Genomic DNA, 461,373 nt, shown 5'->3' on the forward strand with positions numbered 1-461,373 from the left:
TGAGTACTAGACTCAAAGTGCCTCATACTTTAATTTTATTGTTAGCTATGATGCTCACGGCGCTGATTGCAACTTGGTTAGTACCTCAAGGCTTTTTTGCCACTGCATTATCTGATTCTGGCCGTGAAATGGTAGTTGCAGGAACTTATCAAACTGTATCTGAACGCCAATACTTGACGCCTTGGGATTTACTTACTGCCATACCTCGCGCTTTTGCTGCCGCCCAAGACGTTATATTTTTTGTGTTAATTGTAGGCGGTGTTTTAGCTATTGCCCGCGCTACTGGCACCGTTGACGCCTTAATTGGCCGTCTACTAGAGCGCCATGGTAAAAAGCCGCAACGGTTAATTTTTATGGTGGTATTTTGTTTTGCTTTGGCTTCAAGCAGCATAGGAACTGCCGGTGAATACATTCCCTTTGTCATCATTTTAGTGGCGCTGTGTAAAGCTATGCGACTTGATGCCATGACAGCAGTAGGCATGATAGTTGCCGGTTACGGTATTGGTTATGGCGTATCTGCTTTTAACCCTTTTACGGTTTTAATTGCTCAACAAATTGCCGAGATCCCCGTTTACTCTGGATTATGGCTACGTTTAGCCATCTTTGTGCCTTTTGTCTTAATTGGCTTTCATCATGTTTGGCAGTACACCAAAAAAGTCGCGCAAGATCCAAAACAGTCAATGCTGGTAGATGTGCCGTGCCCTTTACAAAATGAAACTGCACCAAGTTACCCCACACTAGCGTTACGGCATAAACTGATTTTAGCTAGTTTTATTGGCGCCCTTAGTATCGCTGTCTGGGGCATTGCCACTAAAGGCTGGTATCTTTATGAATTAGGAGCCGTCTTTGTTGCTTGGGGGGCTTTAGTCGCTGCACTTGGCCGATTATCGGCTGATGAAGCAGCAGAACGCTTTATTGAAGGTGTATCAGACTTAGTAACAACTGCTATATTAATAGGTGTCGCCCGTGGTATTGCTTTAGTGTTAGAAGATGGCCAAATTTTGCATAGTATTGTCCATGGTATGTCTTTGCCGCTGTCTTATGTTAGCGCTGAAATATCAGCAATAGGCATGTTAGTTATTCAAACAATACTAAACACTTTTATTCCGTCGGGTTCAGGTCAAGCCTATGTCACTATGCCTTTAATGGTTCCTTTAGGCGACTTAGTAGGAGTGCCACGCCAAGTTGCGGTGTTAGCGTATCAGTTTGGTGATGGCTTTTCGAATATGATTATTCCCACCAATGCAGTTTTAATGGGTATATTAGGCATGGCGGGCGTACCTTACGGCCACTGGTTCCGGTTTTGTTTACCGTTATTACTTAAACTATTACTAGCCGCCTCTATAGTTCTAGTGCTTGCAGTATTATTTGGCTATGGCTTAGATGTACAACCAATAGCAATAACCCCTTAGATTGTTAAGGGGTTAAACTAACACCTAAGTATTACACTGATAAATAAAGCATATATGCTTTGCACCTTTTGGAGTATATTAATTGGGCACTATAAACTGTAAGGCTAGCGGAAAAAGTTACGCGACTTGGTTTATATTTGGCTTAATGGCAAGTGTTACTTTTATAGGGATTTTATCAGAGCTAGTCCCTTCTGGAATTTTGCCGCAAATGAGCGAAGGCTTAGGGATTAAGCAAACCCAAGTAGGCTTTTTAGTCGGTGTTTATGCACTAGCGTCAGCCATTTTCGCCATACCGCTAATTAGCATGACCTTAGCCGTCAACCGTAAAACCCTGCTGATTATATTGTTAGTGGGTTTTACGCTATCTAATATTGTGGTCGCGTTTACCTCTTCATATAACCTTATTGTGGCAATGCGTATTATTGGTGGTATTTGCGCCGGCATTATGTGGCCTATGATAGCAGCTTATGGCACAGCTTTAGTGCCAAGCGACCAACAAGGTAAAGCTATTACTATTATCATGGCCGGTAATACTTTTGGCGTAAGTTTAGGCTTACCGCTGATGACTTTTATTGGCACCGAAATTGGCTGGCGCACAACGTTTTTAGTGCTAGGCGCACTGGGTGCAACCATAGCTCTGTTATCAATAAAATATTTACCGTCGATTGCCGGAGAAAAACTGACTAAAACTAATTCGCCTTTTGCGATGTTAAAAATTCCATCTGTATTACTGGTCTTGCTGTTAACTTTTCTGTCAGTCATGGCTCACTACGGTGCCTATACCTATATTACCTTATTAGTTGAAACTATCCGCTTTCATGGTGGCATTAGTTTAGCCTTGCTTATTTTTGGTATTGGCTCGGTTGTGTCGGTACTGTTGTCAGCTAAAGTTATTGACTCTCACCTGCGCGGGTTAATTGTTAGTATGCTGGTTTGCGGCCTGGTATCAATGAGCTTTTTAGTGTTTTGGGGCGGCATAAACGGCCTTTCTCACTTGGCATTTTTTCTTTGGGGCTTAGCCTTTGGTCCTCTTGTCACTATGTATCAGACTGCTGTTAGTAAACAGGTTACTGATGCAAAAGCAGTAGCAACCTCAGTACAGTCAAGTGTATTTAACTTGTCTATAATGATGGCGACTTGGCTTGGCGGTTTAATTCTAATTCACATGCCTAATTTTGGTGTACTTGGCATTGGTTATCTATCTATTATTTGCTTCGTTCCAGCTATAATTATCGCGTTTATGGCAAAAAAAGCGCTTAGTTCTTAACTCTTTACAGGCAACCTTATAAGGATTTGGTAATGAAGAAGTTTATTAATGCAACTATATACCGTAATAGTGACGCTAACGAAATCATGATCAAAGACGGTATTATTCAACAGCTTGGTAAAAACCTAGCGCCAGCCGAAGAGGTGATAGATTTAAAAGGGCGTCTTGTAGTGCCACCTTATGTCGATGCGCACCTTCATCTTGATTACGTCTACACTGGCAATAGTCCAGGGGCAAAAAATGATACTGGTACCTTATTTGAAGGCATAGCCCGCTGGCACGATATTAAGAAAAACCAAACTTTTGCCGATGCTAAACAACGGGCGTTAAAAGGAATTAGCGAAGAAGTGTCCAAAGGGGTGCAGTTTATCCGCACTCATATTGATGTTTGTGATCCTAATCTTACCGGCCTAAAAGCCATGCTAGAAGTTCGTGAAGAGTTAAAAGATAACGTTACGATACAAATTGTTGCCTTCCCGCAAGAGGGTATGTACGCCTATAAAGGCGGTGATGAAATGGTAGAAGAGGCCTTAAAGATGGGAGCAGACTGCGTTGGCAGCATTCCGCACTTTGAATGGGCCCGTGAAATTGGTGAAAAATCTATTCATAGAACCGTAGAGCTAGCGCTTAAGTACGACAAATTAATAGACGTGCATTGCGATGAAACCGATGATGTGATGAGCCGTTTTGTTGAGTTATTAAATGCGTTAGCCATGAGCGAAGGCATTGGTAAGCGCACTGCCGCTAGCCATACTTGCTCATTTGGCTCGGCCGACAACGCTTACGCATTTCGTATGATGGGATTGTTTCAAAAGTCTGGTTTAAACTTTATTGCTTTACCAACCGAGAATGCCTACTTACAAGGCCGACAAGATAGCTATCCTAAACGTCGCGGCTTAACCCGGGTAAAAGAATTTTGGGAAACCGGCATCAACGTTTGTTTTGGCCAAGACTCTATTAATGATCCTTGGTATCCAGCAGGCAACGGCAACTTAATGAATATTCTTGATAACGGTATCCATTTAGCTCATACCATGTCTATGTCGCAACTTGATACCTGTCTCGATTTAATTACTTTTAATGGCGCTAAAACTCTAAACGTGGAAGACCAGTACGGTATAGAAGTAGGTAAACCAGCTAACTTTTTGGTATTAGACGCCAACAGCCCATTTGAAGCCGTGCGCCAGCGAGCCGATGTATTAGCCTCTATTCGTCACGGTGAGTACTTATTCAAAAAGCCGGAGCCAAGTTACGACGTTGAATTAGACTTATACCGAAAAACTAAATAAACCTTAACTCAACAAAATGGCCAGTAGCAAAACACAAAAAATCCAGGATGCGCTTTATGGCATCACTGGATTTTTAGTTGTGGGCGGACAAAATAGTTGGGAACTGGGAGGGGTGGAAATGGAGTTTTTAAGGATTATTTAGGGAAGAGTGACAAAATAGATGGGAACTGGGTGTAGCGTCGTAAGCTAATACGAAAATTAAAAATGACAAAATAGTTTGGAACTAGATTTCACTTATCTGGTTAACTAATCTAGCTAACCTGCCGCTCAGCTTAGTACGATCCTATATCCAACTGATCATAATCCTTTCATCAGTATCCCAAATTAAATCCCCCTCCTAGACTGCCTCACCAACACTTTACAGTGATCCCGTATTTCCGGACAGGTGATTGATTTTTTTCGCTTGTACAGGTGTTAAGCCACAGTTATCTTGATGTGGACATTATGCATTGTAATAGCCCATTAACATGCGCTAAGAGCATAAATTAATATACAGTAACAAGCATTACGAGGTGCTAATGTTTGGAAAGCAGCCTCTTCCAACTACAATAATAAGTTAACTATCCTCCACCCACAAATAATTACAAATGACCCCTTTCCGCTATAACTCCGATCTCACCAGCGGCTCGCTACAAACCCGAGAGTGTCGCATTATTACTGGCTTGTTACTCCAAGAGCTTGATGAAGCTGCCTGGGATAAAGCCATGTATAAGGAAAATGTGCTTCAGAAACGCACGCAATCTACGGTAAGACGTATTTCTTCAGCGCTTAGAAAACGCCTAGAACACCTAAGCTCTGACTTTTGGGCTTTTGCGTTTTTATGTTAGGCATTGTCTGGCAACTGGAGGAAGTGTAATGACCATGAATGGTCACTGTGATTGACAGTATCTTGCTTAAACTTATCTGAACAATGGTAGAACTGGCTCATATTTATCCCCTCTATGATTGTTTATCTTTTTCACCATAAAAAGTATCAGGGGCTACTCAGGGCTACATAAAGATATTTATCTACTTTTACTGATTGATAAGTAGCATCAGTCCATCCGCAGGACTGGTGGTGCCGGCAAAATGCTGACCCAACACATGCGTATAGATTTGCGTGGTCTTAACATCGTTATGCCCTAAGAGTTCTTGCACAGTGCGAATATCACGCCCCGCTTGTAATAGATGCGTAGCAAACGAGTGACGAAATGTATGACAAGTGACACGCTTGCTAACGATGCCTGCTTTTTGTACGGCTGCCTTCAATGCCTTTCGCGCAACGGAGTCATGCAGATGATGGCGGCATAATTTGCCGTTATACGGGTGGTTGCAGAGCGTGCTGGAGGGAAAGACAAACATCCACGCCGCTTGTCGATAAGCAGAAGGGTATTTGTGATCTAAAGCAAAAGGCAGCGATGGCCCTACGCCTTGTAAGTTGTCGTCTTGCTGAATAAGCCGCGCTTGCTCAATGAGTTATTTTATTGCTGGGATTAGGCGCGTGGGCAGTAGGCTGTTTCTGCTTTTCCCACCCTTACCGTCATGCACAGTGATGCAGCCATTATCAAAATCAAAATCTTTAACCCGCAAACGCAAGCATTCATTAATGCGCAAACCTGCACCATACAGCAGCGTAAAAATAACTTGGTTGCGAGTATCCATAACCTGCAAAATGCGTTGCACTTCATTTGCAGAGATAACAGAGGGTAGCCGTCTAGGCTTGCTTGCAGGGATATAATCAATATCGCCCAACGGCTGTTGTAAAAACCTGTTGTACAAAAAAGCTAGGGCATTTAAAGCGATTTTCTGCGTGTTTATGGCTACATGTCTGCTGTTTGCTAAGCTGGATAAAAACAGCCTGACCTCTTCACTGCCCATGGTCTGAGGATGACGTTTTTTGTGAAACAGAATAAAACGCTTAATCCAGTGCAGGTAAGTTTTTTCAGTTTTCAGCGCATAACCTTTTTGTCGCATATCCGTGCGTATAGAATTTAAAAATGGACTGTTAGACATAAAACGCTCCTTGTCTTGCAACTGTCTGCCTATACAGCCTATTCTAGCTGGGATTTAAAAAAGTGCCTGTTTTTTACGCCTAGAGATGCTTGTTTACCGGTAGAGTTTTAATTTAATGCTAAATAAATTAAAATGTTATGAGTTCTTTGGGTGAGATAATGTGCATCGTGCAAGCAGGATAGACGGCATGCACGATTTGTAATAACAGAGTGTCTTGTATTTTTAAAGAAAGTCTATTTAATACAAGTGATTATATTAATTAACGGTAAGCATCAGCGGGTGACAAAACGAGCATGCTTACTAATAAAATGTTGTGCTGACGAAAAAAAACAAAAATCTGCGTATACCTTTCCTCATAATCTGTGGCTTCAATAAAAGGATATTTCTATGCTTCAACTGAAAATGATCGAACTCTTCAAGGAAGGTTGTCATGAGGATGCACGAATAATCGCGGCATTGATGTTCGGCTCATTTGCTATCGGAGAGGGTGACGAGTTCTCTGATATCGAATTCGCAGTGTTCATCCAGGATGACCATTTTGAAAATTTCGATCAGCGCTCGTGGCTTAATGCCGTAAGTCCGGTTGCTGCTTACTTTCCGGACGACTTCGGCCACCACACCGCACTTTTTGAAAACGGCATTCGCGGTGAATTCCATTTCATGCGAAAATCGGACATACCGGTCATTTCCACTTGGCAAGGCTATGGGTGGTTTCCCTCGCTTGAGGCGGCTGTTTTGTTGGACCGATCAGGAGAGTTGTCAAGGTACGCAAGCGCTCTCGTGGGCGGTCCCCCGATACGTGAAGGCGCGCCGCTGGTGGAAGGGCTTGTGTTGAACCTCATCAGCCTGATGCTCTTTGGGGCCAATCTTTTAAATCGGGGAGAGTACGCTCGCGCCTGGGCTTTGCTCAGCAAAGCACATGAAAACCTACTCAAGCTGGTTCGACTCCACGAAGGGGCAACAGACCACTGGCCGACACCTTCACGCGCGCTCGAAAAGGATATCTCGGAGGACTCGTATAATCGCTATCTGGCATGCACAAGCAGTGCAGAACCAAGAGCACTATGTGCAGCCTATCATCAAACGTGGACGTGGAGTCTCGAATTGTTCAAGAGCGTGACAGAACCTCTGAATATCGAGCTTCCGAGAACTGTAATTGCGCAGGCAAAAAGGTTGCTCAATGAGTCTGCGACGCCGCACAATAAAATGTTAAACATCATGAGGGAAGCGGTGATCGCCGAAGTATCGACTCAACTATCAGAGGTAGTTGGCGTCATCGAGCGCCATCTCGAACCGACGTTGCTGGCCGTACATTTGTACGGCTCCGCAGTGGATGGCGGCCTGAAGCCACACAGTGATATTGATTTGCTGGTTACGGTGACCGTAAGGCTTGATGAAACAACGCGGCGAGCTTTGATCAACGACCTTTTGGAAACTTCGGCTTCCCCTGGAGAGAGCGAGATTCTCCGCGCTGTAGAAGTCACCATTGTTGTGCACGACGACATCATTCCGTGGCGTTATCCAGCTAAGCGCGAACTGCAATTTGGAGAATGGCAGCGCAATGACATTCTTGCAGGTATCTTCGAGCCAGCCACGATCGACATTGATCTGGCTATCTTGCTGACAAAAGCAAGAGAACATAGCGTTGCCTTGGTAGGTCCAGCGGCGGAGGAACTCTTTGATCCGGTTCCTGAACAGGATCTATTTGAGGCGCTAAATGAAACCTTAACGCTATGGAACTCGCCGCCCGACTGGGCTGGCGATGAGCGAAATGTAGTGCTTACGTTGTCCCGCATTTGGTACAGCGCAGTAACCGGCAAAATCGCGCCGAAGGATGTCGCTGCCGACTGGGCAATGGAGCGCCTGCCGGCCCAGTATCAGCCCGTCATACTTGAAGCTAGGCAGGCTTATCTTGGACAAGAAGATCGCTTGGCCTCGCGCGCAGATCAGTTGGAAGAATTTGTTCACTACGTGAAAGGCGAGATCACCAAGGTAGTCGGCAAATAATGTCTAACAATTCGTTCAAGCCGACGCCGCTTCGCGGCGCGGCTTAACTCAAGCGTTAGAGAGCTGGGGAAGACTATGCGCGATCTGTTGAAGGTGGTTCTAAGCCTCGTACTTGCGATGGCATCGGGGCAGGCACTTGCTGACCTGCCAATTGTTTTAGTGGATGAAGCTCGTCTTCCCTATGACTACTCCCCATCCAACTACGACATTTCTCCAAGCAACTACGACAACTCCATAAGCAATTACGACAATAGTCCATCAAATTACGACAACTCTGAGAGCAACTACGATAATAGTTCATCCAATTACGACAATAGTCGCAACGGAAATCGTAGGCTTATATATAGCGCAAATGGGTCTCGCACTTTCGCCGGCTACTACGTCATTGCCAACAATGGGACAACGAACTTCTTTTCCACATCTGGCAAAAGGATGTTCTACACCCCAAAAGGGGGGCGCGGCGTCTATGGCGGCAAAGATGGGAGCTTCTGCGGGGCATTGGTCGTCATAAATGGCCAATTTTCGCTTGCCCTGACAGATAACGGCCTGAAGATCATGTATCTAAGCAACTAGCCTGCTCTCTAATAAAATGTTAGGCCTCAACATCTAGTCGCAAGCTGAGGGGAACCACTAGTGTCATACGAACCTCCAAGAGACGGTTACACAAACGGGTACATTGTTGATGTCATGTATGACAATCGCCCAAGTAAGTATCCAGCTGTGTTCAGAACGTACGTCCGAATTCCAGACTATGTCGAACTAGATAACGCGGAGGAGCTGGCCGACGCAATCATTCGAGAGGTTGAGTTAAAGGAGGCATGGCTCACAAGGGTCTTGGGGAACTCAGCCGATCCTGACGCTTCTGTGGGCAAGTGGGACCGGCGCCTAGCGCAGTGCGGTGGTATTGATGAGATGTCAAGTGGGGTGCAGGCAACATACTTCAGTCCAAACGGTCAGCTGGTCGGCTTAGTGGCATACATTGATGCCGAATGGATGGATGAATAGCTCTGACGTTACGATTCAGGTGAGACAACCAGATGGGCATTGCGTACAAGCTCAGTTGCCACCGATGTGGCTACGAGTCTGATCTTCTTTACCTAGGCCAAGGTATGGCGATGCTTCCTGAGCAAATAGTCGGAACGTGCACATGCTGCGACAATCTAACGACGATTTCTATAAATGAAAGCTACGGAGTATGCTCACTTTGTGGGGCTAAGGATCGTGTGATATTTACAAGCTATCAGCATGAGGCAAGGCCAAGAAATCCCTGCTATCTAGAGAGAAGTTTCAAATATCAATGCCCAAGATGCCATGCCTTCAGTATGGAGCCTCCGGATCTACCGGAGATGCTTTGGGACTAATGCTCCGCTTTGCCTCGGGTATCCGTTCGACCTATGTTTAAGAGGAAACGCACGTGTCTGCCGCCAAAGCTCTTGCCTATGCACTTTGTGACAAGTTGGAAAGCAAAAAAGTTGATGAAGTCGTACGAAATCTTGTTTCTAGCGGCTGGAATATTAGGGAAGTGGCCTGGGAAGCTTCGTCCTTTGATCATGAAATGCCCTACTTTGACACGGGGCGGGACTTCGATATTGGATTTCCTGACACGCTGTCATCCAAGATTGAGTTTTTGACCGCGAATGGATCAATCGTCCAAGCACGTGCTCGCCTGCACTTCAAGCAGGCTCTAATTTTTGCCAAGGCGTCCAAACATGTCGCCGCGCTCAAGAACTCATTGGATTACTACTATGGATCGTCTGTAATCCCCCCTCAAAACCACGGAGGCTATTTGTAGAAAATTCCATTAATATGAACTCAAGGTGTTCCCTACGGACGAATCAGCGATGAAGGTGGTGTACCTGGCTATCCAGGCGGCGACCAAGAAATGGACGATGCCGATCCGCAACTGGAAGCCGGCCATGAACCGTTTTATGATCGAATTTGGTGACCGTTTAAATGGCCACCTTTAACTGACCGGCAAAAGCACTTACACAAAAGGGTTTACAGGCTCTTTCAGTCATTCCTTTAATGCGTAAATTGCTCTCTAACCACTCTCTCAGCCCACCCTTCCATATCCTCTCTCGATACTTGCAGCTCCCCCAACCCCTTTGGATGATTCACCCCTCTATGCCCGTCTTGTCCATATAATTGATCAAACAAACTATTTGGCCAATTCAATGAGCTCTTCACCACTCCACGCCGTATCTTTTCAAAATCATTCCGCCATGTTTCGCTATCAACGCCACTCAACACTTTGGTAGAAAGCATTTTCACCCCATCCGATGCATCCACCTCTAGCAATACAAATTCACTGCCATTACGTTGCACCCCAACGGCTTTAATCACTCTTGGTGAGCCATCTTTACACAGATGTAATCGGCTACGCCCAACTTTTGGCAAAACCAAGGTTTCTTCAAAAAGCACCCGACATGCAAATTTAGTTTTTAGAATTGAAAGTAGCTCATCAAAAGCAGCAAATCGATTAGCAAAAATAGAGTTGTAATTGGTTGCATCCTGCTTCCCACCCACATCTGCCGCTGCTAGGACACCACCTAAGTGTGGCTCATCAGTACTAACCAAATTACTATTTTCACTTGTTGTTGCTTCTTCTTTTTCTAAAATAGTTTGGCTACTTTTTCTTGCCCTGCGAGATTTTTCAATTCGACTAGGTCTACTAAAACTTATCCATGTCGGCTCAGCCTCTATGACTCGTGTGTCTGTGTCTATATTGGCTGTTTCCTCATCGTCCAACTGTAGATGCTCATCATCAACAACTGACTCTGTTGAAACCGCTATGTGCTGCGTACTACCATCACCTGCCTCCTTTTCCTGAAAAGAGGCATGGCTAATAGCTGTTGTGCTAGGAAGCATAGCGTTGATTTCTAAACCTACTATTTCCTCAACTAAATAATCCTTATCCTCGTTAGAAGAACGTCCTTTTACATGTAATTTCCAACCCTGCATGGGCGGAGGGTCAAAGCTAAAGCACCAGCTTTCAACGCCGTTCTTAATTTCTCTATTTTGTTGATAGTGCCTAAAAATACTTTCATACGAATCCATAACATCTTGATCCGAAAACAACCAAACCAAAAGCTGCACTACGGCCGACTGCTCTAACGCCCCTTTAGGAAACGATGAACTGGGTAAGATCCTTATCTCTAAATGATCTCGCTCAACCTCATACTGAACGTCGAACTCTTGCTGTAAAGCGGTACTGCTCAAACAGCTTCGACAGAAATAGGAGTTAATTAAAAATAATGACCGAGCTAGCTCTAACTGTGGGATGTGATAACGAGTCTTGCTATATGGTGTTTCAGCTTCGTAAATAAATGAACTCTGCGCTCCATCCTTGTTGCGTACGGAAGCAAAGGACGAGAGATTAGGAAAATCGATTATTTTGGCTCGTTGAAGATCCGATGCTTCAAACTCAATCACACGATCCGCCTTATTTATTTGCTTTGTTGTACTGTTAACCACCTTAGCTCGACTTAATAAAGGCAAATGAGTAAATCGAGTCCATTTCCGTTCTTGCATTGGATTAAACCAAACAAAAATACGCCACTCCTTATGACCCGAGTTACGGAATAAATGACCAATATGTACAACCTGCACATTGTCATTAAATGTAGCTAGCCTAACCACTCACTCTTCCCCATAAACCATTTCCAAGAATCTTTGTGCTTCCTCAGTTATCCGCTCTTTAGATAACGTTGCACTTCTTAATAATCGCCAGCGCCTAAGCTCAACATCTTCCTGTTTAAGCTTAATAAAAGCTTGGCTAATCCGTCTAATTTGATAATCTTCCACACTCTCTGAGTAACGCTTTAAGCAAAGCGCTACCAAAGGCAGTTTCTGTAGATTTTTTGCAAGAGAGGTTCCGTTAGGAGTTTGCTTTAACAGCCAGCTCGATGTCGCTCTTGGGTGATCAAGGCTACTATCTAGACGCTTTATGATTCTTAATAGTTGTCGTACAGCAATTCGATCTCTTTGGTTCCAATCAACTCTAGGGGCGGGTGCCAGACGCTCTTGTTGATGCTGTTGATTCCAGTGAACTAGCCAATCCCTGTCATGTCGGTAAAGCCAAGCGTATAGCACCCCACCCTCTAAAGACTGTCTTGCCGCCTTAATTCCTTGGTATTTATGCACTAGTTGCTGCCAGTCTTTATGCTTAACAGATAAATCTTCAGAGTTAGGTTGCACAGACTGGCTAACAGGTCTTGTCGTTATAGAGTGCTCAGTAAGAGCACTTGCCTGCTGTAGCGCTTCTATAACCGTTAGTTTTGGCAATAAGGCTTGCCACACAATACTATGCTGTAAATAACTAAAGGCTTTTCTATGCTTACGGAATATACTTTTCAGCCAACACGTGTCCTTGTTCTCTGCCAACTTTAAATCCAGTTTCTCTAGTGCCTCATCACTAAAAGTCTGCCTCACTCTCTCCGCCACCAAGTCATGACGAATGTGCTTGCTTTTGGTTAGCCCTAGATCCTGCGCTAAGCGCTGATAAAACAGCGTCCACTGCTCAAGGCTTGGGGAAAGCTCTTGCGCTCGTGGAGCATCTAACAGAGGGGCTATATAAGCAGCTAGTGCTGTTAATTGAGATAGGGAGTCTTTGGGGTAGTCTGAAAGCAGCTCAGTATGACCCAAAGCCCAAAATTGATGTCGGTGATCATCTACAGCTCTATCAAAGAAGACTAAAGCACCGTGTTTTGGACAATATGGCAAAGCGGGCAAATACCAATCTCGTTGCCAAAAGGCTTCCCCATACCTATTTAGCTGAAGAGCAACGCAATCAGGGCAGTATCTAAAGCGGTTATCGCTCTTAACTCTAGAAGCAGCGACTCCTAGCATTAAATGCACCGCACCTTGCGCTTGGTACTCCATTAACCGAATAGCTTCGTCTCGGCGCTCCTTGCCTACAAACGGAGCATATAAAGGGAATAAGGTATGCTCATAAATAAGCTGCTGAACAGCGTAACGTCCTGTTTGATGTAGATGTCTTGCTATCACACCTAAATGCGAGGGCAGACCTAAGGTAGCGACCACCTTGCGGTTGCCATACACCTCATCCAACAGCTGCTTAGGACTAACAATCCCTTGATAAACGCCTGCCCGTGCAATAGTGCTATAAATCAGCTCATTCGAGTACGGAACAGGAAAGTTTCTCATGGCTAACCTGCTTGTTTAAATAAGCTCGCCATATCCACTATTACCCCTTTCCCTTTTAACCGTTCATGCATGGTTTTTTCAGGTTGGCGTTGTGAATAGATATAACGTAAATCCGTATCAGGCAAGCTATCCCAGTCGCTGGGCTTGACTACCTTTATAGCCGAAACCTTTTTACTCTTGGAGGGCTTTTCTAGTTCTGACACTACCGTTTCGCCTTCCATCAACCACTGCAAAACAAGAGGCAGTAACTTTTGTCTTGTCATCGTTGGATTCTGGCTAAACGCTTTTTTAATAGTGGGAATTAACAGGCTTGAATCGTAATCCTCTTTCAGCATCAGATATAAATGACGCTGATCTTCGGTATCTAACTCTTGAAGGGCTTTTTCTTCTGGTGTTTGTTCTTGTATCGCTGCGATATCTAGCTGAAGTTGGATTAACCGTTTATCAATCTCGGGAACGACTAGATCAGAATAACGAGCAATGCGTTCTGGGATACCCGAGCGTAATGCCTCTAGCATGGGGTGCACAGGCTTTAACTCATCTTGATACACTTGCCGCAATAAACCAGCGGTAATACGCTCATTGCCTAAAGCTAGCGCACGGAGCTGAGCGAGTACAAAAAGTTTTACTACAATGTCCATCACTCCTTGGCTTAGCTCATACCACACATCACGGACCTCATCCGATAACAGCGCATCTTTGCGTTGTAAAAGCTGTAATTGCCAAAGATTATCCGTAAAAGCGATCCACTCTTGATTGGGCTTTCCACGTTGCGTTTGTTGTATAGGATCCCAGAATATAGCTCCAAACCCTGCCCCTCTACGTGCAGACCGCAAATCAGCCTCAAAAATCTCTCGTGCTTTAGGGGTACCAATCAACATCACTGGTACGCCAATAATATTCACCATCGTCACAAAAAAGTTCAGCATCTCTTGAGATCCACCCGAACGAGAGCGGCTTAAATGCTGAATTTCATCAATAACCAACAACCCTAAAGCATGTGCATTGGCTATTTGCGACATCAAAGCCAACATGGTTTCTATACCATGACGTTTTAAGCCATAACGACGCTCATAGTTCGAGCCCAAGGCTCGATCCAACGCTCTGAAAAAATTCAAGCAGATTTCTTTTAGCGAACCATTATGCGAGCAGTCTATTTTCAAATACACCACCTGCTCTACATTGAGTTCACGATGGTAAATCACCTGAGGATACGTGGCTAGAATACGATGAAGAGAGGTCGTCTTCCCACTACCAGAACAACCAATTAACAATAAGCTTTGTGCCGTAGATCGTGCCTCCTCAAAGCGAAATGTCTCCAACTCTCCCGTTTGAACACGCTCATAACCATTTTGTAAATGCTTTTGTAAATCTCCTGTTTTAGGATTTCTGCCTACGTAGCCACCTCGAATCATGACCGAAATACGCTCACTTAGTAGCAAATGCGTACCTAATGGCTGAAAATAGTCATCTGGAATACGACAAATGGTATGAGCTCTGATAACACGGGACTTTTGCAAGTCAGAGGAAGTAAGCTGTAAAGAGGATTTCAGTGATGCAGCACTATTCACTGACTCTTGTAATGGTGGTAAGGCCTCGATAAAAGGATTATCACGATAAGCCTCTACCCCCGTATCACGATAAACTGCTTGAATCCGGGTAGCACTCATGACTCATCCTTTTCTGGTGGATCCTGAAATAATTCAGGCACGTATGTGGGTAGGCTGTAATCTTCTTGATCATCCGCTTCCACTGCGTTGAAAGGAATAACTTTAGCCTCATCACCTGAAGAGCTTGGCTTCAAATGCTCCGCACGTTTTTTACGCTCCGAGGTCACGGCTTCTTTTTTATTAGTTTTAATCTGCTTAATGCGTGTTGATTTGGGCTCAGTAGTACTGGGCGTTAACTTATTCGCTTTCTGAATGGTTTGCTGAATAAACGCCTCAAGCTCCCTGCGTTTAGTTAACTCATCCTGCTTCGCATTGGCTTTATTGTGTTTTTCTTGTGCTTGTATATCCCAAACCTCCCAAAATGAGAGACCTTTAAACTGCCGACTACGTTCCGTCAGATTACAGCGCCAAAATACACGGCTGCCAACTTGCGGAAACAAATAAATCGTATCAACCAGCACTGGGTCATAAGCCGCTTCTAAATGTTGAGGTCTAGCTATATCAGTGCTCCGCTGCAACCAACCCTCACGCAGAATCTCTGACCCCGAGTAATACAAACCCCACAAATTAACGCCAAATGAAGAAATAGAGACCTTTCGGCGAGGCAGTAACGCTACTCGCAACTGCTCTTGCTCCACAGCCCTTAAACTACCTGTACGATGCTGCATACCCCATTGCCATAGCTGGACAGGAATAGACGGTAAATCTGTAGGAAAATCAGCATCTCGATCGTATTTATCCATCACCAGATGGTTATTTCTGAATAAGATCGTACGCAAAATAATTTGTGTGAACTCAAATACCGACAGAGATGCATCTAACCTATAGTCTGTTTCACCATGGCTTTTGATCCGACTGCCCTCTACAATGCCAGGTGCAAAGGACTTAAACTCGGCTTGTAGTGTTCTAAAAGTGCTTTCCACTATGCCTTTAGCATCGCCACGTCTAGGTGGAGCACTTTCCACTCGCACATTAAAACTAGAAACTAAGGCTTCGACCTGATGACTCATTAATTCGCCACGGTCCGCTAGCAACACATCTGGCAAACCTACACACGGCCAGTCTGAGCTACTAATCTCAATATCATGCTGGGCACAAATGGCCGTTTTGTCAGAGCAAGCATTTACAAAAGCCTGCATCGCCACCACATAAGACGGATTTTCAAAGCCGATATAAAAGCCCGTGATCATCCGACTAAACACATCAATCACAATGTAAAGCGTTGGTCTTCCTATGATTTTTTGGCGATCATGATGATCCACTAAATAAATATCAGCAATCGTGGCATCAATCTCATAACGACTCCCAGGGCCTAACGCCTGAGAAGTGGCTGTACTACTTAAGGGTCGTACGTCTTTTTTATATACCCCTGCTTTAACTCTAGACTTTAAGCGCTGAGCTTTAGGGTATTCTCGATCATAAAAATAACGAAACTGACGTAGTGTTGGGTAATCCTCTTGGGGAATGCGAGGAAAATACTGAGCAAACAAGTCCACAAATCGTCTATAGGCAACGGTGGTCTTTGTACCTTTTTGATTTAACAGGTGCTTTTCTATGGTCAACCTAAAAAGGCGTTCAATCTCGGGCGTTACCTTGGTTCCTTCACCCTTACCATATTCTCTGGCTCGGCCAATCTTTGCTGTTCCTGTCGCTGAACGTCTTTCCCCTGGTGCACCGCTGTTTTTGTAGTCAGGAATTAATGCATTAGGCGTTTGACCACGCTGCCAGTAACGGCGTAACAACTTATAAACTGTAGCCTTAGTAACCTTATGTTCTTGGACCACATGCTCAACGAGTTCGCTTCTGACTTTAGGGTCGAAACGATCCTTACTATTAATAATAGGAAGAATTTTTCGATAATCCTCCTCGCGCTTCTGGAAGCTGACAGAATCTACAGACGGCTCTTCTAAATCAAGATGTACATAAGGGTCATCAGTTCTAACTAAGCGGCCTTCATCTAAATACTGCATTAGCAACAACTCAGCCCTAGCTTGTGGAACTCCTTTATCAGCGCTTATTTGCATCCAGACAACTTGGCCATCCTCTATAGCCAAAATGCGATACGGATCATTATCAAATAGCACAACCTCATTAATTTGCCACATAGCGCAACTCCTCCATATTCACTACTTGGCTAATACAGAGATCTGCACACTTATTTGCCCTGAAAGACTTATAAATATTGAACTTAATAAAACCATTTGCGGTTAAGGCTCGTATCTCACTCAATGTTTTGCCTAACTCCAAATCATAAGCAATATCAACCTGCTTACAGACATTGATAATGTTTTCATCTCCTTTTTCTTGCAGGATATGGGCCAATGGGGATAGTTGTGCTAAAAGCTCCGCAGAAACTTCTTCTGTTTTCACTGAATAAAGCCATTCAATATTTTCTTTTACTACGGGATTTATTTCTTTATCAGTAAAAATGAACCAAGGAATTTGCTTTTGCTGCCAATAGCGACGCTCTAGTTCTAGTTTTTCTAAGGTACGCTCGTCTTGTAAGGCTGCTGCAGGTTTGACTTGAATAGCAAACTGCTCAAAAGGACCATCTTTGCAGTCCACTAAAAAATCAGTAGACATAACCTGATCTACACCACGAATAACAGGATGCTTAATACCACTATCTATTGCAATCTGCCTGGTATCACTAGGTAATAAGGGGAACTGCTCGCGTATATCTAGCACGCTGCTCTCCCACTCAAGACTGAGAAAAACAGCAAGCTCTAAGTCAGATAGCAAATGATGGACTCGTCCCGTCTTATGAGAATAAATACGGTGGGAACGACCTGAAGAAGGAACTTCTTGTACTGTTAGCCATGGAATATAGTCTTTACCATGCCCTTGGCCACGCCCCTCTTTAATACGACGGGCAATTTGCACTTCAGAAAATGAAGAGTTTGCTTTAGCCATAACAAAAGTCCAGTATGCTTTTTCACAGCATAACTGGACTGATTTCAGTTTACAACTATTCTGTCTAGTTTAAGACTTTATTGTCATAGTTTAGATCTATTTTGTTCAGTTTAAGACTTTATTGTCCGCCCACATTAGTTATAAAACGCCTTAGCTTACTTACTCAACCGTTACCGATTTAGCTAAGTTACGTGGTTGATCTACGTCTGTACCTTTAATAATGGCAACATAGTAGCTTAATAACTGTAATGGCAGGGTGTATACAATTGGCGCTATTAACTCAGAAACATGCGGCACATTAATAACCCGCATAGTGTCATCTGACTTAAACCTAGCGTTAGTATCTGCGAACACATATAAAATACCGCCGCGGGCACGCACTTCTTCAACGTTTGATTGTAGTTTTTCTAATAAATCGTTATTAGGCGCGACAACAATAATTGGCATTTTGGCATCTATTAGCGCCAGCGGGCCGTGTTTTAACTCGCCTGCGGCGTAGGCTTCAGCGTGAATATAGGAAATTTCTTTAAGCTTTAACGCCCCTTCCATAGCGATAGGGTATTGATCGCCACGGCCTAAGAATAAAGCATGATTTTTATCAGCAAACTCTTCCGCTAAAGCTTCAATTTGTGGCGCCAGCGCTAAGGTTTGCTCTAGTTTTGCTGGTAAGCTTTTTAGCGCATCGGTAAGCTCGCGCTGTTTTTGTTCGGTTAAACCGTTATATTTACCAATTGCCAGCGTTAGCATGGCTAAACCTACTAGCTGGGTAGTAAAGGCTTTGGTTGAAGCAACACCAATTTCAGCACCAGCACGGGTCATAAAGGCTAAGTCAGACTCTCGCACTAATGAAGAACCTGCAACGTTACAGATTGTTAAACTGCCTAAATAACCTAAGTCTTTAGCTAATCTTAAGGCTGCTAAGGTGTCAGCGGTTTCACCTGATTGCGAGATACTGACTAATAAACTATTTGGCTGCACGAACGACTTACGATAACGAAACTCTGAAGCTATCTCGACTGTGCATGAAATACCACCTAGCGACTCCAACCAGTAACGCGCCACCATGCCAGAGTGATAACTAGTACCACAAGCAACAATTTGTACATGCTTAACTTGCTTAAATAATGCTGCGGCGCCATTGCCAAAGGTTTCGTCCAAAACGCTGTCGTTACTTAAGCGGCCTTCTAAGGTGTTATTAATAGCATGTGGCTGTTCGTATATTTCTTTTAGCATAAAATGGCGGTATTGGCCTTTGTCGCCAGCGTCGTAACTGACATTAGACTCGTGTATTTCACGCTCTATCGCCTTACCGTCTTTATCAAAAATACGCACGCTATGCCGAGTAATTTCAGCCACATCACCTTCTTCTAAAAAGATAAAACGACGGGTAACAGGCAATAAAGCTAATTGATCTGAAGCAATAAAGTTTTCACCAATGCCTAAACCTATGACTAACGGGCTACCTGAACGCGCGACTACCACACGGCTAGCATCATTTTTATCAAGCAATACCGTGCCATAAGCACCGTGTAACTGTTTTACTGTGTTTTGCACTGCTGCCAGCAAAGAGCCAGCTGTTTTAAGCTCTTCTTCTACCAAGTGCGCAATCACTTCAGTATCAGTGTCTGAAGTAAACACATAGCCTTTGGCCGTTAACGCTTCACGTAATGCACTATGGTTTTCAATAATACCGTTATGAACCACACTAATGTGGCTAGAAATATGTGGGTGAGCGTTACGCTCGCTTGGTTCACCATGGGTTGCCCAGCGGGTATGTGCAATACCGGTACCACCAACAACTGGCTCGGCACTAATAGCATCGGCCAATTCTTTTACTTTACCTAAACGGCGTACTCGGCTTAAATGCCCCTCTTCACTGACTATAGCAACACCCGCTGAGTCGTAGCCGCGATATTCTAAACGGCGTAAACCTTCAACCAAAATATCCACCACATCGCGCTGCGCTACCGCACCCACTATTCCACACATAATTTGCTCCAGTAATTTTTTTGCTTATTAATATAAAGCGCTACTGTGACTTAAGCCTGAACCCGGATCACTGTTACACCCTGTTGTTCTATTCGCGCCGCATCGCCCAGCGCTAATCCTTGGTCTGTAATTAATACTTTTATGCTTGACCAAGGCAGTTCTAAATTATGAATTTTACGGCCTAACTTATCTGACTCCAACATAACGATAACTTCTCGCGCTACATCGGCCATCACTCTACTCAAACTATATAGCTCATTATAAGTAGTAGTACCTCGTTCTAAATCTATGCTGTCAGCACCGATAAAAAGCTGATCAAAATCATAGTTACGTAACATCTGCTCTGCTAATTGGCCTTGAAAAGCTTCAGACTGCGGATCCCAAGTACCGCCTGTCATTAATAAGGTGGGTTCGTTTTCTAATTCTCGTAAGGCATTTGCTACCGCCAACGAATTCGTCATTACCACCAAACCACGTTTAATAGACAGCTCGGGTAATAAGGCAGCTGTTGTCCGGCCACTATCAATAATAATGCGGTAATGATCTTTAATTAATTCGCCTGCAGCTTTAGCAATAGCCATCTTTCGCTTTGAAACTTGCTCTAAACTGCTTTCACTAACAAAGTCTTGTGGTATAGGCATAGCACCACCATAGCGGCGTAACAACAAACCCGCCTGCTCTAGCACGGTTAAGTCTTTACGAATAGTCACCTCTGACGTTTGGAATCGCTCAGCTAATTGCTCAACAGAAAGCTCACCTTGCTCTTTTAATTGGCTAACAATTAAATGCCGTCGTTGCTGGGTATTGCGCTTATTCATAAGGTTTATTTAATACACTTTTTCAGCTATGGGTAACTTTATCTTTCGATCAAGTTTCGTTTCGAAAGGTATTTTAATTAATATTAGATTTTTTGCAAGATTTAGCTTTAATTTATAATTAAAAATGAAGGCATAAATGCCAGAAAACCTAACATAAAAAAGAGTAGGAGGATTATATTGCTACTTAAAGTAAAAAAGCGCACTTAATAAGTACGCCTTTTTGATAGATTTAATAATACTGAGCAACAGTACTATCAATATAAAGAGATATTATTTCAGCTTTTACGTGATACTCTAGGCGCTGCACAAAGTAACAACAGCCCAGATAAAAATACTGCCATACCTATAGGTTCAGAAATTTTAGCAACAGGATTAGCAGGGTCAAATACCGTATCAGGCACAATTACATTTAATTGATTAAAGCGTGCTGTTTGGCTCTCTGTATATACACCAACTCGACCATCTACAAAGGTTGTGTTATCAAGAGTAAATGAAATATCACCAAATAAAATATTTAACAATTCATCCTGACGGCTTATTTCAAAAGCATAAGTAAAATCATCTTGCCAAAACAAATCAGCTATATTAAATAAAGTGCTAGAAACGCCTTCAAACTCTTGAATTAAAAACAAACCTGTACGGCCTGTAATATCCTTTGTCGACTTATCATCATCAGTGCCTGGACGTTGAGTTTGTGTCCAGCCTAAACGATAGTGGTTTTGCTCATCTTGCCACCCAAAAACTAAGCCAATAATATCATTATCATCAAACTCTGTAGAGGTAGGGGTAGCAAAACCACTAAAGATAAAGTCGCCATGTAAATAAAAATCACTAACTAAACTACCTGAACTATTCCCTTTCTTTTCAGGTTTTTGACCTTTTAAACCGACCCAAGCACCAGTGTTTCTATCATTAGATGGCCCCGCAAGCTGTAACCAATTTGACGTATCAATAGGAATTATGGCAGCATTAGCCGTTAACGATACCAAAACCAGTAAAAATCCAACTAAAGCTTTTTTCATTCTAACTATCCATTGTTTTAAGTGTATAAAAAACCCACAATGCTATTATTCTACAATTTGTTCTGCTTTGCAATCTTTGATACTTTCCACGGGTTCCATTTATCGACATAAGAGCTTTTATTTACAATTTCCATTACATAAGAAAAAGTACGTATAAACCTTAAAAAAACACCAGTGTAAAGAGGCATTAATAAAATAAACATAACTGATTGATAATTTGGTGTTTGTCCTAATCTCCGTTGCACAATAACAGAGAAAAGCCATTGCACTAAATTTGAAGCAAAATATAACAAATAATTTATAATTAATAGAAAGGCTATATAGGTTGGGTTTAGCTGTATTATATAAAAAAAATAGATAAACCACTTAATATCAAAGAATAAATTAAAAATTAAGTTATCTGCAACAGCTATAAAGTTACTCCATTTAAACTCTGCAGAAGGCAATAAAATATCTCTATGCTTGCGCAAGCGAAATCGAATCATCGATTTATCCCAGCGAAAGCGTTGCTTGGCTAATTTCCAGAAACCTTGAGGAACATTGGTATAACATACACTAGCTGGTTCATGTACTACTTTATAGCCTAACTTACGGATCTTCAGTGTAATGTCGCCATCTAGACCAGGACCAACATCCCAGCCATAAATTTTATCTAAAACATCCTTACGAAAAGCACCATAAGCACCAGATACAATGCGTAAGATACCAAGTTGCGATGACACTGTTCTACTGAGCATTAAGCTCTTTGAGTATTCAACGCCTTGTACTTGCGTAGCGAAACTATCGCTATAATTAGCGACCCGCACATCGCCACCAACACAGCCAATATCAGGGTCCATAAAAAATGGCAGCATTATAGTTTCTAGTGCATCGCTGGCCATATGTGAGTCGGCATCTATATGTACTATATAGTTACCTCTAGTGAACTGAAGTGCGGTATTAGCCGCAGAGGCTTTACCTCCTCGAATAGAATTTCTAATAAAACAGTCGATCATGCCTTGTCGTTCAAGCTCTAAACATATCTGCGGCGTATCATCATCAGAACCATCATCAACAACAATTAACTCGAAAAAGGGGTAGCTTTGCTCACTCAGGGTTTGCACTAACTTAGGAATATGTTTACCTTCGTTTTTACCTGGCACAATAATAGAAATTAAAGGTTTTTGTTTAAATAGTTGCTTTCTTGCTGCGTTATAGCGGGAGGCGCTGCGTTTTCTTTTTGGCAAATAATATAGTAGTACCAAGCCTTCAATAATGACATAGCGCACCATATCAATGATAAAAAATGGCCAAAAATAACCAAGCAACTGCCAAGCATTTAAATTAAATAAAAATACAAGCGCCTGCTCAATCAAATCTGTCGCCTCAACTGTTAAGAAACTCTTCTAATATCTGCCTTACCTTTAAATTAGGTTCAACATTAATCGCTTTAATTTGCATATTCAGTGTTTGTGCAAAGTTTTCATTAAATAGCTGCTCAATGGCTTTTTTTAATCGGTCTAACGCAAGATCAGCTTTTTCTTTACTCGTTTCAGTCATCAATATCACAAACATACTTTCATTGTATGCTGTGATAACATCTGTTTCTCTTAAGATACCCTTGAAAATATTCGCTAACTCAAAAAAAACTTGTTTTGCCTTGCTGCCAAGCTCAAAATGAATTTTATCTAAACCAACAAAACGTACTATTGCTAAAGCACTTTGGGACTTGCCATAGCGAGAAATTCGAGCCGCTTCAATATTTGTAATAAACTCGAACTCTCGTAAAGCAACCAGAGCTAACTCTTGTTCTAGTATGTTTGTAAAATAAGTTTGTAAACCATAGAAAGCAGCATTAAGGCCAACAGAGGTTATTTTATAATTATTTATTCTGCGTAAGTCTAAAAATCTAGATTCTGTTGTACAGCTACAATTAAAACATTTTGCGACCACATTCGCATCCTGCCCTACATGCTGGCAGACGCGACACTTGTTAACAACTGAAGGTTTGTCGTAATCAACTCCTATATGCCGCAGGTGCTTATCGCATTTGGGGCACACTAAACTATCACTACCTCGTTTAAAACGGGTAATATCCGCGGTGAAGGCACACTTAAAATGATGAACTAGCTCTACAATATCCAAATCATGTGAACCACACTCAACGCAAGTTTCTTTAAAGTTTAAAAAAGCACTATCGCAATGAATACAGAAATGGGCCCGATCAAACAGTGTTGGTGATAACAACTTTTGTTCTTGTAGATAAGCCAACATGTGTATTGGCCCCATGTCTTGTAAAGTAAATAGCGGTTGCAGAATAGGATAAGTATAACCACTAGGGATATCAGATGTTGCTATAGGATCGGCATCTATTTTACGGCTTGCAAGTATGCGTAATATTCTAACAGGTAAATGGCAATCATCAGCGCCATCAAGCTTCGCTAAGCTATCTATCCAACTGTTAATACTTTCTAACCGGTCTGGTAAAACTTGCCACTCTATTTGGCCTTCACCATTAGGAGCAATAACAGCATCAGCGGCTTGCCACTGCCAAGTTTCATGTTTATCTTTTAATGATACAAATACAACAGGCCGTAGATATATCTGTGGCCAACGGTGCTGTCGTAATTTTACTAATGCAGAATAGGCAGAGGATATATCTGTCGCATCCAGAACAAGATAAGACACTTGCTGCCAGTTTATTTGCTCTAGATCTGCAAAAGTCACCTTCTCTTGTAGTAAAGCAGTATTTGTTTCAGCAAAAACTAACTGAACAGGATTCTTTTTCATCTTCCACCCCTAACTACGACAGGCAGTCTTTCATGCGAACGCCACAACTCATTATCAGTAGCATTAACCGGCCTTAAAGTCATCCTTAACGACACTTCGTTTTGCACTAATAAATCATTCAAGTTACCACTTTCTCTGCTAGCTATTGAGCCTATACGCTCAATACGAGCAAAGCTTTCAGCTCCATTTGGAAAGGTCACTATTAATTGTGGCTGTTTGGCAAAGGAGTTATACAACTTTGCATCTGCTAAAAATACAACGCTTACTTTAGCATCATTAGGTTGAAACTTTATAATGGGATGACCTTTTTCTGCGTACCCTTGAGATAGAACCCTAACCTCATTAACGCGGCCATCTTCAAATGCGAACACTTCTTTTACTACACAATCAGGCGATACAGATTGTGATTGCTTAGTTAGTAATAGATTTTCACGTCTCGTCGCCATAATAGCCAACTTGGCTTTTGCTCTTTGGATATCTATGTTTAACTTTTCTAGCGTTTGTTGCACACTTTGTTGTTCTTTTTGCTGGGTTTTAAATAATGAAGCGTTAACCTCTAAGGCACGCTGTATATTAGTTGGCGAAACTTGTTGAGCGGTAAAGAAGTCATGCTCTTGCTTTAACGCTTTTATATCGTTTCTAAGCACTTCCATATCATACCCAAGCTTTTCTAGCGGCGTATCATCTTCAATTGGACAGTGTTTTTCTGGTACAATTTTGGCTATTAAATCCCCTTTTTTAAAAGGTTGATTAGCTACAACATATATTTCACTTAACACCCCAGACCGCTCTGCAACAATGTCTTTTACCTCTACATCTACTAAGCCATTTGCTTCAATCATAAAATAAGGTTTGATAAGCAAATATAGTAAATAGCCCACTAAAAAAACAACAAAAAGAAAATAAAACCACTGCGTAAAACTAGATTTAGTTGAAGATGGTGGCCGGCCTTCCGGTGCAGAACTAATTAGGGTTTTACGGTTATATAATTTCACCAGTTACTCCTGCGTAAAAATATCAAGTTTGTGTACCGCAAATTGTGTCACTCCGGTAGACTGACTAAGAAATTCAATAGCATTTTCTAGTTGCAATTCATTAGTAAACTCTTCTTTTCTTAAGGCGATAACTAGTTTTGCCATAGGAATAGAGACCAAAGCCTGTTTGACTCTGACTGAAACCTGTTCCAAGTCTGTGCTTTCATAAGCCATTAAAAATACTTGATCAACATAATCATTTAAAGACTGCATTATTTCTGCTGGCCAGTGATGAGGAATTGAGATAGCTAAGTGCAGCTTAGGGTGCTGCAAGCGTATTGACTCTATTAATGCTACATACTGATTTAATACTATCAGTTTATTTTCTTTATATTCAGTTAAGCTATGCGGCTCTATATCAAGGTGAATGCTATTACCATACTGAGTGCGTACTTCAATTGCAGCAAGTGCTCTTTCATGGTTGCCGGTTAAAGCCCAGCTAGATTCACCAAGCAATTGACTAACCTGCAACCCATGCTGATCAGCCTCTTTAATAAACTGAAAAAACTTAGCTTGCTTCACTTTATTGCTACTACTGATCACAGCATGCTTAATTGCTTTAGTTTGCAATAAAAGAAACAGCTCTTGATTAGAATACTGATTAAATTGCTCTGACCATATATAAACTGAACGTTGACCTGAGCGCGATCTATGTTGAGTTTCATTTAATGAGTTTATTTTAATAAACCTACTATCGTAATCAACTCTAGATACCAAGAACATTTCATTAACTCGTCGGTATAACTCTTCTTTTGCTTGAATAAGCTCTATTGCAGCATCTAAATAATTTTTTAGCCTTACGTTTACCGCAGCAATATCTAAGGCTTTATTTAACGAGGCATAACTTAATACTCGACGCATTTTTTCATTGGTTCGTAATACGCGATACTGCTGCTTAGTTGTCCGCTCTAGCTGCTCTTGTAAAGACTGATATGCCGAACGCGTACGAGTAGCAACTTCCCACTGCTCATGATTTAAATCATTTTCTAACTGGTTTAAACGAGCTTCCGTTTGTGAATGTGCCTGACCAAAGGTAATAGGGAGTTGAAACCTTAAACCCGCAACAAGCTCATCGCTGTTATTCCTGGCTAAATCAAATTCTTTTCTTAGAAACAAGCGAAAGCGGCTACCTTCAAGAAGAGAATCTTCGCGCTGGTATTGATCTTTAATCCGCAACCGCTCCAATCGTCTTATCTCAATAAAGTCTTTATTTTCTCGGATCTGAGTCAGTAAAGCGGGTAAGTCGACATTAATAGAAGGGGGATTAACTAAGGTATCCATTGAATCTTGCCAAATAGAATCAGAATGTAGACGCTCTAGACTTTGCCGTGCTAGTAAAATATCCTCTTCAGAAATCAACAAGTCGTCTAAATAACTGGCGCCCAAAAAATAAGCTTCTTTTTCAACACGATAAATAGACTCCATAAACTCTAATTTAATAGCGTTAAGGTGAGCCTCTATACCTGAAAAATGTTTGGCTAAATTATAACGACGACACTGATAATTAAGTTCATGTTTTTTTAATTTACCCGTCAAGGTTTTAATAGCCGCTTGACGACGGTAATCGGTGGCTTTGTATTGGTTTTCGCGATATCCATTCCGCAATATATCCCAAGACAACTCCATGTAGGTAGAACCATCATCGTTATCTAAGCTATGCTCAATATTGCGACTGGTATAACCTGCTCGCAACTCCAAGCCATAATCTTGGTTTGCAGATTGAGATTGCGCTTCTAGTGCAGCAACTTCATGCTGATTAGTCCAAGCCATATTGCACTCGGTAGACAAAATTCGAGATACATCTTCAATCTTAAAGCTGTTAACAAGAGTCTGCTGAGTTACTTCGTAAGCTGCAAGAGCATTATCCCATAAAACCTGCTCAACTGGTTTTGCCGCTACAAAATAAGAGCTGAATATTACCCCATTAACAGCAATAAACACCGTACGAAAAATACTAAAACCCATACCACATCCATTTAAAAAGTATTTTTAGCCCTATTAACTACCGAGTTTTAGTTCCAATATAGAATACCAGTAGTCCATACAAAATTAGAAGTAATAATAAATAAAACTTAAAGTTAAATATCCTACAATTACGATTACATTGTAACCAATATTTACATGTTAAGAAACAATTAAGTAATTACCCAGTAACACTATTAAGAATTGTTTTTATCTAGGTGTGAATTTATATTATAGTCAGCTCTGTTAATGAATTAACAAAGCCTTTTAGAAAGGATCTCTGACGTTGTTTACTTGTCTTGCACTACTTTAGGGGTGGGTTTTGCCACCCCTTTATTTCTTGGCCTACTTCTTACTATTAATTACTTGGACTAAAACGTAAACTGCCTTTTTGCACGGCCATATTTAACGGCACTTGCGATAACAGTTTCATAGTTGGATTAGTAGTATCTAAACGATAAACTGGGTTTTCAGCTAAAAAGCTATTAATTAGCTGCAGTAGTTCATTATTAACTGGTTTTAAATTACCACGATAACCTGCGGCATCTATGCTTGAACTTAATAAGTTTACCGAGCGCAAAAATACTGCTTGTTGTTTAGCGTCATAATAAGGTGCGGCTTCTACTTGTAAATTCATTGTCGCCGGATAACTTAAACCAAATAATGACAGCACTGCGCTAGCGCTAGTATTAAGCCTAACTAAGTCACTATTTTCTGGGCCAATGTCTACTTTCATCTTATCTACTTGTAGGCGTAATGGTATACCTGCAGCAGTTGCTTGATGGCTTAACTTAGGTATTTGCTGCGCTAGCATTTGCTCTAAATCTGCTTCTGAAACAGAATAGCTGGCTATTGAACCTAGCTGAGCACAACTAGCCAACATTAGGATGCTTAATACTATTAATAGTTTTTTCATTGGTTAACCTTATTTATCAACACAGCTTGTACTTTTATCTTTAAGCATACAGTAGCATAATGTTTTTCGCTGACGTTAAGCTGAATAATATGGTTATTAACCGTAAAACTGATGCGACCAGCCAAGCTAAGTTATCTTTGCTAATTTAAGTTGTGCTATGCTCGGCCTCGTTTGCCGAAAACTCTGATAATAAAACGAGAAGAAACCATGTCTTTAATCATTAAACTTATTGCCGGCATAGTGCTGGGTATACTGGCTGGGCTTTATGCGCCTGTTTGGCTAACCCAACTGCTATTAACTTTTAAAGGTTTATTTGGTGAATTATTATTTTTCACTATACCTTTGTTAATATTATTTTTTATCAGCAGCGGTATTGCTGCTTTGCCTAGAAACTCGGGGAAATTACTCGGCAGAACATTAACCATTGCTTATTTATCTACTATTATTGCCGGCACTTTAGCTTATTTTGTTGCCAAATTAATAGTGCCTATGTTTGCTACTGCAAAACAAGATTTAACTAGTGCAACAACTACTGTTTTAGAGCCTTTTATTAAGATGGATATTCCGCCAGTCTTTGGCGTAATGACAGCCTTAGCTTTAGCTTTTATTTTTGGCTTAGGTATAGCAGCAACTCAAGCTGAACACTTAAAGAAAATATCCGACCAAGGCCGAGATATTATTCAATTATTATTAGAAAAGGTGATTATTCCATTATTACCTGTTTATATAGCTGGTGTATTTGCCCAAATGGCTGCTTCTGGCAGTGTTTTTGGTACCTTAAAAACCTTTGGCATCGTATTATTATTAGCAGTAATCATGCATTGGGTATGGATTATTACTCTGTATACCCTAGCCGGAATCAAGGCTGGCAAGTCTCCTTTTACCTTAATTAAAAACATGTTACCTGCCTATTTTACAGCCTTAGGAACTATGTCTAGTGCAGCAACTATTCCGGTTTCATTACAAGCCACTAAGAAAAATGGCGTTAAACCTGATGTTGCCAACTTTACGGTGCCGTTATGCGCTACCATTCACTTATCAGGTTCAACCATCACTATAGTCACTTGTGCTATGGCCGTTATTAGCATGCAAAATGGCTTAGATATGCCTTCATTCGCCACTATTTTGCCCTTTATTTTAATGCTTGGTGTAGTAATGTTAGCCGCCCCTGGTGTGCCTGGTGGCGCGGTAATGTCTGCCGTTGGTTTATTAGCGTCTATGTTAGGTTTTGGTGATGCCGCAGTAGCGCTAATGATAGCCTTATATATGGCACAAGACAGTTTTGGTACAGCCTGTAACGTAACCGGTGATGGCGCAATTGCCGTTATGGTTGATAAATAATAAACTGAATTATTTATCTATTGACCCACTAACCATAAAAAAGCCCGCATTAGCGGGCTTTTTCTTTTACTTACTGATTTTCACTGGCCGTTGCCAGTCGGTAATATGCCGTTGTTTAGCACGTGTAACAACTAACTCACCATCTGCGGCATCGCGACTTAACACTGAGCCTGCACCTACTGTTGCGTTAATGCCTACCGTTACTGGTGCTACTAAAGAGCTATTAGAGCCAATAAAGGCGCCGTCTTTGATGGTAGTAACAAACTTATTTGCACCATCATAGTTGCAGGTAATAGTGCCAGCCCCTATATTTACTTTCTTGCCAACAAGCGCATCGCCTAAATATGTTAAATGATTAGCTTTAGAGCCTTGGCCTAAAGTGGTTTTTTTCATTTCAACAAAGTTACCAATATGACTATCATTTTCCATGACTGAGTCTGGACGTAACCGGGCATAAGGACCAATTGAGCAGTCGCTACCCACTGTCGAGTTATCTATCATAGAATTAGGCTTAACTTCGGTGTTATCGCCAATAACGCAATCTTTTAAAATACAGTTAGCGCCAATAGTAACGCCTTGGCCTAGCACCACTTTGCCTTCAAAAATAACGTTAATATCGATCATAACGTCGTTGCCCACTGTAACACTACCGCGAACATCAATTCTTGCTGGATCGCGTAAGTTAGCACCCGCTAACATTAGCTCATTTGCTTTACGCTGCTGGTAAGCCCGCTCTAAAGCAGCTAATTGCACTCGGTTATTCGCGCCTTCTACTTCCATGGCATCACTAGGGTGAGCTGTTGCAATTTCAACCCCTTCAGCATGGGCCATGGCAATAATATCGGTTAAGTAATATTCGCCTTGGGCATTACTATTAGATAACCGGCTTAACCAAGTTTTAAGCTGCTTGCCAGGTAGCGCCATAATGCCACTATTAACCTCGTTAATAGCAAGTTGTTCGGTGTTAGCATCTTTTTGCTCAACAATGCCTACAACCTTGCCATTTTCACGAACTATTCGGCCATACCCCGTTGGGTTAGCTAATTTCACAGTTAAAATAGCCACGCCATTTGCCGGTTTGGCATTAAGTAATTGCTTTAAGGTATCTAGTTCCGTTAAAGGCACATCACCATACAAAACTAAAACAGTATCATTATCAGCAATATTATCACTGGCCTGTGCTACAGCATGGCCAGTGCCCAGCTGTTCTGCTTGCAGTACCCAGTGTAATGGCTGCTCACCTAAGGCATCTTTTAATGCTTCAGCGCCATAACCATAAACCAATTGCGGTTTAGCGGCACCTAAAGCCCTAGCAGTATCAATAACATGCTGTACCATCGGCCGCTCGGCCACTTTATGCAATACCTTAGGTAAGTTAGATTTCATCCGCGTACCTTTACCGGCAGCAAGAATCACTACATTTAACGCCATAACAGAATCCCTGTAATTAATATGCGGCTATTTTAATAGATAATGACCAAGATTACAGCGTTAGGCTGAAGTTTTACTGAACCGTTGACTCGTATTACCAACATTTGGGCATTACAAACAAAAAAGCCACCTTAAGGTGGCTTTTTATATGACTAAACTTATCTTTTTCCGCGTAGTTGCTTAATAACCCGTAATTGCGCTACGGCTTCAGCTAACTGGCTGGCAGCTTCATTATAATTGAAATCTGCTCCTGCATTTTGCATCGCTTCTTCAGCACGTTTTTGTGCATCTAAAGCCGCTTGCTCATCTAAGTCTTCGCCGCGTACCGCGACATCGGCTAATACTGTAATAGTGTCTGGCTGTACTTCTAATACGCCACCAGCAACATACATTACATGTTCTTCACCGAACTGTTTAACGATACGGACCATGCCAGGTTTCAGGGTGGTCAGAAAAGGGGCGTGAAAAGGTAAAATACCTAATTCACCCTCACTGCCTGTGACCTGCACTGATTCGACAAGGCCTGAGAATAGTTTTTCTTCGGCACTTACTACATCTAGTTGCACTGTCATCGCCATCTCGCTCTCCTAAAGCTTAACTTACAGCTTTTTCGCTTTTTCGATCGCTTCGTCGATAGAGCCTACCATGTAAAACGCTTGCTCTGGCATATGGTCGAATTCACCTTCCAAAATACCTTTAAAGCCACGGATAGTCTCTTTTAACGGAACATATTTACCAGGTGAACCAGTAAATACTTCAGCTACGAAGAAAGGCTGAGATAAGAAACGCTGAATTTTACGTGCACGGTATACTGTTGTGCGGTCTTCATCAGACAATTCGTCCATACCTAAGATGGCAATAATATCTTTCAGCTCTTTGTAGCGCTGTAATACGGTTTGTACACCACGAGCAACATCATAGTGCTCTTTACCGATAACTTGTGGATCTAACTGACGTGAAGTTGAATCCAGTGGGTCAATCGCAGGGTAAATACCTAAAGAAGCAATGTTACGGCTTAATACAACCGTTGCGTCTAAGTGCGAGAACGTCGTTGCTGGTGATGGGTCAGTTAAGTCATCCGCAGGAACATAAACGGCTTGAATAGACGTGATTGAACCTGTTTTAGTTGACGTAATACGCTCTTGTAATGCACCCATTTCTTCAGCCAATGTAGGCTGATAACCTACCGCAGATGGCATACGACCTAATAGTGCTGATACCTCAGTACCGGCTAGGGTATAACGATAGATGTTATCTACGAAGAATAGAACATCACGGCCTTCTTCACGGAATTTTTCAGCCATAGTTAAGCCGGTTAACGCTACGCGTAAACGGTTTCCTGGTGGCTCATTCATCTGACCGTACACTAACGATACTTTATCTAGTACGTTAGAGTCTTTCATTTCGTGATAGAAATCGTTACCTTCACGAGTACGCTCACCAACACCGGCGAATACTGAGTAGCCGCTGTGCTCGATAGCGATATTACGGATAAGTTCCATCATGTTAACGGTTTTACCTACACCGGCACCACCGAATAGACCAACTTTACCACCTTTAGCGAACGGGCATACTAAGTCGATAACTTTGATACCTGTTTCTAATAACGCATTTGATGCGGCTTGCTCTTCGTATGAAGGAGCCGCACGGTGGATAGACCAACGCTCTTCTTCACCGATAGGGCCTGCTTCATCAATAGGCTCACCTAATACGTTCATAATACGGCCCAGTGTAGATGTACCTACTGGAACCTGAATTGCTTTACCGGTATTTGCCACAGCTGCGCCGCGACGTAAACCGTCTGTTGTACCTAATGCGATTGTACGAACTGTACCGCCACCCAACTGTTGCTGTACTTCCAGCACTAAACCAGCCAGATCACCGTCAGTCACGTTTAACGCGTCATAGATACCAGGTACCGCATCTTGTGGAAAATCGATATCCACAACGGCGCCAATAATTTGGACGACCTTACCTTGACTCATGATGTTTCCTCAAATTTCTCAAAACTGTTTACCTTAGCCTACAGCTGCCGCACCTGCGACAATTTCGCTAAGCTCCTGGGTGATCGCGGCCTGACGTGCTTTGTTGTACACTAATTTCAGGTCGTCCATCAAGTTACCGGCGTTATCAGTTGCAGCTTTCATTGCAACCATACGGGCGGCGTGTTCACTGGCAGAGTTCTCTACCACACCTTGATAAACTTGCGACTCAACAAAGCGGTCCAATAACATATCAATAATAGGTTTTGGATCCGGCTCGTATAAGTAATCCCAGTTATGCTCTTTTTGTGCGATGTCTGCTTTTGGCAAAGGTAATAGTTGATCGATCACTGGCTCTTGCTTCATGGTATTAACAAAGTTGTTGTATACCAAGAATAAGCGATCAATTCGGCCTTCATTAAATGCTTGCAGCATGACTTTTACCGAACCGAGCACATCAGCCAAACGTGGTACGTCACCTGAACCCGCTTGTTGTGCCATTACTTTGCCACCAAAGCGACGGAAAAAGGTAGTTGCTTTATTACCGATAACAGCAAATTCAGCGTCTACACCTTTATCTTTCCAGCTTTTAAGGTCAATAATAACTTTTTTAAACTCGTTGGTATTCAAGCCACCGCAAAGTCCACGATCAGTAGAAATAACAATATAGCCAACCTTTTTAACTTCACGATCCGCTAAATACGGATGGCGATATTCAAGGCTGCCATTTGCAACGTTACCAATCACTTTGCGCATACCTTCAGCGTATGGGCGTGTTGCAGCTACACGGTCTTGCGCTTTGCGCATTTTGCTGACCGCAACTTTTTCCATAGCACTGGTGATCTTGCGAGTATTATTAATACTCCCGATCTTACTTTTTATCTCTTTACCACCGGCCATGACTGTATCTCCGTTTCATTCAACGAATGGGGTGGCGTTGCCACCCACATTGCTTACCAGGTCTGCGTAGCCTTGAATTTCTCAATAGCGGCTTTGAACGTAGACTCGATTTGGTCGTTGTAGTTACCGGTTTTATCGATTTCAGCCATCAGCTCAGCGTGTTCTGCTTTCATAAATGAAATTAACGCAGTTTCAAAATCAATGATTTTGTCTACTTCGATATCTTTCATAAAGCCTTTTTCGATAGCAAAAATAGATACACCCATTTCAGCAACAGACATTGGGCTGTACTGTAACTGTTTCATCAGTTCAGTAACCTTTTGACCGTGCTCTAACTGGGCGCGGGTTGCTTCGTCTAAGTCAGAAGCAAACTGCGCAAACGCAGCAAGTTCTGAATATTGCGCTAACGCAAGACGAATACCACCACCTAGTTTTTTGATGATCTTAGTTTGTGCTGCACCACCAACCCGCGATACTGAAATACCGGCGTTAACCGCTGGGCGAATACCCGCGTTAAATAAGTCAGTTTCTAAGAAGATCTGACCATCGGTAATTGAGATTACGTTAGTTGGTACGAAAGCTGAAACGTCACCGGCTTGAGTTTCGATAATTGGTAATGCGGTTAATGAACCTGTTTTACCTTTAACTTCACCGTTAGTGTATTTTTCAACATAGTCAGCATTTACACGTGATGCACGCTCAAGTAAGCGAGAGTGTAAATAGAAAACGTCACCTGGGTAAGCTTCACGGCCTGGTGGACGACGTAATAGTAATGAGATTTGACGATAAGCAACTGCTTGCTTAGACAAGTCATCATAAACTATTAACGAATCTTCACCGCGGTCACGGAAGTATTCACCCATAGTACAACCTGAGTAAGGTGCTAAGTACTGAAGTGCAGCTGCTTCTGATGCTGAAGCTACCACAACGATAGTGTGGGCTAATGCATCATGCTCTTCTAATTTGCGTACTACGTTAGCAATAGTAGAGGCTTTTTGGCCAATTGCTACGTATACACATTTAACGCCAGTACCTTTTTGGTTGATGATGGCATCAATAGCTAAAGCAGTTTTACCGGTTTGACGGTCACCGATTAACAATTCACGCTGACCACGACCAATTGGGATCATCGCATCTACAGATTTATAACCTGTTTGCATTGGTTGATCTACCGATTGACGTTCGATAACGCCAGGAGCAATTTTTTCTACTGGTTCAAAACCTGCAGCGTCAATTGGACCTTTACCATCGATAGGCGCACCTAAAGTATTTACAACACGACCTAGTAACTGTGGACCAACCGGTACTTCTAAGATACGGCCAGTACTTTTTACTTTTGTGCCTTCAGTTAAGTCCGCATACGGACCCATAACTACAGCACCTACTGAATTACGTTCTAAGTTCAGTGCGATAGCGTAGCGATTACCAGGAAGCTCAATCATTTCGCCTTGCATACAATCAGCAAGACCATTGATACGAATAATACCGTCAGTTACCTGTACGATAGTACCTTCGTTACGAGCTTCACTGACCACTTCGAACTGAGCGATACGACTCTTGATCAGTTCTGATATTTCAGTGGAATTCAGTTGCATTCTCTGTTCCCCAATTACGACTGCAGCGCAGTTGCTAAACGATCCAGCTTGCCGCGGACCGAGCCATCAATAACCATGTCACCTGCTTTAATTAGCAAACCGCTAACTACCGCAGGATCGACGCTACAGTTCAATTTAACTTTGCGTGCTAAACGTTGCGTTAATGCTGCAGCTAACTTATCTTTTTGTGCTGTATCCAACTCAGTAGCTGAAACCACAGTAACGTCGATTTCTTTTTCATACTCAGCTTTTAACTTAGCAAAAGAAGTTAGCACTTCAGGCAACGCCAACAAGCGATGATTTTCTGCCATCACTTTAATGAAGTTATGACCGTGCTCGTTGAGTTGCTCACCACATACATGAATAAACAAACCAGCTTGCTTTTCAGCAGTACCGTTAGCGTTTAAATAATCGCTAACCTGGTCGTTTTTTGCTATTTCTGCAGCAAAGGTCAACATCTGTAGCCAAGCTGGTAACGCATTTTGCTCTACAGCAAAATCGAACGCAGCTTTGGCGTAAGGACGAGCGATATTTGTCAAATCAGACATAGCTCTTCCTCATTACAGTTCTTGAACCAATTTATCCAAAATGTCGCTGTGAGCAGCTTCATCAATAGAACGTTGCAGAATTTTTTCTGCGCCAGCAACTGCTAAAGCAGCAACTTGTTTGCGCATATCTTCACGTAAACGATTACGTTCAGCAGCAATTTCTGCATTGGCTTGCGCCAAGATAGTTTCACGTTCTGCATTTGCTTTATGCACGGCCTCTTCAATCATTTTCGCTTCGCGTTTTTTCGCTTGATCAATAATCTCTGCCGCTTGAGCTTTAGCATCTTTCAATTGTTCGCTAGCTTTATCTTGGGCTAATGCCAAGCTTTTTTCAGCGCGATCAGTTGCCGCTAAACCATCAGCAATTTTACTTTGGCGCGCTTCGATGGCATTCATCAAAGGCGGCCATACAAATTTCATACAAAACAGCACGAACACCGCAAATGCGATTAATTCGCCTAACAGAGTGGCGTTTAAGGTCACGACCGCTCCTCCTTAGTTAACAGTTGTTCGGATTAACACAAACTTCAATTACATTGCGAACAACATGTACATAGCAATACCTACACCGATCATCGCTACCGCATCGATAAGACCAGCTAAGATAAACATTTTAACTTGTAATGAAGGGGCTAATTCTGGCTGACGTGCACAAGCTTCTAAAAACTTACCACCCATGTTACCAAAACCTAATGCTGTACCGATTGCACCGAAACCGATTAATAACGCAACTGCGATTAACTTGATAGCTTCAGGCATTGATAAGATTGCTTCCATTTTTTTTCTCCGATATTTCAATAGTTAAAGTTAAAGTTTAAAAAAATTAGTGATTATCTGAACTGGCCATACTTAGATACACAATCGTTAGCATCATAAATACAAATGCTTGTAAGGTAATAACTAAGATATGGAATACCGCCCAAGGGAAGTGCAGTGGTAACTGCGCTAAACCTACTGCACCAATCAAGATAAAGATCATTTCACCTGCGTATAAGTTACCAAATAGACGTAATGCAAGTGAAAATGGCTTCGCAAACAAAGCTATTGTTTCTAGCAATAGGTTGAATGGAATTAGAGCAATTTGTAACGGTAAGTTTTTAGTATTAAAAGGGTGTAATGTTAATTCTTTAATAAAGCCCATTACACCTTTAATGCGAATTGAATAACCGATCATCAATATAAACACACCTAAGGCTAAACCCGCGGCTAAGTTAATATCTGTAGTAGGTACAAATTTCATGTAAACGCTACCAGGCTCTGCGCCCATAGCTTGTTCGCCAACAAAACCGGCAAATGAAGGTAAAAAGTCAACTGGCACTAAGTCCATTAAGTTCATTAAAAACACCCAAACAAAGATGGTCAGTGCTAGTGGTGCTATTAACTTGCTTTTACCATGATAAGTATCTTTTACGTTATCACCGACAAAGCCTACTATCATTTCTACAAAACATTGTAGTTTTCCAGGAACGCCCGTGGTTGCTTTTTTAGCTACACTACGGAAGATCCATAAAAATAGTACGCCTAAAAGAATAGAGTACATTAATGTATCGATATGCCATGTCCAGAAGCCAACTTCACTACACGCTTTGTTAAATGCGATACTGCCATCGACAGAACACATTTTTGCGTTAGTAAGGTGGTGCTGAATATGACTAGAGAGGGTTAACTCTTCACCTGCAGCCATGTTTCATCCCATTGTTAATGTTTAAAAAAAACTGGTGCTGTCCATTGTGCTATTAGCGTTAGCATAAAACCGGTTAAAAATGCGCCATAAACCAGTTCTTGCTGTGAAAATACTAAAGCTAACAACACAGCGGATAAAATTAACTTGAGTGACTGGCCCCGCATAAATGCCATCACTACTAAGTTTGGGTTTTCTGCGGCACTAAAACGAAAAGCAAAAAACGCAAACACTAAATTTGGTATAACTGCTACTAAACCACCTTTAAACGCTGATTTAGCTGTAAATGCATCACTAGCTAAAAAGAATACTAATGCAATAATGCTAGCTATTACTACTTGGCCTAGTATCAACAAATAAGCTGATTTTCGTGCCGCTTTAGCGCTTTGCTCAGACATTATTTAGCCCCCTTAAATTACCCTGGTAGGGGGAATAAAAAAACTGGCGCAAGTATACTTATTTAGTCTTAATTTGCAACTAAAAGCGGTATTAGGCGCTAAGTTCTATAATATAGAAACAAAAAATAACGATTATTCTTGTTCTAATTCTAACTTATTAATAATGCCATCTAACTCGTCTAAGCTGCTATAGCTAATAACTAGATTTCCTTTGCCTTTTTTATTGTATAAAACTTGTACAGGCGCAGCAAAGCGTTCACTTAAACGTTGCTCTAAAGCAATAACATCGGCATCACGTGGCTTATCTGCTGCTTTAGCTTTTGGTTCTAATATACGACGAACTAAATTTTCTGTTTCACGTACAGTTAATTGTTTAGCTGCTACTAAACGCGCAGCATCACTTTGTTGTTCGTCTATTAAAGCTAATAAAGCTCTGGCATGGCCCATTTCAATATCGCCATGTTCTAGTAATAATTTTACATCATCATTTAATTGATTTAAGCGCAATAGATTAGTTACTGAGGTTCTAGATTTGCCTACAGCATCAGCAACTTGTTGGTGGGTTAAGCTAAATTCGGTTAATAAGCGATCTAATGCTATAGCTTCTTCCATAGCATTAAGATCTTCACGTTGAATATTTTCGATTAAAGCAATAGCAACAGCGGCTTCATCTGGCACATCTTTAATAATACAAGGTACTTCTGCTAGTTGAGCAAGTTGCGCGGCTCGCCAACGACGTTCGCCGGCAATAATTTCATATCTATCTTTAGCTATAGGTCGAACAATAATAGGTTGAATAACACCTTGAGCGCGAATAGAACTAGCTAAGTCTTCTAATGCTTCTTGTGACATATCTTTACGCGGTTGATATTTACCGCGTGATAAGAATTCAACAGGTAAAGTATGCAGTTTACTGGTTTCAGCTTGTTGTTTTTGACCTGCAGATGTTTTGTTTGATGTTAATAACGCATCTAAACCACGTCCTAAACCACGCTTTTTTGCTGACATTCTAATTAGATTCCATTTATTGCTTTACCTTTTAAGGTAATGAGGTTAACTGCTTTTTATCTGCCCGGCGTAAAATTTCACCTGCTAGTGCCAGATAAGCTTTCGCACCTGTTGAGTTTTTATCGTAATACATTACAGGAGTACCAAAACTAGGCGCTTCTGCTAATCGCACATTACGTGGGATAACAGCACGATAAACTTTATCACCAAAATGCTGTTTTAATTGTTCCGATACGTCATTAGCTAAGCGATTTCGTGGATCGTACATGGTTCTTAAAATACCTTCAATTTTAAGATCCTCATTTACCACTGCAGCTAATTTATTAATGGTATCAACTAGGGCTGTTAACCCTTCTAGAGCAAAATATTCACATTGCATGGGAACTAAGACAGTATCAGCTGCTGCCATTGCATTGACAGTTAACATGTTTAATGAAGGGGGACAGTCGATAAAAATAAAGTCATAGCTATTGCGATAATCTTTTAAAGCATTGCGTAAACGCAGTTCACGAGCAAAAACATCCATAAGACGAACTTCAGCAGCGGTTACATCTGAGTTAGCGGCAATTAAATGATAACCACCTGATGTTTCTTTAATTACTACTTCTGAAAGTGGTTTTTCATCTACTAGTAACTCATAAGCTGTTGCTTCTACTTGGTATTTATCTACACCGCTGCCCATAGTGGCATTACCTTGCGGGTCAAGATCAATTAACAATACTTTTCGTTTAGTTGCCGCCAGTGATGCAGCCAGATTGATTGCTGTTGTTGTTTTACCAACACCACCTTTCTGGTTAGCTATTGCTATCACTTTGGCCACAAGTTGTCCTCTAGAGTAAAGTTAAATATTAGCTGTGAGTTAGTATTACTAAATGTCGTTCAGCGTGCAACTGTGGCACTGTTAAACTTTTTATTGCCACTACTTTAACAAAATTAGGCAAAGCTGCAATTTCTTCTTGTACAGCAGCACCTTTCATGGCAAAAAATGCGCCTTTTTTATTAGGTAAATGCTTACACCAGCTAAGCATATCATTAATAGAGGCAAAAGCGCGGCTAATAACACCATCATAACCATGTTCGGGCTGATGTAATTCTACTCGGCTTTGTACGGGTTGAATATTGCTTAAGCCAAGCTGTAATTTTACTTGGTTTAAAAACCGGATCCTTTTACCTAAGCTGTCTAATAAGGTAAAACTTTTTTCAGGATAATAAATAGCTAATAAAACGCCTGGTAAGCCTGGTCCTGTACCAACATCTATAAAATGATTACCTATTAAATGCGGTGCAATTACTAAACTATCCATAACATGTTTAATTAGCATTTCATTAGGGTCACGTATTGATGTTAGGTTATAGGTACTATTCCATTTGTGTAATAATTCTATATAAGCAATACATTGCGCTAATTGATGATCGGATAGCGTTAATGTCGTTTCAGATACTAATTTACGTAGCTGAGAAATCATAATAAACCTATTTAATTTACGTAAAGTTAGTTTTAGTTAAGCCGATTTACGCAATAAACCTTGTTTTTTTAAGTACACCAATAGTAAAGAAATTGCCGCTGGTGTTACACCTGAGATCCGTGAAGCTTGACCTACTGTTTCTGGTTGAGTTTGATTGAGCTTAGCTATAACTTCGTTTGATAAACCTTTAACTGATTGATAATCAAAGTTATTTGGTAGTAATGAATTTTCATTACGTTGTTGTTTATTTATTTCATCTTGTTGCCGTGAAATATAGCCTTCATATTTTATTTGAATTTCAACTTGTTCAGCTGCAATTGGATCTGTTAAACCAGGGCCTATATCTGTTATTTGCATTAAGTCAGCATAATTAATTTCAGGACGACGAACTAACTCTTCTAAACTGGCTTCTTTGCTTAAAGGTGTTTTAACTAAAGCATTAATTTTTGCTAAAGCAGCATGTTTTGGATGAACCCAACTTTGTTTTAGTCGTTGCCGCTCTTGAGCTATTTGTTCCATTTTATGGTTAAAAGCTGCCCAACGAACATCGTCTACTAAGCCTAATTCGCGGCCTTTTTCTGTTAATCTTGCATCAGCATTATCTTCGCGTAGCATTAAGCGATATTCAGCACGGCTTGTAAACATACGGTAGGGTTCTTTTGTACCCATTGTAATAAGATCATCAACTAAAACGCCTATATAGGCATTATCTCGTCTTGGTGACCAACTATCTTTTTCTTGAGCAAATAAACCAGCATTTAATCCTGCTAACAAGCCTTGGGCACCAGCTTCTTCGTATCCGGTAGTGCCGTTTATCTGACCTGCAAAAAATAAGCCTTTAATAAATTTAGTTTCTAAACTGCTTTTTAAATCTCTAGGATCAAAGTAATCGTATTCAATAGCATAGCCAGGTCGGGTGATATGGGCATTTTCCATACCTGTAATAGAACGGACAATTTCTAATTGAACGTCAAAAGGTAAACTGGTTGATATGCCATTTGGATAAACTTCATGGGTAGTTAAGCCTTCTGGTTCTATAAAGATCTGGTGTTTATCTTTATCAGCAAAGCGTGTGATCTTATCTTCAATTGAAGGGCAATAGCGAGGGCCTATACCTTCAATAACGCCTGAATACATGGGTGATCTATGTAAATTATCACGTATGGCTTGATGGGTTTTTTCATTAGTGTAAGTGATATAACACGGGATCTGAGTAGGGTGATCTTTTTGTGTGCCTAAAAATGAAAATACTGGCGTAGGATTATCACCTGGTTGTTGCTGCATTTTAGTAAAATCAATAGTTCTAGCATCTATTCTAGGTGGTGTACCTGTTTTTAAGCGATCAACTCTAAAAGGTAATTCTCTTAAACGTTTAGCTAAAGCTATGGATGGTGGATCACCTGCTCTACCGCCTGAACTACTTTGCAGACCAATATGAATTTGACCACCTAAAAAAGTACCTACCGTTAACACTACTGATTTTGCTTTAAAAGTTAAACCCATTTGAGTAACAACACCGGTGACTTGATCGTTTTCTACAACTAAATCATCACAAGATTGTTGAAATATACGAAGATTAGGTTGATTTTCAAGTATTTGCCGTACAGCTTGCCGATACAATTGTCTATCAGCTTGAGCTCTAGTGGCTCTTACCGCTGGGCCTTTTGATGCATTTAGTGTTCTAAATTGGATACCGCCTTTGTCGGCAGCTATAGCCATAGCGCCACCTAATGCATCTATTTCTTTTACTAGATGACCTTTGCCAATGCCACCAATAGCTGGGTTACAGGACATTTGTCCTAAAGTTTCTAGATTATGGGTTAGTAGTAATGTATTTAATCCCATTCGTGCAGAAGCTAATGCTGCTTCAGTGCCTGCATGGCCACCACCAACAACAATGACATCAAAAATTTCATGGTAGAGCATATTAGCCTCAGGATTAATTTAAAAACGATTGGATATTTAGCAGGCTATTGTACCGTGATCTTGGCTGAAGTGGAATAATGATCTGAAAAGGTGATCTTTAAATAATATAAGATCTTTTAAGAGATCTTTTTACTACTATTACTATTAAGCAAGCAGTTTTTGGTGCATAAGGGGATCTTCTGATAAAGGATCAATAACTTAGATTGGATAAGATCCTGTGATCAAGAGGGGATCTAGGTGTACAGAAGCAGTGTATAATAAAGCCACTTATCCACAGCCATTAGAAATATATTTTTTATAAATAGGATAAATACAGCTTAAACACTAGTTACACCCAGAGTTATACAATAAGAATTAATCTTTATTATTGTTTTGTGGATAAGTATTTAAGCTAGATCTTGCTATTTACAGCGGATTTATTTCGTTTTAGTGAGCTATAATTTGAATATTTAGGTTATTAAATAGGCTAGTATTTTCAGTTATTTTGACTTATTTGGTGAGGAAAATTTAATTTATTGGCTAGGATTAGTGCTAATTTAAGTTTTTATTTATGTAATGCGTTAATGAATTTTTGTAGCCAGCTTAAGGCATATTCTTCGGGTAATTTTGGTTGTTGGGCATCTATCTCTAAGTTAGTTAATAGTTGCTGAGCACCTTTATTAGCTAATAATTTGCTTAAATATTGACCAGATAAGCAAAAAGTATCATAACTAGAGTCACCTAAAGTGATCACGGCAAAGAAAAGTGTGTTAAGATCAGCCCGATCTTGTGCTAATTGATCCGCAAAGGGTTGAATATTATCAGGCAGATCTCCTGCGCCATAGGTGGATGTGATAATTAACCAGGTATTGTACCTGTTTAAATGATCCAATTCGGGTTTTAGATGTAGATGTACGTCATAACCCGCTTGTACCAGTGTTTCAGCAACTTGTTCTGCCACATATTCCGCTGCGCCCATTTGGCTGCCAACGAGGATGTCTATCATGATATTTCTCTTGTCGTCAAAATGTTCGGCTATACTATTGGAATAAAATCGGCCAATAAAATTTATTGATCTGGTTTACGTGTTTTTACTGCTCTGCAGGCTAAGTAAAAGCAACATATAGCACTATTACAATGCCTGCGTGTTATTGAGGTTTAATCAACGTATGTCAGACTCTATGTCTTTTGCCCAACTAAAGTTACCAGAGCCGCTAATTCGAGCTGTAACTGAATTGGGTTATGAAACTCCGTCGCCAATTCAAGCGGCTGCAATCCCAAAACTTTTAGCTGGGGAAGATGTGTTAGGCCAAGCTCAAACTGGTACTGGTAAAACAGGTGCCTTTGCTTTGCCATTATTAGCTCGGTTAGATCCGAGTCAAAATGATCCACAAATTTTAGTATTAGCACCTACACGTGAATTAGCTATTCAAGTTGCCGAAGCTTTCCAAGCTTACGCGCGTTATATGCCAGCTTTTCATGTTTTACCATTATATGGTGGTCAAAGTTATACTAACCAACTTAAATCACTTAAGCGCGGTTCGCAAGTAATTGTTGGTACGCCAGGCCGTATTCTTGATCACCTTGACCGCGGTACGCTTAAATTAGATAAACTACGCGCTATTGTATTAGATGAAGCTGACGAAATGTTACGTATGGGCTTTATTGATGACGTGCAAACTATTATGGATGCTACGCCAGCTGGTCGTCAGGTAGCTATGTTTTCAGCAACCATGCCATCGCAAATACGGGCTATTGCTCAAAAACATTTAAAAAATGCAGAAGAAATTAAAATAGCTTCTAAAACCAGTACCGTTGAGCGAATTTCGCAGCGCTATGTAATGTTAGATGCTAACCAAAAGCTAGATGCTTTAACTCGTTTATTAGAAGGCGAAGAATATGATGCTAGCATTATATTTGTTCGCACTAAGAGTGCGACTGAAGAAATTGCTGAAAAACTGGGTGCTCGTGGTTATGCAGTATCTTGTTTAAATGGTGATATGAATCAAGTGAATAGAGAACAAACTATTCGTCGTCTAAAAAATAATCAGATTGATATAATAGTTGCTACCGATGTAGCTGCTCGTGGTTTAGACGTTGAGCGTATTAGTTTAGTTGTAAACTACGATATACCTTATGATAGTGAAGCTTATGTACACCGTATTGGTCGTACTGGCCGTGCTGGTCGTGAAGGTAAAGCAGTATTGTTTGTATCACCTCGTGAGCGTCGTTTATTGCGCACTATTGAGCATGCTACTAAGCAACCAATAGAGCAAATGTCGTTACCTACAGGTCAGATTATTGAACAGCGTCGGATTAAATCATTCCGCGCTCAACTAGCAAAAACTGTAGAAAATCAGGATTTAAGTTTTTTCCAAGGCTTAATTAATGAGTGGCGTGAACAAATTGATACTACTGATATTGATTTAGCGGCTGCTTTGTTATTTTTAGCTCAAAAAGAGCAACCTTTAAATGTAGCAAATAAATTCCCTGAGTTACGTGAACCGCATGCCCGTGCTGAGCGCGATTCACGTGGTCGTAATGATCGTTCACGGGATAGAGGTGAGCGTCCAGATCGTGGGCCGCGCCAACGTCGTGAAATGAAAGGTGATTTTAATACCTATCGCATAGAAGTAGGTAAAGAGCATGGTGTTCGTGCTGGTGATATTGTTGGTGCTATAGCTAATGAAGCCAGTATTGATAGCCAGTTTATTGGTAATATTAAATTATTTGATCAATTTAGTACCGTTGAATTACCAGCAAATATACCTACAGAAGTATTTCAGCACTTGAAAAAGGTTTATGTACGCAAGCAAAAACTAAATATCAGCGTAGATAACAACAGTGCTGCTAGTGCGCCTAGTAATGATCGTCGCCCTAGCAACTCTGGTCCACGGCCAGGTGCTGCACCTCGTGCACCGCGTAAACCTCGCGATTAATAGCGATTTATAGCTCAAATAAAGCTCCTATCTAGGGGCTTTATTTTTAACTAAATTTTGGTTTTTTATCTTATTATAAGTCTTTTGGGGTAAGTGAGCCTTTGCTTACAAGTTTAATTGTAAAATATTAACCTATTCTATTTATGCTAAATTTGATTAAGATATTATAAATCACAGTTTTTTCATGAGGTATTTATGATTATTGCCTGCTCTAGTTGTCATTCATTGAATCGTGTGCCTGATGAGCGGCTATTACAAGCTCCGGTTTGTGGTAAATGTAAGTCAGGGTTATTTACAGGAAAACCCATTGAATTAACCGCATCAAATTTTGCCGCCCATGCCAATAAATCAGATTTACCTTTAGTGGTAGACTTTTGGGCTAGCTGGTGTGGCCCCTGTAAGAATTTTGCGCCTATTTTTGATCAAGTTGCACAAGAATTAGAGCCACAATTTCGCTTTGGTAAAATTAATACCGAGCAACAGCAGCAATTAGCTGCGCAGTTTAATATTCGCTCTATTCCTACTTTGATGATCTTTAAGCAAGGTAAAATAATAGCGCAGCAAGCGGGTGCATTTCCAAAGTCAGCCTTTTTACAATGGCTATCTAGCCATAAGTAAACCTAGATAATTTGAGGATAATAATGAGCAATTCTAAATTTAGTCTTACTAGCCCTAATCTGAAAGAAGGCCACTTTATGGCTAAAGAGCAAGAGTTTGATGGTTTTGGTTGCAGCGGTAGCAATATTTCACCAGAGCTAACTTGGCATAATGCCCCTGAGGGTACAAAAAGTTTTGCTGTTACTGTGTTTGACCCTGATGCGCCAACTAGCTCGGGTTTTTGGCATTGGTTAGTTACTGATATTCCGGCTTCTGCAACAGGTTTAGCTAAAGGTGCAGGTAAGGGCAGTTTACCGCCAGGTTGTCGTAGTTTTGCTAATGATTATGGCAGTAAAGATTTCGGTGGGGCTTGTCCGCCTGAAGGCCATGGTATGCACCGTTACCAGTTTACTGTTTGGGCCTTACCGGAAGAAACCTTGCCGGCCGCTGATGATGCCAGCGCCGCAGTTGTTAGCTTTATGCTCAATGCTATGTCGTTAGCTAAGGTGACGTTAACAGCTACTTATGCTCGTTAGTTAGGCTTGCTGTTCAAACAAACCGGCTTGCTCACGCTAACGCGCCGTAAACCCATCCCTGGGGGCTCGATTCAGGCATCCATGCCTTCAACGGTTAGCTTAGAGCAAGTCGGTTTTTGTTTACCTGTTCGGCATTACCCCTCAACAAAATTTATTTATACCGCAGCGGCCAGGGCTTGACTTAGATCGGCAATAATATCGTCAATATGCTCAATACCAATCGATAACCGGACTAAATCAGCCGAGACACCCGCTTGTTTAAGTTCATCATCATTTAACTGCCTATGAGTAGTAATTGCCGGAATGGCTGAGCAACTCTTGGCATCACCAATATTGACTAAGCGTAATATTAATTTTAAAGCATCATAAAATTTCGTCCCGGCTTCACGGCCACCTTTTAAACCAAAACTTAAAATACCCGAAGCACGGCCTTGTAAATATTTCTGAGCTAATGCATGATCTTTATGTTCGGTTAAGCCTGCATAATTTACCCAACTCACTTGTGGCTGTTGTTGTAAAAACTGTGCGACTTTTAACGTATTTTCACATACGCGCTCAATACGTAAGGCTAAGGTTTCTAATCCTTGCAGTAAATTCCACGCCGCTTGTGCAGATAATGCTGCGCCCATATTTCGCAGCGGCACTACGCGTGCTCGGGCTATATAAGCTGCTTCACCAACGTCTTTAGCGTAATTAATACCGTGATAAGAGACATCGGGTTCATTTAACAACGGGAATCTAGCTGCATGTTTGGCCCAAGGAAACTTACCTGAGTCAACAATAACACCGCCTATAGTGGTGCCATGGCCACCAATATATTTAGTAGCAGAATGGACAACAATATCGGCACCATGCTCTATGGGCCGCCATAAAAACGGTGTGGCGACTGTATTATCAACAATTAGCGGTACACCATGCCGATGGGCAACCTCGGCCAGAGCGGCAATATCAACAATACCGCCAGAGGGGTTACCTATAGTTTCACAGAAAATCGCTTTAGTTTTATCATTTATTAAGGCTTCTATAGCGGTTAAGTCATCTTTATCGGCAAAACGTACTGTTATGCCTTGGCGCGGTAGGGTGTGGGCAAATAAGTTATAGGTGCCACCATATAACTGATTAACCGAAATAATATTATCACCTACCTCGGCTAGTGTTTGAATAGCATAGGTTATAGCTGCCATGCCAGAAGCTACGGCTAGAGCTGCAATACCACCTTCTAAGGCAGCAAGTCGCTGCTCTAATACATGACAAGTTGGATTCATAATACGGGAATAGATATTACCGGTTTGTTTTAAATCGAATAAATCAGCCGCATGCTGGGCATCGTCAAAACAAAAAGAGGTAGTTTGGTGAATAGGCACCGCAGCGGCTTTTTGCTCATCTGCTTGATAACCGTGGTGTAAAGCGATTGTTTCCCGTTTCATAATTCAATCCTAGCTGATGTAATAGTAAGTTTTAACTACTACAACATAGAATTTAAATTACGTCAATCTAAACATCTAGACGGCTAAAATTAAATTAGGTTAAGTTATTTTTCTTTTAAGTGTAGTTTTGAACTTAGATTAAGAACTTAGTGGATAAAAAAGCCCAAATAGCTTTTAACAAAGCAATTTAGGCTTTAATAGTGTGAGTTTGTGGATGGGTGGCCAGCTTATTTACCGATACAGAATGTATAAAATATTTTAAAAACATAAGTTTATGAAATTCTTGGAGCACCATTGGAGTGCTGAAATTTGCGAAAAAAAGTGTAAATATTGGCAAATTCCCTCTGCATCGGCTCCTGACGCCCCATTTTAAACTGGGATAAGTGGGAAACTGGGAGCCTTGTATACGCTTTAATCTCTATGAAATCAGCGCCTTGAAATCGCTCGTTAGTCCCTTTCGGTCACAAGAAATTATAGTAACATCGTTTTCTAAACGGATCCGTTCTCATTTTGAACGGACTTGACGCACAACGTTGTTGTGCATAAAATGATTAAAAAGCGATCAGATAACTATGGCGGTTGAATTCAGGGATATATGGCTGGAGGCGTTCTACGACGAAGACCAAAGCCACAAGAAAATACCCAGCACTATTGAAGGCGCTCTGTTCAGAAAGATTCAGATTCTGGATGCTGCGACGCAGGAGTCAGACTTGAGGATTCCGCCGGGTAACCGTTTTGAACATTTGCAAGGAAACCTGTCTGGATGGTGTTCTATTCGGGTTAACAAGCAGTATCGCCTGATTTTTCGCTGGGAAGATGGCACCGCCCAAGATACATATCTAGACCCGCATGTTTACAAGGGCTAGAGGAGGTTATGGTAATGAGGAACACAAAACGTCGTCCAGTGACCGTGGGCCAAATGCTGGTCACCGAATTCCTGGAGCCGATGAACATTGAAATCAGTGAACTCGCCGAAGCAATGGGTGTGCACAGAAATACACTCAGTCGGATTGCGCATGACAAAGGCACGCTGACAGCACCCATGGCAATCAAACTCGCAGCGGCTTTGGGGAATACGCCGGAGTTCTGGCTGAATATTCAGCACGCGGTTGAGTTATGGGATGTTCGTCATCAAGCCTATGAACAAGAAGCTAAGAACGTGAGACGCGTAAAGCCCCACGAGTTACCTCTGAAGCAGGCCTGAAGCACATTTCGTTTCAGCCATGTTTCTCCTTTCTTTGGAAACTTTACAGTAGCCGTGTTTGCGGCTCGGATTGGGCAAACTGGTATCCCATCGCCTTGTAACCTTTCTCGCGCTTTCGGAACATGTAACTACCCCGTAAAATAATACAGATTACTCGTAGAATTTCTTTTAAGCTAAAGCAAAGGAGTTTTACGATGAGCAAACGCATGACTGAAAGCCAAATTGTGGCGATTTTGAAAGAAGCTGAAGTCGGCATGCCGATCAAAGACCTCTGCCGTAAGTATGGCATCGGCAATTCAACATTTTATAAGTGGCGCGAAAAATATGGCGGTATGGAAGCGTCCGATGTGCGCCGCTTAAAAGAGCTTGAAGAAGAAAACCGGCGACTCAAACAGATGTATGCTGATTTGAGCCTTAAATCGCAGATGCAAGAAGATATTATAAAAAAGCTTTAGCACCTGTGGCAGAAAGGAAAGTCTGGGCACGCGAGTTACAGGTGCAGTATGACGCAAGCGTTGTAAAGTGCTGTGATGTAGTCGGCATCAGCCGTACTGCATACTATTACGAGCCGAAATTGAACGATGATGATGAAATCATTGATGCCTTGAATGCGTTAATTGAAAGACATCATCGTTGGGGGTTCCCAAAATGCTTCAAATGCCTTCGTAAGCTAGGCCACCGCTGGAACCACAAGCGTGTTTATCGCGTTTATACTGAGCTAAAACTGAACCTGCGTCGCAAAGGTAAAAAACGATTACCCAACCGCAATCCAGAGCCGTTAGCTGCACCAAATGCACTTGGGAAGTCTTGGTCAATGGACTTTATGAGCGACAGTTTGCACAACAAAGTCAGGTTCCGAACATTTAACGTTATTGATGACTTCAATCGCGAAGTTTTAGGTATCGATATTGCGACCAGCATGCCGTCATTGCGCGTCATACGCTATCTTGACCAACTTGCTGAATGGCACGGTTACCCTGAGAAAATACGGGTTGATAATGGCAGCGAGTTCACTTCAGAAGTGTTTGTAAATTGGGCAAAAGCACACGACATTATGATTGACTACATCAAGCCTGGTTGCCCATACCAGAACGCATACATTGAACGGTTTAACCGAACGTATCGCGACGATGTACTCGACTGCTACATATTCAACAACCTGAACGAAGTGAAGCAAATAACCGAAGATTGGATTGAGCTATATAACAACGAACGACCGCACGACTCACTCAATGACATGACACCATTTGAGTACCGAAATGCGGCGTAAATTCTCTACGAGATGACTGTGTTATAAATGGGATATTTACAATACCATGCTTTCTTGTGTGAATTATTTGAATTATTTTATCTAAATAACCTAATCTTTATTTTTCAATAGAGCGTCTTCAGCTAAACTCATCTGCATACCTTTGGAATATTGCTCTGACGTATCCACAAGTTTTTTAAAATCCTTCAAAGACTGTATCGCATCTATTGCATCCTGAACTGCAATAATCGCTGAGTTACAGCATCCATTGCTATCTGAGATTCAGATTAAGCGTAATACTCACGCTCTGCACTATGCAGTAATCCTTTAGCGGCCACTGCCGGTGCCAGTAATGCGCCTGGTACATAGCTCCAACCCTGCTTCATTAATTGGTCAATGGCGGGTTGTTCTACTTTGACTTCTTCATCCTGAAACGTGCAAGAAGGCTACCCAGTGAGTTTATGCTGCAAGGCATTGGGGCTGAGTCGCTCAGGCTATTACGCTTGGGAGCAACGTCCTTCCAAGCTTATTAGCGCAGATACACTGAGGCTTTATCGCAAGGCGAAACAGCTTTTTGCAGAAAGTCGTAACAGTCTTAGCAGCCGTGAGCTCATGAAAGCGCTGCGCCAACAGGGGTTCGTTGTCGGTCGTCATAAAACGCGAACTATCATGCGTAAGCTAGGCCTGGTGGTACGCCAGCGCGTGGCTTACAAAGTAACGACTAAGCGTGATGAGCGCCACTTGGCGGCACCTAATCTAGTTAATATGAACTTTAACCCAGCCCAAGCTAATCAAGTATGGGCTGGTGATATTACCTATTTAAGAACTGGGCAAGGTTGGATGTATTTAAGCGTTGTTATGGATTTGTATTCTCGCCGAATCGTTGGCTGGTCTATTAACAAACGTATGACAACTGATCTTGTTTTGCAGTCGGTTAAGCAAGCCTATTGGCTTAGAAAACATCCAAAAGGTGTTATTTTCCATAGTGACCGTGGCTCTCAGTACACCAGTAAAAAGTTAAAAAGCTCGCTAACTAAGCTAGGTATAAAACAGTCGATGGGTGATGTTGGGGCTTGCTGGGATAATGCCGTTGTTGAACGCTTTTTTGGAAGCTTAAAACACGACTGGATACTCAAAGCTCAACACGCAACTTACGAGTCTATGGCAGCTGATGTAGCTGCTTATATGAAGTATTACAACCTAAAAAGACTGCATACGTCTAATGGTGATATGACTCCGGTTGAGTATGAAAATTATCAATTAAACGTGTCCACTTGGGCTTGACCAGTACACCTCAATAAGAGACAGTAGAAGCCGCCTAGTTTGAGATGAGTTATGCATCAGAGCAAACTCGTTGAATGAAAAATAAGGTCAAGAAGGCTTGGAAAACAAAATAAAAACTAGACAATAGTGCCTGTGTTTTGCTATTTTCTGCCCCCATTTTCTAGCGATTTTGTCGTTAGGGCTTAAAGCAAGACCAATTCCTGTTCGTGGTGGCCATGTCTTTATTTCTGTTATTGCTTGTTCCTTTTCTGGGTGTGGCGGTTGCCAGCACCTTTCCTGTGTATTCCCGTAATTTAGCGGCTTGGTTTGCGGCCGCCGTGGCCTTGGTGGGGGTGGCGCTGACCTTAGCGCATTACCCTATGGTGGTCGAAGCCGGTGTGGTGCGTTATCAGTTGGACTGGATGCCAGACTATGGCTTAAACCTTGTGCTGCGTATGGATGGCTTGGTGTGGCTGTTTAGCTTGCTGATTCAGGGCATGTGCCTGCTGGTGGTGCTTTATGCCCGTTATTACATGTCCGAGCAAGACCCTGTACCGCGTTTTTTTGCCTTTTTGCTGGCCTTTATGGCGGCCATGCAGGGCTTGGTGTTATCCGGTAATTTGATTCAGCTGGTGGTGTTTTGGGAGCTGACCAGCTTGGTTTCTTTCTTGTTGATTGGCTATTGGCACCATCGCCGCGATGCTCGCCGAGGCGCGCGCATGGCGCTGACGGTGACGGCGGCGGGTGGCTTGTGTTTGTTGCTGGGCATGGTGTTGCTGGGGCTGGCGGTGGGCAGTTGGGATGTTGACCAAGTGCTGGCTGCGGGCGATACGGTGCGCCAGCACCCCTGGTATTTACTGATTTTATTGCTGGTGGCGCTGGGCGCTTTTACCAAAAGCGCGCAGTTTCCTTTCCATTTTTGGTTGCCGCACGCGATGGCTGCGCCCACGCCTGTGTCGGCGTATTTGCACTCGGCCACTCTGGTGAAAGCGGGGATTTTCCTGCTGATTTTGCTGTGGCCTGTGCTGTCGGGTACGCAGGAATGGCTGTGGCTGGTGGGAGGCGCAGGCGTCTGTACCTTCTTGCTGGGTTCGTTCTCGGCGATTTTCCAAAAAGATATGAAAGGACTGTTGGCCTATTCCACCATCAGTCATCTCGGATTGATTGTATTTTTGCTCGGTTTATCAACACCTTTGGCGATGGTGGCGGCGATTTTCCATGTGCTCAACCATGCCACCTTTAAGGCGTCGCTGTTTATGGCGGTGGGCATTGTTGACCATGAATGCGGCACACGCGATATGGGGCGTCTGCGCGGTTTGGCTAAGGCCATGCCTTATACCGCTGTGTTGGCGATTGTGGCCAGTGCGGCGATGGCTGGGGTGCCGCTGCTGAACGGCTTTATTTCTAAGGAAATGTTTTTTGCAGAGACCTTAACTGCGGGGGTACGAGCCTTTGATTGGATGAGTGGTGCCGCATTGATTATGGGCATTTTTAGTGTGGTGTATGCGCTGCGCTTTATTCAGGTGTTTTTTGGCAAGCTCGCAACAGATTTACCGCGCGAGCCACATGAAGCTCCCCGTTGGATGCGTATTCCAGTCGAGTTTCTCGTTATTTCTTGCTTGATTGTGGGTATGGTGCCTGCTTTCAGTATTGGCATGTTGCTCGATCAAGCGGTGCGCTCGGTGCTGCATGAGCAAACCCCTGTGTATGACCTTGCACTTTGGCATGGTTTTAATCTGCCGCTGTTAATGAGCTGTTTGGCATTGGTGCTGGGGCTGATTTTGTTTGTGTTGCTGTGGCGTTATGCCGATTTGCGTCAGATCAACAAAACTCCAGTGCTGTCGCGTTTAAACGGCAAGGCCATGTTTGAAAGCTTTATGCTGAACTTGGTCAATTTGGCAAATGAGTTAGAGCGTCTGTTTGGCACTCGTCGAATTCAAGTGCAAATCTTCTGGCTATTACTGGTTGGTTTGTTCGCTATGCTGCTGATACTGAAGGTATTGCCTGAAATGGCTTGGCCAGCTTATCAAACGCCATTAGATATAAGCTTTGTCATGGTGTGGTTATTAGGCACTGTTTGTGCGGTGGCCGCGGCTTGGAAGGCTAAGTTTCATCGTTTGGTGGCCTTGATGCTAGTCGGTGGTGTCGGTGTAGCGACTAGCTTAACTTTTTTGTGGTTATCTGCTCCAGATCTAGCCTTAACACAATTAGTGGTCGAGACGGTGACGATAGTGTTGCTGTTGTTAGGCCTGCGTTGGTTGCCGCCACGTATTGTACACATCAATCCACACCGAGATTTGACGGCTAAGTTGCGCCGTGGTCGTGACTTTCTTTTGGCTACCACAGCGGGTTTAACCATGGCCGTGATGAGCTACGCGGTGATGATGAAGCCGGGTAGTCGTACGTTAAGCGATTTTTATCTGAGTAATGCTTTGCCTGGTGGTGGTGGCACTAACGTCGTGAACGTTCTATTGGTCGATTTTCGTAGCTTCGATACGCTCGGTGAAATTACTGTACTCAGTATTGTGGCATTAACGGTATTTGCCTTGCTACGCCGTTTTCGTCCCGCGCCAGAAAGCACCGTGCCGCCCATGCAACAAAGTAATCCGCAAGATCCGGCCAGCCAGCAAAGTTTGTCCGAGCAGCTAGAGCGCGGCTACTTATGGATTCCTAGTGTGTATTTGCAGTGGTTGCTGCCGCTTATTATGGCGGTGGCGGTTTATATCTTTATGCGAGGTCATAATTTGCCCGGTGGCGGCTTTATTGCGGGTTTAATCTTGGCCAGCGCTTTAATTGCTCAATATATGCTCGGTGGTACGTTGTGGATGGAACAGCATTTCCGTCTACGTTTGTTGTACTGGATTAGCAGTGGCCTTTTGTTAGCACTTTTTACGGGTATGGGGGCCTGGCTCTTCGGCTATCCATTGCTCACGACTCATACCGCGCACATGGTCTTGCCACTGTTGGGTGAAATACATCTGCCAACGGCATTCTTCTTTGATTTAGGTGTGTTTGCGACGGTGGTCGGTACGACCATGCTCATTTTGGTGGGTTTGGCGCACCAATCGTTGCGCACTTTACGCCCAGACCAAGACGAGCAAGCAAGCCTTAGTGTGTTAAAACATTTACGTGAACGAGGACTGCGCTAATGGAGCTCTTGTTAGCCGGTGTCATCGGTATTTTATTTACTGCAGGTATTTGGTTGATACTGCGCCCACGAAGTTTTCAAGTGATTATGGGGCTCATGCTGCTGTCCTATGCCGTAAACTTATTACTCTTTGTGAGTGGCCAACTATGGCAAGACATGCCGCCCATTGTAAACGATGATCAAGCCGTCGATCCCAGTCTGTATGCCGACCCAGTGCCACAAGCACTGGCATTGACCGCTATTGTGATTGGTTTTGCCACCACAGCGTTGTATCTGGTAGTGCTGCTTGCTTCACGCGGCTTAACCGGTACTGACCATGTGGATGGTAATGAACAGGAGGAAGAATGATGCCGTGGTTTGAACACCTGATCACTATGCCTGTGGTGTTACCGCTGCTGTTTGGCGCGTTGCTGATGATGTTTAATGAGCGCAATCACCGCGTTAAGTTCTGGTTAAATATGTCGGCTGTCACAGGTCTGTTAGGCGTTGCGGTTGTGCTATTGGTGACCGTTGATACACATCCTGATGCTACGCTGAACTATCAAGCTGCTAACTGGCGAGCCCCTTTTGGTATTAGTTTGGTGGTTGACCGTTTGAGTGCGTTAATGCTGGTGTTGGTCGCGGCGGTTGCCTTGGCTGCTCTATGTTTCTCCTACCAACGCTGGATGAAAGCTGGCGCTCGTTACCATTCGTTATTCTTGTTTTTGCTAATGGGCATGAATGGCGCATTAATTACCGGCGACTTGTTTAATCTCTTTGTGTTTTTTGAGGTGATGCTGGCGGCTTCTTATGGCTTATTGCTGCACGGTAAAAATAAAATTCGGGTGCGGGCTGGTATGAATTTTATTGCCTTGAATCTGGTTGCCGCGTTGTTTTTTTTAATTGGCATTGCCTTAGTGTATTCAGCTACTGGCTCATTAAACTTGGCTGATTTGGCGGTAAAAAGTAGCCTAATCACGGGGGCCGATAAAGCCTTATTTGATACTGGCTTGGTGGTGATGGCCGTGGCCTTTTTAGCGAAAAGTGGTATTTGGCCATTGGGTTTCTGGATGCCCAGTGCTTACAGCGCGGCAGCCCCCCCGGTGGCCGCCTTACTGACTTTAGTGACTAAAATGGGCGTTTATGTGCTGTATCGCTTATGGCCTTTTGTTGCCGCGGATAACAATAGTGATTGGATCGCCTTAGGTGGGCAATGCTTATTCTGGGCGGGGGTCATAACTATGCTGTATGCCAGTTTTGGCTTGCTGGCCAGTCGCGATTCTCGCCGTTTGGCTAGCTATAGCGCCATGCTTTCGTCCGGTATTTTGGTTGCCTTATTGGGATTTGGTGAATATAGCCTTGCGTCAGCAGCTTTATTTTATCTGGCTAGCTCAGCGTTGGCAGTGGCAGCCTTTATGTTGTTACTAGAGCTGACCGATCGTTTGTATTCGCCACTATCTATTGCGCGGGCTACTGCTTTAAAAAGCTTGGACGAAGACGATGAAGACGATGAAACCCACGGGGTGGCCATTCCAGCGGCTTTGGCCTTTTTAGGACTGAGTTTTATGGGCTGCGCCTTAGTGCTAGCGGGTATGCCACCTTTATCGGGTTTTGTGGCTAAGTTCGGCATGCTTACCAATTTGCTGGCCGTATGGGAAAGCTTACCTAGATTAAACACCATAATATTTATCTCGATGTTGTTGGTATCTGGTGGCTTTGCCATTATCGCTTTGATGCGCTTAGGCGTAAAAGCCTTTTGGTCGAACCCAACCCCCGAGCCGCCAAGGTTATCCCTCTCCGAAACAACACCGATTTTATGGTTGTTGAGCCTATGTGTATTGATGGCCGTGCTGGCTGGACCTGTACGTGGCTATATGGATCGTACAGGGGCAGATTTATTTAGCCAGAGTAGCGTAGCGGTGGCCACAGTGACAGGAGAGGGAATATGAACAAACTTCTACCACAGCCGTTTTTATCCGCCGTATTGTTGGTGGTGTGGCTGCTGCTAAATCAAAGCGTTGAGCTGTCACATTGGATACTCGGAGGGTTGGTTGCTTGGTTCATTCCTTTGTGGGTTCAACCTTTGTTGCTGCATCGTCTACGTATTCATAAGCCTTGGGTTTTAATACGTTTACTGGGCTGGTCATTGGTTGAGATTGTGCGCTCGGCGCTCGCGGTGAGCAGCATTATTTTGTTTAAGCGCAGTAAAAATGTACATAGCGAATTTATTCGCATCCCTTTAGATATGCGCGATCCGCATGGTTTGGCGATGCTGTCTTGTTTAATTAACTGCACCCCCGGCACAGTGTGGGTGGATATTGTCGATAACCACGAACTGCTGCTGCATGTGTTTGATTTGCAAGATGAAGCGTGGTGGGTAAACACGATTAAAAGCCGTTACGAACAGCCGCTAATGGAGGTTTTTGAAGGGGTGACAACATGCTCGTGATATTAAGTTATGCTTTAACCGCTTCTCTAATTATGGTGGCACTAGCAATATTATTATGTGGTGCTCGCTTGCTGCTTGGCCCGACTGCGCAAGACCGTATGCTGGCACTCGATACCCTTTGGGTATGCGCCATAATCCTAGTGCTATTAGTCGGGATTCGCGTGGGGAATAGCCTGTATTTTGAATTAGCTTTATTGATTGCCTTGCTTGGTTTTGTCTCCACTATGGCGTTGGCAAAGTTTTTAATGCGTGGGGAGAGTATCGAATGATGCAGGCTGAACAATTACCGTTGTGGTTAGGCATTCCTGTCGCAATTCTATTATTGTTCGGTGGCCTGTTCACACTAATTGGTGCATTAGGCTTGTACCGATTACCAGATTTTTATCAACGTATTCACGGCCCTGCCGTGGTGGTGACGCTGGGCTTAGGCTGTGTGCTGATTGCCTCAATGGGGCTATTTAGCTATTGGCAAAGTCGTCTCGTGGTGCATGAACTGCTGATTACTTTATTTGCCTTTATGAGCGCACCCGTTAGCGCGATGTTGATGATGCGGGTGGCGGTGTATCGGCGTAAGAAGTAGAGTCTGGCGTCGAGGGTTGAGCAATACTGTGGTTTGTATTTACGCCGATGTTGATTGCAGTTTTTTAGCGGTTGGCCGCGTCCAAATATAAAGCGCGCCTAAGCTCATGCCGATAGCAGTGTAAACGACCGAAGGCGTGTGGTTGACGGTTAAATACAAAAAAGTTAAACACAGTGTCATCGATACACTGGAGGCGATTTTATAGCGCAGTGCAATACTGCGGTGTTTGTTCTGGTCTAATTCAAATGGACACTTCAATAAGAGACAATAGAAGCTGTCTAGCTTGAGGTGAATCATGAATCAGAAACGTAAATATAAAACCTACTCAAAAGAGTTCAAAGAAGAAGCGGTAGCCCTAGTAACCGATCAAGGCTATAGCGTTGCCGAAGCCGCTGAAGCGGTTGGGGTTAACCCCAATCAAATTTATAAATGGAAAGATCATTTAGAAGCACAAGCCAGCGGCGTTGCTTTAAGTGATAACGAACGTGCAGAGCTTATTAAGCTTCGTGCTGAAAACAAACGCTTAAAGATGGAAAAAGACATCTTAAAAAAGGCATCAGCCTTCTTCGCCAAGGAAATGAAATAAGTTTTAAGTTCGTTCACTCCAAGGTAAAAGAAGGCTGCCCAGTGAGCTTATGTTGCCAAGCATTAGGGTTGAGTCGTTCAGGTTATTACGCTTGGAAGCAGAGACCTGCTCGGCTTATTAGCGCAGATACGTTGAAGATTTATCGCAAGGCGAAACAGCTTTTTAGAGAAAGCCGCAACAGCCTTGGCAGCCGCGAACTCATGAGCGCACTGCGCAAACAGGGGTTCACTGTAGGTCGATATAAAACACGTACTATCATGCGTAAGTTAGGGCTGGTGGTGCGCCAGCGTATTGTGTCACGAAAGCGACATAAACAAACCCACTCCATGTGGCAACATAGGTGATGTCAGCTACCCAAAGTTGATTGGGCTGCTCAGCAGTAAATTGACGATTAACTAAATCAAGTGGCTTATCTTGTTGCTCGTCAGGTATCGTTGTCTTATGTGCTTTACCCCGACGAACATCTTGAATTCCCATAACTCGCATCAATCGTTCGACTGTACAGCGGGCGACTTGATGGTCGTCAAGCTGTAGCTGCTTCCATATTTTTCTTGCACCATAAACTGACATATTATCCTCCCACACTTCGCGAATGAGTATTATCAGCTCAGCATCACGCTTTTTGCGGTTAGACAGTCGCTCAGGCTCTCTTTGTATCTGTTTATGAGAATAATACGTTGATGGTGCAATCGGCAATTCCTTACAAATTGACTCGACACCGTAATGCTCTCTGCAAGCATCAATAAAATCCACTATTACTTCTGTTTGCGGTCGAGCTCCGCTTGGGCGAAAAAAGCGGCAGCTTGCCTCAGGATATCATTCGTTCGCTTGAGCTCTTTATTCTCGCGCTCTAAGGCGGCAAGGCGTTCTTCAGTTGATTGCGTATTAGAAGAGGGTTTAGACGGTTGAGCTTGAGATTTCTTGACCCATGCTCTAAGTGTTTCTGGGGTACATCCCAGTTTATCTGAAATTGATACTAGCGCAGCCCAAAGAGAAGGGTATTCATGCTGTTGTGTGGTAACAAGCCTAATTGCACGTTCACGAAATTCTGATGTATAGCGATTTGATTTTTTCATAGTTCCAGTTTCTCAAGTTATTGAGTCTCTGGCAAACACGGGGCGATTCAATTTTTGGCGAGCCGGGTTTTCGATTTGGTGAGCTTTTCCTCCAGTAGGTACTTGCGGAACCCTTCCAGGAACGGCTTATCAATCTCCTCAAAGGTGAGCTCAGCTCTGCCGTGGTAGTTTCTGAGGTGCTTACCTGCCGAGATCCAGATTGAATAATTAGAAGCGCTTCCAGACTCTTTGGTCGAGGTTAATTGGTCATAGTAGTCAAAAAAGCTTGAGGCCAGTTTCACTCGATCTTCAAGCTGGAATTTATTGGCATGTGATTCAACAAGGCGTGCAGATCTTGCAGCTTCGGCCTGGCGCATCATTTCCTTGTTGTGTTGCCGTTCAGCCTGAGTCTTGGGGTTGTGATACACGTACAGCTCAAGAGGCTCGTAATCCCGCTTAGGCCGCTTCTTTCCGTCCTCCCCTTCGACCACACCGTAGTAGTACACCAGGCGAAGCTGCTGTAGCCCCTTCGAGTTGGGGTTCCGCTTGTTAACAGATACCTTCATGTTTGCTCCAATTTTGATCCCATTGCTCCCGAATTCTAACCTTGGAGCAAATCGGGATCAATTTATAGTGAAACGGAGCAAACTAGAAGAAAACGCGGGAAAAAGGTTTCTGAGGCAAAAGTGATTTATGTTCTTACAAAACAACAAGTTATTTTGATATGTTTTGATAGGTTTCACGGGGCTTTACCACTTAAGAATGAGGTTCACTTCCCGATGCAAAAACTTGAGAATATTCTTCCTAGTAAGTCGTCTGAGCTAAATTCACCGGTTATTTCATTTAAATATTGCTGGGTAATGCGTAACTCTTCAGCCAGTATTTCGCCGGCAATATAACTTTGTAGCTGTTCTTGGCCTATAGCCAAGTGTTCAGCGGCGCGATCTAGGGCGTCTAAATGGCGGCGGCGTGCTAAGAAGCTGCCTTCTGTGCTGGCGTCAAAGCCAATGCATTGTTTTAAATGGTCGCGCAGGGCGTCAATGCCAGCACCATTTTTAGCCGAAATAGCATAAACGGGGGTGGTATCGTGTTGGCTGGCATTAATTTCTTCGCCGCTTAAATCGGCTTTATTGCGAATAACGGTGACACCTAAGTCTGGTGGTAAACGGTCTATAAAGTCTGGCCATATTTGTTTTGGATCATAGGCATCGGTAGTAGTGGCATCTACCATAAACAGCACTCTATCGGCTTGGCTAATTTCTTGCCATGCGCGCTCTATACCTATTTGCTCTACAGCATCTGTGGCTTCACGTAAGCCAGCGGTATCAATAATATGCAGTGGCATACCATCAATATGAATATGCTCGCGTAATACGTCGCGGGTTGTTCCTGCTATATCTGTAACTATAGCGGCTTCTCGGCCGGCTAAGGCGTTAAGTAAGCTAGATTTTCCAGCATTAGGCCTACCTGCAATAACCACCTTCATACCTTCGCGTAAGATACTGCCTTGTGTGGCTTGTTGTTTTAATCTGTCCAGATAGGCAATAATCCCGGCTAAGTCCGCTGCTACTTTGCCGTCAGATAAAAAGTCAATTTCTTCATCTGGAAAATCAATTGCAGCTTCAACATACATTCGCAGATAAATAACCTTTTCTACCAATTCATGGATATGACGAGAAAATTCGCCTTGTAATGACTGCATGGCACAACGAGCCGCTTGTTCGCTGCTGGCATCTATTAAGTCGGCTATGGCTTCGGCTTGGGCTAAGTCGAGTTTATCATTTAAAAATGCGCGTTCAGAAAACTCACCAGGCTTAGCAATACGAACATTAGCAATAGATAGTACTTGTTTAAGCAATAAGTCTAATAAAACTGGTCCACCATGGCCTTGCAGTTCTAATACATCTTCGCCAGTAAAGGAATTAGGCCCAGGGAAGTACAAGGCTATGCCTTGATCTAAAACCTGTCCCTTTGTATCGTAAAAGGACAGATAATCCGCGTAACGTGCTTTGGGAAGCTTATGAAGTATTGCTTGGGCTACATCTTTTGTATGAGGACCAGACACACGAATAATGCCGACACCGGCTCGACCAGGTGCTGTAGCTAAAGCGGCTATGGTATCGGTAGTAAACATGTTATTGCCTCTTATAGTAAAAAGCCTGCCATAAAGGCAGGCTGTTGATATGCGGTTAAGCTTTCTTACATTATTAGTTTAACTGACTTTTGCTTATTTGGTATGTAAGCCTTTCTTTTCCATACCTTTATAAATATATAACATTTGGGCCAGTGAAATTAAATTACTGACTAACCAATATAAAACTAAACCACTTGGGAACCATAAGAAGAAGATAGAGAAGGCCACTGGCATCCACATCATAATCTTCCGTTGCATAGGATCAGTTACTGTCATTGGTTGTAATTTTTGCATTAAGAACATGCTAATACCAAATAACACTGGTAATACATAAAACGGATCTTGGGATGATAAGTCGGTTATCCAAAGTGCAAATGGAGCATGACGTAACTCTACGCTTTCAACAAACACCCAGTATAAAGCTAAGAAGATAGGCATTTGCACTATCATAGGTAAACAGCCACCCATAGGGTTTACTTTTTCTTTGCGATATAGCTCCATCATCGCAGGGCCCATTTTTTGTTTGTCATCTTTAAATCGGGCTTGCAACTCATCAATTTTCGGCTTTAAATTACGCATTTTAGCCATTGATTCGTACTGAATTTTTGTCAGTGGATACATAGCACCTTTAACTATTAAGGTGATACAAATAATAGCGACACCCCAGTTAATAACAAAACCTTGAATGGTGGTTAATAACCAAAATAGTGGTTGTGAAATAAACCATAAAATGCCGTAATCTACGGTTAAATCTAAGCCATTGGCTAGTTTTGCTAAATTATCTTGGGTTTTAGGGCCGGCATAAAAGCTTACCGCTATAGTTTGGGTTTCGCCTGGTTGAATATGAATTTCAGGGCCTTTAGTACCAATAACACCTAAATTACCTTTTACTCGACTATAAATCTGATTTTCCGCTTGTTGATCTGGCACCCAAGCTGACACAAAGTAATGTTCTAACATTGCAACCCAACCACCCGTAGTAGGTTTGATTAGGTTTTCATCTTTCATATCGTCAAACTTATATTTAGTGTAGCGCTCTTTGGCCGTCCCATAAGCACCACCGCGGTATATCGGCATCATTAAACCACTTTCTGCGCCACCTTCAATACTTTGAATTAAATGCTGATACGGCTGAATGGTTTTAACTTCATTACTTTGGTTATGTACAAAGTATTCAACCTGAACATCATAATTGCCTTGGGTAAAAGTAAATCTTTTTTCTACGGTTATGCCGTTGCCACTAAATATTAATGGCACAACTAATTGTTGCTGGCCTTTAGCTAAGGTAAAACTTTCTGCTGTTGTTGTATAAACGGGTCTAGGATTTCGAGTGTCGTCAGGACCGTCACGACCCATTAATCCGGATTGGGCCACAAATTCAAAACCTGGCAGTTTACGCATTAATGAATAAAGTTCGTCACTGTCTTTACTTACGGTGTATTTGGGTAATTTTAAGCCAATAATATCACCACCACGACTGTCAATTTGCAATTGCAAGACGTCGGTGTTGATGTTGATGATTTTAGCCTGAGCGTTAGTGTTAGTGATAACAGCGTGCTCTGAATTTGTCGAACTCATTCCTATATCAGCAGAGCTGCTTGAAACTGAGTTACTTTGACTTACGGCCGTAGGGGCTGGTGGCGCTTGCTCAATTTGCCATTGTTGCCAGAGTAAAAAGCTGACAAATGCCAGACCAATAACCAATAAACTGCGTTGTGATTCCATGACTTAGTTATTCTCTTTGTGCTTTTCAGGAACAGGGTCATTCCCGCCTGCATTAAAAGGGTGACATCTAAATATACGCTTAGTTGCTAACCAACTGCCTTTTAGTATACCGAATCGCTCTATGGCTGTAACGCTATAGTGAGAGCAGCTTGGATAAAAACGACAACTAGGCCCTAATATTGGACTTATGAGTGTTTGATAACCTCGGATCAGCGTTAACGCGCAACGGATTGCAAAGCGGTGTGCTGTCGAACGATCTTTCGCCATAACTTTTCCAGTTGCTTCTGTAGTTCACTATTTTCAGTATTACTAATATCGCCTTTAACCATTAATACTAAATCAACAGCAGGTAATAGATGTTGATGTAAACGAAAGCTATTACGTGCACAACGTTTAATTCGGTTACGCTGCACTGCTAATTTAGCACGTTTTTTTGCAACAGTAAGGCCTAACCTTGGATGAGGTAAATTATTAGACTTAGCGAGGATAGTAAATAGCGGGGAAGAGACCCGGAAAGGTTGTTTAAAAACGTTATCGAATTGACCAGGAGTTAATAAACGTAACTCCCGGCCGAATTTGAAATTCATCACTCAGTGCTTATCAACCAATTAGGCTGATAAACGATGACGGCCTTTAGCACGACGACGCGCTAAAACTGCACGACCATTTTTAGTAGCCATACGTGCACGGAAACCGTGATTACGTTTGCGTTTTAATACGCTTGGTTGAAATGTTCTTTTACTCATAGGTCACCCGTTTGGTCAAAATATTTACTAAAGGTTCCTGTGTTTTAGTAAATTTACCAAAACGCAGCTAACAAAAATGAGCGCGAATTTTAAGTACTCTAGCAAGTAAAGTCAATGCGATCCGCAGTTTTATTATACTCGATCCTAATTGATCTTTAGTTTAACTAATGATTTGGATAAGTTTTCCACAGCCTTAAGCCATCTAACTGAACAAATTGTGGGTTACTTTTATTTATATATAGTTTATCAGTCATTATGACTAGTTATTATTAAACATAATATGTATAATATATTGTTATTAAACAATGATTTAAAATCAAATCTTTAACGAAGAAATAAAAAAGTAAAAGTCAATATTGATGTTGTGGATAAGATCGTATCATAATGGCTGCTTGTTTTAGCCACTTCAGCTTAATTGCGTAAGTAGATTAAGCTTCAGGAGAGAAGGTGTATCAGTCAGTTTGGCAAAATTGCCTGCAAGCGCTGCAAGCAGAATTGACCGCGCAACATTTTAGTATGTGGATAAGACCATTACAGGCTGATAGTTCCGATGCAGGTTTAACTTTATACGCACCTAATAGATTTGTATTAGATTGGGTGCGAGAAAAATATTTAAATCGAATTCAGGAACTGATTCAAGATTACTGTGGTGATGATGCGCCGCGGCTTAAGTTTGATGTTGGTTCCAGTCAGCAAAGTAGTAATCGTGCTTCACCAGCCGCTCCGGCTACCTTTAGTGCTGCACCTAAACGTGAGGTTAAACAGCAAGAAGTCGCTGAGCCTGCACCTAAAACCATTGTTACTAGTAACGTGCGGGCTATTTATACCTTTACTAACTTTGTTGAAGGTAAATCTAACCAATTAGCTCGTGCGGCAGCTAGCCAAGTTGCTGATAACCCAGGTACAGCTTATAACCCATTATTTATATACGGTGGTACAGGTTTAGGTAAAACTCATTTATTACATGCCGTAGGTAATGGTATTTTAGCCAATAAGCCGGATGCTAAAGTTATTTATATGCATTCAGAGCGCTTTGTTCAGGATATGGTAAAAGCTTTACAAAACAATGCGATAGAAGAGTTTAAGCGTTATTATCGTTCAGTTGATGCCTTGCTTATAGATGATATTCAGTTCTTTGCTAATAAAGAGCGATCGCAAGAAGAGTTTTTCCATACCTTTAATGCCTTGTTAGAAGGCAACCAGCAAATTATTTTAACTAGTGACCGTTATCCTAAAGAAATTGATGGCGTTGAAGACCGCTTAAAGTCTCGCTTTGGCTGGGGCTTAACTATTGCTATAGAGCCGCCAGAGCTAGAAACGCGAGTGGCAATTTTAATGCGTAAAGCGCATGAAAATCAAATTCGCTTACCCGAAGAAGTGGCATTTTTTATTGCTAAACGTTTGCGCTCTAATGTGCGTGAATTGGAAGGTGCGTTGAACCGAGTTATTGCTAATGCTAACTTTACTGGTCGGCCTATCACTATCGACTTTGTTCGAGAGGCATTACGAGATTTATTAGCCTTACAAGATAAACTGGTTACTATTGAAAATATTCAAAAAACAGTGGCGGAATATTATAAAATACGGATTGCTGATTTATTATCAAAACGCCGTTCTCGCTCTGTAGCCCGGCCTCGACAAATGGCAATGGCGTTATCTAAAGAATTAACTAATCATAGCTTACCTGAAATTGGTGATGCCTTTGGTGGTAGAGATCACACTACGGTGTTGCATGCGTGTCGTAGAATAGAGTCGCTAAAAGAAGAAACGCATGAAATAAAAGAAGATTTTCAAAATTTAATTCGTACATTGTCATCGTAACAGGGATCTGCCCATGCAATTTGTTATAAACAGAGATGCGTTATTAAAACCATTGCAGATGGTGTCTGGCGCTATTGAACGTCGTCATACATTACCAATCTTATCTAATGTATTAGTTGAGGTGGCAGATGGTCGGCTATCTTTAACAGGCACAGACTTAGAAGTTGAATTAGTGGCAACCACAGAGGCGTTAGCTATTCAACAAGAAGGCCGTATTACTGTACCAGCAAAAAAGCTGTTAGATATTTGTCGTAGCTTACCTGATAACGCCGATATTAATGTTTTAGTCCAAGCGGACAATTGCATTCTAAGTTGTGGCAAAACTAAGTTTACCTTGTCTACTTTAAGTGCTGCTGAATACCCAAACCTTGAAAGCTGGCAAGGCGAGGTTGATATTCAATTAAGTCGCCAACAATTGCGCAAGTTATTAGATGACACAGCTTTTTCGATGGCAAACCAAGATGTACGCTACTACTTAAATGGTTTGTTGTTTGAAACCGACAATGGTCAAGTTCGAGCGGTCGCAACTGATGGTCACCGTTTAGCATTAAGCTTATTAGAGTTACCTGGTTTTAGTGCTGAACAAAAGCAAATTATTATTCCCCGTAAAGGTGTAATGGAAATTATGCGTTTATTGGCTAATGATGAGCAACAAGTCACTTTAAGTTTTGGCCAAAATCATCTGAGGTTAACTGATAGTAACTTTGTATTTAGTAGCAAATTAATAGATGGTCGCTTTCCTGATTATCGACGGGTGTTACCGCGTAATAGTACTAAATTGGTTACTGCGCATCGTAGCATTCTTAAAGATGCTTGTACTAGAGCCTCTATATTATCTAATGAAAAGTACCGAGGTGTTCGTTTTACCTTAACACCAGGTGGTTTGCACATTGTTGCCAATAACCCCGAGCATGAACAAGCTGAAGAACAAATAGAAGTAGAGTACCAAGGTGATAATTTAGAAATTGGTTTTAATGTTGGCTATTTATTAGATGTGCTCAATACCTTAGCAACCGATTTAGTTGTGCTGCACTTAAACGATGCTAACTCTAGTGCCTTAGTTGAAGGGGTGGGTAATGTTGGGGCATCTTATGTTGTTATGCCAATGCGCTTATAATAAATGTCGTTGTTGTCACTTAATGTTAATCAGTTTAGAAATATAGCAGCTACATCCTTTGTAGCTGCTGATCAGGTTAACTTGTTTATTGGTTGTAATGGCAGTGGTAAAACAAGCATCTTAGAAGCTATTTATTATTTAGCCCATGGTCGTTCGTTTCGTACGTTAAGGCCGCAACGTTTAGTGCAACATGAGCAAGATTCTTTTGTGTTACATGCTAAAGTTAAGGCGCAAGGGCAAACGCATAGCTTAGGTATAAAGCGCTTTCGCCAAGGTGATATGCAAGCTCGATTAAATGGTAGTAGTATCACGCGCTTAGCTGATTTAGCCAGTTTGTTGCCGGTGCAATTAATTACACCAGATAGTTTTAAGTTGTTTTTTGGTGGACCAAAAGAACGCAGACAATTCTTTGATATGGGATTGTTCCACGTGGAACCTTCTTTTTTTGATATTTGGCTGCGGTTTAGTAAAGTATTAAAACAACGCAATGCGCTATTAAAAACTCAACGTAGTTATGACAGCCAATTTGAATATTGGGATCAACAATTTGTCACCTTAGCATTTTCTTTACAGCAGTTACGCGATAATTATATTACCCAGTTAGCCGCCTGCTTTAGTCAATTAACTGCTGGCGATGAGTTATTTAACCAGTTAACTTTTCAATTACAGCAAGGTTGGCCGGAAAGAGTTACAGAAGAATCTGCATTGTTAGCGTTATTACAGCAAAATTTTGCTCAAGATAGTAGAATGGGTTTTACTCAACATGGGCCACAAAAAGCTGACTTAAAACTTAAAGTTAAACAGCAAGCGGTAGAAGAAGAATTATCGCGTGGTCAGTTAAAAGTGTTATTATTCGCATTAAAGATTGCGCAAAATAATTTAATTCGCGATAACGGTAAAAAACAACCGTTATTATTGATAGATGATTTAGCGTCGGAATTAGATCAAAACTCTACCCGACAGATATTTAGTTACTTACGCAATATTAACTCACAGGTTTTTATTACTGCAATTAACGCTGAACAGGTTACACCGCACATTGTTGCCGATAAAGTTGCAATGTTTCACGTGGAACATGGTCAGATAACAGCACGGACAGATGATGATGGCCGAACAACATAATTACGATTCCTCAAGTATAAAAGTATTAAAAGGACTGGACGCAGTTCGAAAAAGACCCGGCATGTATATTGGGGATACTGACGATGGCTCGGGTTTACACCACATGGTCTTTGAAGTCGTCGATAATGCAATCGATGAAACCCTAGCCGGACATTGTACAGATATTTGGGTCACTATTCATAGTGATGGTTCAGTATCTGTACGTGACAATGGTCGTGGTATTCCTACAGATATTCATGAAGAAGGCGTTTCTGCCGCAGAAGTAATCATGACTGTTTTACATGCTGGTGGTAAGTTTGATGATAACTCTTACAAAGTATCCGGTGGTTTGCACGGAGTAGGTGTTTCAGTAGTTAACGCTTTGTCAGATAAGTTAGAGTTAACAATTAGACGTAAAGGTGAAGTGCATAATCAAATATATAGTTTAGGTGTGCCACAATCACCTTTGGCCATTATTGGTAAAACAGAAGACACTGGTACTTCACTAAGATTCTGGCCAAGTGCATCAGTCTTTACTAACTTAGATTTTCACTATGATATTTTAGCTAAACGGTTACGTGAATTATCATTTTTAAACTCTGGCGTTAGCATTATTTTAGCCGATGAGCGCAGCGATAAGCGGGACCACTTTAAATATGAAGGTGGCATTGAAGCCTTTGTTCAATATTTAAATAGAAATAAAACAAGTATCCATCCAAAAGCATTTTATTTTACTGACCAACGAGATGATGGCATTTCTGTTGAAGTTGCCATGCAATGGAATGACACTTATCAAGAAAATGTATTTTGCTTTACTAATAATATCCCACAACGCGATGGTGGTTCTCACTTAGCGGGTTTTCGTGGCGCGTTAACCAGAGTATTAAATAGCTATATAGAGCATGAAGGCTATGCTAAGAAGATGAAAGTCTCTGCAACCGGGGATGATGCTCGTGAAGGTTTAACAGCTGTTGTTAGTGTTAAAGTGCCTGATCCAAAGTTCAGCTCACAAACTAAAGATAAATTGGTATCTTCAGAAGTACGTTCAGCTGTAGAAGGCGTAATGAATGAAAAGCTAAATGAATATTTACTTGAAAACCCAGGTGATGCCAAAATTATAGTGGGCAAAATTGTTGATGCTGCCCGAGCGCGGGAAGCTGCCCGTAAAGCGCGTGAAATGACCCGTCGTAAAGGTGCTTTAGATATTGCAGGCCTGCCAGGTAAGCTTGCAGACTGCCAAGAAAAAGATCCTGCTTTATCAGAACTATATATAGTGGAAGGTGACTCTGCTGGCGGTTCAGCCAAGCAGGGACGCAATCGTAAAAATCAAGCTATATTACCTCTAAAAGGTAAGATTCTTAACGTAGAAAAAGCGCGTTTTGATAAAATGTTATCTTCACAAGAAGTTGGCACTTTAATTACCGCTTTAGGTTGCGGTATTGGCAGGGAAGAATATAACCCAGATAAAACAAGGTATCACAGCATTATATTAATGACGGATGCTGACGTGGATGGTTCTCATATTCGTACCTTATTATTAACTTTCTTCTACCGTCAAATGCCAGAGTTAATAGAGCGCGGTTACATTTATATTGCTCAACCACCTTTATATAAGGTTAAAAAAGGCAAGCAAGAGCAATATATTAAAGATGAAGCAGGGCTGACAGAGTATCTAACTACCTTAGCATTAGATGATGCTTCTTTGCATGTTAATGCAGAAGCGCCTGGTATAAGCGGTGAATGGTTAGAAAAAATCGTTCGTCAATACCATAGTGTTTCAGCAACTATTGAGCGTTTAAGCCGTAAAATACCGTTTAATTTATTAAATGAGTTAATTTATGTGCCTACATTAGAAGCAGATAAAGCTAAATCAGAGCAATACAGTACTGATTGGGTTAAAAACTTAGTGCAGCGTTTAGATGATAAAGAAGGCGATGGCTCTAGCTATAGCTATGCAGTGCATGAAGATGCTGAAAGGCAATTGTATTTACCTAAAATAATTATTCGCCAGCATGGTATTGATAATGAGTACTTATTACATCATGACTTTATTACTTCACGTGATTACTTATCTATTGCCGCTTTAGGTGATGAAATACGCGATCTAATGGAAGATGGTAGTTATATAAAGCGCGGTGAAAAAGTCAAAGTAGTAGATACTTTTGTCGAAGCACTAGATTGGTTGATGACTGAATCTAAACGAGGCCTGTATATCCAACGCTATAAAGGGCTAGGTGAAATGAACCCTGACCAGCTATGGGAAACCACTATGGATCCGCAAAGCCGACGCATGTTGCAAGTGACCATTGAAGATGCGGTTGGTGCTGATCAACTATTCTCAACCTTAATGGGTGATCACGTAGAACCTAGACGTGCTTTTATTGAAGAAAATGCGTTGTTTGTTGCAAACTTAGATGTGTAACCTATAGCTATTATTTTAAAAGGGGCTTAGGCCCCTTTTTTCACTATAAAAAAGGTTAAATGCTACAGTAAGTCGGTGCAACTAGGTATAATTTTTAGATATTTTTTAGTGAGTTAATAAGTATGAATACGTACGATATTAAAACCTTTCAAGGCTTAATACTGACCTTGCAAGACTATTGGGCCCGTCAAGGTTGCGTGCTAATCCAGCCTTTAGATTTAGAAGTAGGTGCTGGTACCTTTCATCCTATGACTTTTTTACGAGCGCTTGGTCCAGAGCCAACCAATGCAGCTTATGTTCAGCCTTGCCGGCGGCCAACTGATGGCCGCTATGGCGACAATCCAATGCGTTTACAGCAGTATTATCAATTTCAAGTGATATTAAAACCATCACCAGATAATATTCAAGAGCTTTATTTAGGCTCTTTACAAGCTTTAGGCATTGATACTTTGGTGCACGATATTCGTTTTGTTGAAGATAACTGGGAATCGCCAACCTTAGGCGCTTGGGGCCTAGGCTGGGAAGTTTGGTTAAACGGTATGGAAGTTACCCAGTTCACCTATTTCCAACAAGTTGGTGGTCTAGAGTGTCGGCCTGTTACTGGTGAGATTACTTATGGCCTTGAGCGCTTAGCTATGTATGTGCAAGGAGTAGATAGTATCTATGATTTAGTGTGGACAGATGGCCCCTTTGGACGAGTAACTTATGGCGATGTTTTTCATCAAAATGAAGTTGAGCAGTCTACCTACAATTTTGAACTTGCAGATGTCCCCGCATTATTTACCCATTTCGATCAGTGTGAAAAAGAAAGCCAAATACTTATTGAAAAAGGATTAGCCTTACCTGCTTATGAGCAAGTAATGAAAGCCTCGCATACTTTTAACTTATTAGATGCCCGCCACGCAATTTCAGTAACAGAGCGCCAGCGTTATATTTTACGCGTAAGAACCTTAGCAAAAGCCTGCGCCGAAACTTATTACGCAACACGAGAAAAGTTAGGCTTTCCACTATGTAAAATGCAAACTACAACATCGAAGGAGGCTTAAATGCGCGCTGAAGATTTTTTGGTCGAGATTGGTACTGAAGAGTTACCACCAAAGTCATTAACGACATTAGCCACAGCCTTTGCCGATAATATTGCACAAGAGCTAGCTAAGTTAGAACTAACTTATAGCGATATAAAATGGTATGCCGCGCCAAGACGTTTAGCCGTTGTTGTAAAACAGCTAGTTGCTAAACAGGCAGACAAAATTGTCGAAAAACGTGGTCCTGCAGTAAGTGCAGCTTTTGACGCTGAGGGTAAACCAACTAAAGCGGCAATGGGCTGGGCTAGAGGTTGTGGCATAACGGTAGAGCAAGCTAGCCGCTTAGAAACCGATAAAGGGGCTTGGTTATTACACAAAGAACAACAGCCAGGAGCCGACACCAGCAGCTTATTAGCCGACGTAGTGACATCAGCATTAGCTAAGTTGCCTATTGCTAAAAGAATGCGCTGGGGCAGCTCTGATGCTGAATTTATCCGTCCGGTACATAGCATTATTATGTTATTTGGCGACGACGTAATACCGGCAACTATTTTAGGTCATGCGAGTAATAATTTAAGCTACGGCCATCGTTTTCATGCCCCTGAAAAAGTAAGTGTTAATAATGCTGATGGTTATTTAAAAGCGCTAGAGCAAGCTTATGTTATTGCTGATTTCGCTAAAAGAAAAAGCATGATTGAGCAGGGTGTAAAGCAAGCAGCAGAGCAATTAGGTGGTCAGGCATTAATGGATGCAGACTTGGTTGACGAAGTAACCGCTTTAGTAGAATGGCCGGTAGTATTAGTAGGCAGCTTTGAGTCAAGCTATTTAGAGATACCATCAGAGCCACTTATTTCTACCATGAAAGATAACCAAAAGTATTTTCCGGTGGTAGATAATACGGGCAAGCTTATTAATAAATTTATCTTTGTTAGTAATATTGCGAGTAAAGATCCAAGTAAAGTTATTGCCGGTAACGAAAAAGTAGTTGCGCCTAGGTTAGCTGATGCTGAGTTCTTCTTTAATACAGATAAAAAGCAAAGCTTAGCGTCACGCTTAGAAAGCTTAAGTAGCGTTTTATTCCAAAAGCAACTGGGTACTTTAGCAGAAAAATCAGAGCGTATTAGTCAATTAGCCGCTTTTATTGCCGATAAAATTGGTGCAGATAAAGTTGCCGCTGAACGAGCGGGCTTATTGTCTAAAACTGATTTAATGACCAATATGGTGGGTGAGTTCCCTGAGGTTCAAGGCATTATGGGCATGCACTATGCACGCTTTGATGGCGAAGCAGAAAGTGTCGCCTTAGCATTAAATGAGCAGTATATGCCTCGTTTTGCGGGTGATCAGCTGCCTAGCCGTTTAGAAGGTGCTGCAGTTGCCATTGCCGATAAATTAGATAGCTTAGTTGGGATCTTTGGTATAGGCCAAGCACCAAAAGGCGATAAAGATCCTTTTGCTTTACGTCGTGCTGCAATTGGCGCCTTACGTATTATGGTTGAAAAAGATTTACAGCTAGACTTAGTGGATATCATTACCTTTAGCCAGCAAACCTTCGCAGATAAATTAACGAACACTAATGTCGCCACTGATGTGCTTGAATTTATGCTAGGTCGCTTTAGAGCTTGGTATCAAGATCAAGGCTATAGCGTTGATGTAATTCAAGCGGTTTTAGCCCGGAGGCCAACAGTACCGGCAGACTTTAACCAACGCGTAAAAGCCGTTGCTGAGTTCCGTAAGCTAGATGCTGCATCTGCATTAGCAGCTGCCAATAAGCGGGTTGCTAATATTTTAGCTAAAATAGACACGGCTATTCCGGATCGTGTTGATGTTAATTTATTACAACAAGCAGAAGAGCAGGCGTTATATCAGGCCATTGTAGAAGAGCAAGCTGAGCAAGCTAAACTTAAGAACTATACAGATGGTTTAAAACATCTGGCTAAAATGCAACAGGTAATAGATGCATTTTTTGATAATGTGATGGTTAATGCTGATGATGCAGCAGTAAAACTGAATCGCCAAGCTTTATTAAAACAACTTAGAGAACTGTTTTTACAAGTAGCAGATATATCTGTTTTACAATAAAAATATAACTTAATAATCAACGCTAATACAGCTAGTAACTAGGGTATTAGCGTTGTTCAAATTAATTTAGCTTATTTGATTACGGCCATTACGCTTAGATTGATATAATTGCTGATCGGCCAGCGCAATAGCTGTATCAACTTGCAAATGATTATAGCAATCAGCAATGCCAAAACTAGCGGTGATTTTATAATCCGTTTCATTATTTATTATACTTTGCTTACTAATTTTTTCTCTGATTTTTTCTGCAACTTTAAATGCATCAGCTTTAATCGTTTTGGGTAAAAATAATAAAAATTCTTCACCACCGGTACGGCAGGCAATATCTTGTTGACGTAATTGGGTTCTAAAAAGCTCAGCTACTTGTTTAAGTACTATGTCTCCAGCCTGATGGCCAAACTGATCATTAAGCTGCTTAAAGTGATCTAAATCACATGTAATGATAGAAAGTGGAAAAAACTGCTCGGGATGTAATTTAAAATCATTTCTTAAACTGGCATCAATAAAACGTCGATTCACCAGTTCGGTTAACGGATCTGTATTCGCTTGCAGCTCTTTATTATGCTGAAGTAAAAACATTTCTTGATGACTTTTTTCACGAAAAAAATCATTAATCCAACTAACTAAAACAACAATAATTAAAGAAGTGATAAAGCGACTTTGTTCAGATTCTTTATAATTTGCTAAGATTAAATCAGGAACAAATAACATAATAGCAAGAGCTGATACTAAAATAGCACTACCAATCAATGCATTTCTAACACCTAGTAAGCCAAATAAGATGGCAGGAAAGGGAAACACCCAATATAAAGCGGTATTATTAAAGCCTCCTAAGTAGACTAAACCTAGTACAAACAAGCTTGCTAAAATGGCCTGAATAATACAGGCCAAGTTTAAATTTTTACTGTAATGAAAATAGACTATATTAGAAAGAAAAGCTGATGCTGTAATAAATAGGCCGCTAATTAAACTAATATTAGCAACACCAAAGTTTTTAATAGCATAAATAAACATTACAGCGCTGGTTATATAACTGACAAATAGCAAAATATAACGCCGCCGTCTGGCATCAATAGATTTAGCTTGTTTTAAACCGTTTTTAATTAGAGTTGAATGCACAGTCAAAAGTCCTTTTATCTCTAATAATTATACTAGATGCTAGCATAAAAGCTTAGTAAAGGAGAGTTACTCATACTGCTATTAATAATATCCGCTTAAGCTATAACATCCTTGTTTAGTGTAGCGAATTTATTAAACTAACAAACCCCAGTCATCCCATGCAGCGCGAGCGAGTTGCTCTTGAAATTGCGGCGCAGATATTGCTATTAATGCTTGAGCGCGCTCTGTTAAGCTTTTAGCTCGTAAATTAGCAATGCCGTACTCTGTAACAATGTAATGAACGTGAGCGCGAGTAGTGACTACTCCTGCGCCTGGGCTTAGTAGGCTACTAATACGAGAAACAGTTCCACCAGCAGCAGTTGCTGGAAAAGCTATAATCGAGCGTCCGCCTTCAGATAAGCCTGCACCGCGAACAAAGTCCATTTGGCCACCAACCCCAGAGTAAATTTTTGTGCCTAAAGAGTCGGCACAAACTTGGCCGGTTATATCAATCTGTAAGGCGCTATTGATTGATACTGTTTGCGGGTTTTGCCTAATAACGGCAGTGTCATTAGTATATTCAACATCTAAAAAGGCTAATTCAGGGTTATCGTCTATAAAATCATATAATGCTTTAGTACCCATAGCAAAGGTGGTAACGGTTTTACCAGGGTGTTTCTTTTTGTATTTATTAGTAATAACGCCTTGCTCTAATAAGGGCAAAACGCCATCAGAGAACATTTCAGTGTGAATACCTAAATCTTTATGGTTACCTAAGCAAGCTAGGGCTGCATCGGGTATAGCACCTATGCCTAATTGTAAGCAGTCTCTATCACGAATTAAGCTGGCGACATGTTGGCCTATTTGGCCGGTAACGGTATTTTGTGCAGCAGGTAAATGAGGTGATAATTCTGCACTAAATTCAACATAGCGATCAAAGCGACTTAAGGGCACCATGGCATCACCATGGGTGCGAGGCATTTTAGGGTTAACCCAAGCAATGACTTTTTTAGCCACTTGCAAGGCTGCGCGGGTCGCTTCAACAGAAACGCCCAAGCTACACCAGCCATGCTTATCAGGCAGTGATACTTGAATTAATGCTACATCGATAGGCTGTTCGCCACTGCGGAACATCTTTGGAATTTCTGATAAAAAAGCAGGAACGTAGTCGGCATTACCAGCATTAATAGCGGGGCGGGTGCAGCGGCCGACAAAGAAAGCTCGTTGCCGTAAATGACCTTGTAATTCAGGAATGTTAAGGCAATCACTTTGTTCGGTATGTAATTGCAGTAAAGTAAGGTTTTTACGATTCAAAGCAACTTTAGCTAAAGACTGCAATAAATAATAAGGCGTTGCAGCCATAGAATGACACCAAATAATCTCATTATCAGAAATAATATCGAGTGCTTGTTTAGCAGTATTAACGCGCATAGTAGCTCCTTATGAATTCAGTCTACCTATAATAGAATAAATAACAATTATAGCTATTGCGCCTGATCAAAGGGTTAGCTGATATAAACACATAATTGTCGCGGTAAGAAATTATTATCAGTAAATTTTTAATTGTTTAAGAATATAAGTATCTGCAGTATTCTTTGCTAAAGAGTAAGTAGATAATAAGGAAGTTAAAATTGAAAAAACTAATATTGATTGCACTTATTGCTTTTGGTGGCTGGCAGTATTATCAAAAGCAAACAGATGCACCTGTGGTAGAGCCGGTTGAACAGGTTTTCCCAGATTATTCAATTCCGCTACAAAAAGCACGAGACACTGCTAACAAGTTACAATATAGGTGTGATGGGCGCCAGCATTGTAGTCAGATGACTTCTCGTGCTGAAGCTGAGTTTTTCTTAGAAAATTGCCCTAACACTAAAATGGATGGGGATAACGATGGTATTCCTTGCGAAAACGATTCTAGATGGTAATAAAAAAGGGTGGTTAATTTGCCACCTTTTTAACGAGATAGCGAAAGGGGAGTTCATTAGTATCACTGGCTAAAAGCTCATGATCCATAAAGCGGCAAAAAGCAGGAATGTCTCGGGTAGTTGCAGGGTCATCTGCAATAATTAATAAGCTTTGCCCAGGTTGCATATTGCGAATGGTTAATCGGATCATCATAACAGGCTCAGGGCAACGCATGCCTAAGGCATCTAAAGTTTCATCTGCGCTGGTAAATAACTGCTCCATCATAACTCCGATATTCAGCAAAAAAATAAAAAGGACCGTTAAAACGGTCCTTATTTTAAACTATAACAGTGCTCACTGCCAGATTAAGGCCGTTCAAACACTGTTGCAATGCCTTGGCCCAAACCAATACACATAGTGGCTAAGCCGTATTTTCCACCCTTATCTTCCATAATGTTTATAAGGGTAGTGGCTATGCGTGAACCCGAGCAACCAAGTGGGTGCCCTAAAGCAATAGCACCACCATTTAAGTTTACCTTTTGATCGGCCACCTCTAGCAAGCCAAGGTCTTTCATAACCGGTAAGGCTTGAGCAGCAAAGGCTTCGTTGAGCTCGGCATAATCAATATCAGCTATGCTTAAGCCGGCCATTTTTAATGCTTTTTTAGTGGCAGGTACTGGGCCATAGCCCATAATGGATGGATCACAACCTGCGACTCCCATACCTCTTATATAAGCACGAATAGGTAAACCTAAGGCTTTAGCTTTGTCTTCACTCATAACTAGCATGCCAGAGGCGCCATCAGAGAGGGCGGATGACGTACCCGCGGTTACGGTACCGTTTACTGGATCGAAAACAGGGCGTAGGTTGCTTAAGGTTTCAACTGTGGTTTCAGGGCGGATAACTTCATCGTATTCCATTAGCTTTAATACGCCGTCGGCATCATGACCTTCAGTTGGCACAATTTCGTTAGCAAAGCGGCCTTCAACACTGGCTTGCTGGGCTAAACGATGTGAGCGGGCGCCAAATTCGTCTTGTTGCTCACGGCTAATGCCGTGCATTTTACCAAGTAATTCAGCGGTTAAGCCCATCATACCGGCCGCTTTGGCAACTGAGGTTGATAGACCTGGGTGGAAGTCAACACCATGAGTCATAGGTACATGGCCCATATGCTCAACACCACCAATTAAATAAACATCACCCATACCGGTTTGAATTGCTTTAACTGCATCATGTAGCGCTTGCATAGAAGAGCCACATAAACGGTTAATGGTAACAGCCGGCACCGAGTGTGGAATTCCGGCAAGTAGCGCGGCATTACGTGCAATATTAAAACCCTGCTCTAAGGTTTGCTGAACACAGCCCCAAATAACATCGTCTATTTCTTCTGCTTTAAGCGCAGGATTACGGGAAAGAAGTGAGGCCATAATATGGGCTGAAAGCTGCTCGGCACGCACATTACGGTACATGCCATTTTTAGAACGTCCCATAGGGGTGCGAATACAATCTACTATAACTGCGTTATTCATTATTTTGCTCCTGCGCTTAAACTGGGAAAAAACGCTGGCCAGCTTCGGCCATAGCGCGGGTTTTGTCTGTTACCTGATATATTTCACCTAGATGAGCGAAGCTATCGGCTAGGGCGACAAAGTTAGCTAAACCTAGGGTATCAGCATAGCGTAGCGGGCCACCACGGAATGGCGGGAAGCCTAAGCCATAAATTAATCCCATGTCAGCTTCGGCTGCAGTGGCTACAATGCCTTCTTCTAAGCAACGAATAGTTTCGTTAATCATCGGGATCATAGTACGAGCAATAATGTCTTCAGCAGAGAAGGTTTGTTGTTTCGTTGTGCACTTAGCTAATAAAGCAACGGCTGTACTGTCGATGTCTTTTTTGGTTCTGCCTTTTTTATCTTTACTGTAAGCATAAAAGCCTAAACCATTCTTTTGGCCATAACGCTCGGCTTGATACATAGCGCTAACCGGATCATTCGCTAATTTTGCCATCCGAGTAGGGAAGCCATCAGCCATAACATCTGTACAATGATAAGCGGTATCTAAACCAACAACATCAAGCAAGTAAGCAGGACCCATAGGCCAGCCAAACTGCTTTTCCATCACTTTATCTATTTGAGTAAAATCGGCACCGTCTAAGACTAATTTGCTAAAACCGGCAAAATATGGGAATAAAACGCGATTAACAAAAAAACCTGGGCAGTCGTTAACAACGATAGGTGATTTACCCATTTTAGCAGCATAAGCAACAACGGCGGCTACTGTTTCATCGCTAGTATCTTTACCGCGAATAACTTCTACTAAAGGCATGCGATGGACAGGGTTAAAGAAGTGCATGCCACAGAAGTTTTCTGGGCGGGTTAAATTAGCGGCTAGGGCATTAATAGAAATAGTAGACGTATTCGAGGTTAAAATTGCATCATTAGCAATAATAGCTTCTACTTCTTTTAGTACCGCGCCTTTAACTTTCGGATTTTCTACTACTGCTTCAACTACAATATCGGCATTTTTTAAAGCGTCATTATTGAGTGTTGGAGTAATAGAGGCAATGACTTTAGCCATTGACTGAACATCTAGCTTGTTGCGTTCAACTTGCTTAGTAAGCAGTTTAGTGGCTTCAGTCATGCCTAAGTCTAAAGCTTTATCGGCAATGTCTTTCATTACTACTGGCACACCTTTAAGTGCCGACTGATAAGCAATGCCGCCGCCCATTATGCCTGCGCCAATAACAGCGGCAGACTTCACCGCTTTTGTGGCTGTCTTAGCGGCTTTTTTCGCTTTGCCTTTAATAAGCTGGTCATTTAAAAATAAGCCAATTTGTGCGGTTGCGGCATCAGTTTTGGCAAGTTTGGCAAAACCGGCATTTTCTAATGCAACAGCTTCAGCGCGGTTCATGCCTGCTGCGGCTTCAATTGTTTGTACTGCGGCCATAGGTGCAGGGTAGTGTTTACCTGCTTTTGCCATTACCATGCCTTTTGCTGTGCTAAAGCACATGGTCGCTTCTGTTTTGTTTAATTTTAAAGGTTGTAACTTTGCTTGACGCTTTTTACGCCAATCAAGTTTGCCGGCAATAGCATCTTCTAGCATGCTTAACGCAGAATCTTGCAATTTTTCTGGGGCAACAACAGCATCAATAGCGGCAAACTTTTGCGCTTGCTCGGCTTTAAATTGTTTACCTGTGGTTATCCACTCTAAGGCGTTGTCGGCACCAATTAATCTTGGTAGGCGTACTGTGCCGCCGAAGCCAGGCATTAAACCCAGCTTTACTTCTGGCAAACCAATCTGAGCCGTAGTATCTGCAACACGATAATCAGAAGTAAGTGCCCACTCCAGGCCGCCACCGAGGGCGAAGCCATTGATAGCAGAAATAGTAGGAACAGGTAAATCTTCAGCAAGATCAAAAATGTCTGAGGCTTGTTTAATCCAAGGCACTAGCTGAGCTTCTTCTTGCAAAAAGGTAGTTAAGAACTCGGTAATATCGGCACCAACAATAAAGGCATTTTTGTCACTAGAAAAAATCACACCTTGTAATGCTTTGTCTGCGTGCAGTATGGTTAAGGCTGACTTACAATCAGCTAGGGTCTGCTGATCGAATTTATTGACAGAGCCTTTAGCATTGAAAGTAAAGCGGGCAATGCCAGGTTTGATATAGACAACACTAATGTTGTCACTCTGGTAAATCATAACGGTGCTCCTTGGTCGCGTAGGTTGAATTGTCGCAACTGGTACGATGAGAGTTTCACAACCAGTGTGTCGTGCTTTCAGTAAAATTTCAACTGCTATTTAAACGCGTGTTTGAATTTACTTGCAACAATAAGTGTTAACTATAGATGTTATTTAATTTTTTTTGTTATTTAGGAGTAAGATCGTGAGACTAGCTCTGTATTTTTTTAGTTTATTTTTAAGTATTTCAGTAACAAATTATAGTTTAGCTGAGGAAAATACGTTGCGTTCAGAGTTTAGCAAAGCTGAACTGACTATAGGTACTATGCGCTATGCTGATGCCCAAGCAACATTGAAAAAATTTACTGGTTATCCACTACAGCCTTACCTTGAGTTTGAACGCTTAAAGCAACACCTTACGGCAGATCAACGTATTGCTGACTTTTTACAGCAGTATAAAAACACACCCATGGATTGGCCGTTAAGAAAAGAGTGGTTATTAAGCTTAGCAAAGCGCAAGCAAACTAAGTTATTTTTAGCTAATTATCATGGCTCTGCGGATGCCGAATTAGAATGCTATCAATTACGGTTTGAATTGGCCCAGCCTGATGCCGATAAGGCTAAAATTTGGCCTAAGGTAACAAGCTTATGGACAGTGGGTAAGTCACAACCTAAGGTTTGTGATGCACTTTTCACCCTTTGGCGCGATGCCCAGCAGCAAACACCAGAGATTGTTTGGCAACGTTTGCGTTTAGCGGCAGAAGGAGGCGATGCAAGTTTAATTCGCTATCTAAAGACCTTATTACCTACAGAGCAGCAATATTTAGCCGATATGTATCGGCAAACACGGGTTAACCCTAGTGTTATTGCTAGAGCTAAATTTTTTACTTTAAAAAAGCCGCAAGAGCGAGACATTTTAGCCTATGGCTTAAAGCGCTTAATTTGGCGAGATGCTGACAAGGCGTTAGCAACCTGGCAGAAGTTTATTAATGACCCTTATTTTACCGCAGCTCAGCGCTTAGATGTTCAACGTCAATTTGCTATAGCATTAGCGAATAGAGGCGATGAGCGTGCTAGTGACTGGTTTAAACAGTTACCAGCTGAACTATTAGATGACACTTTAGCCCAGTGGCAGGTAGGTAGCTTATTGTCAGAATTAGACTGGCCAAAAGTGCAAGCAACAATAGAGGCTTTTCCTGCAGATTTAGCCGCTAATAACCGTTGGCAATACTGGTTAGCACGGGCTTATGAGCAGCAAGCTATGCCTGATAAAGCTAATGAGATATTCCAAAAGCTAGCATTACAGCGCCATTTTTATGGGTTTATGGCGGCAGCAAAGTTAGGATTGCCGCCAAGTTTAGCCCATGCACCTGTTACTGTTAGTGATGAAGAGTTAAGGCTACTAAAGCAAGATCCTGCAGTATTAAGAGCGCAAGAATGGTTAGTCCTTAAACGCAATACCGAAGCGCGAAGAGAGTGGAATTACTTACAAAATAATGCAACTGAGCAACAAAAACTTGTTTCTGCCAAGCTTGCTTATCAGCTGCAATGGTATGACAGAGCCATATTTTCGTTAGCAGATGTAGGCTATTGGGATGATATTGAATTACGCTTTCCTTTAGCTTATCAAGATGAAATAAATCAAGGAGCAGCAAAAGCTAAAGTTGCATCTGGTTGGGCTATGGCGATAGCGAGGCGTGAAAGCTCATTTATGTCAGATGCGCGCTCACCGGTTGGCGCTCAAGGTTTAATGCAATTGATGCCAGCGACGGCAAAAGAAGTGGCAAAAAAATCGGTAACGTTAGCGCAATTGAATGATCCTATACTCAATATTGATTATGGTACCGATTATTTAAATTATTTAATGCAGCGTAATGACGGTAATTTACTGATGGCTACTGCCGCTTATAATGCCGGGTATAGTCGGGTAAAGCAGTGGATACCCAAAGATTATGCGTTACCGGCTGATGTTTGGATTGAGACAATTCCATATCGTGAAACGCGGGAATATGTAAAAGCAGTAATGGCATATTATCAAATTTACAATATTCGTCTTAACGTTAATAATGATGTGTTTCAGCCCTTATTAACAATGCAGATTGGGGTCATAGTAGATTAATGTTATGATGCGTCGGATATTTTTTAGTCAATAGGGTTAGCCATTTATGACACTTTCTTATCAAGCGCTATACCCAGCGCATATAGCTGAATTACAGCAAAGAGTTCGACAATTACTCACTAGAGAAAACCTAGATGCTTTAGTTATTCATTCTGGGCAAACTAAACGTCGATTTTTAGACGATATGGATTATCCATTTCATGTTAACCCTCAGTTTAAGGCCTGGTTGCCCGTAATAGACAACCCGCATTGCTGGTTAATTATTGATGGCGTTAATAAGCCTAAGCTAATTTTTTATCGACCAAAAGATTTTTGGCATAAAGTGCCTGATGAACCCAATGATTATTGGGCTGAACAATTTGATATTCAGTTATTAGAAAAAGCCGAAAGCGTTGAAAGCTTACTGCCTTATGATAAAGCAAACTTAGCCTATATTGGCGAGTATATTGAAGTGGCTCAAGCACTAGGTTTTAGTGAAATAAATCCAGAGCCAGTCTTAAACTACTTACACTATCACCGTGTTTATAAAACACCTTATGAATTAGCTTGTTTGCGAATAGCAAATAAAATAGCTGTAACTGGCCATCAAGCGGCAAAAAGCGCTTTCTTTGCTGGTGGTAGCGAGTTTGATATTCAGCAAGCCTATTTAACGGCTGTTGAGCAAACAGAAAACGAAGTGCCTTATGGTAATATAGTTGCATTAAACCGTAACGCTGCCATTTTACATTATACGGGGTTAGAGCGTGCATTACCGGTACAGCGGCATTCATTTTTAATTGATGCTGGAGCCTCATTTAATGGTTATGCTGCAGATATAACACGCACTTATAGCGCAATTAGAAAGAATGAGTTTGCCGAGCTAATTAGTGCGGTTAATCAGGCGCAGTTAGCATTAATTGAGCAGCTTAAGCCCGGCGCTAAGTATGGTGACTTGCATGTTAGCTGTCATCAATATATTGCCAAAATACTGCAGCAGTTTGATTTTGTTAAGTTGACGCCTGAATCTATGGTTGAACAACAAATCACTCGCAGCTTTTTTCCTCACGGGTTGGGCCATCATTTAGGGCTACAAGTGCATGATGTAGGTGGTTTTATGGCCGATGAGCGGGGTACTAGTGTTGCCGCGCCTGAAGGCCATCCTTACTTACGTTGTACTAGGGCTATAGAAGCCAATATGGTATTTACTATAGAGCCGGGTTTGTACTTTATTGATAGCTTATTAGCTGATTTAGCTAAAACAGACGCTAATAAATATATTAATTGGCAAAAAATAGATCAGTTCCGTCAATATGGTGGTATTCGTATTGAAGACAATATAATTGTGCATCGCGAACGTAATGAAAATATGACGCGTGAGTTAAAGTTGGATTAAGTCTTAAGGACGCCACTAGGTATGCAGTACCGCTCGATAATTCGGATCCTAGGATTGCTGATTGCAATCTTCAGTATCACTATGATACCACCTGCTTTTGTAGCGCTTGGGTACAATGACGGTGCTGGCGTACCTTTTTTATTGTCATTTTTATTATGTTTATTTATTGGTTTTATTATTTGGTATCCGCATAGAAAACATCGAGCTGAATTAAAAGTACGTGATGGTTTCTTAATAGTGGCACTATTTTGGATAGTGTTAGGTGCAGTAGGCGCTATACCTTTAATGTTGGCGACAAACCCTAGTTTGAGTCTAGCTAGTGCTATGTTTGAAGCCTTTTCAGGTTTAACAACGACTGGCGCTACAGTGCTTACAGGCATTGAATACTTGCCAAAAGCTATTTTATATTACCGTGCTCAACTGCAATGGTTGGGCGGTATGGGGATTATTGTGTTAGCTGTAGCCATTTTGCCTATGTTAGGAGTAGGGGGTATGCAGCTATACCGAGCCGAAACGCCTGGGCCAGTTAAAGATAATAAAATGACCCCGCGAATTGCCGATACGGCTAAGCATCTTTGGTATATTTATTTAGCCTTAACTATTGCTTGTTCAGTGGCATTTTATGCCGCGGGCATGAACGCATTTGATGCCATTTGTCATGCTTTTGCTACTATAGCTATAGGTGGTTTTTCTACTTATGATGCTAGTATGGGCTATTTTCAAAGCCCCTTAATAAATGCTATTTGTGTTATTTTCTTATTAATTAGTGCGGTTAACTTTCCATTACACTTTGCTGCTATGCGCGGTAAAAGTGTCAGTGTGTACTTTCGGGATCCAGAGTTTAAAGCATTTTTGTTGTTACAAGGGCTACTGGTTTTTATCTGTTTTGTGGTGTTATTAAAAACTAACACTTATGACTCAGCTGCCGATGCTTTAAGTCATGGTAGTTTTCAGGCTGTATCTATTGCAACTACGGCTGGTTTTTCTACAGTTAGTTTTGCGGCTTGGCCATTATTTTTGCCTATATTATTAATCTTTTTTAGTTTTGTTGGTGGCTGTGCCGGCTCAACTGGTGGTGGCTTAAAAGTTGTTCGCGTGGTGTTACTGTTCTTACAAGGTAAACGTGAGCTAAACCGCTTAATTCATCCTAGGGCGGTATATGCAATTAAGTTAGGACGACGAGCAGTACCAGACCGAGTAGTAGAAGCTATTTGGGGTTTTTTTGCAGCTTATGCCTTAGTGTTTGTGGTTATCATGTTGTTGTTAATGGCCACAGGCTTAGATAGTGTCACTGCTTTTACCGCTACCGCTGCTTGTTTAAATAACTTAGGCCCAGGCCTAGGCGAAGTTGCCGCCCATTATGGCACTATTCCAGATCTTAGTAAGTGGTTGCTAATAACTGCTATGGTATTTGGTCGTTTAGAAATATTTACCCTACTAGTATTATTTACGCCAACTTTTTGGCGAGACTAGATAAAAATAGCACTGACCTGAAATAGTTTTTCAACTTCACCTATATGCTTTTTATCGACCATAAATAAAATAATATGGTCGTTACTTTCAATTACCGTGCTGTTGCGGGCTATTAAAACTTCATCACCACGAACAATAGCGCCAATAGTAGTGCCTGGCGGTAACTTTAACTTACCAATAGCTTTGCCGATAACCTTACTGCTACTACTATCACCATGAGCAATGGCTTCAATAGCCTCAGCAGCGCCACGGCGTAAAGCATAGACGTTAACAATGTCACCGCGACGAATATGAGTAAGTAGAGCAGAAATAGTGGCCTGCTGCGGTGATACGGCAATATCTACCTCACCACCTTGTAATAAGTCGACATAGGCGCTGCGTTTGATCAGAACTATGGTTTTTTGTGCACCCATACGCTTGGCTAACATGGCAGACATAATATTGGCTTCATCATCATTAGTGACGGCAATAAATACATCCATTTGCTCTATGCTTTCTTCTTCAAGTAACTCAGGGTCAGAGGCATCACCGACATAGACTCTTGTGCTATCTAAGGCGCTAGATAGAAATTCTGCTCGATCTTTACCGCGCTCAATGAGCTTAACACTATGAGTATCCTCTAATGCGCGGGCTAAGCCATAACCAATGTTACCGCCGCCGGCTATCATAATACGTCTATAATTACGCTCCAGCTTTTGCAGCTCACTCATAACTGCACGAATATGTTTAGTCGCAGCAATAAAAAACACTTCATCGTCAGCTTCAATAATAGTGGTGCCCAGCGGCCTAATCGCATTACCATTTCGATAAATAGTTGCCACCCGAACGTCAATATTCGGCATATGCTCTTTTAAGGTTGATAAGGCGTGGCCAACTAGCAGGCCACCATAATAAGCCTTAACTGCAACTAAACTAACTTTACCTTCTGCAAACTCAACAACTTGCAGTGCGCCTGGGTAGTCAATTAAACGACGAATATAATTGGTAACTAAGGCTTCAGGCGCAATAAAGTGATCAACCGGCATATCATCTTTATTAAATAATTGGTCACGGTATTTTAGGTATTGGGTAGTACGAATACGGGCAATTTTTACTGGAGTATTAAAAATACTATAAGCAACTTGGCAAGCGACGATATTGACTTCATCACTGTTTGTAACAGCTACTATCATATCGGCATCTTCTGCGCCGGCTTGTTTTAATACATCAGGGTGAGAGCCATGGCCATGAACAACTTGTAAATCGTAACGATCTTGCAAAGCCCTTAATTTATCGGCGTTGCTATCAACAATCGTAATATCATTTTGCTCACCTACTAAGTTTTCAGCTAAGGTTGCACCAACTTCACCTGCACCTAAAATTATAATTTTCATAGAGCTGTGCTATTCCTTGCTGTTTTTAACTAACAGAGCATAATAAAACCCGTCAAGCTGCTGTTCGTTGGGCAAGATTTGCCAGCCTACTGTCGATGGATCAGGCTGATACGGAATAGTTTTTAAGCTAGCATCAGTATGTTGTTCTAAGAAGGCAACAATTTGTTGCTGATTCTCAGCCGGTAATACACTGCAGGTCGCATAAAGTAAGGTGCCTCCAGGCGCTAGCAACGACCAACATTGTTGTAAAATTTGTTGTTGGATAGCAGCAAGCACTGGAATATCGGCTTTTTTACGTAACCAGCGGATATCAGGATGACGCCTAATAACACCTGTAGCCGAGCAGGGAACATCTAATAAGATACGATCAAACAGTTGCCCTTGCCACCAGGTGCTCGGTTCAGCTGCATCTGCGGCTATAACCTTAGCAGTTAAGCCAAGTCGAGCTAAATTTTCATGCACTCGCGCCAAGCGCTTAGGTTCTTTGTCTAAAGCTGTAACCTGCGCTTGCGGTGCTAATTCTAAAATATGGCTAGTTTTACCACCAGGTGCACAGCAGGCGTCTAAGATATGCTGGTCATTTTTTACATCTAATAAAATAGCTGCATATTGTGCCGCTGCATCTTGCACGGAAAACCAGCCTAAATCATAGCCCGGTAATTGGGTGACGTCTTGAGCTTGTTTAAGCATTATGGCTGTGGGCATAGCAGTGATAGGTTGCTGGTGCTCAATATTTTCTGCGGTTAAAGCCGCGCTAAAATCAGTGGCAGAAATGTTATTGCGGTTTACTCGCAACCACAGCGGGGCTTTTTGCTGGTTGGCTAACAAAATATCTTGCCATTGTTCAGGGTAAGCTTGTTGCAGCAGGCTAATTATCCAACCCGGATGATTAAATTTTACCGCTTCTGGAGCATCCTCAAAATCAAAAATATTAGGGTGACGCTGAACATTACGTAGCACAGCGTTAATTAGCTTGGTTAAAGATTGACCTTTTAAAGACCGAGCAGCTTCAACGGTTTCGCTAATGGCTGCGTGATCAGGAATACGCATAAATTTTAGTTGGTAAATGCCCACATACAACAAGAACTGCAAAGGTCTTAGTTGTTTTACTAGCGGCTTAGCCATTAGCTGGCTAGTGGCAGACTCTAATTGAGGCAAATAGCGCATAACGCCAAAGCAAATTTCTTGCAGTAAGGCCTTATCTAAATCGTTAGTTAATTTTGCTTGGGCGCGAGGTAAAGCTTCTGCCATAGATTGACCACTATCAACAACATCATAGCAACACTGGGCAGCTAAGACGCGTACATTTTGGCTCATAACTGTTTCTCGGTGCTAGGCTGAATAATCATGCCTGGCGCTAACCAGTCGGCACGGCCGTTAAGAAAATCAGCAGTTAACATGGATTTTTTTCCAGGCGGCTGTAATTGAGTAATATTAAGTACGCTATCCTGGCAGGCTATGCGAATACCTTGTTTATCAGCGGTGAGTATTTGACCTGGGCTGGCAGCCGTTGTTAGTGGCTCTGTGCTTGCGTGCCACACTTTAACCGTGCCTTGCTGTAATTTGATATAGCTTACTGGCCAAGGATTAAAGGCCCGAATTTCACGATCTAACTGTTGTGCTGTTTTAGTAAAATCAAGTTCGGCTTCATCTTTACTTAATTTATGGGCATAAGTGGCTAAATTATTATCTTGTTTAACCGCTTGTTGCTGTTGGCTGGTTAAGTTATTTAGCGTATCAATTAATGCTGCAGGGCCAAGTAGAGCTAGAGTGTCGTATAAAGAAGCACTAGTGTCACTATTAGAAATAGGGCAGCGGCTAATAGATAGCATATCGCCCGTATCTAAACCGGCATCCATTTGCATAATAGTTACACCTGTTTCAGTGTCGCCAGCCCAAATAGCACGCTGTATGGGGGCAGCACCACGCCAGCGCGGTAATATAGAACCATGCACATTTAAGCAGCCATATTTAGGGGCATCTAAAATGTTTTGCGGTAAAATTAAACCATAGGCCACAACTATCATTATATCGGCATTTAATGCCACCAGTTCAGCTTGTGCTTCATTGGTTTTTAAAGATTTTGGCTGGTACACAGGAAGCTTGTGTTCTAAAGCTAGCTGTTTTACAGCACTTGGCTGTAATTGTTGACCACGGCCAGCAGGGCGATCTGGCTGAGAATAAACCGCGATCACGCTATGTTGGCTAGCTAATAGCGCTTGCAAATGGCGGGCGGCAAAATCCGGAGTACCGGCAAAAATAATACGCAAAGATTGGGTCACAATATATCCTGATTACAGCGCGTGGCGCTGTGCCATTCTGGCTTCTTTTTCTAGTTTTTTACGAATGCGATCACGCTTTAATGGTGACAAATAATCAATAAATAACTTGCCAATTAAATGATCTAGTTCATGCTGTAAACATATGGCTAGTAAACCATCTGCTTCTATAGTAAACCATTCACCCTCTAGATTTTGAGCTTTTACGGTAACGGTTTCAGCACGGTCAACTAAGGCATAACTTTGTGGTACTGATAAACAGCCTTCCTCATAACGAGTTTCACCCTCTAGAGCGCTTAACTCGGGATTAATAAATACTTGAGGAGTGTTTCTTTCTTCAGAGATATCAATAACCACAATGCGCAAATGCACATCAACTTGAGTTGCAGCTAAACCTATGCCATTCTCATCATACATGGTTTCGATCATGTCGCTAACTAGCTGTTTGATTTCATTGTTTATTTCAGTTACTGGCTTAGCGATTGTACGCAAGCGCTCGTCTGGGTAATGTAAAACATTTAATATTGTCATGGCACCTACAAAAATATGCTTTGTTTCAACTATTGTGATATGTTTTAATTTTAGCCATTAATCCGCTGTATTAACAGCATAGTGTGCAATAATTAAAACTAAAATGAGTTCAAGGATGCAGGCATGCTGAAAAAAATTGCAATAATTTTAACTTTCTTATTAGTTAGTGGCTGTTTTGTAGCACAAGCTGATGTTCTTAAAATTCGTGATGATGCACCACAAAACTATGTGGTGAAAAAAGGAGATACCTTATGGGATATCTCTGCATTGTTTTTAAATGAACCTTGGTTGTGGCCACAGTTGTGGCAAATGAATCCGCAAATTGATAACCCACACCTTATTTATCCTGGTGATACTTTAACCTTAACTTACGATGCGCAAGGTCGTCCGCGTTTAGTCGTAAACGAAAATGTGAAGAGACTGTCGCCGGTTAGCCGTAAAACCATGAAAGGTGGTGATGCCATTAGTACCTTACCGTTAAGTATGATTCGACCATACTTAACCTTTGAGCAAGCGTTAACTGATGAAGAAATAGCTGCTTTACCTTATGTGTTAGGATCAAATGCTAATGTAAAAAACTCAGTAAATAACCATATTATCTATGTTAAAGGGGTATTAGATGCTGGGGCCTCTTATGGTGTTTATCGTAAAGGAAAACCTTATATCGATCCTGAGACAGAAACCGTTTTAGGCTATGAAACTAAGCTGGTTGCAACCGCTCGAGCATTTAGACCAGGCCGCGCAGCTACCGATGATACGCCTATTGAAGCTGCCTCGTTGAATGTGTTAAGTGTAAAACGAGAAATAAAACAAGGTGATAAGGTTATGCCAGCGCTTGAAGGGCAGTCATTACCGGCATTCTTTACTATGACTAAACCTGCATTTGATATTGAAGGTTTAATTATTGATACTACTTCTGATTTAAGAGAGTTTTCTAAGTGGGATATAGTAGTGTTAAATCGAGGTGCATTACAAGAATTAGCGCCGGGGCACATGTTAGGTATTTATCGTAACTCACCATTAGTAATTGATGGTAAAGATGGCCCTGTTTATATAGAAGATGGTAATAAGCTGCAAAAGGCTTTACGTAACTTTGGCGATAATAGTATTCAGTTACCAAGAGAAAAGGTTGGTGAATTAATGGTGTTTAAGGTATCTGAACGCACTAGCTTTGCTATTGTAACAAATACTCTGCAGCCAGTGCGAGTAGGTGACTTAATCGCAAATCTATAACTTTACTCTTATGGAGCCAGTTTGCTATGAAGGATCTTCGCAACTGGCTCGCTTTAGCCACAGTGCATGGCCTAGATGGCCTGAAGTTCCAGCGTCTAAGCGAGCATATATCTGCAGCTGAATTGGTTTCTTTACCAATAAGTGCATTACAAAACCTTGGTTTTACTTCTCGGCAAGCTCAGTTACTGGCTTCTGAATCAGCTAGCAAAGTTGACTCAGCGCTAGCTTGGTATGAACAATCTGAATGCCATCATATTATAACGTTTTTTGATCCTAATTATCCGGCCTTACTTAAGCAGATAAAAAATCCACCTTTAGTTTTATTTATAAAAGGTCATCCTAGTGTTTTATCTCAGCAGCAGTTTGCTATGGTTGGTAGTCGACAGCCCACACCCGCCGGACGTAAAATTGCTCAAACTTTTGCTGGCGAGTTAAGTCAACAAGGCTATATCATCACCAGCGGTATGGCTCGAGGCATTGATAGTGAAAGCCATAAAGGGGCTTTGCAAGCTTCAGGCATCACTATAGCGGTATTAGGCCATGGCTTAGAACAAATATACCCAGCAAGCAATAAGTCTTTAGCTGCGACTATTAGTGAGCAGGGAGCACTAGTTTCAGAGTATTTTCCACAGGTTGCCCCTTTAGCTAGTTATTTTCCGCAACGTAATCGTATAGTAGTAGGGTTAAGTATTGGTACTATAGTCGTTGAAGCAGCAGTGAAGAGTGGCTCTTTAATAAGCGCTAATTTAGCGGCAGAAAATAATCGCGATGTGTTTGCCGTTCCTGGTAATATTTATAATCCCCAAAGTACAGGTTGCCATTTATTAATTCAGCAAGGGGCTAAACTTGTTACTAACGTGGCCGATATATTGGAAGAAAGAAGTTTTTTGACTAATAGCTGTACAAAGTCTGAGCAAGCAGTTGTAAAAAAAGCTAATATAGACTTGTTTGCAGCGCAGTTGTTGGCTAACGTAGGAGATGATGTTACTACAATAGATATCATTGCCGAACGTTCAGGCATGGCTATATCTGAAGCAAATGTTGCTTTATTAGAGCTTGAGCTTGCCGGTGAAGTTGCCACCGTTCCGGGTGGTTATATCAGAGTGAGGAGTACCTAAGTATGTTTGATATCCTCGTTTATCTGTTCGAAAACTATATTCATAATGAGTCAGATGTTTACGTTAACCATGCCGATTTAACTAAAGAGTTAAGCCGCGCAGGCTTTCATGATGCTGATATTTTTAAAGCACTAAAATGGCTTGATCACTTATCTGTATTACAACAAAGTGATGTTAAACCATACTTATCTCATACCATAAATAGCTCTACTCGTATTTTTAGCTCGCAAGAATTACAGAAGATAGATGTTCAAGGCCAAGGTTTTTTGTTGTTTTTAGAACAAATCAATGTTTTAAGTGCAGAAACTCGAGAGATGGTTATCGATCGGGTAATGGATTTAGATGGCAATAGCATTAGTCTTGAAGACTTAAAGTGGGTAGTGTTGATGGTTTTATTCAATGTCCCTGGCCACGAGTCCGCTTATGCACAAATGGAGGATTTAATTTTTGAACAACCCGAAGGGCTGCTGCATTAAGCAGTGTTGCTTGGTATGACGGATCTATTTACGCTGGCTGAGCATAAACAACAGTGTCCTAAGTGTCAGCAACCTTTAGTTATTAGGGCGGGTAAAAACGGCGCTTTCTTAGGTTGCAGCGGTTATCCTAGCTGTGACTATATTAAAGCGCTGCATCAGCATGAAACTACGACGGTTAAACTACTAGAAACTGAGCCCTGCCCAGAATGCTCGGCGCCATTAGCAGTAAAAAATGGTCGTTACGGTATGTTTATTGGATGCAGTAATTATCCTGAATGCCACTTTATTGTGTCTCAGCAGGCAGAGTCTGCAATCACAGAGCAAAAAATTAGCTGTCCTAAATGCAGTAAGGGTGAAATAACAGAACGCTTAAGTAAGTTTGGTAAAGTGTTTTATGGTTGCGATAGCTATCCGCAGTGCAAGTTTTTAGTTAATGATAAACCCTGTGCAGGTAAGTGCGTCAACTGCGGCTTTAACTTATTAGTTCAGCGTAAGGCCGTTTTTTATTGTGCGGATAAGCGCTGTGGGCAAAAGCAACCGGCAGACTAAGCTGCCGGTATTACAAGCTGTTATAGCTGCTCTAGCATGGTAGTTAACTGTGGAAAGGCTGCAGCAGGCAATAAATCTATTAATTGATTAAATTTATGCTTTAGTTCGGTTTTATTTACTGCAGATAAATTAATATGGCCCATCTTTCTACCGAGACGTTTGGTTTTACCATACCAATGTAGTTGTAAGCCCGAAATTGCTAAGATCTCATTCGGCAGTGTATCTTCACCTAGAATATTGACCATTAGTGTTGGCCGGATCAGAGCTGTGCTCCCAAGAGGTAAGCCGCAAATTGCCCGTAAATGCAGTTGAAACTGACAAACATTGCTGCCTTGCTGCGTCCAGTGGCCAGAGTTATGAACCCGAGGGGCAATTTCATTAACAAGTAGTTGCTGATCAAGATCAAAAAACTCTATAGCTAATACACCAACATAATTTAAGCTGTTTGCAAGCTTGCTAAATATTAGCTCTGCTTGCTGCTGTAAAGCCGTTGTAGCCTCTGCAATAACTGAGGTACTTAAAACACCATTAACATGATGGTTTTCAGTTAACGGGTAAACGCTAATATTGCCGTTAGTATCACGGGCGCCAATTAGTGACACTTCGCGTTGGAAAGGTATAAATTTTTCAGCCACTATAGCTTGTTTAGGATCAGCAGCTAAGAAATCGGCTATTTCCTGCCATAAACTAGCCGCTTGCTCTGTCGTTTTTAAACGCCACTGGCCTTTACCGTCATATCCCGCTAAGGCGCTTTTAAATACTAAAGGTAAGCCTAAATCAGCAATAGCCTGTTTAAACTGGGCTTCAGTATTAATAATGGCGTAATCGGCTGATTTTACCCCTGCATTATCCAGTAATTGTTTTTCTATGCGTCTATCTCCACCTGCTTTAATTGCTTCAGCTCCGGGTAAAAATTTACCGCTTTGTTGGCATTGCTCTAAAATAGGTAGTGGGATATGCTCAAATTCTGCGGTAATAACATCGGCATTTGCAATAGCTTCGCTTAAGCCCTTAGCTAAAACCTGTTGACTAATGGGATCCACCACAGTGTCAGTATTGACATCATAAGCGCTGATTTTTAAATTTAAAGGTGTGCCAGCTAGCGCCATCATTCTTGCTAATTGCCCAGCACCTAATACTAATATCTTCATAGAATTACCTTTGATGGATCAGGCTGACTTAATACTGTTTCAGTTTGTGCCGCTCGAAATGCATCTACTTTCTTCATTAATTCAGGATCATGAGTGGCCAATATTTGTGCGGCTAATAAACCCGCGTTAGCTGCACCAGCATCACCTATAGCTAAAGTGCCCACTGCAATACCTTTTGGCATTTGTACTATTGATAACAAAGAGTCTAAGCCATTTAAAGCTTTAGACTGTACTGGAACACCTAGTACCGGTAGGCTAGTAAAAGCAGCAGCCATACCTGGTAAATGGGCTGCTCCGCCAGCACCAGCAATAATTACCTTGATGCCGCGCTCTGCAGCTGCATTAGCATAGTCAGCTAATAGTTGTGGAGTGCGGTGTGCAGAAACAACTTTGGTTTCATAGGCAATGCCAAACGTATCCAGCATGTCAGCTGCATTTTTCATGGTTGGCCAATCAGAAGTAGAGCCCATTATGATTCCAACTTGCATAGTTGTTTCCTTTTTTCGTGATGAACTAAATACGTGAAGGAGTTATTATAACCGCTTGCATGAATGAAGAACATTTTAACTGTGCTTTTTGCACTAAATTGATAAGGTAAATTGACGCTATGTCAACTTTAAGCCAAGTACTACAAGCACTACATCAGCAGGAGGTTATCGCTTATCCAACCGAAGCTGTCTATGGGTTAGGTTGTGATCCTGATAGTGAAGCTGCAGTACTAAGATTGCTGACAATTAAGCAAAGGCCTGTCGAAAAAGGCTTAATACTCATTGCCGCTAATTATGGTCAATTGTTACCTTATATAGATGAAAGTGCAATCCCCACTAATATACTTGAAGAAATTTTAGCAAGTTGGCCCGGTCACATTAGTTGGGTTGTACCAGCGAGTAAAATGGCACCTAAATGGGTAACGGGGCAATTTAGCAGTATTGCTGTCAGAGTGAGTGCACATCCAATAGTACAGCAATTATGTTTAGCTTTTGGTAAACCTCTTGTTTCAACCAGTGCAAACTTATCAGGCCAACCAGCAATAACTGAAGCAGCTGTTTTATATGAGCAAATGTCTAGTCAAGTATCTGCTATCATGCCTGGGAATTTAGGCGGTGCCAGTCAGCCAAGTCAAATTCGTAATGCACTCACTGGCGCTATTGTAAGGAGTTAATATGACTACTAGCCAACCTCATTCGCATTTAAGCGTTGTTCAAAACTTTTTATTGCAATTACAAGACACTATCTGCCAAGCATTAGAGCAAGCTGACGGTAAAGCCAAGTTTGTAGAAGATGCATGGCAGCGTCCAGGAGGAGGTGGAGGGAAAACTCGGGTGCTAACAGGTGGCAGCGTTTTCGAGCAAGCTGGAGTGAATTATTCTCATGTGTATGGCGCCAATATGCCAGCATCAGCAACAGCTCATAGACCAGAGTTAGCAGGTTGTAGCTTTCATGCTTGTGGTGTGTCGCTAGTTATTCATCCTAATAATCCTTATGTCCCTACTACGCATGCCAATGTTCGTTTCTTTATTGCTGAAAAGCCAGGCGCTGCGCCAGTGTGGTGGTTTGGTGGTGGCTTTGATCTCACACCTTTTTACCCATTTGAAGAAGATGTGGTGCACTGGCATCAAGTTGCCAAAGCGGCTGTTGATCCTTTTGGTGCTAACTTTTATCCAGATTATAAAAAGTGGTGTGATGATTACTTCTACTTAAAACATCGTGAAGAAACTCGCGGTGTCGGCGGCTTATTTTTTGATGACTTAAATCAGTTAGGCTTTGAACAAAGCTTCGCTTTAATGCGTGCTGTAGGAGAAGCCTTTATTCCAGCTTATCAGCCTATTGTCGAAAAGCGTAAAGCAATTCAATATAATGAGCATCAACGTCAGTTCCAATTATATCGGCGTGGTCGTTATGTCGAGTTTAATTTAGTTTATGATAGAGGCACTTTGTTTGGGCTACAAAGTGGTGGCCGTACTGAGTCAATACTTATGTCAATGCCACCTTTAGTACGTTGGGAGTATGGTTATACCCCCGCACCAGATAGCCCTGAAGCCTTGTTATATCAACGCTACTTACAGCCGCAAGATTGGTTAAATCTTAACGATTAATCATATGGCTGGCGAGTTGACCAAATGAATGACTTAAGCCTTGGCGAAGCAGTTTATGTTCGACTACTTCTGCTAAGGCTTTATCCATACAAAACATCCATTGATCGCGTAGTTGTTCAGTAACAGCAAAAGGCATGTGGCGTGCCCGTAAGCGAGGATGACCATATTGTTGCTCAAAAAGCGGTGGGCCGCCTAACCAGCCAGATAAAAACTGAAAAAACTTCTCGCGAATGGCATCTAAAGGCAAAGGATGAATGGCATAAAGTTCGGCTGCCTCAGGGGCTGTTTCCATAATGTCATAGAAGCGGTTAGCTAATAACTTAACCTGAGCTTCACCACCCATAATGTCATAAGGTGTGCGTTCAGGCGTAGGAAGGGAGCTGTTTTTTGTGTTAGTTTTAAATATTCTGTTCATTAACTTTTTAATAGGCATCTAATTTGGACCGTTATGCTGTTTTCGGCAATCCGATAGGCCACTCAAAGTCGCCTTTTATACACGCACAGTTTGCTTTAGCGTTACAGGAGCCACTGCAATACGAGGCCATTCTAGCACCGGTAGATAAATTTGCCGACAGCTGGCGCGAATTTGTTAATCAAGGTGGTAAAGGAGCTAATGTAACCGTTCCCTTTAAGCAGCAAGCTTATCAATTAGCCGAACATTTAACCGAACGGGCTAAGCAAGCCCAAGCTGTAAATACCCTCTATATAGATAGCCAAGGTATAGTTTGTGGCGATAATACCGACGGAATAGGTTTAGTGATGGACTTACAGCGCTTAGGCCAAAGCTTAGCTAATAGCCGTATTTTAATTGTAGGTGCTGGAGGGGCAACCAGAGGCGTAATAGGGCCTTTATTGCAAGCAGGCGTAAGGCAAATTGTTATTGCTAATCGCACGCTAAGCAAAGCCCAAGCAATAGCGGCTAATTTTAGCCCGCAAGTGCACGCTACAGATTTACAACAAATTCCTGAAATTAGCTATAACATTATTATCAATGCTACCTCAGCAGGTTTAGCGGGAGAGCGGCCACAACTTGAAGCTAAACATATGCGTTACTGTCAGCTAGCTTACGACATGTTATATGCTGCCAAACCAACAGCTTTTTTAGCTTGGGCCAAACAACATGGGGCAGAGCAGCAAGCTGATGGGTTAGGCATGTTAGTGGCACAGGCTGCTGAGTCATTTTATATTTGGCGCGGCAAAAGACCCGAGATCACACCAGTGTTAACCTTATTAGCAAAACAACTAACAACAACTAAATAGCAGGCAGCATGAATCAACAATTAATATTTAATAATGACTTTGCTTATAACCAAGCTCGACAAGCAATAACCTTTAGCTGTTTAGTCTCAGGGTTAAAGGTAACTTGCTATATAGGCGTTGCTGAAGATCGTTCCCCTGAAAATGCACTGGCTGAAGTGATACAGCAGGCATTTATTTGGGAAGATAGCGCCGAGCAGGCCATTGCCGACGACGCTTATAATAGTGCGGGTGAAATTTGGCTTTAAGCCTCTGCTAAATATTCATCTTTTAAAACAACGTAATTTGCAGCAGACTCAGTAAGAAAAGCAATTTCAGCAGCATTTAACGGCCGCGCTTGTTTAGCCGGGCTGCCCACATATAAATAACCACCTTGCAAACGTTTACCTGGTGGCACCAAACTGCCGGCACCAATAATAACATCATCTTCTACTACTACATCATCCATGACTATAGCTCCCATACCTATAAGTATACGGTTACCAAGAGTACAACCATGCAACATAACCTTATGCCCAACAGTGACATCTTCTCCTATAATAAGAGCAGAACCCTCAGGTTTACTTGGGCTTGGCCTAGATAGATGTAAAACAGATCCATCTTGAATATTAGTGCGGGCACCAATTCGCATAATATTGACATCACCGCGTGCAGCCACTAAAGGCCAAATACTGACATCATCAGCTAACTCTATATCACCCACCAATACTGCAGACTGATCTACATAAACCGCTTTACCAAGAGTGGGAAAAATACCTTTATAGGCTCGTATCGTCATAATCTCCTCCAATGTCGAGATATTATGCAATAAATGTTGTAAAAAAGCGCGATTCGTAGAAACTTTATGCGAACGATTCGAATGTTGTAATATTTCTGCAATAAGCGCTTGCGCATCCGTTAAAACCACCTATAATGCGCGCCATGCCAACGGGGATACGCAGTAAGGGTTCTCCAAGCGGTTTAAGAAGTGAGTCAAAATTCTTTTTAAAAGAGGCTTGACAGCAAGGCTTAAATCTCTAAAATGGCGCCCTCGCTTCGCAGTGGTAACAAGCACTGTAAAGCAGGCAAGAAAGTCAGGTGTGAAGATAGGTTTTACGCTAGCTAAATTAGCAAAAAGAATTATCTTCACTCTTGACTTAAAAACTGGGAAGTGTAACATACGCCTCCCGCTTCTTAAGTAGAAGCACGCTCTTTAACAATTCGCAATCAATCATCTGTGTGAGCACTTATGATGGCATTTCACAAAAATGAAATACATCGGTTGAGTGACTACACATAGAAATATGTTTTAAGTCAGTACAATTGAGCAGCTACTTAGGTAGCAGAAAGAACTTTAATAGAAGAGTTTGATCATGGCTCAGATTGAACGCTGGCGGCAGGCCTAACACATGCAAGTCGAGCGGTAACATGCCTTCGGGTGATGACGAGCGGCGGACGGGTGAGTAATGCGTAGGGAACTGCCAAGCAGAGGGGGATACCAGTTGGAAACGACTGTTAATACCGCATAACGTCTACGGACCAAAGAATGGGACCTTCGGGCCATTCGCTGTTTGATGTACCTACGTGAGATTAGCTAGTTGGTGAGGTAATGGCTCACCAAGGCGACGATCTCTAGCTGGTTTGAGAGGATGATCAGCCACACTGGGACTGAGACACGGCCCAGACTCCTACGGGAGGCAGCAGTGGGGAATATTGGACAATGGGCGCAAGCCTGATCCAGCCATGCCGCGTGTGTGAAGAAGGCCTTCGGGTTGTAAAGCACTTTCAGCGAGGAGGAAGGGGTAAGTGTTAATAGCGCTTATTTTTGACGTTACTCGCAGAAGAAGCACCGGCTAACTTCGTGCCAGCAGCCGCGGTAATACGAGGGGTGCAAGCGTTAATCGGAATTACTGGGCGTAAAGCGTACGTAGGCGGTTAATTAAGTTGGATGTGAAAGCCCCGGGCTCAACCTGGGAATTGCATTCAAAACTGGTTGGCTAGAGTATGTGAGAGGGGGGTAGAATTCCAAGTGTAGCGGTGAAATGCGTAGAGATTTGGAGGAATACCAGTGGCGAAGGCGGCCCCCTGGCACAATACTGACGCTGAGGTACGAAAGCGTGGGGAGCAAACAGGATTAGATACCCTGGTAGTCCACGCCGTAAACGATGTCTACTAGCTGTTCGCGGTCTTGTACTGTGAGTAGCGCAGCTAACGCACTAAGTAGACCGCCTGGGGAGTACGGTCGCAAGATTAAAACTCAAATGAATTGACGGGGGCCCGCACAAGCGGTGGAGCATGTGGTTTAATTCGACGCAACGCGAAGAACCTTACCTACTCTTGACATCTAGCGAAGATTGTAGAGATACGATTGTGCCTTCGGGAACGCTAAGACAGGTGCTGCATGGCTGTCGTCAGCTCGTGTTGTGAAATGTTGGGTTAAGTCCCGCAACGAGCGCAACCCTTATCCTTAGTTGCCAGCACGTAATGGTGGGAACTCTAGGGAGACTGCCGGTGATAAACCGGAGGAAGGTGGGGACGACGTCAAGTCATCATGGCCCTTACGAGTAGGGCTACACACGTGCTACAATGGTATGTACAGAGGGAGGCAAGCTGGCGACAGTGAGCGGATCTCATAAAGCATATCGTAGTCCGGATCGCAGTCTGCAACTCGACTGCGTGAAGTAGGAATCGCTAGTAATCGTGGATCAGAATGCCACGGTGAATACGTTCCCGGGCCTTGTACACACCGCCCGTCACACCATGGGAGTGGGTTGCAAAAGAAGTAGATAGCTTAACCTTCGGGAGGGCGTTTACCACTTTGTGATTCATGACTGGGGTGAAGTCGTAACAAGGTAACCCTAGGGGAACCTGGGGTTGGATCACCTCCTTACCTTAAGTGAAATAAAGTTATAAGTGTTCACACACATGATTGATTGCAGAGATAGAGCAAATAAAGTTTATTGCGAAGTTCGTTATAATTAATGGATAACGCAGGATGTTTTGCTTAGAGCGAGGCGGCAGCTTAGCGAGAGAAGGAGTGTACTAAAGTACATGACTGATTGAGTGAAGTTGGCAACGATGCAATAAGTAAAACAGACCAGTTAGACCGGGTCTGTAGCTCAGGTGGTTAGAGCGCACCCCTGATAAGGGTGAGGTCGGTAGTTCGAGTCTACTCAGACCCACCAAATTGCATTTATGCGTTGTTGCGGCGAACCTCACATACTAATGTATGCTTCGGTTCACTGCGCCTAGCCTAAATTCAATTTAAAATTATCAAAAAAGACTTAGAGCGAGAAGTTTAAGCTTAGGCGAGCCGACTGAGGCGCAAGCGAAGGAGTGTACGTCAGTACATGACTGAGTGAGCAACGAATAAAGGCGACGCATAAGGTTAAAATCCGAAGCTATAAGATGGGGTTATAGCTCAGCTGGGAGAGCGCCTGCCTTGCACGCAGGAGGTCAGCGGTTCGATCCCGCTTAACTCCACCATCAACTATTATGCGTTGTTGCACTAAACCTCACATACAAAAGTATGCTTCGGTTTACCGCGCCTAGCCTAATAGCCGATGGCTAAATAATTTGCTCAACAAATTCAAATCAAACGGTTCTTAATCAAGAATAGTTTGATTTGAGTTTAATCTCAAACTGCTCTTTAACAATTTGGCAAGCTGAAAGTAAAAAGAAACAAGCTAAGCAACCGCTTCTTTATAAGAAGTGAGTGTGACGCAAGACACACTGTATAATACTCAAGACATCTTGGGGTTGTATGGTTAAGTGAATAAGCGTACACGGTGGATGCCTTGGCAGTCAGAGGCGATGAAGGACGTGTTAATCTGCGAAAAGCTTAGGTAAGGTGATAAAAACCGTTATAGCCTAAGATATCCGAATGGGGAAACCCAGTGCATTTATGCACTATCGTTACATGAATACATAGTGTAACGAGGCGAACCGGGAGAACTGAAACATCTAAGTACCCCGAGGAAAAGAAATCAACCGAGATTCCGTCAGTAGCGGCGAGCGAACGCGGACTAGCCCTTAAGCTAGCTAGGTGTTAGTGGAATACGTTGGAAAGCGTAGCGATACAGGGTGATAGCCCCGTACACGACAATACCTTTTTAGTGAAAACGAGTAAGACGGGACACGTGATATCCTGTTTGAACATGGGGGGACCATCCTCCAAGGCTAAATACTCCTGACTGACCGATAGTGAACCAGTACCGTGAGGGAAAGGCGAAAAGAACCCCTGTAAGGGGAGTGAAATAGAACCTGAAACCGTGTACGTACAAGCAGTGGGAGCCCCTTCGTGGGGTGACTGCGTACCTTTTGTATAATGGGTCAGCGACTTACATTTTGTAGCAAGGTTAACCGAATAGGGGAGCCGTAGGGAAACCGAGTCTTAACTGGGCGATAAGTTGCAGGGTGTAGACCCGAAACCGGGCGATCTACCCATGAGCAGGTTGAAGGTTGGGTAACACTAACTGGAGGACCGAACCCACTAATGTTGAAAAATTAGGGGATGACTTGTGGGTCGGAGTGAAAGGCTAATCAAGCTCGGAGATATCTGGTTCTCCTCGAAAGCTATTTAGGTAGCGCCTCGAGCGAATACCATTGGGGGTAGAGCACTGTTTGGGCTAGGGGGTCATCCCGACTTACCAACCCCATGCAAACTCCGAATACCAATGAGTACTACTCGGGAGACACACGGCGGGTGCTAACGTCCGTCGTGGAAAGGGAAACAACCCAGACCGCCAGCTAAGGTCCCAAAGTAATGATTAAGTGGAAAACGATGTGGGAAGGCATAGACAGCTAGGAGGTTGGCTTAGAAGCAGCCATCCTTTAAAGAAAGCGTAATAGCTCACTAGTCGAGTCGGCCTGCGCGGAAGATGTAACGGGGCTAAATCATTCACCGAAGCTGCGGACTTGTGCTTGCACAAGTGGTAGAGGAGCGTTCTGTAAGCGGTTGAAGGTGTACCGGGAGGTATGCTGGACGTATCAGAAGTGCGAATGCTGACATGAGTAACGATAAGGGGAGTGAAAAACTTCCCCGCCGAAAGACCAAGGGTTCCTATCCCATGTTAATCAGGGTAGGGTGAGTCGACCCCTAAGGCGAGGCTGAAAAGCGTAGTCGATGGGAAACGGGTTAATATTCCCGTACCGACCAATACTGCGATGGGATGACGGAGAAAGCTAGGCAGGCGCGGCGTTGGTAGTCCGCGTGAAAGTAAGTAGGCTGAGAAACTAGGCAAATCCGGTTTCTTAAGGCTGAGATACGAGACGAGTGTCCAAGGACACGAAGCTGTTGATGCTATGCTTCCAGGAAAAACCTCTAAGCTTCAGGTATTGGTGATCGTACCCTAAACCGACACAGGTGGTCAGGTAGAGCATACCAAGGCGCTTGAGAGAACTCTGCTGAAGGAACTAGGCAAAATAGTACCGTAACTTCGGGAGAAGGTACGCTCTGGTGTGTTAAGGACTTGCTCCGTAAGCATACTAGAGTCGCAGTGACCAGCTGGCTGCAACTGTTTATTAAAAACACAGCACTCTGCAAACTCGTAAGAGGACGTATAGGGTGTGACACCTGCCCGGTGCCGGAAGGTTAATTGATGGGGTTAGCGCAAGCGAAGCTCTTGATCGAAGCCCCGGTAAACGGCGGCCGTAACTATAACGGTCCTAAGGTAGCGAAATTCCTTGTCGGGTAAGTTCCGACCTGCACGAATGGTGTAATGATGGCCAGGCTGTCTCCAGCAGAGACTCAGTGAAATTGAAATTGCGGTGAAGATGCCGTATACCCGCGGCTAGACGGAAAGACCCCGTGAACCTTTACTATAGCTTGGCACTGAACATTGACCCTACATGTGTAGGATAGGTGGGAGACTTTGAAGCTGGAACGCTAGTTCTAGTGGAGTCAACCTTGAAATACCACCCTTGTATGTTTGATGTTCTAACGTTGGCCCCTAATCGGGGTCGTGGACAGTGCCTGGTGGGTAGTTTGACTGGGGCGGTCTCCTCCTAAAGCGTAACGGAGGAGCACGAAGGTTGGCTAAGTACGGTCGGACATCGTACGGTTAGTGTAATGGTAGAAGCCAGCTTAACTGCGAGACAGACACGTCGAGCAGGTACGAAAGTAGGTCATAGTGATCCGGTGGTTCTGTATGGAAGGGCCATCGCTCAACGGATAAAAGGTACTCCGGGGATAACAGGCTGATACCGCCCAAGAGTTCATATCGACGGCGGTGTTTGGCACCTCGATGTCGACTCATCACATCCTGGGGCTGAAGTCGGTCCCAAGGGTATGGCTGTTCGCCATTTAAAGTGGTACGCGAGTTGGGTTTAGAACGTCGTGAGACAGTTCGGTCCCTATCTGCCGTGGGCGTTGGATGATTGAGTGGAGTTGCTCCTAGTACGAGAGGACCGGAGTGAACGAACCGCTGGTGTTCGGGTTGTCATGCCAATGGCACTGCCCGGTAGCTACGTTCGGAACGAATAAGCGCTGAAAGCATCTAAGCGCGAAGTCGGCCACGAGATGAGTCATCCCTCAGACTTAGAGTCTGCTAAAGGGTCGTTGAAGACCACAACGTTGATAGGTCAGGTGTGGAAGCGCAGCGATGTGTTAAGCTAACTGATACTAATTGCCCGTGTGGCTTAACCATACAACGCCCAAGCTGTTTTAAAGAAGTGTTATAGTGTGTCGAATTACTAAAGCTTGCTAAATTAAAGAGCACAAACAGTTTTTTGCCTGGTGGCAATAGCGCTGTGGAACCACCTGATCCCATTCCGAACTCAGAAGTGAAACGCAGCTGCGACGATGGTAGTGTAGCATTCGCTATGCGAGAGTAGTTCACCGCCAGGCACCCAATAACAGACCCCAGCTCGATGAGCTGGGGTTTTTTATTGTCTGCGATTGGTTGGTAACAGCTCGGAATACTGTAGTTCACCGCCAACAATGTTTTGTTATTATCTAATATATTAGTTGGGCTTGTTTGTATTTGAAATCCAGCTGCTAAATCGCTCGAAGAATAATAGGTAACTATTTCTGCCTACAAAAAAGCCCCTAAATAGGGGCTTTATCAATATCTAAATAACATCAAATCTTTAACGGATTAAATTACCTTGATTATCAAATTGCCAATCCGGCTTAGCGAGTAAACGTAAATGCATACTTGCATCATTCTTTTTTACAGCCTCAATAAAATGCTTATTATGATCAAGAAAAACTAACCATTCGGATGCTGTGTTAGAAATTGTAGTGTCATCTATTGCAACATGCATACCCATATAGGTAGGAGTCATATTTTTCCAACCCTGATTAACTTTAAAAATATAGCGGCTGTCATAATCTATATGGAGAAAATTTGCTTGTTCTATAACATTGAGTAACTGCCTATCACTAATTGATACTAATGCAATAGCATTACTTCTTTCTATTAGTTTTTTAATTTCAGCAGACTTTGAAGCAGCTAATTGTTTATTGCTTGCATCAGCCGTGATGGGCGCTTTTTTTAGTTCAGTTGCAATTTCTAATGAGAAAACTGTTAGCTCATATTTATCTAAAAGCACTTGATAAGACTGATAGTCTTCACAATCATTTAGCTCGGTAATACTATTTTTAACATAAGAGGTCATTTTACGATCTATTAAAGTTATAGCCGATAGATCAGTCATCTTAAGTTTTTGCTGTAATAAATCTTGCCGTTTAGTTATTGGCGATTGTGGATAAACTTTTGCCATAGCAGATTCTGGGTATCGATTAATACAGAATTGCTGAAACCGATTAAGCTCTGCATCTTGTAGGCTCATCTCCACTGCAGATTGCAAAGTCCTGCGCTCAGATGGTGAATAACCGTTTGCAGAATATAAAGGATTAGAAAGCAAGCCTGTCAAAGTGATAATCGTAAGCATAATTGGTTTCTTAAGGTGCTAAATGCGGCACACTAGCTGTAATAAGCAAAAAAGTAAAGCAAATAATAATGATAAAATAATTTGCTGTAATAAGTGTAATTTAATTGAGTAAAATTACGGTTTTCTTTGTATGTTTTTATCTAAAGCTAACAATTGCTGCCAGGCATCTAATATCGCATTTTTACCTGCAAGTTTATAATCAGTACTTATCTGCTGCCAACTATGCTGTTGCCAAAGCTTTGCCACTAAAGTTGCAGCTATAGTCTTAGGTATAGTTTTAAAGTTATGATTAAACCATACTAGCAGTAAGTGACTGATAAGCTCATAGGGTCTTTGTTGTTGACTAAATAGCCAGAGTTGCTCTAGTTCTCTGGCTGTTAAGAGCGGAGTTGGCGTTGTTGCTGACAGTGCTATGATTAGTTTTGGCTCAAGCTTAGGGTAATGTTCTGCAACTAAACTAGGTAATAGCTGCTGAAAATTAGCTGCTAATTCTTTGCTCTTATCGCCCTCTTTTTTGCAGACTTTTAGCATTAATAAAGAATATTCACCGCTGGCCTTATCTGCACGCTGGCCTAGTCTAATAGGAAGGTAATCTGCTTGTTGCCAAAATTTTAATAGGCTTAAACTTACACCATAACTAGTGCCTAAATAGGCAAAATTATTGTCTTTGGCATAGGCGTCAATATGGCCTAATAAATAACTACCTAACTGTTGCCGTTGTAATTCAGGTTGCACAGCTATACGCATTACTCTAAGTAAGCTTAAACTTGCCATCTCGGGTTGAGCACAATGAAATGCTAAGTTTTGTGCGAGTAAATGGCCTTGCAACCGGCGTTGGCCAAAGTAGATTTGCTTTGCTAACTGTGGCTCTATCTTACCCTCAGCACTAAGTAAGGCGCAGGCAAGGACAGTATTTTCAGCTTCTAGCGTTATAACGCTTAGATATGGGTTATCTAGCAGCGAGGCTAAATCCTTAACCTGGGTTTGATAATGGGCCAAGCTAAGTAAACTAAATACTTGTTGTAGCTTTTCTGGTTGCTTTAGCCAATCTGCAGCAGTATAGCAATGAATATTAGTACAGCGGTTTGTTAGATTACTAAGCAGTGGGCTTGTTGATTGTAATAAAAAACTGGCGAAAACTAATTGCTCAAGCGGATCATTTTGCTGATAACGAATAGGTGTTTTCAAGTGTAACTTATACCAACCTGGGCAATGCAGGTTTAAGTGCTGCTGAAAGCGGACGGTAAAGCCACGGCCAGTACCTTCATAGCCATGCTCTGTGGTTGCAAAAACAATTCTGCTATAGCGGGTGAGTAGCTGCTGCAGTATTGGCGTTGGTATTGCTGCCGCCTCATCAATAAATAGTAAAGCCGCAGTAGGGGCTTGCTGAATTAACTCGTCAATAGCAATAAATAAAAAACTGTTATGTAAGTGAGCAGGTGCAAGATTTTTAAAATGTTGTAGTGCAATGGCTGCAGCTTGAGGTGACGGCGCAGTTATAATAAATGGTTGTGTTGTTTGACTAACTAATTGCGCAGCGGCTATGCCTAAAGCTGCCGATTTACCTCTGCCGCGATCAGCTGTCAACACTAAAGGCCGACGCCGATGGCCCGTTAGGACACGCTGGATAGCTTGCACTGCTTGTTGCTGATCACAAGTAGCATAAGGTGACGGTGCTTGCTTAATAATCGTTTTAGTTGGCCATGTCAGTGATTGCAGTAATTGTTGGTTATGGCCAATAATGACGTTACTTTGCTGTAATTGTTGCAGCCAAAAAGCGATAAAATGTCCTTGATGCTGGCTTGCATCTAAGGGGTAGGGTAATAAGCTTTGATGGGCTGTATTAGACTGCTGTGACCATTGGCTAAACTCGGGACAGAGTAGTAACCATAAACCACCGGCTTTAACACAACCCGAGCTTGCGGCTACAGCATCAGCAGAAAAACCATTAAAGGCATTTATAACAAGCACATCGCATTCAGTACCAAGTAGCTGATAATTACGGCCAGCATTAACAATAGTTGCTTGCGGTGGTGCATCATCACCTAGCCAATAGGTTGTAAGCTCACTGTTGTTGTTTAGCCATTGTTTGGTTAATGGCAATAATTGCTCTGCACTACCTTGCCAAACTATTGGCAGCCTGATTTGTAAGCTAGCAGCTTGTGCCAACCAGGTTGCCAGTTGAGGTAGGGTTACCATTAGCCGACTGCTTGTAAGCGGGCATAAGCGGTAACTAACCATTTACTGCCAACTTGGTCAAAGTTTACTTGGATCCTTGATTGCGCACCTGTACCTTCATAATTTAACACAGTACCTTCACCAAACTTAGCATGCTGAACCCGCTGACCTAAATTAAAACCTGTATTTTCAAATGCAACATGACTGGCTTGGTTGCTGAAGCGGCTAAACTGTGTTGGCTTACTAACCTGTGTATTTAGCCTAATTTCTTCGACATATTCAGCTGGGATTTCGCGTAAAAAGCGCGATGGTCTATTATTCTGCTCTTGGCCATATAAGCGGCGACTTTCTGCATGGCATAAATATAGCTTTTGCATCGCTCGGGTCATACCAACGTAGCATAAGCGGCGCTCTTCTTCTAACCGAGTAGGATCTTCAGAGCTTTGCATGCTGGGGAACATGCCTTCTTCTAAACCACAAATAAAAACTTGCGGAAACTCTAAGCCTTTGGCGCTATGCAAAGTCATTAGTTGTACTGCATCAGAATGCTCTTCAGCTTGATACTCACCCGCCTCTAAAGCTGCTTGTGACAAAAACGCCGCTAAGGGTGTCATCTCAACATCATTAGCAGTATCAAAGTTTTGGCAGGCTGTTATTAATTCATTTAAGTTTTCAATTCTAGTTTCTGCCTTTTCACCTTTCTCTGCTTGATACATGGCATATAAACCAGATTTTTTAATCGCATGCTCAGCTTGTTCGTGTAACGGTAGCTCGGCTGTTTGCTCAGCTAAAAGATCAATTAACTGCATAAAGTTGCTAATGGCATTAGCAGCACGGCCAGATAATTGTTGTTCGCTCAATAATTGCTGCAGACTTTGCCATAAGGTTATTTGTTGGCTGCGGGCATGAATGCGCACTTTATTTAACGTTGTTTCGCCTATACCACGGGCTGGGGTGTTAACTACGCGCTCTAATGCTGCATCATCTAAGCGGTTATTCATTAAGCGTAAATAGGCTAGGGCATCTTTTATCTCTTGTCGCTCATAGAAGCGTAAACCGCCGTAAATACGATAATGTAAACCTTCTTGAATTAAGGCTTCTTCTAGTACGCGAGATTGAGCATTATTGCGATATAAAATGGCGCTATCAGTTAAGCTGCCGCCTTTTTTCATCCAGTCGCGCACTCTGCCAACAATAAAGCGAGCCTCATCTAGTTCATTAAAGGCGGTATATAAAGAAATGGCCTCGCCTTCAGCGCCATCGGTCCATAAGTCTTTGCCTAAACGGCCACTATTGTAGGCAATTACCGCATTAGCCGCTTTTAAAATAGTGGCTGTTGAACGGTAGTTTTGCTCTAACCTTATAGTTGCAACATCAGGGAAGTCTTTTAAGAAGGTTTGAATATTCTCGACTTGGGCGCCTCGCCAGCCATAAATAGATTGGTCATCATCGCCAACAATCATCACTTTAGCGCTAGTGCCGGCTAACAGCTTTAGCCACTGATATTGAATAGCGTTAGTATCTTGAAATTCGTCGACCAGTATATGCCGAAAGCGTTGTTGATAATGTTGCCGAACATCGGCATTATTTTTCAGTAACTCAAAACTGCGTAATAAAATTTCAGCAAAATCGACCAGACCAGAGCGATCGCACATTTCTTGATAAGCAGTGTAAATTTTAAGCATTTGTTGCAAGCTAAAATCACCTGAAGCATCAATCATGTTTGGCCGCTGGCCTTCATCTTTACGACCGTTAATAAACCACTGTACTTGCTTAGCAGGCCAGTGCTTTTCATCTAGATTTAAAGCTTTAAGAATGCGCCTTACCAAGCGGTATTGATCGTCAGTATCAATAATTTGAAAACTTTGCGGCAAGCTAGCTTCTTGATAATGGGCCCGCAGCATGCGATGGGATAAACCATGAAAGGTGCCCATCCAAAGGTTATTTAAACTAACGCCTATGGTTTGTTCAATACGGCCGCGCATTTCTTTAGAGGCTTTGTTAGTAAAAGTCACCGCCAGTAAACTAAAAGGCGCCACGCGCTCAACTTGCATTAACCACGCTAACCGGTGGACTAAGACCCGAGTTTTACCACTGCCGGCCCCTGCTAGCACTAGCATATGTTGCGGCGATGCAGCTACTGCATCCCGTTGTTTATCGTTTAACCCGTCTAACAGGTAAGATACATCCATTGGTATTTCTCGCTAAGCATAATGCCAGCTATTATAACAGCCAAAACCAGTGCGCCAAGCTAACAGCACTTATTAGTGGATAAATAACCAGTTAAAGTTAATTCTTAGTAACGAGGTGTGATTAAAGTGATTTTTTCTGTTAGGTTGTGATAAAATGGTTAATTATTTTATCTGCGGAGATATAAAGAATGGATGTGGTTAAAGAGTGCAAAGAATTATGCAAAGATAAAGAATTTTTAAGAGTTCTAGATTTAGCGCGAGGGCAAGTAGGAGATGAGGTACGTTCTGCGAATAGTGGTGCTGGTTATGATCCTATGAGAGTAAGAAGATCTTTAGGCGTAATAATCCGTAAAAATAGCAAAGGAATATACAGTTTTAGCAGAGTAAGTTCAAATGTACCACAAGGCCGTGAGTGTGTTGGCAATAATGGTTTAACCTGCAATTTTATCGATATAATTGATGATAAATTTACCGTTGCTATTCTTGTTGGTGTTTCTCCTGGTACACGTTTAGAGAGCTTTAGTTCAGCCCATTTCCAGAATATATATAAAAGACTTGCAATTAAAACTGAAAAAGTAATTTTTGTTATGGGAACCGGTACTAATGCAATCGGAGCATTGTATGTGAGTGATGATGAAACAATGGTTAGAATAAGGTGAAAATATGGAATATCTACAAAAAATAACTTTTGTTTTAATGTTATTTAATGGTTTTGCTTGTGCAAGTAATGACTTAAAAACATATCAGTTACAAACTTCAGTGATCCATCTAATATCTGCACCTGAACATCATTATAATAAAAATATTGTAGTCGACGGAATTTTTATTGGTTTTAATCAGAATAATCTATTTTTCGATGCAAAGCATGCAGAGTATATGCTTAATGCTATGAGCATAAATATTCTGGATGACTCTGATGACGAGAGCCTAACTAATTCCTCCTGTAGTGGTGAATGGGTAGAAGTTTGGGGAACATTTATAAAAACTATTGATCCTGAGATAAGTTATTTTAAAGGGCGGATAGTAGTTGATAAGATGATATTGCATAAAAATGGTAAAACATGCTGGAAACGAATTAAGCCTTCCTTTTTAGATAAAGCTAAGTAAGTTAAAATTTATAATCGATAACTTCATTGTTTTCTGTAGCTAAAAGGATTAATTATTTGCAATTAATCCTTTTAGCATGTGCACATCAGTCAGTCTAATATGCGGCAATATCGATATGCTACTGTTATGGTGATCAAGCCAAGCGGTTTGGCAACCAGCATTTAAAGCGCCGATGACGTCGGCACGATGGCTGTCGCCGATATGTAATATTTGTGCCGGTGCTAGCTTGAGTTGTTTAGCGGCGTTTAAGAATAGATCAGAATAAGGTTTCATTCGCCCGTCAGGTCCTGCTTGCAAACTAAACTCAAACCAGTGGCCTATGTCCATCTTGTCAATGCAAGCATTACCATTAGTAATAGCAATAAGTTTATAATACTTCGCTAGCTCAGCCAGTAGTTGCTTAATTTTAATATCGACGCTGATATTAGTCCGTTGTTGTAAAAAAGCGCTATAGGCAATATCAGCAATGTTTTTGGCATCAGTTTGATTAAACTTAAGTCTTAATAAACCGGCTTCAAGACTAAGTAACCGCCAACGACCAAGATCATGACGAATTTCTGGGTTTGCTATGGCTAATAGCTGACGTTGTTGTAACCAAAAAGCATTATCAGTTTTTATTTTGCTTGGTAATTGTTGGCCGAGAGCTTGTAACATTGCATGTTCAGCCGCTGCTATAACGGGTTTATTGTTATACAGCGTATCGTCTAAATCAAAAGACAACGTTTGAATAGGCTGTAATTGTTTATAAATTTGCATTACGATTTCTTCTTCGCTCTAGGATGGGCACTATCATACACTTTAGCTAAATGCGTAAAGTCGAGATGGGTATACACCTGAGTGGTGCTTAAGTTAGCGTGGCCAAGCAACTCTTGCACTGCACGCAAATCTTGACTGGACTCTAACATATGGCTAGCGAATGAATGGCGCAGCATATGGGGGTGCAAATGTTGACTTAAGCCTTGCTGCTTGGCCCATAGCTGCACTCGTTGCCTAACATGCCTAGCACTAATGCGCTTATGTTGTTTACTAACAAACAAGGCTAGCTTGTCAGCTTCGGCTAATTGCTGGCTAAAAGCGGGGCGCATGCTTAGCCAATGTTGAATGGCATTTAACGCTAGGCTGCCAACCGGCACTAAGCGTTGTTTATTGCCTTTACCGATAACGCGTAATAACTTTTGCTGCCAATCAATATCGTTAATATTTAAATTAACCAATTCTTCTAAGCGCAAACCAGATGAATAAAATAGCTCTAAAATAGCTTTATCACGACTAGCTAAAATATCATCACTACTATCAAAGTTTAGTAGATGATTAACTTGGTCTATGGCCAAATTTTTGGGTAAGTCGCGTGCGGCTTTAGGCAGAGTTAAATATAGTGCTGGGTTATCTTGGCGTAGCTTTTGAGCTTGTAAAAACGAAAAAAAACTGCGTAAAGCGGCAACTTTTAAGGCGATAGTGCGCGGCTTAATACCCGCTAATCGCAAAGTGTTAATGTGCTGCTTAAGCTGAGCTTGCTCTAGCGTAAACCAATTTAGCTGCTGCCATTCTGGGTTGTTATATACGCTTAAGCCGACTTGCTGCAATTGACGCTGATAGCTAGCTAGGGTGTTTTTGCTATAACCGCGTTCGTATTGCAAATAGTATAAAAAGTTGTCGATTGGTTGTTGCCAATCGACACTAAGAACGGACTCTTGCTTAGGTTGCGTCATAACCTGGTAGTAACTCAGTTAAAATATGACTTAAATGCTGTAAAAACAGCTGGTCCATATTGGGCTGAAAATGATCATCATGCTCGCTACCAAAAGCCAGTAAGGCTAAAGGCTTTTTATCCTGTTTAATTAATACTAACGCTACTGAGTGAATATTGTTTGGGAATAGCATTTGCTGCTCTTCTTTATTTAACCGGCCTAAATATACCCCCTTGTTATCTAATCGGCGCGATAATAACATTTGAAAAACATCAATATCGTTATCGGTAAAACGGATAAGCTTAAAAGTATGGACTAGTGGCATAGTATCAATAAACTGCTGCAAGCCGGCTTGAGCTTGTTGCATGCTAGTTGCTTGATACAGCTGAGCTTGTAGCTGATTAAAGGCAGTAAAGAGCAATTCATTTTGGCGCGCAATAGACATTAATCGGGTTATATCATCTTCTAAAGCTTGAATTTTTTCGCGTTGCATCTCTAATTGCCGTTCAACTAAAGACACGCTACCCCGTTGTTTATGCGATAAACGTAATGACGCTAACAGTTGCGGACGTTGCTGAAAAAACTCTGGGTGGTCTTGCAAATAATCGCTAACTACTTCAGCGGCAATTATATCTTGGTTGATTAAACTTTCGGTCATAAAGCTATTTGTCCATCAAAAACATGCTCTGCTGGGCCGGTCATCTTAACGGGGTGGCCCGGGCCGTTCCAGCGAATGTGTACAGTACCACCAGCTAAGTCTACTTGTACTTGGTGTTGCAGTTTATTTTGTAACAGGCCTATAACTACAGCAGCACAAGCGTTAGCGCCGTAGGCTAAGGTTTCACCAAGGTCTCGTTGCCATACCCGCAATTTTATATGACTAGGGGTTACAACTTGCATAAAGCCAATATTAGCTCGCTCTGGAAAACGTTCATGGCGTTCAAAAATAGGGCCTTGTACATCAACAGCGGCTGTGGTTATTTCGTCAACAATGAGTATGGCATGGGGTTCACCCATAGCAACTACGCCACAAAGTAAGGTGTGCTCTTCAGCGCGTAAAATGTAGGTTAGTTCTTGTTTTTGAGCTTTAAACGGAATTTTAGCAGGCTCTAACTGCGGTGTACCCATATTCACTGTGACTTGGCCATCGGCTTCGATGTAAAGCTTCATTTTACTTGATTGGGTACTGACACCTATAGTGTGTTTATTCGTTAAACCACGGGCACGTACAAACTTGGCAAAACATCTGGCACCATTAGCGCATTGCTCTGTTTCAGTGCCGTCAGCATTAAAAATACGGTAATGAAAATCGAGCTCAGGATCATAAGGAGGCTCGGCCATCAGCAACTTATCAAAACCAATACCAGTATGGCGATTAGCTAAGGCTTTGATTTGCTCTTTAGTTAGAAACACATTTTGGCTTACAGCATCGACCATCATAAAGTCATTACCTAAGCTATGCATTTTAGTAAAATGTAATAACATTAGCGCCTTATAAATTAACTAGTTAATACTTGTTCGCCACGCCACAAGTCTTGCCATTGCTCACGAGCACGGATCAAGTGTAATGCAGTGCCATCAACTAAAACTTCAGCCGCTCTGGGGCGACTATTATAGTTAGAACTCATGGTAAAACCGTAAGCGCCGGCAGAGCGTACTGCCAGTAAGTCACCTTGCTTAATCGCTAAGGGGCGATCTTTACCTAAAAAGTCACCCGTTTCACAAACTGGGCCAACTACATCATAAACAGTTCTAGGCAACGAGTTATTTAACACTATAGGCACAATATCTTGCCAAGCACTGTATAACGCAGGGCGAATTAAGTCATTCATAGCCGCATCAACAATAGCAAAGTTCTTCTCGTTACCCGGTTTTAAATACTCAACCTTAGTTAATAACACACCAGCATTAGCCATAATGGCGCGGCCAGGCTCCATAATAAGTTCTAGCTGAGGGTAGTTAGCTAAACGCTTTACCACTTGGCTAATATATTCCGCTGGCGATGGTGGCGTTTCATCGTCATAAATCACCCCTAAACCGCCGCCTATATCAAGGTGCTGCAACGCTATGCCATTAGTCGCTAGGCTATCTACAAGAGTTAATAGCTTGTCTAAGGCATCAAGAAAGGGTTGAACTTCAGTTAGTTGCGAACCAATATGGCAATCAACACCAACAACATTAATATGACTATAACTAGCTGCGGTTTGATAAATTTGTTCAGCTTGCAAAATATCAATACCAAATTTATTGGCCTTTAACCCTGTAGAAATATAAGGGTGAGTTTTAGCATCAATATCCGGGTTAACCCGAATAGAAACCGGGGCTATTATATTGGCAGCGCTAGCGACTTGCTGTAACTGATCTAATTCAGCACTAGATTCGACATTAAAGCACTTAATACCTAAGTTTAAAGCAAAGCGCATTTCGTCAGCAGTTTTAGCTACCCCAGAAAAAACTACTTTTGCTGGATCACCACCTGCGGCAATAACTCGGCGTAACTCACCAGCCGATACGATATCAAAGCCACTGCCCAGTTTTGCTAATAAGTTTAATATAGCTAAGTTGCTATTCGCCTTAACCGCATAGCAGACTAAACTGGCTGGATGCTTAGCTGCAGAGTCAGCGAAAGCATGGTACTGCTGCTCAATAGCGGCTTTTGAATAGACATAGCAGGGGGTCGAAAACTGCTCAGCTATCTTAGTTAGCGGCTGTTGTTCAGCAAAAAGTATTTGATTTTTATAATTAAACTGGTCCACTGCCTTCACCTCCTGATTGTATCGATGTATTGTCGCTTGGTTGTGAGTTGTTTTTATCTGGTTTACTCACTTCTGCCGGTGATTGTGGTAAGGTAAGCGGGCCCATTTGGCCACAGCCGCTTAGCATACTACCAAGCAGTAAGGTGGCAATAAGGATGAAAAGTGACCTTTTAATTTTAAAAGCTAGCATGATGTTTTTTTATTTAGTTGATTGCACCCTATAATCGCATTCTTAGCGGTAAAAGCAAACAGGTGAAACAAGATGAATGACTTTGAATATGATGAATTAACCGATAGCACATTGTTAGCGGTTGAAGAAGCGATAGAACGTATAGATTTAGATCTAGATTATGAGTTTCATGAAGGCTTGTTAAGTATCACTTTTCCTGATCAAAGCAAGATTATTATTAACAAGCAGCCACCCTTGCATCAGTTGTGGGTAGCCACTAAGTTTAATGGTCATCACTTTGAATGGAAAGGCGATAAATGGATAGATAACCGCACCGGCGCAGAGTTTTGGCAACTACTGACAGAAGTAGGATCACAGCAGGCGGGTACAGCGATAAGTTTTTCGCCAAATTAACTTTTAACTTTTCTTGGATAGGTAAAATGGCTTTACTTCCCTTTGTTGATGTTGCTCCAGCCGGTGAAACCCGAGCTGTAGTGGTTTGGTTGCACGGTTTAGGTGATTCTGGTCATGGTTTTTCGCCAATAGTGCCAGAGTTAGGTATACCTGCAGATGCTGGTATTAGGTTTATTTTTCCACATGCGCCAGAACAAGCAATAACGGTAAATGGCGGCATGAGAATGCGCGCTTGGTATGACATAAAAACCATGGACTTGTCGCATCGTGCTGATGAAGGCGGGGTGCGTGGATCTGCAACCGCTGTTACTGCTTTATTAGATAGTTTAATTGCGCAAGGTATAAGCAGCGAGCGGATTATTTTAGCTGGCTTTAGTCAGGGCGGCGTTATTGCTTTACATTTATTGCCTCGGCTACCTTATAAGCTAGCCGGTGTTTTAGCGCTATCTACTTATATGTGTGCTGCAGAAAAGTTAGCTGCTGAAGCAAATAATATTAATAAAGCTACGCCAGTATTCTTTGGCCATGGCTCTGAAGATCCAATGGTACCTATGGCTGCCGGTCAGCAAGCCTTTTATAACTTAAAAAAATTAGGTTTTAATGTTAGCTGGCAAGATTATCGGATGCAGCATAGTGTGTGTGCCCAAGAAGTGGCAGATGTTAGCGCTTTTATTCAACGCCAATTAATGAATCAGGTAGACAGTTAAATGCAGGCTAATTCAACCCCAATATTTAGCAAAACAGTTCGTATCGCCACCCGTAAAAGTGCTTTAGCTTTATGGCAAGCAGAATATGTAAAAGCGGAGTTAGAAAAACATCATCCGGGGTTAAGTGTTGAGCTAGTCCCTATGTCGACTCAGGGCGATATCATTTTAGATACGCCTTTAGCAAAAATAGGCGGCAAAGGTTTATTTGTTAAAGAATTAGAGCTGGCTATGTTAGATGGCCGCGCCGATATTGCAGTGCACAGCATGAAAGACTTACCGGTAGAGTTCCCGCCAGGCTTAGTTTTGCAAACAATATGCCCACGTGAAACACCTTTAGATGCCTTTGTGTCTAATCAATTTACCAGTTTAGAGCAGTTACCTTTAGGGGCAGTGGTAGGGACTTCAAGTTTACGTCGGCAATGTCAAATTAAAGCCATGCGGCCAGACCTAACAGTTCGCGACCTACGCGGTAATGTGAATACCCGATTAGCAAAGTTAGATAATGGCGAATATACAGCAATTATTTTGGCAGCAGCAGGGCTTATTCGGTTGGGTATGCAGCATCGTATTGCGTCTATTATACCTGCTGAAGTCAGCTTGCCGGCAAATGGCCAAGGAGCTGTAGGTATAGAATGTCGCGAAGGCGACGAGTACATTCATCAATTGCTAGCGCCTTTAGAGTGCCAAGCAACCCGCACTTGTGTGTTAGCCGAACGCGCAATGAACCGGCGTTTACAAGGTGGCTGCCAAGTACCCATTGGCGCTTATGCCGAGTTAGAGCAAGATCAAGTTTGGTTACGCGGCTTAGTAGGTTCGGTTGATGGTAGCGAAATTATTCAACATCAAGTTCGTGGCCCAGCTGCGCAAGCTGAGGCATTAGGGGTAGAGTTAGCTAATTATTTATTAGCCCAAGGTGCCGATCGTATTTTACAGGCGGTATATCAGGCCGCGCCATGAGTAGTACGGATAAAAATGCCACTTTCTTAATAGCTAGGCCAGTTGGTAAAGCCGATAAAATGCTAGCCCAACTAACTAAAAACGGTGTAAATTACTTATATCAGCCGTTGATAGAGATTTGCCCGCTAGCAATAAATGATGCCGATAAGCAGTTAATTCACCAAGCTGATGCGCTAATTTTTGTTAGTGTTAGCGCCGTACGCTGCTTGCAATCGCAACTTGATGCCAGCTTAGTTAAAGCCAGTTTATACGCTGTAGGTGATACAACAGCAGAAGCCTTAACTGCTTGGTTAGGCCGCTCGGTTTGTGTACCGCAAGATCAGCGTAGCGAAGGTTTAATCAGCTTAGCAGAATTTAAACAGCTAGCAGGTAAGCGAGTGGTAGTGATTCGCGCCCAAGGTGGTAGAGAATTAATTAAGCAGCAATTATTGGCATTAAATGCTGATGTGCGCTACGTATTAAATTACCAACGCCAAGCTTTAGCATTAGATGGTAGCGCATTATACCAGCAGTGGCAGCAAGCGGGTATTCGTTGTATTGTGGCTACCAGTAACGAAATACTACAGCAAGTATTTAGCCTAATACCACTGTCTGCACATGCTTGGTTACAAAGTTTAGATTGGCTGGTAGTTAGCCCACGGATGCAACAAAAAGCACAGCAGTTGGGTATTGCCACTAACAATATTACGCTGGCAGCAAATGCTAATGATCCAGCTTTATTACACAGCATCGGCCAGATAAACAGGAGTTATCAATGAGTGAAACCGTCGTTAGAGCCACTGAAGCCGATGAGCCATTAAAAAAGTTAAAGCAAAAAATGGATAACGAGCAGCAACAGGCTAGCACTAAAAAGCCTAGCCAAGCCTTGGCTATATTTAATTTACTATTAATTATTGTTCTGACCGTTGCTATTGCAGCCGCAGCTTATTGGTTATGGCCGCAGTGGCAAAACATGCAGCAGCAATCTGCTGACACTCAGCAACTACAGCAGCGCATTAGCGCTCAGGCGCAGCAACAGCAAAATACTGAACAGCAGATTTTAAATACCCTGTCTCAAAATCAAAATGCACAAACACGTCAGTTAGAGCAACAACTTACTGTTGTTGAGCGGCAGCTTAATTTAGCACAACAACAAGTAGCAACCGAGTTGCAAGTGCAAATTCAAGCGCTACGGCAACAAGTGCAAACTAAAGACAGCGCTCCGCCACGTCATTGGTTACTGGCCGAAACAGAATATTTACTGCAGTTGGCTGCTAAAAAAGTTTGGCTAGAATATGACTTTGCAACCGCTATCGCTTTGCTTAATACCGCGCAAGAAAAACTAATTAAATTAGAAGATCCTTCTTTAGTGCTAGTGCGCCAAGCCATTACCGAAGATATTGAGCAGTTAAGCCAGTTAAGCAGCCTAGATTTAACGCAAGTACATCTGCAGTTGCAACAAGCCAGAAAAAGCACTCTGACACTGCCGTTAAAACAGCAACAAACAGAAATAAATACCGTCACTAAACCTGAGGTAACTTTAAAGCAATGGCGGCAAACCTTAGACTACTATTGGCAGCAAACATGGCGTAACTTATTTATTGTTCGCAGTGCAGTACCAGAAGACTATTTTAGTTTAACCAATGAACAACAGCTTATGTTGCGCACCAGTTTAAGTCAGCAGCTATTATTAGCTCAGCTTGCAGCCTTAGAGCATAATAATGCGGTTTACAGCGAAGCTATTCAGCAAGCAGATAACCAGTTACAGCGTTACTTTGACCCTGCAGCCATAGCGGTGCAACAGTTGCAGCAACAACTACAGCAATTACTAAAGCTTGATGTCAGTCGTGCTCAGCCCAAGGCGCTGCGTAGCCTTGGTCAAATGCAGCAATACCAGCAGCAGCTGGAAGAGAGCGGCTTATGATTAAGTTGTTATTGTTAATTATTGCAGTAGCTGCCGCTATGCTGCTTGGCCCCGTTTTAGTTAATAATCCAGGCTATATTAAAATTATTGTTGCCGGATATATGGTTGAAATGACCGTATTAGGCTTAATTATCGCCTTAGTGATATTGAGCCTAGTGCTTTGGATTTTAGCGTTTATTATCCGTAAGTTATTCCGAGTTAAGCATGTATCGTTTAACTTTTTTCGCTGGCGCCGGCAACGCAAAGCACAACAAGCTTATGAGCTAGGCTTGCAAGCTTTTGCTAAGCAGCAGTGGCCTCAAGCAGCAGAATGGCTTAATAAAGCCAGCGCAGACAGCTTTATGCAGACCGAAAAGCAAATGCTTAGCGCCTATGCCGAGTTTTATGCTGGCAATATGCAGCAAGCTGAACAACAAGCCGCAGCTTTAGTGGAAGATGATAATAATAAGCGCTTTGTGCAAGCCGACTTATGGTTACGCCAAAATGCACCGGCTAAAGCTTGTGCGGTTTTAAATGATTATGTTAGCGCAGACACCAAAGATAAAAGCTTGGGCCAGCTATATGTCTACGCACTGCAACAAGCTGGGCAGTGGCAAAGTTTGCTTCAGTTAATACCCGCTGTTATTAAGCAAAATTGGTTTGATAAACCGCAATGGCAACAGTTACGTTTTGCTATTTACCCCATTGCTTTAAGTCAATTAAGCCAAGGCGCAGGGTTTGATGAAACAGCCGATTACTGGCAAGATTTGCCTAATAAAGAGCGTAAATCAACGGCTGCGGTTATAGGTAAAGCTTGGGCGTTAGCCAAAAGTGGACAAACCGAGGCGGCTGAAAAAGCGCTAGTTGCTCAACTTGCTTTAGATGAGCTGCCCTTAGCCTTAGTTTATATAAAACAAATACCCTTGGGTACTTCAGTATTAAAATTACGTAAGCAAGCCCAACATTGGCTGCGAGATCATGATAGCAATGGCTATATTTATGCTTTATTAGCTTATTTAGCTGAGCAAGAAGGCGATAAGTCTCATGCTAATCTTGCTTGGCAAAAAGCGCTGCAGTATGAACCTTCGCTAGGTTAATATGGCAGAAATAGAACGGCTGCAAGGATTAGCAGCCGTTAGTTCAGCGCGAGCAAGGGTATTAGTGTTAGGCAGCATGCCCGGTGCAATATCGTTGCAGCAACAACAGTATTATGCCCACCCACGAAATAGCTTTTGGCCTATAATGGCCAACTTGGCAGGTTTTCCAGCAGATTTAGCTTACTCTGAGCGTTTAACCGCACTTCTAGATGCAGGTGTCGCTATTTGGGATGTTATAGGCCACTGCCAACGACAGGGGAGTTTAGATACTGCTATTAAAAACGAGCAAGTTAACGATTTTGCTTGCTTTTTTTCTCAACACCCTAAGCTTCAAGTTATCGCCTTTAATGGCGCAAAAGCAGCGCAAAGCTTTACGCGCCATGTATTGCCTTTGCAGATAGTGCCAACCGAGATAGCATTAATCAACCTACCTTCTACTAGCCCAGCTTATGCTGCTCTTTCTTTGCAGGAAAAACTTAAGCAATGGCAACAACTTAAAAGCTTTATATATTGAATTAAACTTGATCCTGTAGGTCTTAGGTTTACCGATTATAGTTTGAAGCAAGGACGCGCAGTTGTCTGGGTTTATTGTTTTATTTAAACAGTTTAATAAGCATTATAGTAAAGCAATACTCCTGTCTTTGTTATTGCATGCTATCTTGCTAGTAGCTATTTTACAGAGCAAGTTCACACCGCCTAGCATTAAAGTTAAGCCAGAGCCCATTATTTCATATCTATACTCAGCACCAGTGCCAAGTAATAAACAAAAATTACAGCCAGAACCAACAGTAACAGTACCGATTCAACCTAAAATTAAGGCTGAAGTTAAGGTTGAAGTTAAGTCGGTTAATACTAAACCAGAACCCATTACTGCTGTAGAACCGCAGCCTGGGGGTATAGAGCAGTCGCAATCCGTTATTGCAGAATTAGAGCAAAGGCCAATCACACAAAATGAAGTCGAGCCAGAACAACTCAATAGACAAGGTCTTAGTCTAGCTCAGCGAGCGCTCAATCGAGCCGCTGGGTCTACACCGGTTGATATTGAGCAGGCTGCCGCTGTTGGTTATCAGCAGTATTTACAAAGCCAACAGCAGCCTAAAATAACGGTAGCCAAGCGATATCAAGCACTAAGCGCTAATCCAGGGCAGCAGGTGATAGCTCAATTAAATGATGGCAGGCAGCTGATCCGCACCAAAGAGGGTTGCCGTATTGCTGATCCGTCAAAACATGACTTTGCTGCCCTGATGGCAGCTAAAACTGTGCCATGCGGTGATGAAGTTAGTACCAGCACCCAGCTAAAGCAAGCGCTGCAAAAGCATATAAAATATTAAATTAGCTGGTTAAGTGCTGCTCTAAGCGCTGCTTTACATCACCCTCAATGGCAACCGCTTTGCCGGTTTTTTGGTCTAAACAAACAAAGGTAATATCAGCATCGGCTACTAATTTATCAGTACCAGCAATATAAATAGCTTGATGGATAGCCGCACTTTTACTGCCAATTTTACTAAAGCGGGTTTGTACCTCAAGGGTGTGGCCCATAGTAGCAGCATCACGGTAGTTGATATTAATATTAACGATTACCCAAGCTAGCTTATGTTCAGCAAACCAAGCGACATCGCCATGATCTTCTAAATAGCTCCACCGCGCTTCTTCTAAAAATTCTAAATAACGGGCGTTATTAACGTGTTGATATACATCTAAATGATAACCACGCACTTTAATTAAGGTTTTATGTGTCATCTATTCACTCGATTAATTTAGAAAAATCTAATTGTGGCATAAATATACAGGCCATACCAGATGATAAGAAAGTGGATTGGATCGCTAGTTGTTAACGGTAGCTTTGCGCTAATTAAACTGATTGAACCAAGAAAGGCCAGCAAAATTATTTTACTTAGACTGTACAATAAAAAACAGTTTGTGATTACAAGATAAAGCTATAAGGCCGCCTGCAAAGTCACATCTGGTTACATAAAGGCAATATTTATCACACTAAAACTATGCTAACTTGGTCTTATTATTAATTAATGGTTCGATAATATTAGCAATATTGCTGATATTAACTACCTAGGGACAAAGAATGAGTAAAAATCTTATTCAGGGTATAGCCGACTTATATGTTGCGCCAAAAAGCTTATTTAATACTTTAGCGGAAAAGAAAGGCTGGAGTGTAATCGTTTTTTTCCTGTTGCTGCTGGTCAATACGGGTGTAATGTACGCGTTTTATGCTGGGATGAGCCCTATGTGGCTGGTTGAGCAGCAAATATCAGCTATTGCTCATACACTAAGCCCAGCTGAAATTGAAACTACCCGTGCAGCTATGGGGCATATGGCGGATAAAACTAAATATATAGTAGCGGCCAGTGTGCTAGTGATGACGCCTATTATGTTAGCAATTATTGCCGTTTATCTTATGTTGGTTGGCAATCCGGGCAAAAAAAGGCCATACGGTGACTGGTATGCTATGACTGTATGGGTTAGTTTGCCTGGATTATTGAACGTGCTAGGTTTAGCTGTGTTAATCCTGCTTAGTAGTACACCTGATATGCCTATTAATACACCAAATTATCTGTCAGTTAATCAGCTGTTCTTGCAGTTAGGGCCTCAGGATGCTTGGTTTAGTTGGGCCGAAAGTCTTAATCTTATTTACCTGTGGACTACGGCTCTAACGGCGGTAGGTTTAAAATGCTGGAGTGGTTATTCTACAATAAAAGCATCTCTGTTGGCTGTTGCACCTCTACTAATTATTTATGGCCTTTGGGCATTATTTATTTAAATTACAAAACGGGTGGCAGTGAACATGAAAAAGCTCTGGGTGGCAGTTCTTATTGTCTTGGTCATGGCAAGTGTAATAAGTTTTAGCCAATACCGTAAGCAGCATCAACAGCTTGACGTTAATATAGCTGAAGTTACTCAGGGATCTTTATCAGACACTATTCTTGCGTCTGGTAACTTGGAGTATCACACCCAAATCCAGATCCGCACTGAAGTAACAGGTCGAGTAATTGAAGTGCTGGTAGAAGAGGGGGATATGGTAGAAAAGGGGCAAGTACTAATGCGACTTGATCCCACTGCTTTTGCTGCAGATGTTGAGCGGGTTCGAGAGCTAGTAAAAACACAAGAAATAGATATTCAACGCAGTACGGCATTATTGGCTGATGGCCAACGACAACTAAAACGTCAGCTACAGCTTGCAGACGCGGGTTTAGTGCAGCAAGAAATGGTTGACAGCTTACAAAGTCAGGTTGATATTGCCAAAATAAATGTGGCGGCGGCACAATCTGCGCTGAGGCAAAGCCAAGCTAGCTTGGCTATGGTAGAAGATATTCTAAGAAAAACTATTTTCCGGGCCCCTATTGCCGGTTTGTTGGCTGGGGTTGATGTAAAGCCAGGTGAAACTGTTATTGCCGGCACTACTAATATTATCGGGTCACCTTTAATGATGCTGGCTGACCCTAGCACTATCTTAGCTGAACTAAGAGTCGACGAGGCGGATATTGCTAATGTTTATGTTGGGCAACAGGTAAAAGTATTTGCAGCTGCTTATCCACGAAAAGAAATACAAGGCGAAGTTATTCAAATAGCTACGTCAGCACGTGCTATGACTCAAAACCAAAGTTTATCATTTCGAGTAAAAGTATTACTGCAACCTGAGGATCTAGCCTTATTTTCTGGTATGAGTTGTCGCGCAGAGCTAGTGCTTAACCAACAAGCAGATAGTATCCAAATTCCAATTGCAGCTGTGCAGCGCCAAGGAAACTCGGTATTTGTTTGGCTAGTAAAAGATAACAAAGCAGTGAAGCAAGAGGTTGAACTTGGTTTAGCAACAGATACTGCCCAACAGGTTCTATCAGGATTAAGCTTACAGCAATCTGTAATTATTGGTCCGGCCAGAACACTTACTCATCTAACCGAAGGTACGCTTGTAAATACAACCCTGCTTACTACGCAGGAACAATAATATGACACCAATAATTGCACTGCAGGGCATCAGTAAATATTACGAGATGGCAGGTGAGCGATTTTATGCTTTAAAATCAATAAATGTTAATATCAGCAAAAATGAATACGTAGCAATTATTGGCCCTTCTGGTTCAGGAAAGTCTACCTTAATGAACGTATTGGGTTGTTTAGATACGCCAAGCGAAGGACGCTACCAGCTTGCTGGTCAAGATGTTGCAAATTTGTCTGAAGCAGAACTTGCTACTATGCGTAACCAGCAGGTTGGCTTTATCTTTCAAAGCTTTAATTTACTGCCACGGGCCACAGTATTAGCCAATGTGATGCAGCCGCTAGTATATCGGGTTATGAGCAACCGTAGCAGGCAACAGCAGGCTGCACAAGTACTGCGTAGAGTGGGACTGGCAGATAAAGCTGGGCACTTGCCTAATCAGTTATCTGGTGGCCAGCGTCAGCGGGTAGCTATCGCCAGAGCACTAGTAACTCGCCCAGGTATTTTACTAGGCGACGAGCCCACAGGGAACCTTGACAGTAAAACGAGCCGTGAAATTATGGCGTTATTTGATGAACTTCATCAAGAAGGCCATACCATTATTTTGGTGACACACGAGCAAGAGATTGCCGATCATTGTCACAGAGTAATCCGTTTGGTAGATGGCCAGCTAGCACAAGATAGTGGCACAACAGCCGGAGGCAAGCTGTATGTATAAAAGCTTGCACGCTATGCTTGAAGGGACAAAAGCAGCTTTATTATCTATAAGAGCGCACGCTTTGCGCAGTGCACTGACAACGTTAGGCATTATTATTGGCGTTGCTGCTGTCATCACTGTTGTGGCAATTATGCAGGGCTTAAGTCACAGTATCAGTAGCCAATTAGATGATCTAGGCAGTGATATGATTACTCTGCGGGCTTACACTACTACAGAGCAGCAAATGTTAGGCAATATTAACCGTTTACACCATGACGATTTTTTGATGCTAAAAAGCCGGGTACAAAACGTTGAAGATATGACAGCTACTATGCAGGCATTTAGTATGGGCAGTCAGGTGCAATACGGCCGAAACAGTACCCAAACTCAGATTATAGGTACCGACAGTAGTTATCAAAATGTTGTCCGGATTTATCCCGAATTTGGACGGTTTTTATCGTTAAGTGATGATGATCACCGGCGCCGCGTAGCCTTTGTTGGTTCATCTTTAATCCGCAAGCTAAATTTGCCTGAAAACCCTGTCGGTGAGTTTATTAATCTCTCCGGTGATTGGTTCAGAATTATCGGTGTTGCTGAAACCCGGGGCTCACTATTTGGTTTTGATCAAGATAACTATATTATTGCACCTTTTAGTACTATTCGCTCGTTAACGGGTGAGCGAGCTGCTAGCAATGTTGAAGTGATGTTTCGTCCTGCGGCTAATACAACACCGCAACAAGTGCAGGAGCAAATGCGCCAGTTATTAAGGCAGCGTCATCGATTACAGCAAGATGATGCCGACAGCTTTGAGTTTATCAGTGCTGAGCGGATGGTCGAACAGTTCTCTAGTATTACTAAAAGTGTAACCCTAGTGGCCGGTGGTGTGGTTGGCATAAGTTTATTAGTTGGTGGTATAGGCGTAATGAATATAATGCTGGTATCAGTAACAGAGCGAACCCGAGAAATTGGTATTGTTAAAGCCTTGGGCGCAACACCGCAATTTATCTTAATTCAGTTTTTAGTAGAAGCGCTGGTGCTGTCACTGTTTGGCGGCATTATTGGCTTGTTGCTAGGCTATGGCATTGCCTCTTTTATTGGCTTGATGCTACCTGCCATGCCTGAGGCATTAGTGCCGATGTGGGCTATCTTTTTGTCTATAGGGTTTACAACGCTAATAGGTGTGGTTTTTGGCTTAGCGCCAGCTATAAAAGCCGCTAAGTTAAACCCTATAGATGCGTTGCGTTATGAGTAATAACAAAAAATTATTTAACCGCGGTCGTTGCCAATAAGCCAGAGTTTTTTTCTTAGTTGTTGCAGCTATTGTCCTTTTTTGTTGCATTGATAAACTGGTGCACGCGCTTATTCACACTATCAGCGTTATCGACATTAAGAAAGTGGCCGGCATTAGCAACAATAGCGGTTTCAACGCAGGGTAAAACCTGCTGTGCTTGCTTTAAACTCTGTGCTGTATTAATAATATCTTGATCGCCAATTAGCACTAAAGTTGGCATAGCTAAGCGGCGCAGTTTGTCATCAGCAAAGGGTGTCATCTGGCTTAACAAGTCGGGCAAGGACTTATTGGTTGCTGAATAGCGATAAAAGTGGTCTATATATAGCTGATCAATGTTATCAACATTAGTCGACATGGTTTGTAGCATGGCCCTAAGCTCACTTCTTTTGGGGTTAAACAAAAAATACACGCTTTTAAGCGCATCTAAGCTTGGTGTAATCCAAGCAAAAGTTTGGGCTGGGCTTAGTAAGACTAACTGGCTAACTTTAGCAGGCTCGTTTAAAGCAATTTGAGTGGCAAACCATCCACCTTGTGACGCGCCAATTAGAGCAAACTGTTTAAGCTCTAGCGCGTTAAATATTTCATTATACCAAGCCATAACTTGGGCAATATCAGCAATATCTTTGTTAGATTCAGACTTGCCGCTGCCCAATAGGTAATCAATGGCATAAATCTTATAATGTCGAGCAAGCCAAGGCACATTGGGGTACCACATGGTAGAGTTTGTGTTCATACCATGTAGCAAAATAAGCGGGTAACCATCGGCAGGCCCAGACACCACAACTTGGGCTTCGCCAAAAGAGGTTGGTATACGAAGCTCGGTATAATCGTCTCCCCAAAGAGTCAGCGCACGATTATAAAGCTGCTCGGTACTTAAGGTTTCAGGATCCTCTTGCACTAAGCTGGCATATTGGCTTGGCTGCATGTCGGTTGCATAATTCTTAATTGCTTGTTGGCGTGCAGTTGGTGGCTCACAAGCGGTAAGCAGCAATAGTGAGCCTGCCGCTAAGGTAAGGACGTTAAATGTGGATGATCCTCTACTGGCAACTTTTTTAATGGCAAAATTGATTGTCTTCAATAATTTATTCAATGGCAACCTCCTAATGAGGGGCGCAAATATTAATAAATAATAGCAACAGTTGCCAATTTAGTACCTAGCCTGAACGTAACTTTTCTTAAGTGCTATAACCACATTAAATGAGCGCGGTTATTCGTACTATATTAGCCTGTTAGGAGTCGCTATTAAATATAAGCAAAAGCATCACAGAACATATTTTCACGCTCTGCACCATGCTCTACAAAAGCATCTCTAACAACTCCTGCCATAGCAAAAGGCCCTGCGATATAAATGTCATATCCTGCTAATGAGGCAAAGTCGTCTAGTACCGCTTGGTGAACTAAACCTGTTCTACCTTGCCAGTTGGTTGTCGGATTTTGTATGACGGGAATAAAGGTGAAGTGCTCGTTGCTACTCGCCCATTGCTGCATTTGTGGGTGATGATATAAGGCGTCTTGATCACGCAGGCCCCAGTAAGCAAAAACAGGACGGTTAACTTGTTGCTTGGCAAGGGTTTGGGCAATGCTGTAAATATAAGAAAATCCGGTACCGCCAGCTAATAAAATTAGCGGTCGGTCGCTATCGGTGCGTAGCTGTGCTTCACCTAAACCAATTTCTGCTAATACTGGTTGCTTAGCGGCAAATAATTGCTGTAAGTGAGCTAAGGCTTGGCTGGAAAAGTTATCTGCTACTGATGCTCCTATGTGGAGTTCAATTTGCTTGCTACCGGCATGGCTAGCTATGGAAAAAGGGCGTTTATCTTCAGCGGTTAAGCATAGCTGTAAATATTGACCACTTTGATAGCTTATAGGTGTTGTAGGCGTTAATAGCACGCGGTTAACAGTAGGCGTTAAGGGTTCAATAGCATCAATAGTACAGGCAATAATGGTCATAGTGCTCTCAGCAAAAGTAAACGATATTTCAAGTTGTTAAATATTATTAATCGCAGTTAGATGTGTAGCGACTAAATTAAAGACCAGCAATAGTAAGTTACTATTGCTGGTATAGTTTAAGGTTGTTCAGGTAGTGTAATTCCCAGTGTTGACCAAATTTCATCAATACGTTGTTTAACGGCTGGGTCCATAACAATGGGTTCACCCCATTCTCTATCAGTTTCACCCGGCCATTTATTAGTAGCATCCATACCCATTTTCGAGCCTAAGCCAGAAACGGGTGAGGCAAAGTCTAGATAGTCTATAGGCGTGTTTTCTACCAGCGTTGTATCGCGCGCTGGGTCCATCCGAGTAGTAATAGCCCAAATAACATCTTGCCAGTCGCGGGCATTAATATCGTCATCGCAAACAATCACAAATTTAGTATACATAAACTGGCGTAAATAAGACCACACGCCCATCATTACCCGTTTAGCATGGCCTGGGTATTGCTTTTTCATGGTAACCACAGCTAAGCGATACGAGCAGCCTTCTGGCGGCAAGTAAAAGTCGGTAATTTCTGGAAATTGCTTTTGCAGTATGGGCACAAAGACTTCATTTAAAGCCACGCCTAAAATAGCCGGTTCATCAGGTGGCCGGCCAGTATAGGTACTGTGATAAATCGGATCTTTACGTTGGGTAATATGGGTAACGGTAAATACCGGAAAATCGTCTACTTCATTATAATAACCGGTGTGATCGCCATAAGGGCCTTCAGGCGCCATTTCGTTAGGGTCTATGTAACCCTCTAAAATGAACTCGGCACTGGCGGGCACTTGTAAGTCGTTACTTATGCACTTGACCACTTCGGTATTATCGCCGCGTAATAGCCCAGCAAAACCATATTCAGATAAGGTATCTGGCACAGGCGTTACAGCACCTAAAATGGTGGCAGGATCTGCGCCTAAGGCCACTGAAACTGGATAGTTTTGGCTTGGATTGGCCTTTTTAAACTCATAAAAATCTAAAGCTCCGCCACGATGAGACAACCAGCGCATAATTAATTTATTTTTTCCCAGTAATTGTTGGCGATAAATGCCTAAGTTCTGTCGCTGTTTATGTGGGCCTTTGGTAACAGTTAAGCCCCAAGTAATTAACGGCGCGGCATCACCTGGCCAACAGGTCATAATAGGCAGCTTAGTTAAATCGACTTCATCACCGGTTAATATGACATCTTGGCATGGTGCTTTTTTTACTTGTTTCGGAGACATATTAAGCACTTGCTTAAAGATAGGCAGTTTACTAAAAGCATCTTTTAAGCCTGTTGGCGGCTCAGGCTCTTTTAAAAAAGCCAGCAGTTTGCCAACTTCTCGCAGGGCCGAGACATCTTCTTGGCCCATACCTAAAGCAACTCGCTGAGTGGTACCAAATAAATTAGCTAAAACTGGCGTGCTGAAACCCTTAGGATTTTCAAATAAAATAGCCGGTCCGCCCGCGCGTAGCGTACGATCGGCGATTTCGGTCATTTCTAATACCGGATCAACCTCGGCGCTTACTCTGACTAATTCACCGCGTTTTTCAAGTTGCGCCATAAAATCGCGTAAATCTTTATATTTCATACCAGTCTCAACATCCAGAACAGAGCGAAGTTGGCTCTTTGATAACCGACTATTATACAGCTCTGTTACAAGCTTGCTAGTTTAAGTCAGATGATAAATCCTTTAAGCCAAATGAAAAAAAACAGTTTTATCTAATACCTTAGGTAGAGATAAAACTGTTTTACATTGCATTTTCTCTTTAAGATTTTATAACTGTTATTAAACGTTAGGCACTTATTAAGTGACTTAAAATAAATAACGCGCTTCGACGAAATAGTAACCGCCATTAAAGCCAAAAGGAGCATTTGTATTTGGATATTTAAAAATACCGTTAAACTGATTTACCACAGGCTGCTCATCTGGATAGGTATCAAATAAGTTATTTACTCCTACAGTAAAGCCCAACTGTGAGTTAAAGGCATAACTTAATGAAATATCGGCCACTGTTTTGGCACTGTACTGATAATCACCTGTGGCATAACCTAAGGTATAAGGGCCAAAGCGGTTAATCCGTAAGTTAGTGATAAAATCGCCATAACTATGGGTAATACCAGCGCTAAAGCTATTTTTAGGGTTAGCTTTTGTTAACCGCGCTTTTTCTTCGTTATTAAACAGTGCTTCTTCTAACCCGCCTAATAATGCTGGCACTTTTATTTGCTTAATATCAGTATCGTTATATTGCGCAGAAAGACTTAATTTAATATCACCGTATTCAGTCTGTGGTAACTGATAGGCGAGAACTGCTTCAACACCCTGAGTACGAGTATCAACAGCGTTGGTAAAAAATCGAACTGATTCAGCTGAGTTAGTGCCCAATAAGCCATCAATAATTGGATTAGCACGACTGACACTACCAGTTAGAATAATTCGATCATCAATCTCAATGCGATAACTATCTAAGGTAAAAGTAACACCATTATCGCCCTGATAAGTAATACCCACACTAATACTTTGTGATTTTTCTGGCTTTAATTCACCTTGACCCAAGGCACTAACAACAGGTGATGTATTATTAAAGGTACCTGATTCAACAGGGTTTAATACACCAGTAACAGGGTCGGCCACAAATAAAGTGGATAAATTAGAAAAATATAATTGCTGAACACTAGGCGCTCTAAAGCCACTATTAAAAGTGCTACGAACAGCCCATTCAGGGGTAAGTTCATAACGGCCGGCTAATTTCCAACTGGTATTACTACCAAAATCAGAGTAGCGCTCTTGGCGAACGGCTGCGGCCCAATTAAATTTGTCAGTTAATTGATTTTCAACCTCAACATAAACACCAAGGTTATTACGCGATTCATCTACCGTTGATTCCGGCGTAAAACCACCAAAGCCTTGCATGCCGCCAGATTTGCCTTGGTAGCCATAATTAGCATAGGAAACTTCATCACCTTGGAAAATTTTATAACTGTTTTTACGATAGGCAATACCCGCTGACAGTACAAAATCTGACTCATTGACAAAAGCAAAGAGTTTACTGGCCTCTAGATTAAGATTTTGCTCATCGTTTCTCATGCCACCCGCATAAGCACTGGTAGGACTGGCAGGGCCCAATGAAGCATTCAAGGAATTGTTGACATAATATTGGTAACGACTAGCACCAGTATTGGCGGATAAATCGAGTTGCCAATCAGCTAGCTCAAATTTATAGCCTAAGGTAATAGCATGATCGTTAGTTTCAGGTGCTATTTCTGGTAAAAAGCCGTCTGGATAAACTTCTACAACATTTCGTGCATCTAATGGCCGGCGAAAAAAAGCGCCAGATTGAGTTTTACGTTGCGAAAGATCGGCAAAAGCATAAAACTCACTGTTGGCTAACTGATAGCCTGCGTTGACCATAAGAGCTAAGTTTTCAAAGGACGCATCACCCACACTATGGTTTAAACGGTTAGCTATTGCTTCACGTGGGTCAGGCTGGTTATTAATGTCTGCATACTGCTGACGAGGATCTAACCCGGCTCGGTTAGTTTTATTCTTGTGATGATATTCAGCGCTAATATTGACAAAACCATCTTCAGCAATACGAAAGCCCTGATTACTGCTAATTTTATATTGTTCGCCGTCACCTTCAAAAGTTTGGCCGCCATTTAGGCTAACTTGGCCTCCTGACATATTATCATTTAAAACTAAGTTAATGACACCGGCTATTGCATCAGAGCCATATTGAGCGGCTGCACCATCGCGTAGTATTTCAATTCGCTTAATGGCACTCATTGGAATGGCATTTAAATCAACGTTAGAACTACCGCGGCCCATAGTGCCATTTAAATGGACTAATGCTGAACCATGGCGACGTTTACCATTGATTAAGACTAAAGTGTGATCGGGGGATAAGCCGCGTAAGCTAGCAGGGCGCACAGCGTCACTGCCATCAGTAATAGATGAAGTTGGGAAGTTAAAACTTGGCACTAAAAACTGTAGTGCTCGCGCTGTTTCTGTCATGCCGGTCGCTTGTAGTTCGGCACTACCAATAATATCAACGGGAGCAGTACTTTCTGTTGCTGAACGCACAGATAAGCGGCTACCTATTACTGAAATTTTTTCCACATCAGCTTCATTAGTCTGCTGAGCGAAAGCGGCAGGTGCGCTTAGCGTGATGACTAAGCCTATACTAGACGTTAAGTAAGAAGCATTGTGATTCATTATTTAGTCCTATTAGTAAACTCAGTATAAACTTGGCAATAATGATATATGCCTTAAATTTAAATAATCGCCATGATTTATATCAAAAAAATTTTATATGAAAATTGTGCTTAACTAGTAAGGTGTCGTTAAAATATAGCAGTGTCCAAAAATAATGCATAAATTATCGCCGATTCGATTATATTAGTAGCATTTAATGCAGCGGACGTCTAGATGGATTAGACTGGTGACTAATAAAAATTTAAAAAGTAAAAATAATAATGAAAAAACAAACGCAATTAATTTGTGCAGGTCGTGATAAAAAGTACAGTGGCTATGCCGTTAACCCGCCAGTGGTTCGCGCTTCTACTATTATTTTTGATAGCTTTGCCCAGCTAAAACATGCGGCTGGCCAAATGGGGAATAGGGTGCCTTATTATGGTCGGCGAGGTACCGATACGCACTTTGCTTTACAGCAAGCTATCTGTGAACTGGAAGGAGGTGCGGGCTGCGCGTTATATCCTTGTGGCTCGGCCGCAGTAAGTGGCGCTTTGTTAGCCTTTTTGTCGGCTGGTGATCACTTATTAATGGTCGATAGTGTGTATGAACCTACCCGTGCTTTATGCAATAAAGTGTTAAAGCGTTTAGGCATAGAAACTGAATATTATGATCCCTTAATAGGTACTGAAATAAGTAAGTTGATTAAGCCAAATACGCGGGTAATATTTTTAGAATCGCCCGGCTCGCTTACTTTTGAAGTACAAGATATTCCGGCTATTTGTCTGGTTGCTAAGCAGCACAATATAGTTACGGTGTTAGATAATACTTGGGCTTCACCTATTTTATGCCAACCCTTTGCACTAGGAGTAGATGTTTCTATTCAAGCTGCCACTAAGTATATAGTGGGCCATTCCGATATTATGTTAGGCACAGCTTCAGCTAATGAGCAACATTGGCCGCAGTTACGCGAACAAAGTTATCTGTTGGGTTATTGCGCATCTGCTGACGATGCCTACACAGCGTTACGTGGCCTTAGAACCTTAGCGGTGCGCTTAAAACAACATGAGCAAAGCGCGTTAGCGGTAGTGGATTGGCTACTGCAACGACCAGAAGTAGCCCAAGTGTATCATCCCGCATTAGCCAGTCACTCAGGGCATGACATTTTTAAGCGCGACTTTAGTGGCAGTAATGGTTTGTTTTCCTTTGCGTTAACGTGTGGAACAGCCAGTCAAATAGCGGCTTTTATTGAAGGCATGACTCATTTTAAAATGGGCTTTTCATGGGGTGGCTATGAAAGCTTAATTACCGCCACTATGCAGGTGCAACGGCTACGCACAGCCACTTGTTGGCCGCAGCCGGGCCCGTTATTACGCTTACATATTGGTTTAGAGCATGTAGACGATTTAATTGCTGATCTTGAGTCTGCTTTTAAAAGGTTTCATGCGGCTGAATAAAATATATGACAATGATTGACGACAACGGTGACTAACATACAATAGCGCAATTTTTTAATTCTATTATGTTTAAGGTCACCGTATGAGCAGTGAAATCATTATTGCAGTGCCAACAACAGAAGGGCGCTTAAAAAGCTTTATTGAAAACAGGCTAGTGCAACGTATTTTACTAGCGCTGATTTTAATAAACGCCGTGACCTTAGGGTTAGAAACCTTTCCTGCAGTAATGGCTGTTATAGGGCCTGTTATACAGATTTTAGATAAAACTATTTTAACGGTTTTTGTACTAGAAATAGTGCTACGACTGTTTGTATACCGGCTGAGTTTCTTTAAAGATGCTTGGAGTGTCTTTGATTTTATTGTGGTGGGTATCGCATTACTGCCTGCCAGCGGGCCGTTTTCAGTGTTGCGTGCACTGCGAGTTTTAAGGGTGTTGCGGGTGCTTACCTTTGTACCCTCAATGAAAAAAATTGTTGGCGCCTTAATGCAGTCACTTAATGGCATGCTTTCTATTACTATGGTGCTCGGCTTAATTTACTACGTTGCTGCGGTAATGGTAACCAAGCTGTTTGGTGAGGCTTTTCCCGAGTGGTTTGGTAGCTTAGGCGGGTCTTTATATACCTTATTCCAAATTATGACCCTCGAAAGTTGGTCTATGGGCATTGCGCGTCCGGTAATGGCACAATTCCCCTATGCATGGCTATTTTTTGTGCCTTTTATTCTTATCGCAACTTTTACCATGCTTAATTTGTTTATTGCCGTAATAGTTAACGCCGTGCAAAGCATGCATGACGAAGAGCATAAAGCCGAGCATGATGCTGACGCCGCGACTCAGCAACAACTGCTGGCGCAAATGCAGTTATTACAACAAGAACTGGCGCACATGCGTCTGCAGATGCAATCAAAGGATAACCCAACCTAACCTACCTTTATACTAGAGCGATTGTTAGCAGCATTTACTCTAGAGGTAGTGTTATGTAATTGGTGGTTAAAAATTGCAGATAGATAACGAAAAAAAGTTAAAAATTAATTAAAATAATATCTTGTCATGGTAACATTAAGTTAATTGTGTGAGCCTTTCTGTCGCTTGCGAAGTTAGGCCCTCTATTGTTAACTAAGACAAGGATATACGATGTCGTCAATGCGAATCACGCAAGCTGTCGGGCTTGGCGGTGCTAATATGTTAGCGGATGTGAAAGCAGTACAAACCGCGTTAAATAAGCTACTAGATCAAATTCCGCCAACTAAAACATTAGTCGTAGATGGCCGTTTAGGCACTCGGCCAGAAAGCTCAAAAACAGTAGCTGCGATTAAGGTATTTCAAAGTAAAGTGGTAGGCATGCAACGACCTGATGGCAAAATTGATGTTAATGGTCGTAGTCACCGTAAGATAAATGAACAGCTCACTAAGAAAGCGGCTGTAGCTGCAGTTCCTATTTCTGGTAGTTTAAAAGTAACTTTAAAAAGTCAGATAGAAAGGTACGAAGGGCGTGTGCCGCACATGTATCTTGATACTAAAGGGTTTGTAACCGTAGGTGTGGGGCACTTGTTAAAAGATGCTGCAGCGGCAAAGCAGATTGCGTTTATTGTGCGCGAAACAGGTCAGCCCGCTTCAGCTAAGCAAATTGAAGAAGAATTTAACTTAATTAAAAGTCGTTTTTTTGGTGAAGATTATGTTGCTAGGGATTTTAAAGCATTTACTAAACTACAGTTAACCGAAACGGTCATGAATGCTCAAGTGGATCATCATATTAAGACTTTTGAAAAAGAGCTAAAAAGCATTTATGGTAGCGCTGAATTTTCAGCCTTTCCTAATAAAGTAAAATTAGCACTTTTTGATATGATTTTTAATTTAGGCATGACAAAACTTAAAAATACATTTCCCAAATTTAATAAACATATTAAGGCTGGCGATTACAAAAAAGCGGCTTTAGAGTCTTCAAGAAAAGATATTGCGAGTGAGCGCAATGCTTATGTTTATAATTTACTGGTAAACGAAAAATGATCAAGTTAACGCTATTACTGGGTTTTATGGGTATTTCAAGTTTGGCTTGTGCAAGCTTATCTGTAGCAAAAATACCACCATCGTATAGTACTGAAAATAGAACTAATGGTTACTTTATAGAGCAAGTGCCTTTAAATACCCCTGCACAAGTTCAAAGCTTACAAAATAAAGAGTGGTATTTTACACGGCAATTAATAAATGCTGAGCAGCAGAAAGTGGAAGCGAATAGCTGTGAAAAGCTGACTAAGTTATTAAATGAAGGGTTCAAGGCAGTAAGCTACCGTGAGCAGTCATCAGTTGATACTATAAATCGAGTTTGTTCGGTATGGAGCCATATTGGGCAGTTAACTGCTTCAAAAACGACTTATCTTAGCTTATTAAAACATGGAGAAATATTACCTGAAAAGATGCCCGCCGAGTTAGCGCTTATTATATCTAAAGATGATGAGCGTCGCTTAGCTAAAGCGTCAAGTTGGCAAGACATGAGTCAGATTAGTAAAATTGAAATTATTAATGCTGACCAGGCGGTTTATTATGACAACAGCGGTGGCATTCAAAGGTTAACCATTATGGCCAAAGGCGACTATAACCAAGACGGCATTGAAGATGCCGTGCTGTATATGGCGAATGCGGTTGAGCAAGGTAGTTACAGTTCAACTTATGGTTATATCATTACTAAGCTAGCAGCTGATGCTCCATATACTTTGCTTAAGCAGTTTTAATGTTAATTAGGTGCTAATTAAAGCAACATAAACTCTTCTAACGATTGGCCGGTGAGTCGGCCAATTTGGCGGAAGATATAAAAAATAGCGGCCATTAACATCACCATGCTTGGTAGGGCAATAACTGGGTAACTTAACCATGTCATGCGGCCAAGCTCTTCAGCGTAAGCGGTCGTGCCAGGTAAGCTAACTACTATGGCCTTGGCTAAAATATAATTTAACGCGGCCGAGATAAAAAAAGTGCCAGCAACAATAAAGCCGGCGCGCTCTGTGCTTTTGGCAAATTTTGCGCTGTTGCCACGCAAAGCTAAAGCGTTATCTAACTTTTCTATATCTATCACTTCTGGGTTAATTAGTAAGGTTTTTACTAAGGGATAGCGGGTGTACTGGCTAATTAATACAGCAATACCAATTAATGCTGGTACCATGGCTTCTTTAATGGCGATATAGGCAGGGTCAAGCTGCAATAAGCTAATGCCACCGGTGAGCAATACACTTATTACCCCCAGTATTGAGAAAAAATTTACTTTACCTGACTTAATTAAACTCCAGCCGCCATAAGCTAAAGGAAAAGCCAGGGCGATAACCACCGACCAGACGGGGCCTAAGGTATCTTCAGTGCTTAACTTACTTAATATCAATGCAGGAGCAATGATATTAAACAACATATCACTTAAAAAATTTGACTTTTTCTTGCTGCGAGGCTGGTTCATATGGATTTAAATCAAGCTGATAATAAGCCTGTATTGTACGCATATCTTTGCTTTAATGAAGTGCTAGTGATTTATTTTTAATAACAGCCTATTTTGTTAAGGGGCAGTGTTGAGTCTATTGTCATAACCCTATAGGGTATTTTTATCTACAATTTTAAGGTGCTTTTTATGGATCAGTATGCAGCGTTGCGAGCTAATGTAAATTTAATGGGCACCCAGTTAGGCGATACCATTCGTAACCAATTGGGCGAAAAAGTGTTGCAGCGGGTAGAACAAATTCGTTTATTATCTAAAGCCTCACGCCAAGGCAATGAACAGCAAGCTGAACAGTTAAAAACAGTTTTAACCTCATTAAGCGATGATGAACTATTACCAGTAGCACGCGCATTTTCGCAATTTTTAAATTTAGCTAACTTAGCCGAGCAGCATCATACTATAAGTAAAGCGGGGCAAAATAGTATTGAAAAACCGCAGCCCATTGATGAGCTGTTAGCGCAGCTGGCGCAACATAAAATACCGGCTGAGCAAGTTGTTGCTGCTGCGGAGTCATTATCCATAGAGCTTGTATTAACTGCGCATCCAACCGAAGTGTCACGACGAACTTTAATCCATAAGCTGTCTGAAATTGCCGGCTGTTTACAACAATTAGAGCAACAGCTTGATACTGAGCAACAGCAGCAAATCCAGCAACGGATGTTCGAGCTAATTAGCCAAGCATGGCGTACTAATGAAATTAGACAGCAGCGACCTACACCTGTTGATGAAGCAAAGTCTGGTTTTGCGGTAATTGAAACCTCGTTATGGCAGGCTATTCCTGACTTTCTACGCCAGCTCGATGGCAAACTAACCAGCGCTATTGGCCAAGGCATTGCTATTGATGCCACCCCTATTAAATTTTCGTCATGGATGGGCGGAGATCGTGATGGCAATCCTTTTGTTACAGCAGAGGTTACGCAACAGGTTTTACTGCTTAGTCGCTGGAAAGCCGCTGATTTATTTATTAACGACTTGCAACTGTTAAGTAGTGAACTTTCCATGTCAGAGGCTAATACTGAATTAAAGGCTATTACTGAGGAAGCAGAGCCTTATCGAGCAGTACTTAATAAATTAAAAAAACAGCTAGAAGCAACTCGGCAGTGGTTAACTAATACGTTAAAGGGTGAACTAACAGCAAAGCCGGCAGACATTATTTGGCATAACCAGCAGTTAATCGAGCCGTTATTACTATGCTATCAGTCACTAATAGACTGCGGCATGCCGGTTATAGCGAACAGTAAGCTGCTCGATACCTTACGTCGTGCTTATACCTTTGGGGTTTGTTTGCTAAAGCTCGATATTCGTCAAGATGCGCAACGTCATACCGATGTTTTTAGTGAGTTAACACAATATTTAGGTTTAGGCGATTACGCCAGTTGGCAGGAGTCAGAAAAGCAACAGTTTTTGTTAACTGAGCTAAGCAGCCGTCGGCCTTTATTTGGTAAAGATTGGCAACCTAGTGCCGATGTGCAACAAGTGCTAGATACCTGCGCTATAGTAGCCGAGCATGGCCCTGAGGCGCTAAGTACCTATGTTATTTCAATGGCCGGAAAGCCATCCGATGTGTTAGCGGTGCAGCTATTGCTAAAACAGGCTGGCGCCCAGTTCTCTATGCCAATAGCGCCATTATTTGAAACCTTAGCCGATTTAGAGAATGCGCCCAACTGTATGGCGCAATTACTGGCCATTGCTAGCTATCGCAGTTATATCAATAATATTCAAGAAGTGATGATTGGCTACTCTGATTCCGCCAAAGATGCCGGCGTCTTTGCTGCGGCTTGGGCGCAGTATCAAGCGCAAGAAGCCTTAGTAGCAATTTGTCAGCAAGCTAAAGTGCAGCTAACTCTTTTCCATGGTCGAGGTGGCACTATTGGCCGGGGAGGTGGTCCTGCCCATGCTGCTATTTTGTCTCAACCCCCGGGTTCATTGGTCGGTGGTTTAAGAGTGACTGAACAAGGCGAAATGATCCGCTTTAAGTTTGGCTTGCCCAAACTAGCGCAGCGCAGCTTAGCGTTATATGCCAGTGCAGTATTAGAAGGCTTACTATTACCACCGCCTGCGCCTAAAGCTAGCTGGCGCGAGTTAATGCAGCAATTAGCGGATGATTCTTGTCAGGCCTACCGAGCTGTAGTGCGTGAAGATAAAGCTTTTGTTACTTATTTTCGAGCTGCCACTCCAGAACAAGAGCTAGGTCAGCTACCCTTAGGTAGTCGGCCAGCAAAGCGTAATGCCGGGGGCGGCGTTGAAAGTTTACGTGCTATTCCGTGGATTTTTGCTTGGTCACAAAACCGTTTAATGTTACCAGCTTGGCTAGGTGCTGGCGCTGCTTTAGCTAATGCAGTACAGACTAATCAATCCACTTTAGATGAAATGCAGCAACAGTGGCCCTTTTTTGCTACCCGTTTATCTATGCTAGAAATGGTGTTGTTAAAAGCAGATAGCGATATAGCAGCTTATTATGACAGCGTGTTAGTGCCCGCTGAGTTGCAGTATTTCGGCAGTCAATTAAGGCAACAACTTGCTGATGATAAAAAGCTATTATTACAGCTTATTCATAGTGACACCTTAATGGCGAAAGAAGACTGGATCCGCGAGTCAATAATGTTGCGCAACACCTATGTCGACCCGCTGCATATTTTACAAGTAGAGCTATTACATCGAGTAAGGCAACCAGCACAACAGCATAAGCCAGAAATTAACCATGCCTTGATGATCACTATGGCCGGTATAGCTGCAGGTATGCGTAATTCAGGTTAGTTTAACGCTATATTAATGAGTATTATATTTATTACCTAGATGTTAATGGTTGTTTACTTATTGAGTGCTTGCTGTTATTTTTATGGTCGCTTCGAATGGCCGAAGTAAAATAATAAGGAAGTAACAATGAAATTAAACTTAAAAAAGAAAGAGTTAGTAAACTTATCTCACGATAATAAAGTATTACCTAAAGAGTTAACGCCAGAAGTTGCTGGTGGTACTTGGGACCCATCTAATACTAGAGCGGAATGCAGAACAAGAAGCCTAGAGCCAGGTGAAACCTGTGGTCAAAGACTCCGTGGTTGTGTTCCGGTTTTCTAATTTAATATTGAACAGCTTTTGGCGTAATGGCAAAAGCTGTTCTTAAAACCTAGTAGTTCAAAATGCCTCAAAAATACCTTTCTGATATTGTGCATGTGTTAGATGCAATTAATCAAGATTTACAAACTGCTGATTATAACGACGTACCGCCGGGGATAATTAGTGGCGTAGCGGGACATATTTTATTTTTATATGAATATTACCAGTTTGCTAAAAAGCCAGAAGTAGAGCTAGCCGTGCAACAGCGCTTTAGTTGGCTAGAAGAGCAAATAGAAGATTTACAAGACAATAGTACTTTTAGCTATGGTTTACCTGGAATAGGCTGGTTATATGAATACTTACTTAGCCATCAGGCTAGTATAGATCCTGATTCCGCTTATGATGGAACTGTTAATAACAGCACAGATATTTGGCTGCAGACTCATATCTTAAATGAGCCTTGGCAGACTGAGATAGAGTTTATTCAAGGCATAGCTGGCCTAGCACCTTATATCGCCCGTCGGGCTAAGTATCAGCCTAATCATATTTTAATAGAGAAGTTTTTACAGCAAGTAGAGCTGCTCTCAGAAAGCACACTTGAAGGGTTAAAATGGCCAACCCCTGAAGGCTCTCCCTACATTCTATTAAATGGTAAGCAAGAAAGTGAAGTTAACCTAGGGCTTGCTCATGGTATGCCAGCTATTCTTGCCGCGTTATTATCTTTAGCTGGCGTTTCATCCTACTCTGATCGCATCAAGCCACTTTTAGATCAAGGCATAAACTGGCTTTATAAACAGCAGCAGCCCATTGAGGTAGGGAGTTACTATGGTTATGCAGTCGGAGAAAATGAATGCTCTAGATTAGGCTGGTGTTATGGCGACTTGCCTTTAGCATTAATTTTTGCTCGTGCTGGGCGTTTACTCAACAATGAAAAATGGCTGAACTTTGGGAAAGACATAGCATTACATACGAGTAAGCGACGAGATAATAAAGCGGGCATTAGGGATGCTGGCTTATGCCATGGCAGTGTTGGTCTGGCATTGATATTCAAGCTGATAAACGAATTTTATCATTTAGAAGAATTAAAATCAGCTCAAGAGTATTGGTTGCAAGATGCGCTTCAGCGCTTTGAAAAAAATGGAGTTGAAGGGTTAAAGCCTTTTAGAGAACCAGGATCAGAAGCTGAGAAATTGCCGACTCAAGACTTTTTAGGCGGCACTAGCGGGGTGGGCTTAGGTTTGTTAGCGCTTATCTCAAACAGACAAGATTGGGCTGATGCTCTGCTGTTAGCATAATTAAACAAATTAGGTGTATTAATGAGTAGTAATGTTGAGTGCGTAGCTGATTTTTTTGTTGTAAGGGTGCCAAGATTAAGCTTAGCGCAATTTAAGCAACTGCCTACAAGTGAGCAAGCTGTAGTTGATTATCTAACTCATTGGCTTGCATCGCCTGAAGCTGAAGAGGCTATTTATTTAGCGAGCCCATCCTTAGTTGAACGAATTGGGCAATGGCGCGAAAAACCTTATAGCAAAACAGGTCAAAAAGTCACTACAGCATTATTAAAGTATTTTATCCGTATGAGCTGTAGGCCTACCCCTTTTGGTTTATTTGCTGGTATTTCTCTAGGGCACTTTACTGACCGAAGCTTAATTACACCGGCAAATTTACAGTTGGATAAGCGCAAAACCCGCCTAGATATGTTTTATTTAGCCACTATTCAGCAGCAATGGGCACAAAGTGACGCAGGTCAGCAAGCTGTAAACTTTATACCTAATACTACGCTATATCAATTAGGTTCATTTCTACATTATATAGAGCCTTATCAATCATCTTCACAGCGGCAATATAGGCTAAGTTCAGTTGAGCATGACGAGGCATTGCATGCAATGTTACAGCTTGCTGATGGAGGGAAATCAAAGCAAGCGTTAATCGAGCAGTTTTGTCAGCTATATCCTAGTGTCGACCAAGAAGATGTAGAAGCTTATATTCAACAGTTGATTCAAGAGCGAGTGTTAATGGCAGACTTAAAATTGCCTTTAACTAGCGGTTATCCAGATAAAGCCTTTGTTCAAGCATTATTAAATGCTAATAACACGGATGATGGCTTGGTATTACAGGCTGCACTTAAAAAGTTAGACGCCCTAGATCAGCAAACAGTTGTAAAACCGGAAGATTATCAAGCTATAGTGCAGCATTTGAAGCAATTACCCTATGCGGTTTCAGAAAATAAACTGTTTCAAACTGATGTAAAGCGCACTCTTCAAGTAGCACAATTAGACACAGGCATACAGGCTGTCTTGAAAAAAACTGTGTTGGCATTGCAATCACAAATGCCAGTATCAGAGAACCCACTTATAAATTTTATTACCAATTTTAATCAACGTTTTGAAGGCCAAGCGGTTCCATTACTTAAATTACTAGACGAAGATGTTGGGATATCATTTTCTAATGATACTGGCTATGAGACTCCTCTTTTAGCTGGAATTAATATTGCAAATAATCAGCGAAGTAAAACGGCTGAGCCTGAAAACTCATTAAGTATCAAGCTACTTCATAAGCTTAATGCTAATAGCAAGGTGTCAAATATATTACAGCTTAGTAGCGATGAGATGCTTAAAGATGCGAAAAGTGCAGAGTTATGGCAGCAAATGCCAGCTTCATTTGCAGCAAACATTAGTTGCTATAGAAATGCAAGTGGCGAACGGCTAATACATTTGCATGGTTGCACTGGCCCATCTGGGGCAAACTTACTAGGGCGGTTTTGTCACTTAGATGAAGCATTAAAGCAGCAAGTAATTTCTCATTTTGAAGCTGAAGAAGCTTTATCTAAAAATGCTGTTTTTGCTGAAGTTGTGCATATGCCAGATGGAAGGCCAGGCAATGTTATTGCTCGACCGCAATTAAGGCAATATGAAATAGTATTTTTAGCAGACACTGAACTAGCTGATGAAAAACAAATTTCGGTACAAGATCTGTATGCGTTTGTGGAAGGCAATGAAGTTAAGCTTTGGTCAAAACGTTTAAAAAAGTTGGTGATACCACGTTTAACCTCAGCGCATAATTACTCAGATAGAAGTTTAAGTATTTATCACTTTCTATGTATGTTGCAACATCAGCAAGCAGAGTTGCCGTTTTATCAATCCCCTACCTTTATAGAGCAAATGGATCGACAACCTAGGGTACAGCTTGATAATGTAATTTTATCTGAAGCTAAATGGCGAATTGAACGCTCATTACTAGAGGCGTTAGTTAAGAAAGATATTTGGCAAGAAAATGCATGGGCAGAATTAAAGCATCGTTATCAATTACCTCGCTATGTTTGCTACGCTATTCACGATAATGTTTTAACGATAGATCTACATAACCCTATTTTAATCAAAATTTTATTGGCCGAAACAAAAGGCCAGCTACAAGTTACCCTTAAAGAGTCGTTAGCGATGCAATATCAAAGTGAAGTTGCTAGTGAAGAAGGGGACTTTGCCCATGAGTTTATCGTGCCTATTTTAAACACTAAAGCTAGACCACTTGATATTTTATATGGTGAGCTGGATAAAATGCTAGATATGACAATACAGCGTCAATTTATTCCTGGCTCTGAGTGGCTTAGCGTTAAAATTTATGCCGCTGCAAGTACCGCTGAACTACTTTTAAATGAAGCACTTACAGACTTTTTGGCTTTCTGCAAACAGCAGGGAATGTTAAAGCAATGGTTTTTTATTCGTTATAGCGATCCCGATTGGCATTTACGGTTGCGAATATTAGGAGAGCCCGAGAGCTTATATAGTAAAGTGCTCCCGCTATTACATAACTATTTATCTGAATGGGTAGAGAGCCAACGTGTGCGCAAGGTTGAAATCTTCACTTATCAACGTGAAATTGAGCGTTATGGTGGTGATAGAGGAATAGAGCTAGCAGAGCAGGTATTTCAGCATGATAGCGAGTTTGTGCTGCAAACAGTTTCTTTAATACAAAACTATGGTGAATCTATAAGAACGCGTATGGCTCTACTAGGCGTAAATGCTATGTTGGATGCATTTTCTTATAGCTTAGATCGTAAATTAGAAATAATGACTCAACTGCGTACTGCTTTTGGCTTAGAGTTTAAGGAGCATAGCCATTTACGTAATCAGTTAGGTGCTAAGTATCGTGAGTATCAAAAACAAATACAGGCTGACTTTAACGCGGAGTATAAGCAAGCTGTTGAGCAACCATTACAGCAAATGTTAACTTTTAAACAACAGTTAATTGAAAACGTTAAACCATTAGCTAATCAAATACTGGCTGAGCAACAGCAAGGGCAGCTTAGTTGTACTACCGATAACTTATTGCATTCTTTATTGCATATGTTCTGTAACCGTATATTTAAAACGTATGGCCGTGAGCAAGAATTTGTTATTTATGACTTTTTAAGACGTTTATACTTATCTGAGGTGGCGAAACAAAAAGCAAGTGACAGTAAGCTTAAATCAAAAGTAGGGTAAATAACTATTGGTTTTAACAGAGCTTTGTTAATCTATGCGGGTTATTTATTATTAACAATATGGTTAAAATAGTTCGTTTTTACACAGTACTAGCGCTATAAGTTCAGCATAAAATCATAACTATAGACTTAATGTGATAGTTGATAACCTAGAGTAATATATGAAATCAATTTTCCGTGAGCAAGTATTAACGCAGCAGACATCACGGATGCAGGGTGAAGTCAGTTTAGTACAGGTTCCATCCTTTGTCTGGCTGACAGGGCTAATAACAGTCATTGTTGTTAGCTCATTAATATTTTTGTTGGCTTCTAATTATAGCCGTAAAGCTGTCGTTTTCGGTGCCTTGCAGCCTGAGCAGGGGATTATTAGAGTACAAACGTCTCAAGCTGGTACTGTAAAGCAATTATTAGTACAAGAAGGCGATAAAGTAGAGGCTGGGGAACCTTTGTTGCAATTAACTATGCAGCATTTCTCCTCAGAGGATACAGAGCTGTCTGCGTCATTACAAAAAGAGTTAACGGCAATTTTAGTTAACTTACAGCAACAAAAGCAGCAAGAGATAGAAAAATATCGAATTAAACAGCAAGATAGCAATGAACAGATTGCTAGTGTAGAAGAGCGATTAAAACAAATAGCACAGCAACAAGCTATTTTTCAGCAGCGTCTAGACTTAAATCAAAAGTTAGTTCAGCAGATCTCGCAGTTATCGGGCACAGGTTATATTTCTACTTTAGAATTAGACCGACAACGAGATACCTTGTTGTCGCTACAACAGCAAGGTCAAGCGCTTGAGAGTGAAGAGTTAAGCTTAAAAGAGCAGCTAAAGCAGCAGCAAAATATATTGCAACAATTGCCACTTGAACAACACGCCTCATTAACTTCGATAGACAACCAAATGTCGGAATTACGTAATCAGTTAACACGGTTACAGCATGAACAAACTAGTATCATAACAGCGCCAAAGTCAGGCACGGTTAGCGGTATCTTACCTAAATCGGGGCACTTTATGGATTCGGGCAGTATTGTTTTAAGTTTGATTCCTGAAGGTGCGGAGTTAGAAGCTATAGTGTATGTGCCAACGCAGTCTATTGCTTTTGTTGAGCCTAATCAGGATGTTAGATTGCGATTTCATGCCTTTCCTTATGAACGATTTGGCGTGCAGCAAGGTAAGGTGCGAGAAGTGAGTCATACAGTGTTATTGCCCGAAGAGGTGACAGATACGACAATAAAGGAACCGAGTTACCGTGTTCGGATTAAATTGTCGTCTCAGCAAATTTATGCTTATAACAGAGCATTACAATTAAGAGCCGGTATGACACTAGATGCAGACGTAGTGACGGAGCAACGAAGCTTATTGCAATGGCTGTTCGATCCAATATATAGCATTAAAGGGCAGCTATAATGCAAGCAATAACAGAAAAACTTTCTTTCTGGCAAGGTGATAGCCTACCAATAATCAACCAAACAGAAGCAGCAGAGTGTGGTCTTGCTTGCTTGGCTATGATTGCTCATTACCATGGTCATAAAGCGAGTCTTAATGAGTTACGGCAGAAGTTTTCAATTTCAATAGAAGGCTGCACCTTACTGGACTTAATGAACTTTTCAGAAAAGTTAAACCTGTCTTCTCGGCCTTTACGCATAGAGCTAGAAGATTTACCAGCATTGCAACTACCTTGTATTTTACACTGGGATTTAAATCACTTTGTTGTTTTAAAGTCAGTACATGCTAAATATATCGTTATACATGACCCTGCCAGTGGCGTTCGAAAAGTAAGCATAGATGAAGCCAGTAAAAGCTTTACGGGTATAGCATTAGAATTACTACCTACTAACGACTTTGAATTAAAGCAAGGTCAAAGTCGTTTAGGCTTATCTCATTTTTGGTCCAAAATAACTGGTTTAAAGCGTTCATTAGTATTGCTATTTACGCTTTCCATTTTGTTGCAGGTATTTACCTTAATATCGCCTTATTATATGCAATTAGTGGTAGACGATGTCATTATGACCAGTGATACCAGTTTGCTTATTGTTTTAGCATTAGGCTTTGCCTTAGTACTGCTGTTTGAGGTGATGACCAGCGCACTACGAGAATTTGTTTTACTGCATTTTGGTAACTCTATGAATATCCAAATGGCCAGTAATTTGTTTCATCATTTAATTAGGTTACCGCTGACTTATTTTGAAAAGCGCCATATGGGAGATGTGGTATCACGATTTGGCTCTTTACGCCAAGTTCGTGAGTTGCTGACAACGGGTATGATAGAGGCTCTAATAGATGGTTTAATGGCCATTGCTATTTTGATTGTTATTGTTATTTATAGCCCACTTCTAAGTATGGTTGTGCTAGTTTCAGTAGCGCTGTATGCCTTATTTAGGATGGCTATGTATAACTCTTTACGCGCTGTTTCAGAGCAAGAAATACTGGCTGGAGCTAAAGAAAATTCTAACTTTATGGAGACGGTTCGCGCTATTCAAACCATCAAGTTGTTTGGCTCAGAAGCGAAGCGAGAAGGCATTTGGCAGAATCATTATGTTGAAGCAACTAACCAATCAATACGTTTAGGTATTTTTGATATTTCATATCAGACAGTGAATAGGTTACTGTTTGGTATTGAAAATATAGTAGTGGTTTATTTAGCGGCAACGCTTGTACTAGAGGGTGGCTTTAGTACCGGGATGTTATTTGCTTTTATTGCTTATAAAAGTCAATTTATGAGTCAGATGGCCCGGTTAATTGAGAAATTAATTGAATTTAAAATGCTGAGTTTACATTTTGAGCGTTTAGGTGATATTGCCCTAACTGGAAAAGAGCGAGTTCATCCAGTGCAAGAGCGTAAGCCTGTCGAGGTTCAGGGTAAACTTGAATTACGTAATATCAGTTTTGCGTATAGTGATGTTACTAATCCGGTGTTGCAGGATCTCTCTTTAATTATAAAGCCGGGCGAGTCAGTGGCATTAGTTGGCCCTTCAGGTTGTGGCAAAACAACCTTAATGAAAATAATGCTAGGCTTGTTATTACCCTGCTCTGGCAAAGTGCTGGTTGACGATATTCCATTGAATCAACTTGGTTTAGTGAATTATAGACGACAAGTGGCTGCAGTAATGCAAGATGATCAACTTCTGTCTGGTAGTATTAGAGATAATATTGTTTTCTTTGAAGAGCAATATGATATGTCTTGGGTTGAGCAATGCGCGCAAATGGCTGCGGTCGATAAAGATATAGCAAATATGCCAATGGGCTATAACAGCTTAATTGGCGATATGGGGTCTGCTTTATCTGGTGGTCAAAAACAGCGAATTTTATTGGCTCGTGCGCTTTATCGGAAGCCAAAAGTTTTATTTTTAGATGAAGCGACCAGTCACCTAGATACAGATACAGAATCTATTGTCAGTAACGCGATTAAAGAGCTTAAGATTACCCGAGTGGTGATTGCCCATCGGCCTGAAACCATAGCGTCTGCTGATCGTGTAATTAACTTAAAGGCTTTAGTTTAAACTTAACAGCTCACCCTAAGTTAACTGTGGGTAAATTTTTCACATAATTCGATAACACCAGAAGTAGGTGGTGGTTACCCAGGTCGTACTCATCTGCGTCCATCGTTCGTCGATTGCAGAAGAACTTATGTATATGGCGAAACTTGCGGCCAAGCCGGTTGTAACCAAGTATATTAATTCGGCATGAAACAGCTTTTAGCTTTGGGTTAAAAGCTGTTACTACAAAACAGTTACCATTACGTAAATTTCAAAAATAATAGTACTATACTCTTTCACTAACCCCATTCTGGTCCATAGTTTAATGCTTAAATTTGCACCTCAGCAAAATAAATAGCCGTATTTTCCTGGTGTGACGAATAATAGCTTACATATAGTTTATTATCGTGCAGTACCATACCGGCGTAGCTACAGTCACCACCGGAGGGTAGCGTTAAGGCTTCATTTAAGCTGCCACTTTTTTTGTCTATCCAGCATAGGCTAGTGCGAACATTATTATCATATAGGCGAACACAGGCGAGTAAGCGGCCATCGGCTAATTGCAGCCATTGTGGCCCACCAATGCGACAGCCAATATCTTGCCATTGCCAGTCAGTATAAGGCGGTAAGCTTTTACCAAATAAACCGTGCTCGGGGTCACGTCTTAGTAAGCAAAGTGCTGTACCATCGTGCGTAAATAATAAACCACTTTCGTTAGCGTAACTGCCTTGATAAACATCGGTTAGCGGTTGAAACTGTATGGCGTCGTCGCTTTGGTATAAGCGCACAAAACGCGGCTGGCCAATACCATAACCCAAGGCATACAGTTTTTGCTGCTGCCATGTCATTCGCCACAACCACACATTTTTTTCGCCAACTGGCTCAGGTGTCGACCAAGTAACACCGTCATTTGAGCGCCAAATATAAGACTGATGGCTATAATTACTGCGATCGTGCAAGGCTCCAGCGCCAAGGAGTAATAGTGTACCGTTAGGGGCAATACTAAACTTTGCGTCTCGTAAATCGGCATCAGTGGCCGTTATTAGCGCTTGGCTATGCCAGCTAATACCGTTATCCGTTGAGCGTAAAATACGAAAAGCGCCATCGGCTGAGACATGAGCGCTACCTTCGCGAAATACACACCACAGTGCATCGTTAAATAAGATTAAATCCGTAAAAGCATTATGTGCGGCTTGTTGCCAAATACGTCTAACTTCAACTAGTTGCATAATAATTAGCTCCAGAGTCGATTAAGTTACTCGCTTTGCAAGGCAGTAATAGGGTCTAACTGCGAAGCTTTAATGGCAGGGTACACACCAAAAGCTACACCTATAAGTGCACAAATACTAAAAGATAAGCCTATTGCCAGCAAAGACCAACTTACTGCCCAATCGGAATAAAAAGCGATAAGTTCCGACAATAAAATACCAAATACAATACCCAGTAAACCACCCAGAATAGCAATAGCAAAGCTTTCGGCCACAAATTGCAGTTTAATATCCCGTTGTGTTGCGCCAATAGCGCGCAATAGGCCTATTTCTTTAGTGCGCTCTAACACGGTAGCTAACATGATATTCATAATGCCTATGCCGCCTACTAATAATGAAATACCCGCGACGCAAGACATAACAATATTGAAAATTTGTTGGGTTTGCTTCTGTTGCGCTAATAGTGCTGCAGGCACTATTATAGTGTAGTCATCAATGTCGTTATGGCGCTGTTTTAAGAGGGCATCTAAAGCTTTAGCTGTTAGCGCATTATTGGCATGCTCGGCCAATTGTAAGCGAAATGAGCTTAGTTCAGCACTCATAGGCAATTGTTTAAACCGAGTTTGCGCACTAAGTAAAGGCATAAACAGTTGGTTTTGTTCACCGCCTAACTTAATACCTTGAAAATCATCACTACCGGCATAAGGCTCAGCAAGTACCCCTACTACTTGTAGCCAAACATGGTTTACTTTCACGGCTTTACCAAGTGCATCGCCATTGGGGAACAAGCTTTTTGCAACTCTAGCGCCAAGAATAGCAACTTGTGCTGCATAGCGGTTTTCTTGTTCAGTAAAATTACGGCCGGCAACAAAAGCTAATTTACTTAACTCCATATAGCTGGGCGATACGCCTATGGCAACACCATCACTTTTACCTTGGTGACTATAAATGTTGTAAGTGTCTACTTTAAGTTCAGCGCTATAAGCTGTTACATCGCGTAAGGTGGCAACAGCAATATCAATATCGCTTTGATTAAGGCCTAATGAATGTTTACGTTGCTCTTGTAAGGTTTTCTCATCAAAGGTACGGCCTTCAACAATAAGGTTGCGCAACCCCATTGTTTCAATTGTCTTTAGGGCTTCACGCTCTGCACCTTCGCCGATATTCAGCATGGCAATTACGGCGCCTACACCAAATATCATCCCTAATAAGGTAAGGAAAGTCCGCAGCTTATGTTGGGCTAATTCTGCTAAAGTATCGGTAATTAAAGGGCTTAATTTCATGCTGTTATTGTTCCGGGTTAATCAGAGCTATACGATCGCCTGCTTTTAAGCCTTCAAGAATTTGGGCATGGCTTAGGCTTTTTTTACCAATGGTAATGGGCTGTTTTATAAAAGTTGTACCCTTTAGTTTATAGGCATAAAGTTGTTGTTGTTCACTAAAAATAGCTTGTAATGGGATCATAAAAATCCCTTCTATTTTGTTTACTGCAATCTGCGCTCGTACTTTATTACCGGGCATAAAGCGGGGATCTTGCTGGGCGGGTGCAACCACAACTTCTATATACTTTCTAGGATCACGCCGTTCGCGAGATTGGGCAACAGCAGCAACAGAGACTATTTCGCCGGCTAGCTTGTCGTTTGGCCAAGCAGTTAAAGTAAAGCTAACGTGTTGGCCAGGAGCAAAACCTATGGCTTCTTGCTCGATAACCTGCAACTTAACATGTTGTAAGCTGAGATCTGGAATACTACCAATACGTGAGCCAGGAAATACCATGCCGCCTACTTCAGGCTTGTCACCGCGCCAATTACTTTCAAATAATAAAATACCCTTGTGCGGTGAGCGAATCTCTAGCTCAGCCAAACCAGTTTCAGCTTGATGTAACAAGCTTTGTTGTTGGCCAAGTTGCAGCTGTAGTAGCTCTAATTCACCACTGCTACGCTGAGTAAAACTTTGCTCTTGCCAACCTAAGTAGTCGCGTTTGTCAGCAAGATACTCTTTGTTTTGCATGGAATCGAGAATTTCTAGCTTAGAGCGGATTTGCACATCATCAATACTAAAGCGGTCGGCAAAAGAAAATTCATGGCCAATTAGGTTTTGATCTAAACCTATGGCTTTTTGCTCGCTTTGTTGTTCGGCTAGCTTTTGTTGCTCGTCGGCAACTACAGTGCCTAAACCAGTATTAGCTTTAATTTTGGCTTTAAGTAGTTGAGTCGAATCAAAAGTAACCACTACATCGCCTGGCTGCACTTCAGAATACTCTTTAGCTAAAGCCGCAATAAAACGCGGGCCTTGTATTGTTTTAGGCGCGTTAATACTTACTGAATTAACAGCAAATAGCTCGCCTTCGGCATTAACTGAGTGGATTAAAGTTTCTTGTTCTACAGTGTATACAGGAACTTGAAGGGCCACTTCACTACAGCCAGTAAGAAGACTAAGCAACAGTGCACTATAGTAGTGTTTAAGGCGCATTGGTCTCTCCTTGGCTGTTTGCTAAGCGTATATTTAGCCGTGCTGTCATACCTGGTCGCATAGTGTCAGTATCTACAACATCTAGCATAACTTTGGCGTCTATGACACGGCGTAAATTGTCTTGTGATTTATCCCTAACCGCACTGCCTAAGCTTTGTAAGATGCCGCTAAAGCGCCGTTCTGGATAGGCATCTAAGGTAATCTCTACAGCTAAACCCGTCGTTAAATGTTTTAGGTCAATTTCATCTATTTCGGCTTTAATATATAAGCTGTCTAACTGGCTAACTTCTGCTACAGGTTGACCAAATTGCACCATGTCGCCACTAGAGAATTTTTCACCATCAAAGTTTTGGCTATAAACCATAACACCAGAAAAGGGAGCTTTTACTTGCATGCTGCCAATGCTACGCTTTAGATCATTTACTTCAGCTTGTAATCGGCTTACTTTAGCCAGTAGCATTTGCTCTTCGGCTTGGCGTTGTTGTTGATGACTGGCTAAGCGGGCTTCAGCTAGCTGTTTTTGGTTGTCTGAGATAGTGAAGTCAATCTGTGCTTTGCGCCTATCATTGGCAGAGCGAGATTGGTCGACAATGACCGCTTTACGCTGATCTCTGTCGTATTCCATTTTACGCTCGGCCAAGCTTAGTTTTAATTCTTCATAACGTTGCTCGTCACTACGCAAGCGGTTAGCTAGCTCTTGTTCGGCACTTTTTAATTCAATGCTTTTGTTTTTTAAATCATCTACTAAGCGTTGAGCGTCAAAAGCTACTACTAAGTCGTTTTCTTTTAATAGGCCGCTTTCAGGTGCGAGTTGTTTAATATTATATTGCCAGAAACTTTTGACTGTAGGTGGTGACGCCTTAAATGAATTTGCTGCTGTCAGCTCGCCAGTTGCTTTAACATAACTACTAGCTGGAGTTTCGTTAGGGGTGATATCTTCTGGCTGGCAGGCGCTAAGATTAATTAGCAGCAAGGCCACTAGGCTACGAAAAACGGATGTAGGCATTATGGTAAACTAACCTCAATAAGCAAGCCCATACCTAGCATTGGCTCGGTGATTGGTAAGGTGTCTGATGTAAAAGTTGCTTTGTAATACAAGGCATTGCCCCAGCTTTGCCGTTTTTCACCTTGGCGGGCAACAGAGCTTAAGCGCAGTGGGAAAGGGGATTGCGGCGCAATATCAAAGCGGGCTGTTAAGGCTTTATGCTGTTGCAGTCTAGGCATATCTGTTTCGTGTACCCAAGCTTCAATATATAAAGAATCAGTACGGTTAAGTTCAGCAATACTCCATCCTGGCTGGGCGGTAATGCCTGCGTAAATTTTGGTGCCATACCAAGGATGGGTGCCATAACTTATAGTGCCATCTTGGCTAGCGGTAACACTCATTTGGCTTAGCTGAACTTCGGCATCTAGCAGTTCTGCTTTTGATTGCTCTAATTGTAATTGTTGCTTGGTTAAGGCGGCATTAGCGGCAATGCGGGCGACGGCAAGCTGCTCGGCGGCTTTATTAGCTTCAGTGCGGCTGCGTTTTAATTCTAATTGATACTTTTCATAGTCGTATGCACTTAAGTTGGCCAAGGGAACATTGGCGTCTATACCTGCTTTTTCTAGCAGTAATTGCCGCCGTTCAAGTTCATATTCGGCTTCCATAACCTTTTGCTTGTGTTCACTTTTTAGCTGATTAAGCCGTTCGTCATGATTAATAATGCTACTTTTTAATTGCTCAATTTGGGCTTTAATATTACCGGCATCAAACACAGCTATTAAATCACCTTCTTTTACTGGTTCATCTTCTGGTTGTAACCACTGTACTTGCACCCGCCAGCTATCACTCATAGGTGATACGACAGTTTGTTTATCTGCAGATTGCAGCGTACCTGTTAACAGTAAGGGGATAGGCTGCTCGGCAACACTATTTAATAACAATACTGTATAAAGTGCGACTAACATCCGTTGTCCTCAATTATTTGACCATCACGCATCCGTATTACTCGGCTGGCGTAAGCCGCTATTTCATCTTCATGGGTAACCATAACTATAGTGTTGCCTTTGCTATGCAAATCGCACAGTAATAACATTATTTCTTTTGATGTTTTGCTATCTAAGTTACCTGTTGGCTCATCAGCAAAAATAACTTTAGGCCTATTAACTAAGGCACGCGCTATAGCAACTCTTTGCCGTTGTCCGCCAGACATTTCATGAGGTTTATGATCAGCACGATGCGCTAAGCCCACTTGCTCTAATAAAGTGGTAGCACGAGCTAATGCTTCTACAGGATCGGTGTCGGTATACCTAAGAGGTAAAGCAACATTTTGTGCTGCTGTTAATCTTGGCAATAAGTGAAAAGATTGAAAAATAAAGCCGATATGGCGGTTGCGCATGGCCGACAGCTTAATATCATCAAGTTGACCAATAACCTGATTATCCAGTTGATAACTGCCACTACTTGGGGTGTCTAAACAGCCAAGAATATTCATTAGCGTAGACTTGCCTGAGCCAGAGCTACCCATGATGGCAACAAATTCATTTTCGGCAATACGTAAGCTAACGTTATGTAACGCCCTTACCGCATTGTCTCCCTGGCCAAAAACACGACTAAGCTGTTGTGCGAATATCATGACTCTACCCTATAAAACTTTAGCAGTGCAGAATGCCATACTGTTGCCTTAATTGAAACACAGCTACACCGGAAGCAGCTGGTTAAACTGTAACAAGCTGTGTCGGTATAAAAGCAAGGAAAATTATATTTTATGGTGGCGCACTAAGGTAATAACCTGTTCTATAACTGTTGAAAAGTGCTGGCGAAACTTTGCCAAAGCTCAATGACTTGCTGCTTTTTATTGATGCCTGTTAACGCAAAATCACTAGTATGATACAAAGCTTGAGCAAGATATTAAGCGAGTTGGCTTGCTAAATGGGGGTAGGATTTGGCTGCAATTAATTCAGTGCGCAAAATACGGTAAGCCTTTAAATCTTCTAATAAGATAGCCGCTAACTCATTATCATGATGGATAACCTCTACTGTGTGCTCGGGACACAAACTATGATGCTTTTGCAGTACTTCAGCTTCTATGCGAGCGCGGTCAACGGTTAAGGGCCAATTATCGTTACCATAACCGGCATAAGGCAAAGCTTGTTTTACAATTAGACTAGAGCCTTTATCATTGCTGATCCTAAACACTTGATTAAAATTCTTTTCAGCTTCCAATTTACTATGGCTGCCAAATAAACCGCTGTGTTCGTCAGCAAATTGCATCGCATCATCATTAGTAAAAGTGTGGTACTTAGACTCAGGCATAAAGTTGTCTCGTATTGGTACTGGAAGTAGCAGTTTTATAATTGCAAACTTACTAGCTACAAGGCTTAAAAGATATAGTTTACTGATTACTCAAGAGCAAAAATAAATCATCAATCTTTTGTTTTAGTGTGCTAGTCGCTTAGCTAGGTTACAGTTAGGTGCTATCTATGCTAAATAACTATTATAGTTAACAAGGAATTATAAAAATGAGAAAGACCTTTTACGCAGTGCTACTTGGTACTGCGTTATGTTTAACTGGGTATGCCCATAGTACGGCGGTAGATATAGGCTATCAGCAACCGGTACAAGCAATTGTTGATATTGTTGATGCTGCGCCAACACCTAGCGCTAGCTTAAGCCCTAATGGCCAAACCATGCTAAGCCTAACCTATCCGGCATTACCGGTATTGGCAGACTTGGCGGCACCAGAATACCGTTTAGCCGGCGTTAGGTTTAATCCTGCTAATAATGGCCCAACTATGCCGCGTTATATTTCGGCATTACAGTTAATTGATTTAGCTTCAACAAAAAGTAAATCTATTTCTGGTTTACCTGCCGACCTTAAAGCCACAAATTTAACCTGGTCGCCGGATAGCCGTTATTTAGCTTTTATTCAGCTTGAAGCAAACCAAGCTACGTTATGGCGTATTGATATTGCTAAAGCTAAAGCTAGCCAATGGTCAAAAAGCCGTTTAAATGCAATTTGGGGCGCTGGCTTACAATGGTCTGCTGATAGCCAAGCTATTTACGCATTAACAGTGCCAGCTAAACGCGGCGCTGAACCGGTGGCGTCTAAAATCCCTACTGGACCGGTTATTACTGAAGCTAGAGGCCGCACTGCGCCAGCACGTACTTATCAAGATTTATTAAAAGATAAGCATGACGAAACCTTATTTAGTTATTACTTTACTAGCCAGTTGGTAAAAATTAGCTTAAAAAATAAAGTAACCTCTATAGGCAAGCCAACACTGTTTAGAAGTGTAGAAGTGTCGCCAGATAACCAGTTAGTGTTAGTTAGCCGTATAGAACAGCCGTTCTCTTATGCAGTACCGGTATCTCGTTTTGCTTATACCAGCGAAGTATGGAGTACCGCCGGCAAGTTAGTGTACACAGTGGCACAAAATCCTGTTGCGGATAATATCCCTATTGCCTTTGATGCCGTACCTACAGGCCGTCGTTATGCTAATTGGCGCTCTGATTTACCAGCAACCTTATACTGGGCTGAAGCGGCTGACGGTGGTGATCCTGCAAATAAAGCAATGGTTCGTGATCAGTTATTTCAATTAGCCGCTCCTTTTACTGCAGAGCCGCAAAAGTTACTTGATTTAAGTTTTCGTTTCTCTCGTTTACTAACAGCTGCAGATGGCACTATGTTGGTGTGGGAGAATTGGTGGCAAGACCGGCTAGAAAAAGTATGGCGCTTAACACCAGATCAAAACGCTAGTTTATTGTGGGAGCGTTCATCAGAAGATCGCTACAATGCACCCGGCTCACCTTTAACCACTACTGCAGCAAATGGTCAGCGTTTACTTAAATTAGAACAAGGACAAATATATTTAACTGGCGTAGGCGCATCGCCTGAAGGTAACCGTCCTTTTATTGATAAAATGACTTTAGCTACTGGTACTACTGAACGCTTATGGCGCTCTGAAGCACCATTTTACGAATATGCTTATAGCCTGTTACCTAGTGGTAAATTGCTAACACAACGTGAGTCTACAGATTTACCACCAGACTTTTATTTACGAGATTTACAATCAGGTGAATTAACTGCTTTAACGCAAACGCCACACCCTATGCCACAAACTAAAGGCATAACCCGCGAGCTAATTAATTATAAGCGTGCTGATGGCATTCCTATGTCGGCAACCTTATTGTTACCTGCTGGATATCAACCTGAACGTGATGGCCCTTTACCAACAATGATTTGGGCTTATCCGCGTGAATTTAGAAGTGCGGCTGCAGCGGGGCAAGTAAGTGATTCACCTTACCGCTTTAACCGTATTAGCTATTGGACACCGCAATTTTTAGCCACTCAAGGTTATGCCGTGTTAGATAGCGCTACTATGCCAATAGTAGGTGAGGGTGATAAAGAGCCAAACGATAGCTTTATTCAGCAGTTAGTGATGAATGCTGAAGCCGCTATTGCCGCAGGTGTTAGCCGTAAAGTAACCGATCCGAATAGGGTTGCGGTAGGCGGCCATTCTTACGGTGCCTTTATGACTGCGCATTTGCTAGCGCAAACTAAGTTATTTAAAGCCGGTATTGCCAGAAGTGGCGCTTATAACCGTAGCTTAACGCCGTTTGGTTTTCAAAGTGAGCAGCGCACCTTATGGGACGATACAAATTTATATACTCAGCTGTCACCGTTTTTTCACGCGGAAAAAATTAAAACACCGTTACTGTTAATTCATGGTACTGACGACAATAACTCTGGTACTTTCCCAATGCAGAGTGAGCGTTTATATCAAGCGGTTAAAGGCTTAGGCGGTACTACACGATTAGTTATGTTACCGCTAGAGTCGCACGGTTATCGTGCCCGCGAGTCGGTATTACACATGTTGTGGGAAACCGTTAATTGGTTAGATGAGTTTGTTAAAAATGCTGAGCCAGTTAAGGAATAACAGCAGCAAATTATAACTTACTTATTAATGCTTCATGTTTGGTTAAAACATGAAGCACTTTTTTATCTAAACTGTTATTTTAAGCTGCAAGCTTCTTTATCTCGCCACAACAACCATAACCTTGTATCAAATTCTAGCTGGTGATACGCCGGCTCCATATGCTGACAAAGCTGATAAAAGGCTTTGTTGTGCTCTTTTTCTTTAAAGTGGGCTAGTTCATGCACCACTATCATACGTAAAAACTCAGTGGGTGCTTGTTTAAATAAGGCGGCTACCCTAATGCTATTATGAGCCTTTAGCTTATTGCCATGCATTCTAGATTGATAAGTGTGCATACCGAGGGCGTGCTGGATTACCTTAAGTTTACTGTCGTATTTAACTTGGCTAAGCGGTGGGCTATTACGTAAATATTGTTGTTTTAAATCATTAATATAAGCATAGAGTGCTTTGTCACTTTGTATTTGATGTTGCTGAGAATACTTTTCAGTTAAATAGGTCGTCAGTTTACCACTGGTATAAAGCGCTTGGGCTTGTTGTTGAATATGCTCTGGGTAGCCAGCTAAATAGTTTACCGTTGACACTTATCTTTCCATTTGGGTGAAACCGTGAGCCTAAGATTATAAAGGATGCAAAATTAAAGGCTAATTTATATAGGCTGAATATTAAAAACACCTCTTATAGCAGCACGGTAATCACTTACTTACAAGTGAATATATGTTTTTTTTGCTACTGGTGTTAATTATTATGTTAATAATAAAGCACTAATTGTCTCTAAGGTGTTGCATAAAATATATACCAATCATGCTCTTAAATTATAAAAGCACTTGTTGCTCATTTAAGGTTAATGTATACTCACATTTACTCACATTTACTCACATTTACTCACATTTACTCACATTTACTCACATTTACTCACATTTACTCACATTTACTCACATTTACTCACATTTACTCACATTTACTCACATTTACTCACATTTATTTACGCATGTAAGCGCGTGGTAACACAATGGAAGTTAGAGGTTGTCGTGTCAGAGCAAGGACTGTTTCGTGCTAATGCGGTAAAGCAGCAAGGCGCTAAATTAGATGGCGATGTTATTGTTGCTCAGCCGCTGAGTAGTAGTGTGTTAACAATTATTTTAGTGGTTGTTGTTATTATCATTGTTATCTTTTTAAGCGTAACGTCGTTCAATCGTAAAGAAACGGTGACGGGTTATTTAAAACCTGATATGGGCTTAGCCAAGGTTGTATCGACTCGCGCGGGTGTTATTCAACAACTTTATGTTGATGATGGTCAACAAGTACAAGCGGGTGATCGCTTAGCGCTTATTGCTATACCCGAGCATTTAGCTGCCGGTGAAAGCCTTACCAATACGTTATTTCAAGGGCTTTTGCAGCAAACCGAATTAATAAGCCTGCGTAAACAACAATTACAGAGTCAGTTTATGCAGCAACAAGCTGAATTTAGTGCCCGCCTAACATTAAGCAAAAACTTATTGCGTGATATTACTGCCCAACATGCGCTGCTACAACAACGACTACAATTAAATCAGCAGCGTTATCAAAATTATCAAGCCCTTAATAACAGCGGTGCTATTTCCACTATGGAATTGCAGCAACAGCATGAATTGGTGCTCAATATCCAACAGCAGTTAGCTGAATTAAATGCTAACGAACAAAGCCAAAAAGCTCAAATAGAGCAATTAAGTGGCCAATTACAACGCTTACCTAGTGAGCAGCAGCAACAACTAGCCATGCTCGATACCGACATTTCACGACTGAAACAACAGCAAACAGAATTACATGCCCGGGGTGAGTTACTTATTACTGCGCCTATTGCTGGCCGAGTGACTAATTTAGTCGCTGAAATTGGTAATAATGTGCAAATTGGTTTGCCCCTATTAACTATTATGCCGGATAACGCAGAATTACAAGCCGTGTTGCTGGTGCCAACTCGGGCTTATGGTTTTGTCAAGGTTGGCCAGCATACACGCTTACGCTTTGATGCGTTTCCGTATCAGCGTTTTGGTTTGTATCAAGGGCAAGTAATAAAAACGGCGCAGGCTATCATGATGCCAAATGAAGTTGATATGCCTGTCGCCGTACAGGAGCCAGTATACCGAGTAGAGGTAGCACTGGATTCGCAACAAATCCGCGCTTATGGCAACACAGTCCCGCTGCAATCGGGAATGCTGCTAAGCGCAGATATCGTGCTGGAACAACGCAGCCTGTTAGCCTGGTTGTTTGAGCCGATTTTAAGCCTAAAAGGGCGACTATAGCTCTAAGTAAAGAGCAACCAATAAACTTAAAAACATCTCAAGGAGAGATAATATGAAAAACCAAGATACCATGCAAGAGTTAACATTTGAGCAAGTAGAAGAAGTGAGTGGTGGTAATGCTTTATGGAGATTTATCGCTAGAAATATAATCACAAAGATGGGAGATGGCGAATTACCTCCTGGCTTTGGTGATGACTTTTGTCCTAACCCTGACTTACCTGCTCCTTAATATGACACTTATTCCTAACATTTAAAATATGCCTAGCAAGGCCACAAGCTTTGCTAGGCATATTCAGAGTGAACTATATGTGCTACATGTGCACCGGGTAACGGATAACCAAGATGTATTTAATTATTTTCCTATTTGTGGCATCACTTTTTTCTATACGAATTTTTGAAGTTTTCGATTCAGTATTGTTAGTGCAATTCTGGTTTCTAATTCATGCGCTGCTGATCCTCATTGCATTTTCATTCTTGTTATGGCGCAAAAAAATGATCAAATCAGTATTTGTTGTTTCATCATTTATTTTCATTTCATTTATTTACCTTAACAACCCCGAGCTTAATGGTTATTCTGTAGATGAAAAAGGTGAAGATAGATTTACAGAATCCAATTATCCAACAATTCAACCGAATGACATTATCATTTCAAAGCACTTCAACTTCTCACTACAACTAGGTGTGATGGTTGCAGTAAAAGTAGATGATAATTTACTGCGTAAGCGCATACATGCTATGCCTGGTGACCAAGTGCACATTTGTAATTCAGAAGTTTACGTTAACGGTATGAGGTATATGTATAGCAATAATTGGGTTGGAGAGTTAATTGATGATAGACAAAAATGCATAAAAAGAAATAGTGTATTTTTCTTATTAAATGATGAATATTTTGTCATTGGTGATAATGAAAAAAACAGTTATGACTCTAGAAGTTTTGGGCCAGTAAAAAAGGCGGATATTATTGCTCAATCACTATATGTTGTTCGTTTTAATGATTATAATCAACAAGTTATTCCCCTAGCTGTTACTTTCTCAAAAAGCCTAATTAAATAGATTTTCTATCGCTCAGTGATATCGTGCTGGAACAACGCAGCCTACTCTTTATCAATACTGGGCCTGGTTGTTCGAGCCGATTTTAAGCCTAAAAGGGCGACTATAGCTCTAAGCAAAGAGCAACCAATAAACTTAAAAACGTCTCAAGGAGAGATAGTATGCAAGAGTTAACATTTGAGCAAGTGGAAGAAGTGAATGGTGCATTTGGTGTGCCTGGCATGGGCCTTGGCGCAGTTATAGGTGCAGCGGGCTATCTTGGCAGTGCTGCAACGTCAGGTAGTTTTAGCTGGGGTGGTTTAGCTGCAGCAACAGGAACTGGAGCAGCCTCAGGAGCTATTGGTGGTCCGATTGGATCTGCTGCCGCCAGATATTTGCTCCCACGTGTTGCCGCTCTTGGTGGGGCAGCAACTGGCGCCCAATAATTATTTAAATTGCGGGGCTTGCACATTGTGTTGTAAGCCCCATTGGAGGGAAAGTGAAACTTGCATATCTTAGTCTATTTATGTTTGCTGTGCTTTACGTAGCTCTAGCTTTTTTTGACTTAGAGCGCTTTGCAATATTATTTGCAATATCTGTGCTCCCTATCAATATTTTTCACGGAAACAGAGATATAAAAGATTTTCATATGGATGATAAGAAGTATAAAGGAGTCCTTTTTCTTACATACCCTCCAGTGACGTTCTTCCTCTTAGTATTGACTCATCACTGGTGGTTAAGTTGATTTTAATTGAGATTAAAAGACCGTCAAATAAATTAATAGAACCACACACGCTATTAAGCCTACAAATGCGCTTAAGGGTATAAAATTGCTTGAAACGTCAAAATGATCTACCAATCCGAAGCCGCTGAATGCGGCCTGGCCTGTATTGCTATGGTGGCCAATCACCATGGACATCAGCTGGACTTAACTACCCTACGCAACCGCTACAGCGTGTCGCTTAAAGGCGCCAATTTACAACAGTTGATGCAGCTGGGTAACCAATTAGGTTTAACACCACGCGCATTAAAGCTGGATTTAGATGATTTAAAAAACCTTCGCACACCATGCATTTTGCACTGGGAAATGAACCATTTTGTGGTGCTGAAAAAAGTCCATCGCGATGGTATTACTATATTGGATCCCGCTATGGGTGAGCGGCGTTTATTATTAGCCGAAGTGGATAAAGCCTTTACTGGCGTAGCGCTAGAATTAAGCCCTAGCACTGAATTTAAAAAAGTTGATGAGCGAGTGCGCTTAGGCTTAACAGCCTTCTGGACCAAGGTGCAAGGCCTGGTGCCATCACTGGTTAAGCTGTTTATTTTGTCTTTGTTACTGCAGGTATTTGTGCTTGCCGCCCCTTATTACACCCAGTTGGTGGTAGATGAAGTACTGGTTAGCCAGGATAAGCCGTTGCTGGTGGTGCTGGCACTGGGCTTTGGCCTTATTATGCTGCTACAGGTTATTACCCAAACTTTACGCGGTTGGGTAGTACTGCACTTAGGCTCGGTGATGAGTGTGCAAATGGAGGCAAACTTAATGCGGCATTTATTACATTTACCATTAAGTTATTTTGAAAAACGCCATATGGGCGATGTGGTATCGCGCTTTGGCTCGCTTAACTCAGTGCGAGAGCTATTAACCAATAGCTTAGTCGAAGGCGTGATAGACGGCATTATGGCCATTACCGTGTTGGTTATGATGTACCTATACAGCCCACAACTTAGCTTAGTAGTTGGTATAGCGGTATTAATTTATGGCTTATTACGCTGGGCGTTATATAAACCACTACACCAACTGACCGAAGCCAGCATTGTTGCCTCGGCCAAAGAACAAAGTAACTTTATGGAAACCGTGCGTGGCATGCAAAGCATTAAGCTGTTTGGCCTGCAAACCCAGCGCTTAAATATCTGGCAAAACCGCTTTGCTGAAGCGGTTAACCAGAACTATCGCTTAGGTAAGTGGCAGATCTCCTACAACACCATTAACCAACTGCTATTTGGCGTAGAAAACGTGCTGGTAATTTATTTAGCCGCACTGGCTGTGATGGCCGGGGACATCAGTGTCGGCATGTTGTTTGCCTTTGTTGCCTATAAAAATCAGTTTACTAACCGCACCGCTGCCCTTATTGATAAACTGGTTGAGATTAAAATGACGCGGCTGCATTTAGACCGCTTAGCCGATATCGCCTTAACCGAAAAAGAAGATGAAGGCAGTGCAAGCGACGGTCGCGATATTAGTGGTCAGCTTAGCCTAAGCAATATTGGCTTTCGTTATGCCAGTAATGACCCTTTACTATTCAATAGCCTGAATCTTGAAGTAAAAGCCGGTGAAAATATTGCCATTATTGGCCCTTCTGGCTGTGGAAAAACCAGCTTGATGAAAATTATGCTGGGTTTGCTGCCAGCAGAGAGCGGCAAAGTAGAAGTAGATGGTGTCGATATTCGTCATTTAGGTTTACGCCATTATCGCAGCCAGATAGCCGCCGTAATGCAGGATGATCAACTGATGTCGGGTACCTTAGCTGAAAATATCAGTTTTTTTGACAGCCAAATGAAGATGCACAGCGTAACTGAAGCCGCAAAGCTAGCCGGTATTCATCAAGATATTGCTGTGATGCAAATGGGCTATAACTCTTTGGTCGGCGATATGGGTAGTTCGTTATCCGGCGGCCAAAAGCAAAGGCTGTTATTAGCACGGGCACTGTATCGCAAGCCGAAAATTTTATTTATGGATGAAGCGACCAGTCATTTGGATGTACAACTAGAGCATTATGTGAATCAAGCAATTAAACAGTTAAATATGACCCGCATTATTATTGCCCACCGGCCAGAAACCATTATTAATGCCGAAAGGATTATGCAACTGCATAACGGCCAGCTGCAAGATGTAACAGCACCGTATAAGGCACAGTTTGGTATAAATACAGAAAAATAAAAACGGCGCAGGCCATCATGCTGCCAAATGAAGTTGATATGCCTGTCGCCGTACAGGAGCCAGTGTACCGAGTAGAGGTAGCACTGGCTGCACAACACATCCGCGCTTATGGCAACACAGTCCCGCTGCAATCGGGCATGCTGTTAAGCGCAGGTATCGTGCTAGAACAACGCAGCCTACTCTTTATCAATACTGGGCCTGGTTGTTTGAGCTGGTTTTAAGCCTAAAAGGGCGACTATAGCTCTAAGTAAAGAGCAACCAATAAACTTAAAAAGCGTCTCAAGGAAAGATAATATGCAAGAGTTAACATTTGAGCAAGTGGAAGAAGTTAGTGGTGGTGGCGACTCGATTGACTATATTAATCTAGCAAGCGATGTTCTGACTTTAGGAATGGCTGGTGCACGAGTTTTAACTATGGCAACACCATTAGGCTGGGGTCTTGCGGGAGTAACCTTAGCCTACTACGGTGGCCAATGGATTGGCAGTAAACTTGTAAATTAGGGTAAGCAATATAAATAGCCGCAGTTATGCATTAAAAAACTGCGGCTGATTTAGGGAGCTATGAAAATGTATTCTACAGTTATCAATATAATACTTTGCTTATGGATATTCATATTGTCCATGGTAGTGCTAAATAATTTAGAAAGTCAAAGTTTTTACTATTATTTTTTTCTGTCGATATCTGCATTCGCAATTTCAATAGTAAATCGCAATGATAACTTGAGAAATCTTGGCAAATTTTTTACCAAGCTGATTGTTGTCTTGATTTTTATAGGGGTATCAAACGACATTATAAGTAGTATGCTTATCGAAAAAGTGCCTAACTATAGGCACCTTGCCTTTTGGTTTGTTGCATTTCCAATAATAGTTTTTTTTGATTCTTTTTGGTCAGCTGCTATTAAAAAATGATTAGTCGCTAACCAGTAATAAAGATCTTTTAGGGTGACTGGATTCACAACACATCCGCGCTTATGGCAACACAGTCCCGCTGCAATCGGGCATGCTGTTAAGCGCAGGTATCGTGCTGGAACAACGCAGGCCTACTTTTTATTAACACAGGGCCTGGTTGTTTGAGCCGATTTTAAGCCTAAAAGGGCGACTATAGCTCTAAATAAAGAGCAACCAATAAACTTAAAAACATCTCATGAGAGATAATATGCAAGAGTTAACATTTGAGCAAGTTGAAGAAGTGAGTGGTGGTAATTTTTTGTGGAGATTTATCGCTAGAAATTTAATCACAAAGATGGGAAATGGCGAATTACCTCCTGGCTTTGGTGAGGACTTTTGTCCTAACCCTGACTTCCCTGCTCCTTAATATGACACTTATTCCTAACATTTAAAATATGCCTAGCAAGGCCACAAGCTTTGCTAGGCATATTCAGAGTGAACTATATGTGCTACATGTGCACCGGGTAACGGATAACCAAGATGTATTTAATTATTTTCCTATTTGTGGCATCACTTTTTTCTATACGAATTTTTGAAGTTTTCGATTCAGTATTGTTAGTGCAATTCTGGTTTCTAATTCATGCGCTGCTGATCCTCATTGCATTTTCATTCTTGTTATGGCGCAAAAAAATGATCAAATCAGTATTTGTTGTTTCATCATTTATTTTCATTTCATTTATTTACCTTAACAACCCCGAGCTTAATGGTTATTCTGTAGATGAAACAGGTGAAGATAGATTTACAGAATCCAATTATCCAACAATTCAACCGAATGACATTATCATTTCAAAGCACTTCAACTTCTCACTACAACTAGGTGTGATGGTTGCAGTAAAAGTAGATGATAATTTACTGCGTAAGCGCATACATGCTATGCCTGGTGACCAAGTGCACATTTGTAATTCAGAAGTTTACGTTAACGGTATGAGGTATATGTATAGCAATAATTGGGTTGGAGAGTTAATTGATGATAGACAAAAATGCATAAAAAGAAATAGTGTATTTTTCTTATTAAATGATGAATATTTTGTCATTGGTGATAATGAAAAAAACAGTTATGACTCTAGAAGTTTTGGGCCAGTAAAAAAGGCGGATATTATTGCTCAATCACTATATGTTGTTCGTTTTAATGATTATAATCAACAAGTTATTCCCCTAGCTGTTACTTTCTCAAAAAGCCTAATTAAATAGATTTTCTATCGCTCAGTGATATCGTGCTGGAACAACGCAGGCCTACTTTTTATTAACACAGGGCCTGGTTGTTTGAGCCGATTTTAAGCCTAAAAGGGCGACTATAGCTCTAAATAAAGAGCAACCAATAAACTTAAAAACATCTCAAGAGAGATAATATGCAAGAGTTAACATTTGAGCAAGTTGAAACGTTGGGCGGCGCCGGTTTTATGGAGGGTGCTGGCGCTGCTGGCCTTGCATTAGGAATAGGAACTACAACTTTTGGCGGTTCATTCTGCACTATTGGTGTTATAGCAGCTTTTGGGGCAGCGCCACTAGCGGCAGGCGCAATGGTCGGTTTGGCATTTTATGCCGGCTATCAAATGCTTCAATAAGTAAAATTGGGAGATTTAAATATGCAAGAGTTAACATTTGAACAAGTAGAGGAAGTGAGTGGCGCTGGCTTTATGGAGGGTGCTGGTGCGGCAGGTTTAGCAGTTGGGCTTGGTAGTGCTGCTTTCGGTTCTAGCTGGGGAGCTATCGGCGTTGGTCTTGCGGTTGCATCTTCACCACTTGTTGTTGGTGCGATGGTTGGCTAGGCATTTTATGCTGGCTACCAGATGTTGCAGTAAGTGAAAAGGTTAGGGGTGAAAGCCCCTAACCTAAAAACAGGGTAAATATTATGTCTGAAAATTTTTATTGGCTTATCCTTATTTTTGTTTTTGCGGCTTATGTTTTTTTTAATAGTCGTAGTGCAGAACGAAGAGATCTAGAGCACCTTAACTCAAGGGCCAAAAGGAAGATTCATGATACTAATCAAATTGAAACTGAAGATAAGTATCTTATTAATTTATATTTAACTGATAAAAATAGAGCTATTAAGTGGTACCGTGAAAGGCATTGCACCAGCTTAAGATTTACACAAAAAGTTGTCGAGCAAATCATTCATGAGAATCATACCTCTTAGAAAGGATATATAGAGAAGTCAAAAGTGTGAGCATTATTTACCAATCCGAAGCGGCTGAATGCGGCCTGGCCTGTATTGCTATGGTCGTCAATCACCATGGCCATCAGCTGGGCTTATTACGCTGGGCGTTATATAAACCATTACGCTAGCTAACAATGCAATCAATAGCTTATTCACCTAAGCTTAATGCAATTTAAGCTTGGGTCTAACAATACGGTTAATACGAGCGACTAAACTAATTAGCATCATTCTTAACCAACCGTGTAACGCAACTTGGTGCATGCGATATAACGAGATATAGGCCAGCCGCGCAAGGCGACCTTCTATCATCATAGTGCCACCTACTAAGTTACCCATTAAATTGCCGACAGTGCCAAAACGGCTTAGCGATATTAACGAGCCATGATCTTTATATTGAAATGCCTTTAGCGGCTTGCCAGCGATTGCAGCTGTAATATTCTTTGCCACTAAACTAGCCATCTGATGGGCAGATTGGGCGCGTGGCGGCACCCACTTATTATCAGGTAATGGGCAGCCTGCGCAGTCACCAATAACATAAATACTGCTATCGCGAGTGCTTTGTAATTGCTGATTAACCACTAACTGGTTAATACGGTTATTTTCTAATCCAGCAATATCTTTTAAAAAGTCTGGCGCTTTAATGCCAGCAGCCCAGACCATTAACTCTGCTTCAATATGTTCATCACCTAACTGCAATCCAGCTTTAGTTGCTGCTGTTACTTTAGTGTTAGTGCGAACAGTAACACCGAGTTTAGACAGTTCTTTATGTGCTGCTAAGGCTAAGCGTTCTGGTAATGCTGGAAGAATGCGTGGCCCAGCTTCAATTAATTGAATATTCATCCGGCTTTTGCGTAAGTCAGCATAGCCATATAAGTTAAGTTCTGCGGCCGCATGATAGAGCTCGGCAGCGAGTTCAACACCCGTTGCGCCGGCACCAACAATAGCAATATTTAATTTATCTTTAGGATGGGCAGGCGAATTTAATTTTAAATAGGCCATTAATAAGTGATGTTGAAAGCGTTGTGCTTGAGCTGGACTATCGAGGAAAATGCAGTGCTCGGCTACACCAGGGGTATTAAAATGGTTAGACACACTGCCTATCGCCAGTACTAGATAGTCATATTCTAGTGCCCGTGCGGCTAATACTTCTTCACCATTGTCTGCAATTGGCGCCAGTATCACCTGTCGTAGGTCGCGATTAATGGCAGTAAGGCTACCTAGTTGAAACTCAAAGTGGTGGGCTGCCGCATGGGCGCGATAACTGAGTTGATCTATTTCTACATCTAAAGTGCCAGTGGCAACTTCGTGTAATAGCGGCTTCCAGATATGGGTATGATTTTTATCCACTAAGGTGATATGAGCGAGGTTTTTCCGGCCCAACTTATTGCCCAGCCGGCTGGCTAACTCAAGGCCACCAGCTCCACCACCAATAATAACTATACGCGGATAACTCATACTGAAACCTCGTCAGGTTGCATCACTTCAACTGTAAGTATGGCCTTTTGGGCATAAAAAAACCGGTACTAACACCGGTTTTTATTATTAATTTTTTTGCCGTTTCATGGCATCAAAAAATTCATCATTGGTTTTTGTCATTAATAACCGATCTATTAAGAATTCAATACCATCGGTTTCATCCATAGGATGGATGATTTTACGTAAAATCCACATTTTTTGTAGCTCGTCGGCTGAAGCTAATAGCTCTTCACGACGGGTGCCTGAACGGTTAAAGTCGATCGCTGGAAAAACACGGCGCTCGGCAATTTTACGCGATAAGTGCAGCTCCATGTTGCCGGTACCTTTAAACTCTTCGTAAATTACTTCGTCCATTTTTGAACCGGTATCTACTAAGGCTGTGGCAATAATGGTTAAGCTGCCGCCTTCTTCTACATTACGCGCCGCACCAAAGAAGCGTTTCGGTTTGTGTAAGGCGTTAGCGTCTACACCACCAGTTAGCACTTTGCCTGAGCTTGGAATAACAGTGTTATAGGCACGGGCTAAGCGGGTAATAGAGTCGAGTAAAATAATAACGTCTTTTTTATGTTCAACTAAGCGTTTGGCTTTTTCAATAACCATCTCAGCTACTTGAACGTGACGGCTGGCTGGTTCATCAAAGGTAGAAGCTATTACTTCACCTTTAACTAAGCGCTGCATCTCTGTTACTTCTTCTGGACGCTCATCTATTAGCAATACCATTAACACACAATCTGGGTGGTTAGCGGCAATAGATTGGGCAATGTTTTGCAGTAAAATAGTTTTACCAGCTTTGGGTGGTGCAACAATTAAACCACGTTGGCCTTTACCAATAGGGGCGGCTAAGTCTAATACCCTAGCGGTGATATCTTCACGGCTACCATTACCACGTTCCATACGTAAACGTGAATTGGCATGTAGGGGGGTTAAGTTTTCGAACAGGATTTTATTGCGGGCTTGATCTGGACGACCAAAGTTAACTTCGTTAACTTTTAATAAAGCGAAATAACGTTCGCCTTCTTTAGGGGGGCGGATTAAGCCCGCTATGCTGTCACCCGTTCGCAAGTTAAAGCGGCGGATTTGGCTAGGCGAAATATAAATGTCGTCTGGACCCGCTAAATACGAGCTGTCGCCAGAGCGTAAAAAACCGAAACCGTCCTGCAGGATTTCTAGTACGCCATTACCAAATATCTCTTCACCATTTTTAGCATGAGATTTTAAAATGGCAAAAATTATGTCTTGTTTGCGCAGGCGGGCCATGTTTTCTAAGCCCTTAGACTCGGCCAATTGAACCAGTTCGCTAATTGGCTTTAGTTTCAGTTCTGTTAAATGCATATTGATGGGTTTCTTGTTGATAAAAACAGGGTAATGCTTATCAGTTCGAGGACTAAGAATTGGAAGTGGTTGTTTCGACAGACAAGCGATGTTCAGGTTGTACAAAAAGTACTGATGGCTACACAATAGCAGCTGTAGCGTTAGCCGTCCAGCATCAGAGTAAAAAAAGGCGTATAAAAATACGCCTTTTTTTATTTTAATTAAATATTGCTGTCTAAAAACTCTTTTAATTGAGTTTTAGACAAGGCGCCTACTTTAGTGGCGGCAACTTGACCTTGTTTAAATAATAGCAAAGTTGGAATGCCGCGAATGCCGAACTTAGGTGGGGTATTTGGGTTATGATCAATATTCACCTTAGCTACACTGACTTTGCCGCTATATTCTTGGGCAATATCATCCAGAATAGGTGCAATCATTTTGCACGGGCCACACCACTCTGCCCAAAAATCGACTAATACTGGGGTTTCTGATTTTAAAACATCAGTGTCAAAACTATCATCAGAAACCTGTAAAATATGCTCGCTCATGTATGTCTCCGGTTATACGTGCAGAATTACTGCAAAAAAAGTGTTATCAATTTAAACCTGGCTGTTCCTTATTGCAAGCGTAACGGTTATGCTTAGCATGTATGAATAAAACTCACTTAACATCACATAAATTCGCCGATTTCGCATTGGCACCTCAGGTTCTTGCTGCATTAGATGCGCAAGGTTATGGCTATTGTACGCCTATTCAGGCGCAATGTTTACCTTTAGCTCTTGCTGGTAAAGACATTGCAGGCCAAGCCCAAACAGGGACTGGTAAAACGCTTGCTTTTTTAACCGCCACTTTTCATCACTTGCTGACTCATCCTGCCAAAGGCAGTGGTCAGCCTAGAGCGATTATTATGGCGCCAACACGTGAGCTGGCAGTACAGATCCATCAAGACGCAGTAATAATGGCTGAAAAATCCAATTTACGTCTTGGTTTGATCTATGGGGGCGAAGGGTATGATACTCAACGTCAACTACTACAAAATGGCGTTGATATTTTAATTGGCACTACAGGCCGGTTAATTGATTATTTAAAGCAAGGCTTATACGACTTATCACAAATTCAAGTTGTCGTATTAGATGAAGCTGATCGAATGTTCGATTTAGGCTTTATTAAAGATATCCGCTTTATGTTTAACCGCATGCCACCAGCTACTGAACGCTTAAGTTTACTGTTTTCTGCAACGCTGTCATATAAGGTGCAAGAGCTAGCATTTGAAAAAATGAATCAACCCGAACATATTCACATTGCGCCAGAAGAAATGACTGGAAGCCGCATATCGGAAGAGCTTTTTTACCCTTCTGATGAGCATAAGCTGCCGTTATTGCTAACGTTAATGGAAGAAGAGTGGCCAGATAAAGCTATTGTTTTTGCTAATACAAAGCATTGGTGTGAAGAAGTGCATGCTTGGTTAGAAGCCGATGGCCATCGTGTTGGTTTATTAACTGGCGATGTTATCCAGAAAAAACGCTTACGTATTTTAGAAGACTTCAGTAGTGGTAAATTAGATATTTTAGTCGCAACTGATGTAGCTGCACGAGGTTTACATATTCCTAAAGTAAGTCATGTATTTAATTATGATTTACCCGATGACTGTGAAGATTATGTGCATAGAATTGGTCGTACTGGCCGTGCCGGCGAAAGCGGTAAGGCAATAAGCTTTGCTTGTGAGCGCTATGCACTTAATTTAACAGCTATTGAAGATTATATTCGCCACCCAATAGCGGTGAGCCAATATGATGCTACAGCTTTACTTGATGACTTGACAGTACCTAAGCCACGCGCCCGTCGTCGTTCAACAACCAAAGCGCGAAGTACCGGTCGCAGTACTACTGGACGCAATAGTCATGGCACACGACCACCTCGTAACCGTCCACGCTAATCAGGCTAACTTAGCTGAACAATCATCGCATCATGATATTTATGCGGTGATTGATTTGGGCTCTAATAGCTTTCATATGTTAATGGTGAAGGTTATTGCGGGTTCAGTGCAAGTAATTGGCCGAGTTAAGCGCAAAGTGCGCTTAGCTGCCGGTTTAAATCAACAACAAATACTAAGCAATGCTGCTATGACCCGAGGCTGGGAATGCTTAGCCTTGTTTGCTGAACGCTTGCAAGATATCCCCGCTGACAATATTCGAATTATCGGTACGGCAACGTTACGCTTGGCAACTAATGCCGATAAGTTTCTGCAGCAGGCAGAGGTTATTGTTGGTCAGAAAATTCAGGTAATAAGCGGTGAAGAAGAGGCTCGTATTATTTACTTGGGCGTCACTCATACATCTACCCATCATAGTAAGCGTTTAGTTATTGATATAGGTGGTGCTAGTACAGAAGTTATTGTTGGTACTGGCCATAAACCCGCTTTACTTGTTAGTTTAAATATGGGCTGCGTTACTTATTTAGAGCGTTTTTTTGCTGATGACAGCTTAACCAGTGCCAACTTTAATAGTGCTATTGTTGCTGCAGAACAGCAAGTGCAGCCTTTGGTTAAATTGTATCAGGAGCATGGCTGGCAATTAGCTTTAGGGGCGTCTGGCACTGTGCAGGCGATGCAAGAAATTTTAATTAGCCAAGGTAGTGATGAGCATATTACTTTGCCGCGTTTAGAGTTAATTATGCAACAAGCAATTGCTTGTCAGCATTTATCTAGCTTAAATATTATTGGTTTAGCTCAAGACAGAAAGGTAGCTTTTCCGGCTGGCTTGGCTATTTTAATGGCTTTATTTCGCCAACTAAATATTCAAAAAATGATTTTATCGGGTGGTGCCTTACGTGAAGGGGTGCTCTATAGTTTGTTGCCGCAGTTGCATCAAAGCAATGTACGTAACCGTACAGTACAAAGCTTGATGATAAGGTATTTTATTGATCAGCAACATGCTTATCGTGTAGCTGAAGTGGCCACAGACTTAGCCGCACAGCTGGAGCCTAGCTGGGATTTAAGTGACTTTGATGGCCATAGCTTATTGCATAGTAGTGCTTTAATTCATGAAATTGGTTTATTAATTGAATATAAGAATCATCATCATCATGGTGCTTATATTATTACACATGCTGAGCTGCCGGGTTTTACGCGTGCTCAACAGCAATTGCTTATGGCCTTAGTGCATAATCATAGAGCAGATATCAATACTGACATTATTGCTAAACAAACAATGACTTCAGTGTTACTTGGACAAAGGCTAACGCGAATTTTGCGTTTAGCGGTTATTCTTTCTATGCGTCGTAAAGATGAAGTGTTACCACAAGTAAAAATTAACAGTGCTGGTGAGCAGTTAACACTAAGTTTGCCTAATGGCTGGCTAGCCCAGCATCCACTGATGTCGGCAGAGTTAGAGCAAGAAGTGTTATATCAGCAACAAGCAGGCTGGCAGTTATTAATTAGTTAGTACTTAATTAAGCCAGCCCACTGGATAGAAGTTGTTAAGTTTATTGGGATCTTACTTAGCTTGTTGTAGCCAAATAGCGACTTGTTTTGCAAAGTAAGTTAAAATGCCATCTGCTCCTGCGCGTTTAAAGGCCAGTAATGACTCCATAACGACAGGTTGCTCAGCTAACCAGCCATTGGCAAAAGCCGCTTTGTGCATGGCATATTCGCCACTAACTTGGTAGGCAAAAGTAGGTACTGCAAACTCATCTTTGACTCTGCGTACAACATCTAAATAAGGCATGCCAGGTTTTACCATTACCATATCTGCACCTTCTGCTAAATCTTGGGCAACTTCGTGTAAAGCTTCATTGCTGTTAGCCGGATCCATCTGATAGGTTTTTTTATCGGCACCTTTTAAATTAGCTGCCGAGCCGACTGCATCGCGGAAGGGGCCATAATAATGTGAAGCGTACTTTGCCGAATAGGCCATAATGCGTGTGTTAACATGGCCAGCTTCTTCTAGGGCTTCTCTGATAGCGCCTATACGGCCATCCATCATATCTGAAGGGGCAATAATATCAGCACCGGCAGCGGCATGAGATAAAGCCTGTTTCACTAAAGCTTCAGTGGTTATGTCGTTTAACACATAGCCGTTTTCGTCGATAATGCCGTCTTGACCGTGAGTAGTGTAAGGGTCTAAGGCTACATCAGTAATTAAGCCTAATTCAGGACAATGCTGTTTTAATAACTTAACTGCGCGCTGCATTAAGCCTTCAGGGTGCCATGCGTATTCAGCATCTAAAGATTTAATCTCAGCTGGGGTCACTGGAAATAAAGCAATGGCTGGAATGCCTAGCTCAACCAATTGCTTAGCCTCAGCAAGCAGTAAATCTAGGCTAAGGCGCTCTATGCCTGGCATAGAGGCAATGCTTTCCCGTTGGTTTTCACCTTCAATAATAAAAATAGGGTAGATCAAATCTTTTACCGTTAATTGATGCTCAGCCATCATATCGCGACTAAAAGCATTAGCGCGCATTCGGCGTAGCCGACTGGCAGGAAAATAACGGTTAGTATTCATGGATAGCTCCTAAAATTAAAAGTTTACAACATTTGATAACGGTTGCGATGACACTTGATTGCGACCTTGGCTTTTACTTTTATATAGCGCCTTATCAGCTTGGCCTACGTATTCTTTAACGCTACTGGTGCTACTGGCAGTGGCAGCATAGCAACCTGCACTAATAGAGACCTTTAACTCTGAGAACTCTGGGATCAGTGCAGTAGCACTAAGGCTATGTCGAATAGATTCAGCAAGCGTTATGGCACCACTGAGTTCTGTGTTAGGTAATATAATGGCAAATTCATCGCCACCGTAACGGCATAGTTTATCGCTAGTACGTTTTAATTGTTGCTGAATTAAGCTGACGATATTTTTAACCACTATATCGCCGACGAGATGACCATAACTATCGTTAATGGTTTTAAATAGGTCAATGTCGATAAAGATTAAGGCTAAAGGTCGTTGCTCGCGTCGGCTTCGCTTAATCTCAGCCGCCATTTGTTGATCAAAATAGCTCCTGTTATAAGCGTTAGATAAACTGTCTATTTGCGACTGTTGCTGCAAAATTTGGTTTTTTTCTGCAAGCTCATCTAAGGTAATTTTTAAATCTAAACTATGGTTATGTAATTCAGCTGCCAAAATTGTTAGCTTTTGCTTTTGTTGCTGTAATAAAAATAATGTAATAGGTATTACTAGAGCACAAGCTAAAAGAAAACCAGCAATAAAATAACCTAAATTAGACATGATCTTGCCTTGATTTAAAGCCGAACAGTTGTTGGCTATTTTGCCAGCTTAACTGGGCAACTTCTGTTAGTGAATACTGTTTTAATTGAGCAACCTTTTCAGCAACATAATGCAAGTAAGCGGGCTCATTGCGGCGTGATTTAGGTTTTGGCTGAATAGTTTTAGGCAATAAATAAGGTGCGTCGGTTTCTAACAATAACCTGTCATCAGGTATATAAGCTATAGCTTGCTGTAATTCAGAGCCGCGTTTGTCGTCACATAGCCAACCAGTGATACCAATATATAAACCTAAGTCTAAATAGGCGCGCAACTGTTGTACATTACCAGTAAAGCAATGAGCAACACCCTGTTGGATATTATGCTGCTTTAGCATGGCAATTTGGCGAGTAAAAGCATCTCGTTCATGTAAATAAACTACTTTTTTATATTGCACGGCTAATTGTAATTGCTGAGCAAAAACATCTTGCTGTTGTGGTCTAGGTGAAAAGTCACGATTAAAATCTAGACCACATTCGCCAATTGCAACGACTTTGCTTTCTTTAATCAGAAGCTCAAGTTGCTGTAACCAATCGGCAGTAACTTGGGCTGAATAATGTGGATGAATACCTGCAGTTGTTACTAATTCTAAGTTTAGATATTGTTGTTGGCAAAATTGTAAGTTTTGCTGTGATTCCGCAATATCACTGCCTATTAATACCAGCTGGTTAACACCGCTAGCTACAGCACGATCTAGTACTTGCTGGCGATCAGCGGCAAATTGTTCACTTAATAAGTTAACGCCAATATCGCACCAATAATTCATGGTTTTATTGCCACATCACTGTTGGCGACCTATAGATATAGTGCGATTATTTCGATCATTACCTAATCTAAAAGAATTTAAGACACCGCGGGTAATACGGTGCTCTTCACCTACAGCAATAGGGTAGTACTGAGTGCCTTTTTGTCGCCAGATTTGGCCGTTATCAAATTCAATAATTAACTCTTTACGCAGCGAATATTCAAATGACTTAACCGTTACATTAATCACATCTGGATCTTGAACATTTCTTTTATGCTCTAGACCAAAGTAGCCTTCAGTGTTGGTATCGGCCTCAGCGGCTGGTGTTGCAGTTGTGGTTGCAGATTTGGCAGTAGTAATTGCAGAGCCAACATTAATTGCATCATAGCAAACTAGGCGTTTCAAAGCGTTTTGTTCTGCGCGACATAACTCTATAGCTTGCTCGGTTGGCACAGCAGCATTTGCGCCATAAGCTAGTAAGCTTAAGCTGATTAAAATGTACTTCATAACTTTTCTTCCTGTTGTTCAGTGTCTACAGTGGGTTGGTAAAACCGACTGAGGAGTAAGCCGACTTCAAATAACAGCCACATAGGTACGGCTAATAAGGTTTGAGAAATAACATCGGGTGGGGTCAATAACATACCTAGCACAAAGGCACCTACAATAATGTAAGGTCGCTTTTGGGCTAAGGCATCACGGGTTGTTGCACCAGTCCAGATCAGTAATAAAATTGCCACTGGGATCTCAAAAGATAAACCAAAAGCAAAAAATAGTTTTAACACAAAGTCTAAATAACTGCTGATATCTGTGGCTATAGTTACACCTTCAGGCGCCATACTAGTAAAAAAACCAAATACTATAGGAAAAACAATATAGTAGGCAAAAGCTATACCGGCATAAAATAGCAAAGTGCTACTAATCACTAATGGTGCCATTAAGCGCTTTTCACGACGATATAAAGCAGGTGCAATGAACTGCCAAATTTGTAATAAAATAAACGGGATAGCTAAGCAAATAGCGACAATAAAAGTCAGTTTAAATGGCGCGAAAAAGGGAGCGGCTACGTCGGTAGCTATCATGCTGCTGCTGGCAGGAAGCACTGCAATTAGAGGTTTTGCTAATAAGTGATAAATATCCTGAGCAAAGGCAGCCAGGGCGACAAATACTAGTAAGACAGCAATAATGCATTTAAGTAGTCTATTGCGCAGTTCAATTAAATGGCCTAAAAGGCTCTGAGTATTAGAGTTTAGGTTCATGGGTTGTGGTTGGCTCAGTTTTCGCTTTAGGATCAGACAGCGAAGTTGTAACATCAGCTGCGGCTTGTTTTAGTTCACTTAAAGCGGCTTGTTCTTCTGCTGTAAGATTAGTTAAACCTTTTTCTTCGGCACTTTTCAATTTTTGATGTAGTTCATGGGCACGTAAATTTTCGCTCAGTTCAGCTTGCATCTGTTGGCTAAATTGCTTTACACCACGAATGGTTTTATGCACTGAGCGTAAGGCGCCGGGGAGTCGCTCTGGCCCTAAGACCAATAACGCAACAACACCAATAACGACGAGTTCCCAAAATCCCATAATAGTTACACTTTATTTTTATCTTTGCTAGCAGCGTTGTTTGTTTGCTGTTCGCTGGTTTCGGTTGGCTTTTCTGCTAATTGTGGGCTGTCTTTGTCGTCATCCTTTGCTGGTTCATCTTTAATTGAGCTACGAAAACCTTTAATGGCATCGCCTAAATCGGTGCCAATACCACGTAATTTTTTGGTGCCAAATAATAATACTATAATAGCTAGTACTATTAGCAATTGCCAAATACCTATACCACCGAAGCCCATATATAATCCTCTTATCCAAATTGCTATAACTTATTATAGCAATGATTATTAGTGATAACCTTAATCTTAACTTATGTCAGCCAAGCTTTTAATGTAAAACCTACACCTGTAGCAACTAAGGGTACTGCTAACCAAGGGTTAGCGAAACAGAATACTATACTAGCACTGATTATACTTGCAGCGGCAAAGGTTGCTGCAACTATTTGTTGTCTAGTTTTGCGTTGCTGTTGAGCTAACTGCTTTAGCTGTTGCACTAATAGTCGCTGCTGTGCTGGACCTTGCTCTAAGTACTGGTGTAAAAGGGTTGGCATTTGTGGCAGTTTTTCAGCCCAAAAAGGAAAGTTATCTTTTAATTGGCGCCAAATAGCGGGCAGACCTACTTGTTGTTGCATCCAGTTTTCTAAAAATGGTTTAGCTGTTTTCCATAGATCAAGTTGTGGATAAAGCTGTCGGCCTAGCCCTTCAACATATAATAAGGTTTTTTGTAACAATACCAGTTGTGGCTGGACTTGCATGTTAAAGCGCTGGGCGGTACTAAAGAGATTTAGTAAGACATGGCCAAACGAAATTTCTGCAAGAGGCTTTTGGAAAATAGGCTCGCAAACAGTTCGAATAGCACTCTCAAACTCTTCAACTTTAGTGTTTGCCGGCACCCAGCCTGAGTCAACGTGCAATTGCGCAACTTTACGATAGTCTCGATTAAAAAAGGCGACAAAGTTTTCGGCTAAATAGCGTTTATCTTCAGGATTTAAAGTACCAACGATACCGCAATCAATACCAATGTATTTTGGGTTGTGGGGAGTTTCATAGGATACAAAGATATTACCTGGGTGCATATCGGCATGAAAGAAGCTATCGCGAAACACTTGGGTAAAAAACACTTCAACCCCTCGTTTGGCTAACAACTCCATATCGGTGTTTTGTGCTTCTAAGGCCGCAATGTCTGAAACAGGAATGCCATATATCCGCTCCATTACCATTACATTGCTGCGGCTATGCTCAGTATAAATAAATGGTATGTACAGCGAGTCTGAGTCGGCAAAATTACGTCTTAGTTGAATAGCATTTGCAGCTTCACGCTGTAAGTCGAGCTCATCAAGAATGGTTTTTTTATATTCTTGCACAACCTCACGTGGCCGGAGTCTTTTACCGTCGGGTAAAAACCGTCTAGCTGCATCAGCTAAAGTATCCATTAATGCTAAATCTGCTTCAATTTGCTTGCGAATATCTGGCCGAATAACTTTAATCACAACATCGGCCAACTCACCGCTTGCTAGTTTTAATTTGGCAGTGTGAACCTGTGCGATAGACGCTGATGCTAAAGGAGTTTGCTCAAAATCAACAAAAAGTTGTTCAATGTTATCTAGCTCTAGTGCTTTTTCAATCATAGCTTGGGCAGTTTCGCCACAAAATGCGGGGACTTTATCTTGTAGCTTGGCTAGCTCATCTACTAAATGTGCTGGAAATAAATCACGTCTGGTAGAGAGCATTTGGCCAAATTTCACCCATACAGGCCCTAAGCTTTGTAATGCTAAACGTAACCTAACACCAATGGCTTGATCAGGGTATTGGTTGCGTAACCAAAACAAGCTACAACGAGCTAAGCGAGCATACCAAGGCTGCCATTGTGGCGGAATTAACTCGTCTAAGCCGTACTGTAATAACGTCTTTTGGATTTGATAGAAACGGCTAAGGCGCACTATGACTCCTGATACTTATTTAACTGTTGTTGCAATAGTGCCACTTTAGCGCTTATTTCACTTACATGCTGACTAAAAAGAGCTAGTTCAATAGAAGTTGGGCTAAGCTTTAGCTCATCTTGAGCTAACTCTGTGGTTAATTGCTGCAGTTGTAGGCTTTGTTCAGCGATATAGTGTTGCAACTGTTGCAGAATGCTGGCAACTCGATGAGCAGCAGCATCACCGATATAAACTGATAAAGCTTGACCCCAGTCTGGGTCGAGCTGTTCGAAAAAACGACTGAATTGCTGGGCAACTTGAATATCACCATCAATTTGTAAGGCATCGGCTTTAATTAACCGCGTGAGTTGGCTGGGATCTCGCAATTGTTTTAGGCTAGCTAAGTCTGTGCTAATAGCACAATCGGTAGCTTCGTTGTGCTGATTAAATAACAAGGCATCGGCTGTTGCGGTAATAACCAGGGTAAGAGACAGCTCGCGTAGGGTAAAGGATAGCTGTTTGCCTTGCAATTTAGCTAAACCTTGCTTGGCATTAGGATCTAAATTAATAATACCAGCCACAGTTGCTTCTGCAGCTGCGCATAACAATTGTGGTAGTAAAGGTAACATTAAAACTTATACCCGCGATGTAATGCCACTATACCGCCAGTGAGGTTATGGTAACTTACCTCGGCAAAACCAGCTTGCTCCATCATAGCTTTTAAGGTTTCTTGATCGGGATGCATGCGAATTGATTCCGCTAAGTATTGATAGCTTTCTTTATCATTAGCAACCAACTGGCCCATTACTGGTAGCAGTTTAAATGAATATAAATCATAGGCTTTACTTAACCATTGCTGCTCAGGTTTAGAAAACTCTAGTACTAATAAACGGCCGCCTGGCTTTAGCACTCTAAACATTGAGCGTAAAGCGGCATCTTTATCGGTAACATTGCGTAAGCCAAAGCCGATAGTAATCACATCAAAGCTATTGTCGGCAAAAGGTAACGCTTCAGCGTTAGCTTGCACATATTCGATATTATTAACTAAGCCTAAGTCACGCAGCTTGTCACGACCAACATTAAGCATAGAAGCATTAATATCAGCTAGCACGACTTTACCGGTTGGCCCTACTCGTTTGGAAAATAGCGCGGTAATATCACCAGTGCCACCTGCTAAATCTAATACTTGCTGGCCGGGGCGAACACCACTGCAATCTAATGTAAAGCGTTTCCATAACCTGTGGACGCCAAATGACATTAAATCGTTCATAACATCATATTTAGCAGCAACAGAATGAAACACATTGGCAACCATTGACACTTTTTGCTTAGCTTCAACCGTTTTAAAACCAAAATGGGTAGTGTTATTATTTTGCTGACTCATCGAATTGACCTGTTAGAACCAAAGTGGCACTAGTGTAAGAGATAAAGCCCTAGCAGCCAACTTTTCTGTTGTAATATCCCGTTTTGATTTATTTAAAACCGTTATTATTGACTGTAATTAAGAAGCTTCACTAGCTATCTGATTGTAGCCTGCTTGTTGTGCCTTATCTAACATGGCTGCGGCACGAGCTAGGAATTGGTACCAGTTATTGCTGGATTGATATAAGCATACGCCTAATGATAAGGTGATTCTGGTCAGAGTCTGTTGATTGCGCGCAGTAATAAAGCGTAGTTTAGCAATTTTGTTTTTAACAGAAGCTGCTACTTCATTGGCGGTACGTAAATCTATATCGGGTAATAATACTAAAAATTCTTCAGAACTGCTGCGTACTGCAATGCCACTATTTTGGATAAAACTGCTGATTTTATGGCTAATATTACATAGCACCTGGTCGCTTATGGCAGCACCGTATTGCTGAGTAAATTCTTTAAATTGGTTAAGGCTAATTGAGATTGCAGCAATATTCCGCTCTGGCTGCTCAGCTAACCATAACTCTACTTGGTTATGCATAGCTGAGCGATTAAACAATCCGGTTAAAGGATCGCGTAAGCGCTGCTGCTTTAGTTGCTCTAACTCATTGCGTAACTGATAACTTTGCTGGTTAGCCTGTAATAATTGTTGTTGTAACTGGGTTTGTTGCTGCTGGACTTGGCAAGTTGCTTGTTGCAGCTTATTGATAATTTTTGCCACGGCAGGGTCTATTGCCAATTGTTGTAAACTCACTAGCTGGGTATCAATAGTGGTTAAGTATTCGCTAAGGTTTTCTGCGGCCATATCGGTTTTAGCGGCTAATCGATTTAACATTCTAGTTGCTTGATACACTATATGCTCATGTGGCTGACTAACCGGGGCTAGATAACGGTTATACAACTCTGTCATGCTAAAATTATCAAACCTAGTATTAGCAGCTAATTTTTGCTCCAGACTCTGGCAAAGTTCTATATTGTTTTTACTAATGTATTCATAACTGACGGCATAGTTGATTGGATTAGCAGGCAGGTAGGTTTGGCGCATAAACGCAATAGCAGCTCTAGCTTTAGTTTCAGCTTGTTCAATAGTATCTTGATACTGCAACTTAGATAACCTTACTTAAAACAATACATTGTTCATCATGGGTTCAGTTTGGTCTTCATATTACTTGAATCTGCCATGCTGACAACTGTTTAATAAGCAAAAAGTGCAATTAGTCTTAAAACAATACAGTGACTAGATTAAATAAGATTAATAGCCTGTTCAGACGGTTAAGAGTGCTGGTATCTGAAACAAAACTGGTTACAATCAATCAAAGTCAGTGTTTGGGAAATAAAATGAAAAAAATAACGATAGCCTTAGCTACTCTGGTTTTATTAAGCGGTTGCGCCAATAATGGTCAATTAAAAAAATCGGAAAGCTTTAATCAGTTTGCTCAAGAGTTGTGGCAAGCAGAGCAAGCGTTAACGCGACCTGCAGCAGATGCTTTATGGGATATGTCTGCAGAATCATTACAAAAGCAGCAACAGCAGCGTGTTTCTTGGCATGAAAAGTTGCAAGCCATTAAGCCCAGTGCCTTATCGGAACAAGATCAAATTAACTATGCTATTTTAGATTATCGGCTAAGTAATGCTATAGATGAATATAAATTTGGCAGCCATATGATGCCGATCACATCAGAGTCAGGCTTTCATGCTTATTTATCTTTTATAGCTAAAAACTCAGTATTAAAAACTGAGCAAGATTATAAAAACTACTTAGCGAAATTAGCCGCAATTCCAACTTATATGCAGCAACAAACAGATTGGATGAAGCTTGGTATCGCCAAAGGCATGACACAGCCAAAGGCTGTTTTAACTGGCTTTGAGCAGAGTATTATCTCTTATGTAGTAGCTGATCCAACGACAAGTGTGTATTACCAGCCTTTTTTACAACAGCCTGAATTTATTTCTGCTCAGGTTTGGCAACAATTAACGGCTCAAGCTGCAGATTTAGTTATGACAGCTGTTAATCCTGCTTACCAAGCTTTTTATGACTTTATGCTTAATGATTATATGCCGGCAGCGCGTGATACTATTGCCGCCTATGACTTACCCCAAGGTAAGGCTTATTATCAAAATCGTTTAGAGCATTACACCACTTTAAAAATGACGCCAGAGCAAGTGCATCAAATTGGTTTAGATGAAGTTAAGCGAATTAGAGCTGAAATGCAGCAGGTGATTGATGAATTAGGTTTTAAAGGTAGCTTTGCAGACTTTGTCCACTTTTTGCGTACCGATGAGCAATTTTACCCTAAAACGCCGTTACAGCTAATTCAATATGCTAGCTATTTAGCTAAGCAGGCAGATGCGCAGTTACCAAAATTATTTAAAACCTTACCCCGAACCCCTTATGGTGTTATAGAAGTGCCAGCTGAATTTGCGCCTAAGTACACTACAGGGCGATATTCGGGTGCGACGCGAGATGACCAAGCAGGCTTTTATTGGGTAAATACGTATGCATTAGATAGACGGCCTTTATATGAGATGCCAGCGCTAACCTTGCATGAAGCTGTTCCTGGTCACCATTTACAAGTAGCGTTAGCACGCGAGCATAATGATTTACCTGATTATCGTCGTAGTTTTTATACTTCAGCTTTTGGTGAAGGTTGGGGCCTATATGCAGAACACTTAGGCTTAGAGATGGGCTTTTATCAAGATCCCTACAGCAACTTTGGCCGCTTAACTTTTGAAATGTGGCGAGCTGCGCGTTTAGTGGTGGATACGGGAATGCACAGCATGGGCTGGAGTAGGCAGCAAGCTATTGATTTTTTAGCCAGTAATACGGCTTTATCTATGCATAATGTGACAACTGAAATAGATCGTTATATTAGTTGGCCAGCTCAAGCCTTATCTTACAAGTTAGGTGAGTTAACTATTAAGCGCTTACGCAGTAAAGCTGAACAAGCTTTAGGCCAAAACTTCAACATTAGAGAGTTCCACGATGCTGTATTAGGCAATGGTAGCTTGCCATTAGCGGTGTTAGAGCAGCAAATAGAACAGTATATTCGTGTTCAGCAAGACAAAGCAAAATAACACTTATAGGTAATGGCTAGAGATTAATTGCCTATTTTAAATGAGCCTAGTGTTAGAATCTTATTTTAACATTAGGCTCAGTATTAACTTGGCCATCTCTATCTATAGCCGCTAAGCGACTACCTGATTTTAGTAAAGCCAGATTACCATCAGTAAAATGGCGTACACATAGTAAGTCGTAGCCAAATCTATGCAGCTCGGATACGGCAAACTTTTGCGCCAAATTTAAATCATCCCAAAAAGTATGTGCGCTTCTATTTATCTGACGTCTTTCAGCTTCCATTTATTACTCCGGTTTACATAAACTAAGGTTAAAATAAAATCCTAGTGTAATTTTAATGGTAGAAAAGCATCCATCTTTGCTACGGGAAATAGGGCTTATAGTAATCAGAGTTTAGTCTAGTTATGTAATAGTTGCAGAGTTTAACTTTAGCTGTTAAGAAATAATTACTAGTGATTCTTTGCTGATTACTTCTGTTTACGGCAAAATAATAGTTAAAGCCTATGAGCAAGGAATACAGATGAGTAAAGCATTAGACGGTCTATTATCATTATTAACATTAGAGCAAATAGAGCAGGGGTTATACCGTGGTGCCAGTCAAGATTTAGGATTTAAATCGGTATTTGGTGGTCAGGTTATGGGACAGGCATTATCTGCCGCTAAAGAAACCTTAGCAGTCGATAGAAAGCTGCACTCTTTTCACTCTTATTTTTTACGGCCAGGCGATGCCTCAAGGCCAATTGTGTATGAAGTAGAAACCATTCGGGATGGTAAGAGCTTTAGTACCCGTCGGGCCAGCGCCATTCAATATGGTAAGACCATTTTCTATTTGACAGCATCTTTTCAAACGGAAGAAGCCGGATTTGAACACCAAGATGTCATGCCAGATGTGCCAGGGCCAGAGGAACTAGTGTCTGATTTAGATTTTTATCAGCAACATGCTGACCTTATTCCTGAAGGCTTACGCAGTAAATTTATTTGTGAAAAACCAATAGAGATGCGGCCAGTTGATTTTCAAAACCCTTTTAAACCAAAAGTCAGTCAGGCTAAACGTTATGTCTGGTTTAAAGCCAATGGTGCTATGCCAGATGACTTGCGGGTGCATAAATACCTTTTAGCTTATGCGTCAGATTTTAACTTTTTACCAACGGCACTGCAGCCGCATGGTAAATCGTTTTTAGCGCCAAATATGCAGGTTGCTACTATAGATCATGCCATGTGGTTTCATCAGGATTTTCGTTTTGATGATTGGCTGCTTTATGCTATTGACAGCCCTAGTGCATCGGGTGGCCGAGGGCTAGTCCGAGGGCAGTTTTTTAATCGAGATGGCACCTTAGTGGCGTCGACAATTCAAGAGGGCGTGATCAGAGCTTATCCAACTAGCCGCTAATGGCGGCCAGTTGGTAAAATACTCTGGATGCTGAGTAAGATATCGTTGCGTAATAAACTGTCGACAGTCTGATTTAAGCTGATTAAAGCATCAGCGGCATGGACTAAGTTATTGTCATCACTGTTAGTGTAACCATTGTCGCGTAATGCTTTAATTAGGGTAGAAAATAGTTGTTTGTCATAATACTCTGGGGCAGTAATACCATGCTGCTGTAATAAACGCTGGGCCAGTTGATGGCACTGCTTTTCTAACTCAGCCCGACTTTGCGGTGCTTGAGTTAACAGCAATTGCATTACCATAGCGTAGCGTTGCAAGGTGTGCTCGGCATTATCTGCTAATAAACTTAATATAAAATAATAACGGCTTTGTTGTTGTGGCGCTGAATATAGCTCACCTTGTTGCTGCACTATATTAGTTTGCACTAAGTGTTGTAACACTTGCAGACAATAGTCATTAATATTATCTAGCTGCAAAAACATTTCTTGCTTTAGTAGTGGATAAAGCTGCTGCACGATTTTCAGCAGGTCTTGTAGGCTAACCTGACGCTGATGCAAAATAGCATTGGCTAATATAGAGGGCACTATAAATAAGTGTAAAATATTATTACGATAATAACTCATCAAAATAGCACTTTCATCACTTAAGCTAATGATCTCGCCAAACTGATCTTGATGTTGCTGCACCTTAGCTATGCTAATGGCATGCTCAATCAGCGCTTTGCTATTAGTGTCGGGCAAAGTCATTTGGCTATGATAAGGAGCTTGCTGCTGTAGCTGTAAATAAAAGTCTAATTGTTGCTCAAGCTTTTGTCGGGTTAAAGTATGCTTTTCGGTAGCGAGCAATGAGAGCGCGATTAAGTTAATGCTATTGAGTGCCGCAGCTTGATTAATGCGCTGCATAACTAATTGCGAGACATCATCAACCACTGAAGCTAGCCATAGCGGCTTTTGTACATCCAAGGGGTGAATATCTTGTTTCCAATCAGGCACGCTGTTATTAAGATGCTCATTTAACGTGAGTGGTTGGCCAAAGTTAATATAACCATTACCATAGTTCCGTAAGTTGCGAATGGCTTTTAGGACACCAAAAACAGATTCTTTTTTCTTGCCGGAGCCCTGTAGCTCGCTTAAATAAGTGTTCACCTCCATGACATGCTCATAACCTAAATATACCGGCACTATAGTAACAGGGCGGTCTATACCTCTGAGCATAGATTGCAGCGTCATGGCTAACATGCCTGTTTTAGGCTGTAATAATCGACCTGTACGGCTACGACCACCTTCAGTGTAATACTTAATAGAGTAACCTTTGCTAAATAGTTGACACAGGTATTCTCTAAAGACGGCGGAGTAGAGCTTGTCGCCGCTAAAACTACGACGAATAAAAAATGCCCCGCCACGGCGAAAGATAGTACCGGCAGGCCAAAAGTTTAGATTTATTCCAGCAGCAATGTGTGGTGGTGCTAGGCCTTGTTGATAAATAACATAACTGAGTAATAGATAATCCATATGACTGCGATGGCAGGGTACATAGACTATTTCGTGGCCTTTTTGCGCCAAGTCTCGCAGCATATTTGCATTATTTATTTTGATCCCAGTATAAAGCTTATGCCACAACCAGCTTAATACTCGATCTGCCACTCTTAACGAAGATGAACGATAGTCAGCGGCAATTTCTAATAACAATTTATGAGCATTTTTACGCGCTTGGTTAACAGAAATTCGTTTAGATTTTGCTTCTTCCGTTATTGCTTTTTTCAGTGCAGGTGCAGCTAGTAGCGCTGTAAAAAGTTGGCTCCGATTAACCAGCTTTGGGCCATTGGCAGCTAAACGTTGTCGATAGAAATGAAAGCGAGACATCCGTAATAATTTACGCGAGGTTTCATTGTCAGCACCAAATTGTGTTGCCATTTGCTGTAATGATAAAGGAGCAATAAAGCGGACTAATGAGTGACGACCAGATATTAAGACTATTAATAGTTTAGCTAGCCAGTTAGGAGAATGTGCTGCACCTAATAACCATTTAATGCTATTTTCTTTACCTGGAGCACGGCCCCAGAGGATAGAAACAGGGATTATTTGGGCGTTTAGACTAGGATTTTTTAGGTGGCTGTCTAATAAAGCTAAGCCTTGTTGCAGCGCTTTTGTAGTGCCTCGCTTTAAAAATAATGAGTGAGGTTTCTCTAAAAATAAGGTTCGAAAGTGCTTAACGCCATCAAGCATAATGTAGGATGCTGGATCAGGTAGTTGTAACTTTTTACATACCTGTTTTAATGCTGCTAAGTCTGATGCAGATTCAGTTGGACAAATATAAAATACCGGCTGTGCGGTATCAAGTTTCAGCTCATCAACTGGCTGCTCAGGCACTACTTTGTACTTCAGCAGCAAGCGTAAAGGCCACTTTAACAAGGCTGCAAACAATTTAACCGAACAGAACATAATACTATTATCCTCAAAAATCCGGCGCGTAGCATACCACGACAAGGGTGAAGGTGAAATTAGCGATTAATACCTAGGCTTGCAATTGCATCTTGCCTGTATATACTAACAGTATCAACTGTATAGGTAGCCAGCATTATGAGACCATTAACGCCACGTCAGACTGAAGTTTTGCAACTGATTAAAGATTATCAGATAAAAACCGGTATGCCGCCAACACGAGCAGAAATTGCTCAACAGCTTGGCTTTAAATCGGCTAACGCTGCAGAAGAGCATTTGAAAGCCTTAGCTAAAAAAGGGGCGATAGAAATGTTGCCTGGTACATCACGCGGTATCCGTTTATTAGGCGAAGAAGAACCAGAGCAACTAGGTTTACCTTTAGTTGGTAAAGTAGCAGCAGGCCAGCCAATTTTAGCTGCTGAACATGTGCAACAGCATTATCAAATAGACGCGACTATGTTTAAACCAGCTGCAGATTTTTTGCTACAAGTTCAAGGTATGAGTATGCAAGATATAGGCATCTTAGATGGTGATTTGCTAGCCGTTCATAAGACCAGCCAAGTTGAAACCGGCCAAGTTATAGTGGCAAGGGTAGATGATGAAGTGACGGTAAAACGATTTCAGCGTGATGGCCATACCGTATTTTTGCACCCAGAAAATGAAGATTTTTCTGTTATCAAGGTAGACTTGCGCCAGCAGCACTTTGCAATAGAAGGATTAGCTGTAGGCGTTATCCGCAAAGGCGGTTGGCTGTAAAATGTACTAAGCTCAACAGCTTATTTTTCATAAGCACTGGTATGACCATTAAGGTTTGCCGGTGCTTTTTTCGTTTTGGGGTTTACAGTTTGCGATCTATGAACAATTCTTAGTCTGCAACTGATTAAAACTAAAATAAGATCAGTGTGGTTTCAGCGCTAGCCTCGAAACCGAAATAAAAATAATAATAATGTACTAATGAAGCTTGAAACATAGATTTGGTGTGGTTATGAATTAGCCGAGAAGTGCTGTGTACTGAGTTTCTGCAGTTTGCTTTGCAAAATGACAGAGGAGAAGTCCAGTGACGAAACTGAGTAGTCTTCGTTGGTCGCTGCCAGCCCTGCTATGCACAGCGTCAGTTAACGCAACCACTATGCCTTTAAATATGACTAAAGGTGTGTCAGATATCAGTATGCAAGTTTATAACCTGCATATGACGATTTTCTGGATATGTTGCGCTATAGGTGGCGTAGTGTTTAGCTTGATGTTTTGGTCTATTTTTCGACATAGAAAATCGCGCGGCGTAACACCAGCTCAATTCCATGAAAGTACCAAAGTTGAAATAATTTGGACCTCTATACCGGTCGTTATTTTAATTCTTATGGCAATTCCCGCCACTAAAACCTTGATTGCAATGGAAGATACCACTGAAGCGGATATCACAGTGTTAATTACTGGTTCGCAATGGAAGTGGCATTATGAGTTTTTGGATCATGACGTAGCCTATTATTCCTTACTGGCAACACCTAAAGAACAAATTAATAATCGTTTTAATAAAGAAGAAAATTACTTACTTGAGGTCGACCGACCTTTAGTTATTCCTACCAATAAAAAAGTCCGCTTTTTAATGACATCTGACGATGTTATTCATTCATGGTGGTTACCCGCTTTTGCCATTAAAAAAGATGCTAACCCTGGCTTTATTAATGAGACTTGGACTCGGGTAGAAGAGCCGGGAATTTATCGTGGCCAATGCGCCGAGTTGTGCGGTAAAGATCATGGTTTTATGCCAATAGTGGTTATAGCTAAAACACCAGAAGACTTTGCTATTTGGCTAGCAGAAGAAGAAAAACGAAATGCTGAAGCCAGAGCTGAAGAGCAAGAGCTATTAGCTATGAATATGTCATTAGAAGAACTAATGACAGTAGGCGAGCGTACTTATATTGGCCATTGCTCAGCATGCCATCAAGCCAGCGGCGAAGGTTTACCGGGCATCTTTCCTGCTTTAAAGGGCAGTAAAATGGTACAGCAAGATATGGCAGGGCATATCAATATGGTATTGCATGGTAGCAGTGGCACCGCGATGCAAGCTTTTGCTAAGCAATTAAGCTTAAAAGAAATAGCTGCCGTTATTACTTATGAGCGTAATGCATGGGGCAATAATACAGGTGAATTAGTGCAAGCCGCTGATGTGCATGCAGTATTACAAGGCAAAGGGGATTAATAGATGAGCGTAATAACAGAGTCTGCCGTGGTTGACGAGCATCATGATCATAAGCCTAAGGGCATTAAACGCTGGTTGTATACAACCAACCATAAAGATATTGGTAGTTTATATTTAATATTTTCATTAATAATGTTCTTTATTGGCGGCACCATGGCAATGGTGATCCGCTTAGAGTTATTTCAACCAGGTTTACAATTTGTTGAACCGCACTTTTTTAATCAAATGACCACAGTCCACGGTTTAGTTATGGTATTTGGTGCTGTTATGCCCGCTTTTACTGGCTTAGCAAACTGGATGATCCCCATGATGATAGGTGCGCCGGATATGGCGTTACCTAGGATGAATAACTGGAGCTTTTGGATCTTACCTTTTGCTTTTTTAATTTTATTGTCATCATTATTTATGCCAGGTGGTGGCCCTGCATTTGGCTGGACCTTCTACGCGCCGCTGTCTTCAACTTACAGTAGTGATAGTACGGCGTTATTTGTGTTTTCAGTTCATATTATGGGTATATCTTCCATAATGGGGGCGATTAACGTCATTGTAACTATCTTTAATATGCGCGCACCTACTATGACATGGATGAAAATGCCTATGTTTGTTTGGACTTGGTTAGTGACAGCATTCTTATTAATTATGGTGATGCCAGTACTTGCTGGTGCTGTGACTATGGTGTTGACCGATAAATACTTTGCTACCAGCTTTTTTGATGCTGCTGGTGGTGGCGATCCTGTGTTATTCCAGCATATTTTTTGGTTTTTTGGTCACCCAGAAGTATACATTATGATTTTGCCGGCTTTTGGGATTATCTCTAGCATAGTGCCGGCTTTTTCTCGAAAACCTTTGTTTGGTTATGCTTCTATGGTGTATGCGACCGGTAGTATAGCGTTACTGTCATTCTTGGTTTGGGCGCATCATATGTTTACAACGGGGATGCCAGTCTTTGCTGAATTGTTTTTTATGTATTGCACCATGCTTATCTCGGTTCCTACTGGGGTAAAAGTATTTAACTGGGTAGCGACAATGTGGCGAGGAGCTATGACCTTTGAAGCCCCTATGATGTTTGCTATGGCATTTATTGTGTTGTTTACCATAGGGGGGTTTTCTGGGTTAATGCTAGCTATTACACCAGCTGATTTCCAATACCATGATACTTACTTTGTGGTGGCTCACTTTCATTATGTGTTAGTCACGGGTGCTGTCTTCTCAATTATGGCCGGCGCCTATTATTGGCTACCTAAGTGGACTGGGTTTATGTATGACGAAAAATTAGCGCAATGGCATTTTTGGTGCTCGCTGATTTCAGTTAATTTGCTGTTTTTCCCAATGCACTTTGTAGGCTTAGCCGGTATGCCTAGGCGGATCCCAGATTATGCCCTGCAGTTTGCTGACTTTAATGCTTTGATAAGTGTCGGCGGCTTCTTATTTGGCTTATCCCAATTGCTGTTTGTTTGGGTAGTAGTGAAGTGTGCCAGAGGTGGCGAAAAAGCCACAGCCCAAGTGTGGGAAGGTGCGCAAGGCTTAGAGTGGGAAGTGCCTTCGCCAGCGCCATACCATACTTTTACTACGCCACCAGAGGTGAAGTAACGATATGATTAAGTCAATGCATAAAACACTAACAGGTAAATTAATTGTCCTGAGTTTAGGCATGTTTGGCTTTGGCTTTGCATTAGTGCCGTTATATGACGTGTTTTGCGACTTAACGGGCATTAATGGTAAAACCGCAACAACAGCAGCTTCAACTGATGCTGCTGTAATTGATACCAGCCGTGAAATTATTATTGAGTTTATTGCAAGGCCAAATAAAGACATGCCTTGGATATTTAAACCGGAAATTAGTCGGATAAAAGTTCATCCAGGAGAAGTGCACCGGATAAACTATATAGCGACCAACCCAACTCAACGCTTTATTACTGGCCAAGCTGTGCCATCAGTTGCACCTGGCCAAGCGGCTTTATACTTCCATAAAATTGAGTGTTTTTGCTTTAGCCAGCAGCAGTTAGCAGGCGGTAAAGACATGTTGATGCCATTACAGTTTTATGTTGATCCGGCTTTACCAGACAAGTTTTCTACTATTACGCTGTCTTATACTTTGTATGACGTAACAGCAAATACCGTAGATATTGCTGGTTCGCCGACAAAACTTGGGGAATAACATGAATAACAGCTATGAAAAATATTATGTTCCCGCGCAAAGCCCTTGGCCTATTGTAGGCGCTGTTGCGTTATTCTTAATTGCCGTTGGTGCCGGTAATTATATTAATGATGTCACTTATCAGCGAACCGGTTTTGGTGGCTATATGCTATTTGCTGGCATAGTAACGCTGATTATTATGCTGTTTGGTTGGTTTAGAAATGTTATTGATGAGTCTATGAGTGGTCTATATAGCCAACAAATGTCTCGCTCATTCCGCTTGGGTATGAGCTGGTTTATTATGTCAGAAGTGATGTTTTTTATGGCCTTTTTTGGCGCTTTATTTTATGGCCGCATTATCGCTTTAAACTGGTTGGGTGGCGGTGGCAATAATGCCAGTACCTTTGCCGTGCTCTGGCCTGAGTTTCAAGCTAGTTGGCCGTTATTAAAAACCCCAGGTGGCACAGAAACCCAAGCTATGCCTGCGACAGGTTTACCTATGATAAATACGGCGTTGTTACTTATTTCCTCGGTAACCTTACACTTTGCTCATACAGCGCTTGAAAAAAGTAAGCGCGGTCAACTTAAGTTAATGTTGTTTTTTACTTTGGTCTTAGGTGCTAGCTTTTTATGTTTACAAGTTTACGAGTATGTACATGCTTATCGTGATTTAGGCTTAACCATGGCCTCGGGTTTTTATGGTAGCACCTTCTTTATGCTTACCGGCTTTCATGGTGTTCACGTCACCTTAGGCGCCATTATTTTGTTTTTTATTTTTTTACGAGTATTAAAAGGCCACTTTACCCCTAAAGATCATTTTGGTTTTCAAGCCGCAGCTTGGTACTGGCACTTTGTCGATGTGGTATGGCTGTGCCTATATGTATTTGTTTATGTGTTGTAGAACAGCTTAAAACGGGGTTGCGTTCGGCTGGATTAAGCCGAGCGCTATAGCGACAAAAATCAATAATAGTAAGGCAATAGAAATTAATAAGCGTCGACCCAGATAATGCGACATCGGAACAGAGGGCTCAGCCGCCCTTAACATGATAATACCAGCACGAAATAAATTAAAAATAATAAAGAGCAGTAGTGCGATGATAACAAGTTTAATTAACATAAAAAGTACTCTATTAGGTCAGGTTTATGCGCATTAAACTGGCTAATCATATTTTTGCCTTACGCATCGGTTGGCTCTGTATAACTGTGGCTGTTTTTATCATTTTAATCAACTTATCTTGGTGGCAGTTACAGCGAGCAGCTGAAAAGTCAGCACAACTAAACCAGTTAGCACAGCAAGCAGAACAAGCTATGCTAACTGCAACCGCGCTGGCTAAAATAGATTTGCAACAAACAAAGCCAAAACACTTAGATGGCCTTAAATTTGTAGCTACTGCAACTTGGCAAGCACCTTATATTTGGCTGCTTGATAACCAAATTGTAGAGGGGAAAGTAGGTTACGATGTTATTGTTGCGGCTAAGTTAGCCAATACTGATAGGTTATTATTAGTAAATTTAGGCTGGGTAGCAGCTACCTCATCGCGCGACACTCTTCCTGAAATTACTGTTCCTAAGCAGCTAGATTTAACGGGTACTTTGCATACTGATGTTAGCGGCATGCTGTTATTAGGTCAAAATATGGAGGCTTCAACTAGTTGGCCAAAGCGCATTCAACAAGTTAACTTTGCAGCATTTGCAGAGCAAATATCATTACCTCTGTATCCTGCGCTGTTATATCAACAGCAGCAAGCAGGCTTTATTCATCATTATACAGCTGTTGTTATGCCTCCAGAGAAGCATCACGCCTATGCTTTGCAATGGTTTTTATTAGCTATTGCAGTGCTAGGCGTGGCATTAGCGGCAAGTCATCAAGGAAGGGCAAGTTATGGCGAAAAATAAGTTTTTATTGTTGTTTGTACTATGTTGTTTAGTGCCGCTGGTACTAGCATATTTAGTATTAACTTTAGGTTGGTTTGATCGTGGAGTAACTAGTAATGGCCAGTGGCAAACTGATGAAGTGTTTTTACTTGAACCAACTACAGAGCAGGCTCACTGGCGAATTATAGTATTGCCAGCCCAGCAGTGTGACCAGTTATGTCAGAATGCGATTTACACTGTCCAACAATTATTTATTGGTTTAGGTCGTAAGCAGCAACAAGTGCAGCCAGTATTGCTTAGCGCTCTGCCTATGCCTGAGCTACCTAGCAGTTTCATGCAGCAGCCTACCAGTTACGATATTAGTGGCGAACTCTCTAACCAGATAGTGTTGGTTGATTATCAAGGCTTAGCGTTATTACGTTATGCCATGCCCAGCACAGAGGCTGAAATGATATTAACCGCTAAAGCACTGCGCCAAGATTTATTAAAGTTGCTTAATTACGATAGGACTGAAGTATGACAAGACAGCGTTGGCTGGCAGGTTTTGCCATTATCCTTACATTGGGGGTTATTACCTTAGGTGCCTACACTAGATTAACTGATGCCGGCTTAGGTTGCCCTGATTGGCCGGGTTGTTATGGTTTTTTAAAGGTGCCGCAACAAGAACATCATATAGCGCAAGCTATGCAAGCTTTTCCTGATCGGCCAGTGCATGCAGAAAAGGCTTGGAATGAAATGATCCACCGTTATTTTGCTGGTACTTTAGGATTATTAATAGCTTTTATTTTTATTAGTAGTTGGTGGCGCAGTGCTAAGCCTAAGTTATTACCTAGCATCTTAGTAGTATTAGTTATATTTCAAGCTGCTTTAGGTATGTGGACAGTAACGCTTAATTTACTACCATTAGTAGTGATGGGGCATCTGTTAGGGGGTTTTGCCATTTTAAGCTTATTGGCTTTATATTGGCTAAAACATCAACCAAAACTGCCTGCGCAACCTGAACTTATAGGTTTAAAACCCTTAGCAAATTTCGCCGTTATTTTGTTAATTGTCCAGATAGCCTTGGGCGGCTGGACGGCAGCTAATTATGCCGCTTTAGCCTGTATAGAGCTGCCAATTTGCGAACCAGGTTGGTTACAACGAATGGATCTGGTAGCGGCGTTTGATTTGCACTTAGGGCATGACGATTATGAATATGGCGTAATGTCGGCTGAGGCGCGACAAACGGTACATATACTGCATCGTTTTGGGGCCTTAATTACTGTTAGTGTGTTAGCCATATTTTTATGGCAGTTATGGCAAAGAGCCATCCAACCCAGAGTGCGCAAACTAACGCTGATTGCGGCAATTTTATTAGCTTGCCAATTTTGTTTAGGTTTAATGAATGTAGTATTGCATTTACCTTTAGCAAATGCGGTAGCGCATAATGTTGTAGCTGCCAATTTATTAATGGTTTTAGTGTTATTGTTGGTACAAGTCCCGAGCCTAGGCTCGACAAGGAGCAACCATGCTGAGCATAAGTAAACCCTATGATTTTACTGCTGTATGTAAAGACTATTTAGAACTAACTAAACCTAAGGTTGTGGCGTTATTAGTATTAACAGCTTGGGTAGGAATGATGCTAGCTGTTCCTGGCTTGCCAAATATCGTAACAGTGCTAATAGCGACCCTAGGCATAGGTTTACTTTCTGCTGCAGCTGCGGCAATGAACCATGTTGTAGACCGCCGTATTGATGCGCAAATGGCCCGTACTTACAGTAGGCCTATTGCTAAAGGCCGTATTACTAGTCGACAAGCAAGTATTTTTGCCACAACCTTAGCCGCGCTTGGTTTTATATTATTATATTTTGCGGTTAATGCCTTAACGGCTTGGTTAACTTTAGCCAGCTTATTTGGTTATGCAGTGGTTTATACCCAATTTTTAAAGCGAGCAACTCCGCAAAATATTGTTATAGGTGGCTTAGCTGGCGCTATGCCGCCGTTATTAGGGTGGACGGCTATTACTGGTGAAATACATGGCCATGCTCTGTTATTAGTAATGATTATATTTGCTTGGACACCGCCTCATTTTTGGGCGTTAGCTATTCATCGTAGAGCCGATTACGCTAAAGTGAATATGCCAATGCTACCTGTTACCCATGGTATAGAGTTTACAAAAAGCATTATTTGTTTATACACAGTGTTATTGTTTGTGGTTTGCTTAATGCCATATTTAGTGGGCATGAGTGGCGCTATATATTTAATTGGCAGTGTAATTTTGAATTTGCGCTTTATGCAATATGCTTGGCAGTTAAAGTTAGCCGATGAAAAGACCGATTTAGCGATGAAAACCTTTAAGTTTTCAATCATTCATTTAATGGCGTTGTTTCTGATATTGTTAGTTGATCATTATTTAAAGGTGTCACCATTTTATGTTACGTAATATTGTTTTAGGATTAATTGCGCTAGCGGCTGTTGCTGCTGGCGCCATGTTTTATAAGGCTCAGCAACAAAGCGCTGAGCCATCTAATGCTTTAGTGTACCCACAACCAAGAACCTTAAGCGACTTTAGTTTAACTGACCAATTTGGTGCTACTGTTGATCGTGAACGCTTATACGGCCAATGGACCTTAGCTTTTGTCGGTTATACCTATTGCCCAGATATCTGTCCTTTAACTTTAGCTAAACTGGCCGGAGTGCAACCTGATCTTGCTGCTATGGTAGAGCAGCCGTTAAAGATTTGGTTTATATCGGTTGATCCCAATCGTGATACAGTTGAACAGCTAAATAACTATGTTAACTATTTTGACCAAGCCGCGGTAATAGGCATGACAGCAGGGCATGAACAGCTATTTCCGTTTGTTCGTCAGTTAGGCCTAATGTATGCCATAAGCAGTACTACAGAGCCTAATTATTTAGTGGATCACAGTGCATCAATTGTTTTAATCAATCCGCAAGGTCAGTTAGTGGCAATGTTTAAACCGCCATTAAAAGTTGGCGAGCTGCCCGTGGTTAGCTCAGAGCAATTATTAGCAGATTTCCCGCTAGTGCTGAGAAAGCTTAATCAAGCCTAATCCAAGGTTGTGAGTACCAATAATAATAGCCTTTTTTGCTAAGTGAGGGGGCAGTACAGTTATAGCGACTACGACCTTTAGCTAAAGGCTTGCTAGCTTGAACGCTAAAGCTGTTTTTAGTTATCCAGTTAGGTGTTAAAACCTGACCTGAGGCATAGCACTGTAATTGACTAGGCTGAAAGTCGTCTACCTTTAGGGTTAAGCGTAATGTAGGTGGGTTAGCTTTGTGTATTAAAGAGTCTGTTTGATGCTCATCAGTAATAGTAAAAGCTAAACTGCGAAACTTCTGACTAAGTTGAGTTAAATCTGCATATTGGCCGGCAGCTGGGAACCTAGGGATATGAGTTAAAGAAGTGTTATTACCCACAGCTCCTGAATGTTGGCCAATACCGATAAACCCCAGCTCAGATACTAGTTGTTCAAGCGCTAGGCTATATTCCCCATAAGGGTAAGCTAGCCATTTATGCGATTGACCAGTATGTAACTTAATTTTAGCTTCAGCATCTAAAATACTTTGTTGCATCCGCTCTAACCAAGCTTGCTTCGTTTCTCCAGCTTCAGGCGCTGCCATATGCTCGTGCCACATAGCATGGTTAGCAATGAGTACCCCTTCATCGGACATTTGTTTAACTTGTTGCCAATTAAGCAAAGGGCCATCTTGTTTATCAATACTGCCAGGGCTGATAAAAAGAGTATAAGGATAGCCAAATTGTTGCAAAATAGGCCTTGCGGTAGTGAAGTTGTTTTCATAGCTATCGTCAAAGGTTATAACAACGCTATTGTCTGCTACAGGTTGATTGGTTTGTAGTTGCTGAATTAAAACATCCAGCCCAATAACCTTAAAATTATGATCTTTTAAATACTGCAGGTGATCATGAAACTCCTCAGCTGTTACGCTGGTTACGCGAGGGGTATCACTGGCAACATGATGATAAATAAGGACAACAGCAGCTTGAGCTGTGGTTAGAGTTAAATTAATAAACGCCATAAACAGCACTGATAATCGCAACATAACTTCACTCCTAGCAGTAATATAGCACTAGGTTATATCACAGCTAGGAGTTTGCTTCAGCTAATAGCGTAGCTAACCCATCATCATTAATAGTAAGAGTGTTCGCCAGCTTGGTGCTCAGTAATATCACGAACGCCGGTTAATTCATTACTAAATTGATTTAACAACTGCTTTTCAATACCTTCTTTTAAGGTCAAATCAACTTGTGCGCAACCATTACAGCCACCACCAAACTCTAATACCACAACACCTTCTTTTGTTAGCTCAATGATACTGACCCGACCGCCATGACTAGCTAATTGCGGGTTAATTTCAGAATCGATGACGTACTGCACGCGTTCTTGTAAAGGCGCGTCGTCATTCACCTTACGAACTTTGGCATTCGGCGCTTTTAAAGTTAACTGAGATCCCATCTGATCGGTAGTAAAATCAATTTCAGCATCAACTAAAAAAGGTTTACTTTCTGCATCAATTACCGCATCAAAGCCAGTAAAATTAAAGCGTAAATCTGTTTCTTCAACAGCATCTGGTGGGCAATAGGAGACGCCACATTCCGCTTGAACCGTGCCTGGGTTGACTACAAAGACACGAATTAAAGTGCCTTCAGGTTGGTTAGATAAAAGTTTTGCAAAGTGTGCCTGAGCTTGTTCGGAGATCGAAATCATATTAGTACCTGACTAAATTACTAGGTTAATTACTATGATACTCCTCCTCTTTATTGGATGCCAGCCTCGCTTGAGTTTTGCTTTAAGATCTGGCTAACTTAGCCGCAACTAAGAGAGGATATCATTATGAAATATGTTAGTTTGCTGACATTGGCGCTGTTTAGTTGCTTGAGTGTAGCCCAGATACAATATGCACCCAAAGCTGAAAACCCAAGTATGCCGAGTCCAAAACAAGTGTTAGGCTTTGAGGTTGGCCAATGGCATGTACGGCATGACCAAATACAACATTATTTTGAACAATTGGCCGAGAAATCGTCACGGGCACAATTAGAAATAATTGGTTATAGTCATGAACAGCGACCCATGTTGCAAATGGTAATATCTGCTCCAGAAAATATAAATAGGTTACAGGAAATTAGGCAACAGCATTTAGCAGCTGCACGGGGAGATGCTAAACCTAATGAGCATGCACCAGTAGTCATTTGGCTGGGCTATAGTATTCACGGTAATGAGCCCAGTGGCGCCAACTCTTCATTACTATTAGCTCATTACCTTGCTTCTAGCGAAGATCCGCAAGTCATTAATTGGCTTAAAAATGCCATCATTCTAGTACAACCTAGTTTAAACCCTGACGGTAATGACAGATTTGCTCTGTGGGCAAATATGCACAAAGGTGCAACAGCAGTTGCTGACCGCCAACATAGAGAGCATAACGAACCTTGGCCTAATGGTCGGCCAAACCATTATTGGTTTGATTTAAACCGCGATTGGTTATTATTGCAGCATCCTGAAAGCCAAGCGCGTATAGCTCAATATCAGCAGTGGCTACCCAACATTGTTGGGGATTATCATGAGATGGGCACCGATAGCACTTTTTTCTTCCAGCCGGGCATTCCTAGCCGAAATTCACCTTTTACGCCAGAGCGTAACTTTGAATTGACTAAGAAACTGGCTGAATATCATGCTGCTGCCTTAGACAAAAACAATAAGCTGTATTATACCGAAGAGTCTTTTGATGACTTTTATATTGGTAAAGGCTCAACTTATCCGGATGTGCAAGGCAGTGTAGGCATTTTATTTGAACAAGCCAGTAGCCGAGGCCATATCCAAGAAAGTATCAATGGAGAATTAAGCTTTCCTGATACTATACAGAATCAATTTACGGCTTCATTGTCGATGATAGAAGGCGCGGTAGAGCAGCGCTTAGCTCTGCTAAATTATCAGCACCAGTTTTATAATGAAGCTAAACAAGAAGCACGTAACGATAAAATCAGCGGCTATATATTAACTGAGTCTGCAGATAGCTCTAGGATGGCTGCCTTATTAGATAACTTACAACGACACCATATAAGCGTTTACCCATTGCGTAAAGAGTGGAAAGAAGGTGGCGAAAAATATCCAGCTAATAAGAGTTATTTTGTGCCATTACAACAAGCACAATACCGTTTTATTAAAGCTATATTCAGTACCGATACTCTGTTTAATGATAACACCTTCTATGATGTTTCAGCTTGGACCTTACCTTATGCTTACAACATTCAGTTTAAAGCGGTAAAAAATAGCCCAAGTAAAAGTGTTTTAGGCCAAAGTTGGCAGCAACAACCAATAGCAACAACTGAGTTGGTTGCTGGCGCTTATGCATATGCCTTTAATTGGCAAGATCAGCAAGCACCACTTTTATTACAGGCTTTATTGGCTGAAAACCTAGTTGTACGGGCTGCCATGAATGACTTTAGCGCTGATACTGAGCAAGGCCAAATAGAATTACATAAAGGCGCCATGATGCTGCCAGCAGGCTTACAATCAGGCGATTGGTTTCAGCGTTTACAGCGTGTACAACAGCAATTTAACTTGCCTATTTATGCTATTAACACAGGGTTAACTAGCAAAGGTAGTGATTTAGGCAGCCGTAACTTTGTACCTGTAACCATGCCTAAAGTATTACTGATAGCAGGGCCTGGTATTAACTCAACTGAAGCAGGCGAGGCTTGGTACAATATTGAGCGGTTAGGAGGTATTTCACCTTCAATTGTTGAGCCGCAGCGCTTTGCCAGTATAGATTTAACCCGCTATAGCCATATAGTCTTACCTGATGGTAACTATAACCAGTGGTCAGACTCTGACCTGGCTAAGTTAACAGCTTGGTTGCAACGAGGCGGTGTACTATGGGCGCATAAGCGAGCTGCAATGTGGGCCGCTGAACGTAATATTTTAAAGGCAGATACTTGGTCTGCTAAAGAGATGTATAGCCTTATCTCAGCTGACGATCTAAGCTATGCTGATCAAGAGCAATTAGGCGGTAAACGACGTTTAGCGGGGGCAATTTATCAAGCACAGTTAGATTTAAGCCATCCTTTAGCCTTTGGCTTTACCCGTGCCGAATTACCGGTCTTTAAAAATAGCGTGTTATTATTAAAACCAAGCGAACAGCCCTTTGTTAATGTGGCTTTATATAGTGAATCACCACAATTAGCCGGTTTTACAGCTGCCGAATATATCCCAAGAATTAGTCAGAGTGCGGCCTTGCTGGCACATAATGTTGGCAAAGGTAAAGTGATAGCTATGACCGATAATCCAGTGTTTCGTGGTTACTTTTTTGGCTCAAGTCGATTATTAATTAATGCTTTATATCTTGGTCATAGTTTTGATGCTAGGGGCCAATAAATTTAGCGCAATTTAATCTAAAATCGTAACGGCTAAAGTCCACAAACTAATGTGACTAACGCCGTTACGCTTTAATAAGCGGCATAATTCATTAGCAGTAGCGCCAGTCGTAATAACGTCATCTATTAGTGCTATACGTGTTGGTAAGGTGGCGTTAGGCTTAAGATTAAAAGCATTTTTTAAATTATGCTGGCGCTGCTTTTTATTTAAGCCTACTTGAGCCGGATTTTTATGCTGACGTTGCAGAACCTTAAGTAAGGGTAACTGTAATTGTTTAGCGACAGCCTTAGCTAGTACTTCCGCTTGATTAAAGCCCCGCTTACGCTGTCTACTTGGGTGCATGGGAACATACAGTATGGCTTGGGGCAGTGACTCTGTTTGAGCAGCATAGCGCGTTAATAGGGTAATAAATTGCTGTTGTAATAACTCACCTGCTGCATGATTAGCAAAAAACTTCCACTGCTGGATCCAATGCTGAAATGGTTGCTGATAATAACTTACGGCAAGTAACTGCTGAAATAAAGGTTGATTAATATTTTTGCTTACCGCAGGTAACCAGAGCAGATTATAATGACACAGCTTATAAGGTAAACTAGGTATTGCTTGCTGGCAGTAGTTGCATAATTGCCGTTGGCTATGTTGCACAGGCAAGCTACACCATAAACAGCAAGACGGTAATATTAAATGCCAATAATGGCGCAATAATAGCAAAGCATTCGTAATCAAACCTAACCTTTAATTTAATAAATAGTTAACTATGAATAAGACTAGCACAACTAAACAACCTACGCTGGTGTTGCTGCATGGCTGGGGTGTTAATCAGGCTGTTTGGCAAAGCACTAAGGCTGCCGTAGCTGATAGTATTAATGTAATAACCCTTGATTTACCGGGCTTTGGTGGTGAGCGTGAGTTTCCTCAGCCTTATAAACTAGAGAAGGTGATAGAGCAACTGGCAAGTAAAGTGCCAGAGCAAAGTTATGTTTATGGTTGGTCGTTAGGTGGCTTAATTGCTATGGCGTTGGCGGGTAAGTATCCTAATAAAGTGAAGCAACTAGGCTTAATAGCCGCATCACCTTGCTTTCTAGCTCAAGCTAATTGGCCAGGTATGGCAGAGCAGGTGATGCAGCAATTTGCTGTGGCACTTAGTAAAAACTTAAGCTTAACTATAGAGCGTTTCTTGGCTATTCAAGCTTTAGGTAGCGATAGTGCTCGAGCTGATATTAAAGCGTTAAAGCAAGCTATTTTGGCATGCCCAGAGCCTGAAGCAGCTGCAGTAGCGGGGGCATTAGCCTTGCTAAGTAAAACCGACTTAAGGCCTACCCTGCAGCAGCTTAGCATGCCAATAGTAGGCTGCTTTGGCCGTTTAGACTCACTGGTGCCAATAGCTATGCTGCCTTCTTTGCAGCAATTAAATAAAGCTATACAATTAACTACTTTAGCTCAGGCTTCACATGCACCTTTTATTTCACATCCAGATGCTTTTATTACTTGGCTTAAAGCCTCAATTTTTACTGCAGCAGCAACAGACTAGCTTTTTAGTTAGTTTTGGTTAATAATTAACCATTAAGGTGGTTGGCTAAATTTACGCAACAAAGGTGGTTAAATATGGATGTAAAATCTGCATTTATGTCTGGTATCCAAGGCTACCAAAGCGCAGTTAATAGTGCGTCTGATGCTACTCGAGCCATTAATCAACCAGACAATAACTCATTAACAACTAGTTTAGTTCAATTAAAGCAAGCCGAATTAGCTGGTCAAGCTAATGCGCGCTCAATTACGGCAGCCGATCAAATGCTTGGTTCGGTGATTGATATTCGAGTGTAATATGATTACGTCGCACTATCCTAATGTCAGCATCAACACTGCTAACCCGCTTACCGAGCAAGCGCGGCGTGATAACTCACGTATAGACTTATTCACACCAGTTAAACAAGCTGAAAAATCCAGTGCAGAAAAACCGGTTGTAACTGATGAAAAAACAGCTAATTCTGCTAAAAGTCAGCCAAGTAATAATCCTGAATCAACAAAGGATACTGAGACCTATCAAGCAATTAACCCACGCTCAAAGCAAAACTCAGAGCAAGATGCTAAGAAAGAACAGCAAGCTGAAGCAGAAGATAAACAAGCTGAAGCAGCTGAATTAAAAGCAATTGCAAAATTAAAAGCTAGAGATACTGAAGTTAAAACCCATGAACAAGCTCATGCTAGTGTTGGTGGAAGCTATGCCGCAGCACCTAGCTATAGTTATGAACAAGGGCCAGATGGTAAGCGGTACGCGGTAGGCGGGGAAGTGCAAATTGATGTTGCCCCTGTTGCCAACGACCCTAAGGCAACTGTTGCCAAAATGCAGCAAGTGCAAGCTGCCGCCTTAGCTCCTGCTCAACCTTCTTCTGCTGACTTAGCCATTGCCGCTAAAGCCGCGCAACAAGCGCAGCAAGCGCGTGCCGAGCTAACGGCTGAAAACAGCTCTTATGCCACAAATAGTAAAATGGCAAAACGGCGTGAGCTGATCTCAAGCTTTTATCAGCAATCAACATTACCGCTACAACAAAACCCTGCCCAAACAGTTTAACTTTTCATTATTGTCAGATAAAACAATCGTTTACATTAAAAGTTTATAAATAGAGATTAAAACGGTGCATAAAAGAGCCACTGCTATTGTGCTGTGGCAGTTATGCCGCTTATGGTCATAGCAACTGAGTAAATGATTGATAATTTACTTAATAAGTTTATTTAAAACGCTAGCTGTCACTATTAAGACCGCTAGGTTGAAGTATGTCATGAGGCAATTAATATGAGAAAGCTTTTAACTCCCAAACTATTTAATTGGCTGGCACTGCCAATGCTGGCTTTAATTGGGGCAGAGATCGCACTTGCTAGCAGCGATTTTAATGATGGTCCGCATATATTTTTTCAACAAGATACTAATACGGTAGAGATAAAATGGTATTGCGCAGGTGCTGTTGTGGTTCAACAGCAAGCTATAAACGCTATTGTTAGCCCTAAGTGTGGTTACAATAAACCTATTACCATTAGCCAAGATTTAGTAACAGCATCAGCAGAAAAATATACAGCTACGAAAATGGCTGTGTTAAGTGATATTCATGGTCAATACGGTATTTTTAAAGCTTTATTACAAGCCAACGGCATTATAGATCAGCAATTAGATTGGCAATTTGCTGATGGCCACTTAGTTATAGCAGGCGATGTTTTAGACCGTGGCGATGGTGTAACCGAAAGTTTATGGTTGCTTTATCAATTATCGCATCAAGCCGAGTTAGCGGGTGGTAAGGTGCATTTATTGCTAGGCAACCATGAAACTATGGTGATGTATGATGATTTGCGCTATGTAAACAAGCACTACCTTGAAGCAGCAGAGGCCTTAGATACTACTTACCCGCAGTTATTTTCTGAACAGACAGTATTAGGCCGTTGGTTACGCAGCTTGCCAGTAATTACGCAAATAAATGATATGGTGTTTTTACATGGTGGCTTGCATCTTGATTTTTTAAGTTTAAATTTATCGATTACTGAAGTTAATCAGCAATATAGTCAGTCACTTGGCCTAAGTAAGCAGCAATTAAGACAAGTTCCAGTATTAGATTTTTTATATGGCTCTTTAGGTCCACTATGGTATCGCGGCTATTTTCGCGATAAAGATGCAACCACGGCTGCAGATTTAAAACTACTTTTAACCAACTTAAAGATAAATACTATTGTTGTTGGCCATACTTCTATGGAAGGTGTTTTTTCGCATTATAATGGCCAGATATTTTCTGTAGATAGCAGTATCAAACGCGGTAAAAGTGGCGAGATATTGCTGTGGCAGCATGGCAATTTTAGCCGAGGCACCCTTACTGGAGAGCAACTTCCTGTGCCAGTTTGGTCAAAAAAGCCGGAATAGTACATAAAATTATAACAACAGAAAAGTTGAAATTCTTTATGTATCCATCTGATTTTACTTAAATAGATATTAAATAGAGTTGAAGTCGTTGTAGAAACGACTTCAAGTATATTGCATTAGCTTGTGGACTAGACAATGTTGATGTGCGGCGCTGCCATCGTGTTCAGTTACGCTATTTTAAGCTTAAGTCGGATTACATAAATGTAATTAAAAACTATACGCAGTTTGAAAATCTTGGGGAAATTATAATGAATAATAAAGCGCCTTCTAGGCTACTATTTAAGACCACATTAATATCTAGTCTACTCGGTAGTCTGGCGTTTACCGCTCAAGCTCAGGAAACCGGTGTTGAGCCGCGAGTAGAAAGAATTGAAGTCACCGGCTCGCGAATTAAGCGTACCGACTTAGAGGGTGTAGCGCCAGTTTCTATTATTACTGCTGCAGAAATAGAGCTAAGCGGTTTTAGTAATGTTGAAGAGGTATTACAAGCCTCAGTTGCTAATGCTGGACGCACTATTGAGGGTAATGAAAGCAGCTGGACTCAAGGCGCAAGTACAGTCAACTTAAGAGGAATGGGGGCTAACCGTACCTTAGTTCTAATTAATGGTAAGCGTGTACCGCAATATCCAGCAGCAACGGGTGGTTCATCAAACTTTGTTGATACCTCAACTTTTCCAACCAGTGCAGTAGATAGAATTGAAATCTTAACCGGTGGTGCATCAGCCATTTATGGTTCGGATGCAATTGGTGGCGTAGTTAATATTATTTTGAAACAACGCTACGATGGTAGCACGTTAAATTTACGTCATGAAAACCCACAACATGGTGGACGCGATAGAACTAAGGCATCCTTAACATCTGGCTTTGAAACCAAGTTAGGCCAAACTATGTTAGTGCTAGAATATAGCGATGATGAAATGCTGCGCTCAGGACAGCGTGAATTTACCCAAATTGGTGGGCCAGATGGCACGGGTAAACATAGCTCTACTTCAGCATTTCTTCGTGATTATAAAAAAGTATTTCATGATGATACTTATGTGATGGCAACCCAAGAGCAGTGTAATGATTTATTCGCTGAAAATGCGGTTTGGAATGATACTGAAAGCCGCTATAAATGCCGAGTTAATAACAGTGATATCGATGGCTTACATACGGCAAAAAAAGAGTACAACTTAGTATTAAATCAGTCTGGTGAGCTTAATCAAAATTGGCAATATAGTTTACTTTTACAGGGCAGTAATAAAGATAGTGTTCGTGGTAATGGTCAAAAAAGTATTTCGCCAACCTTTTATATGAACAAGGCTAATCCGGGTGAGTATAGCTATGATGCGGCTGACTTTGCTTCTTCTGAAGAATTCCGAGTTTATCGTCGATTAGCCGATTATGGCAAAGTGCGAGATTATGCAGGTAAAGAGAAAAACCTAAATATGTCTTTAGGTGTATCTGGTAGTTTAGGGGACTATGACCTTGAAGTTAACTGGGCTTACGGTAAAAGTAAATTTGACCGCACAGGCATAAACCAAATGCGTGCGGATAGGTTGCTAGACATAATCAGCTTTAACCCTGCTGACTCAGCTAATCCAGAAAAGTGGTATCCAATGGATAAAATGAGCCAAGAGCAAGTCGATTATTTATATGCTGAAACATTAACAGATGCCGGCTCTGGTATGAATCAGATCCAAGCAATATTAACCGGCGATCTTATTGATACTGCAAATGGGCCAGTTCAATTTGCGTTATCAACCGAGTGGGCACGAGACTGGTATTTCGATATTAAAGATGAGCATACGCTTAGCGGTAATTTAATTGGTCAAGGCGGAACTCAAGGCCGAGGCTCTCGTAAACGTTATGCTATAGCTGCAGAAGCGGCGGTCCCATTACTAGATGATATGGGTGGCTATGGTAAAATGGATGCTAGTCTTGCTGTTCGTTATGATCGTTACGATGATAAATCTGATGTTGGTGGTGCTACTACACCTCAGTTAGGCCTTATCTATCGTCCGCATGAAGATCTATTATTTAGAGCTAATGCTGGGCGTAGCTTCCGAGCGCCAGATTTGCACCGTATGTACGCTGGTGTTAGCCGAAGCTTTAGCAGTACTACTATTATGATTGATCCTAATCATCCAGAAGACTTAGATGATAGCTTTGAATCTATCAGTGCAGGCAATATTAAATTAACAGAAGAGAAAGGCAAGTTCTGGAATCTAGGTGTGGTAGCACAGCTAACTGATGATTTAAGCACAAGTCTAGATTTTTGGCGGATTTCGCTAGAAGGGGCGGTATATACTGAAACAGTAGATAGAATTTTAGCCAACCCTACTTATAATATGACGGGTCAAGCTAGCTCGTGTAATGATTTACCTTCAATTGGTTATATTATGCAGCAGCGTCCTGGCCAAGATTATCAAGATATATTTTGTGTGCGCCGGGGCACTATTAACAGCTCCTACGAATCCTCACAAGGTATTGATGGCGAGATCACCTATAAACTTGACTTAGAACAGTTTGGCAGTTTTCGTTTAAAAACGAGTATCTCTTATACTATAGAAAAAACTTATCAAGCCTTTGCTGGTGGTGCTCGCATAGATGAAACTAAAGATGATTATTTACCAGAGTGGAAAAGTACAGTATCGTTAAATTGGTTGTTTCATGGTGTTAGCACTAACTTAAGTTGGTACTACATGGGAACTGGCGAAGGCCGTGATACTTGGACGTTAACCGATGCTGCTGGCAAAAAGTACCAAGAGCAAGTTTGGAGTAAGTTAGATGCGTATAAGCGTTTAAACTTAAACTCTAGCTATCGTTTTGCAACCGGAACTAAATTAACATTAGGTATCAATAACTTAACTGATACTATGCCGTCGTTATTTGCTGTTGGTCACCCAGATAGAAATAGCCATCCATTTTATCGTTCTAATATGGGCTATAACGTAATTGGTCGTACCTTTTATGCCGCTTTAGAGCATCGCTTCTAAGCAGTCAGCCTCTTTAAAGCCCCGAGTCCGGGGCTTTGTTGTTTTGGACGGTATTATGTTTCGTGTAATTATTATTTTTTTAGCATCCCTAACGCTGTCACTATTCGCTACCTCAGCAAAGGCGCTAACTTACCAGCAGCCAGATCCACGGTTAGCTTTATTGCTGGAAAGTGAAGGTAAATTAAGTTGGCGGTTATCTGCGCAGCAAAACTGGCTAATACAAACTCAAGCAGCAGCCAGGCCAGATTTAGCTGAATTAAACCACCCTGTAGCTGAATTAGCCGGATTAAAGATTAATCTACAGCAGTTAAGCTCAGGTTTAGATCGGGGCTATCAACAAGTCCGTTTACAACATACAAGTAAGGTGACACAGCAGGAGATAACCGCGACCCTGCATCAGCGCCTATATCAACCAAAGTTGTCACCAGATGAAAACTGGTTAAGTGTAGTGGTAGCCGAACCTAAAGGCTTGTTTTTAAATATTATTAATTTAGCAACAGGAAAACAAGCCCGTTTTGAGCAACGATTAAATGCAGTTTTAGGGATCCAGTATCAATGGTTAGCTGATAGTTCAGGCGTAGTGCTACTAGCAGAACATGCGGAAAAAAAAGCAACTAAGCTTACTTTGGCGCCTAGTGTACAAGATAGTAGTAGCCAAAAACTGCCACAGCGCACATACCAAATGTTGCTCAGCTCAACTAAGGATATAGCAGAGTTTGCGCAGTTAATTCAAGCCCGCTTACTCAAGGTTTCTACCCAGTTAAAAAGCCAAACTATTTTAACCTTACCTTTATATCGTTTCTCTTTATCACCTGATAACCAATTTATTCTAACTGATCAAGTAATACAGCCTTACTCCTATTTTGTGCCGGTAGCCAGTTTTAGTCGGCGTCAGGATATTTATACTTTGCAGGGGCAAAAAGTAGTTGAATTACAGCAGCAAGCTGTACATGAAAGCCGTAAAACTAGAACTGGTATGCGTCATATCACTTGGCGACCGGATCGTGCTGCCACTCTATCCTGGCTAGCAAAAAATACAGATAAAGCGTTTAAAGAAGCTCTTTGGCAATGGCCAGCGCCTTTTAGCTCTGCGCCTGAAAAACTACATGATTTAACTTGGCAGTTTAAGCAGTTGCAGTGGTCAGAGCATAACTTAGTGATACTTTATGAATCGGATAGTGCAACTCAACAAGAAAGAGCTTGGTTTTTTGATAAAGGTTTTGGCCAGCCAGCCAGTTTATGGTATCAGCGGCATAGCAAAGATCTATTGAATAAACCAGGACGGCTGTTAACCCAGGTCAATGCTTTTGGGCGCCAAGTATTAAAACAAAACAGTGATGGTGAGCTATATTTATTATCGACCAAGAATGACAATCGGCAGCAACAGCTTAATAGGTTGACTTTAGCGGCAGGCCAAGCCAAAACAAATGAGCTTTTATGGCACTCTAGCGGTGATGGGCTACAAAATTTTGTTGGTCTGAAAGACAAAGAGCATATTTTTTATACTCGACAAACTGCCCAGCAGCCGCCAGAGCTATACCAGAAAATAGCAGCGGATGAGCAAAAACTAGTAAGCGTTGGCCACAAGACACCGAGTTTTTTAGCAGTTAAGCGACAGTTGATAGAGTATCGACGCGCAGATGGCGTAGAGTTAAGTGGTTGGCTATATTTACCTGCTGGCTATACAGCTGCTGCAGGGCCATTACCCGTTTTGATGTGGGCATATCCGCGAGATTATGCTTCTGTCGAGTTAGCAGAGCAGCAGCAATTGCATAGCGAACGGTTTATACAGTTATCAGAAACTAGTGCTCAGCCTTATGTTGCTTTGGGCTATGCGGTATTCTCTGACATCAGTATGCCTCTTATTGCTAAAGGATCTGAATTAGCCAATGATAATTTTTTACCGCAGTTGATCGCTAATGCCCAAGCAGCAATTGATGCTTTAGTGGACGTTGGGGTTGCTGAACGAGATAATATTGCTATTGGCGGCCATTCTTACGGTGCCTTTATGGTAGCTAATTTATTGGCACATAGTGATTTATTCACAGCAGGCATAGCAAGAAGTGGCGCTTATAACCGTAGCTTAACTCCTTTTGGCTTTCAGTCTGAAAAACGACACTTTTGGCAGCAACCTGCTTTGTATGCAGCTATGTCTCCTTTTTTTCATGCCGATAAGATTAATGCGCCTTTACTATTAATTCATGGCCAGGCTGACGTTAATTCTGGTACTTACCCCTTACAATCATTACGTATGTTTACTGCGCTAAAAGGATTAGGTAAGGTTTCTCGTTTGGTTATGTTGCCGTTGGAAGGACATCATTATCAAGCACGGGAGTCGGTATTGCATGTCTTGTGGGAGCAACAACAATGGCTAGCAAAACATCTTAAACCAACTGCCGCTATGCTTATGCAAACATCTAACTAGCATAAGCTGCCGATTAGCGAGAAGCGGCTGTATTAACTTATTACTATGGTAGTATTTATAGGTAACTTTTTGACGCAATTAACTATCGGCAGCTCTTGATTATGCAGCAAGCATTTTATTTGACTGGGTCTTTGATTAATCCAGCTGAGTTAACTATTACTAATAACCATCTAGAACCTGTATCGGTGCAACAAAAGCCGATGGAGGTACTTGTATATTTGGCCGAATATTACCCTAGTTTAGTCAGTCGTCAGCAACTTATAGATAGTATTTGGCTAGGTAATAATTATGTTGGTGAAAAAGCATTAACTAACGCTATTTGGCAATTACGCAATGCCTTGCCAAAACATAATGCTGAAGAATTAATCTTAACTGTTAGAAAAAAAGGCTACCGCTTAACTGCAGCACCTGAATTTACAGCTGTTGCTGCTAGCCAAAACGAAAATATCCAGCTTAGTAAACATAAATGGTCGATAAAGTGGCCGTTAATTTTACTGCTGTTATTCGTGCTTATCGCGTTAGCTTGGCACAATAAAACGGTTGCGCCTATTGTCGAGTCTGCAGAGTTAGTTAAAGTTACTAATGGTGTTGGTCGAGCTATGTCGCCTGCTATTTCACCGAACGGCCGCTTTTTAGTGTTTACTTGGCGCAAACTTGCTTCGTCTTCAGACTTATACTTAATTGATTTACAGGACCTTAGTTATACACCAAAACAATTAACTTTTAGTGTCAATGATGAAAGCCGTGCTTTGTGGAGTAAAGATAATAGGACTATATATTACTCTAGCAAAACGCCGGTTTATGGTGATTGCCAAATTATGCGCTTAGATACGCTTACCTTAGCGGCTTCAGAGATGGGTAGCTGTATCCGCCATAGTCGGCTATATATGGATGAGTCGCCAGACGGCCGCTACTTAATTTATAGCGGCAAACCTGCAGCAGATAATTCCAGTTTATACTTAGTCGATTTGCAAAATCCAGAAGCAGAACCAAGCACTTTACCTTGTAATGATACTTGTCAGTATCGCGCTCGTGATGTGGCTTTTTCACCAGATAGTAAATATTTAGCCTTAACTCGACGGGTCCACCGCTTATCAGAGGACTTATATTTACTTAACTTAACAACAGGTGAAGAGGAGCAGATTACCCATGATCAGGAAGATATTTTAGGTATGTCTTGGCACCCAGATAGCCAACGCTTAGTGTATGCTGCATTGCGCTATGGTAAACAACAAGGCTTTATGTTCGATTTAAAAGATAAGCAACATCATGATCTTAATATCGAAAATTTTACTGAGCCCAGTAAGATAACAGCAAATGGCGAGTTATATTTTTATCAAAGCACCTATTTACCACAGCTGGGATATTTGCCGGTTAATCAGGGCGTACCAGCAGGGATTGTAAGGCTTACGCCATCAGATGCACGCTATGAAGCCGCCCATTATAGTGCTGCTAATACAGCTATTGCTTATGTGAGTAATGAGTCGGGTGATATGGAAATTTGGATGTCAGATCCTAATATGGAACAGCGGACACAGCTTACTCAATTAAATGGTATGGTTAAGTATCCAAAATGGTCATACGATGGCCGTTTCATTGCTTTTGTTGGCCGATTACCGGAGCAACATAATGATAAGCTGATGCTGCTAGAAGTGGCTACGGGTAAGTTGAGCCAGTTAAATACAGGGGTAAGTTGGCATGGTAAAATTAGCTGGTGGTATGATGATAGTGCCGTTATTTATAGCCACGATAATAACTTATATAAAATCTCAATTGCCAGCGGCGAAGTGGAGCAGTTAACGGTAAATGGTGGGGTTATGGCTCAAATGCCGGCAAATAATCAATTCTATTTCAGTAAGGGCCGCAATCGAGGTTTATGGCAATTATTACCCGATAAAACTGAAAAAATGCTACTCCCTGATGATGTGTTTAGTGCCAGAATAGCTTGGACTTATGCCGATGATGGTATTTACTTTGTTCAACAGCGAGAGCAAAAAACGTTTGTAAGTTTATATGATTTACAAACAGCTACAACCCAAAATCTAATTTTGTTACCACCTGAAATGTTGCATTTATTAAGCGTAATGAGTTTTGATTCTGATCATAATAGATTATTGCTTGAACTATCATTACAGCCACGCGCAGATATTTATAAATTAAAACACCCATTATTACAATAACTCGCTAGCTGGTAGTGTTACCAGCTAGCGAGGCGTAGTGTTTAAGCTTCTATTTCTAATTTTTTGCAACAAAGTTTATTTTTTTAACTTAGCAAAAGCTTCTGCAAAAGCATTGCCCATAGCAGCATTGTTATCTTGCGGTTTTTGTGGTCTTGAAGCTGCAGGTTTTCTGTTTTGTACTTTTGCTGCGGGTTGTGATGAGTTAGCCGTTTTAGCCGTTGGCTGCTCGTCTAAGCGCATAGTTAGTGCAATGCGCTTGCGTTCCACTTCGACATCAAGCACTTTAACTTTAACAATATCGCCTGCTTTAACTACGTCATGCGGATCGCTAACAAATTTATCGGTTAGTGACGAAATATGGACTAAGCCATCTTGATGGACGCCAATATCAACAAAGGCGCCAAAATTAGTTACGTTAGTTACTACGCCTTCTAATTGCATGCCAGGCTTTAAATCTTTTAAAGTTTCAACGCCGTCTTTAAAGTTAGCTGTTTTAAACTCAGGCCGAGGATCACGCCCTGGTTTTTCTAATTCTTTCAGAATATCGCTAATGGTTGGGATACCAAAATGCTCATCGGCAAAGTCGGCAGCATTAATGCTATTTAAAAACGCTCGGTTACCAATAACTTGGTCAACTGTTTTTTGTTGGGCCTGAAGAATTTTTTCAACCAATGGATAAGCTTCAGGGTGAACAGAGGAGGCATCTAATGCATTAGCGCCATTAGTTATCCGTAAAAAGCCTGCCGCTTGTTCAAAGGCTTTTGGCCCTAAACGTGGCACTTTTAATAGTTGCTTACGTTCATTAAAGCGGCCATTGCTATCTCTAAATTGAATAATGTTTTGGGCTAAGGTTTTATTTAAGCCGGCCACTTTGGTTAATAAAGCCGCAGAGGCAGTATTTAAATCAACACCGACAGCATTAACACAGTCTTCAACTACAGCATCTAGCGAGCGAGTTAATAAGCTTTGGTTGACATCATGCTGGTATTGGCCAACGCCAATGGCTTTTGGCTCAATTTTAACTAATTCAGCTAAAGGATCTTGTAAGCGGCGACCAATAGATACAGCGCCACGTAACGATACATCTAAATCTGGAAATTCAGCTGCAGCAAATTCTGAGGCTGAATAAATTGAGGCGCCTGCTTCAGACACCATAATTTTTTGCAGGTTTTGCTCTGGTAGGGCTTTAATAACATCTGCGGCTAATTTATCTGTTTCGCGCGATGCTGTGCCATTACCAATGGCAATTAGAGCAATTTTATGTTGTTGGCATAATAAACTTAAAGTCCGTACTGACTTATCCCATAAATTCTGTGGCGCATGAGGGAAAATAGTCGTATGGGCTAATAGTTTGCCGGTTTCATCAATGGCGGTTACTTTTACGCCAGTGCGTAAACCCGGATCTAGCGCTAAAGTGCGGCGCATACCTGCTGGGGCGGCCATTAATAAGTCTTTTAAGTTGCGGGCAAAAACGTTAATGGCTTCAATTTCAGCTTTTTCTCGTAACTCACTAAGAAGATCGTTTTCTAAATGTAAATGCAGTTTTACCTTCCAAGTCCATTGCACTGCCGTAAGTAAAAAGCTGTCGCTAGCACGGCCTTTATCGGCAATATCAAAGTGATCGGCTACCATTTTTTGACACACAGCATGTGCGGTTTCTTCATTACTGTCGGGGATAAGCTGCAGGGCTAACACACCTTCGTTGCGGCCTCTAAACATGGCTAAAGCACGATGTGACGGCACGTTTTTCCAGCTTTCACTGTGAGAGAAGTAATCACGGAACTTAGCACCTTCTTGTTCTTTACCTGCCACAACAGTACTTTTAAGTTGGGCATGTTGGGCAAGGTGACGGCGCAGTTGGGCTAATAGGTTGGCGTCTTCAGCAAAACGTTCCATTAAAATATATTTAACGCCCTCTAATACCGCTTTGCTATCGGCATAGCCAGCATCGCTATTAATAAAGGCTTGGGCTTCTGTTTCTGGGTTGAGCTCAGGCTGCTGTTGAATGCGGTTTGCTAAAGGCTCTAAACCGGCCTCAATGGCCATTTGGCCTTTAGTGCGGCGCTTAGCTTTATAAGGTAGGTATAAGTCTTCTAAACGGGTTTTATTATCTGCGTCTTCTAATTGCTGTTTTAGCTCTGGGCTTAACTTACCTTGCTCGTCAATAGTACGAATAATAACTTGGCGGCGATCTTCTAATTCGCGTAAATAGGTTAAACGCTGTTCTAAAAGCCGTAATTGCGTATCATCTAAGCCGCCAGTGGCTTCTTTGCGGTATCGAGCAATAAAAGGAACGGTAGCGCCATCATCAAGCAGCTGTATAGCTGCGGCAACTTGTGCGGCTTTAGCTGTGATTTCGTTAGCAATGGTATTAACAATCAAAGACATAAAAGGTTTCCTAGTGCAGTGCCAACAAGGACAGTGCCGATAAATATAAACTGATAGTGCAATTGTCTACTTTCAGTTAAATAAAAGCCAATTAACAATGCAGAAATTCGCTTTATCATAACGTCTAGCAAGCTAGTTAGGCATTCTAATGGTGCTGAAAATAGTAAAATTCAAGCGCTAAACTTGGATTAGACAAACTTTGTAACACAAATGAGCTGCTGTCATGGCTCGTTAATAGATTGTTTTAGTTTATAGTAAGAAAAAAATGTAGAGGATTAAGTGATGACAGTAACTGAAACATCAAAAGTACTAGTGGTTGATGACGATGTACGGTTGCGCGCCTTATTAGAGCGTTATTTAGTAGAGCAAGGCTACATAGTGCGCAGTGTTGGCAATTATGAACAAATGCAGCGCGTGATGGAGCGAGAAAACTTTCATCTGATTGTGTTAGATCTTATGTTGCCAGGTGAAGATGGCTTGTCAATCTGTCGCCGGTTACGGCAGCAAGAAAACGAGATCCCAATTATTATGTTAACAGCTAAAGGTGATGAGGTTGATAGAATAATTGGCTTAGAGATGGGCGCAGATGATTATTTACCTAAACCTTTTAACCCAAGGGAATTACTAGCCCGAATACGTGCTGTTATGCGGCGTAAAGTAAAGGAGCTCCCTGGCGCACCTAGTCAATTAGAAAGCATAGTTGAATTTGGTCCATTTAAGTTTAATTTAGCTACACGCGAGATGTATAAAGGTGACACCTTATTGGCTTTAACCAGCGGTGAATATGCTGTACTTAAAGTCTTGGTTAGCCACCCTCGAGAGCCATTATCGCGCGATAAGCTGATGAACCAAGCTAGAGGACGCGATTATTCTGCAATGGAGCGCAGTATTGATGTTCAGGTGTCGCGTTTACGGCGTATGTTAGAAGATGACGCAGCTAACCCCAGATACATTCAAACTGTTTGGGGCTTAGGTTATGTTTTTGTACCAGATGGTAGCGTTAGTTAAATGCGTTTAGTGCCACGCAGTGCCTTTGGTCAAACCGTATTTTTAATTGCGATGTTGCTGTTGATTAATCAGCTGGTTTCTTATGTATCTGTTGCTTTGTATGTAATTAAACCTAGCACGCAGCAAATTACTCACTTAGTTGCCAAGCAAGTAAAAATTGTTTTAATAGACTTAGATAATCCAGAGTTATTGTTGGGCACAGCAATTAACTCAAAACTACAGCAAGTCACAGGTATTGAGATTATAACTGAAACCGCAGCACTGCAGCAGGGATTAGCAGAAGCGCGATACTATGCTTACTTTTCAGATTTAATGTCAAAAGAGCTAGAGCAGCCAGCTGAAGTGAGAGTAGGCCAAGGTAGTGCTTATGCTTTTTGGGTAAAGTTAACGGGTTCACCAAATTACTGGATAAAAGTTCCCTTAACGGGGTTAGATGAAACAGACTTTTCACCACTTACTTTTTATCTGTTACTCATCGGCATCTTAAGTGTGGGTGGCGCTTGGCTATTTGCGCGGCAACTAAACCGACCGTTAAAAAGCTTACAGCATGCAGCCATTCAAGTGGGGCGAGGAGGGTTTCCTAAGCCGTTAGCAGAACAAAAAGGCTCAACAGAAATAATAGCGGTAACCAAAGCCTTTAATTATATGGCTCGAGGTATCCAGCAATTAGAGCAAGACCGTGCATTGTTAATGGCGGGGGTGTCGCATGATTTACGTACGCCACTAACCAGAATACGTTTAGCTTCAGAAATGATGCAAGAACAAGATAGCTGGGTACGAGATGGCATCATTAATGACATTGAAGATATGAATGCCATTATAGATCAGTTTATCGACTACTTACGGCATCATAAAGAAGTGCCAACAGAAAAAGAGAATATCAATAGTTTAATTGAAGAGTTAGTTCAGGCAGAGTCAGTACAGCAACGCAGTATAAGTACAGATTTAGCTGCTGATTTACCCGATATTTATGTCCGGCGCATTGCGATAAAAAGACTGTTAAATAATTTACTAGAAAACGCATTGCGCTATAGCGAAGGCGCTATTGAAATTAGTAGTGGTTATGAGCGTAAAAAGAAACGCTTGTATATACAAGTTAGAGATTATGGGCCAGGTATTCCGGAAGCAAGCATACAAAATATGTTTGAACCCTTTACCCAAGGTGATAAAGCTAGAGGAAGCAGTGGTTCAGGTTTGGGATTAGCTATTATAAAAAAAATAGTAGATATGCATCAGGGGGAGGTTGAATTATATAACCATAAAATTCAGGGGTTGGTTGTTCGAGTATATTTACCAATAATGCCCATTAAACAAACTAATTAAGCACTCTCATCTAGTAAATGTAATGCAGTCTTGACAGTTTTGTGAAAAATGGAGAATATCTAGGCTATTAAATTAACTAAAGTAAATATTTAATTAGTTACTTTTTCTGTTTAATTATGTTATCAAATAAGCCTATGTCAGAAAACATAGCTGCTTTAAGCAATTTAGTCATATTCGTACCCAGTGTTTAGTAAATTTATATGTCCAAAAGAGATATTTTACTAGCACGCTATAAGCAGAATATAAATTATAATAAAAGAGGTTTCAAATTATGCAGTCTACATCCAGGGCACTGCCAAAAATGACGGTGCTAGCCGCCTTTGTTGCATCAACAATTTCTTATAGCGCTATAGCTAACACTTTAACGCCGGTTCCAATGAAAGTGGGACCAAGCCAAATTCAAAACTATACGGGTTATGATAAATCTGCAAGATTAGCTGAAGTAGAATTTCCAACCTATTATATTATTCAATTAGAAGATGCGCCTTTAGCAACTTATCGTGGTGGTGTTAGAGGCTTAGCGCCAACCCAGCTTGCAGCGGATAGTAAAGATAAATTAGATACTCAGTCTGTCGCTGCTATTGCTTATAGCCAGTACCTAGAATCACGTCAGGCAGAAATGGTATCTGCATTACAGGCAAAATTTCCAGCATTGCAAGTACAGCGTAGCTTAAGTATTACCATGAATGGCTTAATTGTAAGCTATCCTGGGAAAGTAGATCTTAAAGCAAAATTAGAAAGCGTAGCGGGTGTTAAAAAAGTATTTGAAAATGAAATGTATGAAGCCCAAATGGATGCTTCTTTAGACTTAATAAATGCTCCTGCCGTTTGGGAGGCTATTGGTCAGCGCGACCAAGCAGGTGAAGGTGTTAAAGTTGCGATCATTGACGGCGGTATTCGCTCAGAGCACCCAATGTTTGCAAGCAATGGTCATACTCGTCCTAGCGGTTTACCTACCGATGATTATTGTGCAACCATCGATCCAACCTTCTGTAACGACAAATTAGTGCTAGCCCGTTATTACACACCCACATTTCCAGTACACCCAGATGAAAATATCAGCCCACTAGATATGGGTGGCCATGGTACACACGTTGCCGGTACAGCTGTAGGTAATGCTGTCAGCACTACTTATGCTGGTGTCGACGTTAACTTCTCTGGTGTAGCGCCAGGCGCATCATTAATGGTGTACAAAGCGTTATTTCAAACTCCAGAAGGTCGGGGTAGCGGTTCTGGTGTCATGTTAGTTGCGGCATTAGAAGATGCTGTTACTGATGGCGCAGATATTATTAATAACTCTTGGGGCGGTGGTGCGGGCGGTAATCCAGCCAGTAGTGCTTATAAACCTATTTTTGATGCTGCTGAAGCTGCCGGTGTCGTGATTGTTACTGCTGCAGGTAATGACGGCCCAGGTGCGAAAACAGTCGGTTGCCCTGGTTGTATTGAAGCCGGTATAACTGTAGCGAGTACGCAAACAGGTCGTAGCTTTGGTCATTTAGTCAATGCTTCAGGTGTAGAAGATGTTGCCGCTATTCCTGGTTCTGGTGACTTTGAAATTACAGCTGACATCACTGCGTTATTAATGCCAGCAATGAATATTGATGAAGCTAATGCATTAGGTTGTGATGCCTTCCCAGAAGAATCTTTAACAGGCCAAATTGTATTACTTTCTCGTGGTGTCTGTGCCTTTGGTGATAAAGCTGAAAACGCCCAAGCTGCTGGTGCCGTAGGTATGATTTTATATAATAACGCCCCAGGTGTTATTTTGATGTCTATGCCTGAAGCGACGTTACCTAGTGTGTCGATTTTGCAAGAAGATGGCGAAGCTATTTTAGCAGCTTGGCAAGCCGGAGATGAGGCCACTATTACGGCTGCTCTGCAGTTAAATAACAGCGCTGCTGTTGATGCCATGTCAGACTTTAGTTCGCGCGGTCCAAATGGTGATAGTAGCTTCTTAAAACCAGACATCGCTGCGCCAGGTTCAGATATTTTATCTGCATACTCACCGGGTAATGATGAAACGCAATATAATGTTATTTCTGGCACTTCAATGGCTAGCCCACATGTTGCGGGTTCAGCGGCGTTATTACGCCAGTTACGTCCAGAGCTAGATGCTTTCCAAATTAAATCTATTTTAATGACCTCTAGTAACCCGGCCGTTAAAATGCAAGATTTAGAAACGGCAACTACACCTTTTGACCGTGGTGCAGGCCGCTTAGATGTTCTGGCTGCAAGCAAAACAGCTATAAGTTTTGATAAACCATCATTTGTGTCAACAGGTTGCGTGGCTACTTGTAGTTTTGAGCGCACAGTAACTAATTTAATGTCAGCAGCCGGTGATTGGAAAGCTAGCGTTGAATTTGTTAGTGATAAGATGTCTGGCAGTGTTTCTACACCAGAATTAAGTATTGCGGCAGACGGTACTGCAACTTTCAAACTAACCGTTGATGCTTCTTTTGCGGATGAAGGTTGGCAGTTTGGTCAAGTCGTCTTTACTGATGCTTCAGGTCAATATCCAGTAGCACATTTGCCAATAGCCGTTATGGCTAAACGTTCTGACAATAGCGAAATAGTGTCGACAGCCGTTTCAGTGGCAGAAGTTACTGCAGGTCGTGCCTTTGGTATGAGCGCTCGCGCAGGTGATGTAGGTAGCAGCTTACCAGTAAGCTTTACGGTGCAAATTCCAGAGGGTACTAAGCTAGTTGAAGACTCTGTGAATGTTGACATGACGCTTGCTAGCCAAAATGGTTTTAGTTTAGATGCTAATAACCGTGTTATGACCTGGGCGGGTACAATGAATAGCCAGCCAGGCGTTAAATCAATAACCCCAACTAGCTTCCCGTTTGCGGGTGCTAGTTTAGCTGACTTAGGCGTGCCAGGCTTCCAGTTGCCCTGTGAAGCAGGCTGTGATGAGTCGTCATTTAACTATCCAATAGGTGATTTTGGTGGTTTTATTTGGAATAGTCAGCTAGTTGATACTATTACTATTTCATCTAATGGCTTTATAACAGCGGCGCCGCAAAGTACTGCTGGTTCATTTATAAACCAAAATGTGCCTTCTGTTTCTTCACCAAACGCAGTTATTGCTCCGCTATGGGCAGACTACCTAATTGGTGCGGGTGACGGTGGCCAAGTAAACTATAACCTTATCAGTGATGGTGTTAATGATTGGTTTATCTGGGAGTGGGAAGACGTAATAGAGTGGGGCTCAGCAACGGGTGATCGTTTTAGCTTTGCTATCTGGATTAAACTAGGTACTGATGAAGTTTACTTTAACTATATAGATGTCCCTGCTATGCCTAAGTATGCCACTGTAGGAATAGAAGATATTACCGGTACAAGAGGTGTGGCGCGTTACTATAACGGTAGCGGAATTGCACCTATGACAGGTGATGCACTACGTGCTCGTTTAACTGCAGATACTAAAGGCTCAGTAGTTATTAACTATGACTTAGAAGCAGATCCATTTGGTACTAGCAGTGCTGCTACAGTATCAACAGTTGAGCAAGAGCCAGTACTAGTAGACTTATCTACTAAATTTAGTACTGGAGCTGAGGGCTTGTTATCACGCGTTAGTTTAAGAACGAATGATAAAACTTATAATGCGATTCAGCCATTTGATATTGAGGCTAGTGAAGACGTTACAATTAACATTGTAACTGCTCCAGAGCACGGTGCATTAACAGCTGCAATGACAACACCTGAAGATGAGTCTGCACCTGTAGCAATCCCATTTGGCTATACTTATATTGCAGAAGAAGGCTTTGTTGGGGTTGATACTTTCACTTATCATGTGACTGATGGTGCAGGTAATAAAACCAGTGATGCGACAGTAACTATTAATGTTGCTCGTGATAATACTGCACCGGTAGCCAAAGCAAGCGCCACACCAACTGCTGCTCAAGAAGGTACTACAGTTAGCTTAAGCGCGGCTGCTAGTACAGATGTTGATGGCGATACCTTAACCTATACTTGGACACAAACAGCAGGACCAGATGTCACCTTAACAGGTGCGAATACTGTTACAGCTAGCTTTGTTGCGCCAAAATTAGGTCAAGATACAGTGTTAACTTTTAGTGTTACCGTGTCTGATGGTTATGAGACTAGTGAAGCAACGACTAATGTAACGGTTGCTCGCAAATCTAGCAGCAAAAAATGGTATGAAGGTAGCTTCAGTGCCTTAATGGCAGTGTTTGCTTTACCACTAGTATGGCTTCGCCGTCGTCGTACTGTAGCTAAATAAGCTTTTGCTTTATTTACTGCAATTAAATAAAGGGGCTGTCTAGCCCCTTTATTATTTTAATTTAATAAAGAAGGAAGACTAAATGGCTACAAGGCAGGCTAACTTAGTAATTATTAGCAGTTTTACTGCACTGTTGACTTTAAGTGGTTTAGGGTTAATGGGCTGTTCACCTGCAACAGAAACTTTAGATCTGCAGCAATCTTCAGCAGAGCAACTGACAGAGTTAGAGCTAGGAATTCGAGATTTAATTAGTAGTCCAGTCGCTAAAGATGCGGCTAGCTGTAAAGTTGTGACTTTACAGGCTGCCAATTGTCAGCAGCCAAAGCACTTACTGTACTCAGTAGAGAATACTAATGAACAAGTATTGTTAACCTTAGTAGCAAAGTATAATAAGATTATAGCGGCGCAAACCGGCAATACTGATGTAAGCTGTGCAGTGATAAATAAACCTGCAGCAATACTACGAAAGGATTTATGTCTACCGGTTGAGTTTGCTACAGAGTAAGTGGCAGATAAAAAACACCACAAGAGCACTAACTACGCCAGATAAATGCGCTGCAGTTGCCAGCGGGTTAGCACTGATAGAAGCAAGTGGTATGGGTGAGAAGATGAATTCGTAACTAGCTTTAGCTATAATAGCCAGTAGTAATACACGGCCAAAAGGCTGGCGCTGCCTTACATCTTGCAGCGCCCCCCAAGTAAATAGGCCATATAGAACACCAGAAAAGCCAACATAGTATTCTATATAGGGTGCAAACAGCCAGACCCCCATTCCACAGCCTAAGGCTAATATTGGCAACAACCACAAATAACGTTTACCTGCGGTATATTCAGCAAATAATAACCATACAAGTACTAGGCCGGCTAAATTTAATAGCAAATGCTCTGCACTAAGATGGATAAACTGACCGCTAATAAGCCGCCACAATTGACCAGAGGCTAAAGCGCTTCGTTCAAAAGTTAACCAGTCAGTAAACTGCGCAGGCAATAAAAACAGCAAGCTAAGTAATAAAGCTACAGCAACAGGCGGCAAAATAAAACGGTTTGCTACTGGTAGTGTTAATGCAAGCTTAAGCACCTTAGTTATAGAAACAATTAAGGTTTATCACAGCTTATCGCTTATTATTTGCAAATCATTGCGATCAAAAACATAGTTATTTTGGCAATAATCACAGCTAATTTCTAATTTCCCTTCTGCAATGTGCTCGTTAATAATGGACTTACCTAAACTGATAATAGCGGCTTCAGATTTTTCACGAGAGCAACCACAGACAAAGCTAACAGTTTGCGGGGTAAATAGTTCGATATTCTCCTCATGGTAAAGCCGATATAACAGCTGCTCTACTGGTAAGTTTAAAGTTTCGTCTGCGGTTAGGGTGTCACTTAAAATGGCTAGCTCGGCAAAATCTATTTTAGCTTGCTGCTGATTTACTGGCAGTACTTGCAGCATAAAGCCACTAGCACGGCTATGTTGCGGCTGAATCTCAGTGAATAAATATAGTCGAGTTGGTAACTGTTCAGATTGGGCAAAATAGCTTTCAAGCGTTTGCGCTAAACTCTCGCCGGTTAGCGGAATAATACCTTGGTAACGTTCACCTTGTTTAGGAGTAATAGTAACCAGCATATGGCCATCACCCACTAGCTCGCGAAAAGTATCACCTTGTAATTCGGAACGCATGCGGGCAATTCCTCGAAACTCTTGCTGGTTGTTACCGTTAACAGCAGCAAAGCGCAAAGGACCATCACCTTGTATTTGCACTGCAATCTCACCCTCAAGCTTTAGGGTGGCGGTTAATAAGCTGGTAGCAGCCACTAATTCGGCTAACAGCTTTTTAACAGGAAAAGGATAGTCATGATTTAGCAGCATATTATCCAAACTACTGGATAATTGCACTAGTTCGCCTCGGACATGTTTATCTTGAAATAGAAATCGGTATAAGTTATCTGAAGTCATTGTACTCTCTTACTGCTGTGATTTTAAAAGGAGCAATTTTCTGCGCTCTTTTTTATCGGGTTTAGTGTCAGGGTGAGGTGCAAATAAAGAATTCGTTTTGCGTAACTCTGAACGTTGTAAACGTAACTCAATACTTTCGGCTGTTTCTGTATATAAAGCTGCAGCTATAGGGGCAGCTAAACGTTTTTCTGATAACGCTTGTACAATTACATGTTTTTCATCACCACCTTGAGTCACTCTAACTGTTGCACCTATTTCTACAATTTTACTGGCTTTACAGCGCTGGCCATTATAATGTACTTTACCGCCTTCAATCATGTTTTTTGCTAAGGCGCGAGTTTTATAAAAACGACATGCCCATAGCCATTTATCTAAACGGATGGCTGAAGTGTCAGAAACAGAGTTTTTTGTATTTTGCCGCATATTGGGTAGTCTATTTACCTAACTAAAATAACTATTATAGAGTCTAACCTATATATATGGGCAAAATTATAAAAAAACATGGTTGCTTTAATGTAAAAAATTACTGTCGGTCTTGTTGCAAGGCTAACAACTGGGTAAGATTGGAATTGAATTAAATATAGAAGTGCGTAATGAAGCCGTTATTACAATTAGAACAATTTTGGCATCAGCTACAAAAAATTCCACTGAATAACGTTCGGTTGATATTAAATTTGCTACTGTGCATTTTATTAGCTTGGCTTCTAGCCAAGCTAAGTTGGCAATTATTGCCTGAGCCTAAAAAGATGGATGGCATAACTCCACCCGCCCATCAGTTAAGTACTGCTGGCAATAATAAGGTGAATTTATCTAGTTTAATTAGTTTTTCTTTGTTTGGTAAAGCTAAGCAGGTGGCGCAAGAAAAGCCAGAACCTGTAGCAGTAGTTACGGAAGCACCAAAAACTAAATTAAATGTTAAATTAACCGGTTTAGTTGCTATTAGTGATGATCCTAACCAAGGCAGTGCTATTATTGAAAGCCGAGGTTCAGAAGCAACTTATGCTATAGATGATCAAATTGAGGGCACTAAAGCCGTATTAAAGCAAGTTCTGCATGATAGGGTGTTAATACAGCAAGCTGGAAACTATGAAACTCTTATGCTAGATGGCATGGAGTATACTAAAATCGCTCAAGCCAATGCTGGTTTAGGCCGCAGTGATGAAAGCTATGAAGAGCCCGAAAGTAATAGTTTTGCTCCTAGTGTCGACTCAATGGCACCATTAGAAACTAATGAACTTCTTGTTGCGCAACGAGAAGAGTTAATCGCAGAACCAATGAAGTTTTTTGATTACATTCGTGTTTCACCCCAGCGTAGAGAGGGGCAATTAGTTGGCTATCGACTAACTCCTGGTAAAGATCCCGCTTTATTTAATCAGCTTGGTTTGCAAGTAAACGATTTAGCCATCGAAATTAATGGGGTACGTTTAGATGACATGCAGCAGGCTATGGCTGTAATTAATGGGCTACGTGAAGCCAAAGAAGCCACAATAAAAATAGAGCGAGATGGTGAAACTACAGATGTAGTAGTAAACCTTTCGCAATAATAATAACAACAAATTGGTTATAATTTAATGAAATCATTGCATCATTCTTTATTTTCTCGCCGCACTTTGGCCACTGTGTTTGTCGCGGCTTCACTAGCAATACTAGTACCTAGTGCTAGCGTCGTTGCAGAAGAGCCGGTGATGTACTCGCCAAACTTTAAAGGTACAGATATCAATGAGTTTATTAATATCGTTGGTATGAACTTAAAGAAAACAATCATTGTCGATCCACAAATCCGGGGTCGCGTTAATGTCCGTAGCTATGAGATGCTTAATGAGCAGCAATATTATCAATTTTTCTTAAATGTGCTTGAAGTTTATAGCTTTTCTGTAGTGGAAATGGACAACGGTGTATTAAAAGTTGTCCGTAGTAAAGATGCTAAAACCAGTAACATCCCGGTAGCGAGTGATGATAACCCAGGCCAAGGTGATGAGATGGTTACTCGCGTTGTTCAGGTACTTAATGTTTCGGTACGTGAATTAGCGCCTTTATTGCGTCAGTTTAGTAATCAGACTGGTGGTGGTCATGTGGTTAACTATGATCCATCCAACGTTATAATGATGACAGGGCCGGCAGCTGTGGTAAATCGTTTAGTTGATATTATCCAGCGGGTAGATAAAGCCGGAGATCAAGAGCTAGAAATAATCAAATTAGAATATGCTTCGGCCCCGGAAATAGTTCGCATTCTTGAGAGTATTTATAAAAGCCAAGGCCGTGCAGATCAGCCTGATTTTTTAGTGCCAAGAATAGTTGCAGATGAGCGCACTAACAGCGTGCTAGTGAGTGGTGAAATCCAAGCACGTAAGCGAGTAATTGAATTAGCTAAGCGTTTAGACTCAGAGCTGAAAACCAGTGGTAATACCCGGGTGTTTTATTTGAAATACGCCAAAGCGGAAGAGTTAGTACCCGTATTAAAAGGGGTAAGTGAGTCTATAGTTGCGGAAGTGCAAAGTGGCCAAACCCCTCCAACGGGACAAAGCGGAGCAAGGCGTTCATCTGGTGCCGGTACTGCACGTGCAATTAGCATTGACGCTCATAGTGATAGTAATAGCTTAGTGATAACGGCACAACCTGACATGATGCGCTCACTTGAAGAGGTATTGCGCAAGCTAGATATTCGCCGAGCTCAAGTACTAGTAGAAGCAATTATTGTTGAAGTATTTGAAGGTGATGGTACCGATTTAGGTGTACAGTGGTTAAACAAAAATTTTGGTGGTACTAACTTTAGTAGTGGTAATGCAATTCCAATAATTAATGTTGCAGGCGCAGCATTATCGGCAAGGCCAACTAAAAACCCTGATCGCGTAGAGCAGTCAACTATTCCAGGCGTCCCCAGTACTACAGTTCCTGTGCCTGATACTGAGGGTGATTATAATGCTGCTGCTCAAGTGTTAGGTTCCCTCAATGGCGCTATGCTTGGCTTTATCTCTGGTGATTGGGGGGCAATATTACAAGCTGTACGTACTAGTTCAAACTCTAACGTATTATCGACTCCACATATAACCACTATGGATAACCAAGAAGCCTTTTTCTTAGTGGGCCAAGAAGTGCCAGTAATTACAGGTTCCACCACAGGCTCTAATAATACTAATCCTTTTCAGCAAGTTAATCGCCAAGAAGTCGGGATTAAATTAAGAGTAACACCACAAATTAACGAAGGTAATGCGGTTCAACTGACAATAGAGCAAGAAGTATCAAGCATAGGTGGTGCCACTGCGGTTGATATTACTATTAACAAACGTGAAATTAAAACTACTGTGATGGCAGACGATGGCGCGACAGTAGTGCTGGGTGGCTTAATTGATGAAGATGTGCAAGAAAGCGAGTCTAAAGTGCCATTGTTGGGCGATATTCCCTTTCTTGGTCACTTATTTAAAACCACTAGTGTCACTAAGCAAAAGCGTAACTTAATGGTGTTTATTAAAGCCACTATTGTTCGTGAAGGCTCGGCAATTTCAGGTATCTCTAAAGAGAAATATAATTATATTCGTGCCGAGCAATTAAAGCGTGACGAAGAAGGTATTCGTTTAATGCCTAATACTAAGCAAGTCGTGTTACCAGAATGGAATGACTCACTAGAGTTACCACCTACTTTTGATGAGTATATGCAGAAACAACAGCCTAAAGCCTTTACTAATGATGAAGGGCAGCAAGACTAATGGCAGAACTGGAACAGCTAGAGCAGCTTGCTGCTGAAGAAGTTAAACCGGTAAGTAGCCGGATCCGACTGCCCTTTGGTTTTGCCAAGCGCCATGGTGTGCTGTTACAGCAACAAAAAGAAGGCTGGTTATTGTCGGTTCATACCGCCACATCGGCGCAAGCGGTATTAGAAGTTCGGCGCATGCTAGCCGAGCCTTTTACTATTGCTCGCTTATCGCCTATTGAATTTGAAACCTTGTTAGAAGCTAGTTATCAACGCGACTCTTCAGAAGCACAGCAATTAATGGAAGACATTGGTAAAGAAGTAAATTTAGCTTCATTAGCAGATGATATCCCAGAAACAGAAGATCTTTTAGAAAACGAAGACGATGCACCTATTATTAAACTAATTAATGCCATGCTAGGTGAGGCCATTAAATTAGGCGCCTCTGATATTCATGTTGAAACCTTTGAAAAAGCTTTAATTATCCGCTTTAGGGTCGATGGTATTTTACGTGAAGTACTGCGGCCTAATAGACGTTTATCCAGTTTATTAGTCTCACGGATAAAAGTAATGGCCAAGCTGGATATTGCTGAAAAGCGCTTGCCGCAAGATGGCCGGATCAGCTTGCGCATAGCCGGTCGTGCGGTTGATGTGCGGGTGTCTACTATGCCATCTAGTCATGGCGAGCGGGTGGTATTACGCTTATTAGATAAAAACAACTCGCATTTAAATTTAGCCGATTTAGGCATGACCGGCACGGTACAAACTGCCTTTGCGGAGCTTATTTTAAAGCCGCACGGAATTATTTTGGTTACAGGTCCAACTGGCTCGGGTAAAAGTACTACCTTATATGCCGGTTTAACTGATATTAATACCAAAGATAGAAATATTTTAACGGTAGAAGACCCCATTGAATATGAGTTAGAAGGCATTGGTCAAACGCAAGTTAATAGTAAAGTAAATATGACCTTTGCTCGTGGCTTGCGCGCTATCCTACGCCAAGACCCCGATGTCGTGATGGTAGGTGAAATTCGTGATCTAGAAACCGCTCAAATCGCAGTGCAGGCCAGTTTAACGGGCCATTTAGTGTTATCCACTTTACATACTAACACTGCCGCTGGTGCTATTACCCGATTAGAGGATATGGGAGTAGAAGCCTTTTTACTTTCATCCAGCTTACTTGGTGTGCTAGCGCAGCGTTTGGTTCGTACTTTATGCACTCACTGTAAGCAGCCACATCAGCCTGATGCTGAAGAATGTCGTTTATTAGGTGTGACACAAGCAAGTGAGACAATTATTTATCGCGCTAAAGGCTGTGAGCAGTGTAACTTAAGCGGTTATCGTGGCCGAACAGGTATTCATGAGTTATTACAAATTGATGAGCATATTCGCGAGTTAATTCATAATGGTAAAGGCGAGCAGGCCATTGAAAAATATGTTAGACAGCATAGCCCAAGTATACGCTCGGATGGCTTTAGTAAAGTATTAAAGGGCATTACCACCCTAGAAGAAGTGTTGCGAGTAACGCGAGAGGATGTTTAGTGGCAGCCTTTGAATATCAAGCATTAACAGCAACAGGACGCACGACTAAAGGGGTGCTTGAAGCGGATAATGCGAGGCATGCCCGCAGTTTATTGCGTGAACAAAAGCTTACGCCTATTAGCGTTATGGTAGCATCACAGCAAGAAAAGCTACTTGCATCAGGTAAGCAGTGGTTTAAGCGCAAAATATCTGCCTCTGAACTAGCCTTAATAACCAGGCAAATTGCCACTTTAGTAGAAGCTGCCTTACCTATTGAAAGCGCTTTACTTGCTGTGGCAGAGCAGTGTGACAAGCCGCGTTTAAAAAACATGATGATGACGGTGCGCTCTAAAGTAGTCGAAGGTTATAGTCTGGCTGAAGGCTTAGCTGAATTTCCGCATGTATTTGATCACCTGTTTCGTTCTATGGTGGCAGCGGGTGAAAAGTCAGGTCATTTAGATCAAGTGTTAAATCGCTTAGCGGATTATACTGAACAACGCCAGCATATGCGCAATCAAATATTAATGGCGTCAATTTATCCTGTGGTTATGGTAGTGGTTGCTATAGGTATTATTGGCGTTTTACTGTCGGTAGTAGTACCTAAAATTACCGAGCAATTCGAATATATGGGCCAACAACTGCCAGCATTAACCCGGTTTATGATTGGCGCTAGCGAGTTTGTACAAAGCTATGGTCTTGGGCTAGTGCTAGCCATAGTCATGCTAATTATAGTTGCCCAGCGCTTATTGCAAAAACCCGCCATCAAATTGGCCTATGATAAAAAGTTATTAAATATCACCTTTATTGGTCGCATTACGCGAGGTGTTAATACGGCACGTTTTGCCCGTACTTTAAGTATTTTAAATGCCAGTGCAGTACCTTTACTGGAAGCTATGCGAATTAGTGCTGACGTATTAAGTAATAGCTATATGAAGCAATCAGTAACAGAAGCTGCCGCAAGAGTTCGGGAAGGTACTTCACTACGTAATGCCTTAGATCAAACTAAGCTATTTCCGCCTATGATGTTGCATATGATTGCCAGTGGTGAGAAAAGTGGTCAGTTAGACACTATGTTAGAGCGAGCCGCAAATAACTTAGATCGTGAATTTGAAATGACAATGACCGTATCGCTAGAAATATTTAAGCCCGCTGTGGTGATTATTTTAGCAGCTATGGTATTTTTAATTGTGATGTCGATTTTATTACCAATTCTAGAACTTAATAATATGATAGGAAAATAACAATGTTAAAACAACGGGGTTTTACCCTATTAGAAGTCATGGTCGTTATCGTTATTTTGGGTATTATTGCCAGTATGGTAGTGCCCAACCTATTAGGGAATAAAGAAGCGGCAGATATCCAAAAGACCCAAGTTGATATTCAGCAATTAGAAAACGTTTTAGACATGTATAGGCTGAGAAATGGTTTTTATCCAACAACTGAGCAAGGCTTAATTGCATTAGTTCAGCAAGCAACATCAGAGCCAGTACCACGTGCCTTTCCAGAAGATGGTTTTATTAAGCGGCTACCAAAAGACCCTTGGGGTGAAGATTATATTTTAGTTAGCCCAGGTCAGCTAGGTCGGATTGATATTTTTAGTAAAGGTCCAGATAGAACTGCAGGCACTGATGATGATATTGGTAACTGGGATCTAGAGTCAGATAGCAATAAATAATGAGAAAGCCTTCGGCTCGTCAGGCTAAGAGTACCGGTTTTACCCTATTAGAAGTCATGCTAGTTCTGTTGCTAATAGGCTTATTAGCAACAACTGTGGTGCTTAACTTTAGTGGTGAAAGCCGGGCTGAGCGGCTAGATAAACAAAGTATACGTTTTCAGCAGTTGTTTCAGTTTGTTGCCGAAACGGCCCAGCTTAAACAACAAGAATGGGGCTTTTACACTAAAGGCGAACGCTATGGTTTTTTATATTATGATAATAAGAACCAAAAATGGTTAGCTGCAGATGAGCCTAAAAGCTTAAGCCAATATCAACTGCCAGAAGATATTAGCTTACAGCTTGATCTTGATGGCTTTGCAGCTGTTGAGGATAATTTATTACGCGACTTAGAGTGGCAAATAGATGATGATAATCAAGAAGATGACCAGCAAGCCACACCCGTGCTACCCCAAGTCTTTATTTTATCTTCAGGTGAAATAAGTCCATTTAAACTGATATTTATTGAAAAAAGTGCTTTATCACCGCTTTATGCCACTGTTAGTACAGAGTTCTCTATTCCGTTAACCCGAACCTTTGCCAGTGAAGAACAACCATGATGCAGGTTAAGCAGAACTATGGTTTTACTTTATTAGAGCTGTTAGTGGCTATGGCTATTTTTGCTACAGCAGGTATTGCCATTATGCAGGGCACCTCTGCCCATATTCGTAGCATTACTATGATGGAAGACAGTACCTTTGCTAGCTTTATTGCTAATAACCAAATGCAGTTAATTTTATTAGATAAAGCCTGGCCCGGTAAAGAAAAGCAGCAAGGAGAGGTGGAGCAAGGTAACAGAAAGTGGCTGTGGCAGCTAGACAACGAAAAGCTGGAAGATAACGATTTACGAATAATTAAAATACGGGTCAGTTTGGCGGCCGCGCCAGATGATATTTTATATAGTATTCAAAGTTATAAGGGTAAGCCTAATGGCTAGGCTTGCAGGTTTTACCTTTATAGAAATGCTGCTATCAGTGGCATTATTTGCGCTGGTAGGCTTAGCCTCAATATCAGTATTAACAAGTGTGACCAAAAGTGATGAATTATCTCGGGAGTCTAGCCAAAGATTAATAGAAATTCAGCGCACTATGTTAATGCTAGAGCGTGACTTTATGCAAATTAGTGCTAGACATGTGCGCGTTGATGGCGATCCTGCCGAAAAAAGCCGGTTAATTGGTGGTCAATATCTATTTGAAAGTGAAGATCACGGTGTTAGTTTTAGTCACCAAGGTTGGCGTAATCCAGGTATGATTTTACCGCGAAGTGAAATTCAAGCTGTGGCTTATCGGTTACAAGAAGGCGTATTACAGCGTTTATTTACTTTATATCCAGATGCTGTAACTGGTACTGAACCTAGAATTCAGTTATTACAAAGTGATTTAACCGGTTTTACAGTAGGCTATTTACAAGGCGAACAATGGCAGGAAAGCTGGCAAGATAGTAATTTGCCAGCAGCAGTAAAAATAACTTTGCAGCATACTTATTTAGGCCAAATAGAACGGATTTTTATGTTGCCAGATGGCTTAGCTAGCGAGGATGATTTGCGATGAGCAGCAAGCAAACACAAGCTAGGACAATACCAACCAAGCAAAGAGGGGTAGCTTTAATAGCAGTGTTAATGGTGATTGCTATTGTGGTTATTATTGCTGCAAGTATGACGAGTCGCTTGCGTTTACAAATCCAACGACAACAAAATATTCAGCAACAAACACAAGCATTCTGGTATGCCATGGCAGCAGAGCAGTTTAGCCGAGTATTATTAGCGAGAACCATAACGGCTGAAGAAACGGTTAACTTGTCACAAGATTGGGCGCAGCAAGGCGCAACTTTTCCGGTTGATAACGGTACTATAGCAGGTGAGATTACAGATTTACGTAGTTGTTTTAATATTAATGCCTTACAAAATGCTAGTAGTGAAAATGGTACGGCAAAAGTAGAGTTTTCTCCAGCGCAGCAAGCCTTTCAGCGTTTATTAGAGCTAAAATTGCCAGACTTGACTATGCCGGCTGAGTATTTAACGGCACGGATAGCTGATTGGTTAGATGAAGACAGTTTATTAATGACGAGTGGCAGTGCAGAGCAAGATGACTATGCCAGCTTAGCATACCCTTATTATGCAGCTAATACCTTAATGGCTAGTAAATCTGAACTTAGAGTAATCCTGGACCTGACCCCAGCAGATTATCAAGCTTTAGCGCCTTATGTCTGCGTTATCCCTGATGATAGAAGTTTATTAATTAACGTTAATACATTAACGGAACAAAATGCAGTGTTGCTATCAGCATTAATACCCACGCTAACAGAAGATGCAGCTATTGAATTTATTAATAGCCGACCTGAGACTGGTTTTACGACTCTTGAAGATGTAACTTCGTCAGCAGCTTTTGCTGATATCACGTTAGCCGATGATGTAAAAAGTATGTTAGTGTTTAAGTCAGAGTATTTCAATTTAACTGCTACTGCTGCTTATTTGGAGTCAGGCTTTGTGCTAACGTCAGTACTAAAAAAAACAGATAATAATAAAATTAAAGTGCTAGCTCGACGATTTGGAGACCATGGGTGAGTGAACAATTAATAATTCGGCTTGGTAGCCGAGCAGAACAACCTCTAACTTGGTTAGTGTGGGCAAGTCATAATAATGAAGTGATTGCCAGTGGCGAGCTTGCTAATGTAGAGCAATTAGCCGATTTAGCTACAAGAGTCGGTCAGCGCCAAGTTGTCGCTTTAGTCCCAGCTTCAGATGTAGTACTAAAACAAGTTGCTCTACCGACTAAACCAAATCGGCAAGTGCTACAAGCTTTGCCTTATATGCTAGAGGAAGAGCAAGCAGAGGATATTGAGCAGTTATTTATTGCTTTAGGTGATGTGCTGGTTAATGATGGCCAATATAGCCAGCAGGTAGCTATTTGTCAGCGCCATCGCCTAGAACAATGGTTAGATTGGTTGCAGCAGGCTGGATTTAAGGTTATTCGTTTATTGCCTGATGCTCTTTTACTGCCTGAACAAGAATTACCCGCTTGTATCCAACTGCAAGAGCAATGGTTAGTGAAACAAGAACCATGGCAAATAGCAGCGGTGGAGCAAAGTTGGTGGCAAGATTATTTGCAATTAGCTCAGTTACCTAAGCTTACCAGTTATAGCCCTTGGCCAGCAGAAAACTCTTATCCGCATCAACTGGCACAGCCAGAGTTACCTTTAGCATTGTTAGCTGCGCAGTTGGCTAATACTCAGTTCAATTTATTACAAGCAGAATATAAACCCAAACGACAAGCTAATACTCAGTTTAGTGTCTGGCGCAATAGTGCGATATTAGCAGTGGCTTGTATTGGCCTTTATTTAGTGCAATTAGGTGTTACTAACTTGCAGTTAGCTAGGCAGCATCAGCAATTACAGCAACAAAGCATAAGTGTTTATAAACAGGCCTTCCCAAATGAGTCTGTGGTTAATTTGTCGCTACAACTGCAGCGTAAGCTAGGGCAGGTTGATGCAGGAACTGACTTTAACTTTTTAACCTTACTAGATGCGTTACAACAACAATTAGCTACAGTACCAGATGTTAGCTTAGAAAATTTACGTTTTGACAGCAAATTGTCAGAGCTTAGGTTCCAAGCAAAAGCAGGGAGCTTTCAAAGTTTTGAGCAACTAAAAAATAAACTTGAACAAGCAGGCTTTAGTGTCAATCAAGGCACCTTAAGTAACGATGGTGATAAAGTCCAAGGTAGTGTAGCTATGCGAGGTAAAGCATGAAGCAGCGAGTGATAAGCTGGTGGTTTGGGTTGCAAGCTCGTGAACAGCGTATTGTTAGTATAGCTGCAGTAGTTATTGTTACAGCGCTATTTTACTGGCTAATATGGCAACCGATGCACCAAGCAAAAATAGAGCGTGAAAGATCGGTAGCAGCAGCAGAGATACAGTTACAGCGCTTACAACAAGCATTGCCTACTTTGTTGGCGGGCGGAGCCGCTAATGTGCGAAGTGGTGGTAGCTTATCTCAGGTTATTAGTAATAGTGCCCGCGGTCAAAATATAACGGTTAGCCGAATGCAGCCGCAAAATGAGCAATTAGCCTTAGTACTTGAAGAATTAAGTTTTGAACGTTTACTACCATGGTTATATGAACTGCAATATCAACACGGAGTACAGCTAGTAAGTTTAGACTTAGCGTTAGCAGAACAGCCAGGTATAGTTAAAGTGCGCCGTATGGTGGTTGAATAAATGACTAAGTCAGTAAAGCTTATTATCTTTTCGGTAGCAATGTATTTGGTTTTTATGTTGCTACTTACCCCCGCAGCTTGGTGGCTAAAATTGCTTCCTTTACCTACAACTCTTCAGTTAGGTACGGTAACGGGTACCTTAGCGCAAGGTAAAGTAAGCGCCGTGCAATATCAGAAGTTATACTTTTCAGAGTTGAGCTGGCAATTAAATGGCTGGCAGCTATTAACTGGCAAGCTGCAGTTCGATATAAAAAGTGGCAGTGCTAAACAGCCTAATCTGCCATACATTAAAGCTACTGCAAACTATGGCTTAACGGGCAGCAGCTTGCAAAATAGCATGTTAAAGCTACCTGTTGCTCAAGTGTTGCCAATGTTATCGCTGCCATTACCGGTAGCTGCTAGTGGTGATTTAGTCTTAGATATTACTTCTTTTAGCCAAGGCCAGCCAAAGTGTAAAACCTTAAATGGTCATGCAAGTTGGCAAGATGCTAAGCTACAAACTCCGACGGGACGCTGGCTTGACTTACAAAGTCTTTTCGCTGAGTTAAGCTGTGCTAATGGCACTCTAGTTATGACAACAGATGGCGCTAACCGGCTCGGATTAGATATTAAAGCTGTCATAAATGCAGAGCAACTATTGGTTAATGGCACATTAAAACCTGATGCTGACATGCCAGAAGAAGTGCATCAAGCCATGCAATTCCTTGGTAAGCCGGATGCAAATGGTCGCTATACCCTTAAACTCTAATAAGTGATAAAGTTAGGTTCTAGGCCTTAAGATATCAGCAATTAGCGTGTTATAGTCAGTAATAGCCGGAAAATCAGTAATAATATTATTGCTTTTTTTGCTATCAGGATTTGCTACGGCTAATAAGTGTTTGATGCCAAAGTCTTTAGCTGCCTGTAAAATGGGTAAGCTGTCATCAACAAATAAAGTATTAGCTGGATTAAAGCCAAATTTTTGTTGTACTTTATGCCACAGGGCAGCATTTTCTTTCGTTACCCCAAATTCATGGGTAGAGATACGAGTATCAATGTAACTTGCTAGATTGGTGCACTCAACTTTTAAGGCTAAACTATCTGGATGGGCATTAGTAAGTAAAATTACTTTTCGGCCACTGTCTTTTAGGGCTTGTAAAAAGACAGCTGTATCACTGCGCATAGCAATTTTAGTCATTATTTCACGCTTAAGCTCGGTGATAGGCAGTTGTAGATGTTGGCTCCAATAATCTAAACAATACCACTCTAATTTACCCGCTAAATTGACATAGGCTTGGTTTAACTGTTGCTGAGCTATATTTTTATCTATGCCACTTATCTCTACCCAGCGCTTAGGTAAATGGTATTGCCAAAAATAATTATCAAAATGTAAGTCCAGCAAAGTGCCGTCCATATCGAGTAATACAGTGTCAATTTCAGCCCAATGCAACATAGGTTTTCCTGCTTTTTGGTTTATAGTACGCTGTATCAATTGTAACAGAGCTAGTTTTAAGGCGCAGCGATAGGGTGGTCATGATGACAAATAAACAAAAACCACAGATATTACAGCAGAAAATAGTGGCGCGAAGCCTACTATTTAAAGTTGAGCAGTTAAATTTACAGTTTAGTAACGGTGAGCGGCGAGTGTACGAACGATTACGCGGCAGCGGTAACGGTGCTGTGATGATTATTGCCTGCCCAGATGTAGATAGCTTTTATTTAGTTCGGGAGTATTGTGCTGGCAGTGATAATTACCAGTTAGGTTTCCCAAAAGGTGGTATTGATGCGGGTGAAAGCGTAGTTGAAGCGGCTAATCGAGAATTAAAAGAAGAAATAGGTTTTGGTGCTAAACGTTTTGTTAGCTTAAAGCCTTTGGCTTTAGCCCCTAGCCATTTTAATGCTACAATGCATATAGTACTGGCATTGGATTTATATCCAGAATCCTTGCCAGGAGATGAACCAGAGCCGTTAGAACTTGTTCGCTGGTTAAGGTGTGATAGTTTAGCTTTATTACAGCAACCTGATTTCACAGAGGCAAGAAGTGTTGCCGGTCTGTTTTTAGCGCAGCAATATTTGGAAGCGAATCCGGATGTTTTTAAGTCAACTGCTTGAGCCAGTCAAAGCAGCCGCTCTTGAAGCGGGTACTGAATTGTGGCAGTTATATCAAAGTGGTAACTTTGAACAGCAACAAAAGGCTGATCAAAGCCCCGTTACCACAGCTGATCTTGCCGCTAATGCTATTATTATTGAGCGTTTATCAGAGCTTACACCTGATATTCCAATTATTTCAGAAGAGTCTCGTTTAGCCCCTTTGTCGCAACGTAGCCAATGGTCACGTTATTGGTTAATCGATCCTATGGATGGCACTCAAGAATTTGTTGCTCGTAGTGGCGATTTTGCCGTCAGTATTGCGTTAGTAGAAAATGGCTGGCCGGCATTAGGTGTTATCTATTGGCCTAAGCAAAAAGTGTTTTATTATGCGACGCGAAACAAAGGCGCTTTTAAACAACAAGGGCAGCTAATCAGTAAGATAGCGGTTAATCGATTTAAACAAGGCCAGTCTTTAAATATAGCTGTTAGCCGACGCCAGCCGCTAGAGCCAATTAAACGCTTATTACACCGTGAACAAGATGTTGCTTATATAGCCTTGGGTAGTTGCTCTTTAAAAAGCTGTCTAATTGCTGAAGGTAAAGCAGACTGTTATATCCGTATTGGACCAACAGGCGAGTGGGATACTGGCGCTGTACAAGTGATTGTTGAAGAGGCCGGAGGTCAAATACTTGATAGTGAGTTTTTACCCTTAAGTTATAATCAGCGTGATACTTTGGCTAATCCAAACTTTATGGTTCTTGGCCAAGCCAGTGTAGCTTGGCAGCAACTTATCAAGGCTAAAGCAACCTTACGTGATTTAATGCTATAAAGAGCTAAGATAAAATCGGCTAAGGGCAATTCTGCTAAAGATAGTTTTTCTTGCTATCTTTTAGCACAAAAAAAGGCTATTATAGCGCCGAGTTTTTGCCCAATGTTTTGTACCTTTATTGCAAAAACATAGAATTAATAAGTCCGCTAGAGACTGCACCCTTACCTACAGTACCCTAGGAGTTACATCATGTCCGATCTGGATCTGGGCCAATATGGCATCACAGATGTCGCGGAAGTTATTTATAACCCTTCGTATGATCTATTATTCGCAGAAGAAACTCGTCCTGACTTGCAAGGTTATGAGCAAGGCACACTGACTACTTCAGGCGCTGTTTCAGTTGACACTGGTATTTTTACAGGTCGCTCACCAAAAGATAAGTATATAGTACGCGATGATACTACTCGCGATACGGTTTGGTGGTCTGATCAAGGTAAAAATGACAATAAACCTATCACTCAAGATGTATGGGTAGAATTGAAATCATTAGTGACTACTCAACTTTCAGGTAAGCGGTTATTTGTTGTTGATACCTATTGTGGCGCTAATATTGATACACGTCTTGCGGTGCGCTTTATTACTGAAGTTGCATGGCAGGCCCACTTTGTTAAAAACATGTTTATTCGTCCAACAGACGAAGAATTAAAAAACTATAAGCCTGACTTTATTGTGATGAATGGCGCTAAATGCACTAATCCAAATTGGCAGCAACAAGGTTTAAATTCTGAAAATTTCGTTGCCTTTAACTTAACTGAGCGCATCCAATTAATTGGTGGCACTTGGTACGGTGGTGAAATGAAAAAAGGTATGTTCTCAATGATGAACTACTTTTTGCCATTGCAAGGCATCGCATCAATGCACTGTTCTGCCAACGTTGGTAAAGACGGTGATGTTGCTGTGTTCTTCGGTTTATCGGGAACAGGTAAAACAACCTTATCAACCGATCCTAAGCGGCAGCTTATTGGTGACGATGAGCACGGTTGGGATGATGATGGTGTATTTAACTTCGAAGGTGGTTGTTATGCTAAAACAATCAACTTATCGAAAGAAAACGAACCAGATATCTTTAATGCCATTCGTCGCGATGCGTTATTAGAAAACGTTACAGTGAAAGCTAATGGCGAAGTTGATTATAACGACGGTTCAAAAACTGAAAATACTCGTGTGTCATACCCGATATATCATATTGAAAATATCGTGACACCAGTATCAAAAGCTGGCCATGCTAAAAAGGTAATCTTTTTAACAGCGGATGCTTTTGGTGTATTACCTCCGGTATCTAAACTGACTGAAGAACAAGCTAAGTATCACTTCTTATCAGGCTTTACAGCTAAATTAGCCGGTACTGAGCGTGGTATTACTGAGCCTACACCTACTTTCTCAAGTTGTTTTGGTGCGGCTTTCTTAAGCTTACACCCAACCCAATATGCAGAAGTGTTAGGCAAAAGGATGCAGGCGTCAGGTGCCGAAGCCTATTTAGTTAATACGGGTTGGAATGGCACAGGTAAGCGTATTTCTATTAAAGCAACGCGCGCTATCATTGATGCTATTTTAGATGGCAGCATTGAAGATGCAGAGTTTGTGACCTTACCTTACTTTAACTTAGCTATGCCAACGGCATTACCAGGTGTAGAGGATGCGTCTATTTTAGATCCGCGTAATACTTATGGCCAAGTAAGCGATTGGGATAGTAAAGCACAAGATTTAGCTAAGTTATTTGTAGATAACTTTGTTAAATTTACAGATAACGCTGAAGGAAAAGCTTTAGTTGCAGCAGGTCCGCAATTATAAGTTAATTACTTTAGCTAAAAAGGCCGCTGCTGCGGCCTTTTTTATTGCTGCTATATTATTTCACTGCTCAGCTTCAGGGGGGAGTTGATTAAACTGCTGCTTAGGCATTAAGTTTATACTTTGATGTAACTCGGAAAAAACAATAACAATATCACCGGCATTTAATTGCTGCATAACATGCTGCACCTTATCGGTTAATGAAACCTCTTGGTCGCCGTAGTCTGTTCCCTCTCGTAACACATAATATTCAATCAGGTTATTTAAAGTGTCAGTATCAAGTTGTTGATGTGGAATTATCATTATTTAATTGCTCACGAATAAAAGTCGGAATGCGCTGGGTCAACCAAAAGGTTGGCTTAAAAATAGTGCCGCAAATAAATCCAACATGACCACCACCTTGGCTAAGTTCATAATGTATATGTTGATTTAGCTCATCAGGTGACGGAATAACTGCGTCGCTAAGAAAAGGATCATCTTTGGCATGGATAATAAGCGTAGGAATACTAATATGCTGTAAAAATGCTTTACCACTGGCTTTTTGATAATAATCTTGGGCACTACTAAAACCATGGATAGGTGCGGTAAAGATATCATCAAATTGTTCTAAATCCCGTATATTACGTAGTTTTTTAAGCGTAAGTGGAATAGGGAAGTTGGGAAATTGTTTTAACTTTAATGCTGTACTACGTTTTAATCGGCCTAATAAATAACGCTGATATATTTTGCTGCTGCCTTGATTAATGCGGTTAGCACAAGCGGATAAATCTAGGGGAGGGCAAACGGCAACGGCTGCAGCAAGTGGGTTAGTGCTAGTTTGCTCACCACAGTACTTAAGCAAGACATTAGCACCTAAAGAGTAGCCTACTGCTACAATTTTTTGCTCTGGAAAACGTTGGCCTATTTCTGTTATAACAGCAGAAAAATCAGCAGTGTCACCACTATGATAGGCTCTGGGCAGTTTATTCGGTTGGCCATTACAGCCACGAAAATGGATTAATACTGCAGGCCAGCGCAGTTGGCGGCATTGGGCTAACATAACTTGGATATAGTGGCTATTAATATCACCCGCTAGGCCGTGTAGTAGCACGACTAAAGGGGCATCAGCTGCAACTTTCGAAGGTTGCATCCAATTGAGCTGAATTTCATCACCGTCTGCTAACGGAAAAATTTCAGCTACCGTTTTTTGTTTAAATCTTGGACTTAAATACTTGGCAAAGATAGTTTGCAGATGAGCATGCTTAAGCCACCATGCTGGCGTAAATGAAGAATAAATAACTGGTCGGATCTGAGATTGCAAAACTAGGCTTCCTGATAAACAATGAATAATAACTTTTACTGAGAAATCACTTATGGATCGCCGACAATTTATACTTAGTGGTATTGCATTAGGTGCTGCATCTAGCTTAGGTATTTATGGCTGGCACAGCAGTTTTAATGAGAATAATGACAATCGCGATCTGGTATTAAGTGCGCTTTTACCTGCCTTATTATACGCTGCTTTACCTCAAGATACGACTATGGCCGAGCAGGTAAACCGGACTAAAGCGGCAGTCAGCGACTTTATGCCTTTTTTAGCCAAAAGACAGCAACAAGAATTGCAGCAATTGTTTAATTTATTAGCCAACCAAGTCACACAATTAGCATTGACCGGTCATGTTACGGCGCTGGCACAGCTTTCTATAGCCCAACGTTGGCAATTGCTAATAGCTTGGCGCGATAGCTATCTTGCAGTGTTGCAACAAGCTTATCATGGCTTACGCGAGCTGCTGTTTGCAGCCTATTATGGCCAGCCAGAGCACTGGCAAGCTCTAGACTACACTGCACCTAAGTATCGCTAACAGGATTTATATGAACCATCTTGATGCCAGTCAGTTTTTAACCGATCAACACTTCACTACCGATGTAGTGATTATAGGTTCAGGTGCCGGTGGTGGTATTGCTGCCGAACAGCTTAGTAACGCGGGTTTTAAGGTGCTCTTACTAGAGGAGGGAGCTTATTACAAGCGAGAGCATTTTGTGATGGAGGAGCGCTGGGCTTATCCAAACTTATATCAAGAAGGCGCAGCTCGGAAAACTAAAGATCAAGCCATTGGTATTTTGCAAGGCAGAACTGTTGGTGGTTCTACTACTGTTAATTGGACTACTTCTATACGTACCCCACAACCAACTTTGGATTATTGGCAAGCTGAATTTGGTCTCGACTTTACGGTAGCGCATAATCTTAAACCATATTTTCAGTTTGCTGAACAACGTTTGAATATAAAGCAATGGGCTCTAGCACCTAATGCTAATAATGCAAAACTAGAATATGGCTGTCAGCAGCTAGGATGGCAGTATACGGTGATAAACCGTAATGTAAGCCATTGCGCTAATTTAGGTTATTGTGGAATGGGCTGCCCGATAGATGCCAAGCAATCTATGTTAGTGAGTACTATTCCTGCTGCGCTGCAAAAGGGGGCTAGGTTAATATCTCGGCTTAGTGTAAGAAAGCTAGTTTGGCAGGATGATAAAATACAAAGTCTAGAGGCTGTTCCAGTAGATGCGCACTTTCAACCGACAGCAGCAGTAAAAGTTAGCATTACAGCAAAACATTATATTGTCGCAGCAGGGGCTATAGGCTCACCGGCTTTATTATTGCGATCTAAAGTGCCGAACCCCTCGGGGCGTTTAGGTAAGCATACTTATCTACACCCGACTGTAATCAGTGGCGCTTTATTTGCTGAAGATATTAATGGTCATAGCGGTGCACCACAAAGTATTTATTCTGATCAATTTGTTTGGCCAGCAGATAGCAGCCAACTTGGCTATAAGCTAGAAGTTCCGCCGATCCATCCAGTATTAATGGCTTCAAAGTTAATAGGTATGGCAGAGCAGCATGCAGAGCTAATGAAAAGCTTTAATCAACTTCAAGTCACTATTGCCTTAATGCGAGATGGTTTTCATGAGCAAAGTCAAGGTGGTCAAGTTAGCCTAGATCAAGAGCAGCAACCCGTTCTAGATTATCCTATTACTGATTATCTGTGGCAGGGTATGCGCCAAGCCTTGCTGTCGATGGCAGAGTTACAGTTTGCTGCTGGAGCTAAGCAAGTATTACCCTTACATCATGATGCCAAGTTATATAATAGTTGGGCCGAGGCTAAAGCAGGTATAGCGCAACTATCACTAACTGCGTTACGGCAAACCGTTGTGTCTGCTCATGTTATGGGTGGCTGTAATATGAGTGCCTCTGCAGATAAAGGCGTAGTAAATCAAAATGGCCGTCACCATCAACTGAGCAACCTTTCTGTCTTTGATGGCTCTATATTACCAACGAGTTTAGGTGCCAATCCGCAATTAACCATTTATGCGCTGGTGTGGAAGCATTGTCAGCACTTGATTGCCGAGTTAACACCAGTACTAGAGGATTCTTCGTTTAGAGAATAGGGTAGAAATTAAAAACTGCCACAGCAAGCTGGTTGGATATAACTTACTGCGGCAAAATGGTTAAGAAGACTCTTCTTCGTCGGTAGCAGTATTAATTTTATAAGTAAAATAGACCGCAAAGAATGCGCCTATACCAAGTAAAATACCTAAGCCGGTAAAAGAGGCAAAAATAATTGGATCATTAAAATATAAGTGCCATAAGTCCATAGCATACCCCCTTGTACTGTGGTTTATATCAATACCATAACTTATATGGGGATATAAATAGCTGATATAGATCAAAGATTAGTTGTTTATCCTGTTTTACAACGCTAAAGCTTGACGTAACTCTGTTAAATAAAGTTGTGCTGTTCTAGTTAGCGGTTGGCAAAGTTGTTGTAAATACAGCTCGAGTAAAGGGTCGCAGCTATTAGTTATCAGATTAAGGTTTGTAGTAAGAGTGTGCACTAGCCGTTGCTGCTCTTGTTGTTCCGCAATTAATTCAACGGCGAGTAAGTGTTGCTTAAATTGTAGTTGTTGTTGCTTAGTCAGTGTATTTAAACGGCTAACTTTACGGCGAAGCTGACGTACTCGCTGTGTGATCCGTATATTGTAAGTTGTTAGGCTTTGGCTTAAATTAAAAAGAGTTTGCTGACTAATACTCAACTGCTGCTGCTCTAGGTAGCAAAGTAACAGCAGCAAATTGACATTAGCCTTAAAGTTATCTTGCCAAGCTAAGCAAGTAGTTTGTACTTTAGGGTAAAAATCTAGGCTAAATTGCCAAAGCTGATTAGCGGTTATACTAGTCATGTTGCTGCCAAAACTCATTACTCATTTGTTCTAATTTTTCTTGCGCCTCAAACCAAGCTGTTTCCACTTCGGTTAAGTCGCGACTTGCCTTGGCTTGTTGGCTTAATAAAGCATTAAGATCTGCTTTACGATCAGCGTTATATATATCACTGTGACTAAGCTGCTGCTCTAGTTCTGACAGAGTAGTTTCTAATTGTTGCTGGCGGAGCTCTAACTTATCAATATCTTTTTTTATAGGCCGTAGTAGGTTACGTAAGTCTGCTTCTAAGCGTTTTTGATCTTTACGCACTTGATTACTACTGGCCGGCGTTGTGACGGCGACACTAGCTTGGTTTTGTTTCGCATCTTGTTGTAGCCATTGATAGTAATCTGCTAAGTCACCATCAAAAGGTGCAACTTTGCCATTAGCTACCAAATAAAATTCATCGGTACAGCTACTAAGTAAATGTCGGTCATGCGAGACAATAACTGTGGCACCAGTGAACTCTTGTAATGCCATAACGATAGCTTCGCGCATATCCAAATCGAGATGGTTTGTTGGTTCGTCTAGCAACAATAGGTTAGGTCGCTGATAGACAATTAAGGCTAGTACTAAGCGGGCTTTCTCACCACCAGAAAACGGCGCGCAGGCTTCTAAGGCTTTATCGCCATAAAAACCAAAGCCACCTAGATAGTCACGTAGTTTTTGCTCTGGTACTAAGGGATCTAAGCGGATTAAATGTTGTAAAGGTGAATCTTGCGGTCGCAAAGTTTCAAGTTGATGCTGAGCAAAATAACCTAAGCTGACGCCATTAGCAAACCAGATATCACCGCTTTGTGGCTGCATGCCACCAGATAATAACTTGATTAAAGTAGATTTTCCGGCGCCATTACGGCCCAAAAGACCAATACGACTACCCGGTAATAGTTGAAACTTAATTTGGCTTAAAATGACTTTATCAGCATAACCAGCTTGGACATTATCCATTTTTAATAGCGGGTTAGGTAATGACTTGGGTTCGCGAAAGCTAAAACTAAAAGGCGAATCAACATGAGCTGGGGCAAATAGCGTCATGCGCTCTAGTGCTTTAATACGGCTTTGAGCTTGGCGTGCTTTAGTTGCTTGGGCTTTAAAGCGGTCAATAAACTTTTGTAAATGGGCTACCTGCAGCTGTTGCTTGTCATAGTTTGCTTGTTGTTGGGCAAGTTGCTCTGCACGCTGGCGCTCAAACTGACTATAGTTACCTTTATATAAAGTTAGGGTTTGTCGTTCAATATGGACAATATTGTCGGTAACCGCATCTAAAAAATCGCGGTCATGACTGATCAGCAATAAGGTGCCTTGATAATTAGCTAAATATTTTTCTAGCCAAAGTACCGCATCTAAATCTAAGTGGTTAGTGGGTTCATCTAGTAGCATTAAATCAGCCCGTTGCATTAATGCGCGGGCTAAGTTTAAACGCATACGCCAGCCACCCGAGAATGACTTTACTGCTTGTTGCTGCATTTCACCGTTAAAGCCTAAGCCATCTAGTAATACCCCCGCTTTAGCTTCGGCTCGGTAACCATCTAAGGCTTCTATCTGCAAATGAACTGCAGCTAAGTCGCTTTCATCACAGTCGGTACGCACTTTCATTAATAATGGATATAATTGTTCATCGCCTTGTAAAACATAATCCATGGCGCTGCATTCAGCTGCGGGTGTTTCTTGCGCTACCGTAGCAATATCCCAACTTACAGGTAAACTAACATTACCGGCATCAGCACTAATTTTACCTTGTAATAAGGCAAATAAACTGGATTTACCACAGCCATTTGCCCCGACAATTCCCACCTTTTGTCCGGGAAATACGGTAAGATCGGCATCTTTAAATAAACATTGAACACCGCGGCGTAACTCGACCTGTTGAAGCTGGATCATGTTTTTTCCTGTACAACTGAATTAGGCTGCTAATTTACCCGTATAACTGTAACAAACCAAGGCTTAACCGCTAAAATAGCCAGCCTAATTATTAGTAATTAAGTGAGAATTATTATGACAACTCGTAAAAAGAAACGTTTTATTGCTGGTGCTACCTGCCCTGAATGTCATAAACAAGACACTATGATGTTATTTTTAGAAAATAATGTTGAAAAAGTAGAGTGTGTTGATTGCGGTTACCAAATGGTACAACCGCAAGAGCAAGTTACTAAAGTCAGCCGTAAATCAGAGCAAGTTATAGGTGTATTTAAACCATAAAATAGCTTTATACTGATTTAACAGCTTAATAATGCGGTGGCAAAGGTTCTTCTTCAGGCCTTAGAATGCCCATATCATCAGGTATTTGTTGCATCTTTTCTGCCAGCATTTTTATTTGTAACTGTAAACGCTCTATGCGTTTATGGTGTGCCAGAAGCTCCTGGCTTAAGCTTTGCACTGTATCTTCCTGAAAGGCTAGCTTACTTTCAAGTTCAATAATATGCAGATGCAAATTTTTGCTATCTTCACTCATGTTTAATTTCCCATACTTCTGCCATGCCACTAGAGCTTTCGCTAATGAGCTGATTATTGCTTAAAAAAGCCACCGCATGCACTACTGCACTAGCGGGGCGACTATTTGGCTTTACTGATACTTGCCATTGTTGCAGTTCTTGGCCAGTTTGCACATCCCATATTGCCAATTTTCGGCTTGGTGCGCCTGTGGCTAAGTAGCGGCCATCGGGGCTAAAACGTACTGCACTAAAAATCTGTTGGCGGGCTGTGAACTGTAGGCGACTTATTTGTTCGCCTGTTTGGATATCCCAAATTTGGGCTAAATCTTTACTATCAGCAGTAAAAGCATAACGACCGTTTGGGTCTAGTGCGACTTTAGTCACTCGACTTGGGTGGCTAAAACTATGAATGATTTGTGCGCTTTTAGTATCCCACAAGTATGCTTTATAGTCGTTACCGCCAGTTAAGGCATAACGGCCGTTGGGTGACATAGCTACACTATTTATGCGTTCGCTGTGGCCCATAAACTCTAAACGCCGACCAGAGGCTAAGGTAATATGCTGTACGCCGCCATTACTTTTGCCTATAAGTAGGTGGGCACCATTATTTGAGACGGCAACATCACGAATAGTTGCAGCGTCAAGTTGCCAAAAGCCATTATTCTTACCATCAGCAATACGCCATAAAGCAAACGTCAGCTGATCAGCGGTTAAGGCATAACTATTATCATGGCTTATTGCCATACTAAACACATAGTTGTCAGTATCGGCTTGATGCTGCCATTGATATAGTAAGGCGTTATTATTTAAGTCCCAAAAAGCAATACCATCTTCTATTGATGAGACAACGGCATATTGGGCATCATCAGAGATCGCCGCGGCGTAACTGCCATTAGCAACATGCAAAAACTGTTGCATAGGTGCAGTAGACTGTAACTTTTCGCAGCCAGCGAGTAAAACCAACAGAAAAATTAGCGGATATTTCATGTAGGGTGTTAACCTCATCAATACAAACAGTTAGTATAGTCCAGTTCATGGGACACTATTAAAACATACTTTTGCAGCTTTGCTGCCTAAATCTTGGAGAACCAAATGCGCTTAGTTACTAAAATGTCATTGATCGCCGTTACTGTTATGACACTTGCGGCTTGTCAAAAAGAAACAGAAGTAAAACCAGTACAATTAGATACAGATGGAGCTAAGCAAGCATATAGCTTGGGCGTATCAGCAGGCCGTTACTTAGGCGTTGCGCAAGATGAGTACGGTAAAATTGGCGTCACTTTAGACCAGCAATTAGTATTACGTGGTGTGCAAGATGCTATTGCAGACAAAGTTGCTCTAACTGATGAAGAATTACAAACTGTAATGCAATCATTAGATCAGCAATATCAAGAAAAGAAAATGGCCATGTTAGAAGCTGAAATGGCTGAAAATATAGCTGCAGGTAAAGCCTTTTTAGCAGAAAATGCAACCAAAGAAGGTGTAACTGTTACAGAATCAGGCTTACAGTATGAAGTGTTAGAACAAGGTGACGGCGCAAAACCGACAGCAGAAGATGTGGTTAAAGTGCATTACTCTGGCACTTTAACGGATGGTACTAAGTTTGACAGTTCTTACGATCGTGCTGAGCCAGCCCAATTTCCGCTGAACCGCGTTATTGTCGGTTGGACCGAAGGCGTGCAATTAATGAATGTTGGCTCTAAGTATAAATTTACCATTCCTTCAGATCTTGCTTATGGTGAACAGGATAAAGGCGTAATTAAGCCAAATAGCGTTTTAGTATTTGAAGTAGAGCTATTAGATATTGTTAAGCCAGATGCAAAATAATATCCAATCCTAATAAAAAAGCGGCATAGCCGCTTTTTTATTATTGATTACACTGAGATAGGGTCATCTGTTTGTGTTTTGTATAAGGTATTAATCAACTCATCTTCATAGCCAAAACGTTCTTCTAAGGCTTGGCCTAACTCGGATAGCTCTAAATCGAAAGGACCACTTTGCCGAGTGCTAAGATGATCTGCATATTTATCATTAAATGCTAACGCTAAATCTGTTGATATTGAAATCTTTGGATATAATTTTTCTGCTAATTGCCGGCAGTGATTATCTTTAGTATCAGATTCTGTAATAATACGCTCATAAACTTCAAAATGACCGGCTGATAAGTAATCGAGTAGAAGTTGACAGAACTCTTGAACCTGTTGTTGACTAGGTAAGGTACTGCGATCATTTTCAAATGGCGGTAAAGAGGCTAATTTACAATAACTGACAATAAGTTGTTGACGCTCATCTAACCAGCCATCAATAGCCGACAGCGAACCGCCCCATTCTTGTTGCGCTTGTTGCACCCGGGTGTACATTGCCTTCTCCTTAATTACAGCGATAGGCTGTAGTAGAATCTAATTAACGTAATTTTTTACTAAAAATCAACATATTTTTCATTGGTCTGCTCTGTTAAGCACATTATGATGATACTTATACAGAGTACCCCAGAGGTGAAGCTATGATCAAACACAGTATAGAATTAGCAACAACAAATACAGCTTATTGGATAGTTGTTAATAAAGGTAAGATTAAACTTAATAGCAACGGCGAAATTCCTTATGGTAATTTTAACCAATTAACTTTAGCAACAGAGCCTGAACAAGTATGTTTATTAGGAACTTTAGGGGGTGAGGATTGTTATTTAGTCGTTGATTATGATCAAGTTACTGATGATATGCATTTGGTTACGCCCCGAGAACTATTGCCACAGGGAGATGAGGTATTTGCGTTAGCGGCAAGAGCAACTCAAGTGGCCTTATTTTTACAGACCCATCGCTTTTGTGGCCAGTGTGGCTGTGCTATGAGACTAGTTAATTGGGAGCTAGCAGTTTTATGTCATAAATGCGGCCATCGCTGTTATCCGCGGATTGCACCTTGCGTATTAATTGCTGTGCAGCGACCGGGACAAATTTTGTTAGCACGTTCCAGTCGGCATAAAATAGGTCATTTTTCAATATTAGCCGGCTTTGTTGAGTCTGCTGAAACTTTAGAGCATGCAGCTAAACGAGAAGTAAAAGAAGAAGTAGGGATTGAAATAACGAATTTACGTTATGTAGGTAGCCAACCTTGGCCTTTTCCGCATTCACTGATGGCGGGATTTATAGCAGATTATGTTAGTGGTGACATTGTTTGTCAGCCAGAAGAAATTGAAGAAGCCTATTGGTACGATATTGATAAACTGCCGCTTATCCCAGCGATAGAAACTTTATCTGGTTTAATGATTAGACAAGTGCAGCAAAAAATGGCCAATAAAAAAGCCACATAAAGTGGCTTAACAAAATTTATTGCTATGACTCGTTTAAACGAGCTTCTTACTTCTGATTTTCTTTACTAGCGCGCTAATGTTATAGCAGATTGAATTTTTCATGACAAGCTTTTGTTGTAAAATGCTGAACTTAAGCTGTATCAACCAAGCAATTAGACCGAAGGCATGGCTGCTTTGGGTTTGCAGTGGTAAAATAGCTGCAACTATTTGTTAATGGCGGAGCCAAGATGCAATTAAAAAATGATCGTTACCTTAAAGCCCTATTAAAACAGCCAGTAGATAAGACGCCGGTGTGGATGATGCGCCAAGCTGGCCGTTATTTGCCAGAATACCGCGCTACTCGAGCTCAAGCGGGCGATTTTATGTCTTTGTGCCGCAATGCTGAGCTAGCTTGTGAAGTGACCATGCAGCCATTACGGCGCTATGCTTTAGATGCAGCTATCTTATTTAGTGATATTCTGACTATTCCAGATGCTATGGGCTTAGGATTATACTTTAGTGAAGGTGAAGGGCCTAAATTTGAACGGCCTATTCGCAGTGCTAATGACATTAAGCAACTACCTAACCCTGATCCAGAGCAAGAACTGCAATATGTTATGAATGCGGTGCGTACTATTCGTCGTGAACTTAAAGGCAGTGTACCATTAATTGGTTTCTCAGGTAGCCCTTGGACCTTAGCAACTTATATGGTTGAAGGTGGCAGTAGTAAAACCTTCCCAATCATTAAAAAGATGATGTTCACTGATCCTAAAGCATTACATATGCTGTTAGATAAATTAGCCGACAGTGTTATTACCTATTTAAATGCCCAAATTAGTGCTGGCGCACAATCTTTAATGATTTTTGATACTTGGGGCGGCGTATTAACCCCTCGCGATTATCAAGAATTTTCGTTGCATTATATGCAAAAAATACTGGATGGTTTAATTCGCGAAGCTGATGGCAGAAAAGTTCCTGTTACGTTATTTACTAAAAATGGCGGTTTATGGTTAGAAACTATTGCTAATACAGGATGTGATGGCGTTGGTTTAGATTGGACTATAAATATCGGTGATGCACGTCAGCGAATTGGTGATAAAGTTGCCTTACAAGGCAATATGGATCCTTCAGTGCTATTAGGCACGCCAGAGCGGATCCGTGAAGAAGTTAAAACTATTCTAGAAAGTTATGGCACAGGCCCCGGTCATGTATTTAACTTAGGCCATGGTATTACACCAGATGTTAATCCTGAAAATGTAACGGTATTCATTGATGCAGTGCACGAGTTTAGTCGTGCAATGCATGCAAACACCGGTAAGATTTAAGTTGTTATTTGCTTAAACTAGTAGCGATTAGCTCTTATTATTTTCATTAAGTGCTAATCGCTATAATCCATTAGTAAACCTTCAAAGTTTTCTACCGCCCAGTTACGGCGTTTGGCCTCTGCCACCGCTTGCTTTAGCATAGAAATACCGCGGCCTTTTTGGCCTAAGTCAATAAAAGCGATCCCCATAGCTGATAATAAGCTAGGATTATTAGGATCAATAGCACGTCCTTGCTCTGCTAAGCGAATAGCTTTTTGTGAGTCACGCACGGCAGGATCAGTAGACATAGCTAACAACTCAGCATAATCGGTAATAGCTGGCAAATATTCTTTTAATGCAGCGATTTCTAAATAAGATGCAGCTTTACGCGGGTCAAAATTAACGTTTTTGCTATCTAGTAATTCCTGAGCTAATAAATAAGCGGCCTTCTCATCACCACCATCTGCAGAGATATGTAGCCAATTAATGGCTTTATTGCGATCTCTATTACAGCCATTACCTGAGATTAGGCATTGTGCTAAGCGGTATTGTGCCGGCTTTGAGCCGTTTATAGCAGCCTTTAAATACCAATTTAAAGGTTCAGGATCTTGCACGATATTATTTTCTGCTAAAACAGCATGCAGATACTGATAACGAGCAGACTCCGCATTAGCCGCTGCTAAAATAGCATCTAGATATTCAGCATTATCTCGCTGATGTTTCCGAGCTTGGGCGCCTGATGCATATTCAACTTTAAATACTTGCGATTGCATTTCTAAGCGAACAGGATCGCCATAAATATCTTTAGGAGGTTCAAAGCGCCAACTTTTAATAGCTTCTAATACATATTCATTAATAGTGTCTATTGGAAAAGCTGAGACTACACTAGGGTTTTCTACAGAGCCATCTTCAGCTACGTCATAATGTACGACAGCCCATGCATTAACACCTATTCGACTGTAATAAGATGGATAATTAGGTTCAACTTTAGTGATAGCTTTTAATCTATTTTCAGCTGCAACATAGCGATTAGGCGTAGGGTATAAATTATCAAACAGAGCTTGTTTACCGTATTGATTATTTAAAGTGGTATAGACCTCTTTACCCTCACGACGCGATTTAAGTTGGGAGCGCAAAACAGAATATTGTTTATCAGCTAGAGGATGATCGCGGTCTTTTGCAATTAAGGTCCAAGCATAAGCAAGCTTAACATCAGTATCTACACCTAAACCTTCAGCATACATACGCGACAGTAAAAATTGAGCTTCAACATGCCCAAGCTCAGCTAAAGTTTCTAGTTGAGGCTTAGCTAGCGCATATTCTGCTTGCTCAAATAAAGCCTTAGCTGTTGGAAAGTCGGCTAATCCTGGTAAGGAGTAGGTTAGCCAAAAAAATACCAGACTATACCGAAATTTCATCATTTTATACCCCAAGTTACAATTTAATTATTATTATTATTGATTTGAGTTTACAACGATTTAGCAATCAAGACAAAATTAAATAATAAACGTAAACTTTTATATTATCTTTTAAGAAGCAGTACTTTAATCTTAAAATAAACGATTAAAGCCATTTAACGCTGCAACTCGATATGCCTCAGCCATTGTTGGGTAATTAAAGGTTGTTTGAATAAAGTACTCTAAAGTGTTACCACCATTCTTTTGCATCATAATAGCTTGGCCGATATGAACAATCTCAGCAGCACGTTCGCCGAAACAATGAACGCCAAGAATCTCTAATGTTTCACGGTGGAATAATATTTTTAAGCTACCCACACTAGTGTTGGCAATTTGAGCACGAGCTAAGTGTTTAAATTGCGCTCTACCTACTTCATAGGGAATTTTAGCTGCTGTCAACTCTTGTTCTGTTTTTCCCACAGAACTCATTTCAGGGATTGTATAAATACCTACAGGTAAATCATCTATTAAATGTTTATCACAATTACCATCATGAATAATGGCTGTGCCAGCAATACGGCCCTGATCATAAGCTGCACTTGCTAAACTTGGGTGCCCAATAATATCACCTACTGCATACACATTAGGTACACTGGTTTGATAACAATTATTTACTTTAACTTGACCACGACTATCAACATCTAAACCGATAGCCTCAAGATTCAGGGCGTCGGTATTGCCGGTTCGGCCATTAGCAAATAAAATACAGTCGGCTTTCATTTTTTTACCAGACTGTAAATGCAGCACTATCCCATCTTCCCGGCCTTCAATATGAGAAAACTCTTCGCCATGACGAATAGTGATACCGGAGTTCCAGAAATGATAACTTAGGGCATCAGAGATTTCGGTATCCATAAAAGATAATAATCGATCGCGAGTGTTCACTAAATCGACTCTTACCCCTAAACCACGGAAAATAGAAGCGTATTCACAACCAATCACACCAGCACCAAAAATAATGACATGCTTAGGTTCGTGCTCTAACGATAAAATAGTATCGCTGTCATAAATACGGGGATGACTAAAATCAACTTGGGGTGGACGATAAGGCCGTGAGCCGGTAGCAATGATAATATGGGCTGCTGTTATTTGAAACGGATTGCCTTTATGAGGAACTATTTTAATAGTATTGGCATCTATAAAACTTGCATTACCTTTGAACAACTTAACTTCGTTACGTTCATAAAAACTACTACGCAGGCGCACTTGTTTGCGGATCACTCCGGCGGCATGCTTCAAAATATGAGCAAAGGTCATACGGCCAGCTTGCTCTTCCAACTGGAACAAAGGGTTTTCTTTATATTCAATAAGACGGCTAACAGAATGGCGTAGTGCTTTAGAAGGAATAGTCCCCCAGTGAGTACAACCGCCACCAACAGACTGATAGCGCTCTATAACAGCAACACGTTGACCACTTTTGGCTAAATTCATAGCGGCACCTTCACCGCCAGGACCTGTTCCTATAATAATGCTATCAAAATCATATAATGGTTTAGTTTTTTTTGTTGCCATGAATTAGCATCCTTAGCGCCTAAATAAAATTGATAATAACAGTAATTCGATACAAGAAAACAGTATCAAGGGAGAATCCTACTATCTTAAGCTAAGACAGGCTGTTTTGGTACGACGTTTAATAACAGACGTTGGCAGCATCATTGTTACTAATCAAGAAAGAATGTAGTCGGTAACTTAGATTACAAATTTTAATTTACCGACATTATATCAAGCAGAGTTTATATATTAGCAGCTGTATATTTACTGTAATGAGCCGTTAATTGTGCCCACTGTTGACGTTGCAAATATAGATGTCGCTTAAACTCACTATAACGTTGTTTAAACTCACACTGACTATACTGCTCAACTAATTGCTGTTTTTTACGTTGTAACAATTCTTTTTTTACTTGGTAATAATCTTGGAGCCGTGTAATGAGTAAATTATATTCTTGCTCTAAAGTTTGTAAAATTTGTTCAGCATCAGGCAAGTGTTTTACTTTTTGCTGTAAGCGACTAAGTTGCATTTGTAATTTTGCTTGTTCAATTTTCTCTTGAGGGCAGGTTCTTAATTTACTGGTTAAGCCAACCCAAGAGGCGGCTTTAATAAACCATTTAGTAGGGTCAAACTGATACCACTTAATACCATTACGGTAATCATATTCAAAAATATGATGAAAGTTATGATAACCCTCGCCATAAGTAAAAAATGCCAGAAGACCATTGTCACGGGCTGAGTTTTTATCGGTGTACGGCTGTTTGCCCCATATATGAGCTAATGAATTAATAAAAAAGGTAAAGTGATGACTTAATACTAAGCGTAAAACTCCTGCCAGTATTAACATGCCTAGCACCTGCCCGGTAAGAACCCCTAAGAGCAGAGGAATACCAAAGTTAGTAATAATAGCTAAGCTTATATAATGTTTGTGCTGCCACATAACGATACGGTTTTTTTGTAAGTCTTTGACATTACTGTAGTCAGAATAACTTTCACCTTGGTAATCTCTAAGCATCCAGCCGATATGACTATACCAAAAACCTCTTCCTGCTGAGTAAGGGTCTTTATCATTATTATCAACGTGACGGTGATGAAAGCGGTGATCAGAAGCCCAGTGGAGGGCACTATTTTGGAGTGCGAATGCACCACCTATAGCATAGATAAACTGTAGTGCAGGATGAGCATCGTAGGTTTTATGTGCCCATAACCTATGATAACCAGCAGTAATAGACATCCCACAATAACCTAAGCAGATTACAGCAACCATGATTTCGGTCCAGCTAAAACCATAGACAATGGCATACCAAGGAACAGCAACAGCCGCAATCAATGAGGTTAGGGTAAACAATAATATATTAGTCCAAATTAATGGTGGATTTTTCATTAGACCTTCATTCAGCTTACAAGTGTACGCTAATTTTACTGGTCAAATTGCGTTGGTCAAGGTATATAATGGTTTTAATAAAAGTATTTAGGAAGAGCGGTGACTAGAGCACAACAAAAAGAGCGCACCCGAAGAGCAATTATTGATGCTGCATTTTCGCAACTTAGTGCAGATAAAAGCTTTGCTAGTTTAAGTTTGCGTGAAGTGGCACGTGAGGCGGGAATTGCACCAACATCATTTTATCGCCATTTTTCCGATATGGATGAGTTAGGCCTTACTTTAGTCGATGAGGCTGGTTTAATGTTACGGCAGTTGATGCGGCAAGCACGACAACGGATTGAAAAAAACGGCAGCGTCATTAGTACGTCAATTGAAACCTTTATGGAATTTGTCATTGGTAATAGCGATGTTTTTAGATTATTACTGCGTGAACGCTCTGGAACCTCAGCGGCATTTCGAAGTGCAGTTGCTCGTGAAATTCAACACTTTGTTGCAGAGCTAGCTGAATATTTACGAAAAGAAACGGTTTGTCCCGATGAATTAGCTAGGGTACAAGCAGAAGCTATGGTGACTTTAGTGTTTCATGCTGGGGCTGATGCCCTAGATGCCCCTGCGGAACAACATGCTCATTTAACTAGCCGCACTATAATGCAATTACGATGGTTAGCGCATGGTGCGGCTAGTTATGGCCGTAAAGCTAAAAACTAGCGTTTACGTAACCATACACCTGTTTCTATGTGAGTTGTATAAGGAAACTGATCAAATACTGCAAAACGCACTATGTCATGGCTTTGGCATAAGGTTGCCAAATTATGAGCTAAGGTATGAGGGTTACAAGAGATATAAATAATATCATTAAATCCAGCTACTAATCGCTCTGTTGCCGCATCCAGACCAGCACGTGGTGGGTCAACTAAAATCGTATTTAATTTTAAGTCAGATAAATCGAGCTTTTTAAGGCTAGTACCTTGTTGCAATGCAGTCGCAACATCTTCTGCTGAAATTTGTAATACTTTTAAATTATCAATATTATTCAGAGCGATATTATATTCAGCAGACTTAATAGAGGTTCGAGAAATTTCGGTAGCCACAACTTGATTAAAGTCAGAAGCTAAAGCAATCGAAAAATTACCGTTACCACAATATAATTCTAATAAATCACCTTTTAGTTCAGTTGCTACACGCTTAGCCCAGGTTAACATTTGGACATTCACGCCACCATTTGGCTGAGTAAAGCTGCTTTCTATTTGTTGATAGCGCAACGTTTTACCGAGTAAATCAAACTGTTCAATCACAAAATCATCAGAAACCATAAGTTTTTGCTTACGGGCACGACCAATAAACTTAACCTTATAGTTTGGTGCTAATAGTTCAGTCAATTGACGGGCGTGAATTAACCAAGTGTCATCCAGTGATTTTTTATAGATTAGCGAGACCAAAAGCTCACCAGATAAAGTGGCTAAATAATCTATTTGGTACAACTTATAGCGTAGTTCATGATTAAATTGTAATTGCTGCAGTAAAATAGGCATAAAGTCAGCAATAGTACGGCAAGCAACAGGGAAGTAATCAATACGAATTTTAGCTTTAGTCTCAGGATCGAACATAGCGTGATAGATATCATCACCATCGTGCCAAATACGAAACTCTGCTCTTAACCTATAATGCTCAGGTGCAGAAGTAAATACCTCTGGCTTAGGTGGTGAAAACTCGCTTAGAAGTTGATTGACTTCACTAACCTTAGCGGCTAATTGAGAAGAATATTGCTGGGGAAAAACCTGACCTACGCTCATCTGATAACTCTTAATACGACAAAAGGGCATTTTATGTCAGACCGATGCTAAGATCCAATTTCGATTGGACCAAATAAAAAGAGGAAGCAATGCTTCCTCTTTTTATTTGGTAAACTTGCCGTTTATTCCTCACTGTCGTCATTTTCCTGACGCTCTTTAGCTTCACGAACTTTTAGAGTGCGCTCTTGAAAATTAAAATCGTTTAGTTTCTGAATCATTTTAGCACCGTCTTTGTAGGCAACTTCAACAAACCCAAAACCACGGCGACGTCCAGTTTGACGATCTTTCATTAAACGAACATTGATAACGATACCGTAGCCTTGAAATAATTCACGAACCGCATCTTCATTAGCACGGTAAGGTAAATTACCAACATACAAAGTAGTAGTCTCGCCAGTATAGGTTTGAGCTGCAGCAACATTATGTGCTTGCTTAGGTGTAGATTTAACATCTACAAGTATAGGTACACAGAGACCAGCAAGTACTACACCTATTACAACATAAACAGCTTGAGGTAATCCTAAGTTAGGCAAAAAATGAAACGTGGCGAAAGATATAACAGCTAAAGCCAGAGTAAATGGTAAAGAAGCACGAAAAATGGGCAACATAATAATAATCCTAAATACGCTATTCTAGTTATTGGAATGCTTTAATATATAAAGCAGCTTTATCTTAGCGATTAAGCAGCAAACCGCAACTATTAACTTAGCCTTAATCAGAATGACTTTGGCTCATTAATAGTCAATAAGACGTTTTATTGAGCAAACAGACTCCAAAAGGTAATTTTATTTAAAGTAGCACTTGCACCTTAAAGTTAAAGCTCTATAATGCGCGCCATGCCAACGGGGATACGCAGTAAGGGTTCTCCAAGCGGTTTAAGAAGTGAGTCAAAATTCTTTTTAAAAGAGGCTTGACAGCAAGGCTTAAATCTCTAAAATGGCGCCCTCGCTTCGCAGTGGTAACAAACACTGTAAAGCAGGCAAGAAAGTCAGGTGTGAAGATAGGTTTTACGCTAGCTAAATTAGCAAAAAGAATTATCTTCACGCTTGACTTAAAAACTGGGAAGTGTAATATACGCCTCCCGCTTCTTAAGTAGAAGCACGCTCTTTAACAATTCGCAATCAATCATCTGTGTGAGCACTTATGATGGCATTTCACAAAAATGAAATACATCGGTTGAGTGACTACACATAGAAATATGTTTTAAGTCATTACAATTGAGCAGCTACTTAGGTAGCAGAAAGAACTTTAATAGAAGAGTTTGATCATGGCTCAGATTGAACGCTGGCGGCAGGCCTAACACATGCAAGTCGAGCGGTAACATGCCTTCGGGTGATGACGAGCGGCGGACGGGTGAGTAATGCGTAGGGAACTGCCAAGCAGAGGGGGATACCAGTTGGAAACGGCTGTTAATACCGCATAACGTCTACGGACCAAAGAATGGGACCTTCGGGCCATTCGCTGTTTGATGTACCTACGTGAGATTAGCTAGTTGGTGAGGTAATGGCTCACCAAGGCGACGATCTCTAGCTGGTTTGAGAGGATGATCAGCCACACTGGGACTGAGACACGGCCCAGACTCCTACGGGAGGCAGCAGTGGGGAATATTGGACAATGGGCGCAAGCCTGATCCAGCCATGCCGCGTGTGTGAAGAAGGCCTTCGGGTTGTAAAGCACTTTCAGCGAGGAGGAAGGGGTAAGTGTTAATAGCGCTTATTTTTGACGTTACTCGCAGAAGAAGCACCGGCTAACTTCGTGCCAGCAGCCGCGGTAATACGAGGGGTGCAAGCGTTAATCGGAATTACTGGGCGTAAAGCGTACGTAGGCGGTTAATTAAGTTGGATGTGAAAGCCCCGGGCTCAACCTGGGAATTGCATTCAAAACTGGTTGGCTAGAGTATGTGAGAGGGGGGTAGAATTCCAAGTGTAGCGGTGAAATGCGTAGAGATTTGGAGGAATACCAGTGGCGAAGGCGGCCCCCTGGCACAATACTGACGCTGAGGTACGAAAGCGTGGGGAGCAAACAGGATTAGATACCCTGGTAGTCCACGCCGTAAACGATGTCTACTAGCTGTTCGCGGTCTTGTACTGTGAGTAGCGCAGCTAACGCACTAAGTAGACCGCCTGGGGAGTACGGTCGCAAGATTAAAACTCAAATGAATTGACGGGGGCCCGCACAAGCGGTGGAGCATGTGGTTTAATTCGACGCAACGCGAAGAACCTTACCTACTCTTGACATCTAGCGAAGATTGTAGAGATACGATTGTGCCTTCGGGAACGCTAAGACAGGTGCTGCATGGCTGTCGTCAGCTCGTGTTGTGAAATGTTGGGTTAAGTCCCGCAACGAGCGCAACCCTTATCCTTAGTTGCCAGCACGTAATGGTGGGAACTCTAGGGAGACTGCCGGTGATAAACCGGAGGAAGGTGGGGACGACGTCAAGTCATCATGGCCCTTACGAGTAGGGCTACACACGTGCTACAATGGTATGTACAGAGGGAGGCAAGCTGGCGACAGTGAGCGGATCTCATAAAGCATATCGTAGTCCGGATCGCAGTCTGCAACTCGACTGCGTGAAGTAGGAATCGCTAGTAATCGTGGATCAGAATGCCACGGTGAATACGTTCCCGGGCCTTGTACACACCGCCCGTCACACCATGGGAGTGGGTTGCAAAAGAAGTAGATAGCTTAACCTTCGGGAGGGCGTTTACCACTTTGTGATTCATGACTGGGGTGAAGTCGTAACAAGGTAACCCTAGGGGAACCTGGGGTTGGATCACCTCCTTACCTTAAGTGAAATAAAGTTATAAGTGTTCACACACATGATTGATTGCAGAGATAGAGCAAATAAAGTTCTTGCGACGGATATTTGTTTTTAGGCGAGTTATACGCCGAGCGAGTGAAGGAGTTGACACTAGGTCAATGACTGAGCGAGTAAGAAAGTATAGCGAAGTGTAAAATCAAATAGACCAGCAAACGGGTCTGTAGCTCAGGTGGTTAGAGCGCACCCCTGATAAGGGTGAGGTCGGTAGTTCGAGTCTACTCAGACCCACCAAATTCACTTTATGCGTCGTTGCAGCAAGCCTCACATACGAAAGTATGCTTCGGTTCACTGCGCCTAGCCTAAACTGAATTTACGATTATCAATAACACTTATTACAAAGGTTTTTGTGTTAGGCGAGATATACGACGAGTAAGAGAAAGAGTTGGCTAGTGCCAATGACTGAACGAGCGAGGAAGTATAGCGAAGCATAACGCAAAAAGATGAAGTAAGAAGAGGGGTTATAGCTCAGCTGGGAGAGCGCCTGCCTTGCACGCAGGAGGTCAGCGGTTCGATCCCGCTTAACTCCACCAACACCTTTTATGCGTTGTTGCAGCGAACCTCACATACCTAAGTATGCTTCGGTTCACCGCGCCTAGCCTAAAAGTCGTTGGTTAGACTGATAATGATTGCTCTAAAAATTCAAATATAAGCACTTAACAAGCTTAAGTTTTTATATTTGAGTTTAATCTCAAACTGCTCTTTAACAATTTGGCAAGCTGAAAGTAAAAAGAAACAAGCTAAGCAACCGCTTCTTTATAAGAAGTGAGTGTGACGCAAGACACACTGTATAATACTCAAGACATCTTGGGGTTGTATGGTTAAGTGAATAAGCGTACACGGTGGATGCCTTGGCAGTCAGAGGCGATGAAGGACGTGTTAATCTGCGAAAAGCTTAGGTAAGGTGATAAAAACCGTTATAGCCTAAGATATCCGAATGGGGAAACCCAGTGCATTTATGCACTATCGTTACATGAATACATAGTGTAACGAGGCGAACCGGGAGAACTGAAACATCTAAGTACCCCGAGGAAAAGAAATCAACCGAGATTCCGTCAGTAGCGGCGAGCGAACGCGGACTAGCCCTTAAGCTAGCTAGGTGTTAGTGGAATACGTTGGAAAGCGTAGCGATACAGGGTGATAGCCCCGTACACGACAATACCTTTTTAGTGAAAACGAGTAAGACGGGACACGTGATATCCTGTTTGAACATGGGGGGACCATCCTCCAAGGCTAAATACTCCTGACTGACCGATAGTGAACCAGTACCGTGAGGGAAAGGCGAAAAGAACCCCTGTAAGGGGAGTGAAATAGAACCTGAAACCGTGTACGTACAAGCAGTGGGAGCCCCTTCGTGGGGTGACTGCGTACCTTTTGTATAATGGGTCAGCGACTTACATTTTGTAGCAAGGTTAACCGAATAGGGGAGCCGTAGGGAAACCGAGTCTTAACTGGGCGATAAGTTGCAGGGTGTAGACCCGAAACCGGGCGATCTACCCATGAGCAGGTTGAAGGTTGGGTAACACTAACTGGAGGACCGAACCCACTAATGTTGAAAAATTAGGGGATGACTTGTGGGTCGGAGTGAAAGGCTAATCAAGCTCGGAGATATCTGGTTCTCCTCGAAAGCTATTTAGGTAGCGCCTCGAGCGAATACCATTGGGGGTAGAGCACTGTTTGGGCTAGGGGGTCATCCCGACTTACCAACCCCATGCAAACTCCGAATACCAATGAGTACTACTCGGGAGACACACGGCGGGTGCTAACGTCCGTCGTGGAAAGGGAAACAACCCAGACCGCCAGCTAAGGTCCCAAAGTAATGATTAAGTGGAAAACGATGTGGGAAGGCATAGACAGCTAGGAGGTTGGCTTAGAAGCAGCCATCCTTTAAAGAAAGCGTAATAGCTCACTAGTCGAGTCGGCCTGCGCGGAAGATGTAACGGGGCTAAATCATTCACCGAAGCTGCGGACTTGTGCTTGCACAAGTGGTAGAGGAGCGTTCTGTAAGCGGTTGAAGGTGTACCGGGAGGTATGCTGGACGTATCAGAAGTGCGAATGCTGACATGAGTAACGATAAGGGGAGTGAAAAACTTCCCCGCCGAAAGACCAAGGGTTCCTATCCCATGTTAATCAGGGTAGGGTGAGTCGACCCCTAAGGCGAGGCTGAGAAGCGTAGTCGATGGGAAACGGGTTAATATTCCCGTACCGACCAATACTGCGATGGGGTGACGGAGAAAGCTAGGCAGGCGCGGCGTTGGTAGTCCGCGTGAAAGTAAGTAGGCTGAGAAACTAGGCAAATCCGGTTTCTTAAGGCTGAGATACGAGACGAGTGTCCAAGGACACGAAGCTGTTGATGCTATGCTTCCAGGAAAAACCTCTAAGCTTCAGGTATTGGTGATCGTACCCTAAACCGACACAGGTGGTCAGGTAGAGCATACCAAGGCGCTTGAGAGAACTCTGCTGAAGGAACTAGGCAAAATAGTACCGTAACTTCGGGAGAAGGTACGCTCTGGTGTGTTAAGGACTTGCTCCGTAAGCATACTAGAGTCGCAGTGACCAGCTGGCTGCAACTGTTTATTAAAAACACAGCACTCTGCAAACTCGTAAGAGGACGTATAGGGTGTGACACCTGCCCGGTGCCGGAAGGTTAATTGATGGGGTTAGCGCAAGCGAAGCTCTTGATCGAAGCCCCGGTAAACGGCGGCCGTAACTATAACGGTCCTAAGGTAGCGAAATTCCTTGTCGGGTAAGTTCCGACCTGCACGAATGGTGTAATGATGGCCAGGCTGTCTCCAGCAGAGACTCAGTGAAATTGAAATTGCGGTGAAGATGCCGTATACCCGCGGCTAGACGGAAAGACCCCGTGAACCTTTACTATAGCTTGGCACTGAACATTGACCCTACATGTGTAGGATAGGTGGGAGACTTTGAAGCTGGAACGCTAGTTCTAGTGGAGTCGTCCTTGAAATACCACCCTTGTATGTTTGATGTTCTAACGTTGGCCCCTAATCGGGGTCGTGGACAGTGCCTGGTGGGTAGTTTGACTGGGGCGGTCTCCTCCTAAAGCGTAACGGAGGAGCACGAAGGTTGGCTAAGTACGGTCGGACATCGTACGGTTAGTGTAATGGTAGAAGCCAGCTTAACTGCGAGACAGACACGTCGAGCAGGTACGAAAGTAGGTCATAGTGATCCGGTGGTTCTGTATGGAAGGGCCATCGCTCAACGGATAAAAGGTACTCCGGGGATAACAGGCTGATACCGCCCAAGAGTTCATATCGACGGCGGTGTTTGGCACCTCGATGTCGACTCATCACATCCTGGGGCTGAAGTCGGTCCCAAGGGTATGGCTGTTCGCCATTTAAAGTGGTACGCGAGTTGGGTTTAGAACGTCGTGAGACAGTTCGGTCCCTATCTGCCGTGGGCGTTGGATGATTGAGTGGAGTTGCTCCTAGTACGAGAGGACCGGAGTGAACGAACCGCTGGTGTTCGGGTTGTCATGCCAATGGCACTGCCCGGTAGCTACGTTCGGAACGAATAAGCGCTGAAAGCATCTAAGCGCGAAGTCGGCCACGAGATGAGTCATCCCTCAGACTTAGAGTCTGCTAAAGGGTCGTTGAAGACCACAACGTTGATAGGTCAGGTGTGGAAGCGCAGCGATGTGTTAAGCTAACTGATACTAATTGCCCGTGTGGCTTAACCATACAACGCCCAAGCTGTTTTGACGCCAGAGCGCGTGAAAGAAGTGTTATAGTGTGTCGAATTACCTAAGCTTGCTGAATTATTGGAATAGAGTTTTATCACATCCCTCCATGGATTTGGCCTTAACAGGCCGCACTAACGTGCGATAAACTTTGTTCCCGACAAAGTTTTTGCCTGGTGGCAATAGCGCTGTGGAACCACCTGATCCCATTCCGAACTCAGAAGTGAAACGCAGCTGCGACGATGGTAGTGTAGCATTCGCTATGCGAGAGTAGTTCACCGCCAGGCTCCCAATAACAGACCCCAGCTCGATGAGCTGGGGTTTTTTTATTGTCTGCGATTGGTTGGTAACAGCTCGGAATACTGTAGTTCACCGCCGGGCATCCAATAACGACCTATTTGCGCTTATCTGTTTGTAGCTTTACAATAACGGCATTCTTCTTAAGTGTACTTATTATGCGTATTCTGTCTCATGTATCAGCTAAGCCATATTCTACTTTTAGATTTCAGCAAACTTTAGCTGAGGTAATTGAGTTAAGCTCAATAGCAGATTTAAACGCCTATAATCCAGTTAGTGCACCTATTGTCTTAGGTGAAGGCAGTAATACAATATTTCTACAAGATATCACAGCACCAATATGCCGATATATTGCGACAGAAAAATCCATTACAACTATAGATGATAATTATGGACTATTGCATGTTGCTGCTGGACATAATTGGCATGAATTAGTGACATGGACCGTGGATAATTCTTGGTGGGGGATAGAGAATTTAGCTTTAATCCCAGGTGCTGTTGGTGCAGCACCGGTACAAAATATAGGTGCTTATGGCGTAGAACTAGCTGATAGATGTTTGTATGTCGATTTTTATCATTGGCAAACTAAACAAGTGCAACGTATTACCGCTGCCAGATGTAGTTTTGGCTATCGTGATAGCATATTTAAGCAAGATTTAGCTGGTAAAGGTATTATTATAGCCGTTGGTTTGCTATTGCAAAAGGCAGCAATGCCGATCCTCAATTATAATGGTTTAGATAATTTAACTAAAAATGTCAGTTTAAAAACTGTTTATGAAACTGTTATTAATGTCCGAAATGCTAAATTACCTACACCAGATAAGTTAGCAAATTGCGGTAGCTTCTTTAAGAACCCTATTATCAGTCACGAGCAATTTGTGTCGCTACAGCAGGTTTTTCCAACTATACCTGGCTATAAAGTGAATCAGCATTCGATTAAGGTTCCTGCGGCTTGGTTATTAGAGCAACAAGGATTTAAAGGCTACTGCCATGATGGTGTAGGTTGCTATGAGAAACAACCTCTGGTTCTTGTTAATTATGGCTCTGGGACACCTAATAAACTGCTAGAGTTAATAGCTATGATCACTGATACAGTTCATCGTACTTATGCCATTACTTTAGAGCCAGAAGTAAGATTATTATCCGCTTCAGGAATAATTAAGGCGTGAGTAAATCAAGTTTAATTATAATTCGCACTATTCTTGCCAAGTTAAGCTCGGGTGAATTTTACTCTGGTCAAGCTTTAGCTAATGATTTAGGGCTAAGTAGAACATCTGTAGCCAATTATATAAAGCAACTTAAAGAGTTAGGCTTAGATATTTATAGCGTCAAAGGGCGTGGTTACAGCTTATCTTCTGCTATTACTTTACTTGATCCGGTGCAAATAAATGCACCTAAAAGGGTAAAAAGACCGGCTATATTGGTTCATGAAATTACAGACTCCACTAACATTCAACTACAACAGCGAATTAAATCGGGCACCATAACTGAACTAGGATCTGCTATTGTGGCTGAAGCACAAACTGCTGGGCGTGGGCGCAGAGGCAGAAATTGGTATTCTCCCTTTGGCTCTAACTTATATTTTTCTATGTATTGGCGTTTAGACCATGGCATGCAAGGGGCGATGGGGTTAAGCTTGGCTGTTGGCTTAGCAATAGTGCGTACGCTAAAACACTATTATAGTGTAATAGCTAAATTAAAATGGCCAAATGATGTTTATATAAATGATAAAAAAGTAGCGGGTATTTTGATTGAGCTATCAGGTCAAGCGAATGCAGATTGTGATGTCGTTATTGGCCTAGGATTGAATATTAATATGCCTGCTAATGCCAGCAGTAATATAGATCAACCTTTTACTAGTCTAGCGCAACATACTGTATTGCCAATAGATCGAAATAAGTTGATTGTTTATTTACAGCAAGAACTAATTCATATTCTAACAGAATTTAGCCAGTCAGGCTTTGCTGGTTTTGTTAATGAGTTTAATGATGTTAATCAATATCAAAATCGTCTTATAAAAATAATTACAGCAGAGGAACAACTTGGTATTTGTCGAGGAGTTGATGACCAGGGTGCACTTCTATTAGAAACAAAACAGGGATTACAGACAATTTTTGGTGGAGAAGTCTCAGTGCGAGGCCAAAATTAATATGTATTTATTACTTGATATTGGCAATACACGCTGTAAAGCTGCAATATATGAAAAGGGTAATCTACATTTAGTTTCTGATTTAAATACGATTAAATCTAATTATCAACCTATTAAAAAAGTTATCGTTTCCTGTGTAGCTGCAGACTCAAAGGTTCAGTTAATTAAGAATCAATTAAATTATTTAGAGATACCTTGGGTATATGTATATGCAGAAAAAACAGCTTTTGGTCTTATAAACAGCTATATCAATCCAGAGAAGCTAGGTGTTGACCGTTGGCTTGCAATGATAGCTGCTAAGAAGATGTTTGATAATCAAGATTTACTGGTGATAGATGCTGGTACAGCTGTGACATTTGATTGGATTGATCAACAGGGGAATCATCAAGGGGGCTGGATTTTACCTGGCATAAGACTTCAGCAACATGCTGTTGTGAGCAACACGGATAAAGTGATTAATGAAGATAATTTTATGGCTAAATTATTACCGGCAACTAATACTAGTAGTGCGCTACAAAATGGTTGTTTGGCTGCAATAGTTGGTGCTATTCACATGGCTTGGCAAACTAAACGGGTGAGCAAAATAATCCTAACAGGCGGTGATAGTAATTTGTTTTCTGAACACTTAGCCCAGTTACCTGTGGTTATAGAACCTTTACTTATTTTTAAGGGGTTAAGTTGTTATTGCCCGCATTAAATGCTGGTTTTGCACACTTAATAGGCGCTTGGTTAAGAAAAAAGCTTTTTTATGCTATTTAGTGTTGCACACTTTCATTCATTACACTAGAATTCGCACCCACTGACGTTGTGCCGCTTTAGCTCAGTTGGTAGAGCAACTGACTTGTAATCAGTAGGTCATCCGTTCGACTCGGATAAGCGGCACCATTAGTTGTGGAGGGGTTCCCGAGTGGCCAAAGGGATCAGACTGTAAATCTGCTGGCACTGCCTTCGAAGGTTCGAATCCTTCCCCCTCCACCATTTTCGTCAGCAATATAGCTTCGAGTAGGCCGCGGGCATCGTATAATGGCTATTACCTCAGCCTTCCAAGCTGAAGATGCGGGTTCGATTCCCGCTGCCCGCTCCAATCAATTAAATGCTGATATAGCTCAGGTGGTAGAGCGCATCCTTGGTAAGGATGAGGTCCCCAGTTCGATTCTGGGTATCAGCACCAGTTTGAACCTACCTTTAGCTATTTAATCCATTAATTATTATAACTGCCGTTTTGTTAAAAGGGTCTACTCATGGCTAAGGCTAAATTTGAACGTATTAAACCGCACGTTAACGTGGGCACCATCGGTCACGTTGACCACGGTAAAACTACTTTAACTGCAGCAATCACCAACGTATTAGCAAAAACATACGGCGGTCAAGCGTTTGCATTCGACATGATCGATAAAGCGCCAGAAGAAAAAGCACGTGGTATCACTATCAACACCTCACACGTTGAATATGATACACCTACACGTCACTACGCTCACGTAGACTGCCCAGGCCACGCCGACTATGTTAAAAACATGATCACAGGTGCTGCGCAAATGGACGGTGCTATCTTAGTAGTAGCGTCAACAGACGGCCCAATGCCACAAACACGTGAGCACATCTTGTTATCACGTCAGGTTGGTGTTCCTTACATCATCGTATTCATGAACAAATGTGACATGGTAGATGACGAAGAATTATTAGAATTAGTAGAAATGGAAGTACGTGAATTACTTTCAGACTACGATTTCCCAGGTGATGACTTACCAGTAATCCGTGGTTCAGCGTTAAAAGCGTTGGAAGGCGTAGCTGAGTGGGAAGCTAAGATTGTAGAATTAGGTGAAGCGTTAGATACGTATATCCCTGATCCAGTTCGTGCAATTGATAAGCCATTCATCATGCCAATTGAAGACGTATTCTCAATTGCTGGTCGTGGTACAGTAGTAACTGGCCGTGTAGAGCAAGGTATCATCAAAGTAGGCGAGACAGTAGAAATCGTTGGTATCAAAGATACAGTAGCGACGACTTGTACTGGTGTAGAGATGTTCCGTAAGTTGTTAGACGAAGGTCGTGCAGGTGAGAACATTGGTGCCTTATTACGTGGTACTAAGCGTGAAGACGTAGAGCGTGGCCAAGTATTAGCGAAGCCAGGTTCAATCAAGCCACACACTAAGTTTGAAGGTGAAGTGTACGTATTATCAAAAGAAGAAGGTGGTCGTCATACTCCATTCTTCAAAGGTTACCGTCCACAATTCTACTTCCGTACGACAGACGTAACGGGCTCAGTAGAGTTACCAGAAGGCGTAGAAATGGTAATGCCAGGCGACAACTTGAAGTTTGTTGTTGAATTAATTTGCCCAATCGCGATGACAGAAGGTTTACGCTTCGCTATCCGTGAAGGTGGCCGCACAGTAGGTGCTGGTGTAGTATCAAAAATCGTTGCTTAATAGTTAACGTATTTTAGATATCTAAAAGGCCCCAAACGGGGCCTTTTTTATTTAGTTTGCTGCAAAAAAACAAAAAAAGTAAAATCTATTTGCAATAAACAATCACTATGCTTGTGTTAGCCTGTGTACGCAGTATAATAAGCGGCTATTAAAAACTTGGTATTAGTATCAAGTAGTAGTCAGAAGATATAACTTTGTAGGGGCGTAGTTCCAATTGGTAGAACAGCGGTCTCCAAAACCGATGGTTGGGGGTTCGAATCCCTCCGCCCCTGCCACATTTTTTGGTGTAGAAATAGTCTACATCTGGTAGTTAGTTGCTTTTAGCAGTCAAGTTAAGTGAGTCGAAGCATGAGCGCAGCAAGTGAAACCCCAAATAGTGGATTAGAAATAGTTAAATGGTTGTTGGTGTTTGCAATTTTAGCTGCTGCAGTAGTAGGTAATTATGTTTATGAGTTATCTGCATTAGAGCGAGCCATCGCTGTTGTGGTATTGGTTATTATCGCTGGTGTGGTTGCAGGTCAAACATACAAAGGCAAGACCTTTATTAACTTTGCTAAAGAAGCGCGTACAGAAGTACGTAAAGTGGTATGGCCAACTCGCCAAGAAACGATGCAAACAACAATAGTAGTATTAATTGCTACTGTTATTATGGGCATAATTCTTTGGGGATTAGATGCAATTTTATTAAGATTAGTTTCATTTTTAACTGGATTAGGGATTTAAGACATGGCAGAAAAGATGCGTTGGTATGTAGTACAAGCCTTTTCTGGCTATGAGCAGCGGGTAGCAACTTCATTGCGCGAATATATTCGTATTAACGAGATGGAAGATAAGTTTGGTGAAGTCTTAGTGCCTACTGAAGAAGTCATTGAGATGCGGGCAGGCCAAAAGCGTAAATCAGAGCGTAAATTTTTTCCTGGCTATGTATTAGTACAGATGGAAATGTGCGAAGAAGCTTGGCACTTAGTAAAAAGCGTGCCTCGCGTGTTAGGCTTTATTGGTGGCACATCAGATCGCCCAGCACCTATTTCTGAAAAAGAAGCCATGACGATATTAAATCGTCTTGAAGATAATGCTGATAAACCAAAACCAAAAACACTGTTTGAAACAGGTGAAGTTGTCCGTGTTACGGAAGGTCCTTTTGCTGACTTTAACGGTGTGGTTGAAGAAGTTGACTACGATAAGAGTCGAGTTAAGGTGTCAGTACTTATATTTGGTCGTTCAACACCGGTTGAACTTGAGTTTGGCCAAGTAGAAAAAGCATAATTAAAGATTGTAACCGGGCGCTGATTAAAATATAATCTGCGCCCTTTTTAACGTTGGGGAGCCGCTTGAGTAATTGTCCTCGCATTTACAAGGCTAAGACCCTAAAACTGAGGTGAAACATGGCAAAGAAAGTTACTGCACTCATTAAATTGCAGGTAAAAGCTGGTATGGCTAATCCGTCGCCACCAGTTGGTCCAGCATTGGGTCAGCATGGCGTAAACATCATGGAGTTCTGTAAAGGCTTTAACGCTCGTACAGAAAGCATTGAAAAGGGTATGCCAATCCCAGTAGTTATTACTGTATACAGCGATCGTTCATTCACGTTCGAAACCCGTACACCACCTGCAGCTTATTTATTATTAAAAGCAGCCGGTTTAAAAAGCGGCTCAGGCCGTCCAAATACCCAGAAAGTGGGCAAGATCTCTGCAGCTCAGATTGATGAAATCATTAAGATTAAAGAACCTGACTTAACAGCAGCGGATCATGCAGCAGCAGTACGTACTATTGAAGGTACTGCACGTTCAATGGGTTTAGAGGTGGAGGGTTAATCGATGGCTAAATTAACAAAACGTGCAAAGTTAATCCGCTCTAAAGTAGATTCAACTCGTGAATACGATATCAACGAAGCCGTAGCTTTATTAAAAGAGTTAACAGCGGGTAAGTTTGTAGAAAGCATTGATGTAGCTGTTAATCTTGGTATTGACGCTCGTAAATCTGATCAAAACGTTCGTGGCGCTACGGTATTACCACATGGTACAGGCCGTACAGTTCGTGTTGCTGTATTTACTCAAGGTGCTAATGCTGAGGCTGCTAAAGCTGCCGGCGCTGAAATCGTTGGTATGGAAGATTTAGCTGAGCAAGTTAAGCAAGGCGTTATGGATTTTGACGTTGTTATCGCATCACCTGACGCTATGCGTGTTGTCGGTATGTTAGGTCAAATTTTAGGCCCTCGCGGCTTAATGCCAAACCCGAAAACTGGTACAGTTACACCTAACGTAGCAGAAGCAGTTAAAAATGCTAAAGCAGGTCAGATTCGTTACCGTAATGATAAGAATGGTATCATTCATACTACTATCGGTAAAATTGACTTCGAAAGCGATAAGTTAAAAGAAAACTTAGAAGCTTTATTAGTGGCATTAAAGCGGGCTAAACCATCAGTAGCAAAAGGTGTTTTCATCAAGAAAGTTACCATTTCATCTACTCATGGTGCAGGCTTAACCTTAAATCAAGCTTCGTTAACAGCTACGGTTTAATCGTTTAAAGCTTTACAGGGCGTGTTGATTATTTTATAATCTCGCGCTCAATTTTTAGGGTAGAAAGCGCAGGAAGAATTGCGCTTTCCGTCCAAGACCGTAGGTGCTGTAATCTGATTTTACGGCTTAAAATATCAACCTACGCAGACGGTGTAGACCCCAGGACAGATTAGAATCTTTCTGGCCTCACCGTAAATCGCGCGCTTTATGCCAGCATAAAGCGATGTGTAGGAAACTGGACACTAATGTCCAGATGAACCAGGAGTTAAGAGCCAATGGCTATTAAGCTTGAAGACAAAAAAGCAATTGTTGCTGAAGTCCAGGAAGCTGCCAAAGGTGCTTTATCTGCTGTAGTCGCAGACGCTCGTGGTGTCACTGTAGGCAAAATTTCTGCGCTGCGCAAGCAAGCGCGTGAAGCTGGTGTGTGGATGAAAGTTGTCCGTAATACATTAGTTCGCCGTGCAGTAGAAGGCACTGAATTTGAGTGTTTGAAAGATGTATTTGTAGGTCCAACGTTAATTGCGTTCTCTTCTGAGCACCCAGGTGCTGCAGCGCGAATCTTTAAAGAATTCGCGAAAGAGAATAAAGACTTTGAACTTAAAGGTGCAGCTTTCAGCGGTAATACAGTGGATATCGAGTTGTTAGCATCGTTACCAACATACGACGAAGCTATCGCACGCTTGATGAGCACAATGAAAGAGGCAGCAGCCGGCAAACTTGTACGTACAATTGCCGCGGTTCGCGACCAAAAACAAGAGCAAGCCGCGTAATTATACGTATGGTTTGATAGTAAAGTTTAATCGGGATTCGTCCCCTAATTTAGGGATCTGAGCAATGTCAGTGACTAAAGATCAAATCTTAGATGCTATCGCAGCAATGTCTGTAATGGATGTAGTTGAATTAGTATCTGCAATGGAAGAAAAATTCGGCGTTTCTGCCTCTGCTGCCGTAGCTGTTGCTGCAGGCCCAGCGGCTGCTGCTGAAGAGCAAACAGAGTTTAACGTAGTGTTAGCTGGTATCGGTGCTAATAAAGTATCTGTTATCAAAGCTGTTCGTGGCGCTACAGGTTTAGGTCTGAAAGAAGCTAAAGACTTAGTTGAATCAGCTCCAGCTGTTATCAAAGAAGGCGTTTCTAAAGACGAAGCAGCAGAACTTAAGAAAACTCTTGAAGAAGCTGGTGCCTCTGTTGAAGTCAAATAATCCGGCTTATACTGGATTATTTGCCTAAAATTTAGGCTGGGCTGGTGATGAATTAATCACCGGCCTTTTTGCGCTGTGGGACAATGATTTCCCCACCCCGTTGCTACCCAAACTGGTATCAATTACATCCAATAATGGATGTCGGGAAAAAAATCAGCAAGCTGAGGAACCCCATGACTTATTCTTATTCTGAGAAGAAACGTATCCGTAAGGACTTCGGCAAGCGTCCGGAAGTTCTGGATGTGCCATACCTGTTGTCGATTCAGATTGAATCATTCAGCAAATTTATTGAGCCAGATCCGGAGGGAGGTTACGGCCTTGAAGCCGCATTCCGCTCTGTATTCCCAATTAAAAGCTACTCGGGTAGCGCGGAACTGCAGTACGTAAGCTACCGTATTGGGGAGCCCGTATTTGATGTCAAAGAATGTCAGATCCGCGGTATCACTTACTCAGCGCCATTACGCGTTAAGCTGCGTATGGTCATTTATGACAAAGAAGCCGCACCAGGTACGATTAAAGACATTCGTGAGCAAGAAGTTTACATGGGTGAAATCCCGCTAATGACTGAGAATGGTACTTTTGTCATTAACGGTACTGAACGTGTTATCGTTTCTCAGCTACACCGTAGTCCAGGTGTATTCTTTGATCATGATAGAGGTAAAACCCACTCCTCAGGCAAGGTACTATATAACGCTCGTGTTATTCCTTACCGTGGCTCTTGGTTAGACTTTGAATTTGATGCTAAAGATAATTTATTTGTCCGTATTGACCGTCGCCGTAAATTACCGGCTACGATTTTATTACGTGCATTAGAGTTAAGTACTGAAGAAATCTTAGAAACTTTCTTTGAAAGCACTAAGTTTGAAATTAAAGATGGCAAGCTGCTAATGGCAGTTATTGCAAATCGTCTGCGCGGTGAAACTGCAGCATTCGATATTAAAGATAATGACGGCGAAATAATCGTAGAACAAGGCCGTCGAATCACCGCCCGCCACGTGCGTCAGCTAGAAAAAACTGGCATGACCATGATGGAAGTACCGCATGAGTACGTTGTTGGCCGTGTTCTATCTAAAAATTATGCTGACCGTTCAACCGGAGAGATTATTGCCGAGGCGAACGCAGAGCTCACATTGGAGCTGTTGGCAAAACTAGCAACTGCTGGTTATGATAGTTTTGAAACCCTCTATATAAATGACTTAGATCATGGTCCTTATGTCTCTGAGACAATTCGTATTGATCCAAGTAGCAATAAAATGGAAGCTTTAGTTGAAATCTATCGCATGATGCGTCCTGGTGAACCACCAACGCGCGATGCAGCTGAAACTTTATTCCATAATCTGTTTTTCTCAGACGACCGCTATGATTTATCAACAGTGGGCCGGATGAAATTCAATCGTCGTGTTAATTTTGAAGATAACATTGGTGCAGGTGTCTTAAATAAAGAAGATATCCTGGCTGTAATGAAAGTGCTAATTGATATTCGTAACGGCCATGGTGAAGTGGATGATATTGACCACTTAGGTAACCGTCGTATCCGTTCAGTGGGTGAAATGGCAGAAAACCAATTCCGTGTTGGTTTAGTTCGAGTAGAGCGTGCGGTTAAAGAGCGCCTTTCATTAGGTGATCTAGATGCTGTTATGCCACAAGACTTAATTAACGCTAAGCCAATTTCAGCTGCAGTTAAAGAGTTCTTTGGTTCAAGCCAGTTATCACAGTTTATGGACCAAAATAACCCATTATCAGAAGTGACGCACAAACGCCGTATTTCAGCACTTGGCCCAGGTGGTTTAACTCGTGAGCGTGCAGGCTTTGAAGTACGTGACGTTCACGCAACTCACTATGGCCGTGTTTGTCCTATCGAAACACCGGAAGGTCCAAACATTGGTTTAATTAACTCCTTATCAATGTTTGCTCAAACCAACGAATATGGTTTTTTAGAAACACCATATCGCCGTGTTGAAAATGGTGTTGTTACAGATGATGTAGATTATTTGTCTGCAATTGAAGAAGGCAACTTCGTTATCGCTCAGGCAAACGCTGAAATGACCGACGAAAACCGTTTGTCAGAAGAGTTAGTGCCGTGTCGTTATAAAAACGAAACTACATTAATGCCAGCAGATAAAGTACAGTATATGGATGTTGCTCCTCAGCAAATCGTATCTGTAGCAGCGGCTTTAATTCCATTCTTAGAGCATGATGATGCTAACCGTGCCTTAATGGGTGCGAACATGCAACGTCAAGCTGTACCTACTTTACGTGCCGATAAGCCGTTGGTTGGTACTGGTATTGAACGCGTTGTTGCTAAAGACTCTGGTGTAACAGTGGTAGCAAAACGTGGTGGCGTAGTCGACTATGTTGATGCCAGCCGTATTGTTATTAAAGTTAACGAAGACGAGACCCTTCCAGGTGAAGCGGGTATCGATATCTATCGTTTAACTAAATACACGCGTTCTAACCAGAACACCTGTATTAACCAGCGCCCATGCGTAAATCACGGCGAGCCGATTGAGCGCGGTGACGTGCTAGCTGACGGTCCTTCAACAGACTTAGGTGAATTAGCACTAGGCCAGAACTTACGTGTTGCCTTTATGCCGTGGAATGGTTACAACTTCGAAGACTCGATTTTATTATCAGAGCGTTTAGTAGAGCAAGATCGTTTAACCACTATTCATATTCAAGAATTAAGCTGTATCTCTCGTGATACTAAACTTGGTGCTGAAGAAATTACTGCAGATATTCCAAACGTAGGTGAATCGGCTTTATCTAAATTAGATGAAGCGGGTATTGTTTATATTGGTGCTGAAGTAAAAGGTGGCGATATTCTGGTTGGTAAGGTTACACCTAAAGGTGAAAGCCAGTTAACACCAGAAGAAAAATTACTACGCGCTATCTTTGGTGAAAAAGCGTCAGACGTTAAAGATTCTTCTTTGCGGGTACCAAACTCTGTATCAGGTACTATTATCGATGTTCAGGTATTTACACGCGATGGTCTTGAGAAAGATAAGCGTGCACTTGAAATTGAAGATATGGAAGTTAGGCAAGCTAAGAAAGATCTTAATGAAGAATTCCGTATTCTTGAAGCCGGCATCTATAACCGAGCCCGCAACTTACTTGAGCAAGCTGGTTTAGATCGTGCCATGCTTAACACCTTAAAAGGTGACAAGTTATTTAATCAAAGCTTAAGCGATGAAGATAAACAAAGCGAGCTAGAGCAATTAGCTGCTCAATTTGAAGAAACGCGGATTGAATACGATAAGAAGTTTGAAGCTAAGCGACGTAAAATTACCCAAGGTGATGATTTAGCACCAGGCGTATTAAAAATCGTTAAAGTATATTTAGCCGTAAAACGCAGTATCCAGCCAGGTGATAAAATGGCCGGCCGTCACGGTAACAAGGGTGTAATCTCTACTATAGTTCCAGTTGAAGATATGCCATATGACGAGCACGGTAAACCTGTTGAAATCGTACTGAACCCGCTAGGGGTTCCATCGCGAATGAATATCGGTCAGATCTTAGAAACACACTTAGGCTTAGCTGCTCGTGGTATAGGTGACAAAATCGATGCCATGATCAAAGAGTACAAAGAAGTGGCTGAGATTCGTGAGTTTTTAACCAAAGTTTATGCTTTAGGTGATTCACGGCAAAGCGTAGATATTGCAAGTTTCAGTGATGATGAAGTTCGTCGTTTAGCCCAAAACTTACGTGCTGGCTTACCGGTTGCAACACCGGTATTTGATGGCGCTACAGAAGCGGAAATTAAACAACTGTTAGAGCTTGGCGATTTACCATCTAGTGGTCAAATCACCTTGTACGATGGCCGTACTGGTAATAGTTTTGAGCGTAAAGTAACCGTAGGTTATATGTATATGCTGAAACTGAACCACTTAGTAGACGACAAAATGCATGCCCGTTCTACCGGCTCATACAGCTTAGTAACGCAGCAGCCTCTGGGTGGTAAAGCTCAGTTTGGTGGTCAGCGTTTCGGTGAGATGGAAGTGTGGGCACTGGAAGCATATGGTGCTGCGTATACGCTGCAAGAAATGCTGACAGTGAAGTCAGACGACGTCAATGGCCGTACTAAGATGTATAAGAACATCGTAGATGGTGACCACAGAATGGAACCTGGTATGCCAGAATCTTTCAACGTATTAATGAAAGAAATCCGTTCGCTCGGTATTAACATCGAATTGGAAGAGGAATAAACCGACCTTGAGTTGGGGGGCAGAACTCTGCCCCATTCCGGTTTACCTCTTACAGGAGAGCTAAGGTGAAAGACTTATTAAAGTTTCTGAAACAACAAACTAAAACCGAAGAGTTTGACGTAATTCGCATCGGTTTATCTTCACCAGATATGATCCGTTCATGGTCATTTGGTGAAGTGAAAAAACCAGAAACAATTAACTACCGCACTTTTAAGCCAGAGCGTGACGGTTTATTCTGTGCTCGTATCTTTGGCCCAGTTAAAGACTATGAATGTTTATGCGGTAAGTATAAGCGTTTAAAGCATCGTGGCGTTATTTGTGAAAAATGTGGCGTTGAAGTTACATTAACTAAAGTACGCCGTGAGCGCATGGGGCATATAGATCTTGCCAGCCCAACGGCCCATATCTGGTTTTTAAAATCATTACCAAGCCGGATAGGTTTATTACTTGATATGACATTACGTGATATCGAGCGGGTACTTTATTTTGAAAGCTATGTTGTGACAGAGCCTGGTATGACTTCTTTAGAGCGTCGGCAGATGCTAACTGAAGAAGAATATCTTGATGTTCTAGAAGAGCATGGCGACGAGTTTGAAGCTAAGATGGGTGCTGAAGCAGTACTCGACATCTTACAAGGCTTAGACTTACCGCTTGAAATTAAACAAATGCGTGAAGAGTTGCCCACTATTAACTCTGAAACCAAGCGGAAGAAAATCAGTAAGCGTTTAAAGCTAATGGAAGCTTTCCATAGTTCTGGTAACAAGCCAGAATGGATGATTATGACAGTACTTCCGGTGTTACCACCAGATTTACGGCCATTAGTGCCATTAGATGGTGGTCGTTTTGCTACCTCTGATTTAAACGATTTATATCGCCGTGTTATTAACCGTAATAACCGTTTAAAGCGCTTATTAGACTTATCTGCGCCGGATATTATTGTTCGTAACGAAAAGCGCATGCTGCAAGAAGCGGTTGATGCCTTACTAGATAATGGTCGTCGTGGTCGTGCTATTACTGGCTCTAACAAGCGCCCGTTAAAATCTTTGGCCGATATGATCAAAGGTAAGCAAGGTCGTTTCCGTCAGAACTTACTTGGTAAACGTGTAGACTACTCTGGCCGTTCGGTTATCGTTGTTGGCCCAACCTTACGTTTACACCAATGCGGCTTACCGAAAAAGATGGCTTTAGAGTTATTTAAACCTTTTATCTATGGCAAGTTAGAAATGCGTGGTTTAGCGACCACCATTAAAGCCGCCAAGAAAATGGTTGAGCGCGAAGAAGCGGCAGTATGGGACGTGTTAGACGAAGTTATTCGTGAGCACCCGGTATTATTAAACCGTGCACCAACCCTGCACCGTTTAGGTATTCAAGCATTTGAACCAGTACTGATCGAAGGTAAGGCTATTCAGTTACACCCATTAGTGTGTGCGGCTTATAACGCCGACTTCGATGGTGACCAAATGGCGGTTCACGTGCCATTGACTATTGAAGCACAGCTTGAAGCGCGTGCCTTAATGATGTCAACTAACAACGTATTATCACCCGCTAACGGTGAGCCAATCATAGTTCCTTCACAAGACGTTGTATTAGGCTTGTACTATATGACGCGTGAAGCAGTTAATGCTAAAGGCGAAGGCATGTTGTTTAAAAGCGCTAAGGAAGCAGAAAAAGCCTTCCGCGCTGATGTAGCAAGCTTACATGCTAAAGTTAAAGTACGTATTACAGAGGTAGTATTTGCTGAAGATGGTAGCCGCACAGAAACGACTGCAGTACGCGATACTACAGTTGGTCGGGCTATTTTATATTCAATCTTGCCTGAAGGTTTAGACTTTAACAGTGTTAACCATGCAATGGGTAAAAAGCAAATCTCTAAACTGTTAAACGGCGCTTATCGTCGTATCGGTTTAAAGCAAACTGTTATTCTTGCTGACCAAATTATGTATACCGGTTTCCATTACGCTATGTTATCTGGCGTATCGGTTGGTATTAATGATTTAGTTATTCCAGAATCAAAAACGACTATTATCAATGCAGCAGAAGATGAAGTCGCTGAAATTCAAGATCAGTTCCAGCAAGGTCTAGTAACAGCCGGTGAAAAGTACAATAAAGTTATTGATATTTGGTCAACCGCTAACGAGACATTGTCAAAATCGATGATGGAAAACTTGTCAGTTGAAGATGTAGTTGATCGCGATGGTAATACCGTTAAGCAGCAATCATTTAACTCGGTTTATATGATGGCTGACTCAGGTGCACGGGGTTCGCCAGCCCAGATCCGTCAGTTAGCGGCAATGCGCGGCTTGATGGCTAAACCAGATGGTTCAATCATCGAAACACCAATTACTGCAAACTTCCGTGAAGGATTAAGTGTATTACAATACTTTATCTCTACCCATGGTGCTCGTAAAGGTTTGGCCGATACGGCATTAAAAACGGCAAACTCAGGTTACTTAACGCGTCGTTTAGTAGACGTTGCCCAAGACTTAGTAGTAACAGAATTTGACTGTGGATCTGAGCACGGCATAGTAATGAAACCACTAATCGAAGGTGGTGATGTAGTTGAAGGTTTACGTGAGCGGGTACTAGGCCGTGTGGTTATAGGTGACGTGGTTATTCCATCAACAGAAGAAGTGTTAATTGAAGACGGCACTATGCTAGATGAAGCCTTATGTGATGCGTTAGAGAAGCATTCTATTGATGAAGTGCATGTGCGGTCAGTAATCACCTGTCAAACTGACTTTGGTGTTTGTGCCAAATGTTATGGCCGTGATTTAGCCCGTGGTCACTTAATTAATGCTGGTGAAGCTGTAGGTGTTATTGCTGCTCAATCAATAGGTGAGCCCGGTACCCAGTTAACGATGCGTACCTTCCATATCGGTGGTGCGGCATCACGAGCATCAGCAGAAAACAGTGTACAGGTCAAAAATGCCGGTACCTTAAAGCTGCAAAATGCTAAATATGTACGTAATCCTGATAATAAAATTGTTATTACATCTCGTTCAGCTGAAGTAACAGTATTTGATGAGTTAGGTCGTGAGAAAGAGCGCTATAAACTCCCATATGGTTCAGTTTTAGCAACTGATGACAATGCTAAAATCACTTCAGGGCAAATAGTTGCTAGTTGGGATCCGCACTCGCATCCAATTATTCTAGAACGTGGTGCTCACGTTACCCATAGCGATGTTGATGATAGTAATACTGAAGTTCAACAAGATGATTTAACCGGATTAACCCGTACTGTAGTAAAAGATTTGGCTAAAGCTAACGCTAAAGAACCAAAGCTTATTTTGACTATGGACGATGGTGCGCTACAAGAAATTCGTCTTCCAAGCTTTGCTACTATTGAAGTTGGTGATGGGGTTGCAGTGCAAGCCGGTGAAGTATTAGCGCGTATTCCGCAAGAAAGTTCGAAAACACGGGATATTACCGGTGGTCTACCACGGGTTGCTGACTTATTTGAAGCGCGTAAGCCAAAAGATCCAGCTATACTAGCTGAAATCTCAGGTACTATTAGCTTTGGTAAAGAAACTAAAGGTAAGCGTCGCTTGTTAATCACACCTGATCAAGGTGATGTATACGAAGAAATGATCCATAAGTGGCGTCAAGTAAACGTATTTGAAGGTGAGCGCATTGAAAAAGGCGAGGTGATCTCTGAAGGTCCTGAGTCAGCTCACGATATTCTACGTTTACGTGGCATCCATCATGTTGCCAGTTACATTGTTAACGAAGTACAAGATGTATATCGTTTGCAAGGTGTAAAAATCAACGATAAGCATATTGAAACGATTATTCGTCAAATGTTGCGTAAGTGTCTGATTATTCACCCAGGAGATAGTGAATTCTTAGAAGGCGAACAAGCAGAAGTGGCGCGAGTCAATATTGCTAATCGTGAATTAGAAGCTGCAGGGAAAATACCGGCTAAGTACGAACGTGCTTTATTGGGTATCACCAAAGCTTCATTGTCGACAGACTCTTTTATCTCGGCAGCATCGTTCCAAGAAACTACGCGAGTTCTAACTGAAGCCGCTGTTGGCGGTAAGAAAGATGAACTACGTGGCTTAAAAGAAAACGTTATTGTAGGTAGGTTGATTCCAGCGGGTACCGGTTTTTCGTTCCATCAAAACCGTGCCCGTGAACGTCAGCGTATTGCCAATGGCGAAAACGTTGAGCCAGCAATGAGTGCAGAAGTAGCGGAGCAGGCTTTGTCTGATGCGCTAAATATGGACTTATCTGGTAAAGACGAGTAACACAAGTAAAGAGGCTAATTGTTGCTTAAATTAGCAGCAATTAGCTTTCGAGCTTGACAGGTCAAAGCTTGACCATTAGAATTCCGCGACCTCATTTTTGAGGGCGGAATTTTCACGTTTATTGGGTATTATTAACCAGGAGTATTTAATGGCAACAATCAACCAGCTAGTGCGTAAGCCGCGCAGCCAGAAGGTAGCCAAGAGCGCCGTGCCTGCGCTAGAAGCTTGCCCGCAGAAGCGTGGTGTTTGTACCCGTGTATACACCACTACACCTAAGAAGCCAAACTCTGCAATGCGTAAAGTTTGTCGTGTTCGTTTAACTAACGGATTCGAAGTTTCTTCTTATATCGGTGGTGAAGGCCATAACTTGCAAGAGCACAGCGTTGTGCTTATTCGCGGTGGCCGGGTAAAAGACCTTCCAGGTGTGCGCTACCACACCGTACGCGGCACATTAGACTGTGCAGGCGTAAAAGATCGTAAGCAAGGCCGTTCTAAATACGGCGCAAAACGGCCTAAGAAATAACGGTACTCCGTTAGTAAGGCCAAACTAAACGACTTTTTTTCTTTAATGTATTAAAAGTTTTGGAATCACCTGAAGCAATCGGAGTTACGAATGCCAAGAAGACGCGTCATCGGACAACGTAAAATCCTTCCTGATCCTAAGTTCGGAAGTGAATTACTTGCCAAATTTGTAAACGTCGTTATGGTCGACGGTAAAAAATCTACAGCAGAATCAATAGTATATGGCGCATTAGAACACGCTGTAGCCAAGTCTAAAAAAGAACATTTAGACATTTTTGAAGTTGCACTGGATAACATTCGCCCTACGGTAGAAGTTAAATCTCGCCGTGTGGGTGGTTCTACTTACCAAGTACCGGTTGAAGTACGTCCAGTACGTCGCAACGCACTAGCAATGCGCTGGTTAGTTGAAGCAGCTCGTAAACGTGGTGAGAAATCAATGGCACAGCGTTTAGCTGGTGAGATGCTTGATGCACTTGATAACAAAGGTTCTGCGGTTAAAAAGCGTGAAGACGTGCACCGTATGGCTGAGGCGAATAAAGCATTCGCACATTTCCGCTGGTAAGCACATCTTAACAAGAGGATATTATTGTGGCACGTACAACCCCAATAGAACGCTATCGTAACATTGGCATCTGTGCGCACGTAGATGCGGGCAAAACCACCACGAGCGAGCGTATTATTTTTTATACTGGGCGCTCACATAAGATCGGTGAAGTACATGATGGTGCAGCGACAATGGACTGGATGGAGCAGGAGCAGGAACGTGGTATTACTATCACATCAGCTGCTACTACTACCTTTTGGTCTGGTATGTCTAAGCAGTTTGATATGCACCGCGTTAACCTTATTGATACCCCAGGTCACGTTGACTTTACAGTAGAAGTAGAGCGTTCTTTACGCGTTCTCGATGCTGCTGTAGTGGTACTTTGTGGTTCATCAGGTGTTCAACCGCAAACTGAAACTGTTTGGCGTCAAGCTAACAAGTATGAAGTTCCGCGCATGATCTATGTAAACAAGATGGACCGTACTGGTGCTAATTTTTTACGTGTTGTTAAGCAAGCTAGAACTCGTTTAAATAGCACTATAGTACCAATCCAATTGCCAATTGGCGCTGAAGATCATTTTGAAGGTGTAGTAGACCTAATTAAAATGAAAGCGATCAACTGGAATATGGAAGATCATGGTATGACATTCACTTATGAAGAGATCCCAGCAGATATGCTGGAGGAATGTAATGAGTGGCGTCAAAATATGATCGAAGCGGCTGCAGAAGCTAGCGAAGATATGATGGAACGTTACCTTGAAGGCGATACGTTCAGCGAAGAAGAAATTCGTAAAGCGCTGCGTGATTTAACTTTACGTAACGAAGTAGTATTAGTGCAATGTGGTTCATCTTTCAAAAACAAAGGTGTTCAGGCCATGTTGGATAACGTAATTTATTACTTGCCATCACCTAGTGAAGTTAAACCTATTATGGGTATTAATGAAGATGAAACGCCAGGTGAGCGTCATTCTTCAGATGATGAACCTTTTGCAGCTTTAGCATTTAAAATTGCTACGGATCCATTTGTAGGTACCTTAACTTTCTTCCGTGTATATTCAGGCATTATCCGCTCAGGCGATACTGTTTATAACCCGGTAAAAATGAAAAAAGAGCGTATTGGCCGTATCGTACAGATGCATGCTAATAGCCGTGAAGAAATCAAAGAAGTTTTAGCTGGTGACATTGCAGCTGGTATCGGTTTTAAAGATGTTACAACTGGTGACACTTTATGTGATCTAAATAACATTATTACTTTAGAGCGCATGGAATTCCCAGAGCCAGTAATTTCTGTTGCAGTTGAACCAAAAACAAAAGCTGACCAAGAAAAAATGGGTATAGCACTAGGTAAACTAGCTGCAGAAGATCCATCTTTCCGTGTTCACACTGATGAAGAAACGGGGCAAACCATCATCTCTGGTATGGGTGAATTACACCTTGATATCTTAGTTGACCGTATGAAACGTGAATTTAAAGTAGATGCTAACGTGGGTAAACCACAAGTTTCTTATCGCGAAACTTTACGTCAAACTACTGAAGTTGAAGGTAAGTTTGTTCGTCAATCAGGTGGACGTGGTCAGTTTGGTCATTGTTGGTTAAAACTAGAACCGCAAGAAGAAGGTGCTGGTTATACGTTTGTTAACGCAGTTGTTGGTGGTGTTATTCCAAAAGAATATATTCCAGCAGTTGATAAAGGTGTCCAAGAACAAATGAAAAATGGTGTTCTTGCAGGCTACCCAGTTATCGACGTTAAAGTAACAGTATTTGACGGTTCATACCATGATGTTGACTCGAACGAAATGGCGTTTAAAATTGCAGGTTCAATGGGCTTTAAGAAAGGTGCGCTACAAGCAAAACCTGTTATTCTTGAGCCAATAATGAAAGTTGAAGTTGTAACGCCTGAAGAGTTTATGGGTGATATCGTAGGTGACTTAAACCGTCGTCGCGGTATGATCAATGGTATGGAAGATGCCCCAGGTGGCATCAAAATCGTTGATGCAAACGTGCCTTTATCAGAAATGTTTGGTTATGCGACTCATATGCGCTCATTGAGCCAAGGTCGTGCTTCATATTCAATGGAACCATTGAATTACCAAGAAGCGCCTAGTAACGTTACTGAAACAATAATTGCAGCGCGTAAAGCTGATTAACTTAGTTTGGCCTGCTTAGGCAGGCCGCATATAAATAGAGAAGGGTTTACTCATGGCTAAGGCTAAATTTGAACGTATTAAACCGCACGTTAACGTGGGCACCATCGGTCACGTTGACCACGGTAAAACTACTTTAACTGCAGCAATCACCAACGTATTAGCAAAAACATACGGCGGTCAAGCGTTTGCATTCGACATGATCGATAAAGCGCCAGAAGAAAAAGCACGTGGTATCACTATCAACACCTCACACGTTGAATATGATACACCTACACGTCACTACGCTCACGTAGACTGCCCAGGCCACGCCGACTATGTTAAAAACATGATCACAGGTGCTGCGCAAATGGACGGTGCTATCTTAGTAGTAGCGTCAACAGACGGCCCAATGCCACAAACACGTGAGCACATCTTGTTATCACGTCAGGTTGGTGTTCCTTACATCATCGTATTCATGAACAAATGTGACATGGTAGATGACGAAGAATTATTAGAATTAGTAGAAATGGAAGTACGTGAATTACTTTCAGACTACGATTTCCCAGGTGATGACTTACCAGTAATCCGTGGTTCAGCGTTAAAAGCGTTGGAAGGCGTAGCTGAGTGGGAAGCTAAGATTGTAGAATTAGGTGAAGCGTTAGATACGTATATCCCTGATCCAGTTCGTGCAATTGATAAGCCATTCATCATGCCAATTGAAGACGTATTCTCAATTGCTGGTCGTGGTACAGTAGTAACTGGCCGTGTAGAGCAAGGTATCATCAAAGTAGGCGAGACAGTAGAAATCGTTGGTATCAAAGATACAGTAGCGACGACTTGTACTGGTGTAGAGATGTTCCGTAAGTTGTTAGACGAAGGTCGTGCAGGTGAGAACATTGGTGCCTTATTACGTGGTACTAAGCGTGAAGACGTAGAGCGTGGCCAAGTATTAGCGAAGCCAGGTTCAATCAAGCCACACACTAAGTTTGAAGGTGAAGTGTACGTATTATCAAAAGAAGAAGGTGGTCGTCATACTCCATTCTTCAAAGGTTACCGTCCACAATTCTACTTCCGTACGACAGACGTAACGGGTTCAGTAGAATTACCAGAAGGCGTAGAAATGGTAATGCCAGGCGACAACTTGAAGTTTGTTGTTGAATTAATTTGCCCAATCGCGATGACAGAAGGTTTACGCTTCGCTATCCGTGAAGGTGGCCGCACAGTAGGTGCTGGTGTAGTATCAAAAATCGTTGCTTAATAGTTAACGTATTTTAGATATCTAAAAGGCCCCAAACGGGGCCTTTTTTATTGACTTAAGAAAACCAACTAAGCATTAAGTGTTAAAGTTAGTTTTTAATTAATTCAAACGCTTGTTTGAATTTTCAAGCTATGCCATGATTAATGAAACTATGTTGCACAGAGAATCATTATGAGCCAATACCAAGCCCCAGTTAACGATATTTACTTCAACTTATTCGATGTTTGGCAGTTAAATGATTATTGGCAGCAGCAAAGCCAATTAAAAGAGCAATTAGATTCTGATACAGCAAAAGCGATTATAGAAGAAGCCGCTAAAATTTGTGAGCAACAGCTAGCGCCTTTTTCAATGCAAGCTGATCAACAAGGGGCAACATTAAAGGACAATAATGTAACGCTGCCAGCACATTATAAAGCCGCTTATCAAAGCTTATGTGAGGGGGGCTGGACCGGCTTGAGTGGTGATGTCGAATATGGTGGTATGGGCATGCCGAAAGCTTTATCTATGATGGTAGATGAAATGTTATGTAGTGCGGATATAGCTTTTTCACTTTATCCAGGTTTAACAGCCGGTGCTTGTGTAGCTTTACTACAGCATGCAAATCAAGACATTAAAACAACATACTTACCAAAATTATATAGCGGCGAGTGGTCGGCTACTATGTGCCTGACTGAAGCTCATGCTGGTACAGATTTAGGTATTATGCGGACAAAGGCTACACCAAAAGATGATGGCAGCTATCAAATTAATGGTAGTAAAATATTTATCACTGCGGGTGAACATGATCTAACTAGTAATATTGTCCATCTTGTACTAGCTAAATTACCAGATGCACCAGCAGGAAGTCGCGGCATATCTTTATTTTTGGTACCAAAGTATTTACCGAATAATAAAGCACAACGCAATGGTATTACAGTTGGCTCAATAGAACATAAGATGGGGATTAATGGTTCTGCTACTTGTGTTTTGAATTTTGATAATGCCCAAGGCTATTTGATTGGTAAACCACACCAAGGTTTGGCTTGTATGTTTACCATGATGAATTATGAGCGCTTATCAATGGGTAGCCAAGGTTTAGGTGCTGCAGAGCGTGCTTATCAAAATGCACTTTCTTATGCAAAAGATAGATTACAAGGCCGTGCAACAGAAAGAGATCCTAGCAAAGCAGAGCCTATTATTGTCCATGCCGATGTACGCCGTATGCTATTAGATATTAAGGCAATGAATGAAGGCGGCAGAACTTTTGCTACTTGGGTTGCATCTTTATTAGACAAAGCAAAATATGATGATTGTCAACAATCTGCAGCAATTGCAAACTTACTAACCCCTGTTACAAAAGCTTTTATGACAGACCAAGGTTTTGCTGCCTGCGTTACTGCACAACAAGTGTTTGGTGGTCATGGTTATATTAAAGAGTGGGGTATGGAGCAGCTAGTACGTGATGCCCGAATTGCACAAATTTATGAAGGAACTAATGGCATACAGGCATTAGACTTTATGCAAAGAAAAGTAGTTGCTGATCAAGGCAAGGTACTGTCATCTTTATTGACAACTATAAAAGATGAATTAACCAATGCACTATTCACACCAAGTACAGTTTTAATCCCTTACATTATCCAGGTTGAGCAGTTATTAAGTGCAATACTTAAACAAGACACTGAAAGTCAAAACGCCAATGCCTATGATTTTCTTAATTTAGTCTCTTATGTACTATACGGTTACATGTGGTATAAAAGTTGTGTAGCTTTAGACGACAGTAAGCATAGTGCAGATTTTATCGAGGCAAAAATTAAAACAGCAAATTACTTTTATCTGCGTATATTGCCAAAAGTTGCCGGATATATTGCCGTGTTACAGCAAGAGCCATCAGTAATGATAAAAATTAAAAATCAGCAATTTTAATTATAAAGGACAGTTATGCGATTTTTGCTTGGATGCTTGTTAGCCTTATTGTTTACATCAGCAGTTGATGCTGCAGATGCTTTAGAGAAAAGGCTTAAGTCAGAAGATTGGGATTCCTATAAACCCTTTAGTATATTACCTCATCATAATAATTACTTATTACCATTTTCTTATGTTAATGGCATCAGAAATAATATTACCCAAGACGGTGTAACAGCTCCTGCGGATAATATAGAAGCAAAATTTCAATTAAGTTTAAAAACACCAATCTGGAGCAGAATTTATGATGGCAAAGGATATTTGTTCTTTGCTTTTACTCAACAAGCCTATTGGCAAGCCTATAATGATGAAGTATCGTCACCTTTTAGGGAAACCAACTATGAACCTGAATTAATTTTAACTTTGCCTCACTACGCTAATGTTGATGAAGCTGCCAGTAGAATAATAAGTTTAAGTTTATCTCACCAGTCTAATGGCCGTTCTGGGCTGGAGTCTCGAAGTTGGAACCGACTAAAATTAAGTTGGGTCACATCAATTGGTAATGTATTTGTCAATTTTGAACCTTGGTATCGATTTAACGAGCGTAGAAAAACCTCTATTAATGATCCCAAAGGTGACGATAACCCTGACATACGCGAATATATGGGTTGGTTTGAATTATCAGCTGCCTATAAACAAGGTGAAACCACTTGGCGGATGATGGTTAGACACAACTTGCGAGATGAGCAGCGTGGCGCGATAAGATTATCTTATTCAATACCTTTTAATGAACACTTACGATTTTACGTCGAAGCATTTAATGGTTATGGCGAAAGCATGATTGACTATGATAGATCAGTGACACGTTTAGGAATTGGTTTTGAGTTAAACGATATTTTATAGTCTAATTTATAAACATGTATTGCGTTATTCGTATAACGCAGTATAATGCGCGGCCAGTCTAGCTTTTTGACTGGTGCATTAAAGCTGCTTTTGGCTTCTTTAATGTCGACAGTGCTCCCGATTGGGGAGCAAACGTTACTTTGGTGCATAAGCATCTTCCATAATGGAGGTTGGCTTGTGTTTGTTTTTGCTCTTTTTGCTCTTTGAGGCTTTGATTTATGAGTAGTCAAAGGATTCGCATCCGTCTGAAAGCGTTCGATCACCGTTTGATCGATCAGTCAACAATGGAAATCGTTGACACAGCTAAGCGTACGGGCGCTCAGGTACGTGGTCCAATTCCACTTCCTACCCGCCAGGAACGTTTCACTATATTGATTTCACCTCACGTAAATAAAGATGCGCGTGATCAGTATGAAATCCGTACCCACAAGCGTTTAATCGACATTGTTGAACCAACAGAAAAAACTGTTGATGCTTTAATGCGTTTAGATTTGCCTGCTGGTGTTGACGTTCAAATCAGCCTGGGCTAATCAGCCAGGTTTATAGAGAGGTTTAGGATATGGCTATCGGTTTAGTCGGTCGTAAAGTGGGAATGACTCGCATCTTCACTGAAGACGGCGTTTCAATTCCAGTAACCGTAATCGAAGCGACACCAAACCGCGTTACTGCTGTTAAGACAGCAGAAACAGACGGTTACAGCGCACTGCAAGTGACGGCTGGTTCTGTGAAGGCTTCTCGCCTGAACAAGCCAGATGCTGGTCAGTTTGCTAAAGCTGGTGTGGACGCTGGTCGTGGTCTGTGGGAATTCCGCCTAGCAGATAACGAAGGTGCTGACATAGTTGTTGGCAACGAAATTACAGTTGAAATTTTCGCTGAAGCGAAAAAAGTTGATGTGTCTGGCACATCAAAAGGTAAGGGATTCCAAGGTGCTGTTAAGCGCTGGAATTTTAGTACCCAGGATGCTACGCACGGTAACTCTTTATCACATCGTGCACCAGGTTCTATTGGTCAAAACCAATCGCCAGGTAAAGTATTTAAAGGTAAAAAAATGGCTGGCCACATGGGTTCTGAGCGGGTAACTGTTCAGTCACTAGAAGTGGTTCGTGTAGACGCAGAGCGCAACATTCTGTTAGTAAAAGGCGCAGTGCCTGGTGCTATCGGTGGTGACGTGATCGTTAAACCAGCTGTAAAAAGCTAACGTCTGAGGAGATAAGTGATGGAATTAGCATTACGAGACGCTCAAGGCGTTCTTGAAGTTTCTGAAGCTACCTTTGGACGTGAGTTTAATGAAGCTTTAGTACACCAGGTCGTTGTTGCTTATGCAGCAGGTGCTCGTCAGGGTACTCGCGCACAGTTAACACGCTCTGAAGTACGCGGTGGCGGCAAGAAGCCATGGCGTCAAAAAGGTACTGGCCGCGCGCGTGCTGGTACAATCCGTAGCCCAATCTGGCGCGGAGGCGGTGTTACATTTGCGGCTAAGCCACAAGATCACAGCCAAAAAGTAAACCGTAAAATGTATCGTGGTGCGATCCAAAGCATCCTGTCTGAATTAGTACGTCAAGAGCGTTTAATTGTGGTGGAAGATTTCGCCGTTGAAACGCCAAAAACCAAAGAATTAACTGCAAAGTTAAAATCTATGGACTTAAAAGACGTATTAATTGTGACTAACGAAGTTGATGAGAACCTGTTCTTATCAGCACGCAACCTATATAAGGTTGACGTGCGTGACGTACACGGTATTGACCCGGTCAGCTTAATCGCCTTCGACAAAGTAGTAATGACTGCAGCAGCAGTTAAACAACTTGAGGAGCTGTTAGCATGATTCGCGAAGAACGTTTACTGAAAGTTATTCTAGCGCCACATGTATCTGAAAAGAGCACTGTGTCAGCTGAAAAACACAATACAGTCGTTTTCAAAGTTGCCACTACTGCGACTAAAGCTGACGTTAAAGCAGCAGTTGAAAAACTGTTCGAAACGGAAGTAGTTGGTGTACGTACTGTTAATGTTAAGGGTAAATCCAAGCGCACAGGTGCGCGTATGGGCAAACGTAGCGATTGGAAAAAAGCATACGTTACTCTTAAAGAAGGCAGCGAAATCGATTTCGTTGGCGGCGCTGAGTAAGAAGAGGAGTTAGGAAATGGCACTTTTAAAGTGTAAACCTACGTCACCAGGTCGTCGCCACGTTATTCAAGTGGTTAACCCAGACCTGCACAAAGGCAAGCCTTATGCACCTTTGTTAGAAAAGCTAGTTAAATCTGGTGGTCGTAATAATAACGGTCGCATCACTACCCGTCATATTGGTGGTGGTCATAAGCAACATTACCGTTTAGTAGACTTTAAACGTAACAAAGATGGCATACCAGCCAAAGTGGAACGTTTAGAATATGATCCGAACCGCACTGCAAACATCGCTTTGATGTTATATGCAGACGGTGAGCGTCGTTATATCCTTGCACCAAAGGGCTTGAAAGCGGGTGATACTTTGCATTCAGGTATTGATGCGCCAATTAAAGCAGGTAATGCTTTACCATTGCGCAACATTCCAGTTGGTCAAGTGGTACACAACATCGAGATGAAGCCTGGTAAAGGTGGTCAACTTGCTCGTTCAGCTGGTGCTTTTGCCCAGATCTTAGCGCGTGAAGGCCAGTACGTTACTCTGCGTTTACGCAGTGGTGAAGTACGTAAAGTATTATCTGATTGCCGTGCAACTATCGGTGAGATTGGTAACGCTGAACACATGCTTCGTCAATACGGTAAAGCGGGCGCTATGCGCTGGCGTGGTATTCGTCCTACCGTACGTGGTGTTGTAATGAATCCAGTGGATCACCCACACGGTGGTGGTGAAGGTAGAACATCTGGTGGTCGTCATCCAGTAACCCCTTGGGGCGTACCGACGAAGGGCTACAAGACTCGTTCAAACAAGCGTACTGATAAACTTATCGTACGTCGTCGTGATAAATAATTTGTGAGGAATTGCCATGCCACGTTCTCTCAAGAAAGGTCCCTTTATTGACCTTCACTTGCTGAAGAAGGTAGAGAAAGCGTTGGAAAGCGGAGACAAGAAGCCTATTAAGACTTGGAGCCGTCGTTCAATGATCATACCTGATATGATCGGTTTGACCATCGCTGTCCATAATGGTCGTCAACATGTACCAGTATTTGTCTCAGAAGAGATGGTTGGTCACAAGTTAGGTGAATTTGCACCTACTCGTACTTACCGTGGTCATACAGCCGACAAAAAGGCCAAGAAGCGCTAAGGGGTAAATGATGGAAGCATTAGCTAAACACAAATTTGCCCGTTCTTCTGCTCAAAAAGCGCGTTTGGTTGCAGACCAAGTGCGTGGATTGCCAGTTGATAAGGCGTTAAATATATTAACTTACAGCCCGAAAAAAGCTGCGGAGTTAGTTAAAAAGGTACTTTTATCAGCCATTGCTAACGCCGAGCACAACGAAGGCGCGGATATTGATACGTTGAAAGTGAAGACCATCTTTGTAGATGAAGCTCCTTCAATGAAGCGTATTATGCCTCGTGCTAAAGGTCGTGCTGATCGTATCGTTAAGCGTAATAGCCACATTACAGTGGTTGTAGCTGATAACTAGGAGATAGAAATGGGACAGAAAGTACATCCTAATGGTATTCGCCTAGGTATCACTAAGCCATGGAGCTCTACCTGGTTCGCGAATACGAAAGACTTCCCGGATTTCTTAAACGGTGACTTTAAAGTTCGTCAGTATCTGACTAAAGAACTTAAAGCTGCGTCAGTAAGCCGGATCGATATCGAGCGTCCAGCTAAGAGCATTCGTGTGACTATTCACACAGCTCGTCCAGGCGTGATTATCGGTAAGAAAGGCGAAGATGTTGAAAAAATCCGTAAGCAAGTAGCGGCAATTGCCGGTGTACCTGCACAGATCAACATTTCTGAAATACGTAAACCAGAGCTTGATGCTAAGTTAGTTGCAGATTCAATCTGTAGCCAATTAGAGCGTCGTGTTATGTTCCGTCGTGCTATGAAGCGTGCGGTACAAAACGCCATGCGTATTGGTGCTAAGGGTATTAAAGTTGAAGTAAGCGGCCGTTTAGGTGGCGCAGAAATCGCACGTACTGAATGGTACCGCGAAGGCCGAGTGCCACTGCACACTTTACGCGCAGACATTGATTACAATACTTCAGAAGCACTAACTACTTACGGTATCATTGGTGTTAAAGTTTGGATTTTCAAAGGTGAGATCTTAGGAGCTTTACCATTGAATGCAAACGCAAACAACGCCAACAATAATAACCAACCTAAAGCGCCGAGAAAACCGGCACGTAAGGCTAAGTAGGGGTATTGAGCGATGTTGCAACCAAAACGTACAAAATTTCGTAAAATGCACAAAGGTCGTAACCGTGGCATGTCCTTGGTTGGCGATAAAGTATCTTTTGGTACTTATGCATTGAAATCTGTAGAACGTGGTCAAATGACTTCACGTCAAATAGAAGCTGCACGACGTGCTATGACACGTGCTGTGAAGCGTGTTGGTAAAATCTGGATCCGTGTGTTCCCAGATAAACCAATCACTTCTAAGCCGTTAGAAGTACGTATGGGTAGTGGTAAAGGTGCTGTTGATCACTGGGTATGTCAGATTAAACCTGGCAAAGTCCTGTATGAAATGGACGGTGTGTCTGAAGAGTTAGCACGTCATGCATTTACATTAGCAGCGGCAAAGCTACCATTTAAGACAACCTTTGTAACGCGGACGGTGATGTGATGAAAGCCAGCGAATTAAAAACCAAAAGTGTTGAAGAGTTAAATGCTGAATTATTAAGCCTATTACGTGAGCAATTCAATTTGCGCATGCAATTAGCTACAGGTCAGCAAGCTCAAACGCATTTAATTAAGCAGGTGCGTCGCAGTATCGCGCGCGTTAAGACTATCTTAACCCAGAAGGCAGGTGCGTAATGACAGAAAAAAATATTCGTACACTGCAAGGTAAAGTAATCAGCGACAAAATGGATAAGTCTATTGTTGTTGCGATTGAACGTTCAGTGAAGCACCCAATTTATGGCAAATTCATGAAACGTACTACCAAGCTGCACGTACATGACGAAACAAATCAGTGTAAAGAAGGGGATGTAGTCACAGTACGTGAATGCCGTCCACTATCTAAGACTAAGTCTTGGACACTTGTTGAAGTCGTTGTAACAGCATCTTAAGTAATTAAGATACTTAAAACGGTTCCTTCAGGAACCGTTTTTTATTTTACGCTACCTTTTTCCTAAGAGTGCTGTTATAATCACGCGCCCTCTTTGTAAGAGGGTAGTTTTTAACAAAAAGCGTAGCCTGAAAGGGTTATTTAGTATAATAGCGGAGCACTAAGATGATCCAGATGCAATCTATGCTGGAAGTCGCAGACAACAGCGGCGCGCGCAGCGTAATGTGTATTAAGGTCTTAGGTGGTTCACATCGCCGTTATGCTGCAATTGGTGACGTCATCAAAATTACTGTTAAGGAAGCAATTCCGCGCGGTAAGGTTAAAAAAGGTGATGTACTAAATGCAGTGGTGGTGCGTACACGCAAAGGCGTACGCCGTCAAGACGGTTCTTTAATCCGTTTTGATCGCAATGCAGCAGTGTTGTTAAACAGCAAGCTGGAACCGATCGGCACACGTATTTTCGGGCCAGTTACTCGCGAACTTCGTGGCGACAAGTTTATGAAGATCGTGTCTTTGGCACCAGAAGTACTGTAAGGAGTCACCATGGCTAGTAAAATCCGTCGTGATGATGAGGTTGTTGTTCTTACTGGTAAGGACAAGGGTAAGCGCGGTAAAGTTACTAAAGTTTTAGTAGCCGAACAACGTGTTTATGTTTCCGGCGTTAACTTGGTTAAAAAGCATCAGAAGCCTGTACCGGCTCTGAACCAACCAGGTGGTATCGTTGAGAAAGAAGCCTCAATTCATGTTTCAAACGTAGCGATCTTTAACTCTAAAACGAGTAAAGCAGATCGTGTAGGTTTCCGCCTTGAAGACGGCAAAAAAGTCCGTTTCTTTAAGTCGAATAACGAAGTAATTTAATTGCTATTGGAGTAATACGATGGCGAAACTGCATGAAATTTATAAAGACACCGTAGTCCCAGAACTGTTTAAACAGTTTGGCTACACCAGCGTCATGCAAGTCCCTCGGATTGTAAAAATCACACTCAATATGGGTGTGGGTGAAGCAGTTGCTGATAAAAAAATCCTTGAACACGCGGTAGCTGATTTAACAGCTATCTCTGGCCAAAAGCCATTAGTGACCAAGGCACGTAAATCAGTAGCTGGTTTTAAAATCCGTGAAGGCTACCCTATTGGCGCAAAAGTGACCCTGCGTGGCGAACGTATGTGGGAATTCTTAGAACGTTTAGTTTCTATTGCTATTCCTCGTATTCGCGACTTCCGTGGTGTAAATCCAAAGTCATTTGATGGCCGTGGTAACTATAGTATGGGTGTACGTGAGCAAATCATTTTCCCAGAAGTCGATTATGACAAAGTAGATGCAGTACGTGGTTTAGATATCACTATTACAACTACAGCGCGTACCGATGACGAAGGACGTGCTTTACTTGCCGCGTTTAACTTCCCATTTAAGAAATAAGGTGTAGGGTCATGGCAAAACAATCAATGAAAGCACGTGAATTAAAGCGTGCACAACTGGTAGCCAAGTTCGCTGCAAAGCGTCATGAACTTAGGGATGCAATTGCGAATCCAGCGACTTCTGATGAAGACCGTTGGTCAGCAGTTCTTAAGTTACAGACGTTGCCGCGTGATTCAAGCCCTTCACGCCAACGTAATCGTTGTCGTGTAACAGGTCGTCCACACGGATATCTTCGTAAATTCGGCATGAGCCGGATCAAGATCCGTGAAGCGGCGATGCGCGGTGAAATTCCTGGCCTTCGTAAGGCTAGCTGGTAAGAATCACGGGAGTAACGAGCTATGAGTATGCAAGATCCAGTAGCAGATATGTTTACTCGCATCCGTAACGGCCAATCGGCTAATAAAGTTGCGGTTAAGATGCCATCTTCTAAGTTGAAGGTGTCTATTGCGAAAGTATTAAAAGACGAAGGTTACATCGCCGATTTCGCTGTAACTGGTGAAGTTAAACCAGAATTGGAAATTACTTTAAAGTATTTCCAAGGCAAATCAGTAATTGAAACTATCGATCGTGTTAGTCGTCCAAGCTTACGTATCTATAAGAGACGTGGTGAATTACCAAAAGTAATGGGTGGTTTAGGTGTAGCTATTGTATCTACTTCTAAAGGACTAATGACGGACCGTGCCGCGCGCAAGGTTGGAATCGGTGGCGAAATTATCGGCTACGTAGCGTAACGGAGGTAGTAATCTATGTCTCGTATTGCTAAAGCCCCAGTCACTATTCCTGCTGGCGTAACTTTTACGCAAAACGGCCAGGAAGTGTCTGTAAAGGGCAAAAACGGCGAGTTAACATTAACTGTTAACCCAGCTGTTGAAATTGTCGTAGAAGAGGGTGTGTTACGCACTGTTCCTCGCGAAAATTTCGTAGATGCTGATGCGCAAGCGGGTACTGCCCGTTCATTAATCAACAACCTGATCACAGGCGTTAATGAAGGTTTCTCTCAGAAACTTGAATTAAACGGTGTTGGTTACCGTGCAAAAGCAGAAGGCAAAGTATTAAACCTGAGCCTTGGTTTTTCTCACCCAGTCGTGTTTGATATTCCTGAAGGAATTACTATCGACACGCCTAGCCAAACTGAAGTTTTGGTTAAAGGTGCAGACAAGCAGTTAGTAGGTCAGGTTGCCGCTAACATCCGGGCATTCCGCAAACCAGAGCCATATAAAGGCAAAGGTGTGCGCTATGCAAATGAAAACGTGCGTCGTAAAGAAGCGAAGAAAAAGTAAGGTAGGACGATGGATAAGAAACTTGCTCGTCTGCGTCGTGCCAAACGCACTCGCAGAAATATTATCGAACAAGGTGCGAATCGCTTGGTTGTACACCGTACACCACGTCACATCTATGCTCAGCTTATCGCACCAAATGCTGAAGTGATTGCTGCTGCTTCTACTTTAGATGCATCAGTTAAAGAGTCACTTAAGTACTCTGGTAACGTTGATGCTGCTAAAGCTGTAGGTAAAGCGGTTGCCGAACGTGCACTAGCTAAAGGTGTTACTGCTTGTGCTTTTGACCGCAGTGGTTTTCAGTATCATGGTCGTGTACAGGCTTTAGCTGACGCGGCGCGTGAAGCCGGTCTTCAGTTCTAGGAGTAGCTAATGGCTAACGAAGAAGCTAAACAACAATCTGATTTACAAGAAAAGCTTGTTGCAGTAAACCGCGTGTCTAAAGTAGTAAAAGGTGGACGTATATTCTCGTTCACTGCTTTAACAGTGGTTGGTGACGGTAATGGTCGCGTTGGTTTTGGTTATGGTAAAGCACGTGAAGTTCCAGCTGCTATTCAAAAAGCAATGGAAAAAGCACGTCGCAACATGACCCAAGTTGAGTTAAATGGTAGCACTTTGCATCACCCAGTTAAGGGTGTGCACTCTGGCTCGAATGTATATATGCAGCCTGCTGCTGAAGGTACAGGCTTAATCGCCGGTGGTGCAATGCGCGCCGTACTTGAAGTTGCTGGTGTACATCACATTCTTTCTAAGTGTTATGGTTCAACTAACCCAATCAACGTAGTTCGCGCTACTATCAATGCGTTGGCGTCTGTTAAGTCGCCTTCACAAATAGCAGCAAAACGCGGTCTACGCGTTGATGACATTCTGGGGTAATTTGCCATGGCTAAGAAAACAATTAAAGTAACCCAACTGAAGTCTAGCATCGGTCGTTTACCGAAGCATAAGGCTACTATCAAAGGGTTAGGATTACGCCGTATCGGTCATACTGTTGAATTAGAAGATACACCTTCAGTTCGCGGTATGGTTAATGCTGTGTTTTACATGGTTAAAGTGGAGGAGTAACAGATGCTATTAAATACTATTGCTCCGGCACCTGGGTCAAAGAAAGATAAGCGCCGTGTCGGCCGAGGAATCGGTTCAGGCTTAGGTAAAACTGCTGGTCGTGGTCACAAAGGTTTGAAATCACGCTCTGGTGGTAAAGTGCGTCCAGGTTTCGAAGGCGGTCAAATGCCATTGAAACAGCGCTTACCTAAGTTCGGCTTTACTTCGCAAAAGTCATTAGTGACTGCTGAAGTTAGGTTGCACGAACTTGCTGCTGTGAAAGGTGATGTAGTTGATTTAGCAAGTCTAAAAGAAGCTAACATTCTTTCTCGCAACATTAAGTTTGCTAAAGTAGTCCTGTCTGGTGAGATTTCTCGTCCAGTAACCGTAAAAGGTTTAGGCGCTACTAAAGGCGCGCGTGCAGCTATTGAAGCCGCTGGCGGTAAAGTCGAAGAATAATAAGGATAGTACGCGATGGCAAAACCAGGTTCGGACTCAAAAAGTACAAAAGGCAGCTTCAGTGAGTTAAAAGCACGTCTATTATTTGTACTTATGGCTATAGTCGTATTTCGACTAGGCTCCTTTGTGCCAATTCCTGGAATTGACGCCGCCGTGCTGGCCCAGTTATTTGAGCAGCAAAAAGGTACCATCGTTGAAATGTTTAACATGTTCAGCGGTGGTGCACTTGAACGTGCATCAGTATTTGCGTTGGGCATTATGCCCTACATCTCGGCTTCTATTATTGTGCAACTGTTATCGGTGGTTCATCCGACTTTAGCAGAGCTTAAAAAAGAAGGTGAGGCTGGAAAGCGTAAAATTAACCAAATGACACGTTACGGTACCTTAGGACTTGCTACCTTACAGGCAATTGGTATAGCTACAGGCTTACCAAATATGATGCCAGGGTTAGTTATTAATCCAGGCTTTGCATTTTATTTCACAGCAGTAATAAGTTTAGTTACTGGCACCATGTTTTTAATGTGGTTAGGTGAGCAAATTACAGAGCGCGGCATTGGTAATGGTATCTCGTTACTAATTTTTACCGGTATTGTTGCGGGCTTCCCGTCTGCCATTGGTCAGACGATAGAGCAGGCACGTCAGGGCGATTTGCACTTCTTATTGTTGGTAGCAATCGGTGTAATTGTAATTTCAATAACGTGGTTTGTAGTGTTCTTTGAGCGCGGTCAACGTCGTATTGTAGTTAATTATGCTAAGCGTCAGCAAGGCCGTCAGGTGTTTGCTGCCCAAAGTAGCCATTTACCTTTAAAGGTTAATATGGCTGGTGTAATACCACCGATATTTGCATCCAGCATTATTTTGTTCCCTGGTACCATAGCCAGTTGGTTTGGTTCAGGTGAAGGCATGCTGGCTAATTTCTTACAGGAATTAGCATTAACATTATCTCCGGGACAACCGTTGTATATGATGTTATACTCAGCCGCTATTATTTTCTTTTGTTTCTTCTATACTGCGTTGGTATTTAATCCGCGTGATACAGCAGATAATTTAAAGAAATCTGGCGCTTTCATCCCAGGTATTCGTCCGGGTGAACAGACTTCAAAATACATTGATAAAGTAATGACTCGGTTAACCCTAGCGGGTGCATTGTACATTACCTTTATCTGTTTAGTACCTGAGTTTATGATGGTAGCATGGGACGTTCAGTTCTACTTTGGCGGGACATCTTTATTGATTATCGTTGTTGTTATCATGGACTTTATGGCACAGGTTCAGACTCATTTGATGTCTCATCAATATGATTCTGTGCTTAAAAAGGCAAATCTTAAAGGCTATGGCCGTTAAGATACTTTCGGAGTTTAAGTTATGAAAGTAAGAGCTTCCGTTAAGAAGATCTGCCGTAACTGTAAAGTGATCAAACGTCACAGCGTTGTTCGCGTAATTTGCAGTGAGCCGAAGCATAAACAGCGCCAAGGCTAATAGCAGAAAATAATAAAACGGGTTGAGCTGAAAAGTTTAACCCGGTTATTGTTTGCATTATAAGCGCAATTTGAGTATCCTTACGGGCTTTTCAAATTGACACATTTAAATTTCATTATAGGAGAACGTTAGTGGCCCGTATCGCTGGCATTAACATCCCCGATAATAAACATGCGGTCATCTCATTGACTTATGTTTATGGTATCGGTAAAACCCGCGCTAAAAGTATTTTAGCTGCAGTGGGTATCGAAGAAAGTATGAAAATTGCTGCGTTAACAGACGCACAGTTAGATACGCTTCGTGACGAAGTTGCTAAGTACACCGTTGAAGGTGACTTGCGCCGTGAAACTACGTTAAATATTAAACGTTTGATGGACTTAGGTTGCTACCGTGGTTTACGCCACCGTCGTAGTTTACCTGTTCGTGGTCAGCGCACTAAAACAAATGCGCGTACCCGTAAAGGCCCACGCAAAGCGATTAGGAAATAGGACGGAGTATAAGACATGGCAAAAGCACCAGTTCGTACTCGTAAACGGGTAAAAAAGCAAATATCTGACGGTATGGCTCATATCCATGCTTCTTTTAATAACACCATAGTGACGATTACTGATCGTCAAGGTAATGCATTATGCTGGGCAACAGCAGGTGGTTCAGGTTTCCGTGGTTCACGTAAATCTACACCTTTCGCTGCTCAGGTTGCTGCAGAACGCGCAGGTACTGCCGCGTTAGAATATGGTGTTAAAAACCTTGAAGTGTTTGTGAATGGCCCAGGCCCAGGCCGCGAATCAGCGATTCGTGCTCTTAACGGCGTTGGCTACAAAATCACAAATATCACCGACGTGACGCCTATCCCTCATAACGGATGTCGTCCACCTAAAAAACGTCGCGTGTAATTACAGCGCTTCACGGATTATTGGAGAAAGAAGATGGCAAGATATTTGGGTCCGAAGCTCAAACTTAGTCGTCGCGAAGGTACAGATCTGTTCCTGAAAAGCGGCGTAAGAGCAATTGATTCCAAGTGTAATTTAACCACAGCCCCTGGCCAACATGGTGCTCGTCGCGCTCGTTTGTCAGACTATGGTTTACAATTACGCGAGAAACAAAAAGTACGTCGTATGTATGGCGTATTAGAGAAGCAGTTCCGTAACTATTATAAGGAAGCTGCTCGTTTGAAAGGTAATACAGGTGAAAACTTGTTAGTGTTATTAGAGTCTCGTCTTGATAACGTAGTATACCGTATGGGTCTAGCTAGCACGCGTGCTGAAGCACGTCAGTTAGTAAGCCACAAGTCGATCATGTTAAATGGTCGCGTGGTAAACGTTCCATCACATGCTGTATTGCCTGAACAAGTTGTTTCTGTACGTGAAAAAGCGAAAAAGCAAGCCCGTATTGGTGCTGCGCTAGAAATCGCTGGTCAACGTGAGAAGCCAACTTGGATCGAAGTTGATAATACTAAGCTTGAAGGCGTGTTTAAACGTCAACCAGAGCGTTCAGATTTGTCAGCTGACATCAACGAACAGTTAATCGTCGAGCTTTACTCTAAGTAAAGCTAAATGTTAAGAGAGGGTACAATGCAGGGTTCTGTCACCGAATTCCTTAAGCCGAGATTAGTTGGTATCGAAAAAATCAACCCAACTCGAGCCAAAGTTACTTTGGAACCACTAGAGCGCGGTTTCGGGCATACCTTGGGCAACGCGTTACGTCGCATTCTATTGTCATCTATGCCTGGTTGCGCAGTGACTGAAGTAGAAATTGACGGCGTGCTCCATGAGTACAGCGCCAAAGAGGGTGTCCAAGAAGATATTATAGATATCTTATTGAACCTGAAAGGCCTTGCCGTTCGCCTGGAAGACAAAGATGAAGTATTGCTGACTTTGACGAAAAAAGGTGCTGGCCCTGTAGTTGCTGGAGATATCCAGCATGACGACGGTGTGGTTATCACCAATCCTGAGCACGTAATTTGCAACCTTACTGGTGATACTGAATTCAGTATGCGCATTAAAGTTGAACGTGGTCGTGGTTATGTTCCTGCATCAGCGCGTTTGTCCTCTGAAGATGACGAGCGTCCTATTGGTCGTCTGTTACTTGACGCGTCATTCAGCCCAGTTGAGCGTATAGCCTATACTGTTGAAGCCGCGCGTGTTGAACAGCGTACCGACTTGGATAAACTGATTATCGATATGGAAACTAATGGCACAGTAGAGCCAGAAGAAGCCATCCGCCGTGCAGCAACGATTCTAGCCGAACAGTTAGAATTCTTCGTCGAGTTGCGCGATAAGAGCGAGCCGGAAAAACGCGAAGAGAAACCGGAGTTTGATCCGATTCTGTTACGTCCGGTCGATGATTTAGAATTAACAGTTCGCTCTGCTAACTGCTTAAAAGCAGAGCAGATACAGTACATTGGTGATCTGGTTCAACGTACCGAAGTAGAGTTATTGAAAACACCTAACTTAGGTAAAAAGTCACTTACCGAAATCAAAGACGTGTTGGCATCGCGCGGGTTATCACTAGGCATGCGCTTAGAAAACTGGCCGCCAGCGAGTTTGGTAAATAAAGACTAATCAGGCATCAGTTTCTGGTTTAGTGAGAAGGAATAGATCATGCGCCATCGTAAGAGTGGTCGTCAATTAAATCGGAACAGCAGCCACCGTACGGCAATGTTCCGCAATATGGCAAGTTCGTTGGTGAAGCACGAAATCATCAAAACGACCGTGCCTAAAGCTAAAGAGTTACGCCGTGTGATCGAGCCATTGATCACTTTGGCAAAAAATGACAGCGTTGCAAATCGCCGTTTAGCTTTTGCCCGTACTCGTGATAAAGAAGTAGTTGGTTTGTTATTTAATGTTTTAGGTCCGCGTTACAACGCGCGTCCAGGTGGTTACACTCGTATTATGAAGTGTGGCTTCCGTACAGGTGATAACGCACCTATGGCTTATATCGAATTAGTCGATCGTCCAGAAGTGGACGCACTGCCAGTTGAAGAAACTGCTGCAGAATAAGCATATAACTAATAAAAAAGCCGGTTAATAACCGGCTTTTTTTTACGCCTTTTTATAGCTAATAGTTTTCCTCTTTAATATTGATTGCTAGATTACTCTTCTATATTACTTCTCATTTTCTGTTGATCGTAAATAACTACTATTACTTAGCATTATCGATTTTTGAAGAAGTTTGAAAATAGATTTTAATAGAGGGGTTGTGGCTAAACATCATCTGTTTGACAATTAGCTTACTAAATTAAGCATAGTGGCAGCTGAAGTATCCACTTTTTATCTGTTTTACGGTTTATTAAGCACAATATGTGCACTTATAGCTATTAGTGACAATTAGAATAGTGTTCAAGCTGTCACAACTGCTGGCTAAACAATCAATTTATCGATTATTTAGCCACATTGATTAAAAAACACGCTGTCGATCAACTTTATGCAAAATAGATCTTGATCGTTATGGTTTGATCTCTATAATGCGCAACACACAGACGGCGGCAAGCGAAAGCAGCCAAAGTCTAACTGAAGCGAAAGCTTCGCGTTTATTTAAAAGTAAACGCACGCTCTTTAACAATTCGCAATCAATCATCTGTGTGAGCACTTATGATGGCATTTCACAAAAATGAAATACATCGGTTGAGTGACTACACATAGAAATATGTTTTAAGTCAGTACAATTGAGCAGCTACTTAGGTAGCAGAAAGAACTTTAATAGAAGAGTTTGATCATGGCTCAGATTGAACGCTGGCGGCAGGCCTAACACATGCAAGTCGAGCGGTAACATGCCTTCGGGTGATGACGAGCGGCGGACGGGTGAGTAATGCGTAGGGAACTGCCAAGCAGAGGGGGATACCAGTTGGAAACGACTGTTAATACCGCATAACGTCTACGGACCAAAGAATGGGACCTTCGGGCCATTCGCTGTTTGATGTACCTACGTGAGATTAGCTAGTTGGTGAGGTAATGGCTCACCAAGGCGACGATCTCTAGCTGGTTTGAGAGGATGATCAGCCACACTGGGACTGAGACACGGCCCAGACTCCTACGGGAGGCAGCAGTGGGGAATATTGGACAATGGGCGCAAGCCTGATCCAGCCATGCCGCGTGTGTGAAGAAGGCCTTCGGGTTGTAAAGCACTTTCAGCGAGGAGGAAGGGGTAAGTGTTAATAGCGCTTATTTTTGACGTTACTCGCAGAAGAAGCACCGGCTAACTTCGTGCCAGCAGCCGCGGTAATACGAGGGGTGCAAGCGTTAATCGGAATTACTGGGCGTAAAGCGTACGTAGGCGGTTAATTAAGTTGGATGTGAAAGCCCCGGGCTCAACCTGGGAATTGCATTCAAAACTGGTTGGCTAGAGTATGTGAGAGGGGGGTAGAATTCCAAGTGTAGCGGTGAAATGCGTAGAGATTTGGAGGAATACCAGTGGCGAAGGCGGCCCCCTGGCACAATACTGACGCTGAGGTACGAAAGCGTGGGGAGCAAACAGGATTAGATACCCTGGTAGTCCACGCCGTAAACGATGTCTACTAGCTGTTCGCGGTCTTGTACTGTGAGTAGCGCAGCTAACGCACTAAGTAGACCGCCTGGGGAGTACGGTCGCAAGATTAAAACTCAAATGAATTGACGGGGGCCCGCACAAGCGGTGGAGCATGTGGTTTAATTCGACGCAACGCGAAGAACCTTACCTACTCTTGACATCTAGCGAAGATTGTAGAGATACGATTGTGCCTTCGGGAACGCTAAGACAGGTGCTGCATGGCTGTCGTCAGCTCGTGTTGTGAAATGTTGGGTTAAGTCCCGCAACGAGCGCAACCCTTATCCTTAGTTGCCAGCACGTAATGGTGGGAACTCTAGGGAGACTGCCGGTGATAAACCGGAGGAAGGTGGGGACGACGTCAAGTCATCATGGCCCTTACGAGTAGGGCTACACACGTGCTACAATGGTATGTACAGAGGGAGGCAAGCTGGCGACAGTGAGCGGATCTCATAAAGCATATCGTAGTCCGGATCGCAGTCTGCAACTCGACTGCGTGAAGTAGGAATCGCTAGTAATCGTGGATCAGAATGCCACGGTGAATACGTTCCCGGGCCTTGTACACACCGCCCGTCACACCATGGGAGTGGGTTGCAAAAGAAGTAGATAGCTTAACCTTCGGGAGGGCGTTTACCACTTTGTGATTCATGACTGGGGTGAAGTCGTAACAAGGTAACCCTAGGGGAACCTGGGGTTGGATCACCTCCTTACCTTAAGTGAAATAAAGTTATAAGTGTTCACACACATGATTGATTGCAGAGATAGAGCAAATAAAGTTCTTGCGACGGATATTTGTTTTTAGGCGAGTTATACGCCGAGCGAGTGAAGGAGTTGACACTAGGTCAATGACTGAGCGAGTAAGAAAGTATAGCGAAGTGTAAAATCAAATAGACCAGCAAACGGGTCTGTAGCTCAGGTGGTTAGAGCGCACCCCTGATAAGGGTGAGGTCGGTAGTTCGAGTCTACTCAGACCCACCAAATTCACTTTATGCGTCGTTGCAGCAAGCCTCACATACGAAAGTATGCTTCGGTTCACTGCGCCTAGCCTAAACTGAATTTACGATTATCAATAACACTTATTACAAAGGTTTTTGTGTTAGGCGAGATATACGACGAGTAAGAGAAAGAGTTGGCTAGTGCCAATGACTGAACGAGCGAGGAAGTATAGCGAAGCATAACGCAAAAAGATGAAGTAAGAAGAGGGGTTATAGCTCAGCTGGGAGAGCGCCTGCCTTGCACGCAGGAGGTCAGCGGTTCGATCCCGCTTAACTCCACCAACACCTTTTATGCGTTGTTGCAGCGAACCTCACATACCTAAGTATGCTTCGGTTCACCGCGCCTAGCCTAAAAGTCGTTGGTTAGACTGATAATGATTGCTCTAAAAATTCAAATATAAGCACTTAACAAGCTTAAGTTTTTATATTTGAGTTTAATCTCAAACTGCTCTTTAACAATTTGGCAAGCTGAAAGTAAAAAGAAACAAGCTAAGCAACCGCTTCTTTATAAGAAGTGAGTGTGACGCAAGACACACTGTATAATACTCAAGACATCTTGGGGTTGTATGGTTAAGTGAATAAGCGTACACGGTGGATGCCTTGGCAGTCAGAGGCGATGAAGGACGTGTTAATCTGCGAAAAGCTTAGGTAAGGTGATAAAAACCGTTATAGCCTAAGATATCCGAATGGGGAAACCCAGTGCATTTATGCACTATCGTTACATGAATACATAGTGTAACGAGGCGAACCGGGAGAACTGAAACATCTAAGTACCCCGAGGAAAAGAAATCAACCGAGATTCCGTCAGTAGCGGCGAGCGAACGCGGACTAGCCCTTAAGCTAGCTAGGTGTTAGTGGAATACGTTGGAAAGCGTAGCGATACAGGGTGATAGCCCCGTACACGACAATACCTTTTTAGTGAAAACGAGTAAGACGGGACACGTGATATCCTGTTTGAACATGGGGGGACCATCCTCCAAGGCTAAATACTCCTGACTGACCGATAGTGAACCAGTACCGTGAGGGAAAGGCGAAAAGAACCCCTGTAAGGGGAGTGAAATAGAACCTGAAACCGTGTACGTACAAGCAGTGGGAGCCCCTTCGTGGGGTGACTGCGTACCTTTTGTATAATGGGTCAGCGACTTACATTTTGTAGCAAGGTTAACCGAATAGGGGAGCCGTAGGGAAACCGAGTCTTAACTGGGCGATAAGTTGCAGGGTGTAGACCCGAAACCGGGCGATCTACCCATGAGCAGGTTGAAGGTTGGGTAACACTAACTGGAGGACCGAACCCACTAATGTTGAAAAATTAGGGGATGACTTGTGGGTCGGAGTGAAAGGCTAATCAAGCTCGGAGATATCTGGTTCTCCTCGAAAGCTATTTAGGTAGCGCCTCGAGCGAATACCATTGGGGGTAGAGCACTGTTTGGGCTAGGGGGTCATCCCGACTTACCAACCCCATGCAAACTCCGAATACCAATGAGTACTACTCGGGAGACACACGGCGGGTGCTAACGTCCGTCGTGGAAAGGGAAACAACCCAGACCGCCAGCTAAGGTCCCAAAGTAATGATTAAGTGGAAAACGATGTGGGAAGGCATAGACAGCTAGGAGGTTGGCTTAGAAGCAGCCATCCTTTAAAGAAAGCGTAATAGCTCACTAGTCGAGTCGGCCTGCGCGGAAGATGTAACGGGGCTAAATCATTCACCGAAGCTGCGGACTTGTGCTTGCACAAGTGGTAGAGGAGCGTTCTGTAAGCGGTTGAAGGTGTACCGGGAGGTATGCTGGACGTATCAGAAGTGCGAATGCTGACATGAGTAACGATAAGGGGAGTGAAAAACTTCCCCGCCGAAAGACCAAGGGTTCCTATCCCATGTTAATCAGGGTAGGGTGAGTCGACCCCTAAGGCGAGGCTGAGAAGCGTAGTCGATGGGAAACGGGTTAATATTCCCGTACCGACCAATACTGCGATGGGGTGACGGAGAAAGCTAGGCAGGCGCGGCGTTGGTAGTCCGCGTGAAAGTAAGTAGGCTGAGAAACTAGGCAAATCCGGTTTCTTAAGGCTGAGATACGAGACGAGTGTCCAAGGACACGAAGCTGTTGATGCTATGCTTCCAGGAAAAACCTCTAAGCTTCAGGTATTGGTGATCGTACCCTAAACCGACACAGGTGGTCAGGTAGAGCATACCAAGGCGCTTGAGAGAACTCTGCTGAAGGAACTAGGCAAAATAGTACCGTAACTTCGGGAGAAGGTACGCTCTGGTGTGTTAAGGACTTGCTCCGTAAGCATACTAGAGTCGCAGTGACCAGCTGGCTGCAACTGTTTATTAAAAACACAGCACTCTGCAAACTCGTAAGAGGACGTATAGGGTGTGACACCTGCCCGGTGCCGGAAGGTTAATTGATGGGGTTAGCGCAAGCGAAGCTCTTGATCGAAGCCCCGGTAAACGGCGGCCGTAACTATAACGGTCCTAAGGTAGCGAAATTCCTTGTCGGGTAAGTTCCGACCTGCACGAATGGTGTAATGATGGCCAGGCTGTCTCCAGCAGAGACTCAGTGAAATTGAAATTGCGGTGAAGATGCCGTATACCCGCGGCTAGACGGAAAGACCCCGTGAACCTTTACTATAGCTTGGCACTGAACATTGACCCTACATGTGTAGGATAGGTGGGAGACTTTGAAGCTGGAACGCTAGTTCTAGTGGAGTCGTCCTTGAAATACCACCCTTGTATGTTTGATGTTCTAACGTTGGCCCCTAATCGGGGTCGTGGACAGTGCCTGGTGGGTAGTTTGACTGGGGCGGTCTCCTCCTAAAGCGTAACGGAGGAGCACGAAGGTTGGCTAAGTACGGTCGGACATCGTACGGTTAGTGTAATGGTAGAAGCCAGCTTAACTGCGAGACAGACACGTCGAGCAGGTACGAAAGTAGGTCATAGTGATCCGGTGGTTCTGTATGGAAGGGCCATCGCTCAACGGATAAAAGGTACTCCGGGGATAACAGGCTGATACCGCCCAAGAGTTCATATCGACGGCGGTGTTTGGCACCTCGATGTCGACTCATCACATCCTGGGGCTGAAGTCGGTCCCAAGGGTATGGCTGTTCGCCATTTAAAGTGGTACGCGAGTTGGGTTTAGAACGTCGTGAGACAGTTCGGTCCCTATCTGCCGTGGGCGTTGGATGATTGAGTGGAGTTGCTCCTAGTACGAGAGGACCGGAGTGAACGAACCGCTGGTGTTCGGGTTGTCATGCCAATGGCACTGCCCGGTAGCTACGTTCGGAACGAATAAGCGCTGAAAGCATCTAAGCGCGAAGTCGGCCACGAGATGAGTCATCCCTCAGACTTAGAGTCTGCTAAAGGGTCGTTGAAGACCACAACGTTGATAGGTCAGGTGTGGAAGCGCAGCGATGTGTTAAGCTAACTGATACTAATTGCCCGTGTGGCTTAACCATACAACGCCCAAGCTGTTTTGACGCCAGAGCGCGTGAAAGAAGTGTTATAGTGTGTCGAATTACCTAAGCTTGCTGAATTATTGGAATAGAGTTTTATCACATCCCTCCATGGATTTGGCCTTAACAGGCCGCACTAACGTGCGATAAACTTTGTTCCCGACAAAGTTTTTGCCTGGTGGCAATAGCGCTGTGGAACCACCTGATCCCATTCCGAACTCAGAAGTGAAACGCAGCTGCGACGATGGTAGTGTAGCATTCGCTATGCGAGAGTAGTTCACCGCCAGGCACCCAATACAAAGAAAGCCCTAGTCGAAAGTCTAGGGCTTTTTTGTATTTGAAATTCCGGTGGTTAAACCGCTCGAGCAGAGCAATCTTATACATCTAGAACCTAATTGCCAGCTAACAGCTTATGATCCGCTGGGCTAATTAAACTCCGATACATTAAGCCGTCTAGGCCTTGTAATCCACCGGTATGAAAAAAACTAATTCGTTTATACTGCGCAAGCTGGCCTTGTTCAATCAGTTTAAATAAACCGAATAAAGCTTTACCGGTGTATATTGGCTCTACATTGATACTGGATGCTGCCATATTTTGGCAAAATGATAATAGCTCTGGGCTAAATTTAGCATAGCCACCTTCTGTAAACTCTGTATTTATCGACCAGCTTAAAGCGTTATACTGTGTTGGGAGTAATTGAGCCACTCGGTTTGGCAATGTCGGGTCTTTAACCACAGCAATACCTAAAATATTACTTTTGTTAGCTTTAATTGTGCCAGCTAAAGTACCGCCGCTAGCAGTCGCTAAGCTAATTAAATCAGCATCGCCGTTAGGTGTTGCAGTTAAATTTAGCTCTGCTACGCCTTTTACGCCATCGACGGATGAGCCGCCTTCAGGTACTAATAGTAGGTTAGGGTGTGCATCTACAATATTCTGACAAAATGCCATATTATTTCGCAACCGGTAGTCAGCACGGTTGAGTAATTTAAACTGCATTCCATGCTGTAAACATAGTTTTATGGTCGGATTATCGTAATCTACTCTATCAGCACGTAAATAGGTTAGGCTTGTTAAATTTAGCTGAGAACAGGCTGCTGCAACTGCTGCAATATGATTAGAGAATGGGCCGCCAAAAGTAACTATACCCTGCTTATTTTCATAAAATACTCTAGCGAGATGATATTTTAATTTTAACCATTTATTACCTGCTAGTTGTTTTGGCTCTGTAGGTAAAGAACAAAGCCAAAGCTCTGTTTGATTTTTTACTAAAATAGAATGTTTAACTTGCTGCCATAAGGGTTTTTTAATAATAAAGCTGCTTAGATCTTGTGGCATTTTAATGCGTTACATTACAAAGTATAAAGTGTTGAGTAGTATAACGTTAATATCAGAGTAAAGGACAGCGGATGCTAACAAAGATAATTAAACGTTTTAGTTTTGCTGCAACTAAGCAAACCGCTCAGGCTATCATTCATATATCAGATGCTATGATCAGGTATTTGACCCTACCTGCTGGAAACAATATAGCTGGATTAACATTAGATACGGTTACTGTTGAAAATAATCAATGGCAAAGTGCTTTGAACTCTGTATTAGAAGTCTTACCTAAAAAATGTCAATTACATATAGTTTTATCCCCTGATAGTTATCAAATTATTCAACTAGATAAACCGGCTCTACCTGACGATGAAATGTTACAAGCGCTACCGTGGCTAGTGAAGGATTTAGTAGAAATAGCGCCTGAAGAAATGGTTGTCGATTATTTAGAGTTACCTGAAATCATCGCTCAACCTAAAAAGATTAATGTAGTAATAAGTCGTTTATCTAACTTAAGGGAGTTAGTGCAGTTAATTGAGCGACAAAATAAAACTCTATCTAGCATTAAACCTGAAGAATGGGTACTAGCGGGTCAGTTAGAGCAGTCTGCTCAGCCAACCATGTTAGTGATGCATCAACCAGGCCAAGAGTTATTAATTCAAATTGTTCGCGCAGGTACAGTATATTTTTCACGTCGTGCTCGTGGTTTTAATCGCTTATCAGAAATTTCAGCTGCTGAATTAAGAAATGAGTTGTTAGATACGCTGTTGTTAGAGCTGCAGCGCTCGATGGATTACTTTGAAAGTCAGTTGAAACAGCCGCCAGTGCGTGACATTCGGCTAGTGGTGAATCAGGCTAATACTATGATTGAATTACTAGTGGTGTTTTTAGTTATTTTGGTCAAAAAGATTTTACTACAAACTTTAATATTAAAGCGTTAAATAGCAATGGCATTGTCACCCAAAATTACAAAGATGGCTTTGCTAAGCTTAATATCAACCTATGGACAGACGCTGCAGCTAGTTTAGGTTTACGATATAGCGCACCTAGTTTGCCTATAGGCTCAATGTTGCAAGAAGGTGATATGGCACCAGTAGGTAATTGGCTAAATGGTCAAGCAGATATTGTAAGTACTCACTATGCAACTAGACCTAACTCATTAAATGCACCTTTATTACTAGATTTATATGCAGAGCCTATAGATAGTGACGGTATTACTATCTTAACCAGCGCCACCGGCGCTATTAGCAGCAGCCCTACAGAGCTACGCTTTGGTCGCTTAGTGCTAGATAATGCTTATGGCCCTGAAGACATTGCTCTGCCTTTAAGCTTTTATACTGAATACTGGCAGGGTAGTCAGTTTGTCATCAATAAACAAGATAGCTGTACGCTCATTGCCAGCCCAAGTGCAGTACAAAGTTGCCCTTCTTCATTAGGGTCGACTGATTTTTGTAATACTATTACGGGTAGCCCAGCACTAGCAGTCAGCGGCTTAGGTGGCAATCTTATTCAAGGTAAGTTTTCGGCCGATAGTTTGCTAATTCAAGCAACAGCTAGTCCAGGTGAGTGGCGGTTACAATATAACACTGAGCCTTAGTTGCGATATAATTGGCGTGATGCTGCTAGTAGCTTTACTGAACAGCCACAAGCTGATATTCATTTTGGCCGTTTTCGGGGTAATCCGCGGCAAATTTATTGGCGCGAACTTTTTTGATTTTCTATGGCCTAATCGCTGTTAGCCCGATCAATAGCGATTATTAGGCCTTATTAATAGATAAAGCTGGTTTAATTGCAGAAAAATGTAAGATAAGGCTATTCACTGGCCATAGAGTTACATAGAATAAACAATATATTTTTACAGGTGCCAAACGCTGGCGCACTTTTTATGTTGCAGTGCAGATTTTAGCTTTATAAGGATCCGATTTTTTCATGTTTAATAAATTACGTGGCCTATTTTCAAACGACTTATCCATTGACCTTGGTACTGCGAACACAATTATTTATGTCAAAGATCAAGGCATAGTGTTAGATGAACCTTCGGTAGTTGCAATTCGTCAAGAACGAGCCGGAGGACCTAAAAGTGTTGCTGCAGTAGGCCATGCCGCAAAGCGGATGTTGGGTCGGACTCCAGGTAATATTAAAGCTATTCGGCCGATGAAAGATGGTGTAATAGCTGACTTTTATATTACCGAAAAAATGTTACAGCACTTTATTCGTCAAGCTCATAGCAATAGCTTTTTACGGCCAAGTCCACGTGTCTTAGTGTGTGTGCCTTGTGGCTCCACTCAAGTAGAGCGTCGTGCTATTCGTGAATCTGCCCAAGGCGCTGGCGCACGTGAAGTTTATTTAATTGACGAGCCAATGGCAGCGGCTATTGGTGCCGGCCTACCGGTGTCTGAAGCCACTGGTTGCATGGTGGTTGATATTGGTGGCGGTACTACTGAAGTTGCTATTATTTCTTTAAATGGCGTGGTGTACTCATCATCAGTACGTATTGGTGGCGATAAGTTTGACGACGCTATAGTCAGTTATATTCGTCGTAACTACGGTATTTTAATTGGTGAAGCAACAGCTGAGCGCATTAAAACTGAAATTGGTTCTGCCTATCCAAGTGATGATGTACTTGAAATTGAAGTGCGTGGCCGAAATTTAGCCGAAGGCGTGCCGCGTAGCTTTACCTTAACCAGTAATGAAATACTAGAAGCCTTACAAGAGCCATTAGCGGGTATTGTAAGTGCAGTTATGGTTGCCTTAGAGCAATCACCTCCTGAATTAGCCTCAGATATCTCTGAGCGCGGCATGGTGTTAACCGGTGGTGGTGCTTTGTTACGTGATTTAGATCGCTTGCTAATGGAAGAAACCGGTATTCCAGTTGTTATTGCTGATGACCCTCTTACTTGTGTTGCTCGTGGTGGTGGTAAAGCCCTAGAAATGATTGATATGCATGGCGGTGATGTCTTCAGCTATGACTAATTGCTCAACGCGGCCTTAGTGTATGAACATGATGTATCGCCGAGGCCCATCATTACCGTTACGTTTATTTTTAGCGGTGCTTTGCAGTATAGGGTTAATGTTTGTTGACCGATATACGGATAGCTCCACCCAATTGCGTAGCTACCTTACGGCAGCGGCAAGCCCATTGTTTTACATTGCCAGCTTGCCCGAAGCCTTGTTTTCTGGTGCCTCAGAGCGCTTTATGTCACAGCATGCGCTGTTAGAAGAAAATGCCCGCTTAAAGCAAAATTTACTGCAACAAAGTGGCCAATTACAATTATTAAGTTATCTGCAACAAGAAAATACTAAGTTGCGGGCTTTATTAGGTGCCTCACCATCTGAAGATGGCCAACATTTAATAGCAGAAGTGTTAGCTGTCTACAGTCATCCTTTTAGCCATCAAGTGGTGTTAAATAAAGGTCGAAGTGATGGTGTTACTGAGCGCCAAGCTATTATTGATGAGAAGGGTATAGTAGGCCAGATAGTTAGTGTCGGTCCAAATAGTAGCCGAGCCTTATTAATCTCTGATAATACCCATGCTATTGCCGTACGTGCTGAGCGTACTGGGATCCGGGCTGTAGTAGAGGGATTAGGCCAGTGGGATCAGTTACGGGTGATGCATTTGCCGCAAAGTACCGATATTCGTGAAGGTGATCGTTTACTATCTTCGGGGCTAGATGGCGTCTTTCCTGAAGGCTATCCCGTCGCTAAAGTAATAAAAATAAATCAAGACGCTAGCCAGCCATTTATGTTGGTCTATGCCGAGCCTTTTGCTCAGCTGGATCGGGTGCGGCATGTATTATTATTGTCAGCTATTCCGGCGCTAAGCTTGCCAGTAACACCGCAGGAGCAGCCCGATGCGTAAAGCCCGCATGAGTTTTGTCTATTTATCATTATTTATGGCGTTATTACTAACCGTTATGCCATTACCGCAAGCTGTTAAGTTAGCTAGGCCAGACTGGACTTTATTAGTGCTAATGTACTGGACCTTAGCTATACCGCACAGAGTGAGTATTGGTACTGCCTTCGTATTAGGTTTTATGGTCGATATCTTAGTTGGTACTGTTTTAGGTGTTAACGCTTTAACTTACTCTATCGTTATTTATGTTGTTGCGTCCCATTATTTAAAAATACGCAATTTTTCGGTTATTCAGCAGGCTTTATTGCTAGGTATGCTATTAGCGTTTTATCATTTATTATTATTCTGGCTTAGTTACTTTTTAGTAGGCGTTTACTTTTTACCTGAATACTTATGGCCGGTGTTAACTGGATTATTAGCCTGGCCTTGGTTATTCTGGCTATTAAGGCGTTATCGTCGTCAATTTAAGATCCAATAATGTATCCCAAAATCGCACTTGCCTCGGCATCTCCTCGCCGGCGTGAACTATTAACGCAATTAGGCGTTGAGTTTGAACTTGTCACCTCAGATATCGATGAGACACCTTATGCTGCAGAGCAACCCGCAGATTATGTCCAGCGCTTAGCCTTAGCAAAAGCTAAAGCAGGCTTAGCACGGCTGGCACAGGATATCCCCACTTTAGGCTCAGATACTATCGTTGTGGTACAGCAACAGATTTTAGGTAAACCAATAGATTTTGCTGACTTTCAGCGCATGATGACATTGTTATCAGGCCAGATGCATCAAGTTATGACAGCAGTGGCATTAGTTGACAGCAAGCGCAGCTTAAGTACGCTAGTTCAGACAGAAGTATATTTCCGAGCTATAAGCCCAACCGAAATGCTAAGCTATTGGCAAAGTGGAGAGCCACAAGATAAGGCAGGAGGTTATGGTATTCAAGGTTTAGCAGCTAGATTTGTTGAGCGCATTAATGGCAGTTATACCGGGGTAGTGGGCTTACCTTTATGCCAAACCGAATGTTTATTGCAGCAATGGCAGGAGCAGGCATGAGTGCAGAGTTGTTACTTAATGTTACCCCAAGCGAAACGCGGGTAGCCTTAATTGAAAATGGTGTCTTGCAAGAGCTACATATAGAGCGCCAAGCTAAACTGGGATTAGTTGGCAATATCTATGTGGGTAAAGTAAGCCGGGTGTTACCTGGTATGCAAGCTGCTTTTGTTAATATCGGCTTAGATAAAGCTGCGTTTTTACATGCCTCAGATATTGTCCAGCATGATGGTTTAACTGAATTAGATAGCAAAGTTGCTATTAGCAAGGATATTCGGGTATTAGTGCATGAAGGTCAGTATTTATTAGTGCAAGTAGTTAAGGACCCATTAGGTAGCAAAGGTGCTCGTTTAACGACAGATATTACCATCCCATCTCGCTATTTAGTCTTTATGCCAGATTCTGCTCATGTTGGTGTATCGCAACGGCTTGAAAGTGAAGCAGAGCGGACACGGTTAAAAGATATTGTTAGCCAGTTTAATGATGAAAGTGGCGGCTTTATTATCCGTACCGCGGCCGAAGGTGCCGGTGAAGAAGAGCTGGCGCAAGATGCTAAGTTTTTAAAAAAACTGTGGGAAAAAATCATTAAAAGAAAGCAGAAAACCCGCAAAGAAGGAGTAGTGTACGAAGACTTAACTTTAGCTTACCGTATCTTACGAGATTTTGTTGGTGCAGAGTTAGAGCGAGTACGAGTTGATTCTAAAATAACCTATCAGCAGCTAACCGTTTTTTGTGCTGAATTTATGCCGCATATTTCAGATTTGTTAGAGTATTATCCTGGTGAGCGGCCTATTTTTGACATGTTTGATGTTGAAAATGAAATTCAGCGCGCCTTAGAGCGCAAAGTCCCTTTAAAAAGTGGTGGCTATCTTATTATTGACCAAACCGAAGCCATGACAACTGTTGATGTTAATACCGGCGCTTTTGTTGGTCATCGAAACTTAGAAGACACCATTTTTAATACTAATGTTGAAGCTACCCAAGCCATAGCGCGGCAGTTACGTTTGCGTAATTTAGGCGGTATTGTCATTATCGATTTTATTGATATGCAAAACAGTGATCATCAAAAACGGGTATTTCATAGTTTAGAGTTGGCATTGGCGCGCGATCGGGCTAAAACTAATATACATGGCTTTTCTGCATTAGGCTTAGTAGAAATGACCCGTAAGCGTACTCGAGAAAGCTTAGAACATATTTTGTGCTCTGAGTGCCCAGCATGCAAAGGGCGAGGCAGCTTAAAAACAGTTGAAACGGTATGCTTTGAAGTATTAAGAGAAATTGTCCGAGTAAACAGAGCTTATGCCGCAGATAAATTTGTAGTTTATGTCTCGCCTGAAGTGAAAGATGCGCTGACTAACGACGAGTTTCATAATTTAGCCGAGTTACAAGTGTTTATTGGTAAACAAATTAGTATTAATATCGAACCTTTATATACTCAAGAACAATTTGACGTGGTAATGATGTAGTGCCTAAAGTAAAACGGTTTTGTTTCTTCTGCTTACATAAACTCTGGTTAGCTTTAGCTATCAGTGTTGTTGTGTTGGCGGTAGTAATTTCTGTTTTACGCTATAGCTTACCTTATGCCGATAATTACAAGCTGCAATTAGAGCAATTTATTGCTGAAAAATATGCAGTGGAAGTGAATATTGGGGAGTTAAGTGCGGGCTGGCAAAAGTTTGGCCCTGCTTTATTGGTTAAAAATCTGCGTTTAGCTAGCCAAGGTCAAACCCAAATTTATATTGCAGAAACCAGAGTTCGCTTAGATTTTTGGCGAAGTTTGCGTAATTTAACCCTTACCGCACAGCACTTTGAGCTGAGTGGATTAAAATATTATGTTGATGCGGATAGTTTGTTTAGTGTGGAAAGCAGCACTAATTTACCAGAAGCTCCAATCTTAACCGCTCTTGAGCAATTATTTTTTCAGCAGCTCACTTATTTTTCAATCGTTGATAGCCAGTTAATAGTACAAGATGATAATAGCGCTGATGTTGTCGTAAATGTTAGCCAGTTGGATTGGACAAACCATGATAAACGGCATCAAGGTAATGGCGAGCTATCTGTAGCGGGCGTTACCAATAATTCTGTCTCTTTTATCTTAGATTTGTATGGTAACTCCTGGGCTGAAGCTTATGGCCAGTTGTATTTACAAAGCGATAAGTTAGATGTACTACCTTGGTTCAGAAGCTGGTTGCCTACTAGTCAAAAATTAGATTACGCTAAAATTAATATGCAAGCTTGGGGCGTAGTAAAGAAGGGCACATTACAGCTGTTACAGATAGAGTTGGCTGAGAATAGCTTGTCATGGCAGCGTGATGGCCCACAATTTTTGCAGCTTGGAGCAGGTCAATTACTCTGGCAGCCTATTAATGATGGTTGGGAATTAACTTCAGGCTATTTAACCTTATCTGATCAAGAACAAACTTGGCCAGAAATTAGTTTTGCTATTCAACGTCAAGGTGATAATTGGCAGGGCAATATTAATCAGTTTCAATTAGATGCCATTACTCCCTTAGCTAATTTATTTGCTGAAGACAGTCAGCTATTACGGCAGTTAGTTAAATACCAGCCCTCTGGTTATTTAAATCAGTTTAATTGGCAACGGCTTGCAGGAGAATGGCAAGGCGCTGGTAGTTTTAGCCAACTTGCAAGCAGTGCGGTGCAAGACATTCCCGGTGTCAGTGATGTCCAAGGCAGCTTTGTGTTTGATGGCGAGCTAGCTAAAATTACCTTACAAAGCACTGATAGCCGTCTAGAGTGGGATGGGTTATTTAGTGAAGCTACAGATTATATCATTTTAGATGCAACAGCTTACTTGCGGTATCGGCCACAACAGCAGTGGCAGTTAATAATGCCACAAATTGCATTACAAAATGGTGATTTACAACTTGATGCTGCAATTCAGTATGATGGTAAATTAAAAATGCTGGCTAAATTACAGCATCTTGATGCGGTAAAAGCTAAGCGCTACTTTCCTAACCGCTATATGCCTGAAGCAGTAGCAGATTACCTTACTGATGCGATTAAAGCTGGCCAGCTAGAACAAGCAACTATGTTATGGCACGGTGCCACGGCTGAGTTTCCGTTTCAACAGCGACAAGGTGTGTTTCAAGTAAAAGCTGAACTTAAACAAGGTGAGTTTGCTTTCCAGCCTGATTGGCCTGAATTAACCGATTTAGCTGTAGAGTTATGGTTTGAGAATGCTGCTATGGTGATTAGTTCGCAAAGTGGTAACTTAATGGATATTAAAGCTGGCAAAGGGGTTACTGCTAGCATAGCTGACTTATTTCATGCCGATCATTTAGATATTCATATTCAGCGTCAAGCTGAAGCCAAAACGGTTACAGCTCTTATGCAGCAGTCACCTTTAGCTGACAGCTTAGGTGCAACCTTAGCCTACTTAGGCGCTTCAGGTGTGGTAAATGGCGATGTCACTTTACAGGTAGCCTTAGATCATAATGAGGTACAAGCTAAAGGTAATATAACTTTTAATCAAGCTAGCATAGCATTACAGGCGCCAGAAATGGCGGTGCAACAACTTAAAGGAACTTTATCTTTTGAAAATGATAAAATTCGCGGTCAAAATGTACAGCTCAATTGGCGGGGTTTGCCTATACAGGCTGATATAAATGGTAAAAACACTAATGTTGGCTATCAATTGGCTTTAAAACTTAGCGCTGAGCAAGAGGCGAAGCAACTTGCTTTAGCTTTGTATCCTAGCGCGGAGCCTCTGGTGTCTGGTACCAATGCTTGGCAGTTACGCTTAGCTTTAAATTTAGCCGACACAGGGTTTAATTACCATGCTCAGCTTAATAGTAACTTAGCCAATACCGAGCTTAACTTACCCGCCCCTTATAATAAAACTGCCGACGAACAGCGAAAGCTCAGTATTACTGTGCATGGTAATGAGCATGAAAATGATGCCAAATTAGCCATTAACTATGCCAATATGTTGTATTTTCATGCTGATATTGATCGCTTACAGCATAATTTAAATCGTGCTCACTTAGTATTAGGTAGCCAAGATGAAGCTATCCCAAGTGATGACTTTACTATTAGTGTTAATCTGGCTCAGGCCGATTTTTTAAGTTGGTATGAGCTTATTCAGCCGCAGCTAGTGGTTGAAACTAATGAGCAGCCAGCGCTGTTTCCTCATTTAAGTTATATCCGCGGAAGAATAGGCCAACTGCAATTACCAGCGGATATTAGATTAAATAATGCTGTGTTTGATCTTAACCAATTAGCCGACTTATGGCAGTTGCAGCTTAACGCTACTGAGGTTGCTAGCCGATGGCAATTTCATAAAAATTGGCAGCAACAAGGTATAACTGCCGAACTAGATTATTTGATGTTGCCTTGGCCCTTACGACCTAAGGCAGAGTCTAACACTAGAATAGCTAGTGTTAAGGCAAGTAAAAGTAATGAGCTAGATCCACAGCTATGGTTAGTAGAGTTACCACCAATAACTATAAATTGTGCTGATTGTTCAGTAGGAGCTTATCGGTTTGGCAAAGTGTCAGCGCAAGCACACAGTACAGCGGATAGCTGGCAATTAGATCGTTTTAATGCGCGTTATAAAAAACATGAGTTAAATTTAACAGGTGCATGGCAGCGTGATGCTAACAATGGCCTTAGCAACTTTAGCGGCGGCTTAACCAGTCCTAATTTTGGAAGTTTACTGGATGAGTTCCAATTAACTTCTGCAATTAGTGGCAGTGATGCTAATGTTAACTTTAACCTAAGTTGGGCAGCAGCGCCTAATCAGTTTGATTTAAGCAAGCTAAATGGTGAAGTGGATTATAAGCTAGGTGAGGGCTCACTAACCGAAGTGAGCGATAAAGGTGCCAGGTTATTTTCTATTTTCAGCTTAGACTCATTAGTACGTAAGTTACGCTTAGACTTTCGAGATGTGTTTTCTAAGGGGTTTTTCTATAACAAAATGACCGGTAATTTAACCTTAACCAAAGGGGTAGCCCAAACCAGTGATGCGGCTATTGATGGCGTGCCAGGTAATTTAGCTATTCAAGGCTATGCCGACTTAGTAGGGAATAAACTCGATTACCAAATGTCTTTTGCACCAAAAGTCACCTCAAGCCTACCTATTATTATTGCTTGGATGGTAAACCCTGCAACGGGCTTAGCCGCGTTAGCACTAGATGAAGTATTTCAAAGTGCCGAGGTTATATCGAAAATAAACTTTACTATTACGGGCAGTATTGACGAACCTATAGTCACCGAAGTAAACCGTCATAGCACAGAAATTCCAGTGCCGGTGCGTATAGCGAAACCCGATCCGGCAATTGAGCCCGATCCCACTGTAAACAAACTGCCACAACAACCTGAGCAATTACAGGAGCAACAACCTAATGGCTAAATGGCGCTTAAGTGCAATTCAATTAACCAGTACGCCATCTATTCAGCATAACCTTAATCAAGTTGAAACCTATTTAAGCCAATTACCCACAGCCTCGCAACACTTAGTGGTATTGCCTGAGTGCTTTGCTATTTTTGGCAGCCGCGATAGCTTTAATTTGCAGTATCAAGCAGCTTTGGGCGAAGGCAGCATTATGCAAGGTTGTGCTAAGTTAGCTAAACAGTTTTCGGTTTATCTGCTGGCGGGAAGTTTGCCAACAACAACCGATGATCCAAATCGTTTTGCGGCGTCAAGTGTGCTGTTTGCACCCGATGGAACTATTGTTGCCGATTACCAAAAAATGCATTTATTTGACGTTGAGGTAAGCGATAATATAGGCAGTTATCGCGAATCGGCGACAACAAAACCGGGCGATAAGCTGGTCTTAGCAGAATTACAACAGTTAAAGCTGGGCCTTAGCATATGTTATGATGTGCGCTTCCCTGGGCTAGCGCAGGCACTTACTGCTAAAGGTATGAATGTATTAAGTGTGCCGGCAGCTTTTACTCGAACAACAGGACAGGCGCATTGGCATACGTTGCTACAAGCTAGAGCAATTGAGAATCAATGTTTTGTTATTGCAGCTAATCAAACCGGTGTTCATGAAAATGGTCGTGAAACCTTTGGCCACAGTCTTATTATTGACCCTTGGGGTGAAATTTTAGCCGATGCAGGCACCGAACCAGGCTGGATTTCCAGCGAAATAGATCTGGCGCAAATAGCGCGCGTGCGCCAAGGTATGCCCGTCGCCAGCCATAACCGATTTATAAGTGAGCTTAAACCATGACTGCAGTAGAGCAGAACCTGATCAGCGCATCTGATCTTAATGCCAATGACTTACAGCGTACGCTGGGTTATTTATTTGAACATCAGCTCGATTATGCTGATTTATATTTTCAATCGAGCATTCATGAGTCTTGGGTGCTAGAAGACGGCTTAGTAAAAGACGGCTCTTTTAATATTGAACGCGGCGTAGGTGTGCGCGCCATTAGCGGCGAAAAAACCGGTTTTGCTTATTCCGATACCATTAATGCTGCGGCCTTAAAACAAGCAGCTACTGCTGCGCGCGGCATTGCCGCGAATGGCCAACAAGGCCAAGTTAAAGTATTTAGCAAAAGCAGTAACAGCAAAATTTACTTACCTTGCGATCCTCTGCAAAGTTTAACCAATACTGAAAAAGTAAATTTATTACATCAAATTGAAGCTTATATTCGTACCTTAGATAGCCGCGCCGAGCAAGTGATGGTTAGCCTAACTGCGGTATACGAAGAAATTTTAGTGGCCGCCAGTGACGGCACTTTTGCTAGTGATACGCGGCCTTTAGTACGTTTAAACTGCTCGGTGTTATTACAACAAGGTGACAGGCGCGAACGAGGCAGTGCCGGCGGCGGTGGCCGAACCGATTATGCCTACTTTACCGAGTTAGTCGATGACCAACCACGCTGGCAGCATTATGCACGCGAAGCGGTACGCATGGCACAAGTAAACTTAACCGCTATTGATGCCCCAGCAGGTACTATGCCGGTGGTGTTAGGTGCAGGCTGGCCGGGCGTATTATTACATGAAGCCGTAGGCCATGGTTTAGAGGGCGATTTTAATCGTAAAGGCTCATCTACTTTTGCAGGTCGTATTGGCGAGCAAGTTACCTCTAAGTTATGCACTATTGTTGATGATGGCACTATGGCGCATAGACGTGGCTCATTAAATATTGATGATGAAGGTGTGCCTAGCCAGTATAACGTACTGATAGAAAACGGGATCTTAAAAGGCTATATGCAAGATAAGCATAACGCTATGTTAATGGGCGTACCTGCAACAGGTAATGGTCGTCGTGAATCTTTTGCCCATTTACCTATGCCACGTATGACCAACACTTATATGTTAGCCGGCCAGAGCGAGCCAGAAGAAATTATCGCCAGTGTTAAAAAAGGCATTTATGCGCCTAACTTTGGCGGTGGCCAAGTTGATATAACGTCGGGCAAATTTGTGTTCTCGGCATCAGAAGCGTATTTAATCGAGAATGGCAAAATTACAGCGCCAATTAAAGGTGCAACCTTAATTGGTAGCGGGCCAGAAGCGATGCAGCAAGTCTCTATGGTAGGTAACGATTTAGCCCTAGATAGCGGCGTAGGTGTTTGCGGCAAACAAGGGCAAAGTGTTCCGGTTGGTGTAGGTCAGCCAACCTTAAAACTAGACGCCATGACCGTTGGCGGCACAGAATAATTTTAACTTATTAGACAAAACAGGAAACGCAACATGTCAGCTTTTGGAACCGTATTTGCTCCTGAGATGAGCCTAGCGCACTATAAGCAAGGTCAGTGGAGTAACGCAGAAATAGTAAAAACCGATAGTATTAGCTTACACCCAGGTGCCCACGTGCTGCACTATGCTAGTACCTGTTTTGAAGGCTTAAAAGCCTTTAAGCATCAAGATGGCGCTATTAATATTTTCCGCATGGACCAAAATATTGCTCGCTTAATTCAAAGTAGTCAGTTGTTATCGCTACCGCCGGTTGACGCAGCGCAATTAAAGCAAATGATTATTAATATTGTTAAACGTTATGCCGCTGATGTGCCAGTACCGCCAGGCTCAATGTATATTCGGCCTACTCATATAGGCACTGAAGCGTCAATTGGTAAAGCCGCTTCGCCTAGTCTTGAGTCTATGTTGTATATCTTATTATCACCAGTGGGCGATTACTTCTCTGGTGGTAGCAAGCCATTGCGCTTGTTATTAGCCGACGACACTCGCTGTGCATCACATATGGGTATGGTAAAAAGTGGCGGCAACTACGCCAGTGCGTTACAACCTATCTTAAAGGCGCGCCAGTCAGTGCAAGCTGACCAAGTGTTATTTTGCCCAGCAGGTGATGTGCAAGAAACCGGCGCTGCTAACTTTATCCTGATTGACGGCAATGAAATTATTACTAAGTCGTTAGATAGCTCATTCTTACACGGTATTACCCGTGACTCTATTTTAACTATAGCGCGTGATCGCGGTATGACTGTATCAGAGCGGGCCTTAAGTGTAGACGAGCTATTAGAGCGTGCACAAAAGCCAGGTGCAGAAGCGGCTTTATCAGGCACCGCAGCCGTACTAACGCCAGTAGGCACTTTAATTCATAATGGTAAAGACTACACCGTAGGTAATGGTGAAGGCGGCCCAACGACTAATGCCTTACGCCAAGCGTTGAATGATATTCAATGGGGTAAAGCTGAAGATAAACATGGTTGGTTAACTAAGGTTTGCTAGTAGCAAGCTCTATAAAAAAGAACGGCTGCTAATAACAAAAGCCACTAGTTAGCCTAAATAGCAACAGAGATATCCTAAACCAACCGTTGAAGCCCCGGACGGGCTGAGTCGAGCCCCACAGGATGGGTTCACGACGTGTTGGTATAAGTAACTCTGTTGCTACCTCAATACTAAAAACTATCGGTTATTAGCTATCACCATTATTAATCTTGAATAATTAACGGTTTAATTAACTGAAATAATTCACGATAAGCTTTTGGTGGTAGTTGTTTTTCTTGTTCTTTTTTCGCATTACGAATTAGCTGGCGCAACTGCTGGGTATCCACTGTTGGGTGATCGGCAATAAAAGCGGTAACTACATCGTTATCTTCTAACATTTTATCACGTAACTGTTCTATTTTATGAAACTGTCGCGTCGCCGCTTGGTTAGTGTTACGCAACTTAGCTAAACCTAGCTCTAGTTCTGTTAAATCTCGGTCGCGCATTAAACGGCCAATAAATTGAATATGGCGGCGCAGTGCTTCTCGCTTTTTACTTAGTTTATCGGCTAACACTAAGGCATCATTTAGCTCTTCATCTAGTGGTAGTTTAGCGCGAGCTGCTGGGCTTAGTGCAACTAACTCTTCACCAATAGCTTGCAAGGCATGCATTTCGCGTTTAATTTGCGATTTACTTTTACCTTCTTCTTCATCCCAATTATCACCATGTATAAATTCTGTCATTTTTTTAGGTCGCTTTAGCAAATATTGCGTTAAGTATACATGATCCTGCAGCATCACAGCAGTCAGCATAGCAAGACTATGGTAAACTTAGTGAAAATAATTTTCTAAAGTTGAATTATGCAAGTAACAGAACCAACAATTTGGCAAGAAATAGACGAAGTAAAGCAAGCGGTAGCAGAGGTGTTAAGCCATGCTAAGCAGTTAGGCGCTAGCACCGCTGAGGCGTCGATGAGCCGCACTAAAGGCTTAAGCGTAGAAACACGGCATGGTGAAGTTGAAACGGTAGAGTTTAACCAAGACGGAGGCTTAGGCATTAGTTTATATTTTGGCCAGCGCAAAGGCTCGGCCTCTACTGCAGATTTAAGCCCACAAGCATTGCGCCGTGCAGTGGAAGCTGCTGCCGATATAGCTCGTTATACTTCGGAAGATCCGCACACCGGCGTAGCAGAAGCCAGCTGGTTAGAAATGTCACCGCCCGATTTAGATTTATTTTATCCAGATTCCATCAGCACAGAAGAAGCCATAAGCTTATGTGCTGGCGCTGAGCAAGCCGCTTTTGCTACTGACCCACGCATTACTAATTCTGAAGGGGCATCGTTTTCGTCGCATCAAGGCTTAAAAGTCTATGGTAATAGTCATGGTCAGTTAGTTGGTTACCCTAGTTCACGCCATAGCTTTAGTTGTGTTGTTATCGGTGAAGATGGCGATGACATGCAGCGCGACTATAGCTTTACTGTGGCCAGACAATATCAAAAATTGCTTGATCCTAAGCAAGTAGGCCGCGAAGCTGCAGCAGAAACTATCGCTAGGTTAAATGCACGTAAAGTTGCCACCCAAAAAGTGCCGGTTATTTTTCGTGCCGACATTGCCAGTAGCCTATTTGGCCATTTAGTGTCGGCTATTAGTGGTGGTAGTATTTATCGAAAATCTAGCTTTTTATTAGATAAAGTGGGTAAGCAGGTAATGTCACCTAAGATTACTATTTTAGAGCAACCTCACTTAAAGCAAGCGTTAGCGTCTAGCCCGTTTGATGCTGAGGGCGTAAAAACCCGCGATTTAGCCGTTATTGAGCAAGGCGTATTAAATACCTACCTAACAACGAGTTATTCAGCACGTAAGTTAGGCATGGCAAGCACAGGCCATGCTGGCGGTATTCATAACTGGTTGCTACAACACGGTGATGAAGATTTAGCCCAGTTATGCCGCACTATGGGCAAAGGCTTATTGGTTACCGAATTAATGGGCCAAGGCGTTAATACCGTCACCGGCGATTACTCTCGTGGTGCAGCAGGCTTTTGGGTTGAGAACGGTGAAATACAGTTCCCAGTTGCAGAAGTGACTATTGCCGGCAATTTAAAAGATATGTTTATGCAAATTCAAGCTGTAGGTTGTGATGTTGACCGTCGTGGTGGCGTCCATACAGGCTCTATATTAATTAGCCAAATGCAGGTAGCGGGAAGTTAGTGCTGCTTAGTGCTTAGTGCTGAGTTATGAGTGCTTAGTTGTGAATGTTAAGTACCTAGTGTTCAGTTAAAAAAAGCCCTGATTAATCAGGGCTTTTTTATTAGATAAATTAATCTACTTTGGTTTTTAAACCGCGGCGAATTAATAAGGCATCTGTAGTTGGCTCTTGGCCACGGAAAGCTTTGTAAGACTCCATAGGCGCGCGCGAGTTACCTACCGATAAAATATGTTTACGGTAGTGCTGACCATTTTCAAGTTTTAAACCACCTTGCTGTTGCACATAGGCAAAAGCATCAGCCGCTAAAATTTCACTCCACATATAGGCATAGTAACCAGCAGAGTAGCCGCCGCCCATAGAGTGTGAGAAGAAGGTCGACTTATAACGTGGCGGTACAGCCGCTAAATCAATGCCATGTTTCTTCAGAGCTTTAGCTTCAAACTCGTTAACGTCTTGTAGCTCATCATCAGCGCTAATAGAGTGCCATTCCATATCTAATAAAGCAGCAGACATATATTCTAAGGTGTCAAAACCCTGATTAAAGCTGCGAGACTTCATTACTTTTTGTAATAGCTCAGCAGGGATAGGCTCACCCGTTTTATAGTGCTTAGCGTAGTTGGCAATAACATCAGGGTAGGCTGCCCAGTCTTCTTCAAAAGTAGATGGGAATTCAACGAAGTCACGAGATACTGAAGTACCCGCTAAACTTGGGAAGTTGACATCAGACAGCATGCCATGCAAACCGTGGCCTAATTCATGGAACATAGTGGTTACGTTGTCATAGCTAACAAGGGTAGGCTGGCCTGGTTCAGCTTTAGGAATGTTCATTACATTCACTACTACAGGTTTTTGGCCTGTTAAGTTAGATTGGCCAACAAAAGAGCTCATCCAAGCACCGCCACGCTTACCTTCACGAGCAAAGTAGTCAGCATAGAAAATAGCAATGCTACTGCCATCAACGTCAAATAGCTCATAGGCTTTTACGTCTGGATGATAAGTAGGTAAGTCAGGGCGTGGTTCAAAGCGAACGCCGTATAAGCGGTTAAAGGTATAAAAAACACCGTCATTTAATACCCGCTCAAATTCAAAGTACTGCTTAACTTCATTTTCGTCTAAGTTAAATTTTTCTTGGCGAACAAATTCAGCATAGTATTCCCAATCCCAAGGCTGTAATTCAAAATCACCGCCTTTTTGCTTGATCATTTGTTCAATCGCCGCTGCTTCAACTTTAGTGTTAGCAATAACAGCTGGCACCATAGAGCCTAGCATGTCATAAACAGCCTGTGGTGTTTTAGCCATTTGTGACTCTAAGCCATAGCTGGCCCAGTTGTCATAACCTAACAAACGAGCACGTTCTGCACGTAACTGCGCTAAACGGGCAACGATAGGACGGTTATCGGTTTCACCGCTTTGGTTACGATAAGCCGAGGCTTCCCATACTTTTTTACGTAATTCACGGTTGCTTAGCTGGCTTAATACCGGCTGGCGCGTAGTGTTAGTAATACTTAATAAGTATTTGCCTTCATGGCCAGCTTCAGTTGCTGCAGCTGCTGCTGAGGCAATTTGCGACTCAGATAAGCCGTCTAATTCTGCTTTAGTATCAACAATTACGGCAATTTTTTTCGTTTCGGCTAACAGGTTTTGTGAGAACTTATTGGTTAACGTAGAGTGCTCTTCGTTAAGCGCTCTAATAGCTACTTTTTCTTCTTCAGTTAACTGGGCACCAGCACGAACAAAGCGCTGATAATACACTTCAATTAAACGTACCGATTCGCCGTCTAACTTAAGTTGGTCACGCTGCTCGTATAAGCTTTTAATTCTGGCAAATAGTTTTGGGTTTAAATTAATATCGTCTGAGTGGGCAGCTAGTTTAGGTGCCATTTCAGATTGAATTTCACGGCGAGCGGGGTTAGAGCTTGAACCTGCTAAGTTATAAAATATGCGTGAAGTACGGGTTAGTAATTCACCGCTTTTCTCTAAAGCAACTAGGGTGTTTTCAAAGGTTGCTGGCGCTGGATTATTGGCAATTGCCAATACTTCAGTCATTTGTTGCTTCATACCTTCAGTAAAAGCTGGTAAGAAATGCTCGTCTTTTATATCAGAAAAATTTGGCGCTTCGTATTGTAAGGTACTTTTTTCCATTAAAGGGTTACTCGTGCTTATCTCTGCTGTTGCAGCAGTAGGTTGAGGCGATGCTTGTTGCTGTGAGGTGGTATTGTCGCCGCAGGCAGTCAGGGCTAAAGCTAAGCCTACCGCTGAGGCAATAAGAGTTTTACGCATGTGTATCCCCTAGAAAAATTAATTAAAATTATAACAGTGTTGCTAATGTTACGGTTTAAAGTTAAATGGCAGTAGCTTTATTAGCTTGATGACAATGCAATTCAATATAAAAACAACTGCCTTGAGGTTGGTTTGGGTAATAGCCAATACTGCCATGCATATTGTGCATTATTACCTGACTGATTGCTAAACCAAGCCCTGTGCCACCGACATTCCTAGTATCGGAGCCATCTGCTTGAGTAAAGCGATTAAATAGGTTAGGTACAAAACTTTCTTGTACGCCTTTACCGTTGTCAATAACCGTTACTCGTATTAAGTCAGAGGCTTTAGTAATACTGACCCTGATAGTACTATTGGCCGGTGAGAATTTACAAGCATTAACCAATAGATGCAGCATTACATCGGTTAAACGTTGTTTATCTGCGAGTATCTGTATGGTGTTGAGCTGTTCTGCAGCTTCAATTTGAATAATTTGATGGTTTTCTTGGCAAACTGTTTTTACTGATCCGACACATTGTTTTATAACCTCAACAATAAGGACGGGTTTAATATTAAACTTCATACTTTGGTTAGTTAATTGCTCCATATCCAATAAATCATTAATTAATTGGCTAAGCTGTTGGCTATTGTTAAGGGCTAATTGCAAAATTCTAGCTTGGGCTGGAGCTAAGTTACCCAAAGCACCACCAACTATAAGGCCTAGTGCGCCAGTAATTGAGGTTAAAGGGGTGCGTAACTCATGGCTAACATTAGATATAAATTGTTGCTTTAATTGTTCAGCTTTATGCCACTGTGATAGATCGCGCAACACTATTAAATGTCTTGGCTTTTGCTGCAGAGTAATAGCACTTAGCCTTATAGCTAACGGAAAAGAAGAACCATCGTAACGTTGGCCTAAGGTTTCATATTCAGTGTTTTTATCGGCAATAGTGCGAACAATATCATCAGTTAAACTAGGCTCTGCTAATAAAGTAGACCAATGCATACCGGGTAAAGTAGCAGAAAGGTAGCCAAAAATACTGTAACAAGGTAAATTGCTGTGCTCAATAATGCCACTAAGGTCAGTAGTGATAATAGCATCAGCCACGTTATCCATTACCGTCTGTAAATAGCGTTTACTACGCTGTTGTTCTAACATACTTCTGTGTAAATATTGCTTAGATAACAATAACCAAAACAATAAAACGACAATTAAACCAGTGGCTGAATAACATAACAGGCGGATAAGGCTACTTTGATCAGCTAGTGTCGCTAAGGTTCGAACAGCAAGTTGCCATTTAGCGCCACGTAACTCTATATCTAATAGTAAACTAGCGTCATAAAATAAACTGTTATCACCATAAAAAGCAGGTGCAACAATTTCATTGTTAGAGGCTGGTCTAATGGCGATGGCAATATTTTGCTCAGTGGCTTGCTTAGCAACCAGTTGCCAAACAGAATCTATATTAACAACAGTGCTAATTAAGCCCCAATAAGTATCCGACTCGGCTAAATACACAGGAATTCGATAAATAAACCCCATACCGCCTTGTACTAAAGGTATAGGCCCAACCAATTTGGCTTGGCGTTTGGCAATAATGTCTTTAATTTGCGGCCATTGATCGGGCAAGTCAGGATAATATATACCTAGAGCTTTAGCATTGTCCTGTAAGGGATATAAATGTAGTAAGTGGTTATTAGGTGCTGCGCCAATATTACGTATATGCTGAGCTTGACTGACTAAACCTTGTAATAAAAGGTTAATTTCAGTAACCGAGACTTTGCCATTACTAGCTTTTATATAAGCACTTAAAGCGGCACTTAAATAAAGCGGAGAATTCAACTCTGACTCAATTAAAGACCGTATTGGGTCTGCACTAGCAATTTCTTGCTTTAATAGTTCACTTCGGGTTAGCTGTTGTTGGTATTTTACCAACTGTTCAGTTGCATATATCAGCGTGCCTAGTAAGGTAAATAATAATAGCCACTGGCCAGCAGGCAACAAAAACTTATTCGACATAGATTTCAAAGCATCTTCAAAAGCGTGGCAAATATAACTGTAACGGTAAGCTATAAAAGTTGCAAACTAAGACGAAAAAAACTAACTGCAGAAAAAGCGAGCGGTTAAGCAATAGACATAGAGCCAAAGCCTGACTATAATGCGCAGCTTCTGTATAGCAGATTACGCACCCGTAGCTCAGATGGATAGAGTACTGCCCTCCGAAGGCAGGGGTCCCGCGTTCGAATCGCGGCGGGTGCGCCATAAAACATCAAAACCACCTATAGGGTGGTTTTTGTGTTTTAAGCACCCAGCCCAGTGAGAACGCGTCGTTCGACCAAAATGTCAGGAACATTTTGGAACAGCTTCAGCTGGCCCAAAGGGCGAGGGCAGGATAGCCCGAGTAATCCGGCGGGTGCGCCATATAAATCAAGGTCTTAGCTGAAAAGCGAGACCTTTTTTTATGCCTTGTGACCACCATGTGACCATATCGTGACCAACGTAATTTTTACTCTTATAAAGAAAAAGCTGAAATTGACTTCTGCTTTATCGGCGAGTCCTGCAGTGGCTTGATAATCATGAGCCAGAAAGTGCGATATTGTTACGTCATCTATGGACCTGCAGTAGTCCTGGTGCTCGTTATGGTTATAAAGCAGAAACCTACTTAGCGCCTGCATTACAGCTGGCTGATAGAATGAGTTCACAAATTACAATGAGTGCTTAAGGCCTTTTAAAATTAAGCTATTGATACCTAGTAATTGCTGCCTAAAATACTTATCAAGTGTTTTAAGCGGTAATATTTGTATAAGTTAGGATTGTCATTATTAAAGACTGAGCGCTACGGCTTTGCTGAGTGTTGTTTTTTAGAAAGGTAGGGATATCATGTTACAATGAATATGTTGTAACTTGTAAAAACAATATATTCGTTGTATTCTTTTAAAACAACATAGATGTTGTATGTTTAAAGTGAATAGGTAGCCACTATGCAATATCCAGTATTAACAATCGCTCAATTAAAACTGTATATCAAAGCGCTTCGCAACAAGTTGGGTTACACACAAGCTAATGCTGGTGAGCTATTAGGGCTTACACAGCAAGGGTATCAACGATTAGAAAATAACCCAGAAAGTATGAGTGTTGAGCGGTTACTTGTGCTACTTCAAACTCTACAAGCAGGTTTAGTTATAGAAGTGCGCACCAAGCCAGAAGATAACATTCAGAGCTCAACAGCTATCAGCGAGCCAAAAAATATAGACACTCGAGCTGATAACCCTTCAAACCAGTCAAAAATAGCGAGTGAAAGCAACAATAAATCTAGGGTGTTAGCGGTTCGCTCTAATAAAAAGTTGGAGTGGTGATGTATGCAGATTAAATTAACCTCGCAGCATTTAGCAATATGGATGAATGGCGATATTGTAGGGTACTGGCACCCTGTTAAACATACCTTCCAATATGATGATGCATGGATAGCAAACCCGTTATGCCGGCCACTTTCTCTTTCATTGCCAATTGTTCCTGGTAATAGTGAAATTAAAAGTGAAGCGGTTCTTAACTATTTCGATAACTTGTTGCCGGACACGATGGATATACGTAGGCGTATAGCAACAAAATTTGGTACTAAAAATACCGAGGCGAGTGAGCTACTTAGAGCTGTTGGTAGAGACTGTATTGGCGCTATTCAAATATTGCCTATAGATGAAATTCCAGACATATCGCAGATCGAAGGTAAGTTACTTGCTGAAAGTGACGTTGCTGACTTATTAATTGAGGTGCCAAAAGGGTTCGGCCGTAGCCATAAGGATGACCCGCTTCGGTTATCACTTGCTGGCGCTCAGGAAAAGACAGGCTTGTTATTATTTGAGGAAAACTGGTATATCCCAAGTGGCTCTACGCCAACGACACATATATTTAAATTGCCTCTAGGCCTAATAGCAAATATGAATGTGGACCTATCGACATCCGTTGAGAATGAATGGCTTTGCTCACGCATTGTTCAAGGCTATGGGATCCCGGTTGCTAACTGCCAACCAATGTCTTTTAGTAATGGTAAACAATCGGTAAAAGCATTAGTAGTAGAAAGGTTTGATCGTAAATTGCTTATTGATGACGGCGTAATCTTAAGGTTGCCTCAAGAAGATATGTGTCAAGCGCTAGGCATTAACTCATTAAATAAGTATGAGAGTGATCAAGGTCCTACTGCAAAAGCGATTATGGATATATTGCAAAGCGGCTCAAATTCGCAAGCAGACAGTCAACTATTCTTTAGAGCATTGATTGTTTTTTGGATATTGGCAGCAATAGATGGTCACGCTAAAAATTTTTCAATTCAATTAAAGGGCGGCAACAAATATCAGCTTGCACCATTGTATGATGTTTTGTCTGCACATCCGATTATTGGTAAAGGGGCCAATCAAATTGCAAAACAAAAAGCTGAATTGGCAATGTCAGTTGTTTCAAATAATAAACACAAAAAAATATTCTCAATGGCAGCACGACACTGGATTACTTTTGGGCAGCATTTAGGTTTACGCCCTGATATTGTCATGCGCGAGCTATCTTATGTTTACTACCAAACAAATAAAGTAATCGACTCAGTTAAGCTAGAGCTACCAAAAGACTTTCCTGAGTCAGTGTCAAATCCGATATTCACTGGTATGACTGTACTTAATGAAAAATTGGCTGTAATACTTGAATAAACCTTTTTGATTTGTAACTACCCCGTAAAATAATACAGATTACTCGTAGAATTTCTTTTAAGCTAGAGCAAAGGAGTTTTACGATGAGCAAACGCAAAACAGAAAGCCAAATTGTGGCGATTTTGAAAGAAGCCGAAGTGGGCGTGCCCATTAAAGATATCTGCCGTAAGTATGGCATTGGCAATTCCACCTTTTATAAGTGGCGTGAAAAGTATGGCGGTATGGAAGCATCCGATGTACGGCGCTTAAAAGAGCTTGAAGAAGAAAACCGGCGACTCAAGCAGATGTATGCCGAATTAAGCCTGAAATCACAGATGCAGTATAACGCGAGTATTGTAAAGTGCTGTAATGTGGTCGGCATCAGCCGTACCGCCTACTACTACGAGCCTAAGCTGGCCGATGATGATGAATTCATTGATGCCTTAAATGCGTTAGTTGAAAGGCATCATCGGTGGGGTTTCCCTAAATGCTTTAAACGCCTTCGACAGCTACACAAGCGTGTCTATCCTGTTTATACACAACTAAAACTGAACCTACGACGCAAAGGAAAGCAGCGGCTGCCCAACCGTAATCCGGACCCCTTGGTTGCACCGAGTGCACTGGGTAAGTGCTGGTCAATGGATTTTATGAGCGATATCTTGCACAACAAAGTCCGGTTTCGGACATTTAACGTTATTGATGACTTTAACCGTGAAGTACTAGGGATTGACATCGCGACCAGCATGCCATCATTACGTGTGATACGTTATCTAGATCAACTTGCTGAATGGCATGGCTATCCTGAAAAAAATCCGAGTTGATAACGGCAGCGAGTTCACCTCAGAAGTCTTCGTCAACTGGGCACAAGCACATGGAATTATGATTGACTAACCGGGTTGCCCATACCAAAACGCATATATTGAACGATTTAACCGAACGTATCGTGATGATGTACTGGATTTATACATATTCAACAACCTGAATGAAGTGAAGCAAATAACTGAAGAGTGGATTGAGTTGTATAACACTGAACGGCCGCACGACTCACTTAATGACATGACGCCACTAGAGTACAGAAATGCGGCATAAATACTCTACGAGATGACTGTGTTATAAATGGGGCATTTACAGCTTGGTTCCCTGCTGGAAGCACTTTATCTTCAAGACAATTTAAAGGTTTTTCAGAAAAATGGGAGTTTGTGGGGCAAAAGCTAGACAAACATCCGCTTTTGGGACGTTTACTGGTTGATGATAATTTAAAACCAATTCCGAATATGCAAAAAGGTTTTAGCTATTTACCGCTTACTACTTATTTAGATCGCAGTGCAAACCAAGCATGAACCAAACTTGCTTGATAAAACTGCACAGGTGAGTCAAAACCACCACGCTTAATAATAGACTCAACAGTACTTGGCGGCAAAATTGCCATATCTCTTACTAAGGCTGAACCTAGCTTTTCTTTAGCATCTGCGGGGACATTGCCAGCATGTAGCATAGTTCCCCACATTTTTAGCAAGGCGTTATATTCGGCTGAACCTACCTCTGACGATAAATCGGCGCTAACTAATAATCCGCTGGGTTTAAGCCTTTCTGCAATTGCCCGAAAAAAGCATGAGCGTTGTTTATTATCAAGAATAAACTGTGAAACCATAAAACAAGTGGCCGCATCATAGAGTTCAGTATCGTCTAGTGATTCAACATAGCCATTATGAAATTGACAGCGAGAAATAAAGCCTTCTTTTTCTGCCCTTTGCCGACACAAGTTAAGCATGGCAGCAGAGGGTTCAACGGCAGTAAATTGCCAGCTTGGAAACTTATTAGCTAAATAAGACAACTCTCTGCCGGTACCTAACCCGACACACATTATTCGAGCATTTAGTGGTAAGTCTGCAAAGATCCATTCCAGCTGAAAATACAAGCCTTGGTGAATAGGCGCCAGCTTGTTTAGCTGAACCTCATAGCTGGAAGCTAGCTTATCAAAAACGGCTTTTAATTGTTTTGGATCCATCTAGCACCGCCACCTATTTAACTGTCTGTACAGTCTGTTTTATCTGAGGTATCCCCAGAAATTCTGTAGTTAATCGCCAAAAACATCTAACCATGAATACCGCCATGAATGTTAAAACTATGCTCGCCGATTTCCTCTGATTTGTCACCCCTAAAAGTATGCAGAAAGCGCGATTTTCTGTCCTGTTGGACGCGGTTACAGCTCTTTGTCCACATTTGCACTGGGCGTTTTTAAAGCAACTCAAGGCCATGTTACCTAGCGACTGTAAGCCTGTTATTGTCACCGATGCTGGCTTCAAATTGCACTGGGTTGCACAGTGGAATTGGGCGCTAATCAAATTGGCAAAGAGCTGATACTATGGGGTGTAAATTTGTGGGGATCCCTCAGCTAGTTCGGTTTATTTTATTGTTCATTATTAATAAACTTGAACAGATAAATAAACGCCGAATAACATTAGGTTTTAAACAACACGATATGATGCTGCAAGTAGGGATATCGCGTCAGCAATATCAGAGACTAGAATCGAAAGGCAACCCGCGGCTTGATACGCTTGAGTTAATAGCTAAAGGGCTGAAAAGTGAAATATTACTTATTCCAAATGAAAAGCTTAATGCCGTGATAGCGTTACTGTGCGAAGGATCTAGTCCATCCATTGATGCATTGCCTTCTGATAATGAGAAAAGTAAGTTTTAACTGATGATCCATGGCAAGGATTGCTGGGGGAAAATGAATGAGCACTGCCAATGAATAATGAGCATAAAGCTGGGTTAAAAGCGCACTGGAGTAAACTTCATGATGATTTTAAAATTTATGCCTTACCTAAAGATAAAAATTGAATCGCTAGAGTTAGCAATTTAGTTCAAATTAGCTTAAAAACTGTCGAAAATTTTCGACATCAAAACTCAGATATTTTTTATAAATTATAAATTTTTGTCGAGGGAAAGAGTCAATATCGATGCTCGAATTGATATTTATTTGTGCCCAAATATGTGCCCAAATGGTGCTGTTTTAACAGGGGATTTGTTGGCGCTGATATATGCATATGTGTTTGATATATAGGGATTTTATTTTTGTGGGGTTGGTTTTAATTGCCCTCCGGAGGCAGAGGCCACAGGTTCGACAAAAACGTCGGGAGCGTTTTTGAACAGCTTTGCTGGCCCGAAGGGCAAGGGCAGGACAGCCCGAGTAATCCGGCAGGTGCGCTATAAAAATCAAGGTCTTAGCTTTTTCTTTTGCCAGTAATCATTGGTCGAAGTAATGAAATCTTCCCCCACCAACTAACTAAAATTATTGCGATAATATGTATTAAAACGATTGCATACAAAGTATTTGCAAATATTGAATGTATATTTTTTATTAATGAATTACCAAAAAAATAATCTATTTCTTCAAGTATAAACCCCGTTGTTGCTAAGCCAATAACAAGTAACCAAGTGCTAATAATCATTAACCAGCCTATTGGGTTGTGGCCGCTCTGACTAGGAATATTGCGGGAACGCAGATGCGAATAATGTAATGCGAAATTTTTATAATGCAGATTTAAATGCTTAAAACTAGCATAATTTGTAGTTATTGTTGCCCAGACAATTCTGACTAAAATAGTGGTTAAAGCAATATATCCAAATACTTGATGTGGATTACTTCCTGGTTCAAGTAAAAAATAATTTAAAGTAAAAGCCAATACGAGGATCCAATGGCATACTCTTACCAATGGATCCCATATTAATAAGTATTTAGCCAAATCTAGTGGCTTTCTTGTTTTACTATAGAGCCATCTACAGGATTAAAGTAAATTTCTACCTTACTGTTATTTTTATCTGTTCCATAAATTTCATAACAATTCCCTTTAGTAACTTTAAACTCATTAATTTTATAGCCTGAAGCAAGTAAGCTGGCTTGAAACTTATCTTGATCTAGCCATTCAGATTGTGGATCACTTGTGCAAACTGTCGGGTTATCAGCTACACCACAACCGTTTAGTAAAGCTGCACTGAATACTAATGCAATTAAATATTTAATTTTCATTTTACATTTCCTTTTTAGATGAAAGTTATACAATTCATATTGATTAGGATAAGAATAGGTTAAAAAATTAGAATTTTTAAGCCTATCAATATTAACACAATTCCGCCTAGTAGCTCTGCTTTACTTTCTAACCAAGAGCCTGTTAGCTTTCCAATGACGACACCGAGCCAGCTAAAAATTAAAGTGGTTATGCCTATAATAAAACAAGCAGATATAGGATTAACTTGTAATATAGTTAGAGAAAAGCCTGCAGCCATTGCATCGATACTAGTAGCCAATGCTAGAATAAGCATAACCTTATGAGTTATTTTAACTATATTATTTTCAACGCCTTCACTTCTTGATTCATATATCATTTTCCCGCCGATCAAAGTAAGTAATACAAAAGCAATCCATGGTGCTAATACTTCAATCCAAACAAAAATTCCTATACCCACAGCATAACCAATTAAGGGCATGATACCTTGGAATAGTCCAAAATAAATACCAGCAATTAATCCTAAAGGTAATCTGGTCTGGCTGTGTTTGGCACCAAGCCCAATAGATACGGCGAATGCATCCATACTTAATGCTAGTGCTAGTACGATAACTTCAAACATTTAGAACGCGATCCTTTTACTTAGTTGTTGCTTCTATCAATATCCACTAGTAATAACTGAAGCAAAATATTTTCACAAAAATAATGATACTCTATTTACGTTAAGATAACGCTTTCTACTTGCCCCCTCTGGCAGGATAGTTGTCACTACTTAAAATTTAACCAGTTGGGGCGTTAAGGGCTGATTATGCCAAGTTACAGTGAAGAACGTAAACAAATGATTTTGAGTAAATTATTACCACCATCAAATATGTCTGTTGCCCAAGTATCAAGAAGTGAAGGTATTGGTTTGCAAACTTTGTATAATTGGCGAGATAAAGCCAAACAACAAGGTCGTCCTGTGCCCGGAAACAAATCCACCCCAGAGCAATGGTCAGCAGAAGCTAAGCTTGCCACCGTGATTGAAACTGCCAGTTTAAATGAAGCCGAACTAAGTGAGTATTGTCGTCAAAAAGGGCTTTATGTTGAACAAGTAAAAGCGTGGAAAGCAGATTCTTTAAGAGGTTTTAAAAGCTCTCGTGAGCAAGAGCTTGAGACAAAACGCCAGCGTCAGGCTGACCATAAAGAAATTAAACAGTTAAAACGCGAACTTCGCCATAAAGAAAAAGCACTGGCTGAAACTGCGGCATTGCTGGTACTACGAAAAAAGTTAAATGCGTTGTGGGAGAACGACAGCGAGGACGACTAACCTCGTTCTCACAGCGCACAGAGTACGTGTTGTTGATACAAGAAGCGAATAAAGCGGGAGCGAGGCTTTATCTGGCGTGTAATGAAGTTGGCATTTGGCCTCTTTTTTCTTTTAAGCCAAGAATAATAGTACCACCGTCAGTGTTGGCAAACGCGCTATAGGTTTCCCACATATCTTTCGGTATTGCACCTTTTCCATCTATGCCACTAGCTTGCTTACACTCTAGCTCTGATGATTCTCGTAAAAGAGATATATCTTCTAGCGTCTTAATTTCAAATCTTGCCATTTATCACCGTATGAATAAAAAAGTGAGCTACCGAGAGTGAAAAGTTTATATCGATATTTAAACACTTTTTGCCAAGTAAAACTAATCTAACTCCAGAGCTGTGTATATTGTTTTAAGACAGGTAATGGTGGATCGTTAACATAAAATTAATGTGCTACGACCCCATATTAGGTGTTACTCCACGTTTTGGATCTGCTCTCGCATTTGCTCTATTAGCACTTTAAGTTCTACTGCTGCATTGGTGATTTCTGTGCTGATGGCTTTGGATGATAGCGTATTGGCTTCGCGGTTGAATTCTTGCATCATAAAGTCTAGGCGTCGGCCACAGGCGCCGCCTTTTTTTAGGATGTGTTGGGTTTCTTTAATGTGGGCGTCTAGGCGGTCTAGCTCTTCTGCTACGTCTGATTTAGAGGCAATAAAGGCCATTTCTTGCTCTAGGCGGCTTTGGTCGAGTTCGGCTTTAATTTCGGTTAAACGGTTTACAATGCGATCACGTTGCCATTGCATGGCTTGCGGTAGGTGGCTGCGAACAAAAGATACTTGTTCTGTAATGCCGGTTAAGCGTTGCGTAATCATTTGTTCTATGGCGTCGCCTTCGCGGCCACGGCCGGCTAAGAAGTCTTGCAAGGCGGCATCAAAACCAGCGAGTAGTTCTTTTTGAATGGCATCGATGTCGTCATTCGGTGTTTCCATTACGCCTGGCCAGCGCATAATGTCGGCGATATTAAGCTGAGCTTGTGGTGCCTTGGCTAGTAATAATTGCGCTTGCTGTAGCAGTTGCTCGGCAAAGCTATGATTAATGTTAAGCTCGCCGGCGGCTTGGTTTGCATGAAAGCGAAGGTTTACTTCTACTTTACCGCGATTCAATTTAGCCCGTAGTTTGTCACGTAATAGGTTTTCTAAGCCTCGAAATTGCTCTGGTAGGCGAAAATAGGTTTCTAAATAACGCTGGTTAACTGAGCGAATTTCCCATTGGGCGCTGCCCCAGCTGGCGTTGGTTTCGTGACGGGCGAAAGCGGTCATGCTATGGATCATAATTAAGTCTCTAACAATAAATAATGCCTGAGTATACCTTAGCTTAATCGATTTTGGCGAATTGATAGCCCTGTAAGCCGTTAGCCTTTATAATAAGCACCAAATTCATTATAGGAGTGCAGCTATGCGTCCAAGTGGCAGAACCGCCAGTCAGATCCGTCCCCTTACTTTTACTCGCCAGTTTACGGCTCATGCTGAGGGCTCAGTATTAGTTGAGTTTGGCAATACTAAAGTGATTTGTACCGCTAGTGTGGTTGAAGGCGTACCGCGCTTTATGAAAGGCCAAGGTAAAGGTTGGATTACAGCTGAATACGGCATGTTACCTCGGGCGACTCATACCCGTAATGACCGTGAAGCCGCGCGCGGTAAGCAAGGTGGGCGTACTATGGAAATTCAGCGCTTAATTGGCCGTGCTTTACGGGCAGCGGTGAATTTAAAGTTATTAGGTGAAAACACTATTACTATTGACTGTGATGTGATCCAAGCTGATGGCGGTACTCGTACTGCTTCTATTACTGGCGCTTGTGTTGCATTAGTGGATGCGCTTAATTTTATGCGTGCTAAAGGCACCATTAAAACTAACCCGTTAAACTTTATGGTGGCAGCGGTTTCTGTTGGTATTTATAAAGGCACGGCCATTGCCGATTTAGATTACGATGAAGACTCTAATGCTGATACTGATATGAACATTGTAATGACCGAAACCGGCAAAGTGATTGAAATTCAAGGTACGGCTGAAGAGGCACCATTTAGCTTTGAAGAAATGCAGCAAATGTTCGACTTAGGCAAGCATGCTATTCGCGAAATTTGTGATGAGCAAAAACGGGCTTTAGCATAAAGCCATTTTGTTGAACGCTAATTTAAATAGGTATTTATTGCATGAAACAGTTTCAACGTGACTTTATTGAATTTGCCTTAGCGCGTCAGGTTTTAAAATTTGGCAGCTTTACCTTAAAGTCGGGCCGCACTAGCCCGTACTTTTTTAATGCAGGTTTATTTAATACAGGTAGTGATTTAGCTAAATTAGGTCGCTTTTATGCCGCTGCATTAGATGATGCAGGTTTAGAGTTCGATGTGCTATTTGGCCCTGCTTATAAAGGTATTCCTATAGCCACGACAACAGCTGTAGCGCTGGCGGATCACTATAATCGTGATGTGCCTTATTGCTTTAATCGCAAAGAAGCTAAAGCCCATGGTGAAGGGGGCAATTTAGTTGGCTCACCTTTAGCTGGGCGCATTATGTTGGTAGATGATGTGATTACTGCAGGTACAGCTATTCGTGAGTCTATGCAGCTTATTCAAGCACAAGGCGCAAGTTTAACCGGCGTATTAATTGCGTTAGATAGACAAGAACGCGGTAAGGGTGAGTTGTCGGCTATTCAAGAAGTGGAACGTGACTTTGCCACTAAAGTTATTTCAATTATTAGCTTACCAGATTTAATTAACTATTTAGCTGATAAACCAGAAATGGCCCAGCACTTAGACGCGGTTAAAGCCTACCGCGCCGAATATGGTGTTGAAGCCTAGGTTGGTATCTAAGTAGTGACTAGCTTGCTTTGCAAGCGTAACAAGTTCGCACGCGAACGGTAACTAGCGCTTACAGCGCGGTCACTGTTGCCAAAGGCAACTAGTCACTACTGTTTTTTACAGCGGTAACTAGTTCGCACAGCGAACGGTCACTAGCGCTTAAGCGCGGTCACTGTTGCCGAAGGCAACTAGTCACTATTATTATTTACACTCAACACTCAACACTCAACACTCACCACTCAACATTTACAACTCAAGCTTAAGCTTGCTCAAACAGGCTCTGTTGCATCAACTGCCACTGTGCTGGCCAGTGTTGGGTAGGTAGACGTTTAAAGCCTGAGCGAACAAATTGGTTTAATTTGCCTTCTACTGTGGCTAATAGCAGGTTAGCTAAGTCGGCTTCGTCGATAGCAAAGCTTTTGCCTTCACGCAGTTTGCGTTCGCGCAGGCATTGTTTTAGTTGGGTTTCAAGCTTATCAAAAAGCTGCTCTACTCGTTCTTGTAAGCGCTCGGGTTCACCTTGCAGGGCTTCGCCGGTTAAAATACAGCAGATCCCTGGATTACGTTCGGCAAAGATTAAAATTAATTGTAAGATCATTTCTACCCGGCTTTGGGTGTCTTTGTATTCGTCTAAAATGGTGTTAATGCGTGAAAGTAGGGTATCTTCAATAAACTCAATTAAACCTTCAAACATTCGCGCTTTGCTGGGAAAGTGGCGATATAAAGCGGCTTCTGATACGCCTACTTTAGCGGCTAAGGCAGCTGTGGTAATGCGTTGGCCATTATTACTTTGCAACATAGCGGCTAGTGCCTGCAAAATGTCTTCTTTGCGATTACTACGACGTGGTGCTGGCATTGATTATCCTGTTAAAATCTAAAATAGGGTTCTGTGCAGGCATCTACAGCAGAAAATACTTATTTCACCGCCTGCAAGGAGCACATCCCTGTGCCCTTTCCGGCTACGCGGCATCCATGCCGCTGCGAAATAAGTACATCTGCTTCCGATGCTTGTTAGATTCTATATATTTACTAAGCTTTGCCTGAGTGGCCAAAACCACCTTCGCCGCGCTGGGTTTGTTCAAAGCTGTCTACCAGATTAAATTCAGCTTGCACTACGGGCATAAACACCAACTGAGCAATGCGATCGCCAGGCTCAATGCTAAAGCTATCTTGGCCACGGTTCCACATCGACACCATTAAGGGGCCTTGGTAGTCTGAGTCAATTAAGCCGACTAAGTTACCTAGCACTATGCCGTGTTTATGGCCTAAACCAGAACGCGGTAAAATAGTGGCACATAAATTAGTATCGCCAATGTAAATAGATAAACCAGTTGGTATTAACTTGGTTTCGCCAGGGGCTAATTCAAGTGTGGTGTTGATACAGGCGCGTAAATCTAAACCAGCAGAGCCTGGTGTGGCATAAGCAGGTAAGGGAAATTCTGTTCCAATGCGAGGATCAAGTATTTTTAAATCTATGGCTTTTTTCATTTAAGGCTTCTATCTAAGTTGTTGGGTTTACATTGTTAGCAATTATATTTTAGCTACTAATTGAAACTGTTGTAACACATGCTGCAATATCTGTTGTGCTAAAGCCGATTTAGCTTGGGCAGGTAAGGCTAGTTGGCCTTGTGGCCAAATTAGCGTGACCGCGTTATGTTCGCTATTAAAACCTTGGTTAGGATCTGAAACGTCATTAGCACAAATCATATCCAGCTTTTTACTGCTTAATTTAGCTTTGGCATAGTCGATAAGATTATGGGTTTCAGCCGCAAAGCCAACGGTAAAAGGCCGGTGTTGGCTTAAGGCTGCAACGCTAGCAATAATATCGGGGTTTTTAACCATTTTTAGAATTAATTCAGCGTCACTGGTTTTTTTCAGTTTTTCTGCCGCAACTTCGGCCATTCTATAATCAGCAACAGCAGCACAACCAATAAAAATAGCACTGTTTTGTGCTGCCGTTAAAGCGGCTTGGTGCATTTGCTCTGCGCTAATAACATCTATTCGCTTAACACCAGCGGGTGTTGTTAAAAGTGTTGGCCCAGCAATAAGGGTAACATCAGCACCTAATTGCGCGGCAGCTGCTGCTAAAGCAAAGCCCATTTTACCCGAGCTATGGTTAGAAATGTAACGCACTGGATCTATCGCTTCGCGGGTAGGGCCGGCGGTAATAGCAATAGATATTCCTTGCCAGCTTAAATGGCTATCGGGCTTAGCTGCAACAAATTGCTCAATAGCAGCAACAATTTGTAACGGTTCTTCCATTCGGCCTAAACCAACATCACCACAGGCTTGTTCACCTGCTGCTGGGCCAATTATGTGAAAATTATGTTCATTTAATGTTGCTATATTTTTTTGTGTTGCTATGTTTTTATACATCTGCTGATTCATTGCAGGTGCGATAAAGAGTTCAGCTGTAGTCGCTAGCACGCAGGTTGTTAGCAAATCATCGGCCATACCTTGAGCTAGTTTGGCGATAACATTTGCTGTAGCTGGGGCAATAATAAAGATATTGGCCCACTTGGCTAACTCTATATGGCCCATAGCGGCCTCGGCGCTGGGATCTAACAAGCTGGTACTAACAGGGTTGCCCGATACCGCTTGCAAGGTTAAAGGGGTAATAAAATGTTGGCCAGAGTCGGTTAAAATAACTCGAACCTCTGCGCCGCGTTCGGATAAACGGCGGACTAAATCTGCGCTTTTATAGGCAGCTATACCGCCACTTACACCCAGTAAAATACGTTTGTTTGCCAAAGTTTGTTGCATATCAGGCTTACCAAGACCAAAAAAACTGTCGCTAAGATAGCACGAAAAGAGCATATCGGCATCAGTTCAGGGAGGATTCAGATGAGTATTCGTAATTGGCCAGCGGCAGAGCGACCACGCGAAAAGCTGCTACTACATGGAGCTAGTGCTTTGTCTGATGCAGAGTTATTAGCAATATTCTTACGCACTGGCATTGCCGGAATTGATGCCGTGAGTTTAGCTAGGCAGTTATTAAAGCAGTTTGGTAGCTTAAAAGGGTTGTTGTCGGCTAACCAGCAACAATTTTGCACGGGCAAAGGTTTAGGCGAAGCTAAATATGTGCAATTGCAGGCAGTATTAGAGTTAAGTAAGCGCTATTTAGAGCAACAAATTCAGCGAGAAACTGTTTTTACTGAGCCCTCAGCGGTAAAGCGTTATTTGCAGCATGCTATTAGTAATAAGCAGCGTGAAGTGTTTTTATTATTATATTTAGATAGCCAACATCGGCTTATTAAGACTGAATCACTGTTTAGTGGCACAATAGATGCCTCGCCGGTGTATCCGCGTATTGTAGTTCAGCATGCATTAGCGCATAATGCGGCCGCTGTTATTCTGGCGCATAACCATCCATCGGGTGTGGCTGAACCAAGTCGAGCGGACAGAAGTATTACCGACCGGCTTGTTCAGGCATTAATGCTAGTAGATATCAAGGTATTAGATCATTTTGTGGTTGGCGACACTGATGTCATCTCCTTCGCTGAACGAGGCTGGCTATAATACTTGGCTGGTGTTTATGCGAAAAACCTAGTGCAAAAAGAAGAATTAGCTTGAATAGCAAGCCTAATTCGTGTATAAATTGCGCCCTCTTTGTTTTGAGGTAACCTTCTCGGCCAGAAGGGTGACGACAGCTCGAGCTGATGTAATTTTGGAGAACAATTGACATGTCTAAAGTGTGCCAAGTAACTGGTAAGAGACCTATGGTTGGTAACAACCGCTCTCACGCCAAAAATGCTACTAAGCGCCGTTTCCTGCCTAACCTACAAACACACCGTTTCTGGGTTGAAAGTGAAAACCGTTTTGTTACATTACGTACTACTACTCGTGGTATGCGTATCATTGATAAGAATGGTATCGATGCCGTCCTAGTTGACGTGCGTGCTAACGGTCACAAGGTTTAAGGAATTAAATAATGCGCGATAAAATCCGTTTAGTTTCTTCTGCTGGTACTGGTTTCTTCTATACAACTACGAAGAACAAACGTACTATGCCAGAAAAAATGGAAATCAAAAAATTCGATCCTAAAGTGCGTAAGCATGTGATTTTCAAAGAAGCGAAAATCAAGTAATCGAAAAAGAAACCCGGTTTATTCCGGGTTTTTGCTTTTTAGTCCCCGCCTAAGTTACTATGCCGCTGCAATGGACGTTCACCTTGTGCAGATAGGCAGCAATATGATTAAACTCTCTCAGCGAAACTGGAACAATGTACTTATCTTTGTTGTGCTGATTTTAATGTTTTTTTTATATGGTATTCCACAACGTTTACTGCAATCTGATCCTATTCGTTATCGCTTAATACCCGAACATAGCCAGTTATTAATGGTTAGCTTTGGCCAGCAACGCTTAACCCAAGCCGGTACCCAGTGGCGATTACAGCCACAAGCGGTTGCTAATAATGGTGAGGCTAGGCTAGTAGACGCTGAAAAGTTAGCTTTAGCCTGGCAATATACCGAGTTATCAGAAGTGAAAACCGCCTCATTACAAAGTAAAGTGCCAGTTGCTCAAGCTAGTGTTCAAGTTGTAGGCCAATTTGAACCGATGATTTGGTTACTTTACCCAACTGATACTGGCTATTTAGTGCAGCAAGCTGGTAAAACTAACTTATTTCAGCTTACAAGCGAGCAAGCCGCACAGCTGTTTTTATTGCCTTAAATTAAAATTGTAACTGCCGGCCGTATTAGTATTAGCCAAGTTTATGTATTGGAGTTTTTAATGCCAGAGTTACCCGAAGTTGAAGTGTCGCGCCAAGGAATTAGCCCCTATTTACAAGGGCAAACCTTACTTAATGTTATTGCTAGGCAGCGCCAATTACGTTGGTGGATCCCTGATGAAGTGGTGGAGCAAAAGCAGCAACCGATATTATCAGTAACCCGACGGGCTAAGTACTTATTAATTGAATTACCTAAGGGCGATATTATTTTGCATTTAGGTATGTCGGGTCATTTAAAAGTTTTACCAACTGGTACAGTGGCAATAAAGCATGATCATATCGACTTTGTGCTATCGGGCGATAAAATATTACGTTTAAACGACACCCGCCGCTTTGGCGCAGTGTTATGGCAAGACCGAGGCCAAGTGCATCCATTACTAGCAACGCTTGGCCCTGAACCACTGAGCGATAAATTTAATGCTAGCCATTTAAACCAAGCCTTTGCTAAAAGACGCACAGCGGTAAAGCAAGTATTGATGGATAACCATGTTGTGGTTGGTGTAGGTAATATTTATGCTAACGAAGCCTTATTTAAAGCAGGTATTTTGCCTACAAAGCCAGCTAATCAAGTGTCTATAGCACAAGTGGCGGAACTGGCTAAGCAGGTAAAGTTGATTTTAAGCGCGGCCATTAAACAAGGTGGTACTACGCTAAAAGATTTTAGTGCAGCAGATGGCAAACCTGGCTATTTTGCTCAAGAGTTATTAGTTTACGGCCGTGGCGGTGAAAACTGTGTTAGCTGTCAGTCTGTATTAAGTGATATTAAAATTGGCCAGCGCAGAACAGTATTTTGTCCAGAGTGTCAGCAATAATAAGGTTAGAGATTAAAAACTACGGCTAGCCATTAATCTAAATTCAACACCGCTTAGGTTATCGTTATCAGTTAGAGCTTTAGTAATATCGATATGGATCATGGCTCCACGGCTAGAATGGCTAGAGAGCAGTCGTAAGCCACCACCAACACCTACTAAAGTTGAGCTATCAGTGTCTGGCAATTGCTGATCACTGCCTGGCCAAACTTTACCTACATCTATATAACCAACAAAAGCTACGTCTAGCAATTGCCATAGTGACCAATCGGTATAGCGGCGGTATTCAATACTATTAATTGCTCGGGCTGTACCACTGCGAAAATACTCAGGGTAAGCGCGCATATTCTGCTCGCCGCCTATGTATAGCGGCTCATCGCGAAACAAGTTATTACCTTTATCAATATTTACCTTAAACACTAAGCTGCTGTTATCAGTTAAGTGTTTAACTAATTGCCAATGGCTACTAAATAAAAACTGCTGTTGCTCAAAGCGACGTTGCAGCCAAGATGTCGCAGATAAAAGCCAAATGTCGTTTGCAAGTTGCCAGTTCTTTAAAGCGGAAAGTTGCCAAAATAGGGCGTTCTCATCTGCTCCAAGTCCTTTATTATATTGCCCAATCCGAGCATTAAGCTGCCAGCCAAAGTTAAAGTCTTCGGTACGGTTGAATGAGTTAATATTATAAAGCTTACGATAATCCGCAATAATATATTCATATTCCAGCCAAAAACCAGATAAGTTACGATCTTCTGGCAAAGCAAGGTAGGTGCCTTGCTCAGCAAGATTGAAATTGAAATCGTTTAACTCTGCAGCCAGTTTTATGCGGTGTATGTTTTTGCCTTTTATTGGTAATTTATAACCAAACTCAGCGTCAATTAAGCTATTTTGTCGCTGAAAGCGGTTAACTTCCTCACCGGCTTCATATTCGCTAACCTCTTCCGTATCACGCTGAATATTAAATAAAAATGACCAAGGCGAGGATAAGCGGTAAAAAGGCCGACTAAGTTGCAGTTGATAGTTGTCGCCATCTGAATTATTAGAGTATCGTAGTGAGCCATCCCAAAAAGTGCCAAACATATTGGGTGAATTAAAGCTTAAACCATAGCCAGTACGTTCAGTTTCACGCTTGTACTTAATGCCAAGCTTATTACCGCTACCCAGTATGTTATCGTCTTCAAAGCCTAAGGCGCTTTTGCTACGACCACCTTCGCTAGAAAAATCGATAGTAGGCAATAACGACCAGTTATCCCAAGTTTCTACCTCAACAATAATGCTGTTTTCATTGGCGCAATAATGGCTAATGCGTACTGTGGCTTCGCGTAAATAACTGCGGGTACGCAAGAGTCGCTCGGTTTCAGCTAGCTCTTTGGGGTCTAATAAAGAGCCTATTTCAAATAAGATATCGTCTTTAAGTACAGATTCTCGGGTGATGGTGTGGCTATAGTTAGCAAACTCATGTAGCCAAAAAGTACTTTTATGGGTTAAATCAAATACATTATTAGGGCTAAAAGTAATATCTTTAATAGTAATATTACTGCTGTCGACTAAAAAGCGGTTATCTGCCACTGGTTGGCAGTCGGCAAAAGTATAACTGCTAAAAACACATCCTATTGTTAGGTAAAGCGCAAGCCGCATAATAACTCCCTATAATGCTTTTTAGATAATATAGTGCAGCTAAGTGAAGCTAATATTAATAATTAGCCGTATAACCTACCCCAAGTTATTTGCTGGCATAACTATATTTATATCATGCCAGCAAGCTATGTACAGATGTATATAATTACTTATCGTTAGCATGAGTAAGAATAACACTACGTTGTGGGAACGGGATCTCAATGCCTGCAGCATCAAAGGCGACTTTAATATCTTCGTGCAAGGTGTTGCGTAATTCACGAAACTTCTCACGTTTTGCCCAAACTGAAAACTGAATATCTAAAGAAGACTCACCAAAACCGAGAAACATAAAAACAGGTGCTGGGTCGTCTAAGCTCAGTGGATTGTTGTCAGCCACTTGCAATAATAGCTCACGAACTTGGCGAATGTTCTCTTTGTAGGCTACGCCTAATTTAAGATCAAAACGTCGAATTGGAAACCGAGTTAAGTTTGTTACTTCGCTTTTAATTAAACTTTCGTTAGGAATACGAACAAATAAGTTATCAAAAGTCCGCAGTTTTACTGACAGTAAATCTATGGATAATACTTCACCTATAGTGCTGCCGACTTTAATGGTATCGCCAAGCTGAAAAGGTTTTTCACCAATTAAAAATAAGCCACTAATAATATTGGATGCTGAGGTTTGGGAAGCAAAACCAATAGCAACAGATAAAACGCCGGCGGCACCAAGGATAACACTTAAGGAAAAGCCAACCTGATTTAAGGCTGAAGCAATAAAGAGAGCCAGCACTAACCAATAAACTAAGCGCTTAAAAAGCACTATATGATGTTGTGAAAAGTTACTTTTGAATGTTTTTTCCACAGCCCGCGCTGCGATAGAGGCAATTAAAAAACCTAAGATTACCGATAGAATAGCCAAGAGAATGTTGCGCAACTGTTCGTGTTGGAGCCATGTTAAAATAAAGTCTGCCATCTTAGCCTCGCTGGTCGGAAAGCATATCAGTAAAAGCACGGATTAAATTGTGCTTTTCTGCTTTTTTACGTGGTGGGCTCAACATGGTTGCTGCTTGTTGCGTAGTGATGCTGAGCTTGTCTATTTTAAAGCTGGCTAAGCTTTGCGAACTTTTATGGTGCAAAGTTAAGCCATCTGTCCATAAGTTACCATTTAGATCACCATAAAGGGCAAGCAAGGGGACTGGAATACTAATTTTATCCACAGCTAACATCTGCTCTGAAAGGTTGTGAACCTGTACCGGTGTAATAGCGCGATGTGGTCTACATTTTAGCTCAGCCTGACTGTGCCTAGCATGGGTTTTATCGGCGTAACAAAGTTCACCAATTTGGGTAGAAGGGCCAAACCAAGTATCAGACAAGCGTTGTACTGCAATATCGGTTAAGATAAGTTCAGATTTTTCAGCATTTGCTGCCGGTAGTACTACGCTAATGCACACTGGTGAACTAATATAAAACGTGGCTTGCTCGCCAGGCGGAATACTGACGGGTTGTAAGGTTTTAACCACAACGGACCGGTCTAATAATTGTGGCACTAAACGGCATACGTTAGGGCTTTTAGTAAACATATAGCGCTGTGGTTGCAAATGGCCAGGTATCATCTCAACATTATATTGTTGAACCGGTACTTTTGTATCATCGCCTAGGTTATCAGTGGCAATTAACCATTGCTTTGCTTGGCGCTGTAAATACAGTTGCAAAGCACCTATCCGGAAACCTTGGCATTGATTAATAGCGAAGGTCATAGGTTGCCACCAGACTGAGTTAGCTGTTGAAGTCACAATATTGCTTATCCATTTTATAGTAGGTTTTGTGGTTATCTTAACAATAAGATACCAGACTTAGCAGCGGCAAAGTGATTATATTCAGTTGTTATTCAAGGCTATCCTTTATAAAATAGCCTGTATTATCGGTATTTTATATATTTCTGCTTAAAACTTAGGAGAAAAGTGAATTTTATGGATGTACCGGGTAGTAGGCGAAGCCTAAAAATTAACTTTGCCATCAATATGAATTCAGCTGAGTAAGCTTGCCTGACCGCATCCATAGCCTTACTCAGCCTGTACTGTAAGAGGTTGCTATGGAACTACCTGCATTAATTGAGACCCTTCGCCTTGCGCTAGAAACAGATACTGTGCATTTAATGCGTGAGCAGTTAGAAGATATTCACCCTGCAGATTATGCTAGTGCTATTATTGAGTTTCCTATCAACGATTTATGGACACTGCTGAGTGTTCAGCCTAGATCAGATCAGGCTAAAATATTTGGTTATTTACCACCAGAAGTACAAGTTGAACTGTCTATTCGGATTAGTCGGCGCCGGTTATCTCCTATTATTCGCCAAATGTCATCAGATGAACGTGCTGATTTATTTAATCGCTTAAGTGAAGAGCAACGAGAAACCCTATTACCGGCTTTAGCTTTAGCTGAGCGTGAAGATTTGCTGCATTTATCTTCGCATGAGGAAGGTACTGCTGGCGCTATTATGACGTCTGATTACGCTATGTTAGCGGCTGAAATTACCGTAGCCCAAGCCATGGACGTGCTACGCCGAGAAGCGCCCGATAAAGAAACTATTTATTCTGCTTATGTGGTTGACCGTGATCGGCACTTAATAGGTGTAGTGTCACTACGAGATTTAATCTTAGCACCTGTGACTATGCGCATTGAAGAGCTAATGAACCACGTACCAATTTTTGCCAGTGTTGATACATTGCAAGAAGAAATAGCTTCATTAATTTCAAAGTATGACTTATTAGCCTTACCTATTATTAATAAAGATAATCAAATGGTCGGGATTGTTACTTATGATGATGCGATGGACGTTGTGGCTGAAGAGGCGACAGAGGACTTCCATAAAACGGCAACCATAGGTAAGTTAGAAATAAGTGTTAAAGATGCTGGCATTCTACTGCTGTATCGTAAACGGGTATTTTGGTTAGTTATTTTGGTCTTTGGTAATATTTTTTCTGGGGCGGGTATTGCCTTTTACGAAGGGACAATATCAGAACATATTGCTTTATTATTCTTTTTACCTTTACTAATAGGCAGTAGTGGTAATGCAGGCGCCCAGTCAGGTACTTTGATGGTAAGGGCTTTAGCTACCGGTGAGATTAAATTGCGTGACTGGGGCGCATTACTGGGCAAAGAGTGCATAGTGGCAGGCCTGCTTGGGCTAACGATGGCTGGCTCGGTAGTAGGTTTAGGCTGGTGGCGAGGCGGTTATGATATTGCTGTTGTAGTGGCATTAACTATGATGCTAGTGGTGCTGGCAGGTAGCTTAATTGGGTTGTCGTTACCGTTTTTATTAAGTAAATTTAAACTTGACCCTGCTACGGCAAGTGGGCCATTAATTACCTCTATTGCCGACGTTGCAGGGGTAGTACTGTACTTTTCTATCGCCACTTGGTATTTGGGGTTATAAAGTTGTCTGATCTATAGGGCCATGCGCGTAGTGTGGCTCTATATGTACTGCTAACTCTACTCCTATAGCTTGTAATGCTTGTTCTGCTTCATCCGCTACTTGATGGGCGCGTTGTACCGTCCAATCTTTAGGCACCTGCATATCGGCCTGAGCAAACTGTAAGGTGGCAGCAGCGCGGGTTCTTAAGTTAATAAAAAAGACGTTATGGCAGCTAAACTGACCAAGCACTTGCTCTATTTCCGCAATGCGTTCATCAGATAAGGCTTGGTCCATCAAGCCATTACTGGCTTTATATAAAATTTGCCAGCCTTCATGCAAAATATGCAAAGCAACACCAATAGCGACGATAGGGTCAAGCCAAGTATAGCCTGTTAGCATAGCCAAGTTAACACCCACTACAACGCCTACTGTAGTCCAGACATCGGTCATTAAATGTTTGCCATCACCTTCTAATGCCGGTGAATAATGCAAGCGGCCACCACGCAACAACAATAAACCAACCGCTAAATTTATTATGCTAGCTAAGACAATTAATACTGTACCTATGCCTAAATCAGCAATAGGTTGGGGGTTAATTAAACGCTCTATGGCGGTAACAGCTATAGCTAAAGCAGCTAATAAAATCATACCGCCTTCAAAAGCGGCTGATAAATATTCTGCTTTGCTATGGCCATAAGGGTGATTATCGTCAGCTGGGCGCTGGGCTAAAGTTACCATAAATAAAGCAAAGCCAGCGCCGGCAACATTAACTAAGGACTCTAGTGCATCTGATAAAAAACCAACAGAGCCGGTGAGATGCCAAGCTATTCCTTTTAGCGCCATAGTAGCAAAGGCAGCCATTAGTGAAAGCAGTAATAATTGACGTGGTGACAGATTTAGCATAACAGACCGTAAAAAAGCAGTGATACGAACTAGTGTAAAGTAGCACTGAGCTAAAGTCATATTTGTCTGCTTGATAATTTACTATTCGTGAGCAAATTTTTAGGGGTACTTATTTAGATTTCAGCGTTTATTGTCATACAAGTGTCATATAATATTTATAAAATACCCACTCAATGTTTGATGAAATGCAGCTAGTCAGAATGTTTAGCGCACTTATTATGACCAATATAGGTAATATTATATGACAACAACTAAAAGCTTAGCGACTTGTATTGCTAGTGTTTTTGCAATAGCTACATATAGTGGGTTTAGCCAAGCCGAACCAGTACAGCTTTACGGTAAGGTGGATGTATCCTTGCAATCTAGTGATGAAGGCGAGGGCCGCTTTACTGAATTAAAAAGTAATTCTTCACGGTTTGGTGTTAAGGGAGATTATGCTTTAGACAATGGTTTAAGCCTAGTATATAAGCTGGAATGGCAAGTTGATGTCTCAGATGAGAGCAATGAAAAAAATATTAAATCACGTAATCAGTATGTAGGCATTAAAGGTAATTTTGGTGAAGTGCGACTAGGTAGACACGATACTGCACTTAAAGTGTCGCAAGGAAAGACCGATCTGTTTAATGACTATGAAGCAGACGTTAAACATTTATGGCAAGGTGAAAACCGAGCTAACGATTCAATTAGTTATTTAACTCCTAATTTTTCAGGTTTTGGCGCGCAACTAACTTATATTATTGCTGATGCCAAGGATGCAGATGATGCTTATTCTGTCGGAGTGCATTATGGCGATGCAGCGTTAAAACAACGTAACTTTTATACAGCACTGGCCTTTGATAGTGAAGTAAAAGGCTACGATGTAGTACGGGCTACCGTGCAATTTAAGGTGGCTGATTTTATTGTCAATACAATGTATCAACACCAAGAAGAAGTAGCCACTAAAGTGGAGAAAGATGGCTACTTAGTAGGCTTAGCTTACCCTTGGCAAAACTTTACTTTTAAAACCCAGTATCAAGTTATGGAAGATGACAATGGTGCTAGCTTGGGAGTGGATTATAAACTGGGAAAAAATACCAAGGTTTATGCATGGTATTCAAGTTTTGATTTTGACCTGACTGAAGATACTAATTATCTTGCTGTTGGTGTAAGTCATCAGTTTTAATGTAAACAACTGCCGCGCTAGGACAGCGCGGCAGTTGTAATAAAGTAGCATGCTTTAGCTTTACACTTCAAAACAATATCTAAACTGCTAATACTTTTATTTCTTTTTCAGAAACTTTCTGCTACTAACAAGCATTAAGCCTGTAACCATTAAAATTAAGGTGCCCGATTCTGGAACTGGGTTTGGCTCTGGGTCAGTAATAACGTTACCATTACGGACGCTAAAGATATAACGGCCATCAACGGTACTGTTATAACGGTTGCTAATTAAGGCGTTAGGGCCACCATTTAAAAAAGCGCCATTGATTGCTGAGCCTTGCATCTCAAACTGGGTACCAGCTGCGCCTGTACCATTTGAAAAGCCTGCACGAGCAGAAAATCCGCCTAAGCCATTTTCATCTGAATCATTAGCGGTACCTGCTTCCCACAGAATATTGTCATAGTTAAAAACTATGTCGAAATCACCGACAGCAAAGTCACTTCTTTCTACTAAAATTAATTGGAAACTATTAAAGTTAGTGTGATCTTGGTTGCTAGCAAAATAGTCTACGTTCACCCAGTTGACGCCAAAAGCATTAAAACCACTAAAAGTGCCAGTGCCATAAGTGACTTCACTGCGATTGTTTCGGGTATCAACGTCAGCAAAGAATGGAGCAATATTTTGCTGGCCAGTTGATGTTAAGTCAAAAGGGGTATATGCAGAAAGCGTGGAGTCAAAAGTAATGTTGCCGTTATTGTTGACAAATAAATCATTAAATACTAAACCAAAAAAGTCTACACTAAACCCTATAGAAACTGGTCCTGTTGAACCATCATCGTTAGCGGCTAAAGTATTGTCATTAATAATAGCACTGCTAAAAGCAGGGGCAGATAGAGAAAGAGCAATCAAGCCAGTTGCAAGAGTCTTTTTTAGCATTTTTACTCCATATAGTTATTATTTCGCGCCATAATAAGCAATAATTAAATCAGTCTTTAAGTTATTGTTTTAATTGTTAAAAAATAATCGGCTTTTTATTTTGTAAAAATTCCTGTCAGTGCAAGGCTAATATTGCAGCGGCTAGTAAAAAGCTATACACTTGCCGCGCAACCAAGGGGTGCAATTGCTGAGATGCCAAGAGGCGAACCCTAAGAACCTGATCCGGATCATACCGGCGGAGGGATGGTGCTGACTCCTCATGCCGGTATGATCTCTCTCTAATAACGGAGATCTATACAAAATATGCGCTTAATACCTAGTTTAATCACCCTGATAATGGCTATTCCTGCAATATCCATTGCTGATGAAACTCATTCTGATACCGCAACGACGTTGGAAAGAATTGAAGTACAAGGTGACTTTAGACGTCATTCAGTACAACAAATCTCTGGCAGCGTTGCTGTACTTAGCGATGAAGATGCTAAGCGCACTTCTGCTCAACACTTAGATGATTTACTACATCAATTTGCCAATATTAACTTTACCGCTGGCGCATCACGGGGACGTTACTTACAAGTACGAGGTGTGGGTGAGCGCAGTGAATATGTTGATACCATTAATCCATCTGTGGGCATTTTAATAGACGGTATTGATTATTCAGGTATGGGTATTAGTGGTATTCATGATTTAGCGCAATTAGAACTATTTCGTGGCCCTGAAGCAACGCGATTTGGCGCAAATGCCTTAGCGGGTATGCTTAACTTAACAACGAAAGGGCCATCAGACATAGCTGAAGGTAAGTTTAGTGCTACTTTAGCTGATTATAATAGCTACCAAGTTGCTGGTTTTTACAGTAACGCCATTAATAATCAGCTAGGTTATAGTGTTTCGTTAGAGCAGCAGTCGTCTGATGGCTTTATGGAAAATGCCTATTTAAATCGTAAAGATACCAACAATATTGATGAATTTACCGGTCGCTTTAAATTGCGTATGCAAGCAACTGAGCACTTAATGTTGCAATTAGTCAGTCATTTTGTTGATCAAGATAATGGCTTCGACGCTTTCTCTTTGGATCAAAACCGCACTACTTTATCTGATAATCCAGGCCAAGATATTATTCGTAGCAAAGCCTTAGCATTACAAGCTGAATATACTGGCGTTAAATACTTTACCGCTTCTGGTCAAGTCAGCTGGTTAAACTCGGATAGTGATTATGGTTTTGATGAAGATTGGAGCTACGAAGGGATTCATCCAGACGAATATGCAACTACAGATAGATATTTACGTGATCGTGAACAAGTAAGTGCCGACTATCGTTTAGTGTCAACGCCAGCAGGCAAGTTAGGTAATAGTGATTGGGTATTTGGCATTTATGCTACTAATAAAAACTTTCGCTTAACTCGCCAGTCGTGGGATTGGGACTTATGGCAACCCGCACAATTTTCAAATCAATTAAAGCGTAAAAACATGGCTACTTACGGCGAAATAACTACACCATTAAATGATGAGTGGAGTGTTATTTCAGGCCTACGGGTAGAGCGTTATGACGATGCTTATGCTGATACTAGCGGTAATGATATTCGTAATCACGATACTATGTGGGGCGCTAAAGTCAGCTTTAATTATCAGGTAAACCAACAAGCCTTAATTTATTTATTAGCATCACGGGGCTATAAAGTAGGCGGTGTAAATGGTGATGCCTTAGCTAAAGCTAGTGGCGGCAATTTACCTGAATTAAACAGCAAGGCGAGTTTTGCGCCTGAAACCTTATATAACGCAGAATTTGGTGTTAAAGGCAGTGCGCTGGATCAAAGCATTATTGCTCGGGTGGCGGCATTTTACATGTGGCGTAAAGATATGCAGGTTAAAGGCTGGTTAAACCCAGACAGTGGCCCGCAATTCGCTGGTTTTATTGATAATGCCGGTAGTGGTCGTAACTACGGTATTGAAGTAGAAAACCGGCTGCAACTGCATCCACAGCTGGCGCTTTTTGTTAGCGCAAGTTGGTTAAAAACTAAGTTAGGAGATTACACAACTTTAGCGGGTGATTTATTCACCGGCCGCGAACAAGCACAGTCACCGCGCTTCCAATATAGTGTCGCAGCAGATTGGTATATTTCTGAACCACTGACTTTTAATATTAGTCTGCAAGGCAAAGATAGCTTCTTCTATTCTGATGGCCATAATGCGCGCTCTTCTCGCTATGAGTTAGTTAATTTACGTCTAAGTTATCAATTACCGCACTGGAATATTGCGCTGTGGAGCCGTAATGCGCTAGATAAAGATATTGGCGTGCGTGGTTTTTACTTTGGTAATGATCCGCGTGACGGTTATGAGCCTCACACTTATGAGCAGTTTGCCGAACCTCGCCGTGTTGGTGTTACTGCCAGTTATCAATTCTAATAGGGGGTAATAATGAAACTAACCGTAGAAATAAGCAGCTACCCTTTAGCTGATGATTACCTAACCCCAATTAAAGGCTTTATTGAGCAATTAAATGGTTACCCTTCTATTTTGGTGTTAACCAATACCTTAAGCACCCAAATGTTTGGTGACTATGATGAAGTGATGCAGGCCTTACAGGAATGTATTAAATGGTCATTTGAAAAATACGGCAAAGTTATCTTTGTTTGTAAGTTTTTACATGGTGATTTAAGGCCATGAGTGAGTTGCTAAGTAAAGCTATTGCCGATTGGCAGTTAATGCAAAGTGTTGAACTAATAGCAACTTTACTGGCGCTGGCTTATGTTATATTAGCTTTAAAGCAAAGCTTATGGTGTTGGCCTGCGGCTTTACTTAGTACGATTTTATTCACTCAAGTAATGTGGCATTCGGCGTTATTGTCGGATGCTATTTTGCAACTCTATTACGCCGGTATGGCCGTTTATGGTTGGTGGCGTTGGCAACAGCTAAAACAAAGCGCTAAAGCCAGTGTCGAAGCTGGCGAGCAAGCACCTGTGTATGAATGGTCTTGGCAATGCCATGTTAAACTAATAGCTATTACTGCTATAGCGGGGTTAGGCCTGGGTTATGCTATGGCTGGTCATACTCAAGCTGACTTTGCCTACTTAGATGCGCAAACTACCGCTTTTAGTGTGATGGCAACTTGGTTAGTTACTCGTAAATTAGTCTCTAATTGGCTTTATTGGGTGGTGATAGATGCAGTGTCTATTTATGTTTATGCACAAAAGCACCTGTATTTTCTCACTGGCTTGTTTATGCTGTATACCATTATCGCAATTATAGGGTATTTTGCGTGGCGTCATCACTTTTTACAACAGCAGCCACTAGATATGACTGCCAGCGCATAGCGCAGCTGTGTAAGCAATTAGAGTTTTTTGCTAATCAGCAAGTGCAACATATTCAGCCATTATCTCATGGTCAAAGCAACCAAAGCTATCATGTTACTACCGAACGGGCTGAATACGTATTACGTTGTTACCCGCCAAAGCAGTATAAGTGTCGGCAACAAGAACTAACCATACAGCATGCAGCGGCAGCTAATGGGTTAGCACCAGCACCACTGTGCTTAAATAACCATTTACAGATAATGATTAGTGATTACATTAGCGGTGGTGAAGCCTTTAATTATCATCAGCATAGTAGTCAGCAGCTAATACAGAGCCTAGCAAGTTTGCATCAAATAACTGTTCTTACCTCGGTTTTGCAAGTAGAAGATTACTTGCGATTGCAAATGGACTTCATTGCAAATCAAAGCTTACTGGATAGCAAATTAACTGCTCAATTGTTAATGGTGGCTAAGCAGTTTGCTGAATTACCTGAAGACATAGTACTTTGCCATCTAGATTTGCATGCTGATAATTTATTATGGGCGAATGGTCGACTCTGGTTACTGGATTTTGAATATAGCCAGCTAGCTGATAGTAGCTTAGATTTAGCCGCTATTAGTGTCCACTTTAATCTTAATTCAGCCGAACAGCAGCAGTTGCTTGTAGAGTATTGTCAGCAACGGCAAGAGGCTAGCTTATTAGATAGTCTAAGCGTAAAAATGTCTTTAGCCAAACAACTTTATTGTGGCTTTTGTTGGCTCTGGTATTTATCTATACCGGGTTATGAGGCAGAAGCCTTGTTATGGCAACAACGCTTAGTTTATTTGACTCGACAGTGATGGCTTAAGCAATACTCGGTTACAATTTAAGGCTGATCTTATTGGGCTTGCAGTATTGTTTATGTTAACTTTCGTTGTAGCATATATTGGAGAGAAAATAATGCATAAACAAGTTTTAACCCTGCTTTGCCTTAGCGGTATTAGCTGTTTTGGGTTGTCGGCTGCCGAATCAAGCGCACCGATTGCAGTACAACAACCTTATACCGTCACATCGCCGAATGGTGACCGTCAAGACCCTTATTATTGGTTGCGTGATGACAGTAGAACTTCTGCAACAGTATTAGATTATTTATATCGTGAAAATAATTATTTTGAGCAATATAGTGCTAAATATCAGGAGTTAACAGACAAGTTAACCGATGAGATTGTTGGCCGTATTAAACAAGATGATAGCTCATTACCTTATACAAAAGGCGATTATAGCTATTACAGTCGCTTTGATGCGGGCAAGGAATATCCAATTTATCTGCGTAAGTCATTACAAGATGGCACTGAGCAGGTAATGTTAGATGTTAACCAATTAGCAGGTGATAGTGACTTTTATCAAGTGGCTAATTTGAAGGTTAGCCCAGACCAAAACTTGCTGGCCTACATGGAAGACACTAGCGGTCGTAGGCAATACACATTAAAAGTTCGAGACTTACGTACAGGTAAAAACTTACCCGATGAAATGACCGGTTTATCGAGTAGTATTGCTTGGTCAAAAGACAATAAAACCTTATTTGTAATACAAAATGATCCTGTAACCTTACTCACAACCAAAGTGTTAAGGCATACTTTGGGTCAAGATGTCGCTAATGCTCAACTGGTATACGAAGAAAAAGATAACAGTTTTTATATGGGTGTAGGCAACAGCGGTGATAACAATTATGTGGTTATTTACTTAGGCAGTACCGTGTCTACCGAGATGCGAGTACAAGATGCTTCTAAGCCAGATAATGAATTTAAAGTGTTAGCGCCAAGGCAGCGTGACTTTCAATATTCTGCTAGCCATATTAATGACCGTTGGATAATAAGTACCGATTGGGATGCGCCTAACTTTAGGTTAATGAGTGTGACTGCTGATAAAATTGGTGATCGTAATAATTGGCAGCCATTAATTAATCATGATAAAGATGTTTTTATTGAAGATTATGAAGTTTTTACTAACTTTTTAGTAATAAACGAGCGAAGTAATGGCTTACGTCGCTTAAAAGTCATGCCCTGGTCTGAACCTCAAAAAGCCTTTTATGTTGCATCAGATGAAGCTGCTTATGTTACTTATTTAGAGAATAATATAGAACCAAATACTGACTATTTACGTTATAGCTATAGTTCATTAACGACGCCTGAGCGTATTTATCAGTTAAACATGAAAACGGGTGAAAAACAGCTATTAAAACAAACAGAAGTATTAGGTGGCTTTGATTCAAGCAACTATAAAACAGAACGAGTATGGGCTACGGCGACTGATGGAACCAAAGTCCCTGTATCTTTATTATATGGCAAAGACTTTAAGCCTAATGGCACTGCGCCTCTGTATCAGTATGCTTATGGCTCTTATGGTAGTTCTTCCGATCCTAGCTTCCGCTCTGTTGTATTATCTTTGGTTGATCGGGGCTTTGTCTATGCTATTGCCCATGTTCGTGGTGGTCAAGAAATGGGCCGGCAGTGGTACGAAGACGGTAAGTTGCTAAATAAAATCAATACCTTTACTGACTTTATTGCTGTTACTGATTATTTAGTTGCTAATAACTATGTTGCTAAAGATAAAGTCTTTGCCATGGGCGGCAGTGCTGGGGGTTTATTAATGGGCGCTATTGCCAATATGGCACCGGAAAAATACCGTGGTTTAGTGGCTCATGTGCCTTTTGTTGATGTAGTAACAACTATGTTAGATGAAAGCATTCCATTAACGACCAATGAGTTTGACCAGTGGGGCAATCCAAAGCAGAAAGAGTATTATGATTATATGTTGTCATACTCGCCTTATGACCAAGTTAAGCGCCAAGCCTATCCAGCAATGTTAGTGACAACAGGGCTGCATGACTCGCAAGTACAATACTTTGAGCCAGCAAAATGGGTAGCCAAGTTACGTACCCATAACACTAGTGATCAGCCGCTAATGTTTAAAGTAAATATGGAAGCAGGCCATGGTGGTAAGTCGGGACGTTTTTCACGCTTGGCAGAATATGCCCAAGAATATGCTTTTATACTTAATTTGTTAGAGCAATCTAAGTAGTGTTAATAAAGTAACTGTGACTAAGCCGCTGCGACTAAGTCACAGTTAAATAAAAAAGCCGAGCTAGATTAATCCAGCTCGGCTTTTTACTAAACACTCATTATTAAGCACTTAACACTTAACACTTAACACTATGCACTCACTAGTACTTAGCTGCAACACCTTCTGCTGGAATAGCATCTAAAATGAATTCACGTAAATCTTGATTCGATTGCTCTAAATCTGCACGCCTTAGATACATCATATGACCACTGCGATAGCCTTTAAAGCTTAAACGATCTTTCATTTTACCGCTTGGATCAAGTTGCCACATATTGTATTTAGCATCAAAGTAATTGGTTGCTCCGTCATAATAACCTGACTGAGTTAATACTTTTAAATAGGGGTTTTGTGCCATGGCTTGGCGCAGGTTTTCACCGGTGTTATCACCTGAACGATCCCAAGGATGTACTGGACCAAACATATTATATTTGATATCGGTTTTATAATTTAACTCAGCACGTAAGTAGTAGTTAATTGCCGGAGTAAAAGAATGTAACCAAGAGGTTAGTTCGGCATTATAATCTGGACGGCTACCAGCTTCTTGCTTATCGATACCCAAATAACGTGAATCTAACCGGCCGACGGTTTGGCCGCGTTCGCGTAGCAAGTCTTTCCAGAAAAAAGCTGGGCTTATATCCAAGTTATTCTGTAATACGGTTTTAACTGATAAGCCTGAATAGGCAGCTACTTTAGCGGCAATCTGTTGTTTTTCTTGCTCAGAAATAAAAGCACCTTTAGCTAAAGCGGGTAAGTATTGATTAATAGTGAAGTCTTCTACTTCAGGCAAAATATCGTATAAATCTTTTTGCTGTAACTCGGGAGTTAAGGCTTTATGATACCAAGCAGTAGCTGCAAAGTAGGGAAGTCTGTTTGCCGCATCGACTGGACCGTCACGTTTAATGCCAAGATCCGTAGGTGATACAAGTACTACGCCGTTTAGATACATCCATTGCTGATTTTGTAGGGCTAAAGCTAAACCTGATACGCGGGTTGTACCGTAGCTTTCACCAATTAAAAACTTAGGTGACTGCCAACGCTCGTTGCGGGTAACAAAGGTATTTAACCATTCTGCTAAATATTTTACGTCAGCATTAACACCAAAGAACATTTTTTGTTGTTCACTTTTACTGGGCATTTTGCCGTCTTTATTTGGTAATACGCGCGAATAGCCAGTATTTACTGGGTTAATAAAAACAATGTCAGCCACATCTAATACTGAGTATGGGTTAGTTTTTACACCGTAAGGCTGTACTGGATAGCCTTCGTCATCTACATTTAATGACTTAGGACCAGTGTAAGCAACATGCATCCAAACTGAAGCTGAACCTGGGCCGCCGTTAAAAGACATTAATAAAGGGCGCTTACTGCGATCTTTAATATCTGAGCGTTGATAATAGGTATAAAACAAAGTGGCGGTTGGTTCGCCGTCTTCGTTCCATACCGGTTGAGTACCTGTAGTTGCGGTATACTCAAAACGTTTACCATTGACGCTGGTTTTATGTTTAGTCACAACACTACTATCAATTTCAATTTGGCGTTCAGTAGCAAATACTTGACTGCTACCTAGTAGAAGCACAAGTAATAGCGACTTTACTATTGGCATGGTATTTAATTGCATAGTTATTCCTATGTATTTATCTTATTAGTTCCATGTAAGGTGTACCGTAAATTTTTTCAAATTACAAAAGTGTTGAGACTAATCACGCAAAAACTCAGTTAATGTAGAGCAAGTGAATCGCCCCGTGTTTGCCAGAGACTCAATAACTTGAGAAACTGGAACTATGAAAAAATCAAATCGCTATACATCAGAATTTCGTGAACGTGCAATTAGGCTTGTTACCACACAACAGCATGAATACCCTTCTCTTTGGGCTGCGCTAGTATCGATTTCAGATAAACTGGGATGTACCCCAGAAACACTTAGAGCATGGGTCAAGAAATCTCAAGCTCAACCGTCTAAACCCTCTTCTAATACGCAATCAACTGAAGAACGCCTTGCCGCCTTAGAGCGCGAGAATAAAGAGCTCAAGCGAACGAATGATATCCTGAGGCAAGCTGCCGCTTTTTTCGCCCAAGCGGAGCTCGACCGCAAACAGAAGTAACAGTGGATTTTATTGATGCTTGCAGAGAGCATTACGGTGTCGAGTCAATTTGCAAGGAATTGCCGATTGCACCATCAACGTATTATTCTCATAAACAGATACAAAGAGAGCCTGAGCTACTGTCTAACCGCAAAAAGCGTGATGCTGAGCTGATAATACTCATTCGCGAAGTGTGGGAGGATAATATGTCAGTTTATGGTGCAAGAAAAATATGGAAGCAGCTACAGCTTGACGACCATCAAGTCGCCCGCTGTACAGTCGAACGATTGATGCGAGTTATGGGAATTCAAGGTGTTCGTCGGGGTAAAGCACATAAGACAACGATACCTGACGAGCAACAAGATAAGCCACTTGATTTAGTTAATCGTCAATTTACTGCTGAGCAGCCAAATCAACTTTGGGTAGCTGACATCACCTATGTTGCCACATGGAGTGGGTTTGTTTATGTCGCTTTCGTGATAGATGTTTTTTCACGATACATTGTAGGTTGGCGTGTATCAACGACAATGCACACAGAGCTTATTCTTGATGCGTTAGAGCAAGCTATTTGGCATCGTGGCAACCCCGAAGGGTTAATTCACCACAGCGACAGAGGCAGCCAATATTTGTCTATACGATACACTGAGCGACTTGCTGAAGCTAGAATTCAAGCGTCTGTAGGCAGTGTGGGTGACTCTTATGACAATGCATTGGCTGAAACAATAAATGGATTATTTAAAACAGAGATTATTCGCAGAAATGGCCCGTGGAAGAATGTTGATGCTGTTGAATACGCAACGTTAGAGTGGGTCAATTGGTTTAATAATCAACGCCTATTATCTTCAATTGGGTATATTTCACCAGCTCAATATGAAACAGACTACTATGATAATTTAAACGAGTCAGGTAAAGTGGCCTGACTTAAACAAACTGGTCTCCGATGAACTCGGGGCGATTCAAAGCCTATTTTTAATAAAACATAGCTGGACTAATAGTGTTAGTAACACGAATTATTATCAATAATATCTTGTTGATGTATAGGCTATTTTTGCTAAGCCTTGGTTTCTGTACTACTATGTGACTATAAATTTATTAATTGTTATGAAAAGGAGAAGTTATGCAAGGTAACCCTAAGGTTCTGGCTAAGTTAAATGAAGTACTGACTGGCGAATTAACTTCTATAAATCAATATTTCTTACATGCTCGAATTTATAAAAATTGGGGCTTACAAGCTTTAAATGATGCCTGTTATAAAAAGTCTATTAAAGATATGAAGCAAGCAGACAAGTTAATAGAGCGGATTTTAATGTTAGAAGGTTTACCAAATTTACAAGCCTTAGGTAAATTACGTATAGGTGAAGATACTGCTGAAATGATGCAGTGTGATCTTGAGTTTCAACTGGAGCAATTCCCGTTATTACGACAGGCTATTGCCTTGTGTGAAACTGAACAAGATTATGTAAGCCGCGATATTTTGACCGAGATACTTGAATATGAAGAAGGCCATTTAGATTGGCTAGAAACACAGCAACATCAAATTAAAGCATTAGGTTTAGCGAATTATCTACAAGCCCAATTAGGAGGAGAATAATATGAAAGGTAATACTAAGATTATTTCTGCACTTAATAGGCTATTAGCTAATGAATTAGCGGCAATGGATCAATATTTTATTCACTCGCGTATGTATGAAGATTGGGGTTTACAAAAGTTATTTGCCCGAATTGACCATGAATTTGAAGACGAAAAAGGCCATGCTTCAGCATTAATTGAGCGGATTTTGTTTCTAGAAGGAACGCCAGATTTAACAAAACGTGATGCTATTCATGTTGGTAAAGACGTACCGGAAATGCTGCAAAATGACTTAAATGTAGAATACGCAGTAGCTAAGCTATTAAAAGAAACTATGGCGTTGTGCGAGCAAGAGCAAGACTATGTTAGCCGTGATATTTTACTCACTTTATTAGATGACACTGAAATAGACCATGCCCATTGGCTAGAGCAACAATTAAAACTAATAAAATTGTTAGGTTTATCTAATTATTTACAGTCGCAAATGTAAATAAAATAACAGATGAAAAAAAGCCGGTTTACATACCGGCTTTTTGTTTCTAATGTAATAATACTGTTAGCTAATCTTTGACACACTTTATTACAAAGCAATACTACGGCTGACTAGCACTATCTTTGCTGCTTGGTTAAAGTAGGCTATATTCACACTTTTTTTCGACCCACATAAAATATGGTATCTAAATGAAAAAGATTCTTATGGTAAGTGCAGTTGCTTTAGCTGTACTAGCAGGCTGTGCTACTGAGCAAAGTGCAACGGATAGACAAAACAGTCAGTTTCAACAACAGCAAGTCGACGTTATTACTAGTCCTAATGATCAACGCGCTTATAAAGTATTAACTTTAAATAATAAACTAGAAGTGATGCTAGTCTCTGATCCGACAGCAGAAAAGTCGGCAGCAGCCTTAAGTGTAGGTGTAGGTATATTACAAGATCCAATGAGCCAGCAAGGTATGGCACATTACTTAGAGCATATGCTGTTTTTAGGTACTGAGCGCTACCCTGATACTAAAGGTTATAGCGAGTTTATGACTAAGCATGGCGGCGCTCAAAACGCTTATACTTGGTTAGATATTACTAACTATATGTTTAAAGTTAATAACGATGTTTATGATGAAGCCTTAGATCGTTTTTCAGACTTTTTTAAAGCACCAATGTTGTATCCAGAGTATACCGATAAAGAAAAAAATGCGGTAAATGCAGAATGGTCAATGCGTCGCGAGATGGATTTTTTTGGCCAATACAATTTGGCACGCAGCATGATGGGCGACCATACGGCTAATCGTTTTTTAATTGGTAACTTAGAAACTCTAGGTGATAAAAAGCACAGTCAATTACATGCAGAGACGGTAGAGTTTTATAATAAGTATTATTCAGCAAATATTATGAAAGTAGCTTTAATTAGTAACCTACCTTTAGCTGAAATGGAAAAATTGGCACAAAAGCATTTTGCTAGCATTAAAAATAAAAATATCACTAAACCTAGCGTAACCGATAAATTAGATTTTAGTCAGTTTGCAGGTAAGCGTATTCATTATGTGCCTAATGCTGATGTAAAACAGCTGCGTATTGATTTCACAATTGATAATAATGCGGATCAGTATGCAGTTAAACCTAATGAGTTTATTAGTTATTTGTTGGGCTCAGAAATGCCTGGCAGTCCAGCGCAAAAATTAAAAGAAATGGGCTTAATTTCTGGGTTAAACGTTAGCACTTCTGCCGAGGCTTATGGTAACTATGGCTCTTTGAGTGTTGATATTAATTTAACCGATATGGGCATGCAAAATCGTGAAGGTATTGTTGCCGTTATTATGCAATATATCGATTTAATTAAGCGTGAAGGCGTTGATAGTAAATACTTCAGCGAGATTCAAACTAGTTTAAATAACAGATTTCGTTTTTTAGAGAAAAGCGATGAATTTAGTTATGTGTCTAGCTTAACCGATGCTATGCAAAAAGTGCCGGCAAAACATGCTATTAATGCTAACTATTATTATCAAAAATTTGATGCTGCTGCAGTGCATCAAGTATTGCAGCAATTAACACCAGAGCGCTTACGTATTTGGTATATTAGTAAGCAAGAGCCAAGTGATAGTGAACTGCATTTTTATGATGGTAAATATAAAATTGTTGATATTAGCGCTGAAGAGCAGCAAAGCTGGAAGCATGCAGAATCACTAGCTCTAGCTTTACCTAGTGTAAACCGTTTATTGCCTGAAAATTTTGCAATTAAACAAAATGCCGAACAAGATAAGCCTAAACTTGAAGTTGAGCAGAATGCTATTAAAGCATGGTTATACCCCAGTCAGCAGTTTAGTCATCAACCTAAAGGTACTTTAACTTTACTAGTTAATAGCAATAGCGGTCAGCTGGGGGTGAATGCCAGAGTAATGCTGGCGTTATGGCGTGATCTTTACAATTTGGAGCAAAGTGCCTTAGCTACAGAAGCATCTATAGCTGGCATGTACATGGGGTTAAGTGAAGCTAATGGTTTAATTTTAACTGTTTCTGGTTTTACGGATAAACAACCTGAATTAGTGAAGCAGGCTTTAGCGGGTTTAGCTGTAAATGTTGATTTGCAAAGCTTTAATCAAGCGTTAGACCGCTTTATTAGAGGCGTGCAAAATCAGTCTAAGCAGTTCCCTTATTCTCAGGCTTTTAATGCTTATAATAAGCTGATCCGTAGCGATAATTATGAATCAGAGGCTTTAGTTACTGCTGCGAAAAATATAAGCTTAGCGCAGCTGCAACAGTTTATGCAGCAAACACTTAAGCATAACCAGTTGCGTTTATTTGCTTTTGGTAACTATGATAGTGCCGACCTACAGCAAGTAGTAACAGAAGTAAATAAAGCTTTACCAGAAGAGCGGGTATCTCAGCCTTACCATGCCACTACATATTGGCAACCACAACCAGGCCAAACATTAGTTATCCAACGGGATATTGATGTTGCTGATGTTGCATTAGTGGATGTGCATGTTCATCCCGAGCCGTCTTATCGTCAGCTGGCCAGTGCAACTGTTTTAAGTAGTCATTTTAGTAATATTGCTTTTGATAAGTTACGTACTGAAGAGCAGCTTGCTTATGCTGTTGGTGGTACAGCAACTAAAATTGATAACTATGTTGGCTTTGCTATGTATATTCAAACGCCGGTAAAAAATGTAGTGGATATGCAAGCTAGATTTGATAGTTTTAAACAACAATATGCTATTGAATTAAAAGCTTTAACTGAAGAGCAATTTGACCAGTTTAAAGCCAGTACTTTAATCACGTTAAAACAACCAGCTAAAAACTTGCAGCAAGAAGTAGGGCCGTTTTTAACTGACTGGTACCAAGAAAAATTTGACTTTGATAGTAAGCAAAAGTTGATAACAGCGGTAGAGCAACTTAGTTTAGCTGATGTTAAAGACTTTTATCAGCAAACAATGTTAAACCCTGATGCAGCTAGAATATCTGTGCAAATGCGCGGCACTAAATTTCAGCAACAGCCTTTTGCTAACTTACCTAAGCAAACATTAGTTACAGATATTGCTGAGTTTCAGCGCACTATGCCTAAACAGTAAGCTTTATTCTCCATAAGGCTATTTAGTTACTAGATAAGCCAAGCAGTTTTGCTTGGCTTATCTTTTTATTATTACCACTTACCGCATAAATTCTAATGCATAGTAATTAACTATTGCTTGCACATGACAAAACGTTATAACATCACAATCTCTTTGTAAGATGTTATGTTATCACTTTATCTGTAATGCTTAAAAAGTATCTATCAGTGACGCAATAGGAAAAATCTATGTTTAACAAAAAGCGATTAACCAGTGTTATTGCTGCGTTAGCCTTTTCTAATCCGCTTTGGGCACAATCGGTAATAGGTGTAGTGACTGACACCTCAGGCAAGCCTTTAATTGGTGCTTCAGTCTCTATTGTTGGTGAAAAAGTGCAAGCAATAACGGATGAAACTGGCCGGTTTAAACTGGAAAACTTGCACACACTTAATGCTGAAATCCATGTTGAAGCTAAAGGCTTTGCTCATCGTAACTTTCATTTTAAGGTGCCAGAGCAAGGCTTAACAGATGTGCAATTAACCTTGTTGTCATCCGCGATAGAAGTAATAGACGTCACAGCTAGTCCATTTCATGCTTCTGCTAATGAATCAGCTTTACCCGTCAGTGTTTTAGCTGGTGATAATTTAAAAATGCGTCAGGCAGCGACCTTAGGTGATACCTTAAAAGCTGAAGTAGGCGTACATAGTAGTTTTTATGGTGGAGTAGCAAGTAGTCCTATTATCCGTGGTTTAGATGGCCCACGAGTGCTAATTATGCAAAATGGTTTAGATTCTGGTGATGCTTCTAGGGTTGGCCCAGACCATAGTGTAGCTGCCGAAACCAGTACCGCCACTCAGATAGAAGTTTTACGCGGCCCAGCAACCTTGTTTTATGGTAGTGGAGCTATAGGCGGTGTAGTTAATGTAGTAGATCAGCGTATACCTACCGATAGCAGTACTCGCGCTGAGTGGATGTTAGAGCATAACTCAGTTAATAATGAGCAGTTAGCAGCAGGTTCAGTAAGTACTGGTGGTGATAACTTTGCTGTTTATATGGATGGCTTTGTTCGAGATAATGATGCTTATAAAATCCCGCATAATGCAAGCCATGCCGAAGCTGACTTAGGCACTAAAGTAGATAATAGCCAAGCTAAAGCTACTGGCTTTACCTTAGGCGGTAGTTATTTGTTAGAAAATGGTTTTGTGGGTATGTCTTATGGGCGCATGGACCGAGAGTACGGTATTCCTGGCCATAGCCATGCAGGGCATGATCATGCTCAGAATGAGCAAGTAGCAGATGTTTATGCTGATTTAACCCAAAATAGATGGCAGCTATTAAGCGAGTTGAATTTACAGCATGATTTTATTAGACAAATTAACACTCGCTTTGCTTATACCGATTATAACCATAAAGAAATTGAAGACGGCGAAGTGGGCACTAGGTTTAGTAACGATAGTTACGAGGCACGGCTAGAGATTCTGCATAGACCACTCTTTGATTGGTTAGGTGGCATTAGCTTACATTATAAATATAGTGACTTTTCGGCTGTAGGTGATGAAGCTTTTACGCCAGCATCTCGTAGCAAAATGCTAGCCTTAGCTTGGATGGAAGAACGGCATTTTGGCCCGTTATTATTGCAATTGGGTGCTAGAATAGAACAGGTCAGGCTTGATGCTGCAAAAGTCACACTACCCAGTTTAGAGCTGCATGCTCATGAGGCACCGGAGCAGGAAGTTCATGAGCATGATGATAGTGGTCAGCTGTTTGCTTTTAATAAAAAGTTTACACCTTATAGTATTTCTGCCGGTGCAGTATGGGATTTTGCAGAAGGTTATAACTTTGGCGTCTCACTATCACGTTCACAGCGAGCACCTTCAGCGGCAGAGTTACTGGCTTTTGGCCCACATATTGGTACTGCCTCGTATGAAGTTGGGGCTTTATTTCAACTAGAAGCAGATCATTTTACGGTTAATCAGCAACCGATTAAGCTAGAAATTGCCAATAATATTGATGTTTCGCTGCGCAAATTTAGCGGTGACTTTGGTTTTGTGTTTAATGCATTTTATAATCAGATTGATAATTATTACTATCAGCGGAATACCGGTTTATTTGCGGAAAGTGGTCATGACCATACGGCAGCTGAACATGAACATGCCGATGAATTGCCTTTGTATTTATTTACCCCTGCAGATGTAAATCTGCATGGTTTTGAAGGTCAGTTTGTATGGCGGCTGGCCGAACCCTACACCTTAACTTTACAGGCCGATTATATTAGGGCCCGCTTACAACAAGGCGGTGATTTACCGCGCACACCACCAATGCGGTTTGCCGCTGAGTTTGCTTATGACTTAGGCGATGTTAGTGCGGGCATTAGAGCGACTTATTATTTAAAACAAAATAAGTTAGCAGCAGAAGAGACAGCCACTTCTGGTTATACTTTAATTGATGCTAGCGTCAACTATCGCTTGTACTTAGCTCAGCAAGAAATATCACTATATATAAAAGGTCAAAACTTAACTAATGAATATGCAAGTGTCCACACTTCATTTTTAAAGGATATAGCACCTTTGCCTAGCCGTTCCGTTGGTATAGGTGTTCGTGGTAGCTTTTAGCTAAACAAATAACTCGCTTTTTGCTAAAATTAATTAGCAGAAAGCGAGTTTGTATTGAGAACCATTCTTGTTTGTGTTCTAATTATGGCAGTTTTTTAGTGTCCGCCATAGGAGCAGCAGGATGAAATTAGTTACCGTTATTAGCCTAGTGGCTGCCAGTGTCATAAGCAGTCTTTTGCCTGTAGTTAATGCTGCTGAAGTGAATATATACTCAGGCCGACAGGAAGAATTAGTCAAACCGCTATTAGAGCAGTTTAGCGCGCAAACAGGTATTAAGGTCAATCTTATTACCGGAAAAGCCGATGAGTTAATTAGCCGTATGGCTAGCGAAGGCCGTAATAGTCCCGCTGACATTTTAATTAGTGCTGATGTAGGCCGACTTTATAGGGCTAAACAACAGCAAGTGCTGCAAGCGATACAATCAGACACCTTAACCAATATTATTCCAAGTGCATTACGTGATCCAAACGGCTATTGGTTTGGTTTAACTATGCGGGCTAGGCCAATTATGTATGTTACTGGTAAAGTTGATCCTGCAGAGTTATCAACTTATGCCGATTTAGCAAATCCTAAGTGGAAAGGTAAAATTTGCGTACGTTCGTCAGATAATATTTATAATCAATCGTTAACCGCTAGTTTTATTGCTCATGATGGTGCTGAAGCAACGGCGAAGTGGGCTCAGGGTTTTGTCGCCAATTTTGCCCAGCCACCACGCGGCGGTGACAGAGATCAAATTAAAGCTGCAGCAGCTGGCATTTGCGATATAGCCATTGCTAACACCTATTATTTAGCCGGTATGTTAGCGGACGACAAAGATAGAGCAACGGCTGAAAAGCTCAGTGTGTTTTGGCCTAATCAATCAACCGATGGTGTTCATGTTAATATTTCCGGTGCTGGGGTTGCAAAATATGCACCTAATAAAGCTGAAGCCATTAAACTACTTGAGTTTATGACCACTGCTGATGCCCAAGGTTGGTATGCAGAAGCAAACCATGAGTATTCTATTAGAGATGATGTAGTCAGTAGTGACATTCTCCAGCGCTTTGGTGAGTTTAAAGCCGACACCCTACAACTGGAGAATTTAGGTAAATTAAATGCTGATGCAATTCGTTTAATGGATCGTGCTGGCTGGAAGTAATTGCCTAATGCAACATTTAAAAATTGATTATTGGCGCGGGCTAGTATTATTTTCCGCGTTAATTTTAGCCTTGCCGGTACTGGTGGTATTTGCCAGTGTCTCTACGCCACAAGTTGAGATATGGCAGCATTTACGGCAAACAGTATTAACCGACTACATTGTTAACTCATTGCTTTTGGCTGCGGGCACCGGCTTAGGTGCACTTATCATTGGTACTACTACTGCTTGGCTAGTTAGCCAATATAACTTTTTTGGCCGTCGGGTATTACAATGGCTATTATTACTGCCACTTGCTATGCCCGCTTATATCATTGCCTATACTTATACCGGTTTATTAGACTTCTCAGGCCCAGTACAGAGTGGTCTTAGGACTAGTTTTTCTTGGTCTTATGGGGATTATTGGTTTCCAGAAATACGTTCGCTAGGCGGCGCTATCGTGATGTTGATGTTAGTGCTGTATCCTTATGTATATATGCTGGCACGCAGTGCTTTTACTGAACAAAGTGCCTCTTTAGCAGAAGCGAGTCGCAGCTTAGGTTTAACCACCCGCCAACACTTTTTTCGGGTTGCTTTACCATTAGCCAGGCCGGCAATTTTAACGGGTACAGCTTTGGCTATGATGGAGGCGTTTGCTGACTATGGCACTGTGCAATATTTTGGCGTCTCTACTTTTACTACAGGTATTTTTCGTACCTGGTTTGGCTTAGGTAATCAACCTGCAGCGGCGCAGTTAGCTGCCATGTTAACTAGCTTTGTCTTAATATTATTATTGTTAGAGCACTGGTCTAGGCGTAAGGTGCGTTATTACCATCAAGGCCAACGTAATAGAGCTGCGGCACGTAAATCCTTGTCACTGGCGAAACAAATAATCGTATTTAGCCTATGTTTATTACCTATTATATTAGGTTTTATCCTCCCAGCGAGCCAATTAGCCTTATGGGCGACTGATCGCTTTAGTATGCTATTAGATCCAGATTTTATTCGATTATTATGGAATAGCTTTTCGTTAGCGGCCATTGCTGCTGTGGTGTCGGTTATTTTGGCTTTAACTTTTGCTTATGCTAAGCGTTTACGCAATAGTTTGTTTATTCGTATACCCGTGCAAACAGCGGCATTAGGTTATGCTATTCCTGGTACTGTTATTGCTATTGGCGTTATGATCCCATTGGCGTGGTTAGATAATCGTATTGATTTACTTGCTGAAAGTTGGTTTGGGATCCGTACGGGTTTACTCTTCTCTGGTAGTCTATTTGCCTTAGTATTAGCCTATAGTGTGCGCTTTTTAGCTGTCTCGCTCCATAGTGTTGAGTCTGGGTTATCTCGGATTAAGCCTAATATGGATCATGCAGCGCGTTCGCTAGGAGCAAGTTCTAGCCAAGTGTTAACTAAAATACATTTACCACTATTGCGAGGCAGTGTATTAACAGCGCTATTGTTAGTTTTTGTTGATGCTTTAAAAGAATTACCCGCTACTTTAATTTTACGGCCATTTAACTTTAATACCTTAGCTGTTCGCACCTACGAACTGGCATCAGATGAACGTTTAGCGGATGCCGCTTTGCCAGCATTATCTATAGTGTTGGTTAGTTTAATTCCCGTTATTATATTAGCGCGCGGTCTTGATTCGGATTTAAAAGGGTAGTCTATGCTAGCTTTACAACAGGTTGCTATTGCATATAGCGCAGATACTGTAGTTAAAAATGTTAGTTTTGCTTTAATGCCAGGCCAAATTGGTTGTTTACTTGGCCCTTCTGGTTGTGGCAAAACGACCTTGCTCCGAGCTATTGCAGGTTTTGAACGCCTTAAAACAGGCAGTATAGTATTACAAAAAACTGAAGTGAGCAGTGGCCAAAAGCATATTAATCCTGAACAGCGTCAAGTTGGTATGGTATTTCAAGACTTTGCTTTATTTCCACATTTGTCAGTTGCCGATAATATTAGCTTTGGTTTAAATCGTGCAAGTAAAACTGAAAAAGCGGATAAAGTAGGGGAACTCCTGCAATTAGTAGGTTTGCCAAATTTAGGTAGTCGCTTTATGCATCAGTTATCTGGGGGGCAGCTACAGCGAGTGGCTTTAGCCAGAGCCTTAGCGCCAGAGCCTAAAGTCTTATTGCTTGATGAGCCCTTTTCTAGTTTAGATGCAGAATTACGTGAGAGTTTAGCTCATGATATTCGTAATATTTTAAAACAGCTGAATATTACTGCCTTGTTAGTTACCCATGACCAGCATGAAGCTTTTGCTATGGCTGATATTATCGGAGTAATGTCTGATGGTGAGTTGCAACAGTGGGCCACGCCTTATGAATTATATCACCAACCTGTTAATCGCTTTGTTGCTGATTTTATTGGCAGGGGAGTATTGCTGCCAGGTAGGGTAATAGAAGATGGGCAAGTAGAAACCAGCCTTGGCACTTTTACCCAGCATTATACTAATGTTCTAGTAGAAGGTGCTAGGGTTGATGTGTTAATTCGGCCTGATGACATTGTGCATGATGACCACAGTGCTATTACAGCAGCAGTATTAGAGAAGACCTTTCGTGGCTCGCATATTTTGTATAAGTTACAGTTAAAAAGTGGTGAAAAAGTACAATGCTTAGCGCTAAGCCATCATAATCATGCTATAGGTGAAGCTATAGGTATTAGGCTAGATTTGGATCATTTAGTGTTATTTCCTGCTTAAGTTTAGTTGTAAAACTAAAGTTGGTATTACCTTAATAGTTAAGTTATGCTTAAACGCATATAGGTTTTATTGATTGATTAATATGACTTAATTTTAAAAAGGTAAACAATGCGATTTAAAGTATTCGTCATAGTTTTTACGCTTAGTATACTTATGCTGCTACCTACATCTGTATTATCTGCAGATCGCATTACCATTGAAAATTTAGAAAAACTTGAAGCTTTACCTGCTGAATATGAAGCTTATACCTATGCCCAAAGAGTTGAGTGGTTAACCAATACTATTAATCAATCAACTAACCCAGTAAATAACTATCGTTTAAATAGAGAGCTAGCTTTTCAACATATTGAAGTTAGCGCTAACGATTTAGCCGATGCCGCTTGCCAATCGACACCACCTGAAATATTTGATTTAACTTATCGTTTTGTCTGTTTATCGGCGTTAAAAAATAATGATGACATTAAATTGGTTAAGCTATTAGAGCTGCAAAAAGATGCCTTTACGGAAAGTGATATTACTATAGCAGCAGAAACCTTAAGTCTTATAGCTTGGGTGCAATCTAGCACCGGAGACATAGAGCAAGCCTTTAATAGTTATGAAATTGCCTTACCTCTGGCAGAGCAAGTAAGCGTTTATTTGCTTAATGATATAACATTAAATTTAGCGACTATTTATATTGTCCATGGTGATGACGAGTACGTCACTAAAGGTATTAACTTAATTCTTGAATCTATTAATCGTCTCAATATTATGCGTCAAGAGGAGCCAAATGCCGCGAATTATGTTGCAAGAACCTTAGCCAGAATTCATTTTAACCTTGGTATAGCTTATACCCTGCATCGTTCAGATTATAAAGAGGCTTTAAAATGGTTTGGGCTTATTGACCCGGAAGTTACTATTTTAAGGGAGTCAGTTTTAGTTTTTTCAAGCTTAGCTTATGCCGAACTTGGCAATTCAGAACAGGCCAAACAGTATCTGCAGCAATCGTTTTCAGCACCCAGTAGCGCCTTGTTTAATTCAGATTATTTGCAGTGTTACCAACAGTTAATCCAGGTTAAGTTGGCAATATCATTTGAAATCAATGACTGTGAGCAGCTAAATGAAAACACAGTACTTGAAGTGCAGTTAGATCTTTTTAAACGCATGATTGAATCTAGTTACTCAGAACTGAGTATGCTGGGGCTTAAGAAGTTTTATGCGTTATATCTAAACCGTTTACGGCCATTACTAAAACAAAACTCAGCAAAATCTGCTTCTAGAGCTGAGTTAAGTCGTTTGCAGCAAGAGTCTAGGCTAAAAGGTGAGTTGATTGAAAAAGAAAAAGCATTAACAGCAGCGACAAAAGCTAAAGTGGATAGTCAACATCAACTGACTATCGCAATAATATTAGTGTTTTTACTTATTATCTTACTAGTATTACTACAATTAAAACAAAAACAAAAATTGGCTAACCAATTTGCCAAATTGAGCTTATTTGATCGCTTAACCGGGTTACATAATCGATATTATTTTGAACAAAATATTGAAAGAGAGATTAGCTTTGTAAAACGAGCTAAAGATGATAATAAGTATAACCCAATAGCTATCTATCTTTTTGATATAGATCACTTTAAAAAAGTTAATGATACTTATGGCCACGATATTGGCGATAGTGTACTTAAAGAGTTTTCAAGCAGAATAAACAAATCTATTCGTGAGTCAGACATGTTTATTCGCTGGGGAGGTGAAGAATTTTTGTTAGTAGCAAGGTTGTTTGATACGGCAGACTACCATCGCATTGCAGAACGAGTACGAACGACTATTTGTGAAACCGAGTTTACAGTTAAGAATAACCTTAGTTTAAAAATTAGTTGTACAGTAGGAGGGGTAATTTACCCTAACTCTCCACGAGAAAGACTGGATATTCCTTGGCCCGAGTTAGTAAAACTAGCTGATAATGCTCTGTACATGGGGAAAAGACAGCAGAGAAACTGTTGGGTCTGTATTGATGAGGTATTGGAACCCAATTGTTTTAATTTAGTATTGCAGCAAGAATTAGAACAGTCGGTTACAAATAAATTAGTATCTATTAGCCACTCAATGACTAAGCCTTTTCCTTAACGTTACCTTTTAAAGCTTATTAGGGGTTAATTTAATGAGTTAAGCTGCTTAGCTTGATATTAACTCTGCAAAGGCATAATTAGCTAGTAAGACTTGTCTAAAATATCGCTTGTTTTTTGACTACTAACTCCGTACTATATGCGACCTTCGGCCATACACTAACGTTCCTTGCCTCTATGAGAACCAAGGCCGAGTTCTTTGAGGCTTACTAACCGTAAGGAGCTACAATGCGTCATTACGAAATCGTTTTTATGGTTCACCCTGATCAGAGTGAGCAAGTACCTGGTATGATCGAGCGTTACACAGGCGCGATCACTGAAGCGGGTGGTTCTATTCACCGTCTTGAAGATTGGGGCCGTCGTCAATTGGCTTACCCAATCCAAAAGTTACATAAAGCACACTATGTGTTAATGAACGTGGAAGCTCCACAAACTGTGATTGATGAGCTGGAAACTAACTTCCGCTATAACGACGCAGTATTACGTAACCTAATTATGCGCACTAATGAAGCCGTAGTTGAGCCATCTCCAATGGCAAAGGTTCGTGACGAACGTCGTGAGCGTGCTCCTCGTGAAAATGACGAGCCGGTAGCAAACCAAGAGTAATATTTGTTTATGGATAATTGCAGCGTGCTTGTTGGTAGCTTATGCCGCCAGCCAGAACACAGCGAAAGTCCAGCGGGGATCCCGCATTCAGTACTAGTATTAGAACATCGCAGTATGCAGCAAGAAACCGGCTTACAAAGGCAAGTTTATGTTCGGATACAAGTGGTTGCTACTGGCGCTGAATTTCAACCGATAACTCGAAAATTAACGTTGGGCGATACACTTAAAGTGACAGGTTTTTTAAGCCGCCACCAAAGTCGCAGTGGACAAGCAAAGCTAGTACTGCACGCGCAACGCATTGAACAAATAAGTTAGGAGACAGACATATGTCACGTTTTTTCCGTCGCCGTAAATTCTGCCGTTTTACTGCAGAAGGTACTGTAGAGATTGATTACAAAGATACCGCTGTTCTGAAAAACTATGTTACAGAAAGTGGCAAAATTGTACCTAGTCGTATTACTGGCACCAGCGCTAAGTATCAGCGTCAATTAGCTCGCGCTATCAAACGTGCTCGCTACTTGGCTTTACTGCCATACAGTGACTCACACAGTTAATACGAAAGGGGTATAAGCAATGCAAATTATTCTATTAGACAAAGTCGCCAATTTAGGTGGCCTAGGTGATAGTGTAACGGTTAAGTCAGGTTATGCTCGTAACTTCTTATTCCCACAAGGAAAAGCAGTTCCAGCGACCAAAATTAACCTTGAAAAGTTTGAACAGCGTCGGGCTGAATTAGAAGCTAAACTAGCTGCTGATTTAGACGCTGCTAACGACCGTGCAACTAAACTTGTTGAATTAGCTGAAGTAACTATTGCTTCTAAAGCTGGTGATGAAGGTAAGTTGTTTGGTTCTATCGGTACGCGTGATATTGCAGATGCAATTTCAGAAGCCGGTGTTAGTGTTTCTAAAGCTGAAGTTAAATTACCTCACGGTACTTTACGTGAAACTGGCGAGTACGAAATCGACGTTCAGTTACACGCAGAAGTAACAGCAACCATTAAGTTAGTGGTTATTGCTGAAGCTTAATATGCTTTAAAGCGCACTACTATTGTAGTGCGCTTCTCCCTAGCTACTCCTATTACAAAAATATCTATTACTTTACTTCTTATTCCGCGCTGAGCAGGGTAGCATTATGCTGTCTAATGCAAACAGATACAGGTGTTATGAGTAGTTCAAAAGATAAACAAGTTGCTGCGGTTAAAATGCCGCCCCATTCTATTGAAGCTGAGCAGTCGGTACTTGGCGGCTTGATGTTGGACAACGAAGCCTGGGATCGGGTGGTAGAGAAAGTTGTCGAACAAGATTTTTATTTGCGCGCCCACCGTTTTATTTTTAATGCTATGTGGCACTTAGCTGAGTCTAATCAGCCCATTGATATTATTACTGTCTCAGAAGCACTAGAAGCGAATCATAAACTTGAGGATGTAGGTGGCTTTGCTTATTTAGGTGAGATTGCTAAAAATACCCCTAGTGCCGCTAATATTCTAGCTTATGCCGTTATAGTGCGAGAGCGGGCAGTGGTTAGAGATATGATTTCAGTCGCCCATGATATTGCTGATGCTGGCTATGATCCACAAGGTAGAAGTAGTGCTGAATTACTCGATTTTGCTGAAACTAAAGTATTTAAAATTGCTGAGCAGCGGGCTGATGCCAATGAAGGCCCTGAATCTATTAATAATATTTTAGCTAAAACTATCGATAAAATTGATGAGCTATTTCGTAACCCAAGTGATGGCGGTTTAACCGGTATTTCTACTGGTTATGTTGATCTGGATAAAATGACTAATGGCCTGCAACCTTCAGATTTAATTATTGTTGCCGCTCGCCCTTCTATGGGTAAAACCACTTTTGCGATGAACTTATGCGAACATGCTGCTATAACTAGCGATAAGCCGGTATTAATTTTTAGCTTAGAGATGCCATCTGAACAAATTATGATGCGTATTTTGGCGTCATTAGGCCGCATAGATCAAACCAAAGTGCGCACTGGTCAATTAGAAGATGAAGATTGGGCAAGGTTATCTTCGGCCATAGAGCTGTTAAATAGTAAAGGCAAAATGTATATCGATGATGCATCAGGTTTAACACCAACAGAAGTACGTTCTCGGGCTCGTCGGGTTGCGCGTGAGCATGGGGGGTTAAGTATGATAATGGTCGATTACCTCCAGTTAATGACAGTGCCTGGTTTAACTGAAAACCGTACTTTAGAAATTGCCGAGATTTCGCGCTCATTAAAAGCTTTAGCTAAAGAGTTAAAAGTGCCCGTAGTGGCTTTGTCGCAGCTTAACCGTTCATTAGAGCAGCGTTCAGATAAACGGCCTATCAACTCGGATTTACGAGAGTCGGGCTCTATAGAGCAAGATGCTGACTTAATTATGTTTATCTATCGTGACGAAGTCTATAACGATGATAGCCCCGATAAAGGCACTGCAGAAATTATAATAGGTAAACAACGGAATGGGCCTATAGGACGTATGCGCTTAACTTTTCATGGCCGTTTCTCTCGGTTTGATAACTATGCAGGCAGTTCACGTTTCGAGGACGAGTATTAATGAATCGGCGACCTCAAGCGCTTATTAACTTACAGGCTTTAGAGCATAATTATCTACAGATCAAACAACTTGCTCCTAATAGCAAAGTATTAGCAGTATTAAAAGCTAATGCTTATGGCCATGGCATGCTGGCAGTTGCTTCAGCGTTAAAACAAGTTGATGCCTTTGGCGTGGCACGTATTGATGAAGCGTTAGCCTTACGTGGCGGCGGCGTGGTTAAGCCTATCGTATTGCTAGAAGGCTTTTTTCATGTTGATGAACTAGAGCAGATTGTTGCCTCTAATTTACAAGTAGTCATTCACCATAGTGCCCAAGTAGATGAGCTATTAGCGGCTAAACTAGATGCGCCGGTTAGAGTGTGGTTAAAAATTGATACTGGTATGCATAGGCTAGGCATAATGCCAAATGAGTTTGCTGCTATTTATCAGCGCTTAATGGCCAGCAGTAATGTGCAAGGGCCAATGCGACTAATTACTCATTTCTCTAGTTCTGATGATGTCTCTAGCGAGGCAACGGTAAATCAGTTAGCGTTATTTCAGAGTATTACCACCGATGTTAGTGCAGAGCATTCGTTGGCTAATTCTGGGGCAGTATTAAATTGGCCTGATACACATGCCGATTGGATAAGACCTGGCCTATTATTGTATGGCGTATCACCTCTGCAAGGCTACACGGGGCGCGATCATGGTTTAATACCTGTAATGAGCTTAGTTAGTAGTGTTATCGCCGTGCGTGACTTGGCACAGGGCGAGACTGTAGGCTATGGTAGCAGTTGGCTGGCAGAAAAAGCTACCCGTTTAGCTGTGGTAGCTATGGGCTATGGTGATGGTTATCCGCGAGCAGCGAGTAATAAAGGTGAAGTGTTAATTAATGGCCAGCGTTTTGCCATTGTTGGCCGAGTATCAATGGATATGATAACGGTCGATATTGGCTCAGCCGCTGTTTGCGTTGGCGATGAAGTTATTTTTTGGGGTGAAGATTTACCCGTAGAATTGTTAGCAGAAAAGGTCGATACTATTCCTTATGAATTGCTTTGCAACATTAGCAGCCGAGTACAATTTAGTTACAGCAATCAGCCTGAAACTTAAGGTTTAATGACATTAAACACTAAAGGCGCTTACTTATCAAAACTGACTTCAATATGTACTTTGCCAAAATCGGAATCGAAAGGCATTAAAATTTTCGCGCCTTCTGACTTATGAGAAATAGTATGGTTTTTACCTGAGACAACAACAGGTGTAGCCATAGTAAATTCATAGCCTTTATCGCCTAGAAGGCGTTTAGCCCCGCCAGTAACCATATTAGTAATTTCGCCCACCATATCAGTGACATCTTCGTTTATGCCATTAGGGCGCTCGCCTAGCATTCTAAACATAAGCTCTATGGCTAGAGGAGCTTCAAAAGTGATTGAAAATGAGCCTTTAACTTGTGGGCCTATCATACCGATTAAACCAGAAACATCTCCTCTTGCTATCTCATCTGTTTTAAGTCTAGGTTTACCAGGGATGATTTTAGTATTAGCCATAGTGCTAAGCACATTTACTAAAGAGGACAGAAAAGGATTAATAAACTCTACATTCATATCTCAGCCTATTGATATATCGATAGTTTAAAATAGCGAATTACCAACAAAAAATAAAACTTTATTAAACAGTTATTTATTATTGTTACACTTTTTACATAACCCATGAGCTTCTATGGTCTGGTGCGAAATACTAAAACCAAGCTCTTGGGCTTGTTGGTCAAACTCTTGTTGCAATACATCAGAGTGTAACTCATGGACATTACCACATTGAGTACAGACTAATAGTTGCGCTGGATGGTGTTCATCAAAGTGATGACAGAGTAAAAAAGCATTACTCGACTCAATTTTATGAATAAAACCTTGTTCAGTTAAAAATTCTAAGGCTCTATATACTGTTGCTGGTTTAGCGGCAGTTTCAGTTTGTTTTAGTTGTTCAAGTAATTCATAGGCACCAATGCCACCATCAACTTGTGCTAAGAGGCGAAAGACTTTCTCTCTTATTGAAGTAAAACGGGCTCCATTATTTTGACAAACGGCGCGAGCACGAGCAACTAATGATTCTGTATGCATATATAGCTCCAAGTAGCAATTATCGGCAGTGTACCATAACAGGATATAACTGCCATACTGGAGCTATAGCAAGATGATTTACTTCAAGCTGTCGATTTGTTCTTTTAATTGATATGATTTGTCAGTGACGATGGTTTCTAGTGTTGCGATACGTTGCTTAAGGCTATTAAGCTCCAATTTCAAATCATCAACATCTTTGCTGCTAGTTTTATGTTTATTTTTACTATGCACTTCATAAGCTGAATAAGCTAAACCGCCAATAATCGCAATAGCAGCAATTTCAAATGGTCCCATAGTGTTTTCTCCCTGATGATATTTTAACTAAGTAAAGTGTAATTTATATATGGTTAAAGCAAAGCTAATGCCATATTTATAAATAATTATAAAACAAAGGCTTACCTTTTTTTGCGTTCTTGCTGAATTAATTTAAAGTAATAAAGTGGCTAAATTAACTAAAATATAGTGGTAAACTTAACTTAACGTCTAGTGATAAATTGTAAGCCATTATGAATGATGAAACTTGGATGCGTCATGCTATAGACTTAGCCGCCAAGGCGGAAGCTATAGGTGAAGTACCCGTAGGTGCAGTTTTAGTTAAAGATAATCAGTTGATAGCCGAAGGATGGAATCAAATGATTAGTACTCAAGATCCCTCTGCCCATGCTGAAATGCAAGCAATACGTGCTGGTGCGAAAAAATTAAATAATTATCGACTAACTGATTGCACCCTCTATATTACCTTAGAGCCTTGCAGTATGTGTTCTGGGTTAATGGTGCATAGTCGGATTAAGCGTGTCGTCTTTGGTACTCATGACTTGAAGACGGGGGCTGCTGGCTCAGTATTAAATATTGTGCAGCAGGTTGAATTTAACCATCAGCTTGAAGTGGTCTCAGGTGTATTAGCACAGCAGTGTTCTGAACAATTATCTGCATTCTTTCGCCGACGAAGAGCAGAAATTAAAGCGGCGCGTCAGCAAACTCTTGTTGGCGAATAAAACCATAATAATGACGGCGACGTTGATGGCTTTTTACTACAGCGATATGGCGTTTTACTTTGCGTCTATTGGCTGAAACATGAGACTGGCGACGGCGCTGTAGTCTAAGTAAGTTATTGTTTTTTATTTGCATAGGCATCCTTAATTCTTAAAAATTGTTATGTTCGGGTTCAGGCTTAAGAGCACTCTCTGGCTCAACCTCTGGTGTAATAGGCGGCAGTGTTACTGAGTCAAGCTGTTCACTTAAGCGAAGCTTTTGTTGTTCTATTCTTTGTTCTGCTTGTTGGCGTTCGTCTACCCAGAGCAAGGTATCATAATAGCGACGAATATTTTCAACATAAGTCACGGCTTCATCGCCTCTAGCAAACCCATACTTAGTGTGTTGATAATAACGGCGTTGTCGCAGTAAAGGTAACTGTGGTTTTACTTCGAGCCATTTGTCAGGATCTGCGCCCATAGCTTGGCTAAGTTTACGGGCATCTTCAACATGGCCCCAGCCTATGTTGTAGGAAGCTAAAGCAAACCATAATCGATCGGGCATAGCGATCCGCTCAGGAATACGGCTAAATAAACGATGCAAGTAACGACTACCACCTCTAATGCTCTGTTCGGGATCAAGCCGACTGGTTACGCCCATTTGTTTTGCTGTTGGCAAGGTTAACATCATTAAACCACGCACCCCAGTAGGGCTTTTTGCCACTGGGTTCCAATGAGACTCTTGATAACTAACCGCGGCAAGTAAACGCCAATCTAACTCACCTGAGTAATGCTCAAACCAAGGCCGATACTGGGGCAAAGTTTGTTCTATGGCGTCGATATAAGCTAAAGTATCAACATAATCAAACTCTTGCACATGGCCAAAATATTTATCTTCTAAGGCAATTAAATTACCATTTTGATAAACATTACCAAAAAACTCAATTAACACCGTAAATAAAGAATCATCGTTGTTATCTGCTAGTAACCAGCTAACGGGAAGATTATCTTTGACCGTCATAGCTAAGCTGAGTTTAGGGTAAAACCGTCGGTTTAATGCTAGCTGGTTAGAGTCGGTAATAGTATAAGCAACTTCGCCATCTATAACTTGTTGCAAGATTTCGTCAGAATCTAAAATGGGTTCTTCTTGCCAGACTAAATCAGGGTTTTCTTGTTGTAATTGACGTAAAGTTTCAGCATGGCTACTGTCTTTTACTACTATAGGCGCGGTTAATTCACTTAAAGAACGAGGCCAAGTCTCGCCTTGGCGAAATACTAATACCTCATTAATCCAGCGATAAGCAGGGGTGGCTCTAAATTGTGCTTGTCGCTGCTCGGTTAAAGTTAAACCTCCTGCTATATAGTCAACTTTACCAGTGGCCAGTTTTTGCAGTAAGTCTTCTAATTGATAACTAGGAAATAACTCTAACTGAACACCAAGTTTATCTGCTAGGGCTTGGCTAAGCTCTAACTCAAAACCAATAGGGCCATCTACCCCAACATAATAACTGGTTGGGCCATGCAAAATGCCTACTCTTATACTATCACGAGCATAAATTTGTTTTAATTGACTAGAAGGTTGTTCAGGGGAACAGCCAATTAATATAATTAATAATAGTAACCAAAAGCTACTTTTTAGCATGAATTCTCACTTTTACGTCATTCTGAGCGCAGTTATAGCAAACTTCTGGTCATGAGTCAGTGTTTACTCATACCACTTTGCAAGAAATTTCATTATAATGATGCGCCTGTTTTAGGTTCCATCGTCGTTCAACCAACGGAAACCAAGCCTATGTTGATCCTGCGTGGTGCACCAGCACTGTCTGATTTCAGAATCCAAAAGCTACTTGAGCAAGCTGCTCAAAGTGGTTTAGCTATCAGCAATATTTATGCTGAGTATTATCATTTTGCTGCTGTGTCAGCGCCCTTAAGCGCTGAAGAGCAACAAACCCTTAATAAATTACTGACCTATGGCCCTAGTATTGCCAGCCATGAACCACAAGGCCAGTTACTAGTAGTCACACCACGGCCTGGCACTATTTCGCCATGGTCATCTAAAGCGACCGATATTGCCCATAATTGTGGTTTACAGCAAATTCAGCGCTTAGAGCGCGGTATTGCCTATTATATCAGGGCAACGGCTGATTTGGATCAAGTGCAATTACAACTGTTATCCACTTTACTTCATGACAGAATGATGGAAACAGTTTTTAGCCAGTTAGAGCAGGCTAAAGCATTGTTTCAACAGGCAGAGCCAGCTGAGTTAACCTCAGTTGATATCCTTAAAAATGGCCGCCAAGCTTTAGTGGAGGCTAATAATGCTATGGGGTTAGCCTTAGCAGAAGATGAAATTGATTATTTATATGAAAATTTCATTAAATTAGGCCGTAACCCTAATGATATTGAATTATATATGTTTGCGCAGGCTAACTCTGAGCACTGCCGACATAAAATTTTTAATGCTGACTGGACTATAGATGGTGTTGAACAGCCTAAATCGCTGTTTAAAATGATTAAAAACACTTATCAGCAAACACCTGATTATGTTTTGTCTGCTTACAGCGATAATGCTGCGGTAATGGAAGGCTCTACTGCTGGTCGTTTTTTTGCCCAGCCTGACACTCATAATTATCAGTATCATCATGAGCCTATCCATATATTAATGAAAGTGGAAACCCATAACCACCCTACTGCTATCTCACCTTACCCTGGCGCTGCGACAGGTTCGGGCGGTGAAATTCGTGATGAGGGCGCTACCGGTATTGGTTCTAAGCCTAAAGCGGGTTTAGTGGGCTTTTCAGTATCAAACTTAAGAATACCTGGCTTTGAACAGCCATGGGAAACTGATTTTGGTAAACCAGATCGCATAGTCTCAGCTTTAGATATTATGTTAGAAGGGCCTCTAGGTGGCGCTGCTTTTAATAATGAATTTGGTCGGCCAAATATCTTAGGTTACTTCCGCACTTACGAAGAGCAAGTGCTTAGCCATAATGGTGTTGAAGTTCGTGGTTATCATAAACCAATCATGCTTGCTGGTGGTTTAGGGAATATTCGCCAAGAGCATGTGCAAAAAGGGGATTTATTACCAGGCTGCAAATTAGTGGTTTTAGGCGGCCCAGCGATGAATATCGGTTTGGGTGGTAGTGCAGCATCATCTATGGCATCGGGAGAGTCTGCTGAAGATTTAGACTTTGCCTCAGTGCAACGTGAAAACCCAGAAATTGAACGCCGCTGCCAAGAAGTTATCGACCGTTGCTGGCAAATGGGCAAAGATAACCCTATTGTATTTTTACATGACGTGGGCGCGGGTGGTTTATCTAATGCTTTCCCAGAGTTAGTTAATGACGGTGGCGTTGGCGGTAACTTTGAGTTGCGCAAGGTACCTAATGATGAACCGGGCATGTCGCCATTACAAATTTGGTGTAATGAGTCGCAAGAGCGCTATGTTATGGCGATACCTGCTGACAAGATGGCGATTTTTGAAAAAATATGTATACGTGAGCGGGCGCCTTTTGCTGTGGTCGGTGAAGCCACTTCAGAACGGCATTTAACCCTAACCGATAAGCATTTTGGTAATACTCCTATTGATTTACCATTAAATGTTTTATTAGGCAAACCTCCTAAAATGCATCGTGATGTAGTCAGTGCTCAAGCTGCAGGTGAGCCATTAGCATTAACTGATGTAACGGTATCTGATGCAGCAGAGCGGTTATTGCGCTTACCAACTATTGCTGAAAAGTCATTTTTAATCACTATTGGCGATCGTTCGGTTACAGGTTTAGTGGCACGGGATCAAATGGTTGGCCCTTGGCAAGTACCGGTAGCTAACTGTGGTGTAACAGCAGCAAGTTACGACACTTACCATGGTGAAGCCATGGCAATGGGTGAGCGTACGCCAGTAGCCTTGTTAGACTTTGCGGCATCTGCTCGCTTAGCAGTCGCTGAAGCGATTACTAATATCGCTGCAACAGACATTGGTGGCTTAAAGCGAATTAAACTATCTGCAAACTGGATGGCCGCAGCGGGTCACCCAGGTGAAGATGCTGGTTTATATGCGGCAGTAAAAGCTATTGGTGAAGAGTTATGTCCAGCACTGGAAGTGACTATACCGGTTGGTAAAGACTCAATGTCAATGAAAACCCAGTGGCAGCAAGAGGGTGAAGAAAAAACCGTTACATCACCTTTATCATTGGTCATTACTGCCTTTGCTCGAGTAGAAGATGTGCGCAAAACGGTTACACCTCAGTTGCGAACTGACAAGGGTAAAACTCACTTAGTGCTAATTGATTTAGGCGCTGGCCAAAATCGTTTAGGCGCTTCGTGTTTAGCTCAAGTATATAAGCAATTAGGCAAGACGCCGGTTGATTTAGACAACCCTGAGTTGTTAATTAACTTCTACCAAGCTATTCAGCAACTAACTACAGAGCAAAAGCTATTGGCGTACCATGATCGCTCTGATGGTGGTTTGTTTGTAACTTTGGCAGAAATGGCTTTTGCTGGTAAAGCCGGTTTTAATGTTGATATTGCTGCCTTAGGTGCAGATGATTTAGCGGTATTGTTTAGCGAAGAATTAGGTGCAGTTATTCAAGTGTCAGACGCTGAGCTAGCCTATGTACAACAAGTTTTAGCGCAACATAATTTAGCTGAGCTAAGTCATGTTTTAGGCACAGTTAATGACAGTGACGTATTAAATATTAGCCGCAAACAGCAAAGTGTGTACAGTGAAAGCCGTACTCGTTTACGCTGTATTTGGGCTGAAACTAGCTATCAAATGCAGGCATTGCGAGATAACCCTGAAACAGCAAAACAAGAGTTTGCTGCTAAAGCGGATAAAACGGATCCCGGCTTAAATGTAAAATTAAGCTTTGACTTAAATGAAGATGTTGCTGCACCTTATATCTTAAAAGGTGCAGCGCCTAAGATAGCTATCTTGCGTGAGCAAGGTGTTAACTCGCACGTTGAAATGGCCGCTGCCTTTAATCGGGCTGGGTTTAGTGCCATTGACGTTCATATGAGTGATATCTTAGCTGGTCGCGTGCAACTAACAGATTTTAATGGTTTAGTAGCGTGCGGTGGTTTCTCATACGGTGACGTTTTAGGCGCGGGTGAAGGTTGGGCTAAATCTATTTTATTTAATCCACAAGCTCGTAAGCAATTTAGCGACTTCTTTGAGCGTGACAGCACCTTCTCTCTAGGGGTGTGTAACGGTTGCCAGATGATGTCTAACTTAAAAGAGCTGATCCCTGGCGCCGATTTATGGCCACATTTTGTGCGCAATAAATCAGAGCGCTTTGAGGCTCGAGTAAGCTTAGTTGAAATTCAACAAAATCCATCATTGTTCTTTGCTGGAATGCAAGGATCTCGGATGCCAATCGCCGTATCACACGGTGAAGGTCATGCTGAATTTGCTGATAAAGCGGCGTTTACTAAAGCTGATCAAAGTGGCACTGTGGCGATGCGTTTTGTTGACCATTATGGTCAAGTTACTGAGCAATATCCATTAAACCCTAATGGTTCAGTTGCAGGTATTACGGCGTTAACTTCTGCCGATGGTCGTTCTACTATTATGATGCCACACCCAGAGCGAGTATTCCGTGCGGTAGCTAACTCTTGGCAGCCTGATGGCTGGCAAGAAGATAGCCCTTGGATGCGGATGTTCCGTAATGCGCGAGTCTGGTTGGGTTAAATTACCGCTAGAACAGTAAAAGAGTAAAAAAGCCGATCCTTATTAATAAGGGTCGGCTTTTTAATTATCGACAATGTTTTATACGTTAACTCGCTGTTGGCTAATAGCGCTTCAGTTCCTAGTTTTAATCAATATTACGATGTTCTTGGCGCCGCGTAGTGATGGTTTGTCTCTGTGCTTGCGACCGAGATTCGCGTACTACAGATGGCGTTACTTGTCGTTCTGGTGCATTTCTTATCTGCGGTGCAGGGCGAGTTGGTGGGTTAGCTCTTTGCTGCGGTATTGATTGGCGAATCTGGGGCTGACTGCTAGCTTGTTGCTCACGCAGCTGTGAGGTATTAATAGGCTGTTTTCTCACGTTAATACGCGTATCTTCAGTTTGCTGAAAGCGACGGGTATGAATTTGTTCTATCGGCTTAACTCTATCAACCGGCAGGGTATTATCGCGAGGGGCAGTACGTATCTCGCGCGTAGTTGTTGTATTATCGCGATCGCGGCGATTATTAATAACAGTATCTTGCCGGCTATGACTTCGATTAGGCACAGCTTGATTAATATTGCGATGTGGGATCGCAACTTGCTCAGCTGAACGACGCTGATAAGTTGGTCTTGTTTCCCGTGTTTGGCTATTAACGTGGCGATTATTGGTATTAGCTTGGCCTTTGTATTCACGAGTAGACTGTTTTGGACCATAACCACCATTATAGCGTTCATTTAACCGGTTGTTACGATAATGAACACCGCGACGATGATAACTATCATGATACCAGCGGTTACTGGCGGTAAAGTGCACCCTACGTCTTGGATAATAACGTGGCGGTGCATAATAATAGTTATGATTAACTATTATATGGCGCTGATGCCAGTCAAATACACCGAAGTAGAACCAAGGATTTACATTAACACTGACCCCCCAATTAAGGGAGCTTCTGTTATAACGGGTTGCAGCATTATGCCAATAAACCGGTGGGTAAGCCGGCCACCACCAGTTACCATAAACAACACGAGTGTCATAAACCGGCACATAGATAACTTCTTTGCGAGCAGGCTCTATAATAATAACGTCACGCTCACGTTCAACAACTAGATGTTTAGTGTCGTTTAAAAAGCCTTGTTTATCTGCTTTTTGCCGTAACAACTGCACGCGAGCGAGTACTGTAGTTTCATCTTGTAAAAAGGCTTCTCCTAGTTGTTCAGTCCAGCTTAAATCGTCACTTAAGCGAGCCAAAATTTGCGGAAAAGCTATTAAGGCTTTAACGCTAGGGTCCCAGTTTTCATCTTCTACAGCATTAACTGCAGCTTGGCTGCTTAGCTTGCTATTGCGCTTGGCCCAGCGGTCAGCTTGTACCACTTCTAATGGATAAGTCGCAGCAATTATAATATGGGTTAATACTGTGTCAGGGTAGAGTGCTATGGGGGCGAGCATTTGATCCAGTTCTGCTTCAGAAATGGTATTATCTGCTGCTATAGCAGTGACAGGGCTAAGGAGCAGCATTAAGCAAACTGTCATCGCATAACTTAATTGCATCAGTAAGCGTTTCATTTCAGCTTCCTCTTTGCTATCGCGGCACTGTATATATATATAATACTGTTGGCGATATTTTGTTCAATTAATATAACTTATAGGCTTTAGCAGCTGAATTGAAACTGAACTTTACGAAAACTTTACATTCATCAGTTGCATGCAAAATAATTAGTGGTGACTTTATGAGCATAGCATTAATCATACCTGATCGGGACTTAACCGACCTGCAGCAGCGTTTACAACAGGCTTTACCGCAAACTAAAGTTGAAATTTGGCCTAATGTTACTGAGGTTGAGCAGGTAAGCTTTGCCTTAGTGTGGAAGCCCCCTGTTGGCAGCTTATCAAGCTTGCCTAATTTAAATGCTATTCAGTGTTTTGGCGCTGGTGTCGACGCTATCTTTTTAGATAAAGCTGTACCTTCTGTACCCATTGCCAGAATTATTGATGACAGGCTTAATCAAACTATGGTTAATTACTTAGATGCAATCGTTAGTCACTATAGGTTGCGTTTTGATAGGTTTAGCCAACAGCAACAACAGCAAGTATGGAAGCCCAAAAGCCCAAGAAAGTTAGCCAATATTTGTATTCTCGGCTTAGGCGAGTTAGGTACAGCTGCTGCTAAGCACTTTGTCAGCTTAGGTTATAAAGTTAGTGGCTGGTCTAGGCGAGCCAAAAATTTGAGCCAAATTAGTTGTTATCATGGTGATGCGGAGTTAGCTATGGCAGTGGCAGAAGCGGATGTTGTTATTTGTTTATTACCTTTAACTGCGCAAACCGAAAATTTACTAGATGCTCAGGCTTTTGCTAAATTCAAAAATGATAGTATTTTTATTAATGTAGCCAGAGGAGCTATCGTTGACGATCAAGCATTAATAGCGGCCCTTAATAGCGGTAAGTTACAAGCAGCCTGCTTAGATGTATTTCGTCAAGAGCCTTTACCTACTGACCACCCATTTTGGCAACACCCAGCTATTTTTATTACCCCACATATTTCTGCAGTGACTAATATAGAGTCAGCCATAGAGCAAACTGTTATAAATTATCAACGTCAACAGCAAGGTTTAGCCATGCTGAATCTTATTGATCGAACTCAAGGTTACTAATAATGGCAACCCCTAAAGTGAATAAATCAAATGAAACCTTAGTAACTACCTGGTATTTAGATTATCAAGGTCCAGCTCTAAACCCCGTGACTTGGCCAACTGGAGTGCAATTAGTAGAGGCTGAAATCGTCTGTCCTGAATTAAATCAGTTCTTTTTCAGAACAGTGGGTGGCCCTTGGCGCTGGTATAGCCGATTAAATTGGAGTTATCAGCAATGGCGGACGTATTTAGAGCAACAACAAGTAAGAACTTGGCTGTTGTGGAACAAGGGGACGCCAGCTGGATATATTGAGTTGGTGAAACATCAAGACAATAGTGTAGAAATTATGTTTTTTGGTTTATTACCACAGTTTGTCGGTCAAGGACTAGGTAAAAAGCTAGCTCAACAAGCGGTATATTTAGCCAATGCTTGGCAAGCAACAAAAGTATGGTTACACACCTGTAGTGCTGATCACCCAGCTGCTTTACATAACTATCAAAAAGTTGGCTTTGTTATAACAAACAGCCAAGAAGCATTAGAGCAACTGCCAACTATCGATGATAAACAGCTTTTAACAGAAAATTTTGTCTATAGTTCTTTAGCCTTTCATGCCAAAAGTGCTGGCTAAATAATCAGTTATTGTTTAGTTGTTACAACTTCTTTAAACTACTGAGCGGCTTAAGGAAACTTAAGCTAGTTAATAAAAATAACAAAGCGTGACTGAGGTTAGTAATGAGTAAAGCGTCCAGTCGTGGTTTTGGCTTTACCGCAATCGCCATAGTAGTAGTTTTAATGGCGTTATCAGCATTTTTGACCAGAGCCGAAGCAGCCTTACTCTACTTGTAAGTTATTTTAATAAGTAGAATATTGAAGCTGTAGGAATCTAGAGGTCGAACGGATTGACCAACACAGCCCCCAATTCAATTGGGGGCTGTTTTATTTTAACGCTTACTGTGTCGTTCACGGTTCTCTAACTTTTGTTGCTGATTTTTTTGTAATAAGACATAAGTAGCAGAATAGCCGCCATGATGACGTTGTGCTGTATTACAGGCTAAAACAATTGGCATCTCGGGTAACCATTTAAATACGTAACTGCGTAATATTGCTGGATGAGGTTTGCTCTTTCTACCCATACCATGATGAATAAGCAAAGTGCGAATACCTCTTTGTTGGCAATCAGTAATAAAATTGAATAATTGGCTACGGGCTTCTACTAAGGTCTTACCTAGTAAGTTTAGTGTGGCATCAATTTGATATTTGCCTAGCCTTAGGTTGCGATAAACACCATCTTGAACGCCATCTTTTTTATAGGTAAATGGCTCATCAGGCTTAACTAAATCGACATACTCCATACTAAGATAGTTTGGATCATATTCCATTTCTTGCTCAGCAGCTTTTCGTCTAGCTTGTTGAGCTAGAGTAGGAGTAAATTCACCACTAGATTGCAAGACCTCATCTTGGGTTAGTGGGGTAACCCCCAGCATTTCCTGCAAAAACAAATCTGAATCATTGTTAGCCATATAAGCCCCCATTTTAACTACTAGGGGGATTATAGCGTTAAGGTAAGTGCGAAAAAAGTATTGGTAGAGTGTTACTCAGGTAGTGCTGTCACAGTTTGGTTGACTAGAGTAGTTTGTTGCAGTGCTTTTTCAGCTCTTTTAGCTTTTATAAATCGCATAATATAATAAGCATTGATTAACAATACTAATAAATTTGAAATTACACCTTGCAGAATGTCAATGTGACTGTAGTAAACAAATAACATACTACAACCAATAAGTGTTGCTAGGCGTAAACGGAATACATCCTTAATAAAGAATGCTCCAATACAGATAACTAAGCCAACCCAGCTAATAATATCAAAAAATAAATTTTCCATATCTGCACTGCCAATATTTTAAGGTGAGGTTTAATTGGAGGCATTATGCTGTTGAAACCCAATTTGCTCAACTGAGTAATATTGCAGCATACGCATTAGTTTTAGTAATCAAAGATACTAGGGTTCTGCTAGTGTTATTGAGTTGGATTTTCTCGTATAAAAGCAAGGCTAGTTAGTTTGTTGAGCAATAAAGCAGCGGTTTAAATAGCTGCTATACTTAAAGGCCATGTTGTTGTGCAGGAGGCACGCTATGGTTCCGTTAAAGTTATACGAAGTTAAGCCGTATATTTATTTTCTTGCTGGAGCAAGCATTTTACAGTTATCTATTGTCACTGATTCTTGGTTTGGGTTAAGTGCTGCATTCTTATTGATGGCTAGAGGAGCAACAATTTGGGTGTTACGCTCTTATAATCGTCGTTCAGATGGGGTTAAAAATAAAAACTTAGGCACTTTGCCTTTTTGGTTGTATGAATTATTACCTTTTGTCTATGCAATTGTTGCAATAAGCATTTTTACTATTGCTGACAATGCTTACTTATATCCATCAGCTGCAATATTGTTAATTGTATTTATTCAGTTGTATTTTTTACGTACTTTATATCGTAAGCATCAGCGGCCTGGCGCTAAACTTTCTCGCCAGGCGCTACGTTGATTAGATAAACTTACTGTCGTAAATCTATATCACTGTTGGCGACGGCTTTAGTCGTGATTATCCAAGCAGCTAGGTTTTGCGCTAAAGCTTCAGCATTTACTTTATCAAAAGTGTCGTTAGCGGTGTGATGGTAATCAAAATAATCAGTACCGTCTTGCAATAAAGTAACTACAGGAACACCAAGGGCTTTAAGTACAGATACATCTGGGCCACCATAAGCATCATTGTTACCTAAGCTGATGTCTAAGTGAGCTAACTTTTTATGTAAATCAGCAATAAAGGCTAATGACTTTTCGCCCACGCCACTGTCTAAACGCCAAATACGATCGGCACCAAAATCAGACTCGGAAGCAAAAACATGTTTATCTAAGTTATTAGCATGTTTAGCAGCATAAGCTTTAGCACCTAATAAACCGCCTTCTTCATTACCAAATAAAACTACTCGGATAGTACGTTCAGGTCGGCCTTGTTGTTTTATTAAAGCACCGACTGCCATCACTAAGCCCACACCAGCAGCATCATCCAAAGCACCAGTTCCTTGATCCCAAGAGTCTAAATGAGCGCTTATAAGCACAATTTCATCGGGCCGAGTGCTACCTGTAATCTCAGCAATGACATTATGGCTTTTTACTGTACCGGGTAATTTATTTTGCATAGTTAAATGCAAGGACAAGTTCGGCTCTAGCGCCAACATTTTTTCTAATTGAATAGCATCAGGTACCGAAATAGCTGCAGCAGGTATACGGGTTACTTTATCGCTATAACGCATAACGCCTGTATGGGCAAAGCGATTTAAGCTAGTGCCAACTGAACGGATAATAACAGCCTGAGCTCCCAGTTTTGCGGCTTCGATAGCGCCTTGCGAACGAACACCAACCACTTCACCATAAAAGTTACCCTCTTGGTCTTTTTCCATGCTTGTATTAATGAAAACGATTTTACCTTTGACGTTTTTTGCTGTCGCTTGCTTTAATTGCTCTAAACTCGCAAACATTACAACATTACTGTCAATGCCATTTACGGGTGTGGCAATAGAGCCACCTAAGGCAGTTACTACTAAAGATTGATGAAAAGGCGCTTTAACCGTTAATGAAGCTGCACCACGTTGCCAATATGGCATATCAAAAGCTTCTCGCCATACTTTATCGTAGCCAAGAGCGGTTAAGTTCTTTTCTGCCCAAACTACGGCTCTTTCATCTGCGGCACTGCCAGCAATGCGCGGGCCTACCTCTACAGTTAATGATTCTGTAAGCTTGTATGCTAAAGAGTTGTCTAGTTTTAACTCATTAGCTGACAAGTTTATACTAATTGCAGCAATCAGCATTGTTAACCAAATTTTCATGTTTTAATTATATCCTTAGGTTAATAGTGCTGTAGACTTTAGCATTATTAGTAGCCTTCTACAGTAAGAATAGTGTAATTTATATCTAGTCAATTGGAATGACATGGAGTAGCAGGATGCAACAACAGCTAAGTATGCGGCCATTACGAGCTTTAATTATTGATGATATGACAAATATCCGCCAGCACTTACGGCAGATATTACTGCAACTAGGCATCCATGATGTTATAGAGGCTAAAGATGGTAATAGTGCTGCATTGCTATTTAATAGACACAAGCCAGAATTAGTTTTTCTTGATCTGCAATTGCCTGATATAAACGGTCACTTGTTATTAAAGCAATTTAAGTTAAGTCGGCAGCAAACAGAAGTATTTATTGTTTCAGCTTATTCTACGGTAGATAATTTAAAGCAAGCCTTAGAGCATGGCGCTAGTGCTTTTATTGTTAAGCCAATATCGGTACAAAGAATTACTAAACTTGTACAACCACTATTAATTTAAGTTGAAGCTAAGTAAATCAGTCTTCTATTTTCTAACATGTTTAATTTATGATATTACAAATAATATGCTTCGCGTTAAGCGAGGTTTATGAAGGAGTGTCGGTACGATGAAGTTAACTGATATGCTAGACAACTCAGCCAAAGCAGTTAAATTACTGAAAGCTGTTTCAAATGAGCGGCGATTATTAATTCTATGCCATTTACTGCCTGGAGAGTTGTCGGTAGGGGAAATGAATGAAAAGCTAGAGTTGAGTCAGTCTGCGTTATCACAGCATCTAGCGTTATTAAGGCGGCACAAGCTAGTGAAAACCCGTAAAGTAGCTCAAACGGTGTATTATAGTATTAATAGTACTGAAGCCGAGGCGTTAATTGGCTTGCTATATCAGTTATATTGTTCTGATTAAGGCGTAAAAACAAAAAAACCGGCTAATGCCGGTATTTTTTATTACTTTGTCTTAAGCAGCGCTTAATGCTTTTACATGTGCATTTAAACGAGCTTTATGACGTGCTGCTTTGTTTTTGTGGATCAGACCTTTAGCGGCCATGCGATCCAAAACAGGCACCACTTTCTTTAATGCTTCATTTGAAGCAGTTACGTCAGCAGTAATTACCGCTGCGTAGGTTTTCTTGATGAAAGTACGCATCATAGAGCGTTGACTAGCGTTTTGCTGACGACGTTTCTCTGATTGAATTGCGCGCTTCTTAGCAGACTTAATGTTAGCCAAGGTAACACTCCTAAAACTTAAAAACTGGACCCTTTAAAGGCCGCATAATATGCCTATTTAATGGCCCATTGTCAAATGCTTTTACTATAAATACCTAGATTTTAATCTAACTAGCTACTGGTAATTGTATTCTATAAACAGGCAGAATAGCACTGCTATATTATGTGGAGTAATTGTGTGTCAGATAAGTTATTAAAATCAGGCCTTATTGTTAGTGCTATGACCTTGATTTCTAGGGTGTTAGGCTTAATTCGAGATGTGGTTGTGGCTAACTTTATTGGTGCTGGCGCTGCGGCTGATGTGTTCTTTTTTGCTAATCGTATTCCTAATTTTTTGCGGCGCTTATTTGCCGAAGGGGCTTTTTCGCAAGCTTTTGTGCCGGTATTGGCGGAAGTGAAAACTAAACATGGTGATGATGCTGTACGATTATTGATTGCAAAAGTGACGGGTAGTTTAGGTGTTGTTGTTACTGTAGTGACGTTAATTGGCGTTGTTGCTTCACCTGTTATTGCCATGTTATTTGGTATGGGCTGGTTTGTTGAATGGTTAAATGGCGGACCAGAGCAGCATAAATTTGAGTTAGCTAGCCTTATGTTAAAGATTACCTTCCCTTATTTATGGTTTGTAAGCTTAGTAGCATTATCTGGTGCAATTTTAAATACTTATAATCGCTTTGCTGTAGCAGCCTTTACGCCTGTATTTTTGAATATTGCTATTATTGCTTGCGCTATTTTTCTGGCTCCTAGGTTAGAAGTTCCTGCAATGGCACTAGCTTGGGGCGTGTTTATTGGCGGTGCTATTCAGTTGCTGTTTCAATTGCCGTTTTTAGCTAAAGCAGGATTTTTAGTTTGGCCAAAATGGGGCTGGCATGATGCCAATGTGGTTAAAATTAGAAAACTAATGTTGCCAGCACTATTTGGGGTCTCTGTTAGCCAGATTAATTTACTACTTGATACGGTAATAGCTTCCTTCTTATTAACAGGGGCAGTAAGCTGGTTATATTATTCTGATCGATTAATTGAGTTCCCATTAGGTTTGTTTGGTATTGCTATAGCGACTGTTATTTTACCTAATTTGTCGCGCCATCATGCCGGTGAGAATGCTCAACGTTTTAGCCAAACTTTAGACTGGTCGCTTCGCTTTGTTGCTTTGTTTGGTATACCGGCAATGGCAGGCTTAATTGTTTTAGGTAAGCCAATCATTAGTTTATTATTTATGCGTGGTGAATTTAGTCAAAACGATGTGCTAATGGTATCGCATAGTTTAGTGGCATATAGCTTGGGCCTATTTAGTTTTATGTTAATTAAAGTTTTGGCGCCTGGTTTTTATGCGAGGCAAGATATTAAAACGCCTGTCAGAATTGGTATTATTGCGATGGTGGCCAATATGGGGTTTAATTTAATGTTGGCACCATTTTTAAGTTATGTCGGTTTAGCTTTAGCCACTTCTATGTCGGCCAGTTTAAATGCTTTTTTACTTTATCGTGGTTTAAAATTGGCAGGGGTATATCAAATAACTAAAGCAACATGGTTATATTTAGCTAAGTTAGTGTTAGCTGCGGTTATTATGGCTGCACTTTTGTATTGGCAGATGCCAAGCTTCTCAAACTGGTTGCTATTTAGCTTTAGCCAGCAAGCAATGCATCTTATAGGGTTGTGTATGGCGGCTATTTTCATCTATTTTCTACTGTTATTAGTGCTTGGCATCAGATTGAGTCAATTCAAGGTTAATTCTATTGCTGAAAGCAAATGAATTAGCGGTTATAATGCGCGGTTTATAAACAGCAGGTAGAATCAGCAGGCATGGAGTTAATTCGCGGGTTACACAATATTAAAGCTGAGCACCATGGCTGTGTTTTGACAATAGGTAATTTTGATGGCGTGCATTTAGGTCATCAGGCAGTGTTAACTAAGCTTATTTCGGTAGCTAGGCAACAACAGTTACCTGCATGCGTCATGCTATTTGAGCCGCAACCATTAGAGTTATTTGCTGCCGAGACTGCTCCAGCACGGTTGTCACGGTTTCGTGAAAAATATACCGCTTTGGCAGCTTTAGGTATTGATCGACTTATTTGTGTCAATTTTAATCTAGCTTTTGCTGGCCAGCAACCTGAACTATTTATTCAAGAGTTATTGCTGCAGCAGTTAGGCGTGGCACATTTAATTGTTGGCGATGATTTTTGTTTTGGCAAGAATCGGCGTGGTAATTTTAGTATGCTTAAGCAAGCTGCAAAGCAATACCAGTTTGGTTTAACTAATACTTCTAGTTTAGTGCTTGGTGAACAGCGTATTAGTAGTACCCTTATACGAGAAGCTTTACAGCAAGATAAGTTAGGCTTAGCGAAAGCTATGTTAGGGCGGCCGTATTCATTAACTGGCCGAGTGCGGCATGGCAGAAAACTAGGGCGTGATCTTGGTTTTCCTACCGCTAATGTATTTTTATATCGCCGTAAATTACCGGTTGCTGGTGTCTATGCGATAAAAGCTAAAACTATTTATGGTGATTTTACTGGTGTTGCCAATATTGGTAACAGGCCAACAGTGCAAGGTAAGCGGCAACAGTTAGAAGCGCATTTATTTGATTTTAAAGCTGACTTATATGGCAGCCAAATTGAAGTGCAACTTATAGCCAAGATTAGAGATGAACAACGTTTTGCAGACTTATCTGCATTACAACAACAGATTGCAGCAGATGTAGTTGCGGCAAAACAGTTTTTTAATAGCGAGGCTGATTTAACTTCATCAGACGCTAACACTGACATAACGGAACAAAACGGATGAGTGATTACAAGCATACCCTGAATTTGCCACAAACTGGCTTTGCCATGCGAGCTAATTTAGCTCAGCGTGAACCGCAAATGTTAGATAAATGGACCCAAGCAGACTTATACGGCAAAATTCGTGCCGCGAAAAAAGGCAAGAAAAGTTTTATTTTGCATGATGGCCCTCCTTATGCAAATGGTAATATTCATATTGGTCATGCCGTAAATAAAATTCTTAAAGATATTATTGTTAAAGCAAAAACCTTATCTGATTTTGATGCGCCTTATATACCGGGGTGGGATTGTCATGGCTTACCCATAGAGCTAGTGGTCGAGAAAAAGTACGGTAAGCCAGGTACTAAGCTTAGCGCTGCTGAATTTAGACAAAAATGTCGCGACTATGCAGCAACGCAAATTGATGCCCAGCGCAATGACTTTATTCGCTTAGGCGTATTAGCTGATTGGGAAAAGCCTTATCGGACGATGGACTTTGACTTTGAAGCTAATATTATCCGTTCATTAGCGAAAATAGTCGATAACGGCCATTTACAACAAGGCTTTAAGCCGGTGCATTGGTGTACTGATTGTGGTTCTGCTTTAGCGGAAGCTGAAGTTGAATATCAAGATAAAGTTTCACCGGCTATCGATGTGCGCTTTGCCTTAACAGATGAAACTGATGTTGATCGTTTTGATCATCCAGAAGGCCACAAAGGGCAAGGGAAAGTATCAGTCATTATTTGGACCACCACACCTTGGACCATTCCAGCTAACCGTGCTGTTGCGGTTAATGCTCAGTTAGATTATAGCTTAGTTCAAGTTGAACAAGGCCCTAATGGCCCTGAGCGACTGATTATGGCCACAGACTTAGTAACCGACGTGATGGCCCGCGCGGGTATTGAACATTATCATGCTTTAGGTTTCGCTAAAGGCGAAAGCTTAGAGCTGATGTCTTTACAGCATCCACTTTATGATATGACAGTACCTGTAGTGTTAGGTGAGCACGTCACTACCGACTCTGGTACCGGTTGTGTTCATACCGCACCAGGACATGGTCAAGAAGACTTTGTGGTGGGTAAGCAATATAATTTAGAAATAGCGAATCCTGTGGGGGCTAATGGTGTGTATTTACCTGATACACCCTTATTTGCAGGCCAACATGTATTTAAAGCCAATGACAGCGTGGTTGAAGCCTTACGTGAAGCGGGCGCTTTGTTTTTACATAAAGCCTATACCCATAGCTATCCTCATTGCTGGCGCCATAAAACGCCTATTATCTTCCGGGCGACGCCACAGTGGTTTATTAGTATGGAGCAGCAAGGTTTACGTCAGGCTTCATTAGAGCAAATTGAGCAAACGCGCTGGATCCCAGAGTGGGGCCAACAACGGATTGAAAAAATGGTTGCCGGCCGTCCAGATTGGTGTATTTCCCGACAACGTACTTGGGGTGTGCCTATTGCTTTATTTATTGATAAAGACACCGGTGCTTTACACCCTAATACCGCAGATCTGATGGAGCAAGTTGCGCAGTTAGTAGAAAAAGAGGGTATTCAAGCTTGGTTTGATTTAGAGGCTGAAACCTTAATTGGCGATGATGCTAAGCAGTTTGTAAAAGTAAAAGATACCTTAGATGTTTGGTTTGACTCAGGTGTAACTCATGCCTGTGTGGTTGGCGCGCGAGCTGAATATAATGGGGCTAGCCAAGCTGATTTATATTTAGAAGGCTCGGATCAACATCGTGGCTGGTTTATGTCATCGCTAATGACAGGCGTTAGCATTAATCAACATGCACCTTATAAACAAGTATTAACTCATGGTTTTACTGTTGATGGTAGCGGCCGCAAAATGTCAAAGTCATTAGGCAATGTGGTTTCACCACAAGATGTGATGAAAAAACTCGGTGCTGATATTTTACGCTTATGGGTAGCCACGGCGGATTACACCTCTGAAATGACAGTTTCTGATGAAATACTGAACCGTGCTGCAGATAAATATCGTCGTATTCGTAATACGGCTCGCTTTTTATTAGCTAATTTATCTGGTTTTAATCCGGCTACCGATATGGTCGCTTTTGATGACATGGTGCAATTAGATCTGTGGGTAGTTAACCGCGCTGCCCAGTTGCAGCAAGAAATTGTTGATGACTATGATAACTATCAGTTCCACCAAGTGAGTGCAAAAATCATGAATTTCTGTACCGTAGAGCTAGGTAGTTTCTATTTAGATGTTATTAAAGATAGACAATATACCGCTCATACGAATGGTCTTGCTCGTCGCTCATGTCAAACTGCGCTATACCATATTGCTCAGGCTATGGTGCGTTGGATGGCGCCTATTATGAGCTTTACAGCGCAAGAAATTTGGCAAGAGCTGCCAGGTGAACATGATGAGTTTGTGTTTACTGATGTTTGGTATCAAGGCTTAGCTGGCATTAGTGGCGGAAAGTTTTCTGACAGCTACTGGCAGCAGTTATTGCAAGTACGTGATGCGGTAAATAAAGTGCTTGAAGCTGCGCGTCGTGAAGAACGAATTGGCGCTTCGCTACAAGCTGAAGTTACCTTATACGCTAATGAACAGTTAGCTGCTGATTTAGCGTTATTAGCTAATGAGCTACGCTTTGTGTTAATAACGTCAACAGCGACAGTCAGTACTGATGCAGCACCTGCGGATGCGGTTGCAACTGAAATTGCCGGCTTAAGTGTTTTAGTTACGGCGTCTACTGCGGCTAAATGTGAGCGTTGTTGGCATCACCGCCATGATGTTGGCGCAAACCCAGCACATGAAGCTTTATGCTTGCGCTGTGTTAGCAACGTTGAAGGCGATGGTGAACAGCGAGAGTTTGCTTAATGACGCTTTTTAGCCAAACAGGTTGGCGATTTTGGTGGCTTATATTGTTGCTATTAATCGCCGATCAAGTAACAAAGCAAGTGGTTATCCACAATATGCAGTTATTTGATTCTATTTCGGTAGTGCCATTTTTTAATATTACTTATGTCCGTAATTATGGCGCCGCATTCTCTTTTTTAAGTGATGCCGGCGGCTGGCAACGCTGGTTTTTTACTTTAATTGCGGTTGGAGTCAGCATAGTTATTGCGGTTTGGCTAGCTAAGTTACCGCGGCAGCAAGTTAAATTAAGCTTAGCATTAAGCTTAGTGTTAGCCGGTGCTATAGGTAACTTAGTTGATCGCAGCATCTATGGCTATGTTATTGACTTTTTACATGTGTTTTATCAAGACTGGCATTATCCAGCTTTCAATGTCGCAGACTCTGCAATTTGTATTGGTGCAGTGTTATTAATCTGGGATAGTTTTACTAATAAAGCAGAGGCAAAACATGACTGATGCAACTCCTATTACTAATTCAAATACTGCTAATTCAACTAATGTTAGTGAAGCGGCAATAGGTGCGAATAGTACTATTCTGTTTCATTTTGATATTAAGCTAGCTGATGGCAGCGCTGCAGATAGTACGCGGGTGCATAATAAGCCTGCTAAGTTGCAAATGGGTAATGCCAGTATTTCAGCGGCTTTTGAGGCTGAATTAACAGGCTTAAAAGCGGGTGATAAGAAAACCTTTACCCTAGCACCAGAAGATGCGTACGGTATGCCTAATCCGGATAATATTTATTATGTTGATCGCGCCCGTTTCTCAGCTGAGACAGAAGCTAAAGTTGGGGCTATTATAGGTTTTGCTATGCCAGATGGCTCTGAATTACCAGGGCTAATTCGTGAAGTCGCCGGCGAGTCAGTAACGGTTGATTTTAATCATCCTTTAGCCGGACAAACTTTAACTTTTAGCGTAGAAATAGTGCAGGTACTTTAAATCTATGGATATTTTATTAGCAAACCCGCGTGGCTTTTGTGCTGGTGTTGACCGAGCGATAAGTATAGTTGAACGTGCTTTAGAGCTATTTGAACCGCCAATTTATGTCCGCCATGAAGTGGTACATAATAAATTTGTGGTGGATGGCTTACGCCGTCGCGGCGCTGTGTTTGTTGATGAGTTGGATGAAGTACCAGACGATAATATCGTTATTTTTAGTGCTCATGGTGTTTCACAAGCGGTACGAGCAGATGCAAAGCAACGTGGCTTAAAAGTTTTTGATGCTACCTGCCCCTTAGTAACAAAAGTGCATATGGAAGTGACCCGAGCTAGTCGCAAAGGCGTAGAGTGTATTTTAATTGGTCATGCTGGGCACCCTGAAGTAGAAGGCACTATGGGCCAATATAGTAACCCGGAAGGTGGTATTTATTTAGTTGAGTCTGTAGAAGATGTGGCTAAATTGATGGTTAAAAATGCCGCTGCCTTATGCTATAGCAGTCAAACTACTTTATCTGTTGATGATACAGCTGATGTAATTGATGCGTTACGTAAGCGCTTTCCTGAAATTGAAGGGCCACGTAAAGATGATATTTGCTATGCCACGCAAAATAGGCAAGATGCAGTGCGCGACTTAGCCAATAAAGCTGATCTATTATTGGTTGTTGGTGCCAAAAATAGTAGTAACTCTAACCGGTTGCGTGAGCTTGCTGATAAAATGGGCTGTGTAGCTTACTTAATTGATACTGCAGAAGATATTCAGCAAAGCTGGTTAGACAATGTAAAAGCCGTTGGGGTGACTGCGGGCGCTTCTGCTCCTGAGGTCTTAGTGCAGCAAGTTGTTAAGCAATTACAGCAATGGGGTGGAGTAACGGTTACTGAAAACCCAGGCCGTGAAGAAAATGTGGTGTTTGCTATTCCTGCAGAGTTACGCTACTAATTTGTAATTAACTGAAAATATTAAATGTTTCGGTTGCATAGTTAAGTTATAACTATAAAGATGACTAATTAGATCAATAATCAGATTGGCAAATAATAGGAGGCTTAGCTATGCCAAGTGCATTACCAGCGCTCAAGTTACCTTATTTATGCCGAGGCCGATTTTTATTGCGAGCCATAGTGCTGTCGCAGGCGGTTGCCGTAGTATTAGCATTTGCTCCCGGTGTTGTTACTGATCCTTGGTACCGACTAGGTCTAATTAGTTTATTTGTGCATTGGGTAGTGCTACTAACTACTAGTTGCTTCTGTTGGCTAAGACCGCAGTTAAATAAGCTTCCCTCTATGACCATTTTGGCTTGTTGCACTATTATATTTATAACTATAACGGTGGCTATTAGTAGTTTAGCCTATCACTGGTTGCAGGCTCAAAGTTGGCCATTAAATCAAAGCTTAGGCGCGTTTTTAATGGCAAATAGTATGATTGCTTTTATTATTAGCATGATTGCTATGCAATTTTTTATTATGCATGCTGAACATAGCAACCAACTTGCAGCGCAAAATCGAGCAGAACTTAGCGCTTTGCAGGCACGTATCCAACCGCATTTTTTGTTTAATAGCTTAAATACTGTTGCAGAACTTACCCAAATAGATGCTGATTCCGCAGAAAAAGCTTTGTTAGATTTAGCGGCATTATTTCGAGCGGCATTACATGTTGGTGAAGTAATAGTTTTAGAGCAAGAGGTACAACTTGCTAAGCAATACTTATCACTAGAACAGTGGCGATTAGGCAGTAGAATGCAAGTGGAATGGCAGCTACCTGATTCTTTACCTAATATTCACATTCCTGTATTAACTATTCAACCACTGCTAGAAAATGCAGTACGACATGGCATTGAAAGCAGCCACGATAGGGCTATATTGCGCATTCAATTATTAGAATCACGCTCTGCAGTAAGCTTTGTAATTACCAATCCTTTTTATCAGTTAAGTAGTAACCGACCTAAAAATGGGATAGCAATTGACAATATTAGACAGCGATTAGAGTTGCATTATGGGAAAGGTGCTAGTTTAACTTATAGTGTTACCGATAATTTGTTTAGGGTGAAGCTTGTTTTGCCAAAACAGTAGTTAAAAAGATTGACTGAAAGTAACTATTATTGCGTAGGAGTGGAGTAAAAAGAAGTGAATACTCAAAAGCTGAAGCGAATACTAATAGTAGATGATGAGCCTTTAGCGCGGGCAAGAATAAAGCGCTTATTGCCACAACAAGAGGGCTTTACTTGTATTGCAGAAGCTGAGAATGCTAAGCAAGCTTGGCAGTTAGCGGAACAATATAAGCCAGATATCGTTTTACTTGATATTGAAATGCCGGATATAGACGGTATAAGTTTTGCTTGCGAATTAGATAAGCTAAGTATGCCGCCGGCAGTTATTTTTGTTACTGCTCATGCTGAACATGCTCTTGAGGCTTATAATGCCAACCCACTAGATTATATTCTAAAACCAGTTTCAGCAGAACGCTTGTTAGTAGCACTAAACCGGGCGCAAGCAAGAGTAGTGCCTGCAGCTTTAGCGCTTGAAAAGCTCAGCTATACTATGGCTGGAGTAACTAAGCAGTTATTTATTAATGATATTTTATATTGTATAGCTGAAGATAAGTATGTGCGTGTTGTGACAGAGAATACAAGTGCTTTGATTGATCACAGTTTAAATCAATTACAGCAAATGCTGCCACAGAAGTTTTTAAGGATACATCGTAAGACTTTGATAAATAGTGATTACTTCTGCAGCTTGCATGTTGAAAACGAGAGCGGAACTTATATTAAATTGCAAGGAGTGGATGAGCCACTAGATGTATCTAGACGCGCTTTACCGCATGTAAAACAGGCTTTGCAAATTACTTCTTAACTGACCGTTTTACCATTTATCTACCACTTGTCTGCAAATTAGGCCGTTCATCAGTATGAAGCTTGCTTCTAGAATGGTGATAGGTTAACTGTAATGATAACAAAACCTTATTATTGCAAAATGGATGGCCAGCAAGGTGCTTAAGATCAAACATTATAAAATAACGCAGGGCTTTACTTTAATTGAATTGATGGTGACTGTAGCGGTACTGGCGATAGTGTTAACAGTGGCCGTTCCTAGTTTTAGTGGTCTAGTGAGTTCAAACAGGTTAAATGGCCAAGCTAATAGTTTATTAGCTGCTATTGAGTATGCTAAAGCTGAAGCTATTAAAAACAATGCTAATGTGGCCTTTTGTCACTCTAGTAATGGCAGCAGCTGCAGTGCAGCACCAGCTTCTAGCTGGCAAGGTTGGATAGTTGGTTTAGCAGCCACGCCATCAGGAATTCAGGCTGACACTGTTATGAGAGCAGGCATTTTAGATTCAACGCAAATAGTTATTCGCAGTAGCTCGACCTTATCAGATGCAGGCGATCAAATCAGAATAACGCCACAAGGCTTATTACGAAATACTAACCGTTTACCATTGCAAGCAACCTTACTGGTGTGCAACCCAACAACCTCAAGCAATCCAAATAGTAGAAACTTACGGATCCGCTCAGGAGGTCAGTTGGCTGTGATTAGTGCTCAAAATACAAGTTGTACAGCGCCATAGGACTTTGAATATATGAAAACTACGAATAAATTTACTAAGCAACAAGGCACGAGTTTATTAGAAGTGCTAATTGCTGTTTTGGTTTTAGCTGTGGGTATCCTAGGCATTGCAGGTTTGCAATCGGTAAGTTTACGAAGTACTAATACTGCACATGAGCGGGCAATGGCTGTGATATTAACTGAAACATTATTTGAAGTGATGCGCACTAACCCTGATTTAGCACGAGCGGGTGGCTTTGAAATGACTACTTGTGCTGGCGCAGCTGGTATAGCTGCTACAACCGCTTGGCAGGAAGATGTCAAGCAAGCAACCTCTGAGTGTGCTGTTGTGGAATGGAATGATGGTGTTTATACCGTCACTATAGATTGGGCCGATCAACGGCTAAACTCTAATTCCGTAGTAGTGATGGAGGTGAGACCATGAGATCTTATAAAAAGAGACTGGGCTTTACCTTAGTTGAGTTAATGATTGCGATGGTTTTAGGTTTAGTATTGCTAGGTGGCGTGCTTGGTATCTTTCTATCTAATCAAACTACTAATAGAGTTAATAACGAATTAGCGTCATTGCAAAGTAGTGCTAGGTTAGCTTTTCAGTTAATGTCGCAAGATATTAAAAGTGCTGGCTTCTCTGGTTGTAATAATTCTAGCCGAGTAGTCAGTATTATTACCGGTGCGCCTGCTTGGTCGCAATGGCAAGGAGGCTTAGAAGGTTTTGCTGCTGGGACTAATGGATTAAGCGAGTCTTTACGTTTAATGTATGGTGCGGGAGAGTCAGTTTCAGTCAGTACCCATGTGCCACCAGTAATCAATACTAATGCCAGTTCGACCCTTAACGCTAATGATATCGCCATGATATGTGATGATATACAAACCAGTATATTTCAAGTGTCAACTGTAACTGCAACTACGGTAAGTCATGCTATGGGACCAGCGCTTAGTTGTTCTGCAGACTTAGGTTATCAATCGCCACTTGTTTGTGCTGATCCGCGGCCGAGAATTTTTCCCAGTGATTCCATGTTAATGAGATTTGAATCTGTGCTGTGGTTAGTAGCCGAAAGTACTGATGACCCTACAATAAGCTCACTTTATAGGCAGGCTATTATAGCGGGTAATGTAGTAACCGAAGAAGTGTTGTTTGGTGTTTCTAGTATACGTTTTGCCTATCAAGATGGTGACTTACCCTTTGGTCCAGCTAACTTTTCTGCAGCAGTGCAAATGGGGAATGTGACGGGAGTGCAGGTAACCTTAGTGATGGATGCTAATGCTTATGCTAATGCTAATCTGCCTTTAGAAATGCGTACAATTGAATTTTTCGCTTCTGTGCGAAACAGATTAAGGTAAGGCTATGAGAAATTATCAACGTCAAACCGGAGCGGTTTTGGTAGTAGGGTTATTATTGTTGTTAGTAATAACCTTAGTTTCTGTTGCTAGTATGCAGCGCTCAGTGCTGCAGGAGCGGATGACCGCAAACTTATACGAAAGACAACTGGCTGTGCAACAAGTCGAAGCAGCTTTACGTTCGGCTGAGAATTGGATTGCAGCACAGTTACCTGATCCGAGGGACAGCATAGCAGGCAATGATTGGTTTTATAACCTGCCGATGCCTGGCGCTGCAGACCGTTGGACTTCTGCAGCAACCCAGTGGCGTGCTGCGCCAGTAATTAATACCGATATGGCCAATGCAGCACAATATTTTATCGAATATTTAGGCGAATGGCCTTCACCCATTAATCCCGACTGTGCCAGTGCGACAACAATAGAGCCAGATTGTTTGTCACCAACCTTTAGGATTACTGCCCGAAACATCTCTGCGGCGGGTGAGCCCGGCGTCCAGATGCAAACTATTTGGCGTTTGTAAGACTATGAAGGAATAGACTATGCGAGCTTTTATTAAAAAATCATTAATGTTTGTGATTAGTTTAAATGCAGGAGTAGCGATTTCAGTATCGGCTAGTACTTTGGCAATTCCCAATGTACCACTGCAAACCGCTAGTGAAGTGCCTGCTAATATAATGTTTTTAATTGATGATTCGGGATCGATGAATTTCGAGTTTATACCAGATTCAATAAATGGCTATCAGGGCGCACCACAAGTAGAGATCTGTAGTAGTTGGTGGAGTTGTGCATGGGTACGCTCAGGGGAGAATGTAACTTATAAGTGGTATTATTCGTCGCATGTTAACTCCTCTTATTATGATAATGATGTCACTTATGAAGTACCGCCTTCTGCTTCAGATCCTTTAAGTGAGCCCACTTATAATACCGCTTGGCGGGATGGTTTTGCTAAAACTGGCGCAAGAAACTTAAATAATAACTTTGAAATAAGTTACCATCAATTAAATAGTGATCATTCATCGATTACTTCTCAAGGCAGCTTGACCTTTGATAAGGGTGGTTTTTATTATAAATATGCACCAAGTGCAGCTAATGCTGCGTCTTGTAGCGATAATCGATATCAAAATAAGTGTTATACTTATGTTTCTATGAACAGTGCATCTGCCGCTGATAAGAAAAACTTTGCCATTTGGTACTCTTATTATCGCAGTCGTTTGTTATTAGCAAGATCAGGTATAGGTATTGCTTTTATTAACTTACCAGAAAATGTGCGTGTTGGTTATGGAGCACTTAATACCTCTCCAAAAATAGAGCGTGGTGTGCGTGAGTTTTCCGGTTCAGGTAAAACTGGTTTTTATAGCTGGTTATACGGAAAAGGCGCTTCCGGAGGAACCCCCTTACGTTTAACCTTAAAAGCTGCAGGTGAGTACTTTAAAACTGAAAGCCCTTATTTAGTTAACCCAGCTATAGCTAAAAGTAGCAGTAACCCTATTGTAAGTTGCCGTCAAAACTTTAGTATTTTAATGACAGATGGAGCTTGGAATGGTGACTCGCCAAGTGTAGGTGACCAAGATGGTGACAATGTTAATAATACGCTTGCAGATGTCGGATATTATTATTACAAAACTGACTTAATGCCAGGGTTGACTAATGATGTGCCTAAACCAACCCCTGAGTCACCAGACTGGCAGCATATGGTTACATTTGGTGTTGGTTTAGGTGTTGATGGTACTATAGAAAATGTTGAAGATGCCAAAACTTGGCCTAGAAATGACTCTAGGTGGCCAAATCCTACGCAAAGCCCAGATGTTAGCTTGAAGAAAACAGATGATCTATTGCATGCCAGTGTTAATAGTGATGGTGACTTTTTTAGTGCCAAAGACCCAGTTACTTTTAGTAAATTATTAGCTGACGCTTTAGATAGTATTTTAGGGGGTGTAGCTTCAGCAACTAATTTAGCGACAACAACAACAACTTTACGAGAAGAAAATAGTATCTTTCAGGCTTCTTTTAATACTGAGGACTGGAGCGGTAAGTTAGTCAGTAATGATGTTGCAGATTTATCGCAGCAGTGGGTATCTAACTTTAAACCTTGGGCGAGTCGACCTATTTATTCAAGTCGTACTGATACTTCAGGTGCCACGATAAGCTTTGAATTTAACTGGGCAAATTTAACTAGTTCAGAGCGTACTGTGTTGGAATCTGAAGATATAGTTAACTATTTGCGTGGTGATAAGAGTAAAGAAAATCCTACGGGAGCATTAAGAAAGAGAAGCTCACTACTAGGTGATATTGCACACTCATCACCAGTTTATGTAGGAGCACCACAAAATCGTGGCTATCAGCGTTATAATTGGCCAGGTGCAAATAGCTATAATGCTTTTGTAGAAGCTAAGAAGAATCGGTTACCTGCAGTTTATGTGGGGGCAAATGATGGCATGTTTCATGGTTTTGATGCAGACCCAGTAAGCGCAACAAAAGGGCAAGAAATATTTGCTTATGTACCGCAGCGAATGTTAACTGCATCTGCTCAATTATCGTCTTATGCTAAAAAAACCTATTCTCATCGATTTTATGTTGATGGTGTGCCAACCTTAGCAGATGTATATATTGATGGTGAGTGGCGTTCTGTATTGGTTAGCACTCTTGGTCGTGGTGGTAGTAGCATTTTTGCCCTTGATGTAACAGATCCTAGTGATATTAGTTTGTTGTGGGATCTTGATATTCCTGAGCTAGGCATTATGACTTCTAAACCTATTATTACTCGTTTAAATAATGGTAAATGGTCTGTGATAGCAGGCTACGGTCATAATAATACTGCTAATAAATCAGGTATTTTAGTTATTGATATTGAAAATGCTGCAACAGCACCTGTTATTAAACTTGAAACCTCTGGGACTGAATCTATTGGTATGGCACAGTTAGAAGGCTGGGACCATAATAAAAATGGTAATACAGACTGGATTTTTGCTGGTGATATTCAAGGTAATGTCTGGAAGTTTGATCTTAGTTCATCTACTTGGCATGTTGGCTATGGTGGCACACCATTATTTGTAGCCAAAGATAGCGCCGGTAATCCTCAGCCTATTACTGGCGGTGTTACATTGCAAAGCCATCCCGATACTGCTGAATTATGGGTGTTTTTTGGTACTGGTAAGTTTATTGAATCAGGAGATAATGCCAATACAGATATTCAAAGCTGGTACGGTATTAAAGATGGTTCAGCAATCTTAACAAGAAGTCAGTTAGTGGACCGTACTATGGTTAATATTGATTATACTAACCCAGATACAGGTGAGGTACGTCAAGCTAGGCGGTTACCGACTGTTGACACTAACGACATGATTGGTAAGCGGGGCTGGGTGATGGACTTAGTGGATACTCGTGAGCGTATTACTTCAAAACCAAGGTTTGTAGGTGGTAATTTAGTAATGAATAGTATTATTCCAGATATCGATTTGTGTAATCCGGAGGGGGATGGCTGGGTAATGGCGGTCGATCCTTTTAAAGGTTCTCGATTAAATTATCACTTCTTCGATTTATCTAGAGACAATGAATTTAAAGATTCTGATGGCTTGCCTGATGGTGCAGCTGCCAGTGGTGTTAAATTTGAAGGTATGCCAGGCGAACCAGTATTTGTAGGTGATGAAATGATAGTAGGTACATCAAAGGTAGCGTTAGATGCAAGCCGAGTAAACCTAGAAATCCGGCGTGGTAGATTGTCTTGGCGGGAGATTATTAACTAATGAATAATTACCTAAGAGTTCAAAAAGGGATGACATTAATTGAAATTATGATAGTGGTGGTTATTGTCGGTATCTTAGTGGCGGTAGCTTATCCTTCATATCAAAATCATGTCTTGCGTAGTCATAGGGCAGCTGCTACTGGCTGCCTGCTAGAGTTATCGCAATTTATGGAGCGTCATTATACCGAAAATATGCGCTATAACTCTGCAACTTTTGCTTTGCCTGCACTGCAATGTATGACTGAAGCCTCGGGTAGGTATAATTATAATAGTGTGCAAGCTCAGCGCACTTATACTATCACAGCAACAGCAACAGGGGCGCAGACTAAAGACACTAGCTGTTTGACACTTGGTATTAATCAAGCGGGTACTAAACTTGTAAATGGCGGTAGTGATGTTACAGCTGTTAGAAATTGCTGGTGATTATTTGATCGAATAATTTGATCTTTTGAAATAATGTTGTAACTTTAAAGTTAACTTTGGTTAGCTTGGGCATAGGGAAATGCGGTTACAACATGGTTTTAGTCTGGTTGAAGTATTAGTTTCACTGCTGATTATTAAAGTAGGTCTGCTTGGTGTTTTGGCTGGGCAGACACTAGCTCTACGCAATATTATTGATGCTACTCAGCGAACGCAAGCTGTGGCATTAACTAACGAATTAATTAATACCATTTATAGCAATCAGCAACTCCTTCCTCTAGTGGCGGGCCGCCTAACTATGGCGGCAGAGTTAACTGAGCCGGTAAATTGCTCTGCAGACTTTAGCTGCAATAAAACTCAACTCGCTGAGCATCAGCGCTACAGATGGTATCAACAATGGGCTGACATTGCTGAGCCTTTAATTGATCCTGAATTTTGTTTAGCTTCAACTCCTAGCGGTGTTGCTGTTTTGGTAAGCTGGCAGCAACGTATAGCGCACTCCATTCCTAGCTCGTTGGATTGTGAAATAACCCAAGGCCGTAGTGGTTTTAGATTGGGTGATAGCTGATGCGTATTCGATATGGCTACTCAATCACAGAGTTATTAATTGCTATGCTGTTAGGGCTATTGTTATTGGCAATAGCTCTAACTGCTTTTAGTAGTTTAAGCCGTTCAGCCAAGCAAGCTCAGCAGCTCGCCGAGCTACAACAAACGGGCCAGTTTATGCTTAGCTTAATGCAGAATGAGTTGCAAAATATTGGTTTTTGGGGGGGTAAGGCGAATGTGATATTGGCAGCTGAAACAACCAAGCCAGATGCACCAAGCCCAGATTGTGCCAATGATGCGCTAGACAGTGGTAGTTTCCCAAGTGCTGAGCTGCCCTTTGTTACGCTCTATGCCAAGTTAGTCTCTTCTGGTGGCCAGTTAAACTGTATCTCATCAGCATTAAAAGACAGTGAGTTATTACAAGTAAAACGTTTAATTGGCCAAGTACAATCATTAGATATGCTTAAGGCAAATCGATTTTATCTAGAAACTAATTGGCAGCATAGCCGCTTTATCAGCGCAGCGAGTGACGGCTTGCAGTCGGCTATGGATTATTATCCTTATCAACATCTTGTATTTTATGTGCAAAATCAATGGCGAGAAATTGAATTTGTACCGGTATTAATGCGTAAACGGTTAATACGCAATGCTAGTGGACATGCCAGTATGGCAACAGATTCTATTATCGATGGTGTAGAGAGGCTACATTTTGAATTCGGTATAGATACAGATGCAGATGGTAGTCTTGACTATCAACAAGCAACAGCGCATATGACTGCTAATCAGTGGCAGCAACACAGTAGCCGTATTGTTAGTATTAAATTTTATATCTTGTTACGTGCCCTTACTCAAGATAAGCACTATATCAATAATAATATTTATAAAATGGGTAGCCATCAATTTAACGCGAACGGCGATCATTACCGTCGCTTATTAATTAGTAGTACAGTTTTCTTTCATAATACACAATTATAGGAGGAGATATGGGTACTTCACGCGGTATGGTATTAGTGATAGCTCTAATTGTATTGTTAAGCATGACGCTTGTTATGACAGCAAGTTTGTATGTAAGCCAGTTAAGTCAAAAGTCTGCAACTGCTGGCCAGCAACAGTTGCAAGTTTCGCAACAAGCACTAACTGAGCATAATGTTGCTTTAGACACAGCGTTAGCTTTAACTGATGATGATTTGGTGGCTTGTCCTGCTAAATATGCTGCTTGGTCAGATACAGCGCTCCGCTGTAAGGCTATTTTCCTCTCCACCCAAACTTATAGCTCTGCACAACATTTTTATAGTGGCTATACCAGCCTGTTGTTGCGGCAAGCTTTAGCAGAGGAGGTAATAACTGATGACTTGGAATAAGCTTATTTGGGGGATCCTGTTATTAATTTCACCTGTATTTAGTAAGGCAGAATGCCATTTTAATACCGAGCAGCCATTATTATTACAGTTGGCCGTAGCGAGTACAGCACCTAGTGCAACACAAAAGTTTGCGTTAAGTTATAACAGATTGCTTGGTGAAGAAACGGCGCAAGCTAAGGTAGAGTTACGTGATGCTGAGAGTGCAGCTTTGTTTAGCCACCTTAGTGACTGGGCAAACGCTGGTGTTCATGCTGATCTGATTATGGCCGAACCTGCAATATTGGATCAGAACTTAGATGGCATAGCAGATGCAGTATATGTTGTTGATATTAATGGCCGAGTTTGGTTTATTGCTTTATCTGCTAGTGGGTTTTCTAGTCCAGTTTTGATTGCTGATTTTAGTGCAGAGGGTGCTAAATTTACTCAGCCATTACAGTTAGTGCAAGCTGCATATAATGTGGACTATGCCAGTATTGGTAATATTCAGCGAGTTAAGGTGAGTTTAGTTTTAATAGCTAGTTATGCTGACACGGGTGATAGCTTAATTTTATTTAACCATCAACCTGAACAAGATTGGCTGGTAACTTTACATGATTTAAGTGATAGAACTGAATTAGGATTAGATGATGTTGATATTGGGTTAACTGATTCAGTCTGGCGAGATTTGCAGCAAAGTCCAGGTTGGTTTATTCAGCTTGGCTCTTCAGTAAGATCTAAGCCACAAGTTTATGCGGGTGTAGTGTATTTTGTGGCAGTAAGTAACGTAAGCGAACCAAGTTCATGCGAAATAAATACTAGTGATGAGACAAAACTATTTGCTATCCACTTACACCATGCCGGAAAAGTGTATGCAAAGCGAAGTTGGCAGCTTACTGCTATGGGCAAGGTGACATTACAATTAAATACAACTGGCGAACAACTGTCACTTAGCCTAGTAAACGACACCGAGCCTAGTGAAATTATTTCAGAAGTTTTAGCTATTACTGAGGATTGCTTTGATTGTACTGAAGAGCTCACTACCAGTAGTTTTCCACGAACTTTACGTCTTGCTACCTATATGACAGAATTTGGTGCTTGGTAGTATGTATAAGTTTAGAGGCTTTAGCTTAATAGAGTTGATGATTGCGGTAGTGATAATGGTAATTTTAGCCAGTATTAGCTACCCAGCATATCAGCAATATGTACTGCGCAGTTATCGAGCAGAAGCGATTCAAGCACTATTAACGCTAGCGAATGTCCAAGAGCAGTATTTTGCTGACTATGGTATTTATCAGGCTGATCCTACTCAGCTAAGTGGCGTTGCAATGATTACAGCCTCTAGTAGCACTGAATCAGGACGTTACTTAATTAGCCTTACTTTAACAGATTCAGCAAAAGGGTATGTGGCGTTGGCAACGGCAATAGGATTACAGACAGCTGATATTGACTGCTTAAGTTATCAGTTAAATCATTATGGTCAGCGTAATAGTGATAATGGAGTGGCATTAAGCTGTTGGCAATAAATTTGATTTTATTTGGTAATATTATCTCTAGCTAGCTGGGCAGCTGCTGTTAATAAAAGCTAATTTATTACGGCCGGCTTGATTTATAGTCATTTTATAATGCCAGTCATACTTTGTGCTAGGGCAATAATAAAAGCTACCATTCTCAAAACCATCTAAGCTACCATCACGTCTAAAGCTAACCTGCTCACGGTTATAGGCCAATTTATGCGACTGATTTATAGCAGGTACTTGCCGTAACAGCTTACTAGATAAGTCAGGGTGAATTATGCTTATTTTAATGGGCAAGTGTTGCCAGTCGGCACTACAAGTTGTTCCGGTTGCAGGGCATAGTTGTACTGGCAAATTACTGGTGACAGCCATAATCCTAGCATAGGCTAAATGCTGGCTAAAATGGCGCATGTAAGCGGAAGCTTGCTGACGCTCGGTTAACTCTGCCATAGCAGGTATACCAATAAAAACTAAAATGCAAAAAATAGCCACTGCAACCAGCAGCTCTAATAGAGATAAGCCAAGATGTTGGTAGCGCATTTTTGATTACCTTTAAATATTTAGGTTAACAAAAAGTATAGCTACCATTTATTAATTGTGAAATTAAATGGCGAAGTCTAGTTGTAAATAGTTGGAATAGGCTGACGTTTATGTTGGGTTTTATTATAGATAGCTATTAACTTTTCACTGACCTCTGCCGTAACAGCTTTCCCTTCTAAAAAGTCATCTATTTGTTGATACGTAAGACCTAGCGCTACTTCATCTGCTTTAAGTGGTGCTAAACTTTCTAAGTCGGCAGTAGGGACTTTGTCTACTAATAAAGCGCTAGCGCCTAAGGCTTTACCCAGTAAGCGAACTTGGCGCTTATTTAAGCCAAATAATGGTGCCATATCGCAAGCGCCGTCACCCCATTTAGTATAAAATCCGGTAATGTTTTCAGCCGAGTGGTCAGTGCCTACTACTAAGCCTTTGACTAAAGCGGCAACATGATACTGTACTATCATCCGGCTGCGAGCTTTAACATTTCCTTTTGCAAAATCAACTTCATAGTCATTTGCTGGCAGTAATGAGCAGGTGGCTAGGGCACTAAAAGTTGCTTGATGTAATGCATCTACTGCTGACTGTATATTTATGGTTAAAGCTTGGCTAGGTTGAATAAATTCGACCGCTAATTGGGCATCATGCTCATCTTTTTGTTCTGCGTAAGGTAAGCGAACAGCAATAAACTGATAACTATTTGGTTGGGATTGGTTTAACTCATTTACGGCAAGTTGAGCTAATCGACCACAGACAGTAGAGTCCACTCCTCCGCTGATACCTAATACTAAGTTTTTCAGACCTGAGTTTAGCAACTGCTGTTTAATAAAGTCGACACGGCGCCGAATCTCAAAGTCAGCATCTATCTGGGGTAACACCTGCATTTGTTTAATAATATCGGCGGCATTCATGGCAACAAACCTCTGGTACTGTTATCTGTATTCACAAGGACTGGATTAACCTAAAAGATAGTTAAGTTATACTACTGATTGCATTCAGGCTATGTATTATACTGCTTATAATCTTTGTGGCTAATTTATGGATGCTTAAATGAAGAAAATTGAAGCGATTATTAAACCCTTTAAATTGGATGATGTACGAGAAGCATTAGCCGATATCAATATTACCGGTATGACAGTCACAGAAGTAAAAGGTTTTGGCCGGCAAAAAGGGCACACAGAGTTATATCGTGGTGCTGAATATATGGTCGATTTTTTGCCTAAGGTAAAGCTAGAAATTGTAGTGACAGACGATCAAGTCGAGCGTTGTATAGAGTCTATTGTACAAACAGCACAGACAGGTCGTATAGGCGATGGCAAAATCTTTGTATTTGACGTTGAGCGTGTTGTGCGGATCCGGACCGGTGAAGAAGACGAAGACGCTATTTAAGCTCAAGCTGGGATATTTATTTAGCATAAGATGTAAATGTTGTAATAGATTTAAAGCTAGTTAGGTCTACTACTAAGCTACTTATAAAATAATAGGAAATAACAATGAAAACTTTAAAACATAATAACGTTGCTGTGGCTGTAGGAGCTTTAGTATTTGGCTCACTAACTACGGTAAGTACTAGTACCGATGCGAATCCTTTTACTGCCCAAGAACTTGCCACAGGTTATGAAATGGTAGCTAGCGAAGGTAAGTGCGGTGAAGGCAAATGTGGCGAAGAGATGATGAAAAAAGCTGCCGATAAAGCCAAAGAAGCAAAGTGTGGTGAAGGTAAGTGCGGTGAAGGCAAATGTGGCGAAGAGATGATGAAAAAGGCTGCCGATAAAGCCAAAGAAGCAAAGTGTGGTGAAGGTAAGTGTGGCGAAGAGATGATGAAAAAAACGACCGACAAAAAAGTGGATAAAGCTAAACAAAAAGTGCAAGAAGCTAAATGTGGTGGGGCTATTTAATCCACTAACTTTAGCAAAATGTTGATAAGTTACTTGTATCTAAATGTAAAAACAGGAATTACTCCATGACGGCAGTCCAAGGTGTGGGTTTAGGCTTGCGCCGCGAAATGCTAGAGCAAATGTTACAGCACAAGCCTGAAGAAATTGATTTTTTTGAAGTGGCACCAGAAAACTGGATACCTTTTGGTGGTGCTTTACAAAAGCAATTTATGCAGTTAACTGAGCAGCACCGTTTTGTTTGTCATGGCTTATCTTTATCTATAGGTAGCCCAGCTCCATTAGATATTCAGTTTGTACGGCAAGTAAAAAAATTTTTACAGCAGCATAATATTAGCTTATACAGTGAGCATTTAAGCTATTGCTCAGGTGCAGGACATTTATATGATTTAATGCCCATACCTTTTACAGTTGAAGCGGTCGACTATGTGGCTAAGCGAGTTCAGCAAGTACAAGATATTTTAGAGCAAACTTTAATCTTAGAGAATGTGTCTTACTATGCTGCGCCAGGCCAGGAAATGTCTGAGCTAGATTTTACCTTAGCAGTGTTAGAACAAGCAGATTGCAAGATGTTGTTAGATGTCAATAATATTTATGTTAACGCTATTAATCATAACTATGATCCTAAGCATTATTTACAAGCTATTCCTAGCGAGCGGATCGCTTATTATCATATTGCAGGACATTATCAGCAGGCAGAAGATTTATTAATAGATACCCATGGCGCAGATGTTATAGACCCAGTATGGCGATTGTTAGCTTTAGCTTATCAACAGCATGGGGTTAAACCTACCTTACTAGAACGAGATTTTAATATTCCTAGTTGGCAAAAACTACAGCAAGAGTTAAAACAAATTCATTGTTTGCAGCAACAGGCTGAACAAACAATTAGTAATAAGCAGGTTGAATAATGAAATTTCAACAGATCCAACAGCAATTTATGGCGCATATTCAAGATCCTGATCATAATCCTGCGCCTAGTGATCTGGAAGAACGCCGGCTAGAGGTATACCGAGAGTTATTTTTTAATAATGTTGTTAACTTTGTCAGTAATGCTTTTCCAGTTTTGCGCTCGTTATATACTGAATCTCAATGGCATAACTTAGTGCGACAGTTTTATGCTGAGTTTTCGTGTCAGAGCCCATACTTCTTACATATTGCCGAGCAATTCTTGCAGTTTTTACAGCAGCAATACCAGCTTACGGCCGCTGATCCTATTTTTATGCTAGAACTTGCCCATTATGAATGGTCGGAATTGTATTTAGCAACTAAACAAGCACCTGTAACCATTAACTTGCTAGACAGCAAAAGCATAACGACCAGTCAATTACAATTATCACCATTAAGCTTATTGTTAGCTTATCCCTATCCGGTGCATAAAGTTAGTCAAACCTTTAGGCCAAATAGCGCAACAGAAAATCAATTTTATCTGTTATATAGGGATCTAGCAGATGAAGTTAAGTTTGTCCTGATTAATCAATTAACGGCTTTATTGTTACAGCAAGTTCAGCAAACACCAGGAATAACCAGTAACAGCCTTTTGCTTCAGATGCAGCAACAGTTACCGCAGCTAAGCCAGCAACAATTACAGCAAGGCGCCACAGCTCTGCTGCAAGAGTTTGCTGCAAAAGGTGTGATTCAGGCTTTCCAAATGGGCTAAAATTCATTACCATATCAATATCATTATTTGGCACGGTAAAGAGTAGCAAAATGGCAGACGAGAACTTCAAAGATTCATTTAACTTTTGGCAATTCTTGGCGTTAGTAGCAACTTTTGTTGGTTTGTTGTGCTTAGCACCAATTTTGCGTTGGATCCAAATTTTTAGTTAATTAGTAGTATTTGGATTTATTATTATTGTGTAAAGCCGCCTTTGGGCGGTTTTTTTGTCTACAACTAGCGGCTAGCTGCTAAGTTAATTAAGGTTTTATGATGGATAAACAACGTCTTGCAGTTGAATTAAAACAAGTGATAAAAACGGTAATGGATTATCCCAAGCCTGGTATTGTATTTCGTGATGTCACAAGTTTGATGCAAGATGGGGCTAGCTTTAAAAAAGTAATAGATGCTTTTTGCCAAATTTATGCAAACAAAGGTATTACTAAAATTGTTGGCACTGAATCACGCGGCTTTATTTTTGGTGCTCCTTTAGCTTATGCCATGGGTATTTCGTTTATCCCAGTGCGTAAGCCTGGCAAATTACCCCGCCATAAAATTAGTCAAAGTTATCAACTAGAATATGGTGAAGATACCTTAGAATTGCATGCTGATGCAATCAGTGCTGGAGATAAGGTGCTGTTAGTGGATGATTTATTGGCTACTGGCGGTACTATTGATGCCACGGTAAAACTAGTGCGTCAATTGGGTGGAATTGTTGAGGATGCCGCTTTTGTTATTGCCTTACCTGATCTAGGTGGGGTAGCAAAGTTACAGCAAGCTAACTTAAAAGTACTTAGCTTGGTTGAGTATGCAGGCGAATAAGCTTAATCTGAGCTTAAGTAAATTTACAGAGTGTAAACAGCAGTTATGAGTTATCAGGTTTTAGCACGCAAATGGCGACCACAGCACTTTTCTCAATTAGTGGGGCAAGAGCATGTTAAAAACGCGCTAAGTAATGCCTTAACTAATAATAGGCTGCATCATGCTTATTTATTTACTGGTACCCGAGGAGTTGGTAAAACCACTATTGCGCGTATCTTTGCCAAAAGCTTAAATTGCGAGCAAGGCATAACCGCTTCTCCTTGTGGCACTTGCTCAGCTTGCTTAGAAATTGATGCTGGCAACTTTGTTGATTTAATGGAAATTGACGCGGCTTCTCGGACTAAAGTAGAAGATACTCGTGATTTATTAGACAATGTGCAATATGCGCCAAGCCGTGGCCGTTTTAAGGTGTATCTAATAGATGAAGTGCATATGTTGTCTAAACATAGCTTTAATGCCTTACTAAAAACCTTAGAAGAGCCACCGTCACATGTTAAATTTTTATTAGCGACAACCGATCCACAAAAGCTGCCGATAACAGTACTGTCGCGTTGTTTACAGTTTAATTTATTAGCTTTAAGTCCCAACCAAATTTCCCAGCATTTAGCTTATGTGTTAACGGAAGAAGGTATTCCTTTTGTTGAACCCGCTTTAAGTCTAATAGCTAAAGCGGCTAAGGGTAGTTTGCGCGACTCGTTAAGCTTAACTGACCAAGCCATAGCACAAAGTAATAGCAATATTCAGCTAGATGTTATTAGAGCCATGTTGGGGTATCTAGAGCAGAGTTGGGCCGAGCAATTGTTACAGGCCGTTTTAGATCAAGATGCCGTGAGTTTACAACAGCAATTAGCAAGCTTAGTCCAGCAGCATAATGATTATGCTCAAGTGTTAGATGATATTCTGGCAATATTACATCTAACAGCACTAAGTCAATTTACGCCCGCCGCTGCAGCAATAAGTGAAAGTGCAGACTTTATCCTCCAGTTAGCTCAGCGTTTAGAGCCAGCTCAAGTGCAGTTATATTATCAATTATTAATTAGTGGCAAAAAAGAATTAGCTTATGCGCCTGATGCTTTAATTGGTTTAGAGATGGCGCTGTTAAGAGCGATGGCGTTTGCGCCGGCAAAAGTAAATATAACTAGCTTAGCTACTCAGCCCATTATCGAACCCAGCCCTGAAAGCTTGCCGCAAACTGCGCCGGCAGCAATTGCTGTTAGCCCTGATATTGCTAAAAAAACGATAGTTGAACCTGCAGTATCAGCACCAGAAATACAGCAGCCAGCAGCAGAGCAATCTATCAGCGGAATTGATTCTGTCACCTCAGGTATTATGGCTAGACGAGGTATAAAGTTAGCACAACCAAGTCGAGATGCAGAAAAAAAGATTGAGCGGCCAAAAGCGCCGCACTCGCTAGAGCTACAACAAGTCGAGCCGCCATTTAAATCACAGCAGCTTAGCCACTCGTCACCAGTTACTACAGCTGAAGCTATTAATACTAATGAAGTACAACCGCAGCCGGTATTAGATGATGAACCTGATTCTTATGTGGCTAATGATGAACCAGAGATGTTTGAGCATGCTCAAGCCGATGTTATGTGGCAGCAGTTTCAAACTGAGTCACCTGCATTAACCGAGTTTGACGGTAGTATTAATCAGCAAAATTTTTCTATTAAGTTTGCTGCTCAAGTGGATGCCTGGGCAGCAAGAATAGAGCAACTAGATACTGGTGGCTTAAGCCGTTTATTTTTACTTAATGCCGCTATGAGTTTGCAAGCAGAAAACATGCAGTTAACGGTAGCAAAGAGTCAGCAGCATTTAGATAATGCAGAATTTAGACAAAATTTACAGCAGTTGTTAGAACGCAGCTTTAATCAGCGGTTACAAGTGCATATTCACTATCAGGATGAGGTGGCAGATAGTCCTTTGGCTATTCAGCAGCGGATAGTGGCAGAGCGTCGAATCTATGTGCATAATCTATTGCAACAAGATCCTAATATCATTCAGCTTCAACAGTTGTTTGGTGCCCAAATGCTTGAGGATACAATTCAGGTAAACTAGTGGAAACAAGTAGACAAGGCTTGTCTTTATGTGACTGGATCTTTATCTTGTCGCCCCTAGGCAGAGCTAAAGTACGCTGATAAGTGCAAAATATAGCAATATATAACTTAATTAATACTAACTAACAGAGAGCGATATTATGTTTAAAGGTGGTATGGGCAATATCATGAAGCAAGCGCAAGCTATGCAAGAAAAAATGCAAAAAGCGCAAGCCGAAATCGCAACCATGGAAGTCACTGGTGAGTCTGGTGCTGGTTTAGTAAAAATTACCATGCTAGGTAATCACAATGTGCGTCGAGTCAGTATTGACGACAGCCTATTAGAAGATGATAAAGAGATGTTGGAAGACTTAATCGCGGCTGCTTTAAATGATGCTGTGCGTAGGGTGGAAGAAGCCAGCAAAGAGAAAATGGGCTCAATCGCTGGGGGTATGCAATTACCACCTGGCATGAAAATGCCATTCTAATGAGTCGTTATACACCATTATTACAGCAATTGATTGATGCCCTACGCATTTTACCCGGTGTAGGGCCTAAGTCTGCTCAGCGTATGGCTTTTGCCTTACTAGAACGCAATAGAGATGCAGGATTGGCCTTAGCCGATGCTTTGACCCAAGCTATGACTAATATTGGTAATTGCCAAGGTTGTCGTACCTTTTGCCAGTCAACTTTATGTTCAATTTGCACTGATCCTAAACGCGAGCTAGATGGTATTCTTTGTGTGGTGGGATCTGCTGCCGATCAGCATGCCATAGAACAAACAGGGCAATTTAAAGGGCGCTACTTTGTGTTACAAGGCTATTTATCACCCTTAGATGGCATAGGGCCACAAGATTTAGGCCTTGATAGCTTAAATGAGCTATTGGCTAAGGGCAGTACCACTGAACTTATATTAGCCACTAATCCTACTGTTGAAGGTGATGCTACCGCATTTTATATTGCTGAATTAGCTCAAAAGTATAAGGTTAAAGTGTCACGTATAGCTCAGGGCATACCTATAGGTGGTGAGCTTGAGTTTATTGATGGTACTACCTTATCGCATGCTTTTAGTGGTCGTAAACAGTATTAAAACTAAAAAGGGGTCAGAGTGATTTTAAAATCACTCTGACCCCTTTTTAATATTTTAGCTTGAAATCTGCTAAATCCTCCCCATATTAGTTAACAGTATCTTGCTGCCCTTACTGGCAGTATTTTAATGTTATTAACCAGTTATTTTGAGGATTTACACAATGAGTGATACCACAGCAACTTCAGCTGGCCAGAAGCAAACCCATGGCTTTCAGGCGGAAGTAAAACAGCTATTGCAGCTGATGATCCATTCACTGTATTCAAATAAAGAAATTTTCTTACGTGAGCTAGTATCAAACGCATCAGATGCGGCAGATAAGCTGCGTTTTATGGCGCTATCAGACAGTAGCTTGTATGGTGATGATGGCGAATTACGGGTTCGTATTAGTTTAGATGAAAAAGCCCGCACCTTAACCATCGACGATAACGGCATAGGTATGTCAGAGCAAGATGTTATTAGTCATCTTGGTACTATTGCTAAGTCTGGCACTAAAGAGTTTTTCTCTCAGTTGTCAGGCGATCAAAGTAAAGACTCAAATTTAATTGGCCAGTTTGGTGTTGGTTTTTATTCTGCCTTTATCGTTGCTGATAAAGTAACAGTCCGCACTCGTAAAGCGGGTGCAGCGGCTAATGAAGCTATTGAATGGGAATCGGCAGGTGAAGGTGATTACAGCATTACACCTATTACTAAAGACAGCCGTGGTACTGAAATAACCTTACATTTACGTGAAGGTGAAGATGAGTTCTTAAGCCGCTGGACGGTTGAAAGAATCGTAACAAAATACTCAGATCATATCAGTATTCCTGTCGAGTTATGGCAAGAAGCGCAAGCTGAAGTGAAAGGGGAAGACGGCGAAGTAACTACGCCAGCGAAGCCTGGTCAGTGGCAAGCGGTTAATAAAGCAACTGCTTTATGGACGCGAGATAAGTCAGACTTAACTGATGAAGAGTATAATGAATTTTATAAGCATATTTCACACGACTGGAGTGACCCATTAAGCTGGAGCCATAACAAGGTAGAAGGTAACAACAATTACACTAGCCTGTTATATATCCCGAAAAAAGCACCATTCGATATGTGGAATCGTGATGCGCAGCATGGCTTAAAACTTTATGTACAACGTGTCTTTATTATGGACGACGCTGAGCAGTTTATGCCAAGTTACTTGCGCTTTATTAAAGGGGTATTAGACTCAAGCGACTTACCATTAAACGTATCACGAGAAATTCTTCAAGATACTAAGGTAACGCAAAGCTTACGTAAGGGTTGTACTAGCCGTACTTTAAAAATGCTTGAAAAGCTAACTAAAGATAGCGAAAAGTATCAAGCCTTCTGGGATGAGTTTGGCCAAGTATTAAAAGAAGGCCCAGCTGAAGATATGGCGAATAAAGAGCAAATTGCAGCTTTATTACGTTTTGCTTCAACTCATACCGATGAAAGCGTGCAAAATGTATCTCTAGCTGATTACATTAGCCGGATGAAAGAAGGCCAAGACGAAATCTATTATATTGTTGCCGATAGTTTTGCTGCGGCTAAAAATAGTCCGCATTTAGAAGTATTACGCAAAAAAGGTTTAGAAGTCTTACTGCTTTCTGATCGTATTGATGAATGGTTAGTGCAGCATTTAACTGAGTTTAATGATAAAAAATTACGCTCAGTGGCTAAAGGCGGCTTAGATTTATCTAAATTAGATGATGAAGAGACTAAAAAAGCCCAGCAAGAAACAGAAGAAGCTTTTGCATCAGTGCTAGAGCGCTTTAAAACTGCTCTAGGCAACCAAGTTAAAGATGTGAAGGTTAGCCATCGTTTAACCGACAGCCCAGCTTGTGTGGTCACTGACGAGCATGATATGAGCACTCAGATGATTAAGCTAATGGAATCTGCAGGGCAAAAGGTGCCAGAAGTTAAACCTATTTTTGAAATTAACGCTGAACATACCTTAGTTAAGCATATTTCTGAGCAGCAAGATGAAGATCGCTTTAAAGAGTGGGCAGAGGTTCTGCTTGATCAAGCCTTGTTAGCCGAAAAAGGTAATTTGAAAGATCCAGCAAGCTTTGTTAACCGCTTGAATAAGCTGTTATTGTCTCTAGCGAAGTAATAATATTACTGCTTAAAAAACCACCTTAGGGTGGTTTTTTTATTGTAATTTTATGCCCACTAACAGACTGTTTATATTAACTCATAACATTTTGCTGCTTAGTTCCTAGCTATGAACATTTTTATTTAGCTAGGTGCCGCCACTGAAGCGTTAGCTGATGCTAGTCAGACAAACTTCTTGTTTCAAGTTAGACATTGTGTAAAGATCTCGGCTTTCTTATTAAATTATTTATCTCAGAATATGAGGAATTTGCTATGCGCATAATATTGTTGGGTGCCCCAGGTGCCGGAAAAGGAACACAGGCTCAGCTCCTGATGAATAAATATGGCATTCCACAAATATCAACGGGCGATATGCTGCGCGCAGCAATTAAAGAAGGTTCAGCCTTAGGCGTAGCTGCTAAACAAGTGATGGATGCCGGCCAATTAGTCTCTGATGATCTTATCATTGGTTTAGTAAAAGAGCGGATCGCCAAGGCTGATTGTGCTCAAGGTTTCTTATTAGATGGCTTTCCGCGCACTATCCCACAAGCCGATGCTATGAAAGAGAATGGTATTGTAATAGATCATGTTATTGAATTTGATGTTGCTGATGATGTAATTGTTGAGCGTATGAGCGGACGTCGTGTCCATCCAGCATCTGGTCGGGTATATCACTTACGTTATAATCCGCCAAAAGTAGAAGGTAAGGATGATATTACCGGTGAAGACTTAGTTATCCGAGTTGATGATGTTGAAGAAACAGTGCGCAAGCGTTTAGCTATTTATCATGAGCAAACTGAGCCATTAGTGGGTTATTACCGCAAAGAAGCAGAAGCAGGGAATACTAAGTATCATCATATAGATGGCACTAAGCCAGTTGATCAAGTTGGTCAAGAATTATTATCACGCTTAAGCTAAAATGTGCTAAATAAAAAAGCCCAAATTTAGAGTTTGGGCTTTTTTATGGCTGTCGAAAGCCGGGCTAAGTTAACCTTTAGCCGCTATACGGCTTAATGCATTTAACGCATCAGTATAGTCTGGCTCTGAAGCTAAGTTAGGCACTAGCTGTTGATAAGCTAAGTCACCTTTACTATCAATAATTAATACTGCTCGGGCTAAAATGCCCATATCTTTAATTAATAAGCCATAATTGGTACCAAAGTCACGCCAAACTGCATCAGATAGCACTGCCATATCAACGACTTGTTCTTGTTGGCAAAACCGCTTTTGAGCAAAAGGTAAATCAGTGCTAATTGTTAACAACACAACTTGTTGTGGTAAATTAGCGACTTCAGTGTTAAATCGTTTAGTTTGTAATGAACAGATACCCGTATCAATACTTGGCACAACACTGATTAAAACTGTTTTGCCTTTAAAGTCTGTAAGCTTAACAGTTTGAAAGTTTCCATCTACTACTTTAAAGTTAGCTGCTGGATGATTAAGTTTAGCTTTATCACCTAAAAGTACTATATTTTTATCACCTGCTTTGATTAAACTTAGCCGTTCGGGTAGTTTAGCTTGGAGATCAACTGCAGCTATACTGGGACTAAAAATAAAAAGCATAAAAATGACCAGTAGCATTGAGCTTAAATGATATAGTGCAGCCATAAGGTCGCTCCTGTTATGGTAATTGCGTAAATATTGAACTATTAAAATAGCTATTTAAGACTGTTTTGCGCGAATGGCCTATTTCAGGCTAGACTGAATTAAAGCTTAGGCAAAGTGAGAACCAGATGCACACTGCTGTTTTAATATGTGATGATTCAAACTTGGCGCGAAAACAGCTCGCTAAGATATTACCACAAGACTGGCAAGAAAATTTATATTTTGCTGGCCATGGTGCTGAAGCACTTGCAATTTTAAGTAAGCATGCAATTGATTGGCTATTTTTAGATTTAAATATGCCGGTTATGGATGGTTACCAAGTTTTAGCAGAACTAAAAAAAGCTAATACTAAAACTAAAGTTGTGATTGTTTCTGGTGATATTCAGCCTGAAGCCTATGAGCGAGCTAAAGCTTTAGGCGCTATCGATTTTATTAAAAAACCAGCAACTGCGGTAGTTATTCAACAGTTATTACAGCGCTTTAGTGGCTCAACTAACCCTAGTCAATCAGCAGATAAAGTAACAAAAGTATTGCAGCAAGAGTCGATAGAGTTAAGTTTTGAGGTACGAGATGTACTGCAAGAGCTGACTAATATTGCTATGGGTCAAGCAGGAGATCTATTAGCGCGCTTGCTTAATGTATTTGTGAAGTTGCCCATTCCTAATGTCAATCTTATTGAAGTCAGTGAGCTGCATATGGCATTAGCCTCTGTTGAGCAAGAAGCAAGCACAGCAGCTGTATGCCAAGGTTTTATTGGCGGTGGCGTTTCTGGTGAAGCCTTATTAATTTTAACCGAATCAAGTTATAAAGATATTGCTAACCTAATGAATTACCATGGCGCTTTAACAGCTAAAGTTGAATTAGAGTTACTAATGGATATTAGTAATATTTTAATTGGCGCTGTGTTAAAAGGTTTATCTGAACAGTTAGATATGGCTTTTAGCCAAGGCCATCCAGTGGTGTTAGGGCAGCGAGAAACAGTAAGTGATTTAATTAAAGCTAATACGCGGCGATGGCGAAAAACTTTAGCCATAGAGCTCACTTATGGCATTGAAAATTATGATATAAGTTGTGACTTATTATTGTTGTTCACGGAAGATAGTTTAAAAACCCTGAATTACAAAGTTGCTTATTTTCTGGAGGGATAGCATGTCGCAAGCGCAAATAGATGTCTCAGAAATTCACTGGTTGATGGATATGTTTCAAACTGTGGATGTGGGGCTAGTAGTATTAAATTGCGACTATAGAATTCAAGTTTGGAATGGTTTTATGGAAAACCATAGCGGCTTAACGCCAAGGCAAGTCAGAGACCGCTATTTGTTTGATTTGTTTTCAGAGATTGATGAAGACTGGTTACGCCGAAAATGTGATCCGGTTATTTTATTAAAAAACCGCGCTTTTACTATTTGGGAGCAACGGCCTTATATTTTTAAATTCCGTAATTATCGCCCTATTACCGGCTCTGCTGAGCACATGTATCAAAATTGCACTATCTTTCCTTTAACAAATAATAGCGGTGAAGTAACACACCTGTGTTTTATTATTTATGATGTTACTGATATTGCGGTTAGCCGGACAGAGCTTGAGCAAATGAATACCCGCTTAGAGCAATTATCAAAAATAGATTATTTGACCAAATTGTATAACCGAGGTCATTGGGAAGAAAGTTTAATTCAAGAGTTTAAGCGCTTACACCGTTACGCCCATAAAAGCACCTTACTAATGTGTGACATTGATCACTTTAAAATGGTCAATGATACCTATGGTCATACTGCTGGTGATTTAGTTATCCAGAAGATTGCTGATGCTGTTCGAGTAAATTTACGTGACACGGATATTGCTGGTCGTTATGGTGGTGAGGAATATGCTGTTTTACTAGTAGATACCACAGTTGAACAAGCCACTTTTTTTGCCGAACGACTACGTCATGCTGTTGAAGGCTTAGTGGTAATGTATAATAAAACTCCACTAAAAGTAACTATAAGTATAGGCTTAGCTGAGTTCCATAGTGACATGAAACAGCATGTGCAGTGGATAGAAGCAGCAGATGAAGCGCTATATCAATCAAAAGAAGGCGGCAGAAATCAGCTGACTTGTTATCATCCGCAATAATTAAAAATTAAATTATTAGCAATAAAAAACCCAGCTTAAGCTGGGTTTTTTATTAAGATAAAGGTGACTTATTTAGCAAAGTTTTCTGCAGCAAACTTCCAGTTTACTAATGCCCAAAAAGCATCTAAATAAGCAGGACGAGCATTACGGTAATCGATATAGTAAGCATGCTCCCATAAGTCGACCGTTAAGATTGGGGTTAACGACTTATCTGAGATAGGGGTTGCAGCATTGCTAGTATTAACAATATCTAATGAACCATCGGCAGTTTTCACTAACCAAGTCCAGCTAGAACCAAAATTGTTAACCGCTTTATCATTCAGGGCTGCTTTAAAGTCAGCAAATGAACCCCATTTTGCATTGATAGCATCTGCAAGGGCGCCTGTAGGCTCGCCACCCGCGTTAGGAGCTAAGCAATTCCAATAGAAGGTATGGTTCCATACTTGAGCAGCATTATTGAATACACCGCCATCTGAAGTACGGATGATTTCTTCTAAAGACTTACCAGCAAAATCAGTTCCTTCAATTAAGCTGTTTAACTTAACAACGTAAGTATTATGGTGTTTGCCGTGATGGTACTCTAAAGTCTCAGCAGAAATATGTGGGGCTAAAGCATCTTTTGCAAAAGGTAATGCAGGTAATTCAAAGGCCATTGTTGTTCTCCGTTAACGTTGTTTAACATGTCTGTGTGGCGTAGACTACAAAACTTGACTAAATTACTCAAGTTTTACTCTGTCTAGTTTAGGGCGATTTATATTATAATGTAAGAATCGTTTTTGAGTATCTAACTAGATATGGGGTTTTATTTATAAAACTCAAGTGTAACTGAGTAAACAACAGCGTAAAATAGCGTTAGGCTCATTTTTTGGTAAGAGGTAACCATGGAAACAATTGACAAAATTAAGCAACAAATTTCTGAGAATCCGATACTTTTATTTATGAAAGGCTCACCTAAATTTCCAAGTTGTGGCTTCTCTGCTCAAGCATCTCAAGCGTTAATTGCTTGTGGCGAACAGTTTGCTTACGTCGATATCTTACTCGACCCAGAAATTCGTGCCGAATTACCTAAATATGCTAATTGGCCTACTTTCCCGCAATTATGGGTGGATGGTGAACTTATCGGTGGATGCGATATTATTTTAGAAATGTTTCAACGTGGTGAGTTGCAGCCATTAATTAAAGAAACAGCAGCTAAAGCTGATTCAGCTTCTACTAGCGATGCAGATACTGAGTAATTGCTTACGCTAACGCCAGCTATAGGCTGGTGTTAGCGGTTTGAGTTAATTTAAGTTGCTTAAGTCGGTTTAATGTCAGATTGAGCATCATTCTTGTCTGTTGACTCATCCTCTTGTTGTTCCTCATTTTGCTCTGGTGCGCTAGCTAATGGCCAGCCACCTAAATCTCGCCACTTGTTGACAATGTGGCAAAATAACTCAGCTGTACGTTCGGTATCATAGAGTGCGCTATGGGCTTGTTTGCTATCAAAAGCAATACCTGCATATTGGCAAGCTTTAGCTAACACTGTTTGGCCAAGAGCTAAGGCAGATAAAGTGGTAGTGTCAAAAGAAACAAAGGCATGAAAGGGCGAACGTTTATACTTTAAACGTTCAATAGCGGCATTAACAAAGCCTTGATCAAAGGCCGCATTATGCGCCACTATCACGCTACGTTGGCATCCCGCTGCTTTTTGCGCTTTACGTACCGCTTTACATATTTCACTAATGGCTTCGCGTTCACTTACAGCCCCCCTTAATGGATTAAACGGGTCTATGCCATTAAAAGCTAATGAGCTAGCATCTAGATTAGCTCCATCAAAAGGCTCAACATGGAAGTGTAATGTTTGTAGCGGCAATAAATTGCCTTCGTCATCCATTTTTAGCAAAGTTGCTGCTATTTCTAATAGTGCATCGGTTTTTGGATTAAAGCCTGCGGTCTCTACGTCGATAACAACAGGGTAATAGCCACGAAAACGTTGAGCTAATAGTGAAGTAGATTTTGTCATAAGTGCGCCATATTACATATTAAAGGCTATTATGCCAAAAAAATACGCTAACGTCTTGGTACGGCATAGTGTTTGCTTATGTTAAAGTTAAATAAGCAATTGCTTAAAATAAATATAGTGGTGAATCATGCAAAGGCTCCTGATAATCATAGCTCTTACGGGTATATTTACGGCAACTAGTGTGGTGTCAGCACCGCAGTTGCGTCAATATTCTGCCGAAATTGAAAACTCTGTATGGCAATTGAGTAAAAATACGCCATTAGAATGTCAGTTGCAGCATGAGATCCCGCGCTTTGGGCAGGCTGTTTTTCGCAGCGTTGCGAGTAAAGGCCTTAATATGGCCTTTGAATTACAAATGTTACGCTTACCTGATAATTATGCCTTAGCTGAAGTATTGTCTATACCTCCAGCCTGGCGAGCGGGAGAGCCAAGTAAGGCCATTGCTAATATGCAATTATTAAAGCAGTACAATGGTGAGTTACCTAAAGAGTCGGCTTGGACCTTATTGACAGAACTTGAGCATGGTTTTAGTCCTAGCTTTTACTTTAATGACTGGTATAGCCCTCACGACAAAGTGGTAGCGGCACTGAATCCAGTACAGTTTGCTACTCAGTTTACAAAGTTTAATCAATGCATTTCGGCTTTATTACCTTACAGTTTTGAAGATATTGCTTTTACTGTCTTAAATTATGAATCAGGTAGCGATCAATTAAGCCGTGAGTCTAGTCGACGTTTACAGCAAATAGCAGAATACCTTAAGTATGATAATGATATCGACTATATTGAGATTCAGGGCTATAGCGATAGTTATGGTGGCCTTTGGATGAATGAGCAGCTATCGATTAAGCGGGCTGAAAAAGTTAAAACGTTTTTTGTATCGGTCGGATTAAGTGCAGATAAAGTACAAGTAACAGGATTTGGTGAGCGGCGGCACATTGCACCGAATCAAATTGCTATTGAGCGCAAAAAGAACCGCCGAGTTGTATTGCAGCTAAGTAAACCTTAGTTTAAGTTGGTATTTATTGCACCATAATGTCAACTTGGCGCCAGTTTTCTCGTTCTGATAACAAAATACGCACTTGTTTGCCATCTAGGTGAAAAAATAGATTTTCTCTACCATATATAGTCTCTGCTTTAAAAGGCTCGCCAAGGTGCTGTAGGTAATATAGGCGTAATTCAGGCATGCTCTTCTGGCTAAAGTAGCTAAGTACCGCAGGCAGTTTATTATCTAAACGAGCAAATTCTCGTGCATCAGCCGCGATGGGCACTTGATAAAAATCTGCTGCCTGTAAAGCTGATGATAGGCTTAACGCTACCAAAAATAAAAAAGTTAAACGCATAGTGTTTCCTTATTTACATGCTGTTTTTTAAACTTTAACAAATTTTCGCAGGTTTTTCTTGATAAATTGGCTTTAGTTATTCAGTATTAAGTCATGTTTAGCAAACAAGCGCATAGCCGCTAAGATTTTATCGCCAGTAAAGGGTTTAACAATAAAAGTCGCAGCCCCTGACTTTATACTTAGCTGGACATTTTCTAAGGTGCTGTTTGCACTGACCATGACTACAAAGCAATCTGGTTTTACATTTTTAATTTTAGCTAGTAAGTCTAGGCCAGACGCATCAGGTAACTCAATATCAAGGAAAATAATATCAGGCCTTTGTAAGCTAAAAATATTCATTGCCGAAGCTGCTGAGTTGGCATTATAAAACTGAAAATTATCAACATTAAGAGTTGCATTTTTGGCTATTGCCATAATGTTATTGCGCAACAGTTGTCTTGTATAATCAATATCATCAACCAGTAAAACTTTAGCTGCTCGCATTAGCCTCTCCACACTGTTGCAGTAACTGACCAAACTGCTGGCAGATTAACAAAAGTTGGTTATCAAGGTTTTTATGTTGTAGCAAGGTTTGTAGTTTATCAGCAGCATTGGTAAGTTCGGCATGGCCAAAGCTTGCCGCTCCACCTTTTACTTTATGACAAATTTGGCGCATAAGATTAGCATTTCGTTCAGCTAGGGCTTGCTGAAATTGAGTTTCTTGTTGCTGCAAGTTTTCATAAAACAACTTGGTTAGCGCATCATCTATGACTAAAGGTATGCGTTTTTGTGATGATGTTTGCAGTAAAATGTTAGCTAGGTGCTGGTTATCGACAGGTTTTGTCAGGGTGTCATCAAAGCCCTCAGCAGTAACAGGATCGGCAGACATAGCAAAAATAGGTCGATTATAACCCAGCTGTCTAAGTAACTGCATTGCCTCAATACCATCACAAATAGGCATTTGGATATCAGTAATAATAATATCATACTGATAGCTGAGAGCTGCGGTGAGAAGCTGTTCACCATTTTCTACAGTATCAACCTTAACACCTAGCTCTTCACATTGTGTCTGCAACAACAAGCGTAAAAAATCGTCATCTTCGGCAACTAAGATCTGCTTGTTAGTGTTCATAACACTCCTTAGTGCTAATTTATAAGCATTATATAGCTGTTATTACTTATTTTTATTAGTGAACCTTGAAGCATCTAAACTAGAAAACTGCTCTTTTGTTAACGGTAGAGGTTCTGCACAAATTTGGCAAGCTATTATCTCAGCTAATAGGGGGGAGAACATAATCCCTCGAGCACCTAAGCCGCCTAAAGCAAATAATGCCGGTTGGATCTCGCCTGCAATGGGCCAGCGGTCTGGTAAGCTAGCTCTAAATGCTGCTGCAGCGCCTTGCACTGTCGCACCTTTAAGCCAAGTAGGTGAGTTTAGTTGCTCGTTTATTTGTTGTAGGTTTGCACAGTTATCTGCAGCTTTAACAGCAGCAACTTTAGCTTTACGGTCAAAAGTTGCCCCTATTGAATGTAAGCCTTGCCACTGCGGTGTTATATAACCTGCATGGCAGATCACTGTTTTTAAAGGGTGCATTTCTTGTTGGCTAATGTGGCTCACTTGACCGCGAATAATGTTCATGGGTAAAAACTTAGTAGCTGTAAAGCTGGCTAAGGCACTACCTGTAGCCAGGACAATATAATCACTATTAAACTGTTTGCTTTCACAGTTAACTACCCAGGAATTATTGTTAGGTTCTAGTGTTTTTACTAAAGAGTTGTTACTAAAACGAAAGTTAGCTTGTTGCTGCAAAAAAGCTAAAGCCGCTTGGCAAAACTGCTTAGGGTTTAACCAACCCGCTAAGGGGTAATAAACTGCATTTTGCTGCAGGTTAAGCCCAGCTAACTCTGTAGCTTGTTCAGCAGTGACATTGCTGACTAAGGTATTAGGCCAAAAGGTAGCAAGCTTTGCTTGTCGCTGTTCTAGCCTTGCAGTCGTCGCAAGATGCAACATACCACAAAAATCCATCTTAAAATCTAGCCCCTGCTGCTGCCAAATTTGATAAAACTGTCTTGCAAATAAAAATGCTTGGACTTGAAGTAAACTGGTTGCTGAAACTTCTGCAGGTAAGTTTGGATAAATGACCCCTTGCCTATTTTGTGAAGCTTGCATGGCAACATCGTGATCAGCGCAAATAAGATGCACTGCTATATTACGTTGTTGTAGAGCTAAAGCGGTACATAAAGAGGCTATACCGCCGCCAATTATAGTAACTGTTGGAGGGGCGTTATTATTAAGTGTATTCGTAAAGTTAACTGCGCTAGTAGGTATAGTGGCCGTAATCATTTCACGCTTACGGCCAAAGCCTTTTACTTTCTTTACCGTAAAGCCCGCTTCTTCTAATCCTCTTTTAACGCTACCCGCTGCAGTAAAAGTAGCAATAGTCGTATTAGGGTGGCTTAATCTAGCTAAGGCTGAGAATAAACTTGGTTGCCACATTTGTGGGTTTTTACTTGGAGCAAAACCATCTAAGAACACAGCGTCGGCAGCGGCTAAGTTAGGCATAACTGTACTAACGTCACCAAACCATAAATCGACAATAACAGCACCTTGATCGAACACTAAGCGATGGCAACCTGCGATGCAAGGTGGATATTGCTTTATTAACTGTTGAGCGAAAGGCTGTAATTCTGGGTGTATAGCCAAAGCTTGTTGCAAATCAGCTGGCGTAAGTGGATACTTTTCAACACTAGTAAAATGCAAACGTTGACAGCTTGCATTAGGATTTTGTTGTTTAAATTGGCAAAAGCGTAACCAAGTGAGTAAAAAATTAGCGCCAGTGCCAAAACCAGTTTCAATAATATGAAAAACTGCCTGCGTATGACTTTGCCAGCGTTGCGGTAAGCCGTTTTGCTGTAAAAACACATAATCTGTTTCAGCTAAGCCTCCGGCATCTGAACAGTAAGCGTCAGCAAAGTCTTCAGCATAAGGGATGCCTGCTGCGTTGAAATGTACGTTGGCATAGCTAAGCTGTGACATAAATTGAAAATCCACACATTTTGGGCTTGTAGTTTACCTGAAGCTTAAGCAAAATTGGTAATAGAGTACAAGTGTGCGCTGAAAGCTGACCACTTTAATAAGCGAAGTCCGTACAATAGGGCAAATAAATTATTTATAACGGTGTGGTACTGAACCAACCAATGGGAGTTAGCATGAAAAGAGCCGTAATCACCGGTATGGGAATCGTTTCTAGTATAGGTAACAATAAAGAGGAAGTGTTAGCTTCATTGCAAGCTGGCCGTTCAGGGATTAGTTTTGCTCAAGAGTTTGCAGATTTAGGCTTACGTTCACAAGTTTGGGGTGACATTAAGATTAACCCTGCAGAGCATATAGATCGTAAAGCTTACCGATTTATGGGAGATGCCGCTGCATATGCCTATATTGCTATGCAAGAGGCGATTAAAGATGCAGGTTTTACTGAAGAGCAAATTTCTAACCCACGTATTGGCTTAGTTGCTGGTTCTGGTGGTGCATCTTCTAAAGTACAGGTTGAAGCAGCTGATATTTTACGGGAAAAAGGTGTTAAGCGAGTTGGCCCTTATGCTGTGCCAAAAACTATGTCTAGCACCTGCTCTGCTTGTTTAGCGACTCCGTTTAAAATTAAAGGCGTTAACTATTCAATTAGTTCTGCTTGTGCTACTAGTGCTCACTGTATTGGTCATGCTGTGGAGTTAATTCAGCTAGGTAAGCAAGATGTGGTATTTGCTGGTGGCGGTGAAGAAGTTCATTGGACTTTAGCCATGGAATTTGACGCTATGGGTGCTTTATCAACAAAGTTTAATGACACGCCAGAACTAGCTTCGCGTACTTACGATGCTAATCGTGATGGTTTTGTTATCAGTGGCGGTGGTGGTATGTTGGTAGTTGAAGAGCTAGAGCATGCCTTGGCTCGTGGCGCAACCATTTACGCTGAAGTAGTGGGTTACGGTGCAACTTCGGATGGTTTTGATATGGTAGCGCCAAGCGGTGAAGGTGCTGTGCGCTGTATGGAAATGGCAATGCATAATGTGTCTGCTGAAGTTGATTATGTAAATACTCATGGTACCAGTACACCAGTGGGAGATGTTAAAGAGTTAGCGGCAATCCAGCAGGTATTCGCAGGTAAATCACCAGCAATTAGTGCAACTAAAGCTATGACTGGTCACGCTTTAGGTGCAGCGGGTGTGCATGAGGCAATATATTCATTATTAATGATGAAGCATAACTTTATTGCGCCTTCAATTAATATTACAGAGTTAGATGAAGCTGCTGCCGGATTAAATATTGTTACTAAAGCTCAACCAGCAGAATTAAATACGGTTATGTCAAATAGCTTTGGTTTTGGTGGTACTAATGCCACTTTAGTGATGCAAAGATATAAGGCTTAAAATTTAGTCAAATAAAAATGGGCGCATTTGCGCCCATTTTTATTCATCATCATCTAGATCCCAATCATCGAGCAAACTACGTAAACGCTTCTGTTCCATTAGTTCATCAATACGCCGTCTTGCTTCAAGTTTTTGCTGCATTTTACTGTCTTTAGGCACCAGTGTAGCAAGCAGTTCAGCATCATCAGATATGTCATCTGAATCAAATTCAGCTGTTTCTAGTTCTGACATCAATATATCCTCATGATTTTTTTGCCTATTTACGCAAACTACTCATTAAATGATAGTGAATTATTTTTGTGCAGACGATAAATTGTTTTTAATTAATGTTTTTTTATTTTAATCTACTTTTAAATCATAGATTTAAATTAAATTTTGGCCAAGATTACATTAAGAGCTAGGCTTCCTTTGCATTAAATTATTAGCACTTTTGCGAAAAGTAGCAAAGTTAAGACTCAGTATTCACTAATCAGTAGCAAGAGAGCTAAAAATTTTTGTGAATAAAAATAGGCTAGACTACATTGGCAACTAGACTGCATATCCTGTCTACTAAACAGCAATATGAGTAATGGAGAATAGTAATGAAAAACTGGATACTAACGGCTGCTGTAGCGGTAAGCTTTGTGGCATCGTCAGCGTTAGCGAATCAATGTGGTGATATTTTAGGCCATTCCATGCAGCAATTAAAAACGCGCGAAAGTATTGATTTATGCCAAGAATATAAAGGTAAAACTTTACTCATTGTCAACACTGCTAGTAAGTGTGGTTTTACGCCGCAATTTGACGCCTTAGAAGCTTTGTATCAAAAATATAAAACAGCAGGATTAGTTGTTTTAGGTTTTCCTTCAGATAGCTTTAAGCAAGAATATGATGATGCAGAAAAAACAGCAGAAGTATGTTATTTAACTTACGGTGTACAATTTCCGATGTTTGCCAGCTCAAAAGTTAGGGGGGATGAGGCTAATCCAGTCTTTAAAGCCTTAATTAATAAAACAGGTAAATCTCCTTCTTGGAATTTTAATAAATATTTAGTGAGCGCCGATGAGAAAAGTGTTAAACACTTTGGGAGCAGGACTAAGCCAGATAATAAAAAGTTTATTACTCAGCTGGAAGAGATGTTAGCTGAGGCGAAAGCGAATACTGAGCAGTAAGTAGCAACCAGCAGGGTTCTATAAGTACTATTGCTAAACGAGGTCATACCGGCCTCGTTTAGGTGTATTAATTTAGACTATTTGTTTCTGATTAATAAGTATACTTATAGTAATGCTGTGATCTCAGGGTCATTAAAAGCTATTTCAAAACGAGCTTTATAAAGTAGTAATAAGTCATTAACTGTTAAACTTGGCACATCTTGTTCACCGATAAAGTTTTTTTGAATTAATGTATTACCATTTGCATCTTTAATGATGACATCAAAGTTGTACCATGAGTTATCTGTGAAAGCATGGTAGTCATACTTCCACTCTTTAAGAACGACTAACAGCATTTTTGAGTCAGTAGCTTGTAAATCATTAAGGTTAATATCTGGTGTAGTTGTAATGCGAAATTAAAAGTAGTTTTTTCATTTTATACTTCCTGTTAAGTAATTCACTTCAAACTGTATTTAAAAAAATAGGAAAATAGCGTTATAGTTATTTTTAAATGTAATAAGTATTTTTTTGTTAATAACTTTTATTTTTAATGCTATTCACCTGTGAGGTGTTATTCATAAATTATTTATTATTGCTATGCCTATTTATAAGTAAATTCATTACTCTTTTGAAAAATAACAAAGAAAAATCTATCTTAAGTATGTGTACTAGGCAGTTATTGTATCTAGCTAAATAGTTTTACTTTCTATCTAACTGCAGAATTAAACTTGTAAATTACTATCCATAAAATAGTTAGAGCTTTATAGGGAAGCTTGTTAAAATCATGGTGGACTGTTTAGCGACTACATGAGTATTAAAAGGAGGGGTATGAATAAAGTAAACAGTGGGGTACAAGCTTATCAACAGCAAGAGCAGGGGTATAGAGATAAAGCGTTGAAAATGTACCCTTGGGTGTGTGGTCGTTGTGCCCGCGAGTTTGTTTACTCTAATTTGCGTGAATTAACGGTACATCATATTGATCATAATCATAGTAACAATCCGGCTGATGGCAGTAATTGGGAGTTATTATGTATTTATTGCCATGACAATGAGCATAACAAATATCATGAATATGTGATGTACGGTGGTACAACAGAGCAAAAAGTTGTAGCAGCGACTCATAATCCTTTTGCAGATTTAAAAGCTTTGTTAAATAATAAAGCTAAATAAAATATTAAATAGACAATGGGTGCAATGGCTGTAGGCATTAGTTGTTATTCCACTAAATCTGCATATACTGGCTTATAGCCAAAATAAAGAGGTACCTTATAAGTATGTATGGTTATGTTGCTCGCCAGCCAATTTTTGCAGCAGATAAAACTCTTTATGGCTATGAACTGTTGTTTCGTAATGGTGAGGTAAACAGCTTTCCTAATATTGATGCAGATGAAGCGACCAGTAAGTTATTAATGCAACATCATTTATTGTTGGGTGTTGAAAATATAACTGCCAATAAACTCGCTTTTATCAACTTCTCTGCCGATACCTTGCTGTATCGTTTTCCTGCCTTTATTAATCCAGCCAGTACTGTGATTGAAATATTAGAAACTGTGCCCGCTACACCTGAGTTATTAGCGGTATGCCAATCTTTACATAGTCAAGGTTATAAGCTGGCACTTGATGATCATGATTTTGATCCTAAGTGGGATGAATTTTTACCTTATATCAGTTATATAAAAGTAGATGTCTTACAGTTTAATATACTGCAAATTAGTCGTTATTTACGGCGCATTGCTAAGTATCCTTTACTACTCTTGGCAGAAAAAGTTGAAACAGCTGAGCAATTTGAAAAACTAAAAATGCTAGGCTTTCATTTGTTTCAAGGTTATTTGTTTGCTCGGCCAGAAATGCTTAAACAAAAGCAGCTTAGTTAAAATAAGGCTAATTTATTAGAGTTGATAGCAGAAGCATCAAAAGTAGAATTAGATTTTGATTTGCTAGCTAATATTTGTCAGCGTGATCTTGGCCTATCTTATAAACTATTGCGCTTTGTTAATAACAGTCTTTTTGCTGCTCGCCAGCCAATAAGCTCGTTAAAGTTGGCCATGGTGTCGATGGGCGAGCCTGAGCTGAAAAAGTTTTTAGCTTTGTTAGCATTAGCTAATTTAAGTGATAGCGCACAAGACAATAGGTTGACTACGGCTTTAGTGAGAGCCCGTTTTTGTGACTTATTGGCTATTCAGAAACGCTTATCAAGTAATCCGCCGAGCGCTTTTTTAACTGGATTATTTTCTAATGTACATGAAATCATTGAGCAGCCGCAACAACTGATGCTTGATCAATTACCGCTAGAGCTTGAGATTAAACAAGCACTGCTAATGGGTACCGGTTTGCTGGGGCAAATGCTGCAATTAACCTTAGCTTTTGAGCGTGGCGACTGGGAGCAAACTATAGCTTTAGAGCAACAAATAAAAGGCATTGCAGAGTTAGCTGAAGTCTATCAAGAGGCCGTGCGTTGGGCTGATAGTGTTCTGCTGAATTAGCTATTTATTATTAACCAGGCTCTATTTCACTGCTATCTGCAATAGGTTCAATTATCATAGATAAGCGTTCAGATTCAAAGTCACGATGTGATGTCTCTAGTTGCGGTAAAGTTTTGCTTACTTTTGTCGAGAGCTGACTAAAGCGATCTACCTTGCCATATAAGCCTTGCTGTCCTGCTAAGGCGGTAACAGTACTATTATAATGATTACTAACGGTATTTAAGGTAATACCTAGTTTTTGTAAGCGCTCGGCCACTAAGCAAACTTGATTATAAACTTCGGCTGCCCGTTCACTAATTTCACGTGCCTCAGTGTTACTGCGCTCTATCATCCATAAATTTGAAACGGTGCGTAAAATAGGAATAAGGGTAGTGTGCGACACTAAAACAATATTTTGTTTATAGCCGTATTCAAATAAGTCTTTGTTGTGTTTTAGTGCTTCAATATAAGCGGGCTCAATGGGCATAAACATTAACACAAAGCTAGGGCTGTGCATGCCAATTAAGTTAGTGTAATCCTTGCTAGCTAAATCATCTATGTGCCGACGTACGGCTTTAATATGTTCAGTCATAGCAAGTTGGTAAGCTTCATTAGTTTCTGCTGCAATGGCGCGGTCATAAGCAATTAATGATACTTTGCTATCAATAATAATATGTTTATTATCAGGTAGCTTAATTAAGAAGTCGGTCTGTTTTTGCTTGCCTTCACTATCTTTAAAACCAGTTTGCACCGAAAAGTGAGCGTCTTGTACTAAGCCACTCATTTCTAAGGTGCGTTGTAGTTGGGCCTCCCCCCAAGCTCCGCGTTGTTGTGAGTCGCCTTTTAACGCTGAGGTTAAGTTATTAGCTTCAGTGCTCATACTTATGCCTATATCGAGCATCTTTTTAATTTCAGCATTTAAATTAGCATTACCACGGGTAGCTGAGTCATGGACTTCATTTACTCGTTTTTGAAAAGCGTCAATTTGTTCCCGAAATGGCTTTAACATAATATCAATACTGTGTTTGCTGGTATCGGTAAAAGTTTTGCCCTTTTCTTCAAATATTTTATTGGCTAAATTCTCAAATTCTTTACTTAATACTTGTTTGTTATCGGCTAGTTGTGCTAATTGCTGTTCAAAGTGGCGCTCGCGTTGCTGTAATGAAGTATTGAGTTCGGCATGAAGCTTTGTCAGCTGTAGGTGCTCAGCCTGTAAGTTGGTTAACTTAAGTTGTTGCTGCTCAGATTGGCTTTTAAGTTCAGTGATGTACTCTTTAGCTTGTTGCGTAGCAGTTTCAAACATCTGAGCTTTTTTACCTTCATGACTTAATTGCTGCTGTAATTGAGCGTTACTGTTTAGTGCTAATTGCAACCGCTGCTCAATATCTTGCTGGCTGGTATGAGCGGCAATTAATTGCTGTTCTAATCGACTGAAGCTAATGGCGTTATCTTGTAACTTAGCTTGCAATACGGCTACACGACGCTGATTTAATAAATAAGTTAGTAGGCAACTAAGTGCGGAAGCTACAAAGCATGTCATAGCTAAAATAATAATAAAGTCTGTATTCCACTGAATAGATTGCATATTTAATCCTACAGATTAACGAAAGCTAGCAGAGTACTATCTAGCAGAGCACTATACTGTAATGAGCTAAATCACTTAGCTTGCTGTTGTTTTATACAGTATATATAGTGTGTTAAATTTTACAATATAAGATGGCAGCATCTTTATTATCAGCGCCTATAATAATGCTAGTTAGGTGGGCTTGGCTTCTGGCTTAAAATGGCTACCGACATTTAACGCTTTTAGCTGTAAATTAAGCGGATCTTACCTTGATAACATACAAGCATGTATGTATATTGCAGGGCATTACTATGCCGAGATATATCGACTATTTTTTAATTGTGTTATCGGCAGTTTTCTAAAGGAATTTTTTATGACATTAAAGCTGAAATTACTAGCCACAGCTGCAGTTAGCCTAGTACTACTAGCCTGTAGTGAGCCAGAGCAGGCTCAAGCTCAGCAACCCGTGCCTGAGGTGGAAGTGATTACTTTAGCTACCGCTAGTGTTGGCTTAAAGACTGAGCTACCAGGTAGAACTATAGAGTTTCGTCAGGCTGAAATTCGACCTCAAGTAAGCGGTATTTTACAACAACGCTTATTTCGTGAAGGTCAGCAAGTTGAAGTAGGGCAAGTATTATATCAAATAGATGCCGCTACATACCAAGCCGCACTAGCTAGTGCTAAAGCTAATTTAGCTAGCGCTAAAGCAGGGCAATTAAATGCTAATAATAAGGCCAAGCGGATTAAAGGGTTGCTAGACAGTAAAGTAGTGAGTCAGCAAGACTTTGATGATGCTAATGCTTTAATGATGCAAGCTGATGCCGCGGTAGCTAGTGCAGAAGCAGCATTACAAACTGCGCAAATTAACCTTGATTATACCGAAATTAAAGCGCCAATAAGTGGTCGTATTGGGCGTTCAGCAGTGACAGAAGGTGCTTTATTAACGGCTAATCAAGCTCAAGGTTTAGCGACTATTCGACAGTTGAACCCTATTTATGTGGATTTAACCCAATCAAGCACTGAGCTATTGAAGCTAAAGCGGCAATTAACTGCACAAGATAAACAGCAAGTCAGTGTCGATTTAATATTAGATGATGGTTCTAAGTATGGCCATCAAGGTAGCTTAGAGTTTTCTGAAGTAAATGTTGATCCTAGCACTGGTATGGTGACTTTACGCGCTGTGTTCGATAATAGCGAAGCAGATTTATTGCCAGGTATGTTTGTTCGTGCTGTGTTAAATCATGGTACTAATGATAATGCGATTTTAGTGCCGCAAGCCGCTATTAGTCGCACACCTAAAGGTGATGCTATGGTGATGATAGTAACAGCTAACAATCAAGTTGAATCAAGGCTAGTTCAATTAGGCCAAAGCACTAAGGGTAATTGGGTGGCCGAAGGCGGTGTGCAAGCAGGTGAGCGTGTTATTATTTCAGGCTTACAAAAAGTGCGGCCTGGTGCAACTGTGCGTGCTGTGAGTGCAAGTAACAATTCTACTAACACTGCTACGCAGTAAAGGGAGTAGCAGATGGCCAATTTCTTTATTAATCGCCCCATTTTTGCTTGGGTAATAGCTATTGTTATTATGCTGGCAGGCTTGTTATCGATTAAACAATTACCTATTGAACAATATCCAAGTATAGCCCCGCCAGCCGTTACTATTAGTGCTAGCTACCGTGGTGCCTCGGCGCAAACAGCTGAAGATGCGGTTACTCAAGTTATTGAGCAAGCCATGAACGGCTTAGATAACTTAATGTATATGTCAGCCAATACCGACTCTTTAGGTAATGTATCTATAACCTTAACTTTTGAAACTGGTACCGATGGCGACATAGCTCAGGTTCAAGTGCAAAATAAGTTGCAGCAAGCTTTACCTTTATTACCACAAGAAGTGCAGCAACAAGGGGTGCGAGTCGCTAAATCAAACGGTAGCTTTTTAATGGTAGTAGGCTTTATCTCGCATAATGAGAAAATGAGCCGTGAAGATATTGCTGATTACGTTGTAGCTAATATTAAAGATCCGTTAAGCCGGACCGAAGGCGTGGGTAATGTAGTGGTATTTGGTAGCCAATATGCCATGCGTATTTGGTTAGATGCTAATAAGCTAAACCAATTTAACATGACGCCGTCAGATGTTACCGCAGCTATTCGAGTGCAAAATAACCAAGTAACAGCGGGCCAGCTTGGTGGTGCACCAGCTTTAGAAGGCCAGCAATATAATGCGGCAATATTAGCGCAAACCCGTTTAACCTCAGTGGAAGAGTTTAGTAATATTTTACTACGAGTTAATCAAGATGGCTCTTTAGTACGTTTAGCCGATGTCGCTAGAGTAGAGCTTGGTGGTGAAAATTACTCGGTTAAAGCTAGGTATAATGGCAATATTGCAACAGGTATTGCTATTGAGCTTGCTACAGGGGCCAATGCGCTAGATACTGCTGCTGCAGTAAAACAACGTATCGCAGAATTAAGTCCTTACTTTCCTGAAGGTGTTACTACTGTTATTCCTTACGATACAACACCCTTTGTTGAAATTTCCATTAGCTCAGTAGTACAAACATTAATAGAAGCCATCATTCTAGTATTTTTAGTGATGTATTTATTCTTACAAAACTTTAGAGCAACTTTAATCCCGACTTTAGCGGTGCCAGTTGTTTTACTAGGTACCTTTGGCATTATGGCGGCTTTTGGTTTTACCATTAATACCTTAACCATGTTTGGCATGGTGTTATCTATAGGTTTGTTAGTTGATGATGCGATAGTAGTAGTAGAAAACGTTGAACGGGTAATGACCGAAGAAGGCTTATCAGCGGTAGAAGCAACCCGTAAGTCAATGGGGCAAATTACTGGTGCTTTAATTGGTATAGGTTTAGTGCTGTCGGCTGTGTTTGTACCTATGGCCTTTTTTGGCGGAGCAACAGGTGCTATTTATAAGCAATTCTCTATCACTATTGTTTCGGCAATGGCCTTGTCAGTATTAGTTGCCATTATTTTTACCCCAGCACTTTGCGCCACTATGTTAAAGCAGAATAAAAACGGCCATGTAAAAAAAGGCGGTTTCTTTGGTTGGTTTAACCGTGGTTTTGACAGCACCAACCATAAATATCAGCGCGGTGTGGCCGGTATGCTGAAAAGGCCAGTGCGTTCAATGATGGTATACGGGGCAATTATTATTGTCATGATAGTGATGTTTATGCGCTTACCTTCATCGTTTTTACCGTCAGAAGACCAAGGTATTTTTATTACTATGGTTCAGCTGCCAACAGGCGCTAGCCAAGAGCGTACCGAAGCGGTAATGACTAAGATTGCTAATTATTATAAAGGTGAAGAAGCGGTTGAGTCTGCGTTTACTGTGTCCGGTTTTAGTTTTAGTGGTCAAGGTCAAAACGTTGGTTTAGCCTTTGTTCGCTTAAAAGATTGGGATGAGCGAGATGCAAGTCAAAGTGTTAATGCGGTAATTGGCCGTGCCATGGGTTACTTTAGTACGGTAAAAGAAGCGCAAATTTTTGCCTTTAACTTGCCGCCTATTGCTGCTTTGGGTAATGCCACTGGTTTCACCTTGTTTTTACAAGATCGAGCTGGTTTAGGCCATGAAGCTTTATTAAATGCTCGTAATCAATTATTAGGCATGGCTGCTCAAGAGCCTACTTTGATGGGTGTTAGGCCAAATGGTATGGAAGATGCCGCACAGTTACAGGTAGATATTGATCAATTAAAAGCTCAAGCGTTAGGGGTTTCACCAGCAGATATTAACCAAACTTTATCTATTGGTTGGGGATCTAATTACGTCAATGACTTTGTAGACCGCGGTCGGGTGAAAAAAGTCTTTGTCCAGGCAGATGCTAAATTCCGGATGAAACCTGAAGATATTAATAACTGGTATGTACGCAACAAAGCGGGTGATATGGTTAATTTTGCCTCTTTTGCTAGCAGCCGCTGGGTGTATGGCCCACAAAGGTTAGAACGTTATAACGGTGTATCGGCGATGGAAATTCAAGGTGAACCAGCTCCTGGGATAAGTTCGGGGGATGCTATGCTAAAAATGGAGCAGTTAATTGCTAATTTACCCGATGGTATCGACTTTGAGTGGACTAGCACCTCGTATCAGGAGAAGCAATCAGGCTCACAAGCGCCGGCATTGTATGCCCTGTCTATCTTAGTAGTGTTTTTATGTTTAGCGGCTTTATATGAAAGTTGGTCTATTCCGTTTGCGGTTATTTTAGTGGTGCCACTAGGTATAGTGGGTGCATTAGCGGCAACTTTTATACGCGGTTTAGAAAACGATGTGTATTTCCAAGTTGGTTTGTTAACGACTATGGGCTTAGCATCTAAAAACGCTATCTTAATCGTTGAATTTGCTCGTGAACTGCAGCAACAAGGAAAAGGTATTATTGAGGCTATTTTAGAAGCAGTAAGATTACGTTTACGGCCTATTATTATGACATCAATGGCATTTTCGTTAGGGGTATTACCTTTAGTGATTAGTTCTGGTGCCGGCTCGGCAAGTCGCAATGCTATAGGTACTGGTGTGTTAGGCGGTATGATTACGGCAACAGTATTAGCTATATTTTTAGTGCCAGTGTTCTATTTGGTCATTATGAAAATCTTTGACAAAGAGCATGCAGAGACTAAGTAGCTGTAATTAGAAATAATACTAAGTAATAAGTGTACTAAAAGCCGGCTGGTAATAACTAACTAGCCGGCTTTTTTAATCCTAACAGCATAGTATCTACAAGTGCCGGAGCATCAGAACTAAGATCGCAGTGTAATGGTTTAAGTAAAAAGTGACTAATAATACCACCGATATACATGTGCAAAGATAAAGCAGCTAAGCGCGGGCAAACATCTTCACGTAATAAACCAGCTTGCTCGGCACGGTTAAAAGCTTGTTCTAATACAGCTATTGCTCTGGTATCTAGCTCATCTTGTTTAGTGACAACCGGATTAAGCTCGTCTATATATTCACAACGATGAAATACAATGGTCAAAACGCGATGATGCTGTTCGCTATTGGCGACTAAACGTAAGCAATTGATCATTAGCTGTCTAATTTGCGTGAAAGGATCACTGGTTTCATCTTTATTAATATCAGCTAATAAGTGCTGAAAGGGCAACCGAACACGCTCTAGCATGGCATTAAATAAATCAGCTTTATTTTCAAAGTGCCAATAAATCGCGCCACGAGTCACATTAGCTTGTTGAGCAATTTTCGCTAAGGTAGTTTGGGATACGCCATGTTGATAAAACAAAGATTCTGCCGCATCCAAAATAGCGGCACGAGTGCCTTCTGCATCTGCTTTAGTACGTCTTGCCATTGCTTAGGCCATGCTCCAATCAGACAAAATTTTATTTACATAGCTTAGCATAAATACACCTTGCAGGCACTTATACTAGGGGCTTTGCTTATTGCACAACAAAGTCAAAATAGGTTTCTGTATAAGCTGGTGGTTGATGGGTAAAGTGCCACCATTCCATGCTATAAACTTTAAAACCAGCTTTTGTCATAAGCTCTAATAATAGCTGTCGATTAGCTTCTTGTTTAGCAGAAATACCGCTGGCCCCTACATTAGAAATAGGATCAAATAAATCAAAGGGGCTGCCGGTATCAAGGACTTGCCATTGGCCTGATGGATCTTTTTTAGCTAAGGTTAAATCAACAGTGCTGCCACGGCTATGCCCCGATTTTTGTGCAATATAATCGCCAACTAAAGTGTTTTTAGCTAAATTAGGATAAAACTCAGCTTGAGTTTGAGTATCTGCTAGATCGGCTGCCCAGCGCATAAAGTGATCTACTGCCCGTTGTGGTCGATAACAATCATATAGCCATAAGCTATAACCTTGCCGCATAGCCGCCTGTTGTGCGTTAGCTAAAGCTTGTGCCGCATCAAGGTGTAAATAACATTTATTGGCTTTATAGCCATCGACAACGGTGCCGACAAAATTGTTGGTTGTGAAGTACGCCATATGAACTTGAATGGACGGTGCTAAACTGGTTACATCAACAAAATTAGTAGGAATGGGTGGGCTACCAGCACTTGCACTGCTAGCTAGGGCCGCAGAGAATAGCGCCAGTTTAGTCAGAGTTAAAAATGGCCTCATATCATTAGTACTCCAGCGATTAAAAAGGCTGTTAAGGCCAGTACGCCACAAACTAAAGCATAAGGAAGTTGCGTTTTAACGTGCTCTAATAAATCGCAACCAGAAGCCACTGAGCTGACAGCCGTACTATCGGAAATGGGGGAGCAATGATCGCCAAAAACGCCACCACTTAAAATAGCGGCTAGCACTAAAGATGGCGGTAAGCCAAGCAGCTCCACCATAGGCATACCTATAGGGATTAAAATGGCAAAAGTGCCCCAGCTAGTGCCAGTAGTAACAGATATTAAGCTACCCGCCAGAAATAGTAGCGCGGGAATTAAGACTAAAGGTAAGTTTTCATTCACAATTGAAGCGATAAAGGTGCCAGTGCCTAAGAGTTTTAAGCTGCTACCTAAAGATAAAGACAGCAGTACTATAGTGACTAAAGGTAGGAGTTCACTCATACCTTTAAAACCAATATCAACTAATTGCTGGTGTTTAAAACGACGACTAATTAACATCATGCTATAAGCAACTAAACAGGCAAGGGTAGTAGCGTATAATACGGATTTGGCACCGGAGCCAGCAACTAACTTACCTTCACCTGTCAGTAACATAAAGCCGAGCATAGCGGCAACTAAAGTAAATAATGGCACTAGCATAAAAGAAGGGTGAGAAGCTGGAATATCAATTTCGGTATGTTGCACTTGGCTTTGCATTTTTTGTTCAGCACGGCGCAAGGGGCCATGTACTTTGCCTGTAATAACAGTGTAAAGCACAGCAGTTAATGTAAATAGAGCATAAAAATTTAAAGGAATAGTGCCAATAATCACCGATACAGCGTTATCACCTAAAGAATAATTACTTAATAAGCCTAAAATATAAGCCCCCCAGCCATTAAGCAAAATAATAATGCAAATAGGCGCGCTAGTACTGTCAATAATATAAGCTAATCTAGCCCGGCTCATGTTGAATTTGTCAAATAGGCCTCGAGAACTAATACCTGCAGTGAGTGAGCTTAGGTTTGACTCAATAAAAGTAACAGAGCTAATAAAAAAGGTGAGCAAGCCGGCTTGTCTAGGCGTTTTAGCTATGCCTTTACGCACTAACATTTCTACAGTAGCTGAAACGCCACCAGAATCACGCATATAAGCTAATAGGCCACCGACTAATAATGAAAACATTAATATTCTAGCGTTGTCAGCATTGGCAGTGACGGCGACAATACGCTCTAGGGTATTAATACTGCCATGTACAACAAGCTCTGGTGTAACAGCGGCTCCGCTAAAAATAAAGATTAATAACTCGGAACAACAAAGCGACAGCAACAGTGCCAAAATAACTTCTTTACGCCACAGTACAACAGCTATAGCAACCAATGCTGGCACTAAGGTAAGCCAATCAGCCAAAGTGGCCTCCTGTTTTTATTATTATATTAATTATTGTAAAGGCTAGAATACTAGTATGAAATAGGTTGTTTTACCATGATGAATATTATGGCGGCAGTGCTAACAGCTACGCGATAGTGAATTAATTGCAACTGCTTATTATTATCTTAGCTGGTTAGTTAACCTAACCAGCTAGACTATAACCGTGAGGTTTTATGTAGCTAAATAGTTTAAAAAAGGTTTATATCTCTATAAAGCAGGTTGCTGATGCTTAAAATACTAACGATTTAACTGTTGGTGCCAACTTAATAAAGCGTCTAATTGCTTAGTAACAAGGCCTTGGAGCCTTTCGTCTATTAAGTCGCCGTTATTATCAAAACTACCACTAAATGCATTAGCGAATACTTCTGGCTGGTTTAGCGGATAGAGGTTTAAAAAGACACAAACTTGGCGTAAGTGATATTGAGCACGAGAGGTGCCCATGCCACCGCCTGAACCCATAATAGCTACAGCTTTACCGGTTAGCATATGATTATCTGGCTCTCTTGATGCCCAGTCTAAAGCGTTCTTTAATGCTGGCGCTATAGAGTAATTATATTCTGGACAGGCAAAGATCAGAGCATCGGCTTGGCTAATTTGCTGTAGCAAAGTTTGCACTGCTGCTGGCTTTTCAGCTAAATCAGCATTATAAAAAGGCACGTCAATTAAATCGGCTACATGGATTTTCATCCCTTCAGGGGCATGAGCTTGGGCATAACGTACCAAACCATGGTTAGTTGACTTGGCGCGTAAACTACCGCAAATAGCTAAAACATTTATACTCATTCATTACTCCAGTTAATAATCAGCTATCAGTCCAATAGCTTACTATAAGAAATTATTGTAGCGCAATTAGTTAAACTAGCAGTATTTAATCATATTAAGTGTATAAATAAGTGTTAAGTGTAACTTTACTTATAGATACAAAAGATAAGGCTGGCGCTGTTGTTTAAATTGGCTTAATTCGGCTTGCCAGCTTTGGCGGATCTGTTTTTCGCTTAAGCCTTGCTCAATTTGTAAACGAAGTTTATTAGTTCCAGCTAGTTTATCCATAAAGCTCTCTGAGCTAAAAAATACCGCATTATGCTGTTTAAACAACTGATACCAATTAATAAGATAACTTAAATTCAAACCTTGGCTGTGAACTTGGCGTAAATCTTGGCCTAAAACCTGTGTATTCATTAAAGGCGGAGTTAAAGCTGCACCCGGTGTAGAGACGGGCGTAAAACAAAAGTTAGCTAAACTAAATTTGTCGTAGCCAATAACCTGAAAAGGGAAATCAGTGCCACGGCCGATACTTAACGGCGTAGCCTCAAAAAAACCAAGCGAGGGGTACAGCGCTATGGCTTGATCATTAGGTAAATTGGGGCTGGGTTTAACGGGTAATGAATAGGCCATATCACGGCGATAATTGGCAAGCGGGATTACCGTTAGCTGTAGGTTATCGGCTTGCTCAATCCAGGCTTCACCTTTTATCATTAAGGCTAACTCGCCTACTGTCATGCCGTGCAATAAAGGAATAGGGTGCATGCCAACAAAGGATTGATAGGCTAAATCTAACACTGGGCCATCTATAAAGGCTGCATTAGGGTTTGGCCTGTCTAGCACGAGTAATGGAATCTTAGCTGTCGCGGCCGCTTGCATAAAGTAATGTAACGAGCTGATATAAGTGTAATAGCGCACGCCGACATCTTGAATATCAAAAACTAACACATCAATATTGGCTAATTGTGTTGGCGTAGGCGCTTTGTTGGCGCCGTATAACGAGACAATTTTCAGCCCGGTTTTGCTATCTATGCTGTTATTAACCTGAGCGCCTGCATCATAATTACCTCTAAAGCCGTGCTCTGGCGCGAAAATAGTCTCTATATTGATATTCTGTTGCAGCAATAAATCCACTAGGTGCAGATCGTTGACAGTTGCAGTTTGGTTAACCAGTAAACCGACTCTTTTGTTAGCTAATAATGGCAAGTAAAGATCGAGTTGAGCCGCGCCTATAGTTAGCTCTGTGCTAGCTGCTTGTTTTTTTACGCTATCAACCGGCAATGCTTGGCTACAAGCACTAATTAACAGCACAAGTAGCAGTAGCGCACCTTGGCTAGCTGTTGCCAATAATTTAGCTAAGTTCATGACTTAGCAGCCATTAAGGTTTGCCGAATTGAGCCGGAATTTTGCTGCAACTTGTGCTGGCATTGCTCAATAGTGTCTCCGGTTAAAATATGCAAGATGGCTAATTTTGCGCTGTTATTGGCGGCGGTTAAAGCGGCGCGAGCTATATCTGGGCTACATTCAGTAGCTTGCATCACAATGCGCACAGCGCGAGCCTGCAGTTTTTCATTGCTGGCGTGTAAGTCGACCATTAAATTTTGATAAACCTTACCGCTGCGAATCATAGCTGCTGTGCTTAGCATATTTAAAATCATCTTTTGCGCTGTACCTGCCTTCATTCGGGTTGAGCCTGTCACTACTTCAGGCCCGACAACGGCACAAATGGCATAATCGGCTTTGCTTAAAATAGGCGCTTTAGCATTACAGCTTATTGCTGCTGTAGTTGCGCCTACAGTGCGGGCATAATCTAAACCACCTAAGACATAAGGCGTGCGGCCACTAGCTGCGATGCCAATTAAAATATCGTTGTGGCTAAAGTTAATTTGCTCTAAATCTGCTTTGGCTAAATCAAGATTATCTTCAGCACCTTCTACCGCTTTATAGATGGCTTTATCACCGCCGGCGATTAAACCAATCACTTGTGTAGCTGGCACACTAAAAGTAGGCGGGCATTCCACTGCGTCTAAGATCCCTAAACGGCCACTGGTGCCGGCGCCAATATAAATTAAGCGGCCGCCTTGGCGAAAGACCGTAACAATTTTATCAACTACTTGGGCTATTTGTGGCAAGCAAGTGGCAACAGCAGTGGCAATAGTTTGATCTTGTTGATTAATTTTTTCGACAATCTCTAAACTAGACAGCTGATCTAGATCCCAAGTATCAGGGTGTCGTGATTCTGAAGCCATAGCTTCAAGTTGCTGCAATAAGATATCTTGCCCTAGCTTAGTCATGGTAAATCTCGATTAAAAGTTGGTCGATAATATAATTGGCAAGCTAAAATATGAGCGCCTTCAACCGAGTCACCTTTAGCAGGCTGTAATAAAGCTTGTTCTGAACTTCTTAACAATGGCTTGCTAACACTGGCCAAACCGCCTAGTAGCATTACTGGCAAGTTAGTGTCTTCGCGTACTGCGTAAATTAGCTTACTTAGAGCTTGCCCGTGCTCTATTAGCAATTGCTGGGCAATAGCACATTGATTTTGATATTCAAACACTAAAGGGGCTAATAAGGCATAGTCAGCTGGCGTTGCAGATTTTAACCAAGTTAATAATGACGCAGGTGTTGCAGCGGTCTTATCGGCAATGGCTTGTAATAGCGGGCTTTGCACACCAGTTTTACTGTCAACTTGCCACAACAATTTACGCATTGCCATTTTACCTAACCAAGCGCCGCTTGCTTCGTCTGCAATATTAAAGCCCCAACCGCCAACTTGATGCTCTTGACCGTCACTTTGTAAGCGCATAGCAACAGAGCCAGTACCAATAGCGACCATAGCTATTGGTTGACCTAAGTTGGCGCCATATAAAGAAGTGCGGGCATCAGTGGTAATTAATAACTGTAGAAATAACGGTGCTAAAGCTGTTTCAGCTTGCTGATGTTGCTGTGGATTAGCAGCACCGGCCAATCCCATCACCGCTGTTATTTGGCTAGGTAAAGCCCCAGATACTTGGCACAACTGACTGATTAATTGATTAATATTGGCCATTGCTAGGTCAAAATCATTAGTTAACGATGCTGGACCTGCTTGTTGCTGCCATTGTTGGCCTGTTTCTAGATTGGTTAGTCGAGCTAAGGTTTTACTACCACCGCCATCTAAGGCTAAAATCCACATAATAACCTCCTGCGTTTTAGAGCTTAACTTTATCATAATGGCCAATATTAGAGTAAAGTATTCATTAGATTAGGTTAAGATAGTTATTTTCTAGCAAGTGCTTTTTAACATTATAGGAAGCCAAGGTGGCCATATTGCGTATTGGAGTTAATAAATTATGCCAAGCCTCATTTTTACTACCATTATTAACAACAATAGCAACAGTCTGTGCTTTGTTAAGCAGCAACTTATTGGCGAACACTATGGTGAATAAACAGGGCTTAAACAACAGTCAGCAAAGCTTAGCTGCCGCAAAAATCCCACCAGCGAGCATTAAGCAAATGCTAGGGCAAAAGCTGATGTTAGATTTGCGTTATTATTGCCCATCGGTAAAGCCGCAAGCTAAAGGCAGCTGTAAAACCGCCATGACAACCTTACCTGCCGAGCTAGCACAATTAATCCGCGACTATGATATTGGCGGTATTATTTTATTCGCTGAGAATCTAGCGGATGTAGAGCAAATTGTGCGTTTAAACCGAGACTTACAGCAGGCTGCTGCTGAGTCTAAGCTTAAGCAACCGCTTTTTATAGCTATTGACCAAGAGGGCGGTCGCGTAGCACGTTTACCTCGGGCCTTAGCGACCTCTTTTAGTGGCAATATGGCCATAGGGGCAACTTATCCGCAGCAGGGCACTTATTTTGCTTCTGAGGTAGGCAAGGTGTTTGCTGCTGAATTACTGCCGCTGGGTATTAATGTCAATTTTGCGCCTACTGTGGATGTTAATGTCAACCCAGATAACCCGGTGATTAATGTTCGGGCTTTTTCAGAAAGCCCGCAGCAAGTAGCCGAGCTAGGTGCGGCTATGACAGAAGCCATGCAACAACAAGGTATGATAGCGGCGTTAAAGCATTTCCCAGGCCATGGTGATACTTCGGTTGATAGCCATTTTGGTTTACCGGTAGTCAAACATGATGCAAAGCAAATTCGAAAAGTTGACTTATATCCTTATAAACATATTTTTCAGCAGCATAGCCCCGGCATGGTGATGACGGCGCATATCCAATTTCCAGCCTTAGATAATAGTACCTTTGTGGCTAAAAGCGGCGAGGAAATGATTAAGCCTGCGACCTTATCACGCAAAATATTACATGATGTATTGCGTCAAGAATTAGCTTATCAGGGGGTTATCGTCACAGATGCGCTAGATATGGCGGGGATCAGCCAGTTTTTTAGTCAGTCAGAGGCGGTTATTCAAACCTTTGCTGCCGGAGCTGATATTGCCTTAATGCCAGTTAAATTGCAGCAGCCAGCAGAGCTTACCGCTTTAGGGGCTTTATTAGATGAGTTAAGCCAAGCGGTAAGTAAAAATGTTATTCCACAAGCGGAGTTAACCGCGTCTTATCAGCGTATTATTCGTTTAAAGCAGCAATATCCTTTATTACCTAAAGCAAACTCTATTTCTGAGCAGGTGCAACAAGCACTAAAGGCCTTAGGTAGCCCAGAGCACAGAGCAACAGAGTTAGCCTTGGCTCAAGCGGCTATTAGCCAAGTTAAGCCTGCGACAGCCAACCCTAAACTGCTAAATAAAAAGCAGAATATTTTAGTCATTATGCCGGATCAGGCCAAAGCGGCGGCATTAAAAGCAAGCTTGCACCATTATAGCCCGACAGCGCTTAAAATAGAGACCCTAAGCTTGCTGCAGCCAGATATCAGTCGGGCAGCTGAAAAAATTGCTGTAGCAGATGTCGTTATTAGTGGTTTTATTTCGCCGATGCAAAGCCTAGCCGAGATTGGTGGCATGGATGATATGGCCAATATTCGTAATGTATCAGCGGCTTATCAGCGCCAAAAATCACGGTTTGAAGCTTTATTACCACAGATTACTGCGGCTAAAAAAACGCATGTTTATATAAGCTTACGCGCGCCTTATGATATTAGTGAATATGGTCATACAGCAGAGTGGGTATTAGCAACCTATGCTTATAATACAGCTGAAGATCCCACTAATATGGCTGGGGGTAATGCAAGTTACCAAGCCTTAGCACAAGTCTTGTTAGGGCAAATTAATGCCGTTGGGCAACTCCCTGTCACCGTTAAGCCGAGTTCACTGTAATATGTTGCGCGCTTTTAAGCAGCACTGTCAGCAGATCATGGCTCAGTTACCGCCAGAGCGGATGTTGGCCTTAGATGTATTACGTGGCTTAACCATAACGGCGATGATCTTAGTGAATAATCCAGGTAGTTGGCGTTATGTTTATGCGCCACTGCAACATGCCCAGTGGCATGGTTGGACATTAACCGATCTTATTTTCCCATTTTTTATCGTTATAGTGGGCATATCAATTCAACTGAGCTTAGCTAAAAAAACACTTTCACCTAAAAGACAGCTCTTAAACCAAGGCCTAGTCCGCAGTGCTAAGTTGTATATTTTGGGGCTGTTTTTAGTGCTGTTTTACTATAATTTTCGTGATCCTAATTATAGTTATCTAGAACAAAAGCTGCAGACACTGCGAATCTTTGGTGTGCTACAACGTATAGCGGTTGTTTATTTTATTAGTTTAATTATCGCTTTATATTGTGCGACTAGAGGCAGAATTATTGCAGCGGCTAGCTTAACCATTATTTATTTACTGGCTATGTATAAACTACCCTATCAATCGGTATATGGCCGCGAGTTTGTAGGCTTATTTGAGTACGGTAATAGCTTTGCTGCTTGGCTTGATCATACCGTGTTAGGCGCTGCACACGTGCATTTTAGTAAAGCGACACCTTTTGCTTTTGATCCCGAAGGACTTTGGTCAAGTTTACCGGCTATTGTAAGTTGTATTAGTGGTTTACTTATTGGTCAGTGGCTGCAAACAGAGCGCAACCTAGTGGCTAAAGTACGAGGTTTGGCATTATTCGGTGTAGTGGCTGTCTGGTTAGCCGAGCTGTGGCATTTTGGTTTGCCTATTAACAAAAACCTGTGGACTCCCAGCTTTGTGTTATTAAGTAGTGGCTATTGCGCCTTAGCGCTGGCGGCTTGTCTTTGGTTGTGTGATATCAAACGCTACCGATTATGGTCTGCACCCTTTATTGTGTTCGGTGCTAACGCCATTTTATTTTTTATGTTCGCGGGGGTAATGGCGCGAGTGTTAGGCATGATAAATGTTGGTGGTAGCTCTTTACATAGTTGGTTATTTAACAGCCTTTATCAGCCGGCTTTTGGCAATTATAACGGCTCATTGGCTTATGCATTAAGCTTTCTAGTGTTGTCGTATTGCATTATGTATCAGTGTTATCGGCGCGGTTATATTTTTAAAGTCTAGGCTTGAATATCCAGATTAAAATATAACCGCAGCCTGTAGCTTATTAGGTTGATGGGTTAATTGCCATCAAAGTAATTACTCACGCGCTGTGGCCAATTGGGTGAATTAATTCTACTTAATAAGCTAGCATTAATTTGCTCTCGTATAGGGCTGTTATCAGGCAAAATAAACACATAATCTTGCCGAGCTAAGGTGATAGGTAATACTTGTAGCTTACCTGAAAACTCTTGCTTAATGGTCCAGCGCAATAAAGGCTCATCATAAATAACCGCATCTACCTTGCCATCTTTAAGTTGCTGTAAGGCTTGGCTTAAATTTTCGGCTTTATTGTAGTTTAATTTGCGACCTTCTAACCAATTAGCGCTAGAGCTACCGCTTAAGCTGGCGATATTCATACCTTTTAAATCATTGGCACTACTTAGTTTATTGCTAAGTTGGCCAACGGTTAAAGCACTAGTAATAGAGGCAGTAACTTTACCGCTAGATGCAGCATCTAGCAGTTCGGTTAAACTATAAGGTTGATATTTAAACTTCCAGCCATGTTCATCGGCAATTTCTTACCATAAATCAATAGATAAGCCGCTGTATTCCGTACCGTCATACATAACAAAAGGCGGTGCTTCTTTAACACCTATACGTAAAACAGTTTGTTCGGGAGCAGCTAAATTAACCTCTTGCGCTTGGCTAAGGCTAGTTAGCGTTAGTAAGATTAATAAAAACAAGCCAAAAAGCGGATTAAGCTTTAATGTCACAAGGAACCTTATTAAATTTAGAATATGTATTTATAAACATACTACAATATTCTAAATAATCACGCACGGACTTAAAAATAGTAGAAAAGGCACTAACCCCTAGTTATATCTAGAATTATATTCAGCTGGTAGGTTACATAAAGCGGAAACGTATAAAGGTTCAACAGTGCTATCAGTTGCATATTGCTCAGGCTCTTTTGCTAGCTCGCAGTGTAAGTGGCTTAAAACCTCACTAATAGGATGTTGTAGCAATGTATAATGGCTTTGCCATGAGAATAAATTGATATGCTCATTGTCTTTGCGCATAAAAATACCATGTTTAGCTAAAGTTGGCTTTCTACGCTCAGCAAACCAACCAGGCCGAAATGAGCGGATGCTATGAGCAGGAAAACTGAATTGGCCATTTTCATCGGTTATAGTAGTGTGATCTGCGTAAGTACCATACTCTAGTTGACGAACTAATATAGCTCCCTCTACAGGCTCACCATTATCGGTTAAAATACCGGTTATATTAGGGCTCAGTTCAATATCTACTGCACGAAAGCCTGTCAGTATTGGCAGATAAGAAAGCGCTGCTGCTACTAAGCCAAAAGTAAAAGGGGCAAAAATAATAATCATGGCCCATTTAAAACTAATATAAGCCCACAACAAGCTAGCGATAATACCAAATACCGCAATACCACCAGTAAAAATAAATAACCAATGCGCCATCATCATGGCATACAGCACACCACTAATGTCCTTACCAAACACATAGCAAGAACTGACACCACCGCTTTTTTGCTCACAATTAAGCACATTAGCAAGTAATGACCCCAATAATGCGATTAAAACGGGTGAAGCACCAATAATAATACTGATTAAAGCAAGGCGAAGTGGTGTCATATATTTCTTTAATTAATGCTTTCTAAGGCTTGCCTTGCCATACGCATTAAGGCGCCTACCGTAACCTCAAATACCCAGCGAATAAATTGATAAGATAAATCAACTACTTTAACTGCACCTTTACCTGCAAATACTAACATATGGCCTAAAAGCCCTAATGTTTGAGCGGGGAAATTGTCACCTGGTAGTTTAGCTATTTTTTCAATAGTCGATGCCAGCATGTCATAAAACGTAAGATAGGTACCAATTTTAGCCTGAGCGTATATTAATGGCAGCATACCCGCTTTTTTCAGTAGTGTAATCAAAGCATTATTTATGCGGTGTGCCCAGTAGGAAGTGAAACTAACTTGATGCCGATCAGGGTATCTAAGTTCAGTTTCCTTAAATAATTCAGTAGACTGGCTTTGTAATGAATCCCAACTATTGCTGTTTGCAGTATTTAAATAACCTGGCGTGCCATTAGCTCCCATGCTATGGCCTGAAGCGCGTAAGCCAGGTGCAGAGTTTAGTAAAATTTCTGGAGATTTATAAGGCGCATGCATAAAGGGCCATAGTGGAATTAACGGTATGGGATCACTAGCATGGGTACAGCGAAAAATTTTATCAATGTTCCCTGTTGTTTTTATAGAAAAACCATCTAAACCAACTCTGGGCGAGCCAAAAGTATATAGGCAAACACGATTTTTATATCTTCGCTTAACCCAATCTGCCGTAATGTGTGCTAGTGCTCCACCCAAACTGTGACCTACACAGTGTACAGTGCCAGTCCCATTGCTTGCTAACAAAGGGGTAAGGCTTTGCTCTAAAGCTGGTTTTATACTTTGAAATACTTTGTTAAAACCGGCATGTACTAATGAATTATTATCACCACCCGTTAAACCGATATGTAAATCTGTAATAATATCTTTTAATCCGTCAGTACCGCGGATAGCGACAACATGATCTCCAGCATATGAAGCTTTGCCTTTACCAATAGCAGCAAAGCCTGTTTTTTGGTTAAACAGTCTAGAAACAATACTGCCCGACACCCCAGTAATGCGATGGTTTGCTAAATCAAAATCGAAATTTTTTGTAACTAGAAGAGATAGTGCATCAGTAAATACTTTTTCTTGACCATTTTTTTTCAGTTTGTAGACGGCATCTGCTAAAGATGCAGCCATGAGGGGAGTCAGCTCGTTCATTCATTCAATTCCTTTTCGATTATGATGTTATCGTGCTCAAAATTACAGTTGCTAACTAGCCAAAGTGGAGGTGATAGAGGATTAGTTCTTGGTATGCCAATTTTCATTTCAGCCGACGTCAGCTCGCAGTCCAAGCTAGACAATAGTTGATGCACACTGTTATAGGTAAGTGTATTGGTCGCTCCTGTTGACCAAATCTTCACTTTTTGCTTTGCACTTTCAACAATTAAAAGTTGTGATACCCAAGTGTCAAACATAGGTGAAACTCGGATTTTTACTGTCTTAACTGGAAACTTAAATCGGCCGTCAATATCTGTTGTGATGTTATCATTAAAATCTTTATCACCATATGATAAATACCTGTGCACCGTTGCACCGGCAACCGGCTTACCGTTTAACTTGATTGTGCCATTTATCTCGGGGGACAACTCTAATTCTGTCCTTTTAAACCAACTAAACATATCTGCATTAACCTGTGGTGATATAACAATAAATAATATGGAGCTAAAAACAATCGCGAGTAAAAACAACGGCTTTAGCCAAAGAGTAAAGTGGCGCATGTGAACTCCTGATGGCTTATGTTTTTAAAAGGTAACAAAATAGAAAGTAAATGTAAATTAATTAAGTTGAATGACTACGGCAGAAGTTCAAATAACTGTTTTAAAAGGAGTCTATATCGGAAAAACTAAAGCTGGACAATATGCCCTTATTTCCATAATTCCTTTTCTAAAATGATTTTATCATGTTTAAAAGTACATAAACTTCCAACGCCGAGAGGAGGAGATTGAGGTGTAGCCCTAGGGATTTCTAGTCTCATCTCTGGAGAGGTTAGCTCACATTTCATGTCAGATAATAATTTATGAATGCTATCGTAATTCAGTGTATTAGTTGTACCAGCAGTCCAAATGTTAATTAATTCATTTTTATGCTCAACGTCTAAACTTTGTGTAACAGCTGTATCAAACATTGATGAAACTCTTAGCTTTACTACTTTAACCGGCAATTGAAAATGGCCCTGTTCATCGGTAGTAGTCGCATCAATAAACCTCTTATCGCTATAAGTCAGTGTCCGAATGATTTTTGCACCAGCAATAGGTTTTCCATGCAATGTGACAATTCCCTTAACCTCAGGTGATAACTCCAACTCAGTCTTTGTAAACCAACTAAACATATCTGCATTAACCTGTGGTGATAAAACAAAAAACATTAAAATACTTAATGCTGCTATCAAGAGCAGTAAAGGCTTTCGCTAGAAAATAGGTAGCTTCATATAGGCGCCGACTAAAAATGTATGAAAAAGGTATCAAAATAATATCATGATGCAAATTAATTTGTTTGAATAAGTAATAAAAAAGCTGCCAGGGCGGCAGCTTTTTAGACCTGCTAGTATGTTTAGCAGGTAAAGCGATTTTGCTCAATCAGCTTAATAGTATTTACTCAGTAATCAAATTTGTGAGCGCTAAATAACTGCTGGGCAACTAGCCATAAATCGCCAACTTGGCCGTTACCTACAGGCTGGTTGTTGACGGTTAATACTGGTGCTACTTCTTTACTAGAACTGGTTAGCCAAATTTCATCTGCGGCTAATACTTCGGCTTGGCTTATCTCGCGTTGCTGTATTTCTATATCAGTATGCTTGGCTAAAATAGCTAACAATATTTGCCGAGTAATGCCAGGCAGTATTTTGTTGCTTAATGGCGGGGTGGCAATAACGCCATCTTTAATAATCAAGACATTAACAGAGGCACCTTCGGTTAAATTGCCTTGCTGATCAAACAGCAGTATTTCTTGAGCACCTTGATCGGCCCCTTGCTGATAATGCAGCACATTACCTAGCAGTGACGTCGATTTAATATTACAACGCTGCCAGCGTAAGTCTTGTCCAGTGACTACATGGTAAGCGGCGGCTTTAGCTTTATCAGCGATAGGTTGTGCAGGAATAGCAAAGGCAAAAGCAAAGATCGTTGGCGTAATATTAGCGGGAAAAGCATGGCCGCGTTTAGTATCGGTGCCACGACTGACGTGTAAATAAATACCTAAATTATCGCCTAATTCAGCTCTGTTGTCGGCAATTAGCTTATTGGTTATCTGTTGCCAGTCTTTAGCCGTTAACTTGGCATCAATAGAAAGTAAGGCTAAGCCGTTTTGCATCCGCTCTAGATGCGGAGTAAAACCAACGCAACGGCCGTTATAGCTGGGGATAACCTCATAAATACCATCACCAAATAAAAAGCCTCTATCCATAGGCGAAATTTTTGCTTGGTTGGCGGGAATAAAATCGCCATTTAAATACACTGTTGTCATAGCTGTTCTCGTATTAAAGCAAGTTTGAAGTATTCAACATTGAACCGACGTGTTCTAAGCCAACCGTTGCAGCCCTGGACGGGCGGAAACGAGCCTACAGGGATGTATTTACGGCGTGTTGGTGTGGACACGACAGTTCTAAGTTTAGTTAACGCCTTGATATAGAGCGAGTAGATTGTTAATTAGGCTTAAGCCTTCGCTAGGGGCCAAACCGTCTTCGGTTAAGGTGTTTAATCGCGTTACACCATCCACGCTGCCTTTGGCACTTAGATACTGCAAAATGGATAAGGGATCGGCCTTTGCTAGTAAATCTTGTTTTGTTAACGCTGATACCATAGCAATAAGTCCCCATGCCGCCCAATTAGACACATCCGCCACTATTAATTCATCACACTCAGTTATAGAGGGAATAATATCAAGTTGTGCTAAAGCTTGCTTGAGATTTCCCATACCAATTTCGTTGCCGCCATCGCCAATACCTAT

430 protein-coding genes, 12 tRNA genes, 9 rRNA genes, 9 pseudogenes, 1 riboswitch and 2 other annotated features (2 of these 463 only partly in view) are annotated in these 461,373 nt (G+C 41.6%); of the genes and pseudogenes, 292 read left to right on the top strand and 168 right to left on the bottom strand.

All coding sequences use genetic code 11. The annotated features are described in order from the left end of the window. The 4 genes from RDV63_RS01305 to RDV63_RS01320 form a co-directional block, all read left to right on the top strand. On the top strand, positions 1 to 1,412 hold the 3' portion of the coding sequence (locus RDV63_RS01305) for a YfcC family protein (protein ID WP_313907732.1). It extends 1 nt beyond the left edge of the window; 1,412 of the gene's 1,413 nt are visible here — the last part of the coding sequence; the start codon is cut by the window's left edge — 2 of its three bases fall inside, at positions 1 to 2; it ends in the stop codon at positions 1,410 to 1,412. Positions 1,413 to 1,494: 82 nt separating this feature from the next. After that, the gene (locus RDV63_RS01310; RefSeq protein WP_313907733.1) at positions 1,495 to 2,679 is read left to right on the top strand and encodes an MFS transporter; all 1,185 of its coding nucleotides are present in this window, start codon (positions 1,495 to 1,497) and stop codon (positions 2,677 to 2,679) included. A gap of 32 nt (positions 2,680 to 2,711) precedes the next feature. Then, the gene (gene codA / locus RDV63_RS01315; RefSeq protein WP_313907734.1) at positions 2,712 to 3,968 is read left to right on the top strand and encodes a cytosine deaminase; all 1,257 of its coding nucleotides are present in this window, start codon (positions 2,712 to 2,714) and stop codon (positions 3,966 to 3,968) included. 587 nt (positions 3,969 to 4,555) lie between these two features. Next, positions 4,556 to 4,795 (top strand): BrxA family protein, encoded by a 240-nt coding sequence (locus RDV63_RS01320; RefSeq protein WP_001353740.1) that lies wholly within the window; start codon positions 4,556 to 4,558, stop codon positions 4,793 to 4,795. Positions 4,796 to 4,982: 187 nt separating this feature from the next. Here RDV63_RS01320 and intI2 read toward each other — a convergent pair. Next, a pseudogene (intI2, locus tag RDV63_RS01325) lies at positions 4,983 to 5,960 on the bottom strand (class 2 integron integrase IntI2). A gap of 387 nt (positions 5,961 to 6,347) precedes the next feature. On the opposite strand from intI2, the pseudogene lnu(F) reads away from it, so the two are divergent. The 6 genes and pseudogenes from lnu(F) to RDV63_RS01355 form a co-directional block, all read left to right on the top strand. Next, positions 6,348 to 7,166: pseudogene (gene lnu(F), locus RDV63_RS01330) on the top strand (lincosamide nucleotidyltransferase Lnu(F)); the annotation flags it as partial. Between the two features lie 12 nt (positions 7,167 to 7,178). Beyond that, positions 7,179 to 8,014 (top strand): annotated as a pseudogene (aadA1, locus tag RDV63_RS01335) (ANT(3'')-Ia family aminoglycoside nucleotidyltransferase AadA1). Between the two features lie 28 nt (positions 8,015 to 8,042). After that, a complete protein-coding gene (locus RDV63_RS01340; protein WP_001444089.1) occupies positions 8,043 to 8,540 on the top strand; it encodes a hypothetical protein in 498 nt (165 codons plus the stop codon). 60 nt (positions 8,541 to 8,600) lie between these two features. Continuing rightward, on the top strand, positions 8,601 to 8,972 hold the full coding sequence (locus tag RDV63_RS01345; protein WP_000119696.1) for a hypothetical protein: 372 nt from the start codon (positions 8,601 to 8,603) through the stop codon (positions 8,970 to 8,972). Between the two features lie 409 nt (positions 8,973 to 9,381). Next, the gene (locus RDV63_RS01350) at positions 9,382 to 9,759 is read left to right on the top strand and encodes a hypothetical protein (protein ID WP_001271300.1); all 378 of its coding nucleotides are present in this window, start codon (positions 9,382 to 9,384) and stop codon (positions 9,757 to 9,759) included. Positions 9,760 to 9,781: 22 nt separating this feature from the next. Beyond that, a pseudogene (locus RDV63_RS01355) lies at positions 9,782 to 9,934 on the top strand (IS256 family transposase); the annotation flags it as partial. Between the two features lie 55 nt (positions 9,935 to 9,989). Here the strand turns inward: RDV63_RS01355 and RDV63_RS01360 are convergent. The 13 genes from RDV63_RS01360 to RDV63_RS01420 form a co-directional block, all read right to left on the bottom strand. Next, complete coding sequence (locus RDV63_RS01360; protein WP_000251879.1) at positions 9,990 to 11,606, bottom strand: Tn7-like element transposition protein TnsE; 1,617 nt, start codon at positions 11,604 to 11,606, stop codon at positions 9,990 to 9,992. Next, on the bottom strand, positions 11,607 to 13,133 hold the full coding sequence (locus RDV63_RS01365) for a TnsD family Tn7-like transposition protein (protein ID WP_001243518.1): 1,527 nt from the start codon (positions 13,131 to 13,133) through the stop codon (positions 11,607 to 11,609). Between the two features lie 2 nt (positions 13,134 to 13,135). Further along, positions 13,136 to 14,803, bottom strand: coding sequence for an AAA family ATPase (locus tag RDV63_RS01370; RefSeq protein ID WP_001276994.1), 1,668 nt, complete (start codon positions 14,801 to 14,803; stop codon positions 13,136 to 13,138). Next, a complete protein-coding gene (locus RDV63_RS01375; protein ID WP_000267723.1) occupies positions 14,800 to 16,908 on the bottom strand; it encodes a DDE-type integrase/transposase/recombinase in 2,109 nt (702 codons plus the stop codon). Before RDV63_RS01375 ends, RDV63_RS01370 begins: the two co-directional genes overlap by 4 nt. Next, on the bottom strand, positions 16,895 to 17,716 hold the full coding sequence (locus tag RDV63_RS01380) for a TnsA endonuclease N-terminal domain-containing protein (RefSeq protein ID WP_001029679.1): 822 nt from the start codon (positions 17,714 to 17,716) through the stop codon (positions 16,895 to 16,897). The genes RDV63_RS01375 and RDV63_RS01380 overlap by 14 nt, the downstream gene beginning before the upstream one ends. Positions 17,717 to 17,875: 159 nt before the next feature. Continuing rightward, a complete protein-coding gene (gene glmS, locus RDV63_RS01385; RefSeq protein ID WP_313907735.1) occupies positions 17,876 to 19,705 on the bottom strand; it encodes a glutamine--fructose-6-phosphate transaminase (isomerizing) in 1,830 nt (609 codons plus the stop codon). A gap of 50 nt (positions 19,706 to 19,755) precedes the next feature. Then, the gene (locus RDV63_RS01390) at positions 19,756 to 20,523 is read right to left on the bottom strand and encodes a DeoR/GlpR family DNA-binding transcription regulator (RefSeq protein WP_313907736.1); all 768 of its coding nucleotides are present in this window, start codon (positions 20,521 to 20,523) and stop codon (positions 19,756 to 19,758) included. Positions 20,524 to 20,798: 275 nt separating this feature from the next. Then, positions 20,799 to 21,545 carry a hypothetical protein gene (locus tag RDV63_RS01395; RefSeq protein ID WP_313907737.1) on the bottom strand — a complete coding sequence of 249 codons (747 nt, stop codon included), beginning with the start codon at positions 21,543 to 21,545 and terminating at the stop codon, positions 20,799 to 20,801. A 50-nt stretch (positions 21,546 to 21,595) separates the two neighbouring features. Next, the gene (locus RDV63_RS01400; RefSeq protein WP_313907738.1) at positions 21,596 to 22,900 is read right to left on the bottom strand and encodes a glycosyltransferase; all 1,305 of its coding nucleotides are present in this window, start codon (positions 22,898 to 22,900) and stop codon (positions 21,596 to 21,598) included. 10 nt (positions 22,901 to 22,910) lie between these two features. Next, entirely contained in the window at positions 22,911 to 24,314 is a 1,404-nt protein-coding gene (locus RDV63_RS01405) for a diguanylate cyclase domain-containing protein (protein ID WP_313907739.1), read from the bottom strand. Then, positions 24,311 to 25,309 carry a hypothetical protein gene (locus RDV63_RS01410; RefSeq protein ID WP_313907740.1) on the bottom strand — a complete coding sequence of 333 codons (999 nt, stop codon included), beginning with the start codon at positions 25,307 to 25,309 and terminating at the stop codon, positions 24,311 to 24,313. Before RDV63_RS01410 ends, RDV63_RS01405 begins: the two co-directional genes overlap by 4 nt. A 3-nt stretch (positions 25,310 to 25,312) precedes the next feature. Beyond that, a complete protein-coding gene (locus tag RDV63_RS01415) occupies positions 25,313 to 27,313 on the bottom strand; it encodes a hypothetical protein (RefSeq protein WP_313907741.1) in 2,001 nt (666 codons plus the stop codon). A gap of 355 nt (positions 27,314 to 27,668) precedes the next feature. Next, positions 27,669 to 28,226 carry a DUF1439 domain-containing protein gene (locus RDV63_RS01420; RefSeq protein WP_313907742.1) on the bottom strand — a complete coding sequence of 186 codons (558 nt, stop codon included), beginning with the start codon at positions 28,224 to 28,226 and terminating at the stop codon, positions 27,669 to 27,671. A 207-nt stretch (positions 28,227 to 28,433) separates the two neighbouring features. Between RDV63_RS01420 and RDV63_RS01425 the strand changes: the two genes are divergently transcribed. Then, positions 28,434 to 29,567, top strand: coding sequence for a dicarboxylate/amino acid:cation symporter (locus RDV63_RS01425; RefSeq protein ID WP_313907743.1), 1,134 nt, complete (start codon positions 28,434 to 28,436; stop codon positions 29,565 to 29,567). Positions 29,568 to 29,633: 66 nt separating this feature from the next. Here RDV63_RS01425 and glmU read toward each other — a convergent pair whose 3' ends face one another. The 15 genes from glmU to mioC form a co-directional block, all read right to left on the bottom strand. Continuing rightward, positions 29,634 to 30,998, bottom strand: coding sequence for a bifunctional UDP-N-acetylglucosamine diphosphorylase/glucosamine-1-phosphate N-acetyltransferase GlmU (gene glmU / locus RDV63_RS01430; RefSeq protein WP_313907744.1), 1,365 nt, complete (start codon positions 30,996 to 30,998; stop codon positions 29,634 to 29,636). Positions 30,999 to 31,156: 158 nt separating this feature from the next. Beyond that, on the bottom strand, positions 31,157 to 31,576 hold the full coding sequence (locus RDV63_RS01435; RefSeq protein WP_313907745.1) for a F0F1 ATP synthase subunit epsilon: 420 nt from the start codon (positions 31,574 to 31,576) through the stop codon (positions 31,157 to 31,159). A gap of 21 nt (positions 31,577 to 31,597) precedes the next feature. Continuing rightward, a complete protein-coding gene (gene atpD, locus RDV63_RS01440) occupies positions 31,598 to 32,983 on the bottom strand; it encodes a F0F1 ATP synthase subunit beta (protein WP_313907746.1) in 1,386 nt (461 codons plus the stop codon). Between the two features lie 33 nt (positions 32,984 to 33,016). Further along, the gene (atpG, locus tag RDV63_RS01445; RefSeq protein WP_313907747.1) at positions 33,017 to 33,880 is read right to left on the bottom strand and encodes a F0F1 ATP synthase subunit gamma; all 864 of its coding nucleotides are present in this window, start codon (positions 33,878 to 33,880) and stop codon (positions 33,017 to 33,019) included. Between the two features lie 53 nt (positions 33,881 to 33,933). Then, positions 33,934 to 35,475, bottom strand: coding sequence for a F0F1 ATP synthase subunit alpha (gene atpA / locus RDV63_RS01450; RefSeq protein WP_313907748.1), 1,542 nt, complete (start codon positions 35,473 to 35,475; stop codon positions 33,934 to 33,936). 14 nt (positions 35,476 to 35,489) lie between these two features. After that, positions 35,490 to 36,023, bottom strand: a complete 534-nt coding sequence (atpH, locus tag RDV63_RS01455; protein WP_313907749.1) for a F0F1 ATP synthase subunit delta — start codon at positions 36,021 to 36,023, stop codon at positions 35,490 to 35,492. Between the two features lie 12 nt (positions 36,024 to 36,035). Next, complete coding sequence (gene atpF, locus RDV63_RS01460; RefSeq protein ID WP_313907750.1) at positions 36,036 to 36,506, bottom strand: F0F1 ATP synthase subunit B; 471 nt, start codon at positions 36,504 to 36,506, stop codon at positions 36,036 to 36,038. A 48-nt stretch (positions 36,507 to 36,554) separates the two neighbouring features. Next, positions 36,555 to 36,782: a F0F1 ATP synthase subunit C gene (atpE, locus tag RDV63_RS01465; RefSeq protein WP_313910375.1), complete on the bottom strand. Its 228-nt coding sequence runs from the start codon at positions 36,780 to 36,782 to the stop codon at positions 36,555 to 36,557. Positions 36,783 to 36,846: 64 nt separating this feature from the next. Beyond that, positions 36,847 to 37,707 carry a F0F1 ATP synthase subunit A gene (gene atpB / locus RDV63_RS01470; protein WP_313907751.1) on the bottom strand — a complete coding sequence of 287 codons (861 nt, stop codon included), beginning with the start codon at positions 37,705 to 37,707 and terminating at the stop codon, positions 36,847 to 36,849. Between the two features lie 14 nt (positions 37,708 to 37,721). Continuing rightward, positions 37,722 to 38,102 carry an ATP synthase subunit I gene (locus tag RDV63_RS01475; RefSeq protein WP_313907752.1) on the bottom strand — a complete coding sequence of 127 codons (381 nt, stop codon included), beginning with the start codon at positions 38,100 to 38,102 and terminating at the stop codon, positions 37,722 to 37,724. A gap of 132 nt (positions 38,103 to 38,234) precedes the next feature. Beyond that, positions 38,235 to 39,110, bottom strand: a complete 876-nt coding sequence (locus RDV63_RS01480; protein ID WP_313907753.1) for a ParB/RepB/Spo0J family partition protein — start codon at positions 39,108 to 39,110, stop codon at positions 38,235 to 38,237. A gap of 31 nt (positions 39,111 to 39,141) precedes the next feature. Beyond that, positions 39,142 to 39,930 carry a ParA family protein gene (locus tag RDV63_RS01485; RefSeq protein ID WP_313907754.1) on the bottom strand — a complete coding sequence of 263 codons (789 nt, stop codon included), beginning with the start codon at positions 39,928 to 39,930 and terminating at the stop codon, positions 39,142 to 39,144. A 28-nt stretch (positions 39,931 to 39,958) separates the two neighbouring features. Next, the gene (gene rsmG, locus RDV63_RS01490; protein WP_313907755.1) at positions 39,959 to 40,576 is read right to left on the bottom strand and encodes a 16S rRNA (guanine(527)-N(7))-methyltransferase RsmG; all 618 of its coding nucleotides are present in this window, start codon (positions 40,574 to 40,576) and stop codon (positions 39,959 to 39,961) included. 36 nt (positions 40,577 to 40,612) lie between these two features. Next, a complete protein-coding gene (mnmG, locus tag RDV63_RS01495) occupies positions 40,613 to 42,502 on the bottom strand; it encodes a tRNA uridine-5-carboxymethylaminomethyl(34) synthesis enzyme MnmG (protein WP_313907756.1) in 1,890 nt (629 codons plus the stop codon). Positions 42,503 to 43,046: 544 nt separating this feature from the next. After that, positions 43,047 to 43,487 (bottom strand): FMN-binding protein MioC, encoded by a 441-nt coding sequence (gene mioC / locus RDV63_RS01500; RefSeq protein ID WP_313907757.1) that lies wholly within the window; start codon positions 43,485 to 43,487, stop codon positions 43,047 to 43,049. 163 nt (positions 43,488 to 43,650) lie between these two features. Here mioC and RDV63_RS01505 point away from each other — a divergent pair, with 163 nt between their 5' ends. The 3 genes from RDV63_RS01505 (at position 43,651) to RDV63_RS01515 (ending at position 46,553) form a co-directional block, all read left to right on the top strand. Beyond that, positions 43,651 to 45,420 (top strand): DEAD/DEAH box helicase, encoded by a 1,770-nt coding sequence (locus tag RDV63_RS01505; RefSeq protein WP_313907758.1) that lies wholly within the window; start codon positions 43,651 to 43,653, stop codon positions 45,418 to 45,420. A gap of 195 nt (positions 45,421 to 45,615) precedes the next feature. Next, complete coding sequence (trxC, locus tag RDV63_RS01510; protein WP_313907759.1) at positions 45,616 to 46,038, top strand: thioredoxin TrxC; 423 nt, start codon at positions 45,616 to 45,618, stop codon at positions 46,036 to 46,038. A 23-nt stretch (positions 46,039 to 46,061) separates the two neighbouring features. Then, a complete protein-coding gene (locus tag RDV63_RS01515; protein WP_313907760.1) occupies positions 46,062 to 46,553 on the top strand; it encodes a YbhB/YbcL family Raf kinase inhibitor-like protein in 492 nt (163 codons plus the stop codon). A gap of 155 nt (positions 46,554 to 46,708) precedes the next feature. Here the strand turns inward: RDV63_RS01515 and RDV63_RS01520 are convergent, their stop codons facing one another. After that, positions 46,709 to 47,980 carry an O-acetylhomoserine aminocarboxypropyltransferase/cysteine synthase family protein gene (locus RDV63_RS01520; protein ID WP_313907761.1) on the bottom strand — a complete coding sequence of 424 codons (1,272 nt, stop codon included), beginning with the start codon at positions 47,978 to 47,980 and terminating at the stop codon, positions 46,709 to 46,711. Between the two features lie 572 nt (positions 47,981 to 48,552). On the opposite strand from RDV63_RS01520, the gene RDV63_RS01525 reads away from it, so the two are divergent. From RDV63_RS01525 to RDV63_RS15235, 12 genes and pseudogenes are all read left to right on the top strand, one after another. Beyond that, positions 48,553 to 48,846 carry a type II toxin-antitoxin system RelE/ParE family toxin gene (locus RDV63_RS01525; protein ID WP_044628576.1) on the top strand — a complete coding sequence of 98 codons (294 nt, stop codon included), beginning with the start codon at positions 48,553 to 48,555 and terminating at the stop codon, positions 48,844 to 48,846. Positions 48,847 to 48,860: 14 nt separating this feature from the next. Then, positions 48,861 to 49,184 carry a HigA family addiction module antitoxin gene (locus RDV63_RS01530; protein WP_313907762.1) on the top strand — a complete coding sequence of 108 codons (324 nt, stop codon included), beginning with the start codon at positions 48,861 to 48,863 and terminating at the stop codon, positions 49,182 to 49,184. Positions 49,185 to 49,378: 194 nt separating this feature from the next. Beyond that, a protein-coding gene (locus RDV63_RS01535) for an IS3 family transposase (RefSeq protein WP_409934812.1) occupies positions 49,379 to 50,454 on the top strand; the annotation gives its coding sequence in 2 pieces (ribosomal slippage) (positions 49,379 to 49,633 and positions 49,636 to 50,454; 1,074 coding nt in all). A 426-nt stretch (positions 50,455 to 50,880) separates the two neighbouring features. After that, positions 50,881 to 51,717: pseudogene (locus tag RDV63_RS01540) on the top strand (IS3 family transposase); the annotation flags it as partial. A 215-nt stretch (positions 51,718 to 51,932) separates the two neighbouring features. Next, the gene (locus RDV63_RS01545; protein ID WP_313907764.1) at positions 51,933 to 54,845 is read left to right on the top strand and encodes a monovalent cation/H+ antiporter subunit A; all 2,913 of its coding nucleotides are present in this window, start codon (positions 51,933 to 51,935) and stop codon (positions 54,843 to 54,845) included. Beyond that, a complete protein-coding gene (locus RDV63_RS01550; protein ID WP_313907765.1) occupies positions 54,845 to 55,192 on the top strand; it encodes a Na+/H+ antiporter subunit C in 348 nt (115 codons plus the stop codon). The genes RDV63_RS01545 and RDV63_RS01550 overlap by 1 nt, the downstream gene beginning before the upstream one ends. Beyond that, on the top strand, positions 55,189 to 56,772 hold the full coding sequence (locus tag RDV63_RS01555) for a monovalent cation/H+ antiporter subunit D (protein WP_313907766.1): 1,584 nt from the start codon (positions 55,189 to 55,191) through the stop codon (positions 56,770 to 56,772). Before RDV63_RS01550 ends, RDV63_RS01555 begins: the two co-directional genes overlap by 4 nt. After that, positions 56,769 to 57,272 (top strand): Na+/H+ antiporter subunit E, encoded by a 504-nt coding sequence (locus RDV63_RS01560; RefSeq protein ID WP_313907767.1) that lies wholly within the window; start codon positions 56,769 to 56,771, stop codon positions 57,270 to 57,272. Before RDV63_RS01555 ends, RDV63_RS01560 begins: the two co-directional genes overlap by 4 nt. After that, entirely contained in the window at positions 57,263 to 57,541 is a 279-nt protein-coding gene (locus RDV63_RS01565; RefSeq protein WP_313907768.1) for a K+/H+ antiporter subunit F, read from the top strand. The genes RDV63_RS01560 and RDV63_RS01565 overlap by 10 nt, the downstream gene beginning before the upstream one ends. Next, positions 57,538 to 57,852: a monovalent cation/H(+) antiporter subunit G gene (mnhG, locus tag RDV63_RS01570; RefSeq protein ID WP_313907769.1), complete on the top strand. Its 315-nt coding sequence runs from the start codon at positions 57,538 to 57,540 to the stop codon at positions 57,850 to 57,852. The genes RDV63_RS01565 and mnhG overlap by 4 nt, the downstream gene beginning before the upstream one ends. A gap of 295 nt (positions 57,853 to 58,147) precedes the next feature. Then, complete coding sequence (locus RDV63_RS01575; RefSeq protein ID WP_313907770.1) at positions 58,148 to 58,438, top strand: transposase; 291 nt, start codon at positions 58,148 to 58,150, stop codon at positions 58,436 to 58,438. Positions 58,439 to 58,638: 200 nt separating this feature from the next. Then, positions 58,639 to 58,782, top strand: coding sequence for a hypothetical protein (locus RDV63_RS15235; RefSeq protein WP_409934850.1), 144 nt, complete (start codon positions 58,639 to 58,641; stop codon positions 58,780 to 58,782). Between the two features lie 115 nt (positions 58,783 to 58,897). On the opposite strand, the pseudogene RDV63_RS15240 reads toward RDV63_RS15235, so the two are convergent. From RDV63_RS15240 to rpmH, 8 genes and pseudogenes are all read right to left on the bottom strand, one after another. After that, positions 58,898 to 59,191 (bottom strand): annotated as a pseudogene (locus RDV63_RS15240) (IS3 family transposase); the annotation flags it as partial. After that, positions 59,120 to 59,236: a sequence feature (AL1L pseudoknot), on the bottom strand. Its footprint overlaps the pseudogene before it by 72 nt. After that, positions 59,194 to 59,514 carry a transposase gene (locus RDV63_RS01585; RefSeq protein ID WP_036934229.1) on the bottom strand — a complete coding sequence of 107 codons (321 nt, stop codon included), beginning with the start codon at positions 59,512 to 59,514 and terminating at the stop codon, positions 59,194 to 59,196. It overlaps the preceding feature by 43 nt. Before the next feature lie 47 nt (positions 59,515 to 59,561). Beyond that, entirely contained in the window at positions 59,562 to 60,059 is a 498-nt protein-coding gene (locus RDV63_RS01590) for a phage integrase SAM-like domain-containing protein (RefSeq protein ID WP_313907772.1), read from the bottom strand. Positions 60,060 to 60,262: 203 nt separating this feature from the next. Beyond that, positions 60,263 to 61,627: a tRNA uridine-5-carboxymethylaminomethyl(34) synthesis GTPase MnmE gene (gene mnmE / locus RDV63_RS01595; RefSeq protein ID WP_313907773.1), complete on the bottom strand. Its 1,365-nt coding sequence runs from the start codon at positions 61,625 to 61,627 to the stop codon at positions 60,263 to 60,265. A 93-nt stretch (positions 61,628 to 61,720) separates the two neighbouring features. Beyond that, a complete protein-coding gene (yidC, locus tag RDV63_RS01600; RefSeq protein WP_313907774.1) occupies positions 61,721 to 63,352 on the bottom strand; it encodes a membrane protein insertase YidC in 1,632 nt (543 codons plus the stop codon). A gap of 3 nt (positions 63,353 to 63,355) precedes the next feature. Then, entirely contained in the window at positions 63,356 to 63,619 is a 264-nt protein-coding gene (yidD, locus tag RDV63_RS01605) for a membrane protein insertion efficiency factor YidD (RefSeq protein WP_313907775.1), read from the bottom strand. Then, the gene (gene rnpA, locus RDV63_RS01610; RefSeq protein ID WP_313907776.1) at positions 63,568 to 63,939 is read right to left on the bottom strand and encodes a ribonuclease P protein component; all 372 of its coding nucleotides are present in this window, start codon (positions 63,937 to 63,939) and stop codon (positions 63,568 to 63,570) included. Before rnpA ends, yidD begins: the two co-directional genes overlap by 52 nt. Positions 63,940 to 63,960: 21 nt before the next feature. Beyond that, positions 63,961 to 64,098, bottom strand: coding sequence for a 50S ribosomal protein L34 (gene rpmH / locus RDV63_RS01615; protein WP_313907777.1), 138 nt, complete (start codon positions 64,096 to 64,098; stop codon positions 63,961 to 63,963). A gap of 447 nt (positions 64,099 to 64,545) precedes the next feature. Between rpmH and dnaA the strand changes: the two genes are divergently transcribed. The 6 genes from dnaA to glyS all read left to right on the top strand — a co-directional run bounded on the left by dnaA (position 64,546) and on the right by glyS (position 73,663). Continuing rightward, the gene (gene dnaA, locus RDV63_RS01620) at positions 64,546 to 65,919 is read left to right on the top strand and encodes a chromosomal replication initiator protein DnaA (RefSeq protein WP_313907778.1); all 1,374 of its coding nucleotides are present in this window, start codon (positions 64,546 to 64,548) and stop codon (positions 65,917 to 65,919) included. A gap of 13 nt (positions 65,920 to 65,932) precedes the next feature. After that, entirely contained in the window at positions 65,933 to 67,036 is a 1,104-nt protein-coding gene (dnaN, locus tag RDV63_RS01625; RefSeq protein ID WP_313907779.1) for a DNA polymerase III subunit beta, read from the top strand. Positions 67,037 to 67,039: 3 nt separating this feature from the next. Next, entirely contained in the window at positions 67,040 to 68,158 is a 1,119-nt protein-coding gene (gene recF, locus RDV63_RS01630) for a DNA replication/repair protein RecF (protein WP_313907780.1), read from the top strand. Continuing rightward, on the top strand, positions 68,142 to 70,559 hold the full coding sequence (gene gyrB / locus RDV63_RS01635) for a DNA topoisomerase (ATP-hydrolyzing) subunit B (protein WP_313910376.1): 2,418 nt from the start codon (positions 68,142 to 68,144) through the stop codon (positions 70,557 to 70,559). Before recF ends, gyrB begins: the two co-directional genes overlap by 17 nt. 122 nt (positions 70,560 to 70,681) lie before the next feature. Continuing rightward, complete coding sequence (gene glyQ, locus RDV63_RS01640) at positions 70,682 to 71,605, top strand: glycine--tRNA ligase subunit alpha (protein WP_313907781.1); 924 nt, start codon at positions 70,682 to 70,684, stop codon at positions 71,603 to 71,605. Next, positions 71,606 to 73,663, top strand: a complete 2,058-nt coding sequence (gene glyS, locus RDV63_RS01645; RefSeq protein ID WP_313907782.1) for a glycine--tRNA ligase subunit beta — start codon at positions 71,606 to 71,608, stop codon at positions 73,661 to 73,663. It begins immediately after the preceding gene. 66 nt (positions 73,664 to 73,729) lie between these two features. Here glyS and RDV63_RS01650 read toward each other — a convergent pair whose 3' ends face one another. Next, positions 73,730 to 74,782, bottom strand: coding sequence for a GGDEF domain-containing protein (locus tag RDV63_RS01650; protein ID WP_313907783.1), 1,053 nt, complete (start codon positions 74,780 to 74,782; stop codon positions 73,730 to 73,732). Positions 74,783 to 74,914: 132 nt separating this feature from the next. Continuing rightward, positions 74,915 to 76,192 (bottom strand): acetyl-CoA hydrolase/transferase family protein, encoded by a 1,278-nt coding sequence (locus RDV63_RS01655; protein WP_313907784.1) that lies wholly within the window; start codon positions 76,190 to 76,192, stop codon positions 74,915 to 74,917. A 200-nt stretch (positions 76,193 to 76,392) separates the two neighbouring features. On the opposite strand from RDV63_RS01655, the gene RDV63_RS01660 reads away from it, so the two are divergent. After that, a complete protein-coding gene (locus RDV63_RS01660; protein WP_313907785.1) occupies positions 76,393 to 76,686 on the top strand; it encodes an excalibur calcium-binding domain-containing protein in 294 nt (97 codons plus the stop codon). Positions 76,687 to 76,699: 13 nt separating this feature from the next. On the opposite strand, the gene tusA is transcribed toward RDV63_RS01660, so the two are convergent. The 3 genes from tusA to fadB form a co-directional block, all read right to left on the bottom strand. Beyond that, positions 76,700 to 76,948, bottom strand: a complete 249-nt coding sequence (gene tusA, locus RDV63_RS01665; protein ID WP_313907786.1) for a sulfurtransferase TusA — start codon at positions 76,946 to 76,948, stop codon at positions 76,700 to 76,702. 83 nt (positions 76,949 to 77,031) lie between these two features. Beyond that, positions 77,032 to 78,195 (bottom strand): acetyl-CoA C-acyltransferase FadA, encoded by a 1,164-nt coding sequence (gene fadA / locus RDV63_RS01670; RefSeq protein ID WP_313907787.1) that lies wholly within the window; start codon positions 78,193 to 78,195, stop codon positions 77,032 to 77,034. Positions 78,196 to 78,211: 16 nt separating this feature from the next. Continuing rightward, entirely contained in the window at positions 78,212 to 80,365 is a 2,154-nt protein-coding gene (gene fadB / locus RDV63_RS01675) for a fatty acid oxidation complex subunit alpha FadB (protein WP_313907788.1), read from the bottom strand. Positions 80,366 to 80,549: 184 nt separating this feature from the next. Here fadB and RDV63_RS01680 point away from each other — a divergent pair, with 184 nt between their 5' ends. The 3 genes from RDV63_RS01680 to RDV63_RS01690 are packed head-to-tail and all read left to right on the top strand — an operon-like array spanning position 80,550 to position 85,308. After that, complete coding sequence (locus tag RDV63_RS01680) at positions 80,550 to 82,463, top strand: transglycosylase SLT domain-containing protein (protein ID WP_313907789.1); 1,914 nt, start codon at positions 80,550 to 80,552, stop codon at positions 82,461 to 82,463. Positions 82,464 to 82,509: 46 nt separating this feature from the next. Beyond that, positions 82,510 to 83,835 (top strand): Xaa-Pro dipeptidase, encoded by a 1,326-nt coding sequence (gene pepQ / locus RDV63_RS01685; protein ID WP_313907790.1) that lies wholly within the window; start codon positions 82,510 to 82,512, stop codon positions 83,833 to 83,835. Positions 83,836 to 83,856: 21 nt separating this feature from the next. Further along, positions 83,857 to 85,308 carry a TrkH family potassium uptake protein gene (locus RDV63_RS01690; protein ID WP_313907791.1) on the top strand — a complete coding sequence of 484 codons (1,452 nt, stop codon included), beginning with the start codon at positions 83,857 to 83,859 and terminating at the stop codon, positions 85,306 to 85,308. Here the strand turns inward: RDV63_RS01690 and trkA are convergent. Genes trkA through def form a run of 4 tightly spaced genes read right to left on the bottom strand, consistent with a single transcriptional unit; the run spans position 85,305 to position 89,491 of the window. Next, entirely contained in the window at positions 85,305 to 86,681 is a 1,377-nt protein-coding gene (gene trkA, locus RDV63_RS01695; protein WP_313907792.1) for a Trk system potassium transporter TrkA, read from the bottom strand. The two genes, RDV63_RS01690 and trkA, sit on opposite strands and share 4 nt — an antisense overlap. 9 nt (positions 86,682 to 86,690) lie before the next feature. Then, a complete protein-coding gene (gene rsmB / locus RDV63_RS01700; protein ID WP_313907793.1) occupies positions 86,691 to 87,998 on the bottom strand; it encodes a 16S rRNA (cytosine(967)-C(5))-methyltransferase RsmB in 1,308 nt (435 codons plus the stop codon). Further along, positions 87,995 to 88,963, bottom strand: a complete 969-nt coding sequence (gene fmt, locus RDV63_RS01705) for a methionyl-tRNA formyltransferase (protein ID WP_313907794.1) — start codon at positions 88,961 to 88,963, stop codon at positions 87,995 to 87,997. The genes rsmB and fmt overlap by 4 nt, the downstream gene beginning before the upstream one ends. Before the next feature lie 12 nt (positions 88,964 to 88,975). After that, on the bottom strand, positions 88,976 to 89,491 hold the full coding sequence (gene def / locus RDV63_RS01710; RefSeq protein ID WP_313907795.1) for a peptide deformylase: 516 nt from the start codon (positions 89,489 to 89,491) through the stop codon (positions 88,976 to 88,978). A gap of 123 nt (positions 89,492 to 89,614) precedes the next feature. Between def and RDV63_RS01715 the strand changes: the two genes are divergently transcribed. Genes RDV63_RS01715 through RDV63_RS01730 form a run of 4 tightly spaced genes read left to right on the top strand, consistent with a single transcriptional unit; the run spans position 89,615 to position 92,867 of the window. Beyond that, positions 89,615 to 90,724: a LysM domain-containing protein gene (locus tag RDV63_RS01715; RefSeq protein ID WP_313907796.1), complete on the top strand. Its 1,110-nt coding sequence runs from the start codon at positions 89,615 to 89,617 to the stop codon at positions 90,722 to 90,724. Between the two features lie 26 nt (positions 90,725 to 90,750). Then, complete coding sequence (dprA, locus tag RDV63_RS01720; RefSeq protein WP_313907797.1) at positions 90,751 to 91,842, top strand: DNA-processing protein DprA; 1,092 nt, start codon at positions 90,751 to 90,753, stop codon at positions 91,840 to 91,842. A gap of 2 nt (positions 91,843 to 91,844) precedes the next feature. Then, positions 91,845 to 92,318 (top strand): DUF494 family protein, encoded by a 474-nt coding sequence (locus RDV63_RS01725; protein ID WP_313907798.1) that lies wholly within the window; start codon positions 91,845 to 91,847, stop codon positions 92,316 to 92,318. A gap of 15 nt (positions 92,319 to 92,333) precedes the next feature. Further along, positions 92,334 to 92,867 carry a type I DNA topoisomerase gene (locus RDV63_RS01730; RefSeq protein WP_313907799.1) on the top strand — a complete coding sequence of 178 codons (534 nt, stop codon included), beginning with the start codon at positions 92,334 to 92,336 and terminating at the stop codon, positions 92,865 to 92,867. A 20-nt stretch (positions 92,868 to 92,887) separates the two neighbouring features. Here the strand turns inward: RDV63_RS01730 and RDV63_RS01735 are convergent, their stop codons facing one another. Together RDV63_RS01735 and purE are read right to left on the bottom strand one after the other, a co-directional pair. Next, positions 92,888 to 94,018, bottom strand: coding sequence for a 5-(carboxyamino)imidazole ribonucleotide synthase (locus tag RDV63_RS01735; protein ID WP_313907800.1), 1,131 nt, complete (start codon positions 94,016 to 94,018; stop codon positions 92,888 to 92,890). Then, positions 94,015 to 94,506: a 5-(carboxyamino)imidazole ribonucleotide mutase gene (gene purE, locus RDV63_RS01740; RefSeq protein WP_313907801.1), complete on the bottom strand. Its 492-nt coding sequence runs from the start codon at positions 94,504 to 94,506 to the stop codon at positions 94,015 to 94,017. Before purE ends, RDV63_RS01735 begins: the two co-directional genes overlap by 4 nt. 119 nt (positions 94,507 to 94,625) lie before the next feature. Here purE and RDV63_RS01745 point away from each other — a divergent pair, with 119 nt between their 5' ends. Beyond that, positions 94,626 to 95,180, top strand: a complete 555-nt coding sequence (locus RDV63_RS01745) for a Sua5/YciO/YrdC/YwlC family protein (RefSeq protein ID WP_313907802.1) — start codon at positions 94,626 to 94,628, stop codon at positions 95,178 to 95,180. A gap of 1 nt (position 95,181) precedes the next feature. After that, positions 95,182 to 96,114 (top strand): oxygen-dependent coproporphyrinogen oxidase, encoded by a 933-nt coding sequence (gene hemF / locus RDV63_RS01750; protein ID WP_313907803.1) that lies wholly within the window; start codon positions 95,182 to 95,184, stop codon positions 96,112 to 96,114. On the opposite strand, the gene RDV63_RS01755 is transcribed toward hemF, so the two are convergent. Next, positions 96,104 to 96,547 (bottom strand): group II truncated hemoglobin, encoded by a 444-nt coding sequence (locus RDV63_RS01755; RefSeq protein ID WP_313907804.1) that lies wholly within the window; start codon positions 96,545 to 96,547, stop codon positions 96,104 to 96,106. The genes hemF and RDV63_RS01755 overlap by 11 nt on opposite strands. 5 nt (positions 96,548 to 96,552) lie before the next feature. On the opposite strand from RDV63_RS01755, the gene aroE reads away from it, so the two are divergent. Both aroE and RDV63_RS01765 read left to right on the top strand, forming a co-directional pair. After that, positions 96,553 to 97,374: a shikimate dehydrogenase gene (aroE, locus tag RDV63_RS01760; RefSeq protein WP_313907805.1), complete on the top strand. Its 822-nt coding sequence runs from the start codon at positions 96,553 to 96,555 to the stop codon at positions 97,372 to 97,374. 8 nt (positions 97,375 to 97,382) lie between these two features. Then, on the top strand, positions 97,383 to 97,619 hold the full coding sequence (locus RDV63_RS01765; protein WP_313907806.1) for a DUF1488 family protein: 237 nt from the start codon (positions 97,383 to 97,385) through the stop codon (positions 97,617 to 97,619). On the opposite strand, the gene RDV63_RS01770 is transcribed toward RDV63_RS01765, so the two are convergent. After that, a complete protein-coding gene (locus RDV63_RS01770; protein WP_313907807.1) occupies positions 97,616 to 98,149 on the bottom strand; it encodes a gamma carbonic anhydrase family protein in 534 nt (177 codons plus the stop codon). The two genes, RDV63_RS01765 and RDV63_RS01770, sit on opposite strands and share 4 nt — an antisense overlap. Before the next feature lie 556 nt (positions 98,150 to 98,705). On the opposite strand from RDV63_RS01770, the gene RDV63_RS01775 reads away from it, so the two are divergent. From RDV63_RS01775 to rrf (RDV63_RS01795), 5 genes are all read left to right on the top strand, one after another. Continuing rightward, positions 98,706 to 100,240 (top strand): 16S ribosomal RNA (locus RDV63_RS01775). Between the two features lie 218 nt (positions 100,241 to 100,458). Continuing rightward, positions 100,459 to 100,535: transfer RNA gene (locus RDV63_RS01780), tRNA-Ile, on the top strand. A 225-nt stretch (positions 100,536 to 100,760) separates the two neighbouring features. Beyond that, a tRNA-Ala gene (locus RDV63_RS01785) sits at positions 100,761 to 100,836 on the top strand. A gap of 279 nt (positions 100,837 to 101,115) precedes the next feature. Next, positions 101,116 to 103,997, top strand: a 23S ribosomal RNA gene (locus RDV63_RS01790). Positions 103,998 to 104,082: 85 nt separating this feature from the next. Then, a 5S ribosomal RNA gene (rrf, locus tag RDV63_RS01795) occupies positions 104,083 to 104,197 on the top strand. Together the 16S, 23S and 5S rRNA genes with 2 tRNA genes alongside form the textbook arrangement of a ribosomal RNA operon. A 242-nt stretch (positions 104,198 to 104,439) precedes the next feature. Here rrf (RDV63_RS01795) and RDV63_RS01800 read toward each other — a convergent pair. The 3 genes from RDV63_RS01800 to uvrD form a co-directional block, all read right to left on the bottom strand. Beyond that, positions 104,440 to 105,246, bottom strand: a complete 807-nt coding sequence (locus RDV63_RS01800) for a hypothetical protein (RefSeq protein WP_313907808.1) — start codon at positions 105,244 to 105,246, stop codon at positions 104,440 to 104,442. Positions 105,247 to 105,360: 114 nt separating this feature from the next. Further along, positions 105,361 to 107,445: a tRNA(Met) cytidine acetyltransferase TmcA gene (locus tag RDV63_RS01805; protein WP_313907809.1), complete on the bottom strand. Its 2,085-nt coding sequence runs from the start codon at positions 107,443 to 107,445 to the stop codon at positions 105,361 to 105,363. Then, complete coding sequence (gene uvrD / locus RDV63_RS01810) at positions 107,445 to 109,616, bottom strand: DNA helicase II (RefSeq protein WP_313907810.1); 2,172 nt, start codon at positions 109,614 to 109,616, stop codon at positions 107,445 to 107,447. Before uvrD ends, RDV63_RS01805 begins: the two co-directional genes overlap by 1 nt. 188 nt (positions 109,617 to 109,804) lie before the next feature. On the opposite strand from uvrD, the gene RDV63_RS01815 reads away from it, so the two are divergent. Continuing rightward, positions 109,805 to 110,275, top strand: coding sequence for a hypothetical protein (locus RDV63_RS01815; RefSeq protein ID WP_313907811.1), 471 nt, complete (start codon positions 109,805 to 109,807; stop codon positions 110,273 to 110,275). Between the two features lie 4 nt (positions 110,276 to 110,279). Continuing rightward, positions 110,280 to 110,723 carry a hypothetical protein gene (locus RDV63_RS01820; RefSeq protein WP_313907812.1) on the top strand — a complete coding sequence of 148 codons (444 nt, stop codon included), beginning with the start codon at positions 110,280 to 110,282 and terminating at the stop codon, positions 110,721 to 110,723. Between the two features lie 48 nt (positions 110,724 to 110,771). Here RDV63_RS01820 and RDV63_RS01825 read toward each other — a convergent pair whose 3' ends face one another. From RDV63_RS01825 to lptM, 6 genes are read right to left on the bottom strand one after another with little or no spacing between them, the layout of a single operon-like run. Further along, positions 110,772 to 111,479, bottom strand: coding sequence for an HAD-IA family hydrolase (locus RDV63_RS01825; protein WP_313907813.1), 708 nt, complete (start codon positions 111,477 to 111,479; stop codon positions 110,772 to 110,774). After that, positions 111,479 to 112,432: a tyrosine recombinase XerC gene (xerC, locus tag RDV63_RS01830; protein ID WP_313907814.1), complete on the bottom strand. Its 954-nt coding sequence runs from the start codon at positions 112,430 to 112,432 to the stop codon at positions 111,479 to 111,481. The genes RDV63_RS01825 and xerC overlap by 1 nt, the downstream gene beginning before the upstream one ends. Further along, positions 112,419 to 113,069 carry a DUF484 family protein gene (locus RDV63_RS01835; protein WP_313907815.1) on the bottom strand — a complete coding sequence of 217 codons (651 nt, stop codon included), beginning with the start codon at positions 113,067 to 113,069 and terminating at the stop codon, positions 112,419 to 112,421. Before RDV63_RS01835 ends, xerC begins: the two co-directional genes overlap by 14 nt. Further along, positions 113,066 to 113,896, bottom strand: a complete 831-nt coding sequence (gene dapF / locus RDV63_RS01840; RefSeq protein ID WP_313907816.1) for a diaminopimelate epimerase — start codon at positions 113,894 to 113,896, stop codon at positions 113,066 to 113,068. Before dapF ends, RDV63_RS01835 begins: the two co-directional genes overlap by 4 nt. 14 nt (positions 113,897 to 113,910) lie before the next feature. Further along, positions 113,911 to 115,167 (bottom strand): diaminopimelate decarboxylase, encoded by a 1,257-nt coding sequence (gene lysA / locus RDV63_RS01845; protein WP_313907817.1) that lies wholly within the window; start codon positions 115,165 to 115,167, stop codon positions 113,911 to 113,913. After that, complete coding sequence (lptM, locus tag RDV63_RS15245; RefSeq protein WP_409934815.1) at positions 115,154 to 115,357, bottom strand: LPS translocon maturation chaperone LptM; 204 nt, start codon at positions 115,355 to 115,357, stop codon at positions 115,154 to 115,156. The genes lysA and lptM overlap by 14 nt, the downstream gene beginning before the upstream one ends. A 72-nt stretch (positions 115,358 to 115,429) precedes the next feature. Here lptM and cyaY point away from each other — a divergent pair, with 72 nt between their 5' ends. From cyaY to RDV63_RS01885, 8 genes are all read left to right on the top strand, one after another. Then, positions 115,430 to 115,750 carry an iron donor protein CyaY gene (cyaY, locus tag RDV63_RS01850; RefSeq protein WP_313907818.1) on the top strand — a complete coding sequence of 107 codons (321 nt, stop codon included), beginning with the start codon at positions 115,430 to 115,432 and terminating at the stop codon, positions 115,748 to 115,750. Positions 115,751 to 115,776: 26 nt separating this feature from the next. Then, the gene (locus RDV63_RS01855; RefSeq protein WP_313907819.1) at positions 115,777 to 116,457 is read left to right on the top strand and encodes an alpha/beta hydrolase; all 681 of its coding nucleotides are present in this window, start codon (positions 115,777 to 115,779) and stop codon (positions 116,455 to 116,457) included. Then, positions 116,458 to 117,414 carry a hydroxymethylbilane synthase gene (gene hemC / locus RDV63_RS01860; RefSeq protein ID WP_313907820.1) on the top strand — a complete coding sequence of 319 codons (957 nt, stop codon included), beginning with the start codon at positions 116,458 to 116,460 and terminating at the stop codon, positions 117,412 to 117,414. Continuing rightward, a complete protein-coding gene (locus RDV63_RS01865; RefSeq protein ID WP_313907821.1) occupies positions 117,411 to 118,172 on the top strand; it encodes a uroporphyrinogen-III synthase in 762 nt (253 codons plus the stop codon). Before hemC ends, RDV63_RS01865 begins: the two co-directional genes overlap by 4 nt. After that, complete coding sequence (locus RDV63_RS01870; RefSeq protein ID WP_313907822.1) at positions 118,169 to 119,317, top strand: uroporphyrinogen-III C-methyltransferase; 1,149 nt, start codon at positions 118,169 to 118,171, stop codon at positions 119,315 to 119,317. The genes RDV63_RS01865 and RDV63_RS01870 overlap by 4 nt, the downstream gene beginning before the upstream one ends. After that, entirely contained in the window at positions 119,314 to 120,393 is a 1,080-nt protein-coding gene (locus tag RDV63_RS01875) for a heme biosynthesis HemY N-terminal domain-containing protein (RefSeq protein WP_313907823.1), read from the top strand. The genes RDV63_RS01870 and RDV63_RS01875 overlap by 4 nt, the downstream gene beginning before the upstream one ends. Position 120,394: 1 nt before the next feature. After that, positions 120,395 to 120,907: a DNA-deoxyinosine glycosylase gene (locus RDV63_RS01880; RefSeq protein WP_313907824.1), complete on the top strand. Its 513-nt coding sequence runs from the start codon at positions 120,395 to 120,397 to the stop codon at positions 120,905 to 120,907. 61 nt (positions 120,908 to 120,968) lie between these two features. After that, positions 120,969 to 121,724 carry a hypothetical protein gene (locus tag RDV63_RS01885; protein WP_313907825.1) on the top strand — a complete coding sequence of 252 codons (756 nt, stop codon included), beginning with the start codon at positions 120,969 to 120,971 and terminating at the stop codon, positions 121,722 to 121,724. 1 nt (position 121,725) lies between these two features. Here RDV63_RS01885 and RDV63_RS01890 read toward each other — a convergent pair whose 3' ends face one another. After that, positions 121,726 to 122,133 carry a thioesterase family protein gene (locus tag RDV63_RS01890; protein ID WP_313907826.1) on the bottom strand — a complete coding sequence of 136 codons (408 nt, stop codon included), beginning with the start codon at positions 122,131 to 122,133 and terminating at the stop codon, positions 121,726 to 121,728. 340 nt (positions 122,134 to 122,473) lie between these two features. Here RDV63_RS01890 and RDV63_RS01895 point away from each other — a divergent pair, with 340 nt between their 5' ends. From RDV63_RS01895 to RDV63_RS01910, 4 genes are read left to right on the top strand one after another with little or no spacing between them, the layout of a single operon-like run. Then, complete coding sequence (locus RDV63_RS01895) at positions 122,474 to 123,169, top strand: YIP1 family protein (protein WP_313907827.1); 696 nt, start codon at positions 122,474 to 122,476, stop codon at positions 123,167 to 123,169. Between the two features lie 24 nt (positions 123,170 to 123,193). Next, positions 123,194 to 124,354, top strand: a complete 1,161-nt coding sequence (locus RDV63_RS01900) for an efflux RND transporter periplasmic adaptor subunit (RefSeq protein WP_313907828.1) — start codon at positions 123,194 to 123,196, stop codon at positions 124,352 to 124,354. Between the two features lies 1 nt (position 124,355). Then, positions 124,356 to 125,063: an ABC transporter ATP-binding protein gene (locus tag RDV63_RS01905; RefSeq protein WP_313907829.1), complete on the top strand. Its 708-nt coding sequence runs from the start codon at positions 124,356 to 124,358 to the stop codon at positions 125,061 to 125,063. Continuing rightward, positions 125,056 to 126,294, top strand: a complete 1,239-nt coding sequence (locus RDV63_RS01910; protein WP_313907830.1) for an ABC transporter permease — start codon at positions 125,056 to 125,058, stop codon at positions 126,292 to 126,294. Before RDV63_RS01905 ends, RDV63_RS01910 begins: the two co-directional genes overlap by 8 nt. 52 nt (positions 126,295 to 126,346) lie before the next feature. On the opposite strand, the gene RDV63_RS01915 is transcribed toward RDV63_RS01910, so the two are convergent. From RDV63_RS01915 to RDV63_RS01930, 4 genes are all read right to left on the bottom strand, one after another. Continuing rightward, positions 126,347 to 127,423 (bottom strand): alpha/beta hydrolase, encoded by a 1,077-nt coding sequence (locus RDV63_RS01915; RefSeq protein ID WP_313907831.1) that lies wholly within the window; start codon positions 127,421 to 127,423, stop codon positions 126,347 to 126,349. Positions 127,424 to 127,575: 152 nt separating this feature from the next. Continuing rightward, positions 127,576 to 128,283 (bottom strand): NAD(P)H-flavin reductase, encoded by a 708-nt coding sequence (gene fre, locus RDV63_RS01920; protein ID WP_313907832.1) that lies wholly within the window; start codon positions 128,281 to 128,283, stop codon positions 127,576 to 127,578. 116 nt (positions 128,284 to 128,399) lie between these two features. Continuing rightward, on the bottom strand, positions 128,400 to 129,881 hold the full coding sequence (gene ubiD / locus RDV63_RS01925) for a 4-hydroxy-3-polyprenylbenzoate decarboxylase (protein ID WP_313907833.1): 1,482 nt from the start codon (positions 129,879 to 129,881) through the stop codon (positions 128,400 to 128,402). Positions 129,882 to 130,106: 225 nt separating this feature from the next. Continuing rightward, complete coding sequence (locus RDV63_RS01930; protein ID WP_313907834.1) at positions 130,107 to 132,506, bottom strand: TonB-dependent receptor; 2,400 nt, start codon at positions 132,504 to 132,506, stop codon at positions 130,107 to 130,109. A gap of 260 nt (positions 132,507 to 132,766) precedes the next feature. Between RDV63_RS01930 and metC the strand changes: the two genes are divergently transcribed. The 4 genes from metC to RDV63_RS01950 all read left to right on the top strand — a co-directional run bounded on the left by metC (position 132,767) and on the right by RDV63_RS01950 (position 136,666). Further along, a complete protein-coding gene (gene metC, locus RDV63_RS01935) occupies positions 132,767 to 133,939 on the top strand; it encodes a cystathionine beta-lyase (RefSeq protein ID WP_313907835.1) in 1,173 nt (390 codons plus the stop codon). A gap of 82 nt (positions 133,940 to 134,021) precedes the next feature. Further along, positions 134,022 to 134,861 carry an ion transporter gene (locus RDV63_RS01940; RefSeq protein ID WP_313907836.1) on the top strand — a complete coding sequence of 280 codons (840 nt, stop codon included), beginning with the start codon at positions 134,022 to 134,024 and terminating at the stop codon, positions 134,859 to 134,861. Between the two features lie 417 nt (positions 134,862 to 135,278). Further along, the gene (locus RDV63_RS01945; protein WP_313907837.1) at positions 135,279 to 135,944 is read left to right on the top strand and encodes a glycoside hydrolase family protein; all 666 of its coding nucleotides are present in this window, start codon (positions 135,279 to 135,281) and stop codon (positions 135,942 to 135,944) included. Then, a complete protein-coding gene (locus RDV63_RS01950) occupies positions 135,941 to 136,666 on the top strand; it encodes a hypothetical protein (RefSeq protein WP_313907838.1) in 726 nt (241 codons plus the stop codon). The genes RDV63_RS01945 and RDV63_RS01950 overlap by 4 nt, the downstream gene beginning before the upstream one ends. A gap of 17 nt (positions 136,667 to 136,683) precedes the next feature. On the opposite strand, the gene RDV63_RS01955 is transcribed toward RDV63_RS01950, so the two are convergent. Then, on the bottom strand, positions 136,684 to 137,379 hold the full coding sequence (locus tag RDV63_RS01955; RefSeq protein ID WP_313907839.1) for a VC0807 family protein: 696 nt from the start codon (positions 137,377 to 137,379) through the stop codon (positions 136,684 to 136,686). A 168-nt stretch (positions 137,380 to 137,547) separates the two neighbouring features. Between RDV63_RS01955 and ppc the strand changes: the two genes are divergently transcribed. The 6 genes from ppc to RDV63_RS01985 all read left to right on the top strand — a co-directional run bounded on the left by ppc (position 137,548) and on the right by RDV63_RS01985 (position 148,448). Continuing rightward, positions 137,548 to 140,172 carry a phosphoenolpyruvate carboxylase gene (ppc, locus tag RDV63_RS01960; RefSeq protein ID WP_313907840.1) on the top strand — a complete coding sequence of 875 codons (2,625 nt, stop codon included), beginning with the start codon at positions 137,548 to 137,550 and terminating at the stop codon, positions 140,170 to 140,172. Positions 140,173 to 140,298: 126 nt separating this feature from the next. Further along, positions 140,299 to 140,493, top strand: coding sequence for a hypothetical protein (locus tag RDV63_RS01965; protein ID WP_313907841.1), 195 nt, complete (start codon positions 140,299 to 140,301; stop codon positions 140,491 to 140,493). 62 nt (positions 140,494 to 140,555) lie between these two features. Next, positions 140,556 to 141,767, top strand: a complete 1,212-nt coding sequence (locus RDV63_RS01970) for a lanthionine synthetase LanC family protein (protein ID WP_313907842.1) — start codon at positions 140,556 to 140,558, stop codon at positions 141,765 to 141,767. Positions 141,768 to 141,788: 21 nt separating this feature from the next. Continuing rightward, a complete protein-coding gene (locus RDV63_RS01975) occupies positions 141,789 to 144,953 on the top strand; it encodes a lantibiotic dehydratase (protein ID WP_313907843.1) in 3,165 nt (1,054 codons plus the stop codon). Positions 144,954 to 145,113: 160 nt separating this feature from the next. Then, entirely contained in the window at positions 145,114 to 146,355 is a 1,242-nt protein-coding gene (locus tag RDV63_RS01980; protein ID WP_313907844.1) for an HlyD family secretion protein, read from the top strand. Then, positions 146,355 to 148,448, top strand: a complete 2,094-nt coding sequence (locus RDV63_RS01985) for a peptidase domain-containing ABC transporter (RefSeq protein WP_313907845.1) — start codon at positions 146,355 to 146,357, stop codon at positions 148,446 to 148,448. The genes RDV63_RS01980 and RDV63_RS01985 overlap by 1 nt, the downstream gene beginning before the upstream one ends. Positions 148,449 to 148,753: 305 nt before the next feature. On the opposite strand, the gene RDV63_RS01990 is transcribed toward RDV63_RS01985, so the two are convergent. The 7 genes from RDV63_RS01990 to RDV63_RS02020 all read right to left on the bottom strand — a co-directional run bounded on the left by RDV63_RS01990 (position 148,754) and on the right by RDV63_RS02020 (position 155,402). Then, complete coding sequence (locus RDV63_RS01990; RefSeq protein ID WP_313907846.1) at positions 148,754 to 149,653, bottom strand: sialidase family protein; 900 nt, start codon at positions 149,651 to 149,653, stop codon at positions 148,754 to 148,756. 26 nt (positions 149,654 to 149,679) lie between these two features. Next, positions 149,680 to 150,915: an ABC transporter permease gene (locus RDV63_RS01995; protein ID WP_313907847.1), complete on the bottom strand. Its 1,236-nt coding sequence runs from the start codon at positions 150,913 to 150,915 to the stop codon at positions 149,680 to 149,682. Between the two features lie 4 nt (positions 150,916 to 150,919). Beyond that, complete coding sequence (locus tag RDV63_RS02000) at positions 150,920 to 152,104, bottom strand: efflux RND transporter periplasmic adaptor subunit (RefSeq protein ID WP_313907848.1); 1,185 nt, start codon at positions 152,102 to 152,104, stop codon at positions 150,920 to 150,922. Then, on the bottom strand, positions 152,094 to 153,110 hold the full coding sequence (locus RDV63_RS02005) for an HlyD family secretion protein (RefSeq protein WP_313907849.1): 1,017 nt from the start codon (positions 153,108 to 153,110) through the stop codon (positions 152,094 to 152,096). The genes RDV63_RS02000 and RDV63_RS02005 overlap by 11 nt, the downstream gene beginning before the upstream one ends. Beyond that, positions 153,110 to 154,054, bottom strand: a complete 945-nt coding sequence (locus RDV63_RS02010) for an HlyD family secretion protein (RefSeq protein ID WP_313907850.1) — start codon at positions 154,052 to 154,054, stop codon at positions 153,110 to 153,112. Before RDV63_RS02010 ends, RDV63_RS02005 begins: the two co-directional genes overlap by 1 nt. Then, a complete protein-coding gene (locus RDV63_RS02015) occupies positions 154,048 to 154,722 on the bottom strand; it encodes an ABC transporter ATP-binding protein (protein WP_313907851.1) in 675 nt (224 codons plus the stop codon). The genes RDV63_RS02010 and RDV63_RS02015 overlap by 7 nt, the downstream gene beginning before the upstream one ends. A gap of 275 nt (positions 154,723 to 154,997) precedes the next feature. Continuing rightward, a complete protein-coding gene (locus tag RDV63_RS02020; protein ID WP_313907852.1) occupies positions 154,998 to 155,402 on the bottom strand; it encodes a hypothetical protein in 405 nt (134 codons plus the stop codon). 206 nt (positions 155,403 to 155,608) lie between these two features. Here RDV63_RS02020 and RDV63_RS02025 point away from each other — a divergent pair, with 206 nt between their 5' ends. Beyond that, positions 155,609 to 158,026, top strand: a complete 2,418-nt coding sequence (locus tag RDV63_RS02025; RefSeq protein ID WP_313907853.1) for an alpha/beta hydrolase family protein — start codon at positions 155,609 to 155,611, stop codon at positions 158,024 to 158,026. Positions 158,027 to 158,100: 74 nt separating this feature from the next. On the opposite strand, the gene RDV63_RS02030 is transcribed toward RDV63_RS02025, so the two are convergent. Beyond that, the gene (locus RDV63_RS02030; RefSeq protein WP_313907854.1) at positions 158,101 to 158,607 is read right to left on the bottom strand and encodes a M48 family metallopeptidase; all 507 of its coding nucleotides are present in this window, start codon (positions 158,605 to 158,607) and stop codon (positions 158,101 to 158,103) included. Between the two features lie 447 nt (positions 158,608 to 159,054). On the opposite strand from RDV63_RS02030, the gene RDV63_RS02035 reads away from it, so the two are divergent. From RDV63_RS02035 to RDV63_RS02095, 13 genes are all read left to right on the top strand, one after another. Next, positions 159,055 to 160,305: an HlyD family secretion protein gene (locus RDV63_RS02035; protein WP_313907855.1), complete on the top strand. Its 1,251-nt coding sequence runs from the start codon at positions 159,055 to 159,057 to the stop codon at positions 160,303 to 160,305. Positions 160,306 to 160,357: 52 nt separating this feature from the next. Further along, on the top strand, positions 160,358 to 160,534 hold the full coding sequence (locus RDV63_RS02040) for a hypothetical protein (protein WP_313907856.1): 177 nt from the start codon (positions 160,358 to 160,360) through the stop codon (positions 160,532 to 160,534). Between the two features lie 263 nt (positions 160,535 to 160,797). Continuing rightward, positions 160,798 to 161,358 carry a signal peptidase I gene (gene lepB / locus RDV63_RS02045; protein WP_313907857.1) on the top strand — a complete coding sequence of 187 codons (561 nt, stop codon included), beginning with the start codon at positions 160,798 to 160,800 and terminating at the stop codon, positions 161,356 to 161,358. A gap of 158 nt (positions 161,359 to 161,516) precedes the next feature. After that, positions 161,517 to 161,780 (top strand): hypothetical protein, encoded by a 264-nt coding sequence (locus tag RDV63_RS02050; protein ID WP_132585414.1) that lies wholly within the window; start codon positions 161,517 to 161,519, stop codon positions 161,778 to 161,780. A gap of 401 nt (positions 161,781 to 162,181) precedes the next feature. After that, entirely contained in the window at positions 162,182 to 164,272 is a 2,091-nt protein-coding gene (locus tag RDV63_RS02055) for a peptidase domain-containing ABC transporter (RefSeq protein WP_313907858.1), read from the top strand. Positions 164,273 to 164,289: 17 nt separating this feature from the next. Continuing rightward, complete coding sequence (locus RDV63_RS02060) at positions 164,290 to 164,493, top strand: hypothetical protein (RefSeq protein WP_313907859.1); 204 nt, start codon at positions 164,290 to 164,292, stop codon at positions 164,491 to 164,493. A gap of 73 nt (positions 164,494 to 164,566) precedes the next feature. Continuing rightward, positions 164,567 to 164,773, top strand: a complete 207-nt coding sequence (locus RDV63_RS02065) for a hypothetical protein (protein ID WP_313907860.1) — start codon at positions 164,567 to 164,569, stop codon at positions 164,771 to 164,773. A 655-nt stretch (positions 164,774 to 165,428) separates the two neighbouring features. Continuing rightward, positions 165,429 to 165,587 carry a hypothetical protein gene (locus RDV63_RS02070; protein ID WP_313907861.1) on the top strand — a complete coding sequence of 53 codons (159 nt, stop codon included), beginning with the start codon at positions 165,429 to 165,431 and terminating at the stop codon, positions 165,585 to 165,587. Between the two features lie 263 nt (positions 165,588 to 165,850). Next, positions 165,851 to 166,411, top strand: coding sequence for a signal peptidase I (gene lepB / locus RDV63_RS02075; RefSeq protein ID WP_165907402.1), 561 nt, complete (start codon positions 165,851 to 165,853; stop codon positions 166,409 to 166,411). Between the two features lie 158 nt (positions 166,412 to 166,569). Beyond that, positions 166,570 to 166,785: a hypothetical protein gene (locus RDV63_RS02080; protein ID WP_313907862.1), complete on the top strand. Its 216-nt coding sequence runs from the start codon at positions 166,570 to 166,572 to the stop codon at positions 166,783 to 166,785. Between the two features lie 21 nt (positions 166,786 to 166,806). After that, positions 166,807 to 166,989, top strand: coding sequence for a hypothetical protein (locus RDV63_RS02085; RefSeq protein ID WP_313907863.1), 183 nt, complete (start codon positions 166,807 to 166,809; stop codon positions 166,987 to 166,989). 83 nt (positions 166,990 to 167,072) lie between these two features. Then, complete coding sequence (locus tag RDV63_RS02090) at positions 167,073 to 167,357, top strand: hypothetical protein (protein ID WP_313907864.1); 285 nt, start codon at positions 167,073 to 167,075, stop codon at positions 167,355 to 167,357. Between the two features lie 26 nt (positions 167,358 to 167,383). Beyond that, a complete protein-coding gene (locus RDV63_RS02095) occupies positions 167,384 to 167,506 on the top strand; it encodes a cysteine peptidase family C39 domain-containing protein (RefSeq protein WP_313907865.1) in 123 nt (40 codons plus the stop codon). A gap of 34 nt (positions 167,507 to 167,540) precedes the next feature. On the opposite strand, the gene RDV63_RS02100 is transcribed toward RDV63_RS02095, so the two are convergent. The 3 genes from RDV63_RS02100 to trxA form a co-directional block, all read right to left on the bottom strand. Beyond that, on the bottom strand, positions 167,541 to 168,833 hold the full coding sequence (locus RDV63_RS02100) for an NAD(P)/FAD-dependent oxidoreductase (protein ID WP_313907866.1): 1,293 nt from the start codon (positions 168,831 to 168,833) through the stop codon (positions 167,541 to 167,543). Positions 168,834 to 168,920: 87 nt separating this feature from the next. Further along, positions 168,921 to 170,186 carry a transcription termination factor Rho gene (rho, locus tag RDV63_RS02105; protein WP_313907867.1) on the bottom strand — a complete coding sequence of 422 codons (1,266 nt, stop codon included), beginning with the start codon at positions 170,184 to 170,186 and terminating at the stop codon, positions 168,921 to 168,923. Between the two features lie 200 nt (positions 170,187 to 170,386). Further along, positions 170,387 to 170,713 carry a thioredoxin TrxA gene (gene trxA, locus RDV63_RS02110; RefSeq protein ID WP_313907868.1) on the bottom strand — a complete coding sequence of 109 codons (327 nt, stop codon included), beginning with the start codon at positions 170,711 to 170,713 and terminating at the stop codon, positions 170,387 to 170,389. A 101-nt stretch (positions 170,714 to 170,814) separates the two neighbouring features. On the opposite strand from trxA, the gene rhlB reads away from it, so the two are divergent. Both rhlB and gppA read left to right on the top strand, forming a co-directional pair. After that, on the top strand, positions 170,815 to 172,101 hold the full coding sequence (gene rhlB, locus RDV63_RS02115; protein WP_313907869.1) for an ATP-dependent RNA helicase RhlB: 1,287 nt from the start codon (positions 170,815 to 170,817) through the stop codon (positions 172,099 to 172,101). Continuing rightward, the gene (gppA, locus tag RDV63_RS02120; RefSeq protein ID WP_313907870.1) at positions 172,067 to 173,608 is read left to right on the top strand and encodes a guanosine-5'-triphosphate,3'-diphosphate diphosphatase; all 1,542 of its coding nucleotides are present in this window, start codon (positions 172,067 to 172,069) and stop codon (positions 173,606 to 173,608) included. The genes rhlB and gppA overlap by 35 nt, the downstream gene beginning before the upstream one ends. A 51-nt stretch (positions 173,609 to 173,659) precedes the next feature. Here the strand turns inward: gppA and hemB are convergent, their stop codons facing one another. The 11 genes from hemB to RDV63_RS02175 all read right to left on the bottom strand — a co-directional run bounded on the left by hemB (position 173,660) and on the right by RDV63_RS02175 (position 182,200). Beyond that, entirely contained in the window at positions 173,660 to 174,667 is a 1,008-nt protein-coding gene (gene hemB / locus RDV63_RS02125) for a porphobilinogen synthase (RefSeq protein WP_313907871.1), read from the bottom strand. Between the two features lie 15 nt (positions 174,668 to 174,682). Beyond that, positions 174,683 to 175,393, bottom strand: a complete 711-nt coding sequence (locus RDV63_RS02130) for a GGDEF domain-containing protein (protein ID WP_313907872.1) — start codon at positions 175,391 to 175,393, stop codon at positions 174,683 to 174,685. Continuing rightward, positions 175,386 to 176,195, bottom strand: coding sequence for a TatD family hydrolase (locus RDV63_RS02135; RefSeq protein ID WP_313907873.1), 810 nt, complete (start codon positions 176,193 to 176,195; stop codon positions 175,386 to 175,388). Before RDV63_RS02135 ends, RDV63_RS02130 begins: the two co-directional genes overlap by 8 nt. Positions 176,196 to 176,210: 15 nt before the next feature. Continuing rightward, a complete protein-coding gene (locus tag RDV63_RS02140) occupies positions 176,211 to 176,681 on the bottom strand; it encodes a hypothetical protein (RefSeq protein WP_313907874.1) in 471 nt (156 codons plus the stop codon). Beyond that, positions 176,678 to 177,430: a twin-arginine translocase subunit TatC gene (gene tatC / locus RDV63_RS02145; RefSeq protein ID WP_313907875.1), complete on the bottom strand. Its 753-nt coding sequence runs from the start codon at positions 177,428 to 177,430 to the stop codon at positions 176,678 to 176,680. The genes RDV63_RS02140 and tatC overlap by 4 nt, the downstream gene beginning before the upstream one ends. Beyond that, entirely contained in the window at positions 177,414 to 177,746 is a 333-nt protein-coding gene (tatB, locus tag RDV63_RS02150; protein ID WP_313907876.1) for a Sec-independent protein translocase protein TatB, read from the bottom strand. The genes tatC and tatB overlap by 17 nt, the downstream gene beginning before the upstream one ends. A 5-nt stretch (positions 177,747 to 177,751) precedes the next feature. Beyond that, positions 177,752 to 178,003, bottom strand: a complete 252-nt coding sequence (gene tatA / locus RDV63_RS02155) for a twin-arginine translocase TatA/TatE family subunit (RefSeq protein WP_313907877.1) — start codon at positions 178,001 to 178,003, stop codon at positions 177,752 to 177,754. 71 nt (positions 178,004 to 178,074) lie between these two features. Beyond that, positions 178,075 to 179,703: a ubiquinone biosynthesis regulatory protein kinase UbiB gene (ubiB, locus tag RDV63_RS02160; protein ID WP_313907878.1), complete on the bottom strand. Its 1,629-nt coding sequence runs from the start codon at positions 179,701 to 179,703 to the stop codon at positions 178,075 to 178,077. Then, positions 179,703 to 180,311 (bottom strand): SCP2 domain-containing protein, encoded by a 609-nt coding sequence (locus RDV63_RS02165; RefSeq protein WP_313907879.1) that lies wholly within the window; start codon positions 180,309 to 180,311, stop codon positions 179,703 to 179,705. The genes ubiB and RDV63_RS02165 overlap by 1 nt, the downstream gene beginning before the upstream one ends. Then, positions 180,311 to 181,066 (bottom strand): bifunctional demethylmenaquinone methyltransferase/2-methoxy-6-polyprenyl-1,4-benzoquinol methylase UbiE, encoded by a 756-nt coding sequence (gene ubiE, locus RDV63_RS02170; protein WP_313907880.1) that lies wholly within the window; start codon positions 181,064 to 181,066, stop codon positions 180,311 to 180,313. The genes RDV63_RS02165 and ubiE overlap by 1 nt, the downstream gene beginning before the upstream one ends. A gap of 117 nt (positions 181,067 to 181,183) precedes the next feature. Continuing rightward, the gene (locus RDV63_RS02175) at positions 181,184 to 182,200 is read right to left on the bottom strand and encodes a GGDEF domain-containing protein (RefSeq protein WP_313907881.1); all 1,017 of its coding nucleotides are present in this window, start codon (positions 182,198 to 182,200) and stop codon (positions 181,184 to 181,186) included. 233 nt (positions 182,201 to 182,433) lie between these two features. Between RDV63_RS02175 and RDV63_RS02180 the strand changes: the two genes are divergently transcribed. Continuing rightward, complete coding sequence (locus RDV63_RS02180) at positions 182,434 to 184,170, top strand: DUF885 domain-containing protein (protein ID WP_313907882.1); 1,737 nt, start codon at positions 182,434 to 182,436, stop codon at positions 184,168 to 184,170. Between the two features lie 52 nt (positions 184,171 to 184,222). On the opposite strand, the gene RDV63_RS02185 is transcribed toward RDV63_RS02180, so the two are convergent. Further along, positions 184,223 to 184,453, bottom strand: coding sequence for a hypothetical protein (locus RDV63_RS02185; protein WP_313907883.1), 231 nt, complete (start codon positions 184,451 to 184,453; stop codon positions 184,223 to 184,225). Positions 184,454 to 184,691: 238 nt separating this feature from the next. Here RDV63_RS02185 and tesB point away from each other — a divergent pair, with 238 nt between their 5' ends. Next, entirely contained in the window at positions 184,692 to 185,561 is an 870-nt protein-coding gene (gene tesB / locus RDV63_RS02190; RefSeq protein WP_313907884.1) for an acyl-CoA thioesterase II, read from the top strand. Here the strand turns inward: tesB and plsB are convergent. Beyond that, complete coding sequence (plsB, locus tag RDV63_RS02195) at positions 185,558 to 187,999, bottom strand: glycerol-3-phosphate 1-O-acyltransferase PlsB (protein WP_313907885.1); 2,442 nt, start codon at positions 187,997 to 187,999, stop codon at positions 185,558 to 185,560. The two genes, tesB and plsB, sit on opposite strands and share 4 nt — an antisense overlap. A 138-nt stretch (positions 188,000 to 188,137) precedes the next feature. Here plsB and lexA point away from each other — a divergent pair, with 138 nt between their 5' ends. The 5 genes from lexA (at position 188,138) to RDV63_RS02220 (ending at position 193,237) form a co-directional block, all read left to right on the top strand. Beyond that, positions 188,138 to 188,755 (top strand): transcriptional repressor LexA, encoded by a 618-nt coding sequence (gene lexA, locus RDV63_RS02200; RefSeq protein WP_313907886.1) that lies wholly within the window; start codon positions 188,138 to 188,140, stop codon positions 188,753 to 188,755. A gap of 301 nt (positions 188,756 to 189,056) precedes the next feature. Then, complete coding sequence (coxB, locus tag RDV63_RS02205; RefSeq protein WP_313907887.1) at positions 189,057 to 190,199, top strand: cytochrome c oxidase subunit II; 1,143 nt, start codon at positions 189,057 to 189,059, stop codon at positions 190,197 to 190,199. A gap of 3 nt (positions 190,200 to 190,202) precedes the next feature. Continuing rightward, positions 190,203 to 191,789 (top strand): cytochrome c oxidase subunit I, encoded by a 1,587-nt coding sequence (gene ctaD, locus RDV63_RS02210; RefSeq protein WP_313907888.1) that lies wholly within the window; start codon positions 190,203 to 190,205, stop codon positions 191,787 to 191,789. A gap of 4 nt (positions 191,790 to 191,793) precedes the next feature. Beyond that, positions 191,794 to 192,357 carry a cytochrome c oxidase assembly protein gene (locus RDV63_RS02215; protein ID WP_313907889.1) on the top strand — a complete coding sequence of 188 codons (564 nt, stop codon included), beginning with the start codon at positions 191,794 to 191,796 and terminating at the stop codon, positions 192,355 to 192,357. Position 192,358: 1 nt separating this feature from the next. After that, positions 192,359 to 193,237 carry a cytochrome c oxidase subunit 3 gene (locus RDV63_RS02220; protein ID WP_313907890.1) on the top strand — a complete coding sequence of 293 codons (879 nt, stop codon included), beginning with the start codon at positions 192,359 to 192,361 and terminating at the stop codon, positions 193,235 to 193,237. 6 nt (positions 193,238 to 193,243) lie between these two features. Here RDV63_RS02220 and RDV63_RS02225 read toward each other — a convergent pair whose 3' ends face one another. Further along, positions 193,244 to 193,453 carry a DUF2909 domain-containing protein gene (locus RDV63_RS02225; protein WP_313907891.1) on the bottom strand — a complete coding sequence of 70 codons (210 nt, stop codon included), beginning with the start codon at positions 193,451 to 193,453 and terminating at the stop codon, positions 193,244 to 193,246. Between the two features lie 26 nt (positions 193,454 to 193,479). On the opposite strand from RDV63_RS02225, the gene RDV63_RS02230 reads away from it, so the two are divergent. The 5 genes from RDV63_RS02230 to RDV63_RS02250 are packed head-to-tail and all read left to right on the top strand — an operon-like array spanning position 193,480 to position 197,264. Continuing rightward, the gene (locus tag RDV63_RS02230) at positions 193,480 to 194,232 is read left to right on the top strand and encodes an SURF1 family protein (RefSeq protein WP_313907892.1); all 753 of its coding nucleotides are present in this window, start codon (positions 193,480 to 193,482) and stop codon (positions 194,230 to 194,232) included. Next, the gene (locus RDV63_RS02235) at positions 194,219 to 194,731 is read left to right on the top strand and encodes a hypothetical protein (RefSeq protein WP_313907893.1); all 513 of its coding nucleotides are present in this window, start codon (positions 194,219 to 194,221) and stop codon (positions 194,729 to 194,731) included. Before RDV63_RS02230 ends, RDV63_RS02235 begins: the two co-directional genes overlap by 14 nt. Then, on the top strand, positions 194,728 to 195,735 hold the full coding sequence (locus RDV63_RS02240; RefSeq protein WP_313907894.1) for a COX15/CtaA family protein: 1,008 nt from the start codon (positions 194,728 to 194,730) through the stop codon (positions 195,733 to 195,735). Before RDV63_RS02235 ends, RDV63_RS02240 begins: the two co-directional genes overlap by 4 nt. Then, positions 195,719 to 196,633, top strand: a complete 915-nt coding sequence (gene cyoE, locus RDV63_RS02245) for a heme o synthase (RefSeq protein ID WP_313907895.1) — start codon at positions 195,719 to 195,721, stop codon at positions 196,631 to 196,633. Before RDV63_RS02240 ends, cyoE begins: the two co-directional genes overlap by 17 nt. Next, complete coding sequence (locus RDV63_RS02250; RefSeq protein WP_313907896.1) at positions 196,623 to 197,264, top strand: SCO family protein; 642 nt, start codon at positions 196,623 to 196,625, stop codon at positions 197,262 to 197,264. Before cyoE ends, RDV63_RS02250 begins: the two co-directional genes overlap by 11 nt. On the opposite strand, the gene RDV63_RS02255 is transcribed toward RDV63_RS02250, so the two are convergent. Continuing rightward, positions 197,251 to 198,276 (bottom strand): polysaccharide deacetylase family protein, encoded by a 1,026-nt coding sequence (locus RDV63_RS02255; RefSeq protein WP_313907897.1) that lies wholly within the window; start codon positions 198,274 to 198,276, stop codon positions 197,251 to 197,253. The two genes, RDV63_RS02250 and RDV63_RS02255, sit on opposite strands and share 14 nt — an antisense overlap. A gap of 86 nt (positions 198,277 to 198,362) precedes the next feature. Then, positions 198,363 to 198,941, bottom strand: coding sequence for a Fe-S biogenesis protein NfuA (nfuA, locus tag RDV63_RS02260; protein ID WP_313907898.1), 579 nt, complete (start codon positions 198,939 to 198,941; stop codon positions 198,363 to 198,365). A gap of 126 nt (positions 198,942 to 199,067) precedes the next feature. Here nfuA and RDV63_RS02265 point away from each other — a divergent pair, with 126 nt between their 5' ends. Further along, the gene (locus RDV63_RS02265; protein WP_313907899.1) at positions 199,068 to 201,605 is read left to right on the top strand and encodes a M14 family zinc carboxypeptidase; all 2,538 of its coding nucleotides are present in this window, start codon (positions 199,068 to 199,070) and stop codon (positions 201,603 to 201,605) included. A 12-nt stretch (positions 201,606 to 201,617) separates the two neighbouring features. On the opposite strand, the gene RDV63_RS02270 is transcribed toward RDV63_RS02265, so the two are convergent. Continuing rightward, complete coding sequence (locus RDV63_RS02270; protein WP_313907900.1) at positions 201,618 to 202,250, bottom strand: ComF family protein; 633 nt, start codon at positions 202,248 to 202,250, stop codon at positions 201,618 to 201,620. A 112-nt stretch (positions 202,251 to 202,362) separates the two neighbouring features. Between RDV63_RS02270 and bioH the strand changes: the two genes are divergently transcribed. From bioH to RDV63_RS02305, 7 genes are all read left to right on the top strand, one after another. After that, entirely contained in the window at positions 202,363 to 203,136 is a 774-nt protein-coding gene (bioH, locus tag RDV63_RS02275; RefSeq protein ID WP_313907901.1) for a pimeloyl-ACP methyl ester esterase BioH, read from the top strand. Positions 203,137 to 203,210: 74 nt separating this feature from the next. Next, positions 203,211 to 203,429, top strand: a complete 219-nt coding sequence (locus RDV63_RS02280; protein WP_313907902.1) for a hypothetical protein — start codon at positions 203,211 to 203,213, stop codon at positions 203,427 to 203,429. 1 nt (position 203,430) lies between these two features. Next, a complete protein-coding gene (locus RDV63_RS02285) occupies positions 203,431 to 204,177 on the top strand; it encodes a putative metalloprotease CJM1_0395 family protein (RefSeq protein WP_313907903.1) in 747 nt (248 codons plus the stop codon). Positions 204,178 to 204,399: 222 nt separating this feature from the next. Beyond that, positions 204,400 to 205,509, top strand: a complete 1,110-nt coding sequence (locus tag RDV63_RS02290) for a metallophosphoesterase (protein ID WP_313907904.1) — start codon at positions 204,400 to 204,402, stop codon at positions 205,507 to 205,509. 248 nt (positions 205,510 to 205,757) lie between these two features. Beyond that, entirely contained in the window at positions 205,758 to 208,487 is a 2,730-nt protein-coding gene (locus RDV63_RS02295) for a TonB-dependent receptor domain-containing protein (RefSeq protein WP_313907905.1), read from the top strand. Between the two features lie 55 nt (positions 208,488 to 208,542). Next, a complete protein-coding gene (locus RDV63_RS02300) occupies positions 208,543 to 210,912 on the top strand; it encodes an alpha/beta hydrolase family protein (RefSeq protein ID WP_313907906.1) in 2,370 nt (789 codons plus the stop codon). Positions 210,913 to 211,013: 101 nt separating this feature from the next. Further along, positions 211,014 to 213,092, top strand: coding sequence for a winged helix-turn-helix domain-containing protein (locus RDV63_RS02305; protein ID WP_313907907.1), 2,079 nt, complete (start codon positions 211,014 to 211,016; stop codon positions 213,090 to 213,092). A 75-nt stretch (positions 213,093 to 213,167) separates the two neighbouring features. On the opposite strand, the gene RDV63_RS02310 is transcribed toward RDV63_RS02305, so the two are convergent. Continuing rightward, a complete protein-coding gene (locus RDV63_RS02310) occupies positions 213,168 to 215,480 on the bottom strand; it encodes a Tex family protein (protein ID WP_313907908.1) in 2,313 nt (770 codons plus the stop codon). A gap of 282 nt (positions 215,481 to 215,762) precedes the next feature. On the opposite strand from RDV63_RS02310, the gene ompR reads away from it, so the two are divergent. From ompR to RDV63_RS02330, 4 genes are all read left to right on the top strand, one after another. Beyond that, positions 215,763 to 216,488, top strand: a complete 726-nt coding sequence (gene ompR, locus RDV63_RS02315) for a two-component system response regulator OmpR (RefSeq protein WP_313907909.1) — start codon at positions 215,763 to 215,765, stop codon at positions 216,486 to 216,488. Beyond that, a complete protein-coding gene (gene envZ, locus RDV63_RS02320; RefSeq protein WP_313907910.1) occupies positions 216,489 to 217,811 on the top strand; it encodes a two-component system sensor histidine kinase EnvZ in 1,323 nt (440 codons plus the stop codon). It abuts the gene before it with no gap. 271 nt (positions 217,812 to 218,082) lie between these two features. Further along, on the top strand, positions 218,083 to 222,054 hold the full coding sequence (locus tag RDV63_RS02325) for a S8 family serine peptidase (RefSeq protein WP_313907911.1): 3,972 nt from the start codon (positions 218,083 to 218,085) through the stop codon (positions 222,052 to 222,054). 82 nt (positions 222,055 to 222,136) lie between these two features. Beyond that, positions 222,137 to 222,559 (top strand): hypothetical protein, encoded by a 423-nt coding sequence (locus RDV63_RS02330; protein WP_313907912.1) that lies wholly within the window; start codon positions 222,137 to 222,139, stop codon positions 222,557 to 222,559. Here RDV63_RS02330 and rrtA read toward each other — a convergent pair. From rrtA to hslR, 3 genes are read right to left on the bottom strand one after another with little or no spacing between them, the layout of a single operon-like run. Then, positions 222,533 to 223,132 carry a rhombosortase gene (gene rrtA, locus RDV63_RS02335; protein WP_313907913.1) on the bottom strand — a complete coding sequence of 200 codons (600 nt, stop codon included), beginning with the start codon at positions 223,130 to 223,132 and terminating at the stop codon, positions 222,533 to 222,535. The genes RDV63_RS02330 and rrtA overlap by 27 nt on opposite strands. A gap of 27 nt (positions 223,133 to 223,159) precedes the next feature. Then, the gene (gene hslO / locus RDV63_RS02340) at positions 223,160 to 224,008 is read right to left on the bottom strand and encodes an Hsp33 family molecular chaperone HslO (RefSeq protein WP_313907914.1); all 849 of its coding nucleotides are present in this window, start codon (positions 224,006 to 224,008) and stop codon (positions 223,160 to 223,162) included. 9 nt (positions 224,009 to 224,017) lie between these two features. Beyond that, positions 224,018 to 224,431, bottom strand: coding sequence for a ribosome-associated heat shock protein Hsp15 (gene hslR, locus RDV63_RS02345; RefSeq protein WP_313907915.1), 414 nt, complete (start codon positions 224,429 to 224,431; stop codon positions 224,018 to 224,020). Between the two features lie 170 nt (positions 224,432 to 224,601). Here hslR and gspC point away from each other — a divergent pair, with 170 nt between their 5' ends. The 12 genes from gspC to RDV63_RS02405 are packed head-to-tail and all read left to right on the top strand — an operon-like array spanning position 224,602 to position 235,889. Further along, the gene (gene gspC / locus RDV63_RS02350) at positions 224,602 to 225,552 is read left to right on the top strand and encodes a type II secretion system protein GspC (RefSeq protein ID WP_313907916.1); all 951 of its coding nucleotides are present in this window, start codon (positions 224,602 to 224,604) and stop codon (positions 225,550 to 225,552) included. A 27-nt stretch (positions 225,553 to 225,579) separates the two neighbouring features. Beyond that, positions 225,580 to 227,712: a type II secretion system secretin GspD gene (gene gspD, locus RDV63_RS02355; RefSeq protein ID WP_313907917.1), complete on the top strand. Its 2,133-nt coding sequence runs from the start codon at positions 225,580 to 225,582 to the stop codon at positions 227,710 to 227,712. Beyond that, positions 227,712 to 229,238, top strand: coding sequence for a type II secretion system ATPase GspE (gspE, locus tag RDV63_RS02360; RefSeq protein ID WP_313907918.1), 1,527 nt, complete (start codon positions 227,712 to 227,714; stop codon positions 229,236 to 229,238). Before gspD ends, gspE begins: the two co-directional genes overlap by 1 nt. After that, positions 229,238 to 230,458 (top strand): type II secretion system inner membrane protein GspF, encoded by a 1,221-nt coding sequence (gspF, locus tag RDV63_RS02365; protein ID WP_313907919.1) that lies wholly within the window; start codon positions 229,238 to 229,240, stop codon positions 230,456 to 230,458. The genes gspE and gspF overlap by 1 nt, the downstream gene beginning before the upstream one ends. 2 nt (positions 230,459 to 230,460) lie before the next feature. Continuing rightward, positions 230,461 to 230,892 carry a type II secretion system major pseudopilin GspG gene (gene gspG / locus RDV63_RS02370; protein WP_313907920.1) on the top strand — a complete coding sequence of 144 codons (432 nt, stop codon included), beginning with the start codon at positions 230,461 to 230,463 and terminating at the stop codon, positions 230,890 to 230,892. Continuing rightward, positions 230,892 to 231,488: a type II secretion system minor pseudopilin GspH gene (gspH, locus tag RDV63_RS02375; protein ID WP_313907921.1), complete on the top strand. Its 597-nt coding sequence runs from the start codon at positions 230,892 to 230,894 to the stop codon at positions 231,486 to 231,488. Before gspG ends, gspH begins: the two co-directional genes overlap by 1 nt. Continuing rightward, positions 231,485 to 231,865, top strand: coding sequence for a type II secretion system minor pseudopilin GspI (gspI, locus tag RDV63_RS02380; protein ID WP_313907922.1), 381 nt, complete (start codon positions 231,485 to 231,487; stop codon positions 231,863 to 231,865). Before gspH ends, gspI begins: the two co-directional genes overlap by 4 nt. Continuing rightward, a complete protein-coding gene (gene gspJ, locus RDV63_RS02385) occupies positions 231,858 to 232,478 on the top strand; it encodes a type II secretion system minor pseudopilin GspJ (RefSeq protein WP_313907923.1) in 621 nt (206 codons plus the stop codon). Before gspI ends, gspJ begins: the two co-directional genes overlap by 8 nt. Then, on the top strand, positions 232,475 to 233,491 hold the full coding sequence (gspK, locus tag RDV63_RS02390; protein ID WP_313907924.1) for a type II secretion system minor pseudopilin GspK: 1,017 nt from the start codon (positions 232,475 to 232,477) through the stop codon (positions 233,489 to 233,491). Before gspJ ends, gspK begins: the two co-directional genes overlap by 4 nt. Next, on the top strand, positions 233,488 to 234,675 hold the full coding sequence (gene gspL, locus RDV63_RS02395; protein WP_313907925.1) for a type II secretion system protein GspL: 1,188 nt from the start codon (positions 233,488 to 233,490) through the stop codon (positions 234,673 to 234,675). The genes gspK and gspL overlap by 4 nt, the downstream gene beginning before the upstream one ends. Further along, positions 234,672 to 235,142, top strand: coding sequence for a type II secretion system protein M (locus RDV63_RS02400; RefSeq protein ID WP_313907926.1), 471 nt, complete (start codon positions 234,672 to 234,674; stop codon positions 235,140 to 235,142). Before gspL ends, RDV63_RS02400 begins: the two co-directional genes overlap by 4 nt. Further along, entirely contained in the window at positions 235,143 to 235,889 is a 747-nt protein-coding gene (locus RDV63_RS02405; RefSeq protein WP_313907927.1) for a type II secretion system protein N, read from the top strand. A 12-nt stretch (positions 235,890 to 235,901) separates the two neighbouring features. Here the strand turns inward: RDV63_RS02405 and yrfG are convergent, their stop codons facing one another. Further along, the gene (gene yrfG, locus RDV63_RS02410) at positions 235,902 to 236,573 is read right to left on the bottom strand and encodes a GMP/IMP nucleotidase (RefSeq protein WP_313907928.1); all 672 of its coding nucleotides are present in this window, start codon (positions 236,571 to 236,573) and stop codon (positions 235,902 to 235,904) included. 83 nt (positions 236,574 to 236,656) lie between these two features. Between yrfG and nudE the strand changes: the two genes are divergently transcribed. The 3 genes from nudE to pckA all read left to right on the top strand — a co-directional run bounded on the left by nudE (position 236,657) and on the right by pckA (position 239,831). Then, a complete protein-coding gene (gene nudE / locus RDV63_RS02415) occupies positions 236,657 to 237,232 on the top strand; it encodes an ADP compounds hydrolase NudE (protein ID WP_313907929.1) in 576 nt (191 codons plus the stop codon). Further along, entirely contained in the window at positions 237,210 to 238,040 is an 831-nt protein-coding gene (gene cysQ, locus RDV63_RS02420; RefSeq protein WP_313907930.1) for a 3'(2'),5'-bisphosphate nucleotidase CysQ, read from the top strand. Before nudE ends, cysQ begins: the two co-directional genes overlap by 23 nt. A gap of 189 nt (positions 238,041 to 238,229) precedes the next feature. Further along, positions 238,230 to 239,831, top strand: coding sequence for a phosphoenolpyruvate carboxykinase (ATP) (pckA, locus tag RDV63_RS02425; protein WP_313907931.1), 1,602 nt, complete (start codon positions 238,230 to 238,232; stop codon positions 239,829 to 239,831). A gap of 60 nt (positions 239,832 to 239,891) precedes the next feature. Here pckA and RDV63_RS02430 read toward each other — a convergent pair whose 3' ends face one another. Together RDV63_RS02430 and RDV63_RS02435 are read right to left on the bottom strand one after the other, a co-directional pair. Further along, positions 239,892 to 240,131: a YheU family protein gene (locus RDV63_RS02430; protein ID WP_313907932.1), complete on the bottom strand. Its 240-nt coding sequence runs from the start codon at positions 240,129 to 240,131 to the stop codon at positions 239,892 to 239,894. Then, entirely contained in the window at positions 240,106 to 241,128 is a 1,023-nt protein-coding gene (locus RDV63_RS02435; protein WP_313907933.1) for a hydrolase, read from the bottom strand. Before RDV63_RS02435 ends, RDV63_RS02430 begins: the two co-directional genes overlap by 26 nt. A gap of 52 nt (positions 241,129 to 241,180) precedes the next feature. Here RDV63_RS02435 and RDV63_RS02440 point away from each other — a divergent pair, with 52 nt between their 5' ends. Both RDV63_RS02440 and RDV63_RS02445 read left to right on the top strand, forming a co-directional pair. After that, positions 241,181 to 241,669: a hypothetical protein gene (locus RDV63_RS02440; protein ID WP_313907934.1), complete on the top strand. Its 489-nt coding sequence runs from the start codon at positions 241,181 to 241,183 to the stop codon at positions 241,667 to 241,669. Positions 241,670 to 241,679: 10 nt separating this feature from the next. Continuing rightward, on the top strand, positions 241,680 to 243,254 hold the full coding sequence (locus RDV63_RS02445; RefSeq protein WP_313907935.1) for a GMC family oxidoreductase: 1,575 nt from the start codon (positions 241,680 to 241,682) through the stop codon (positions 243,252 to 243,254). Between the two features lie 60 nt (positions 243,255 to 243,314). Here RDV63_RS02445 and RDV63_RS02450 read toward each other — a convergent pair whose 3' ends face one another. From RDV63_RS02450 to RDV63_RS02460, 3 genes are all read right to left on the bottom strand, one after another. Beyond that, complete coding sequence (locus tag RDV63_RS02450) at positions 243,315 to 243,461, bottom strand: DUF3149 domain-containing protein (protein ID WP_313907936.1); 147 nt, start codon at positions 243,459 to 243,461, stop codon at positions 243,315 to 243,317. A 96-nt stretch (positions 243,462 to 243,557) separates the two neighbouring features. Continuing rightward, positions 243,558 to 244,043 carry a TIGR02444 family protein gene (locus RDV63_RS02455; protein ID WP_313907937.1) on the bottom strand — a complete coding sequence of 162 codons (486 nt, stop codon included), beginning with the start codon at positions 244,041 to 244,043 and terminating at the stop codon, positions 243,558 to 243,560. Then, positions 244,036 to 245,943, bottom strand: coding sequence for an ABC transporter ATP-binding protein (locus RDV63_RS02460; protein WP_313907938.1), 1,908 nt, complete (start codon positions 245,941 to 245,943; stop codon positions 244,036 to 244,038). The genes RDV63_RS02455 and RDV63_RS02460 overlap by 8 nt, the downstream gene beginning before the upstream one ends. Positions 245,944 to 246,057: 114 nt before the next feature. Between RDV63_RS02460 and RDV63_RS02465 the strand changes: the two genes are divergently transcribed. Then, positions 246,058 to 246,261: a YheV family putative zinc ribbon protein gene (locus tag RDV63_RS02465; RefSeq protein WP_313907939.1), complete on the top strand. Its 204-nt coding sequence runs from the start codon at positions 246,058 to 246,060 to the stop codon at positions 246,259 to 246,261. A gap of 25 nt (positions 246,262 to 246,286) precedes the next feature. On the opposite strand, the gene RDV63_RS02470 is transcribed toward RDV63_RS02465, so the two are convergent. Together RDV63_RS02470 and RDV63_RS02475 are read right to left on the bottom strand one after the other, a co-directional pair. Continuing rightward, positions 246,287 to 246,514, bottom strand: coding sequence for a SlyX family protein (locus tag RDV63_RS02470; protein ID WP_313907940.1), 228 nt, complete (start codon positions 246,512 to 246,514; stop codon positions 246,287 to 246,289). After that, positions 246,507 to 247,481, bottom strand: coding sequence for a hypothetical protein (locus RDV63_RS02475; RefSeq protein ID WP_313907941.1), 975 nt, complete (start codon positions 247,479 to 247,481; stop codon positions 246,507 to 246,509). Before RDV63_RS02475 ends, RDV63_RS02470 begins: the two co-directional genes overlap by 8 nt. A 123-nt stretch (positions 247,482 to 247,604) precedes the next feature. Between RDV63_RS02475 and fkpA the strand changes: the two genes are divergently transcribed. After that, a complete protein-coding gene (gene fkpA, locus RDV63_RS02480) occupies positions 247,605 to 248,321 on the top strand; it encodes an FKBP-type peptidyl-prolyl cis-trans isomerase (RefSeq protein ID WP_313910377.1) in 717 nt (238 codons plus the stop codon). A 47-nt stretch (positions 248,322 to 248,368) separates the two neighbouring features. On the opposite strand, the gene rsd is transcribed toward fkpA, so the two are convergent. Further along, entirely contained in the window at positions 248,369 to 248,854 is a 486-nt protein-coding gene (rsd, locus tag RDV63_RS02485) for a sigma D regulator (RefSeq protein WP_313907942.1), read from the bottom strand. A 143-nt stretch (positions 248,855 to 248,997) separates the two neighbouring features. Between rsd and nudC the strand changes: the two genes are divergently transcribed. Next, positions 248,998 to 249,804: an NAD(+) diphosphatase gene (gene nudC / locus RDV63_RS02490; protein WP_313907943.1), complete on the top strand. Its 807-nt coding sequence runs from the start codon at positions 248,998 to 249,000 to the stop codon at positions 249,802 to 249,804. 227 nt (positions 249,805 to 250,031) lie between these two features. Then, positions 250,032 to 251,108: a uroporphyrinogen decarboxylase gene (gene hemE, locus RDV63_RS02495; RefSeq protein ID WP_313907944.1), complete on the top strand. Its 1,077-nt coding sequence runs from the start codon at positions 250,032 to 250,034 to the stop codon at positions 251,106 to 251,108. A gap of 53 nt (positions 251,109 to 251,161) precedes the next feature. Here hemE and RDV63_RS02500 read toward each other — a convergent pair whose 3' ends face one another. The 3 genes from RDV63_RS02500 to RDV63_RS02510 form a co-directional block, all read right to left on the bottom strand. Then, positions 251,162 to 252,508, bottom strand: a complete 1,347-nt coding sequence (locus RDV63_RS02500) for a TonB family protein (RefSeq protein ID WP_313907945.1) — start codon at positions 252,506 to 252,508, stop codon at positions 251,162 to 251,164. Positions 252,509 to 252,637: 129 nt separating this feature from the next. Further along, positions 252,638 to 254,056, bottom strand: a complete 1,419-nt coding sequence (gene sthA / locus RDV63_RS02505; RefSeq protein ID WP_313907946.1) for a Si-specific NAD(P)(+) transhydrogenase — start codon at positions 254,054 to 254,056, stop codon at positions 252,638 to 252,640. A gap of 221 nt (positions 254,057 to 254,277) precedes the next feature. After that, on the bottom strand, positions 254,278 to 255,417 hold the full coding sequence (locus RDV63_RS02510; RefSeq protein WP_313907947.1) for a fatty acid desaturase: 1,140 nt from the start codon (positions 255,415 to 255,417) through the stop codon (positions 254,278 to 254,280). Between the two features lie 99 nt (positions 255,418 to 255,516). Between RDV63_RS02510 and fabR the strand changes: the two genes are divergently transcribed. Continuing rightward, positions 255,517 to 256,125, top strand: coding sequence for an HTH-type transcriptional repressor FabR (gene fabR, locus RDV63_RS02515; RefSeq protein WP_313907948.1), 609 nt, complete (start codon positions 255,517 to 255,519; stop codon positions 256,123 to 256,125). On the opposite strand, the gene trmA is transcribed toward fabR, so the two are convergent. Together trmA and RDV63_RS02525 are read right to left on the bottom strand one after the other, a co-directional pair. Continuing rightward, positions 256,122 to 257,210 (bottom strand): tRNA (uridine(54)-C5)-methyltransferase TrmA, encoded by a 1,089-nt coding sequence (trmA, locus tag RDV63_RS02520; RefSeq protein WP_313907949.1) that lies wholly within the window; start codon positions 257,208 to 257,210, stop codon positions 256,122 to 256,124. The genes fabR and trmA overlap by 4 nt on opposite strands. 122 nt (positions 257,211 to 257,332) lie before the next feature. Beyond that, a complete protein-coding gene (locus tag RDV63_RS02525; RefSeq protein ID WP_313907950.1) occupies positions 257,333 to 257,818 on the bottom strand; it encodes an RNA-binding protein in 486 nt (161 codons plus the stop codon). Positions 257,819 to 258,459: 641 nt separating this feature from the next. Here RDV63_RS02525 and RDV63_RS02530 point away from each other — a divergent pair. The 61 genes from RDV63_RS02530 to rrf (RDV63_RS02830) all read left to right on the top strand — a co-directional run bounded on the left by RDV63_RS02530 (position 258,460) and on the right by rrf (RDV63_RS02830) (position 308,123). Then, positions 258,460 to 259,994: ribosomal RNA gene (locus RDV63_RS02530) — 16S ribosomal RNA — on the top strand. A 191-nt stretch (positions 259,995 to 260,185) separates the two neighbouring features. Beyond that, positions 260,186 to 260,262 (top strand) — tRNA-Ile (locus RDV63_RS02535). 223 nt (positions 260,263 to 260,485) lie between these two features. Beyond that, positions 260,486 to 260,561, top strand: a tRNA-Ala gene (locus tag RDV63_RS02540). A 286-nt stretch (positions 260,562 to 260,847) separates the two neighbouring features. Beyond that, a 23S ribosomal RNA gene (locus tag RDV63_RS02545) occupies positions 260,848 to 263,729 on the top strand. Positions 263,730 to 263,900: 171 nt separating this feature from the next. Next, positions 263,901 to 264,015 (top strand): 5S ribosomal RNA (rrf, locus tag RDV63_RS02550). 168 nt (positions 264,016 to 264,183) lie between these two features. Beyond that, on the top strand, positions 264,184 to 265,194 hold the full coding sequence (murB, locus tag RDV63_RS02555; protein ID WP_313907951.1) for a UDP-N-acetylmuramate dehydrogenase: 1,011 nt from the start codon (positions 264,184 to 264,186) through the stop codon (positions 265,192 to 265,194). After that, positions 265,191 to 266,174: a bifunctional biotin--[acetyl-CoA-carboxylase] ligase/biotin operon repressor BirA gene (gene birA, locus RDV63_RS02560; RefSeq protein ID WP_313907952.1), complete on the top strand. Its 984-nt coding sequence runs from the start codon at positions 265,191 to 265,193 to the stop codon at positions 266,172 to 266,174. The genes murB and birA overlap by 4 nt, the downstream gene beginning before the upstream one ends. 1 nt (position 266,175) lies before the next feature. Continuing rightward, positions 266,176 to 266,871 carry a type III pantothenate kinase gene (locus RDV63_RS02565; protein ID WP_313907953.1) on the top strand — a complete coding sequence of 232 codons (696 nt, stop codon included), beginning with the start codon at positions 266,176 to 266,178 and terminating at the stop codon, positions 266,869 to 266,871. A 112-nt stretch (positions 266,872 to 266,983) separates the two neighbouring features. Next, a tRNA-Thr gene (locus RDV63_RS02570) sits at positions 266,984 to 267,059 on the top strand. An 8-nt stretch (positions 267,060 to 267,067) separates the two neighbouring features. Then, positions 267,068 to 267,152, top strand: a tRNA-Tyr gene (locus RDV63_RS02575). 31 nt (positions 267,153 to 267,183) lie between these two features. Then, positions 267,184 to 267,258 (top strand) — tRNA-Gly (locus RDV63_RS02580). A gap of 11 nt (positions 267,259 to 267,269) precedes the next feature. Continuing rightward, positions 267,270 to 267,345 (top strand) — tRNA-Thr (locus RDV63_RS02585). A 70-nt stretch (positions 267,346 to 267,415) separates the two neighbouring features. Next, on the top strand, positions 267,416 to 268,600 hold the full coding sequence (gene tuf / locus RDV63_RS02590; protein ID WP_313907954.1) for an elongation factor Tu: 1,185 nt from the start codon (positions 267,416 to 267,418) through the stop codon (positions 268,598 to 268,600). Between the two features lie 198 nt (positions 268,601 to 268,798). Further along, positions 268,799 to 268,875, top strand: a tRNA-Trp gene (locus tag RDV63_RS02595). Between the two features lie 73 nt (positions 268,876 to 268,948). After that, positions 268,949 to 269,323 carry a preprotein translocase subunit SecE gene (gene secE, locus RDV63_RS02600; protein ID WP_313907955.1) on the top strand — a complete coding sequence of 125 codons (375 nt, stop codon included), beginning with the start codon at positions 268,949 to 268,951 and terminating at the stop codon, positions 269,321 to 269,323. Between the two features lie 15 nt (positions 269,324 to 269,338). After that, positions 269,339 to 269,866, top strand: coding sequence for a transcription termination/antitermination protein NusG (gene nusG / locus RDV63_RS02605; protein WP_409934851.1), 528 nt, complete (start codon positions 269,339 to 269,341; stop codon positions 269,864 to 269,866). A gap of 119 nt (positions 269,867 to 269,985) precedes the next feature. After that, positions 269,986 to 270,414, top strand: a complete 429-nt coding sequence (gene rplK / locus RDV63_RS02610) for a 50S ribosomal protein L11 (RefSeq protein WP_313907957.1) — start codon at positions 269,986 to 269,988, stop codon at positions 270,412 to 270,414. A gap of 3 nt (positions 270,415 to 270,417) precedes the next feature. Continuing rightward, positions 270,418 to 271,119, top strand: coding sequence for a 50S ribosomal protein L1 (gene rplA, locus RDV63_RS02615; protein WP_313907958.1), 702 nt, complete (start codon positions 270,418 to 270,420; stop codon positions 271,117 to 271,119). A gap of 275 nt (positions 271,120 to 271,394) precedes the next feature. Then, on the top strand, positions 271,395 to 271,889 hold the full coding sequence (rplJ, locus tag RDV63_RS02620) for a 50S ribosomal protein L10 (protein WP_313907959.1): 495 nt from the start codon (positions 271,395 to 271,397) through the stop codon (positions 271,887 to 271,889). A gap of 64 nt (positions 271,890 to 271,953) precedes the next feature. Next, positions 271,954 to 272,319, top strand: coding sequence for a 50S ribosomal protein L7/L12 (gene rplL / locus RDV63_RS02625; RefSeq protein WP_313907960.1), 366 nt, complete (start codon positions 271,954 to 271,956; stop codon positions 272,317 to 272,319). Positions 272,320 to 272,492: 173 nt separating this feature from the next. Next, complete coding sequence (gene rpoB, locus RDV63_RS02630; protein WP_313907961.1) at positions 272,493 to 276,521, top strand: DNA-directed RNA polymerase subunit beta; 4,029 nt, start codon at positions 272,493 to 272,495, stop codon at positions 276,519 to 276,521. Positions 276,522 to 276,586: 65 nt separating this feature from the next. Further along, positions 276,587 to 280,768: a DNA-directed RNA polymerase subunit beta' gene (gene rpoC / locus RDV63_RS02635; RefSeq protein ID WP_313907962.1), complete on the top strand. Its 4,182-nt coding sequence runs from the start codon at positions 276,587 to 276,589 to the stop codon at positions 280,766 to 280,768. A gap of 148 nt (positions 280,769 to 280,916) precedes the next feature. Next, positions 280,917 to 281,291, top strand: coding sequence for a 30S ribosomal protein S12 (rpsL, locus tag RDV63_RS02640; RefSeq protein ID WP_313907963.1), 375 nt, complete (start codon positions 280,917 to 280,919; stop codon positions 281,289 to 281,291). Between the two features lie 90 nt (positions 281,292 to 281,381). After that, positions 281,382 to 281,852: a 30S ribosomal protein S7 gene (gene rpsG / locus RDV63_RS02645; protein WP_313907964.1), complete on the top strand. Its 471-nt coding sequence runs from the start codon at positions 281,382 to 281,384 to the stop codon at positions 281,850 to 281,852. 26 nt (positions 281,853 to 281,878) lie between these two features. Then, entirely contained in the window at positions 281,879 to 283,981 is a 2,103-nt protein-coding gene (fusA, locus tag RDV63_RS02650; protein ID WP_313907965.1) for an elongation factor G, read from the top strand. A gap of 52 nt (positions 283,982 to 284,033) precedes the next feature. Next, the gene (gene tuf / locus RDV63_RS02655) at positions 284,034 to 285,218 is read left to right on the top strand and encodes an elongation factor Tu (protein WP_313907954.1); all 1,185 of its coding nucleotides are present in this window, start codon (positions 284,034 to 284,036) and stop codon (positions 285,216 to 285,218) included. A 171-nt stretch (positions 285,219 to 285,389) separates the two neighbouring features. Continuing rightward, positions 285,390 to 287,120, top strand: a complete 1,731-nt coding sequence (locus RDV63_RS02660; protein ID WP_313907966.1) for an acyl-CoA dehydrogenase family protein — start codon at positions 285,390 to 285,392, stop codon at positions 287,118 to 287,120. A gap of 15 nt (positions 287,121 to 287,135) precedes the next feature. After that, entirely contained in the window at positions 287,136 to 288,002 is an 867-nt protein-coding gene (locus RDV63_RS02665) for a phospholipase A (protein WP_313907967.1), read from the top strand. A gap of 218 nt (positions 288,003 to 288,220) precedes the next feature. Then, positions 288,221 to 288,532, top strand: coding sequence for a 30S ribosomal protein S10 (gene rpsJ, locus RDV63_RS02670; RefSeq protein ID WP_070047717.1), 312 nt, complete (start codon positions 288,221 to 288,223; stop codon positions 288,530 to 288,532). Between the two features lie 29 nt (positions 288,533 to 288,561). Then, positions 288,562 to 289,200: a 50S ribosomal protein L3 gene (rplC, locus tag RDV63_RS02675; protein ID WP_313907968.1), complete on the top strand. Its 639-nt coding sequence runs from the start codon at positions 288,562 to 288,564 to the stop codon at positions 289,198 to 289,200. An 18-nt stretch (positions 289,201 to 289,218) separates the two neighbouring features. Continuing rightward, on the top strand, positions 289,219 to 289,824 hold the full coding sequence (gene rplD, locus RDV63_RS02680; protein WP_070047715.1) for a 50S ribosomal protein L4: 606 nt from the start codon (positions 289,219 to 289,221) through the stop codon (positions 289,822 to 289,824). Further along, positions 289,824 to 290,123 carry a 50S ribosomal protein L23 gene (rplW, locus tag RDV63_RS02685; RefSeq protein WP_405047950.1) on the top strand — a complete coding sequence of 100 codons (300 nt, stop codon included), beginning with the start codon at positions 289,824 to 289,826 and terminating at the stop codon, positions 290,121 to 290,123. Before rplD ends, rplW begins: the two co-directional genes overlap by 1 nt. Before the next feature lie 16 nt (positions 290,124 to 290,139). Then, positions 290,140 to 290,964 (top strand): 50S ribosomal protein L2, encoded by an 825-nt coding sequence (gene rplB / locus RDV63_RS02690; protein WP_313907969.1) that lies wholly within the window; start codon positions 290,140 to 290,142, stop codon positions 290,962 to 290,964. A gap of 16 nt (positions 290,965 to 290,980) precedes the next feature. Next, positions 290,981 to 291,259 carry a 30S ribosomal protein S19 gene (rpsS, locus tag RDV63_RS02695; protein WP_070047712.1) on the top strand — a complete coding sequence of 93 codons (279 nt, stop codon included), beginning with the start codon at positions 290,981 to 290,983 and terminating at the stop codon, positions 291,257 to 291,259. 10 nt (positions 291,260 to 291,269) lie between these two features. Continuing rightward, complete coding sequence (gene rplV / locus RDV63_RS02700; RefSeq protein WP_313907970.1) at positions 291,270 to 291,602, top strand: 50S ribosomal protein L22; 333 nt, start codon at positions 291,270 to 291,272, stop codon at positions 291,600 to 291,602. Positions 291,603 to 291,611: 9 nt separating this feature from the next. Further along, positions 291,612 to 292,325 (top strand): 30S ribosomal protein S3, encoded by a 714-nt coding sequence (rpsC, locus tag RDV63_RS02705; protein WP_313907971.1) that lies wholly within the window; start codon positions 291,612 to 291,614, stop codon positions 292,323 to 292,325. Between the two features lie 12 nt (positions 292,326 to 292,337). After that, positions 292,338 to 292,751: a 50S ribosomal protein L16 gene (gene rplP, locus RDV63_RS02710; RefSeq protein ID WP_313907972.1), complete on the top strand. Its 414-nt coding sequence runs from the start codon at positions 292,338 to 292,340 to the stop codon at positions 292,749 to 292,751. Beyond that, positions 292,751 to 292,942: a 50S ribosomal protein L29 gene (gene rpmC, locus RDV63_RS02715; protein ID WP_313907973.1), complete on the top strand. Its 192-nt coding sequence runs from the start codon at positions 292,751 to 292,753 to the stop codon at positions 292,940 to 292,942. Before rplP ends, rpmC begins: the two co-directional genes overlap by 1 nt. Further along, on the top strand, positions 292,942 to 293,196 hold the full coding sequence (gene rpsQ, locus RDV63_RS02720; protein WP_313907974.1) for a 30S ribosomal protein S17: 255 nt from the start codon (positions 292,942 to 292,944) through the stop codon (positions 293,194 to 293,196). The genes rpmC and rpsQ overlap by 1 nt, the downstream gene beginning before the upstream one ends. Before the next feature lie 164 nt (positions 293,197 to 293,360). After that, the gene (rplN, locus tag RDV63_RS02725) at positions 293,361 to 293,729 is read left to right on the top strand and encodes a 50S ribosomal protein L14 (RefSeq protein WP_070047706.1); all 369 of its coding nucleotides are present in this window, start codon (positions 293,361 to 293,363) and stop codon (positions 293,727 to 293,729) included. 9 nt (positions 293,730 to 293,738) lie between these two features. Next, positions 293,739 to 294,053 (top strand): 50S ribosomal protein L24, encoded by a 315-nt coding sequence (gene rplX / locus RDV63_RS02730; protein WP_313907975.1) that lies wholly within the window; start codon positions 293,739 to 293,741, stop codon positions 294,051 to 294,053. A gap of 19 nt (positions 294,054 to 294,072) precedes the next feature. Further along, positions 294,073 to 294,612: a 50S ribosomal protein L5 gene (gene rplE, locus RDV63_RS02735; RefSeq protein WP_313907976.1), complete on the top strand. Its 540-nt coding sequence runs from the start codon at positions 294,073 to 294,075 to the stop codon at positions 294,610 to 294,612. A gap of 11 nt (positions 294,613 to 294,623) precedes the next feature. Continuing rightward, positions 294,624 to 294,929 carry a 30S ribosomal protein S14 gene (gene rpsN / locus RDV63_RS02740; protein WP_313907977.1) on the top strand — a complete coding sequence of 102 codons (306 nt, stop codon included), beginning with the start codon at positions 294,624 to 294,626 and terminating at the stop codon, positions 294,927 to 294,929. Positions 294,930 to 294,950: 21 nt separating this feature from the next. Further along, the gene (gene rpsH, locus RDV63_RS02745; RefSeq protein ID WP_313907978.1) at positions 294,951 to 295,343 is read left to right on the top strand and encodes a 30S ribosomal protein S8; all 393 of its coding nucleotides are present in this window, start codon (positions 294,951 to 294,953) and stop codon (positions 295,341 to 295,343) included. A 15-nt stretch (positions 295,344 to 295,358) separates the two neighbouring features. After that, positions 295,359 to 295,892: a 50S ribosomal protein L6 gene (gene rplF, locus RDV63_RS02750; RefSeq protein WP_313907979.1), complete on the top strand. Its 534-nt coding sequence runs from the start codon at positions 295,359 to 295,361 to the stop codon at positions 295,890 to 295,892. A gap of 9 nt (positions 295,893 to 295,901) precedes the next feature. Further along, positions 295,902 to 296,252: a 50S ribosomal protein L18 gene (gene rplR, locus RDV63_RS02755; RefSeq protein ID WP_313907980.1), complete on the top strand. Its 351-nt coding sequence runs from the start codon at positions 295,902 to 295,904 to the stop codon at positions 296,250 to 296,252. 9 nt (positions 296,253 to 296,261) lie between these two features. Continuing rightward, entirely contained in the window at positions 296,262 to 296,765 is a 504-nt protein-coding gene (gene rpsE, locus RDV63_RS02760) for a 30S ribosomal protein S5 (protein WP_070047699.1), read from the top strand. Positions 296,766 to 296,771: 6 nt separating this feature from the next. Further along, positions 296,772 to 296,954, top strand: a complete 183-nt coding sequence (gene rpmD / locus RDV63_RS02765; protein WP_313907981.1) for a 50S ribosomal protein L30 — start codon at positions 296,772 to 296,774, stop codon at positions 296,952 to 296,954. Positions 296,955 to 296,957: 3 nt separating this feature from the next. Beyond that, a complete protein-coding gene (rplO, locus tag RDV63_RS02770; RefSeq protein WP_313907982.1) occupies positions 296,958 to 297,392 on the top strand; it encodes a 50S ribosomal protein L15 in 435 nt (144 codons plus the stop codon). A 15-nt stretch (positions 297,393 to 297,407) separates the two neighbouring features. After that, positions 297,408 to 298,736: a preprotein translocase subunit SecY gene (gene secY / locus RDV63_RS02775; RefSeq protein ID WP_313907983.1), complete on the top strand. Its 1,329-nt coding sequence runs from the start codon at positions 297,408 to 297,410 to the stop codon at positions 298,734 to 298,736. A gap of 21 nt (positions 298,737 to 298,757) precedes the next feature. Continuing rightward, entirely contained in the window at positions 298,758 to 298,871 is a 114-nt protein-coding gene (gene rpmJ, locus RDV63_RS02780; RefSeq protein ID WP_313907984.1) for a 50S ribosomal protein L36, read from the top strand. A gap of 131 nt (positions 298,872 to 299,002) precedes the next feature. After that, positions 299,003 to 299,359: a 30S ribosomal protein S13 gene (gene rpsM, locus RDV63_RS02785; protein ID WP_313907985.1), complete on the top strand. Its 357-nt coding sequence runs from the start codon at positions 299,003 to 299,005 to the stop codon at positions 299,357 to 299,359. Positions 299,360 to 299,374: 15 nt separating this feature from the next. Beyond that, positions 299,375 to 299,764 carry a 30S ribosomal protein S11 gene (gene rpsK / locus RDV63_RS02790; protein ID WP_313907986.1) on the top strand — a complete coding sequence of 130 codons (390 nt, stop codon included), beginning with the start codon at positions 299,375 to 299,377 and terminating at the stop codon, positions 299,762 to 299,764. Between the two features lie 33 nt (positions 299,765 to 299,797). Continuing rightward, complete coding sequence (rpsD, locus tag RDV63_RS02795) at positions 299,798 to 300,418, top strand: 30S ribosomal protein S4 (protein WP_313907987.1); 621 nt, start codon at positions 299,798 to 299,800, stop codon at positions 300,416 to 300,418. 24 nt (positions 300,419 to 300,442) lie between these two features. After that, positions 300,443 to 301,432 (top strand): DNA-directed RNA polymerase subunit alpha, encoded by a 990-nt coding sequence (locus tag RDV63_RS02800; protein WP_313907988.1) that lies wholly within the window; start codon positions 300,443 to 300,445, stop codon positions 301,430 to 301,432. Positions 301,433 to 301,471: 39 nt separating this feature from the next. After that, complete coding sequence (gene rplQ, locus RDV63_RS02805) at positions 301,472 to 301,870, top strand: 50S ribosomal protein L17 (protein WP_313907989.1); 399 nt, start codon at positions 301,472 to 301,474, stop codon at positions 301,868 to 301,870. A gap of 697 nt (positions 301,871 to 302,567) precedes the next feature. Further along, a 16S ribosomal RNA gene (locus RDV63_RS02810) occupies positions 302,568 to 304,102 on the top strand. A gap of 191 nt (positions 304,103 to 304,293) precedes the next feature. After that, positions 304,294 to 304,370 (top strand) — tRNA-Ile (locus RDV63_RS02815). A 223-nt stretch (positions 304,371 to 304,593) separates the two neighbouring features. Next, a tRNA-Ala gene (locus tag RDV63_RS02820) sits at positions 304,594 to 304,669 on the top strand. Between the two features lie 286 nt (positions 304,670 to 304,955). Further along, positions 304,956 to 307,837 (top strand): 23S ribosomal RNA (locus RDV63_RS02825). Positions 307,838 to 308,008: 171 nt separating this feature from the next. Then, a 5S ribosomal RNA gene (rrf, locus tag RDV63_RS02830) occupies positions 308,009 to 308,123 on the top strand. A gap of 102 nt (positions 308,124 to 308,225) precedes the next feature. Here the strand turns inward: rrf (RDV63_RS02830) and RDV63_RS02835 are convergent. Beyond that, on the bottom strand, positions 308,226 to 309,170 hold the full coding sequence (locus RDV63_RS02835; RefSeq protein WP_313907990.1) for a 1-aminocyclopropane-1-carboxylate deaminase/D-cysteine desulfhydrase: 945 nt from the start codon (positions 309,168 to 309,170) through the stop codon (positions 308,226 to 308,228). Between the two features lie 71 nt (positions 309,171 to 309,241). On the opposite strand from RDV63_RS02835, the gene RDV63_RS02840 reads away from it, so the two are divergent. The 11 genes and pseudogenes from RDV63_RS02840 (at position 309,242) to RDV63_RS02890 (ending at position 322,714) form a co-directional block, all read left to right on the top strand. Continuing rightward, positions 309,242 to 310,093 (top strand): hypothetical protein, encoded by an 852-nt coding sequence (locus RDV63_RS02840; RefSeq protein WP_313907991.1) that lies wholly within the window; start codon positions 309,242 to 309,244, stop codon positions 310,091 to 310,093. Beyond that, a pseudogene (locus RDV63_RS02845) lies at positions 310,081 to 310,866 on the top strand (DUF6701 domain-containing protein). Before RDV63_RS02840 ends, RDV63_RS02845 begins: the two are co-directional and overlap by 13 nt. 215 nt (positions 310,867 to 311,081) lie before the next feature. Further along, entirely contained in the window at positions 311,082 to 312,125 is a 1,044-nt protein-coding gene (locus tag RDV63_RS02850; protein ID WP_313907992.1) for a rod shape-determining protein, read from the top strand. Positions 312,126 to 312,153: 28 nt separating this feature from the next. Beyond that, positions 312,154 to 313,011, top strand: coding sequence for a rod shape-determining protein MreC (gene mreC, locus RDV63_RS02855; RefSeq protein WP_313907993.1), 858 nt, complete (start codon positions 312,154 to 312,156; stop codon positions 313,009 to 313,011). Next, positions 313,004 to 313,483, top strand: a complete 480-nt coding sequence (mreD, locus tag RDV63_RS02860; protein WP_313907994.1) for a rod shape-determining protein MreD — start codon at positions 313,004 to 313,006, stop codon at positions 313,481 to 313,483. The genes mreC and mreD overlap by 8 nt, the downstream gene beginning before the upstream one ends. After that, positions 313,483 to 314,055 (top strand): Maf family protein, encoded by a 573-nt coding sequence (locus RDV63_RS02865; RefSeq protein WP_313907995.1) that lies wholly within the window; start codon positions 313,483 to 313,485, stop codon positions 314,053 to 314,055. The genes mreD and RDV63_RS02865 overlap by 1 nt, the downstream gene beginning before the upstream one ends. Beyond that, positions 314,052 to 315,518 carry a ribonuclease G gene (gene rng, locus RDV63_RS02870; RefSeq protein WP_313907996.1) on the top strand — a complete coding sequence of 489 codons (1,467 nt, stop codon included), beginning with the start codon at positions 314,052 to 314,054 and terminating at the stop codon, positions 315,516 to 315,518. Before RDV63_RS02865 ends, rng begins: the two co-directional genes overlap by 4 nt. Next, positions 315,518 to 319,423: a YhdP family protein gene (locus RDV63_RS02875; protein WP_313907997.1), complete on the top strand. Its 3,906-nt coding sequence runs from the start codon at positions 315,518 to 315,520 to the stop codon at positions 319,421 to 319,423. The genes rng and RDV63_RS02875 overlap by 1 nt, the downstream gene beginning before the upstream one ends. Then, positions 319,416 to 320,249, top strand: a complete 834-nt coding sequence (locus tag RDV63_RS02880) for a carbon-nitrogen hydrolase family protein (RefSeq protein WP_313907998.1) — start codon at positions 319,416 to 319,418, stop codon at positions 320,247 to 320,249. The genes RDV63_RS02875 and RDV63_RS02880 overlap by 8 nt, the downstream gene beginning before the upstream one ends. Continuing rightward, positions 320,246 to 321,685, top strand: a complete 1,440-nt coding sequence (gene tldD, locus RDV63_RS02885; protein WP_313907999.1) for a metalloprotease TldD — start codon at positions 320,246 to 320,248, stop codon at positions 321,683 to 321,685. Before RDV63_RS02880 ends, tldD begins: the two co-directional genes overlap by 4 nt. 9 nt (positions 321,686 to 321,694) lie before the next feature. After that, positions 321,695 to 322,714 (top strand): branched-chain amino acid aminotransferase, encoded by a 1,020-nt coding sequence (locus tag RDV63_RS02890; protein ID WP_313910378.1) that lies wholly within the window; start codon positions 321,695 to 321,697, stop codon positions 322,712 to 322,714. A 203-nt stretch (positions 322,715 to 322,917) separates the two neighbouring features. On the opposite strand, the gene yjgA is transcribed toward RDV63_RS02890, so the two are convergent. Beyond that, positions 322,918 to 323,436 (bottom strand): ribosome biogenesis factor YjgA, encoded by a 519-nt coding sequence (gene yjgA / locus RDV63_RS02895; protein WP_313908000.1) that lies wholly within the window; start codon positions 323,434 to 323,436, stop codon positions 322,918 to 322,920. 117 nt (positions 323,437 to 323,553) lie between these two features. Between yjgA and pmbA the strand changes: the two genes are divergently transcribed. Next, on the top strand, positions 323,554 to 324,900 hold the full coding sequence (pmbA, locus tag RDV63_RS02900; RefSeq protein WP_313908001.1) for a metalloprotease PmbA: 1,347 nt from the start codon (positions 323,554 to 323,556) through the stop codon (positions 324,898 to 324,900). Positions 324,901 to 325,009: 109 nt separating this feature from the next. Here pmbA and RDV63_RS02905 read toward each other — a convergent pair whose 3' ends face one another. Both RDV63_RS02905 and RDV63_RS02910 read right to left on the bottom strand, forming a co-directional pair. After that, positions 325,010 to 327,178 (bottom strand): M3 family metallopeptidase, encoded by a 2,169-nt coding sequence (locus tag RDV63_RS02905; RefSeq protein ID WP_313908002.1) that lies wholly within the window; start codon positions 327,176 to 327,178, stop codon positions 325,010 to 325,012. Positions 327,179 to 327,239: 61 nt separating this feature from the next. After that, complete coding sequence (locus tag RDV63_RS02910; RefSeq protein ID WP_313908003.1) at positions 327,240 to 329,177, bottom strand: ATP-binding protein; 1,938 nt, start codon at positions 329,175 to 329,177, stop codon at positions 327,240 to 327,242. Between the two features lie 166 nt (positions 329,178 to 329,343). Here RDV63_RS02910 and RDV63_RS02915 point away from each other — a divergent pair. From RDV63_RS02915 to RDV63_RS02930, 4 genes and pseudogenes are all read left to right on the top strand, one after another. After that, a tRNA-Arg gene (locus tag RDV63_RS02915) sits at positions 329,344 to 329,420 on the top strand. Positions 329,421 to 330,139: 719 nt separating this feature from the next. Continuing rightward, a complete protein-coding gene (locus tag RDV63_RS02920) occupies positions 330,140 to 330,514 on the top strand; it encodes a helix-turn-helix transcriptional regulator (RefSeq protein ID WP_313908004.1) in 375 nt (124 codons plus the stop codon). A gap of 3 nt (positions 330,515 to 330,517) precedes the next feature. Beyond that, a complete protein-coding gene (locus RDV63_RS02925; RefSeq protein WP_313908005.1) occupies positions 330,518 to 331,852 on the top strand; it encodes a type II toxin-antitoxin system HipA family toxin in 1,335 nt (444 codons plus the stop codon). Positions 331,853 to 331,935: 83 nt separating this feature from the next. After that, positions 331,936 to 332,920 (top strand): annotated as a pseudogene (locus RDV63_RS02930) (IS3 family transposase). 220 nt (positions 332,921 to 333,140) lie between these two features. On the opposite strand, the gene RDV63_RS02935 reads toward RDV63_RS02930, so the two are convergent. Next, a complete protein-coding gene (locus RDV63_RS02935) occupies positions 333,141 to 333,839 on the bottom strand; it encodes a class I SAM-dependent methyltransferase (RefSeq protein WP_313908006.1) in 699 nt (232 codons plus the stop codon). 357 nt (positions 333,840 to 334,196) lie between these two features. On the opposite strand from RDV63_RS02935, the gene RDV63_RS02940 reads away from it, so the two are divergent. After that, complete coding sequence (locus tag RDV63_RS02940; RefSeq protein WP_313908007.1) at positions 334,197 to 334,532, top strand: helix-turn-helix transcriptional regulator; 336 nt, start codon at positions 334,197 to 334,199, stop codon at positions 334,530 to 334,532. Between the two features lie 526 nt (positions 334,533 to 335,058). Here the strand turns inward: RDV63_RS02940 and RDV63_RS02945 are convergent. Genes RDV63_RS02945 through RDV63_RS02955 form a run of 3 tightly spaced genes read right to left on the bottom strand, consistent with a single transcriptional unit; the run spans position 335,059 to position 336,463 of the window. Beyond that, complete coding sequence (locus RDV63_RS02945; protein WP_313908008.1) at positions 335,059 to 335,580, bottom strand: cytochrome b/b6 domain-containing protein; 522 nt, start codon at positions 335,578 to 335,580, stop codon at positions 335,059 to 335,061. Positions 335,581 to 335,582: 2 nt separating this feature from the next. Beyond that, positions 335,583 to 335,864, bottom strand: coding sequence for a PepSY domain-containing protein (locus RDV63_RS02950; RefSeq protein WP_313908009.1), 282 nt, complete (start codon positions 335,862 to 335,864; stop codon positions 335,583 to 335,585). Between the two features lie 59 nt (positions 335,865 to 335,923). Beyond that, positions 335,924 to 336,463, bottom strand: a complete 540-nt coding sequence (locus RDV63_RS02955; protein WP_313908010.1) for a manganese efflux pump MntP family protein — start codon at positions 336,461 to 336,463, stop codon at positions 335,924 to 335,926. Between the two features lie 186 nt (positions 336,464 to 336,649). Between RDV63_RS02955 and RDV63_RS02960 the strand changes: the two are divergent. Beyond that, positions 336,650 to 337,245, top strand: a pseudogene (locus RDV63_RS02960) (IS3 family transposase); the annotation flags it as partial. Here the strand turns inward: RDV63_RS02960 and RDV63_RS02965 are convergent. After that, entirely contained in the window at positions 337,218 to 337,436 is a 219-nt protein-coding gene (locus RDV63_RS02965; RefSeq protein ID WP_313908011.1) for an ATP-binding protein, read from the bottom strand. The pseudogene RDV63_RS02960 and the gene RDV63_RS02965 sit on opposite strands and share 28 nt — an antisense overlap. Before the next feature lie 174 nt (positions 337,437 to 337,610). Next, the gene (locus tag RDV63_RS02970) at positions 337,611 to 338,471 is read right to left on the bottom strand and encodes a YicC/YloC family endoribonuclease (RefSeq protein WP_313908012.1); all 861 of its coding nucleotides are present in this window, start codon (positions 338,469 to 338,471) and stop codon (positions 337,611 to 337,613) included. 124 nt (positions 338,472 to 338,595) lie between these two features. Between RDV63_RS02970 and rph the strand changes: the two genes are divergently transcribed. Together rph and pyrE are read left to right on the top strand one after the other, a co-directional pair. Then, entirely contained in the window at positions 338,596 to 339,309 is a 714-nt protein-coding gene (gene rph / locus RDV63_RS02975) for a ribonuclease PH (RefSeq protein ID WP_313908013.1), read from the top strand. A gap of 41 nt (positions 339,310 to 339,350) precedes the next feature. After that, positions 339,351 to 339,998, top strand: a complete 648-nt coding sequence (pyrE, locus tag RDV63_RS02980; RefSeq protein ID WP_313908014.1) for an orotate phosphoribosyltransferase — start codon at positions 339,351 to 339,353, stop codon at positions 339,996 to 339,998. 259 nt (positions 339,999 to 340,257) lie between these two features. Here the strand turns inward: pyrE and slmA are convergent, their stop codons facing one another. The 3 genes from slmA to coaBC all read right to left on the bottom strand — a co-directional run bounded on the left by slmA (position 340,258) and on the right by coaBC (position 342,761). Further along, positions 340,258 to 340,854 carry a nucleoid occlusion factor SlmA gene (gene slmA / locus RDV63_RS02985; protein WP_313908015.1) on the bottom strand — a complete coding sequence of 199 codons (597 nt, stop codon included), beginning with the start codon at positions 340,852 to 340,854 and terminating at the stop codon, positions 340,258 to 340,260. Between the two features lie 173 nt (positions 340,855 to 341,027). Then, complete coding sequence (gene dut / locus RDV63_RS02990; RefSeq protein ID WP_313908016.1) at positions 341,028 to 341,486, bottom strand: dUTP diphosphatase; 459 nt, start codon at positions 341,484 to 341,486, stop codon at positions 341,028 to 341,030. A gap of 42 nt (positions 341,487 to 341,528) precedes the next feature. Beyond that, the gene (gene coaBC, locus RDV63_RS02995) at positions 341,529 to 342,761 is read right to left on the bottom strand and encodes a bifunctional phosphopantothenoylcysteine decarboxylase/phosphopantothenate--cysteine ligase CoaBC (protein ID WP_313908017.1); all 1,233 of its coding nucleotides are present in this window, start codon (positions 342,759 to 342,761) and stop codon (positions 341,529 to 341,531) included. Positions 342,762 to 342,842: 81 nt separating this feature from the next. On the opposite strand from coaBC, the gene radC reads away from it, so the two are divergent. The 5 genes from radC (at position 342,843) to mutM (ending at position 345,538) form a co-directional block, all read left to right on the top strand. Further along, complete coding sequence (radC, locus tag RDV63_RS03000; protein ID WP_313908018.1) at positions 342,843 to 343,517, top strand: RadC family protein; 675 nt, start codon at positions 342,843 to 342,845, stop codon at positions 343,515 to 343,517. Positions 343,518 to 343,681: 164 nt separating this feature from the next. Further along, positions 343,682 to 343,918, top strand: a complete 237-nt coding sequence (rpmB, locus tag RDV63_RS03005) for a 50S ribosomal protein L28 (protein ID WP_070048286.1) — start codon at positions 343,682 to 343,684, stop codon at positions 343,916 to 343,918. Positions 343,919 to 343,929: 11 nt separating this feature from the next. Further along, positions 343,930 to 344,085, top strand: a complete 156-nt coding sequence (rpmG, locus tag RDV63_RS03010; RefSeq protein ID WP_008219722.1) for a 50S ribosomal protein L33 — start codon at positions 343,930 to 343,932, stop codon at positions 344,083 to 344,085. A gap of 103 nt (positions 344,086 to 344,188) precedes the next feature. Beyond that, complete coding sequence (locus RDV63_RS03015) at positions 344,189 to 344,668, top strand: hypothetical protein (protein WP_313908019.1); 480 nt, start codon at positions 344,189 to 344,191, stop codon at positions 344,666 to 344,668. Between the two features lie 60 nt (positions 344,669 to 344,728). Continuing rightward, positions 344,729 to 345,538 carry a bifunctional DNA-formamidopyrimidine glycosylase/DNA-(apurinic or apyrimidinic site) lyase gene (gene mutM / locus RDV63_RS03020; protein ID WP_313908020.1) on the top strand — a complete coding sequence of 270 codons (810 nt, stop codon included), beginning with the start codon at positions 344,729 to 344,731 and terminating at the stop codon, positions 345,536 to 345,538. 12 nt (positions 345,539 to 345,550) lie between these two features. Here the strand turns inward: mutM and RDV63_RS03025 are convergent, their stop codons facing one another. From RDV63_RS03025 to RDV63_RS03035, 3 genes are all read right to left on the bottom strand, one after another. Next, a complete protein-coding gene (locus tag RDV63_RS03025; RefSeq protein ID WP_313908021.1) occupies positions 345,551 to 347,170 on the bottom strand; it encodes a hypothetical protein in 1,620 nt (539 codons plus the stop codon). 145 nt (positions 347,171 to 347,315) lie between these two features. Beyond that, entirely contained in the window at positions 347,316 to 348,122 is an 807-nt protein-coding gene (locus RDV63_RS03030; protein ID WP_313908022.1) for a mechanosensitive ion channel family protein, read from the bottom strand. 1 nt (position 348,123) lies between these two features. Further along, positions 348,124 to 348,942 carry a DUF432 domain-containing protein gene (locus RDV63_RS03035; protein WP_313908023.1) on the bottom strand — a complete coding sequence of 273 codons (819 nt, stop codon included), beginning with the start codon at positions 348,940 to 348,942 and terminating at the stop codon, positions 348,124 to 348,126. A gap of 299 nt (positions 348,943 to 349,241) precedes the next feature. Here RDV63_RS03035 and mgtE point away from each other — a divergent pair, with 299 nt between their 5' ends. Next, complete coding sequence (mgtE, locus tag RDV63_RS03040; RefSeq protein WP_313908024.1) at positions 349,242 to 350,585, top strand: magnesium transporter; 1,344 nt, start codon at positions 349,242 to 349,244, stop codon at positions 350,583 to 350,585. On the opposite strand, the gene RDV63_RS03045 is transcribed toward mgtE, so the two are convergent. Continuing rightward, positions 350,580 to 351,467 carry a cation diffusion facilitator family transporter gene (locus tag RDV63_RS03045; RefSeq protein ID WP_313908025.1) on the bottom strand — a complete coding sequence of 296 codons (888 nt, stop codon included), beginning with the start codon at positions 351,465 to 351,467 and terminating at the stop codon, positions 350,580 to 350,582. The genes mgtE and RDV63_RS03045 overlap by 6 nt on opposite strands. Positions 351,468 to 351,708: 241 nt before the next feature. On the opposite strand from RDV63_RS03045, the gene RDV63_RS03050 reads away from it, so the two are divergent. Further along, entirely contained in the window at positions 351,709 to 352,629 is a 921-nt protein-coding gene (locus tag RDV63_RS03050; RefSeq protein ID WP_313908026.1) for a porin, read from the top strand. Positions 352,630 to 352,725: 96 nt separating this feature from the next. Here the strand turns inward: RDV63_RS03050 and RDV63_RS03055 are convergent, their stop codons facing one another. Further along, positions 352,726 to 353,544 (bottom strand): nidogen-like domain-containing protein, encoded by an 819-nt coding sequence (locus tag RDV63_RS03055; RefSeq protein WP_313908027.1) that lies wholly within the window; start codon positions 353,542 to 353,544, stop codon positions 352,726 to 352,728. A gap of 164 nt (positions 353,545 to 353,708) precedes the next feature. After that, positions 353,709 to 353,805, top strand: a riboswitch (TPP riboswitch). Between the two features lie 42 nt (positions 353,806 to 353,847). Here RDV63_RS03055 and RDV63_RS03060 point away from each other — a divergent pair. From RDV63_RS03060 to RDV63_RS03080, 5 genes are all read left to right on the top strand, one after another. Next, entirely contained in the window at positions 353,848 to 355,947 is a 2,100-nt protein-coding gene (locus RDV63_RS03060; RefSeq protein ID WP_313908028.1) for a TonB-dependent receptor, read from the top strand. Between the two features lie 12 nt (positions 355,948 to 355,959). Beyond that, entirely contained in the window at positions 355,960 to 356,208 is a 249-nt protein-coding gene (locus tag RDV63_RS03065) for a hypothetical protein (protein ID WP_313908030.1), read from the top strand. Continuing rightward, the gene (pnuC, locus tag RDV63_RS03070) at positions 356,205 to 356,855 is read left to right on the top strand and encodes a nicotinamide riboside transporter PnuC (RefSeq protein WP_313908031.1); all 651 of its coding nucleotides are present in this window, start codon (positions 356,205 to 356,207) and stop codon (positions 356,853 to 356,855) included. The genes RDV63_RS03065 and pnuC overlap by 4 nt, the downstream gene beginning before the upstream one ends. After that, the gene (locus RDV63_RS03075; protein WP_313908032.1) at positions 356,801 to 357,673 is read left to right on the top strand and encodes a phosphotransferase; all 873 of its coding nucleotides are present in this window, start codon (positions 356,801 to 356,803) and stop codon (positions 357,671 to 357,673) included. Before pnuC ends, RDV63_RS03075 begins: the two co-directional genes overlap by 55 nt. Positions 357,674 to 357,773: 100 nt before the next feature. Continuing rightward, positions 357,774 to 359,894 (top strand): S9 family peptidase, encoded by a 2,121-nt coding sequence (locus RDV63_RS03080; protein WP_313908033.1) that lies wholly within the window; start codon positions 357,774 to 357,776, stop codon positions 359,892 to 359,894. Positions 359,895 to 360,036: 142 nt separating this feature from the next. On the opposite strand, the gene RDV63_RS03085 is transcribed toward RDV63_RS03080, so the two are convergent. Beyond that, a complete protein-coding gene (locus tag RDV63_RS03085; RefSeq protein ID WP_313908034.1) occupies positions 360,037 to 361,554 on the bottom strand; it encodes a S10 family serine carboxypeptidase-like protein in 1,518 nt (505 codons plus the stop codon). Positions 361,555 to 361,717: 163 nt separating this feature from the next. Here RDV63_RS03085 and RDV63_RS03090 point away from each other — a divergent pair. From RDV63_RS03090 to alr, 15 genes are all read left to right on the top strand, one after another. Further along, positions 361,718 to 362,937 (top strand): IS3 family transposase gene (locus RDV63_RS03090; RefSeq protein WP_409934816.1). Its coding sequence is split into 2 segments (ribosomal slippage): positions 361,718 to 362,012 and positions 362,012 to 362,937, totalling 1,221 coding nucleotides; the frame shifts between segments, so codons are not numbered across the junction. Then, positions 361,996 to 362,112: a sequence feature (AL1L pseudoknot), on the top strand. (Overlaps the previous gene by 117 nt.) Before the next feature lie 197 nt (positions 362,938 to 363,134). Then, on the top strand, positions 363,135 to 363,608 hold the full coding sequence (bfr, locus tag RDV63_RS03095; RefSeq protein ID WP_313908036.1) for a bacterioferritin: 474 nt from the start codon (positions 363,135 to 363,137) through the stop codon (positions 363,606 to 363,608). Position 363,609: 1 nt separating this feature from the next. Continuing rightward, on the top strand, positions 363,610 to 364,077 hold the full coding sequence (gene bfr, locus RDV63_RS03100) for a bacterioferritin (protein ID WP_313908037.1): 468 nt from the start codon (positions 363,610 to 363,612) through the stop codon (positions 364,075 to 364,077). A gap of 191 nt (positions 364,078 to 364,268) precedes the next feature. Then, on the top strand, positions 364,269 to 367,148 hold the full coding sequence (locus tag RDV63_RS03105; protein WP_313908038.1) for an insulinase family protein: 2,880 nt from the start codon (positions 364,269 to 364,271) through the stop codon (positions 367,146 to 367,148). A gap of 227 nt (positions 367,149 to 367,375) precedes the next feature. Beyond that, positions 367,376 to 369,739, top strand: a complete 2,364-nt coding sequence (locus RDV63_RS03110; RefSeq protein ID WP_313908039.1) for a TonB-dependent receptor — start codon at positions 367,376 to 367,378, stop codon at positions 369,737 to 369,739. Between the two features lie 121 nt (positions 369,740 to 369,860). Next, positions 369,861 to 370,877, top strand: coding sequence for a Fe(3+) ABC transporter substrate-binding protein (locus tag RDV63_RS03115; RefSeq protein WP_313908040.1), 1,017 nt, complete (start codon positions 369,861 to 369,863; stop codon positions 370,875 to 370,877). A 7-nt stretch (positions 370,878 to 370,884) separates the two neighbouring features. Next, positions 370,885 to 372,519, top strand: coding sequence for an iron ABC transporter permease (locus RDV63_RS03120; RefSeq protein ID WP_313908041.1), 1,635 nt, complete (start codon positions 370,885 to 370,887; stop codon positions 372,517 to 372,519). 3 nt (positions 372,520 to 372,522) lie between these two features. Then, entirely contained in the window at positions 372,523 to 373,557 is a 1,035-nt protein-coding gene (locus RDV63_RS03125) for an ABC transporter ATP-binding protein (protein WP_313908042.1), read from the top strand. A gap of 153 nt (positions 373,558 to 373,710) precedes the next feature. Next, a complete protein-coding gene (locus RDV63_RS03130; protein WP_313908043.1) occupies positions 373,711 to 375,657 on the top strand; it encodes a diguanylate cyclase in 1,947 nt (648 codons plus the stop codon). A 227-nt stretch (positions 375,658 to 375,884) separates the two neighbouring features. Next, positions 375,885 to 376,262 carry a 30S ribosomal protein S6 gene (gene rpsF / locus RDV63_RS03135; RefSeq protein WP_313908044.1) on the top strand — a complete coding sequence of 126 codons (378 nt, stop codon included), beginning with the start codon at positions 375,885 to 375,887 and terminating at the stop codon, positions 376,260 to 376,262. A 9-nt stretch (positions 376,263 to 376,271) separates the two neighbouring features. Next, the gene (gene priB, locus RDV63_RS03140) at positions 376,272 to 376,577 is read left to right on the top strand and encodes a primosomal replication protein N (protein WP_313908045.1); all 306 of its coding nucleotides are present in this window, start codon (positions 376,272 to 376,274) and stop codon (positions 376,575 to 376,577) included. A gap of 11 nt (positions 376,578 to 376,588) precedes the next feature. After that, on the top strand, positions 376,589 to 376,816 hold the full coding sequence (rpsR, locus tag RDV63_RS03145; RefSeq protein WP_070050292.1) for a 30S ribosomal protein S18: 228 nt from the start codon (positions 376,589 to 376,591) through the stop codon (positions 376,814 to 376,816). 19 nt (positions 376,817 to 376,835) lie between these two features. Then, positions 376,836 to 377,288, top strand: a complete 453-nt coding sequence (gene rplI / locus RDV63_RS03150) for a 50S ribosomal protein L9 (RefSeq protein WP_313908046.1) — start codon at positions 376,836 to 376,838, stop codon at positions 377,286 to 377,288. A 137-nt stretch (positions 377,289 to 377,425) separates the two neighbouring features. Continuing rightward, positions 377,426 to 378,814 (top strand): replicative DNA helicase, encoded by a 1,389-nt coding sequence (dnaB, locus tag RDV63_RS03155; protein ID WP_313908047.1) that lies wholly within the window; start codon positions 377,426 to 377,428, stop codon positions 378,812 to 378,814. Then, entirely contained in the window at positions 378,814 to 379,902 is a 1,089-nt protein-coding gene (gene alr / locus RDV63_RS03160; protein WP_313908048.1) for an alanine racemase, read from the top strand. The genes dnaB and alr overlap by 1 nt, the downstream gene beginning before the upstream one ends. A gap of 29 nt (positions 379,903 to 379,931) precedes the next feature. Here the strand turns inward: alr and RDV63_RS03165 are convergent, their stop codons facing one another. The 3 genes from RDV63_RS03165 to RDV63_RS03175 all read right to left on the bottom strand — a co-directional run bounded on the left by RDV63_RS03165 (position 379,932) and on the right by RDV63_RS03175 (position 381,203). Beyond that, complete coding sequence (locus RDV63_RS03165; RefSeq protein ID WP_313908049.1) at positions 379,932 to 380,396, bottom strand: chemotaxis protein CheX; 465 nt, start codon at positions 380,394 to 380,396, stop codon at positions 379,932 to 379,934. Between the two features lie 72 nt (positions 380,397 to 380,468). Then, entirely contained in the window at positions 380,469 to 380,909 is a 441-nt protein-coding gene (locus RDV63_RS03170; RefSeq protein ID WP_313908050.1) for a transcriptional repressor, read from the bottom strand. A 78-nt stretch (positions 380,910 to 380,987) separates the two neighbouring features. Beyond that, entirely contained in the window at positions 380,988 to 381,203 is a 216-nt protein-coding gene (locus RDV63_RS03175; protein ID WP_313908051.1) for a hypothetical protein, read from the bottom strand. Positions 381,204 to 381,415: 212 nt separating this feature from the next. On the opposite strand from RDV63_RS03175, the gene tadA reads away from it, so the two are divergent. Beyond that, a complete protein-coding gene (gene tadA, locus RDV63_RS03180) occupies positions 381,416 to 381,904 on the top strand; it encodes a tRNA adenosine(34) deaminase TadA (RefSeq protein ID WP_313908052.1) in 489 nt (162 codons plus the stop codon). Here tadA and RDV63_RS03185 read toward each other — a convergent pair. Both RDV63_RS03185 and mltF read right to left on the bottom strand, forming a co-directional pair. Next, the gene (locus tag RDV63_RS03185) at positions 381,867 to 382,037 is read right to left on the bottom strand and encodes a hypothetical protein (protein ID WP_313908053.1); all 171 of its coding nucleotides are present in this window, start codon (positions 382,035 to 382,037) and stop codon (positions 381,867 to 381,869) included. The two genes, tadA and RDV63_RS03185, sit on opposite strands and share 38 nt — an antisense overlap. Before the next feature lie 15 nt (positions 382,038 to 382,052). Then, entirely contained in the window at positions 382,053 to 383,522 is a 1,470-nt protein-coding gene (mltF, locus tag RDV63_RS03190) for a membrane-bound lytic murein transglycosylase MltF (protein ID WP_313908054.1), read from the bottom strand. Between the two features lie 150 nt (positions 383,523 to 383,672). Between mltF and purL the strand changes: the two genes are divergently transcribed. Beyond that, positions 383,673 to 387,566, top strand: coding sequence for a phosphoribosylformylglycinamidine synthase (gene purL, locus RDV63_RS03195; protein WP_313908055.1), 3,894 nt, complete (start codon positions 383,673 to 383,675; stop codon positions 387,564 to 387,566). Positions 387,567 to 387,690: 124 nt separating this feature from the next. On the opposite strand, the gene RDV63_RS03200 is transcribed toward purL, so the two are convergent. Next, positions 387,691 to 389,109, bottom strand: coding sequence for a DUF3300 domain-containing protein (locus tag RDV63_RS03200; protein WP_313908056.1), 1,419 nt, complete (start codon positions 389,107 to 389,109; stop codon positions 387,691 to 387,693). Between the two features lie 164 nt (positions 389,110 to 389,273). Here RDV63_RS03200 and RDV63_RS03205 point away from each other — a divergent pair, with 164 nt between their 5' ends. Next, a complete protein-coding gene (locus tag RDV63_RS03205) occupies positions 389,274 to 390,194 on the top strand; it encodes a glyoxylate/hydroxypyruvate reductase A (RefSeq protein WP_313908057.1) in 921 nt (306 codons plus the stop codon). A 2-nt stretch (positions 390,195 to 390,196) separates the two neighbouring features. After that, a complete protein-coding gene (locus RDV63_RS03210) occupies positions 390,197 to 390,802 on the top strand; it encodes a GNAT family N-acetyltransferase (protein WP_313908058.1) in 606 nt (201 codons plus the stop codon). Between the two features lie 313 nt (positions 390,803 to 391,115). Here RDV63_RS03210 and smrA read toward each other — a convergent pair whose 3' ends face one another. Continuing rightward, positions 391,116 to 391,694 carry a DNA endonuclease SmrA gene (smrA, locus tag RDV63_RS03215; protein WP_313908059.1) on the bottom strand — a complete coding sequence of 193 codons (579 nt, stop codon included), beginning with the start codon at positions 391,692 to 391,694 and terminating at the stop codon, positions 391,116 to 391,118. Positions 391,695 to 391,765: 71 nt separating this feature from the next. Continuing rightward, the gene (locus RDV63_RS03220; RefSeq protein WP_313908060.1) at positions 391,766 to 392,053 is read right to left on the bottom strand and encodes a YgjV family protein; all 288 of its coding nucleotides are present in this window, start codon (positions 392,051 to 392,053) and stop codon (positions 391,766 to 391,768) included. Positions 392,054 to 392,303: 250 nt separating this feature from the next. Here RDV63_RS03220 and RDV63_RS03225 point away from each other — a divergent pair, with 250 nt between their 5' ends. Further along, positions 392,304 to 392,705: a hypothetical protein gene (locus RDV63_RS03225; RefSeq protein WP_313908061.1), complete on the top strand. Its 402-nt coding sequence runs from the start codon at positions 392,304 to 392,306 to the stop codon at positions 392,703 to 392,705. A 10-nt stretch (positions 392,706 to 392,715) separates the two neighbouring features. Here RDV63_RS03225 and RDV63_RS03230 read toward each other — a convergent pair whose 3' ends face one another. Continuing rightward, positions 392,716 to 394,047, bottom strand: coding sequence for a M20/M25/M40 family metallo-hydrolase (locus RDV63_RS03230; RefSeq protein WP_313908062.1), 1,332 nt, complete (start codon positions 394,045 to 394,047; stop codon positions 392,716 to 392,718). Positions 394,048 to 394,163: 116 nt separating this feature from the next. On the opposite strand from RDV63_RS03230, the gene RDV63_RS03235 reads away from it, so the two are divergent. Continuing rightward, positions 394,164 to 394,547: a response regulator gene (locus tag RDV63_RS03235; RefSeq protein ID WP_313908063.1), complete on the top strand. Its 384-nt coding sequence runs from the start codon at positions 394,164 to 394,166 to the stop codon at positions 394,545 to 394,547. A gap of 106 nt (positions 394,548 to 394,653) precedes the next feature. After that, positions 394,654 to 394,950, top strand: a complete 297-nt coding sequence (locus tag RDV63_RS03240) for a metalloregulator ArsR/SmtB family transcription factor (RefSeq protein WP_313908064.1) — start codon at positions 394,654 to 394,656, stop codon at positions 394,948 to 394,950. 51 nt (positions 394,951 to 395,001) lie between these two features. On the opposite strand, the gene rpsT is transcribed toward RDV63_RS03240, so the two are convergent. Next, the gene (rpsT, locus tag RDV63_RS03245) at positions 395,002 to 395,271 is read right to left on the bottom strand and encodes a 30S ribosomal protein S20 (RefSeq protein WP_313908065.1); all 270 of its coding nucleotides are present in this window, start codon (positions 395,269 to 395,271) and stop codon (positions 395,002 to 395,004) included. Positions 395,272 to 395,448: 177 nt separating this feature from the next. Here rpsT and murJ point away from each other — a divergent pair, with 177 nt between their 5' ends. The 19 genes from murJ to RDV63_RS03340 all read left to right on the top strand — a co-directional run bounded on the left by murJ (position 395,449) and on the right by RDV63_RS03340 (position 414,315). Next, entirely contained in the window at positions 395,449 to 397,023 is a 1,575-nt protein-coding gene (gene murJ / locus RDV63_RS03250; protein WP_313908066.1) for a murein biosynthesis integral membrane protein MurJ, read from the top strand. A gap of 50 nt (positions 397,024 to 397,073) precedes the next feature. Beyond that, positions 397,074 to 398,051, top strand: coding sequence for a bifunctional riboflavin kinase/FAD synthetase (gene ribF / locus RDV63_RS03255; protein WP_313908067.1), 978 nt, complete (start codon positions 397,074 to 397,076; stop codon positions 398,049 to 398,051). Then, complete coding sequence (gene ileS, locus RDV63_RS03260; protein WP_313908068.1) at positions 398,048 to 400,876, top strand: isoleucine--tRNA ligase; 2,829 nt, start codon at positions 398,048 to 398,050, stop codon at positions 400,874 to 400,876. Before ribF ends, ileS begins: the two co-directional genes overlap by 4 nt. Next, positions 400,876 to 401,370 carry a signal peptidase II gene (lspA, locus tag RDV63_RS03265; protein ID WP_313908069.1) on the top strand — a complete coding sequence of 165 codons (495 nt, stop codon included), beginning with the start codon at positions 400,876 to 400,878 and terminating at the stop codon, positions 401,368 to 401,370. Before ileS ends, lspA begins: the two co-directional genes overlap by 1 nt. Next, positions 401,363 to 401,851, top strand: coding sequence for an FKBP-type peptidyl-prolyl cis-trans isomerase (fkpB, locus tag RDV63_RS03270; protein ID WP_313908070.1), 489 nt, complete (start codon positions 401,363 to 401,365; stop codon positions 401,849 to 401,851). The genes lspA and fkpB overlap by 8 nt, the downstream gene beginning before the upstream one ends. 4 nt (positions 401,852 to 401,855) lie before the next feature. Beyond that, positions 401,856 to 402,788 carry a 4-hydroxy-3-methylbut-2-enyl diphosphate reductase gene (ispH, locus tag RDV63_RS03275; RefSeq protein ID WP_313908071.1) on the top strand — a complete coding sequence of 311 codons (933 nt, stop codon included), beginning with the start codon at positions 401,856 to 401,858 and terminating at the stop codon, positions 402,786 to 402,788. Positions 402,789 to 402,898: 110 nt separating this feature from the next. Next, the gene (locus RDV63_RS03280) at positions 402,899 to 403,915 is read left to right on the top strand and encodes a sensor histidine kinase (protein ID WP_313908072.1); all 1,017 of its coding nucleotides are present in this window, start codon (positions 402,899 to 402,901) and stop codon (positions 403,913 to 403,915) included. 54 nt (positions 403,916 to 403,969) lie between these two features. Then, complete coding sequence (locus RDV63_RS03285) at positions 403,970 to 404,695, top strand: LytTR family DNA-binding domain-containing protein (protein ID WP_313908073.1); 726 nt, start codon at positions 403,970 to 403,972, stop codon at positions 404,693 to 404,695. Between the two features lie 136 nt (positions 404,696 to 404,831). After that, the gene (locus RDV63_RS03290) at positions 404,832 to 405,407 is read left to right on the top strand and encodes a GspH/FimT family pseudopilin (protein WP_313908074.1); all 576 of its coding nucleotides are present in this window, start codon (positions 404,832 to 404,834) and stop codon (positions 405,405 to 405,407) included. 12 nt (positions 405,408 to 405,419) lie between these two features. Further along, on the top strand, positions 405,420 to 405,830 hold the full coding sequence (pilV, locus tag RDV63_RS03295) for a type IV pilus modification protein PilV (RefSeq protein WP_313908075.1): 411 nt from the start codon (positions 405,420 to 405,422) through the stop codon (positions 405,828 to 405,830). After that, complete coding sequence (locus RDV63_RS03300) at positions 405,827 to 406,747, top strand: PilW family protein (RefSeq protein ID WP_313908076.1); 921 nt, start codon at positions 405,827 to 405,829, stop codon at positions 406,745 to 406,747. The genes pilV (RDV63_RS03295) and RDV63_RS03300 overlap by 4 nt, the downstream gene beginning before the upstream one ends. A gap of 4 nt (positions 406,748 to 406,751) precedes the next feature. Further along, positions 406,752 to 407,264 (top strand): PilX N-terminal domain-containing pilus assembly protein, encoded by a 513-nt coding sequence (locus RDV63_RS03305; RefSeq protein WP_313908077.1) that lies wholly within the window; start codon positions 406,752 to 406,754, stop codon positions 407,262 to 407,264. Between the two features lie 19 nt (positions 407,265 to 407,283). Continuing rightward, on the top strand, positions 407,284 to 410,487 hold the full coding sequence (locus RDV63_RS03310; protein WP_313908078.1) for a pilus assembly protein: 3,204 nt from the start codon (positions 407,284 to 407,286) through the stop codon (positions 410,485 to 410,487). Next, positions 410,487 to 410,909 (top strand): type IV pilin protein, encoded by a 423-nt coding sequence (locus tag RDV63_RS03315; RefSeq protein WP_313908079.1) that lies wholly within the window; start codon positions 410,487 to 410,489, stop codon positions 410,907 to 410,909. The genes RDV63_RS03310 and RDV63_RS03315 overlap by 1 nt, the downstream gene beginning before the upstream one ends. A 79-nt stretch (positions 410,910 to 410,988) precedes the next feature. Next, on the top strand, positions 410,989 to 411,474 hold the full coding sequence (gene pilV / locus RDV63_RS03320; RefSeq protein WP_313908080.1) for a type IV pilus modification protein PilV: 486 nt from the start codon (positions 410,989 to 410,991) through the stop codon (positions 411,472 to 411,474). Further along, positions 411,474 to 412,427 (top strand): PilW family protein, encoded by a 954-nt coding sequence (locus RDV63_RS03325; RefSeq protein WP_313908081.1) that lies wholly within the window; start codon positions 411,474 to 411,476, stop codon positions 412,425 to 412,427. The genes pilV (RDV63_RS03320) and RDV63_RS03325 overlap by 1 nt, the downstream gene beginning before the upstream one ends. Positions 412,428 to 412,435: 8 nt before the next feature. Next, the gene (locus tag RDV63_RS03330) at positions 412,436 to 412,813 is read left to right on the top strand and encodes a hypothetical protein (RefSeq protein ID WP_313908082.1); all 378 of its coding nucleotides are present in this window, start codon (positions 412,436 to 412,438) and stop codon (positions 412,811 to 412,813) included. After that, positions 412,800 to 413,894 (top strand): hypothetical protein, encoded by a 1,095-nt coding sequence (locus RDV63_RS03335; RefSeq protein WP_313908083.1) that lies wholly within the window; start codon positions 412,800 to 412,802, stop codon positions 413,892 to 413,894. The genes RDV63_RS03330 and RDV63_RS03335 overlap by 14 nt, the downstream gene beginning before the upstream one ends. Before the next feature lies 1 nt (position 413,895). Further along, the gene (locus RDV63_RS03340) at positions 413,896 to 414,315 is read left to right on the top strand and encodes a type IV pilin protein (RefSeq protein ID WP_313908084.1); all 420 of its coding nucleotides are present in this window, start codon (positions 413,896 to 413,898) and stop codon (positions 414,313 to 414,315) included. Between the two features lie 27 nt (positions 414,316 to 414,342). Here RDV63_RS03340 and RDV63_RS03345 read toward each other — a convergent pair whose 3' ends face one another. Both RDV63_RS03345 and nadE read right to left on the bottom strand, forming a co-directional pair. Then, complete coding sequence (locus RDV63_RS03345) at positions 414,343 to 414,846, bottom strand: GspH/FimT family pseudopilin (RefSeq protein WP_313908085.1); 504 nt, start codon at positions 414,844 to 414,846, stop codon at positions 414,343 to 414,345. Between the two features lie 77 nt (positions 414,847 to 414,923). Continuing rightward, positions 414,924 to 415,754, bottom strand: a complete 831-nt coding sequence (gene nadE, locus RDV63_RS03350) for an ammonia-dependent NAD(+) synthetase (protein ID WP_313908086.1) — start codon at positions 415,752 to 415,754, stop codon at positions 414,924 to 414,926. Positions 415,755 to 415,893: 139 nt separating this feature from the next. On the opposite strand from nadE, the gene glnB reads away from it, so the two are divergent. The 10 genes from glnB to adk all read left to right on the top strand — a co-directional run bounded on the left by glnB (position 415,894) and on the right by adk (position 425,340). Continuing rightward, complete coding sequence (gene glnB, locus RDV63_RS03355; RefSeq protein ID WP_313908087.1) at positions 415,894 to 416,232, top strand: nitrogen regulatory protein P-II; 339 nt, start codon at positions 415,894 to 415,896, stop codon at positions 416,230 to 416,232. A 104-nt stretch (positions 416,233 to 416,336) separates the two neighbouring features. Further along, on the top strand, positions 416,337 to 416,741 hold the full coding sequence (locus RDV63_RS03360; RefSeq protein ID WP_313908088.1) for a hypothetical protein: 405 nt from the start codon (positions 416,337 to 416,339) through the stop codon (positions 416,739 to 416,741). A gap of 65 nt (positions 416,742 to 416,806) precedes the next feature. After that, a complete protein-coding gene (locus RDV63_RS03365) occupies positions 416,807 to 417,649 on the top strand; it encodes a DUF692 domain-containing protein (RefSeq protein ID WP_313908089.1) in 843 nt (280 codons plus the stop codon). Next, positions 417,649 to 418,398 carry a DUF2063 domain-containing protein gene (locus RDV63_RS03370; RefSeq protein ID WP_313908091.1) on the top strand — a complete coding sequence of 250 codons (750 nt, stop codon included), beginning with the start codon at positions 417,649 to 417,651 and terminating at the stop codon, positions 418,396 to 418,398. Before RDV63_RS03365 ends, RDV63_RS03370 begins: the two co-directional genes overlap by 1 nt. A gap of 270 nt (positions 418,399 to 418,668) precedes the next feature. Continuing rightward, complete coding sequence (apt, locus tag RDV63_RS03375) at positions 418,669 to 419,217, top strand: adenine phosphoribosyltransferase (RefSeq protein ID WP_313908092.1); 549 nt, start codon at positions 418,669 to 418,671, stop codon at positions 419,215 to 419,217. 45 nt (positions 419,218 to 419,262) lie between these two features. Beyond that, entirely contained in the window at positions 419,263 to 421,275 is a 2,013-nt protein-coding gene (gene dnaX, locus RDV63_RS03380) for a DNA polymerase III subunit gamma/tau (protein WP_313908093.1), read from the top strand. A 139-nt stretch (positions 421,276 to 421,414) separates the two neighbouring features. Then, positions 421,415 to 421,741, top strand: coding sequence for a YbaB/EbfC family nucleoid-associated protein (locus RDV63_RS03385; protein ID WP_313908094.1), 327 nt, complete (start codon positions 421,415 to 421,417; stop codon positions 421,739 to 421,741). After that, positions 421,741 to 422,343: a recombination mediator RecR gene (gene recR / locus RDV63_RS03390; protein WP_313908095.1), complete on the top strand. Its 603-nt coding sequence runs from the start codon at positions 421,741 to 421,743 to the stop codon at positions 422,341 to 422,343. The genes RDV63_RS03385 and recR overlap by 1 nt, the downstream gene beginning before the upstream one ends. Before the next feature lie 160 nt (positions 422,344 to 422,503). After that, positions 422,504 to 424,441: a molecular chaperone HtpG gene (gene htpG / locus RDV63_RS03395; RefSeq protein ID WP_313908096.1), complete on the top strand. Its 1,938-nt coding sequence runs from the start codon at positions 422,504 to 422,506 to the stop codon at positions 424,439 to 424,441. 254 nt (positions 424,442 to 424,695) lie between these two features. Beyond that, positions 424,696 to 425,340, top strand: a complete 645-nt coding sequence (adk, locus tag RDV63_RS03400) for an adenylate kinase (protein ID WP_313908097.1) — start codon at positions 424,696 to 424,698, stop codon at positions 425,338 to 425,340. 69 nt (positions 425,341 to 425,409) lie between these two features. Here adk and tpx read toward each other — a convergent pair whose 3' ends face one another. Next, on the bottom strand, positions 425,410 to 426,030 hold the full coding sequence (tpx, locus tag RDV63_RS03405; RefSeq protein ID WP_313908098.1) for a thiol peroxidase: 621 nt from the start codon (positions 426,028 to 426,030) through the stop codon (positions 425,410 to 425,412). A gap of 125 nt (positions 426,031 to 426,155) precedes the next feature. Between tpx and RDV63_RS03410 the strand changes: the two genes are divergently transcribed. Together RDV63_RS03410 and RDV63_RS03415 are read left to right on the top strand one after the other, a co-directional pair. Continuing rightward, positions 426,156 to 427,175 (top strand): response regulator, encoded by a 1,020-nt coding sequence (locus tag RDV63_RS03410; protein WP_313908099.1) that lies wholly within the window; start codon positions 426,156 to 426,158, stop codon positions 427,173 to 427,175. Between the two features lies 1 nt (position 427,176). Beyond that, the gene (locus tag RDV63_RS03415; RefSeq protein ID WP_313908100.1) at positions 427,177 to 428,139 is read left to right on the top strand and encodes a diguanylate cyclase; all 963 of its coding nucleotides are present in this window, start codon (positions 427,177 to 427,179) and stop codon (positions 428,137 to 428,139) included. Positions 428,140 to 428,207: 68 nt separating this feature from the next. Here RDV63_RS03415 and sodB read toward each other — a convergent pair whose 3' ends face one another. After that, the gene (gene sodB, locus RDV63_RS03420; protein WP_313908101.1) at positions 428,208 to 428,792 is read right to left on the bottom strand and encodes a superoxide dismutase [Fe]; all 585 of its coding nucleotides are present in this window, start codon (positions 428,790 to 428,792) and stop codon (positions 428,208 to 428,210) included. Between the two features lie 228 nt (positions 428,793 to 429,020). On the opposite strand from sodB, the gene RDV63_RS03425 reads away from it, so the two are divergent. Beyond that, positions 429,021 to 429,374: a Grx4 family monothiol glutaredoxin gene (locus tag RDV63_RS03425; RefSeq protein WP_313908102.1), complete on the top strand. Its 354-nt coding sequence runs from the start codon at positions 429,021 to 429,023 to the stop codon at positions 429,372 to 429,374. 59 nt (positions 429,375 to 429,433) lie between these two features. On the opposite strand, the gene rnt is transcribed toward RDV63_RS03425, so the two are convergent. Next, complete coding sequence (gene rnt / locus RDV63_RS03430; protein ID WP_313908103.1) at positions 429,434 to 430,141, bottom strand: ribonuclease T; 708 nt, start codon at positions 430,139 to 430,141, stop codon at positions 429,434 to 429,436. 127 nt (positions 430,142 to 430,268) lie between these two features. On the opposite strand from rnt, the gene RDV63_RS03435 reads away from it, so the two are divergent. Beyond that, positions 430,269 to 431,147, top strand: a complete 879-nt coding sequence (locus RDV63_RS03435; RefSeq protein WP_313908104.1) for a flagellar protein MotY — start codon at positions 430,269 to 430,271, stop codon at positions 431,145 to 431,147. Between the two features lie 13 nt (positions 431,148 to 431,160). Here RDV63_RS03435 and RDV63_RS03440 read toward each other — a convergent pair whose 3' ends face one another. The 4 genes from RDV63_RS03440 to mnmC form a co-directional block, all read right to left on the bottom strand. Then, positions 431,161 to 431,481 (bottom strand): hypothetical protein, encoded by a 321-nt coding sequence (locus tag RDV63_RS03440; RefSeq protein ID WP_313908105.1) that lies wholly within the window; start codon positions 431,479 to 431,481, stop codon positions 431,161 to 431,163. 72 nt (positions 431,482 to 431,553) lie between these two features. Beyond that, positions 431,554 to 431,964, bottom strand: a complete 411-nt coding sequence (locus tag RDV63_RS03445) for a response regulator (RefSeq protein WP_313908106.1) — start codon at positions 431,962 to 431,964, stop codon at positions 431,554 to 431,556. Then, on the bottom strand, positions 431,951 to 432,592 hold the full coding sequence (locus RDV63_RS03450) for a response regulator (RefSeq protein ID WP_313908107.1): 642 nt from the start codon (positions 432,590 to 432,592) through the stop codon (positions 431,951 to 431,953). Before RDV63_RS03450 ends, RDV63_RS03445 begins: the two co-directional genes overlap by 14 nt. A gap of 42 nt (positions 432,593 to 432,634) precedes the next feature. Beyond that, positions 432,635 to 434,497: a bifunctional tRNA (5-methylaminomethyl-2-thiouridine)(34)-methyltransferase MnmD/FAD-dependent 5-carboxymethylaminomethyl-2-thiouridine(34) oxidoreductase MnmC gene (gene mnmC / locus RDV63_RS03455; protein ID WP_313908108.1), complete on the bottom strand. Its 1,863-nt coding sequence runs from the start codon at positions 434,495 to 434,497 to the stop codon at positions 432,635 to 432,637. A 173-nt stretch (positions 434,498 to 434,670) separates the two neighbouring features. Here mnmC and fabB point away from each other — a divergent pair, with 173 nt between their 5' ends. Then, on the top strand, positions 434,671 to 435,885 hold the full coding sequence (fabB, locus tag RDV63_RS03460; protein ID WP_313908109.1) for a beta-ketoacyl-ACP synthase I: 1,215 nt from the start codon (positions 434,671 to 434,673) through the stop codon (positions 435,883 to 435,885). 39 nt (positions 435,886 to 435,924) lie between these two features. Here fabB and RDV63_RS03465 read toward each other — a convergent pair whose 3' ends face one another. Then, a complete protein-coding gene (locus tag RDV63_RS03465) occupies positions 435,925 to 436,116 on the bottom strand; it encodes a PA3496 family putative envelope integrity protein (RefSeq protein WP_313908110.1) in 192 nt (63 codons plus the stop codon). Positions 436,117 to 436,466: 350 nt separating this feature from the next. Between RDV63_RS03465 and RDV63_RS03470 the strand changes: the two genes are divergently transcribed. Continuing rightward, entirely contained in the window at positions 436,467 to 437,036 is a 570-nt protein-coding gene (locus RDV63_RS03470; RefSeq protein ID WP_313908111.1) for a glutathione peroxidase, read from the top strand. A 104-nt stretch (positions 437,037 to 437,140) separates the two neighbouring features. On the opposite strand, the gene RDV63_RS03475 is transcribed toward RDV63_RS03470, so the two are convergent. Further along, the gene (locus RDV63_RS03475) at positions 437,141 to 437,371 is read right to left on the bottom strand and encodes a hypothetical protein (RefSeq protein ID WP_313908112.1); all 231 of its coding nucleotides are present in this window, start codon (positions 437,369 to 437,371) and stop codon (positions 437,141 to 437,143) included. Between the two features lie 472 nt (positions 437,372 to 437,843). Between RDV63_RS03475 and RDV63_RS03480 the strand changes: the two genes are divergently transcribed. The 3 genes from RDV63_RS03480 to RDV63_RS03490 all read left to right on the top strand — a co-directional run bounded on the left by RDV63_RS03480 (position 437,844) and on the right by RDV63_RS03490 (position 439,498). Next, complete coding sequence (locus RDV63_RS03480; protein WP_313908113.1) at positions 437,844 to 438,185, top strand: YajD family HNH nuclease; 342 nt, start codon at positions 437,844 to 437,846, stop codon at positions 438,183 to 438,185. Between the two features lie 104 nt (positions 438,186 to 438,289). Next, positions 438,290 to 438,889 carry an EAL and HDOD domain-containing protein gene (locus RDV63_RS03485; RefSeq protein WP_313908114.1) on the top strand — a complete coding sequence of 200 codons (600 nt, stop codon included), beginning with the start codon at positions 438,290 to 438,292 and terminating at the stop codon, positions 438,887 to 438,889. 21 nt (positions 438,890 to 438,910) lie between these two features. Then, the gene (locus RDV63_RS03490) at positions 438,911 to 439,498 is read left to right on the top strand and encodes an EAL and HDOD domain-containing protein (RefSeq protein WP_313908115.1); all 588 of its coding nucleotides are present in this window, start codon (positions 438,911 to 438,913) and stop codon (positions 439,496 to 439,498) included. Positions 439,499 to 439,508: 10 nt separating this feature from the next. Here RDV63_RS03490 and rmuC read toward each other — a convergent pair whose 3' ends face one another. Continuing rightward, positions 439,509 to 441,062, bottom strand: a complete 1,554-nt coding sequence (rmuC, locus tag RDV63_RS03495) for a DNA recombination protein RmuC (protein WP_313908116.1) — start codon at positions 441,060 to 441,062, stop codon at positions 439,509 to 439,511. 352 nt (positions 441,063 to 441,414) lie between these two features. On the opposite strand from rmuC, the gene RDV63_RS03500 reads away from it, so the two are divergent. Together RDV63_RS03500 and RDV63_RS03505 are read left to right on the top strand one after the other, a co-directional pair. Further along, the gene (locus RDV63_RS03500) at positions 441,415 to 442,554 is read left to right on the top strand and encodes an efflux RND transporter periplasmic adaptor subunit (protein WP_313908117.1); all 1,140 of its coding nucleotides are present in this window, start codon (positions 441,415 to 441,417) and stop codon (positions 442,552 to 442,554) included. A gap of 12 nt (positions 442,555 to 442,566) precedes the next feature. Continuing rightward, positions 442,567 to 445,671 (top strand): efflux RND transporter permease subunit, encoded by a 3,105-nt coding sequence (locus tag RDV63_RS03505; RefSeq protein ID WP_313908118.1) that lies wholly within the window; start codon positions 442,567 to 442,569, stop codon positions 445,669 to 445,671. A 55-nt stretch (positions 445,672 to 445,726) separates the two neighbouring features. Here RDV63_RS03505 and RDV63_RS03510 read toward each other — a convergent pair whose 3' ends face one another. The 7 genes from RDV63_RS03510 to RDV63_RS03540 form a co-directional block, all read right to left on the bottom strand. Then, complete coding sequence (locus tag RDV63_RS03510) at positions 445,727 to 446,350, bottom strand: TetR family transcriptional regulator (RefSeq protein WP_313908119.1); 624 nt, start codon at positions 446,348 to 446,350, stop codon at positions 445,727 to 445,729. 88 nt (positions 446,351 to 446,438) lie between these two features. After that, positions 446,439 to 447,134 carry a M15 family metallopeptidase gene (locus tag RDV63_RS03515; RefSeq protein WP_313908120.1) on the bottom strand — a complete coding sequence of 232 codons (696 nt, stop codon included), beginning with the start codon at positions 447,132 to 447,134 and terminating at the stop codon, positions 446,439 to 446,441. Further along, positions 447,131 to 448,522 carry a Na+/H+ antiporter NhaC family protein gene (locus RDV63_RS03520; protein ID WP_313908121.1) on the bottom strand — a complete coding sequence of 464 codons (1,392 nt, stop codon included), beginning with the start codon at positions 448,520 to 448,522 and terminating at the stop codon, positions 447,131 to 447,133. The genes RDV63_RS03515 and RDV63_RS03520 overlap by 4 nt, the downstream gene beginning before the upstream one ends. Before the next feature lie 258 nt (positions 448,523 to 448,780). Then, entirely contained in the window at positions 448,781 to 449,326 is a 546-nt protein-coding gene (locus RDV63_RS03525; RefSeq protein WP_313908122.1) for an NADPH-dependent FMN reductase, read from the bottom strand. Between the two features lie 129 nt (positions 449,327 to 449,455). Next, positions 449,456 to 450,670, bottom strand: coding sequence for a DUF1343 domain-containing protein (locus RDV63_RS03530; RefSeq protein WP_313908123.1), 1,215 nt, complete (start codon positions 450,668 to 450,670; stop codon positions 449,456 to 449,458). Further along, complete coding sequence (murQ, locus tag RDV63_RS03535; protein ID WP_313908124.1) at positions 450,667 to 451,599, bottom strand: N-acetylmuramic acid 6-phosphate etherase; 933 nt, start codon at positions 451,597 to 451,599, stop codon at positions 450,667 to 450,669. The genes RDV63_RS03530 and murQ overlap by 4 nt, the downstream gene beginning before the upstream one ends. Next, complete coding sequence (locus RDV63_RS03540; RefSeq protein ID WP_313908125.1) at positions 451,596 to 452,480, bottom strand: BadF/BadG/BcrA/BcrD ATPase family protein; 885 nt, start codon at positions 452,478 to 452,480, stop codon at positions 451,596 to 451,598. The genes murQ and RDV63_RS03540 overlap by 4 nt, the downstream gene beginning before the upstream one ends. A 125-nt stretch (positions 452,481 to 452,605) precedes the next feature. On the opposite strand from RDV63_RS03540, the gene nagZ reads away from it, so the two are divergent. Both nagZ and RDV63_RS03550 read left to right on the top strand, forming a co-directional pair. Beyond that, entirely contained in the window at positions 452,606 to 454,573 is a 1,968-nt protein-coding gene (gene nagZ / locus RDV63_RS03545; RefSeq protein WP_313908126.1) for a beta-N-acetylhexosaminidase, read from the top strand. Further along, a complete protein-coding gene (locus tag RDV63_RS03550; protein WP_313908127.1) occupies positions 454,527 to 455,768 on the top strand; it encodes an acyltransferase family protein in 1,242 nt (413 codons plus the stop codon). Before nagZ ends, RDV63_RS03550 begins: the two co-directional genes overlap by 47 nt. Positions 455,769 to 455,824: 56 nt before the next feature. On the opposite strand, the gene RDV63_RS03555 is transcribed toward RDV63_RS03550, so the two are convergent. The 8 genes from RDV63_RS03555 to RDV63_RS03590 all read right to left on the bottom strand — a co-directional run. After that, positions 455,825 to 456,163 carry a hypothetical protein gene (locus RDV63_RS03555; RefSeq protein WP_409934817.1) on the bottom strand — a complete coding sequence of 113 codons (339 nt, stop codon included), beginning with the start codon at positions 456,161 to 456,163 and terminating at the stop codon, positions 455,825 to 455,827. 162 nt (positions 456,164 to 456,325) lie between these two features. Then, on the bottom strand, positions 456,326 to 456,520 hold the full coding sequence (locus RDV63_RS03560) for a hypothetical protein (protein ID WP_313908128.1): 195 nt from the start codon (positions 456,518 to 456,520) through the stop codon (positions 456,326 to 456,328). Between the two features lie 99 nt (positions 456,521 to 456,619). After that, positions 456,620 to 457,405: a carboxypeptidase-like regulatory domain-containing protein gene (locus tag RDV63_RS03565; RefSeq protein ID WP_313908129.1), complete on the bottom strand. Its 786-nt coding sequence runs from the start codon at positions 457,403 to 457,405 to the stop codon at positions 456,620 to 456,622. An 8-nt stretch (positions 457,406 to 457,413) separates the two neighbouring features. Next, positions 457,414 to 458,586, bottom strand: coding sequence for a lipase family protein (locus RDV63_RS03570; RefSeq protein WP_313908130.1), 1,173 nt, complete (start codon positions 458,584 to 458,586; stop codon positions 457,414 to 457,416). Further along, positions 458,583 to 459,146, bottom strand: a complete 564-nt coding sequence (locus tag RDV63_RS03575) for a carboxypeptidase-like regulatory domain-containing protein (protein WP_313908132.1) — start codon at positions 459,144 to 459,146, stop codon at positions 458,583 to 458,585. The genes RDV63_RS03570 and RDV63_RS03575 overlap by 4 nt, the downstream gene beginning before the upstream one ends. 146 nt (positions 459,147 to 459,292) lie before the next feature. Further along, a complete protein-coding gene (locus tag RDV63_RS03580) occupies positions 459,293 to 459,793 on the bottom strand; it encodes a carboxypeptidase-like regulatory domain-containing protein (RefSeq protein WP_313908133.1) in 501 nt (166 codons plus the stop codon). A 230-nt stretch (positions 459,794 to 460,023) separates the two neighbouring features. Next, positions 460,024 to 460,890 carry an aminotransferase class IV gene (locus RDV63_RS03585; protein ID WP_313908134.1) on the bottom strand — a complete coding sequence of 289 codons (867 nt, stop codon included), beginning with the start codon at positions 460,888 to 460,890 and terminating at the stop codon, positions 460,024 to 460,026. A 144-nt stretch (positions 460,891 to 461,034) separates the two neighbouring features. Next, positions 461,035 to 461,373, bottom strand: partial view of a DUF4392 domain-containing protein gene (locus tag RDV63_RS03590; protein WP_313908135.1) — the 3' portion only. 528 nt of this gene lie beyond the right edge of the window; the window shows 339 of its 867 coding nt (coding positions 529–867); its start codon lies off the right edge, out of view — the gene reads right to left on this strand; the stop codon is at positions 461,035 to 461,037.

This window comes from Rheinheimera sp. MMS21-TC3, assembly GCF_032229285.1.
Taxonomy (GTDB): domain Bacteria; phylum Pseudomonadota; class Gammaproteobacteria; order Enterobacterales; family Alteromonadaceae; genus Alishewanella.

Excerpts from the sequence above, each read along its gene's own strand:
- codA (WP_313907734.1), top strand. The coding sequence starts at position 2,712 with ATGAAGAAGTTTATTAATGCAACTATATACCGTAATAGTGACGCTAAC.
- RDV63_RS01320 (WP_001353740.1), top strand. The coding sequence starts at position 4,556 with ATGACCCCTTTCCGCTATAACTCCGATCTCACCAGCGGCTCGCTACAA.
- RDV63_RS01340 (WP_001444089.1), top strand. The coding sequence starts at position 8,043 with ATGCGCGATCTGTTGAAGGTGGTTCTAAGCCTCGTACTTGCGATGGCA.
- RDV63_RS01365 (WP_001243518.1), bottom strand. The coding sequence starts at position 13,133 with ATGAGAAACTTTCCTGTTCCGTACTCGAATGAGCTGATTTATAGCACT.
- RDV63_RS01370 (WP_001276994.1), bottom strand. The coding sequence starts at position 14,803 with ATGAGTGCTACCCGGATTCAAGCAGTTTATCGTGATACGGGGGTAGAG.
- RDV63_RS01375 (WP_000267723.1), bottom strand. The coding sequence starts at position 16,908 with ATGTGGCAAATTAATGAGGTTGTGCTATTTGATAATGATCCGTATCGC.
- RDV63_RS01380 (WP_001029679.1), bottom strand. The coding sequence starts at position 17,716 with ATGGCTAAAGCAAACTCTTCATTTTCTGAAGTGCAAATTGCCCGTCGT.
- glmS (WP_313907735.1), bottom strand. The coding sequence starts at position 19,705 with ATGTGTGGAATAGTGGGTGCGGTAGCGCAGCGCGATGTGGTGGATATT.
- RDV63_RS01390 (WP_313907736.1), bottom strand. The coding sequence starts at position 20,523 with ATGAATAAGCGCAATACCCAGCAACGACGGCATTTAATTGTTAGCCAA.
- RDV63_RS01395 (WP_313907737.1), bottom strand. The coding sequence starts at position 21,545 with ATGAAAAAAGCTTTAGTTGGATTTTTACTGGTTTTGGTATCGTTAACG.
- RDV63_RS01405 (WP_313907739.1), bottom strand. The coding sequence starts at position 24,314 with ATGAAAAAGAATCCTGTTCAGTTAGTTTTTGCTGAAACAAATACTGCT.
- RDV63_RS01415 (WP_313907741.1), bottom strand. The coding sequence starts at position 27,313 with ATGGGTTTTAGTATTTTTCGTACGGTGTTTATTGCTGTTAATGGGGTA.
- RDV63_RS01420 (WP_313907742.1), bottom strand. The coding sequence starts at position 28,226 with ATGAAAAAACTATTAATAGTATTAAGCATCCTAATGTTGGCTAGTTGT.
- RDV63_RS01425 (WP_313907743.1), top strand. The coding sequence starts at position 28,434 with ATGTCTTTAATCATTAAACTTATTGCCGGCATAGTGCTGGGTATACTG.
- glmU (WP_313907744.1), bottom strand. The coding sequence starts at position 30,998 with ATGGCGTTAAATGTAGTGATTCTTGCTGCCGGTAAAGGTACGCGGATG.
- RDV63_RS01435 (WP_313907745.1), bottom strand. The coding sequence starts at position 31,576 with ATGGCGATGACAGTGCAACTAGATGTAGTAAGTGCCGAAGAAAAACTA.
- atpD (WP_313907746.1), bottom strand. The coding sequence starts at position 32,983 with ATGAGTCAAGGTAAGGTCGTCCAAATTATTGGCGCCGTTGTGGATATC.
- atpG (WP_313907747.1), bottom strand. The coding sequence starts at position 33,880 with ATGGCCGGTGGTAAAGAGATAAAAAGTAAGATCGGGAGTATTAATAAT.
- atpA (WP_313907748.1), bottom strand. The coding sequence starts at position 35,475 with ATGCAACTGAATTCCACTGAAATATCAGAACTGATCAAGAGTCGTATC.
- atpH (WP_313907749.1), bottom strand. The coding sequence starts at position 36,023 with ATGTCTGATTTGACAAATATCGCTCGTCCTTACGCCAAAGCTGCGTTC.
- atpE (WP_313910375.1), bottom strand. The coding sequence starts at position 36,782 with ATGCCTGAAGCTATCAAGTTAATCGCAGTTGCGTTATTAATCGGTTTC.
- atpB (WP_313907751.1), bottom strand. The coding sequence starts at position 37,707 with ATGGCTGCAGGTGAAGAGTTAACCCTCTCTAGTCATATTCAGCACCAC.
- RDV63_RS01475 (WP_313907752.1), bottom strand. The coding sequence starts at position 38,102 with ATGTCTGAGCAAAGCGCTAAAGCGGCACGAAAATCAGCTTATTTGTTG.
- RDV63_RS01480 (WP_313907753.1), bottom strand. The coding sequence starts at position 39,110 with ATGTCAGCAAAAAAGCGTGGTTTAGGACGTGGTTTAGATGCGTTATTA.
- rsmG (WP_313907755.1), bottom strand. The coding sequence starts at position 40,576 with ATGATTTCTCAGCTACGTAAATTAGTATCTGAAACGACATTAACGCTA.
- mnmG (WP_313907756.1), bottom strand. The coding sequence starts at position 42,502 with ATGCTCTACCATGAAATTTTTGATGTCATTGTTGTTGGTGGTGGCCAT.
- mioC (WP_313907757.1), bottom strand. The coding sequence starts at position 43,487 with ATGATAGACATCCTCGTTGGCAGCCAAATGGGCGCAGCGGAATATGTG.
- RDV63_RS01505 (WP_313907758.1), top strand. The coding sequence starts at position 43,651 with ATGTCAGACTCTATGTCTTTTGCCCAACTAAAGTTACCAGAGCCGCTA.
- trxC (WP_313907759.1), top strand. The coding sequence starts at position 45,616 with ATGATTATTGCCTGCTCTAGTTGTCATTCATTGAATCGTGTGCCTGAT.
- RDV63_RS01515 (WP_313907760.1), top strand. The coding sequence starts at position 46,062 with ATGAGCAATTCTAAATTTAGTCTTACTAGCCCTAATCTGAAAGAAGGC.
- RDV63_RS01520 (WP_313907761.1), bottom strand. The coding sequence starts at position 47,980 with ATGAAACGGGAAACAATCGCTTTACACCACGGTTATCAAGCAGATGAG.
- RDV63_RS01525 (WP_044628576.1), top strand. The coding sequence starts at position 48,553 with ATGGCGGTTGAATTCAGGGATATATGGCTGGAGGCGTTCTACGACGAA.
- RDV63_RS01530 (WP_313907762.1), top strand. The coding sequence starts at position 48,861 with ATGAGGAACACAAAACGTCGTCCAGTGACCGTGGGCCAAATGCTGGTC.
- RDV63_RS01545 (WP_313907764.1), top strand. The coding sequence starts at position 51,933 with ATGTCTTTATTTCTGTTATTGCTTGTTCCTTTTCTGGGTGTGGCGGTT.
- RDV63_RS01550 (WP_313907765.1), top strand. The coding sequence starts at position 54,845 with ATGGAGCTCTTGTTAGCCGGTGTCATCGGTATTTTATTTACTGCAGGT.
- RDV63_RS01555 (WP_313907766.1), top strand. The coding sequence starts at position 55,189 with ATGATGCCGTGGTTTGAACACCTGATCACTATGCCTGTGGTGTTACCG.
- RDV63_RS01560 (WP_313907767.1), top strand. The coding sequence starts at position 56,769 with ATGAACAAACTTCTACCACAGCCGTTTTTATCCGCCGTATTGTTGGTG.
- RDV63_RS01565 (WP_313907768.1), top strand. The coding sequence starts at position 57,263 with ATGCTCGTGATATTAAGTTATGCTTTAACCGCTTCTCTAATTATGGTG.
- mnhG (WP_313907769.1), top strand. The coding sequence starts at position 57,538 with ATGATGCAGGCTGAACAATTACCGTTGTGGTTAGGCATTCCTGTCGCA.
- RDV63_RS01575 (WP_313907770.1), top strand. The coding sequence starts at position 58,148 with ATGAATCAGAAACGTAAATATAAAACCTACTCAAAAGAGTTCAAAGAA.
- RDV63_RS15235 (WP_409934850.1), top strand. The coding sequence starts at position 58,639 with ATGAGCGCACTGCGCAAACAGGGGTTCACTGTAGGTCGATATAAAACA.
- RDV63_RS01585 (WP_036934229.1), bottom strand. The coding sequence starts at position 59,514 with ATGAAAAAATCAAATCGCTATACATCAGAATTTCGTGAACGTGCAATT.
- RDV63_RS01590 (WP_313907772.1), bottom strand. The coding sequence starts at position 60,059 with ATGAAGGTATCTGTTAACAAGCGGAACCCCAACTCGAAGGGGCTACAG.
- mnmE (WP_313907773.1), bottom strand. The coding sequence starts at position 61,627 with ATGTTTACTACCGATACCATAGCCGCTTTAGCTACAGCACCTGGTCGA.
- yidC (WP_313907774.1), bottom strand. The coding sequence starts at position 63,352 with ATGGAATCACAACGCAGTTTATTGGTTATTGGTCTGGCATTTGTCAGC.
- yidD (WP_313907775.1), bottom strand. The coding sequence starts at position 63,619 with ATGGCGAAAGATCGTTCGACAGCACACCGCTTTGCAATCCGTTGCGCG.
- rnpA (WP_313907776.1), bottom strand. The coding sequence starts at position 63,939 with ATGAATTTCAAATTCGGCCGGGAGTTACGTTTATTAACTCCTGGTCAA.
- rpmH (WP_313907777.1), bottom strand. The coding sequence starts at position 64,098 with ATGAGTAAAAGAACATTTCAACCAAGCGTATTAAAACGCAAACGTAAT.
- dnaN (WP_313907779.1), top strand. The coding sequence starts at position 65,933 with ATGCAATTTGTTATAAACAGAGATGCGTTATTAAAACCATTGCAGATG.
- recF (WP_313907780.1), top strand. The coding sequence starts at position 67,040 with ATGTCGTTGTTGTCACTTAATGTTAATCAGTTTAGAAATATAGCAGCT.
- gyrB (WP_313910376.1), top strand. The coding sequence starts at position 68,142 with ATGGCCGAACAACATAATTACGATTCCTCAAGTATAAAAGTATTAAAA.
- glyQ (WP_313907781.1), top strand. The coding sequence starts at position 70,682 with ATGAATACGTACGATATTAAAACCTTTCAAGGCTTAATACTGACCTTG.
- glyS (WP_313907782.1), top strand. The coding sequence starts at position 71,606 with ATGCGCGCTGAAGATTTTTTGGTCGAGATTGGTACTGAAGAGTTACCA.
- RDV63_RS01655 (WP_313907784.1), bottom strand. The coding sequence starts at position 76,192 with ATGCGCGTTAATACTGCTAAACAAGCACTCGATATTATTTCTGATAAT.
- tusA (WP_313907786.1), bottom strand. The coding sequence starts at position 76,948 with ATGGAGCAGTTATTTACCAGCGCAGATGAAACTTTAGATGCCTTAGGC.
- fadA (WP_313907787.1), bottom strand. The coding sequence starts at position 78,195 with ATGAATAACGCAGTTATAGTAGATTGTATTCGCACCCCTATGGGACGT.
- fadB (WP_313907788.1), bottom strand. The coding sequence starts at position 80,365 with ATGATTTACCAGAGTGACAACATTAGTGTTGTCTATATCAAACCTGGC.
- pepQ (WP_313907790.1), top strand. The coding sequence starts at position 82,510 with ATGACACTTTCTTATCAAGCGCTATACCCAGCGCATATAGCTGAATTA.
- RDV63_RS01690 (WP_313907791.1), top strand. The coding sequence starts at position 83,857 with ATGCAGTACCGCTCGATAATTCGGATCCTAGGATTGCTGATTGCAATC.
- trkA (WP_313907792.1), bottom strand. The coding sequence starts at position 86,681 with ATGAAAATTATAATTTTAGGTGCAGGTGAAGTTGGTGCAACCTTAGCT.
- rsmB (WP_313907793.1), bottom strand. The coding sequence starts at position 87,998 with ATGAGCCAAAATGTACGCGTCTTAGCTGCCCAGTGTTGCTATGATGTT.
- def (WP_313907795.1), bottom strand. The coding sequence starts at position 89,491 with ATGACAATATTAAATGTTTTACATTACCCAGACGAGCGCTTGCGTACA.
- RDV63_RS01715 (WP_313907796.1), top strand. The coding sequence starts at position 89,615 with ATGCTGAAAAAAATTGCAATAATTTTAACTTTCTTATTAGTTAGTGGC.
- dprA (WP_313907797.1), top strand. The coding sequence starts at position 90,751 with ATGAAGGATCTTCGCAACTGGCTCGCTTTAGCCACAGTGCATGGCCTA.
- RDV63_RS01725 (WP_313907798.1), top strand. The coding sequence starts at position 91,845 with ATGTTTGATATCCTCGTTTATCTGTTCGAAAACTATATTCATAATGAG.
- RDV63_RS01730 (WP_313907799.1), top strand. The coding sequence starts at position 92,334 with ATGACGGATCTATTTACGCTGGCTGAGCATAAACAACAGTGTCCTAAG.
- RDV63_RS01735 (WP_313907800.1), bottom strand. The coding sequence starts at position 94,018 with ATGAAGATATTAGTATTAGGTGCTGGGCAATTAGCAAGAATGATGGCG.
- purE (WP_313907801.1), bottom strand. The coding sequence starts at position 94,506 with ATGCAAGTTGGAATCATAATGGGCTCTACTTCTGATTGGCCAACCATG.
- RDV63_RS01745 (WP_313907802.1), top strand. The coding sequence starts at position 94,626 with ATGTCAACTTTAAGCCAAGTACTACAAGCACTACATCAGCAGGAGGTT.
- hemF (WP_313907803.1), top strand. The coding sequence starts at position 95,182 with ATGACTACTAGCCAACCTCATTCGCATTTAAGCGTTGTTCAAAACTTT.
- RDV63_RS01755 (WP_313907804.1), bottom strand. The coding sequence starts at position 96,547 with ATGCCTATTAAAAAGTTAATGAACAGAATATTTAAAACTAACACAAAA.
- RDV63_RS01765 (WP_313907806.1), top strand. The coding sequence starts at position 97,383 with ATGAATCAACAATTAATATTTAATAATGACTTTGCTTATAACCAAGCT.
- RDV63_RS01770 (WP_313907807.1), bottom strand. The coding sequence starts at position 98,149 with ATGACGATACGAGCCTATAAAGGTATTTTTCCCACTCTTGGTAAAGCG.
- RDV63_RS01800 (WP_313907808.1), bottom strand. The coding sequence starts at position 105,246 with ATGCTTACGATTATCACTTTGACAGGCTTGCTTTCTAATCCTTTATAT.
- RDV63_RS01805 (WP_313907809.1), bottom strand. The coding sequence starts at position 107,445 with ATGGTAACCCTACCTCAACTGGCAACCTGGTTGGCACAAGCTGCTAGC.
- uvrD (WP_313907810.1), bottom strand. The coding sequence starts at position 109,616 with ATGGATGTATCTTACCTGTTAGACGGGTTAAACGATAAACAACGGGAT.
- RDV63_RS01815 (WP_313907811.1), top strand. The coding sequence starts at position 109,805 with ATGGATGTGGTTAAAGAGTGCAAAGAATTATGCAAAGATAAAGAATTT.
- RDV63_RS01820 (WP_313907812.1), top strand. The coding sequence starts at position 110,280 with ATGGAATATCTACAAAAAATAACTTTTGTTTTAATGTTATTTAATGGT.
- RDV63_RS01825 (WP_313907813.1), bottom strand. The coding sequence starts at position 111,479 with ATGCAAATTTATAAACAATTACAGCCTATTCAAACGTTGTCTTTTGAT.
- xerC (WP_313907814.1), bottom strand. The coding sequence starts at position 112,432 with ATGACGCAACCTAAGCAAGAGTCCGTTCTTAGTGTCGATTGGCAACAA.
- RDV63_RS01835 (WP_313907815.1), bottom strand. The coding sequence starts at position 113,069 with ATGACCGAAAGTTTAATCAACCAAGATATAATTGCCGCTGAAGTAGTT.
- dapF (WP_313907816.1), bottom strand. The coding sequence starts at position 113,896 with ATGTTATTACATTTTACTAAAATGCATAGCTTAGGTAATGACTTTATG.
- lptM (WP_409934815.1), bottom strand. The coding sequence starts at position 115,357 with ATGCTAGCTTTTAAAATTAAAAGGTCACTTTTCATCCTTATTGCCACC.
- cyaY (WP_313907818.1), top strand. The coding sequence starts at position 115,430 with ATGAATGACTTTGAATATGATGAATTAACCGATAGCACATTGTTAGCG.
- RDV63_RS01855 (WP_313907819.1), top strand. The coding sequence starts at position 115,777 with ATGGCTTTACTTCCCTTTGTTGATGTTGCTCCAGCCGGTGAAACCCGA.
- hemC (WP_313907820.1), top strand. The coding sequence starts at position 116,458 with ATGCAGGCTAATTCAACCCCAATATTTAGCAAAACAGTTCGTATCGCC.
- RDV63_RS01865 (WP_313907821.1), top strand. The coding sequence starts at position 117,411 with ATGAGTAGTACGGATAAAAATGCCACTTTCTTAATAGCTAGGCCAGTT.
- RDV63_RS01870 (WP_313907822.1), top strand. The coding sequence starts at position 118,169 with ATGAGTGAAACCGTCGTTAGAGCCACTGAAGCCGATGAGCCATTAAAA.
- RDV63_RS01875 (WP_313907823.1), top strand. The coding sequence starts at position 119,314 with ATGATTAAGTTGTTATTGTTAATTATTGCAGTAGCTGCCGCTATGCTG.
- RDV63_RS01880 (WP_313907824.1), top strand. The coding sequence starts at position 120,395 with ATGGCAGAAATAGAACGGCTGCAAGGATTAGCAGCCGTTAGTTCAGCG.
- RDV63_RS01890 (WP_313907826.1), bottom strand. The coding sequence starts at position 122,133 with ATGACACATAAAACCTTAATTAAAGTGCGTGGTTATCATTTAGATGTA.
- RDV63_RS01895 (WP_313907827.1), top strand. The coding sequence starts at position 122,474 with ATGAGTAAAAATCTTATTCAGGGTATAGCCGACTTATATGTTGCGCCA.
- RDV63_RS01900 (WP_313907828.1), top strand. The coding sequence starts at position 123,194 with ATGAAAAAGCTCTGGGTGGCAGTTCTTATTGTCTTGGTCATGGCAAGT.
- RDV63_RS01905 (WP_313907829.1), top strand. The coding sequence starts at position 124,356 with ATGACACCAATAATTGCACTGCAGGGCATCAGTAAATATTACGAGATG.
- RDV63_RS01910 (WP_313907830.1), top strand. The coding sequence starts at position 125,056 with ATGTATAAAAGCTTGCACGCTATGCTTGAAGGGACAAAAGCAGCTTTA.
- fre (WP_313907832.1), bottom strand. The coding sequence starts at position 128,283 with ATGACCATTATTGCCTGTACTATTGATGCTATTGAACCCTTAACGCCT.
- ubiD (WP_313907833.1), bottom strand. The coding sequence starts at position 129,881 with ATGAAATATAAAGATTTACGCGATTTTATGGCGCAACTTGAAAAACGC.
- RDV63_RS01930 (WP_313907834.1), bottom strand. The coding sequence starts at position 132,506 with ATGAATCACAATGCTTCTTACTTAACGTCTAGTATAGGCTTAGTCATC.
- metC (WP_313907835.1), top strand. The coding sequence starts at position 132,767 with ATGAAAAAACAAACGCAATTAATTTGTGCAGGTCGTGATAAAAAGTAC.
- RDV63_RS01940 (WP_313907836.1), top strand. The coding sequence starts at position 134,022 with ATGAGCAGTGAAATCATTATTGCAGTGCCAACAACAGAAGGGCGCTTA.
- RDV63_RS01945 (WP_313907837.1), top strand. The coding sequence starts at position 135,279 with ATGCAACGACCTGATGGCAAAATTGATGTTAATGGTCGTAGTCACCGT.
- RDV63_RS01950 (WP_313907838.1), top strand. The coding sequence starts at position 135,941 with ATGATCAAGTTAACGCTATTACTGGGTTTTATGGGTATTTCAAGTTTG.
- RDV63_RS01955 (WP_313907839.1), bottom strand. The coding sequence starts at position 137,379 with ATGAACCAGCCTCGCAGCAAGAAAAAGTCAAATTTTTTAAGTGATATG.
- ppc (WP_313907840.1), top strand. The coding sequence starts at position 137,548 with ATGGATCAGTATGCAGCGTTGCGAGCTAATGTAAATTTAATGGGCACC.
- RDV63_RS01965 (WP_313907841.1), top strand. The coding sequence starts at position 140,299 with ATGAAATTAAACTTAAAAAAGAAAGAGTTAGTAAACTTATCTCACGAT.
- RDV63_RS01970 (WP_313907842.1), top strand. The coding sequence starts at position 140,556 with ATGCCTCAAAAATACCTTTCTGATATTGTGCATGTGTTAGATGCAATT.
- RDV63_RS01975 (WP_313907843.1), top strand. The coding sequence starts at position 141,789 with ATGAGTAGTAATGTTGAGTGCGTAGCTGATTTTTTTGTTGTAAGGGTG.
- RDV63_RS01980 (WP_313907844.1), top strand. The coding sequence starts at position 145,114 with ATGAAATCAATTTTCCGTGAGCAAGTATTAACGCAGCAGACATCACGG.
- RDV63_RS01985 (WP_313907845.1), top strand. The coding sequence starts at position 146,355 with ATGCAAGCAATAACAGAAAAACTTTCTTTCTGGCAAGGTGATAGCCTA.
- RDV63_RS01990 (WP_313907846.1), bottom strand. The coding sequence starts at position 149,653 with ATGCAACTAGTTGAAGTTAGACGTATTTGGCAACAAGCCGCACATAAT.
- RDV63_RS01995 (WP_313907847.1), bottom strand. The coding sequence starts at position 150,915 with ATGAAATTAAGCCCTTTAATTACCGATACTTTAGCAGAATTAGCCCAA.
- RDV63_RS02000 (WP_313907848.1), bottom strand. The coding sequence starts at position 152,104 with ATGCGCCTTAAACACTACTATAGTGCACTGTTGCTTAGTCTTCTTACT.
- RDV63_RS02005 (WP_313907849.1), bottom strand. The coding sequence starts at position 153,110 with ATGCCTACATCCGTTTTTCGTAGCCTAGTGGCCTTGCTGCTAATTAAT.
- RDV63_RS02010 (WP_313907850.1), bottom strand. The coding sequence starts at position 154,054 with ATGTTAGTCGCACTTTATACAGTATTGTTATTAAATAGTGTTGCCGAG.
- RDV63_RS02015 (WP_313907851.1), bottom strand. The coding sequence starts at position 154,722 with ATGATATTCGCACAACAGCTTAGTCGTGTTTTTGGCCAGGGAGACAAT.
- RDV63_RS02020 (WP_313907852.1), bottom strand. The coding sequence starts at position 155,402 with ATGCCTGAGTCTAAGTACCACACTTTTACTAATGATGATGCGATGCAA.
- RDV63_RS02025 (WP_313907853.1), top strand. The coding sequence starts at position 155,609 with ATGAGAAAGACCTTTTACGCAGTGCTACTTGGTACTGCGTTATGTTTA.
- RDV63_RS02040 (WP_313907856.1), top strand. The coding sequence starts at position 160,358 with ATGAAAAACCAAGATACCATGCAAGAGTTAACATTTGAGCAAGTAGAA.
- lepB (WP_313907857.1), top strand. The coding sequence starts at position 160,798 with ATGATCAAATCAGTATTTGTTGTTTCATCATTTATTTTCATTTCATTT.
- RDV63_RS02050 (WP_132585414.1), top strand. The coding sequence starts at position 161,517 with ATGCAAGAGTTAACATTTGAGCAAGTGGAAGAAGTGAATGGTGCATTT.
- RDV63_RS02055 (WP_313907858.1), top strand. The coding sequence starts at position 162,182 with ATGATCTACCAATCCGAAGCCGCTGAATGCGGCCTGGCCTGTATTGCT.
- RDV63_RS02060 (WP_313907859.1), top strand. The coding sequence starts at position 164,290 with ATGCTGCCAAATGAAGTTGATATGCCTGTCGCCGTACAGGAGCCAGTG.
- RDV63_RS02065 (WP_313907860.1), top strand. The coding sequence starts at position 164,567 with ATGCAAGAGTTAACATTTGAGCAAGTGGAAGAAGTTAGTGGTGGTGGC.
- RDV63_RS02070 (WP_313907861.1), top strand. The coding sequence starts at position 165,429 with ATGCAAGAGTTAACATTTGAGCAAGTTGAAGAAGTGAGTGGTGGTAAT.
- lepB (WP_165907402.1), top strand. The coding sequence starts at position 165,851 with ATGATCAAATCAGTATTTGTTGTTTCATCATTTATTTTCATTTCATTT.
- RDV63_RS02080 (WP_313907862.1), top strand. The coding sequence starts at position 166,570 with ATGCAAGAGTTAACATTTGAGCAAGTTGAAACGTTGGGCGGCGCCGGT.
- RDV63_RS02085 (WP_313907863.1), top strand. The coding sequence starts at position 166,807 with ATGCAAGAGTTAACATTTGAACAAGTAGAGGAAGTGAGTGGCGCTGGC.
- RDV63_RS02090 (WP_313907864.1), top strand. The coding sequence starts at position 167,073 with ATGTCTGAAAATTTTTATTGGCTTATCCTTATTTTTGTTTTTGCGGCT.
- RDV63_RS02100 (WP_313907866.1), bottom strand. The coding sequence starts at position 168,833 with ATGAGTTATCCGCGTATAGTTATTATTGGTGGTGGAGCTGGTGGCCTT.
- rho (WP_313907867.1), bottom strand. The coding sequence starts at position 170,186 with ATGCATTTAACAGAACTGAAACTAAAGCCAATTAGCGAACTGGTTCAA.
- trxA (WP_313907868.1), bottom strand. The coding sequence starts at position 170,713 with ATGAGCGAGCATATTTTACAGGTTTCTGATGATAGTTTTGACACTGAT.
- rhlB (WP_313907869.1), top strand. The coding sequence starts at position 170,815 with ATGAATAAAACTCACTTAACATCACATAAATTCGCCGATTTCGCATTG.
- gppA (WP_313907870.1), top strand. The coding sequence starts at position 172,067 with ATGGCACACGACCACCTCGTAACCGTCCACGCTAATCAGGCTAACTTA.
- hemB (WP_313907871.1), bottom strand. The coding sequence starts at position 174,667 with ATGAATACTAACCGTTATTTTCCTGCCAGTCGGCTACGCCGAATGCGC.
- RDV63_RS02130 (WP_313907872.1), bottom strand. The coding sequence starts at position 175,393 with ATGTCTAATTTAGGTTATTTTATTGCTGGTTTTCTTTTAGCTTGTGCT.
- RDV63_RS02135 (WP_313907873.1), bottom strand. The coding sequence starts at position 176,195 with ATGAATTATTGGTGCGATATTGGCGTTAACTTATTAAGTGAACAATTT.
- RDV63_RS02140 (WP_313907874.1), bottom strand. The coding sequence starts at position 176,681 with ATGAAGTACATTTTAATCAGCTTAAGCTTACTAGCTTATGGCGCAAAT.
- tatC (WP_313907875.1), bottom strand. The coding sequence starts at position 177,430 with ATGAACCTAAACTCTAATACTCAGAGCCTTTTAGGCCATTTAATTGAA.
- tatB (WP_313907876.1), bottom strand. The coding sequence starts at position 177,746 with ATGGGATTTTGGGAACTCGTCGTTATTGGTGTTGTTGCGTTATTGGTC.
- tatA (WP_313907877.1), bottom strand. The coding sequence starts at position 178,003 with ATGGGCTTCGGTGGTATAGGTATTTGGCAATTGCTAATAGTACTAGCT.
- RDV63_RS02165 (WP_313907879.1), bottom strand. The coding sequence starts at position 180,311 with ATGTTACCTTTACTACCACAATTGTTATGCGCAGCTGCAGAAGCAACT.
- ubiE (WP_313907880.1), bottom strand. The coding sequence starts at position 181,066 with ATGAGTCAGCAAAATAATAACACTACCCATTTTGGTTTTAAAACGGTT.
- RDV63_RS02180 (WP_313907882.1), top strand. The coding sequence starts at position 182,434 with ATGAAAAAAATAACGATAGCCTTAGCTACTCTGGTTTTATTAAGCGGT.
- RDV63_RS02185 (WP_313907883.1), bottom strand. The coding sequence starts at position 184,453 with ATGGAAGCTGAAAGACGTCAGATAAATAGAAGCGCACATACTTTTTGG.
- tesB (WP_313907884.1), top strand. The coding sequence starts at position 184,692 with ATGAGTAAAGCATTAGACGGTCTATTATCATTATTAACATTAGAGCAA.
- plsB (WP_313907885.1), bottom strand. The coding sequence starts at position 187,999 with ATGTTCTGTTCGGTTAAATTGTTTGCAGCCTTGTTAAAGTGGCCTTTA.
- lexA (WP_313907886.1), top strand. The coding sequence starts at position 188,138 with ATGAGACCATTAACGCCACGTCAGACTGAAGTTTTGCAACTGATTAAA.
- ctaD (WP_313907888.1), top strand. The coding sequence starts at position 190,203 with ATGAGCGTAATAACAGAGTCTGCCGTGGTTGACGAGCATCATGATCAT.
- RDV63_RS02215 (WP_313907889.1), top strand. The coding sequence starts at position 191,794 with ATGATTAAGTCAATGCATAAAACACTAACAGGTAAATTAATTGTCCTG.
- RDV63_RS02220 (WP_313907890.1), top strand. The coding sequence starts at position 192,359 with ATGAATAACAGCTATGAAAAATATTATGTTCCCGCGCAAAGCCCTTGG.
- RDV63_RS02225 (WP_313907891.1), bottom strand. The coding sequence starts at position 193,453 with ATGTTAATTAAACTTGTTATCATCGCACTACTGCTCTTTATTATTTTT.
- RDV63_RS02230 (WP_313907892.1), top strand. The coding sequence starts at position 193,480 with ATGCGCATTAAACTGGCTAATCATATTTTTGCCTTACGCATCGGTTGG.
- RDV63_RS02235 (WP_313907893.1), top strand. The coding sequence starts at position 194,219 with ATGGCGAAAAATAAGTTTTTATTGTTGTTTGTACTATGTTGTTTAGTG.
- RDV63_RS02240 (WP_313907894.1), top strand. The coding sequence starts at position 194,728 with ATGACAAGACAGCGTTGGCTGGCAGGTTTTGCCATTATCCTTACATTG.
- cyoE (WP_313907895.1), top strand. The coding sequence starts at position 195,719 with ATGCTGAGCATAAGTAAACCCTATGATTTTACTGCTGTATGTAAAGAC.
- RDV63_RS02250 (WP_313907896.1), top strand. The coding sequence starts at position 196,623 with ATGTTACGTAATATTGTTTTAGGATTAATTGCGCTAGCGGCTGTTGCT.
- RDV63_RS02255 (WP_313907897.1), bottom strand. The coding sequence starts at position 198,276 with ATGTTGCGATTATCAGTGCTGTTTATGGCGTTTATTAATTTAACTCTA.
- nfuA (WP_313907898.1), bottom strand. The coding sequence starts at position 198,941 with ATGATTTCGATCTCCGAACAAGCTCAGGCACACTTTGCAAAACTTTTA.
- RDV63_RS02265 (WP_313907899.1), top strand. The coding sequence starts at position 199,068 with ATGAAATATGTTAGTTTGCTGACATTGGCGCTGTTTAGTTGCTTGAGT.
- bioH (WP_313907901.1), top strand. The coding sequence starts at position 202,363 with ATGAATAAGACTAGCACAACTAAACAACCTACGCTGGTGTTGCTGCAT.
- RDV63_RS02280 (WP_313907902.1), top strand. The coding sequence starts at position 203,211 with ATGGATGTAAAATCTGCATTTATGTCTGGTATCCAAGGCTACCAAAGC.
- RDV63_RS02285 (WP_313907903.1), top strand. The coding sequence starts at position 203,431 with ATGATTACGTCGCACTATCCTAATGTCAGCATCAACACTGCTAACCCG.
- RDV63_RS02290 (WP_313907904.1), top strand. The coding sequence starts at position 204,400 with ATGAGAAAGCTTTTAACTCCCAAACTATTTAATTGGCTGGCACTGCCA.
- RDV63_RS02295 (WP_313907905.1), top strand. The coding sequence starts at position 205,758 with ATGAATAATAAAGCGCCTTCTAGGCTACTATTTAAGACCACATTAATA.
- RDV63_RS02300 (WP_313907906.1), top strand. The coding sequence starts at position 208,543 with ATGTTTCGTGTAATTATTATTTTTTTAGCATCCCTAACGCTGTCACTA.
- RDV63_RS02305 (WP_313907907.1), top strand. The coding sequence starts at position 211,014 with ATGCAGCAAGCATTTTATTTGACTGGGTCTTTGATTAATCCAGCTGAG.
- RDV63_RS02310 (WP_313907908.1), bottom strand. The coding sequence starts at position 215,480 with ATGTCTTTGATTGTTAATACCATTGCTAACGAAATCACAGCTAAAGCC.
- ompR (WP_313907909.1), top strand. The coding sequence starts at position 215,763 with ATGACAGTAACTGAAACATCAAAAGTACTAGTGGTTGATGACGATGTA.
- envZ (WP_313907910.1), top strand. The coding sequence starts at position 216,489 with ATGCGTTTAGTGCCACGCAGTGCCTTTGGTCAAACCGTATTTTTAATT.
- RDV63_RS02325 (WP_313907911.1), top strand. The coding sequence starts at position 218,083 with ATGCAGTCTACATCCAGGGCACTGCCAAAAATGACGGTGCTAGCCGCC.
- RDV63_RS02330 (WP_313907912.1), top strand. The coding sequence starts at position 222,137 with ATGGCTACAAGGCAGGCTAACTTAGTAATTATTAGCAGTTTTACTGCA.
- hslO (WP_313907914.1), bottom strand. The coding sequence starts at position 224,008 with ATGACTTCAGATAACTTATACCGATTTCTATTTCAAGATAAACATGTC.
- hslR (WP_313907915.1), bottom strand. The coding sequence starts at position 224,431 with ATGCGGCAAAATACAAAAAACTCTGTTTCTGACACTTCAGCCATCCGT.
- gspC (WP_313907916.1), top strand. The coding sequence starts at position 224,602 with ATGAAGCCGTTATTACAATTAGAACAATTTTGGCATCAGCTACAAAAA.
- gspD (WP_313907917.1), top strand. The coding sequence starts at position 225,580 with ATGAAATCATTGCATCATTCTTTATTTTCTCGCCGCACTTTGGCCACT.
- gspE (WP_313907918.1), top strand. The coding sequence starts at position 227,712 with ATGGCAGAACTGGAACAGCTAGAGCAGCTTGCTGCTGAAGAAGTTAAA.
- gspG (WP_313907920.1), top strand. The coding sequence starts at position 230,461 with ATGTTAAAACAACGGGGTTTTACCCTATTAGAAGTCATGGTCGTTATC.
- gspH (WP_313907921.1), top strand. The coding sequence starts at position 230,892 with ATGAGAAAGCCTTCGGCTCGTCAGGCTAAGAGTACCGGTTTTACCCTA.
- gspI (WP_313907922.1), top strand. The coding sequence starts at position 231,485 with ATGATGCAGGTTAAGCAGAACTATGGTTTTACTTTATTAGAGCTGTTA.
- gspJ (WP_313907923.1), top strand. The coding sequence starts at position 231,858 with ATGGCTAGGCTTGCAGGTTTTACCTTTATAGAAATGCTGCTATCAGTG.
- gspK (WP_313907924.1), top strand. The coding sequence starts at position 232,475 with ATGAGCAGCAAGCAAACACAAGCTAGGACAATACCAACCAAGCAAAGA.
- RDV63_RS02400 (WP_313907926.1), top strand. The coding sequence starts at position 234,672 with ATGAAGCAGCGAGTGATAAGCTGGTGGTTTGGGTTGCAAGCTCGTGAA.
- RDV63_RS02405 (WP_313907927.1), top strand. The coding sequence starts at position 235,143 with ATGACTAAGTCAGTAAAGCTTATTATCTTTTCGGTAGCAATGTATTTG.
- yrfG (WP_313907928.1), bottom strand. The coding sequence starts at position 236,573 with ATGTTGCATTGGGCTGAAATTGACACTGTATTACTCGATATGGACGGC.
- nudE (WP_313907929.1), top strand. The coding sequence starts at position 236,657 with ATGACAAATAAACAAAAACCACAGATATTACAGCAGAAAATAGTGGCG.
- cysQ (WP_313907930.1), top strand. The coding sequence starts at position 237,210 with ATGTTTTTAAGTCAACTGCTTGAGCCAGTCAAAGCAGCCGCTCTTGAA.
- pckA (WP_313907931.1), top strand. The coding sequence starts at position 238,230 with ATGTCCGATCTGGATCTGGGCCAATATGGCATCACAGATGTCGCGGAA.
- RDV63_RS02430 (WP_313907932.1), bottom strand. The coding sequence starts at position 240,131 with ATGATAATTCCACATCAACAACTTGATACTGACACTTTAAATAACCTG.
- RDV63_RS02440 (WP_313907934.1), top strand. The coding sequence starts at position 241,181 with ATGGATCGCCGACAATTTATACTTAGTGGTATTGCATTAGGTGCTGCA.
- RDV63_RS02445 (WP_313907935.1), top strand. The coding sequence starts at position 241,680 with ATGAACCATCTTGATGCCAGTCAGTTTTTAACCGATCAACACTTCACT.
- RDV63_RS02450 (WP_313907936.1), bottom strand. The coding sequence starts at position 243,461 with ATGGACTTATGGCACTTATATTTTAATGATCCAATTATTTTTGCCTCT.
- RDV63_RS02455 (WP_313907937.1), bottom strand. The coding sequence starts at position 244,043 with ATGACTAGTATAACCGCTAATCAGCTTTGGCAATTTAGCCTAGATTTT.
- RDV63_RS02460 (WP_313907938.1), bottom strand. The coding sequence starts at position 245,943 with ATGATCCAGCTTCAACAGGTCGAGTTACGCCGCGGTGTTCAATGTTTA.
- RDV63_RS02465 (WP_313907939.1), top strand. The coding sequence starts at position 246,058 with ATGACAACTCGTAAAAAGAAACGTTTTATTGCTGGTGCTACCTGCCCT.
- RDV63_RS02470 (WP_313907940.1), bottom strand. The coding sequence starts at position 246,514 with ATGAGTGAAGATAGCAAAAATTTGCATCTGCATATTATTGAACTTGAA.
- RDV63_RS02475 (WP_313907941.1), bottom strand. The coding sequence starts at position 247,481 with ATGAAATATCCGCTAATTTTTCTGTTGGTTTTACTCGCTGGCTGCGAA.
- fkpA (WP_313910377.1), top strand. The coding sequence starts at position 247,605 with ATGTCATTGATCGCCGTTACTGTTATGACACTTGCGGCTTGTCAAAAA.
- rsd (WP_313907942.1), bottom strand. The coding sequence starts at position 248,854 with ATGTACACCCGGGTGCAACAAGCGCAACAAGAATGGGGCGGTTCGCTG.
- nudC (WP_313907943.1), top strand. The coding sequence starts at position 248,998 with ATGATCAAACACAGTATAGAATTAGCAACAACAAATACAGCTTATTGG.
- hemE (WP_313907944.1), top strand. The coding sequence starts at position 250,032 with ATGCAATTAAAAAATGATCGTTACCTTAAAGCCCTATTAAAACAGCCA.
- RDV63_RS02500 (WP_313907945.1), bottom strand. The coding sequence starts at position 252,508 with ATGATGAAATTTCGGTATAGTCTGGTATTTTTTTGGCTAACCTACTCC.
- sthA (WP_313907946.1), bottom strand. The coding sequence starts at position 254,056 with ATGGCAACAAAAAAAACTAAACCATTATATGATTTTGATAGCATTATT.
- RDV63_RS02510 (WP_313907947.1), bottom strand. The coding sequence starts at position 255,417 with ATGAAAAATCCACCATTAATTTGGACTAATATATTATTGTTTACCCTA.
- trmA (WP_313907949.1), bottom strand. The coding sequence starts at position 257,210 with ATGAGCGTAGGTCAGGTTTTTCCCCAGCAATATTCTTCTCAATTAGCC.
- RDV63_RS02525 (WP_313907950.1), bottom strand. The coding sequence starts at position 257,818 with ATGTTGCCCATTTTTCGTGCTTCTTTACCATTTACTCTGGCTTTAGCT.
- murB (WP_313907951.1), top strand. The coding sequence starts at position 264,184 with ATGCGTATTCTGTCTCATGTATCAGCTAAGCCATATTCTACTTTTAGA.
- RDV63_RS02565 (WP_313907953.1), top strand. The coding sequence starts at position 266,176 with ATGTATTTATTACTTGATATTGGCAATACACGCTGTAAAGCTGCAATA.
- tuf (WP_313907954.1), top strand. The coding sequence starts at position 267,416 with ATGGCTAAGGCTAAATTTGAACGTATTAAACCGCACGTTAACGTGGGC.
- secE (WP_313907955.1), top strand. The coding sequence starts at position 268,949 with ATGAGCGCAGCAAGTGAAACCCCAAATAGTGGATTAGAAATAGTTAAA.
- nusG (WP_409934851.1), top strand. The coding sequence starts at position 269,339 with ATGCGTTGGTATGTAGTACAAGCCTTTTCTGGCTATGAGCAGCGGGTA.
- rplK (WP_313907957.1), top strand. The coding sequence starts at position 269,986 with ATGGCAAAGAAAGTTACTGCACTCATTAAATTGCAGGTAAAAGCTGGT.
- rplA (WP_313907958.1), top strand. The coding sequence starts at position 270,418 with ATGGCTAAATTAACAAAACGTGCAAAGTTAATCCGCTCTAAAGTAGAT.
- rplJ (WP_313907959.1), top strand. The coding sequence starts at position 271,395 with ATGGCTATTAAGCTTGAAGACAAAAAAGCAATTGTTGCTGAAGTCCAG.
- rplL (WP_313907960.1), top strand. The coding sequence starts at position 271,954 with ATGTCAGTGACTAAAGATCAAATCTTAGATGCTATCGCAGCAATGTCT.
- rpoB (WP_313907961.1), top strand. The coding sequence starts at position 272,493 with ATGACTTATTCTTATTCTGAGAAGAAACGTATCCGTAAGGACTTCGGC.
- rpsL (WP_313907963.1), top strand. The coding sequence starts at position 280,917 with ATGGCAACAATCAACCAGCTAGTGCGTAAGCCGCGCAGCCAGAAGGTA.
- rpsG (WP_313907964.1), top strand. The coding sequence starts at position 281,382 with ATGCCAAGAAGACGCGTCATCGGACAACGTAAAATCCTTCCTGATCCT.
- tuf (WP_313907954.1), top strand. The coding sequence starts at position 284,034 with ATGGCTAAGGCTAAATTTGAACGTATTAAACCGCACGTTAACGTGGGC.
- RDV63_RS02660 (WP_313907966.1), top strand. The coding sequence starts at position 285,390 with ATGAGCCAATACCAAGCCCCAGTTAACGATATTTACTTCAACTTATTC.
- RDV63_RS02665 (WP_313907967.1), top strand. The coding sequence starts at position 287,136 with ATGCGATTTTTGCTTGGATGCTTGTTAGCCTTATTGTTTACATCAGCA.
- rpsJ (WP_070047717.1), top strand. The coding sequence starts at position 288,221 with ATGAGTAGTCAAAGGATTCGCATCCGTCTGAAAGCGTTCGATCACCGT.
- rplC (WP_313907968.1), top strand. The coding sequence starts at position 288,562 with ATGGCTATCGGTTTAGTCGGTCGTAAAGTGGGAATGACTCGCATCTTC.
- rplD (WP_070047715.1), top strand. The coding sequence starts at position 289,219 with ATGGAATTAGCATTACGAGACGCTCAAGGCGTTCTTGAAGTTTCTGAA.
- rplB (WP_313907969.1), top strand. The coding sequence starts at position 290,140 with ATGGCACTTTTAAAGTGTAAACCTACGTCACCAGGTCGTCGCCACGTT.
- rpsS (WP_070047712.1), top strand. The coding sequence starts at position 290,981 with ATGCCACGTTCTCTCAAGAAAGGTCCCTTTATTGACCTTCACTTGCTG.
- rplV (WP_313907970.1), top strand. The coding sequence starts at position 291,270 with ATGGAAGCATTAGCTAAACACAAATTTGCCCGTTCTTCTGCTCAAAAA.
- rpsC (WP_313907971.1), top strand. The coding sequence starts at position 291,612 with ATGGGACAGAAAGTACATCCTAATGGTATTCGCCTAGGTATCACTAAG.
- rplP (WP_313907972.1), top strand. The coding sequence starts at position 292,338 with ATGTTGCAACCAAAACGTACAAAATTTCGTAAAATGCACAAAGGTCGT.
- rpmC (WP_313907973.1), top strand. The coding sequence starts at position 292,751 with ATGAAAGCCAGCGAATTAAAAACCAAAAGTGTTGAAGAGTTAAATGCT.
- rpsQ (WP_313907974.1), top strand. The coding sequence starts at position 292,942 with ATGACAGAAAAAAATATTCGTACACTGCAAGGTAAAGTAATCAGCGAC.
- rplN (WP_070047706.1), top strand. The coding sequence starts at position 293,361 with ATGATCCAGATGCAATCTATGCTGGAAGTCGCAGACAACAGCGGCGCG.
- rplX (WP_313907975.1), top strand. The coding sequence starts at position 293,739 with ATGGCTAGTAAAATCCGTCGTGATGATGAGGTTGTTGTTCTTACTGGT.
- rplE (WP_313907976.1), top strand. The coding sequence starts at position 294,073 with ATGGCGAAACTGCATGAAATTTATAAAGACACCGTAGTCCCAGAACTG.
- rpsN (WP_313907977.1), top strand. The coding sequence starts at position 294,624 with ATGGCAAAACAATCAATGAAAGCACGTGAATTAAAGCGTGCACAACTG.
- rpsH (WP_313907978.1), top strand. The coding sequence starts at position 294,951 with ATGAGTATGCAAGATCCAGTAGCAGATATGTTTACTCGCATCCGTAAC.
- rplF (WP_313907979.1), top strand. The coding sequence starts at position 295,359 with ATGTCTCGTATTGCTAAAGCCCCAGTCACTATTCCTGCTGGCGTAACT.
- rplR (WP_313907980.1), top strand. The coding sequence starts at position 295,902 with ATGGATAAGAAACTTGCTCGTCTGCGTCGTGCCAAACGCACTCGCAGA.
- rpsE (WP_070047699.1), top strand. The coding sequence starts at position 296,262 with ATGGCTAACGAAGAAGCTAAACAACAATCTGATTTACAAGAAAAGCTT.
- rpmD (WP_313907981.1), top strand. The coding sequence starts at position 296,772 with ATGGCTAAGAAAACAATTAAAGTAACCCAACTGAAGTCTAGCATCGGT.
- rplO (WP_313907982.1), top strand. The coding sequence starts at position 296,958 with ATGCTATTAAATACTATTGCTCCGGCACCTGGGTCAAAGAAAGATAAG.
- secY (WP_313907983.1), top strand. The coding sequence starts at position 297,408 with ATGGCAAAACCAGGTTCGGACTCAAAAAGTACAAAAGGCAGCTTCAGT.
- rpmJ (WP_313907984.1), top strand. The coding sequence starts at position 298,758 with ATGAAAGTAAGAGCTTCCGTTAAGAAGATCTGCCGTAACTGTAAAGTG.
- rpsK (WP_313907986.1), top strand. The coding sequence starts at position 299,375 with ATGGCAAAAGCACCAGTTCGTACTCGTAAACGGGTAAAAAAGCAAATA.
- rpsD (WP_313907987.1), top strand. The coding sequence starts at position 299,798 with ATGGCAAGATATTTGGGTCCGAAGCTCAAACTTAGTCGTCGCGAAGGT.
- RDV63_RS02800 (WP_313907988.1), top strand. The coding sequence starts at position 300,443 with ATGCAGGGTTCTGTCACCGAATTCCTTAAGCCGAGATTAGTTGGTATC.
- rplQ (WP_313907989.1), top strand. The coding sequence starts at position 301,472 with ATGCGCCATCGTAAGAGTGGTCGTCAATTAAATCGGAACAGCAGCCAC.
- RDV63_RS02835 (WP_313907990.1), bottom strand. The coding sequence starts at position 309,170 with ATGCCACAAGATCTAAGCAGCTTTATTATTAAAAAACCCTTATGGCAG.
- RDV63_RS02840 (WP_313907991.1), top strand. The coding sequence starts at position 309,242 with ATGCTAACAAAGATAATTAAACGTTTTAGTTTTGCTGCAACTAAGCAA.
- RDV63_RS02850 (WP_313907992.1), top strand. The coding sequence starts at position 311,082 with ATGTTTAATAAATTACGTGGCCTATTTTCAAACGACTTATCCATTGAC.
- mreC (WP_313907993.1), top strand. The coding sequence starts at position 312,154 with ATGATGTATCGCCGAGGCCCATCATTACCGTTACGTTTATTTTTAGCG.
- mreD (WP_313907994.1), top strand. The coding sequence starts at position 313,004 with ATGCGTAAAGCCCGCATGAGTTTTGTCTATTTATCATTATTTATGGCG.
- RDV63_RS02865 (WP_313907995.1), top strand. The coding sequence starts at position 313,483 with ATGTATCCCAAAATCGCACTTGCCTCGGCATCTCCTCGCCGGCGTGAA.
- rng (WP_313907996.1), top strand. The coding sequence starts at position 314,052 with ATGAGTGCAGAGTTGTTACTTAATGTTACCCCAAGCGAAACGCGGGTA.
- RDV63_RS02880 (WP_313907998.1), top strand. The coding sequence starts at position 319,416 with ATGGCTAAATGGCGCTTAAGTGCAATTCAATTAACCAGTACGCCATCT.
- tldD (WP_313907999.1), top strand. The coding sequence starts at position 320,246 with ATGACTGCAGTAGAGCAGAACCTGATCAGCGCATCTGATCTTAATGCC.
- yjgA (WP_313908000.1), bottom strand. The coding sequence starts at position 323,436 with ATGACAGAATTTATACATGGTGATAATTGGGATGAAGAAGAAGGTAAA.
- pmbA (WP_313908001.1), top strand. The coding sequence starts at position 323,554 with ATGCAAGTAACAGAACCAACAATTTGGCAAGAAATAGACGAAGTAAAG.
- RDV63_RS02905 (WP_313908002.1), bottom strand. The coding sequence starts at position 327,178 with ATGCGTAAAACTCTTATTGCCTCAGCGGTAGGCTTAGCTTTAGCCCTG.
- RDV63_RS02910 (WP_313908003.1), bottom strand. The coding sequence starts at position 329,177 with ATGTCGAATAAGTTTTTGTTGCCTGCTGGCCAGTGGCTATTATTATTT.
- RDV63_RS02920 (WP_313908004.1), top strand. The coding sequence starts at position 330,140 with ATGCAATATCCAGTATTAACAATCGCTCAATTAAAACTGTATATCAAA.
- RDV63_RS02925 (WP_313908005.1), top strand. The coding sequence starts at position 330,518 with ATGCAGATTAAATTAACCTCGCAGCATTTAGCAATATGGATGAATGGC.
- RDV63_RS02935 (WP_313908006.1), bottom strand. The coding sequence starts at position 333,839 with ATGGATCCAAAACAATTAAAAGCCGTTTTTGATAAGCTAGCTTCCAGC.
- RDV63_RS02940 (WP_313908007.1), top strand. The coding sequence starts at position 334,197 with ATGGGGTGTAAATTTGTGGGGATCCCTCAGCTAGTTCGGTTTATTTTA.
- RDV63_RS02950 (WP_313908009.1), bottom strand. The coding sequence starts at position 335,864 with ATGAAAATTAAATATTTAATTGCATTAGTATTCAGTGCAGCTTTACTA.
- RDV63_RS02955 (WP_313908010.1), bottom strand. The coding sequence starts at position 336,463 with ATGTTTGAAGTTATCGTACTAGCACTAGCATTAAGTATGGATGCATTC.
- RDV63_RS02965 (WP_313908011.1), bottom strand. The coding sequence starts at position 337,436 with ATGGCAAGATTTGAAATTAAGACGCTAGAAGATATATCTCTTTTACGA.
- RDV63_RS02970 (WP_313908012.1), bottom strand. The coding sequence starts at position 338,471 with ATGATCCATAGCATGACCGCTTTCGCCCGTCACGAAACCAACGCCAGC.
- rph (WP_313908013.1), top strand. The coding sequence starts at position 338,596 with ATGCGTCCAAGTGGCAGAACCGCCAGTCAGATCCGTCCCCTTACTTTT.
- pyrE (WP_313908014.1), top strand. The coding sequence starts at position 339,351 with ATGAAACAGTTTCAACGTGACTTTATTGAATTTGCCTTAGCGCGTCAG.
- slmA (WP_313908015.1), bottom strand. The coding sequence starts at position 340,854 with ATGCCAGCACCACGTCGTAGTAATCGCAAAGAAGACATTTTGCAGGCA.
- dut (WP_313908016.1), bottom strand. The coding sequence starts at position 341,486 with ATGAAAAAAGCCATAGATTTAAAAATACTTGATCCTCGCATTGGAACA.
- coaBC (WP_313908017.1), bottom strand. The coding sequence starts at position 342,761 with ATGCAACAAACTTTGGCAAACAAACGTATTTTACTGGGTGTAAGTGGC.
- radC (WP_313908018.1), top strand. The coding sequence starts at position 342,843 with ATGAGTATTCGTAATTGGCCAGCGGCAGAGCGACCACGCGAAAAGCTG.
- rpmB (WP_070048286.1), top strand. The coding sequence starts at position 343,682 with ATGTCTAAAGTGTGCCAAGTAACTGGTAAGAGACCTATGGTTGGTAAC.
- rpmG (WP_008219722.1), top strand. The coding sequence starts at position 343,930 with ATGCGCGATAAAATCCGTTTAGTTTCTTCTGCTGGTACTGGTTTCTTC.
- RDV63_RS03015 (WP_313908019.1), top strand. The coding sequence starts at position 344,189 with ATGATTAAACTCTCTCAGCGAAACTGGAACAATGTACTTATCTTTGTT.
- mutM (WP_313908020.1), top strand. The coding sequence starts at position 344,729 with ATGCCAGAGTTACCCGAAGTTGAAGTGTCGCGCCAAGGAATTAGCCCC.
- RDV63_RS03025 (WP_313908021.1), bottom strand. The coding sequence starts at position 347,170 with ATGCGGCTTGCGCTTTACCTAACAATAGGATGTGTTTTTAGCAGTTAT.
- RDV63_RS03030 (WP_313908022.1), bottom strand. The coding sequence starts at position 348,122 with ATGGCAGACTTTATTTTAACATGGCTCCAACACGAACAGTTGCGCAAC.
- mgtE (WP_313908024.1), top strand. The coding sequence starts at position 349,242 with ATGGAACTACCTGCATTAATTGAGACCCTTCGCCTTGCGCTAGAAACA.
- RDV63_RS03045 (WP_313908025.1), bottom strand. The coding sequence starts at position 351,467 with ATGCTAAATCTGTCACCACGTCAATTATTACTGCTTTCACTAATGGCT.
- RDV63_RS03050 (WP_313908026.1), top strand. The coding sequence starts at position 351,709 with ATGACAACAACTAAAAGCTTAGCGACTTGTATTGCTAGTGTTTTTGCA.
- RDV63_RS03055 (WP_313908027.1), bottom strand. The coding sequence starts at position 353,544 with ATGCTAAAAAAGACTCTTGCAACTGGCTTGATTGCTCTTTCTCTATCT.
- RDV63_RS03060 (WP_313908028.1), top strand. The coding sequence starts at position 353,848 with ATGCGCTTAATACCTAGTTTAATCACCCTGATAATGGCTATTCCTGCA.
- RDV63_RS03065 (WP_313908030.1), top strand. The coding sequence starts at position 355,960 with ATGAAACTAACCGTAGAAATAAGCAGCTACCCTTTAGCTGATGATTAC.
- pnuC (WP_313908031.1), top strand. The coding sequence starts at position 356,205 with ATGAGTGAGTTGCTAAGTAAAGCTATTGCCGATTGGCAGTTAATGCAA.
- RDV63_RS03080 (WP_313908033.1), top strand. The coding sequence starts at position 357,774 with ATGCATAAACAAGTTTTAACCCTGCTTTGCCTTAGCGGTATTAGCTGT.
- RDV63_RS03085 (WP_313908034.1), bottom strand. The coding sequence starts at position 361,554 with ATGCAATTAAATACCATGCCAATAGTAAAGTCGCTATTACTTGTGCTT.
- bfr (WP_313908036.1), top strand. The coding sequence starts at position 363,135 with ATGCAAGGTAACCCTAAGGTTCTGGCTAAGTTAAATGAAGTACTGACT.
- bfr (WP_313908037.1), top strand. The coding sequence starts at position 363,610 with ATGAAAGGTAATACTAAGATTATTTCTGCACTTAATAGGCTATTAGCT.
- RDV63_RS03105 (WP_313908038.1), top strand. The coding sequence starts at position 364,269 with ATGAAAAAGATTCTTATGGTAAGTGCAGTTGCTTTAGCTGTACTAGCA.
- RDV63_RS03110 (WP_313908039.1), top strand. The coding sequence starts at position 367,376 with ATGTTTAACAAAAAGCGATTAACCAGTGTTATTGCTGCGTTAGCCTTT.
- RDV63_RS03115 (WP_313908040.1), top strand. The coding sequence starts at position 369,861 with ATGAAATTAGTTACCGTTATTAGCCTAGTGGCTGCCAGTGTCATAAGC.
- RDV63_RS03120 (WP_313908041.1), top strand. The coding sequence starts at position 370,885 with ATGCAACATTTAAAAATTGATTATTGGCGCGGGCTAGTATTATTTTCC.
- RDV63_RS03125 (WP_313908042.1), top strand. The coding sequence starts at position 372,523 with ATGCTAGCTTTACAACAGGTTGCTATTGCATATAGCGCAGATACTGTA.
- RDV63_RS03130 (WP_313908043.1), top strand. The coding sequence starts at position 373,711 with ATGCTGCTACCTACATCTGTATTATCTGCAGATCGCATTACCATTGAA.
- rpsF (WP_313908044.1), top strand. The coding sequence starts at position 375,885 with ATGCGTCATTACGAAATCGTTTTTATGGTTCACCCTGATCAGAGTGAG.
- priB (WP_313908045.1), top strand. The coding sequence starts at position 376,272 with ATGGATAATTGCAGCGTGCTTGTTGGTAGCTTATGCCGCCAGCCAGAA.
- rpsR (WP_070050292.1), top strand. The coding sequence starts at position 376,589 with ATGTCACGTTTTTTCCGTCGCCGTAAATTCTGCCGTTTTACTGCAGAA.
- rplI (WP_313908046.1), top strand. The coding sequence starts at position 376,836 with ATGCAAATTATTCTATTAGACAAAGTCGCCAATTTAGGTGGCCTAGGT.
- dnaB (WP_313908047.1), top strand. The coding sequence starts at position 377,426 with ATGAGTAGTTCAAAAGATAAACAAGTTGCTGCGGTTAAAATGCCGCCC.
- alr (WP_313908048.1), top strand. The coding sequence starts at position 378,814 with ATGAATCGGCGACCTCAAGCGCTTATTAACTTACAGGCTTTAGAGCAT.
- RDV63_RS03165 (WP_313908049.1), bottom strand. The coding sequence starts at position 380,396 with ATGAATGTAGAGTTTATTAATCCTTTTCTGTCCTCTTTAGTAAATGTG.
- RDV63_RS03170 (WP_313908050.1), bottom strand. The coding sequence starts at position 380,909 with ATGCATACAGAATCATTAGTTGCTCGTGCTCGCGCCGTTTGTCAAAAT.
- RDV63_RS03175 (WP_313908051.1), bottom strand. The coding sequence starts at position 381,203 with ATGGGACCATTTGAAATTGCTGCTATTGCGATTATTGGCGGTTTAGCT.
- tadA (WP_313908052.1), top strand. The coding sequence starts at position 381,416 with ATGAATGATGAAACTTGGATGCGTCATGCTATAGACTTAGCCGCCAAG.
- RDV63_RS03185 (WP_313908053.1), bottom strand. The coding sequence starts at position 382,037 with ATGCAAATAAAAAACAATAACTTACTTAGACTACAGCGCCGTCGCCAG.
- mltF (WP_313908054.1), bottom strand. The coding sequence starts at position 383,522 with ATGCTAAAAAGTAGCTTTTGGTTACTATTATTAATTATATTAATTGGC.
- purL (WP_313908055.1), top strand. The coding sequence starts at position 383,673 with ATGTTGATCCTGCGTGGTGCACCAGCACTGTCTGATTTCAGAATCCAA.
- RDV63_RS03200 (WP_313908056.1), bottom strand. The coding sequence starts at position 389,109 with ATGAAACGCTTACTGATGCAATTAAGTTATGCGATGACAGTTTGCTTA.
- RDV63_RS03205 (WP_313908057.1), top strand. The coding sequence starts at position 389,274 with ATGAGCATAGCATTAATCATACCTGATCGGGACTTAACCGACCTGCAG.
- RDV63_RS03210 (WP_313908058.1), top strand. The coding sequence starts at position 390,197 with ATGGCAACCCCTAAAGTGAATAAATCAAATGAAACCTTAGTAACTACC.
- smrA (WP_313908059.1), bottom strand. The coding sequence starts at position 391,694 with ATGGCTAACAATGATTCAGATTTGTTTTTGCAGGAAATGCTGGGGGTT.
- RDV63_RS03220 (WP_313908060.1), bottom strand. The coding sequence starts at position 392,053 with ATGGAAAATTTATTTTTTGATATTATTAGCTGGGTTGGCTTAGTTATC.
- RDV63_RS03225 (WP_313908061.1), top strand. The coding sequence starts at position 392,304 with ATGGTTCCGTTAAAGTTATACGAAGTTAAGCCGTATATTTATTTTCTT.
- RDV63_RS03230 (WP_313908062.1), bottom strand. The coding sequence starts at position 394,047 with ATGAAAATTTGGTTAACAATGCTGATTGCTGCAATTAGTATAAACTTG.
- RDV63_RS03235 (WP_313908063.1), top strand. The coding sequence starts at position 394,164 with ATGCAACAACAGCTAAGTATGCGGCCATTACGAGCTTTAATTATTGAT.
- RDV63_RS03240 (WP_313908064.1), top strand. The coding sequence starts at position 394,654 with ATGAAGTTAACTGATATGCTAGACAACTCAGCCAAAGCAGTTAAATTA.
- ribF (WP_313908067.1), top strand. The coding sequence starts at position 397,074 with ATGGAGTTAATTCGCGGGTTACACAATATTAAAGCTGAGCACCATGGC.
- ileS (WP_313908068.1), top strand. The coding sequence starts at position 398,048 with ATGAGTGATTACAAGCATACCCTGAATTTGCCACAAACTGGCTTTGCC.
- lspA (WP_313908069.1), top strand. The coding sequence starts at position 400,876 with ATGACGCTTTTTAGCCAAACAGGTTGGCGATTTTGGTGGCTTATATTG.
- fkpB (WP_313908070.1), top strand. The coding sequence starts at position 401,363 with ATGACTGATGCAACTCCTATTACTAATTCAAATACTGCTAATTCAACT.
- ispH (WP_313908071.1), top strand. The coding sequence starts at position 401,856 with ATGGATATTTTATTAGCAAACCCGCGTGGCTTTTGTGCTGGTGTTGAC.
- RDV63_RS03280 (WP_313908072.1), top strand. The coding sequence starts at position 402,899 with ATGCCAAGTGCATTACCAGCGCTCAAGTTACCTTATTTATGCCGAGGC.
- pilV (WP_313908075.1), top strand. The coding sequence starts at position 405,420 with ATGAAAACTACGAATAAATTTACTAAGCAACAAGGCACGAGTTTATTA.
- RDV63_RS03300 (WP_313908076.1), top strand. The coding sequence starts at position 405,827 with ATGAGATCTTATAAAAAGAGACTGGGCTTTACCTTAGTTGAGTTAATG.
- RDV63_RS03305 (WP_313908077.1), top strand. The coding sequence starts at position 406,752 with ATGAGAAATTATCAACGTCAAACCGGAGCGGTTTTGGTAGTAGGGTTA.
- RDV63_RS03310 (WP_313908078.1), top strand. The coding sequence starts at position 407,284 with ATGCGAGCTTTTATTAAAAAATCATTAATGTTTGTGATTAGTTTAAAT.
- RDV63_RS03315 (WP_313908079.1), top strand. The coding sequence starts at position 410,487 with ATGAATAATTACCTAAGAGTTCAAAAAGGGATGACATTAATTGAAATT.
- pilV (WP_313908080.1), top strand. The coding sequence starts at position 410,989 with ATGCGGTTACAACATGGTTTTAGTCTGGTTGAAGTATTAGTTTCACTG.
- RDV63_RS03325 (WP_313908081.1), top strand. The coding sequence starts at position 411,474 with ATGCGTATTCGATATGGCTACTCAATCACAGAGTTATTAATTGCTATG.
- RDV63_RS03330 (WP_313908082.1), top strand. The coding sequence starts at position 412,436 with ATGGGTACTTCACGCGGTATGGTATTAGTGATAGCTCTAATTGTATTG.
- RDV63_RS03335 (WP_313908083.1), top strand. The coding sequence starts at position 412,800 with ATGACTTGGAATAAGCTTATTTGGGGGATCCTGTTATTAATTTCACCT.
- RDV63_RS03340 (WP_313908084.1), top strand. The coding sequence starts at position 413,896 with ATGTATAAGTTTAGAGGCTTTAGCTTAATAGAGTTGATGATTGCGGTA.
- RDV63_RS03345 (WP_313908085.1), bottom strand. The coding sequence starts at position 414,846 with ATGCGCTACCAACATCTTGGCTTATCTCTATTAGAGCTGCTGGTTGCA.
- nadE (WP_313908086.1), bottom strand. The coding sequence starts at position 415,754 with ATGAATGCCGCCGATATTATTAAACAAATGCAGGTGTTACCCCAGATA.
- glnB (WP_313908087.1), top strand. The coding sequence starts at position 415,894 with ATGAAGAAAATTGAAGCGATTATTAAACCCTTTAAATTGGATGATGTA.
- RDV63_RS03360 (WP_313908088.1), top strand. The coding sequence starts at position 416,337 with ATGAAAACTTTAAAACATAATAACGTTGCTGTGGCTGTAGGAGCTTTA.
- RDV63_RS03365 (WP_313908089.1), top strand. The coding sequence starts at position 416,807 with ATGACGGCAGTCCAAGGTGTGGGTTTAGGCTTGCGCCGCGAAATGCTA.
- RDV63_RS03370 (WP_313908091.1), top strand. The coding sequence starts at position 417,649 with ATGAAATTTCAACAGATCCAACAGCAATTTATGGCGCATATTCAAGAT.
- apt (WP_313908092.1), top strand. The coding sequence starts at position 418,669 with ATGGATAAACAACGTCTTGCAGTTGAATTAAAACAAGTGATAAAAACG.
- dnaX (WP_313908093.1), top strand. The coding sequence starts at position 419,263 with ATGAGTTATCAGGTTTTAGCACGCAAATGGCGACCACAGCACTTTTCT.
- RDV63_RS03385 (WP_313908094.1), top strand. The coding sequence starts at position 421,415 with ATGTTTAAAGGTGGTATGGGCAATATCATGAAGCAAGCGCAAGCTATG.
- recR (WP_313908095.1), top strand. The coding sequence starts at position 421,741 with ATGAGTCGTTATACACCATTATTACAGCAATTGATTGATGCCCTACGC.
- htpG (WP_313908096.1), top strand. The coding sequence starts at position 422,504 with ATGAGTGATACCACAGCAACTTCAGCTGGCCAGAAGCAAACCCATGGC.
- adk (WP_313908097.1), top strand. The coding sequence starts at position 424,696 with ATGCGCATAATATTGTTGGGTGCCCCAGGTGCCGGAAAAGGAACACAG.
- tpx (WP_313908098.1), bottom strand. The coding sequence starts at position 426,030 with ATGGCTGCACTATATCATTTAAGCTCAATGCTACTGGTCATTTTTATG.
- RDV63_RS03410 (WP_313908099.1), top strand. The coding sequence starts at position 426,156 with ATGCACACTGCTGTTTTAATATGTGATGATTCAAACTTGGCGCGAAAA.
- RDV63_RS03415 (WP_313908100.1), top strand. The coding sequence starts at position 427,177 with ATGTCGCAAGCGCAAATAGATGTCTCAGAAATTCACTGGTTGATGGAT.
- sodB (WP_313908101.1), bottom strand. The coding sequence starts at position 428,792 with ATGGCCTTTGAATTACCTGCATTACCTTTTGCAAAAGATGCTTTAGCC.
- RDV63_RS03425 (WP_313908102.1), top strand. The coding sequence starts at position 429,021 with ATGGAAACAATTGACAAAATTAAGCAACAAATTTCTGAGAATCCGATA.
- rnt (WP_313908103.1), bottom strand. The coding sequence starts at position 430,141 with ATGACAAAATCTACTTCACTATTAGCTCAACGTTTTCGTGGCTATTAC.
- RDV63_RS03435 (WP_313908104.1), top strand. The coding sequence starts at position 430,269 with ATGCAAAGGCTCCTGATAATCATAGCTCTTACGGGTATATTTACGGCA.
- RDV63_RS03440 (WP_313908105.1), bottom strand. The coding sequence starts at position 431,481 with ATGCGTTTAACTTTTTTATTTTTGGTAGCGTTAAGCCTATCATCAGCT.
- RDV63_RS03445 (WP_313908106.1), bottom strand. The coding sequence starts at position 431,964 with ATGCGAGCAGCTAAAGTTTTACTGGTTGATGATATTGATTATACAAGA.
- RDV63_RS03450 (WP_313908107.1), bottom strand. The coding sequence starts at position 432,592 with ATGAACACTAACAAGCAGATCTTAGTTGCCGAAGATGACGATTTTTTA.
- mnmC (WP_313908108.1), bottom strand. The coding sequence starts at position 434,497 with ATGTCACAGCTTAGCTATGCCAACGTACATTTCAACGCAGCAGGCATC.
- fabB (WP_313908109.1), top strand. The coding sequence starts at position 434,671 with ATGAAAAGAGCCGTAATCACCGGTATGGGAATCGTTTCTAGTATAGGT.
- RDV63_RS03465 (WP_313908110.1), bottom strand. The coding sequence starts at position 436,116 with ATGTCAGAACTAGAAACAGCTGAATTTGATTCAGATGACATATCTGAT.
- RDV63_RS03470 (WP_313908111.1), top strand. The coding sequence starts at position 436,467 with ATGAAAAACTGGATACTAACGGCTGCTGTAGCGGTAAGCTTTGTGGCA.
- RDV63_RS03475 (WP_313908112.1), bottom strand. The coding sequence starts at position 437,371 with ATGCTGTTAGTCGTTCTTAAAGAGTGGAAGTATGACTACCATGCTTTC.
- RDV63_RS03480 (WP_313908113.1), top strand. The coding sequence starts at position 437,844 with ATGAATAAAGTAAACAGTGGGGTACAAGCTTATCAACAGCAAGAGCAG.
- RDV63_RS03485 (WP_313908114.1), top strand. The coding sequence starts at position 438,290 with ATGTATGGTTATGTTGCTCGCCAGCCAATTTTTGCAGCAGATAAAACT.
- rmuC (WP_313908116.1), bottom strand. The coding sequence starts at position 441,062 with ATGCAATCTATTCAGTGGAATACAGACTTTATTATTATTTTAGCTATG.
- RDV63_RS03500 (WP_313908117.1), top strand. The coding sequence starts at position 441,415 with ATGACATTAAAGCTGAAATTACTAGCCACAGCTGCAGTTAGCCTAGTA.
- RDV63_RS03505 (WP_313908118.1), top strand. The coding sequence starts at position 442,567 with ATGGCCAATTTCTTTATTAATCGCCCCATTTTTGCTTGGGTAATAGCT.
- RDV63_RS03510 (WP_313908119.1), bottom strand. The coding sequence starts at position 446,350 with ATGGCAAGACGTACTAAAGCAGATGCAGAAGGCACTCGTGCCGCTATT.
- RDV63_RS03515 (WP_313908120.1), bottom strand. The coding sequence starts at position 447,134 with ATGAGGCCATTTTTAACTCTGACTAAACTGGCGCTATTCTCTGCGGCC.
- RDV63_RS03525 (WP_313908122.1), bottom strand. The coding sequence starts at position 449,326 with ATGAGTATAAATGTTTTAGCTATTTGCGGTAGTTTACGCGCCAAGTCA.
- RDV63_RS03530 (WP_313908123.1), bottom strand. The coding sequence starts at position 450,670 with ATGAACTTAGCTAAATTATTGGCAACAGCTAGCCAAGGTGCGCTACTG.
- murQ (WP_313908124.1), bottom strand. The coding sequence starts at position 451,599 with ATGACTAAGCTAGGGCAAGATATCTTATTGCAGCAACTTGAAGCTATG.
- RDV63_RS03540 (WP_313908125.1), bottom strand. The coding sequence starts at position 452,480 with ATGTGGATTTTAGCCTTAGATGGCGGTGGTAGTAAAACCTTAGCTCGA.
- RDV63_RS03550 (WP_313908127.1), top strand. The coding sequence starts at position 454,527 with ATGCCGTTGGGCAACTCCCTGTCACCGTTAAGCCGAGTTCACTGTAAT.
- RDV63_RS03555 (WP_409934817.1), bottom strand. The coding sequence starts at position 456,163 with ATGAATATCGCCAGCTTAAGCGGTAGCTCTAGCGCTAATTGGTTAGAA.
- RDV63_RS03565 (WP_313908129.1), bottom strand. The coding sequence starts at position 457,405 with ATGACACCACTTCGCCTTGCTTTAATCAGTATTATTATTGGTGCTTCA.
- RDV63_RS03570 (WP_313908130.1), bottom strand. The coding sequence starts at position 458,586 with ATGAACGAGCTGACTCCCCTCATGGCTGCATCTTTAGCAGATGCCGTC.
- RDV63_RS03575 (WP_313908132.1), bottom strand. The coding sequence starts at position 459,146 with ATGCGCCACTTTACTCTTTGGCTAAAGCCGTTGTTTTTACTCGCGATT.
- RDV63_RS03580 (WP_313908133.1), bottom strand. The coding sequence starts at position 459,793 with ATGTTTTTTGTTTTATCACCACAGGTTAATGCAGATATGTTTAGTTGG.
- RDV63_RS03585 (WP_313908134.1), bottom strand. The coding sequence starts at position 460,890 with ATGACAACAGTGTATTTAAATGGCGATTTTATTCCCGCCAACCAAGCA.